The organism is Devosia honganensis, assembly GCF_042648785.1.
Lineage (GTDB): Bacteria > Pseudomonadota > Alphaproteobacteria > Rhizobiales > Devosiaceae > Devosia > Devosia honganensis.
Genome location: NZ_JBHRYD010000010.1, coordinates 1 through 345,145 on the forward strand (window position 1 = coordinate 1; position 345,145 = coordinate 345,145).

Here is a 345,145-nt window from a genome sequence, read left to right on the forward strand (position 1 = left end):
ACGAAGTAGAATCAATGTCATGCACGTAGTCCAGAAAATTTAACCGGACAGCAGTGGGTCAAGCCCGAGGGCAGCGCCGGCTGGAGAGCGGAAATGCGAAACCCTACCATCCGCTTCACCCGTTCTCCCCACCATGTCATTCCCGCGAACGCGGGAATCCCCGTTTCCCGACCCCTCATAGACCTCCTCAGGCCCCTCCCCCCTCGTACCATCCCGACGCCACCGCAAGCTGGATTGCCGGGACAAGCCCGGCAATGAAGAAGGGAAAAACGTGAGAAAACCCCTACCCCCGGGGCCGCGCCACCGAATCCCGTTCCACCAGCGGGCATTCCAGCTTGGTCAGCGGGTAGCGGCCATCGTCGAGGCCGTCGGACAATTGCTCGGCGATCCACTGCCCCATGGCCCGGTGCGGCAGCACCGAGGTGGTCAATTGCGGGTGCAGGTGCCGGGCGATTTCCTCGTCGTCATAGCCGACCACCGACATGTCGCGGGGAATGGCGTAGCCGGCCTCCTTGAGCGCCTCGTAGCAGCCGATGGCCATGCGGTCGTTCTGGCAGAAGATCGCCGTGGGCAGGTCCTGCATGGCGATGATGCGGCGCGTCGCCTCGTAGCCGGCGCTGGCCGACCAGTCGCCGTTGAACACCAGGTCGGCGTCGAAGGGAATGTCGGCGGTGGCCAGCGCCCGGCGATAGCCCTTCAGCCGGTCCTGCGCCGCCTCCATCCAGATTTCGCCGGTAATGGTGGCGATGCGCCGGTGGCCGCGGGAAATCAGGTGATGGGTGGCGCGCTGGCCGCCGGCGATCTCGCTGGGCACCACGGCGGGGCTGGTCTGCCCGCTCTCGTAGCAATTGAGCAGCAGCACCGGGATATCGAGGTTTTTGAGGCTCGCGGGTAGTTCGACCTCGCGGGTGAAGATGGTCATATAGACCAGCGCCGACACCTCCTGCTCGACGAAGGCGGCGATCAGATTGGCCTCGACCTCGGGGTCGTTGCGGCTTTGCGAGACGAAGACCAGGTCGCCCGCCCCCTGCGCCGCCTGGCTCAGCCCCTCGATGGCCTGCACCGCCTCGGGGCTGGTGGCGAGCTGGTCGACGATGAAGCCGATCCGCCGTTCCTTGCGCGCCCGGCGCGTCTCCCCCGCCGCCTTGGGCTGGGGCATGCCGTAGCCCAGCCGCCGCGCCGTCTCCACCACGCGCTGTCGCGTCTCGCTGGAAAGCCTGATGCCCGGCGCGTCGTTGAGCACGAACGACACCGTCGCCTGGGAGCATCCCGCTTCCCGCGCGATATCGGTCATCGTCACCCGACGCGATCCCGCGCCGTTGACACGGCCGCCCGTCGATTTCCTGCCTGATCGCACCATGAGGCCCCGAGCATCGGTGGCCACCAGCTAATACAGCATGAATTAATATTAGCAAGAGTATGAGCGCGGATTGGCGCTGCGGCCCGGCATGAGGGTGCCGGGCCGCAGGGACGGTCAGAGCGCCGAGGCCATCAGCGAGGCATTGCCGCCGGCGGCGGTGGTGTCGATGCACACATGGCGCTCCACCAGCAGCCGCGCCATGTCGGACGGTCCCGACAGCAGCGGCAGCAGCGCGCCCTCGCGCCGGGCCAGCGCCTGGCGGATGGCGCGCAGCGCCCGCGCCTCGCCGTACCAGGCCACCGCCTCGAAGCCGCTGCCGGCGGCGAGCCGGTCGGGATCGGCCTCGCCGGTCACCGCCCGGCAGCCGGCCGCTTCGGCCAGCGCCTTTTGCGCCGCGATATTCTCCTCGCCCGGGCCGAGGCAGAGCAGGGTTCCGCGCGGGAAGACGTGCAGCCGGTTGCTTTCCCCGGTCGGGCCGGGCAGCTCCAGCGCCGCCCTTTGCGGCGCGGCGGCGCCGGTGGCGAAGCGCGGCAGGTAATGCGGGCCGCCCGCCTTGGGGCCGGTGCCCGAAAGCCCCTCCCCGCCAAAGGGCTGGCTGCCCACCACGGCGCCGATCTGGTTGCGGTTGACATAGATATTGCCGGCATGGACCGATGCCGCGAGCTGCTTCACCCGCGAGGAGATGCGCGTGTGCATGCCGAAGGTCAGCCCATAGCCCGAGGCGTTGATAGCGGCGATCACCTGCGCGAGCGCCTCGCCCTTGAAGCTCGCGACATGCAGGACCGGGCCGAAGATTTCCTCGGGGATGTCCGCGATCCCGGCGACCCGCAGCACGGTGGGCGCGACGAAGGTGCCGGCTTCCGGCGCCACCAGCCGGTGGATCACCTTATCCTCGCGCGCCGCGACATAGGCCAGTATCTTCCCGCGCGCCGCCTCGTCGATGATCGGCCCGATATCGGTCGACAGTCGCCAGGGATTGCCCAGGCGCAGTTCGTCCATGGCGCCCTTGAGCATATGGACGGTCCGCTCGGCCGCCTCCTCCTGCACATAGAGGATGCGCAGCGCCGAGCAGCGCTGTCCGGCCGACTGGAAGGCCGAGGCGACGATGTCGCGCACCGCCTGTTCGGTCAGCGCCGTCGTATCGACGATCATGGCATTGAGCCCGCCGGTTTCGGCGATGAGGGGAGCATCGGCAGCCAGGTTTTCCGCCATGGCCTGCTCGATGCGCCGTGCCGTGGGGAGCGAACCTGTGAACGCCACGCCACTTATGGCAGCCTCGGATGTTAACGATGTGCCAACATTCGGCCCACCGGTGAGAAGCTGGGCGGCGTCGCGCGGAATGCCCGCCTCGTGCATCAGTTGCACCGCCCGATAGGCGACCAGCGGCGTCTGCGGCGCCGGCTTGGCCAGCACCGGATTGCCCGCCGCCAGCGCTGCCGCGATCTGGCCGGTGAAGATGGCGAGGGGGAAGTTCCACGGCGAGATGCAGGCGAAGGGTCCGCGTGGCGCACTGGTCAGCTTCGCCGCCTCGTCGGCATAATATCTCAGGAAATCAACGGCTTCGCGCAGTTCCGCCACGGCGTCGGGCCAGCTTTTGCCGGCCTCGCGGGCCAGCAGCGCGAAAAATTCGGCGGCATTGGCCTCATAGAGATCGGCGACGCGGCGCAGCAATTCCGCCCGTTCCGCCACCGGGCGGGCCGGCCAGTCCGAAGCCTTGGCGGCCGCAAGCGCTTGGGAAACCTGCTCTTTTCCGGCTTCGACCACGTTGCCCACCCGGTCGCCGTGATCGGCGGGGTTGAGCACGGGCCGTTCGTCCCCGGCCCCGTCATCCGCCATCGCACCCAGCGGCGCCGCCTTCCAGCGATGCGTCGCAAAGGCGGCGCGGGCCGCATCCATGGCGGCGAAGGCGATCGGATCGGTGAGGTCCAAGCCCTTGGAATTACAGCGCTTTCCAAAAATATCCGCTGGAGCGGGAATGACCGGATTGGCGAAGGCGCCGTTCAGGTCCAGCAGCTTGCCGATGGGGTCCTCGGCGACCTTTTCGGCCGGAATGCCCTCGTCGGCGATCTGGTAGACGAAGGAGCCGTTGGCGCCGTTCTCGAGCAGGCGCCGCACCAGATAGGCCAGCAGGTCCCGATGCGCGCCGACCGGAGCGTAAATCCTTGTGGTGATTGCATGTTTTTCGCGCAGCACCTCATGCAGCCGCTCACCCATGCCATGGAGGCGCTGGAACTCATAGCTTTCCCGGGAGCGGCCGGCGGCGGCGGCCAGATGCAGGACGGCGGCGGCGGTATGGGCGTTGTGGGTGGCGAACTGCGGATACAAGTGCTTGGAGGAAAAGAGCTTTCTCGCCGCCGCGATATAGCTGGCGTCGGTCGCCGCCTTGCGGGTGAACACCGGATAGCCGGGCAGCCCCAGCACCTGCGCCCGCTTGATCTCGGCGTCCCAATAGGCGCCCTTGACCAGCCGGACCATGATGCGCCGGTCGAGCTTTTCCGCGGTGGCCTCCAGCCAGTCGATCAGCGGCAGTACGCTCTTGCCATAGGCCTGCACCACCACGCCGAAACCGTTCCAGCCCGCCAGTTCCGGGGTGTCCAGCACCGCCGCGATGACGTCGAGCGACAGGTCCAGCCGGTCGGCCTCCTCGGCGTCGATATTGAAGCCCATATCGGCCTTTGCCGCCGCCACGGCCAGCTTGCTCGTGACCTCGACCAGTTCCGTCATCACCCGGTCGCGCTGGGCCGTCTCATAGCGCGGATGCAGGGCGCTGAGCTTGACGGAAATGCCCGGATTGTCGCGCACCGACCCATTGGTGCAGTGCGGCACCAGCGTCTCGATGGCGCGCATATAGGCGTCGAAATAGCGCCCGGCATCCTCCATGGTGCGGGCCGCCTCGCCCAGCATGTCGTAGGAATAGCGATAGCCCTGCGCCTCGGGCTTCCTGGCGTTGAGCACCGCTTCCTCGATGGTGCGGCCGAAGACGAACTGGCTGCCCATGAGGCGCATAGCGTGGCCGACGGCGGTGCGGATCACCGGCTCGCCCAGCCGCGCGACGGCCCGGTGCAGCGCGCTTTTCGGCCCCACTTCCGGGTCGCCCAGCACCTCGGCGGTGAGGTTCAGCGCCCAGGAGGAGAAGTTGACGAGAGGGCTGGGCGAACCGCCGAAATGGCTGGCCCAGTCGGCTCCGCCTACCTTGTCGTGGATCAGCGCGTCCACCGTCTCGCTGTCGGGCACGCGCAGCAGCGCCTCGGCCAGCGACATCAGCGCCAGCCCTTCCTCGCTGTCGAGGCCGTATTCGGCAAGGAAGCTCTCCATCAGCCCCAGCCGCCGCCCGCTGCGCACCGCCCGCACCAGTTCCGCTGCGCTGGCGGAGACGGAACTTCTTTCCGCCTCGCCGAGCCCGGTCGCGGCGATGAGTTGGGGGACCAGCGCGGCCTCGTCGGCATAGAGCCGGGCGCGAAGAAAGTGGCGGGCATCGGAACGGGAAGTCATGGCAGGAGACCCTAAAACGAAGACGGCATCAGACTATCAGGGATCGCAAACGCGTTTCTCCTGATATGTAGGGTGGCTATGGCGCGACGCCATGATATGAGGGGGTGTTTCAGGAATTCCGCCTATGCAAAGCCTCGCCGACAGCCCATTGGACCAGATCGACCGCCGGATCATCGAGGAACTGGCCCGCGACGGCCGGATCAGCGTGGCCGAGCTCAGCCGGCGCGTGAACCTGTCCAAGACGCCCTGCCAGGCCCGCATCCGCCGGCTGGAAGAGACCGGGTATATTCTGGGCTATCGGGCCGTCATCGATCCCAAGATGCTCGGCCTGCCCCATGTCGCCTTTGTCGAAGTGCGGTTGAGCGATACGCGCAAGGCGGCGCTGGACGCGTTCAACCGGGCGGTCCGGGCCCTGCCCGAGGTCGAACAGGCCCATATGATCGCTTCCAGCTTCGATTATCTGCTCAAGGTGCGGACCAGGGACATTGCCGGCTATCGCGAATTGCTGGGCGAGAAAATCTCCGCCCTGCCCCATGTCGCCCATACCTCGACCCATGTATCGATGGAGGCGGTGAAGGACGATGCCGAATGAGCATGGCGCCGCCCCAAGTGAACCGGATCGGAAATGAAGACCATTCTCGTCGTCGGCATCGGCACCGGCAGCGCCGAACAATTGACCGTCGCGGCCGTTGCCGCCCTCAACCGGGCGGACGTGCTGTTCGTGCCCGAAAAGGGAACGCCGAAGGCGGATCTGGCGGATGTGCGCCGCACCATCATCAAGCGCTTCGTCACCCGGCCCGAGGTCCGGCAGATCGGCTATGCCGTGCCGCGCCGGGACGCGGGCAATCCGGATTATGGACAGGGCGTGGACGACTGGCACGCCATGCTGGCCGAGATTTTTTCCTGGCTGATCAGCGATGTACCGGAAAACGGCGTCGGGGCGTTTCTCGTCTGGGGCGATCCCGGCCTTTACGATTCCACCTTGCGCATTCTGGCCCGGGTGCCCGAGCCGGTCCGTGTCGAGGTGGTGCCCGGCATCACCGCCGTGCAGGCCCTGACGGCGGCCCACGGCATCGCGCTCAACCGGATCGGCGAGCCGGTGCTGATCACCACCGGGCGCAAGCTGGGGCCGGTGGAAACCGACACCGTGGTCATGCTGGACGGGCAACAGGCCTTTTTGCGCGCCGATCCGGACCTGGAGATTTTCTGGGGCGCCTATCTGGGTTCGCCGGACCAGTTGCTGATCTCCGGCCGGCTGGGCGACGTGGCGGTGGAGATCGCCGCCACCCGCGACGAGGCGCGCGCCAGACATGGCTGGATCATGGATACCTATCTGCTGCGCAAGGCGCGGTAGTGTCGCCGGCCTCGGCCTGTTAATCTGCATCCGGCAATCCGGCGCGAGAGAGAATTGGTCCAGTCTTCGGCATTATCCGGCGCCATCGAGGGCGCGAGACGCGGCGCCTGCCCGACGCTGACCGAGCCGATGCGCACCGGCGACGGCCTGCTGGCGCGCATCCGTGTCCTAGGCAATCGCCTGTCGCCGGTGCAGCTGGCGGAACTGGCCCGCCTTGCCGGCAGGCACGGCAACGGGCTGGTGGAGATCACCGCGCGCGGCAATCTGCAGGTGCGGGGACTGCGCCCGCACGGCGCGGCGCCCTTTGCCGCTGCCGTCGCCGCGCTGCTGTCGATCGAAACCGGGATCGTGGTCGACACCTCCCCGCTGGCGGGCGAGGACCCGGCCGCGAAAAGCGATTCGCGCCGGGCGGCGGCGGCCATCCGGGCCGGTGCCGCCAAGCTTCCGGGCGCGCTCGGCCCCAAGGTCAGCGTGGTGGTGGATGGCGGCGGGCAGGTTTCGCTGGCGGCGCTGAAGGCGGATGTCCGCCTGCTGGCGGAGGATGGGGGGCGCTGGGCGGTGACGCTGGGCGGCGGCAGGACGCAGTCCATGGACGAAGACGGCGCCGTGGCCGCGGCGCTCGCCATGCTCGGCGCGCTGGCGGCTATGGGTCCCGAAAGCCGGGCGACGGATCTTTTTCCGGGTCCCGGCCCCGGCCCGGCGAAAACCCGCCCGAATGTGGGGCCATTCCAGCTCGATACGGGCGCCACATGGGGGATCGCCCTGCCCTTTGGCGCGATGCACTGGAAAAACCTGCTGGCGCTCGCCAGCGCGGCGCGGGCAAAGGGAATCGGCGCCTTGCGGCTCGCCCCCGGCCACGCCCTGCTGCTGGACGGCGCCGATGCGGCCTTGATCGCCCAGGCCACGACGCTCGGCTTCATCACCGCTTCGGACGACCCACGGCTGCGGACAAGCGCCTGCATCGGCAGCAGCGGCTGCGCTTCCGGACATATCCCGGCGCGGGAACTCGCCGCCGCTCTGGCGGGCAGCATCCCTGCCGGACAAAGCCTTCACGTCTCGGGCTGCGCCAAGGGCTGCGCCCATCCCCGCCGCGCCGATGTGACGCTGGTGGGACGGCCGGACGGGATTGGCCTTGTCATCGATGGCCGGGCGGGCGATACGCCATCCCAGATCCTTGACGAGGCCGGCATCGGGACCGCCCTCGCCGGCGGACAGGAAGGCCGATGACCACTTACGACTATATCAAGGACGGCGACGCCATCTATCGCCAGTCCTTCGCCATCATCCGGGCGGAGACGGATCTTTCCGGCTTTACCGAAGACGAGGCGGAGCTGGCGGTGCGCATGGTGCACGCGGCCGGCATGGTCGAGGCGGCGCAGCACATCGTCTTCGGCCCGGGTTTCGTCGATGCGGCGCGCGCCGCGTTGCGGGCCGGGGCGCCGATCCTGTGCGACGCGGAAATGGTGGCCCGCGGCGTGACGGCGGCACGGCTCCCCGCCAGCAACAAGGTGATCTGCACCCTGCGCGATGCCCGCACCCCGGCGCTGGCGGCAGAACTGGGCAACACACGCTCGGCGGCGGCGCTGCATCTATGGGCCGATCACCTGGAGGGCGCGGTCGTCGCCATCGGCAACGCCCCCACGGCCCTGTTCCACCTGCTCGAAATACTGCGCGACGGGGCGCCGCGTCCCGCCGCCATTGTCGGCATGCCGGTGGGTTTCGTCGGCGCGGCCGAATCCAAGGACGCCCTGGCGGAAAACAATCATGGCATACCGTTCGCCATCGTGCGCGGCCGGCTGGGCGGCAGCGCCATGACCTCGGCCTGCCTCAACGCGCTGGCGAGGCCGGGCCTGTGACGGGGCGGCTGATCGGGGTCGGAACCGGCCCGGGCGATCCGGACCTGCTGACGCTGAAAGCGGTGCGCGCCATTGCCGAAGCGGACGTGGTCGCCTGGTTCGCCAAAAGGGGCAATCCGAGCAATGCCCGCGCCATCGCCGCCGCGCATTTCCGTCCGGGGCAGATCGAGGAAGCGCTGGATTATCCGGTGACGACCGAAATCCACCGCCACAATGAGGACTACAAGGCGCGGATCGGAGGGTTTTACGCGGATGCCGCCCGGCTGGTGGCCGATCATCTCGATGCCGGCCGCGACGTCGCCGTGCTCAGCGAGGGCGATCCGCTGTTTTACGGCAGCTATATGCACCTGCATGTCCGGCTGGCGCCGCACTACCCCCATGAGGTGATCCCCGGCATCACCGCCATGTCGGGCTGCTGGTCCGCCGCCGGCCTGCCGCTGGTGCAGGGCGACGACGTGCTGACCATCTTGCCCGGAACGCTGGAGCAGGCGGAACTGGCGCGGCGGCTGGGCGACGCCCAGGGCGCCGTCATCATGAAGCTGGGACGCAACCTGCCAAAGGTACGGGCGGCGCTCGCGGAGGCCGGGCGGCTCGACGGGGCCGTCTATGTCGAGCGGGGCACCACGGACCGAAGCGTCATCCTGCCGCTGGCCGAAAAGACCGGTGACGAGGCGCCCTATTTCTCCCTGGTCCTGGTGCCCGGCTGGAGCGATCGGCCATGACGGGCCGGCTGACCGTCATCGGCACGGGACCGGGCAATCCCGGCCAGACCACGCCGGAAGCCCTCGAGGCCATCGCCAGGGGCGAAATGTTCTTCGGCTACGGACCTTATCTCGACCGGCTCGACCTACGGCCGGACCAGAGGCGGATCGCTTCGGACAATCGCGAGGAGATCGGCCGCGCCCGGGCGGCGCTCGACGCAGCGGCGCGGGGTGCCTCGGTCTGCGTGGTCTCGGGTGGCGATCCGGGAGTCTTCGCCATGGCGGCCGCCATCTGCGAGGCCGTCGAATGCGGACCGGAAACCTGGCGGAGGCTCGATATCGTGATCCTCCCCGGGGTGACGGCCATGCTGGCGGTCGCCGCCCGCGCCGGCGCGCCGCTGGGGCACGATTTCTGCGCCATCTCGCTTTCAGACAATCTCAAGCCCTGGGAAGTGATCGAGCGCCGCCTGCGGGCCGTGGCCGAAGCGGGTCTGGTCATCGCCCTCTACAACCCGATCTCCAGCGCCCGTCCCTGGCAATTGGCCACCGCCTTCAAGCTGCTGCGCGAGATCCTGCCTGTCACCACGCCGGTCATTTTCGGCCGGGCGGTGGGCCGGCCGGACGAGACCTTCGCCGTGGTGGAGCTGGGCGATGCGGGCGGCCAGCCGGCCGACATGGCCACCTGTGTCATCATCGGTTCGGCCGAAACCCGCCTCATCGAGCGGCCGGGCATGGACCCGCTGGTCTACAGCCCCCGGAGCGCTTCGGCATGAGCGATCCCTGGCTGACCATTATCGGCATCGGCGAAGACGGCCCGGACGGCCTCTCCCCGGCGGCCCGCGCGGCGATCGGTGAGGCCGAGCTGGTCTTTGGCGGCGCGCGCCATCTGGACCTGGCCGCCGGCCTCATTAGGGGCGAGGCACGGCCCTGGACGACGCCCTTTTCCGATTCGGTGGATGCTCTCCTCGTGGCCAGGGGCAGAAAGGTCTGCGTGCTGGCCTCCGGCGATCCGTTCCATTACGGCGTCGGTGCCACGTTGTCGCGCCACGTCGATCCGGCGCAGATGCGCGTGCTTCCGGCACCCTCTTCCTTCAGCCTAGCCGCCGCAAGGCTGGGCTGGCCGCTGCAGGAAGTAGCCTGCCTGTCGCTGCATGGCCGGCCTCTCGACCTCATCCGGCCGCATTTGCATGCCGCGGCGCGCATATTGGCGCTGACCTCGGACGAGCATGGTCCCGCCGCCCTCGCGGCGCTGCTCACCGAAGCGGGGTTCGGCCGCTCCGTCGTCACCGTCATGGAGGCGCTCGGGGGCAAGCGCGAACGGGTGCGTTCGCAGATTGCCGAGATGTTCGGCCTGCATGATATCGATCCGCTCAATATCTGCGCCGTCACCGTCGTTCCCCTGCCCGGTGCGCGGGTCCTGCCGCTGGCGTCGGGCCTTGACGACGATCTTTTCGAGCATGACGGCCAGATCAGCAAGCGCGAGATCCGCGCGCTGACCCTCTCCGCCCTGTCTCCCCGCCGCCACGAGCTGCTCTGGGATATCGGGGCCGGATCGGGCTCGATCGGCATCGAATGGATGCTGGCCGATTCCAGCCTCGACGCCGTCGCCATCGAGCGGGACGAAGACCGCGCGGCGCGGATCGAACGGAACGCGAGGGCGTTCGGCGTCCCCGATTTGCGCATCGTCCGGGGCAAGGCACCGGCGGCTTTCGCCGGCCTCGAAGCCCCCCATGCCGTCTTCATCGGCGGCGGCGGCACCGAGCCCGGCCTGATTCAGGCTGCCATGGATGCGCTGCGGCGGGGGGGGCGGCTGGTCGCCAATGCGGTGACGCTCGAGATGGAGCAGGCCCTGCTTTTCCTCCACGCCGGGCATGGCGGCTCGTTGACCCGGCTCTCCGTCGCCCGCTCGGATGCGCTTGGCGGCATGACCGGCTGGCGCCCGGCCATGCCGATCACGCAATGGCGGTGGGAAAAGCCATGAGCGTGCACTTCATCGGCGCCGGCCCCGGCGCGGCCGATCTCATCACCGTCCGCGGCCGCGACCTGCTCTCGCGCTGCCCCGTCTGCCTCTATGCCGGCTCGATCGTGCCGGAGGAAATGCTCGGCTGGTGCCCGCCCGGCGCCCGGCTCATCGATACCGCGCCCCTGTCGCTGGACGAGATCGAGGCCGAATATGTCCGCGCCCACGCGGCCGGGAAGGACGTCGCCCGCCTGCATTCGGGCGATCTTTCGGTCTGGAGCGCGGTGGCCGAGCAGATGCGCCGCCTCGACCGGCTCGGCATTCCCTATACGCTCACGCCCGGCGTCCCGGCTTTTGCGGCGGCGGCGGCGGCGCTTGGCCGCGAGCTGACCATTCCCGCCATGGCGCAAAGCCTCGTGCTCACCCGCGTCAGCGGCCGCGCCTCGCCCATGCCCGAAGGCGAAAGCCTTGCCGCCTTCGCCGCCACCGGAGCCACCCTGGCGATCCATCTGGGCATTCATGCGCTCGGCCGGATCGTTTCGGAACTGCGCCCGCTCTACGGCGCCGACTGTCCTGCCGCCATCGTGGCGCACGCAAGCTGGCCCGGTCAGGTCATCCTGCGCGGTACGCTGGCGGACATCGAGGACAAACTTGCCGCAAACCCGATCGAACGCACCGCCATCGTCTTCGTCGGCCGGGGCCTGGGCGCCGAGGATTTCCGCGAAAGCGCGCTTTACGATCCGGATTACCAGCGGCGTTTCAGAGGGCGATAGGGATCATATGATGACGCAGCCGATACAACTGGCGGGCTGGGCGGTTCTGGCGAGCTGCCTTTTCTTGATGCCGGCATTGCCGGAGCTAGCCAATATCGTGGCAATTGCCGGCATGGTCATCGGCATTCCGCTGCTCGCCATCGACCTGCGCTCCGGCAAGCGGCTGACGGCCGCCGAGTGGATCGTGGTTGCGGCGTCGCTGATCCTCCTGGCGGTGCTCCTTCCCACCATAGGTTCGGCAGACGATGCGGTGGTCCTGCTCGCCTTGGCGCCGCTGCCCCTTTCCATCCCGCTGGCGGCCCTGCTCGCCCGGCTCGAAGACAGGCTGACGCTGCGCACGATCGCGACGCTTGCGCTGCTGGGCACGGCGGTAGCGGCCGGCATAACCGGCTATGATGTCTTCGTGCGCGGGATCAGGCGAGGCGGCTATCTCACCATGAACCCCATCCACATGGCCGACATCGCCATCCTGCTGGCCCTGTTGTCCTTTGCCGGCATTCTCGAAGGCGAATGGCGCAAGCGGCTGATTTTTCTCGCCGGCCCGGTCTTCGCATTGCTTGCCGTGCTGTGGTCGGGCTCGCGGGGGCCGCTGCTGGCCTATATCGGGCTGGCCGGCTTTTCCGTGCTCTTCGCCACCGCCATCGCCCTGCCGTCCAGATATCGCCGCCCCGCCGTCCTTTCCGTTTTTTTCCTGTTCGTCGCGGTGGGAATTCACGGGCTATCGACCGGCTGGCTGGGCCAGATCAGGGGCGTCGACCAGTTCCTCAACCTTGCCGGCGGCAATATCGCCGATGTCGACGGGTCGACGCGCATCCGCCTCCAACTCTACGAGGGCGCCTGGCTGGCGTTCCTGGACTCCCCCATCTTCGGCCATGGCGCCGATTTCGTTGCCGCTGCCGATGCGCGCGTCGCCGGGAATATTTCCGGCTGGGAGCACCTCCATTCCGACCTTGCCGATTTCGCGGCGCTGGGCGGCACGCTCGGGCTCATCGCCTATCTGGCGGTGCTGGCAGCGCCCCTTGTCGCCGTCCTCCGGCGGCGCCCGCCCCATAACGCGCTTGTCTATCTCGGGATGACGGCCGGGCTGGGCGTGCTGGCCATGGGGCTGACCAATGCCATTTTCGGTATATTGACCCTCACCGTCCTGTTCAGCCTCATGCTCGCCCTGATGTTCCGCATGCGAGCAACCGCTTAAGAACCAGGCGGTTCGTCGACGCAGAAGCCCAACAAGGCCGCAGCGCAGATCGGACCGAAACCAAGCAGGATTTCCATCGAGAAACTGACGTCGAACAGGCCGAACACGGCGTAGCACGTCGCCAGCACCAGCCCGCCGAACAGGCGCGGCGCATATTGACTGTCCCGGGGGGCTTTCGCGGCCCCCACCACCGGGACCGACATATAGATGACATAGGAAGCCAGCCCCATCACGCCGGCGAGGGCGGCGAAGTTGATGTAATCGTTATGCAGATGCGACCAGAGCTGCGTGTGCTCGCGGACATAGTCGGTCATATAGGGATGGGCAGCCTCGACATGTCGCCACCAGCCATGCCCGAAAATCGGCGAATCCAGGAAGGCCCGCAGGCCCCCATAATAGAGATTGAGCCGGATCTCCGTGGAAGTGTCGATGGCCTCGCCCTGGCCGAAAAATCTCGCCAATGTCTCAAAGGCGGAAAACGCACGCAGATTGGAAGCAAAGAAAGCGGTGCCGGCAATTGCCGCAAGCAGCAGCAGCGCCGTGCCGGCAAAGACGATATTCCGCTCCCTGCCCTTGAGGGTGAAGGCTGAATAGAGGACGAACAATACCGACAAACAGGCCATCATGACCATGGCCGCCCGCGTGCCGGCCAATATCGCCGCCCCGCCCCCGAATATCGGGCCAAGCAGGAACGCCCAGCGCAATAGGTCCTTGCGAGCGAAAACGCCGATCAGCGACAGGAAACCCAGCATGACCGACATCATGGCGAAGGGATTGGTGAGGTTCACGAAACCCACCGCCCGGCGCAGGCCCTGTATATGGACTTCGTAAAAACCCACGCCCAACGCCGCAGCGGCGCCGATCAGGGCCAGCCAGGCGAATTGCTCGGAAGCGCGCACGCCGGCATTGCTCGACAACAGCGCGACGGCAGGGATGAAGAGCAGGAAGAAGACGAAATTGCCGGCATATTGCAGGTCCGAGACCTGCCGGGCGGACAAGGCGAAGGCCAACAGCAGCAACAGAAAGGCCAGCGCATAGAGCAGTGCCGCCGGACGCCACATCCTGGCCCGCATGGTCCCGTCCCAGAGCAGTACCGGCAGCATGGCCAGCAACACGACCGCATAGGCATAGGCTGACAGATTGCCGATGAGATTGGCACCGACGAGCAGGAAAGCGAGTACAAGCCAGGCGGCGCCCCGCTCAAGTCCAGCGACGGTCATTCATTCACCTCGATCTGACGATTCCTGTAAAGCGGCGCCGCTTATCGCGCCCCCACACCGAAAAGCACGGTTCTTATCGTCTTGAACAGGATAAGAAGGTCAAGATCAAAGGATAAATGCTTTATATAGTATAGGTCATAAGAGAGTTTCTCTATTTCCTCATCCACTGTTCCGGCATAGCCGGACCTGACCTGTGCCCAGCCGGTAATCCCGGGCAGAACGAGCGAGCGCAACTCATATTTGGGTTCCGCCGCCGCGCTGGAGCGGGCGACATATTCGGCAACCGGACGCGGGCCGATCAGGCTCATGTCGCCGCGCAGTATATTGTAAAGCTGAGGGATTTCGTCGAAGCGCAATTTCCGGATCAGGCGGCAGCCCGGCAGGACCCGCTTGTCGCGCAGCCCGGTGGAGCCGCCTTCCGCTCCCTTGTACATGGTGCGGAACTTGTACATCCGGAACCGCCTGCCGGCATAGCCGCGCCGGATCTGCACGAACATGACGGGAACACCGTCCAGCACGGCGATATAGGCGGCGACGATCACAGCCAGAGGCAGGGTCAGCGGCAGGCTGAGCAGCACCAGTACGATATCGAGGATGCGCTTGATCCGCGCATAGATGAGCTGGCTGGGCGAGTATGCCAGATGGGAAATCTCGAAACTCGAGACGTCTAGACGTCCGCTACGCACCTCCCGATAGCTGGTCCAGGGCAGGATCTCGATCCCGTGCAGATGGCAATTGGTCAGCATGGCCGACCATTTCGCGCTGTGATGTTCGCGCGGATCGATCAGCAGGATGTCTATGTCGGGAATCTCGCCGGCGGGATCGCGCAGGATGGGAACCTGCCCCAGTTCCTCGGCCACGCTTTCCGCATCGGCAAAGCCGGCCAACGCCACATGGGCGCCGAAACTGCGCTGGAACCGCAGATTGGCATAGGCCATGACCAGCACCGCCACCGGGAGGCACAGGGCCAGGCCCAGATAGCTGACGGGGACGCGCAGCCCCGACAACAGGCTGACCGCCACGCCGAAAAGCCCGACCACCAGCAATGTGGAGGTCATTATCGCCGCGCCGTGGCGCCGCAATCCCGCGAGCACCGCGCCGGCCAGCAGCGGCACGCAGGCCAGGGCCAGCACCGCCAGGAGGATATTGTGCCAGTCGCTGCGTCCCGGCCGGGTGATGATGAGGATGTAAAGGATCGCCTGGGCGGCTATGGCGACCACGACCGGCAGGAAAAATTCCGACAGGTCGTGGAAATATCTGTGCCCCCGCGTCCTCCCGCCCTGCGCGACGACATAGGAGAGGTCCTTTATCGGATAGCTTGCTTTTGCCCGGCGTCTTGCCGGACGTTCTGTTCTGGCCATGACCAACACGAATTGACGACCCGGAAACGCGGACTATGCGGGCCAGAAGAATTGCTTACCAATATCGATTGCACACCTGCGCCCGGAAAGCCTTGCCACCGCGAGATGCGCTTTTCAAGCCGATAAGCGGATGGCGGGCCCGAAGCCTGGGCGCCGGAGATCAGCTCTTTTCCGCATAGTGGCCCCGATACCACTCCACGAACCTTGCCACCCCCGTTTCGACATCCGTCTCCGGCACGCCGCCGATCAGCGCCTCCAGCAGGCCGGTGTCGGACTGGGTCGCCGCCACGTCCCCCGGCTGCATGTCCATCATGTTGAGCTTCGCCTTGCGGCCAATAGCCGTTTCCACGGCACGGATGAAGTCCATCAGTTCGGTGGGCCTGCCGCCGGCGATGTTGACGGTGCGGAACGGGGCGATGGGCGAGAGGCTGTCATGGGCCACCCTCTGGCCGGCTTGCGGCGGGCGCTCGAGCAGGCGCACCATCGCGTCGACCAGATCGTCGACATAGGTGAAGTCGCGCCGCATCCTGCCATGGCCATAGACGTCGATGGGCCGATCGCCGAGCATGGCGTCGGTGAACTTGAACAGGGCCATGTCCGGCCGTCCCCAGGGGCCATAGACGGTGAAGAACCGGACGCAGGTGGAGGGGATGCCGAACAGATGCGCGTAGGAATGCACCATGGCCTCGCCGGACTTCTTGGTCGCGGCGTAGAGCGAGGCCGGCGCGTCGGCCCGGTCGGTCTCGGCGAAGGGCATCTTCACGTTGCCGCCATAGACCGAGCTGGTCGAGGCGAAGACCAGATGGCGGGGTTTGTGCCGCCGCAGCGCCTCGAGCAGGTTGGCGGTGCCCACGATATTGGACTGGATATAGCTTTGCGGATGCTCGAGGCTGTAGCGCACGCCGGCCTGGGCGGCCAGATGCACGACCATCTCGGCGCCGCTTTCGGCCAGCGCCGCTTCGAGGCGCGCGGCGTCTTCCAGCATGGCCTCGACCTGGACGAAGCCCGGGTGCTCTTGAAGCAGCGCCACGCGGGCGCGTTTCAGCGACGGATCGTAATAGTCGGTGAACCCGTCATAGCCTGCCACCTCATGCCCCAGCCCCAGCAGGCGCCGCGCCAGATGGAAGCCGACGAAGCCGGCCGTTCCGGTAACGAAAATCCTCACGCCGCGCCTTCCCTCACCTACTGAAGCCGGTCATTGCGCGGCGATCTCCGCCTCGCCCGGCGCCGGCGGCGTCCTGCCGATGCTGACGAAGGTGAAGCCGTGCCGCTGCATTTCATGGGGCCGGTAGACATTGCGCAAGTCCACGAAAACCGGCGCTTTCATCGCCGCCTTGAGCCGGGCGAGGTCGAGCGAGCGGAATTCGTTCCATTCCGTCACCAGCACCAGGGCGTCGGCGCCGGCCGCCGCCTCATAGGCGTCGGCGGCAAAGGCGACGTTCTCCATCATCTCCCGCGCTGCCGCCATGCCCTGCGGGTCGTAGGCGACGATGCTGGCGCCGCGATCCTGCAGGCCGCGGACGATGTCGAGCGAGGGCGCCTCGCGCATGTCGTCGGTATTGGGCTTGAAGGTCAGGCCCAGCACGCCGATGGTCTTGCCGCGCACCTCGCCGCCGCAGGCCGCGACCACCTTGCGGGCCATGGCGCGCTTGCGCTGGTCGTTGATGGAGACGGTGGTTTCCACCAGCCGCATCGGGCTGCCGAAATCCTGCCCGATCTTCATCAGCGCCAGGGTGTCCTTGGGGAAGCAGGAGCCGCCATAGCCAGGCCCGGCGTGGAGGAACTTGCCGCCGATGCGCTTGTCCAGCCCGATGCCCCGGGCGACCTCCTGCACGTCCGCCCCCGTCGCCTCGCACAGATCGGCCACTTCGTTGATGAAGGTGATCTTCATGGCGAGAAAGGCGTTGGCCGCATATTTGATCAGTTCGGCGGTGCGGCGGTCGGTGAACTGCAACGGGGCCTGGTTGAGATAGAGCGGCCGGTAAACCTCGGTCATCACCTCGCGGGCGCGCTCGTCCTCGATGCCGACGACGATCCGGTCGGGGCGCTTGAAATCCTCGATCGCCGCGCCCTCGCGCAGGAATTCGGGATTGGACACCACGGCCACGTCGGCCCCGGGATTTGCGGTCCCGATGATGTGGGCCACCTCGTCGCCCGTGCCCACCGGCACGGTGGATTTGGTGGCGACCACGGTAAAGCCCTCGAGCGCGCCGGCGACTTCCCTTGCCACCTCCCGCACATAGCGCAGGTCGGCATGGCCGTCGCCGCGCCGGCTGGGCGTGCCAACGGCGATGAACACCACATCGGCGGGCGCCACCGCCGCCGGCAGGTCGGTGGAAAAGCTCAGCCGCCCCGCCCCGGCATTGACCTTGACCAGTTCGTCCAGCCCGGGCTCGTAGATCGGGATGACGCCGCTGCGCAGCGCCTCGATCTTTGCCGCGTCCTTGTCGACGCAGACCACCTCATGGCCGAAATCGGCGAGGCACACGCCGGTGACCAATCCTACATAGCCGGAGCCGATGACGGCGATTTTCACGGGCGGATCTCCATGGTCGGTGAGCGGATGCCGGGATCATGGCTGGATATCGGCAGAACGCCGTCCGATCAAGCGCGGCGCCGTCCGAATATGAAGGCAGGGTTATCGCCGGCCCTGCGTCATGGAACTCGCGGCGACGGCAAGAAGGATGAGTCCGCCGACCAGGACCTGGCGAATATAGCTGTCGACGCTCATTTGCGTGAGGCCGTTGTCGAGAACGCCCAGTACCAGCACGCCGATCACGGTGGCGAGGATGCGCGGTTCGCCGTGACGGCTCATGGTGCTGCCGAGGAAGACCGCCGCGATGGCGTTGAGCATGAGCCCGCTGCCCTGGACCGGATTGGCCGAGGCCACGCGGCTGGCATACATGAGCCCGCCCCCGGCCGCCGCAAGGCCGGTGAGCGCGAAGGCGAGAAGGCGCAGGCGCCGGACGGCGATGCCGCTCAGCCGCGCCGCCTCCGCATTGCCGCCTATGGCATAGAGGCGGCGGCCGAACGTGGTCTGCTCGAGCAGGACCCAGACCAGCAGCACGACCAAAAGGGCGATGATGGTGAGGTTGGGCAGGCTGACCGCCACCCCGCCCCATTCGCCCAGGGGCACGCCGCCCCGGGCGAAATTGCCGAACTCCTCGGGGATGGCGCGGCCGGAAATGGTCTTGCCGCCGCTGACCACGAAGGCCAGGCCCGCGAACATGGTCATGGTGGCGAGGGTGGCGATGAAGGGCATGATGCCCACGAGACTCACCATGGCGCCGTTGAACACGCCTCCCAGCAGCCCCACGCCCAGACCGGCCGCGACTGCCAGCCAGACCGGCTGACCCGAGGCCATCAGCAACGCCGCTGCGATGCCGGAAAGACTGGCCATGGAGCCCACGCTGAGATCGAAATCGCCCATGACCATCACGATGGTCATGCCGGCGGCGACCACCATCAGCATGGAAACCTGCTGGGTAATATTGAGCCAGTTGCGGGCGGTGGGAAAAGTGCCCGGCAGCATGGCGGAGAAAAACAGCACGATGGCGAGAAAGCCGATCAGGGTGCCGTAGCGGCGAAGGAAAACTTGCATGTTCAGGCGACCCTGGCGCCGGTCGACCGGCCATAGCAGAGATTGAGAAGCTCGTCCTCGCCGAGGCGGGCGGCATCGACGACGGCCCCGATGCGGCCCTCGCGCATGACCGCGATGCGGTCGCACATGCCGATCAGTTCGGGCAGGTCCGAAGAGACGAGGATGATGGCGGCTCCCGCGGCGGCGCGCTCGCGCAGGATGGTGTAGATATCGAATTTGGCGCCGACATCGACGCCCCTTGTCGGCTCCTCGAGCAACAGCAGCCGGGGCGTGTCCCCGAGGGCGCGGGCGAATACCACCTTCTGCTGGTTGCCGCCGCTCAATTCGATGACGTCCTGCCCGGGCCCCACCGCCTTGAGGCGCATGGTGGCGCCCAGCCCGGAGGCGAAATCCCGTTCCTTACGCGGCGTCAGCCAGATGCCCGCCGCGCTCTGGCGGCGGAGATGGGCGAGGGTGACGTTCTCGAAGATGGGGCGGCGCAGCACCAGTCCCTGCGCCCGCCGCTCGCGCGGCACATAGGCCACGCCGGACCGCCAGGCGGCGGCCGGGCTGGACGGGGCATAGGGCGCGCCGCACAGCGTCATCCCGCCGGCCGAGGGACCGAGATCGCCGAAGAGCAGCCGGATCAGTTCGTCCTGGCCCGCCCCGGCCAGCCCGGCGAGCCCCAGTATCTCGCCCTGCCGGACGGCCAGATCCACCGGGCCGACGCCGGGACCGGCCAACCCCTGCGCCACAAAACCCACGCCGGCGCGGGGCGCCGCCTGCGGCGGGGGATAGGCTTCCTCCACCTTGCGACCGATCATCATTGCCACCAGGTCGTCATGGGTGATGTCGGCCATGGCGCCGCTGTCGATGGAATAGCCGTCGCGCAGCACCGTCGCGCGATCGCACAGCGCCATGATCTCGTCGAGCCGGTGGGAGACGTAAAGCACCGAACTGCCCGCGTCGCGCAATTGGCGGAGGACGCGGAACAGGCGTTCGCTTTCGTTTCGGGACAGCGCCGCGGTCGGCTCGTCCATGACGTAGAGCCGGGCCTCGTCGCGCAAGGCGGCCGAGATGCGGACCAGCATCTGGTCGCCCAGCGAAAGCTCGCCGAGCGAACGGCGCGGGTCGATATGGTCGATCCCGAGGCGGCCGAGGGCCTCGCGGGCACCCTCGTTGAGCCGCGCCCAGTCCACCAGCAGGCCAGCCCGGCGCGGATAGGATTGCCCGAGGAAAATATTCTCCGCCACGGAGAGGGTGGGAACGACGTTGAATTCCTGATGGATGAAGCGCAGGCCCAGATCGTAGGCGGTGGCGGCGCTGTCGATGGCCACGGAACGGCCATCGATGGCCACGGCGGCCGCATCCGGCGCGACGACGCCGGCGAGGATCTTGATCAGCGTGGATTTCCCCGCGCCGTTCTCGCCCATCAGCGCGTGGATTTCGCCCGGTGCCACGACCAGGTCGACATGCCTGAGGGCGGGCACGCCCCCATAGGACTTGGTGACGGCGGTGGCGGCGAGCAGCGGAGCGGGAGAAGCCATGATCGGCCTCTCCCCTATCGCGGATGCGGGAGGCAGCGCAACTATTCGTCGGCGTTGGCGGCGGTGATCAGCCGGGTGGGCACGTAGATCGCCGACTGGCGGATGTCCTCGCCATCGAGCGCCCGCGCCACCGCATCGGCAGTCGCGGCACCGATGCCGGCGAAGTCCTGCGCCACCGACGCCTCGAAATTGCCGCCGGCGGCGATGGCCTCGCGCGCCTCGGGATTGGCGTCGATGCCGGTGATGACGATGCCCTCGCCCTCACGCCCGGCTGCCTCGATGGCCTGCAAGGCGCCCAGCGCCGGCTGATCCCAGGCGGCCCAGACGGCCTTGATGCTTCCCGGCTCGGGATTGGCGGCCAATATGGCTTCCATCTTGGCGCGGCTGTCGGCGATGCCGCCATCCGAGACGTCCGGCGTCACGCGGTCGAGCACGGAAATATCGGGGAAATTGCCGAACACCGCATCGGCGACCACGCCGCGCACCTGCACCGGCGGGAAGGCGTCGAAGACGAACATCACCACATTGCCCTCGCCGCCGATCCGGTCGGCCACATAGGTCGCGGTTTCGGCCGCCATGGCGTAGCCATTGCTGGTGATATTGGCCACCAGCAGCGGGTCGGCGCCGGCATCCATGCCGAACACGGGAATGCCGGCATCGGCGGCCGTCTGCAGGCCTGCCGTCACCTGCGAGGGATCGACATTGATGACGATGGCGTCGACATTCTGCGTCACCATGTCCTCGATGCGGCTGATGACGGCGGCGACGTCGCCGGCGGTGTCGATGACATTGACGTCCCAGCCCTTTTCGGCGGCGACGCCCTCAAAGGCCTCGACGTAGAACTGCGTCCCGGGCTGGGCCATATAGGGGGTGACGATGGCCACGCGCGACTGGGCCATGGCGCTGCCGGCGGCCAGCGACGCGGCGGCCAGGACGAGGCCGGAAACGGCCAGCTTGGTCTTGAAATTCAATTGGATGTTCTCCTCACGGTTCCGTCGCCAAACCCGATGGGGACGGCTATATAGCTTCGGCCTCGGGGCACTATATGGCCCGATGAAATATCGGCAAGACAATAGGAGGGATTGCGGGTGGATTTCACGCTGATCGGCATCGATGTGGGCACTACGGCGACGAAAGCGACGCTGATCGACGGCAAGGGCCGCGAGTTGGCCAGCTTCGCCCGGCCCCACCCGACCGATCGCTCCGGCCCCGGCAAGGCCGAGCAATCCCCGCAGGCCTGGCTGGACAGCGTGTTCGCCGCGCTCCACCATTTCGCCGCATCGGCGGATTTGTCCGGGCTTGCCGGCATCGGCTTGTGCTCGCAGGTCAATACCCATGTCTTCGTCGACGGCGCCGGCAGGCCGCTGCGCCCGGCCATCACCTGGCAGGACAGCCGCGCCGCGATCGATGCCGCCCTGCTGGACGGCCAGGTCACGCCGGAGCGGAAGACCGAGTGGTTCGGCGGCCCGGTGCCGATCGATGCCAGCCACGCCCTTTCGCGCATGGCCTTCGTCGCCCGCACCGAGCCTGACATATGGTCTCGGACCCGGCATGTGCTGCTGCCCAAGGATTTCTGCGCCCTGCAACTGACGGGCGAACTCGCCTCCGACCCGGTCGCCGCCGTGGGCCTCGTCGACAGCGCCGGCAATTACGTGGCGCCGCTGCTCGACCTGCTGCCCGGGGCAGCGGACCGCCTGCCGCCGCTTTTCGCCTTTCATCACGTGGTGGGCCGGATTAGGCCGGGCCTGCCCTGCGCCGGCACGCCGGTGGTGGTGGGCGCCATGGATGCCTGGGGCGGCATGTTCGGCTGCGGCGTGGTGGAAGACGGCGATGCCATGTGCCAGTCGGGCACCAGCGAAATTCCCGGTGTCGTCTCCACCCGCGTCCATCCCACGCCGGGCGTCGTGCTGTTCCCGCCCTATGACGGCATCCGCATGCATGCCGCCCCGACCCAGGCCGGCGGCGCCTCGTTGGAATGGGCGGCAGCGCTGCTGGGCCGCGCCCCGGCGGAATTGCCGGCGCTGGCGGCAACGGCCGGGACCGGCCCCATCCCCTTTTTCCTGCCGCATCTGGCCGGCGAGCGCGCCCCGATCTGGGATGCGGCGTCACGCGGCAGTTTTGCGCGGCTCGATGGCGGCACGGGACCGGCGCAACTGGCCCGTGCGGTGCTCGAGGGCGTCGCCTTCTCGGTGCGCTGGGCGTTTGAAGCCCTGGAGGCCTCCGCGGGACGGCCGATCGAAACCGTGCGGATCAGCGGTGGCGGCTCGCAATCGGACATCTGGTGCCAGATCCGCGCCGACATTCTGGGCATGCGGCTGGAACGGGCGGAGGTGCCGGCGGCGGCGGCGCTGGGAGCGGCGATTCTTGCCGGCGTCGGCAGCGGCGCCTTTCCTTCCCTCGCCCCGGCCATCCGCCAATTGGTGCGCCACGACCGCGAATTCCTTCCCGATGCCGGCAAGCGCGCGCAATATGACGAGGCGTTCGCGCATTACCAGGCGCTTTACGAAGCGCTGCGACCGTTCAACGCCCGCTTCCAGTCCCCCAGCCAAAGGTGACGATATTGTCGATAGAAACCCAATCGCTCTATTTCACCGGTCCGCGCGCCGTGGAGATCCGCGACGAGCGCCTCGAAGGCCCCGGCCGGGGCGAGGTGCTGCTGGAGCTGATCGTTTCGGGCATCAGCGCCGGCACGGAACTCAATGTCTTCCGGGGTCTCGCACCGCAATGGCGCCAGTCCATGAACCCTGAAACCCGGCTCTTTTCCAGCGCCGGCGGCGCGGACTGGCACTGGCCGGCGCGCTATGGCTATGCCGCCGTCGGGCGCGTCGCCGAACTGGGTGCCGGTGTGACGGGTCTGGTGCCGGGCGCACTGGTTTTCGCCTATGTGCCGCATGGCCGCCACGCCGTCGTCGCCGCCGAGGAAGTGGTGCCGCTGGCCGGGGTGGAAGATCCGGAGATCGGCATCTTCTATGCCAATCTCAACACCGCCTATAACGGGGTGCTGGACGCCAATATCCCGCTCGGCGCCGATGTGGTGGTAAGCGGGCTGGGCGTCATCGGCCAGATGGTGACACGTCTCCTGCGCCGCAACGGGGCGCGAAAGATCATCGTCGTCGACGGCATCGCCCGGCGGCGCGAAGCGGCATTGGCCGGCGGCGCCGATATGGCCCTCGATCCACACGACCAGCCGGTCGCCGAAACCGTGCGCGGCCTGACGGACGGACGCGGCGCCGATGTGGTGATCGAGGTATCCGGGGCGGCGCCGGCGCTCAACGAGGCCATCCGCACCGCCGGCTTCAATGGCCTTGTCGTGGCCATGTCCTGGTATGGCGGAACCTTCGAAAGCCTCAGCCTTTCCGGCGAGTTCCACCACAACCGGCCGCGCATCGTCTCCTCGCAGGTGGGCACGGTCAACCCGTTCCTGGGGCCGCTGTGGTCGCTCGAGCGGCGCGGCCGCATCGTCCGGGAATATCTCGCCGGGCTCGCGCCCGAACTGAAAGGCTTCATCACCCACCGCATAAAGCTTTCGGAAGCGGAGCACGGCTACAACCTGCTCGACCAGGGCTCGCCCGAGGTGATGCAGGTCCTCATCGACTATCGCCACTCCTGAGCAGATCGGATCCGACATGAAACTCTCCGCCTGTATCGAATGGCTGTTCGCCGACGCCAGCGACGACTTTGCCGACCGCATCCGCCTTGCCCACGATGCCGGGCTCGATGCGGTCGAATTCTGGCTCTGGTCCAACAAGGATATCGACGCCATCGCGGCAGCGCTCCGCGAAACCGGCATGAGGCTGAGCGGGTTCGTCGCCGAGCCGATGATCGCGCTGACCGATCCGGCGAACTGGTCCGCCTTCCTCGAGGGCCTCGCCCGCTCCGTCGACGTCGCAAGGCGTCTCGGCGCCGGCGTCCTCATCGCCCAGGCCGGCAACGAACTGCCGGGGCGCACCCGCGCGGATCAGCGCCTTGCGCTGGTCGATTGCCTCGGCGCAGCGGCGGACGTACTGGAGGGCAGCGGCGTGCGGCTCGGGGTCGAACCGCTCAACACCCTCATCGACCATCAAGGCTATTACCTCGCCTCGACGCGCGAGGGGCTCGATATCGTCGAGCAGGTGGGGCGCCCGGAGATCGGCATCGTCTACGACCTCTACCATTCCTACGTCATGGGCGAGAAAATCGAGGAGGTGCTGGCGGGGCGCGTCGGGCATGTCGTTCACGCCCATGTTGCCGACCACCCCGGCCGCAACGATCCGGGCAGCGGGGAGATCGATCTGGGCCGTCGGCTCGCCTGGCTGTTCGCCAATGGCTATACGGGCGCGGTCGGCCTCGAATACCGGCCTTTGGGCTCCACCGCCGCCGGTCTGCCCAAGGTCAGGGCCAGCCTCGGGGATGCGGGCGCCTGATCCGATGGCGTTCGCTTTTTTTGCGGACGCCTACTCCGATTTTTCCGCTGCCTCGGCCTCTGTTGCGGGACGCGCGGAGGCGCGCGGCGGAACCGGGGCGCCTTCCATGCGGTCGCGGAACAGGGTGGCGCGGGCAAGCAGCATCAGCGTCACCGGCGTCGTCAGGGTCATGAAGACGAAGATGGCGAATTCGTGAATCACCAGCCGTTGCAGGGTGACCGAGAAATAGAGCGCCGAGGCCAGCAGGATCAGCCCGCCTCCCATGCTGGTGCCCATGGTGGGCGCATGGATGCGCTGGTAGAAACTGCCCAGCCGCACGAGGCCCAGGCAGCCGGCCAAGGTCAGCAGGGCACCCAGCAGGATACAGGCGGAAACGACGATGGCCAGCCAGAGCGGCAGTTCGGCGGTCATTCGATCACCTCCCCGCGCATCAGGAACTTGGCGAGCGCCAAAGTGCCCACGAAGCCGAGCAGCGCCATGAGCAGGGCCAGCTCGAAATAGGTCTGGCTGTCATTCCTGATGCCCAGCGTCACCAGCAGCAGCAGCGCCACGACATAGAGCGCGTCGAGCGCCAGGATACGGTCCTGCGCCCGCGGACCGCGCGCCATGCGCACGAGCGCCGCCAACAGGCCCATGGCGAGCATGATCTGCGCCAAGAACAGGCTCCAGTCCAGAATTGCCTGGCTCATTGGAAAATCTCCATCAACAGCGTTTCGTAGCGGCTCTTGAGGGTTCTGGCCCAGCCCTCCAGATCGTCGTCGTCGAAAACATGGATGATCACGGTATTGTTCGCCCGGCTATGCTCCAGCCAGGCGCTGCCCGGGGTAGCGGTGACGATGCCGGCGAGGATGGCCAGCCCGAACGTATTGGTCAGCTCGAGGTCTATTTCAACGAAGCCGCTTTTGGGCGCGGGGCGGCGCTGCAGCAACACGCCGAGCACGGCCAGGTTGGACATGATGATGTCGATGCCCGCGACCACCACCAATTGCGCGAATTTGAGCGGCCGCTTGAACGGCACCGGCTCGGGGATCACCGCCGAGGCGCCCAGCGAGGCCAGGATGGCGAAGAGGCTGCCGAGCAGGATATGGCCGAGGCCGGCCGACTGGTTGAGGGTGAGCCACATCACCAGCAGCAGGAAGGCGAGGATCGGGTGCGGGAACAGACGCCTCATGGCGTGACCTCCTGCATCACCGCTCCGATATAGGCGTCGGGGGAATGCACCGCCATGGCCGCATCGCCCAATATGGCCACCACCGGCCCTGCCACGATGGAGAGGAAAACGCACAGCGCCAGCAGGGCGACGATTGGCGTCACCTCGAGGCTGCGCAGGCGGATATTGTCGCCCAGCTCGGAGCTCCAGAAGATGTTGATGCCGTTGCGGGCCATGGCGACCAGCACGAAGAAGCCGGAGACGATGACGGCGCCGGTAAACCACCAGGCCATTTGCGTCGGAGCAATTCCTCCGGAAAAGGCACCGGAAATCATGGCAAATTTGGCAAGGAAGCCCGATAGCGGCGGCAGGCCGGCCATGAGCAGGGCGACGATGGCAAAGCACCATGTCACCAGCGTGGCCGATCCAGGCACAGTGCGGCTGACTTCCTCGTCATCGTCAAGCTGTTCGTCCTCGTCGCCGTAAAGCTCCAGCGACACGGCCAGAATCTGCGCCTCGGCGGGCAGGATCTGGTCGATCACGTCCTTGAGCAGGAACATGGCGCCGGCTGCGAGCGTGGCGACGACGAAATAGTAGAGCGCTCCCGTCGTCACCTGCGGCGTGTTGAGCGACACCGCCAGCAGCAGCGTTCCGGCCGAGACAAGAATGAGATAGCTGGCCAGGCGGTCGAGGGCTTTCGATGCAAGGGCGCCGACGCTGCCATAGGCGATGGTGGCCAGGCCCAGCACCATCAGCACCCCCTGCCCGAAAGCGAGGTCGGGGCCGGGCTGGTTGGCGAAGACCAGGTTCCAGAGGCGCAGGATCGAATAAAAGCCCACCTTGGTCATCGCCGCGAAGATCGCGCCCACCGGGGGCGTGGCGGCCGAATAGGTGTGGGGCAGCCAGAAATGCAGCGGCCAGGAGCCGGCCTTGATGAGGAAGGCGACCCCGAGGATGGCGGCGCCCGCCTCGAACAGGCCCCGGTTCTCGGGGGCGATGGACGGCGCCACCCGGGCGATGTCGGCCATGTTGAGCGTTCCGGCGCTGCCATAGATCAGCGCCACCCCGATGAGGAACAGCGAGGAGGCGACCAGATTGATGGCGATGTAATGCAGGGCGGAGCGCACCCGGTTGCGGCCGCCCCCATGCAGGGCCAGGCCATAGGAGGCCGCCAGCAAAAGCTCGAAGAAGACGAAGAGGTTGAACAGGTCGCCGGTGAGGAAGGCGCCGTTGAGCCCCATGGTCATGGCGTGGAAGAGCGGGAAGAAATTGGGGCTGCTGCGATACCAGCGGGCCGAGGCGTAGACCATGGCGGCCAGCGACAGGATGGAGGTGGTGAGCACCATCACCGCCGAGAGCCGGTCGGCCACCAGCACGATGCCGAACGGCACCGGCCAATTGCCCAGCGGATAGACCGCCATCGCGGTCCGGTCGGCGCCGACCAGCGTGACCAGCAGCAGCACGGCGACGCCCACGAGAATGACGCCGAAGGCGATGTTGATCCCGGTGATGCGGTTGCTGCTGCGCTGGTCGCCCAGCAATATATTGGCGATGGCGGCCATCATCGGCACCAGAATGGGCAGGATGGCGAGGTGATTCATGTCGGCCATGTCAGGTATTCTTCCCGTCGACGTGGTCGCTGCGGGTAAGCCCGCGAGCGGCTAGCAGCACCACCAGGAACAAAGCCGTCATGGCAAAGCCGATGACGATGGCGGTCAGCACCAGTGCCTGGGGAACCGGATCGGTATAATTGGCCGGATCGACATCGGCGCCCGACACGATGGGCGCGGCGTTCATGCGCAGCCTGCCCATGGCCAGCAGGAAGAGGTTGACCGCGTAGGACAGCAACGACAGGCCGATGATGACCTGGAAGGTGCGGGGCCGCAGGATGAGGTAGACGCCCGAAGCGGCGAGAACGCCGATGGCGAGTGCGAGGGTCAGTTCCATCGGTCGGCTCCCTGGCGGGCCAGCGGTTCGGGCGAGGCGGCGGCCTTGGGGCGGCGGATCGACTGGTGCGCCAGCGCGATCAGGATCAGCATGGTCGCCCCGACCACCAGCGCGAAGACGCCGATATCGAAGAGCAGCGCCGTCGCCATGGGGACCTTGCCGATCCAGGGAATGTCGGCATAGGCGAAGGCCGAGGTGAGGAACGGTACGCCCAGCATCATGGCGCCCAGCCCGGTGAGCAGCGCCAGCAGCAGCCCCCAGCCGACCCAGGCCATGGGCAGGATGCGCAGCCTTTCCTCGACCCAGCGTGTGCCGCCGGCCATGTATTGCAGGATGAAGGCCAGCGACATGGTGATGCCGGCGATGAACCCGCCCCCGGGCAGGTCATGGCCGCGCAGCAGCATATAGACCGCGATCACCACGATATAGGGGAACATCCAGTTCATGATCAGCGAGGGGATGCGCAGGAAGTCGTCCACCACGTGATCGTTCTCGCCCCCGCCATCGAGCAGGCGCTGCTGCTCGGGCCGGTCGGCGCTGTCCACCGCCGGGCGGAAGCGACGCAAGAGGGCGAAGACCGTCAGCGCGACGACGCCGAGCACGGTGATCTCCCCCATGGTGTCGAAACCGCGGAAGTCCACCAGCATGACATTGACCACATTGGTGCCGCCGCCCTGGCTATAGGCGTTTTCGAGGAAGAAATCGGAAATGCCCTCGGGCGCCTGCCGGGTCATGATCGCATAGCTCGACAGGGCGGCGCCGAGGCCCACCAGCAGGGCAAGGCCCGCATCGCGGGTCCGGCGCAGGCGCAGTTGCCAGCTCTCGTCTTCGGCGACCGGCAGCCGCTTGGGCAGCCAGCGCAGCCCGAGCAGGATGAGCACGGTGGTGGCGATCTCCGCCAGCAACTGGGTCAGCGCCAGGTCCGGGGCCGAGAACCAGGCGAAGGTGAGGCAGGTCGCCAGCCCGGCCCCCCCCATGAGGATGAGGGCGGCGAGGCGGTGGAACTTGGCCTGGTAGGCTGCGGCGATGGCGCTGAGCCCGCCCAGAAGCCAGACGCCGGCCAGCACGGGGTCGAAACCGGTGGGCAGGGGAAGATTGCCCAGCCGCGCCCAGCCGGCGGCCACCCCGGCGGCGAGCGCGATCGAGACGACGAGGAAGACCTGGGGCTGCAGGCGCTGGGTGCCGAATATCTTGATGAAGCGCAGGGCCCAGCGATTGGTGAGATTGAGCAGCAGCCGCTCGAAGATGCGCTGGCCGCGCAACTCGCTGATGAAGGGGGCGCCGTCCACATTGCGCAGGCGCCGGTAGTAGGAGACGTAGAGTAGCACCCCGCCGGCCAGGGCGATGCCGCTCATCACCAGGGGCAGGCCCAGTCCGTGCCAGACCGAGAGGCTATAATAGGGCGTCTCCGGGCCGAGCACGGAGGTCACCGCCGCGTGAAGATAGGGGCCGATGGTGACGCCGGGAATGATGCCCACGGCCAGGCAGATCAGCACCAGCAGCTCGATCGGCCGGCGCATCAGCGCCGGCGGCTCGTGCGGCACCTTTTCCAGTTCGGTCGGCGGCGGGCCGAAGAACACGCCGTGCACGAATTTGAGCGAATAGGCCACGCTGAGCATGCCGGCAATGGTGGCGCCGATGGGCAGCGAATAGTTGATGAACATGTTGGCGTTGTAGGCGGCCGTCTCGGTGAAGAACATTTCCTTGGAAAGGAAGCCGTTGAGCAGCGGTACGCCGGCCATGGCGCCCGCCGCGATGATCGAGAAAGTCGCGGTGACGGGCATGAAGCGCCGCAACCCGCTGAGCTTGCGGATGTCGCGGGTGCCGGCCTCATGGTCGATGATGCCGACGGCCATGAACAGCGAGGCCTTGAAGGTGGCGTGATTGGCGATGTGGAAGATGGCGGCGACCGCCGCCAGCGGGCCGCCCATGCCCAGAAGCGTGGTGATCAGGCCCAGATGGCTGATGGTCGAATAGGCCAGCAGCCCCTTGAGATCGCGCTGGAACAATGCGGCATAGGCGCCGAAGATCAGCGTCAGAAGGCCGGTATAGGTGACGATCCAGAACCACAGGTCCGAACCGGACATGACCGGCCAAAACCGCGTCATGATGAAGATGCCGGCCTTCACCATGGTGGCGGAATGCAGATAGGCGGAAACCGGCGTCGGCGCCGCCATGGCGTTGGGAAGCCAGAACTGGAACGGGAACTGGGCGCTCTTGGTGAAGGCCCCCAGCAGGAACAGGATCAGGATGACCGGGTAAAGCTGCGACTCCACGATCATCGACCCGGATTTCAGCACCTCGTCCATCTCGAAGCTGCCCACTACATGGCCGATGAGGATCAGCGCGACGAACAGCGCCAGGCCGCCCCCGCCGGTGATGATCAGTGCCATGCGGGCGCCGTCGCGCGCGTCGCCGCGGTGGTGCCAATAGCCGATCAGCAGGAAGGAAACGAGGCTGGTCAGCTCCCAGAACACCGCGAGCTGGATGAGATTGCCCGAGGTGACCAGGCCCAGCATGGCGCCCATGAAGGCCATGAGCAGGGAGTAGAAGCGGGGCACCGGGTCCTTGGGCGACATGTAGTAGCGCACGTAAAGGACGATCAGCAGGCCGATGAAGCTGATGAGGAAGCAGAACAGCCAGGCCAGGCCATCCATCCGCACGGTCAGGTTCAGGCCCAACTCGGGCATCCAGCCGAGGGTGAAGGTCACGTCCCCGCCATCGGCGATGGCGGGAAAAAGCAATATGGTGCAGGCCAGGCAGATGGCCGCCACCGAGCCGCTCAGCCAGGCCGCCCCGTCCCTGGCCTCGCGCGGTAGCGTCAGCACCACGAGGCTGGCGACGAATGGCAGGATCCAGATGGTGGTCAGGGCGGCGTCGATGGGCATCGGCGTGTGGTGCTACTCGATTGACATGGTACGGGGAGCCGGCAACCCCACAGCGGGATTTTGCCCCGCAGCGCTATGACGTTACCGACATGTCTGCAATCCGTTGTTTCATTGCGGCATCGTGCCCGTCAAGCAGTGTTACCGTGCCAAAAGCGCGCGAGGTTCAAACTTTCGGATGAGTTTGCCGCCCATTCCGAACACTCTTGCGTTGGTGCCGCGGGCTTCGGCCCGCAAAAGCCCAGGCGCTTCACTGTCGCAAATCCATAACAGAACCGGGATAATGCTACTGCACAATGAGAATCGTACCATGACCACCACCATCGAGACCGGCCCCACGCGGGACGAAATCCAGGCTCATCGCGGCGCTTCCGCGGTGGCGCCCGAGAACACCATCGCCGCCTTTCGCGCCGCCGCCGAACAGGGTGCGCGCTGGGTGGAGCTCGATGTCGCCCTGCTCGCGGACGGCACACTCGTCGTCATCCACGACGACAGCGTCGACCGGACCACGTCCGGCAGCGGGTCGCTGGGCGCCCTCGGTCTGGCCGATGTCGCCGCGCTGGATGCGGGCAGCTGGTTCGACGGGAAATTTGCCGGGGAACGCCTGCCGACGTTGGCGGAGACGATCCGGGCGCTGGGCGAATTCGGCCTCAGCGCCAATGTCGAGATCAAGCAGCATCGGCACCACAAATCCCTCGACCAGCTCGTTCGCGCGGTCCAGGCCGATATCCGCACCCGCGCGCCGCAGACCCGGATCATGATTTCCAGCTTCGACCCGGAAGCACTCAAGGCGATGCGCCGGCTCGAGCCCGAACTGGAAATAGCCCTGCTCTACGAGCGCCCGCCCGAGGATTGGGAAGCGCAACTGGCGGCGATCCCGGCCACCACGCTCCATGTCCACTACAAGGCGCTGTGCATCGGTTTTCTCGAGGAGACGGCGCGGCGCGGCATCAAGGTGCGCGCCTGGACCTGCAACGACCCCGCCGACCTCGCCTCCTTCTGGCGCGCCGGGCTGACCGGGGTGATCACCGACAACCCGGCGATCTTCCTCGACCGGCTGTAGATCGCTTCAGCTCTTCACGGAAGGCCGTTGCCCTTCCGCCGCCTCACGTGCTCTGCATTTCCCGCAGCAGCGATCCCGGGCGGCGGGCCAGCACCCGCAATAGCGTGGTGGCGCCCAGCATGGCCGTCACTGCCACCACGCCCAAGAGGATCCAGGCGATGCCGGGAATGTCGAAGGCGAAGGCGACGTTGAGCAATATGGCGCTCAGCAGCCAGGCCGTGCCGATGCCCACGGGCGCCGCGACCAGGGCGGCGAAGCTGGCCACGAGGCAGAATTGCAGCAGCGCCGCTCCCAGGATCTGCCGCTGCCGCGCCCCGAGCACCTTAGTCATCACCGCGTCGGCCTCGCGCTGCTTGCGGCCGGAGGCGAGGCTGCCGATGAGAATGAGCAGGCCGTTGGACACGGCGACCCCGCCCACCGCCGCGACGGCGAGCGAGAGCTGACCCAGCGCCGCGGTGATACGCTCGAGCGTCGCGCCGATGGCGATGAACTTGACGTCGGGCAACTCGATGGCGAGGAACCGCTCGGCCTCCTCCTCCCGCCCGGGCGCCGCCGAGACCGAGGCCAGCAGGGTGGAGGGATAGGTTTCGAGCACGCCGGGCGAGAAGGCGACGAGAAAATCGATCCCGCCCTGCCAGGCATAGTCGCGAAAACTCGCCACCCGCGCCAGAATGACGTCGCCGAACAGGTCGAAGCCGATCTCGTCGCCGAGCCTCAGTCCCAGGCTCTGGCGCAGATTCTGGTGCAGCGACACCAGAGGCGGCCCGGCATAGTCGGGCGCCCACCATTCCCCTTCCACCACGCGGGACGCGGCGGGCAGCGCCGTGCGATAGGTCATCGGGATTTCGCCCGAGAGCAGGAAGGCGGCTTCCGGCCCTTCGGCCCGCAATGTAGCCGCCGGGCGCCCATCGATGGTTTCGACCCGCCCGCGCAGCATCGGCGTGGTGACCGCCGCGACGATGCCCCCGTCATGGGCGAGGGCGAATTCGTTGAGCAGTTCGGCCTCGTCGGGAAACAGATCGGACGCCACCAGGGTGGGCGCGTCGAACACCGAGGCGCCCAGGAATTCGTTGCGCAGATTGATCGACAGGATCTGCACCACCACCATGACCACGATGGCCAGCCCCACCGCCGTCGCCACCGCAGAGGTGGCCTGGGGCGAGCCGACCATGGACCGCAGGGCCTGGCGCAATGGCCACCACGGCGCTTCCATGACCGGCCGGATGATGGCCAGCACCAGCCGGCTGCCGAGCTGGAAGGCGATGGCTGCGACCAGACATGCCCCGGCAAAGGCCCCTACCAGCAGCGCATTGCCGGTCAGCAGCACGGCCAGCAGGAAGAACAGCACTATGGCCACCGCCAGCGGCAGCAGCGTGGGGGAAAGCAGCAAACGCCGCCAGTCGATGGGCGGCGCGCCCAGCCCGCGCGCGCGGAACAGGCTGGCGGGGCTGACCATCTGCGCCTGCACCAGCGGCAGATAGGAAAAGGCGAAGGCGGTCAGCAGGCCGACGCCCGCGGCGATGGCGATCGCCACCCAGTCCAGCCCGGCGCCGAGCGGTACGCCGATGGCCTCGCCCACCGCGGGCAGCGCCATGAGCCCGATGGCGCAGCCGATGGCGACGCCGATGCCGACGCCGATCACCGCCAGGGTCAGAACCTGCACGAGGAAATGCACCATGACGCGGGATCGTGAGGCGCCCAGGCTGCGCAGCACGGCGATGACCCCGGCCCGCTCGATCACATAGGCCAGCATGACGCTCCAGACGCTGACCCCGCCGATCAGCAGCGAGCCCAGGCCGACGATCACGAGGAAGCCCGTGAACAGTTCGTAATAGCGTAGCATCGGTCCCAGCCCGTCGAGGGCCGAGCGGATATCCCAGCCCGAATCGCCCAGCTCCGCCATCAGGGCGGACCGCGCCGCCTCTATGTCGTGATCGGCGAGCGACAGCTTGTAGCGGAAATTGGTGCCTAGGCCCGGCAAAGGCGAGGTGCGGTCCGAAACCCAGGCAAAACCTTCCGTGCTGACCAGCGTGGCGAGGCCGAGCCGAAAGCCGCGCACCGGTCCGTCCGGCAAGGAAACCAGTGTGCCGCGCACGGTAAATTCGGTGCCCCCGATGCTGATCTGGTCGCCGATATCGAGCCCGAGCTGATCGAGCATGACCGGATCGACCAGGGCGCCGAAGGTCCCGTCGCGCTCGGCCAGCGCGTCATATGGATCGTCCGCCGCTTCGGCATAGCTGGTCTCGATCCGGCCCAGCAGCGGATAGTTGGGGCCGGCGGCGATCAGATCGACGAAGGCCTCGCCATCGGGGGATTGGCCCCCCACATTGGTCTCGACCACATAGGCCACGGCGCCGAAGCCCTCGAGGGTCCTCAGTTCCGCCTCGGTCGCCGGACGGTCGGCGCGGATCAGCTCCAGGTCGCCGCCCATCAGGGCCGCCGCATTCTGGTCCACGGCTTTCGTGATCGCTCCGCCGACGGCACTGACGCCGGCGATCAGCGCCGTTCCCACGGCAAGGCATAAAATCAGCAGCCAGAAGCGCTTCCAGCCGCCGGCCATTTCGATGAGCCCGATCCGGGCCGCGGACGACAGGGCGCGCATCACTTCTTCTCGCGCGGCGTTTCGGCGAGTTCGCCCTGCATCATGGTGAACACGCGGTCGGCGCGGGCGGCAAGGGCAGGATCGTGGGTGATCAGCACCATGGCGGTGCCGTTGCGCCGGGCCAGATCGAACATCAGGTCGGCCACTGCCGCCCCGGTTTTCTGGTCAAGATTGCCGGTCGGCTCGTCCGCCAGCAACAGACGCGGCTTGGTCACCAGAGCCCTGGCGAGCCCCACGCGCTGCTGTTCGCCGCCCGAGAGCGCGCCGGGCCGGTGGTCGAGCCTGCCCCCCAGGCCCACTGCCTCGAGCGTGGCGGCAGCCTCTTTGCGCACGGCGGCCAGATCGAGATCGGGGCGGGCGATTTCCAGTGCCAGCCCGACATTGTCGAGCGCGCTCAGCGAGGGAATGAGGTGGAAGCTCTGGAAAACGATGCCCAGCGTATTGCGCCGGAACACCGCCATGGCATCCTCGTCGAGCCCGGTTATATCGGTACCGCCAACCACGATCCGCCCGGCGCTGGCGCGCTCCAGCCCCGCCAGCAGCATCAGCAGCGACGTCTTGCCGCTGCCCGAAGGTCCGATTATGGCGGCGACCTGTGCGGCCTCGACGCGCAGGGACACGCCGCGCAGGATCCGCATGGGCTTGCCCGCCACCTGAACGGTATAGTCCACCGCACTGGCGTCGATGATGGCGTCATCCGGAGCGGAGGCGGGCGAGCCGGGACGGCCCGGGCTTGCGGCAATGTTCATGGTTCGGGCCACGCGCAATAATTAATTTGTCAACAGTCGCATACATTGTTGGCGGAATTACCAAACCGATACAATATCGCCATGAACGGGGGACGAGGTTTTCAAGTGATTAAACGCCTGGTTGGAAAATTTGCAGTGGCCTTGGCGCTGGCGGGACTGGCGGCGCCGGGAACGGCCATGGCCGGGCCGGTGGAAGAAAGCCTGCTGGCCTCCTATATCGGCAACTGGCGGGGCGAGAGCATGCTGGTGGGCGGAGAAAAGCCCGAACCCTTCCGCTGCCGGCTCTCGGTGACGCAGGGCAATCAGGGCAAGATCAACTATGCCGGCCGCTGCACGCTGGTGAACATGAACCTGTCGGTCAGCGGCACCATCGCCTATATCGATCACGATTCGCGCTACGAGGCGGTGATGAGCTCCAATGCCGGTTTTTCCGGCGTCGCGGTAGGCCGCCAGGCCGGGAAGCAGATCGGCTTCGACCTCACCGAGCGGCAGAAGGATCGCGGCGGCAACGACATGCAGATCGGCTCGCGGCTGTTTCTGGTCGACGGCACGATCGTGGTGGAATTCCAGGTCGAGTTCAACGATTCGGGCGCGGTGCTCAACACCAGGGTCCCCTTCGCCCGCTAGATCGGACACACCCAAAAAAAGAAACCCCGCCGGGGCGGGGTCAGTGGGTCAGGAAAATGGACGGGGCGAGCGCTTGGCTTGCAGCGCTCAAGCCCCTGTAGCGCCGTCATTGCTGGCAGGCGCTACTGCGGCATCATCGCCATCCGGCGGGATCGGGCCATGGGCCTTTGGTCCCACTAGTCCGCTGGCGATGAAATATGATCATATATTTGATTTGCCTGCCCTTTCCGTCCAGCGGGAGCAGCGAACAAATGCTCGGGGACCCGGTGCGGGGATGTATAGCTTGTCAGGCACCATGGGCAGCGAACGGCGGCGCGCGGCCGGGGTTCTGCGCATGACTGACATAGCCTGGGGGCGGACATGTTTAACCTCCTGGCTTCTCGCGGATGGCGGAAGCGGACATTGTTGATTTTGGAAAGGGCCTTTCGGGCCCGCATCCAACATCGGTGCTGATCGGGGCATATTCAAGGCCGACCAAAGTCTTGCAGGGGCGACAAAATACCTCAGCGCGGGCGCCGGACCGGCCTCAGCTTTGCGGTGGCCTGTAAATGCGCCTGCCATCCGCCTCGACGATGCCGGAAGCGGGCAGCCGGGCCGAGGAGCGCACCATCAGCTCGCCCCGCAGGATGCGATGCTCGGCCACGATCCTGCCGCTCGCGATCTGTTCCATGAGCAGTTCGACCGTGGTTTCCACCATCCGCTCGAGCGGCTGGCTCATCGTGGTGATGTCGTAGGCGCTCCAGCGGGCCGGACCGACATCGTCGTAGCCGACGATGGAGAGATCGTCGGGGATCGACAGGCCGAACTCGTATCGCGCCACATCCATGACCGCGACCGCCATGTGGTCGTTGGCGACGAACAGCGCGTCCGGCCGGTCGGGCCTGGAAAGGATTTCGCGGGCGGCCGCCTCGGCTCCGGCGCGTTCGTAATTGCCGGTGCCGATGACGATATCGGCGTGGCCGGCCCGCGCCAGCGCCTCGCGATAGCCGGCCAGGCGATCGCGGTTGGTCGAGGAACTCTCGATGCCAGAAATATAGCCGAACCTTTCATGCCCGCCCGCCAGCAGAAACTCGGCGACCAGCCTTCCGCCCTCGAGATTGTGCGCCGTGACGCTGGAGACCGCGTCCCGTTCGGTGGTGCGGTTGAACAGCACCACCGGAATACCGGCCGCGGCGCATTCCTCGGAAAGCTCGGAGGAGAGCGAGGTGGAGGCCAGGATGATGCCGTCCACCCGATATTGCATCAGCTGGTCGAAGACGGGATCGCTGTCCCGGTCGAGCGAGCCGGTGAACAGCAGCAGGCGGTAGTTCTCCCTGACCAGAAGGCGGCCCAGTTCCTCGAGCACGTCCGGATAGAACAGGTTTTCCAGATAGGCCATCACCACCGCGATGATGCGCGAGCGATTGGTGATCAGGGAGCGGGCAAGGGCGTTGGGCCGATAGCCGAGTTCCCGCGCCGCGGCCATGACCTTGGCTCGCATCGTGGGCGAGATGGACGCACCGGGGGTGAAGGTGCGCGAGACGGCGGATTGCGACACCCCGGCCCGTTTCGCCACCTCCGACGATGTCACCCCGGTCTTTTTTACGCCGCCGTCCATCCGCACCCCATCATCGACGCAACCGGCGCGGACCGGAGGCCCGGCCCTTTCGACCCCATGCTATTCGGCCGCCTGGGCGCCCCGCGCCACCGCCGCGCCATAGGGCACGTTGCGGCCGCCATAGCGGCGGACGCGGATATTGGCCTGTTCGGCATGGCCGACAAAACCCTCCAGCATGGAAAGGCGCGAACCATATTCCCCGATGGCGGCGGAGGCCGCATCGGTGGTCACGGTCTGCCAGGTGCATGTCTTCATGAATTTCCCCACCCACAGGCCCCCTGTATAGCGCGCCGCTTTCATCGTGGGTAGCGTGTGGTTGGTGCCGATGACCTTGTCGCCATAGGCGACATTGGTGCGCGGCCCGAGAAACAGCGCGCCGTAATTGGTCATGTTGTCCCGGAACCACATGTCGCGGTCGGTCATGACCTGCACGTGCTCGGAGGCGATGCGGTCGGCTTCCGCCAGCATTTCCTCGTGGCTTTCGCAAAGGATGACCTCGCCATAATCGGCCCAGGACTTGCGGGCGATGTCGGCGGTGGGGAGGATGGCGAGCAGCCGTTCGATCTCGGCCATGGTATCGCGCGCCAGCTTTTCCGAATTGGTCAGCAGGATCGCGGGACTGGTGGGTCCGTGCTCGGCCTGGCCCAGCAGGTCGGTCGCGCAGATCTCGCCATCGACGGTTTCGTCGGCGATCACCAGCGTCTCGGTCGGCCCGGCGAACAGATCAATGCCGACCCGGCCGTAGAGCTGACGCTTGGCTTCGGCGACGAACGCATTGCCCGGCCCCACCAGCATGTCCACCGGCTCGATGCTCTCGGTGCCCAGCGCCATGGCGCCGATGGCCTGGATGCCGCCGAGCACATAGATCTCATCGGCGCCCGCCATGGCCTGGGCCGCCACGATGGCCGGTGCCGGCCTGCCGTTGAATGGCGGCGCGCAGGTGATGACGCGCGCACATCCCGCCACCTTGGCGGTGATCACCGACATATGGGCCGAGGCCAGCAACGGATATTTCCCGCCCGGCACGTAGCAGCCCACCGCATTGATCGGCACGTGCCTGTGGCCCAGCGTCACCCCGGGCAGCGTCTCGACCTCGAGGTCGAGCATGGTCTCCCTTTGCCTCTGGGCGAAATTGCGCACCTGGGTCTGGGCGAATTCGATATCGGCGAGATCCTGATCGGTGAGCTGGCTCATGCATTCGTCGATCTCCTCGCCGCTCAGCCGGAAGTCCTCGCGGTCCCACCGGTCGAACCGCGCCGAGAGTTCGCGCACCGCCGCGTCGCCCCGCACTTCGATATCGCCCAGCATGGCCTCGACGGCCGCCCGGACCTCGCGATCCGCCGCCGCCCGCTCCTGCATGTCCCTGCTGCGCTTCAGCCAGATTGGCATAGGAAACTCCATCATCGATTTCCCGCCTCATAATGCATACGTATGCACAAAGGCAAGGCCATGTCGTTCCGGAGACGGTTTTTCCTCGGGCCCGATCCGTCGGCGGGGAGCGCCGGCGCCCCCCCGAAAAGACCCTTTGCAATAACTTTTCTATTCCGCCTTCCCGCGGGCAATTTCGTGCTCCCGCACCCTTCCGGCAAGCAAAGGAACCCTGCCGGATCGGTGGAGTTTTCCGCATGACGGCTCTATGCTGCGGAAAATCTTCCGGAAGAGATATCTCCATGCATTTCAAGCGTCCCCTTCTTGTCGCCGCGCTGCTGGCCAGCGTCAGTCTTTCCGCCTCCGCCTGGGCGCAGGATTACGATCCCGATGCCAGCATCCGCATCGGTTCGCTCTACGAGCCGCAGAACCTGGACAACACGGCCGGCGCCGGCCAGGGCATCAACGAGGCCTTCAACGGCAATGTCTACGAGGCATTGTTCCAACTCGCCGATTCCGGCGAGGTCGAGCCGAAACTGGTGGAATCCTACGAGGCCAGCGAAGACGGCCTCACCTATACCTTCACCCTGCGCGAGGGCGTCAGTTTCCACTCCGGCGATCCGCTGACCGCGGCCGATGTGAAGCATTCCATCGAGCGGGTCACCGCGGAAACCTCGAAAAGCTCGCGCAAGAACAGCCTCGCCACCATCACCGGCATCGAGGCGCCGGACGACCGGACCGTGGTGATCACCCTGTCGCGCCGGTCGATCTCGCTGCCCTACAATCTTTCCTATGTCTGGATCGTCAACGACGCGGCCGAGGACATCACCGCCGCCGAGGACGGCACCGGCCCCTATACGCTCGAGGAATGGCGTCGCGGCTCGGCGCTGGCGCTCTCGCGCTTCGATGGCTATTGGGGCGAGGCTCCGGCCAATCGCGAGGTCGTCTATACCTATTTCACCGACGCCACGGCGCTCAACAACGCCCTGCTTACCAACGCCATCGACATCATCACCTCGGTCCAGAGCCCCGATTCGCTGGCGCAGTTCGCCGACAATCCGGCCTTCACGGTGACCGAGGGCGCTTCCACCACCAAGGAATTGCTGGCCTATAACGACCGCGTCGCCCCGTTCGACGACGCCAGGGTGCGCAAGGCCCTGGCCCGCGCCACCGACAAGGCGCGCCTGCTCAATTCCATCTGGGGCGATTACGGCACGCTGATCGGCTCCTTCGTACCGCCGACCGACCCCTGGTATGTCGATCTTACCGGTGTCGACGCCTATGACCTCGAGGGGGCCAGGGCGCTGCTTGCCGAAGCGGGCTATGCGGACGGGTTCGAGTTCACCCTCGACACGCCCGACTACGATCCGCACCCCATCGTCGCCCAGTTCCTGCAGTCCGAATATGCCAAGATCGGGGTGACGGTGAACATCAACATCATCACCGCCAATGAATGGTACACCAAAATCTACCAGGAGCGGAATTTCGAGGCGACGCTGCAGGAGCACGTGAACCACCGCGACATCGTCTTTTACGGCAATCCGGATTTCTACTGGGGCTATGACAATCCCGAAGTGGTGCAGTTGATCGCCGATGCCGAGGCGGCGGCGAGCGAAGCCGAACAGGTGGAAAAGCTGACCGAGGCCAACCGCATCATCGCCGAGGACGCGGCGAGCAACTGGCTCTATCTCTATCCGCAGATCGTGGTGTCGGCTGCCAATGTCACCGGCTATCCGGTCAACGGGCTGAACTCGCAGTTCTTCGCCTACGATATCCAGAAGTCCAACTGAACCACATCGGCAAGACTTTATCGCCACCGGCCCGCACGGGCCGGTGGCGTTGTTCGATGCCTGCCGCTATCTTCGGGCAGCATCGGAAGGAACAATCCCATTCTCGCCTATACCATCCGCCGCACCGCCATCCTCGTGGCTTCGCTGTTCATCGCCGCCGTGGTGCTGTTCGCGCTGCTGCGCCTGCTGCCCGGCGACCCGGCCAATGCGCTGCTGGGCGTCGGCGCCACCCAGCAGCAGATCGACGCCGCCCGCGCCCAGATCGGCTCCGACCAGCCGTTATACGTGCAATTTGTCAGCTTCATCGGCAATCTCGCCCGGCTCGATTTGGGCACGTCCTTCGTCAGCCGGGCGCCGGTGCTGCAACAGGTCCTGGACCGCATGTCGGTCACCCTGCCCCTCACCCTTTTCGGCTTCGTTCTCGCCATCGTCATCGCCGTGCCGCTGGGCATTGTCGCGGCGGTCAGGTCCGACCGGTGGTATGGCGCGGCGATCTCGGTGGTCTCGCAGCTTGGCGTCGCCATTCCCGTCTTCTGGGTCGGCATCCTCTTGGTGGCCCTGTTCGCCATCAATCTGCGCTGGCTTCCCTCGGGCGGTTTCCCGCTGCGCGGCTGGAGCAATTTCGGGGAAGCGGCGACGGGCATGATCCTGCCGGCGCTGACCATCGGCCTCGTCATGGGCGCCTCGCTGCTGCGCTATGTGCGGGCGGCGACGCTGGACGTGCTGGGCAGCGACTATCTGCGCACCGCCCGCGCCCTCGGGGCCGGCTTTTCCGAAGCGCTGCTGCGGCACGGCCTGCGTAACGGCGCGGTGCCGGTCATTTCCATCCTGGGTATCGAGCTGGCGACGACCTTTCTGGGCGCCGTCGTCATCGAGCGGGTCTTCAGCCTGCCGGGCCTGGGCTCGATGCTGCTCCTGGCCATCCAGCAGCGCGATTATCCCAATGTGCAGGGCATTCTGTTCGTTTCCACCCTCATGGTGCTGCTGGTGGGCTTTGCCGCCGATCTCGTCCAGCGCCTCGTCGATCCGCGCCTGCGCGGCAGGATGAGCGTGCAGGCATGAGCGAGCTTGCCGCCCCTGCCCCATCCCGTTCCGGCCGGCGCTTCTCCCCGGCGCTGTGGGCCGGCGCGGCCCTGGTGGGCCTTCACGTCCTCGTGGGCCTGCTGACGCTGTTCTGGCTGCCCTATGAGCCCACCGCCTTCACCGGCGGGCGGCTGGAGGGGGCGAGCCTTGCGCACTGGGTCGGCACCGACCGGCTGGGGCGCGACCTGTTCACCCAGTTGATGATCGGCAGCCGCATCGCCCTCCAGGTGGGAATCGGGGCCGTGGCCATCGGCGCCGCCATCGGGGTCACCCTGGGCATCCTCGCCGCCTTCGCCAGCAAATGGCTGGACGACACGCTGGCGGCCACGCTCGATATCCTCATCGCCTTTCCCACCCTGCTCATCGCCATGTTGGTGGTGGCGGCGAGCGACACCGCCAGTCTGTCCTCGGCCATCGTCGCGCTGGGCGTGGCGCTTTCGGCCATCGTGGCACGGCTGACGCGCATTCTGGCCAAGCGCGTACTGGTCATGGACTACATCACCGCGGCGCGCACCTCGGGTTCGTCCTGGCCCAAGATCGTCGTCATCCACATCCTGCCCAATATCTGGCCGACGCTGTCGGTCAATTTCGCCCTGCAATTCGGCCTTGCCGTCATCGCCGAGGCGTCGCTGTCCTATCTCGGCCTCGGCGCGCCGCCGCCCAATGCCTCCTGGGGCCGCATGCTCCAGGAGGCGCAGGGCACGGTCTATACCGCCCCGCTCGGCGCGGTCGCGCCCGGCATTGCGCTGGTTTCCCTCGTCATCGGCATAAACCTGCTCGCCGATGGCCTGCGCGAGCATACCGACCCGGCAAGGAGCGAGCGATGAGCGCGCTTCTCGACATCAGGGGGCTGACCGTCGGCACCCCTCACGAAACGCTCGTATCCGATGTTTCCCTCGCCCTCGGTCACGGTGAAAGGCTGGGCCTGATCGGGGAATCGGGCTCGGGCAAGTCGCTGACCGCGCTGGCCGCCATGGGCCTGCTGCCGGCTGGCCTTTCGGCCCGGGGGTCGGTCCTGCTCGCCGGCCGGCAGGTCGTCGGTGCGCCGGATCGCGAACTCGACGCTCTGCGCGGCACTGCCGTCGCTGCCGTCTTCCAGGAACCGCTGACCGCGCTCGACCCGCTGATGCGGGCCGGACGTCAGGTCGCCGAGCCGCTGGTGCGGCGCGCCCGCCGCGACGGGCGCGCCCTGTCGGCTTCGGAGGTGAACCGCGCGGTCATCGACCTGTTCGAGGACGTGGCCCTGCCCGATCCCCTCCGCATCGCCCGCGCCTATCCGCACGAGCTTTCGGGCGGCCAGCGCCAGCGCGTCGCCATCGCCATGGCGCTGGCCTGCCGGCCCTCGCTCCTCATCGCCGACGAGCCGACCACGGCGCTCGACGTCACCACCCAGGCCGAAATCCTCGTCCTCCTCGACCGGCTGGTGCGCGAGCGGAACATGGCCCTGCTCTTCATCAGCCACGACCTGCCGGTCGTCGCCAATACGGTGGAGCGCGTCGTGGTGCTGCGCCGTGGCGAAGTGGTGGAAGCGGGCCCGGTCGCGGATGTGTTCACCCGGCCGCGGCACGACTATACCAAAAGCCTGCTGGCCGCCGCCCGCAAGCTGGACGACGCCCTGGAGGGACGGCGATGAGCCTCATGCGGATCGACAATGTCAGTTTCGGCTATGGGCCCGGGCGCCGCGTCCTCGAGGACGTCTCGCTCGAGATCGCGCCGGGCGACACCATCGGCCTCGTCGGCGAATCCGGCTCGGGCAAGACCACGCTGTTGCGCCTGCTGCTGGGGCTCGCCCGCCCCGATAGCGGTCGGATCACCTTCGAGGGCACGCCGCTCGATCCACGCGACCGCGCCTTCATGCGGCGGTTCCGGCGGCAGGCGCAGGTGGTGTTCCAGGATCCCTATTCCTCGCTCGATCCGCGCCAGAAGATATTCTCCATCATCGCCGAACCGCTGCGCTCGCTGCGCGTCGAAGGCGATCACGCCCGCCTGGTCGGGGAGACGCTGGAGGCGGTCGGTCTCGACGCTTCCGCCGCCGGCCGCTATCCGCACCAGTTTTCCGGCGGTCAGCGTCAGCGCATCGCCATTGCGCGGGCCATCGTCGCCGGTCCCCGCCTGCTGCTGGCCGACGAGGCGGTGAGCGCGCTCGACCTGACCACCCGTATCCGCATCGTCGAACTGCTGGAGCGGCTGAGCCGGCGCATGAGCCTGCTCTTCGTCTCCCACGATGTCGGCGTCGTCGCCGCGCTCTGCCGGCGCATCGTCATTCTCGAAAAGGGCCGCATCGCCGAAGCCGGCGAGACCGCCGCCGTGCTGGCCAATCCCCGGCACCCCTATACGCAGCGCCTGCTCGCCAGCGTGCCGCGCCTGACCACCAAGGAGGCTTCATCATGACGGACTATCCGACTGCCTATGCCCAATGGCAGGCGCAGCGCCTCGCCGCCCTCAAGGCGCCCGATGGCTGGCTCAACATCATCGCGCGCGACACGCTTGCGGAAGGCACGGTGAGCGTGGGCAGCGCCCCGGACAACGATATCGTGCTGTCCGCCGGCCCGGCCCATGTGGGCCGCATCACCCAGGGCGCCGATGGCGGGGTCACCTACACGCCCGCCGATGGCGGCGCGCCCATGGCGCTCGACCTCTCGCAATACCGGCCCCCGCGCTTTACCGCCGGCAATCTGCTGCTGGAGGTCACCACCCTCAACGGCGCCCATGCGCTGCGGGTGCGCGACACCACTTCCAGCGCTCCCGGCCGGCTCCCGCCGCTCGATTATTTCCCGCTCGATCCGAGCTGGCGGATTCACGCCGAATGGGTGGCGCTGGAGGCGCCCAAGGGGCTGGTCATCGACACCTCCCGCTCCATCCGCACCGAGGTCGAGGCGACGCGCAAGGCGGTGTTCACCCGCGACGGCGTCACCTATGAACTGCTGGCCACCCACGGTACGCCGCAGAGCCTGCAATTCGTCATCCGCGACCTCACCGCGCGCGACAGCACCTATCCGGCCTGCCGCTTCCTGTTCGGCGAGGAGGTGACCGATCATTCCATCGTGCTGGATTTCAACAAGGCCATCAATCCGCCCTGCGCCTTCACCGACTTCGCCGTTTGCCCCCTGCCGCCGCCCGAAAACGTGCTGCCGATCCGGATCGAGGCAGGCGAAAAGCGGCTACGGGGAAGCTAGACCGTTCCGGCGTCTCATGGAAACGCCGGAACCGTCGCAAGTCTCTGATCGGCCGCGCTTCCGGAAACATACGCCGGACAAGCGGCCGATCGGGCTCAGTGTCCGGACATCTCCGGATCGGGCGGCTCGCCGATGGGGCCGAACAGGTCGGGCTGTTCCTCGCCCTCCACGATCAGATAGCCGGCTAGGCCCCGTTCGGCGCGGGAGAGCGCATGGTCGACCAGCACGTAGCGGCCCGGCACCTCGCATTTGAACTCCACCACCGCCGCGCCGCCGGGCGGGACCAGAATGGTCTGCACGTCGGTCTGGGGCGGGCTGGTCAGCGAACCGGTAGTATAGGCGCGGTCGAAGATCTCGCCGATCACATGGAAGGAGGAGGGGAAATTGGGGCCGCCGACGCCGAAGAAGATGCGCACGGTCTCCCCGACATTGGCCCGCAGCGGGAAATGATCGGTGAGGGCCCCCACATGGCCGTTGAAGACGAAATATTCCGGCCGCTCGTCCATCAGCTTGTCATAGCTTTCCGTCAGCAGGCCGCGGCTGCCGAAGGGCTCTTCGGTATAGAGCTCGCCCTGCATGACGTAGAACTCCCGGTCGACCGGCGGCAGGCCGTCTTCGGGCTCGACCAGGATGAGGCCGTACATTCCATTGGCGATATGCAGCGCCACCGGGGCGACGGCGCAGTGATAGACGTATAGGCCCGGATTGAGCGCCTTGAAACGGAAGGCGAATTCCTCGCCGGGAAGCGCCGTGGTGAGGACCGCCCCGCCGCCCGGCCCGGTAACCGCGTGGAAGTCCACATTATGGGCCATCCAACTGTCTTCGGCGTTCTTGAAATAGCACTCCACCGTGTCCCCGACGCGCACCCGGACGAACGGGCCGGGCACCCGCGCATTGAAGGTCCAGAAGCGGAACGTGCTGTTCTCGTCCAGATGCGCTTCCAGCTCGACGGTTTCGAGATCGATGCGCACCGTCTGCGGCTCCCGGCGTTCGATGGGCGGGGGCACGTCGGCAGGGTCGTGGGCGATGTCGGCATGCTCGGGCATGTCCGGATTGACCTGGTAGAGCCGCTCGCTGAGGCTGCCGGCCGAATGCGACATGTGCATGGAATGCTGCTCGGCCGCAGCGCTGGCGTTCTGGGCCTGGGCCGGCTGGGCGCCGAGCACCCCCGCGAAAGTCAGGCCCGCCGAGCCCGCGAGCAGGCTCCTGCGGGTCAGGCCGCGGGCAGCATCGCCGGTTTGAGCGTGATGGTCGTCTTCCTGATCGGTCATCCAACTTTGTCCCTTGCTGGTTGGTGAAAGGAAATGAAAGGACGTGCCCACGGCAGCGTCCGGCACTCCATTGCGCCACCGGAAGCATCGGCCTCCGCGATGCATCCGACAAGGCCTGCTTCCGCCTGCCCCGGCGTATATTCCTCTCCTTGTCCCTTGGTAACGGCGAAGCCAGGCAATGGTTCACCAACAGGGGCTGGGGCTAGATATTGACCTGAGCCCCTGGCAATTTTCATCAGTATGGGCGCTCAGGCCGACGCCCCGCGCCTGAAAATCTGAGGCATAACCATGGACAGGGCGCACACAAAACCGTAATGAAGAAATTCTTCATGCAAATCAGTCTGGTAGAAAAAAATGTCAGACCCCGCTGCCTCGATTGTCTCCCGCGCCTCGGACCGGCATCGCGATGCCATAGCGGACGCCTATAATCAGGCCTTCGGCTTCCAACCCGCCCGCAGCCACGCCTATATCGAGCAGGTCGGCATCGGGAACTTCCGCATTTTCTCTGTCGGCGAGCAACTGGCCGCCGTGATGGCGGTGATCGAAACCGGTCATTGGCTGGGTGGCAAGCCGGTTCCGGCAATCAATATCGCCCATGTGGCGATCAATCCGATCTGGCGCGGTGCAGGGCTGGCAGGCCGGTTCCTTGAGCAGGTTTGCGCGGAGGCGGCCGCATCCAATATCGGCCTTGCCACGCTGTTTGCCTCGACGCGCCCGGTTTACCGGCGCGCCGGGTTTGCGCTGGCTGGCCTTGAAATGATCTATGAAGCCGAAACCTCCGTTCTCCCCAGGGTGCGCGGCGGCAGGTTTGTCCGCCTGGAAGGAGAGCCCGCCATCGCGGCGATCGAGGCCCTCTATCGGCAACGCTGCATCGATGATGCAGGGCTATTGCAGCGCAGCCCGGCGCATTGGGCGAGCCTGATGGCCGGAAATACCGCAGTCTTTGTCAGCGCCGTTGCGGCCGCGCCCGGCTATCTGGTGCTGGATACGAGCGATGTCGAATGTCTGGTGGTCCGGGATTGGGCTGCCATCAATGGCGCCGCCGCAGCACATCTGCTGACGTTTCTGGGAACGTTTTCTTCCGTATATCCCCGCGTACGCTGGCATGGCTCGCCACAGGACGCATTGGTCTTTGCGCTGCCCGACAAAGGCTGGCGGCTGATGCATCAGGAGGAGTGGCTGGCGCGCATACTTGACCCCGTCGCCGTGCTGCAGGCGCGTGGCTATAGCGCTGACGGCGTCTTGGGCATCGATCTGGATGCCGCTGGAACCGATATTCCACTGGCCCTGGAAATCCGGGACGGGCAAGGCATGTGCACCACGGGTCGAACCGGCCTGCCGACCATCCGCATCGCGCTTGGCGATTTCGGCACGCTGGTCACCGGACATCGATCGGCAAGCTTTCTGGCGCGCGCTGGCGTATTGACGGGTGATCCGGCAGCCATTCGCTTGTGCGAAACCTTGTTTGCCGGCCCCTCCCCATGGGTTGGCGAGCATTTTTAGACCGGAGTAAACTGCATGCAAAGCGCTTTGATCGCCAATATCCGGTCGTCCGCACCGAATATGACACCTGCCCTCACGCGTGTCGCGGATCACGTCCTCGCTCATTCCCAAGCCGTGCTCTATCAGAGCATCACCGAATTGGCGGAAGAGGCCAATTCCTCCGAAGCCAGCGTCATGCGCTTCTGTCGGGAACTGGGTTTTTCCGGATTTCAGAACTTCAAGCTGGTGCTTGCCCAGGAATTGGCGACACAGGGACGGTCCGATGCACCGCCGACAGCAGCCGATGCCGTACAATCGCTTATTGAAACGGCAAAGATTGCGCTGGATGAAACTGAACGTCTGCTCGATCGCGCCATCCTTCAAATCGTGGCCGCCGATCTTCTGGCGGCCACCCATATTGAAATCTTCGGAGTCGCCGCATCGGCCATTACCGCGCAATATCTGGAGTATAAGCTGACCCGGCTGGGCCTGCGCGCCCGCGCCGTTGCCGATTCGCATCTGGCGACGATGATCGCCGCCACCTCCGAACCGGACGTCGTCCATATCCTGGTATCCAGCTCGGGATCGACCATCGATACGGTGCGTGTCGCCGAACTCGCCCACAGCCGAGGCGTCAAGACGATTGCCCTGACCAACCGCTCCAAGAGCCCGCTGGTGGCCAAGAGCGATCATGTCCTGTTGGCGTCATGGCCGGAAACGCCACTGACCGGCGGCGCCTTCCCCTCCAAAATCAGCCAGTTGCTGATTGTGGATGCACTGGTCGCGGCCATCACCGATGCCAAGCCCGAACATCTGGAAACCATCAAGGATACGGCGAGTAGCGTCAGTGACCGCAATTTCTGACCGGGAAGTGCTGGCCATCGATATCGGCGGCACCAAGATCGCATTGGCCCTGGTCGCCAATGGACAGGTGACCCGGCGGCTGCAAATCGCCACGCCTCGCTCCGGGCGCGGCACTGATATTGTCGAGGCGGTTGCCAGGCAGGCGGCAACGCTGCCGGCAACGGTCTCGGCGGGGGTGGCGACAACCGGCATCGTCGACCAGGGCCATCTGACGGCGCTCAATCCGGCAACCTTGCCGATCGAGGACCGGTTTCCGTTGGTGCAGGCGCTCGAAGCGAGCCTGGCGCGGCCAGTGTTCGCCATCAACGATGCGCAGGCGGCAGCCTGGGCCGAGTTTCGACGGGGGGCGGGGCAAGGTGTCGAGCGCATGGCCTTTGTCACCGTTTCGACCGGCATCGGCGCCGGTATCGTGCTCGATGGCCGGCTGCAATCAGGCCGCAAAGGGCTGGCGGGGCATGTCGGACATATGATGGGTGACCCGGACGGGCCAGTGTGCGGTTGTGGCCGCCGAGGATGTATCGAGCGGTTGGCTTCGGGCACTGCCATCGCCGTGTTGGCGAGCGAGTTGTTGGGGCGGCCTGTCGATTCACCGGAGGTGTTTGCTGCGGCGGAAGCGGGCGACATGGCCTGTAATCGTCTATTGGATGGAGCCGCAGCCGGGCTGGCCAGCGTTTTTTGCGATCTGGTGGCGAGCCTTGATCTGGAGCGGGTAGTGCTGGGCGGCGGCGTCGGGTTGGCGCCGGGATTCCTGGAACGGGTACGACGGGCCATCGGCCTGCAGCCGGAGATCTTCCATCGACCGGTGGTTCGTGCCGCAATGGGAGCCGACGCGGGACTTATCGGTATTGCGGACCTGGTTTTGACGGAACTTTTCATTGAATAATTGAGATTGACGAAAAACGCCATCTTGCTACCATGAGCCTCAGAGGTGGGGGTTCTGATGGTCATATCCGTCGAAACGATGTTCGATCAGCTACGCGGCCGGTTGGTGGTGTCCTGCCAGGCGGTGGCCGAAAGCCCGCTGGCGCCGACGCCCCACATTGTTGCGCTGGCAGAAGCTGCGGTGCTGGGCGGAGCGAGGGGCTTGCGCATCGAAGGCGTCGCCAATGTACGCGCCGTGCGGGCCGCCGTCGAAGTGCCGATCATCGGCATCGTCAAGGCGAAGCACCCGGGGTCTGAAGCGTTCATCACCACGCGGATCGAGGAAGTAGACGCTCTGGCCGATGCCGGAGCCGAAATCATCGCCTTTGACGCCACCGATCGCACCCGGCATGTGCCGGTTGCCGATCTGGTCGCGGCCATAGTGGCGCGCGGCTGCATCGCCATGGCCGATATCAGCACCCTTGCCGAAGCCCGTTCCGCGGTGGCGGCAGGCGCCCATGTCGCCGGCACCACCTTGGCGGGCTACACCGATTATTCCACCGCGCTCGTCGGTCCCGATTTTGCCCTGATGGCCGATCTGGCCGCCGCCGGCATTCCCTTCATTGCCGAGGGGCGCATCTGGGAACCGGCGGAAGCGGCCCGCAGTATTGCGCTGGGCGCACAATTCGTCGTCGTCGGCTCGGCCATCACCCGCCCCGACGATATTACACGCCGCTATGCCAGCGCCGTTGCGACGGCTCGCGTCCAATCCGGAGAAACCGCATGACTACTCAATTCCGCGTCGCCGTGATCGGCGCAGGCTTCATGGGTTCGATGCATGCCGCGATTTTTTCGCGTGAGCCACGCGCCAGGCTGGTCGCCATTGTCGACCGCAATCTCGACCTGGCCCGCTCGGTCGCTGCCCGGCTTGGTGAGAAGGTGAACGTTTACGCCAGCCATGAAGAATTGCTGGCCGCCGAGCAACTCGATCTGGTCAGTATCTGCACGCCCGACCATCTCCATTTGCGGCCCGCGCTCGATATTGCCGCCAAGGGGATCAATCTGTTTGTCGAAAAGCCGATCGCCTCGACCCTGGAAGATGGCCGCAAGATCGTGGATGCCTGCAAGCAGGCCGGGGTCAAGCTGGGCATCGGCTATCTGCTGCGCTTCGATCCGCGCTACTACAAGGCGCGCGAATTGATGCAGACCGGCAAGATCGGCGCGCCGATCCATGTCTATACGCGCCGCAACAGCGCCCGCACCGAAGGACCCAAGCGCTATGGCGGCACCCTGCCGCTGGCGCTGCACGTGACCGTACACGATGTCGACCTGGTGCTGTGGATGCTGGAAGGGCAAACCCCGGTTTCGGTCTATGCCCAGCAGACCGACATTCTTCTGGGGTCCACCGGCACGCAGGATACCATCGCCGCAGTGGTTCGCTTTTCGGACGGCACGCTGGTGAATTTCGAAAGCGCATGGGCCCTGCCCGGCGGCGCCCGCCACATGATCGACGCCCGCATGGAGCTGATCGGCACCGAAGGCTCGTTCGAGGTTCAGTGCGGCGATAGCGGGCTTTACTTCGCCGACAACCAGGCATCGCGCGAGATCGACACCCAGCACTGGCCGAGTTTTGGCGACATTATCGGCGGCAGTCTGCGCCAGCAATTGAGCAGCGTGCTAGAATGGCTCGATGGCAAGCCTTCCCAGGTGGCCACGGGCGAGGAGGCACTGCGCTCCTTGGAATTGACGCTAGCCATGATCCGTTCCGCCGAGAGTGGGACGGTGGAACAGCTCTAGCGTTGATCGCACCCGACAGGGTGCAGAGGGAACGGACGACAACAAAGGGAATGGAACCATGAAGAGACGTCATCTGATCGTGCTGACAGCGGCGCTTGCCGCCTCGACTGCCATGCCGGCCTTTGCGCAGGATGCCAGCAAGCCATATGCCGGCACGCGCCTTGCCGTGCTGATGGAAGGGCACCCGACCACCGATGGCATTCAGGCATTGCTGCCCGAATTCACCGAAGCCACCGGCATCGAAGTCGAACTCGAAGTTGTGCCTGAATCCGATATCACCGCCAAGACGCTGCTCGAATTCTCCTCGGGGTCGGGCCGCTATGACGTGGTACAGAACAACATCATCTTCGTGCCGGGCTTCGTGGAGGCTGGATATGTCGAGCCCCTCGATGAGCTCGAGGCGCAGAACCCCAGCTTCATCGACCGTGACGATTTCGTGCCGGGCTATCTCAACACCAATCTCGTCGACGGCAAGCTCTACGGTCTGCCCGTTTACGGCGAGAGCACGTTCCTCATGTATCGCAAGGACCTGTTTGAGGAATACGGCATTGCGGTGCCGACGAGCTTTGCCGATATCGAGGACGCCGCCAGGACGATCAAGGAAAAGTCGAACGGCGAGATCACCGGCATCACCATGCGCGGCGCCCAGGGCATCCATAGCGTCTATGTCTGGGCGGGCTATCTCTGGGGCTTCGGCGGTGAGTTCATCGATGCCGAAGGAGGCTCGGCGCTGGGAACACCCGAAGCGGCCGAGTCGCTAGAAGCCTTCGCGCGCGTGCTGCGCGATTACGGTCCAGTGGGCGTCGCCAATTTCGGCTGGGAAGAAAACCGCGTTCTCTTCCAGCAGGGCAAGGCAGGAATGACGCTCGATGCCACGGTGAACGGCGCCTTCAACGAAGATCCCGAGATATCTTCGGTCGTCGGCAAGGTCGGCTACGTGCCGGTGCCGGTGGAAACCGACGCGCCCAAGGGCGGCTCGTCCTCGCTGGCCGTGCATAGCCTCTATATCTCGTCGGCTTCGGTCAACAAGGAGGCTGCCTGGCTGTTCGCCTCCTGGGCCACCGCCAAGGAACAGCAGATCAAATCGCTTGAGATCGCGCCGAATTCCGGCGTCACCTCGCTCGCAGCTTTGTCTTCAGAGGCGTTCGACAGCCGTTACGGCGCCTTCAAGGATGCGATGATCGCCTCGATCAACCAGGGCAATCCGCAATATCTGCCGACCGTTCCTGCCGCCAATGAGATCATCAACAATGCCGGCATTGCGGTGTCCAAGGTCCTTGCCGGCACGGCAAGTGCTACCGACGCATTGGCCGAGGCGGACGCCGCTAACGCGGCTGCGCTCTCGCGTTGAGTGCAGGCGGCTCCGTCACGTCCATTCTCCCACGTGACGGGGCCCCTTTTTGAGGATTGGCCATGACCAAGGACGCAACCACGCTCTTCTATCGCCCTGTCATGGTGTTCATGGGTGCCGTCTCCGTCGTGGTCACAGTCTATGTGCTGTGGCTGACGGTGCAGAACATCTCGTTGCTGCGCCCCGGGGCGCAGCAATTCATCGGCCTCGACAATTATGCAAGGCTGCTGTTCGACATGCGGGGCCTGTCGGCGCTCGGCCGCACGGTGCTGTTCACCGTCCTGGCTACCGGCATCGAACTGGTGCTGGGTCTCAGCATCGCCTTGCTTTTGGATCGCGAATTTGCCGGCAAGCGCGTCGTTCGCGCCCTGATCCTGGTGCCTATCGTCATGACCCCCGTCGTGGTGGGGCTGACCTGGCGCTTCATGTTCGATCCCTCGAGCGGCATGGCCAATTATCTGCTGTCCGTCATCGGCTTCGGGCCGGTGGATTGGCTGGGCAGCACCAATGTCGCGCTGTTCTCGCTGCTGATTGCCGATATCTGGCAGTGGACGCCGTTCGTCGTGCTGCTGACCATGGCCTCGCTGGAAGCGCTGCCCGGCGACCCCCAGAGCGCGGCGCGCGTCGATGGCGCCCGCGAATGGCAGGTGCTCTGGCACATTACGCTGCCCATGCTGCAGCGGGCCCTTCTGGTCGTCGGCGTCATCCGCGCCATCGACAGCATCAAGGCCTTCGACATCTTCTATATCATGACGCGCGGCGGGCCGGCGCTCTCGACCGAGACGCTGAACCTTTACGGCTATATCGCCGCCTTCACCAATTTCGACATTTCCTATGCCTTGACCATAGCCATGGTGCTGACCATCCTGACCAATGTGGCGCTGCTGGCCGTCTATGGTCTGGCTTTCCGCCCCAAGAAGAGCGGTTAAGACCGATGCGCAAGATAGCCTTCTATGTTCTTATCGCCGCCTTGGTCGTGGTGGTGCTGTTTCCGCTCTACTGGGTGGTTGCCACCTCGATCAAATCCATCCGCGACGCCTTTGCCATCCCGCCGGTCTGGCTGTTTGAGCCGACCTGGGACAATTACGGCCGGGTGCTGAGCAATGGCGTCTTCCTGCGCGCTTTCGTCAACAGCGTGATCGTCTCATTCATCGCCAGCACCATCGCGGTGACCATCGGCGCGCTGGCCGCCTACGGGCTGGTGCAGCAGAGCGACACGGTCAAGTCCAACAACGAGAAGTTCGTGCTGAGCCTGCGCATCGCGCCGCCGCTGATCTTCGTCATTCCGACCTATTTCCTGGCGGCCCAACTCAAGCTGCTGAACAATCACTGGCTGCTGATCGCCGTTTACGCGTTCATCAACATCCCCTTTGCCATCTCCATGCTGCTGACCTTCTTCGAGGATATTCCGCGCGAATTGCGGGATGCCGCCAAGGTCGATGGTGCGCGTGAGTTCACCATTTTCTGGGAGGTGTTCCTGCCCGTGGCCAAGGGTGGCATCATCGCCACGCTGATCATGTGCGTGCTGTTCACCTGGAACGAATTCTTCATCGCGCTGGTGCTGACGGGCCGCGATACGCAGACCCTGCCGGTCAGCATCACGTCCTTCCTCACCTTCCAGGGCGTGCAATGGGGGCCGCTCACCGCCGCGGCCACTCTGGTCATGCTGCCCATGCTGATACTTGGCATGCTGGTGCAGGGTCAGATCGTGCGCGGCATGTCGCTCGGCAGCATCAAGGGATAGACGCCAATGCCCAAGCTTTCGCTTCAACTCAAGAATATCGTGAAGGCTTATGGCGCCGTCCCTGTGCTCAAAGGGGTGAGCGTCGACGCCGAGGAGGGCGAATTCGTCGTCCTGCTGGGACCATCGGGCTGCGGCAAATCCACTTTGCTGCACGCCATAGCTGGCCTGCACCCCATTGATTCCGGCGATATCGTCATTGAAGGCCGGTCGGTGACGGATATGCCCACGCGCGATCGCGACGTCGCCATGGTGTTCCAGTCCTATGCGCTCTACCCCAACATGACGGTGGCGCAGAATATCGGTTTTCCCCTGCGCATGCGCAAAATACCCGCTGCGGAGATTGCATCGCGGGTCGGCGAGGTAGCCCGTCTGCTGCAGATCGAGCCCCTGCTGGAGCGGCGGCCACGTGAGCTCTCGGGTGGCCAGCGTCAGCGCGTTGCCATTGGTCGGGCCCTGGTACGCGATCCCAAGGTCTTCCTGTTCGACGAGCCGCTCAGCAATCTCGACGCCACCTTACGCGTCGAGACCCGCTCCGAAATCAAGCGGCTGCATGCCCAGCTTGGCAAGACCATGATCTATGTTACCCACGACCAGATCGAGGCGATGACCCTGGCGACCAAGATCGTGGTGATGAACAAGGGCGACATTCAGCAGATCGGCACCCCGCACGAGGTCTATCACCACCCCGCGAACCTGTTCGTGGCCCGTTTCGTTGGCTCGCCCACCATGCATATGTTCGCCGGTACGCTGGTGAAAGGCGCGGACGGCATCAGCTTCGATGATGGCAAGGGCTGGAGAGTGCCGGTTCAGGGGGTTGACCCAATCGCGGCCGGCCAGGCGGTGCTGCTCGGCCTGCGCCCGGAACACATCGTGCTGGCCCAGCCCGGTTCCGGCGAATCCGCGACCGTCGAATCCGTCGAGCCGACCGGCCCCGAGGACAATGTGGTGCTCACCATTCGCGGGCAGGAAGCCATTGCCCGCTTTCCAACTGGCAGCGTAGAGGCCGGCAGCACCGTTGCGGTCACTCTCGATATCGCCAAGGCCTCGCTGTTCGCGGCCGACAGCGGTTTACGCCTGAACTAGCGACGTGTGCCCGTGGACATGGCCGTTGCGTGTGGCACTCGTCGAATTTGGGATCTGGGTGCCGCGCGCCCGTCCCGGCGTGTCATCGACACCAGACGCAGAGCCATGGCTGGGGCGCCAGGATTCGAACCTGGGAATGGCGGTACCAAAAACCGCTGCCTTACCACTTGGCGACGCCCCAACTGGCGCCGGTTCCTACACGGTTCGGGCAGCGGGCGCAACATGGTCGCGGGCCCGATAAAAGGTTGCGAGAGGCGCTTGAACCGGAATAGGAGCGCGGCTATAAAGCCGCCACGTCGCGGCGGGCCGGCCTTGCCGGAGCCTGGGCAATGCCCGGATGCCGCGAGCCTGGCGGAGTATAGCGCAGCCTGGTAGCGCACCTGCTTCGGGAGCAGGGGGTCGCGTGTTCGAATCACGCTACTCCGACCAATTAGAAAAGGGCTTAGCTGAAAAAGCTAAGCCCTTTTCTACGTCTGACGACTGGGCTAGCAATGCTTGTGCTTGCCAAAGCCAACGAGAAAAGCGACACCTCAGCCGAAGGCGACCGGTAGCTGGCACGCATTTGCAATAGATCAACCAATCGGCCAACTCGCCCGTCTGACAGGACGTATATTAACAGAGATAGCATTAGCCTAGAGCCGGTTGTTAGAGGGGTGTGCCGGTGCAGGTGCGTTTGCTGGTCCGTATAGGTGCAATTATCGGGGCCACGCTGCTGCTGGCGGCTTGTGCCGGAACTATGCCGCCGCGTAAGGCGCTGGCGCCCGAATTGGTGGCCAGTAGCATCATCACGGGCAGCCAGGTCATCCGTTACTGGGGCGATGACCCCGAGTTCGTCACCACTCATTCCCGCATCAAGCCGGGCGATGACGGTATCGTTGATTATCTGACCCTGTCGGGCGGCGGCATCAATGGTGCCTATGGTGCCGGTTTCCTGGTCGGCTGGACGGCCAGAGGCGACCGCCCCGAATTTGAAGTCGTCACCGGCATCAGCGTGGGCGCCATGATGGCCCCTCTCGCCTTTATCGGCTCCCGCCATGACGGGCGCCTGCAAGCCGCATTTTCGAGCCTTACCCAGCAGACCAATATGCGGGTCGATTTCCTCTCGGCCCTGTTCGGGGCGCCATCGGTGTTGAAAAACACGGTCATTCTCGACGCCATAAGGCAGTTGGTCGATGAGCGGGTACTCGATGAAGTGGCGGCCGGGCATCGGCAGGGAAGGCGGCTCTATGTCGGCACCACAAACCTGGACGCGCAACGGCCGGTGGTCTGGGATATCGGCGCCATCGCGGTCAGCAACATTCCCAACAAGCTTGACCTGGTGCATCGCATCATCCTGGCCTCGACCGCGGTTCCAGGTGTATTTCCTCCGGTATTGCTGGAAGCAGAAGCCCAAGGCCAGCGCATCGATGAACTGCATGTTGACGGCGGCGTGACCCAGCAGGTCCTTCTGATGCCCGGCGGCTACAAGGGCGGCGGCGGCACGAAGAAGCTCTATGTGCTGTTCAACGGAGTGGTCGACCCTACCCCAGCCACCGTCACCAGGCTGGCAAGTCTGGATCTTCTCGAGCGCGCTGTACCCACGCTGTTGAAATATCTCGGCCGGGCCAATCTCGAGCAATTGGCCAATACCGCCGCACGTAACAATATCGCCTTCCGCCTCTCGGCCATTCCAGCCAGCTTTCCCCAAAGCCAGGGCCTGCTGGGCGACGAAGCCTGGCTGGGGCAGCTCTTCGACTTCGGCTTTGCCAACGGCAAGGCGGGCATATGGCAGAACACGCCGCGATAAAGCGTCTTGCTGGCGCACATGCACGCTTGCCCTTGGCCAGGGCGCGCTGGATGATTTTCACCGCGGTCTCGGTCTTGCCGGCGCCGGTTGGCATCTGGAGCATGGGCCGGCGCCGTCCAGCGGCAACAGCGTGGTAGGTCTCGGCGATGCCCTGCTGCTGGTATCCCAGGCTCCCGTTCCATTTCCCACGGGATTGGCGGAATTGGCCGCCATGGCAGCCTGGCTCTCCGCGGCTCGCTTCGGCGGCCCCGGAGGCGTCGGCGCGCTGCCTGCCTTGCTGTGATGGAACCGCGGGGAGGGAGAACGGTTATCCTCGGCATCGGAGGAGAAGATATGACCGTTGCCTTGATGATACTGGGAACCCTGGCCGTGCTGGCCTATACGACCGCCCGCCCCGGCTCCTACAGCCGCTATCGCAGAAGGACGTTCGCCGCCCCGCGGCCGCGCTGAGGGGCCGATCTTCACGCTTGCGACCTCGTGAAAAAATACCCGCAAACCCTTTCGGCCGCCGCCGATCGAGCGAACCTATCTTCTGCTTGAGCTGCGGCGCGCCACCAGGCGGGGCGTGACCACGAAATGTTCCGCCTCGTCGCGGCCCTTGATCCGTTCGATCAGCAGGCGCGTCGCCTGCAAGCCGAGCAATTCTCCCGATTGGTCGATGCTGGAAAGGCCGTTCTGGGCGAAATCGCAATACATGGTATTGTCATAGCCCACGATGCCGACATCCTGGGGGATGCGCAGGCCCAGTTCGGTCGCCACGCTGATGACCTCGAGGGCGATGAAGTCGGTCCAGCAGAAAATCGCCTCCGGGCGCGAGGCCGGCTCGAGCATGCGCCTTGCGGTGATCTGCGCCTCGCGCGGCGTCTGGGCCGAATGCACCACCTGGATATGCCGGCCCAGTTCCGCCTCCATCATGGCGCGGCGATAGCCGATCTCGCGCTCGGCGATGATGGTGGAGGTGTCGCTGTTGAGGCTGAGCATGGCGATGCGCTTGTAGCCATTGGCCGCCAGGTGCCGGACCGCCAGCATGGCGCCCTGCTGGTCATTGGTGTTGACGGTGTCGAAAAGCGTTGCGGCCGGCTCGTGGTGGCCGATGGTCACCAGCGGCTTGCCGCGTGCGAAAGCGTCGAGATTGCCGCGGTTCGTGATGGCGCCGATCAGCAGGATACCGTCCATCTGGCGATCGATCATGGCATCGACGGCCGCCACTTCCCCGTCGGTCGAGGATTGGCTGATCCCGATCAGCGTCCGGTACTGCGTGCGCTCGAGCGCATTGTCTACCCCGGTCATGATGTCGGCGAAGAAGGGGTTGCGCAGATCGGGCTGCACGATGCCGATCGTATAGGTCTGGCCCCGCATGCCGCGCGCCGCCGCCAGCGGGCGGTAGCCCAGCTTGTCCATCGAGGCGCGGACCTTGCTGCGCAGGGCGTCGGAGACGCCATAGGCGTCGCGCAGGACTTTGGAGACGGCGGCCACGGAAACCTCGGCGTCTTCGGCGACCTCCCGGATCGTCACCCGGCGGGACCGCTTTTCCGCCCCGTTCTTCGCCATGGTCCGGCGCCCTCCATTCCGATGTCCACCCATCCATGTGCCACTCCATCCCTCTCCAGCGCAAGATTTTCTATTGCCAAACGCCGGAAAACGTAGAACGATGCACGTAGAACATTCTACATAAATGCGTCAGGCGAGGGGAGGCCAGGGTGAACGAAGCGGCGGCAATCGAGACCGGCAGCGCGGGGCCGGCGCGGCTCGAGTGGAGCGCGCGGATGATCCGGCCGCTTTCCGACCGGGGCGTGGGCACCCCTGCCAGCTTCGTCGCCAGGAGCTTCGTCCTGCCGGCGCCGCGCGGCACCGAGATGCTGCATATCAGTGCGCTGGGGCTCTATCGCGCCTTCATCAATGGCAGGCGCGTCGGCAACGATCTTCTCACCCCGGGCTGGACCGCCTATGACCGGCGCCTCAGCTATCAGACCTATCCGGTCGGCGACCTGCTGCGGGAGGGCGAGAACCGCATCGAGATCTGGCTGGCCGATGGCTGGCTGCGCTCGCAGATGATGTGGGGCCGGCATCCCATCTTCAACACCTGGGGCGAGCACATCGCCGCCATTGCCGAACTGCATGGCGCCCCGGGCGCCGGCGCGCCCTTGCTCGTCACCGACGCCAGTTGGGAAAGCGGTGAATTGCCGGTGCGCAAATCGGGCATTTATTTCGGCGAGATCTACGACGCCCGCATCGTGCCCGAGGCCTCTGCCGGCACCGCCGTCATGGATTTCGACCGCTCGATCCTCGTGCCGCACGAAACCACGCCGGTCCGGGAGCTGGAACCGCTGCCGGTGACCAGGAGCTGGAGCGATGGCGAGGGGCGCACGGTTTACGATTTCGGCCAGAATGCCGGCGGCAATGTCGCCATCACCGTGCGTGGCGCCGCCGGCGCCCGCATCGTCGTCGAGCATGGCGAGGTGCTCGACCAGGAGGGGCAATTCTACAACGGCAATTATCGCACCGCCGCGGCGCGCGTCGAATATGTCCTGGCCGGCAGCGGCGAGGAGCATTACCGTCCCGTCTTCACCTTCCAGGGCTATCGCTATGCGCGCGTAACCATCGAAGGCGGGGCCGAACTGCTCGACATCGTCTCGGTGCCGGTCAGTTCGGTCACCCAGGTCAAGGGGCGCTTCACCTCCGGCAATGGGCTGGTCGACCGGCTGGTGCTCAATACGCTGTGGTCGCAGCGCGCCAATTTCATCGAGGTGCCGACCGATTGCCCGCAGCGCGACGAGCGCCTGGGCTGGACCGGCGATGCGCAGGTCTTTGCCGGCACGGCCTGCTATCTGGCCGATGTGCAGGGCTTTTTCCGCAAATGGCTGCGCGATCTCGCGGTCGACCAGCGCGAGGACGGCGCCGTCCCCCATGTCTCGCCCGACCCCACCCGCCTCGCACCGCAGGATTATCCGGGCTTTTACGGCTCGACCGGCTGGGGCGACGCCATCTATGCGGTGCCCTGGCAGCTCTATCTGCATTATGGCGACCGGGATATTCTGCGCGAGCTGCTGCCCGCCATGGTGAAGTGGGTGGACTTCGTCTGGTCGATCAGCGACGGGCCGGTGGTGTCCCCGCCCCGCGCCTGGGGCGCGCGCGGCTTTTCCTTCGGCGACTGGCTGCAGCCGGGCGGCCCCAGCGCCAAGCCGCTGCCCACCATCGGGGACGACGCCGCCGCCACCATCTATCTGTTCATCGCCGCCAGCCAGGTCGCCGCGATTGCCCGCCTGCTGGGGGAGCACGAGGCGGAAACGCGGCTCGCCGCCATGGCCGAACAGGTCAGGACCGCCTTCCAGCACGAATTCGTCACCCCGTCGGGACGGCTGGCCTATGACGACCAGACCTCCTATGCGCTGGCCTTTCTGCACGATCTCATCCCACAGGACCGGCGCGAGGCCGCCAAGGCCTATTTCCTCAATGCCATCGCGCGCACGGACGGCCGCATCGGTACCGGCTTCATCGGCACGCCCGCCCTGCTGCCGGCGCTGGTCAAGATCGGGGAATGGGGCGTCGCCGCCGAGATGTTCCTTCAGGAGGAGGTCCCGGGCTGGCTCTATCAGGTGAAGATGGGCGCCACCACGATCTGGGAGCGCTGGGACGCGATCCAGCCCGATGGCAGCATCTACAATCCGCAGATGAATTCCTACAATCACTACGCCTATGGCGCGGTGTGCCAGTTCCTGTTCGAAGGGGTCGCAGGGTTCCGGCCGGATGCCGACGATCCGGGTTTCGGCACCATCGTCTTCGAGCCGGTGATCATTCCGGAACTGTCGCCGGTTTCGGCCGACCACGACAGCGCGCGCGGGCGCATCGCGGTCAATTGGTCGGTCGAGGGCGAGGCCGTGCGCTACGAATTCGAGATACCGCAGGGCGCCCGGGGGCGGCTGGTGCTCAGCCCCGCCTATCGTAATGCCGTGCTCGACGGCACGACCCTTGCCGGCACCGGCGCCGAAGCCATCGGGCCCGGGCGCCATGTGCTGAGGTTCGATTATTCGGCCCCCGTCCGGGAGGAAAAGCGGGGACCGAGCATCAATGCCCGCACGCCCTGATCGGGGACGGCGGGCGCAAGCCAAGGTCCGCATGGAGCGGGCCGAATGGGAGGAGAGACCATGATCAAGACCAGAATTGCCGCCCTGGCGGGCGCCAGCACGCTGGGCCTGCTGCTGACGGCGGGCGCCGTCCAGGCCCAGTCGGGCCATCTGACGTTCCTCGTCGACAACGGCCCGCAATCCATCGCGGTGGCCGAGGCGCTGGTGGAGGCCTATGCCCAGGTCAACCCCGATGTCAGCATCGACGTCGAGGTGCGCCCGGGCGGCGGCGAGGGCGACAACATCGTCAAGACGCGGCTGGCCACCGGAGCCATGGCCGATGTCTTTCTCTACAATTCCGGCTCGCTGTTCCAGGCCATCAACCCGCAGCAGAACCTGATGCCGCTCACCGGCGAGGACTGGCAGGAGCGGGTGCAGGACAGCTTCAAGCGCGTGGTGACCGCCGGCGAGGACGTCTATGGCGCGCCCTGGGCCCCGGCCATGGGCGGAGGCATCTTCTACAACATTCCCATCTATGAGGAACTGGGGCTCGACATCCCCAGATCCTGGGAGGCGTTCATGGCCAATAACGCCGCCATCAAGGCGGCGGGCAAGGTGGCGGTCATCCAGACCTATGCCGACACCTGGACCAGCCAGCTCTTCGTGCTCGCCGATTTCTACAACGTTCTGGCCGAAGTGCCGGACTTCGCCGAGAAATACACCGCCAACGAGGCGAAGTTCGCCACCACGCCGGCGGCGCTGCGCGGGTTCGAAAAGCTCCAGGAGGTCGCCGAGGCCGGCTATTTCAACGAGGATTTCGGCGCCGCCACCTATGCCGACGGCGTGCGCATGGTCGCCACCGGCGAGGGCGCGCATTATCCCATGCTGACCTTCGCCATCGGCGCCATCGCCGAAACCGCGCCGGAGAACCTGGACGATGTGGGCTTCTTCGCCCAGCCCGGCGACAGCGCCGACAGCAACGGGCTGACCGTGTGGATGCCCGATTCGGTCTATATCGCCGCCAACAGCGCCAATCCCGACGCGGCCCGGGCCTTCGTCGCCTTCATGGTCAGCCCCGAGGGCTGCGAGGTGCGCAACCAGGCGGTGGGCGCCACCGGCCCCTATATGGTCGATGGCTGCGTGCCGCCCACCGACATACCGCCTTCGGTGGCCGACATGCTGCCCTATTTCGAGGCGGGCGGGAACAATGCCCCGGCGCTGGAATTCCTCTCGCCGGTCAAGGGCCCCGCGCTCGAGCAGATCACCGTCGAGGTCGGCACCCTCATCCGCTCGGCCGCCGACGGTGCCGCCCTTTACGACGAGGACGTGCGCAAGCAGGCCCAGCAGCTCGGCCTGCCCGGCTGGTAAGCGGAACCGGGACGAACCGGCCCCGAAGGTGTAGCTTCGGGGTCGGTCTCACTGCGAGGTATTCCATGGCAATCGCCACTGCCCCCGTGCCGGGACGCAAAGGCCGGACGGCCTATCCGGGCTGGTTCTTCCTGCCCGCCGCCATCATCTACGGGGTGCTGTTCCTGGTTCCCACCTTCGCCTCGCTCTATTTCAGCCTCACGCGCTGGACGCTGTTCGATTCCGTCTTCATCGGCCTTGAGAACTTCGCCCAGTTCCTGCGCGAGCCGTTCCTCATCCAGGGTCTGGTCAACACCGTCATCTACGCGGCGATGACCTCGGGGCTCAAGGTGGTGCTCGGCATGCTGCTGGCGGTGATGCTGACCAGCCAGATCGTGGCGCGCGGCTATCTGCGCTCGGTCATCTTCTTTCCGGTGCTGGTCTCGACCGTGGGCGTGGGCATCACCTTCACCGTGCTGATGCACCCCACCGCCGGCATGATCAACGAGGGGCTGGCGCTGTTCGGCATCAAGGGGCCGGGCTGGCTCACCGATCCGCGCCTGGCGCTTTATTCGGTAGCGCTGGTGGATGTGTGGAAGGGCGTGGGTCTCGCCACCGTCATCTATATCGCCGGCCTCGTCGCCATTCCGCGCGACTATTACGAGGCCGCCCGCATCGACGGCGCAACGAAACTACAGAACTTCTTCTACGTCACCCTGCCGCTCAGCCGCCCTGCCACCGCCACGGTGATCATCCTCAGCTTCATCGGCGGGCTGCGCACCTTCGATCTCATCTGGGCGATGACGCGGGGCGGGCCGGGCTTCGCCTCCGACACCATCGCTTCGGTGATCTACAAGCAGTACCAGGCAGGCTTTTACGGCCTGTCGACCGCCGGCAATGTGGTGCTCTTCATCCTCATCGCCGTGCTCGTCGTGCCCTTGACCATGTTCCTCAACCGCAGGCAGGGCCACGAATGAAGCCGCGCGCCTCGCTCATCGGCGGCGTCGCCGCCATCGCCGTCACCTTCGTGGTTTTCGTCATCCCGTTCCTGTTCATCATCCTCATGGCCTTCAAGGACCGGAAACAGGCCGCCCTGCGCGACTTTTCCTGGCCCGAGGGCTTCCATCTCTGGGACAATCTGGTCGAGGTGGTGACGACGCGGAACTGGATGATGGTCACCGCCTTCTTCAATTCCTCGCTGATCACCGTGGCCAGCGTCACCCTGCTGGTCGTCTTCGCGGCCATGGTGGGCTATGTGCTGGCGCGCCGCAGGACGCGCTGGAACGGGCTCATCGAATTCCTGATCCTGGCCGGGCTGATGATCCCGCCGGCCGTCGTGCCCACCATCTGGCTGCTCCAGGGCCTCCGGCTCTTCGGCACGCTGCACGGCATGATCCTCATCGAAGTGGCCTATAACCTGCCCTTCTCGATCATCCTCTACCGCGCCTTCATCGCCACCATCCCGCGTGAATTGGACGAAGCCGCGATCATCGATGGCGCGCGGCCGCTGGACGTCTTCTTCCGGGTCATCCTGCCGCTGCTGTGGCCTGTCACCGTCACCAATATCGTGGTGCAGTCGGTGGGCATCTTCAACGATTTCACCAATCCGCTCTACTACCTGCCCGGCAACGCCAATGCCACGGTGCAATTGACCCTCTATAATTTCCAGAGCCAGTTCAGCACCGCCTACAATCTGCTGTTCACCAATATCCTGCTGATCACCGTCCCGCCGCTGATCGTCTTCCTGTTCTTCAACCGGCAGATCGTGGCAGGCATGACCGCAGGCGCCGTCAAAGGATGATCCCATGGCCGGACTGACCCTCAGATCGCTCCACAAGAGCTATGGCAATGTCGAGGTCATCAAGGGGGTCGACCTCAGCATCGACCATGGCGAGTTCGTCGTCTTTGTCGGCCCCTCGGGCTGCGGCAAGTCCACGCTATTGCGCATGATCGCGGGCCTCGAGGAGATTTCGGCGGGCGAATTGTGGATCGGCGAGGTGCTGTGCAACCATGTCGAGCCGCGCGACCGGGGCATCGCCATGGTGTTCCAGAACTACGCGCTCTATCCGCATATGAGCGTTTACGACAATGTCGGGTTCGGGCTGAAGCTCGCCCGTACGCCCCGGGATATCCGCGACAGGAAGATCCGCGAGGCCGCCCGCATCCTCCAGATGGAGCATCTGCTCGAGCGCAAGCCCAGCCAGCTTTCCGGCGGCCAGCGCCAGCGCGTCGCCATCGGCCGCGCCATCGTGCGCCAGCCCGAGGTGTTCCTGTTCGACGAGCCCCTGTCCAATCTCGATGCCGCGCTGCGCGTCGACATGCGCATGGAACTGGCCCGGCTCCACAACGATCTGGGCTCGACCATGATCTACGTCACCCACGATCAGGTTGAGGCCATGACGCTGGCCGACAAGATCGTGGTGCTCGATGGGGGCGTCGTGCAGCAGGTGGGCAGTCCCATCGAGCTCTATCAGCGTCCGGCCAATCTGTTCGTCGCCGGCTTCATCGGCTCGCCCAAGATGAACTTCATTGCCGTCGAGGTCGAAAAATCCGATGGCGATGCCGTCGTCGTCAGCGGGCAGGACGTGGTGGGCCTCGCCGTCGCCGCGCCCACTGCCGGGCTGCACGCCGGCGACCGGCTGACCCTGGGCGTGCGCCCGCACGATCTGACGGCTACCGCCGCCACCTCCATCGTGGGGCGTATTGGCCTGGTCGAGCGGCTGGGCAACGAAACCATCGTCAATCTCGAACTGCCCTCCGGCGCCTCCTGGCTGGCCGTCCTGGGTGGCGACCAGGCGCTCCGCCGCGGCGAAAGCCTGGCGCTGGGCGTCGATCCCGCCAAAGCCCTGCTGTTCGATACCCAGGGGCGCGCCCTGCTACCCGCACGGGAAGGCGGCTGATCGACAAATTTCTCCTGCCCTATCCCCCGGCACATCTTACCGGACCCCTCCCATCCGTCATTGCCGGACTCGTTCCGGCAATCCACCTTTCCACACCCCGGGCACCCCTATTCCGCCTCCGCCCCCACCGCTTTCAGCATCTTGTCCGTCAGCTTCTGGCGCTGCTTGAAATATCCCTCCCAGACATCCCCGCTCCGCGCCCGCTGCGCCGCGGCGTCGAGCGAAAAGCCATTGGCCCGCTTGAGCCCCTTCACCTCGTCCCAGCTCACCGGCACGGCCACCGGGGCGCCTTCGCGCGAGCGGACCGACCAGGGACAGATGGCGGTCGAGCCGCGTTCGTTGCGCAGATAGTCGAGAAAGAGCCGCCCCTTGCGCTGTGCCTTGGAGAGATTGGCGGTGAAGCGCTGCGGCTCCTCCGCCGCCAGGTTCTGCGCGATGGCGCGGCAGAAGGCCTTGATCCCGGGCCATGTCTTGCCGGGCTCGAGCGGCACCACCACATGGATGCCCTTGCCGCCCGACACCATGGCATAGCTGACCAGGCCCAGCGCCTCCAGCCGGTCGCGGATGTCAGTGGCGGCGCCGGTGATGGCGGAAAAATCGAGGCCGATATCGGGGTCGATGTCGAAGACCAGCCGGTCCGGCTGCTCCACTGCGGGGAAATGCGAGCCCCAGATATGCCATTCGAGCACGTTCATCTGCGTGCCGGCCACCAGCCCCGCCAGGTCCTCGATAAAGAAGTAATCCTTCTTTTCGCCGTCCTTTTCGGTGATCGGGGCCGAGCGTAGCTGGGGCGGAAAGCCGCCGGTATCGTGCTTTTGGAAAAAGCACTGCTTCGCCCGGCCCTGCGGGCAGCGCACCAGGCTGAGCGGCCGGTTGGCGATATGGGGCAGCATGGCCTCGGCAACCGCCTCGTAATAGGCCACCAGCGCCGATTTGGTGATGCCCTGCCCCGGATAGACCACCCGGTCGGGCGAGGTCAGCCGCACGCCGAGGCGTTCGGCCACCTCCTCGCCATCGTCCTCTATGGGTTGCGGCTCTTCCATGCGAACCTCCTTGGCCGGCTTATCGCCGCGCAGGCCGATGAATGAGGGATGGCGCAGAATGCCGTCCCCCGTCATCTCGGTATAGGCAATCTCGCCGACCAGTTCCGGCCTCGTCCATCTGGCGTGGCGGGCGATCTCGCGCGGCACCGCCGCGAAGGGGCTGGTCTTGCGCGCCAGCTTCTGCAATCGCCCGAATATCTCCTCCAGCAGATCCTGGCTGAACCCGGTTCCCACCCGTCCGCGATAGATCAGCCTGTCGCCTTCCCAGGCGCCGAGCAGCAGCGAGGCGAACCCCCGGCGCTTGCTCGAGGGCGACCAGCCGCCGATGACGAATTCCTGCCGGTGCAGGCATTTGATCTTGAGCCAGTCCTTGCTGCGCTCGCCGCGATAGGGGGCGCCGGCGCGCTTGGCGATGGTGCCCTCATGCCCCTCGCTGCACAGCGCATCGAGCACTTTCTGGCCGTGTCCGCGCACATGCGAGGAATATTGCACCGGGTCCTGTCGCGCCGATTTGCCCAGCAGTTTCTCCAGCCGCGCCTTGCGCTCGACGAGAGGCAACTTGCTGAGGTCCTTTCCGTCCGCTTCCAAAAGGTCGAAGGCGAAATATTCGAGCCGCCCGCCATTGCTGAGGACGTTCTTGAGCGTGGTGAAATCGGTGCGCCCCTTGGCATCGAAGGCACAGACCTCGCCATCGATCAGCGCCGAGCCGATCCGCAGCTTGCGCAGCGGCGCCACCAGCGCGCCGAACCGGTCGGTCCAGTCGAGCCCGCTGCGCGTATAAAGGCGCACGCTGTCGCCGGCGATAGCGGCAAGGCAGCGATAGCCGTCATATTTCATCTCGAACAGCCAGTCCTCGCCCGCCGGCACGCTGTCGACCAGCGTGGCGAGCTGCACCGGGCGGAAGGCGGGCACCTCGCCGCCATCCGAATGCCAGACCGCTTTGGCCGGCACCTTGCTGGCCTTTTCCGGCGCCGCGCCGCCGGCGATGCCCTTGAAATCGCGGCCCGTGGCCACCGAGCGGGTGAAGCGCGTGGTCAGCGTATCCTTGTCGCGCGCATAGGCGTCGCGGTGCTTGATCAGCAGCCAGTTCTCCCGGTCCGGCCCGGAACGCCTTTTGGTGTCGCGCCCCTTCATGTGCACCAGCACCCATTCGCCCTTCATCCGTTCACCGAACAGGCGGAATTTGAGGTCGCCCTTTTCCAATCCCTCATGCGGGTCGCCCAGCGGCTCCCAGGTGCCCCGGTCCCACAGCATCACCGTGCCGCCGCCATATTCGCCCTCGGGAATGGTCCCCTCGAAGCCGCCATAGTCGAGCGGATGATCCTCCACCCGCACCGCCAGCCGCTTGTCGGCGGGATTGTTGGACGGTCCCTTGGTCACCGCCCAGCTCTTGAGCACCCCGTCGAGCTCGATGCGGAAATCGTAGTGCAGGCGCGTCGCGTCGTGCTTCTGGACGACGAAACTGCCGCGCCCGGCTTCCGGCAGGTTCGCGTCGTCGCCCGACGGCTCCTGGGTGCGGGCGAAATTGCGCTTGGCCCGGTAGTCCCGCAGCAGGTCTTCGGCCTTGCCCGCCATGGTCAGCCCGCCTTCCGGCGCGAGGGCTTGCGGGCCTTGCCGCCGCTGCCTTCGAGGCTTTCCTTGAGCGCCGCCATCAGGTCGACCACGTTCTCGCCGCGCGGCCGCTCGGGCGCCTCCTCCTCGGTGGCGGTGATCTTGCGGCCCTTGGCCTTCATCTTGCGCTTGATGAGATCGTGCAGGGCCGCCTGGTAATGGTCCTTGAAGGCGCCGGCATCGAAGGGCGCGGTCTTCTTCTCGATCAGGGCCGTGGCCACGTCCAGCAGTTCCGCCTCGGCCTTCTTGCCGGAAATCTGCGCGAAGAACGGGTCCGCCTTGCGGATCTCGTTCTCGTAGTGCAGCGTTTCGAGCATCAGCCCGGTGCCGCTGGGCTTGATGGCGGCCAGATATTCCTTGCCGCGCAGCGCCAGTTGCCCCAGCCCCACCCGCTCGGTCTGGCGCAGGGCGTCGCGGATCACCCGGAAGGCGTCCTCGGCCAGTTCGTCCGTGGGCACGACGAAATAGGATTTGTCGTAGTAGATCGGGTCGATCTCGCAGGCGCCCACGAATTGGGTCAGCTCCAGCGTCTTGCGCGTCTCGAGCTTGACCGCGTCGATCTCGTCGTCGGTCAACAGCACATAGTCGCCCTTTTCGTATTCGAAGCCCTTGATGATCTCGTCCTTGTCCACCGGCCCCACCCCGGCCACCACCTTCTCGTAGCGGATGGGCTTGCCGGTGGGCTCGTGGATCTGGCGGAAGCTGGGCCGGGCGCCGCTGCGGGCGGCGCTGAACAACTCGACGGGAATGGCCACCAGCGACAGGCGGAGCTGGCCTTTCCAGATCGGGCGGGAAGCGGGCATGACATGGTCCCCCAATGGATCGGTGCTGCCAATCAACGCCCCATCGGCGCGCCCGTTCCGGTCACGTTTGGCGGCGCGGGGAACGTCTTGCCGTTCCGATCATTTGGGGGACGATGGCGAGGCAGGCGGAATGAAACTGGCAAAAGCGGTGCTGGACCGGATGCGGACCGAGGAAATCGGCCCCGCGCCGTCCCTGGTCTTTTCATCCGACGAGGAGCCGGGCTGGCGCCGCCGGCGCCGCGGCACCGGCTTTTCCTACGACGACGGCGCCGGCCAACGCCCCGGCAAGGCCGATCTGGCGCGCATCGGCGCGCTCGCCATTCCGCCGGCCTGGACCGATGTGTGGATCTGCAGGCAGGCGGGCGGCCATATCCAGGCCACCGGGCGCGACGAGAAGGGCCGCAAGCAATATCGCTATCATCCCGATTGGACGGCGCATCGCAGCGCCAGCAAGTTCGAGACGCTGCCCGCCTTCGCCCGGGCGCTGCCCGGCCTGCGCCAGGAGGTCGAAAGCGACCTGCGCCGGCGCAGCCTCGGCTATGAGCGGGTCGTCGCCTCCGTCGTCTGGCTGCTCGACAACAGCCTCATCCGCGTCGGCAATCCCGCCTATGCGCGCGACAACAAGAGTTTCGGGCTCACCACCCTGCGCAACCGCCATGTCGACATCGCCGGCCCGACGCTCAAATTCCACTTCAAGGGCAAATCCGGCAAGCTGTGGCGGCTGCAACTGGCCGACCGGCGCATCGCCCGGCTGATCAGGAGCCTGCAGGATCTGCCCGGCCAGCATCTTTTCCAATATGAGGGCGAGGACGGCGTCATGACGCTCACCTCGCGCGACGTCAACGACTATATCGCCGCCCATGCCGGCCCCGGTTTCACCTCCAAGCATTTCCGCACCTGGGCGGCCAGCGTGCGCGCCTTCGGCCTCTTCGCCGCGGCGCCCCTGCCCGAAAGCCGGACCGCGCAGCTCCGCACCATCAACGCCGTGCTCGATCAGGTGGCGGCGCGGCTGGGCAATACCCGCGCCGTCTGCCGGCAATGCTATGTGCATCCGGCCATTCCCCGGCATTGGCAGGCCGGCACGCTGCGGCGCTCGGGCCGGCTGAAGCAAGTCGCGGGGCTCGACGAGGACGAGGTCGAAACCGCCGCCTTCCTGCGCCGGCTGGGGAAACCATAGGACCGTCCGGGCAACGAAAAAGGGCCGGCGTTGCCACCGGCCCTTTCCAAGTCGATCCGTCGCCGCTCAGCGCCTAGCGGCGAACAGGCCCCAGGCACCGGTGACGGTGAGCGCGGCAAGGCCCATCTTGAGCGCATCCCAGACGATGAAGGGCTGCACGGCCTTGGCGAAGGCCGAGACGAGGACATTGCTCTGGTCGACCCAGGCGGCCTGGCCGGCCATGGCGACGAGCCAGGCGAAGCCGAAGACATAGAGCACGGCAGTGCCCGCCAGCATGGCGCCAAAGAGCGCCAGCGGGCGCCCGGAGGCGCCGCGGTCGGCGGCGGCGCCGATGATGGCCGCCATGGCAAGGAAACCGAGGAGGAAACCGCTGGTCGGCCCCACCAGATAGACGAGGCCGCCGCCCGTGGCGAAGACCGGCAGGCCCATGGCGCCTTCGAGCAGATAGAGGGCGACGGTGGCGAGGCCGATGCGCATGCCGAAGGCGGCGGCCAGGGCGGCGACGGCGAAGGTCTGCATGGTCACCGGAATCGGCCACACCGGCACGTTGATCTTGGCGGAAGCGGTGAGGAGCATCGTGCCCAGCACGACGATCGCGGCATTGCTCGCCAGCCTGGCGATGTTACCCTTGGGCTGGAACACGCCGAGAAGCGTGTTGGGCGTGGTCAAAGTCACGGCCATTTCATACCTTCCATGCTTGGTGAACCCTCATCCCGGAAGGGACGTCCGGTTCGGTCTCCCCGTTCATACGTTTTCGTCATCGTCCGTGCAATGGCAAGCTCCGCTCCGTCCCTCGTCTTCGACACCAGCTTCATCCCCGAAACCGGCAAGCCGGTGATCGAGGCGCGCGGCGTCGTGCGGGTCACCGCCCCCAATGCCTCGCCCTATACGTTCACCGGCACCAATTCCTTCCTGCTGGGCCACGACAAGCTGGCCCTGGTCGATCCCGGCCCCGAGGATGCGGCCCATATCGAGGCGCTCGGCGCCGCCATCGCCGGCCGGCCGGTCGCGGCGATCCTACTCACCCACACCCATCGCGACCACAGCGCCGCCGCCGCCGGCTGGGCCCGGGCGCTGGGCACGCCGCTCTGGTTCGGGGGTCGGCATCGCCTGTCGCGCCCGCTGCGCCGCTTCGAGATCAATCCGATTCGCCGCTCCTGCGACTGGGAGCTGGTGCCCGACCGCATTTTGGCGGATGGCGAACAGGTGCTCGCCGGCGATCTGAAGATCACCGTGCACACGACGCCCGGCCATTGCGCCAACCATCTCGCCTTCGGCGTCGCCGGCACCGAAACCCTGCTCACGGGCGACCACGTCATGGGCTGGAACTCCACGCTGGTCTCGACGCCGGACGGCTCCATGGCCGATTATCTCGCCTCGCTCGACAAGGTCGTCGCCCTGCCCTATCGCCACTACCTGCCCGCCCATGGCGGCCCCATCGATGACGGCCCCGCCTATGCCGCCGCTCTCCTCGCGCATCGGCACTCGCGCAACGAACAGGTCCTCGCCGCCATCGCCGGCGGCGCCCGCACCATCGGCGCGGTGCTCGACGCCATCTATCCGGCCCAGCCGCAGAAAGTCCGCATCGCCGCCCGCATGACCATCACCGCCCATGTCGAATATCTCGAAGCCCGGGGCGATCTGCGGGTCAGATGGGGCTGGCCCGAAGCCCGGCTGGCACTGGCGTAGAACCGTCCTGCCTGCACGGGGCCGGTCAGGCGCAGGCCCTCAATCCCGCCCGAACCCCACCGCGCCCTCGCGTCCGGTCTGGCCCCGGTGGCGCAGCATGTGGTCGGCGAGCACCAGCGCCATCATCGCTTCGCCCACCGGCACGGCGCGGATGCCCACACAGGGGTCGTGGCGGCCCTTGGTGACGATGTCGGCATCCTCGTTCGCGGTGGTCACGGTCTGGCGCGGCGTCAGGATGGAGGAGGTGGGCTTGACCGCGAAACGGCACACGATGGGATCGCCATTGGAGACCCCGCCCAGAATGCCGCCGGCATTGTTGGAGAGGAAATACGGTTTTTCCGCTCCGGCGCGCATCTGGTCGGCATTCTCGACCCCGGTGAGGCCCGCCGCCTCGAAGCCGGCGCCGATCTCGACCGCCTTGACCGCGTTGATGCTCATCATCGCCGAGGCGAGGTCGGCGCTCAGCTTGCCGTAGATGGGCGCGCCCCAGCCGGCCGGCACGCCTTCGGCCACGACCTCGATCACCGCCCCGGCGGAATTGCCGCTCTTGCGCAGCCCGTCGAGATAGTCGGCCCACAGCGCAGCGGCCTCGGCGTCGGCGCAGAAGAACGGGTTCTCGCCCACCTGCGCCCAGTCGAAATTGCCGTAATCAATTCTGTGCGGCCCCATCTGCACGAGGCTGGCCCTTATGGTGACGCCCCCCAGCACCTGCCGCGCCACCGCGCCCGCCGCCACCCGCGCCGCCGTTTCACGCGCCGAGGTACGCCCGCCGCCGCGATAGTCGCGGATGCCGTATTTCTGGTCATAGGTATAGTCGGCGTGGCCGGGACGGTATTTGTCGCGGATTTCCGAATAATCCTTGGAGCGCTGGTCGGTGTTCTCGATCATCAGCGAGATCGGCGTACCGGTGGTGCGCGGCCCGTCGGTGCGCTCGTCCTCGAAGACGCCCGACAGAATCCGCACCGCATCCGGCTCGCGCCTCTGGGTGGTGAACTTGCTCTGGCCCGGCCGGCGGCGGTCGAGATCGCGCTGGATCATTTCAGGGGTGAGGGCGATGCCGGGCGGACAGCCATCCACCACCACGCCCAGAGCCGGCCCGTGGCTCTCCCCCCAGGTGGTGAAACGGAAAAGATGCCCGAACGTATTGAAAGACATGGCGCAGCCTCTTGGGTTGAGGCTTTCTAGGCAGGCGCCGCCCTCAGGTCAATCGAGCCAGTTCTCCAGCTTCAGCCCGGCCACGCGCGAGAATTCCCCCATATTGGCCGTCACGAGAGGGAGATTTAAGGCCACGGCATGAGCGGCGATGAAGAGGTCGTTGGAGCCGATGGGCTTGCCATCGCGTTCCAGCGCGGCCCGAAGATCGGCGTAACCCTGATCGGCGGGCGACTCGAAAGGCAACACCTCCAGAAAACCCAGCGCCCATTCCATCTGACGCTGGAGCCTTGCCGAGCCCGTGCGCGCGATGCCAAATCTGAGTTCGCACAATACGATGACGGAGATAGCAACGCTGCCCACCTCATATACGCGCAGACGCTCACCCACGCGCCCGGCCGGATAGCGCATGAAAACCGACACGATATTGGTGTCGAGCATCAACCGGGCGCGGCTCAAAGCTCTACATCATCCAGAGGCAGCAGCCCTTCATCCACATCCGGCCAGTCGACGTCGATGGTCTCCATCTGATCCAGCACTTCGGCCCAGCTTTTGGGCGGATTCGCCTTGAGGGTCGGTTCGATGATGAGGCGATGCCCTTCACGGGTCACGGTGATTTCCGTGCCCGGCAGTTCGAAACCGTGCGGCACCTTGATGACCTGGCTGTCACCGGCGCGAAAAAGGCTGCTCTTCTTGATCTCGTTCACATGCGCCTCCTTTGGAAGCCATGCCTCAAGATAGGCCCGAACGGCCCGGGCAACAAGTCAGAGGTCCCGCGCCCCGATCAGTTCCATCTTCCCGGGCGTGAAATGCATGATCACGTCCTGGGGCGGCGCCCAGTTGATGACGTCGATGATCGGCGCCCGCTCGATCAGCACCCGCAAGGTGCGGGCGATGCCGCCATGGGCGACGATGACCGAGGGGCCGCCCAGCACGCCGGCGAATTCGGAAAGCCGCGCCTCCACGTCGCGGTAGTTCTCGCCGTTTTCCGGGCGGAAGTCCCAATAGGTCTCGTCGCGGGCGCCGGGGGCCACCGCCATGTGAACCGGAAGCTCCTCATGCAGGCTCCCCTCCAGCACGCCGAAGCTGATCTCCATCAGCCGCACGTCGTATTTGACCTCGGGCAGGTGCTGCGAAAAGCCCATGCGCACCCGCTCCATGGTCTCGCGGGTGCGCCCGAGCGGCGAGGCGTGCCACTCGAAATTGCGCGGATCGAGGCCGCGCGCCGCGAACAGGGCCGCCAGCGTCGTGCCGTTCCGGCTCGCCTGGCCCCGACCCTTGTCGTTGAGTGGAATGTCCTTGCGGCCCTGATAGCGGCGCTCGGCGTTCCAGGGCGTTTCTCCATGCCGGATGAAATAGATTTCCGGCCAGACAAGGGCAGTCATCTTGCACATTCGCGCCCGATCCGGCGCGTCCTTCGAAAAGAGTGAAACCAGGATTTATGCGCCGGTCTCGCCGGCATCGTCGAGCAGTTTCATGCCCACCACGTTGAAGCCGGCATCGACATAATGGACTTCGCCGGTGACGCCGCCCGCCAGGTCCGAGAGCAGATAGGCGGCGGCGCCGCCCACATCGGCGATATCGACATTCTTGCGCAGCGCCGAATTGGCTTCCTGCCAGTGCAGCATGTCCCGCAGGCCCGAAATGCCCGAGGCGGCGAGGGTCTTGATGGCGCCGGCCGAAATGGCGTTGACGCGGATGCCCTTCTTGCCCAGGTCCACGGCCAGATAGCGCACCGAGGCCTCGAGCGCCGCCTTGGCCACGCCCATGACGTTGTAGTTGGGCACATATTTGACCGAGCCGTAATAGGTCAGGGTCAGCAGCGCCCCGCCCGGGTTCATCAGCGCTTCGGCGCGCCGCGCCACGGCGGTGAAGGAATAGACCGAGATGTCCATGGTCAGGGCGAAATTGTCCCGGCTGGTCTCGATATAGCGGCCCTCCAGCTCGTCCTTGTTGGAAAAGCCGATGGCGTGGACGACGAAGTCGAGCGAGCCCCACCGGTCCTTGAGCTGGCGGAAGGTCTCGTCCATGGCCGCCTCGTCGGTCACGTCGCATTCGACGAGGAAGTCCGAGCCCAGTTCGGCCGCCAGCGGCTCGACGCGGCGCTTGAGGGCCTCGCCCTGATAGGAAAAGGCCAATTCGGCACCCTGGGCGTGGAGCTGCCGGGCGATGCCCCAGGCGATCGAGCGGTTATTGGCCAGGCCCATGATCAGCCCGCGCTTGCCTGCCATCAATCCGGTGGACATTCTGGGTCTTTCCTTGTCTGGAGTCGTTTGCCCGGTTGTGGCACATGGGAGCCGGGGCGGGCAAGCGCGCGCCCGGGCCGGGTTCCAGTTTCACGGGAGTTTTCCATGTCCCTCTCCGCCGCCGCGATCGTTTCCGCCCTCGAGGGCCTGCTGGGCCCGGCCGGGGTGATCGGGGCGCCGGAGCGGATGGGCGCCTTTCTCAACGAGCCGCGCCGGCGCTTCCACCGGACCGCGGCGGCGGTGGCGGTGCCGCCCGATCGGGCGGCGGTGCAGGCGGTCATGCGCTGGGCGCACGAGAACCGCGTCGCCATCGTTCCCCAGGGCGGCAATACCGGGCTGGTGGGCGCGCAGGTGCCGGCGCGGGGCGACGAGGTGATCCTCAGCCTCGCCCGGCTCGACGAGATCCGCTCCCTCGATGCCGGGGCCGGGGTCATGGTGGCCGAGGCCGGGGTGATCCTCGAAAACGCCCACAAGGCGGCCGAGGCGGCGGGCGCCATGTTCCCGCTCTGGCTGGCCTCGCAGGGTTCGGCCCGCATCGGGGGCGTCCTCTCCTCCAATGCCGGCGGGGTCAACGTGCTGGCCTATGGCAATGCGCGCGAGCTGACCATGGGCGTCGAGGCGGTGCTGGCCGATGGCCGGCTCTATAACGGCCTCACCGCCCTCAAAAAGGACAATACCGGCTACGATCTCAAGGATTTGCTGGTGGGAGCCGAGGGCACGCTGGGCGTCATCACCGCCGCCAGCCTCAAGCTGTTTCCCCTGCCCCGGGATTACGAGACGGCGCTGGTCAATCTCGATTCCCCCGACATGGCGCTGGCGCTGCTCCGGCTGCTGCGCCAGCGCGCCGGGGCCCGCCTCAACGCGTTCGAGCTCATTCCCCGTATCGGGCTCGACATCCAGCTCCGGCACGGGATGCTCGATGCCGATCCCAGCGCCGGCCTCGCGCCCTGGTACGGTCTGGTGGAAATCTCCCGCATGGAGGGCACTGCCCCCGGCACCCTGGCGGAGATTCTCGAAGCCGCCTTCGAAGCGGGCCTCCTCACCGATGCGGTCATCGCCGAATCGCTGGCCGACCGCACCCGCATGTGGGCGTTCCGCGAGCAGATGAGCGAATGCCAGAGCCGCGAGGGCGCCTCCATCAAGCATGACGTGTCGGTGCCCGTCGCCGCCATTCCGGCGCTGATAAGCGAAGGCAATGCGGCCGCCGAAAAGCTGGTGCCCGGCATCCGCCCGGTGCCCTTCGGCCATATGGGCGACGGCAATATCCACTTCAATTTCTCCATGCCCGCGGGCGCCGATCCCCAGGCGTTCATGGCCCGCCACGACGAGCAATTGCATGCGGCCATCTACGAGGTGGTGCTGCGCCATGGCGGCTCGGTCTCGGCCGAGCACGGCATCGGCCAGCTCAAGGTCGAGCTGCTGAAACAGGTCAAGGACCCGGTGGCGCTGGAGATGATGCGGGCCATCAAGGCCGCGCTCGATCCGCGCGGCATCCTCAATCCGGGCAAGATGCTGGGCTGATCTCATGTGCCCTGGTTCCCCCGATGTGGGTTCTTGCATCGGCCTCGTGCCTGCTCCATCTAAGGCCGCATGCTTGACGACATCGAATTTCTTGACGACGCCACCCGTCCCCCGGCCCCCAGGCTCGAGGGGCTGACCCCGGCGCAGCGCGCGGCGGGCGAACATCTCAAACAGATCCATGACCATTTGCGCGCCAATATGGTGACGCTGGGCAAGCTGATCGAGCGCGCCAATGCGGGCACGGTCTCGCCCGCCGAAGTGGCCGCCCAAACCGGCAATCTCGAAATGGTGTCCAATTTCCGCCGCTTCGGCAATCTGTGCGGCCAGTATTGCCAGTTCGTGCATACCCACCATTCCATCGAGGACGCGCATCTGTTTCCGGCGCTGGCGCAGCAGGGCCCGGTGTTCAAGGCCATCGCCGACCGGCTCCGGGCCGAGCATGTGGTGGTGCACGAATTGCTGCTGCGCCTCATCGACGCCCTCAACGCGCTGGCCGGCGAGCCGACGCCGGAGCGGTTCGAGGACACCAAGCTGGTCTATCACGCGCTCGAAAAAGTGCTGCTCTCGCATCTGGGCTACGAGGAAGACGCCATGGGCGACGCGCTGGGCTATTTCGGCATCATGTAGGGGTGGTGCCCCTCTGGGCCCGCGTCGCAAGGGCAGCAGTTGTTTGCAACGCCGCTTTCTCCCCCATCGTCACCACCGGGCTCGTCCCGGTGGTCCAGACGGGCTTCCGGCAAGCTGGATTGCCGGGACAAGCCCGGCAATGACGTCAAAAACTCAAATCGCGCTAGGACATACTGAGTGAAACCCTCTTGTCCTCCCCTCTGGAGACAGGAGACCTAAAACAGGTTCATCTGCCCGCCCCGGTCCTCCTCCGCCCTTTCCGCCGCCACTTCCGCGATCAGCCCCGGATCGTCCTCGCGCGCCGAATTGACCCGGCTGGACACCGGATGGAATTTCAACGCTCCCTCGGGCAGCGGCAGGGCCAGTTGCGCCGCCTCCTGGGCGCGTACCCCGCGCACGTCGAGCCAGGCATCCTGTGCCGCCTCGTCGAGCAGGATCGCCGCCATGCGGTGGTGGATCGCCGCCAATTGCGCATTGGCCGGCACGGTGACGGTGGCGAGGCTGTCGATCTCCTCGCCCTCGGGTCCCGTCCAGACCGCCCGCAGCCCGGCCAGCGCCATGGGCTGCCCGTCGGCGCGAGTGATGTAATAGGGCCGCTTCTTGCCGTCCGCCCCGGCATGCCATTCGTAATAGCCGCTGGCCGGCACGATGCAGCGGCCATGTTTCAGCGCATGGCGAAAGGCCGGCTTTTCCGCCATGCTCTCGGCGCGGGCATTGATCAGCAGCGGAAAGTCGCGCGGGTCCTTCACCCAGCCGGGCACGAGGCCCCAGCGGGCGAAATGCGCCGCCCGCCGCGCCTCCCCCTCCCAGATCGCCACCACCGGCTGGGTCGGGGCGATATTGTAGCGCGGCACCACCGCGACGGTGTCGAGGAGCTTGTAGAGCTCCGCCATCTTCCCTTGCTTCAGGGTCAGTGCATAGCGTCCGCACATGGCATGTCTCCTTCACCTCTGGAGGGGTAGACTCCCCGGCAACGAATCGCAAACCACCTCCGGAGCCATGACCGATCAACCCAACGCCGCCAGCGTCGCCATCGTTCGCGACGGCAAGGTATTGCTCATCAAGCGCGCCTTCGCACCCTATCAGAATCTGTGGACCTTTCCCGGCGGCCGCATGGACGAGGGCGAGACCCCCGAGCAATGCGCCATCCGCGAGGTGGAGGAGGAGGTGGGGCTGGCCATCCGCAATCCCCGCCTTGCGCTGGTGCAGTCGCTAGGACGCGACGGCTCCTACCGGCTCGCGGTCTTCGCCACCACCGACTTTTCCGGGATCATTCGCCCCTCCGACGAGATCGCCGATCATAAATGGGCCGATCCGGGCATGCTCCCGGCCCTGCGCACCACATCCCGGCTCGATGACGTGATCAGGGAATGCTTCCGGGTTCTGGAGCAAAGCTGGTAGAAGGCGGGCATGACAGCACCCTTGCGTCTTCTCGCCGCCCTTCTGGTTTCCGCCGGCCTCGCCGCCCCGGCGCTCGCCATCGATCCGCCCTATCAGCGGCAGATGGAGCGGCTGGCCGAGATCATGGGGAGCCTCTATTTCCTGCAGCCGCTATGCGAGCCCGCCAGCGAGGACTGGCGCCAGCAGATGGCCGAACTGATCGCGCTCGACGAGCCCGACGAGGACCGGCGGCAGCGCCTCGCCGGCTCGTTCAATGGCGGCTACACGGCCTTTGCCCGCTTCCATCGCCAGTGCACCCCGGCCTCGCGCGAGGCGTTGAAGCGCCTGTTGAAAGAGGCGCAGCTTCTGGCGCGCGAAATCCACACCCGCTTCGCCGAATAGCGGGGGGTCGGTAGAATTGCCCACCGGATGTTAACCTTCGGGTTACGTCCCCCGCGCGGCGCCCTTTGGTCCGTGTTATTCCGTCCGCATGAGCACGACCAAGTCCATCTTCTCGCCCGCCTCGGGGATCGGCCCGTTCGACCGCAGCCAGGCGGAGCGCCAGCTTGCCCTCGAATATCTGGCCGAGGCGTGGAACAGTGCCGAGGAAGACGGGCTCGAGGCCGCCTCCCTCGCCCATGCCTCGCTTTTCGCCGCGCTCGCCACCTTCGTGCGCCTGCATGGCGACGAAGCCACCGCCGACCTCGTCGCGCAACTGCCCGAGCGCATCCGCAACGGCGAATACAATCTCGAGCGGGTCCTGCAATAGGCCGGCTTTCTGACCGTCCTGCCATAAATTCGCGCCGAATTTTCGGCGTGATGTCTCCTGGCCTGTTATCCGGGAGCCCCTTTCATGCGCCGCCTGCCCGTCCTGATCGCCGCCCTGTTCCTCGCCGCGCCCGCCCTGGCCCAGGAGGACGCCTCCTATGACCCCTATGCCGATCTCGTCGTCAGCGATGACGTGTCCGCCCTGCCCGAGCCGGTTCGGGCGATGCGCGAGCAGTTGATCGAGGCGACCAGGACCGGCGATCTCGACAGTCTCCAGCCGATCATCGACGCGCAGGACACGCCGCCCAATGTCAGCTTCGGCCGCCCCGACGACGCGCTGGCCTATCTGCGCGAGCAGTCGGAGGACGAAGAGGGCCGGCAGATCCTCGCCCTGCTGCGCAACCTGCTCGAAATGCCCTACGCCGTGCTCGGCGCCGGCAGCGACAGCCCCAACTATGTCTGGCCCTATCTGGCCGTCGCCGACCTCGCCGCCCTCACGCCCGGGCAGACCGTCGACGCCTACCGCCTCGTCACCGCCGCCCAGCTCGCGGACATGCACGGTTTCGGCGGCTGGTTCTGGTGGCGCGTCTATATCGGCCCCGATGGCGACTGGCAGGCCTTCGTCGCAGGCGATTGAGGTTTGGCGCCGGTCCCTCGGCTCCCCTCCCCTTGACGGTCGGGGGTGGGGGTCCTCTTTGGTGGCTCACAAATCCACCCCCTCCCCAACCCTCCCCTCAAGGGCAGGGGATTACATGTGAGCCTGACGGTGCAATGGCCGCTGTTGCGTTCCCCTCCCCCTTGAGGGGAGGGGTTAGGGGTGGGGGTTCCGCGCCGTCAATTTCCTCGATGAATCAATCGGATTCCCGGATGATCCCGAACCCCCACCCTCATTCCCTCCCCTCAAGGGGGAGGGAGGCGGAGGGGCCGGCCTCACAGATTTTTCCATATGCGATTGCCCTGCCTCAAGGGGAAGGGGGTACTGGTCGCCGCTTCCTTCAAAACCTGAAAGCCTCTAGACGTCATCGTGAGCCCACCGCCGTAACGAGGTGGCGGTCCCCCCTACCCCGCCAGCGCCTCCAGAAACCGCATCGGCCGGCCCTGCGCCTTGGTCACCAGCTCTCCCTGCCACATCACCGTGTGGCCCCGCACGATGGTGCCGACCGGCCAGCCGGTCACGCTGACCCCGTCATAGGGCGTCCACCCGGCCCGGCTGCCGATCCAGGCATTGGTGATGGTTTCGCGCCGTTTCATGTCGACGATGGTGAGGTCGGCATCGTAGCCCACGGCGATGCGGCCCTTGTTGGCGATGCCGAACAGGCGGTTGGGTCCGTGGCTGGTCATGTCGACGAAGCGTTGCAGGCTCAGCCGTCCGGCGTTGACGTGGTCGAGCATGGTGGGCACCAGCGTCTGCACGCCGGTCATGCCCGAATGGCTCTGGGGATAGGCCACGTCCTTTTCTGCGCGGGTATGGGGGGCATGGTCCGAGCCCAGGATATCCGCCACCCCGTTGGCGACGCCCTTCCAGATGCCCTCGCGATGCGCCCGGTCGCGCACCGGCGGGTTCATCTGCGCATAGGTGCCCAGGCCCTCATAGGCGGATTCGTCCAGCGTCAAATGGTGCGGGGTCACCTCGACGCTGGCCACGTCCTTGTGGTCGGCGAGGAAATCCATCTCTTGCCTGGTCGAGATGTGCAGCACATGGATGCGCCTGCCGGTCTTGCGCGCGAGTTCCACCAGCCTTCTGGTGGAGTTGAGCGCCACTTCGGGGGAGCGCCAGACCGGATGGCTGGCGGGATCGCCCGGAACCCGCAGGCCCTTGCGCTCCTCCAGCATGTATTCGTCTTCCGAATGGAAGGCGGCGCGGCGGGAGATCGCCCGCAGGATCGCCTCGACCCCCGCATCGTCCTGCACCAGCAGCGAGCCGGTGGAGGAGCCCATGAACACCTTCACCCCGGCGCAGCCGGGCAGCTTTTCCAGCGCCGCCAGTTCCTCCACATTGTCGTGGGTGCCTCCGATATAGAAGGCGAAATCGCAATGCATGCGGCCGGTGCCGAGGCGGATCTTTTCCTCGAAGGTCTCGCGGCTGGTGGTCAAGGGATTGGTGTTGGGCATTTCGAACACGCCCGTCACCCCGCCCAGCACCGCGCCGAGCGAGCCGGTTTCGAGATCTTCCTTGTGGGTCAGGCCCGGCTCGCGGAAATGCACCTGGGTGTCGATGACGCCGGGCAGGATGTGCAGGCCCTTGCAGTCGATGGTTTGTGCGGCCGACCCCGCGACCGTGCCCAAAGCGGCGATGCGCCCGTTACTTACGGCGATGTCGCCCTCGCCCTCGCCGTCCTGGTTGACCAGCGTGGCGTTCTTGAAAATCGTGTCGTACTGCGCCATGTCTCGGGTCCCCGCCGTCTGCTCTGGTTCGCGGCCGGTTTAGCATTTGCGCCCGACGAGGCAAGCCATCATGACCATCCATCTGCGCGCCGACCGCTCCCTGTTCCGCTTTTCCGGGCCCGAGGCGCATCGCCTGCTCAACGACGTGCTGACCGGCCATGTTCCCGATGGCGAGGATGGCTTCGCCCATTGGTGGGCGCTGCTCTCGCCGCAGGGCAAGATCCTTGCCGAGGGTCTTGCCGGCTGGCGCGACGACGCTCTCTGGCTCGACGTGCATGCGAGCGTCGCCGACGATTTTTTCCGACGCATGCGCATGTACCGCCTGCGGGCGGCGGCCGAGATCGAGGATCTGCGCGACACCCATCGGGTCGGCTATGCGTCCGCGCCGGTGACGGAGGCCATCGCCCATCGGGACCGGCGCGGTCCGGTCGAGCTGGGCTGGCGCGTCATCGCCCCGGCCGGGGATGCGGCAGGGTGGGTAGAGGACGACGCCCCCTATCAGGGCGCGCGCATTGCCGCCGGCATCCTGCATCAGGGCAATGATTTCCCCGCCAATGACGCCTTCGCCCATGATCTGGGCATGGATCTCCTGGGCGGGATCGATTTCGACAAGGGCTGCTATGTCGGGCAGGAGGTCGTGAGCCGCATGAAGCATCGCGGCACCGCCCGCCGCCGGCCAGTCCTCGTCTCCGGCATCGCGGCCGAGGCCGGCAGCGCGGTTTCCGCCGGCGGGCGCGAGGCGGGAAAGATCGGCCAGGTGGAGAACGGCCAGGCCGTCGCCATTTTGCGCCTCGACCGCATAGCCGACCCCGCTGCGGTGACCATCGGGGACCGGCCGGCGGCGGTGGCGCTGCCCGCGTGGGCCGATTACCGCTTCGGTCAGGCCAGTGTCGAGGACTGAGCCTCAGGCGTTTCGGCGCTTTCCCATGCCAGTGAACGTTATCGAATCGCGACGGTCTGCTATGGCTGGTGCTAACGATGTGCTAGCGAACAAATAGAAGATGTCACGCCAAAGCGCCCGCGCCTGGCAGCGCATGCTGTCCGGCCGCCGTCTCGATATTCTCGATCCCTCGCCGGTCGATGTGGAACTGTCCGACATCGCCCATGGCCTGGCGCGGGTGGCGCGGTGGAACGGCCAAACCCTTGGCGATTATCCCTTTTCCGTCGCGCAGCATTCGGTGCTGGTGCTGGAGCTGTTCCGCGCCGCCAATCCCGAGGCCGGGCCGGCTGCCCAGTTGCAGACGCTGCTGCACGACGCGCCCGAATATGTGATGGGCGACATCATCTCCCCGTTCAAGGCGGCGATGGGTGGCAATTATAAGGACGTGGAAAACCGTTTGTTGTCAGCCATTTACCTGCGCTTTTCCCTGCCGGCCACCATGCCGGCGGCGCAGGTGCGGCAGGTCAAGAAGGCCGACCGCGAGGCCGCGTTCTTCGAGGCGACGCATCTGGCCGGCTTCGATCCGGCCGAAGCACGGCGGCTGTTCGGCGAGCCGGCCCGGCCCGCCTTCGACCTCGACGCCTTCGACAGCCTCATCCGCCCCTGGCCCACCCAGCAGGCCCATGGCCGGTTTATCGAGACCTTCGAAGCCATTAGCGCACTTGTCCCCGGCGCCTGAACCGGTGTTAGCATTAACCCTAAATTCATCTTGCCGTCGCCGGCTCGCAGCTTCATGGTTACTGATCCGTTAAGGCATCTGTGCCGAAGTGGAACAGAACTGGAGCCAGCGATGAACCTGCCGATGCGCCGCATGGTCCGAGATATGGCCTTGGGAATGGCATGCGTCGCGATCCTGGCCGCCTCCACGGGGCAGGCGCTGGCCGATGGAATGCCGGCCGCGTTCGATCCGGGAAAGCTGGTCAAGTTCGATGACCGGGAATATCGGGTCGATTATGCCGACTGGGTGTCGACCGATCCGATTTCATCCAGCCAGGTCAAGAAGATAGAGGCCGGCAAGGTGAGCTATGTCAGCATCGCCACCACCGCCACCGGCACTTATTCCACCGATGGCCTGATCTCGCGCAATGTCCGCTATCCCGGCATCGAGGTCACCGAGATGACGCCGCGCGAAGACAATTGGATCGCGTTCTGGTCCGATGGGAAATGGTATCGCTTCACCAGCCGCAGCGGCAATTCATTCATCAGCCTGCGCGGCCGCCACTAGCGCATCGGACTGAAAAACGCAGTCGCGGTTTTCAGAAAATCCGATGGACAGACAAAGAATTAACCGAACAGCCAGCCGCGCTTGAACTTGTAGAAGACGTGCAGCCCGATCTGGGTGACCTTGGTCATGCGCGGGGCCCAGGCCGGCCGCACATAGGTGGCGTGGTAGTGGGTCGCCTCGCCCACTTCCGTCAGGTAAAGCTCGCCCTTCGTGACCTTGGCGGCGATTTCCTCGGCCTGTTCCCAGGGCTTGCGCTCGGTCACCGTCTCGGGGATGCCGTCGCAGGCGAAGGAGAACTGGCAGGCATTGCGCCGATGCTGGTTCTGGAACACCACGCCGCAGATCGTGTCGGGATAGCGGTGGTCCTTGACGCGGTTGAGCACCACCTGCCCCACCGCCACCTGGCCGCGATAGCTTTCGCCGCGCGCCTCGAAATAGATGGCCGTGGCCAGGCACCACAATTCGCGGTCGGAAACCTTCATCGCCTCGCCCGTGGCCATGTCGCCTATGGCGGGGGTGTTGGCGCGGGCATAGGCCAATTGCTCGGGCACCGCCTCGGGCAGGGTGACGCCGGCCAGGCTTTCCCCGCTTTTGGGGGCGATGCCGGCAATGGCGTCGAGCGCGGCGGCAGCATTGGGGTGGAGCGAAGCCACCGACATGCGCGGGCCGGCCTCCCCATCCTTTTCCGCCGCGTCACCCGCATCGGCGAAGCGGGACTGGCCCAGATCGGTCGGGTCGGACGGCGGAGCGCGCAACGCGGCAAGGCGCATGCGCACCTCCTCGAAGCCGCGCGAAATAGCCAGCGGATCGGCCTCGGGGCGGATGCGATCGCCCTTTTGCGCCCGGTTGGGGCCGGTGAAGCTGGCCGTATCGAACAGATGGTCGACCGAGCCGGTGATGATGGGATCGACGCCGGAATAGGTGAGGCTCGCCAGGGCGACCTCGGCGACGGGACGGCCCATCTCGCCCAGGGGCTCCGAGGCCGGGCCGAATGCGCCACCGGCAAGACCGAGATAGGCCAGGGATGCAATGGCGCCCGTCGTCACCGTCCTGACGAAGGCACCTGCCCGGCTGACCGCTCTGACCGGGTGCGGACGCACCATCGGCCGGTGGGAAAAGGCCATATACGCTACTCAACGCTACGCAACACGAACTCAAGACCGGCAAATGTGACGCTCAAATGCCGACGAGCGTGATCATCTCTCATTAGGGTTAGCGGTGCGTAAACGCCCATAGGGGCAATCGAAGGGCGCAGATGTGGCCGGGATCGGGCAGAGTCGGGCTCCCGCGGCCTATCGGCCGCAGGCGGCGATGACGGGGGCGGCCCGGGCAGCAAAATCGTCGACCCGGAAGCGGGCCGACAGCGTGCGGGTGCTGGCCGGCGTGACCCGCACCGTCAAATTGGTGACGCCGGCGAGACTGTCGATAAACGCCAGCGCGTCCGCCGTGCCATCGATGAGGACGGCGGTGTTTTCCGCGTCCACCGGCAAGGTGCGCGAGCGGCGCTGGAGATCGAACTGCAGCGTCAGCCCGACATCGTTCCCGAGCGAGGACAGGGTGTTTCCGGCAAAGCCGAAGGCGATGCGCAGCCCGCTTGCCTCGCAGGAAAGGGTGATGGTGGCGGGGGCGCGGCCGCTGGGGCGCGCGGGAATGAGCTGTTCGGATTCCAGCTTCACGTTCACCGCGTCGGAGGTGGCCGCGTCGCGGAACAGGCCATCGTAACAGGCGAGGCGCTCGGCATCGTCGCCAATGGCCGCGCATTGGGCCGCGGACTGGGCCGCCGCCGGGCCGGCGAAACCGAGAAAGACCGGTAGAACCAGAATAGCCAGAACCTTGTTCACGAACGCAGCGTCCCTTCCGTGTCGATCCGGCGAAGTGCCGGATGTGATGCCGATCCCGCCTGGGCGTCGGGCGGTACCAATTTAAGCCGAAGCCTGCGCCAAGGTCAGCCGGGCGACCGGAACACGATAGGGTGAGCAGCTGACATAGTCGACGCCCAGCCCGGCGAAGAACCGCAGCGAGGCCGGATCGCCCGCATGCTCGCCGCAAATTCCGATCTTGAGGCGCGGATTGGCCTGCCTCCCCCGCCGGATGGCGATCTCGATCATTTCCCCCACCCCCTTGGCGTCGATGGTGACGAAGGGGTCGCGCTCATAAACGCCCTTGCGCTGATAGGCGGCGAGGAAGGCCGGCGCGTCGTCGCGCGAGATCCCGAACGTGGTCTGGGTCAGGTCGTTGGTGCCGAAGGAGATGAAATCGACCTGGCCGGCGATGTCGCCGGCCCGCAGGCAGGCGCGGGGCAGCTCGATCATGGTGCCGAAGGCGAAGCGGATCCGGTCGGAGCGGGTGAGGCCGGAATTATCGAGGATGGTGGTGGCCCGCTCGCGCACGAAGGACACTTCGCTGGCCGTCGAGACGAAGGGCACCATGACCTCGACCGACACCGGCTCGGCCTGGGTTTCGCTGGCGGCCCGCGCCCCGGCCAGCACCGCCTGCATCTGCATCTGCAGGATTTCGGGATAGGTGATGGCGAGACGCACCCCCCGGTGGCCCAGCATCGGGTTGATCTCGGCGATGCGCTCGAGCCGCAGGCGCAGGGCCCGGACCGCGAGGCCCAGCGAGGCGGCGGTCTCCTCGATCTCCTCGTCGGTGCGCGGCAGGAACTCGTGCAGCGGCGGGTCGAACAGGCGCACATTGACCGGCTGGCCGCGCATGGCGGAGAACAGGGCCGAGTAGTCGCCGGTCTGGAAATCGACCAGCCCGGCAATGGCCCGGGATCGGTCATCCTCGTCCTCCGACAGGATCATGCGCCGCAGCGCCACCATGCGCTCGGGCGAGAAGAACATGTGCTCGGAACGGGCGAGCCCGATGCCTTCGGCGCCGAAACTGAGCGCCGTCTGGGCCGATTCCACCGTTTCCGCATTGGTGCGCACGGCGATGGAACGGCTGGCGTCGGACCAGTTGAGCAGCCGGAGGATGGCCCCGCCGATCTGCGGCTGGGCCAGCGGCAGCGCGCCCAGATAGACCGAGCCGTCGGTGCCGTCGATGGTGAGCCGGTCGCCGGCGCGGAATTCGCGTTCGCCGATGCGGCACACCATCTCCAGGGCGTCCACCGACAGGTTCCGCACGCCGGCCACGCAAGGCTTTCCGGTGATGCGGGCGATGACGCCGGCATGGCTCGACATGCCGCCGCGCGCCGTCAATATGCCGGTCGCCGCCTTCATGCCCTCGATATCGGCGGGGCCGGTTTCGTTGACCACGAGAATGCAGTGCTTGCCGCGCGCGCGCAGCCGCACCGCGTCATCGGGATTGAAGACGATGATGCCGCTGGCCGCACCGGGCGACACGCCAAGGCCCATGGCGATGGGGGCAACCTCCTCGGGCGATTTGAGCCGGGGATGCAGGATCAGCGCCAGCCGGGCGGGGTCCACGCGGTTCACCGCGCTTTGGGGCGCCCAGACCTTGCGGTCGACCCGATCGACCGCCGCCTCCAGCTCCGCCCCGGGCGAGGCCAGGACCGAGCGGGCCGAGAGGAACCGCACATCGCCCCGGTCGATGCTGACGAGGCAGGCCATGTGGCGTCCGGCCTTGGCGTCGAGCAGCGCGACCAGCGCGTCGACGCTTTCGGGCAGGCGCGGCAGCGCCTTGCCGTCGAGCGGCGCGGGCCCCATGGCGCCGGTCGCCGCATTGCGGGTCAGGAAGAGCTGCTCCTCGCCCTCGGCCATGGCCTGCACCAGGACAATCTGTCGCGCCCGGTCGTCCTCCTGCCGCGCGCTCACCCAGGCGGTGCCTGGAAAACCGTAGCTTTCGAAGGCGTGCTTGATGGCCCGGGCCAGCGGGCGGGCAGGGTCGACCGCATCCTCGGGCATCGATGGCGCCGGAATGCCCAGCCGCGCCGGCATCAGCCCGCTATTGTGGCTGGAGGCCGAAGTGCGCACCGCCAGCACGGGCGGCTTGCCGTCCTTGTCCACCAGCTTGAACAGGCAGGCCACCCAGTGATTGCGCAGCCTTGTGTCGCGGCGCAGGCGCTCGACCTGCAATTCCTCCCAGGCGGCGCGGGTGATGGCGATGGTGGGGACGGTGGGGAAGCCCGCCTCGCAGACGCGGAAGATCCAGCGCGCCTTGCCGGCGAGCAGCTTGAGCTGGCTGGCGCTCAGGTTCGCTTTCCCCAGAGCCGGGGCGATCGCAAACATTTCCTGGGCCAAACTCAATGCGTACCGCCTATGTCAAACCATTGACGCATATTGCCCATGCCCTGCCCCGGCTGCAACAGCACTTGACTTGGCACGAGGCGGAAAGCATGTCTCCAGACATGGAAAAAAGGCCGCATCTCGATATTCTGCTCTGCGCTCCGCGCGGTTTCTGCGCCGGCGTCGACCGCGCCATCCAGATCGTGGAGCTGGCGCTGCAAAAATATGGCGCGCCGGTCTATGTGCGCCACGCCATCGTCCATAACAAATATGTGGTGGAAGGGCTCAAGGAAAAGGGCGCGATCTTCGTCGAGGAACTCGAGGAAATCCCCGAAACCGACGCTCCGGTGGTGTTCTCCGCCCATGGCGTGCCCAAGAGCGTGCCGGCGGAGGCGCGGGAGCGCAACATGTTCTTCCTCGACGCCACCTGTCCGCTGGTCAGCAAGGTGCATGTCGAGGCAAGGCGCCATTTCGAGGAAGGGCACGAGATCGTGCTGATCGGCCATGCCGGGCACCCGGAGGTGGTGGGGACGATGGGCCAGTTGCCGCCCGGCTCCGTCACGCTGATCGAGACCGTCGAGGACGCCAACAATTTCGTGCCCCGGGACCCTCAGACGCTGGCCTTCGTCACCCAGACCACGTTGAGCGTCGACGACACCCGCGAGATCGTGGCGGCATTGCGGGCGCGGTTCCCTTCCATCAACAGCCCGCACAAGGAAGACATCTGCTACGCCACCACCAACCGCCAGGAGGCGATCAAGGCCGTGGCGCCGCATGTAGATGCGATGATCGTGGTGGGCTCGCCCCATTCATCCAACTCCCAGCGGCTGGTGGAGGTGGCGCTGCGCGCGGGTTGCCGGGTCGCCACTCTGGTCGACCGGGCCAGCGAGATCGACTGGTCGGTCTATGGCAATCTCGGCTCGCTGGGGGTGAGCGCCGGCGCCTCCGCGCCCGAAAGCCTGGTCGAGGAGGTGATCGACGCCTTTGCCGAGCGCTATGAGGTCAGGGTCGAGACCCGGACCACGGCCGAAGAGAATATCGCCTTTAACATCCCCAAGGTGCTGCGCGACCTGGCGACGGCGTCGGGCCGTGACTGACACGGTCGTCATCCATACCGATGGCGCCTGTTCGGGCAATCCCGGGCCGGGCGGCTGGGGTGCGATCCTGCAATTCGGGCGCCATCGCAGGGAATTGCAGGGCGGCGAGCCGCTCACCACCAATAACAGGATGGAGCTGACCGCCGCCATCGAGGCGCTCTCGGCGCTCACCCGTCCCTGCAAGGTCGAGCTCCATACCGACAGCCAATATGTCAAGAACGGCGTCCAGAGCTGGATTCACGGTTGGAAGCGCAATGGCTGGAAGACCTCCGACAAGAAGCCTGTCAAGAATGTCGAGCTCTGGCAGGCGCTGGACGAGGCCACCAGGCGGCACGAGATTTCCTGGCACTGGGTCAAGGGCCACAATGGCCACGAACTGAACGAGCGCGCCGACGAGCTGGCCCGCGAGGGCATGGCTCCCTTCAAGCCGAAAAGGGCGGAGAGTTTCACGCCGCCCTTCTGAGCGCTGCTATGCCTTTCCGGGCAGCAGCCGCTTCAGCGCCCGCCACAGGGGCGTGATGACATGGCCGGCCAGCGGGATCATCAACAGGCCGAAGGCCAGCCCGAAAATGCCGTCGATGAAAGCCGTCACCGCCCAGAAGGCGAAGCCGCCAATGGACGGCATGGCATGGGCGGCCCATTCGGCGGCCCCCTCGATGAGATGTTCGGGCGCGTCGAGACCGAAGCTGGCGAGGCCATGCAGCACGATGCCGCCGCCGACCCAGATCATGGCGGCGGTGCCCACCACGCCCAGCGCGACCATGAAGCCGGGCATGGCCCGGACCAGCAGGCGCCCGAAGCGCCTTGTGGCGCCCAGATGCCCGCGCCGGGCCAGCAATACGCCGAAATCGTCGGTCTTCACCAATAGCGCCACGGCGCCATAGACCAAGGCGGTGATGCCGACGCCGACTAGCGCCAATATGGCGGCGCGGGTCCAGAAACTGTCGACCTCGATGGCGGCGAGGGCAATGGTCATGATCTCGGCCGAGAGGATGAAATCGGTCTTGATGGCGCCGGAAACCCGTTCGTCCTCCTCGCTCCGCGGGTCGAGCGCCGCCGGCTCCAGCCCCGCCTCATGCGCTTCGGCCGCGTGGGGGCGCAGGGCATGGAAGACCTTTTCGGCTCCTTCGTAGCAGAGATACGCCCCGCCCAGCATCAGGACGGGCGTGATGATCCAGGGCGCGACGAGGCTGAGCACCAGCGCGGCGGGCAGCAGGAACAGCAGCTTGTTGCGCACCGACCCCCAGGCGATCTTGCCGACGATGGGCAATTCGCGGTCGGCGGAAAAGCCCTCGACATAGCGCGGGGTGACGGCAGCATCGTCGACCACGGCGCCCGCCGCCTTGACTCCGGCCTTGGTGGCCTGGCCGGCGATATCGTCCAGCGAGGCAGCCGCCACCTTGGCGAGCGCCGCGACATCGTCCAGAAGGGCGAGAAGGCCGACGCTCATTCCCGCCCCCTCGCTCCTACCCGGCCACTTTGGAGAAGTCGGCCACCAAATGCATGGTGTCGCGCAGCCGTGCCAGCAGGTTGAGCCGGTTGGCGCGGACCGCCGGGTCGGCCTCGTTGACCAGTACGGCGGTGAAGAAGGCATCGACCGGGGCGCGCAAGGTGGCGAGCTCGGTCATGGCCGCCTTGTAGTCATCCCTTGCCACGAGCGCCGCCACCGCTGCGTGGACGGTGTCGACGGCATGGGCCAGGGCGCTTTCCTCGGGCAGTTTCAGCGCCGCCCCGTCGAGGGCGCCGCCATAGGCCTTGCCGTCCTTCTTTTCCTCGGCCGCGAGGATATTGGCGGCGCGGCGATAGCCGGCGAGCAGATTGGCCCCGTCATCGGTGGCGAGCAGGCTCGACAGCGCCTCGGTGCGCTGGGTGATCTGCAGGATGTCGTTGCTGTCGGCGGAGATGACCGCGTCCACCAGATCGTGGCGGGCGCCGGCCTCGCGCAGCGACACTTTCAGGCGGTCGTGGAAGAAGGCCAGCAGGTCGGGCTCCACCGCGAGCGGGAATTTCAGCCCGTTCTCGGTGATGATGCGGATCACGCCCAAAGCGGCGCGCCGCAGCGCGAAGGGGTCGCGCGAGCCGGTCGGCTTCTCGTCGATCGACCAGAAGCCGGAGAGCACGTTGAGCTTGTCGGCCAGCGCCACGGCGATGGACACCGGCTCGGTGGGCACGCGGTCGGAGGGGCCGAGCGGCTTGTAGTGCATTTCCAGCGCATCGGCGATTTCCGGCTTCTCGCCCTGGGCCAGGGCATAATAGCGTCCCATCAGCCCCTGCAACTCGGGGAATTCCCCCACCATGCCGGTGACGAGATCGGCCTTGGCCAGCATGGCGGCACGCTTGGCGGCGTCGACATCGGCGCCTATTTTGGGGGCGATTTCGGCGGCCAGATGCACGAGGCGCTCGACCATGGCGAATTGCGAGCCCAGCCTGGCGTGGAACACCATGTCCTCGAGCTTGGGCAGGCCGTGCTCGAGCGGGATGGCCAGGTCCCCCTGGTAGAAGAAGGCGGCATCGGACAGGCGGGCGCGGATGACGCGCTCATTGCCGGCCACGACCACGGCACCGCCATCGCTGGGGATGGTATTGGCGGTGATGATGAATTTCGGCGCAAGCCGGCCCGAGGCATCGCGCAGGCAGAAGCATTTCTGGTTGGCGCGGATGGTGGCGATGATGACTTCCTCGGGCAGTTTGAGGAAATCGGGATCGAAGGACCCCATCATCACATTGGGCCATTCCACGAGGCCCGCCACCTCTTCCAGCAGCGCCTCGTCATGGATGACGCTCAGCCCCTGGGCGAAGGCGAGATTGTCGGCATCGGTGCGGATGATGTCCTTGCGCCGGTCGATGTCGAGCACGACCCTGGCGCGCTCCAGGGCCATGAGATAATCGCCGAAGCGCCGCACCTTGATGGCGCCGGGCGCCAGGAACCGGTGGCCATAAGTAGTCTGGCCCGCCTCGATCCCGGCGGCGGCGAACGGCACGACCACCGGCTCGTCGTTTTCCGGGCCGAAGGTGGCGGTGATGGCCCGCAGCGGGCGCACCCAATGAAAGCTTCCCGATCCCCAGCGCATCGACTTGGCCCAGGAAAAATCGGCCAGCACTTCGGGCAGGATGTCCGAAAGCAGTTCCACCGCGTCGGCGCCCGGCTTTTCAAGCACCGCCACGTAGAAATCGCCCTTTTTGGGGTCGCTCTCGATCCTGGCCTCGTCGATCGAATTCAGCCCTGCCGAGCGCAGGAAGCCGTCTATGGCCGGCTGGGGTGCCCCGACCTTGGGGCCCTTCTTTTCCTCCCGCTTGTCGGGAGAACGGCCCGGCAGGCCCGAGACGGTCAGGGCCAGGCGGCGGGGCGTGGCGAAGGCCTTGGCGCCCTCATAGACCAGACCCGCATCCACCAGCGCATTGGTGACGGCCTTCCTCAAATCCTCGGCGGCGCGCCGCTGGAAACGGGCCGGGATTTCCTCGGAAAAGAGTTCGAGCAGCAATTCTGGCATGGGGATAACCGGGTTCCTTGGACAGGAGCGTGATTAGCGCGGGGGCATCGGGTTGTCTATCGGCAAGCCATGTCGGCTACCAGCCGCCACCGCCCCCGCCGCCCCCGCCACCGCCGGAAAAGCCGCCGCCACCTCCGCCCCCGCCGCCGGTGCCGGAAGAACTGGCCTGCACCGGCTGGGCGGCGATCATGGCGGCGGCCATGCCCGAGGAGGCGGTGCTGACAGCGCGGGAGATGCCGCCCGAGGAAAAGGCGTTCGACCCCGAATAGAAATGCGGCGAATAGCTTTTCTCGGTCGCGTCGGCCACCGCATTGCGCTGCAGCTCGGCCTCGAAATGCTCGGACCAGGGCTTTTCCACGCCCAGCGCGATGGCATAGGGCAGGATGCGCTCGAAACGGTCGATGGTCATGGGCGGCTCGTCGACGATGTTGAGCCGGTTCTTCTCGGCGGTCTCGAGATAGAGCTTGAAGCCCTCGATCTCGTCCATGATCTTGCGCCCCTGCACCGTGGGGGCGCGCATGAGGATGGTGAAGACCAGGCTGATGGCGACCAGCGAGCCGGCGGCAAGCGTCGCGGTATCGATGGTGAGGTTGGTCAGGCTGTCGAGCAACCCTCCCCCTAAATTGAAGGCGAAGATACCCACAAAGGCGATGACGAGATAACGCTGCCAGCCGCCCGAGCGCAGCGTATTGAAGATCAGCGAGCCGATGACGCCGATAAAAATGCCGCCGGCGGCGCCGATGATCAGCCATCCGGGATCGAGCACGTCATAGATCACCATCAGCAGCAGCATTATGCCGGCAAGGAAGAAGCTGATCACCGCGAACATGATGTTGTTGTTGAACCAGAGCGAGCGGTTCTCGCGGGTGATGGCGCCGACGAATTCGGTGCGCTTGGTGCCGAGGGCAGTTCCGTTGGCCTTGTCGAAACTGACCGAGCCCCTGGCGGAAAAATAGGAAAACAGCACCTCTTCGCCCGAGGACAGCTTCTCGTCCGGTTGCTTGCCGGTGGCGCTGACGGTCAGGGTCTTGTCGGTATTGTCGATAAGGACCAGCCCCTTGACCCCCAGATTGAAGATCGCCGCCGTCATCGCGGTCCAGCCCGAATTGGCAAAGCCCCAATTGTGCACATAGTGGGCCAGCGCCGGCGAAAATCCCTTGGGCGGATGGAAGAGGGGAATGATCGTGCCCCGGGGCGGATCGCGCCCCACCCGCAGCCAGGCGGTGAAATTATAGAGCAGCAACAATAGGACGGCGCCGATGGGCAGCCAGACCTCGCGCAGATCCGAGAGCGCCTGCAGCAGACCCTCGAGGCCCTCGGGATAGGTGACGATGCCCTTCTGGAACGAGACGGCGACGGTCATCCCCTCCCCCGGCGCCAGTTCGCGCCGGCTGCGGAAAATAGCGCTGCCGTCGCTTTGCCTTGTGATGGTCACCGCGCTTTCGCTCGAGCCGACCGCGCCGGTATAGGCGGCGAGCCTGTCGATCACCGCGCCCTCCGGCAGGCTGACGCGGGCGACCGCCGAAAGGATGGGGAAATCCCAGTAATTGCCGGTGGCGTTCCAGTAGAGTTCGTCGCCGCCCTCGATCGGTCTTGCCATGCGCTCCATCGCATAGGTGACGACGTAGCGATGATCGCCGCGCGCCAGCAGGTTCGCCGAATCGCCGATCCAGATGCGCCGAAAATCCCCCATCCGCTCGACCCGGAATGCTTCCGGGCTTCCGTCGCGCGTCACCGAGCGCACGTCGATATCGATGCGGATCTTGTTGCCGGCATCCCCCAGCATGGTGACCGGGATATCGCGATAGATGCCGCGACGGATGCGGTTGCCCTCGGCGCGGATATCCATGGTCTCGACCACCAGCACCGAGCCGTCGGCGCGCAGCGTCACGTCGCTCGCCATGGCCCGGATTTCCTCGCGCGCCAGCGACGGGACGGCAAGCGCGAGCAAAAGGAAAAGCGCGGCAAGCAGGCGGGCGGAGAGGCGCATGGGGATCAGAATTTGACCTGCGGCACGGCCCGCTCGGCTTCGTTTTCCAGCTCGAAATATTCGGCCGTCTCGAACCGGAACAGATTGGCGATGATATTGGAGGGGAAGGATTCCACCTGGATATTGAGATTGCGCACCGCGCCATTGTAGTAGCGGCGCGCCATCTGGATCTCGTCCTCGACGCTGCGCAGCGCGTTCTGGAACTCGAGGAAGGTGGTGTTGGCCTTGAGGTCGGGATAGGCCTCGGCGATGGCGAGGAGCCGTCCTAGCGCCGCTGAGAGTTCGCCTTCGGCCCTGGCGCGGGCTTCCGGGCCGGACGAGGCGGCGCCGGTGGCCCTGGCGCGGGCGCTGACCACCGCGTCCAGCGTCTCGCGCTCATGGGCCATGTAGCCCTTCACCGTCTCCATCAGATTGGGGATGAGATCGGTGCGGCGCTTGAGCTGCACGTCGATGCCCGACCAGCCTTCGCGCACCATCTGCCGCTTGGAGACGAGGCTGTTATAGATGAAGATCGCATAGCCGATGATGATGACGGCTAGCGCAAGAATGATCCATTCCATGAGGCGCGCTCCTGAGCGTTGCGGGCCGAAGACTGGCAGGTTGGCGGCGCCGATGCAACGGCGGGGGGCTTGACTTCCACCGGGCAATCCCTAGCTTTGATGCCATGAGTATGCGCCTGAACCATTGCTGCACGATCCTGCTCGCAGGATAGATGCCCTAGGCACGCCCGCGCCGGAGCCTGTTTAGGGCGACGGCAGATCGCACCGGCGCTTCGCTCTCCCTCATTTTCCAGATGCTATCCTTGACCGCCGCTCTTGCGCGCGATGCCAACAGGACTCCACCATGAACGACATTCACAACGATCTCTCGCCCGACATCATCGTAGGCGAAGCCGATCACGCCATGCTCAACCGGCTGGCCATGGCCGGGCTCGACAACATGCCCGACCTTTCCGACCAGCTGCTCAACGAACTGGATCGGGCCCAGGTGGTCGCCGATGCGCAGGTGCCGGACGACGTAGCCCGCATGGGCTCGCGCATCCGCTATCGCACCGCCGACAGCCAGGAACAGGAAATCACCCTGGTCTATCCGGCCGAGGCCGATATCGCCCAGGGCCGGGTTTCGGTGATGACGCCCATCGGTACGGCACTGATCGGGCTGCGCCGCGGCCAGTCCATCACCTGGCGCGACCGCGCCAACAAGCGCCATATGCTGACGGTGCTGTCGGTCACCGCGCCGGTGGCGGCGGAATAGCTCCTATTCCGCCCCGCCCCCGGCGGTTTGCAGCCAGGCCTCGCCGCAGGCCTTGGCCATTTCGCGGATGCGCAGGATATAGCTCTGCCGCTCGGTGACCGAGATCACCCCGCGCGCATCGAGCATGTTGAAATTGTGCGACGCCTTGACCACCTGCTCATAGGCGGGAATGGCCATGGTCTGGCGATTGGCCTCGGAGCCCTTGGCCAGAATGGCGCGGCATTCCTTTTCCGCGTCCTCGAAATGGCGGAACAGCATGTCGGTGTCGGCGGCCTCGAAATTGTATTTCGAGCTTTCCTGCTCGTTCTGCAGGAAGACGTCGCCATAGGTGACCTTTTCGGCGCCGTCCCGGCCGTTGAAATTGAGATCGTAGACGTTCTCGACGCCCTGCACATACATGGCCAGCCGTTCCAGCCCATAAGTGATCTCGCCCGGCACCGGCGAACACTCGAACCCCGCCACCTGCTGGAAATAGGTGAACTGGCTGATTTCCATGCCGTCGCACCAGCATTCCCAGCCGAGCCCCCAGGCGCCCAGGGTCGGGCTTTCCCAGTCGTCCTCGACGAAGCGGATGTCGTGCAGCGCCGAATCGAGGCCGATGGCAGCCAGCGAATCCAGATAGAGCTGCTGGATATTGTCCGGCGAGGGCTTCAGGATCACCTGGAACTGGTAATAATGCTGCAGGCGGTTGGGGTTCTCGCCATAGCGCCCGTCGGTGGGACGGCGGCTGGGCTGCACATAGGCGGCGTTCCACGGCCTGGGGCCCAACGCCCGCAAAGTGGTCGCGGTATGGAAGGTGCCCGCTCCCATCTGCATGTCATAGGGTTGCAGGAGGACGCAGCCCTGCTCGGCCCAGAAATTCTGCAATGTCAGGATGAGGCCCTGGAATGAATTCCTGGGGTCCATATGGGCGGGGCGAGCGGTCATGCTAACAGGTCCATCTGCTGTTGGCGCGGAACCTAGTGTTGCCCGCCGGGCCGGTCAAGGCTCCGCCGATGGAGGCGATGAAGGGGACGCCACGAAGACGATGACGGACGATATTGAGATCTTGCAGCGGCTCGGTCATGCCGACGCCGCGCTGCTGGGCGCCGGCAATGAGGCGCGGGTCTATGCGATGGGGCCGGACCATGTGGTGCGGATCATGAAAGCCGGAGCCACCTTAAGGGCGGCGGAGGCTCGCGCGGCCATGCTCGATGAAATCGCCCGCCATGCCGCGGACCTGCCCTTTCGCACGCCGGAGGTGGAGCGCGTCGTCGCGATGGAAGGGCGGGTGCTGGCCATCGAAAAGCGGCTCCCCGGCGTCCCGGTCGGGCAATTGCTCGAACACCTCCAAGGCGAGGAGCGCCGCAATCTTCTCGAAAACTATCTCGGCGCGGCCCGCCATATCGGCGGGATCGGCCTCGTCCGCGACCGGTTCGGGCCGCTGCTCGATGGCGAAGGCCTGCGCTCCTCCTCCTGGAACGGCTTCCTCAAGGCCCGGCTGGCCACCAGCGCCCGGGCCTGTCCCGACGATCTGCGCCCCGCCGTTCTGGCAGCAGCCGGGACCGCCCTGCCCGAGCCGGAACGGCCGGCGCTGGTGCATCTGGACTATTTTCCGGGGAATGTGCTGGCGGAAAACGGCTCGGTCAGCGCCGTGCTGGATTTCGGTCCCGCCACCCTGCTCGGCGACGACAGGATGGAGGCCTGGAGCGCCGTCGCCTATCTCGACCCGGAGATTTCTCCCCAGGCACGCCCGGAGGACCGCGAACAGGCCCTCGACTGGCTGCGCCGCTGCGGGCTGCTGGCCGATTACGAAAAGGCAAGACGCTGGCTCGCCGCCTATTGGTCCTTCGCCGCCGACGACGAGGCGCTCATGGGTTGGTGCCGGCGCATCCTTCAGGATCAGGCCGGCGGATCGTCCTTGCCCCTGGGGCGATAGGTGCCGTCCGCATCCTGCTTGAGCTCGATGACATCGGGGCGCTGGCGCTCCTCGAGGTCGCGCCGACGCCGCAGCAGGCGCGCCTCTTCGTCATCGGTCCTGAACTTGTCCGACCAATCCTTCCAGATGCGGCGCAGCCCGAAATAGATCAGCAAAAAGAGGCCGACGAAGATCAGTATGCGCAGCAGAACGGCGGTCATTGGCGGATCACAGTCCCAATCGGGCCCAAAGGGCGCGGTCGTCGATGGCGGCTGCGGCATCGTCTATCACGGAATGGGCGGACAGTCCCAGCCGCGGCAGCGCGAAAAGCGGACGGCGGGGCGCAATCATCCGCAACACCACGTCGGGGCCGAAGCGCTCGCGCAAGGTGGCGTGCAGATCGCCCACGCCATCGGCAAGGCCCAACTCGATCCCGCGCAGCCCGGTCCACCATTCGCCGGTAAAGAGCGTGTCGTCGTCGGCCTTGAGCCGGCCGCGCCGATATTGCTTCACATGATCGATGAAGACCTGATGGATATCCAGCTCGACGCGCTTGATGCGCTCCACATCCTCGATCTTTTCGGGCAGGAAGGGATCGAGCGTCGACTTGTTGCGCCCGGCCGTGTGCACGCGCCGCTCGATGCCGAGCTTGCCGATGGCCTCGACGAAACCGAAGCTGGCCATGATGACGCCGATCGAGCCGACGATGGAGGACGGGTCCACCAGGATTTCATCGCCTGCCACGGCGATGAAATAGCCGCCCGAGGCGGCGGCGTCCTCGACAAAGACCAGCACCGTCTTGCGGTTCTGCTCGGCAAGGTCGCGGATGCGCTTCGAGATCAGCCGGCTCTGCACCGGCGAGCCGCCGGGCGAATTGACGACGATGGCCACGGCCGGTGCCGATTTCATCGCGAAGGCCTTGGCCAGAAGCGGTTCGATCGTGGCGATGTTGAGCCGGCCTGGCCGCTGGTCGGCGGCGATCACGCCTTGCAGCCGCACCACGGGAACCACCGGCGGGCGCCGCACCAGCCGGCTCAGCCAATTGCGTTTCGGTGCCGGCCTGTCCTGCATGTCCACTCCATGACGTCGCGCAGATTTAGGAAGTGTCCGCCCCGATTACCAGTCGAGCGCGGCCTGTCCTCGAAAGATAGCCTCGAATTCCGGGGCGAAGCCATGGCCGGCATCATCGTGCAGGAACCGCGTCGCCATGAGCGTTAGCGGGGCGCGGGAGCCCTTGCGGCCCCGGATCAGGATGCGCATCGCCTCCATGCCGGGGCGCGGGGCCAGCGGCAGGAGGTGCAGCGCGCCGAAGCGCCGGTCGAAGGCGGCGAGCAGCGCGGCAAGGCCGGGGGCGGGGTAGATGAAGATCGCCATGCCCCCCGCGGCGGCGCTGGCGGCGGCGCACCGCACCCACAATTCCAGCGCCTCGGCCTCCATATGCCTTGCCTCGGCCCGGCTGGCGATCGGAGCCGGCGTGCCGCGCCGCGCCGCGAAAAACGGCGGGTTGGCAATGACCGTATCGAAGCGATTGTCCATGAGGCCGGCCGCCCGCCGCGCATCCGCCCTGGCGGTGATGTCCACCTCAAGCACCGAGGCCCGGCCGGAAAATCCGTTCTCGTCCACATTGTTCCGCGCCAGCGCCTGCATGGCCGGATCGCGTTCGGCGAGATCGGCGCGATCCGTGCGCCCCAGCGCCAGCGCGGTCAGCCCGGCAGCGCCCGCGCCCGCGCCCAGATCGAGCAGCGCCGTGCCGCCGGCGGGCGCGGCAGCGCCCAGCAGCACGCTATCCAGCCCGGCGCGAAAGCCGTTGCGCGGTTGCGACAGAGTGAGCCGGCCGCCCAGAAAGGCGTCGCGCGTCACCGTTTGGTGTTTTACAAACTCGGTCGGCTGGTCTAGGGACATCGCATCCGGATGGCTGGTTTCGTGCGACCATACATGGCTCGGCACAGCGGTCTCAACCCGATTTGCCGGCACGGCAACGAGGACTTTAAGACGGTGTCAGTTCTGACGCAGATCAAGGAAGCACAGGTGTCCAATCCGGTGGAGCGGCTGATGGCCGCGACGGCCGCCGACATGGAGCGCGTCAATGCGCTCATCCTGGACCGTGCCCGCTCGCATGTCGACATGGTTCCCGAACTGGCCCGCTATCTCATCGACAGCGGCGGCAAGCGGCTCCGGCCCATGCTGACCGTCGCCGCCGCCCTGCTGTTCGGCCGGGGGCGGGGCAATGAGATCAATTTCGCTGCCGCGGTCGAGTTCATGCACAACGCCACCCTGCTGCATGACGACGTGGTGGACGAGAGCGACATGCGCCGCGGCCAACGGGCGGCCCGCATGATCTGGGGCAACAAGGCGTCGATCCTGGTGGGCGATTTCCTGCTCGGCCAGGCCTTCATGATGATGGTGGAAACCGGCGACATCGATGCGTTGGGCGTACTGTCGGCCGCCTCAGCCGTCATGGCCGAGGGCGAGGTGTTCCAGCTCGCCAAGACCGGCGATCTCACCACCACCCAGGCCGACTATTCCGAGGTGATCCGCGCCAAGACGGCGGTATTGTTCGAGGCGGCCTGCGAGGTGGGCGCCATGTCCGGGGGGGCGGACGCCGAAGGCCGCAAGGCGCTGGCGGCCTATGGGCTCGAGCTGGGCAATGCCTTCCAGCTCGTCGACGACGCGCTCGATTATGGCGGGCAGTCCGGCACGCTGGGCAAGAATGTCGGGGACGATCTGCGCGAGGGCAAGATGACCCTTCCGGTCATCCTGGCGCTGGAGGAGGCAGGCGAAAGCGAGCGCGCCCTGATCGCCTCGGCGCTGGGCAATGCCGAGGCCACCGATCTGGAAGTGCATCAGGTGGTCGCTATCTTCAACCGCTACGACACGCTCAACCGCACCCTCGCCAAGGCCGGCGGTCATGCGCGCGCCGCCATCGCGGCCCTGGCCCCCCTGCCCGAAGGCGAGATGAAGACCATCCTGATGGACGTGGTGGAATATAGCGTTAGCCGCGCGAGCTGACGCCGTCCTCACGGCCCCAGCAGCGGCGCCGCCCCGACCCAGTAATCGGGATGCAGGCGGCGGATTTCATGCGCCGCGTCATGGGCCTGCGCGCCCGATCCGAACAGCCCGAACACCGTGGCGCCCGAGCCCGACATGCGGGCGAGCATGCAACCTGCGAACCCCGACAGCGTGCCGATCAGCGTGCCGATCCCGGGCACCAGCTCCACCGCCGCCGGCTCGAGGTCGTTGCGGGTCTCGGCCAGCCAGAGGCCGAGCTGGGCCGGCCGGGTCAGCGGCGCGGGCAGCGCCGGCAGCGGGGCGTTGTCGCGCCGGCGCAGGCGGCGGAACACTTCGGCGGTCACCACCGGAATCTGGGGATTGACCAGGACGATGTGAAGCTGCGGGAATTCGGGCAGCGGCGAGAGGATTTCCCCCACGCCGCGGGCAATGAGCGGGCGCGACAGCAGGCAGGCAGGCACGTCGGACCCCAATCCGGCCGCCAGATCCGCCAGTTCGGCGACCGGCACCGGCTCCGCCGCCATGCCCGCCATGAGCCGCAAGGTCGCCGCGGCATCGGCCGAGCCACCGCCGATCCCGGCCGCGACGGGCAGGTTCTTGGTGAGGCGGAGCGCCAGCCCGGACGGCGCCAGCTCCGGCCAGCGGGCGCGAAAAGCCGCCGCCGCCCGCAGCGCCAGATTGGACGATCCGCTGCCCAGCATCGCGGCGAAAGGGCCGGAAACGGCGAGGCTGTCGGTATCGGCGGGCACCGCCTCGAGTTCGTCGGCGAGGTCGGCGAACACCACGAGGCTTTCCAACTCGTGATAGCCGTCCGCGCGCCGGCCGGTAACGTGCAGCGCCAGGTTGATCTTGGCCGGCGCCGCCTGCGAAAGGGCTCCTGCGGACATCTGGCTGGCTATTCGGTGGCGTTTTCGGGCGTCAGGCCGTCCACCAGCTTGGGGGCGACCCGCTCGGCCACATTGCCCTCCTGATCCACCGAGCGGGCGATGTTCCACTGGAAGCGCGCCTCCAGCCGCCGTCCCGCCTTCCAATAGGCATCGCCCAGATGGTCGTTGATCTCGGGATCGTTGGGCAGCAGCATCACCGCGCGCTCTAGCGTCTCCACCGCTTCCTCCATCCGGTCGAGCTTGTAGAAGGCCCAGCCGAGGGAATCGATGATATAGCCGTCCCTGGGCTGCGCCTCGACGGCCTTCTCGATCAGGCCCAGCGCCTTTTCGAGATGCATGTCCATGTCGATCCAGCTATAGCCCAGATAGTTGAGCACCTGCGGCTGATCGGGATTGAGCTCGAGCGCCTTGAGGAAATCGGCTTCCGCCTCGGGCCATTGCTTGGCCCGTTCATAGGCGATGCCCCGGACGTAATAATAGCGCCAGTCGGACGGCGCCGTGCCCCCGCTCAGCTCGAGCGCCCGCGAATAGGCGCGGGCGGCCCCCGGATAGTCCTCGTCGTAGCGCAGGAGGTCGCCCAGCACCGCCACCGCATCCAGATCGTCGGGACTGGTCGCGACGATGTTGCGCAGGCGCCGGATCGCTTCGGCGCGCTCGCCCATGGAATCGAGGTTCTGGGCGATGCGCACCACGGCGGTCGGCTTGAGCGGCGAGGTGGCGGGTACCGCGTCATAGATCGCATTGGCGTTTTCGTGCTGGCCGGACGCGTCCAGCAATTGCCCCACGGCCAGCGAGATCACGTCGGCGGACGGATCGAGATAGACGCCGAGCCGCAGGAACACCAGCGCCAGATCGGCGCTGCCGTCGCGCGCCAGCGCCACGCCGATGCCGTGGAACATCTCGGCCGCGCCGATCTGCACATTGGCGGCGAACTTGCCCGGACGGCGCCTCGCTTCCACCACCTCGCGCATCTGGGTGACCACCGGATGGGTCGCTCCCTGCGCCTCGAAGGCGTCGAGCACGTCGGAGGCTTCCTCGAAGCGGCCGGCATTGGCCAGCATGCGCGCATAGACCTCGGCAATGCGGGCCACATAGGGTTCGGTGTCGAAAGCCCGCCCGGCAAGGCTCAGCGCCTGTTCGGTCTTGCCGGCCGTTTCGGCCATCAGGGCGCGGTGGAAGACCAGGAAATCCTCGAGGCCCGTGGACCCCAATTGGGTCATCAGCGCCTCGGCCTCGTCGATCCGGTTGTCCCCGACCAGCGCCCAGGCGCGCAGGATGCCGGCGGTGATGCCGCTGAAGGTGTCGCGAGCGATGGTGTCGAGCCGGCGCTCGGCCGCGCCGAAGCGGCGCTCCTTGAGCATTCCGGTGGCCACCACCAGCTCGGCCAGTTCGTTGCGCGAATCGAGTTCGAGCATCCGCCGCGCCGTCGAGGCCGCCTGTCCGATCTGCCCGTCCGTGGCCAGCGCGATGAAGGCCCGTTCCACGAGGATGGGATTGTCCCAGTCGGCCTGCGCCGCCTCGAAGAAATAGCGCGCCGCCTCGTCGGTCCGCAAATCCTTGAGCGCTCGCTGCCCGGCGAGATAGGACCCGGAAATGCTGGGCTGGAACAGCCCGAACATCTCCCGCGCGGACCTGTTCAGCCCGAAATCAAGGTCGTTTTGCGCCGCCAGCGGCGTTGCCGCCAGGGCGAGCAAGGCGGTGGCGAGGATGCGTCCGAGCGATCGAAACGAAAACGGGATCACGGGGCTGATATCTCCTATGCCGGTGCGCCGGCTTCTGGGCGCAGAGATTGTCCGTTTTGGGACGGCGCCGCAAGGCGGGCGGGGGAAGCGCGCTTCACATTCCGCTGTAGTTGGGCCCGCTGCCGCCCTCGGGCGGCACCCAGGTGATGTTCTGGGCCGGATCCTTGATGTCGCAGGCCTTGCAATGCACGCAATTGGCCGCGTGGATGCGGAATACCGGCGCGCCGTTCTCCTCGGCCAATTCATAGACGCCGGCGGGGCAATAGAGCGGAGCCGGTTCGCCATAGAGCGGCAGGTTCTCGTGCACCGGAATGTCCGGGTCGGCGAGTTGCAAGTGCACCGGCTGGTTCTCGTCATGCGCCAGATTGGCGAGGAATACCGAGGAGGCGCGGTCGAAGGTCAGCGTCCCGTCCGGCCGCTCGTAGCGACGTCCGGACACCTCGCTCCGCCGCGCCAGATGCTCGAAATCGGCCCTGCCATGCGAGCGCAGATTGAGGGGCGAGCGTCCGAAAATGGCGGCGGCCCACAGATCGGCGCCGATGGCGAGCGAGCCCAGAACCGTGCCGAGGCGCGACCAGAGCGGCTTGGCATTGGCCACGCCCTGCAATTCGCGGGCGATGCCGGTGCGCATGACGCTGCGGCCGAAATCGGCCACCAGATCGTGGCTGCGCCCCTTGGCGAGGGCGGCCCCGATGGCGTCGGCGGCGCCGATGCCCGAGAGGATGGCATTGTGGATGGCCTTGAGGCGCGGCGCATTCATGAAGCCGGCCGAACAGCCGATCAGCCCGCCCCCCGGGAACGCCAGCGTCGGGATGGACTGCCAGCCGCCGGCGGTGACCGCCCGCGCGCCATAGCCGATGCGGGTGGCCCCCTCGAGCAGCCGTGCCACCGAAGGATGGGTCTTGAAGCGCTGGAATTCGTCGAAGGGCGAAAGAGTGGGATCGCGATAATCCAGATAGGTCACCAGCCCGAGATAGAGCTTGCGGTCCTCGGCATGATAGGCGAAGCCGCCGCCGGCCGTCCGGTTGTCGAGCGGAAATCCCAGATAGTGGTCGACCTGGCCGGGATGGTGCCGGTCGGCGGGAAGCTCCCAGATTTCCTTGATGCCCAGACCGTATTTCTGCGGTTCGCGGCCAAGCCCGAAATCCGCGATCAGTCGCTTGGCCAGCGAGCCCCGCGCCCCCTCGGCGATCAGCGTATAGCGGGCCTCGAGCGCGATGCCCTGGGCAAAGCCCGGCTTGGGCCGGCCCTCGCGGTCCCGTCCCAGATCGCCCGTTATCACCCCGCGCACCGGCCCGCTGCCCTGGCGCAACACATCGACCGCGGCGGTCATGGGAAAGATATCGACCCCCATCGCCGCCGCCTGCTCGCCCAGCCATTGCACCAGCCGCCCCAGGCTGACGATCACCGCGCCGCGCGTCCTCATCTGCGGGGGCACCAGGGCATGGGGAATGGCGAAGTCGCCGCGCGCGGTCAGATAATGATAGCTGTCGCGGGTGACGTCGGGCCCGACCGGGGCACCCTTGAGCCGCCAGTCGGGGATCAGCGCGTCGAGCCCCACCGGGTCCATGACCGCGCCGGACAATATATGCCCGCCGACCTCCGCCGATTTTTCCACGACCGTCACCGCGATATCGGGATGGCGCTGCTTGAGGCGGATGGCGGCCGCCAGCCCCGCCGGGCCGGCTCCCACGATCAGGACGTCGGTGGACAGGGTTTCACGATTTCCGGCATCTGCCATGTGTGAACCTAACTCGGGAAGCGTGGCGCGGCTGGTCGCACCGCACGGGGTGTGACATAAGAATTGGGATGTCTCAAGATCGACCGCTCAATAACGCCGAACTGCTCTCGGTGCTCGACTGGTATCGGGCCGCCGGGGTGGATCAGGCCGTGGGCGAGGAACCGGTGGACCGCTTCGCCCGCAGCGCCCCGCCCGGAGCGGGCGCCGCAACGTCCGGCCAGCCCCCGGCCCAGCCGGTGCAGCCGCCCGGACCGGTGGGCGGCGATCCGGGGGAAGCGCGCCGGCTCGCCGGCTCGGCCTCCTCCCTGGACGAATTGCGCACCATTCTCGATCGATATGATGGCTGTGGCCTCAAATTCCGGGCCACGCAACTGGTCTTCGCCGATGGCAATCCGGCGGCGCGGATCATGCTGATCGGCGAAGCGCCGGGCGCCGAGGAGGACCGGCAGGGCAAGCCCTTCGTCGGACGCTCGGGCCAATTGCTCGACCGCATGCTCAACGCCATCGGGCTGGACCGCTCCAGCGTCTATATCGCCAATACCGTTCCCTGGCGCCCGCCCGGCAATCGCGCCCCGACGCCCGAGGAAATGGAGCTGTGTCTGCCCTTCCTCCACCGGCAGGTGGAGCTGGTGGCCCCGCAACTGGTGATGACGCTGGGCGGCTCCGCCATGCAGACCATATTCAGGACCACCAGCGGCATCATCAAGATGCGGGGCAGATGGCAGACCGTCTCCATCGGGGCGCATCAGGTCGAGGCGGTCCCTACGCTTCACCCCGCCTATCTCCTGCGCAATCCCGCCGCCAAGCAGCAGGCCTGGCGCGACCTGCTGAGCCTGCGGATGAAGATGGAAGCGATGGGGCTGAGCCCCTGAGCCGGCGCGGCCTTCCGCCTCCGCATCGCCGATATTCCCAATCTTTCGGGCTACACATGGGCCTTGGCCGCGCTATGGTCACTTTGCGCTGATTTGCACTGTCCGACCTGTAGCTGACCCCGAAAGCACCATGGCCTCCGTTATCAAGATCTATGCCCTTTTCCTCGGCTCGGCCCTGTTGATGTTCGGCGGGGGGCTGCAGGGGCTGCTGCTCTCGGTGCGCGGCGCGGAGGAGAGTTTTTCGCTGCTGGCCCTGGGGCTGATCGGCACCGGCTGGTCGGCGGGCTTCGTCACCGGCTCGCTGTTCGTGCCGTTCATCGTGCGCAAGGTGGGCCATATCCGCGCCTTCTCGGTCATGGCGGCCATCGGCACCATCACCATCCTGCTCAATCTCCTGTGGATCAACGATATCGGCTGGATCCTGCTGCGCGCGCTTTCCGGCTTCTGCTTTGCCGGCGCGGCCATGATCGTTGAGAGCTGGCTCAACGAGGTGGCCGACAACAAGAGCCGCGGCACCATCTTCTCGATCTATGTCGCCATCAACATGACCGCCTCGACCATGGGGCAGATCGCCATGTCGATCACCGGCACGGCCGGCTATATCCCCTTCGTGGTCGGGGCCATCAGCTTCATCTGCGCGCTGCTGCCCACCGCCCTCACCTCCAGCCCGCAGCCGCGCCCGCTGCAATCGGCCAGGCTCGATCTCAAGCTGCTCTACCGCACCTCCCCGGTCGCGGCCATCGCCGCCTTTTCCTGCGGCATGGCCAATGGCGCCTTCGGCACGCTGGCGCCGGTCTATGGCTATGAGCAGGGCCTGGACGCCCGCGGCATCGCTTTCCTGTTCGCCATCGCCGCCATTCTGGGCGCGGTGGCGCAGGTGCCGTTCGGGCGCCTTTCAGACCGGATAGACCGCCGGCTGGTGCTGATCGGCCTGTCGGGCTTCGCGGCGCTGGTGGGCGCGCTCACCGTCATCATCAATCCCGAGGCCGGCTGGGGCATGTATGTGCTGTTCGCCGCCTACGGCTTTGCCGCCAACCCCATCTATGCCGTGGCGGTCGCCCATGCCAACGACTTCGCGCGGGACGGCGATTTCGCCAAGATCGCCGGCGGCATGCTGCTCATCCTGGGGCTCGGGCTGGCCATCGGGCCGGCGGTGGCCTCGCTCATCATGGGCGCCTGGCATCCGGTGGGGCTGTTTATGGTCACCGCCACCTTCCACGCTACGCTGGGGCTTTTCGCCTATCTGCGCATGCGCCTGCGCAAGAGCGTCGATGCAGCGGAGCGCACACCCTTCCAGCCGGTGGCCGACAGGCAGGTGACGCCCGAGACCCTCGTGCTCGACCCGCGCGCCGACAGCGATGCCGAGGACGCTCCGGTGGCCGGCGAGCCGCCCGTGCCGGAAGAGCTGATCGAGACGGTGGAAGGAGGGAACGATGTTCAAGACAAGCCGGTTTGAGGACCGCGAATTCAGGCCGCTGTCCATCGCCATCGTCGCCGTGTCCGACACGCGGACGCTGGAGACCGATACCAGCGGGGCGCTGCTGCAATCGCTGCTGGAACAGGACGGCCATCGCTGCCATTCGCGGCAGGTGGTCGGCGACGACCTCCAGCACATCCGCGCCGCCGTCCAGACCCTCGTCGCCGATCCGGGGGTCGACGTGATCCTCACCACCGGCGGCACCGGTTTTTCCGGCCGCGACGTGACGCCCGAGGCCGTCGAGCCGCTGTTCGACAAGCGGATGGAAGGCTTTTCGGTGCTGTTCCACCAATATTCGGCGGGCACGGTCGGCACCAGTTCGCTGCAGTCGCGCGCCACCGCCGGGCTGGCCGGCACCACTTTCGTGTTCTGCCTGCCCGGCTCTCGCGGCGCCTGCCGCGATGCCTGGGAAGGCATTCTGGGCCAGCAGCTGGATTACCGCCACAGCCCCTGCAATTTCGTCGAGATCATGCCGCGCCTCGCCGAGAAATGAAAAGACGCCGGATCGCTCCGGCGTCTTCAATCTTGCGCTTCAATGGCCGGCGCCATCGTCCTCGGGCCGATGCACGAAGAAGGCGGCCGCGATCATCAGCAGCGAGATGACCGCTCCGCAGAGGAAGCCGGCGCGGATGCCGGCGGCGAGGGCGTCGAGCTCCCCCATCCCTCCGGCCACGCCCGCCGCGCTGCGCAGGCTCATCACCGCAACGAACAGGGCGATGCCTGCCGCCCCCGCCACCTGCTGCACCGAGCCGAGAATGGCGCTGGCATGGGAATAGAGCGGCATCGGCACCGAGCCCATCGAGGCGGTGAACAGCGGCGTGAAGGCCAGCGCCAGCCCGAAGCTCAGGGTGACATGGCCCGCCACCACCGCCCAGATCGGCGTATATTGGCTGACCAGGGTGAGCGCCCACATCACGGCGGACACCAGGATCACCCCCGGCACCAGCAGCGGGCGCGGCCCGACCCGGTCATAGAGCCGTCCGACGACCGGGCCCATCAGCCCCATCAGCAGCCCGCCCGGCAGCAGGATCATGCCGGTTTGCAGCGTGTCGAGCCCGAGCACGTTCTGGGTATAGATCGGCAGCAGGATCGAGCTGCCCAGCAGCGCCACCATGGCGATGGCCATGGTCACCAGCGCCATGGTGTAGTTGCGGTGGGTCAGCGTGCGCAGATCGAGCAGCGCCTTGTCCGCGCTTTGCAGCCCGAGCTGGCGCCGGATGAAAGCCGCCATCGCCACAAGGCCGATGACGATCGGCAGCCAGGCGGGGATGAGGGCGTCGTCGCTGGCCTCGCCCAGGCTCGAAAGACCATAGACCAGCCCGCCGAAGGCGAAGGCCGAGAGCAGCACCGACACCACGTCGAGCGGCGCATAGCGCGGCGAGGAGACGTTGCGGATGCGGGCGGTGCCGAAGGCCAGCGCCCCGATGGCGATGGGCAGGGTGAAGTAGAACATGAACCGCCAGTCGAAATGGGCGAGGATGAACCCGCCAATGGTCGGGCCGATGGCGGGAGCCACCGACATGACGATGGAGATATTGCCCATGGTCCGGCCCCTGCCCTCGGGCGGCACCAGCGTCATCACCGTGGTCATCAGCAGCGGCATCATGATGGCGGTGCCCGTGGCCTGCACGATCCGCCCCGCCACCAGCAGTTCGAGCCCCGGCGCCAGCGCGCAGACCAGCGTACCGGCCGAGAAGATGGACATGGCCAAAAGGAAGATCGGCCGGGTGTTGATGCGTTGCAGCAGGAACCCGGTGACCGGGATCACCACGGCCATGGTCAGCAGGAACGCCGTGGTCAGCCATTGCGCCGCGCCGGCCGAGACGCCCAGATCGTTCATCAGGTGCGGGATCGCCACGCTCATGATGGTTTCGTTGAGGAACACCACGAAGGTGGAGACCAGCAGAATGGCGATGACCAGCCTGTTGCGCGCGGCATTGTCGGGATTGTGGAGCGCGCTTTCGGGCGCCGCATCCATGGTGGCTTCCACTGTCATCTGAAATTCCTCTCGAGGGCGAAGCGGGGTCGCCTCCACGACGGCGCGACCCGTCGGGGTTCGACACGCTTTCTGCAAATATTTTGCGACAGGCGGCGTCAGCAGCCGGGTCTGTTCCTGAAAACTACCATCGCGGCCCAGGGGCGGACGGCGGAATGCTGCCGGCGGGGCCGCGGCGGAGCGCGGTTCTCTACGCTTCCCCGGCCCGCCCGTCCAGTCTTCTATTGCATGACTGCCCTGCCGATATCAGCCTCGGGAGGCGAGGCGCAGCGCCGTATTGTTCTTGTTATGTTCTAATTTGCCTGTTAACCTGATCGAACGTCGGAAACGGGGCGATTCCCTCCGGCGCGCGCCATCAGGAGACCGGAAATGGCCCTTTATCAGGCCCCCTCTTTCGAAGCCCTCGAACGCCTGAGTCGCAGCCGCGACGCCGATCTGGTCCGGCGCGAACTGGTGCAGCCCGAGCGCATTCGCGGCCGCGGCGCGCAGTCCAACCGTTCCGGCCGGTTCGAGACGCATCAGCGCGACGGGTTCGACGATGGCTGGGGCAGCGTCGAGCCGCTGCCGCTGTTCGAGACCGTCGAGCATGTCGAGCGCGCCCGGACCATCATCACCCGCAACGACAGTCCCGATATCGGCTTCGACCGTTCGATCAACGCCTATCGCGGTTGCGAGCATGGCTGTTCCTATTGCTTCGCCCGCCCCACCCACGCCTATCTGGGCCATTCGGCGGGCCTCGATTTCGAGCGCGACATCTACGTCAAGACCAATGCGGTGGAGGCGTTGCGCGCCGAACTGGCGGCCAGGACCTACCGTCCCCGCCCCATCGCCATGGGCACCAATACCGATCCCTACCAGCCGGCCGAGCGCACGCACCGGCTGACGCGCGGCATTCTGGAGGTGATGCTGGAGACCCGGCATCCGGTGCTGATCACCACCAAATCGGCGCTGGTCGTGCGCGATCTCGACCTGTTGAGCGAGCTGGCCAAGCTCGGTCTCGCCAAGGTGGCGCTCTCGGTCACCTCGATGGATCACCGGCTCAGCCGCAAGATGGAGCCGCGCGCCTCCTCGCCCGCACGGCGTCTCGAAGCCATCAGGCTGTTGAGCGAGGCGGGCGTGCCCACCGCCATTTCCGCCTCTCCCATGATCCCGGCCATCAACGACATGGAACTGGAGCGCATTCTCGACGCGGGCAAGGCGCAGGGCGCGCTCAGCGCCTCGATGATCCTTCTGCGCCTGCCGGGCGAAGTGCGCGACGTGTTCCGCGAATGGCTGCTGCGCCATTTTCCCGACCGGGTGCGGCACGTGCTCTCGCTGGTCCGCGACACGCGCGGCGGCCGCGACAACGATCCGCGCTTCGGCTCGCGCATGGTCGGCGAAGGCCCCTATGCCACGCTTCTGCGGCAGCGCTTCGAAAAGGCCCGCGCACGCTACGGTCTCGACGCCAGGCTTCCCCCGCTCCGCACCGACCTGTTCGAGCCCCCCAGCATCGAAAGCCGCCAGTTGAGCCTTTTCTAACTAATATTGCGCGACGCGCCTCGCATAGGTGGCCATGAAGTCGAGCGAGGCCATGACCCCGCGCAGCGACAGCCGGGTCCGCACCGGCCGGCCCATGCCGGCAAGCGGCACCTCGAGGACGAGGGCGTTGCGATCCTTCATCCGCTCGATCAATTCTGCGGCGCGGTCCGGATCGGCGACGAAAAACTGGTTGACGGTGTTATGCCGGATTTCGAGATCGGTGCCCATGGCGAGGCGGACCGGCGCCTCGCCGCCGAAATGCAGTACGATAGGCCGCTTCCGGTCATATTCGCCGTCATCCGGGGCGACGGTTATGGCTAGGTCCAGCGTTCCGTCGAGCCGGTTGCGGATCAGGGTGAGCTTGTATTCCGGCAGGCCGGCGCCGTTGAGGCTCTGGCTGCCGGTGCTGGCGAAACAGGAATAGGCATGATAGCCGGGGCCGTCCTCGTCGATGGTATCCGGGCAGGCCGCCAGCCAGTCCCGGTGGTATTCCCGCCATTCGCCGGAGGAGTGATGGAACGGTTCGGCCAGGGCCGGGGCAGCCAGCAGAAGCAGTGCCGCAAGGCCATGTGCTTTGCGCATCGAATGTCTCTCGCCTTTGCCCCCCGGCCAGACTCCTATATCAGCATGGCGAGGACAGGAAAACGGAGTTCGGAATCGTGACCACCGAGGCGCATGGCGGGCTCGTGCTGTTTTTCGTCGCTGCCCGGGGACCGGCGCTCGCCAGCGAACAGGACGCGCTCGATCTGATCGGGGCCACCTATGGTACGCAAACCGACGTGCTGGTGGTGCCGGCGGAACGCTTCGCGCCCCAGTTCTTCGACCTGGCCACGCGGCAGGCAGGCCTGTTCTTCCAGAAATTGCAGAATTACCGGCTGCGCCTCGTCATTCTGGGCGACGTTTCGGGCCATGTGGCGCGCAGCAAGGCGCTCCGCGATTTCGTGACCGAAACCAATCGCACCGGCCATCACCTTTTCGCTGCCGACCGCGAAGCGATGCTGGCCGGCCTCGGGGGACGCGGCTGATGGGGCGGCAGCACGCATCCCCGGCGGAGACCGCGGCGCTGTTCGCGCCGGAGGCCGGCTTTCCCGATTTCAGCCATGAGGAGATGCTGCTGGCCCGGGGCGCCCGCCGGGTGGCCGGGGTGGACGAGGCCGGGCGCGGGCCGCTGGCCGGGCCGGTGGTCGTCGCGGCGGTGCGGCTCGATCCCGCGCGCATTCCGGTCGGGCTCGACGATTCCAAGAAGCTGACGGCGGCGCGCCGGGACGAATTGTTCGAGGACATCGTCGCCAGCGCCGACATCGCCGTCGCCACCGCGCCGCCTTGCGACATTCTGGCCCTCAACATTCGCGGCGCCACGCTCGCCGCCATGGCGCGGGCCGTCCGCGCCCTGCCCCAGCCCGCCGACCGGGTGCTGGTGGACGGGCGCGACCTGCCGCCGGGCCTGCCCTGCCCGGGCCTGGCCCTCATCGGCGGGGACGGGCGCAGCGTCTCGATCGCGGCGGCCTCCATCGTCGCCAAGGTAATGCGCGACCGCATGTGCGAGGTCATGGATTGCGACGCCCCCCATTTCGGCTTTGCCGGCCACAAGGGCTATGGCACCGCGGCACATCGGGCGGCGCTCGAGCGCCATGGGCCCTGCCGCCATCATCGCGATGGCTTTGCGCCGGTGGCAGCGCTGCTGGTGCGCCGGACGACGGTGATCCTGGGCGATTAACCCCTCGCTAACCCCTTGCCAACGCTCCATTAACTTCGCGCCGCTATAACAGGCCCGTTAGTACTGCGTTAGGGTTAAGTGTATGTTGAGTACCGCGCGTACGGCCCGCAAGGCCGATGCGGAAAGGCAGGCCACACGCCTTCCGATCGATACTATCCTGGTGGGCGATTGCATCGACCACATGAATAGTCTGCCGGCCGGCTCCATCGATCTCATCTTCGCCGATCCGCCCTACAACCTGCAATTGGAGCAGGCCCTGACCCGTCCCGACCAGAGCAAGGTCGATGCGGTGGACGACGAATGGGACAAATTCGACAGTTTTGCCCATTACGACGCCTTCACCCGTGCCTGGCTCCGGGCGGCGCGCCGCCTGCTCAAGCCCGACGGCGCCCTGTGGGTCATCGGCTCCTATCACAACATCTTCCGGGTCGGCACCGCGCTGCAGGATCTCGACTTCTGGATGCTCAACGACATCGTCTGGCGCAAGGCCAATCCGATGCCGAATTTCCGCGGCACCCGTTTCACCAATGCGCACGAAACCCTCATCTGGGCCGCCAGGAGCCAGAAAAGCCGCGTCACCTTCAATTACGAGGCGATGAAGCTGGCCAATGACGACACGCAGATGCGCTCGGACTGGCTGTTTCCCCTCTGCACCGGCGCCGAGCGCCTCAAGGGCGAGGACGACGCCAAGCTGCATCCAACGCAAAAGCCCGAGGCGCTGCTGTTCCGCATCCTCAATGCCACCACGAGGCCCGGCGACATCGTGCTCGATCCCTTTTTCGGCACCGGCACCACCGGCGCGGTGGCGCGCAAGCTCGGTCGTCACTTTATCGGCATCGAGCGGGAAGAAGCCTATATCGCCGGCGCCCGCGAGCGCATCGCCACCATCCGCCCCGGCGTCTTCGAGGCGCTGCAATCGGTGACGCCCAAGCGCAAGGAGGCGCGCATTCCCTTCGGCTCGCTGGTGGAACAGGGCGTCATCGAGGTGGGCACGCAACTTTTCGACTTTTCAAGGCGTTACTCCGCCATGGTTCGTGCAGATGGCTCACTCGTCTCGGGCCCGCACCAGGGGTCGATCCACAAGGTCGGCGCGCTGGTCCAGGGTGCCGAGGCATGCAACGGGTGGACCTTCTGGCACCACGAACGGACCGGCCGGATCGAACCGATCGATGTGCTTCGGGCCGATATCCGCCAAAAACTTGATTTGCTTTCTGCCTGAACCTGACCTCCAATCATTCCATCAGGCTCTATCACTGGCCGCCGGTTTGCCCCGGCGGCCTTTTTGTCGGCGGCAGCATACGGCCGTCATCAGCCGCTGGAGCTTTTCATCGTCAGGTGGAATCGGTGCCTTTGCTCCCCTCCCCTCAAGGGGAAAGGGACGCTGGTTGCTGGCTCCGTCAAAACATGAAAGCCGCTAGCCTGCGATCCTGCCGGATGGCGCTGGGAGCGAACCGGGCGCCCTCCAGGAAATCCTCGATCATCGCTTCGATTGGCGCGGTGTGAATTTGGCGGTCGGCGAGCCAGTCATCGCAGTAATAAGTGTCGGCATAGCGCTCGCCGCTGTCGCAGATCAGCGTAACGATCGAGCCCGGCTCGTTCTTGTTTCGCATCTGGCTGGCAGCCCAGCACATGCCATAGAAATTGGTGCCGGTGGAGCCGCCGACCCGACGGCCGAGCCGGCGTGACAACACGCGCATGGCTGCCAGCGACGCGGCATCGGGAACCTTGATCATCGCGTCGACCACTTCGGGAACAAAGGATTTTTCCACTTGCGGCCGGCCGATGCCCTCGATGCGCGTCGGCGTTTCGCAGCGCGCCCTCGGATTGCCGTCCCGCCAGCCTTCATAGAAGGCGGAATATTCGACGTCGGGCACGAGCAATTGCGTGGAATAGCCCCGATAGCGGATATGGCGTCCGATGGTGGCAGAGGTCCCGCCCGTGCCGGCGCTCGCGACGATCCAATTCGGAACGGGATGTTGCTCGTCCACCATCTGGCGATAGATGGCGTCGGCGATGTTGTTGCTTCGCCAGTCGGTGGCGCGCTCCGCATGGGTGAATTGATCGAGATAGTGGCCACCGCAATCCCGGGCCAGCCTTTCGGCCTCGCCATGGATCGTGCGGCCGTCCTCGACGAGATGACAATGGCCGCCCTGGAGCTCGATGGCTTCGATCTTGCGACGGCTGGTGCTGGATGGCAGCACGGCCACGAAGCGCAGCCCCAGCAAGCGGGCATAATAGGCTTCGCTGACGGCGGTTGAGCCGGATGAAGCCTCAATCAGCGTCACCCCCGGCGTGATCTTGCCGTTGCAGATGCCATAGATGAAGAGCGAGCGGGCCAGCCGATGCTTGAGACTGCCGGTGGGGTGGGCGGACTCGTCCTTGAAATAGAGGTCGACGCCCGGCAGCCCGGCAACCGGCAGGTTGATCAGATGCGTATCCGCCGATCGGCGCCCCTCTGCCTCCAGAAGCGCCAGGGCGCGCCTCGTCCATTCACGATCTGTATCGAGGCTTTGACACGGCATGACCTTGTCCATTCCAAACCCCAGTCCACTCATGTACCGATAGGCACATGATGCTATATCAGGCCCATAAAATAGCAAGAGTTTTTGTATGGAAACGAAGGATCAGAATTTCTTGCTAATATAATGCCGCCCAGGAGCATTCCATCGCAAGACCTGCGCGTCTCGCCATCCTCGTGCCGCCTCCCCTATCGTTCAATCCAGTCCGGCTCGCGCCAGCACTTTCCGGAACAATGTCGGCAGCGCCTCGCCCTTGAGCGCGGCCGGTTCGCTCCACCAGCCGCCGTCCAGCATGGCGCCGTCCACTCTCGCCGACCACACTTCCAGTTCCAGCCGGAAATGGGTGAAGACGTGCACCACCTGGCCGCGATGGCGCCAGTCGGCATCGAGCGGGAAGGCGGGGCCGTCCGGCTCCACGCCCCAGTCCGAATTCGGCACTTCGGTCATCCCCGCCAGCAATCCCTTGTGCGGCCGGCTCTGCAGATAGACGTCGCCGGCGGCGTCGGTCATGACGAAGGCGTGGCCGCGCCGCACCGGCCGTTCGGTTTTTTCCGGCTTGACGGGATAGAGCAGCGCTTCGCCCGCCCGCGCCGCGGCACAGTCCGGCTGCAACGGGCAGACCAGGCAGCTTGCCACGCGCGGGGCGCAGATCGTGGCGCCCAGATCCATCATCGCCTGGGCAAAGTCTCCGGCCCGCTCCGGCACCGATGCCTGCAAGGCGGCGCGCAAATCCTCCTTGGCCTCGCGCACCGGCACGTCCAATGCGTAATAGCGCGCCAGCACCCGGTCGAGATTGCCGTCGAGCACGGCGATTTGTTCGTCGAAGCAGATGGCGGCGATGGCCGCGCCGGTATAGGCGCCGATCCCCGGCAGGCGCTGCAATTCCGCCGAACTCGTCGGAAACGCCCCGCCATGCTCGCGCACCACCGCCTGCGCGCAGGCATGCAGGTTCCGCGCCCTGGCGTAATAACCCAGCCCCGCCCATTCGCGCAGCACCGCATCCAGCGGCGCCGCGGCCAGGTCCGCGACCTCGGGCCAGAGATCGGTGAAGCGCAGAAAATATTTGCGCACCGCCGCCACCGTCGTTTGTTGCAGCATCACTTCGCTCAGCCACACACGATAGGGATCGGGCCGCACGCCGCGTTGCCGGTCGGCCGGCGCAACCCGCCAGGGCAGGTCGCGCGCATGGCGGTCGTACCAGCCGAGCACGGCGGCGGAATCGATTCTGTGCGGGTCCGAAAGGGGCATGGCCATCCGATAGCCCCTGGCCTATCCTTCCCACAAGGGCCGGCGCATGCATCGTGCCCCTTGCCCGAGTGGTGCCGGAAACGATAGGTCAGCCCATGGCCAGGGACGCAGCACAGGAACCGAAACGACGGAACAGGACGCTGCCGGTCGCCGATGCGCTGGCCGGAGCGCTCGATCCGGTGCTGAAAAAGCGCGGCTTCGCCGGGCGGGACATCATCGCCCATTGGCGCGCCATCGTCCCTGCGCCCTTCGCGGCCACCACCCTGCCCGACAAGCTGAGCTGGCCGCGCACCGCGCCGGGCGCGTCGCACCGGGCGGAGGGCGCGGTCCTTTATCTGCGCTGCGCGCCCGGGCAGGCGCTGTTCGTCCAGCACGAGGCGCCCGCCATCGCCGCCGCGGTCAACCGCTATTTCGGTTATGTGCTGGTCAGCGAGGTCCGCCTCTCGGCCGAACCGTTCACCCCCGGTTCAGCCGCAAGGTCCGAAAACCCCTCCCGTCCGAGCAGCGCCGCCATCGCCAGGGTGGACGCGGCGACCGACAAGGTGGAGGATGGCGATCTGCGCGAGGCGCTGCGGGCCCTGGGCCTGGCGCTGCTGGGCAGATCGAAGCGGAACCGCGGGTAGAGCGTTCACCGCCAAGTGATGTTTTTGCCCCCTTGCCGACACCTTCCCGGCGTGTAGTCTCGCCCGGCAATTGAAACCAGGAGCCTGAAACGTGAAGTTCAACCGTCGTCAGACCATCGTTCTAGCCGCTGCCGCATCGGCGTTGAGCCTGGGTGGCATGGCCGTCGTTCAGGCTGCCGAGGGCGATGTCATCGACGTCGCCAAGCTGATGGCCCCGGCCGGCGGCCTCCCCGACAAGGCCGAGGGCGATCCCGATGCTCCGGTCACCGTCATCGAATATGCGTCCCCGACCTGCCCCCATTGCGCGACCTTCCACAATACGGTCTACGACACCTTCAAGACCGATTACATCGACACCGGCAAGGTGCGGTTCATCCTGCGCCCCTTCGCGCGCAACGCGCTGGACGCGGCGATCTTCCTGCTGGCGGAAGCGGCCGGCGAGGACCATTATCACGAGGTCGTCTCCACCTTCTTCAAGACCCAGAACGTCTGGGGCATGTCCGACAAGCCGCGCGATGCCATCTTCTCGATAGCCCAGCAGCTCGGCTTTACGGAGGAAAGCTTCAACGCCGCCTTGACGAATCAGGATGTGTTCAACGGGATTGAAGCGCAGAAAAACCAGGCGCTGGACGAATTCAAGCTGACGGGAACGCCGACCTTCTATGTCAATGGCAAGACGCTTTCGGGGGGCAAGACGCTCGAGCAGCTCGCTGCCGAGATCGACCCGCTCGTGCCTGCCGATTTCGTCGCGCCCGCTCCGGCCGCGACGGACGCCATGGCTCCCGCGCAACAATAGCGGCAGTTCCCATTTTCCGGACGCGCGAGCCCTGCGCGCCGATGAGCTGAAGGGCGGGCGGATATGAAGTTCTCCCGCCTGCGGCTGCACGGCTTCAAATCCTTTTGCGACGAGACGGTTCTGGTCATGGAGCCGGGCCTGACCGGCATTGTCGGGCCCAATGGCTGCGGCAAGTCCAACCTGGTCGAGGCCATGCGCTGGGTAATGGGCGAAAGCTCCTACAAGGCCATGCGCGCCTCGGGCATGGACGACGTGATCTTTTCCGGCTCGGGCAACCGGCCGGCGCGCAACAGCGCCGAGGTGACGCTGGTTCTGGACAATTCCGACCGCACCGCCCCCGCCGCCCTCAACACCTCCGACATCCTGGAGATTACCCGCCGCATCGAGCGGGAGGCCGGGTCGGTCTATCGCGTCAACGGCAAGGAGGTGCGCGCCCGCGACGTGCAGTTGCTGTTCGCCGATGCCTCGACCGGGGCCCGCTCGCCCGCCATGGTGCGGCAGGGGCAGATCGGGGAGTTGATCGCGGCGCGGCCCACCGCCCGCCGGGCGCTGCTCGAGGAGGCGGCGGGCATTTCAGGCCTGCATTCGCGCCGCCACGAGGCCGAATTGCGGCTGCGCGCCGCCGAGGGCAATCTCGAGCGGGTCGACGACATCATCGCCCAGATCGAGATCCAGCTCGAAACCCTCAAGCGGCAGGCGCGCCTCGCGACGCGCTATCGCAGTCTTTCGGGCGATATAAGGCGCACCGAAGCCACCCTGTTCCACATTCGCTGGGTCGCCACCCGCGTCGCCGAAAAGGAGACCGAGGCGGCGCAGGCGGTGCTGGTCCGGCAATTGGCCGACGCCACCCATGCCGGGCATGTGGCGCAGAAGGCGGCCGAAGGGGCCGAGGCGGCGCTGGCGCCGCTGCGCGAGCGCGAAGCCGTCACCGGCGCCGTTCTCCAGCGCTACAGGATCCTGGCCGAGCAGTTGGAGGAGGAGGCGCGGCGCATGAGCCAGCGCCGCGCCGAGCTGGAAGATCGCCTCCGCCAGATCGCAGCCGATGGCGGGCGCGAGCGCGATCTGGTCGCCGAGAGCGAAACCGCCCTTGCCGCCTGCCGGGACGAGCAGGCCCGCCTCGCCGCCGAGCAGCAGGAAGCGCAGGCCAGTCACGATGCGGCCCGGAGCGAGGCCGAGAGCGCCCGCGCCGCCGTTGCCGAGGCCGAAACCGCCAGCCGCGCCGCCGCCGACGCGCTGGCGCAATCGCGCGCCCAGCGGGTGCAGGCCGAACGCAATGCCCGGGACGCCGCCGGGCGCCGCGCCCGCATCGCCCAGCAATTGTCGGAGGTCGAGGCCGACATGGCCGGAGTGGTCGCGGCGCTCGAGGCCGATGAAACCCTCTCCCTCCGCCGCGCTGCGCTGGACAGCGCCCGGCAGCAGGCCGGCCGGGCCGAGACCGCCGCCCTTGCCGCCGAGGAGGAAGCCGGAGCCGCGCAGGGCAAGCTCGAGGCCGCCAGGCCGCGCCTTGCCGAGCTCGAGGCGCTGGTCACGCGGCTCGAGGCGGAAGCCTCCACCCTGGGCCGCATGCTCAATACCGGCGCCGGGCTGTGGCCGGCCATCGTCGACGAATTGCAGGTTGCGCCGGGCTATGAGACCGCGCTGGGCGCGGCGCTGGGCGACGATCTCGAAGCCTCCTCCGATGAAGGCGCGCCCATGCACTGGTCCGTGGCCATCGACCTCTATGACGATCCGGCCCTGCCCCAGGGCGCCGAGCCGCTGTCGCGCCATGTCGCGGGCACGCCGCTGCTGGCGCGCCGGCTGAACCAGATCGGGCTCGTCGATGCCGTGGACGGCCCGGCCCTGATGCGAGCGCTCAAGCCCGGCCAGCGCCTGGTGACGCTGGATGGCGCCATGTGGCGCTGGGACGGCTTCGTGGCCGCCGCCGACGCGCCCAGCGCTGCCGCACAGCGTCTCGCCCAGCGCAACCGCCTTGCCGAGCTCGAGGAGGAGATCGCCCGGGCGAGAGGCGAGCGCAATGCCTGGAGGCGCGATGTCGGGGCGCTGGAGGCGGCCCTGGAGGCGGCCCGGCAGGCCGAGCGCGCCCGCCGCGAGGATTGGCGCCGCGCCCAGCACATTATCGCCACCGCCCAGGCCGAGCTCGACAAGGCCCAGCGCGCCGTCGGGGATCTGGCCACCCGCCGCTCGACGCTGGAGGAGGCGCGGACGCGGCTCGCCGCCAGCCTCGCCGAAGCCACTTCCATCGAGGCCGAAGCGCAAGATGCCCTGGTCCGGGCCGGCGACGAGAGCGCGCTGGAAGGATCGGCCGTCCAGGGCGAGCGGCGCGTCGCGGCGCTGCGCGACACCGCCGAGCAGGCGCGCCTCAGGCTCGCCACGCTGGAATCGGCGTTCCGGATGCGGGCCGCCCGCCTCGAGCAACTGGCCCGCGACAGCGCCGCCTGGCAGCGTCGCGGCGACGGCGCCCGGGCGCAACTGGCGACGCTCGACCAGCGCACCGCCGACGTCCGCGACCAGCTTGCCGGCCTTGCCGAGGCGCCGGAGGGCTTTGCCGGGCGCAAGGCCCAGCTCGAGGATCAGATCGCGCAGGCCAATGTCGAGCATCGCGCGGCGGGTGACCGGCTCGCCGCCGCTCAGACCGCCTGGCGCGAGGCCGACAAGACGCTCAAGGCCAGCGGCGACGCGCTCAATGGGGTGCGCATCGAGCTTACCCGTATCGAGGAGCGGCTGAAGGGCGTTATCGCCCAGCGCCAGCAGATCGAGCGGCAGACCGAGGAATCGCTGGGCATCCCCGCCGACCGCACCCTCGAGGCCTCCGGGATCAGGCCGGAGGAGGCCCTGCCCGCCGAACAGCCGACCGAACAGAAGCTGGAGCGGCTCAAGGCCGAGCGCGAGCGCCTGGGCGGGGTCAATCTGTCGGCCGAGAAGGAGGCGGTGGAGGTCCAGGACAAGCTGGACACCATGGTCGGGGACCGGGACGATATCATCGAGGCCATCGCCCGGCTGCGGGGCGGCATCGCGGCGCTCAACCGCGAGGGGCGCGCCCGCCTCAACGAGGCGTTCGGCCGCGTCAACGCCCATTTCCAGGAGCTGTTCACCACGCTTTTCGGCGGCGGCACGGCCGAGCTGAGCTTCGTCGAATCCGACGATCCGCTGGAAGCCGGGCTCGAGATCATCGCCCGTCCTCCGGGCAAGAAGCCGCAGACCATGACGCTGCTCTCGGGCGGCGAACAGGCGCTGACCGCCATGTCGCTGATCTTTGCGGTCTTCCTCACCAATCCCGCGCCCATCTGCGTTCTCGACGAGGTGGACGCGCCGCTCGACGACGCCAATGTCGAGCGGTTCTGCAATCTGCTCGATTCCATGCGCCAGCGGACAAATACCCGCTTCATGGTCATCACCCACAACCCCATCACCATGAGCCGCATGGACCGCCTGTTCGGCGTCACCATGGCCGAGCGCGGCGTCAGCCAGCTCGTCTCCGTCGACCTGCAAACCGCGGAAAGTTTTCGCGAGGCCAGTTGATGCGCCCCTCTCCTCTTGAGGGACAGCACTTTCCTCCACGCGCTCGATGCCCGCGGCATCCCCCCGAAAAGAACTTATCCCCGTCCCCTGGCTGCCGCCCTATCCTTTGTCCATCCCCGCCGCACACGCGGCTCCGACGCAGGGCCGGGCGGGGAGCATCGGATGGAGAAGGCGTTCTCCTGCGGGGGTAGAAAATTGGCAGCCGGGCCTGCGATAACGGCACCGCCTGAATCCAGACCCCTCAAGCAAGCCGGTGGCGTGACGGGCGGCCCTTGGCTCCCATTGTACAAAAAGGTCGAGTCAAAGGCCGCCCGTTACCCGTGAAACCGCAAAGCCAAAAGGCCGGGCGGCAAATGCGCACGTCCATTTCAGCGATGGATTCCCCCTTCCCGGCCATGACTCCGCCACGATCATCGCGTGGACAGCATGACGCACCCCGGTTCAAGAGCGAATATTGCTGGCAAAACAATCACTTATCACCGCACAACCTGCCTTGACACCGTTTGGGGCCACCACTATGTTGCGCGCGACTTAGAGGGCGCTCCCGAAATCGGGAGGCTGACCGGCCAGGGGAGCTGCGGATGACCATACCGCCGGGTGACCATGGCCGGCCGGAAAACGCCCGGGAGGCGACGCGGGATCTGGCATCGCGCATCGCCTCTGCCAAGCGGGAGCGGCAAGCGGAGGACGACAAGGCCTCCCGGGACGCTTCCCCGGAGATGAGCGGTCTGGCGCGCGGCCTGCGCATCGGCACCGAATTCATCGCCGCGGTTCTGGTGGGTGCCGGCATCGGCTATCTCATCGACCTTGGCCTGGGAACCAGCCCCTGGGGCCTGCTCATCCTCTTGCTGATGGGCTTCGCCGCTGGAATCCTGAACGTCATCCGAGTGGTGGCGGAAATGAATGCCGCGTCGCCTGCCCCGCCGGGCTCCGATCTCGGACCTGGCGCGGACGACGAAGAGCGGGACGAGAATTGATGACGCTTAGAGGGCTCCATGGCCGGTACTGACCCGATCCACCAGTTTGTCATCACCGATATTTTCGAGCTGTTCACGCTCGGAGGCGACGGCACCGAAGGCAGCGGGATCACCTTCACCTTCACCAATTCGGCGCTGTTCATGGTGCTGACCGTGGCGACGATCGTGGCCTTCCTGCTGCTGACGACGTCCGGCCGGAAGCTCGTTCCGACCCGCGCTCAGCTCACCGCCGAACTGCTCTATGAATTCGTCGCCGGAATGGTGCGAAGCTCGGCGGGCACCGCCGGCATGAAGTTCTTCCCGCTGGTGTTTTCCCTCTTCACCTTCATCTTCGTGGCTAACATGTTCGGCATGGTGCCGTATTTCTTCACCGTCACCAGCCACATCATCGTCACCTTCGCCCTGTCGATGCTGGTGTTCATCACCGTCATCGTCTACGGCTTCATCAAGAACGGTCCGAAATTCCTCAAGCTTTTCGTACCCGCCGGCGTGCCGGGCTACATCCTTCCCATCGTGACGCCGATCGAGGTCATCTCCTTCCTCTCGCGTCCGATCAGCCTGTCGGTTCGACTGTTCGGCAACATTCTCGCCGGTCACATCACCCTCAAGGTCTTTACCGGCTTCATGGTGATGATGATTGCGAGCCTGGGCGCGCTCGGCTGGGCCGCCTCCATCCTGCCGCTCAGCATGGCGATCGCCATCACCGGCCTCGAGTTTCTCGTCGGCACGGTTCAGGCCTATGTCTTTGCGGTCCTGACGTGCATGTATCTCAACGACGCGATCCACCCGTCCCACTAACCCCCAATCTCGGCGGATGCCCCGCCGGAAACCTCCAGTCGCTTGAAAGGACATTAAAATGGAAGCTGAAGCCGCGAAGTTCATCGGTGCCGGCATTGCTTGTTTCGGTATGGCCGGCGCCGCCATGGGCGTGGCCAACATCTTCGGCAACTTCCTCTCGGGCGCCCTGCGCAACCCGTCGGCCGCCCCCAGCCAGTTCGGTAACCTGATCTTCGGTTTCGCCGTGACCGAAGCTCTGGGCATCTTCTCCTTCCTGGTTGCCCTGATCCTGCTGTTCGTCGCCTGATCCGCGACATTGAAGAGCTTTCGTGGCCGGACGGTTCCGTCCGGCTGCGCTCCTTTTCCGGCCCTTCCGGCCGGATGACCGGACTTAACGGGACCTCGACCAGATGGTAACGCAAGCCTACGCTCAAGAAGCGGAAACCCCGGTGGACGACGCCGGCGAAGTGGTGCCGGCCGATGGCGTCGAACACGCCGATCCGACCATCGGCACCCATGCCACCACCGAGGCCCATCACGACGATGGGGTGTTTCCGCCGTTCGATCCTGCGACTTTCCCCAGCCAGCTCCTGTGGCTCGCCATCACTTTCGGCGCGCTCTACGTGCTGATGAGCCGGGTCGCCCTGCCGCGCATCGGTGGCATCCTCGAGAACCGCAAGGGGCTGATCGACGCCGATCTGGCCGCCGCCGACGCGGATCGCCAGAAGACCGATGCCGCCATCGCCGCCTATGAAAAGGCGCTGGCCGAGGCCAGGACCAGGGCGCAGGGCATCGCCAGCGAAACCCGCGAGGCGATCCAGGCGGAACTGGCCGAAAAGCGCGGCGCCGCCGAGGCGGATCTGGCCGCCAAGGTCACCGCCGCCGAGGCCCGCATCGCGCAGACCAAGGCCGAGGCCCTCACCCATGTCGACGAGATCGCCGCCGAAACGGCCCAGGCCGTGGTCGGCCAGCTCGTCGGCGACGTTTCCGCCGACAGCGTCCGCGCCGCCGTCGCCAAGGTCAAGGGGTAAGCATCATGGCCGAATGGTTGGACAACAGCTTCTTCGCCCTCATCTCGCTGATCGTCTTTCTGGGGATGATGGTGTTCTTCGGCGTGCCGAAGATCATCGGCAAGATGCTGGACGGCAAGATCGCCCAGATCGAGACCGATATCGCCGAAGCCAAGCGCCTGCGCGAGGAAGCCGCCGCCCTGCTCGTCGAATATGAGCACAAGCGCGTAGCCGCCGAACAGGAGGCGGAAGGCATCATCACGGCCGCCAGGGAAGAAGCGACGCGCTTCACCGCCGAGGCGCAGGCCTCCCTGGCCGATCTCGTCGCCCGCCGCACCCGTTCGGTCGAGGACAAGATCGCCCAGGCCGAAGCCCAGGCCGTCGCCGAGGTCCGGGCCCGCTCCGCCGATATCGCCATCGAGGCGGCCCGCGCGGTGCTCTCGGACGAGATGGGCAAGCAGGGCGGCAAGGTGGTCGACGCCGCCATCGCCGATGTCGGCAACCGGCTGAACTAACACCGGCCATCCGGCCAGGTCGAATCCGAGGCGGGCAGCGATGCCCGCCTTTTTTGTTTCCGCGCACGAAATCGCAACCGCGATTGACGCCGCCGGAATTCTCCATCATCCTCTCACCGACTGCGGGAGAGACTGGCGCAATGGCCAGCGCCGAAGGAGCAACCGCCCCGGAAACTCTCAGGCAACCGGACCGCAGCTCGGTACGCACTCTGGAAAGCGGGCTGCTTGCAGCCTCCCCGAAGGAGCAACCGGCGCTCAGCCGGGAAATCTCTCAGGGCAAGGACAGAGGGGGCACGCACTCCGCCGACGGCGGAGCTTCGACGTGTCGCCTCGAACCCTGAGTGTGCCCATGACCCCATCCAGTCCCGACGCTCTCCGGCAGACCCCGCTCTACGAACGCCACGTGACGGCCGGCGGCCGCATGGTCCCGTTCGCCGGCTATTCCCTGCCGGTGCAATATCCCTCCGGCATCATGGCCGAGCATAAATGGACCCGCGAGCATGCGGGCCTGTTCGATGTCAGCCATATGGGGCCGGCTTTCCTGATGCTCGCCGATCCGGCCGGTGAGCCGGAAAATGCCCACGCCGCCATCGCCGCTGTCATCGAGCCGCTGGTGTGCGGCGATATCGCCGGGCTCGCGCCCGGCCAGCTTCGCTACACGCTGATGCTCAACGATGATGGCGGCACCATCGACGATCTGATGATCGGCCGCTCGCCCATCACCCCGGGCGGTCTTTACATCGTGGTCAATGCCGCCACCAAGCGGACCGACTTCGCCCATATCGAGGCGGCGGTGGGCGAAAGGGCGCGGCTGGTGCGCGCCGACGACGATTATGCCCTTCTGGCCCTGCAGGGGCCGGAGGCGGGAGCCGTCATGGCCTCGGTCCTGCCCCGGGCCGTCGATCTGGACTTCATGCGCTATGGCGTCTTCGAATGGGGCAAGGACAGGGTGTTCGTGTCCCGGGCCGGCTATACCGGCGAGGACGGCTTCGAAATCCTTGTCAGCGCCCACGAGGCGGTGGCCCTCTGGGACGAGTTGCTGGCCGATACCCGCGTCAAGCCCGTCGGCCTCGGCGCCCGCGACACCCTTCGTCTCGAGGCCGGCCTGCCGCTCTATGGCCACGAGCTCGACGAAACCATTTCGCCCGTCGAGGCCGGGCTGGGCTTTGCCGTTTCCAGGCGGCGGCGCGAGGCGGCCGATTTTCCCGGCGCCGGCCGGATTCTCGCCGAGCGTGAGGGGAAACTCTCGCGCCGACGCGTCGGCCTGATCGTCGAGGGCGCGCCGGCCCGGGATGGCGCCGAAATCCTCGACACGGACGGCCATTCCATCGGCATCGTCACCAGCGGCGGCTTTGCGCCCACGCTGGGCAAGGCCATCGCGCTGGGCTTTGTTCCGCCCGGTTTTGCGGCGCCCGGCACTCCCGTCCAGGTTGCGGTGCGCAACCGCGCCCAGCCCGCCCGGGTCGTCGAGACGCCCTTCGTTCCCCACCGTTATTTCCGCAAGCCAGCCTGAGGCCCCGCTCATGACCACCAAATATACGTCCGACCACGAATATCTGCGCGTCGAAGGCACGACCGGCATCGTCGGCATCACCGCCTATGCCCAGGAGCAATTGGGCGACATCGTCTTTGTGGAACTGCCCGAAATCGGCAAGACCCTCAACAAGGGCGACGAGGCCGCAGTAGTCGAATCGGTCAAGGCCGCCTCGGAAATCTACGCGCCCGTTTCCGGCAAGGTCATCGCCGTCAACGAGGCGCTGGCGGGCGAGCCGGGCCTCGTCAATTCCGCACCGGAGGCCGAGGGCTGGATCTTCAAGCTCGAGATCGGAGATGCGGGCCAGATCGACGATCTGCTCGATGATGCGGCCTATGCGGACATGACGAAATAACCATGCGCTACCTCCCCCACACCGCCCATGAGCGCGTCGAGATGCTCGGCGTCATCGGCGTCGACACCATCGACGCCCTGTTCAGCGCCGTGCCCGAGGCCGCCTTCAGGACCTTCGCGCTCGACCTGCCCGATCACTGCCCGGAATTCATGGTCGAGGCGCATATGCGCGCGCTGGCCGGCCGGAACCATGCCGCGGGCGACGGTCCGTTCTTCGTCGGCGCCGGCGCCTATCGCCACCACGTTCCCGCGACGGTCGACCATCTGATCCAGCGCTCCGAATGGCTCACTGCCTATACGCCCTACCAGCCGGAAATCTCGCAGGGCACGCTGCAGATGCTGTTCGAATTCCAGACCCAGGTGGCGCGGATCACCGGCATGGACGTGGCCAATGCCAGCCTCTATGACGGCTCGACCGCGACCGCCGAGGCCGCGCTGATGGCGCGCCGGCTCACCCGGAGAAACAAGATCGTCCTCTCCGGCGGCCTGCACCCGCATTACCGCGACGTGGTGAAGACCTATCTCAAGGACGATCCGGACCTCGTCTGCCTGTCCCCCTCCCCGGAGGGGCAGGGCGACATTTTCACCCATATCGACGGCGACACCGCCGCCATCGTCATCCAGACCCCGGATTTTTACGGCCATCTGCGCGATCTGCGCGCCGCCGCCGACGCCGCCCATGCAGCGGGCGCGCTGTTGGTGGTGGTGATCGCCGAGGTGGTCTCGCTGGGGCTGCTCGAAGCGCCGGGCGCGCTGGGCGCCGACATCGTCGTCGCCGAGGGCCAGTCCATCGGCAATGCCCTCAATTTCGGCGGCCCCTATCTGGGGTTGATGGCGACCCGCAAGGAATTCATCCGGCAGATGCCGGGCCGGCTTTGTGGCGAAACCGTCGATGCCGACGGCAATCGCGGCTTCGTGCTGACGCTCTCCACCCGGGAGCAGCATATCCGCCGCGAAAAGGCGACCAGCAATATCTGTACCAATTCCGGGCTGTGCGCCCTCGCCTTTTCCATCCATATGGCGCTGCTGGGCGAAGCCGGCTTCGTGCGCCTGGCGCGGCTCAACCACGCCAATGCCATTCTTCTGGCCGACGCGCTGGCCGGCATTGCCGGCGTCACCGTGCTCAACCGGACCTTTTTCAACGAGATGACCATCCGCGTGCCGCAACGGGCCGAATCACTGGTGGAGCGCCTGGCGGGCCGCGACATCCTCGCCGGCGTTCCGGCCAGCCGCCTCCTGCCCGGCGATCCCGAGGTCGACGATCTCATCATCCTGGCGGCGACCGAACTCACCACCGCCGACGATATCGCGGCCCTCGTCGCCGCGCTGAAGGAGGAGCTGGCATGAGCATGAACATGCAGGGCCGCCCCACCGGCATCGGCACCGTGGGCACCGCCGCGTCCGGTTCGGCGCTGCTGCCGGACGAGCCGCTCCTGTTCGAGATCGGCGACACCGGGCATTCCGGCGTCGACCTGCCCGAAATCGAGCTTCCGCACGACCGCCTCGGGGGTTTTCAGCGCCGGACCGCGCTCGATCTGGCCGGTCTCACCGAGCCCGAGGCGATGCGCCACTATGTCCGCCTCTCCCGCCTCAATCATTCGATCGACAGCGGCATGTACCCGCTGGGATCGTGCACGATGAAGCACAATCCGCGCCTCAACGAGAAGATGGCGCGGCTTCCGGGCTTTGCCGACATCCACCCGCTGCAGCCGGTTTCGACCGTGCAGGGTGCGCTGGAGCTGATGAACCAGCTTGCCCGCTGGCTGATGACCCTCACCAATACGGCGGCGGTGGCGCTCTCGCCCAAGGCGGGCGCCCATGGCGAATTGCTGGGCATGATGGCCATCAAGGCGGCGCAGGCGGCGAGGGGCGAAGGCCACCGCAACACGGTGCTGGTGCCCGAAAGCGCCCATGGCACCAATCCCGCCACCGCCGCCTTTCTGGGCTATGCGGTGCGGCCCGTTCCGGCGCGGGAGGACGGCACCGTCGATGTCGAAGCGGTCAAGGCGGCGCTTTCGCCGGACGTGGCCGCCATCATGCTCACCAATCCCAATACCTGCGGATTGTTCGAGCCGCAGGTCATCGAGATCGCCCGGGCCGTGCATGAGGCGGACGCCTTCTTCTACTGCGACGGCGCCAATTTCAACGCCATCATGGGCGTCGTGCGCCCCGGTGATCTGGGCATCGACGCCATGCACATCAATCTGCACAAGACCTTTTCGACTCCGCATGGCGGCGGCGGGCCGGGGGCGGGTCCGGTGGTGCTCTCGGCGGCGCTGGCGCCCTTCGCCCCGGTGCCGTTCATCCGCGAGGGCGCCGGCGGGCTGGAACTGGTCGAGCATGAAGAAGGCGAGGCGCTGGGCCGCATCACCGCCTTTCACGGGCAGATGGGCATGTATGTGCGGGCCCTGACCTATATGCTCAGCCACGGCAGGGACGGCCTCGCCCAGGCGGCAGAGGACGCGGTCCTCAACGCCAATTACGTCAAGGCGCGGCTGGAGCATCTGTTCTCGGTGCCCTTCCCCGCCTTCCCGGCCATGCACGAGGCGCTGTTCGATGACAGCTTCCTCGAGGGCAGCGGCGTCACCACGCTCGACTTCGCCAAGGCGCTGATCGACGAGGGCTTTCATCCCATGACCATGTATTTTCCGCTGGTCGTGCGCGGCGCCATGCTGGTCGAGCCCACGGAAAGCGAGAGCAAGCAGACGCTGGACCGCTTCTGCGAGGTGATGGCGGAATTGGCCGAGGACGCGAAGGCCGGCAATACCGGCCGCTTCACCGCCGCCCCGGTGAAGGCCCCGCGCCGCCGTCTCGACGAAACCCGCGCCGCCCGCCAGCCCGTGCTCAAATGGGAGAAACCGCCCGAACTGCCCAGGGCAGCCGAGTAGCGTCCGTCATATATTGTGAAAGGAGCCGGGCGCCGTGGCGCGGCCGGCCTATCCCCTTGTGTCGAAACCGACCCAGATGGTGATGGTTTCGCCGCCGAGATAAGGGATGGTGACGTTCTCGACCACCTTTACGAATTCGGACATCTGCGCCGGCGGGGTGATGGCCACGGGGATGGTGTATTTTTCCGAGAAGATGGCCTGGCCGTCACGCTCGACCGCAAAGCGGATCGGTGCGTTGACCGAGTTCTGCTTGCCGGCGGGGCCGAGCAGCACGCGACCGGCAACGCCCATGTTCACTGTGATCTGGCCGTTGGATACCACGCAATTGCGCGAGGTCTCGTCAATGACGCCCTGATATTGCAGTGAACTGGCGTCGCCCACGCGGCCGCCGCCATAGTAATACATGGCCTCGCCGCCCAGGCGCACCTTGATGGGCGGACATTCGGTCGCGATGACGGGCAGGGCATTGGTCTGCGCCTGTGCCACCGCCTGTGGCGTCGCGGTCGCGTTCTGCAGATTGGCCGAGGACGAGCCGCCGCCGAACATGCCCCCCATGGAGCAGCCGGCAAGGGCCATGGCGAGCCCGGCCATCGTGGAAAAACGGAGCGTGGACGTCAGGGTCTGGATCATCTTCACGGTGGCTCCTGGCGATTAGGCGGCTTCGAGAGCCATCAGAACTGCGGGGGCGCCGCTGGCATTGACGCCGGGCGCATCCTCGACGAACACGGCATCGACCACGCCCTCGCGGATGATCATCGCCGCGCGGGCATAGCGCAAGCCCATGCCGGACTGCGAAAAATCCTTGTCCAGTCCCAGCGCCCGGGCCAGATCGCCATTGCCGTCGGCGAGAAATTCGATCTTGCCGAGCGCGTTGGAGGCTTCGGCCCAGGCCTTCAGCACGTGATGGTCGTTCGCCGCGGCGCAGACGATCTTGTCGACGCCGGCGGCGCGCAGCTGGTCGGCATTGGCGAGAAAGCCCGGCAGGTGGTTGAGATGGCAGGTGGGGGTGAAGGCGCCCGGCACTGAAAACAGCACCACTATGCCCTGCCCCAGCGCCGCGTCGCTCGTCGTGTCCTCGACGCCGGAAGCAGTCACCAGCTTGATCCCGACGGAGGGGATCGGATTGCCGCGTTGGATCATTGGTGGAAGTCGCCCCATGCTCGGCGTTGCCGCCCCACTCAGAAACTCGAACCCATGCGATATGCGGCTTTGCCTTCACGCACAAGTTCGGCTGTCTTATCGGCCCTGCGCCGCCGCGTATTCCCCTGCGCCGGCGCCGATGGTCCGATTGACGCTATATGCCCCCATCTGCGTCATGAAGGTAAGCTCGACGCTCATGCCATTCAGGTCACTATTGTCGGTTTTACCCAGGATGGGAAGCACGACTAAAGCGCCTTGAGGGCTTTTTTGCGGCGCGCCGAACAGCGGCCGGCCGTCCCCGGTCGCGACGATAAGCGTTTCCACATCGAGATCGCTGCCGGTCACCTCGACGGCAATCGCCTTCCCGTCCTCCCTTGCGCTCACCGCCCCGACCGGAACGGGCCCGCTCTCCCAGGGGACGGGGACTTCGGCCAGGGCCTGGCGGATGCGCAGTTCGTTGGGCCGGTCCGGCTCGGCATCGCGCAGCGGCAGCACGAAACGGGCCTGGGCGGGAATGCAGATTTCCGAGCAGATGCCCATGGTCGCGCGCATATCCACCATTCCCGTCCCGTCTTCGGCCGCCAGTTCGACGGGCAGCAGGACGTGGCCGTAATAGACATGGTCGAGATAGCCGCCCCTCTCTTCCCGCCGGGGATGGGGCCAATGCACCGCATGGCCGCCGACGCCGCGCGAGGCGGAAAGATCGAGCTGGGTGGCCAGCCCGGTCTGGCCCGGCACGCGCCAATAGGTCTTGGTGTTGGGCGGCATGTCGAATTCGAGGCCCATCAGCACCTTTCCGGCCTCCGGGGCCTTTCCGGTGCTGATCAGCCGGACGGAAACGCCGGGGGCGACCTCCTGCCACGGGGTTTCGCCCGCGTGAACGGATGGGACAGAGATGAGGGCGGCGAGAGCGAAGGCGGTAAGCGGGCGCATGATCCTGGCAGTATCGCAGCTGGGGGTGAAGAAACAGCCCTTCCCCTTTCAGGCCTTCGTGAGAAGCCTCCGTGCCGCGGGAAAAGCGACTGGCGACTTGGTGAACGGGCCTGCGCTTGGCAGACCTTGTCCCTCAGCCTACAATTGCGCCATGAATTCTCTTGAAGGTCAATTTCTCGTCGCCATGCCCGATATGGAGGACGAGCGTTTCGCCGAGAGCGTGATCCTGGTGGTCGGACACGGCAGCGAAGGCGCCATGGGGCTGGTGGTCAACCACGAGCTGGCCAATCTGCGTTTCGCCGACATTCTGGACGAGCTCGACCTGGGTGATCCCGACGCGGTCATCCGCCTGCCCGATTCCATCCGCCAGCGCGCCGTCATGCGCGGCGGTCCGGTGGAGAAAGGCCGGGGATTCGTGCTGCATACGGGCGATTATCAAAGCGGCAACACCTATAAGGTCAGCGACGATATCGGCCTCACAGCCACGCTCGACGTGCTCAAGGCCATGGCGTTCGGCCCGGCCCCCCGGTCGTCGTTGCTGGCGCTGGGATGCTGCGGCTGGAGCCCGGGACAGCTCGAGGAGGAGATCGGCGCCAATGGCTGGCTGACCGTTCCGTTCAGCCGCGAGCTGCTGTTCGACATACCGGTGGAGCAACGCTACGACCGGGCGCTGGAAAGCCTCCATATCACCCGGGCGTCGCTCAGCCCCGAAGCCGGCCACGGCTGACAGGGAAGCGCCCTATTTGCCCAATTGCGTCGCGAGCTTCCGGCCTAGTTCCACGCCCGACATGGCACTGCTGAAGGCAAAGCCCTGGGCGTAGCGACAATCGAGCTGGCGCAGCCGCTCGATCTCGTCGAGGCTCTCCACGCCTTCGGCGATCACCATCAGGTCGAGATCGTTGGCCAGCGCCACGATGGCGCGGATGATCGGCGTCTGCGTGTGGGCGATGCCGCTATCGGTGCCCAGCCGCACGAAAGGCGCCGGGATCTTGATGGTGTCGAACGGGAAGCGGTGCAGATAGCTCAACGACGAGTGGCCGGTGCCGAAATCGTCCAGCGCCAGCCCCAGTCCCATATTGCGCAACGCCTCCAGCATATAGGCGGAATGCTCGGGATTGGTCATCACCTGGCTTTCGGTGATTTCGAGCTTGAGATGCCCGGCCAGCGCCCGGTCCTGCGCCACGAGATTGCGCATATCGGCCAGCAGGGTCTCGGTCGCGAGTTGGGCGGGCGAGAGATTGACCGAAATGAAGAAGCCCTCGGGCAGGCCCAGAGTGGTCATCCAGTCGCGGGCCTGCGCCGCGGACTGCTCGAAGGCCAGCCGCCCGAGCCGTTCGATCTGGCCCGAGCGCTCGGCCAGCGGCACGAACTCCTCGGGCGTCACCACGCCGCGCGTCGGATGGTTCCAGCGCATCAGCGCCTCGGCACCCACCATCTGGCCGGACACCAGATCCATCACCGGCTGGAACTGCACGTGCAGTTCGCCCTGCTTCATGCCGCGCTCGAGGTCTTCCTCGCTGGCCTTGTTGTAGGAGGCAATCGAACGGGCCGAGGCGCGATAGGCCTCGATGCGGTCTCCGCCCAGGCGCTTGGCGTAATACATCGCCAGTTCCGCGTCGCGCAGCACGTCGGCGGCGGTCGAGGGATTGCTGTCATAGATGGTGACGCCGATGGAGGCGGTCAGCACTAGGTCGCGCTCGCCGAAATTGAACGGGGCCTTGAGCGCCTTGCGGATCTGCTCGGCCGTCTCGGCGATCTTGGCGGCCGCCTGCTCGGAGGCGAGGATCACGGCGAACTGGTCTCCGGTGATCCGCGCCACGGTATCGAGCGGACGCATGATGCGGGCGATGCGTCGGGAAATGGCCAGCAGGACCGAGTCGGCGGCGGAGTGGCCGATACGTTCCTCGAACTCCATGAACCGGTCGATATCGATGAGGAACACCGCCGGCTTGGTGCCCCCCGGGGTGCGGGCCCGCACCAGCGCGCGCTCCAGCCGGTCAAGGAACAATTGCCGGTTGGGCAGGCCCGTGAGGCTGTCATGCACGGCGTCGTGCAGCAGGCGCTCGCGGGCCGCCCGGTCCTCGGTGACGTCCTGAAGCGTGCCCACGATGCGGTTGACCTGCCCGTCGCCGCCCAGCACCGGCTTCACCCGCATGCGGAAGGTGCGGTAATTGCCGTCATGGCCGGCGACGCGCATATCGGCCGAGACCTTGCCCCGCCGCAATTCCACCAGCGTGTCGAAGGCGGTGCGGAAACGGTCGCGATCGTCCGGATGCACCCGGTCGAGCCAGCGCTTGATGGCGCCGCGCAGGGCGCCGCGTTTCTCCCCGAGCCGGGTCGTCAGTTCGTCGCTCACCGTCAGGCGGTCGCGCTCGATGTTCCAGTCGAAGACGAAGTCGCCCGAGCCGGTCAGGGCTAGGGCGCGCCGTTCGACCTCGCTCAGCGTGCCGATCGAGACCTGCCCCTCCGAGAAGGCGTGCTGCACGGCGGTGAAGCCGAGCAGCATGACGATGAGCACGAGGCCGCCGGCCACGGCTGGCTGGGCCACGTCATTGGTCACCTGGCCGGAAATGACCAGCCAGGCGTAGAACAGCAGCGCGATGAAGATGATCCAGGTGGGCACCAGCAGCACCGCCCGGTCGTAGCCGCGCAGGGCGAGCAGCAGAATGAGGAAGAAGCCCGAGAGCCCGAGCAGCGCCATCACCAGCCGCGCTATGGTCGCGGCAATGGCGGGCTGGAAGAAGGCGAAGGCGAACAGGGCGAGAAAGAGAGCGGCCAGGCCCAGCGCCAGGTGGATGAAGCGCAGATGCCAGCGGTGCAGGTTCAGATAGATGAACAAAAAGCCCGCCAGCGTCGTGGCGATGCCTGCTTCGGCGGCCGCCCGCAGGGGCTGCACGCCGCCGGCGGAGAGGCCGAAAATACGCCCCAACAGGCCGAAATCCACCAGAAGATAGGCCAGCACCGCCCAGGCGAAAGCCGCCGTGACCGGAAAGACGCCGCGCCCCTTCACCACGAACATGATGGTCAGGAACACGGCCGCCAGCGAGGCGACGCCCAGCACCACGCCCCGGAACAGCGTGAAGGAATTGATATAGTCGCGATAGGCGCTGGGCTCCCACAGATAGAGCTCGGGCAGGCTGTCGGACGCCAGTTCGGCGATCACCGTCATGGTGGCGCCGGGGTCGAGCGTCACCTCGAAGACGTCCGCCTCCGGATCGGCCAGCCGCACCGGCCTGATGCCGGCGCTGGGGGTGATGGCGGTGATTCGCTCGGCGCCCAGATCGGGCTGGAACACGCCCGAGCCGGGGAGCCGGAAGAACGGCGCCACCAGCAGGCGTTCGATCTGCTGATCGCTGTCGTTTCGCAGCGCGATCAGCGCGAAGAAGGGATTGGTGCCCGGATCGGAGGCCAGCACCTCGATGCGGCGGATGATGCCGTCGGCATCGGGGGCGGTGGACAACTGCACGCGGCCGCCCTGCCCCGGCACCACCTCGACCACCTCGGAAAGGTTGACGGCATTGACGTCGTCGGGGACGGAGATGACCTCGAAACCCCGGGCGGGCACAAGGGCGGACAGCGCGATCGCGAGACAGAACGCGAATGCAAGTACGTGACGCATCGGGGGCAGTTATATCCTGCGCTTGGCTTCATTGTGGCGGCGGTCTCAGGGCGACGCAGCCCGGACAAGCCCTTGTCGGTTCTTCCTCCGGCGGAGCGCTAACTTGGTACGGGAGATCGGCCGCCGCGACAAGCGCCGTGACCTGTGGCCGGCCGGCAACACACAGATCGCTGCGCTCAGGCGACCCGGTGGCGGCCCGTCCCCAGGCGCGCCAGTTCCCAGCGCTCCCGGGTGAGCCCCATCAGCACATGGTCCTCCCAGCGCCCGTTGATCTGGAGGTATCGCTCGGCGAAACCCTCTTCGACGAAGCCGTTTTTTTCCAGGACCCGGCGCGATGGCGTGTTGTTGGGCAGAAAGGCGGCATGGACGCGGTGCAGGTCCAGCGTCTCGAAGATGAACGGCAGGGCGAGCCCCACCGCTTCGGTCATCAGCCCCTGCCCGGCATAGGGCTGTCCCATCCAATAGCCCAGGGTGACGAATTGGGCGGCGCGGCGGCGGATATTGGAAAGAGTGATGCCGCCCACCAGAATGTCGCCCCGCTCACCCGGCAGGAAAGCGAAAAAAGTGTAGTCGGTGCCCTCCTCCGCCTCCTGGCGGGCGCGGCGCACGCGCGTGGCGTAGACGCGGCGGGCGAGGTCGAGTTCGGTCCAGCGCGGCTCGAAGGGGCGAAGGAAGTCCTGGCTGGCGCGACGGAGCTCATACCAGGCGGTGTAATCCTGCATCTGCGGCAGGCGCAGCAGTACGCGCTGCCCGCGCAAGGTGATCAGCGGCGCCGGCGAGGACCAGGGCCAGAACATGACCGGTCAGCTCTGCAGGGTCTCGCCGATGCTCTCGACATCGGCAAGGCGGCTGATGGGACCGATGCCGGCCAGGGTGGGCGAGCCGGCGGTGAAGATCTGCTCGGCGACGTCGCGGACGCGCTGGGCGGTAATGCGGTTGATGCGCTCCACCGTTTCCTGCATCGGGATCGGGCGGCCCCAGAGAATCTGCTGCCGGGCAAGCTGGCCGGCGCGCGCCGAGGGGCTTTCAAGCGACATCAGGAGGCCCGCGCGAATCTGGTTGCGCACCCGCACCACCTCCTCTTCGGTGATGGTCTGGGTGGCGCGGCGCAGCTCGTCGAGCACCACCGGCACCAGTTCGTTCACCTCGTCCTCCCCGGTGGCCGCCGCCACGCCGAAGACGCCGCTATCGGCGAAGGCCCAGTGAAAGGCATAGACGGAGTAACACAGGCCGCGTTTCTCCCGCACTTCCTGAAAAAGGCGCGAGCTCATGCCCCCGCCCAGTACCGACGCCAGGACCTGTGCCGCGTAGAAGCCGTCGGAATTATAGGCCCGCCCCTCGAAACCGAGGACGATATGGGCCTGTTCGTGGTCCGAGATCAGCCGTTCCTGGCCGCCCATATATTCCGCCCGCTGGGGCGCAGGCGCGCCGTTGGGCGCCAGATCGGCGAAGCGCTGCCGGGCCACGTCCACCAGCCCGTCGTGATCGACATGGCCGGCGGCGGCGATCACCATGTGATCGCCGACATAGTTGCGGCGCATATATTTGCGGACAGTGTCGGGCGAGAAGGTGCGCACCGAATCCACCGTGCCCAGGATGGTGCGGCCGATGGGCTGGGTGGGATAGGCCGCCTGCTGGAAAAGGTCGAAGACGTGATCGTCGGGATTGTCGCGCGCCGCGCCGATCTCCTGCACGATCACCTGTTTTTCCCGCGCCAGCTCGTCCTCCTCGAAGGTGGAATTCTGCAGGATATCGGCCAGGATATCGGCGGCCAGCGCCACGTCGTCCTTGAGGACGCGGGCGAAATAGCCGGTATGCTCGATGGAGGTCGCAGCGTTGAGATCGCCGCCGACATTCTCGATGGCCTCGGCGATCTGCAGCGCGGTGCGGGACTGGGTGCCTTTGAACGCCATATGCTCGAGCAAGTGTGAAATGCCGTGCTCGGTCTTGCGCTCGGAGCGGGCCCCGGCCTTGACCCAGACACCCAAAGAAGCGCTTTCCAGATGCGGCATGTCGTCGGTGAGGACCACCATGCCGTTTTCCAGGGTCGTCGATCTTACGCTCACACTATCCTCCTGAACCGGCAGCCGGATGGCCGCGGCTCCTGCGTGTCGTTCAGGCGCGGCTGCGAGCCGCGATGAAATCCTCGAGCTGGCGCTGGTCATTGGCCATTATCGTAACCCGTTCCGGGCGCTGGTAAAGATCGGCGAGCCAGGCCGGCAGGGCCGGCTCGACACCCGAAGCCTCGGAAACGGCATCGGGGAACTTGGCCGGGTGGGCCGTCGCCAGCGTCACCAATGGCGTTTCGCCGCGGGGCAGACCGCGCGCCACGCCGACCCCGACCGCCGAATGCGGGTCGAGCAGATAGCCGCTTTGCTCATAGGTCGTCGCGATGGCGTCCCGCGTTCCCGCCTCGTCGGTGGTGCCTGCCGCGAAGTCGCGGCGGATGGCGGCAAGCGCCGCCTCGGGCAGGTCGAAGCCGCCCGATTGCCTGAGCCCGGCCATCATGCGGCCCACCGCCTCGGCGTCGCGGCCGGAGCTTTCGAACAGCAGCCGCTCGAAATTGGACGAGACCTGGATATCCATGGAAGGGCTCATGGTCGGGGCTACGCCGGCCATCTCGTAGCGTCCGGTTTCGAGCGTCCGCCGCAGGATATCGTTGGCATTGGTGGCGATGACCAGCTTTTCGATCGGAAGCCCCATCTGCCTGGCGCAATAGCCTGCGAAAATATCGCCGAAATTGCCGGTAGGGACGACAAAGCTCACCTTGCGATGCGGCGCGCCCAGCGAGACCGCCGCGGTGAAGTAATAGACGATCTGCGCGACGATGCGGCCCCAATTGATGGAATTGACGCCCGACAGGCGCACGCGGTCGCGGAAGGGGCGATTGTTGAACATCGCCTTGACCGCGTCCTGGCAGTCGTCGAACGTCCCTTCAAGGGCGATATTGTGCACATTGGCGTCGAGCACCGTCGTCATCTGCCGGCGCTGGACGTCCGAGGTCCGACCCTTGGGGTGTAGGATGAAGATATCGGTGGCGTCGCGGCCGCGAAACGCCTCGATGGCCGCCGAGCCGGTATCGCCCGAGGTCGCCCCGACAATGGTGGCCCTCAGCCCCCGCTCGCCCAATATATGATCCATGATGCGGCCGAGGAACTGCATGGCCACGTCCTTGAACGCCAGCGTGGGCCCGTGAAACAGCTCCAGCACAAAATGGCCCGGTTCGATCTCCACCAGCGGCGCCACGGAAGGATGGCGGAAGCCGGCATAGGCCTCCTCGATGATGGCTTTCAGCCTCGCCTGCGGGATTTCATCGCCGGTGAAACGCGAAATGACGGCATAGGCCACTTCGGCATAGGGCTTTCCGGCGAAGGCGGCGATCTCGGCGGCGGAAAGCCGGGGCCATTGCGCGGGCACGTAGAGGCCGCCATCGACGGCCAGACCTGCCAGAACTGCATCGGAGAAGCCAAGCGCGGGCGCCTGGCCACGCGTAGAAACGAACTGCATCGAGGGGAAATGCCCTTTTGGAATTGGTGCAACCTAGTCAATGCGGGCGATGGCCGCAAGGTTTTGAGCTTTTGCCGGTCTTCAGGGTTCGGAGACGGGGCGGCGCGCCTGGCGCCACAACCAGGCTGCGAGCATCAGCACCGCGATGATGGCGAAGCCGTACCAGGTCAGCGCGTAACCGAAATGATTGTTGCTGAAGCTCACGACGGTTTCGCCGCCCTGGGGCAGGTCCCCTTCCGCCCCGGCCAGCAGATCGACATAGAACGGAGCGATGGGGGCGAGAGCCGGGTCGACCATGGCGGCAAGCCGCAGGGGATCGCGGACCCATTCGATACGGTCCGACATATTGGGTTCGGGCACCATGAAACCGGCCTGTTCGCCCGGACGCAGCAGCCCCACAATGGTGACCGTGCCGGGATCGTCACCGTGCAGATCCCCCAGCGCCGCCGCCTCCTGGAGATCCTGCGGCACGAAACCGCGATTGACGAAGACCGTGCCGCCATCGGCCAATTCGAACGGCGTCACCACCCAGTAACCGGGTCCGCCGAAGCGACCGCGCGGGCTGGACAGGCTGGTGAACACCGTTACCGTCTGGGTGTAGCGGTAGCTGCCGGTGAGCAGGACCGGCTGGAAATTCCAGGCGTCCATGTCGAGATCGGGCCAGGCGCCGGCCGCCGGCGCCGGAACCGGCTCGGCGGCCAGCCGCGTATCGACGGCCACGATCAGGGCCTCTTTTTCGCCCAGCCGCGCCATTTGCCAATTGCCCAACACGACGCAGGCGACCGCCAGCGCCAGCATCAGCGCGCTGAATAGAAAATCGGTCCAGCGCAGGCCGCGCCGTGTCGTCGTGCTCATTGCCGGTCCCGTCCGGTTGCAAACGAAAGGGGCGCAGCCTGGCCGCGCCCCGCATTCATTTCGGCGTCGTTGTCAGCCGTCCGCCATCAGGCCCAGCTTCCCCAGACATAGATGGAGGCGAACAGGAACAGCCAGACCACGTCGACGAAGTGCCAGTACCAGGCGGCCAGCTCGAACCCCAGATGGCGCTCGGGCGTGAAATGGCCCCGCTCGGCCCGCAGCAGGCAGACCAGCAGGAAGACGGTGCCGATCAGCACGTGGAAGCCGTGAAAACCCGTGGCCATGAAGAAGGTGGCGCCATAGATGTGGCCGGAGAAGGAGAAGCCCGCATGGCTGTATTCCAGCGCCTGCACGAAGGAGAACAGCACGCCCAGCGCGACAGTGAGCGCCAGGCCCCAGCGCAGCCCCTTGCGGTCGCCGTCGAGCAGCGCCTGGTGGGCCCAGGTCACCGTGGTGCCCGAGGTGAGCAGGATCAGCGTGTTGAACAGCGGCAGGTGGAAGGGATCGAACAGCTCGATGCCGGCCGGCGGCCAATGGCCCCCGGTCAGCTCGACGCGGCTATATTGCTCGACGTCGTCATAGCGGAAGAAGCCGTCGAAATAGGCCCAGAACCAGGCGACGAAGAACATCACCTCGGTAGTGATGAACAACATCATCCCATAGCGGTGGTGCAGTTGCACGACCGGGGTGTGGTCGACGCCGTTATTGGCTTCCTTCACCACGTCCGACCACCAGGCGTAGAAGGTGTAGAACACACCGGCGAGGCCGATGAAGAACACCCAGGGCGTCCAGTCCTGCATCCAGGCGATGGCCCCGAACAGCATGACGAAGACGGAAACCGACATGACGAACGGCCAGGGGCTGGGCTCGACCATGTGATAGTCATGGTTCTTTTCGATGGCTGACATGTTCAGCTTCCCTCACTGTCTGAAGCGTAGAAGGTATAAGAGAGCGTTATCTCTTTGATGGTGTTGAGCTCAGGATTGTCGTCGAGGTCGGGATCGACGAAGAAGACGATGGGCATCTCCACCGTTTCGCCGGGCTGGAGCGTCTGCTCGGTGAAGCAGAAGCACTCGATCTTGTTGAAATAGGCGCCGGCCCGCTCCGGAACGACGTTGAACACCGCCTGCCCGGTCATGGGTTTGTCGGAATTATTGGTGGCGATATAGTTGACCGTGTCGACCCTGCCGATCTGATCGGTGACGGGTGCGGCCGGCTTGACCGTCCAGGGCAGGACGTTCTCGACATTGACGTCGAAGCGCACCTTCATCTCCCGGGCGATGACGCCCTTGGGGTTTTCGGCGGAAATCTGCGGGGTGCCGCCGAAACCGGTCACCTTGCAGAAGATCTGGTAGAGGGGCACGGCGGCGAAGGCCATGCCGACCATGCCCACGGCGACGATAGCCAGGACGACTCCCACCCGCCGGTTGGAGCGGCCGGGGTCGGGAAGCTGGAGCGGTAGACTGGTATCGGCCATGTTAAAGCGTCCTGTCGAACAGAGCGGGACCCATCTTCACGACGGTCAGCACGTAAAAGGTCAGGGCGAAGAGCGCCAGGGCGGCAGCGAGGGCGAGGGAGCGCCGGCGGCGGCGCTTCTTGAAGGCCTCCAGTTGCTGGGGCGTCATCTCGTTGGGGGCGGTATCCAGATCCGTGCCGTCGCTCATGGTTAGATCACTCCCAGCCGCAGCGCGATATTGTCGGTGAGCAGCGCCAGGAACAGCACGAACAGATAGCTCAGCGAATAGGTGAACAGGGAGCGGGCGGCGCGGCGCATCGCGGCGCTTTCGCCCGCGCGCAGCAGCCGCACCGACAGCCAGACGAAGCTCAGTCCGGTAACGACGGCCACGGCCCCGTAGATCCAGCCCGAAAAGCCCAGCCAGACCGGCAGGACGCTTGATGCCGCCAGGACGACCGAATAGGCGAAGATCTGCCACTTGGTGGAGGTTTCCCCGGCAACATTGGGCATCATGGGAACGCCGGCGGCGCCGTAGTCGCTCTGCTTGTAGAGCGCCAGCGCCCAGAAATGCGGCGGCGTCCACAAGAAGATGATGAGAAACAGCGCAAAACTCTCCCAGGACAGCGTGCCGGTGACGGCTGCCCAGCCCACCATGGGCGGGAAGGCGCCGGCCGCGCCGCCGATGACGATGTTCTGCGGCGTCGAGCGCTTGAGCCAGATCGTATAGACCACGGCATAAAAGAAGATGGTGAAGGCGAGGAACCCGCCGGCCACCCAATTGGTGGCCAGACCCAGCAGGACCACCGAGAACGCTGAGAGCACCACGCCGAAGGCCAGGGCCTCTCCCGGGGTCATGCGGCCCGCCGGAATGGGCCGGTTCATCGTCCGGCTCATGACCGCGTCGATATCGGCGTCATACCACATATTGAGTGCGCCGGAGGCGCCGGCACCGATGGCGATGCAGGCGATGGCGATCAGCCCGATGAACGGATTGATGCTTTCGGGCGCCACCAGCATGCCCACCAGCGCCGTGAAGACGACCAGCGACATGACGCGCGGCTTCAGCAGCGCGAGGTAATCCTCCACGCTCGCCCCGCCCGCCATGGCGGAAATATTCCTGCTGTCGTCGAGATAGGCCAATGCTGCTTCCTTTGAAAGCGGACCGCGCCGATACGCGATCCGCCTGGTTATGTGTCCGTCCTAATGCGCCTGGGACGAATCGATCTTGGGCAGGGTGGTGAACTGGTGGAACGGCGGCGGAGAGGACAAGGTCCACTCCAGGGTCGTCGCCCCTTCACCCCACGGATTGTCACCGGCCGGGCGCTTCCTGCGGGCCGCTTCCCAGGTCGCGTAGAAGAAGACGATCATCGCAACGAAGGTGATGTAGTAGCCCACCGAGGAAACCCGGTTCCACAGCGCATAGGCGTCCGGATAGTCGATATAGCGGCGCGGCATGCCGGCCAGGCCCAGGAAATGCTGCGGGAAGAAGATCAGGTTCACGCCGACGAACATGATCCAGAAATGCAGCTTGCCCAGGGTCTCGGAATACATGTAGCCGAACATTTTCGGATACCAGTAATACCAGCCCGCAAACAGCGAGAACACCGCGCCCAGCGACAGCACGTAGTGGAAGTGCGCGACCACGTAATAGGTGTCGTGCAGGGCACGGTCGGCGCCGGCATTGGCCAGCACCACGCCGGTCACGCCGCCCACGGTGAACAGGAAGATGAAGCCGATGGCCCACAGCATGGGCGTGCGGAAGGTGATGGAGCCGCCCCACATGGTGGCGATCCAGGAGAACACCTTCACTCCCGTGGGCACCGCGATCACCATGGTGGCAGCCACGAAGTAGCGCTGCACGTCCAGGCTCAGCCCCGTGGTGTACATGTGGTGCGCCCACACGACGAAGCCGACGAAGCCGATGGCCACCATGGCATAGGCCATGGCCATGTAGCCGAAGACCGGCTTGCGGCTGAAGGTGGCCACGATATGGCTGATGATGCCGAAGCCCGGCAGGATCATGATGTAGACTTCGGGGTGACCGAAGAACCAGAACAGATGCTGGTAGAGAACCGGATCGCCGCCGCCTTCGGGTGAGAAGAAGGTGGTGCCGAAATTGCGGTCGGTCAGCATCATGGTGATGGCACCGGCCAGCACCGGCAGGGCCAGCAGCAGCAGGAAGGCGGTCACCAGAACGGACCAGGCGAACAGCGGCATCTTGTGCAGCGTCATGCCCGGGGCGCGCATGTTGAGGATGGTGGTGATGAGGTTGATCGCGCCCAGGATCGAGCTGACGCCCGCAATGTGCAGCGAGAAGATCACGAAGTCGGTCGCCGGTCCGGGGTGGCCGGTGGTCGCCAGTGGCGGATAGGCCGTCCAGCCGCCGCCAAAGCCGACCGCGCCGGCCGGCCCCTCGAAGAACATGCTGAGCACGGTCAGCAGCAGTGCCGGCGGCAGCAGCCAGAAAGCGATGTTGTTGATGCGCGGGAACGCCGTATCGGGCGCGCCGATCATCAGGGGCGCGAAATAGTTGGCGAAACCGCCCATGGTGGCGGGCATCACGGTGAAGAACACCATGATCAGCGCGTGGGCCGACACGAACACGTTGAACATGTGCTTGCCGGCATCGAGCGCGGCGTCGCCGTCGACGCCATAGGAGATGGCCGCCAGGCCGTGGAAGATCTGGATGCCGGGCTCCTGCAGCTCCAGCCGCATCATGCCCGACAGCAGGCCGCCGACGACGCCGGCGAAGATGGAGAACACCAGGTACATGATCCCGATGTCCTTATGGTTGGTCGAATAGACCCACCGGCGCCAGCCGGTCGGCGTATGGTGGTCGCGACTGGCATATTCATGCCCGGTCGCCTGGGCTTCGAGGTGAGCTGTATTGGCCATTTTGCGGTTCCCCTGACCCTTTTTTACTGAAGCGCCGGCAGAACGGCGGCCGCGGACGCATAATCGCGGCTCTCGGTGAAGGCCGTCATGAAGGCGTCGAATTCATCTCCGGTCACGACCCGGACGGCGATAGGCATGAAAGCATGGTCCTTGCCGCACAGTTCGGAGCACTGGCCATAATAGATGCCGGTCTCGCGTGCGTTGAACCAGGTTTCGTTGAGACGCCCCGGAACGGCGTCGATCTTGATGCCGAAGGACGGCACCGCGAAGGCATGGATGACGCCCGAGGGGCTGGCGGTGATCTGCATGCGCACGGTGGTTCCGACGGGCACGACCAGTTCGTTGTTGACGGCCAGCAGGCGCGGCTGCCCCGGCTTGGTCGCGGCGATCTCTTCCTCGTTGAGCATGTTGGAATCGAAGGCAACGCCCTGATCCACATATTCGTAGTTCCAGTACCACTGCTCTCCCGATGCCTTGACGGTGAGCGTGGCCTCCGGAACCTCGACCTCGCCGAAGGAGAAGACATTGGCGCCCAGATATTTCCGCTCGCCATCGGGAACGGTCAGCTGATCGGAGAGAACCCCGAAGGAGGGAATGGCGATGACCACCAGCACCAGCACCGGCACCACGGTCCAGACGACCTCGATGAGGGTATTGTGGGTGAAACGGGCCGGCACCGGATTGGCCCGGGCGTTGAACCGCACCATGACCACCGCCAGCAGCACCATGACGAGCAGCACGATCAGCGAGATCGTCCACATGAGGATGCCGTCGTGGAAGGCCACGATGGAATCCATGATCGGCGTCACCGATTCCTGGAGATGAATCTGGCCCGGCGCCGGATGCCCCTTGCCGACCGTTTCCTGGGCGACGGCCAATGCCGGCGTCAGCGCCAGTACGGCCGCCGAAACGGCTCCCAACTTCCTAAAGAACTGTCCGGTCACCATAAACCCCCTATCGACGTGTTCTGGGCGGCTTGCACAGAGAATGAGGGGACTCAATAGCGGCATAGCTAACGCCGCCCCGACTCAACCTCGGAGCGCAAAACTCTTGTTTGAGCTAAATCACATTGCACGGCCCGAGTCTATTGTAGGCTGCGGACCCCAAACTGCGGCAAATTGCTGCCAGGTCGGCGCCCAAATGCCTCATCCGCGCCGCAGTTTACAAGGAAAAACGGGCAAAAGCCGGCGCGAGTCGGGGCTTTGGTTGACACGCGAAATCTCGTGACGGAAACAAGTTTCACCTCACGCGCGACGCCGATTCGGCAGGAGATTTGATACAGTGATGGTTTTGGCAAGGCGGCTTTGCGCGCTGGGCGCGGTGATGGCGGGGCTCGCAGCGACACCGAGCATGGCGCAGGGCACGGTCCGCGCCGAATATGGCGACTGGCAGATGAGCTGCGACACGCCCCCCGGGGCCAGCTTCGAGCAATGCGCCATCATCCAGAACGTCCTGGCGGAGGACCAGCCCAATGTCGGCCTCTCTGTCATCGTGCTGCGCACGGCCGACCGCGAGGCGCGCCTGCTGCGCGTCCTGGCGCCGCTGGGCGTGCTGCTGCCCAACGGGCTGGGGCTGAACGTGGACGGGACCGATATGGGCCGCGTCGCCTTCGTGCGCTGCCTGCCCAATGGGTGCGTGGCCGAGGTTGAGCTGGACGACGATATCATCAAAGTGCTGTCGGAAGGCACCGACGCCATTTTCGTGGTGTTCAAGACTCCTGAGGAAGGGGTGGGCATCCCGGTCTCGCTCGACGGCTTTGCAGAGGGATTCGCGGCTCTGCCCTGAACCCAGGAGGCGTTCACATGAATGAGGACAATCGCGCCGCACAACGCCACCGTACCCTCAAGGGCGCCCGGATCGTCATCAATGACGGTTTTTCGACCTTCGACTGCACCATCCGCAACCTGTCCGGAACCGGCGCCAAATTGCAGGTCGCGAGCGCCTTGGGCATTCCCGAGCGCTTCGGGCTGAAACTCGAGGACGGGCGGCAGTTTTCCTGCGAAACCGCCTGGCGCACCGATACCGAGATCGGCGTCCGCTTTCTCTGACACAAGGGCCGCCGCGTGACGCAGGTTCTGACCAACGCCACAGAATTCACCGTTTCCGAGATCGCCCAGGCGGTGAAGCGCACGGTCGAGGACGAATTCGGCCATGTGCGGGTGCGCGGGGAGATTTCGGGCTTTCGCGGGCAGCATTCCTCCGGCCACGCCTATTTCACCCTCAAGGACGATGCCGCCAGCATCGATGCGGTGGTCTGGAAGGGCAATTATGCGCGCCTGACCTTCAAGCCCGAGGAGGGGCTGGAGGTCATCGCCACGGGCCGCCTCACCACCTTCCCGCGCTCTTCGAAATACCAGATCGTCATCGACAATATCGAGCCGGCCGGCGCGGGGGCGCTGATGGCGCTCCTTGAGGAGCGGCGCAGGAAGCTCCTGGCCGAGGGCCTGTTCGCACGCGAGCGCAAGCGCCCCCTGCCCTATCTGCCGCGCGTCATCGGGGTCGTCACCTCGCCCACAGGCGCGGTGATTCGCGACATCCTGCACCGCCTCGCCGACCGTTTCCCCAGCCATGTCCTGCTCTGGCCGGTCAGGGTGCAGGGCGAGACCTGCGCGCCCGAAGTGGTCAACGCCATAGAGGGCTTCAACGCGCTGGCGCCGGACGGGCCCATTCCGCGCCCCGATCTCCTGATCGTGGCCCGAGGCGGCGGCTCGATCGAGGATTTGTGGGGGTTCAACGAGGAAGCGGTGGTCCGTGCCGTCGCCGCCTCCCGCATTCCCGTCATTTCGGCGGTCGGGCACGAAACCGATACGACGCTGATCGACTATGCCTCCGACATGCGGGCACCCACGCCGACCGCCGCCGCCGAGGCCGCCGTGCCGGTACGGACGGAACTGATCGCCTATGTCGAAGACCAGGGCAGCCGCCAGCGCCAGGCCGCCCGGCGCAGCCTGGCGAGCCTGCGCGACCGGCTGCGCGCCGCCGGGGCCGGCCTGCCGCGTCCGGGCGACCTGGTGGCCATGCAGCGGCAAAGCCTCGACCTCGCATCGAGCCAGCTTTCCGGGGCCTTGCGGCATTTCGTGCAATCGCGGCGCCTGGTCTTTTCCAATCTCGCGGCGGCGTTCCAGCCGCGCCTCGTGCGGCAGCGGCGCGCCGAGCTGTTGGAGAAACTGGCTCATCTCGATCATCGCGGCGCGGCGGGCCTCGGCAAGACGATCGAGCGGGCGCGCCTCACCTATGTGCCCTGCGCCAGGCAGTTGGCCGGCGCCGCCGCGCAGTCGCTCGAGCGCAAGCACACGGCGCTGGCCCGGCTGGCGCCGCGCCTGTCGCCGCAGCCGCTCGAGGCCGAACTGCGCCATGCCAGGAGCCGGGCCGCGCCACTCGCCGACCGTCTGGCACAGGCTGGCGCACAGGCAATTTCGGCACGGCGGCAGCGCCTCGACCAGTTCGAAAAACTGCTCGATACCCTCAGCTATCGCAACGTGCTGGCGCGCGGCTATACACTGGTGCAGGACGATGCCGGCGGCGTCGTCAGCAGCGCCGCTAAGCTGCGGCCGGGAGACGCGCTACGCCTCACCTTCGCCGACGGCGAAACCGGCGCCATCGTCGCCGGCACGCCGCCCTCGCGCCGCAAGCCGACAAGACCGGCCCCGGACGACGAGTCGCAGGAAAGCCTCTTTTGATCCGGTAGCGCGTCGGCTATACCGGTCCCCGATACTGCGGACAGGAAAAGACGCCATTCGCGGCGGGCCGGCCGCGAAGTAAACGAACAGGGCCGTGGCATGAACATCTTCGACAAGGGGTTCGCACCCGCCGAAGCGACTTTACGGTATCTGGACGGCGACTATGCCGTGATCAAACCCGGCACCTTCGTGCGCTGCGCCATTACCGGCAAGCCGATCCCGCTGGACGAGCTGTTTTATTGGAGCGTCGACCGGCAGGAACCCTATGCCGACGCCGCTGCCGCCCATACCGCCTTCGAGCGCTTCGGCCGGGGCGACTGAACGTGAGCGAGGCGGCATGCCAGCGCCTGCTCATCATCTCCAACGGACATGGCGAGGACGCCATCGCGGCGCAACTGGCCGCCCGGCTGCCCGCTTCGGTATCCGTCGAAGCCTATCCGATGATCGGCGGCGGCAAGGCCTATGACGGCATCTGCCCCATAGTCGGGCCGCGGGCCACGCTCGCCTCGGAAGGCTGGCGCAACGTCAAGGGTTCGCTGCGTCGCGACATCGTCAATGGCGGACTGCTGACCGTCCCGCCGGCGCTCAAATTCCTCCGCGCCGTTCGCGGCCGCTACCAGCGGGTGGTGGTGGTGGGCGACATGGTGGGGGTGCTGGCCTGCCTGCTGACCGGCAACCGCCAGGTCTTTTATATCGACGTCTACAAGACCGGCGCGGCGCGGCTCTATTCGGGCCTCGAACGCCTGGCCATCGCGCGGACCTGCAGCGTGGTGTTCTGCCGCGCCGACAATCTGGCGGAGGCGCTGCGTCAGAGCGGGGTCGATGCCCGCTGCGCCGGCAATCTGATGATGGACACCATCCCGCGCGGCGAATACGACGCCGCCGCCCGCCGCGGAAGCGAGCTGGCGGTGACGCTGCTGCCGGGCAGCCGGGCGCTGACGGTGGAAAGTTTCGCCTTGCAGGTCGCGGCCCTGCGCCGTGTGCCGGCGGAGATCCGCCCGGACGTGTTCCTCGCCGTGGCCGGCGGCGTCAATGTCGAGGACCTGGCCCGCGGGGCCGGGCTCAGCCGGGCGCCGATGCTCAGCACCGAGCCGGACGATCTGGGTCAGATGGGCGACGGCGACCTCGTCGTCCACATGGCGCGGGGCCGGGCCATGGGCAATCTGCTGGACAGTTCCGACATCGTGCTCAGCCAGGCCGGAACCGCCAGCGTGCAGGCGCTGGGCCTCGGACGGCCCGTCATCACCTTCATGAATCTGCGCGACCGCCGCTCCCGCTTCGAGGACGAACAGAAGCTGTTCGGGCCGGCACGGGTGGTGGTGGATGCCGAAGCCGGCAATGTGGCGATGGCGCTGACCGACCTGCTGCGCGATCCGGCGGAGCGGGCGCGGCTGGGCGCCATCGGCCGCGAGCGCATCGGCGGGCCGGGCGCGCTCGCGGCGATCCTTGCCGCGCTGGACTTGCCCGGCGCGCCGGCCTGACGGCTATTCCGCTCCGGCCTCGGGGTCGAGCAGGCGGTGCAGGTGCACGATGAAATAACGGGTCTGGGCGCTGTCGACGGTCATCTGCGCCTTCTGCTTCCACACTGCGTAGGCGGCGGCGTAATTGGGATAGACGCCGACGATATCGACCTTGTCGAGATCGGCGAAGGTGACGCCGTCGAGGCTCGACAATTCGCCGCCAATCACCAGGTGCAGGAGTTGCTTTTCAGTCTGTTCAGCCATCGATCGGTCCCGTGTTCAAGGAAGTCGCGTTTCCGCCGCGGCCGGCGCGCCGTCCCCCTGGGGACAGCCATAGACCTTGCGCAGCGCCGCATGGACGAGGGGTTTTAGGCTGATATCGCCCAGGGCGGCAAGCGCCCCATGGCGCACCTCGGGCCGGTTGAAGCGCGGGAAGCCGGTGCACACATCGGCGAAATCGAGCCCCGCCTCGGCCAAGATGACGGCGGCGCCGGCGATGTCCCAGTCCTGCGAGCCGCGCCGCGCCACGGCGGCATCGAGCCGGCCGCTGGCCACCTGCACCAGCCGGTAGGCCAGCGAGGGATAGGCCGGGCCGCGCGTATAGGTGAGGCCCGAAGCCTGCATCTCCTGATGCACGGCGCCCGGCGCGGGAATGAGCGGGGCCGCGCCGGCGCGGCGTTTGCGCACCAGCTTCCGCCCGTTGAGCCGCGCCCCGCCGCCCCGGCTGGCATCGTACATCTCGTCGCGCGCCGGGGCATAGACGACGCCGGCCACCGGCACGCCGTTCTCGACCACGGCGAGGGAAATGGTCCAATATTCCTCGCCGCGCAGAAAGGCGCGGGTGCCGTCGATGGGATCGACGATGAACACCCGCTCGCGCTCCAGACGCCCGGGATCGTCCGCCGTTTCCTCGCTCAGCCAGCCATAGCCCGGCCGCGCCCCCAAGAGGCTGTCCGCCAGGAACCGGTCCACCATAATATCAGCCTCGCTGACCGGGGATAGATTTTCCTTGGTCCAGGACTTCACGTCCTGGCGGAAAAAGCCGAGCGCCATGATCCCCGCGGCCACGGCGGTGGCGCGGAGCAATTCCAGGTCGTCGCTATAGGATGGGGCGGAAGCCGGCATGGTGGGCGCCTTTTAGGCCCGGTGCGGGTTTTGGACAAGGGCGCGTCCGCCTGCGGCGAACAAGGCAAGGTAAAGAGGCTCACAAGCCACGCGGTTAACCGCTCGTGACTCGATGCAATACCCTGCTAACCCTCTCCAAAAACAACATAAACTTAACCGAACCGATTAAGGCGGCCGGTAAGGGGACGCGCTAGATTGGAGCCATAAACGGAGCGCAAAAACAGCTCTCGAAGTTACAGGAAGGCATCAAAAATGGTTCATGGCGTTGCGATGGAAGGCTCGTCGGTGGTTCTGGCCTTCGGACGTCCGGCCCTGGCCGAGCGCCGGTTCATGGCGGCCAACGACAACGGCCCCAAGGACCCGGTCAAGACCGTGACGGTCCGCAAGACGCTCGAACAGAGCGGCGTGGCGGTCAAGATCAAGGTCCCGGTCACCGAATTCATCGGCGTCGCCGTCGCCACCAGCATTTCCGAGGACGGGCTGCTGACCAGCTCCATCGAACTGGTCCATTCCGATTCCGAGTTGAATTACAAGGTGTTCGAGGAAGAGGGCAATCACGGCGTCGTCGCCGAATGGCAGAACTGGGGCAAGAAGCTGCGGCTGCCGCTGTTCATCAAGGCCGGCGACGGAGCCTATCTGCCCTATAGCCAGCAGGTGGACGGGGTCATGCTCGGCGCGCCCTCCCCGCGCCGGAAACTGGCCGCCGACGCCGCCCGCCGCCCGCGCTTCCTCAATCGCCGCAAGCCCGGACAGGCCGAATCAAGCTGAACCGGCCGCCTCCAAAGCGAAACGAAAAGGGTCGACCAGTGGTGCGGTCGGCCCTTTTTCTTTTTTTCGGTTTTCGGCTGGAAAAGCCCCGTTTCCGCTGTCACGACCCTGGGACGAATGTCAGCACATCGTTAGCATTTTCTACCACACCCAGGCGGCCAGCAGTGCCAGGGTGAGGATCAACCCGATGTAATGATTGCTGTCGAAGCGCTGTTTGGGGTTTTCCGGCACGTCCTTGTCGAGCGTCCAGAGCTGCCAGGCCAGGATGGCGGCCGCCGGCAGGGAGAGCACGGCGAAGAGCCAGCCGCCCCCTGCGAGCACCGCCGCCGCGTTCCACAGCAGGAAAGCGCCGGTATAGAGGACGGCGACGGCGGGCTTCACGTTAGCACCGAACAGCCGGGCCGTGGATTTCACCCCCACCAGCACGTCGTCCTCGATATCCTGGAGCGCATAGACGGTGTCGTAGCCGATGACCCACAATATGGTGCCGGCATAGAGCAGCACCGGCGCCCAGGACAGCCCGCCGGTCTGGCTCGACCAGCCCACCAGCGCCCCATAGGAGAAGGCGAGGCCCAAAAAGGCCTGCGGCCACCAGGTGACGCGCTTCATGAACGGATAGATGGCGACCAGCACCAAGGAGGCGACGCCGGCCCAGACGGTGAAGCGGTTGAACTGGAACAGGATGGCCGAGGCCAGCAGCGCCTGGGCAATGAGGAAATAGACCGCTTCGCGCGCCGAAATCTGGCCGGAGGGGATGGGACGCGAGCGGGTGCGCGCCACCTGCATGTCGATGTCGCGGTCGACGATGTCGTTGAAGGTGCAGCCCGCCCCGCGCATCAGGATCGACCCCAGGAACATCAGCACCGCCGCCCACCAGCCGAAACCGGCCTGGGGACTGGCGATCGCCGCGAGGCCGATGCCCCAGGCGCAGGGCCAGAACAGCAGCCAGAAGCCGATGGGCCGGTCCCAGCGCGCCAGCCGCCCATAGGGCTTGAGCCATTCGGGGGCGTGGCGGTCGAGCCAATTGTTCTTCTGGGCATCGGCGACGGTGCCGCTGGCTGGGGTCGGGGTCATCGGAAAACCTTCCGGCGGAAAAACGGACGAGGGCTGCTTTCCACGCATATAGCGTTTATGCTGTCCGGCGGAACCCCCTCATGCCGCCCTCCGGGGCGCCTTCCTCCGGGGAGGAGAGGGCGGATCGCCCACGGGGCGAGTGGAACAATCGAGTGTGCCGCCATGCCCCGTCACCATGCCAGCCTGCAACGCCTCTATGTCGAACCCGACCTTGCCGCCGGGGCGGCGCTGACGCTCGGCAAGGAGCAGTCGCTTTACCTGGCCGCGGTGCTGCGCAAGAAAGCCGGCGACGAGGTGGTGCTGTTCAACGGACGGGACGGGGCGTGGCGATGCCGGCTGACCGGCGACGCCAAGAAGGCGGTGACGCTGGAGGCGCTGGAGCGCATCGCTCCGCAGACCCCGCCGGCGGATTTGTGGTACGGCTTCGCCCCGCTCAAAAGCGAGCGGCTGGACTATGTGATCCAGAAGGCGGTGGAAATGGGCGTTGGCAGCATGCAGCCCGTCATCACCCGCCATACCCAGGTGCACCGGCTCAAGAGCGAAAGGCTGCGCGCCAATGCCATTGAGGCGGCCGAGCAATGCGAGGTGCTGACGGTGCCCGGATTGCTGCCCGAGACCGGACTCGACGCGCTGCTCGATTCGTGGGAGGACCGGCATGGCGGGCGCCGGCTGATCCTGGCCGACGAAGGCGCCGCCGCCGCCTCGCCGCTGGCGGCGCTGGAGAGCTTGCGGGGCGAGCGGCTGGGATTGCTGATCGGACCCGAGGGCGGCTTTGCCGAGGCGGAGCGCGAGAAGCTGCGCGCCCTGCCCTTCGTGGTTCCCATCAGCCTGGGGCCGCGAATCCTGCGCGCCGACACCGCGGCGGTGGCGGCGCTGGCGCTGATTCAGGCGACCATCGGCGATTGGCGATAAAAGGCGATTGCTTTCCGCCTTGCGCTCGTTATGTTCGCGCCCCAACCTATGGCTTTCCAGCACAAGAGGACCGCATGGCCGGCGCCGACCTTCCTTCGCCCCCTATCGAGTCGCGGGCAGATCTGATCGAGGCGATGGAGCGCGGGAGCAAGCCGGCCGAGCAATGGCGCATCGGCACCGAGCACGAAAAGCACGTCTTCCATACCGATCCGCTGCGTCCGGTGGCCTATGAGGGCGAGAACGGCATCCGGGCGCTGCTCGCGGGCATCGAGCAGGAAACCGGCTGGCATCCGTTCTACGACGGCGACAATCCGATCGGCCTGCGCAATTTCGAGGTGGCGGGCGGCATCTCGCTCGAGCCGGGCGGGCAGTTCGAGCTTTCCGGCTCGCCGATGGCCGACCTGCACGCAACGGCAGCGGAACTGGCCGAGCATATGCGGGTCAGCAAGAAGGTGGCGGCGCCGCTCGACATCCATTTCCTCGGGCTGGGCGTCACCCCGCTGTGGTCGGTGGACGAGATCAGGTCCATGCCCAAATCGCGCTACGCGATCATGACCGGCTATATGGACAAGGTCGGCACGCTGGGCAAATCCATGATGTACCGATCGGCCACGGTGCAGACCAATCTCGATTTTTCGGGAGAGGCGGACATGGTCAAGAAATTGCGGGTGAGCCTGGCGCTGCAACCGGTGGCCACGGCGCTGTTCGCCAATTCGCCCTTCGCCGATGGCCGCGACACCGGTTATCTGAGCTTTCGCAGCCATATCTGGCTCAATACCGACGCGGACCGCACCGGCCTGCTGCCCTTCGCCTTCGAGGAGGGTTTCGGCTTCGAGCGCTATGCCGATTACGCGCTCGACGTGCCGATGTATTTCATCGTCCGCGACAAGAAATACATCAATGTCGCCGGCGAGAGCTTCCGGGATTTCCTGCGGGGCGAATTGCCCCAGCTACCGGGGGAAAAGCCCACCATCAAGGACTGGGAGGACCATTTGTCCACCCTGTTCCCCGAAGTGCGGATCAAGCAGTTCCTCGAAATGCGCGGCGCCGACATGGGCGACGAGGCCCATGTGGTGGCGCTGTCGGCGTTCTGGACCGGGCTGCTCTACGACCCCATCGCGCTCGAGGCGGCCTGGGAGCTGATACGCGACTGGACCGAGGAAGACCGCGACTATCTGCGCCGCGAAGTGCCCCGGCTGGGTCTGGCCACCCCGTTCGGCCGCTCCAGCATATTCGACGCCGCCGCGCAGGCGGTGGGCATCGCCGCCGCCGGGCTGGTGCGCCGCAACCGGCTGGACGCGGAGGGGCGCGACGAAACCATCCACCTGGCGCCCCTCGAGGAAACCGTGCGCACCGGCAAATCCCCGGCCGAGCGCTGGCTGGAAAAATTCCGCGGCGAATGGCAGGGCGACGTGACGCCGATCTTCCGGGAAGCGGAGATCTGAGGGCCTGCCCTGACAAGGACATAGTGCGCCGGCTGAAGAAACTCAGCCACTCGCCGACTGACCCCTCTTTCGTCATTGCCCGGTTTATCCGGGCAATCCAGTCTGCTGCGGCATCGTATGGACCGCCGGGACAAGCCCGGCGGTGACGGGGGTGTGTTCACTTTGGACGCTCCTGGTTTGATCGTTGTTGCCACAAGCACTTGCTGCCCTCGGGCTTGTGGGGACCGGCGCCCCGCCCCCTTGAGGGTTGGGGAGGAGGGAGGATTCGTGAGCCACAAGGGTGCACCGGATCAGGAAGAGGGAGGCAAGGCTTGCCCTTCCGGCCGGGCTCGTGCATCACCCCGGCGACGACGACGGAGGTTTGCGATGCGGGTGATGGTGATCGGGTCGGGCGGGCGCGAGCATGCGCTGGCGTGGAAGATCGCGCAGTCGCCGCTGGTCGAGGCGCTATATGTGGCGCCGGGCAATGGCGGCACCGAGGGGCTCGCGACCAATCTGCCGGTCGACCTCGACGACCATGCGGCAGTGATCGCGGCGGCGCGGGAGCATGGCGTCGATTTCGTGGTGGTGGGGCCGGACGCGCAGGTGGTGGCGGGGCTGGGCGACGATGTGCGCGCCGCCGGGATCGCCTGTTTCTGCCCCTCCAGGGAGGCGGGGCAGCTCGAGGGCTCGAAGAGCTTCACCAAGGCGCTATGCGACGAATTCGACATTCCCACCGCCGCCTATGCCCGCTTCACCGACGAGGAAGCGGCGCTGGCCCATGTCCGCGCGCAGGGCGCGCCCATCGTCATCAAGGCCGATGGGCTGGCCGCCGGCAAGGGGGTGACGGTGGCGATGCGCCTCGAGGAGGCGGAGGCGGCGGTCAGCGACTGCTTTGCGGGCGCGTTCGGGCAAGCGGGCGCGGCGGTGGTGATCGAGGAGATGATGGAGGGCGAGGAGGTGAGCCTGTTCGTGCTCACCGATGGCGAGGCCATCCTGCCGCTGACCACGGCGCAGGACCACAAGCGCGCCCATGACGGCGACACCGGCCCCAATACCGGGGGCATGGGCGCCTATTCGCCCGCCCCGGTGATGACCAGGGAATTGTTCGAGACGGCGATGCGCCGCATCGTCGAGCCGACGGTGCGCGGCATGGCGCGGCGCGGCACCCCCTATCGGGGCGTGCTCTATGCCGGGCTGATGCTGACCGCGGACGGACCCAAGCTGGTGGAATACAATGCCCGCTTCGGGGACCCGGAATGCCAGGTGATGATGCTGCGCCTGGACAGCGACATCGTGCCCCTGCTGCACGCGGCGGCGACCGGGACGCTGGCGGGGCACGAGGTGCGCTGGAAGGACCAGTTCGCGCTGACCGTCATCATGGCGACCAAGGGCTATCCCGGCGCCTATGGAAAGGGCAGCGAAATCGGCGGCATCGAGGGGCTCGACGGGCCGGACCTGGTGGTCTTCCACGCCGGAACGAAGCGCGCGGGCGGGCGTTTACTGGCCAATGGCGGGCGGGTGCTCAACGTCACCGCGCTCGGGGCTTCGGTCAGAAAGGCACAACAGCGTGCTTACCACGGCGTGGACCAGATTGACTGGCCGGAGGGCTTCTGCCGGCGCGATATCGGCTGGCGCGAGATCTCCCGGGAAGAGAGCTGAACCTTTCCTCAATCTTGCCGGATTAAACTCCCTGCGAACCGTCTTCGATGCGGCCCCGCCGCCGCGCGAGCCGACGCCGCTGCAACGGCGCGGCAAGGCGCTGGCGGACAGGCTGCGCATGAAGGGTGCGGAGCGTGGGAGAATGAGTGCGCAGGAGGGGCCACGGATCGGCGTGGCGCTGGGGGGCGGCTCGGCCAGGGGGCTGACGCATATCCCCTATATCGAGGCGATGGACGAGCTGGGGCTCCGGCCATCGGTGATCGCGGGCACCTCGATCGGGGCGCTGATCGGGGCCGGCTGGGCCGCCGGCATGACCGGAAAACAATTGCGCGAGCACAGTTTCGAGGTGCTGGGAACGCTGCGCACCATCGCCGCCAAGCTCTGGGCCACGCAGATCCGCGGCATTGGCGGGCTGCTCAAGAACGGCATTTCCATGCAGCTCGACGCCTCCAGCATCGTCGATGCCTTCGTGCCGGCCGATTTCCCGCTGGAATTCCGCGACCTCAAGGTGCCGTTGCATGTGGTGGCCACCGATTTCCAGTCCTGGCACCAGGTGGTGTTCGATTCCGGGCCGCTCAAGCCGGCCATCGCCGGCTCCATCGCCATTCCCAGCCTGTTCAAGCCGGTGGTCTATAACAGCCATATCCTGGTGGATGGCGGCGTGGTCAACCCGCTGCCGCTGGACCAGGCCGATATCGACACCGATTTCCTCATCGGCATCGACGTGGTGGGCGACCCCTCCATCGCCCTCACCCGCACCGACCACAAGGCGCTCGACATCTGGTTCGGCTCGGCCCAGATCATGATGCATTCGCTCACCGCCCACATGATCGCCGCCTATCCGCCCGACATCTATATCCGCCCCCGCGTCGCCAATTTCGGCGCCATGGAATTCTGGCGGGTGCGCGAGATCATCGCCAATGCCGAAAGCGAGAAGGACCGCTTCAAGCGGCTGCTGGAGCGCAAGATCGAGGACTATATCGCCGGCAAGGCGGTGCCGGTGGGCAGCGAGGGAAAATAACAGGCGGGCAAGCGCGGAAACGCTTCCTACCGTCATTGCCGGCTCGTCCGGAGTCCAGCCCCCTCACCGCAGCCGGCGGAAGAAATCCACCAGCAGGGCTTCGGCGCGGGCGGCGGAGAGGCCGGAGATGATTTCGGGGCGGTGGTGGCAGGTGGGCTGGTCGAACAGGCGGATGCCGTTGTCGACGGCGCCGGCCTTGACGTCCTCGGCGGCGAAATAGAGCCGGCGCAGGCGGGCATGGGCGATGGCACCGGCGCACATGGCGCAGGGCTCGAGCGTCACGTAGAGATCGCAGCCGTCGAGCCGGCCGGTGCCGCGCCGGGCCAGCGCCGCGCGGATGGCCAGCATTTCGGCATGGGCGGTGGGGTCGCGCAGCGCCTGCATGCGGTTGCGCTCGGCGGCGAGCAACCGGCCGCCCTCCATCACCACGGCGCCTACCGGCGCCTCGCCCAGCGCGGCGGCTTCGGCGGCAAGGGCAAGGGCCAGGTCCATGGGCTTTTGCGGGGGGAGGGTCACTTGCGGAACGGGGCGTAGTCTTCGGGATCGATGGCGAGCTTGAGCGCTTCGAGGCCGGCGCGGGTCCAGCCGGGGGGCTGGGTGACCTCGTACCAGGCATCGATATAGTTGCGCGGCGAATAGACGTGTCCGTAACCCACCGGCGGGGTCTGCGCCAGCGCCGCGTCGAGCGCCAATTGCAGGAAGGTCACCACCGGATACCAGTTGAGCGCCGGAGAGACGTCCGGCCCGCGGGGCGGCTCGAACCAGGCCGGGCGGCGCCAGTCGGCGTCGAAGGAGAAAAAGACGATGGGATCGCTGGCATATTGCAGGAAGACGATGCGCATCGGCCCCCAGGGCAGGCCGTCCCATCCGGCGGCGCCGGACTGGTTCATGAAGCGGATGGCGGAGGAATTGCCGAAGCGCGGCAGCCAGGCCGGCGTGCCGGGCTGGCGGCTTTCGGTGACGCGGCTCCAGATCGGGCTGGAAAAGGGCGGCCCGGCCCAGAGCGCGCCGTCGAAGGGATCGGCCAGCACGTCATAGACGGTGGTGGAATTCTGCGAGGCCAGCGCGCCCAGGCTGAGGCCGTAAAGATAGAGCCGGGGCCGCCGGTCGTGCGGCAAAGCGGTCCAGTAGTCATAGACGGTGTTGAACAGGGCCCGGGCCGTGGCGGTGCCGTAATCGGGCTCGATCCACAGCGACAGCACGCTGGTGAGATAGGAATATTGCACCGCGACGCTGGCGACGTCCCCGCCATGCAGATATTCGAGCGTGTCTACCCCGGCCCGGTCCACCCAGCCGGTGCCCACCGGCATGATCAGCACCAGCGCCGAGCGTTCGAAGGCGCCGATGCGCTGCAATTCCGCCAGGGCCAGTTCCGCCCGGGCCTGCGGATCGGGCGCCGAGCGCAGCCCCACATAGGTGCGCAGCGGCTCCATGGCGGGCCTGCCGGTCATGGCCGCGATGTCGGCGGCATCGGGACCCGATTGCACATAGATGCGCGAATCGCGCCCGATCGTCGTCCAGTCGATCAGCGAGGCGGCGCTGCCGGTCTGATACCAATGGGCGGGCGGCGGCCCTTCGGTGGGCACCAGCGCGTCGAGCCGCTCGTAAAAGCCGTCGGCGGCGCGCAGGGCGGCGCGCAGGAAGACATTGTTGACCAGCACGCTGGCCATGACCGCCACCAGCAGGATGGCGACGACGAAGGCGGCGCGGCGCGGCATATGCGGCATCAGCCAGCCCCAGACGAGGCGGATGAGGGACACCAGCAGCTTGCCCACGACCAGCAGGCAGGTGGCCACCGGCAGGGAGACCACGGCGATCAGCAGCGGCTGATATTCGTCCACCGGCGGCATACCCATGACGGCGCGCACCGAATTCTGCCAGGAATTGGAATAGAAAAGGGCCAGCAGCACGAGGCCGATGCACACCAGCGCCACCAGCACGCCGAGCGCCCGGGTGACGCGGCCCGGCGGCACTTTGAGCCCCAGATAGCCCCAGAGCCAGTGGGCGAGATTGCCGAAACCGTAGCCCAAGGCAAAGCAGCAGCCGGACAGCACCCCCTGCACCGTCTCGGTGCGCGGCAGCAGGGACGGGGTGAGCGAGAGCGCGAAAAACACCGAGCCGGCCAGCAGGCCCGGCGGGGAGAGATGGTGGGCGAGGGTTTCCCACAGGGCATTGCCCCTGCGGGTCCAGCCGGCCGTGATGCGGGGGCGCGTGGCGGTCATGGCGCTAGGTGAACCCGGAGGGCGGGCGCGGTCAACCGCAAGCGGCGATCCCTCCCCCTTGAGGAAAGGGTTTGGGACAGGGGTCCGTGCTGCCGATTTTCTTGATGAAGCAAGCGGATTTCCCGACAAACCCGAACCCCCACCCTCGGTCCCTCCCCACAAGGGGGAGGGAGGTGAAGGAGGCGGGGAAACGGGCGAAGGGCTCGGAATGGGCCGGGGGCTTCGCTATATTACGCGCAAGGAGAATCGTTCTTGTCCATCCGCCAGCTACCCGAAGATCTGATCAACCGCATCGCCGCCGGGGAGGTGGTGGAGCGGCCGGCCAGCGTGGTCAAGGAACTGGTGGAAAACTCCATCGATGCCGGGGCCCGGCGGATCGCCGTCACCACCGCCAATGGCGGCATGGACCTGATCCGCATCGTCGATGACGGGCGCGGCATGGACCGGGACGACCTGCTGCTTTCGGTCGAGCGGCACGCCACCTCGAAACTGTCGGCGGACGATCTCGACGATATCCGCACGCTGGGCTTTCGCGGCGAGGCGCTGGCCTCGATCGGCTCGGTGGCCCGGCTGGCGGTGGCCTCGCGCCCCGAGGGGGCGGAAAGCGGGCTGGCCCTGGTGGTCGACAATGGCCGCCGCAGCGGGCCGCTGCCGCAGGCGATGAACCGGGGCACCGCCATCGAGGTGAGGGAGTTGTTCGCGCAGGTTCCGGCACGACGGAAATTCCTCAAGAGCGCCCGGGCCGAGGCGGCGGCGATCACCGATGTGGTCAGGCGCCTCGCCATGGCCAATCCGGAAATCCATTTCATCCTCGAGGGCACCGATAGAAGCGCGGCGAACTGGCCGGGGGTGAGCGGGGATGGCGCGCTGGCGGCGCGGCTGGGACAGGTGATGGGCGGCGATTTCGTCGACAATGCGGTGACCCTGGCGGCGGCGCGGCACGGCGTGGTGGTGGCCGGCATGGCGGGCCTGCCCACCTATACGCGGGCCAATTCGCTCAGCCAGTTCTATTTCGTCAATGGCCGCTCGGTGCGCGACAAGGTGCTGGTGGGGGCGGTGCGGGCCGCCTATGCCGATTACGTCTTTCGCGACCGGTTTCCGGTGGTGGCGCTCTATCTGGCCGTCGATCCGGCGGAGGTGGACGTCAATGTGCATCCGGCCAAGGCGGAGCTGCGCTTTCGCGACCCCGGGGCGGTGCGCGGCGCGGTGATCAGGGCCATCGGCACGGCGCTGGCCGCCGCCGGGTTCAAGGCCTCGAGCAGCGTCGCCGACGACATATTGGGCGCCTTCGCCGCCCCGGGAATGGCCGAGCCCGCGGCCCCCGCCCCGGTGGCGCCGGCGCCGTCCTCCTACCGGCCGGCGGCAAGCTGGGGGAGCGAGCGGGCGCCGCTGCATCTCGACCGCCATCCCGGGGTGCTGGCCGGCTTTGCCGCGCCCAGTGCCCGTATGGAGACGCGGGAGGAGACGGCGGCAAGCCCCGACTATCCGCTGGGCACGGCGCGCACGCAGATGTTCGACAATTACATCATCGCCCAGAACGACACCGGCCTGTTGTTGGTGGACCAGCACGCGGCCCATGAGCGGCTGGTCTATGAACGGTTCAAGGCGCAGCTCGCCGACGGGCCGGTGCCCTCGCAGGCGCAGCTCATCCCGGTGGTGGTGGACCTGCCCGAGGAGGATTGCGCGCGGCTGGAGGAAGCGGCGCCGGAGCTGGAGAGATTCGGGCTGTTCCTCGAGCGCTTCGGGCCGCGGGCCGTGGCGGTGCGCGAGACCCCGGCCCTTCTGGGCAATTCCGACATTGCCGGGCTGGTGCGCGATCTGGCCGACGGGCTGGCCGAATGGGACAGCGCCGCCGCGCTGACCGACCGCATGGAGGCGATCATCGCCCGCATGGCGTGCCACGGCTCGGTGCGCTCGGGGCGGCGGCTGCGGGTGGACGAGATGAACGCGCTGCTGCGCGACATGGAGGCGACGCCGCATTCGGGCCAGTGCATCCATGGACGCCCCACCTATGTGGAGCTGAAAAAGGCCGATATCGAGCGGCTGTTCGGCCGCAGCCGGTGAGGGTGGGAACGCCCGCGATGAAAATCCATGAGGACGATCCATGACCAGCGGCATCCATCACGTCACGCTCATCACCGCCGAAGTGCAGGCCAATGTGGATTTCTATGTCGGCTTTCTGGGGCTGCGGCTGGTCAAGCGCACCGGGGGCTATGAGGACCCGCGGCAACTGCACCTGTTCTACGGCGATCATGCCGCCTCCCCCGGCGCGCTGCTGACCTTCCTCGTCTGGCAGGGCGGCTCGTCCGGGCAGGCGGGAGCCGGACAGGCCAGCGAGGTGGCGCTGGCCATCGCGCCGGGCTCCACCGGGTTCTGGCTGGAGCGGGCCTTGCGGCAGCAGGTCAAGGTGGAGGGCACGGGGCAGGAATTCGGCGAGAGCGTCTTGCGCCTGCGCGATCCGGACGGGGTGATGATCAAGCTGGTAGGCGCCGCCCTGCCCGCGCTCGACATGCCCCGCGGCGATATCCCGCCCGAACACGCGATCAGGCGCATTCGCGGGGCCACGCTACTTTCGGACGTGCAGGAGGAGACCGTGGATTTCCTCACCCGGCATTTCGGCTTCCGCGCCGGGGCGAGCGAAGGGCCGGTGCGGCGGCTGCTGTCCGATGCGGGCGACGTGCTCGACATCCGCGATGCCGGCGGCTTCTGGCCGGCGGCGCCGGGCACCGGCACCATCGACCATGTGGCGCTGCGGGCGGCGGACGCAGCAAAGGTCGAGGCGGTGGAACGGGCGCTGCGCCAGCGCAATGCCAGCCTGACCAATCTGCACGACCGCAATTATTTCACCTCGCTCTATGTGCGCGAGCCGGGGGGCATATTGATCGAGATGGCCAGCGACGGGCCGGGCTTTACCGTCGACGAGCCGGTGGAGGCGCTGGGCACGACGCTGTTCGTGCCGCCCGATACGCCGGACCCCGAGGCGGTCAGGGTCATGCTGCCGCAATTCGGCCTGCCGGGCGAGGAGCGCGTGATCTATCGCGACCTCATCTATACCCACCGCTTCCACACGCCGGCGGCGCCGGACGGAACCACGCTGGTGCTGCTGCACGGCACCGGGGGCGACGAGGCCGATCTGATGCCGCTAGGCCATCGCGCCGCGCCCCATGCCACGCTGCTGGGGCTGCGCGGGCGCAGCACCGAAAGCGGGGTGCGGCGCTGGTTCATGAGCCTGGCGCCGACAATCCCCGACCAGGCGGATGTGCGCTTCGAGGCCGGGGCGCTGGCGGCGTTTTTCGAGGAGGCGCGGAAGGCCTACGGGCTGGACGAGGCCAAACTGGTGGGCCTGGGCTATTCCAACGGCGCCAATCTGCTGGGCGCGGCGCTGCTGCTGCATCCGGGGCTGGTGCGCCGGGCGGTGCTGATCCGTCCGGTCATGGCGCTGGACGCGGCGCCGGGGCTGGACCTGTCCGGCCATGAGGTGCTGGTGCTGGCAGGGAGCAAAGACGCCTATCGCGGCGAGAGCGAGAAACTGGCGGCGGCGCTGGGCGATGCCGGGGCGGCGGTGACGCTGCGCGTGCTGGAGGCGGGACACGGCATCGGCGATGAGGATGCGCCGGCGATCGGGGAATGGCTGGCGGGTGAGCGCCCGAAGTAAACACTCCCCTACAAGGGGGAGTGTTTACAATGGGCTGCTGGCACAATTTATCCCCCACACCGGGCTTCCCTCGGGCTTGACCCGAGGGCCTCTGTCCACGTGTAGGAAACCCGGGCTTCGGGGCGCCCAGGCCGGCCCTCGGGTCAGGCCCGAGGGCAGCAAAGTGCTTGTGTGGGCAACAAATATCAAACCAGAAGCATCCAAAGTAAACACTCCCCCTTGAGGGGAGGGAGGCGAAGGGGCCGGCCTCACAGATTTTTCCATATGCGATTGCCCTGCCACAAGGGGGAGGGAGGCGAAGGGGCCGATTCGCCTGACAATGAAAGGCCCTAGCCGAAGACGCTGGCGCCGCGATCGGCCACGCCGACGAGGCTGCGGAAGGTGGCGAAGAGTTCGCGGCCCATGCCGAAATGCTGGGGGCGGAGGTCTTCGAGGGCGGGGGTGCGGGCGAGGAATTCCTTTTCGTCGCCGAGGAAGGTCAGGGTGCCCGCATCGGCGTCGAGCCGGATCATGTCGCCGTCGCGGATCTTGCTGATCGGGCCGCCATCGACCGCCTCGGGGGTCATGTGGATGGCCGCCGGCACCTTGCCCGAGGCGCCGGACATGCGCCCGTCGGTGAGCAGCGCCACCTTGAAGCCGCGGTCCTGGAGCACGCCCAGCGCCGGGGTGAGCTTGTGCAATTCGGGCATGCCCAGCGCCCGGGGGCCGGAAAAGCGCACCACGGCGATCATGTCGCCGGTCAATTCGCCCGCCTTGAAGGCGGCCTGCAGCCCCTCCTGGCCGTGGAACACCCGCGCCGGCGCCTCGATGACGCGGTGCTCGGGCTTGACGGCAGAGACCTTGATGACCGAGCGGCCCAGATTGCCGGTGAGGAGCTTGAGGCCGCCGGTCTGCTGGAAGGGCGCCGCAACCGAGGTCAGCACCTTGGGCAGAGCGCTTTCGGCGGGGGCCGCCTCGAAGCTGAGCTTGTCCTCGAGCAGCTTGGCCTCGACCGTATAGCCCGACAGGCCGGTGCCCCAGACGGTGCGCACGTCCTCGTGCAGATAGCCGCCCTCGAGCAGTTCGCGGATGAGATAGCCCATGCCGCCGGCCGCGTGGAAATGGTTCACGTCGGCAACGCCATTGGGATAGACGCGGGCCAATAGCGGGGTGGCGTCGGACAGATCGCTCATATCGTCCCAGGTGACCTGGATGCCGGCGGCGGCGGCGATGGCGATGATGTGCAGGGTGTGGTTGGTGGAGCCGCCGGTGGCGTGCAGGCCGACGAGCCCGTTGACGATGGCCTTTTCGTCGATGACATGGCCGATGGGGGTGTAGTTGTTGCCCTGGCTGGTGAGCGAGAGGGCGCGGCGGGTCGCCTCGCGGGTGAGGGCGTCGCGCAGGGGCGTGCCGGGATTGACGAAGCTGGCGCCCGGCAGGTGCAGGCCCATGATCTCCATGAGCATCTGGTTGGAATTGGCGGTGCCGTAGAAGGTGCAGGTGCCGGGCGAGTGGTAGGACTTGCTTTCGGCCTCGAGCAGTTCGGCACGCCCGATCTTGCCTTCCATGTAGAGCTGGCGCACCCGGGCCTTTTCGTCATTGGGCAGGCCCGAGGGCATGGGGCCGGCGGGCACGAAGACGGCGGGCAGATGGCCGAAGGCCAGGGCGCCGATCATCAGGCCCGGCACGATCTTGTCGCAGATGCCCAGATAGACGGCGGCGTCGAACATGTTGTGGCTGAGCGCGATGGCGGTCGCCATGGCGATGACGTCGCGCGAGAACAGCGACAGGTCCATGCCCGGCTGGCCCTGGGTGACGCCGTCGCACATGGCCGGCACGCCGCCCGCCACCTGGGCGGTGGCGCCGATCTCGCGGGCGGCCGCCTTGATGAGGTCGGGATAGGACCAATAGGGCTGATGGGCGCTCAGCATGTCGTTATAGGAGGTGACGATGCCCAGATTGAGCGCCTTGTCCCCGGCCAGCGCCGCCTTTTCGGCGGGCGAGCAGGCGGCGAAGCCATGGGCGAGATTGCCGCAGGACAGGGCCGTGCGGTGCACGCCCTTGTCGCGGGCCGCATCGAGGCGGGAAAGATAGTCGCGGCGGGTTTCGCTGCTGCGCGCCGCAATGCGTTCGGTCACGTCCCTGATGGCCTGGCGGACGGTCATGTGCATCTCCATAGGTTCGCAAGGGCGCGCCAAAGGGGGGCCGCTGGCGCGGGTTTTCCTTGCATCGATGACTGGAACTCCACAGGCGGCCGGGGCGGTCGATTGGGGATCGCCCCGGGGGCCTCAGGGGCACCAGTAAACTGTGACCGGCGCGCCCGAGCGCAGCACGGCGCGGATCGGCATGTCCTCGACCGGTCCGTCCTCCAGCGCCTTGTCGAATACCCGCGACTTCTCCTCGCCCTCGATATGGAGGTAGAGGCCGTCGGTCTCGAGCAGGCGCGGCAGGGTGAAGGTGATGCGCGGCTCGCCGGCGCCGGGCGCCCGGATGGCCAGGGTCGGGCCGGCGGCCGTCAGCGCCTCGTCCAGCGTGTCGCCGCCGGGAAAGAAGCTGGCCGTGTGCCCGTCATTGCCCATGCCCAGGATGACGGCGGCGAAGGGCAGCGGCAAAGTGGCCATCAGCGCATCGGTGCGGGCGACGGCGTCGGCATCGGGCTCGGAACCGCCCGAATAGAGCGGGAAGAAGCGCGCCACGGCCGCCGGGCCCTGCAGCAGCTTTTCATTGACCAGCCGGGCATTGGAGCGGTCGCTGGTCTCGTCGACCCAGCGCTCGTCCACCAGCGTCACCACCACCTTGTCCCAGTCGATATCCCTGGTCTTGCCCAGCGCCTGGAAGAATTTCCCCGGGGTCGAGCCGCCGCTGACGGCGATGGCGGCGGCGCCACGTTCGGCAATGGCGGCGCGGATGCGGTCGGCAACCGATTCGGCCAGTTCGGCGGCGAGGGTGGGCTTGTCGGCAAAGCTGCGGCGATCAATGGTCATGCAAGTGTCTTTCCAATTTGGGCCGGGCCCTCGTTCCTTCGTCTCCCTCCCCTTGAGGGAAAGGATCGAGGGCGGGGTCCATCGGCGGGCCACGATACCACCCCCTGCCCCGCCCTCCCCTCAAAGGGGAGGGAGGGCGGAAGGCGGCTAAGAATTCGGCCCCTCATACCAGGTGCGGCCGTCGCGCTCGATGAGGGCAACGGCGCCGGTGGGGCCCCAGGTTCCGGCGGTATAGGTCTGGGGCGGCTCGGAGGAGCGGTTCCAGGCCTCGCGGATGGGGTCGATCCAGGCCCAGGCCGCTTCCAGCTCGTCGCGGCGCATGAACAGGGTCTGGCTGCCGCGGATGACGTCCATCAGCAGGCGCTCATAGGCTTCAGGGGTCCGCTCGGTGAAGGTCTCGGCGAAGGACAGGTTGAGCGGCACTTCGCGCAGGCGCATGCCGCCGGGGCCCGGGTCCTTGATCATCATGGTGAGCTTGACGCCCTCGTCGGGCTGGAGCCGGATGATGAGCTTGTTGGGCCTGGGGGCGCCTTCGGCGTGGTCGAAGATGGAATGGGGGATGGGCTTGAACTGGATGCAGATCTCCGAGACGCGCTCGGCCATGCGCTTGCCGGTGCGCATGTAGAAGGGCACGCCGGCCCAGCGCCAGTTCTCGACCTCCACCTTGAGGGCGACGAAGGTTTCGGTGCGGCTGCCCTTCTTGTCCTCGGGCAGCTCGTCCTGATACCCGGCGACGGAGGCGGTTTCGGATTTGACGCCGCGATACTGGCCGCGCACCGTCTTGGCCGCCACCTCGCCATTGGCGATGGGCCGCAGGGCGCGCAGCACCTTGAGCTTCTCGTCGCGCAGGGCATCGGAATCGTCGCTGGCGGGCGGCTCCATGGCCACGAGGCAGAGCAGTTGCAGCATGTGGTTCTGGATCATGTCGCGCAGCGCGCCGCTCTCGTCGTAATAGCCGCGCGTGCCGGCGCCGACGCTTTCGGCCACGGTGAGCTGGACGTGGTCGATATGGGCCGAATTCCACACCGGCTCGAACAGGGTATTGGCAAAGCGCAGGGCCAGCAGGTTCTGCACCGTCTCCTTGCCCAGATAATGATCGATCCGATAGACCTGATCTTCCTTGAAGATCTTGGCCACGCCGTTATTGATCTCGACCGAGGAGGCGAGGTCGTGGCCCAGCGGCTTTTCGATGACGACGCGGGCGTCGCGCCGATAGAGCTTCTTCTTGTGCAGATATTCGGCGATGGGCTCGAACAGGTCCGGGGCCACCGCCAGGTAGAAGGCGCGCACCACCTCGGGGTCGTCGCGCAGCGCCGCGCCCAGATCGCCAGCCTCCGCGGGCTTGCTGGCATCGACCGGCACATAGGAGCAGATATTGATGAAGCGCTCGATGGTATCGGGGTCCTGATAGTCCTTCTCGACGAACTGCTCGAGCGCCTCGCGCACCTGCTGGCGGAAATCGGCATCGCTGAGCTTCGAGCGGGACGCGCCGATGATCCGGCTCTGCTCGTCGAACTGCCCGTCCATGAAGCGGTGATAGAGCGCGGGCACCAGCTTGCGCCTGGTAAGGTCGCCGGTGGCGCCGAAGACCACGTAATCGAAGGGCTGGACGGGAATGATACGGCTGGACAACTGGGCGGACCCCTTAGTTTGAGGCGAAGTTCTGCCTGGCGAGGAGCACCGCGCCATGCAGGGGTTCGTAGCTGGGCAGAGCGACAAAGTCACCGTAGCGCTGCTGCAAAAGCGGAAAAAGCCGCTGGCCCAGCCCGCCGACCACGGCCATCACCGCAGCGCCATGGGACTTGAACCAGCGCACATAGGTATGAATATGGCCAAGCTGCATCTCCAGCAGCTTTTCGGCCACGGGGTCCCGGCGCTCCAGATGCTCGAACCAGAGCGGCATGAGCTTGCCATATTCCCCCGGGGCGCGGCCCACAAGGGCGTCGTCACACCCTTCGGTGCCGTCGCTGCTGAGCAGCTTCAAATTCATCTCGGTGGCGAAGGACCAGGTCATGGCGGCCTGGTTGTCGCCGCCCAGCGCGGCAATGACGGCGCGGGTAAGGGGCGAGGCCTCCACCAGCCCATCCTCGGCCTCCACCGCGTGGCGGACCAGTTCGCGCCCCAGAATGGCGCCCGACATCTGATCGCCGATATGAAAGCCCCAGCCGCCGGCCTGATAGCGCCGCCCCCCGACGATGGACATGGCGGCCGAGCCGGTGCCGATGATGATGACGCTGCCCTCCCCGCCATCGAGCGCCCCGGCATGGGCGATGTCGATATCGTCATAGACCTTGACCCCGGCAAAGGGCCATTGCCGTGCGGCGAAGGCATCGCGGGCGGTATCCATGCGCCCCCCGGCCATGCCGAAACAGGCATGGGTGTCGGCGGCGCGCGCATAATCGATACCCGCCGCCGCAAAGACATCCCGCGTGCCATCGAGAATGGCCCGATAGGCCGGCTCGCCGCCGTCGATCTGGAGATTGGAGCGGCCATTGCGCGCCTCGGCGAGCGTTTCCAGATTCTCGTTGGCGAGGCGAATGCGGCAATTGGTGCCGCCGCCGTCAACGCCAAGATAATATCGCGGCACGAGATGCACTCCGTTGGATGGGCGGAAGGCGAAGGGCGGCCCCGGCCGGCCGGTTTCCGCCACTCCCGCAATCGGGGGTCGTTTCGGCGCGGACCATAATGCCAAAGACGCTAAGACGAAAGTAGCATGGGAGAGAAATTGCGCGCTTCGCGGCGGGGCCGGCCCATATGACGCCCCCGCCGCGAAAAGATGCGCAGGGAACGGCTTGCGAGGCGCGGGAGTTGGGGCGAGTGTAACGGCGGGTTCGCGGCGGAGAAGCTCGCCATCGCATCGCCCGGCCGCGAGGCCCGAAAGGTTGAACATGACACGACATTGCCTGGTTCTGGGCGGGGCGCGCTCGGGCAAGACCGCCTTCGCCGAAAGGCTGGCGCTGCATGCCGGCGCGGCGCCCGCCTATCTCGCCACCGCCGAGGCGCTGGACGCGGAAATGCGCGACCGCGTCGCCACCCACCGGGCCAGCCGAGGCAGCAGCTTCACCACGATCGAGGAGCCGCTGGCCCTGCCCGGCGCCATCCGGAAAGCCGGCAAGGGCCACGACGTCATCCTCGTCGACTGCCTGACGCTGTGGATCACCAATCTGCTGGTCGCCAATGAGGACGTGTCGGTGGCGGTGGGCGAGCTCAGCGCCACCCTGCTCGAATTCCGCCGGGCCAAGGTGATCCTGGTCTCCAACGAGGTGGGGCTGGGCATCGTGCCCGACAATGCCATGGCCCGCACCTTCCGGGACCTGGCCGGCTCGGCGCATCAGCGGCTGGCCGCGGTCTGCGAGGACGTCTATTTCGTCGCCGCCGGCCTGCCGCTGACGATGAAGGGGGAAGCGCCGGCGCTCGAGTGAAGGCCTTTAGAGCCTCATGCGATTTGACTGCATCAAATCGCCGGCTCTTACTCTTTGATACCGCATCTCTTTTGCGAAAAACCGGTCCCCCACTTTTTCGTCCGATGCTCTATGCCTTCGCCGTCCGCCGCTACCGCCACCCCAGCAGCAGCATCAGCGCCAGGGCGGCGCTGAGGGCGAGCAGGATATCCAGCGTGCGGCGGTAGAGCAGCAGGGCGAGCAGGATATCGCTGGGGTTGAGCGCGGCCTTGCCGGTGCCGAAGGCGGGCAGGTCGACCACTTCCCCGTCATAGGCGCGGGGGCCGCCGAGCCGGAAGCCGAGCGCGCCGGCAAAGGCGGCTTCGGGCCAGCCGGCATTGGGCGAATCGTGCTTGCCGGCATCGGCGCGCGCCGTGGCCCAGGCCCGGCTGGGGCTGGCGCCGGGGGTGAAGAAGCAGGCGGCGGTGACAAGGATGGCGGTCAGCCGCGCCGGAAGCCAGTTCACTGCGTCGTCCAGCTTCGCCGCCGCCCAGCCATAGTCGCGATAGCGGGCATCCATATGCCCGATCATGGAATCGGCGGTGTTGACGGCCTTGTAGAGGGCGATGCCGGGCAGGCCGAACAGGACCAGGAACAGCCAGGGCGCCACCACCCCGTCGGAGGCGTTTTCGGCCAGCGTCTCGATGGCGGCGCGAGCGACGCCGGGTTCGTCCAGCCCCTCGGGGTCGCGGCCCACGATATGGCTGACCGCCTCGCGCCCGGCGGCGAGGGAAGCGCGCAGCGCCTCGGACACGGCGCGCACGGCGCGGCCCAGCTCCTTCTGGGCCAGCAGGGTGGTGGCCAGCAGCATTTCCAGCAGCCAGCCCAGAGGCAGCCAGGACAGGATGGTGCTGATGCCCACGGTGACGACGAGCACCGCCAGCAGCAACAGGACGAGGGCGACGAGGCCGGCGAGCCGGCGCTGGGCGGGGCTGCGGGAAACCTTGTTGAGGCGGAGCTCGAGAAAGCCGATCAGGCCGCCGAACCAGATGACCGGATGGCCGATAGTGTCGGTCAGGCGCGGCGGATAGCCGAAGCGGCGTTCGACGGCGAGCGCCAGCGGCGCGATCAGCGGTTCCATGGCTCAGGCCTCCATCGGGGCGGCGAGCGCCAGCAGGCGCCCGATATCGATATGGGTTTCGAGATGGGCGGCCAGTTCGTCGAGCGCCGCCTCCACCCCCGCCTCATAGGCCAGGTCGGGGCTGGCCGCCCCGCCCAGAAAGGCGCGGCGGAACGGATCGGCGGCGAACAGGCCGTGCAGATAGGTGCCCATGACGCGGCCATCGGCGCTGACGGCGCCTTCGTCCGTGGTGCCGATGCGGGCAAAGGGGCGGGCGAGGCCGGGGCCGGCGGTGACCCCCATATGCATGTGATAGCCCGAAAGCGCTTCGCCGCTGGCGAGATGGACGGCGTGTTCGAGCCGCAATTGCTTGGTGGGAGCGAGCACGGTGTCGACCGCCAGGAGCCCCAGGCCGGCGCTGGTGCCGGGCGCGCCCTCGACGCCATCGGGATCGGCGACGGTGCTTCCCAGCATCTGGTAGCCGCCGCAAATGCCCAGCACGCGCCCGCCGGCGCGGTGATGGGCGAGGATGTCGATATCCCAGCCATTGCTCCGCAGGAAGGCCAGGTCGGCGCGGGTGGACTTGGAGCCCGGCAGGAGAATGAGGTCGGCATTGCGGGGGATGGCCGCGCCCGGCTGCACCAGCGTCAGGGTGACGCCCGGTTCGGCCCGCAGCGGATCGAGATCGTCGAAATTGGCGATGCGCGACAGGCGCGGCACGGCGATGTGGAACGCCCCTTCCCCGCCGGAATAGCTCTCGAGCGCCAGCGCATCCTCGGCCGGCAGGCGGGCGGCGGCGGCCAAATGCGGCACCGGGCCGAAGGCGGGCAGGCCCAGGCGCCGTTCCAGAAACGTCCGGCCGCTGGCGAACAGCGCCGGATCGCCGAAGAATTTGTTGACGAGGCTGGCCCGGACCAGCGCCGCATCGCCGGGGTCGATCACCGCCATGGTGCCCACCAGGGAAGCGATGACGCCGCCGCGATGAATGTCGCCCACCAGCACTACCGGCACGTTGGCGGCGCGGGCGAAGCCGAAATTGGCGATGTCGCCGGCGCGCAGATTGACCTCCGAGGCGCTGCCCGCCCCCTCCACCAGCACGAAATCGTGCTCGCGCGCCAGGTCGGCGAAGGCGGCGAGCACGTCGGGCAGGAATTGGGCGCGGTCGGCCCAGTATTGGCGGGCGGTAAGGCTGGCGCGGCGCCGGCCCCGCACCACGATCTGCGAGCCGGTCTCGCCCTCGGGCTTGAGCAGCACCGGGTTCATGGCGGTGAGCGGGGCGCGGCGGGCGGCGCGGGCCTGCAGGGCCTGCGCCCGGCCGATCTCGCCGCCATCGGCGGTGACGGCGGCATTGTTGCTCATGTTCTGCGGCTTGAACGGCGCCACGGCATGGCCGCGATCGGCCAGCACGCGGCAGAGGCCGGCGACGATCAGCGACTTGCCGACATCGGAGCCGGTGCCCATGAACATCAGCGCCCTGGCCATGACGCCTCCTGCTCTGCGGAACCCTCACCCCTAACCCCTCCCCTCAAGGGGGAGGGGGATGAAGGACGCCGCCATTCCGGTGATAGAGGCAGCACTGCAACTCTCGCAGGAAAGGGAAAAGGAGAAGTGTTATGCCCCAGCGATGACGTGGGCGTAAGAGCCCATGACGCGGCCGAGCACGGCGCCCATGGGCATTTGCCTTATGCCTTCGGCGTCGAGCGCCTCGAACAAGGGCGGCAGCCCGGACTGCCGGGCCGAGGAATAGTGGAATTCGTGGCCGTTGAGGCCGGCCGGCCAGGGCAAGGGGCTGTCGTGGAGCAGGCGGCGATAGCCCAGGACGCGTTTGGGCCGGTCCATGCGGCTCACCATGGGCAGCAGGCCGGCCATGGCGTGGCTGTTGCCCTCGGCGTCGATCAGCGCTTCGCCCAGCGCCATGAAGCCCCCGCATTCGCCGTAAAGCAGCGCCCCCCGGTCGCGGGCGGCGGCGAGCCCGGCGTGGAAATTGCCGGCGGCGGCAAGGGCGGGGCCGTGCAGCTCGGGATAGCCGCCGGGCAGGAACACCGCGTCGGCGTCGGGCGCCGGCGCCGCGTCGGCCAAAGGGGAGAAGAAGGAGAGCTCGGCCCCCTGGGCGCGCCAGCCCTCGAGCAGATGCGGATAGAGAAAGGCGAAGGCGGCATCGCGGGCGATGGCGATGCGCTGGCCCAGGGGCGGCAAGGGGGACGGCGGCTTGCCGCCCGGCGGCAGGGGCGCGGAAAGCGCCGGCAGCGCGTCGAGATCGACGAAATCGCCCATGGCCTCGGCGGCGTGATCGAGAAAGGCGGCAAAGCCCGCGACCTCGCCGGGCAGGACGAGGCCGAGACGGCGTTCGGGCAGCACCAGTTCGGGCCGGCGCGGAATGGCCCCCAGGAGCGGCAGGCCGGTGGCCTTGAGCGCCGCCACCAGCATGCGTTCGTGCCGGGCGCTGGCGAGCCGGTTGAGGATGATTCCGGCGACCCGCACCCCGGGCCGCCATTGCGAAAAGCCGGCGACGAGCGGCGCCACCGACTGGCCCTGCCGTTCCGCATCCACCACCAGCAGCACCGGCAGGCCGAGCGTTTCGGCCAGATCGGCGGTGGACCCCACGCCATCGGCGGCGGCATCGAACAGGCCCATGACGCCCTCGACGAGGAGCAGTTCCGCGCCGGTGGCCTGCTGTGCGGCGAGGGCGCGAAGCTGATCGGGCCGCATGGCCCAGGGATCGAGATTGACCGCCGGCCGGCCGGCGGCGAGGCCGAGAAAGGCCGGATCGATATAATCGGGCCCGGTCTTGGCCGGCGCCACCACAAGCCCCTGCCGGCGCAAGGCCGCCAGGAGGCCGAGCGACACCAGCGTCTTGCCCGATCCCGAGCGCGGCGCGGCGATGACGATGCCTTTGGGGGAATGGATCATGAGGGGCGCCCCTCCGGCGCGCTTTCAGCCGAAGACATGGCGGCGGACCTCGTCCACATACCAGTCGAGATCGCGGCGGTAGCGGGCGACGGGACCGAGCACGACGATGGCGGGGGTGGGGATATCGGCGAGGTCGGGCGCTTTTGCGAGCGTGGTTTCGACGATGCCCTGGGTCGGGAGGGCAACATTGGAAACCACGACGAGCGGCTCGTCCGCGCCGCGCCCCGCCGCGAGCAGGCGGGACGCGATGGCGGGGAGATGCCGGACCGCCATGAACATGACCAGGACCGGCGCGGCGCGGGCCATGGCGGGCCAGTCGACGCCGCCGGGCACGGCGCCCGTCTCGTCGTGGCCGGTGAGGAACAGCACGGCGTGGTTGGTGTCGCGGTGGGTGACCGGCAGGCCGGCATAGGCCAGCCCCCCCAGCCCGGCGGAAATGCCCGGCACGATGCGGAAAGGGATGCCGGCGCGGGCCAGCGCCCCGGCCTCCTCGCCGCCGCGCCCGAACATGAACGGATCGCCGCCCTTGAGGCGCAGCACCCGCCGCCCCTGCCGCGCCAGTTCGATGAGCCGGATGGTGATATCGGCCTGAAGCGGCGAGGGCTTGCCGCCGCGCTTGCCGGCATGGATGCGCTCGACATGGGATGGGGCCAAAGCCAGGATGTCGGGCGAGACGAGGGCATCGTGGACGATGATCTCGGCCGCGCCCAGCGCGTGATAGCCCAGCAGCGTCATGAGGCCCGGGCCGCCGGGACCCGCCCCCACCAGCCAGACGGAGCCCGGCTCGAAGGGCGGAAAATCGGCGCCGGCGAGGCGGGAGAAATGGGTTTCAGACATGGCGTGCGGTGCAATCGGAGGCGGAAGGGCGCGGCCGCATGGCCGACCGGGCCGGCGCTTCGGCTTGTGCGGCGGCGGCGGCGCGGGCAGATTGGGACGAATCAACGGGCAAAGAGCGATGAGAATCCTGATCCTGGGGGGCACGGCGGAAGCGCGGCAACTGGCCGATCGGCTGGTGGCGCTGGGCCATGACGTCATCACCTCGCTGGCCGGGCGCACGCGGGAGCCGATCCTGCCGCAGGGCGAAGTGCGCACCGGGCCGTTCGGCGGCGTTCCGGGGCTGGGGGCCTATCTGCGCGCCGCGCGCATCGACAGGCTGGTGGATGCCACCCACCCCTATGCCGGCACCATCTCGCGCCATGCCGTGGCGGCGGCGCGGGAGGCCGGCGTCAGGCTGGTGCGCTATATGCGGCCACCCTGGACGCCGCTGCCCGGCCAGAGCTGGATCGTGGTCGATACGCCAAGGGAGGCGGCCGATAGCTGGCCCGCGGGCGCCGCCATCTTGCTGACCACCGGCCATGCGGGGCTGGAAATCTACCTGCAACGCGACGATTGCCGCCTCCATCTGCGCATGATCGAGCCCCCCGAGATCGCCCTGCCGCCCCATGCCGAGCTCATCCTGTCGCGCCCGCCCTTCTCGCTGGCGGAGGAAATGGCGCTGATGCGGCGTCATGGCATCACCCATCTGGTGAGCAAGAATTCGGGCGGCGCGCAGACTTCGGCCAAGCTCGAAGCGGCACGGCAATTGGGGGTCGAAATCATCATGCTGGCCCGCCCCGCCTATGGCCCGGCGCATGAGGTGGACAGCGTCGAGGCGGCGATCGAGGCGCTGGACCTGCCGGGAAGGGCGTGATCCGCGCCGCGGCGCGCGAGGGCGCAGGTGACGTTGGCAGAGCGGCGCTTGCCGGCCAGCAGCGTGCCGCAGGCCATGGCCGCCGCCTCGGCCACCGAGGGCAGGCCGGCAAGCTGCTCGACCCGGCGCGAGGGCGAAGGCACAAGGGGGGACAGAACGGCCGGCGGCAGGGCCAGCAGCGGCACGCCGAGGCGCGCGGCGGCCTCCAGCAGGGCCGGATGGCCGCTCTTGCGATCGAGCGTGGCAAGGGCCGCGACGTGGCGGCGCCCCAGCCCCTCGGCGCCAAGGCAGGCGTCGAGCAGGGCCAGCACCTCCGCAGGCGCGGCGGCGGCGCGGGCGCCGACACCCACCACGATGTCCGGGACCATCGAACCTGAACGGGCCGGGGCCAGGCCGGCGAAATCTGCACTCATCGTCGCCTCGGTTCACACGAGGCAGGTTCGCTCTAAAACCGGAGCAGCCCCGGGCTTGGTCCCGCCTTTGGTCGACCGCACCGGGCTCTGTTTCAGTTCCATCAAGGGAACGCTGCGCTGATCCGGTTCTAGGCGGGGCGGCGCGCCGGGTCAATCGAGAGCAGGGCAAAGATCGGAATGCTTCTGAAAATCGTTCGCAAATACAATGGGTTGCGCTTGCCGGTGCGAGACGTTATGCCCTGAGGCAACCCGCATGGAGGCGCGCCATGGCCGCCAATCGCACCCTCGCCATCGCCGCCAGCAGCCTGCTGGTCGGGCTGATCGTGCTGGGATTGAAATTCCTCGCCTGGTGGCTGACCGGCTCGATCGCGCTTTATTCGGACGCGCTGGAATCCATCGTCAACGTCGTGACCGCGCTCACGGCGCTGGCCGCCGTGCGGCTGGCGCAGCGGCCCGCCGACGCCACCCTGCCCTATGGCTATCACAAGGCCGAATATTTCTCCGCCGTGCTGGTGGGGGTGATGATCATCGTCGCCGCCATATTGATCCTGCGCGAGGCGGCGCTCGGCTTCCTGGCGCCGCAACTGCCCGAGGCGCCGGTGCAGGGGCTGGCGGTCAGCGCCGTCGCCACCGTCATCAACCTGGTCTGGGCCATGGTGCTGCTGCGGCAGGGGCGCAAGGCGCGCTCGCCGGCCATGGAGGCGGACGGCAAGCACCTGATGACCGACGTGATCTCGACCGTGGGCGTGCTGGCGGGGCTGGGGCTGGTGTTCCTCACCGGCTGGGCGCAACTCGATTCGATCCTCGCCGCACTGGTGGCGCTCAACATATTGTGGTCGGGCTGGGGGGTGATCCGCGACAGCGTGGGGGGCCTCATGGACGTGGCCGTGCCCAAGGACATCCAGCAATCCATCCGCGAGACCATCGCCGTCAATGCCGATGGGGCGCTGGAGGCGCACGACATCCGCACCCGGCAGGCCGGCCGCATGACCTTCATCGATTTCCACCTGGTGGTGCCGGGCAGCATGTCGGTGGACGACGCCCATGCCATTTGCGACCGGATCGAGGCCAAGCTGCGCGAGACGGTGAAAGACGTGCAGATCACCATTCATGTCGAGCCGGAGAACAAGGCCAAGCACGCCGGCATCGTGGTCGTATAGGCGGAGCAATGCACAAGTCGCGCCATTGCGAATGCTGGTGCGAATCGGATTCGGTGCTAGCGTGAGTGCGCTTGAACCAAGGGGGGATTCATGTTCAAGGCATTCCTGTCTTTCGACACCTTCATTCTGCCCGGCCTGACCAAGATCATCTACTGGATCGGGCTGGCGCTCATCGCGCTGGGCACGCTGGCGGCGCTGTTCGGCGCCATCGCCCTTTCGGGCAATCCCTATGCCCCGGCCGGCGGCGGCTTTTTCGGGGTGATCATGGCGCTGGTGGGCGGGGCGATCTCGGCCGTGGTCTGGCGCATCGTGGTCGAATTGTGGATGGTGCTGTTCTCCATCTACGACGTGCTCAAGGAAATCCGCGACCAGCGGCGCTGACCGGCTTGCGGGACGATGATTTGGCAGGCACAGTCGGCCCATGCGCATCGCCATCGTCCTTGCCACGCTGATCCTCGCCACCCCTGCCCTGGCGCAGTTCTGGACGCATTACGCCAATGCGCGGTTCGGCTACGAACTCGACATTCCGCCGGGCTATGAAGGGGCCGGCGAAAGCGTCAATGGCGACGGCCAGGCCTTCCATCTGCCCGGGGGCCTGCAGGAGCTGACCGTGTGGGGCGGCTGGCTGGTGGAGCCCGAAAACTTCGAGCAAGAGGCGGCGGCGCGCATCGCCGGGGACATGGAAGCCGGCTGGGCGCTGACCGACACGGCCACGACGCCGCACTGGGCCGGCTGGTCCGGCGTGCGCGGCGACCGCATGATGCACCAGCGCATGATCGCGCTGTGCGAGGGCGACGGCTTCGCCGCCCTGCGGGCGGACTATCCGGCGACGGATTTCGTTGCGATGCAGCCCGTGCTCGAGGGGCTGGCGCGGTCCTTCGCGGCAAGAGGGTGCTAGGGGGTTTTTACCCCGTCCACGGTGTCATTCCCGCGCATGCGGGAATCTCCGTTTCCTTGTCCTGCATCCCCAAGGGATTCCCACTTTCGTGGGAATGACACCGTGGGTGGTGAGGCTTCAAAACTCGATGCCCTTCTGCGCCTTCACGCCGGCGCGGAAATGGTGCTTGATCTCGGTCATTTCGGTGACCAGGTCGGCGATCTCGATGAGCTCGTCCTTGGCGTTGCGCCCGGTGACGATGACGTGCTTGTCCGCCGGCTTGTTCTTCAGCGCCTCGACCACCTCCGCGATGGGCAGATAATCGTAGCGCAGGCAGATATTGAGTTCGTCGAGCAGCACCATGTCATAGGACGGGTCGGCGATGAGCGCCCTCGCCTGCTCCCAGGCCTTGGCGGCGGCGGCGAGGTCCCGCTGGCGGTCGGCGACGTCCCAGGTAAACCCCTCGCCCATGGCGTTGATGGTCACCTGGCCGGGGAATTTGTCGAGCGCGTCGCGCTCGCCGGTGTTCCAGACGCCCTTGACGAACTGCACCACCCCGACGCGCATGCCATTGCCCAAAGCGCGGAACACCATGCCGAAGGCGGCGGTCGACTTGCCCTTGCCCTTGCCGGTATGGACGATGAGCAGGCCCTTTTCCTCGGTCTTGGTGGCGAGAATCCTGTCGCGCGCCACCTTCTTCTTCTTCATCTTCTCGGCGTGATAGGCATCGCGCTCCGCCTCGGTCATCAAATCGGTCTTCTTGGCCGGCTTTTCGGTGAGCTTGTCGTTCATGGCGTCGTCTCCAGGAAAGCGAATGCGGAATTGGAACGGGGCGACCAGAGGCCGCGCTGCCGGGCTTCTTCGAACTTAGCCAGCAACTCGTCATAGCCGAAGCGGTTGGCCTCGATGAGGAAGGCGCGCACCGCGTCGTCCTCGATGAAGGCCTCGAAGGCCAGGTCGAAATGGTGGCTCTTCACCGCGCCGGTGGTGGCGGCGAAGGCGAACATGAAATCCACCGTGGCGATGATCTCGAAGGCGCCGCGATAGGAATGGCGCATCATGCCGGCCAGCCATTTGGGATTGACCACGCGCGAACGCATGACGTGGCTCACCTCCTCCTCCAGCGTACGGATGCGGGGGCGCTCGGGGCGGGAATGGTCGTTGTGATAGGCGGCGGGCTTGTGGCCGGACAGGGTCTCGGCGGCCAGCGCCAGCCCCCCCTCGAACTGGTAGTAATTGTCCGAGTCGAGCAGGTCGTGCTCGCGATTGTCCTGATTGTGGATCACCGCGTCGATCCCGGCCAGCCGCGCCTTGAAGCGGTCGAGCAGCGGCGTGCCGTGGGCCCTGGCGCCATAGGCATATTGGCCCCAGGCCAGCGCCCGGTCGGCGAGGTCGGCCCGGCCGCTCCAGGCGCCGCTGTCGATCAGCGCGTTGAGGCCGGCGCCATAGGTGCCGGGCTTGGAGCCGAAAATCCGGGCACCGGCCTCGAGCGCGGCGTCGTCCTCGCTGCTGCCGGCGGCAATGAGCCCCAGCGCCTCGGCGCGCATGCGGGCGGCGATGGGATTGTCGTCCGCGGGCTCGTCGAGGGCGCCGATGGCGCGCACCGCCCGGTCGAACAGCGCGATCTGGACCGGAAAGGCGTCGCGGAAAAAGCCGGAAATGCGCAGGGTGACGTCGACGCGGGGGCGGCCCAGCCTGGCGAGGGGAATGATCTCGTAGCCGGAGACGCGCAGCGATCCCGGGTCCCAGGTGGGGCGGGCGCCGATCAGCGCCAGCGCCTGGGCGATATCGTCGCCGCCGGTGCGCATATTGGCGGTGCCCCAGACGGAAAGGGCGACGGCCTGCAAGTGATGGCCATGATCCTGCAAATGCCGCAGCACCAGGCCTTCGGCGGATTTGCGGCCCAGCTCCCAGGCGCTGGGGGTGGGCACGGCGCGGGCATCGACGGAATAGAAATTGCGCCCGGTGGGCAAGACGTCGAGCCGCCCGCGCGAGGGGGCGCCGGAGGGCCCGGGGGCGATGAATTTTCCGTCGAGCGCATCGAGGAAGGCGGCCATCTCGGCGGGACCGGAAGCGGCAAGGCGCGGCTGGATGAGGGTTCTTATCGTGGCCAGCACGGCGCTTGTGGCGGTCCAGTCGGCGGGGGCGTCGAGCGTGCCCTCGACCAGCGCGGCGGCGAGGGCTTCGAGGCGTTCGACCACATCGCCGGTGGTGCGGGGGGCGATGGAGCCGGATGCGTGGAAAAAGGGAATGGAAGGCCCATGCCATGGCTCGCCCAATTTCGCGGTGAGCGGATCGAAGCCCAGCCTGAGGTCGTCGGCGAGGGCGCGGATGAGGGAATTGTCGCCATCCGCCTCGCCGCGCGGCACGCGGGCCAGCGCCACCGCCAGGTCGCGCGCCATGGCGCCGACGGGGGACTGGCCGAAAACGTGCAGCCCGTCGCGGATCTGGGCTTCCTTCAGTTCGCAGAGGAAATTGTCGATCTTGAGCAGGGCCTCGGTCTCGTCCTCGGGCAGGCCGATATCGCGGTCGAGCCGGCTGTCGCGGGTGAAGTCGAGAATGCGGCGCCTGAGGTCGGCAAGGCGGCGCCGGTCCATGCCCGAGGCGGCGTAATATTCATCGAGCAGGGCTTCGAGATCCTTCAGCGGCCCATAGGTCTCGGCGCGGGTCAGCGGGGGCACCAGATGGTCGATGATGACCGCGCCGGTACGGCGCTTGGCCTGGGTGCCCTCGCCCGGATCGTTGACGATGAAGGGGTAAAGATGCGGCAACTGCCCCCAGAGCGCATCGGGATAGCAATCGGCGTCGAGCGCCGCCGATTTGCCGGGCAGCCATTCGAGCGTGCCGTGCTTGCCGTTATGCACCATGGCATGGGCGCCGAATTCGTGGCGCAGCCAGAGATAGGCGGCCAGATAGGCATGGGGCGGGACCAGATAGGGATCGTGATAGCTCGTGGTCTCGTCCGGCTCATGGCCGCGTCCGGGTTGCAGCAGGATGGCCACATTGCCGAAGCGATGCACCGGCAGGTGGAAGGCGCCATCGCGCACGAACGGATCGGCGGACGGGTCGCCCCAGCGCGCCGCGACGGCCTCGCCGATCTCGGCGGGTAGCGTGGCGAGCAGCTCGGCATAACGCGCCAGCGGCAGCACGGCATCCGAAGCGCCCCGCCGGGGAGCGGCGTTGGTGGGGCCGGACTGGAGCAGGGCAATGAGATCGGCGGCGGATGCGGAGTAGGTCCTGGGATCAGCATCGCCACCCCCTCCCCCGGCCCCTCCCCTCAAGGGGGAGGGAGGCGATGGGGTCGGCTGGTTGCCCAGAGCCGCATCGATAGCCTGCCAAACTCCCTCCTGATTCCCAAGGTCAGTATTACTGAAACGGATGACCTTGTAGCCGATGCTCTCCAGAAATGCGGTCCGCTTGCAGTCGTGGCTCTCGCCGCTTTCGGTGAAATGCGTGTTTCCATCCAATTCTATGACCAGCTTGGGATGGTGACTGGCAAAGTCAGCGACATAATCGCCCAGCGGCACCTGCCGGCGGAACTTCACCCCGCGCCCGGCAAATGTCTTGAGCAGCGGCCATAGCACTCGTTCCGGCACTGTCTGGTCGGCCCGCAGCCTTCGGGCGTTTGAAACGCTCTTTCCATGCATCTTTCTGGCATTGCCAAAAACCAGCGGCCGGGCCTCCCTCCCCCCTTGAGGGGGAGGGCCGGGGTGGGGGGTGGCCTGGCGATCAATCGAGGCGTCCCCACCCCGCCCCTCCGGGGGAAAGGGCTTTGGCTCAGCGAGCGTGTAGCCCGCGCGCTCCAGCTCCGTCAGCATTCGCACCGTCGATTCGGGCGCGTCGTAGCCGACGCCGTTGGCGAGGCGCCCGTCGCGCAGGGGGTAGTTGGAGAGGATGAGGGCGATGCGGCGCCGGGGGGGCGGGGTCGCGCGGAGGCGGGCCCAGTTCTCCGCCAGGGTGACGGCGCGGGCGATGCCGCCCGCATCGGGGGCATAGGCGGTGAGCGGGCATTGGGTGCGCTCGTGCCAGACCGCATCGGCCTTGTGGCCGACAAGGATGCCGGCCAGCCGCCCGTCGACCTCGGGCATCACCAGGTACATGGCCATGTCCTTGGCCGAGAGCCCCTGCGGATCGGCCGCCCATTGCGCCTCGGAGCGGCCCGACTGGATGAGCTGGATCACCGGCGCGTCGGTTCGGGCGAAGGGATTGGCCTTGCCCTCGAGATCGGCGATGCCCAGCGCGAAGGCGGTGAGGTTGAGGATGGCGGCGGGCGGGAAGGCGGCGAGCGCGTCCTGGACGAAGCGCACGCAGGGCGCCTCCTTGAGCGAGGAGACCAGCAGCGGCACCGGGGCGAGGCCGCGCCCTTCCAGCGCGGCGACGAGGGCTTCGAGCGTCGCCGTGCCGGCGCCTTCGAGGGCGGCGCGGTAGAAGAGGATGGGAATGTGAGGGCGGCCCTGCGCCGATATTTCGCCAGCACCGGGCCATGACGATGGCGCGGGGAGGCCGGCATGGAGCCGGCGCAGACCGGCCTCGTCGGTCATGCCGATGCGGGGGTGCCAAAGGCCGAAGCGGGGGAAGGGCCTGGGAGCGATGCCGGAGGTATCGAGGCCCGCCGGCCCGTCGCCGGCCAGACGGGAGAAAAGCCGCAGGATGGCGTCGGCATTGTCGGGGCCGCCGGCGACGAAAAGCGAATGGAGGCGCGACCAGTCGTCGGCATGGACGGTGGAGCGGTCGCGCAGGATAGGATCGGGATTGGCGTCGCCGGGGAGCAGCACCAGCGGAATGCCCCGGCCGGCGCAAAGGGCGGTGAGTTCGTCGACGCCATATTGGAAATAGGCGGCGCCGCCAAGCAGCCGCAACACGACGAGGCGCGCATGGGCAACGGTCTTTTCCGCCCATAGGTCCACGGAAAGATTGTTGGACAGGCGCAGAATATTGGCGAGCCGCAGCCCCTCCTCCCCGGCCCGGTCGGCGGCGCCGGCCAGCATGGCCAGCTCGCTGTCGGCCGAGGAGGCGAAAACGCAGGCGCCGGGGGCCTGGGCGAGGTCGATGGCCTCGCCTTCCTGCTGGATGGCACCGGCCTGGGCGGAGAGAAGGTGCATCAGGGGCTCGCCTCCCGAGGCGACGGCAAGCCCGACCCCCCACCCCACCCCCTCCCCGGCCCTCCCCACAAGGGGGAGGGGGCGCTGGTCGCTGCTTCCATCAAAACCTGAAAGCCTCCAAGGAGAGGGCGGGGATTCAAGTGGCTCGACATGGCCGACATCACGCCGCCGCCTGTTCCAGGCTCCGGGTGATGGCGGCGCGGTCGAGGGGCTGCTCGCCGATGACCACGAGCGAGGTCGCGCGGGTTTCGCCGTCCTTCCAGGGGCGATCGAAATAGGCGGTGACGCGCGGGCCGACGGCCTGGATGGCGAGGCGCGCGGCGGCGCCGGGCACGGCGGCAAAGCCTTTGAGGCGCAGCACGTCATGGGCCTTGATGGTCGCCTCGATGACCCCGAGCAGGTGATCCTTGCCGCGGATATCGGCGAGGGTCAGCGAAAAACTGTCGAAATCGTCGTGCTCATGAGTCTCGCCGCCATGCTCGAGCTCGTGATGGCTGGGACGGTTGGCGATGTCGGCCTCGCTCTCCATGCCCATGCCGAGCAGGGCCGCCACGTCGACATGGCCGTTGGCGGCGCGCACGATGCCGACGCCGGGGCGCAGTTCGGCGCGGATATTGGCCTCGACCTTGTCGAGCAGGGCCGGTTCGACCAGATCGGTCTTGTTGATGATGACCATGTCGGCGGCCGAAAGCTGGTCCTCGAACAGTTCGCCCAGCGGGGTTTCGTGGTCGAGCATCTCGTCCTGGCGACGCAGCGCATCCACCGCCGCCTCGTCATTGGCGAAGCGCCCCTCGGCCAGCGCCGCCGCATCGGCCACGGTGACGACGCCGTCAATGGTCACCTGGGCCTTGATCTCGGGCCAGTTGAAGGCGCGGATCAGCGGCTGCGGCAGGGCGAGGCCCGAAGTCTCGATGACGATGTGATCGAATTTTTCCGGGCGAGCGAGCAGCGCCTGCATGGTGGGGATGAATTCGTCGGCCACGGTGCAGCAGATGCAGCCATTGGAAAGCTCGACCATGTCCTCCTCGCGGCAGGTCTCGTCGCCGCAGCCGGCGAGGATGTCCCTGTCGACGCCCAGATCGCCGAATTCGTTGATGATGAGGGCGATGCGCTTGCCCTTGGGGGCGTGCGCCAGCATGTGGCGCACGAGGGTGGTCTTGCCGGCGCCGAGAAAGCCGGTGATGACGGTGGTGGGGATTTTGGTGGTCAAGCCTTGACTCCATTGACAGATGCGGCCGGACGGGCGGCCAGATAGGTGTTCACCCCGCCAAAGACGGTGCCCAGTACCAGCCAGAACACGGCCGAGGTGCCGATGGCGGCGGCGGCGAATTCCGCAGCCAGATGCGCGGGCACTGCGCTGGGCTCGTCCGGGGCGGCGGGGGCGCCGACGATATGGGGAATCGCGACCAGGGCGACGGCGACGGCCACGGCCCAGGGCGCGCGGGTTCTGGCGAGCAGCAGGATGGCGGCGCCGGTGGCCAGGGCCGTTCCTATCCACCAGAGCTGGCGCGCGAACAGGTCGGCGGCGGGCATGCCGGGCAATTCGGGCGCCAGCCCATAGGCGGGGGCGAGCACGAAGGCGGCGAAGCCGGCGGCGCCCCAGACCCAGCCGGTGCGGGTATCGATGGGCAGATTGGCGAGGGCGGAGACGCCCCCGATCAGGAGGGCGAAGCCGGCGGCGGCCAGCAGGTTGGCCAGCACCGTGTAGGCGGTGCGCTCGGCCCCGTCCTGGGGAGCCCATTCCCCGGCTTCGACCTCCGCCTCATGGTCGTGCGCGTCCGCCCCGGCGCCATGGGAATGGCCTGCCTCGCCCTCGAACGTCTCGGCATGCAGGATCAACGGGGTGACGCGGAAATGCTGGATGGCCGAAACCAGCAGGCCAGCACAAAGCGCTGCGGCCAGCGCAGCGAAAAACAGATTGCGGAACATGTGTGCGCTCTTTCCTCTGTCCCGCCTCAGTGGCAGGGAAAGCCCATGGCGTGGCGCGTGTCGTGAGCGCCGTTATGCAGGCGGTAATCGCCGGCAAAGCCGGTGCCCGCGAGCAGGACGAGGCCCAGGAACAGGGCCAGCCCGCCGGCAATGAGCCGCTGGGACGGGGAAAGGGAAGCAGAACCGGTGGAAACTGCGGTCGTATTCATATGGCACCCTCCGTGCACGGAATCGAAATGGGCTCTTCGCCCGGCCTTGTGGCGGCAGGTCTCCTGGCTCGCGGTGAATGCAGCGCCCCCGCCTTCCCGGTGCCCTGCTTGATCATCCCGTTCGAAAACGGGCCGATCGAGCCGGCATCCAGTGGCGTCATGGGGGCGCCCACCGCTTACAGTTGCGGGGGCAGCCACGGATTTGGTCCCTGATGGGTACGCCGCACCGTGTTCCCTGTTCCTCCCCTCGCCCTCAGGGTCCGGGGAACCGTCACGCTCCAGCAATACGCCCTTGGAGGCGGCGGGGTCAATCGCGCCGGCGGGCGACTCAGGCTATCGGGGGCGCGACATAGGAGACGGACCATGCAGCCCATCAAGTTCGACCGCGACGAAACCAAGGCCATCGTGGCGGAAATCCAGGACTATTTCCGCGAGGAGCTCGACCAGTCCATCGGCGCCATGCCGGCGGAAATGCTGATGCAGTTCTTCGCCGACAAGATGGGCGCGCATTTCTACAATCGCGGCCTGCATGACGCCCAGGCGCTGATCCGCAAGAAGCTCGACAATGTCAGCGACGAGATTTTCGCGCTGGAACAGCCCACGCGTTATGTACGGTGAGGGGGTGCCGGCCATCTTGCGACCAAAATGGTCCCGCGCTATATTGAGGCATGCGGATCATTGCCCGCCGTACGCTGCGGCTTTTCGTCGACAGTCTTGAAGGCCGGAAAGACCAGCCGGCGGTGAAGGCGGCACTCGCCGCCTGGTTCGACGAAGTGAGCAAGGCGCAGTGGTCAGGCAGTGCCGACGTCAAGCGGCTCTATGCCACGGCGAGCATCGTCAGCGCGGAGCGGGTCGTGTTCAACATCAAGGGCAATGACTATCGCCTCGTGGTGTCGGTGGATTTCGAGAAAGCCATCGTCTGGATAAAATGGATCGGTTCGCACCGGGACTATGACGCGATTGACGTGAAGGAGATCAGGCATGGCCAATGAGCTGAAACCGATCCGCACGGAAGCGGATTACGAGGCGGCGCTGGCCGAGGTCGAGCGGCTATGGGGCGCGGCGGGCGGCACGCCCGAAGGGGATCGCCTCGATATCCTGGCGACGCTGATCGACGCCTATGAGGCCAGCCATCACCCCATGGACCCCCCTGATCCGGTGGAGGCCATCCTGTTCCGCATGGAGCAGCAGGGGCTCAGCCGCAAGGATCTGGAGTCGATGATCGGCCCCCGCAACCGGGTGGCGGACATTCTCAACCGCCGGCGGAGCCTGTCGATCGAGATGATCAGGCAATTGCATGACGGGCTGGGCATATCGGCCGAGGTGCTGATCCGGCCGAGCCGAGCCGGCAAGGAAGTGGCCTGAGGCGCCACCCGACAATGCCGCTTCCGGACCGGCACTTCAGAGGCTAGAAGACAGGGCCGGCAGCGGGCCGGTTTTCCTTGTTCGCGGAGGAAGCCTTGGGCTTCAATGTCGCTACCCTGGCCCCTGTCGGGCTGTTGCTTGCGTCCAATCTGTTCATGACCTTCGCCTGGTACGGGCATTTGAAATTTCCCGGCGCGGCCCTGTGGGTCGTGGTGCTGGCGAGCTGGGGCATCGCCTTTTTCGAATACTGGCTGGCGGTGCCGGCCAACCGCATCGGCTATGGCCTCTATTCGGGGGCCGAGCTCAAGACCATGCAGGAGGTGATCTCGCTCTCGGTCTTCGCCCTGTTCGCCGTGTTCTATCTGGGCGAGAAATTCACCTGGAACCACGGCATCGGCTTCGCGCTGATCGCGCTGGGGGCGTTCTTCGTCTTCAAGGGGCCGCTGAAATAGGGCGGCCAATCCCGGAAGATGACTTGACGGAAGCGGCGACCAGCGCTCCCTCCCCGGGAGCAAGAAGGCACCGATTCCGCCTGAGAACGAAAGGCTCTAGCCGAGGCACTCCGCCAGTCCGGTGGCGAGGTTGCGCAGCAGGCCGGGGTAGAGGTCGGGGCCTTCGGCGAGGGTCGCGCCTTCCGGATCGAGCGTGCCGGAGCCGGCCTGCGTGCCTTCCACGATGGTGCGCACGATGGCCGGCTCGAAATTGGGCTCGGCGAAGACGCAGGTGGCGCCCAGCTCGGCGACCTTGGCGCGCAATTCGTCGATGCGGGCGGCGCCGGGCATGGCTTCGGGGGAGACGGTGACCGTGCCGGCCACCTCGAGGCCGAAACGATTCTCGAAATATTGATAGGCGTCGTGGAAGACGATGAACGGCTTGCCGGCGACCGGGGCCAGGATCTGGCGCAGCTCCTCTTCCAGCTCGTCCAGCCGCACCAGCTCCGCCTCGGCATTGGCGCCATAGGCGGCGGCATTCCCGGGATCGGCCTCGGCCAGCACGGTGGCGATTTCGGTCACCATCAGCTTGGCATTTTGCGGATCGAGCCAGAAATGCATGTCGGCGCCGCCATGATCGTGGTCGTGGTCGTGGTCGTGGTCGTGGTCATGGTCATGGTCGTGGTGATCGTGATCGTCGTCGCCGTGGGCATGGGCTTCGAAGGCCCCGCCCTCGCGGATGGGCAGCAGGTCGATGCCCGGCGCATGGGACAACTCGACCACTTCGGCATCGCCGGACAGGGTGTCGAGCGCGTCGCCGAGGAAGAGTTCCATGCCCTGGCCGGTCCAGAAGACGATGTCGGCGGCTTCGAGCGCGGCGGCGTCGGAGGGGCGCAGGGCATAGGTGTGGGGCGAGGCCGCGCCCCGGACGATGAGGACCGGCTCGCCCACCCCCTCCATGACGGCGGCGACCAGCGAGTGGATGGGCTTGATGGAGGCGACCACATCGGGCGCAGCCAAAGACGTGCCGGTGAGCAGCAGCGTTGCGAGCGCCGCGAGCGGCAGGGCGGTTTTCATCGGTCTCGTCCCTTTCGGGTTGGTGATATGTTATGTTATTACGCTTGCAGCATTGTTATGCTATAACGTATTGAAAGCCGTCAAGACGGTTTCCGGCGGGCTGGGGAAAAACCCCTGGCCGGGAATTGCCGCCGCGGCCCCGTTCCTTCGAGGACCCAAAACGAGATGCACGATACCAGGCTCAGGGAAACGCTGATCACTCTTGCCGGTGCCGGCGTGCGCCAGGGCGGGCGCATGCTGGTGGAGGACATCGACCTCACCATTGCGCGCGGGGAGATCGTCACGCTGATCGGACCCAACGGCTCGGGCAAGTCGACCACGGCCAAGCTGGCCACCGGGGTGCTGAAGCCCAGCATGGGCCGGGTGACGCGCAAGCCCGGGCTCCGGATCGGCTATGTGCCGCAAAAGCTCGCCATCGACTGGACGCTGCCGCTCACCGTGGAGCGGCTGATGACGCTGACCGGGCACTATCCGGCCGGGGAGATCGCCGCCGCGCTGGAGGCGGTGGGCGCCGCCCATCTGCGCCGCGCCGCGGTGCAGGAACTGTCCGGCGGGGAATTCCAGCGGGTACTGTTCGCCCGGGCGATGATCCGCCAGCCGGACTTGCTGGTGCTGGACGAGCCGGTGCAGGGCGTCGATTTTTCCGGCGAGGTGGCGCTCTACGAGTTGATCCGGCGCATCCGCGACACCACCCATGCCGGCATTTTGATGATTTCCCACGACCTGCATGTGGTGATGGCCGAAACCGACACGGTGATCTGCCTCAACGGCCATGTGTGCTGCCGGGGCACGCCCGGCGCGGTGAAGAACAGCCCGGAATATCTCAAGCTCTTCGGCGGCAGGGCGGCCTCGGCGCTGGCGATCTACCAGCACCATCACGACCATGTGCATCACGACGACGGGTGCGTCGTGGGCACGGAAGCGGGACACGAGCACAAGGGGCATCACCATGGGCATTGAAAGCGGAAACAGGAGCGGCGGCCATGTTCGGTGATTTCTTCTCGCGCGCGCTCATCGCCGGCATCGGCATTGCCGCCGTGACCGGGCCGCTGGGCTGTTTCGTGGTGTGGCGGCGCATGGCCTATTTCGGGGATACGATGGCGCATTCGGCGCTGCTGGGGGTGGCGCTGTCGATCCTGCTCTCGCTCAACATGACGCTGGGCGTGTTCGCCGTGGCGGCACTGGTGGCGGGGGCGCTGGTGCTGCTGCAAAAGCAGGCGACGCTCTCCACCGACGCGCTATTGGGGATTCTCAGCCATTCCACCCTCGCCGTGGGACTGGTGCTGGTGGGCTTCCTCACCAGCGTGCGCATCGATCTCATGGGGTTCCTGTTCGGGGATATCCTGGCCGTCTCAGTCGAAGACATCGCCGTCATCTATGGCGGGGGCGCGGCCATCCTGCTCATCCTCTGGCTCAACTGGCGGCCGCTGCTGGCGGCGACGGTGAGCCCGGAACTGGCCGAGGCGGAGGGGCTGCGGCCCGAAGTCAGCCGCATAATCCTCATGCTGCTGATGGCCAGCGTCATCGCCATCGCCATGAAGCTGGTGGGCGTGCTGCTGATCACCTCGCTGCTGATCATCCCCGCCGCCACCGCCCGCCGCCTCGCCGCCACGCCCGAAAGCATGGCGGGCGTGGCGGCGGTGCTCGGGGCCATATCGGTGGCGGGAGGCCTTTATGGATCGCGGACCTGGGACACCGCCTCGGGCCCCTCCATCGTCGTGATGGCGCTGACGATCTTCCTCATCTCGCTGGCGGTGCCCACCGCACGACTGTTTGGCAGGAGAGAACACCATGGTGCATGACCATTCGATGCCGGCCGACCTGACCCGCAATCAGGAACTGGTGCTGGGAGCGCTCAACACCGCCCCCGCACCCCTCAGCGCCTATGACATCCTCGACCGGCTGCGCGAGGACGGATTGCGGGCGCCGCTGCAGATCTACCGGGCGCTGGACAAGCTGATGGAGCGCGGGCTGGCGCATCGGCTGGAATCGCTCAACGCCTTCGTCGCCTGCGCCGACGGGCGCTGCCACCGCAAGGGGCTGATCGCCTTCGCCATCTGCGAGGGTTGCGGCAAGGTGGACGAATTCGCCGACGCCGCCATCGAGGAACGGCTGGGCGGCTGGGCCGAGCGGACCGGGTTTGCGGTGAAAAGCACCATCATGGAAATCCGCGGCCAATGCGCGCAATGCCGGCAGGCGGCATAAGATGAGCCGATCGGCCTCCCGGACGATCCCGAACGCCCACCCTCAGTCCCTCCCCACAAGGAGGAGGGAGGCGAAGGAGCCGATTCCGCCTGGCGCTGAACGGCTCTAGCCGAACGTTAAAAACCGTATCGCCGCGGCGCCGTATTGCCGGGTATCGTCGAGCGCGAACCCTTCCGGCACCGTCACTTCGGCGTCGGCGGCTTCCTCCCAGACGATGACGGCGCCGGGGGCGAGCCAGCCATTGGCGGCGAGTTCGGCGAGGGCTTTTTCGCCCAGGCCCCGGTGATAGGGCGGATCGAGAAAGACCAGGTCGAACTGTCCGAACGTGCCGGGCTTGCCGAGCGCCGTGGCGTCGCGGCGCAGCAGCTTGGTGATGCCGGCGACGCCGAAGGCCTCGATATGATCGCGGATGAGGCCGCGCGCCTCGGCGCCGGTCTCGACGAAGGTGACGTGGGCGGCGCCGCGCGACAGGGCTTCCAGCCCCAGCGCGCCGGTGCCGGCGAACAGGTCGAGCACCCGCCTGCCCTCCAGCACCGGGCCGAGAAGCGAGCCCAGGATGTTGAAGATGGATTCGCGGGCGCGGTCGGAGGTGGGACGGGTGCCGTCGTCCGCCGGGGAGGTTAGCTGCTTGCCGCGGAATTTGCCGGCGACGATGCGCATGGCCTAGCCCCGCGGCTTGCGCGGACCGGCAGGACGGCCGCCGGAGGGACGGCCACCACCGGGACGATTGCCCGGGGGCCGGCCGCCGCCGGGGCGGTTGCCGGGCTTGCCTGAAAACGGCCGGTCGCCGGGCCGGGGGCTGCGCGGCTTGTCCCCAAAGGGGCGGTCGCCGAAGGATCTGGGGCGATCGCTCCTGTCGGCAAAGGGCTTTCGCGGGCCGAAAGGCTTGCCGCCCGGCTTGCCGTCGCGGGCGGGGCGCTCCGCGAAACCACCCTGCTTGCGCGGACCGCGCGCCGGCCGGTCGCCGAAATCGCGCTGCGGACGATCGCCGAAACCGCCCCGGGCGGGCTTGTCGCCGAAATCGCGCTTGGGCCGGTCGCCGAAACCGCTTCGCGCCGGCCCGCCATCGCGGCGGGGCGGACGATCACCGAAACTCTTGCGGCCTTCGGGCCGGTCGGGGCGCTGGCCGGGACGGGCGGGCCGGTCCGCCTCGTCGCGGCGCGGGCGGCCCGCGGCCTTCGGCTCGAAGGTTTCGGGGGCGCGGCCCTCTTCGTCGAAATGGATGCGGCGGGGGCGCCCGGCGGGGCGTTCCCCTTCGTCGCGGCCGAAGCCGGGGCGGCGCTCGCCCGCGCCCCGCGCGGCGCCGCGCGGCGGATTGGGACGGCTGTGGTCGCGGTCGCGCGGGGAGCGCACCGGGCGGTCGTCGCGCGGCGGGGCGAGCTCGGGCATCTCGCTCTCGAAATCGACGCCGGCGGCCTCGGCCAGTTTCTTGCCGAGCTGGTCGCGCAGCATGCGCGAGCGCACCGCCTCGATGCCGCCTTCGGGCAGGTCGCCGAGCTGGAACGGCCCGTAGGAAATGCGGATGAGGCGATTGACCTCGAGGCCGAGCGAGCCCAGCACGTTGCGGACCTCGCGGTTCTTGCCCTCGCGCAGGCCCAGCACCAGCCAGACATTGGCGCCTTGCTCGCGCTCCAGCACCGCCTGGATGGGGCCATATTGCACGCCGTCGACGGTGACGCCGTCGCGCAGCCCGTCGAGCTGGGCCTGGGTGACCGAGCCGAAGGCGCGGGCGCGATAGCGGCGCAGCCAGCCGGTCGAGGGCAGCTCCAGCACCCGCTTGAGCCCGCCGTCATTGGTGAGCAGCAGCAGACCCTCGGTATTGATGTCGAGCCGGCCCACGGTGAGCACGCGCGGCAGGCCCTTTTTCTCCAGCGCCTCGAAAATGGTGGTGCGGCCCTCGGGGTCCTTCTCGGTGACCACGAGCCCCGCCGGCTTGTGATAGAGCCAGACGCGGGTGCCCTGGCGCGCGGCGAGCGGCAGGCCGTCGACCTCGATGCGATCGCGGCTGGTGACGTTGAAGGCGGGGGTGAGCACCTTCTTGCCGTTGACGGCGACGCGGCCGGCGCTGATCCAGCCTTCGGCATCGCGGCGGGAGCACAGTCCCGCGCGGGCGATGACCTTGGCGAGGCGGTCGGAGGTTTCGGGCTGTTTGGGCGTGTCGCTCATGAGCGGACTTTCTGGCATGCGGGACCCATGATGCCCGGCAGAGGCGCGGGGCGGGCGGCGCGGATAAACGGAAAGCGGCCGGATCGGTCCGGCCGCTGGAAGATCGTGACCGGGCGCGGGCCTCGCGTTCCCGCGAAGGCGCCCTGCCCTAATTGTTCAGCGTCACCTCGGAGCTGCGCAGGCCGCCGCCAGGGCCGCCGCTGATCGAGCCGCCGGTGCTGGGCGCCGTCACATTGCCGCGCTCGAGCGCCCGGCGCACATCGGCCGGGCAGCGCTGGTCGCGCAGCGACACCAGTTCGCCCGAGGCGGTGCGGCAGACGAGCTGCGCATCGCCCACGCGGGTGAAATATTCCTCGGGCGGCAGATAGAGCGGGCGCCGGGTATTGGCGGTGACGGCCATATTGGCCTGCTGCATGCGGGCGGTGAGCTGGCGCGCCTCGGCCTCGGTCAGCGGGCGTCCGCCCAGCGAGCGCATGTCGACGACGCGCGCATTGCGCAGCCGGGCGATATCGTCCTGCGAAAGATTGGTGGTGTCGATCTGCACCGTGTTGGAATTGACCGGCAACTGCGCCGCCGCCACCTGGGTGCTGGGCGCCGGCAGGTCGCCCGTGCTCTTGGGCAGGACCAGCGGGGCGCGGGCCGCCGTCAGGTCCTCCTTGGGCGGATCGCCGGGAATGAGGCCGATGCCGCGCGCGGTGGAATTCATCACCTCGCGCTCGAACGTACCGAAATCGGTCATGGCGTTGGTGCCTTCGACCGTGGTGCAAGCGGCCAGCGCCAGCGTCGCCGCCAGGCCCAGGGCGGCAAGCCCCGCCCGAGCGGCAACCGAAAGAGCAGCGGGCTGCCCGGTCAATCCAATACGCATGCAACGTCCCTTACGATGTCGGCGGCGTTTATAACGCATTCCCAGCGCTAAGACCAGATTTTGGCAGCAAGGTGATGTTCGCCCCTCATGTCGGCTTTCCGGCCGATTTCCGCCGCGGCAGCAGCAGGTCGGCGAACAGCAGCACCACGCCCAGGGTGATGGCCACGTCGGCCAGGTTGAAGATGTAGAACGACCAGCCCTGCCAGTAGAAGTGGAAAAAATCCGCCACCGCCCCGTAGAGCAGGCGATCGAGCGCGTTGGAGAGTGCACCGCCGATGCAGAGCGCCAACCCCAGCCGCACCAGCAGCCCCTCGCTGCGCCACCACCAGACCGACAGCGCCACGATGGCCACCAGCATGACCAGCCCCAGCGCCCATACCGGCAGCCCGTCGAACAGGCCGTAGGAGATGCCGGTATTCCAGACCAGCACATAATCGAAGAAGGGCGCGACCGGCACCACCTCGCCGCCGCGCCAGCCGATCAGCCCCGGCGGGTGATAGGCGGAAAACACCGCCACGCAGGCGGCCTGGCCGATGGCGTAGCATTCGGCGGCGATATGGAAGCCCTTCTGCGCCCGGTCGATGCCGAAGGCCAGCACGGCCGCCATCAGCGAGACGAGGACGCCGGGGTTGCGGAGGGATGGGGCGGGCATTCTCATGGCGTCTCCGACTTTCTATCCCCCTCCCCCTTGAGGGGAGGGGTTAGGGATGGGGGTTCGAGCCTTGCCATATAGGAAAATCGACCGCGTGGCACCGCCGGAACCCCCACCCTCTTTCCCTCCCCTCAAGGGGGAGGGAGGCGCAAGAACCGCCGAGCCCGGCTTACAACCCCGCCGCCGCACGTTCGCGCAGGGCCTGGGCGTCGCGGAGGGAGACATCCGGATAGTCCGGATCGGACCCCACCTCGGGCAGCACCTTCCACGAGCGGGCGCAGCGGCGTCCCTCGGCATGGGCGGGCAGGACGGCGATGCCGGGCACCTCCTCGAGGCGGAAGGCCTCGGCGGGGCCGTCGCCCTCGACGATCTGCACGGCGGAGGTGATGGCGATCTCGGCCAGGTCCTGGCCGTCCAGCGCCGCGATATGGCGCGGATCGGCAACGAAGACCTTCGGGGCCGCCTCCAGCGAGGAGCCGATGCGCTTTTCGCGGCGCTCGATCTCCAGCGCCCCGGTGACGACGCGGCGCACGGCCCGGATGAGCTGCCATTTGCCGGCCAGTTCGTCATCGCGCCACTCGGCCGGAACATGGGGGAAAAGCTGCAGGTGCACCGAGGAGCCCGGCTCGGGATGCCGCTCCAGCCAGCATTCCTCCATGGTGAACACCAGGATGGGCGCCAGCCAGGCGGTGAGCGCGTTGAACAGCAGGTCGAGCACGGTCAGCGCCGATTTGCGCCTCATGCTCGAGATCGGGTCGCAATAGAGCGCGTCCTTGCGGATATCGAAGTAAAAGGCGCTGAGCTCGATATTCATGAAATTGGTGAGCAGCGTGACCACCTTGCGGTAGTCGTAATCCTTGTAGGCGGCCCGCACCCCCTCGTCGAGCTGGGCCAGACGGTGCAGCATCAGCCGCTCGAGCTCGGGCATGTCGGCGGGCGCGACCACGTCCTCCTTACGGAAATGGGCGAGATTGCCCACCAGCCAGCGCAAGGTGTTGCGCAGCTTGCGATAGGCATCCACCGTGGTCTTGACGATCTCCTTGCCCAGGCGCAGATCCTCCGAATAGTCGGAGGACGCCACCCAGAGGCGCAGGATATCGGCGCCGTATTGCTTGATGATCTCCTGCGGGGCGACGACATTGCCCATGGATTTGCTCATCTTGCGCCCTTCCCCATCCATGGTGAAGCCATGGGTGAGGACGCTGTCATAGGGCGCGAAGCCATTGGTGGCGCAGCTTTCGAGCAAGGAGGAATGGAACCAGCCGCGATGCTGGTCCGAGCCCTCCAGATACATCGAGGCCGGGAATTTGAGATAGGGCCATTTCTGCTTGTTGCGCAGCACGAAGGAATGGGTCGAGCCCGAGTCGAACCAGACGTCGAGCACGTCCATGATCATCTCATAGTCCTCGGCCCGATAGGCCTCGCCCAGATAGAGACGGGCGGCGCCGGGCTTGTACCAGGCATCGGCGCCCTCCTCTTCGAAGCTCTGGGCGATGCGGTGATTGACCGCCTCGTCCTTGAGGATCTCGCCCGTCTGCTTGTGCACGAAGACGGTGATCGGCACACCCCAGGCGCGCTGGCGCGACAGCACCCAGTCGGGCCGGTCGGCGATCATGGCGCGCAGGCGGTTCTGCCCGGCGGACGGGTAGAATTTGGTGCGGTCGATGGCATTGAGCGCGCGGGCGCGCAGGGTGTCGCCTTCCGCACCCTCGATCGGCTTGTCCATATAGACGAACCATTGCGGGGTGTTGCGGTAGATGACCGGCTTCTTGGAGCGCCAGGAATGGGGATATTGGTGCTTCAGCCGGCCGCGGGCGATGATGTTGCCGTGCTCGGCCAGCGCCGCGATGACGCGATTATTGGCATCGCCCTTCTTGCCGTTGTCGTCGATGACGCGGGCGCCCTCGAAGCCGGGGGCGTCCTTGGTGTAGAAACCCGCATCGTCCACCGCATAGGGGATGGCGGGATCGATGCCGCGCTCCCGGAGCAGGCGGGTCGAATCCATCCAGATGCCGAAGTCGTCGAGGCCGTGACCCGGCGCGGTATGCACGAACCCGGTGCCGGCATCGTCGGTCACGTGCTCGCCATCGAGCAGGGGCACGGCGAATTCGTAGCCGCCGGCGAGGCCGGCGAGCGGATGGGCGCAGGCGATGGAAGCCAGTTCCCCGGCGCCGACATCGGCGCGCCGTTCATAGGCCTCCACCTTGGCCTTGGCGAAGACTTCCGCCGCCAGTTGATCGGCGAGGATATAGCGGTCGCCCACCTTGGCCCAATTGCCCTCGGGCGCGGCGGTCACCTGGTAAAGGCCGCAGGCGATGCGGCTGGAAAAGCTGATGGCGCGGTTGGCCGGGATGGTCCAGGGCGTCGTGGTCCAGATGACCACCGCCGCATCCCGATGCGCCCCCGCCGTCACCGGGAACTTCACCCAGATGGCGTCGCTCTCGTAGTCGCGATATTCGATCTCGGCCTCGGCCAGCGCGGTGCGCTCGACCACCGACCACATGACGGGCTTGGAGCCGCGATAGAGCTGGCCGCTCATCGAGACCTTCATCAGCTCGCGGGCGATCTGGGCTTCGGCGTCGAAGCTCATGGTGAGATAGGGATTGTCCCATTCGCCCACTATGCCGAGGCGCTTGAATTCCTCACGCTGCACATCGACCCATTGGGTGGCGAAGGCGCGGCATTCCTGGCGGAACTCGATGACCGGGACCTCGTCCTTGTCCTTGCCGCGGGCGCGGTACTGCTCCTCGATCTTCCATTCGATGGGCAGGCCATGGCAGTCCCAGCCCGGTACATAGGCGGAATTGTAGCCCAGCATCTGCATGGAGCGCGACACCAGGTCCTTGAGCACCTTGTTGAGCGCGTGGCCGATATGGATATTGCCGTTGGCATAGGGCGGGCCGTCATGCAGGGTGAAGAGCGGCCGGTCCTTGGCCTGCTCGCGCTGCAGGGCATAAATATCCATGTCCTGCCAGCGCTGGAGCCAGACGGGCTCGCGGTCGGGCAGGCCGGCACGCATGGGAAAATCGGTTTCCGGCAGGAAAAGCGTGGCCGAATAATCGGTTTCGGTCGCGCCAGAAGCGGTGTCGTTCATGGATCGGCAATCGGTTCGGGAAGATTTGCGCGCCTTTTAGCAAGTGCGGGCGGCGGGGGCAAAGGGTGATTTTCCCGGGCCCCGATCAGGCGAAAAAGCCCAGCCTCGCATCGAGCCCGCTCAAGGGCTTCGCCTCGGCCAGGAGCGCGCGGGCCTTGCGGGCGTCGCGGCTCATGGCGGCGGTGAGCTCGTCGAGGCCGGAAAACACCTCCTGCCCCCTTATATGGCCGATAAGGGCGATGGTGAGGGTCCGGCCGTAAATATCCTCGTCGAAACCGAACAGATGGGTTTCGAAGGGCGGCAGTTGGTTGTCGAACATGGGCTTGCCATAGGCGGCGACGCCGTCGAAGAGCCGCTCGCCCAGAAGGGCGCGCACCGCATAGACGCCCTGGGCGAGCTGGAAGCCGGTGGAGGTTGCGGTATTGGCGGTGGGAAAGCCCAGCTCCCGCCCCCGCTGGTCGCCCTTGATCACCCGGCCCTCGAAGAACCAGTGATAGCCCAGCAGCCGGTTGGCGGCGGTGACGGCTCCCTCGGAGAGGGCGGCGCGGATGCGCGAGGAGGAGATGGGCTCGTCGCCCTCGTCCATGAGATCGAGGATTTCCACGGAAAAGCCCAGCCTTTCCCCCGCCGACTTGAGAAAGGAGGGGGTGCCGCGCCGCTGGCGGCCGAAGTGGAAATCGGAGCCGACGATGACCCCGCGCACCCCCAACTGCTCCACCAGCATGGTCTCGACGAAGACTTCCGCCTCGTTCTGGGAAAAGGCCCGGTCGAAGGGCAGGACGACGATGCCGTCCAGCCCCATGGCCTGGGCCAGCCGCGCCTTGGCGTCGCCCCGGGTGAGGCGGAACATGAAGGGGGACGGGGCGAAGACGTCGCGCGGATGCGGCTCGAAGGTCAGCATCAGCGCCGGCACCCCGGCGGCGCGGGCCCGCTCCAGCAGCCTGTCGACGATGGACTGGTGGCCGCGATGCAGCCCGTCGAAATTGCCGATGGCGACGAAGGCCCCGCGCAGGCCGGCCGGCAGGGCGTCGAGACTGGAGAGGCGGGCAAAGGTCAAGTCAGTGGGCTCCGGACAGGGGAATATGCGGCGCGGACCGGACCATATCGCCCGCCGTCACCAGGCCAGGCGCGGCAGATAGCCGGCGGTGCGGGCGCGGCTGGGGGCGATGAGATCGGCGATGGCCTGCGGATCGGGCTTGCCGAAGGCGTCGAGCTCGGCTGCGTGGATGGAACCGGTGATGAACAGCAGGTCGATGCCGAACTGGGCGGCGCCGGTGGCGTCGGTGCGCACGCTGTCGCCGATGGCGAGCACGCGCGCCTTGTCGAGGCCGCGGCCGGCCGCCCGTTCCGCCAGCGCGAAGGCCTGCTCGTAAATGGGCTGGTAGGGCTTGCCCGCCATGTGCACCATGCCGCCCATGGCCGCATAGAGATCGCCCAGAGCGCCGCCGCAATAGACGATGCGGTTGCCATGCTCGACCACCCGGTCGGGATTGGCGCAGATCATGGGCAGCTTGCGCGCCAGCCAGAGTTTGGCGCGCTCGCGGTACATTTCGGGGGTGTCGTCGTCGGTGTCGAGATCGGTCACCACCACCACCTCGGCCTCTTCGGGGCCGGTGCGCCGCAAATCCAGCCCCTCGTAAAGCGCGTCGTCCTCGGTGGGCGGGCCGACATGGTGGATGGCGCGGCCGCGATATTTCTCGATCATCGAGCGGGTGGCGTCGCCCGAGGTGACGATGTCGTCATAGGCGTCGCGCGGCACCCCCAGCCGATCGAGCATGGCGACGATCGGGCCGGAAGGGCGCGGCGCATTGGTGATCAGCACCACCCTGCCCCCGGCGCGCCGGAAGGCGCTCAGGGCCCCGACCGCCTCGGGAAAGGCGGCGACGCCGTTATGGATCACGCCCCACACATCGGAGAGGACGGCATCGTAGCGGCCGGAAAGATCCGAAAGACCCGAAATGACCGGGAGGGGCGACGTCATGGACTGGTATGGTTCCTCAGCGAAAGGGGGCGTGCATGCCTATGTGGCACTTTGCCGGCGCGGATCAAGCGAAAACCGGCCCGAAGCGGCGGCGCGGGGCGGCTCCACCGCCAGATCGGCGCGCACGGGTCCGGCCGGGGCGATATGGTCGCCCTGCACCAGCACGATGGCATTGTCGAGCAGTTCGACGATCTGGCGCTCCTCGGCGATGCCGGTGGCCAGCAGCGACACCTCGAAGCGCGCCAGATAGCTGGCGATGTCGGAAATGTGGAAATCGGTGAAGGCTTCGGGGGCGGCGAGGAAACGGGCGGCGTCGACCCGCAGCGACTGCACGCCCATGGCGGCGAATTCGGCCACGTCCACCCGCAGCGAGCTCATATCGGCGATGGAAAAGCCGGCGCCCTTGCGCGCGGCCTGCTCGACAATGCCCCGTTCGCGGGAGGAAAGGGCCAGCCAGTCCGCCTCGGGTACGCGGAACACCAGCGCTCCGGCGATGGCGCGGTTGGCATCGAGCGTCACGAGGAACTGCTCGGCGGCGGCCGCCTCGCCCAGGGTGGCGCGCGAGAGCGGCACCCCCAGCATGGCCGGCTGGCCGCCCGCGCGCGACCGGCGGGCGATGGCCACCGCTTCGAGCAGGCCCATGCCCTCGATCCGGCCCACCATTTCCGTCCCGCCCCGGCGCGGCATGAAATCGGGCGCATCGGCGAAATCGCCCTCCCCGAGCAGGAGCCGGGGCACCAGATCATAGCTGGCAGGGCGGCGCTGGGGCAGGCGCACCACCGGGCGGATATGATGCATCAGGCGGTTTTCAGCCAAAGCCTGCCGCAGTGTTTCGAGCGGAATGGCCGGCTCGGGCGGCACGGCAGCAGGGACAGTGGCAGTGGCGCGTTCCGCCGTCATGGCCGGGCGCCGGGCCGGACGCTCCACCTTGTCCTCGATTTCGGCCACCGCCTCGGCCACCTGGCGGATGACGGTGCCGAGCACGGAAATATCGGCCTCCACCGTTTCCAGCCGCTTTCCGGGCTCGAGATCGGCGATGGCGTTGATGCGCTGGCCGAGCACGGCGCCGGCCTGGGCGTCGGTGGCGAGCAGGCGCGACAGGTCCTCGATGGCGCGCTCGAGCCGGTTTTCGGCGCGGATGCGCAGGCGGCGCTCCATCAGCACCACGCCGACGGCGGCGAACACGATCGCCACCAGAATCGCATTGGCCGGCGTGAAGGTGAGGCCGAAATAGGCCAGCGCCCCCAATCCGGCCGCCGCGGCGGCGATGAACGAATAGACCAATGCCTGCACGGGCGGACCTGCAACCCCCTCGGATGCGCCGGGATTCGGCTCTTTTTCATAGCACCCCGCCGGAAGCGGCAAAAGCGCCGCGCCGGCTCTGTCCCAGCCTATTTGGCCGGTTCGGGCGCGAACAATTCCCAGGCGCGGGAAAAATGCCGCCGGAACAGCACTAGCTGCGCCGCCCCGGAGACGGCGGCGGAATAGCCCGCCCGGCCCGCCGCCACGCGCGGCCGGCCCGGCGCCAGCGCCGGGAGCGCCTCGAGATGGCGGTCGGTGCTGTCCAGCACGCGGCCCAGCACGGGCTCGGGCAGGACGCCGTTGATGAGGGCGGTATCGATCTCGATCACCGCCGCGGTGCTGGCGATGGCCTGGGCGAGGGCATGGCCGGCATCCTCGACCCAGGGCGCCGCATGGGGCTCGAGCGCCGCCCAGTCCCATTGCCGGGGCAGGCCCGGCGGACGGGCGAGCCCCGCCGCCTCGAGCCGGCGCCCGAGGGCATGCAGCGAGGCCAGCAGGTGGACGTGGCCGGGACGGCCGGCGCGGTCGTGCACGACGATGGCCCCCAGATCGGCGGCATTGCCGTGCGGCCCCTCGAGCAGGGCGCCGCCGGTGACGATGCCCCCGCCCACGAAGGTGCCGATGAAGAAGGCCGCCAGCCCCGAGGGGCGCGGCCGGGGAAAGCGGACGATCTCGCACCAGGCGGCGGCGCTGCCGTCATTGATCCAGAAGGCCGGCAGGCCGGCATCGGCGCCGATGCGCCCGGCGATATCGATGCGGCCCCAGGCGGCGATCTGCGCGGGAGAGGCGCCCAGCCGCCCGAGCAGGGGCCCGAACCGGCCGGGCGTCGTCACCCCGATGCCGGCCAGGCGCCCGCGCTGGAGGGGGGTGAGCCCCGAGACCAGCGTGGCGATTTCCGCCGCGATCCGCTCGAAGATCGTCTCGGGATCGGGGAAATCGAGGGGGTGGCGCACCGATGCCAGGGGCTGACCGGCGATGTTCTGGAGCAGGACCTCGAAATGATTCCAGCCGATCTCGACGCCGAAGGAATAGGCGCCATGGGGATTGAGGCGGTAGGGCGTGGCCGGCTGGCCGCGCCGCCCCCGCAGCACGTCGCCGCGCACCACCAGGTCCCTTTCCTCCAGCTCGGACAGGATGCGCGCCGTGGTCTGCGGCCCGAGGCCGGAGCGGCGCGCGATATCGGCGTTGGAGACGCCGGGAAGTCCGGCGATCAGGGAGAGAACGGCCCGCTTATTGGCGACCCGGACGCCCGATTGCGCGATGCCGCGCACGATGGGCTCGAAGACGTCCTGTTCGATTTTGGTACGCATGGCATCGAGATAAACGTGGTTTGGGCGGAAGGTGCAAGAACGGATTATTTACCCTAATCCGAAACAATCCCGACAAGAACGAGAACGGCCCGGCTGCGGGCGAAAATCGGGGTTTGACGCGCATGACGACGACGACGGGAAGCGACAATGCGCTCAGCGGCCGGCTTCTCCTGATCGACAGCGATAGCGGATGCGCCCGGCGCACCGGCGAGTCCCTGGCCGAGGCCCTGCTGGTGGCGCCCCGGGTGAGCTTTGCCGATTCGGGTCACGACGCGGCCGACATGCTGCGCCGGATGCGCTTCGACATCGTCATCGCCGATCTGTCGAGCCTTGCCGACCTGGCGCCACGCACCGAGGACGCGGTCGGGCGGCTGGTGCGGCTGGCCGAGGGGGCCCTGGTGCTGGCCCTGGCCGACAGCGGCAAGGTCAGCGCGGCGCTCGACGCCATGCGGGCCGGCGCCCACGATTATGTGGCCAAGCCGGTGAGCGGCGCGGCGCTGGCCGGGCGCATCGGCGAATTGGCGCAGCGCCATGGCCGCCCGCGCTGCCTCGGCGCCGAAACCGGGCCGGACGCGGCATTGGCCGATTATGCCGGCTTCGTGGGCGCCTCGAGCGCCATGCAGTTTCTCTACGAGCAGATCGGGCGGGTCGCCGCCTCCTCGGCGCCGGTCTTCATCACCGGGGAAAGCGGCACGGGCAAGGATGTGTGCGCCGAGGCGCTGCACGAAAAGGGTCCCCGCGCCGACAAACGTTTCGTCGCCATCAATTGCGCCGCCATTCCGCGCGACCTCATGGAAAGCGAGTTGTTCGGAGTGGTACGCGGCGCCTTCACCGGCGCGCATGAGGACCGCCGGGGCGCGGCCGAGTTGGCCGATGGCGGCACGCTGTTCCTCGACGAGGTCGGGGAAATGGATCTGTCGCTGCAATCCAAGCTGCTGCGCTTCCTCCAGACCGGCTCGATCTCCCGGGTCGGGGAGACCGCGATTCGCAAGATCGACGTGCGGGTGATCTGCGCCACCAACCGCAATCCGATGCAGATGATCGCCGACCGGCAGTTCCGCGAGGACCTGTTCTACCGGCTGCACGTGCTGCCTATTCACCTGCCGCCGCTGCGCCAGCGCCCCAGCGACGTCATGGTGCTGGCGCGGCATTTCCTCGCCGGCTACGCCCGGGAGGAGCACAAGCGCTTCGCCGGCTTTTCCCACGACGCGGCCCAGCAGCTCACCGCCGCTGACTGGCCGGGCAATGTGCGGCAGCTACAGAACCTCATCCGCCGCATGGTGGTGATGTTCGACGGCGGGGAGATCACTTCCGCCATGCTGGCCGCCGCCGACATCGAATCGCGCGCCACCGCCCCGGCGCCGGTCGAAGCCCCCCGCATCGACAGCCGCCGCGCCGTGCTGCCCATGTGGCGGCAGGAGCAGCGCATCATCGAGGACGCCATCGCCGCTTTCGGCGGCAATATCTCCATGGCCGCCGCCGCGCTGGAGATCAGCCCCTCCACCATTTACCGCAAGCGCCAGGGCTGGGCGGAAATGGCCGCCACGGGATAATTCGCCGAGGGGTTTCTCCTCCCTCCACTACCCCAACGCTGCCCTCGGTTGGAGAACAGCCCGATGGGGACGGCATGGAGGGAAGCACACGCCTCCTACGATCAGGGGGTGCTGGCTTCGCGGGCGCGGCTGTGGTCGAGGCCGAGCCAGCGTTCGCGCAGGATGACGGCGATGCCCGAGGCGACGATGATGAGGGCGCCGGCCAGCATGGCGACGGTGGGTATGTCGGCGAAGATGACGAAGCCGATGACGATGGTCAGGATCAGCGAGACATATTCGAACGGGGCGATGACCGACATATCGGCATAGCGGTAGCACGAGGTCAGCAGCAACTGGCCGATGCCGCCGACGAAGCCGGCCCCGATCAGCAGCGCCAGTTGTCCCGGCGTCGGCATGACCCAGCCGAAAGGCAGGGTGAGCAGGCTCAGCACGCTGCCGGTGACGAAGAAATAGATCACGATGGTCTCGGTGCGCTCGGTCTGCACCAGGGTGCGCACCTGCAGCATGGCGAAGGCGGACAGCACCGCCCCGCCCAGCGCCGCCAGCGCGCCGATGGCTTCGGCGTCGCCCATGCTGGCGCCGCCGGTGAACACCGTCAGGCGCGGCCAGAGGATGATCAGCACCCCCACCATCCCCACCAGCACGGTGGTCCAGCGGAAGATATAGACCCGCTCGCGCAGCAGCAGGGCCGAAAGGATGACGATGATGAGCGGGGAGGCGTAGCCGATGGCGGTGGCCTCGGGCAGCGGCAGCCGCGTCAGCGCGAAAAAACCCAGGCTCATGGAGGCGACGCCGATCAGCCCGCGCAGCACGTGGCCCAGCGGCCGGCTGGTGTGGAAGGCACTGGCCAGCTTGCCCTTCCAGGCCAGATAGGCGAGCACCGGGAACAGGGCGAAGAAGGCGCGGAAGAACACCATCTGGCCCGAGGGGACGGTCTCGGTGGCCTTGAGCATGGTGGCCATGATCACGAAAAAGCAGACCGAGACGATCTTCAGCAGGATGCCGCGAAGGGGGTCGCTTTTCCCCAGGGCGTGGGGCGCGATGTCGGGCTCTGCTGCGGAGGAAGTCACGTCTGTCCTATTCCGGGGTCGGAACGCCGTGCGTCCGGGGACGCGGCGTTCGATTTATTCTGGTCGCGCCGTTTCCCGCGGGGGCCCGGCCTGCGGCCCGCCGCGCGACGCGCTTATTTCCCCGAGGCGGCTTCCAGCTTTTCCTTGGCGATGCGGGCCGTCGCGAAGGCCTTGTGCTCGGGTCCGACGGCGCTGCCGGTCTTGACCACCTTGCCGGTGGAATCATGAATCTCCCAATGCCAGTTGGCGTTGGGACCGACACCGCCGGTGCGGCGCAATTTGATTTCGAGGGAAGAATTTTCGGTCATGAGAATGTTATGGCCCAGACTCGGTGCGGGGGGAAGGGGGCTTGTCCGCCCGGCCGGCGATTGGGCCGGAAAGCGGCCGCGGAAACCTAGACCTCGGTGACCTCGATGCCGATGCGCTCGCCGGCGAAGGTGAGCATATCGCGGATGGGGGCGTAGGGGCCATCGGCATAGGGGTAGTACCAGGCCTCGTCGGCGCCGTCGGCGGTGAGGGTCTTGATGGTGTAGAAATGGGCGACCCCCGGCCCGGCATCCTCGCGCGTGGTCTCGGAGGCCTCCAATATGCCGGGGTGGACATCCTCGAGCGGCAGGAAGATCAGCGGTGCCCCGCCCTGCCGCTCCAGCCGCAGCGCCTTGAGGGAACTGGCGATTTCGGCGTCGTCGAAGATCACGTGCACCCGGCCGGATACGGGGGTTACGGCGTCGGGGCGGCTTGCGCTGTCGGCCATGATCGGCACCTCGCTGGAGAACAGGACGTCAGGCGCTAAACGCACGGGAAAAAACTTCGGTTCACCGCCCTTGACTCTTATTCGGGCCGATCCCTATATCCGCCAGTGCTTGTTAGCACTCGCTATACATGAGTGCTAACGACACCTGAATTTTGCATTAGAGATGATGCCAGAAGGAGCAATCATGGGCTTCCGTCCCCTGCACGACCGTGTGGTCGTCCGTCGCGTAGACAGTGAAGAAAAGACCAAGGGCGGGATCATCATCCCCGATACCGCCAAGGAAAAGCCCTCCGAGGGCGTGATCGTTTCCGTGGGCCCCGGCGCCCGCGACGAGAGCGGCAAAATCGTCGCCCTCGACGTCAAGGCCGGCGATCGCGTGCTGTTCGGCAAGTGGAGCGGCACCGAGGTCAAGCTCGATGGCGAGGACCTCATCATCATGAAGGAAAGCGACATCATGGGCGTGATCGAGGCCTGAGCGGTCTCTCGCGCCCTTTTTCGTCCCATCAACCCCCGAATTTTCAAGGAGCCATAAATGGCCGCCAAGGAAGTCAAATTCTCCGCCGAAGCCCGCGAAAAGATGCTGCGGGGCGTCAACGTCCTCGCCAATGCGGTAAAGGTGACGCTGGGCCCCAAGGGCCGCAACGTGGTCATCGAGAAGTCGTTCGGCGCTCCGCGCATCACCAAGGACGGCGTGTCGGTCGCCAAGGAGATCGAGCTGGAAGACAAGCTCGAGAACCTGGGCGCGCAGCTGCTGCGCTCGGTCGCCTCCAAGACCAATGACGTCGCCGGCGACGGCACCACCACCGCCACCGTTCTGGGTCAGGCCATCGTCGTCGAGGGCGTCAAGGCCGTCGCCGCCGGCTTCAACCCGATGGACCTGAAGCGCGGCATCGACCTGGCCGTGTCCGAGGTCGTGGAAAGCCTGCGCGCCTCCTCCAAGAACATCACCTCCTCCTCCGAAGTCGCCCAGGTCGGCACCATCTCGGCCAATGGCGAGAAGGAAATCGGCGACATGATCGCCGAGGCGATGCAGAAGGTGGGCAATGAGGGTGTCATCACCGTCGAGGAAGCCAAGACCGCCGAGACCGAGCTCGACGTGGTCGAGGGCATGCAGTTCGACCGCGGCTATCTCTCGCCCTATTTCGTGACCAATGCCGAGAAGATGACCGCCACCCTCGAGGACCCGGTCATCCTGCTGCACGAAAAGAAGCTGTCCAACCTGCAGGCCATCCTGCCGATCCTGGAGAGCGTCGTTCAGTCCCAGCGTCCGCTGCTGATCATCGCCGAGGACATCGAGGGCGAAGCCCTGGCCACGCTCGTGGTCAACCGCCTGCGCGGCGGCCTCAAGGTCGCGGCCGTCAAGGCTCCGGGCTTCGGCGATCGCCGCAAGGCCATGCTGGAAGACATCGCCATCCTGACCGGCGGCCAGGTGATTTCGGAAGAGCTCGGCATCAAGCTCGAGAACGTGACCCTCGACATGCTGGGCACCGCCAAGCGCGTCGAGATCACCAAGGAAAACACCACCATCGTCGATGGCGCCGGCTCGACCGACGACATCCAGGGCCGCGTCGGCCAGATCAAGGCGCAGATCGAGGAAACCACCTCGGACTATGACCGCGAGAAGCTCCAGGAGCGCCTGGCCAAGCTGGCCGGCGGCGTCGCCGTGATCCGCGTCGGCGGCTCCACCGAAGTGGAGGTCAAGGAGCGCAAGGACCGCGTCGACGACGCGCTCAACGCGACCCGCGCCGCCGTCGAGGAAGGCATCGTGCCGGGTGGCGGTGTCGCCCTGCTGCGTGCCGCTGCCGCCATCAAGTCCAAGGGCATCAACGCCGACCAGGATGCCGGCATCGCCATCGTGCGCCGCGCTCTGCAGGAGCCGGTGCGCACCATCGCCAACAATGCCGGCGCCGAAGGCTCGGTCGTGGTGGGCAAGATCCTCGAGAACGACTCGGCGACCTTCGGCTACAACGCCGCCACCGACGAATATGGCGATCTGGTCTCGCTGGGCGTCATCGACCCGGTCAAGGTCGTGCGCCATGCCCTGCAGGACGCCGCTTCGGTCGCCTCGCTGCTGATCACCACCGAGGCCACCATCGTCGAGGCCCCCAAGGAAGCCGCTCCGGCCATGCCGGCCGGCGGTGGCATGGGCGGCATGGGCGGCATGGACTTCTAAGAAGTCCCGTCACCTTTCGCGGAAAGCCCCGGTGGAAACACCGGGGCTTTTTCGTTGCGGCGCAAGCCTGCCGCATCGAGGCCCTTCCTGCCCCGCCTTGTGGTCAGGCAGGTCTAGAAGCTTTCATGTTTTGACGGAATCGGCGACCAGCGCTCCCTCCCCCTTGAGGGGAGGGTTGGGGAGGGGGTGGGGTTGGCGGATCACCGAAGGACCCCCACCCCCGACCCCTCCCCTCAAGGGGGAGGGGAGCAAGAAAGCGCTGATCCACTTGACAGTGAAAGGCTCTAGGCGCCTACACGCTTCCCGCCCGTCATCGGCTGCGGCGCGCCGGTCGTGGTAGGAAAACTGATCGGCAGCCCGCGCAATGCCCGCGCCGCCAGGAAGCCGAAGCATTCCGCCTCGATGGCATCGCCGCGCCAGCCGACACTGTCGGCATCCACCACCGCCACGCCGGCCCGCTGCGCCAGCATCGCCATCAGCGTGGGATTGTGCCGCCCGCCGCCGGATACGATCAGCTTCCGGGGCCGGACCGGCAACAGGTCTAGCGCCTTGCCCACGGCACTGGCGGTAAAGGCGGTCAGCGTCGCCGCACCGGTCGCATCGTCGAGCCCATCCGCCATGCTGGCCGGGAAGTCGAAGCGGTCGAGCGATTTGGGATAGGCGGCCCTGAGATAAGGATGCTCGAGCAGCTTGCGCAGCCGTTCCTCGTCCACCTTGCCGGTAGCGGCGAGCGCACCATTGCGGTCCATCTCCCCTAGGCCCCTGGCCTTGACGAAATCGTTGATCGGCGCATTGGCCGGGCCGGTATCGAAGGCAATCAGCTTTTCGGCGCCGTCCCAATAGGTCACATTGGCCACGCCGCCCAGATTGAGCACGGCGATCTCGCCATCCGTACCGAGCTTGCGCAGCAACGCCTGATGGTAGGAGGCCGCCAGCGGCGCCCCCTGCCCGCCGGCGCGGACATCGGCGGTACGGAAATCGTAGACGACTTCAGTGCCGAGCATCTTCTGCATCAACACTCCGTCGCCGAGTTGCCGCGTGTCGCCGATCCGGCCGGCCTGCGGCGCCCGGTGCAGCACCGTCTGGCCATGGAATCCCACCACGCCGATATCGCTCATGCGCATGCCCGCTTCCGCGACGAAGCCGAGCACCGCCTCCGCTTGCGCCCGCGTCAGCGCCGCTTCGGCCCGGGCGAAGATTTCCGGCTCCACCGCACCGAAATTCCATTGGCGCGCCGCCGCCAACGCTTCTTCCAGCAGCGCCCGCACCTGCATGCTGTAAGGCGCCAGCGTATAGGGCCCGAAGCTCTCGATGCTCTCCCCATCGGTGCGGACCATGGCAATGTCGATATTGCCGTCCAGCACGGTCCCGGTCATCAGCCCGATGGTCCAGATCGGCTCCATTCTCACGTCCTCAATTGCTGTTGATGCAGTCGCCGATGGCGCGGCGCAGGGCAAAGATGCCGCTGTCGAAATGCCGGGTCGGATGAACCCGGTTGGTCAGCAGCGTCCAGGCATGGCCCTTGTCGAAATCGATCCACAGCCCCGTTCCGGTGAAACCGGTGTGGCCGATCGTGCCGGGCGAGCAGAGCTCGCCGCCCGACCAGCCCTCATAGGGCTTTTCCCAGCCATGGGTACGCCGTCCGCTCAGCGCCTTGCGCATGAGTGCGGTGCCGGCATCGCCCGATGCGTCCGCGTCGAGGGTGCGTTGCGCAAAATCCAGAACCGCCGCAGCGGTGCCGAACAGCCCGGCATGCCCCGCGCCTTGCAGCGCCGCGCAGTTCTCGTCATGCACTTCGCCGCACAGCACCCGGCCCCGCCAGGGGTCGTTTTCCGTTGCCGCCGCCTGGGCGGGGTCGGCGCTCCAGGCAAAGCCCGGCATCGGCTCGAGCTGCCGGATCGCCTTGCCTTCGAGCCGCTCGATGGCGATGCCGAGCAGGATGAAATTGAGATCGGAATAGACCGCCGGGCCGGCCGGCCAGTCCCGCTGCAGCACGAAATGGCGCAATCGGCCGGGATCGTCGCCATAGGTGTAAAGCGGAAACACGCCCGGCAGGGGCGTCTGATGCCCAAGGCATTGCCGGAAGGTGATCTTCCGCTGCCAATTGTCCGCATTATATTGCATGAAATCGGGAATAGCGCTGATCAGCGGCGCATCGAGATCGATCCGGCCGACTTCCGCCAGTTGCAGAATTTTCGGCGTCGTGAACAATATCTTGGTCAGCGAGGCCAGGTCGAACCAGGTATTCTCCTGCATCGGCCGCGACACCGGCACCTGCTGCGCCTCGCCCACCGCCCGCGTCAGCCGCATCCCCGACCGAGCGACCAGGCCCAGCACCCCGCCGGGAATTTTCCTGGCCGCGACCGAGGCCTCCAGCAGCGCGAAGGCGCGCTCGAACCCTGCCTCTGAACTCATGATTTTTCCACTCTTACAAGATGGTCTTCGCCCGCCTCCCGCCATTGCGGCGCCGGCGGCTCGAACCCTTTGGGCCTGATCAGCGACGGCACCGGCGTGGTGTCGACATCATAACGCTGCCGCCGCCTCTCGATCCCCGGCACCGCCGCGATCAGGCGTTTCGTATAGCTGTGCTGCGGGCGGGACAGCACCGCCCCGGCGGCGCCGATCTCCACCACCTCGCCGGCATACATCACCGCCACGCGGTGGGCGATGCGCTCCACCACCGCCATGTCGTGCGAGATGAAAAGATAGGCGAGGCCGAATTCGCGCTGGAGATCGACGAGCAGGTCGAGCACCCGCGCCTGCACCGAGACGTCCAGCGCCGACACCGCCTCGTCCAGCACCACCACGTCGGGATTGAGCATCAGCGCCCGGGCGATACAGAGCCGCTGCCGCTGCCCACCCGAGAACTGGTGCGGATAGCGGTCCAGCGCCGCTTCAGTCAGCTCCACCCGGGTCAGCAATTGCACCATGCGCCGGCGCAGCGGCGCATCCACGCGCAGCCCCGCGGCAATCGCCGGTTCGGCCAGCAGGCTGGCGACATCCAGACGCGGATTGAGCGAGGCAAAGGGATCCTGGAATACCATCTGCACCGGGCGCCCCTGCCGCCCCGGCGCCGTCCTGATCGTCCCCCGCGTCGCCGGAACCAGCCCGAGAATGGCGCGTGCCGTGGTCGACTTGCCCGAGCCGCTTTCCCCTACGATGGCCAGGGTCTGCCCCGCCGCAAGCTCAAAGCCCACCCCCTCGACGGCATGAATGGCGCCGGCACCGCGCGAGAACCAGCCGCCGCCGATGGGAAACCGCACCACCAGGTCTTCGACCGAAACCACCGGCCCGTCCGTGCTTTTTCCATCGCTATCGGTTCGCACCGCCCGCCCGCCGGTAAAATGCGGCACGGCGCCGAGCAGGTGCTTCGTATAGTCGTGCCGGGGCGCATCGAGCACGGCGTCGAGCCGCCCCTGCTCCACCACGCTGCCATTCTGCATCACCATGATGCTGTCGGCGATGCCGGCGACCAGCCCGATATCGTGGGTGATGAAGATCATCGCCATGCCGGTCTCGGCCTTCAGCTCCGCCAGCAGCGCCATGATCTGCGCCTGCACGGTCACGTCGAGCGCCGTGGTCGGCTCGTCGGCGATCAGCAGGCGCGGATTGCCGGCTAGGGCCATGGCGATCATCACGCGCTGGCGCATGCCGCCCGACAATTGGTGCGGATAATATTTCATCCGCTGCGCCGCGTCGGGGATGCGCACCCGCTCCAGCGCCTCGCGCGCGGCGCTCCGTGCCGCCTGGCCCTCGAGGCCGCGATTGAGCCGGAAGGCCTCTTCGATCTGCGCGCCGATCTTATGGACCGGGTTGAGCGACGTCATCGGCTCCTGGAAGATCATGCCGATCTCCCGTCCGCGCATGCCGACCAGGGCCCGCTCGTCGGCCCGGGCCAGGTCCAGCACCGAGCCATCCGGCCGTGTCCAGTTCATGGTGCCGCCGATGATGCGGCCGCCACCGAAATCCACCAGCCGGTTGATCGAGAGCGCCGTGACCGACTTGCCCGAACCGCTCTCGCCCACCAGCGCCAGGGTTTCACCCGGCGCCAGGTCGAAGCCGACGCCCTCGACCACCGGGTTGCGCGCCCCGTCCGGCCCGAAGCCGACCGCCAGGTCGCGTACGGAAAGCAGTGTGCTCATGCCGTCCTCCGCTGGGTGCGGGGATCGAGAATGTCGCGCAGCGCGTCGCCGAAGAGATTGAAGCCCAGAATGCCCAGCATGATGGTCAGGCCCGGAAAGACCAGCAGCCAGGGCGCCTGCTGCATGAGATTGCGCGCCTCGCTCATCATCAGCCCCAGCGAGGGGGCCGGCGGCTGCGTGCCGAGCCCGAGAAAGCTCAGGCCCGCCTCCGTAAGCAGGGCCCAGGCCAGCGCCAGGGTGATCTGCACCGTCAGCGGCGCCACCAGATTGAGCAGCAGGTGCCGGCTGAGGATATAGCGCTGCGAACTGCCGAAGGTGCGGGCCGCGTCGACGAAGTCGCGGCGCTTGAGCGACAGGGTCGGCCCCCGCACCACGCGGGCGAAGATGGGCGTATAGACGGTGGCGATGGCAAAGACGCTGGTAAAGGTGCCGGGTCCGGCAATGGCGATGATCAGCAGCGCCAGCAGAATGGCCGGAAAGGCCAGCAGCACGTCCATCGAGCGCATGAACACGCCGTCGAGCCATCCGCCCCACCAGCCGGCCAGCAGGCCGATTACGGTTCCGAACAGGCTTGCCAGCCCCACCGAGGCGAAGGCGATGAGGAAGGATTGACCGATGCCGACCATCAGCCGGCTCGCCGTGTCGCGCCCGAAAAGATCGGTGCCCATCAGATAGGTGGCGCTCGGCCCCTTGAGCCGGTCGACGCGGAATTGCTGCAACGGGTCGTGCGGCGTGAGACCCAGCGCCCCGCACAGGGCCAGCACCACGTAGATCGCGATGATGGCCGCGCCGATGCGGCCGGTGGGATGGGCGACGATCGCCTTCAGGATCCGCATCAGCGCGCTCCCAGCCGGATGCGCGGATCGAGCGCGGCATAGGCGAGGTCGACCAGCAGATTGACGATGAGGAAGTTGAAGGCGATGAACAGCACGCAGCCCTGCACCAGCGCGTAGTCGCGCTGGCCGATGGCCTCCAGCGTCAGCCGCCCCAGTCCCGGCAGGGCGAAGATCTGCTCGACGATCACCGCCCCGCCCAGAAGATAGCCGAACTCCACCCCGCTCAGCGTCACCACCGGAATGAGCGCATTGGGAAGGGCATGGCGCCAGACCACGCTGCGCGCCGAAGCCCCCTTGGCGCGGGCGGTGCGGATATAGTCGTCGCTGAGCACGTCGAGCATGGACGAGCGCGCGATGCGCGTCACCGAGGCGGCAAAGGCGAAGCCCAGGGTGATGGCGGGGAAGATCAATTGCCCCAGATTGGCCAGCGGGTCGGACCAGAGCGGCACGAAGCTGCCCATGGCAGGGATGAAGCCGAAATAGACCGAGAGCACATAGATGATGACGAGGCCGATGACGAAGCCGGGAGTCGACTGGCCCAGCATGGCCACGATCCGCACCCCCACATCGGCCGGCCGCTCGCTGCGCGTCGCCGCCAGCACCCCGGCGGGAATGCCGGCGCCCAGGGCGATGATCATGGAGAGCAGCGCCAGCTCCAGCGTCAGCGGAAAGCGCTCGAGAATGATGGCGAGGACCGGCCTGCCATGGGTCACGGAGAGCCCCAGGTCGCCCTGCAGGACGCCCCACAGCCAGCGCCCATATTGGATCAATACCGGCTGGTCGATGCCGAAATAGGCGGCGAGCACCGCGCGTTGCGTCGGCGTCAGCAGGCCCGCTTCCGTGCCCAGCATGGCGGTGATCGCATCACCCGGAATGAGCCGGATGGAAAAGAAGACCAGCAGCGAAACGCCGAGCAGGATCAGCGGAAAGGTCAGCAGCCGCCGCGCCAGATAATTCATGACCGCAATCCATGGAGAAGCCGGATGTCTCCCGGCCGGTCATGGGCCGCGGAGACGAGAAGGGGCGGGCCATGACGGCCCGCCCGGGAAAGGCCCTATTGGCCCAGCGTGACCTTGGTGAGGCCGAACAGCGTGCCGGTGGCCGAGGGCTCGAACCCGGACAGCGTCTTGAGCTGGGCGGTATAGGTGTTGGAGGTCGAAAGCCAGATCCAGGGCGAAAGCTCGGTCACCCGCGCCTCGAACTTCTGGAAGATTTCCTTGCGCTTTTCGACGTCGTTTTCCTCGCGGCCCTGGTTGAGCAGGCTGTCGAGCTCGTCATCGACGAAATTCGACACCTTCTGCAGGTTGCCGTCCCTGGTGAAATAGCGATTGTACATCGGATAGGGATCGGCGCGGCCGCCATTCTGGGCCACCGCCATGTCGAAGTCGCCGGCCAGCCAGCGGTCGACATAGACGTTGAGCTCCATGAGCTCGATCTCGAGCGTGATGCCGATTTCCGCCAGTTGGCTCTGCAGCACCTGTGCCTCGGCCGAGGCGACCGGCGGCTCGCCGGTGGCGGCGATGACCTTGGCGGTGAAGCCGTCAACGCCCGATTCCGCCATCAGCGCCTTGGCCTTTTCCAGGTCCTGCTCATAGCAGAACAGCGTCGCCGGATCGCTGGCATAGACCGGCATGGTCAACGGGCCGGTCACCTTGCCCTCGCCCACCAGGGCCGTGTCGAGCACGTCCTGCCGGTCGACGGCGCAGGACATGGCCTGGCGCACCTTGAGATTGTCCATCGGCGGGCGCGCGGGATTGAGCTGCAGCACGTTATAGGCCAGACCCGGCACCGCATTGAGCTGCAGATTGGGCTCATTGGGAACCAGCGTGGCCACCAGCGGATCGTTGATCAGCGCGAAATCGGTCTGGCCGGCGCGCAGCGAGGCCAGGATCGCGGTTTCGTCCGGCAGCACCGAAATGGTGATGCCGTCATAGGCGATCTCGCCGCCGGCCCAATGCGGGTTGACGCTCAGTTCCTCACGGGAATTGGGCTCCCAGGAATCGAGCACGAACGGGCCCGAACCGAGCGTGACGGTGCCCACCGAGCCATCGGCGATGGCCTTGGCCGGCACCACCGCCGCGTTGATCGACGCCATGGCGACGAGCAGCGGCGCGTCGGGCTGCGACAGGTTGAACACCACCGTCGTCGCGTCCGGCGCATCGATGGAAGCGATGGACAGGAAGTTCGAGCGGGCGGCCGCGCCGGTCGCCTCGTCGAGCAGGCGCTCGAAGGAGGCCTTGACGTCTTCCGCGGTCACGCTCGCGCCATCGCTGAACCTGGCGTCGGGGTCGAGCTTGAAGGTCAGGGTCAGGCCGTCATCGGAAAAGCTCCAGCTTTCGGCGATGGCCGGCACCACGTCCAGGGCGGCGTCGTGCCGCACCAGCGGCTCATAGATGAGCTCGAGCAGGCGAATCGAGGAAAACGCCGGCTGGGTATGGGGATCGAGGCCGGTGGCGTCCTGCGACCAGGCCATGCGCAGGTTTGCGGCCTGAACCGGCAGGGCCATGGCGGCCGTGGCCAGCAGGGCCGCCGTCAGACCGGCGAAAGCGGTCCGGGTGAGCTTCTTGTGCATTCCAACTCCCTTGGGGTGCCTGTCTCTCGGCGCCGGGCCGCACCACAATGGCCGTCAGCGCGATGGGCCGCCATCCATCGGGGACAGGTAGCAGCCGTTCCCGGCAGATTAGGGGCGTTCACCCGGCCTTGTCGAGAGTGGTATCTCATTGGTCCGCAGTTGATGTCAGATTGGTGGGCGCGGCCGGTCCAGTCGCGACGTCAGGATCAGGGCGAAAATGATGATGACGATACCCAGCGCCGTGCTCCAGGCCGGGACCTCGTCGAAAGCCAGATAGCCGGCAAGGCTGGCCAGCACGATCGAAAGATAGCCGAGCGGCGCCAGCACATTGGCGGGGCTCGATTGATAGGCGCGCAGGTAGCAATATTGCCCGATCTGCGCCAGGACGCCGATGGCAAGCAGCAACGGCCAGTCGCCCCGCGCCACCTCCTGCCAGGCGAGGCCCGCCGGAATGGCCGTGAAGACGGTGAGGCCCACCGTGTAGAAAACCATGAGCACCGTGGTGCTCTCGTTCTTGAGCGCCCGCGTCTGCACCGTCGCCAGCGACCCGAACAATACCGCGGCCAGTGCCGCGACGATGCCGACGCTCCAGGCCACTTCGCCCGGCGCGACCATTATCAGCACGCCCGCAAAGCCGATCCCCGCCCCGACCCAGCGCCACGGCCCGGACCGCTCGCCCAGCAGCCAGCTCGCCAGCGCCAGCACCACCAGCGGCCGCATGAAGCCGATGGCATTGACCAGTGCCAGCGGCAGCGCCGTCAGTGCCGCGAAATTGGCGTTGAGCGCTGCCGTGTTGCAGAAGACGCGAAAGGCATGGCGCCCCCAATGCCGCGTCCGCCGCAGGGCGTCGCGATGCCGCCAGGCCAGGGGCAGCACGCTCACCAGCCCGATGAGCGAGCGGATGAACACCATTTGCACGGCCGGATAGGACGCGCCGCCCAGCTTGACCAGAACGGTCATCACCGTCACCAGCGCCATATCCGCCATGAGCCAGGCCATGCCGGCGCGCGGCGAATCGGAAGGCGGCATGTCAGGCCGGCTGCAACAGGTTCGCCATCAGGCGGAAGGCCCCCGGCACCATCCTGTCGAGCTGGTGATGCAGCACGAGGCTGGTATGGGTATGGCGCCCCTTGCCGATCTCCGCCGAAATCAGCGCGCCCTGGAGCGGCTTTTCGCCTTCGTCGTTCATGGCCAGCAGCGGTTCATAGGCAGCGTCCCATTCCGAGGCGAAATAGAGCCCGCGTTCCTTGTCCCAGCCATCGAAATCCGCCGCGCCGATCCGGTTCGGCCCGGCCAGCAGCGGGTGATCCGGGGCCAGCAAGGTCACCGGTGCGGCCGGATTGGTCACGCGCCAGCGCAGCGAGGGCGAACCGATGACCACCTTCTGCGGCGGGGTCTGCTCGGCGACCCATTTGTCGGTTGGCCGGTGATAGAGCGTCACCAGATGCCCGCCATTCCGCACCCATCGATGCAACCGCTCATTGGCCGCCTGCAGGTCCGGTCGCGTGCCATAGGCGAAAATGCCGACGATTATGGTGTCGAGCCCGGAAATATCCCCGGCCAGCGCCGTTTCATCGAGCATGACGGGATCGGCCCCCATCCGCTCGAGCCACAGCCCGACACGGTCGCTGCCGCCGCCGATATAGCCCGCCCGCGCCTCGGGCAGCGCCAGGTCCAGCGCCAGCACATCGAGCGTCAGAGGGCGCACGAACCTGGTGCGTCCGATATGGGGATAGGCGATGGGGCTGGTCGAATAGGCCTCCACGCCATCCACCTTGAGCGGCAATTGATAACGCCCCGGGGCCAGGTCGTTGCCGACAGCCAGCTCGGCGCCCTCGCCATCCATGACCACTGCGAGCCCGGGCACGCCGGCGATCTGCGTGTGCTCGATCGCCGCGGCCGGCTTGATCGCGATCCGGCGGCGCTCATCGCTCGGCAGCTTCAGGATCAGCGCATCGGGCGAGATCGCCAGGCTATGCGCCGGCGACACCTGCACCGCTTCCTCGACATCCACGAAGAAGCGCAGGACATCCCCAGCCATGCCCGCTTCCACCAGCACCGAAACGGCGCCATTGCCGCCCAGGCTCGACCAGGCCGGCGCGAAGGCATTGCCAATCGCCGCGTCGGCTTTGGCGCGCAGCGGCAGGACCGTCCGGACCTCATTGCAGGCCTGCGCCGCCACCGGCGCGAAATCGCCGCTAAGCTGCGGCGTCACCGTGATGCTCTCGGCCAGGCCGCGCTCGACCTCGACCACGAGGTCGACCTGCCCTCTCGGCACGATATCCGCCGACGACACGCTCGCCTGCACGCTGATGCCGGCCGCCAGCGCCATGGCCGCATCGATCTCGGCCAGCTTGCGCTCGATGCGATGGCCATGGCCCGCGCGCTCGCTCTCGCTCAGTTTCGCCGCCCGCAGCGCCGTCTTCGCATCGCGCAGCGCGTCCAGAACCGCGTCGCGCGCCGGAAAGGCCGCCAAGGCCCGCTCGATGGCAGCATCGGCAGCCGCGAGCTCGCCCGCCGCGCCGCAATCGGCCAGCCGCGTGGGCAGGCCCTCGAAGATGCTCGCCTCCGCCCCGCCGCCGACGAGATGCAGCGGCCATTCCCTGCTGCCCCCGACATGCCAATGCCCCATATTCTGGCTGGCGTGAAAGGCCCGCGATACCTCGCCAAGCCGGTGGAACGGAAGCCCGGTGGCAAAATCGTCGCCCCCGGCCACGATCCGCACCGTCTCGGGCGGGGGCGGCACCTCGTCGTCGTAATAGCCATTGTCGCCGCCGGACCAGGCCGGCAGGTAGAACTTGCTCACCCGCCAGGGGGCCAGCCCTTCCCGCGCATGTTCGGGGAAGGCGGCGGGGTCGGCCGCCAGCGCCAGGGCCGCCTCGGCGGCCCGGGTCATGGCCCGGTGGTGGCCATGCTGGCCCGGCACGTCGAGGAAGGTCGGGATCACGATGTCGGGGCGAAACTGCCGATAGGCGCGCACCAGCCGCTCGAGGGTCCGCTCCTCGCCCCAGCGCGCCAGGGTGTCGGGACCGGATTTGGAAAAGCCGAAATCATGCACCGGATCGTCCGGGCCATGGCCCAGCCAGGCAATGTCGGCATCGATCACCCGCGCCGCTTCTTCCATCTCGCGCGAGCGCAGGACGCCCAGCGCGCCGCCCCGTTCCGGCCCGAGCGTGTTTTGTCCACCCTCGCCGCGCGTCGAGCAGGCCACGACGATGCGTGCCCCCATCTCATGGCGCAGCGCCGCCAGCATGTCGTTGTGCTCGTCGTCCGGATGTGCACCGCTATTCATCACCGTGACGCTGGAACGCAGCCGCGTCAGCGCGCGATGGAAGGCGACGAGGTGGGGCATGGCGGCCAGGCGGCGCAGGCGTTCGCGATCAGTCAGCATAGAACCATCCAGACGATGTTGGCGCGTCAGCCGGTCGGGTCGGCGACGCTGAGATGGGGGGAAACGGTATCGAGCAGCGGCAGGGCCGCCGCTCCCAGAGCGGCGGTAAGCCGCCCGGTCTGGCCCCGCAGGACGCGCGGCAGCGAGCGCTGCCGCCGCGTCGCCACGGAAACCGGCAGCGGATCGAGCGCGGCGATGACGGCTTCGAGCACGGAATCGGGCAACCCGCCGCCAAAGATCACCGTCTCGGGATCGAAGATGTTTTCCAGCATCGCCACGGTCGGCGCCAGGTAGTCGGCGGCCATGCCGATCCACTCCGCCAGGGTCGGATCGCCGGCGTCGTGCAGGCGCTGGATGTCCTCGACATTGGCGACATAGGTGCCGGCCATGGCCAGGCGTTCACGCAGCGCGAAGACCGAAACGAACCGCTCCAGCGCCCCGGCGGGTCCGTAGATTCCCCGCCGCTTGCGCGGCACCAGACCCACATGGCCGATTTCGCCGGCATTGCCGAAGGCGCCGCGCAGCGGACGTCCATCCTGGATAACGCCCAGCCCCAGCCCCACGCCAAAATACAGATAGCAGAAGCTGCCCAATTGCCGGCCGGCACCATAGAGGCGCTCGCCGACCACGGCGGCCGTGGCGTCGTTCTCCACCACCACATATTGGCCGGTGGCCCTGGAGAACAGCGGCGCCGGCTCCACGCCCGTCCAGCCCGGCAGCGTCGCCGGCCCGACCGAGCTCATGCCTTCGACCTCGAACGGACCCGGCATCACCACGCCGACGCCGAGCAGCCTGCCGCCGCCCGAACCCAGCCCGGCCTGCAGGCGGCCGACTTCCCTGGCCACGAGATCGGGGACGATATCGGGCCCCGGCTCGGCCAGGGGCACGATGGATTGGCCGCGAACCCCGCCGGACAGGTCGAGAAGCACCGTCACCATGTGATCGGCGGCGATTTCCACACCCGCGGTCACCGGTCCGTCGGGATTGACCGCAAACTGGATCGGCGGCTGGCCGCGCCCCGAGCGCAGCCGGCCGAGCTGGATCAGCAATCCCTCTTCGAGCAGTTCCTCGACGATATTGGCGACGGCCTGCGGCGTGAGCTGCGCCCGGCGCGCAATTTCGGTGCGCCCCAGATGCTCGTTGAGCCGGATGACTTCGAGGACCACGCGGCGATTATGCGCGCGGTTGCGCTCGGGATTGGACCCGATGGCAACCCGCTGGCGCAGGTTTTTCTTGCCGCGACTATTCACTATTTCCCGTCCCCTCTCGCTGCGCTGCTAGCACGAGATCGCCATTTCAGACTAGCTGCGGATCACAATAACTCAAGTAGATTATTTTATTGACAAGCGCGTATCACATAGCCGACGCTGCGGTCGGATTGGCGGACTTGCGCCATTCTCGCACCAGAGAGGGCTGTCGACGCGATCGGCGGTCAAACGGAGGATATTGATGTTCACCAAGGCAAAAATCGCCGGGCTCGCGGCCGGTGTCAGCTTCCTGGCGCTGGGCTCCGCCCAGGCCGTTGAAATCGAATACTGGCAATATGTCTTCGACAGCCGCGTCCAGGCCATGGACAAGCTGATCGAGAATTTTGAAGCTGCCAATCCCGGCATCACCGTCAAGCACACCACCTTCCCCTATGCCGACTACCAGACGCGCGTCGTCGCTGCCAAGGTCGCCGGCCAGGGCCCGGACGTCGTGCAGCTATTCTACGGATGGCTCGACAACTTCGTCGCCGGCGGTCTCATCCAGCCGCTCGACCCGGCCGTGTTCCCGCATGCCGAGATCGAGTCCGACTTCTTCCCGATCGTTTCGGCCATGAAGCGCGGCGAAGACTATTACGGCCTGCCCACCGCCGTGCGCTCGCTGGCCCTGTTCTACAACAAGGCCATCTTCGAGGAAGCCGGCATCGAGCCTCCCGCCAACCTGGAAGAATTCCTGGCCGCTGCCGAAGCCACCACCAAGCGCGACGGTTCGGGCAACATCACCACGGCCGGCGTCACTCTGGACATGGCCGGCCAGGATCACCACTGGTGGCGCGAGGTCCTGGTCCGCCAGAACGGCGGCGAGCCCTACGACGCCGAAGGCAATGTCGCCTACGACAGCGAAGCGGGCGCTGCCGCGCTGAAGTTCTACACCGATCTCCAGACCGAGCATAATGTCGGCCTGATGGGCTTCATGGACGAAGGCCAGGCCGCGTTCCGCGCCGGCATGGCCGCCATGACCATCGACGGCACCTTCCGCCTCGGCGCCTTCGCCTCGAACCCGTTCGAATGGGGCGTGGTGGAGCTGCCGGCCGATGCCGAGGGCATGCGCTCGAACTATGCGAGCTATTTCGCCAACGCCATCGGCGCCACCGCCCAGGGCGAGGAGCTCGAAGCGGCCCAGAAGTTCCTGACCTATATCTCCTCGGCCGAAGCGATGGACATCTGGCTCGACACCGTCGGTGAACTGCCGGCCCGCCGCGACGTGGCCCTGACCGAAGAGAACCTGGCCGACCCGATCCTGGCGCCGTTCCTGAAGGGCCTGGAATACGCGCACACTACCAAGTTCCTGGATGAGGCCGGCCAGCGCCAGACCGCCATCGACATGGTGAACCGCGTCCTGCTCGAAGGTCAGTCGATCGAGGATTCGCTCAAGCAGGCCGCCGAGGCCGAGCAGGCGATCATCGACGACGCCACCGAGTAAATCTGAACTCCCTTGAAACGGGCCGGTGGCGGGATGCCTGCCGCCGGCCAATTGAATGCAGGAGCGATCATGGCGTCGGCGAACGTAAAGCGGGAAGCGGTGCCCATTCGCTTCTGGGACCGGCTGAACATCAGCACGAAACGGGTGATCTGGGCCTGGGCCTTCCTTGCCCTTCCCATCATCTTTTACGCGGGCATCCGCTTTTATCCCACTTTCCAGGCCTTCTGGCTGTCCCTGACCAATTGGGACCTGCTGCGGCCGGCCAAATTCATCGGCCTTGCGAACTATGAGAAGATGTTCGCCGATCCGCTGTTCTGGAAGGTGTTCCAGAACACCTTCGCCTATCTCATCATCGGCACGCCGCTCAGCCTGCTGATCTCCTTCGTCATCGCCTATTACCTGGACCGCGTGCGGTTCATGCACGGCTTCATCCGCGCCCTTTATTTCCTGCCCTTCCTGACCACTGCGGCGGCAATGGGCTGGGTCTGGCGCTGGTTCTACCAGCCGGTGCCGATCGGCGTGATCAACGGCTTCCTCAGCTCCATCGGCATCCCCCAGCAGCCCTTCCTGCGCTCGGTCGACCAGGCCCTGTTCTCCATTCTGGTGCCGGCCATCTGGGCGGGCCTGGGCTTCCAGATCATCATCTTCATGGCGGGCCTTCGCGCCATCCCCACCACCTTCTACGAAGCGGCGCGCATCGATGGCCTGGGCAATGGCGCCATTCTGCGCAAGATCACCCTCCCGCTGCTCAAGCCCACCACCGTCTTCCTGGTCGTGTTCTCGTCCATCGGCTTCCTGCGCATCTTCGACCAGGTCTACAACATGACCACCAACGACCCGGGCGGGCCGCTCAACTCGACCAAGCCCCTGGTGCTCATGATCTACCAGACCGCCTTCTCCTCCTATCAGATGGGCTATGCGGCCGCGCAGACCGTGGTGCTGTTCACCATCCTGCTCATCGTATCCCTGCTCCAGCTCTACGTGCTGAGGGAAAAGAAATGACCGCGATCACCGCTTCGAGCAAAGAGCTGGCGGCCAACCGCCGCGACATCCGCCCCGGCCGCATCATCATCTGGACCCTGCTGCTCATCGGCGGGCTCATCATGGTGACCCCGCTGCTCTTCATGTTCTCCACCTCGCTCAAGACGGCGGGCCAGGTCTATGACCTCAGGCTCATCCCCGCCGCGCCGACGCTGGACAACTACATCAAGGTCCTGGGCGACGGCCGCTTCCTGCAATGGTTCTTCAACTCGACCTTCATCGCCCTCACCGTGACCGCGTCCAACGTGTTCTTCGACTCCCTGGTGGGCTACACCCTCGCCAAGTTCGAGTTCCGCGGCCGTTACTTCATTTTCCTCGCCATCCTGTCCACGCTGATGATCCCCACCGAAATGCTGGTGATCCCGTGGTATCTGATGTCCAGCCAGCTCGGCTGGATCGATTCCTACTGGGGCATCATGTTCCCCGGCATGATGACGGCCTTCGGCACCTTCCTGATGAAGCAGTTCTTCGAAGGCGTGCCCAACGATTTCCTGGAAGCGGCGCGCGTCGACGGACTCAACGAGTTCACCATCTGGTGGAAGATCGCCATGCCCATGGTCGTCCCGGCCATCTCGGCCCTGGCCATCTTCACCTTCCTGGGCAATTGGACGGCCTTCTTCTGGCCGCTGATCGTCACCACCTCCAAGGAGCTCTACACGCTGCCCGTGGGCATTTCGAGCTTCTCGGCGGAATCCGCCATCCAGTGGGAGCTGATCATGACCGGCGCCGCCATCGGCACCATTCCCACGCTCCTGGTCTTCCTCGCATTGCAGCGCTTCATCGTGCGCGGCGTGATGCTGGCCGGACTGAAGGGTTGAGACATGACCGATCCACGCCTCGCCGACACCTCCGTCTTTCCCGACCCGGTCTATAAGCGGACCGTGCTTGGCCCCCTCTTCGACGGGGCCAAGGATCACCACGTCGCCGGCTTCCGCGCCATCGACCGGGCCCATCTGGTGATGCTGGCCGAAACCGGCATCCTCGATGCCGCCCAGGCCCGCGACATCGCCAGGGCCCTCGATAACATCGATGCGGAAATCGATCCTTCCGCATTGGTCTATACCGGCGAAGTGGAGGATTTCTTCTTCCTCATCGAGAAGGAACTCAAGAAGCGCGTCGGCCCCGATCTGGGCGGCCGCCTGCACACGTCGCGGTCACGCAACGACATCGACCATACCCTGTTCAAGCTCGGCCTGCGCGAGCGGCTGAACCTGCTCATCGGCAAGGCGCTGGCGCTCCACGCCGCGCTGATCGAGGCCGCAAGCCGAGAGAAGGCGACCCTGATCGTCGCCTATACCCATGGCCAGCCCGCCCAGCCCACCACGTTCGGCCATTACCTCTCGGCAATCGTGGAATTCCTCGGCCGCGACATCGAGCGCCTGTTCGAGGCCTATCGCATCGTCGACCTCTCCCCCATGGGGGCCGCCGCGATCACCACGTCCGGCTTCCCCATCGACCGCGCCCGGGTCGCCGAACTGCTGGGCTTTGCCGCGCCGCTGCAGAATTCCTATTCCTGCATTGCCGGCGTCGACTACATCACCGCCACCTATGGCGCCATCGAGCTGATGTTCCTGCATCTGGGCCGCCCCATTCAGGATTTCCAGGTCTGGACCAGCTTCGAGGTCGGCCAGATCTACGTCCCCAACGCCCTGGTACAGATTTCCTCGATCATGCCGCAGAAGCGCAATCCGGTGCCGATCGAGCACCTGCGCCACCTGGCCAGCCAGACCTATGGCCGCGCCCAGGCCATGCTCACGGTGATGCACAACACCCCCTTCACCGACATGAACGACAGCGAGGGCGAAACCCAGGCCATGGGTTACCAGGCCTTCGACAGCGCGTATCGCGTGCTCGACCTGCTCGCCGCCCTCGTCGCGCAGATCCGCATCGATCCGGCCCGGGTTGCGGCCAATATCCGCCGCTCCTGCATCACCATCACCGAGCTGGCAGACAGCCTCGTGCGCCGGGAGGGCCTCTCCTTCCGCGAAGGCCACGAGATCGCCGCCGCCGTCGCCAGGGCGGTCGTCGCCAGGAATGGCGATCTGGCCGAGGATGGCTACGCGCCCTTCGCCGAAGCCTTCGAGAAGGCCACCGGCCGCAAGACCGCGCTCGACCCGAAGACCTATGCCGAACTGGTTTCGCCCGAATATTTCGTCTCCGTGCGCACCCGCTATGGCGGTCCCGCGCCCGAGCCGCTGGGCGCCGCCATCGCCGGCTACAAGAACGACGCGGCCGATTTCGCCGCCCGACACGACAAGCTGCTGCGCCGCCAGGCCGATGCCGCGCATATGCTCAAAGAGCGTTTCGACGCATTGAAGGGAGCCGCCTGATGGCCAAGATCGAACTGCAGGGACTGGTCAAGTCCTATGGCGCCACCCGGGCCGTGCACGGCATCGACCTCACCATCGAGGACGGCGAATTCGTGGTCTTTGTCGGCCCCTCGGGCTGCGGCAAGTCGACGACCCTGCGCATGATCGCCGGGCTCGAGGACATTTCCGGCGGCACGCTGCTGATCGGGGACGAAGTGGTGAACCAGCGCGAGCCCAAGCAGCGCAACATCGCCATGGTGTTCCAGAATTACGCCATCTATCCGCACATGACGGTGGGGCAGAATATCGGCTTCGGCCTCTACACCTCCAAGCTCTCCAAGGCCGAGAAGCAGAAGCGCATCGAGGAAACCGGCAAGATTCTCGGTCTGGAAAAGCTGCTCGAGCGTCGCCCGGCGGCTTTGTCGGGCGGCCAGCGCCAGCGCGTCGCCATCGGCCGCGCCATGGTCCGCGATCCCGTGGCCTTCCTTTTCGACGAGCCTCTCTCCAATCTCGATGCGCAATTGCGCTCGCAGATGCGCATGGAGATCAAGAGCCTGCACCGGCGTCTGGGCACCACGATCGTCTATGTGACCCACGACCAGATCGAGGCCATGACCATGGCCGACAAGATCGTGGTCATGCGCGATGGCAACATCCTGCAGGTCGGCTCGCCCACCGATCTCTACGAGAACCCCGTCGACATCTTCACCGCCCGCTTCATCGGCAGCCCGTCGATGAACATGCTCGAGGGCACCATCACCGATGGCGCGCTCGCCATCGAGGGCGCCGGCATTTCCGGTCTCACCCTGCCCGGGCATGAAGGCACGGTGCGCGTCGGCATCCGCCCGCACGACCTCGTCGTGGGCCAGGCCCAGGGCGCCGGCCTTGTCGCCACCAGCATTGTCGAGGCGGTCGAGCCGCTCGGCGCCGAAACGCTGGTCCATCTCCGCCTCGGGAAGGATCTGGTCATCGCCACCGCGCCGGGCCGCGTGGTGCCTGCCATCGGCAGCACCGTCGAGATCGGCGCCGCCCCCGGCTCGCTCTACCTGTTCGACGCTGCCAGCGAGAAAGCTCTGGGCCGGGCATGACGTCCTCCACATCCAGGGCCGTGCTCAGCCTCGGCCGTATTTACTGCGACCTGGTGTTCCGGGGGCTGGACAGCATGCCGGTGCTGGGTCGCGAGCTGTTCGCCCGCGACTTCGCCATGACCCCCGGCGGCGGGGCGCTCATCACCGCCGCCCATCTGGCCGCCCTCGGCCGTCCCTCGGCCGTGCTCGCCCGTTTCGGCACCGATCCTCTTTCCGCCGCCCTGTCGGGCGAACTGGAGGATCTCGGCCTCGACCTGCGCTTCCTCGACCGCGCGGACGCGGCGGGGCCGCAATTGACGGTGGTCATGGTCAAGGACGGCGACCGCGCCTTCCTGTCGCGCCGTGCCGGCCACGCGCGTCCGTCGAGCTTCGAGACGGCGCTGGCCTGGCCCGAGGCCGCCCATCTGCACATCGCCGAATATGCGACGCTGCACGAGATGACCGACGCCATCTCCGCCGCCAAGGCCAGGGGGCTGTCGGTCTCGCTCGACCCGAGCTGGGACGACGAGCTCATTGGCGATCCCATGTTCTTCGAGCGCTCCACGGGCGCCGACATCTTCCTGCCCAATCTGGAAGAGGCGCGCGCCCTGACCGGCCAGGACGATCCTGCCGCGGCCATCGCCCGGCTGCACCGGCATTTCCCCATCGTCGCGCTCAAGAGCGGCGAGCAGGGCGGCCTGCTCGCCATGGACGGCGAGGTCATTTCGATGCCGACCCCGCGGGTGGACGTCATCGACACCACCGGCGCGGGCGATGCCTTCAATGCCGGCTTCCTGCATGCCTGGCTCGATGGCGCCGATGCGCGTGCCTGCCTCGCTGCGGCCATTGCGGCAGGCTCCCGCTCGGTGCAGGCCCCCGGCGGCACCGGCAGCCTGCGCGCCATCGCCTGATCGCACCCGCTGCGGCGGCTTTGCGACTTGCAAGGCGCCGCCCAACGGGTAAGAGCATGGTGCCGCTCGCATGCAGCGGCATGCCGGAGCCTTCCGGCACAATGGGCATCGGGGCCGCACGGCGCCCGGCGCTCCGGACAGAAGCGGCCACGCCTGGCCAGAAAAGCGAGCCATGACGAAACCAGAATTCCGTGTCCTGCCCAATGCCGCCGAGATCGCCTCGGCCGTTGCGGCCCATATCGCCCAGACGCTCAAGGCCAAGCCCGCCACGACGCTCGGCCTGGCCACCGGCAATACCTTCGTGCCGATCTATGCCGCGCTGATCGACCTCTATCGCCAGAACGGCTTTTCCTTTGCCGAGGCCGCCTCCTTCAATCTCGACGAATATGTCGGCTTGCCCAAGAATCACCCCGCCTCGTTCCGCGCCTATATGCGTCAGCGCCTGTTCGATCATGTCGACCTGCCGGCCGAGCGCGCCATGCTGCCCGAAACCGAGGGCGATCTGGCTGCCGACTGCGCCGCCTATGAGGCGGCCATCGCCGCACGCGGCGGCATCGACCTGCAATTGCTCGGCATCGGCCGTAACGGCCATATCGGCTTCAACGAGCCCGGCTCCCCCTTCGACAGCCGCACCCGCGTGGTCGAATTGGCCCAGTCCACCATCGAGGCCAACAAGGGCGATTTCCCGCCCGGCGAATTGCCGCCATCCAGTGCCGTCACCATGGGCATCGGCACCATCGTGGACGCCCGCGAAATCGTGCTCGTCGCCACCGGCGCCAACAAGGCGGCAGCGCTGACGCGCGCCTTCAACGCCCCCAAGGACGTGGATTGCCCGGCCTCGGCCCTGCAGGACCATCCCCACGTCATCATCTATTGCGACCCCGCCGCCCTGCCCGCCTGATCGAAGCGCAACCGAACCCTGCCAGGCCCCCGGATTCCTCCCCGGGGGTCTTTTTTGTTGCCGGCCCGTCATAAGCGCGGCCTATCGCCTGTCCTTCCTTGACTCCTTGATTGTTAACCGTTTACCGTAAACCGAAATGGAGGAGGCAAGAACGTTGAGGGGCGCCCCAGCGAGCATCATTCAGCGCGAGGCGCTCGGGTCGCAGGTGGCCGCGGCCCTGCGCGAGGCCATTGCAGGGGGCGAATTCGTCCGGGGCGAGCGCCTGATCGAGGCCGACCTGGCCGAGCGCTTCGGGGTCAGCCGCGGGCCGATCCGCGACGCCTTCCGCATCCTTCAGATCGAGGGCCTGGTCGAGAACCAGCAGCCGGGCGTCACCGTCATCGGCATCGATCACGACAGCATCAACGAGCTTTATTCCCTGCGCGGCGCCATCGAGGGCCTCGCCGTGCGCCTCGCCGTCGGCCGCTACGACGCCTCCCGCTTCGGCGAGATCCACCGCCAGGTCGAGGTCATGCATCGCGCTGCCGAAAGCGACGACGCCGCCGGTTTCGCCCAGGCCGACGTCGCCTTTCACAACGAGATCTGCCTGATCTCCGGCCACAAGCGCCTCGCCGATGTCTGGCAGCGCTACGAGGCCATCATGATGACGCTGTTGCGTCTGACCATTTCGCTCGAACAAGACCTCCAGGCCAGCGCGGCCAAGCATCGCGAACTGCTCGACCTCATCAAGCAGGGCGATCCGGAGGCGGCCGAAACCGAGCTCACCAATCACCTCGAAGGGTCTCGCGCCCGCATGGTGAAGGTCTGGGAACGCGCCCTGGAGAGGAGGCGGAGCAGGAGGGCACAGGACTGACGATATCGCCCGACAACGAAACCGGCTTGCCGCCGACACAAGGCAATGACCGTCGCCGGCCCCGCGGGCCGGAGCAACAAGTCAATCAATGAGAGAAAATAATGTATACCCGCAACATCTATGCAAAAGCCATCGCCCTTGCCGGGCTCCTCGGCGTCGCCCTGACGGTGCCGGCCATGGCGCAGGACGCCTTCCCCTCGAAGGACATCACCTTCGTGGTGCAGGCCGCCGCCGGCGGCGCCTCCGACCGCACCTCGCGCGCCATCGCCTCTGAGATCGAGAAGGATCTGGGCGTCAGCGTCATCGTTGAGAACCGCCCCGGCGCCTCGGGCACCGTCGCCTTCGCCCATGTCGCCGAGCAGCCCGCCGATGGCTACACGATCGGCTTCGGCCCGGTGGAGTTCGCCATTGCCGAGCATATCGGCTATGATTTCGACCGCGCCGACTACACCTATCTGGGCCAGGTGATGAACAGCCCCGTCGTGCTGGCGGTGGCCGCCAACAGCCCCTATGACAGTCTGGCCGACTTCATCGAGGCCGCCAAGACCACGGAAGTCTCGGTCTCCAATTCGGGCGCGGCCTCGGCCTTTGCCGCCACCGCCTTCGTCCTGGCGCAGATGACCGGCGCCAAGATCACCCCCGTGCCCTTCGACGGCGGCGCGCCCGCCGTGGCCGCGGCTTTGGGCAATCACGTCGACGCGGTGACCGCCGGGGCCGGCGAGACCGCCGCCGCCTTCGCCGACGGTTCGCTCAAGGTGCTGGCCATTTTCGACGAGAACGAGCATCCGCGCTTCCCCGGCGTCAAGACCGCCGCCGAGCAGGGCTTCGACCTTTCCTTCGGCGCCTGGGGCGGCGTCTATGGCCCGGCCGGCATTCCCGACGACGTCAAGGCCATTCTCGAGGAGTCGATCAGGAAGGCTGCCGCCTCCCAGACCTTCCTCGACGCGGTCACCCCCGCCGGCATCCTGCCGGAATACAAGAGCGGTGACGAGTGGAAGGCCTTTGTCGACGCGGAAGCGGCCCGCTACGCCGAAGTTCTGAAGTAAGCGCATGACCGGGCTGGAAAAGCTCGCGGCTTCGTCCGGCGGCCTCGCGCCGCCGGACGAGACGGTCGCGGAATACGATTTCTCCGCCTCCCCTTCGCGACGGCTCGAAATCGCCGTTGCCGTGACGGCGCTCGCCCTGTCGGTCGTGGCACTGGTGCTTTCGCGCAATATCTATCTGCGCATGGGCGCCGGCGGGCTCGACCCCAAATGGTGGCCCACCCTGCTGTCCGTCCTTGCGGGCGGGCTGTCCGCCATCCTGGTGGCCATGTCGCTGTTCGGTCCGGCCATGGGCCGGGGCGATCTCGAGAGCAGCCACCGCGACGGCTGGACCCGCATGCTGACGGCGCTGACCCTGACCGTTCTTTATGTCGTCGCCTGGTGGGGTCTGGGCTATGTCCTGCCCACGGCGGTCTATCTGCTCGCCCTGCTCTGGGTTTTCGGCCTGCGCAGCCCGAGAGGGCTGATCGTCTTTCCGGTGATAACCACCGCCTTCATCTACGGCCTGTTCCATTTCCTGCTGCGGGTGCCGCTATGACCGCCCTTGTGGATGGCCTGCTCGCCGTGTTCGAGCCCATGGTGATGATGTGCCTGGGCGTTGGCGTCGTCATCGGCATGCTGGTGGGCATGTTCCCCGGCATCACCGCGACCATGGCCGTGGCGCTGGCCAGCAGCTTCACCATGACGCTCGAGCCCGTTCAGGGTCTTGCCGTCCTGCTCACCATCTATGTCGCCGCCAATTTCGGCGATCGCATACCCTCCATCCTCATCAACACTCCCGGCACGCCCGCCTCCATCGCCACCACTTTCGACGGCTATCCCATGGCCAAGAACGGCCAGGCCGGGCTGGCGCTGATCGTTTCGGCGCTGGTCTCGGCAGTGGGCATTCTCGCCAGCATGGTGCTGTTCACCTTCGCCTCGGTGCCGCTGGCGCAACTGGCGCTCAAATTCGGCCCCAGCGAGATGTTCGCCGTGGTGATCCTGGCCATGACCATCATGATCTCGATCTCGTCGAAATCCATCGCCAAGGGCCTGCTCGCGGGCGTCATCGGCCTATTCATCGCCACCGTCGGCCGCGATCCGATCACCGGCGACGCGCGCTTCACCTTCGGCATCCGCGAACTGAACAGCGGGCTCGACTTCATCGCCGTCATCATCGGCCTGTTCGGCATTGCCGAATTGCTCGACCAATTGCTGACCCACCGCCCCTTCAAGGTCCGCCCGATCTCGGCGCTCGGGCGCTGGTGGCCGACCCGGGACGAATATAAGCGCATCGCCAAGCCCACCGGCATTGCCGGTCTCGTCGGGCTCGTCGTCGGCATCATCCCGGGCGCGGGGGGCGACATTGCCGGCCTGCTCGGCTGGGACCGGGCCAAGGCCGCCTCCAAGACCAGGGACAGTTTCGGCAAGGGCAATATCGAGGGCATCGCCGCCTCCGACACCGCCTCCAGCGCCACTTTGGGCGGCTCGCTCACCACCACCATGGCCCTGGGCATTCCCGGAGATTCGGTGATGGCGGTGATGATCGGCTCGATGATCGTCTGGGGCATCCAGCCGGGACCGAGCCTGTTCGTCAACCAGCCCGCCCTCGTGATCACCATCACCACGATCATGGTTCTGGCCACGCTGGTCACGCTCGCCATCAATCTGGTGCGCATGCCGATGATGGTGAAGCTGCTCGACATGCCGGTCCACTATATCTGGGCCACCGTGCTGGTCTTCTGCCTGGTGGGCACCTATGCCACCACCAACAATCTGTTCACCGTCGGCATCATGCTGGCCTTCGGCGTGATCGGCCTCGTGCTCAAGCGCTGCGGCATTCCCGCCAGCCCCATCGTGCTCGGCCTTATCCTGGGTCCCCTGGCCGAATCCAACCTGCGCCGCTCGCTGCTGATCGACGGTCCGGCCGGACTGGTCAACAAGCCGATTTCGGCCACCCTGCTGACGCTGGCGATCATCGCCATCTTCGCCGCCCTCATGACTCCCCTCCTCCAGCGCCGCCGCGCCGCCAGGGCCGCCGGCTCCATCACCTAACGACCACGAGTAGTCATTCATGTCCGCATCCAAACCCATCATCCTCACCGCGATCCCGGTCGCCTTCGGCGCCGATGGCGAAGTCTCCGTCGAGGCCAACACCGCCATCCTGCGCAAATGCGCCCAGTCCGGTGTCGATGGGGCTTTCGTGCTTGGCACGACCGGTGAATTCCCCTCGCTCAGCGAGGACGAACGCCGCGCGCTCACCCGCCTCAGCCTCGACGTGCTCGAGGACAAGCGCGTCGTGGTGCATGTCGGCGCCTCCAGCCTTTACGAAGTCGAGCGCCTCATCGCCCAGGCCCGCGCCGAGGGCGCAAGGGAAGTGGCGGCCATCACGCCCTATTTCCTGCCCTCCACCGACGAGGCGCTCAAGCATTTCTACGGCCGCATTTCCGAGATTTCCGATGGGCTGGGGGTCTTCGTCTATATCTTCACCGCCCGCACCGGCGTCACCGTCTCGCCCGAGTTGATGGCCGAGCTGGCCAGGCTCCCCAACATCATCGGCGTCAAGATCAGTGGTGAAAGCCTCGAACGCGTGGGCGAGTACCGCAAGCTCCTGCCGGAGGACTTCCTCGTGCTCACCGGCTCGGACCGCGAGATCGGCCGCCTCGGCCAGGTCGGCGCCGACGGGGTCATTTCCGGCATCGCCTCGGTCTATCCCGAGCCCTTCGTTGCCATGGCCGAAGCGGTGGCCGCCGGCGTCACCGACCGCGCCGGGCTCCAGGACGACGTCGACGCGACGGTCGATGGCCTTCTGGGCGATATCGAGCGGCTCAAGACCGGCCTGCGCCTCCAGGGCATTCCGGCGGGCAATGCCCGCATGGCGGTGGGCAAGCCGGACGCTCCGACCATGGCCCTGCTCGAAAGCCTCAATGCCCGCTTCGGCCGCCCGGCCGGCTGAAGCGGGCCCGGCAAGACTTCGCCAGTTTTCCGGCGGACGCGGCCCGCGGTTCGGCCCCGGGCCGATCCGCCCATGCTTTTCCCGCACCGGTTCAGCCCATGCCCAATCCTCCCCACATCGTCTTTGCCGGCGCCGCGACGATGGACATGATCTTCTCGGTCGATGCCCTGCCCCGAGGGCCCGGCAAGATCCTCCCCCGGGCGCTGGTCCAGGCCGCCCATGGCATGGCCACCAGCGCCGCCGTGGCAGCGACGCGCCTGGGCGGCCGGGCAAGCCTGGTCACCCGTATCGGCGCCGACATGATGGGCGATCACTTCATTGCCCAGATCGCGGCGGAGGGCGTCGATTGCCGCCACGTCCGGCGTTTTGAAGGCGTCCCCACCCCGCTCAGCGCCGTGATCGTCGACGACGATGGCGAGCGGCTCATCCTGCCCTATTACGATCCGGGCCTGGGCAGCGACCCCGCCTGGATTCCAGCAAGCCTGATCGCCGCTGCCGACGCCGTCCAGGTCGATGTCCGCTGGCCCGAAGGCGCCGCCAGGGTGCTCGAACTGGCCCGCGCCGCCGGCCGTATCGCCGTGTTGGATGCCGATACCGGCCCGGTCGAAATCATCGAAAGCCTGGCCGCCCTCGCCACCCATGCGGTCTTTTCCGAGCCGGCCGCGCTCGCGGTGTCCGGCGCCGCCGACATCGCCGCCGCCCTGCCCGTCCTTGCTGCACGCTTTGCCGGTTTCGTCGCCATTACCGGGGGCGTTGAAGGCTGCTTCTGGATGGAGAACGGCATCGCGCGCCAGGCCCTGCCGCCGCCGGTCAGGGCCGTGGACACGCTGGCCGCCGGCGACGTCTTCCACGGTGCCTTCACCCTTGCCATTGCCGAGGGCCGCGCCATTGCCGACGCCATTGCCTTCGCCAATACCGCCGCGGCGCTCAAATGCACAAGTTTCGGCGGCCGGCTCGGCACCCCGACCCGGGCCGAAGTCGATGCATGGCTGTCCCGCAATCCGCCAATCGCCGAAGGCCCATAGCCGGGCGAGGCCCGCCCCCGACCCTAGAGCCTTTCACTGTCAAGTGGATCAGCGCTTTCTTGCTCCCCTCCCCCTTGAGGGGAGGGGTCGGGGGTGGGGGTCCTTCGGTGCTCCGCCAAACCCACCCCCTCCCCAACCCTCCCCTCAAGGGGGAGGGAGCGCTGGTCGCCGATTCCGTCAAAACATGAAAGCCTCTAGCCGGAGCGCTGCGCTGCCAGGGTCGCCAGCCAGGCGTCATTGCCGCCCGCCTGCAACCGCGCCGCGGTGAGGCTGGCATCGGCATTGAGCAAGCGGACCTCGCGCCCGCCGAGCGTGTCGCGGATTTCCGCCGCGATCGCCGGGTGCAGCGCCAGCACCCCGCCGATAAAGCCGATCGGACGCGGCCCGACCCGCCTGACCAGCGCCTGCGCCAGGCGCGCGAGTTCCACGCCGGCCTGCCGCAGGATGGCTTGCGCTGCCGCGTCGCCCGCCACCGCCGCCCTGGCGACCGCCACGGCCAGCGTTCCGATCCGCCCGCGATCGCCCGCATAGACGAATTGGCGCACGTCGCTCCAGTCACGGCCGCCGACCTGTTGCAGCAGATTTTCGGCAAGAATGCTCACCGGCCCGAAATCGCCGTCCTGGTCCAGCACGCGGTAGATGCGGTCGAGCGCGGTCAGCGCGATCCAGCTTCCCGAACCGCCATCGTCGATCAGGATGCCCCGGCCGCCGACCCGCGTGAACGCGCCGTCCGCGCCGATATGAACGCCGATCGAACCGGTGCCGGCCGAGATGAGATGTCCCTCGCCCGGCGCAAAATTGGCCATATAGGCGAGAATGATGTCGTCAACGGCGATGACGCTGCCGGAGGCGACGCCGAATGCCTCGCCGACCAGCGCCGTGACCACGCCGGATACCGCCGGACCGTATCCGGTCAAGCCCAGGGTGACGCTGGCAATGGCAATGTCGCGCGGCGCGATCTCGGCCGCGATCGCCTCGAACGCGGCACGCAGCTTGTCTTTTTCCGCCGGATTGAACACATGGCCGGTGGCGCCCGCAGCCCTGCCCCGCGCGACTTCCCGCCCCTGCCCGTCGCACAGCACGTAGCGGCTGGCCGTGCCCCCGATGTCGAGGCCCAGATGCAGGCCGGGGCTCAACGCGGAACGCCCTCGGCAATGAACATGCGGGTAATCTCCCGCGGATTGGTGATCATGGTGCCCACCACTACCGCATGGGCCCCGGCCTCGAAACCCCGTCGCACCAGGGCCGGGGTGTTGAAGCGCCCCTCGGCGATCACCGGCACCGACAATCTCCTGGCCAGGCCTTCGAGCAGCGCCAGATCGGGACCCGCCGGCTTGGGCCGGGTCGCCTCGGTATAGCCCGAAAGCGTCGTCGCCACGTAGGTGGCGCCCCAATCGGCCGCGGCAAGCCCCTCGTCCAGGGTCGAGATATCGGCAAAGACCTCGGCGCCCAATTCCTCGCGGATGCGCCGCACCAGCACCGCCGGGCTTTCGCCGTCGCGCGGCCGCGGGGTGCAATCGAGCGCCACGACCTCTGCCCCGGCCGCGACGATGGCCTGGGCCGCGGCGAAATCGGGGGTGATGTAGACGGGATAGTCGTCCGAGAACACCTTGTGGATGCCGATGACCGGCAGGCCGGCCGCGCGCACCGCCGCGATATCTTCAGGGCCGTTGGCCCGGATGCCGACCGCGCCGCCGTCGCGCGCCGCCAGCGCCATGGCGCCCATGAAGCGGGGCCCGTGCAGGGGATTGTCCGCCCGCGCCTGGCACGAGACGATGAGACCGCGCTCCAGCCTCATTTGACCGCACCCGAGGTCATGCCGGCGATGAACTGCTTGGAGAGCACGATATAGATGAGGATGATCGGCGCGGCCGACAGCGTCAGCCCCGAGAACAAGACGCCCCAATCCGTGGTATATTCGCCCATGAAGGTCGTCAGCCCCTGCGGCAGCGTCTTCAGGTCGTCGTTCTGAATGAACACCAGCGGGAAGAAGAAGTCGTTCCAGATCGGCACCACGTTCTGGATGCCGGCGATCACCATGGCCGGCCGCACCAGCGGCAGCATGATCGACCACATGATCCGCGCCTCGCTCGCCCCGTCCATGCGCGCTGCGTCCTCCAGCTCATTGGGCAGGGTGCGAATGAAGCCGGTCATGATGAACACCGTCGTCGGCAGGCCCATGGCCGTATAGACGAAGATCAGCGAGAGCTGGTTGTTGAGGATCGAAAGATCCCGCATCAGCATGAATAGCGGGATGATGGCGAGCTTGAGCGGCAGCGTCAGCCCGGCGATGAAGAACATCAGGATGAAGGTCGAGCCCTTGAACTGGTAGCGTCCGATGGCATAGGCCGCCATCGTGCCCAGCGTCAGGATCAGCGCCATGGAAACGCCGGTCACCAGGAACGAGTTGAGCAGATAGCGCAGGAAATTGGTCTGCGTCCAGATCTTGAGGAAATTCCCCAGATGTGTGAAATCGGGAATGGAAAAGGGCGACTGGAAGATCTGCGGCGTGGTCTTGAAGGCGGAAAACACCATGATGACGATCGGCGCCAGCATGATGACGGTGTTGGCGATAAGGATGATCTGCAACAGCCCGTCGCGGCCCAGCGTCCCCAACAGGCCCCGGCGATCGTAATAGCTCGTGCTGGCGGTGACGCTCATATCTGGATCTCCCGGGCCCGCAATCGGGTGGTGATGACGCCGGCGATCAGCGCGATGAACAGGAAGATCAGGACCGCCAGCGCGCTGCCGAGCCCGAAATCCTGCTGGCCGGAGGATACGTTGCCGAAGGCGGTGCGATAGAAGTAAAGGCCCAGGACGTCAGTGGAGCCGAAGGGCGAGCCGTCGAGTCCGCCCATGATATAGGGCAGCTCGAACCAGTTGAAGGCGCCCACGAAGAGCAGCGTGAACACGATGGTCGCGCTCGGCGCCACCAGCGGCCAGACGATCTTGGTGATCTTCACCCACTCGCTTTCGGTTTCCATGCGCACCGCGTCGAGGATTTCTCCCGGGATGCGCTGCATTCCGGCCAGGAACACCAGGGTCGGGAACCCCACCATGTGCCAGGCCTGCGCGACGATGATGCTCCAGAGCGCTGTATTGCCCTGTCCCAGCCAGGGTTGCGCCAGCCAGCCCAGGCCCAGCCCCTTGAGCGAGAGGTTCACCACCCCGAACAGGGGGTGGTAGAACAGCTTGAACAGATAGGCGACGATGATGGTGGAGAGCACCACCGGCAGGAACACCGCGATGCGGTGGAACCGGGCGCCGGGCAATTCGCGCCAGAGCGCATAGGCCAGGATGAAGCCGAGCCCGTTCTGCAGCACCATCAGCGCGAAGAAGACGATCACGTTGTTCTTGAAGGCGTTGAGCGTCCAGCTCCGATAGGGCTCGACGAACAGCACCGTGTGGAAATTCTCCAGCCCCACGAAACCGCCCCGCCGCAATCCCTGCCAGTCGAAGAAGGCGTAGGCGAAGGCGGAAAAGATCGGATAGACGATGAACAGCGCCACGAAAGCCAGCGGCGGCACGATCAACGCGGTAATCCAGAGGCCGCGGCCTGTCATCCGAAGTTGGGGCATTTGGACCTCTGTTGCTGTTGAACGGCGTGGAGCCCGGCAGCCTCGCGCTGCTCACACATCCTGCCCCGCCGTCGTCATTGCCCGGCTTGTCCGGGCAATCCATCGTGCAGGGCCCATGGACCACCCGGACAAGCCGGGTGGTGACGATCGTGAGGGCATGGCGCGTATGGACGAGGGCGGGGCAACCCGCCCTCGCGGGCTCAGCTTACTTCTGGAACGGCTCGTACCAGGCGGCCAGGCCGGTGGTCAGTGCCTCGCCGATAGCTTCCGGCGTGGTTTCCCCGGCGAACAGCTTCTGCATCTCGCCCTGGATCAGCACCGAGCCGGACGGCTCGCCATAGCGGAAATGCGCCAGCATCAGATAGGGGATGGAGGACTGGTTGAGCTCGTTGACCTCGGCCAGAAGCGGGTTGTCGAAGCTGACGCCCGGCACCGTCGAGATATTGCTCAGCGTATTGGCGAAGGCCTGGCCGAATTCGGGGCTGGCCAGATAGTTGAGGAACTGGATCGCCGCGTCCTTGTTGGCGCCGGCGGCGTTGGCCGCATAGCCGCCGTCGAAATAGAGCCCCACGAGCTTGGGATCGTCCGCCGTTTTGCCCGGCGCGGCGAAGACGCCCATTTCGATGTCGGGATTGAGGCCCTGGAACGTCGCCATCTCATAGGAGCCGCCGATGAACATGCCGGCCATGCCCGAGGCGAACAATTGCTGCGCCGAGGGATAGTCGAGGCCGATGAAGCCGTCGGGGAAATAATCCGCCGCCACGGCGGCGATCTCGCCCAGTGCTCCGGTGAAGCGCTCATCGGTGAAGTCGGTCGAGCCTTCCATCAGCGCATCGTAGAAATCCTCGCCCATCAGCGAGGAGCCGAGGCCGAAGGTAACGGTCTCGTTCTGCCAGGCGGTCGCGGTGCCGTTGGCGAAGGGGATGATGCCGGCATCCCTGAGCGCCTGGCTCACCGCCACCAATTCGTCCCAGCTCTGCGGCTCCTCGAGCCCGTTGGCGTCGAAGATCTCCTTGTTGTAGATGACGAGCTGCGTCTGGCTGGCGAAGGGCACGGCATAGACCTTGCCGTCGGCGCGAACGCTTTCGGCCGCCAGGGCCGGGGCGGCGAAATCGGCCAGCGCCGGCACGTTTTCGGGCGAGATCGGCTCGAGATAGCCCGCCGCCGCCACATTTTCCAGCCCGCCATAGGCGCGCACCATCATCACGTCCGGGCCGGTGCCGCCGGCCAGGGCCGTCGACAGGATGGTATTGTAATTGGCCGCCTCGAACGCCTCGAACTTGACGTTGATGCCCGGATTGGCCGCCTCGAACGCCTCGATGAACTGCTCATAGGCGGCACGGTCTTCCTGGCGCCAGCTCCAGAACGTGATGTCCTGGGCCAGGGCCGGCGCCGCGACGAGCACTGCACCCAGAATGGCGCCGCTGCGGATCATAGTCTTTTTCATGGTTCTTCCTTCCCTTGAAACGTCGTGTGGCAATTTTCGGCCCTATGGGGCCAACCGCCGGCCATCCTCGGCGGAAAAGAAATGCGCCCCGGCCGGATCGACCGTGACGGTCACCTGCACGTCGGGCGCATAAAGATCGTTGGGCGCGGTGCGCGCCGCCAGCAGCGCGCCATCGGCGAGGCGCACATAGACATAGGCGTTGTCGCCCAGATATTCGGTATAGACCACCTGTCCGGCAAAGCCCTGGCCATCCGCGCCGCGCGCGAGACGGACCGCGTCCGAGCGCACGCCCAGCTTCAGCCTCGCGGCCTCGGGCAGGCCGTCCAGCGCCACCGCGCCGCCCCCGGGCATGACCAGGCTCCCGCCCTGCCGCTCGACATCGATCAGCGTCATGCGCGGCGAGCCGATGAAGGTGGCGACGAAGGTATTGGCCGGGGTCTCGTAGAGTTCGCGCGGGCTGCCCACCTGCTCGATCCGCCCGGCATTCATCACCACGATCTTGTCGGCCAGCGTCATCGCCTCGACCTGGTCATGGGTCACATAGATCATCGTGCCGCCGATATCGCGATGCAGCTTCGCGATCTCCAGCCGCACATCCGAGCGCAGGGCCGCGTCGAGATTGGACAGCGGCTCGTCGAGCAGGAACACTTCCGGCTTGCGCACCAGCGCCCGCCCGATGGCCACGCGCTGCCTTTGCCCGCCGCTGAGCTCGCGCGGCTTGCGCCTGAGCAGCGGCTCGAGCCGCAGCATGCGCGCCGCCTCGGCGATCTGCGCCTCGACCTGGTCCTTGTCGAGCCCCATCAGCCGCGCGCCAAAGGCCATGTTCTCATAAACGTCCATATGCGGGTAAAGCGCATAGGACTGGAACACCATGGCAATGCCGCGCCGCGACGGGGGCACGCTGTTCATGCGCTGGCCGTTGAGCAGGAATTCGCCTTCGGTGATCGGGTCCAGCCCGGCGATCAGCCGCAGCAGCGTGGACTTGCCGCAGCCCGAGGGCCCGACGAACACCACGAATTCCCGGTCCCCGATTTCGAGATCGATTCCGTGCAGCACATCGGTTTCCCGGAAGCGCTTCTTGATGCCGCGGAGTGAGAGCTGGGCCAAGTTACCTCCTCAGGTCGCCCGCCTCCGGCAGACGCTCCAACCTACGGAGCCCCCCTTGTGCCCCGGATGGTGGAATATTGAATTCCAAATGACGAAAGTGTCAAGAATAGAATATTACAAAATCCATTATGTGGACAACCCGGTCCTGCCGGTCCCGCCGCCCGGGCACCCGGGCCCTCAGGCCTTCAGCACGGTGACCGCGGCCTCGCTGTTGTGGATGAAGTCATAGGCGTCGGACTGATGCCGCAGCAGCAGGATGAACAGCATGTCCATCAGCATAAGCTGCGCGTCGCGCGCCGTGATGGCGGAGGAGCGCACCCGGTCCTCGTCGGCCACGGTGAACAGCCTGATATCGGCCAGTTCGGCCAGCGGGTTGGTCTGCATGCCGGTGGCCGAGATCACCGTCGCGCCCCGCCGCTTCGCCAGTTCGGCGATGCGCAATGTCTCGACGCTCCGCCCCGAATGGGACAGCGCCATCAGGGCGTCGTTCTCGTCCAGCGCCGAGGCATTGGAGATCTGGATATGGCTGTCGCTATTGAGCAGCACGACGCGCCCCAGCTTCAGCAGCTTGTAGGAAAAATCCTTGGCCACCAGCGACGAGGCGCCCACGCCCGCCAATTGCAGCTTGCGCGCGCCCACCAGCGTGTCGAGCGCGGCTTCCACCGCCGCCTCGTTATTGGCCGATGAGGTTTCGCGCATGGACAGCAGCTTGCTGCCGATCAGCTTCTGCACGATGGTGAGATAGCTGTCGCTGGCATCGATGGAGCCGTGGATGACCCCGCCCGGCGCGTGCCATTCCAGCGCCTTCGCCTTGGTCACCGCCAATTTGAGCTGCTGGTAGCCGGCATAGCCCAGCTTCTGGCTGAATTTGACGACGCTGGACTGGCTGCGTCCCGTCGCCTCGGCCAGCGCGCCCGATGACAGCTCCAGCATGCGGTCGGGATCGTCGAGGATGAACTGGGCGATCTGCCGGTCCGCCACCGTCATCGACGCCTTTTGCGCCTCGAGAAGTTTGAGAACGGACATGCTGGCTCCTGTTTCGTTGGTGGCGGATTCCGGAATTCTTTCAAGGACTTGGCCCGGATCGAGCCAAGGCCCCCCGGCCATCGCGGCACGGCGCGACTGCCAAAGCCGAGGATCGGAACGCATACCACCCCCGCCCCACTTTACACACATCTCCGATCAATCCGGAATACAATATTCCAAGTTTCGTTGACACATGGAATATTCATTCATAGCATCCCCTTCGGTTTCCCGAGTGATGGCATGATGGCAAAAAGCACACTGATCGCGGAATTGGAGCATCTGGTCTCCGAGACCCGCAATCCCAACACGATGCAGATCGACCTCATGTCGACCGAGCAGATTCTGGCGGCCATGAACGCCGAGGACGCGCTGGTTGCCGGTGCGGTCGAGGCAGTGCTGCCGCATATCGCCGAAGCCGTGAACCGCATCGTCGACGCCTTCAAGGCCGGCGGGCGCCTGGTCTATATCGGCGCCGGCACCAGCGGACGCCTCGGTGTGCTCGACGCCTCCGAATGCCCACCCACTTTCGGCGTGCCCGAGGGGATGGTGGTGGGCCTGATCGCCGGCGGCGACCGCGCCCTGCGCTATCCCATCGAAGGGGCCGAGGATGACCGCGGCGAAGGCCGCCGCGATCTCGAGCGCATCGACCTCGCCCCGCGCGACGTGGTGGTGGGCATCGCCGTCAGCGGCCGCACCCCCTATGTCATCGGCGGTCTCGACTATGCCAACGAGATCGGCGCCACCACCGTGGCCCTCTCGTGCAATCCCGTCTCGGCCATCGCCGACATCGCCGACATCGCCATTTCCCCGGTGGTCGGCCCCGAGGCCCTGACCGGCTCCACCCGCCTCAAATCCGGCACCGCGCAAAAACTGGTGCTCAACATGCTGACCACGGCCAGCATGATCCGTATCGGCAAGAGCTATGAAAACCTCATGGTCGACCTGTCGGTCAGCAATGCCAAGCTGGCGGCCCGCGCCACCCGCATCCTGGTCGAGGTGGCCGGCTGCAGCGCCGACGAGGCCGAGGCGATCCTGGTCAAGGCCGGCAACAATGTGAAGCTCGCCATCCTCATGGCCCTGACCGGCATGGAGGCACCCGCCGCCGAAGCCGCACTGGCGGATGCCGACGGCTTCCTGCGCCGGGCCGCCGCCGCGCATCAGCCTCGTGCGGTGAGTTGAAAAATGGATCTGCTGGTCAACCTCTATAGCCGCCGCCTCGAGCAATTGCGCCAGCGGGTCGAAGGCGTCGAGGCGACCATCAGGACGGCCCTGCCGCCCGAGCAGCACATCATCAAGGACTGGGTCCGCGCCAATTTCAGCGAATACTGGGTCAGCGAGGTCAGTGCCGCCATGGCCCATCAGCCGCCCGGCTGCCTCGTCGCCGTCATCGATGGCGAACTGGTCGGCTTCGCCTGCCACGATGCCACCGCGCGCGGCTTTTTCGGCCCCACCGGGGTGTCCGAAAACCAGCGCGGCAAGGGCATCGGCCTGGCCCTGTTCTACCACACCCTCGCCGCCATGAAGGCCCAGGGCCATGCCTATGCCATCATCGGCTCGGCCGGGCCCGTGGATTTCTACGTCAACGCCGTGGGCGCCATGCCCATCCCGTCCGACAACGAAGATATCTACCAGGGCCTGCTGCGCCTCAAACCCAGACCCGCTGCCGGAGATTGATCGTGCCGTCCACCACGCCGCTCGCTCTTTTCGTGGGTATGCCGGGGCTGGAGCTGTCGCCCGACGAGATCGCCTTTTTCCGCGAGACCAATCCGTTCGGCCTGTTCCTGTTCAAGCGCAATCTCGACAATCCCGAGCAGATCAGGCGCCTCTGCGCCCAGTTCCGCGAGGCGGTCGGGCGCGAGGACGCCCCGGTCTATATCGATCAGGAAGGCGGCCGGGTGCAGCGGCTCGATAACGGCAACTGGCCGCTCTATCGCCCCATCGGCCATTTCGGCGCCCTGGCCCGGAAGGACATGGAACTGGCCCGGCACGCCCTGCGCCAATCCTCGCTGGCCATGGGCTACATGCTCACCGATCTGGGGCTGGGCAGCGGCACGACCCCGGTGGTCGACCTGGCGCGTTCCGGCACGCACGACATCATTTCCTCGCGCTCCTTCGGCTCCGATCCGGAACTGGTGGCCGCGCTGGGCCGGGTGGTCGTCGACGCCCTGCTCGAGGTCGGCTCCATGCCGATCATGAAGCATATCCCGGGCTATGGCCGGGTCGATGTCGACCCGCACCATGACCTGCCGGTGGTTCGCGCCTCGGTCGAGGAGATGACGGGCACCGACTTCCTGCCCTTCATCCGCCTCCGCGACACGCCCTGGGCGATGGTCGCCCATCTCGTGTTCACCCAGGTCGATCCCGACCTGCCGGCCTCCATCTCGCCGCGCGTGTGCGAGCTCATCCGCTCGAGGCTCGGCTATGACGGCGTGCTCGTCACCGATTGCCTCACCATGGACGCCCTGTCGGGCAGTTGGGCCGAACGGGTTACCGCCGCGCTCGATGCGGGATACGATATCGCCCTGCACAGCCAGGGCGATCTGGCCGCCAGCGAAGCAGCCGCGATGGCCGCCCGCCCCCTGGGCGCGGCGAGCCTTGAAAGAATTGCCCGGGCCCAGGCACGGCTCGGCAGCAAGCGCGTGGATGTCGCGATGCTCCACGCGGAAGTAGAGCAGATCTTCAGGGAGAATGGCCTGGCCTGAAAGCCCGGTCTTACGCAAAGGAGAACAAGGGAATGCTTAGAACTTCGCTGATCCTGGCCATTTCGGCCGCGGCCCTCGCCATGGCCGCGCCCGTGGCCGCGCAATCGGTGCTGACCGTCAGCTCCGAACAGACCACCACCTATGTGCGCAATTTCAATCCATTCGGCCAGACCTCGGCCCGCGCCACCACGCTCGATTTCATCTACGAGCCGCTGGTGGTGTTCAACCGCCTCAAGAGCAACGAGGCCAATTTCCGCCTCGCCGAAAGCTACGAACTGGCCGACGACCTCAAGTCGATCACCTTCGTCTTGCGCGAAGGCCTGATGTGGTCCGACGGCGAACCGCTGACCGCAGACGACGTGGTCTTCACCTATGACTACATCGAGCAGTTCCCGGCGCTGGACTTCATTTCCGTATCGGAACAGATCGCCTCGGTCGAGAAGGTCGATGACCGCACTGTGCGCTTCAACCTCGAGGAAGCCAATTCGCTGATCGCCAACACCATCGTCGGCATGCCCATCGTGCCCGAGCATGTCTGGGCCGACATCGCCGACCCGGTCACCTTCGCCAATGAGAACCCGGTCGGCTCCGGCCCGATGACCGAGATCACCCGCTTCACCCCGCAGGTCTACGAACAGTGCCGCAACCCGCATTACTGGGACGCGGACAATCTGGCCGTCGACTGCATGCGCATGCCCCAGCTCGCCGACAATCCGCAGGTGCTCGCCGCGCTGGCCGACGGCACGCTGGACTGGGCGACCAGCTTCATCCCCGACATCGACAACACCTTCGTCGCCAAGGACCCCGAGCACCACAAATACTGGTTCACCCCCTCGAGCCTGGTGTCGTTCCAGCTCAGCCAGGTGACCCCGGACGAGAACAACCGCAAGGCCTTCACCGATGTGAACTTCCGCCGCGCGCTCTCCATGCTCATCGACCGCCAGACCATCGTGGACATCGCCGGCTACGGCTATCCGCTGGTCAACGAAGACCCCTCCATGCTGGGCGAGCTCTACAAATCCTTCTCCAATCCGGAAGTGGAGGCCCAGTTCGGTCAATACGGCAAGTTCGACCTCGAGGCCGGCATCGCCGCCCTTGACGCCGCCGGCTATGTCGACGCTGACGGCGACGGCTTCCGCGACAATCCCGATGGCACGCCGATCGCCATCGACATCATGGTGCCCAATGGCTGGACCGACTGGATCGACGCGGTGCAGATCTCCATGGAGACTATGACCGAGGCCGGCCTCAACGTGAAGATGAGCACACCGGAAGCCGCGGTCTGGACCTCGGGCCTGATCGCCGGCGACTATTCCATGACGCTCAACGCCCTGGCCTCCGCCGCCAATCCCTACTTCCCCTATATCCGCTCGTTCAATCCGGGGGATTTCGGCAAGAGCCGTTTCACCGCGCCGCATTGGGAAAATGCCGAGGTGATGGAGCTGCTGGGCCAGTACACCCAGATCAAGGATCCCGCCGAGCAGAAGGCCGTGATGGACAAGCTGCAACTGATCGTGGCCGAAGCCATGCCGGTCATCCCGATCTATAACAGCCCGTCCTTCTACGAATACAATACCAGCCGCTTCACCGGCTGGGCCGATGCCGACGACCCGAAATATTCTCCCGTCGTCTCCAACGCCAACCCGGCCCGCCTCCTGCAACTGCTGGACCTCGAGCCGGTGGAGTAAATCTCGGCTCCGCATCGGGGCTGGCCATCACCCCGCCCCTCCCCCTTGCGGGGAGGGATCAAGGGTGGGGGGGGCAGCCCCGATATCGGGCGCACCGCGATCGAAAGGAACATATGCAATGGGCTTTCTGTTGCGGCGCCTGGCGTTCTATCTCGCGGCCTTCCTGGCCGCGGCGACGATCAATTTCTTCCTGCCCCGCCTCATGCCGGGCGATCCCATCCAGATCATGTTCGCCAGCGCCGGCTCGGAGCTGTCGCTGGAAAACCTCAATGCGCTCAAGCTCACCTTCGGCTTCATCGACGCGCCCCTGCACGAGCAATATCTGTCCTATCTCAAGAGCGTCTTCACCGGCGATCTCGGGCGCTCGATCAAATATTTCCCCCTGCCGGTCACCGAACTGCTCGGCCGCGCCCTGGTCTGGACGCTGGGCCTTGTCGGCATCGCCACGCTGATCGCCTTTTCCCTCGGGACCTTTCTGGGCGTCATGGCGGCCTGGCGCCGCGGCACGCTGTTCGACTCCGTCGTGTCGCTGCTGGCGATCTTTTCCAGCTCGGTGCCGGCCGTGGTGGTTTCGCTGATCGTGCTCTTCGTCTTCGGCTACACCCTGGGCTGGTTCCCCAATGGCTATGCCGCCGATCCGATGCTCGATCCCGGCCTGACCTGGGAATATGCGCGCTCCGTGCTCTATCACGGCACCTTGCCCATGTTCACCCTGATCACCGTGCTCACCGGCGGCTTTGCCGTCACCATGCGCAACAACATGATCAACCTGCTCGGCGAGGACTATATCGTCATGGGCCGCGCCAAGGGCCTGTCCGAGGGCCGTGTCATGCTCTGGTACGCCGCCCGCAACGCGCTCCTGCCCACGGTGTCGAGCCTGGCCATCGCCATCGGCACCATTCTGTCCGGTTCGCTCATCATCGAGGTCGTGTTCAACTATCCGGGCCTGGGCAACACGCTCTACCAGGCCATCCTGGCCCGCGACTATCCGGTGATCCAGGGCCAGTTGCTGATCATGACCGCCGCCATGCTCGTTTCCAATTTCGTGGTCGATTTGAGCTATGTGCTGCTCGATCCGCGCCTCAAGAAGGCCTGAGCCATGAAACTGCTCCGCCAGCTCCTGCACAACAAGAAGGCCGTCATCGGCCTGGCCATCCTCACCATCATCGTGCTCGTGGCCGTCTTCGCGCCGCTGCTGACCGAGTATAGCCCGGTCCGCCGCGTCGGCCGCCCGCACCAGCCGCCCTCATGGGACCACTGGCTGGGCACTACCCGGCTCGGCCACGACGTCTTTTCCCGCCTCGTCCACGGCGCCCGCGTCTCGCTGGCCGTCGGGTTCGGCGCCGGCCTGCTCATCACCGTCATCGGCACCATTCTGGGGATCGTCGCCGGCTACAAGGGCGGCGTCGTCGACGAGGTCATCAACTTCTTCACCAATATGGTGCTGGTCATCCCCAACCTGCCGCTGCTGCTGGTCCTGGCCGCCTTTATCGGCCAGGCGAGCCCGCTGGTCATCGCCATCATCCTGGGCTTCACCTCCTGGGCCTGGGGCGTGCGTGTCACCCGCTCCGAGACGCTCTCCATCCGCCAGCGCGACTATGTCAAATCCGCCGAAATGCTGGGCGAGCCGGGCTGGCGCATCATGGCCTTCGAGATTTTCCCCAATCTGGTTTCCATCGTCGGCATCAACTTCATCGGCTCGGTCATCTTCGCGGTGATCGCCGAGGCGACGCTGGAATTCCTTGGCCTGGGCGATCCCAATACCGTCTCCTGGGGCATCATGCTCTACAATGCCCAGAATGCCTCCGCCCTCTCGGTCGGGGCCTGGTGGGACCTGCTGGCGCCCTGCTTCGCCCTGGCGCTGCTCGGGCTGGGGCTGGCGCTCATCAATTTCGCCATCGACGAGATCGCCAATCCGCGCCTCCGGACCGGGGGCATGCTGGCCCGCTGGGTCGGCATGGTTCGCCTCGGGGAGGGCAAACTGTGACCGATCCCGTCCTGTCCATCCGCAATCTCAACATCGACTATATCGGCGCCGAAACAGACTTCCACGCCGTCAGGAACGTCAGCTTCGAGATCGCACAAGGCGAGCTTTTCGGCCTTGCCGGGGAATCGGGCTGCGGCAAGAGCACCATCGCCTTCGCGGTCAGCCGGCTGCATCGCCCGCCGGCGCTCATTCGCAAGGGCAGCCAGATCCTGGTCGGCGGCCGTGACGTGCTCGCGCTCGACGAAGACGAATTGCGCCGCTTCCGCTGGAGCGAGGTCGCCATGGTGTTCCAGAGCGCCATGAATTCGCTCAATCCCGTGCTCACCATCGAGACCCAGTTCTACGACGTGCTGCGCACCCATCGCGGCATGTCCCGCGCCGCCGCGCGCGAGCGGGCCGCCGAATTGCTCGAACTGGTCGATATTTCCCCCGACCGGCTCTTTTCCTACCCGCATCAATGCTCGGGCGGCATGCGCCAGCGCATCGTCATCGCCATCTGCCTGGCGCTCGATCCCAGGCTGCTGATCATGGACGAGCCCACCACCGCGCTCGACGTCGTGGTGCAGCGCGAGATTCTCCAGCGCATCGACGTGCTGCGCCGGCGATTGGGCTTTTCGGTGCTGTTCATCACCCATGACCTGAGCCTCATGGTCCAGGTCAGCGATCGCATCGGCATCATGCTCGAAGGCGAACTGGTCGAAGTGGACGACGCCCGGACCATCTACCGCTCGCCCCGGCACGACTATACCCGCCGCCTCTGGGCCTCGATGCCGAAGCTGCACGGCGCCCGGATCGGCCAGGAGCAGCGGCCATGACCCAGGGCAACGCTTCGGCGCCGATCCTCGCCCTCGACAAGGTCTCGAAGATCTTCGGCAGCGCCGACAATCCCGTCTATGCCGCCCGCGACGTGTCCTTCGCCCTCCATTCCGGCCGCACCCTGGCCCTGGTGGGGGAATCGGGCTCCGGCAAGACCACCGCCGCCCGCCTCATCATGCGCGAATACGTGCCCGACCGGGGACGATTGCTGTTCCGGGGCGCCCCGCTCGGCAATGCCGACCGCACGGCCCTCAAGAGCTATCGCTCCTCGGTGCAGATGGTGTTCCAGGACCCGTTCTCGTCCCTCAACCCGGCCCATACCATCCACTATCATCTCGACCGGCCGCTGCGCCTGCATCAGCGCGCGCTGAGCGGCGCCCGGCGCAGGGCAGCAATTGACGAATTGCTGGCCCGGGTGAAGCTCGATCCCGCCCTGGTCGCCCCGAAATTTCCGCACGAGCTTTCGGGCGGCCAGCGCCAGCGCATTTCCATCGCCCGGGCCCTGGCGGTCAATCCCGAGGTCATCGTCGCCGACGAGCCCACCTCCATGCTCGACGTTTCGGTGCGCCTGGGCATTCTCAACCTGCTCAACGACATGAAGGCGCAGCTCGGCCTCGCCCTGCTCTACATCACCCACGACATCGCCACGGCCCGCTATGTCGCCGAAGACATCATGGTCATGTATGCCGGCCAGATCGTCGAATGGGGCGAGATGGAAAGCGTATTGGGCAATCCCCAGCATCCCTATACCCGCCTGCTGCTCTCGGCGGTGCCCGATCCCGACCGGCGCTTCTCCGATACCCGCTTTGACGACGAATTGAGCCGCGTCGAGCTCATCCGCCGTCAATCCGCCCTGCCGCAATCCGATATCCGGCAGGTGGCGCAGAACCACTTCATCCGGCCGATGCTGCAATAGAACCGCCCGCCGCCATCCGTCGCTCGATATCTGCCAATGGAACACATCACGCTCACCGCCAGTCCGACGCCCGAGGAACTCGCCGCCATCGGCGACAATCTCGCGCGCTTCAACGAGGCCGATGTCGGTCCGGCCGGCCGGCTGCCGCTGGCGGTGCTGCTGCGCGACGAGGCCGGCGCCATCGTCGGCGGCCTTTCGGGCTACACCGCCTGGGGCTGGCTCTATGTGCAGTGGCTGTGGCTGGCCGAGAGCCGGCGCGGCGGCGGCCGGGCCGGCAAATTGCTGGCCGAGGCCGAGGCCGAAGCCCGTCGCCGCCAATGCCACGGCGCCTATATCGACACCTTCAACCCCACCGCGCTGAAGGTCTATCAGCGTGCCGGCTATGTCACCTTCGGCGCGCTCCCCGATTTCCCCAGGGGGCGCACCCGGACGTTTCTGCAGAAGGCCTTATAGCGCGGGCGCGCCGCCCTGCCCTTACGGGAAAAGCAGCAGTTTCAGCGCCAGGGCGATGGAGACCAGCACCACCAGCGGGCGGATGACGCGGGCGCCGTAGCGGATGCCGGTGCGGGCGCCCACATAGCCGCCGACGATCTGGCCCAGCGCCATGACCAGCGCCACCGGCCACACCACCTGGCCCTGCGGGATGAAGACCGCCAGCGCCGCGAGGTTGGACACGAGGTTGAGCGCCTTGGTGCTGCCGGTGGCGCGGGTCAGCCCCAACCCGAACAGCAGCACGAAGCCGATGGTGAAGAACGAGCCGGTGCCGGGGCCGAAAATGCCGTCGTAAAAGCCGATAGCGAAGCCCATCAGGGGCACGAGCGGGCCGAAGGGCAGACGCGCCGCGCGGTCGGCGTCGGACAGCCTGGGGGCGAACAGGAAATAGAGCGCGATGGCGATGAGCGCCACGGGCACGGCGACGTCGAGCAGGGAGGTGTCGAGCCGGCTGACCGTCAGCGCACCCAGCAGGCTTCCCGCAAAGGTGAGCGCCGCCGCCGCCACGAGGCGGTGCAGATCGATGAAGCCGCGCCGCCAATAGGTGATAGCGGCCATCAGGGTCCCCACGATGCTCTGCATCTTGTTGGTGCCCAGCGCCGCCACCGGCGGCAATCCGGCCGCCAGCAGCGCCGGCACCGTGATCATGCCCCCGCCCCCGGCGATGGCGTCGATGAAGCCGGCCAGCAGGCCCACGCCCATCAGGGCGAGCAGCAGCAGGGGATCGAGCATGGGTCAGGCCTCGCCGGTCCGGCGGTCCGGCGCCGGGTCGGAGACGCGGCGCTCCTGGATCGGGATATTGATCATGGAGGACATGAAGCCGCTCATCATCAACTGGAAGCCGGTGACCAGCGCGGTCATGGCCAGGACCACGGCGCGCAGGGTGGCGGTGGAGGTGAGCGCGCCGAAATCGCGCCGCGCCCATTCCCACAACCCCCAGCCCAGCGCCGCCAGCCCCAGCGCCATCAGCCCCAGCGCCGCCAGCAGCACGCGTTCCAGCGTCAGCGCCTCGAGCAGCAGGTCGTGCGAGCCGGAACGGGGAATGAAGCCGTAGCGCGAGGCGAAGCGCCGCCCGATGATGGCGAAGGCGATGGACTGCACGCCCATGATGACGCAGAGCGCGGCCACGATGAAGGTATGGGTGCTGAACACCACCGGCCCGATGCGCACCGGCCCGGCGGCCAGCGCCGCGCCCACCGCCAGCCCGCCCCCGAGCAGGACCAGCCCCGGATAGAGGAACAGCCAGCGCGGGGAGAACAGCAACAGGAAGCGCAGATGCCGCCAGCCGTCGCGGAAGGAGCGCAGATGGGGCGCGCGCGAGCGGCCGTCGCGCTGCAGCATCGTGGGCACCTGGCGGATGTCGAGCTGGCCGAGACTGGCCTTGACCACCATTTCGGAGGCGAATTCCATGCCGGTGGTGCGCAGGTTCAGCCCCTCTATGGCGGCGCGCGAAAAGCCGCGCAGCCCGCAATGGAAGTCGCGGATGGGGGTGCGGAAGAACAGCCGGCCCAGAAAGCTCAGCACCGGATTGCCGATATAGCGGTGGTGCCAGGGCATGGCGCCCGGCGCGATGCCGCCGGCAAACCGGTCGCCCATCACCAGGTCGGCGCCGTCGCGCAGCTCCTTCACGAAGGCGTCCAGACCGGCGAAATCATAGCTGTCGTCGGCATCGCCCATGATGACGAAGCGGCCCCGCGCCGCGGCGATGCCGGCCGCGAGGGCGGCGCCATAACCGCGCTGCTCGACCTCGATGAGGCGGGCGCCATGCGCCACGGCGATGGCCTGCGAGCCGTCGGTGGAGCCATTGTCGGCCACCAGCACCTCGCCTTCAATGCCGGTGCGGGCGAGAAAGCCGCGCGCCTTGCCGACGCAGGCGGCCAGCGTCTCCGCCTCGTCGAGGCAGGGCATCACAATGGTCAGTTCAAGCGTTCCGGTCACGCCCGCCCCCCGCCGCAGGTTCCGCGAGTTGTGCCGTGATTTGGGCAGTCTGGCAATGGCGGCGGCGCCGGCCGCCTATTGCTGCAGCCGCTTCAGAAAATCCTCGAGCAGCGCCCGGCGGTCCTCGTCCCAATCGGCGGTCCTCGAGACGACGAGATTGGCTTCGCTTTCGAGCATGACGCCGTCCTCCAGCACCCGCAACCCGTTGGCGGCGAGCGTCGAGCCGGTGGAGGTGATGTCGACCACGATATCGGCGACGCCCGAGGCCGGGGCGGCCTCGGTGGCGCCCAGGCTCTCCACGATCCGGTATCCGGCGATGCCGGCGCGGGCGAAATGCCGGCGGGTGATGGTGACGTATTTGGTGGCGATACGCAGCCAGCGGCCGTGGCGGACCCGGAAATCGGCGGCCACATCGGCCAGGTCGTGCATATGGGTGACGTCGATCCAGGCATCGGGCACCGCCACCACCACGTCGGCATGGCCGAAATCGAGGCTGCGGGCGAAGTCCACCGCGTTGGGGCCGGTCTCGCTGGTCTCGTGGATGAGGTCGCGGCCGGTGACCCCGACATGGATATTGCCGCGAATGAGCTCGCGGGCGATCTCCGAGGCGGGGAAGAAGCGCACCGTCACCCCGGGCATCTGCTCCATCGTGCCCAGATAGGAGCGCGCCCCGCCCGGCCGGCCGATGGCGAGGCCCCGCGCGGCGAACCAGTCGCGCGTCAGTTCTTCCAGGCGCCCCTTGGAGGGCACGGCGAGGACGATGCCTTTCATTTCGGCCACTCCGCTTCGAGCCGGTCGACCCAGAGCGCGCAGCCCGAGGCGGCGATGGGCGCGGTGGCGCCCAGCCGTTCGAGCAGGCGGTCATATTGCCCGCCCGAGGCCAGCACCGTGTCGCCCTGTCCGCGCATCTCGAAGACGATGCCGGTATAATAATCGAGACGCGGCGAGAAGCTGGCGTCGAAGCCGACGCGGGCCTCGCCCAGCCCTTCCAGATGCCGGCGGATGGTGCGCAGGGGCGCGCCGAGGAACAGCCGGTGTCTTTCGCCCAGCGCCTCGATCTGCCGCAGGGCCGAGAGCGCGTCCCCCCTGATCGCCAGATAGTCGCGCAGCAGGCGCAGCGTCGCCGGCGGCACCTGGGCGGCGTCCAGCGCCTGCTGCTCCAAATAGCGCTCGGCGATTTCGGCGGGGCCGCGGCCGTCCGACAGGCTGAGGCCAGCCGAGACCATGCGGGCGGTGACGTCCTCGACCAGTTCGGCGCGGCCGGGCTGTTCGCTGCGCGGCCGCTCCGGCGCGCTTTCCAGCCGCGCCAGCAGCCGGTCCATGGCCTCGGGATGGCCGAAACGATGGCGGATGCGCGGCCGCCAGGCATCGGGCATGTCGAGCTGGGCCAGCAGAGCTTCGAACAGGCCCACCCCTCCCAGCCGCACCTCCGGGGCAACGCCATAGAGCGAAAGCGCGGCGCGGGCGAAGGTCAGCACCTGATCGAGCGCGATATCGCCATCGGGCTGGGCCAGCAGTTCGATGCCGGCCTGGTCGAATTCGGCCGGCCCGGTCTCGCGCTGGCGGAAGATCGGCCCCAGATAGGAAAAGGCCGCCGGCCGGCCGGCGCCATTGGCGATATAGTCGGAGACGATGGGCAGGGTGAAATCAGGCCGCAGGCAATATTCGGCGCCGGTGGCGTCGGTGGTCAGCAAGAGCCGGCGGCCGAACTCCTCGCCGGCGAGATCGAAATAGGGATCGGCCGGCAGCAGCAGCGGCGGCGTCGCCCGAAACCCGCCCTGGGCCTCGACCAGCGCCTCCAATTGCGTCCGGCGATAGGCGGGGTTGGTCATTGCAGTGCGCCTCCAATCATCACCGCGTCATTCCCGCGAAAGCGGGAATCTCTGTTCCTGCCAAAACGGAGGTCCCCGCTTTCGCGGGGACGACATCGTGGAGGGAGGGAAGAACGGTTACCGGCCATATCAGCCCTGCTCGCCCAGCAATTGCTGGATGGCACTGACCAGCTCTTGGCGCTTGACCTCGAACTGGCCCGGCCTTGCGGCCTTCCATTCGGCGTTGTCGGTGATCGCCTGGGCGGCCTGCTTGCCGGCGACGAGGTCCTTGACCTGGACGATGCCCTGCTCGCGCTCCTGGCTGCCCTCGATGATGACGGCGGGGGAATTGCGCTTGTCGGCATAGGCGAGCTGCTTGCCGAAATTCTTGGTGGAGCCGAGGAACATCTCCGCCCTGATGCCGGCCTGGCGCAATTCGGCGACCATGGCCTGGTAGGAGGCGGTCCGGTCCCTGTCCATCACCAGCACCACGACCGGGCCGGCCGGCTCCTCCGCGCCCAGATTGCCGGTGAGCTTGAGCGCATTGGCCAGCCGCGAGACGCCGATGGAAAAGCCGGTGGCCGGCACCGGCTCGCGGCGGAAGCGCGACACCAGCCCGTCATAGCGGCCCCCGCCGCCGACCGAGCCGAACACCACGTCCTGGCCCTTTTCGTTCTGCACCTTGAAGGTCAGCTCGATCTCGAAGACCGGGCCGGTATAATATTCGAGCCCGCGCACCACCGAGGGGTCGATCCTGATGCGGTCGGGGCCATAGCCGGCGGCGTCGAACAGGGCCTGCATGGCCGCGAGTTCGGCGATGCCCGCATTGTCGGCGGGCGGCTTGCCCCCGACATAGTCGAGCACCACCCCGGCCTGCGCCTCGCTGAGCCCCGCGCCCCTGGTGAAATCGCCGCTCTCGTCCTTGCGGCCGGCGCCGAGCAGCAGCCGGACGCCTTCGATGCCGAACTTGTCGAGCTTGTCGACGGCGCGCAGCACCGTCAGCTTCTGCTCCTCGCCGGCGACGCCGGCGGCCTCCAGCACCCCGTCCAGCACCTTGCGGTTGTTGACCCGCACCACATATTTTCCGGCCAGGCCCAGCGCATCCATGACATCGGCCATCATCATGCACATTTCCGCGTCCGCCTCGGGGCCGGCCGCGCCCACCGTATCGGCGTCGAACTGCATGAACTGGCGGAAGCGGCCCGGACCGGGCTTTTCGTTGCGGAACACATAGCCGGCCCGATAGGAGCGATAGGGCTTGGGCAAGGCCTCGAAATTCTCGGCGAAATAGCGGGCGAGGGGCGCGGTCAGGTCGTAGCGCAGGCTCAGCCACTGTTCGTCATCGTCCTGCAGGGAGAACACGCCCGCATTGGGCCGGTCGGTATCGGGCAGGAATTTGCCCAGCGCCTCGGTATATTCGAACAGCGGCGTTTCCACCGGATCGAAGCCGTAACGCTCGTAAACCTGCCTTATCTTGCCGATCATGGCGTCGACGGCGGCGATCTCGCCGGGCGAGCGGTCCTCGAAGCCGCGCGGCAGGCGGGGCGTGATGAGCTTGATTTTTTCAGTCATTTTCGAGCCTTGGAAAGTGGTGCCGTTCCTAGACGATTGCCCCCGAGGAGACAACAGCGGTTGATCCGGGGGCGGCCGGGGGACCCCGGCCGCCATCGCGGTTCATCGCCTGCCCCGCTCGGGCGGATGCAACCGCCAGGGATCGGCGATGCGGGGATGGGGCGAGGCGGGCGGCAGGCCCACATCCTCGCGCAGATAGGCGGGAAGATCGACATAGCGCGGCGGGCGCTGCACCCACCAGGCCCGCACGGCCGTCGCGATGACGGGCAGCAGGCCCCGGTGCCGCACGGCATCGGCAATGGAAAATTCGAGACGCAGCACCACGCTGCGCCCGTCAAGGGCGTTCGAAGACATTGCTGTTCCCGGCAGGCGGGGAGCCTGTCGGCCTCTGGAATGGGACGGGAAACGGAAGCCGGACACAATCGGGTCCGGCTTTGGCGGTTTCAGGTACTGGGCAGGATGGTCGGCGGGCCGGACGGCGGCCGGACACTCATCGGCGGAACGTCAGCGATGGTTCCGATGATGGCATTTCGGCCTTGGACGGCGGAACGTCGATACGGTCATGAACGCCTCCCTCGGCTGGCTTTGCGAACCCGCACCAGATAGCTCACGAAGGCGTGATCCGCAAGCCAATATGTGGCAGCTTGTCGCAGCATCAGCCCCGATGTTGCTCGGATGCAACGATAGCGGTTTGCGGCTTCTTTACCGACCCATGCAAGTTATTACCGACAGGGTTGCGCTTTCCTAAGGACTTTCGCGCAGATTGACGCGTGCGCCGCGCGGTGGCGCCTCCAGGGGGTTGGCTCGCATGTCTCGTTTTGCCCGGCTGTTGCGGCGGTTTGCCAGCGATGAGAGCGGCGTCTTCGCGGTGCTGTTCGGCCTGATGGCCATCGTCCTGATCGCGCTGGGCGGCGCGGTGGTGGACTATGTATCGCTCGAGCAGACGCGGCAGCGGGCGCAGATCGCCATGGACGCCGCCGTTCTCGCCCTGCAGCCCGAGATCAATTTGTCCGGGGTGAGCCGGGAATCCATCCTCGAGCGCGCCCAGGCCATGGTGCTGGAGCGGATCGGCCCCAATGTCACCGAGGCCATGGTCGATCGCATCGAGATGAATCCCGACGAGGGGCGGCTGTTCCTCGGGGGGCGCTTCACCGTGCCCACGGCCTTCGTGCGGCTGGTGGGCGTCAACGAACTGGGCGCCGCCTTCAGCTCCGAGGCGATGCGCGGGTCGGTCGACCTCGAGGTCGCGGTGGCGCTGGACGTGACCGGATCGATGAGCAGCCAGAACATCCGGGACCTCAAGGCCTCGGTCCTCGACCTCGTCGACACCATCGTGCAGGACGTGCAGGAGCCCAATTATTCCAAGGTCGCGCTGGTGCCCTATGCGCAGGCGGTCAACGCCGGCTCTTATGCCGAGGCGCTGCGCGGCCCCATCCGCGGGCCCAAGGCCATCAACAGCATCACCCTGTGGGCCGAAACCGCGATCCGCAATATCAGCGCTGTGGAGACGCCTCGCAACGGCCCCGTCACCATAACCTCCAACGGGCACAATTACCGGGACGGCGACTGGATCTTCATCTGGGGCGTGAGCGGCACCACCCAGTTGAACGGCCGCGCCTATCAGGTGACGGCCCGCAGCAATAACAGTTTCCAATTGCGCGACCAGAGGGGCAACGACTACAGCACTTATCGCCGGGACGGGAAAATGCGCAAATGCAGCGCGGCCGGTTGCCAGTTGCAGGTCACCTCCAACGGCCACGGCTACGCCGTCAACGATTGGGTGCACATCACCCAGGTGGAGGGCATGACCGGGGTGAACAACGTCACCTATCAGGTCACCAGCCGCACGGCCAATACGCTGACCCTGTCCGGCCTGCCCACCGATGGCGTGGGCAGCTACCGCAACAATACCGGCCAGTTGCACTGCACCGAGGAGGGCTGCGACTATTTCCGCTTCCCCAACCGCGCCGGCGGCTCGACCACCTTCCCGGTAACCACTTGCGTCACCGAGCGGGAGCTCACCCCCTATGACCTGCCGCCCAGCAGCGGCTATGTGGGCCGCAGCTATGCCGGCTCGGGCAATCCCTGCCTCTCCGGCTCGATGGCCATGGTGCCGCTGACGGCGAATAAATCCGCTCTGAGCACCACCATCAATGCCCTCTCGGCCGGTGGCTCGACGTCGGGCAGCCTGGGCATATTGTGGAGCTGGTACGCGCTGTCGCCCAATTTCGGCTATGTCTGGCCGGTCGAGAGCCGGCCGGCGCCCTATAATGGCGAGCACCTGCTCAAGGCGGCCATCATCATGACCGATGGCGAGTTCAACACCGTCCACTGCCGGGGCGTGGTGGCGCGCAATTCCACCAGCGGCAGCGGCGGGACCGGCGACCAGATCAATTGCGACGCCCCCAACGGCAATCCCTATCCGCAGGCCGAGGCCTATTGCGACGCCATGAAGGCGCGGGATGTCGGCATCGTGGTCTATACGGTGGGCTTCAACCTCACCGCGGGCAGCTCGGCGGCGAACATGCTCGACTATTGCGCCAGCAGCCCCGACAATGCCTATCTGGCCAGCGACGGCACCCAGCTGCGCGACGCCTTCCGTCAGATCGCCCGCAACATCTCCGCCCTGCGGTTGACGCGGTAGGCTTCTTGGGGGAGGGGAGCGAAAGGCACCGAGTCCGCGCGATGATGAAAGGCTTTATTGCGGCACCAGCTCGATATGCAGGCGTGAGCCGGTGGCATCGGCATAGCGTTTCAGCGTGGAGAGCGACGGGGATACGCCGCCGCCTTCGAGGCGAGCGATGGCCGATTGGGTAGTGCCGATCCGCCTGGCCAATTCGGCCTGCGAGAGCTTCGCCTTGGCGCGGGCCAGAACCAGAGCTTCGATCAGCGCGAACTCGGCATCGGCCTTCTCGTACTCGGCCTTGAACTCGGGGTTGTCCATCAGGCGCTTCTTGAGGTCGGCAATTTTGGTCATGGGGTAACCTGTCTCATTCGTTCGCGGGCGATATCGAGGGCATTGCGCGGTGTCTTGCGGGATTTCTTGACAAATACGTGGAGGATCACCACCCGGCGTCCGGTCACCGTTACATAGAGACCTCGCGCGATCCCTTCCGCCGCCTTGGCGCGCAGCTCCCACATCTTGCCCTCGACGTGCCTGACATGGGGCTCCCGCAACTGGTCCAGACCGACCCTCTCCACCATCTCCATCAGGCGCAGCAGCCTCGCCTGCAAAGCGGGCGGCAAGGCCTCGATTTCGGCATCGACGACGGAAAGGGTTTCAACCGTCCATTCCATGAGCAAAATATAGCGTATCCGCTATAATTGTCAATGACAGAGACAAGCCACGCGAAAACACGGGCTCTTAATAGGCATGAGAAATGTCCAGCAATTCCAACGGAAAAGATGGTACCGCCTCTCCGGATTGAACGGAGGACCTCTAGATCCACAATCTAGCGCTCTAACCAACTGAGCTAAGGCGGCACGTCTGTTGCGGGCGCGGCGTGGAGCGGCACCCGGAAGCGGGCGGAACATAGGGCGAGATTCCCGCCATGACAAGCACCGATTTCGGGCTGTGGACAGGGCGCCGCGCCGCTCCCGCCGCCGGCCGGATTCGCGCGCCGCGTGACCAATCCTTAGGGAAAGCCACTTAACCATCGGGGGCGAAGGTGTCGGAAGGCGCGGCCGGCGAGGCTGGATTCGCCCGATCCGGCACTATATTGAAGAACGCTTAAGCACGCTCGCACGTTTGTGCCGATATGGCACAGGCCGGTGAGCCGCGACGCTATCGAAAGCCGCCCATGGACGAGCGCTGGAACACATTGCCGAATGCGCGCCGCGTGCTGCGGCACGAAGACGACCCGCGCCCCGCCTGGCTGTGGTCGCAGGACGGCCAGCGCCTCATCTGGTCCAATGAGGCGGCGGGGCTGTTCCTCGCCCGCATCAAGAAGCACGGGCTGAAACGGGCGGCGCCCGCGGTGCCGATCAAGGGCCAGGTGGCCCGCATCGTCCGGCTCGGCTCGGCAGGCCGCACCAGCCTGGCGCGCATCCGCTTCCTTGCCGGCGAGAAGCCGGTTTCGGCCACCTGCGCCACCACGCCCCTGGCCTGGGAGAATGGCGAGCCGGCCCTGCTGATCGTGGGCGTCGATCCGGTGGACGAGGCGATTTTCGCGGCGGCGCGGCAGCAGGCGTCACGGCAGACGGAAGCCGAGACGGCGGCGGACGAGGCCCCGCAGGCCGGGCAGTGGCAGGTGCCGCTGGCCCCGCCCGACAATGCCTATGCGCGCGAATTGCGCGACTGGCAGGAGAGCGACGCCGAGACCGCCTATGAGCCTCCGGTAGAGCCGGTCGAGCCGGAGCCGGACGCCCCCTCGCGACGGCTCAGCGATCTGGTCGACCGGCTCGCCGCCGACGAGGCGCTCTATGCTCCGCTGACCGAGAAAGACGATTTGGCGCCCTCCGGCCCGGTGGAGATCGAAAACCCCGCCCCCCTGCTCTACCGGATCACCGGAAGCGGCTTTTCGCCCCTGGCGGCAGCGCCCGAAACGGTCGCCGCAGCGGAGCCGGCGGCGGCGGACCAGCCCGATCCGGAGACGGTGGAGCGGGTTTCGCGCTATAATTTCGACGAGCTGTCGCGCATCCTCACCGACCGGGTGGGCGAGCGCGGCCAGCCAAGGCCGCCCGCGGAGACTGCCGCCCCGGCCCCGCCGCCCGCCCCGGCCGGCTCCGGATCGGGCTCGGGCGCGCTCATCAATCTGGGCGGCGAGACGCTGGTGCTCAACCGTCTGCCCTTGGGCATATTGGTGTTCCGCGACCAGCAGATTCTCTTCGCCAATCGCGCCATCACCGAAATGGTGGGCTATGACAGCGTCGAGAATTTGCGCCTTGCCGGGCTGGCGGCGGTGTTTCCCGCCATTGGCGGGGAAGGCCAGGAGGCCGGGCCGGTCAACCATCTGGTGCAGCGCGACGGCACGCTGGTGCCGGTGACGGCGCGGCTGCAATCCATTTCCTGGCAGGGCCGCCCGGCCCTGATGCTGTCGGCCAGCACCACCGAGGTGCGCACCGGCCACGAGGAGGCGGTGCGCGCCTTCGCCCGCGGCTTCGCCGAATTGCGCGGCGACGGCTTTTTCGAGACCAATCGCGCCGGCGTGGTCGGCGAGGCCAGCCCTGCCGCCACCGCGCTGCTGCAGGAAGGCAAGCCCCTGGCGGGCCGCCCCCTTTCCTCCCTGGTGCGGGAGGATGACGGACCTCCCCTGCGCTCCTTTCTCGAGCGCCCGGCCCGCTTCGCCGAAACGGCGCGGCCCTGCCTGTCGCTGCGCTCGGCCGACGGGCGATCCGACATATCGCTGTTCGCGCTGGGCCAGGCGGGGGTGATCTCGGGCTATTTCGGCCTGGTGCGGGCGCGCGCCCCGGCGCGCCTCGCCGCGCCCGCCGACATCGATCCGGCGCTGCTGGCGCGGATCGGGCGCGGCATCCGCCGGCCCCTCAACACCATTGTGGGCTTTTCCGACCTCATCCGCTCGCAGGCCTTCGGGGCGCTGGGCAATGAGCGCTATGAGGGCTATGCCGAGGACATTTCCCGCGCCGGGCAGGAGATCGCCGCGCTGGTCGACGAGCTGGAGGATTATGCGCGGCTGCGCGACGGGCGCTACCTGCCCCAGCGCGCCAGCCTCGATCTCACCAGCCTGTTGGAAAGCTGCGTGGTGCGCATCCGCGACCAGGCCAATGCGGCCCGCGTCATCGTGCGCAACGCCATTTCCCAGACCCTGCCCCGCGTCACCGCCGACCGCGCCTCGCTCGCTCAGGCGGTGCTGAACCTTCTGGCCAGCGCCATCGACCAGACCCCCACCGGCGGCGCCGTGGTGATTTCGGCACAGCGGCACGAGGATGGCGGCATCGCCATATTGGTGCGCGACGGCTCCGCCCATGCGGTGGACATGGCCGAGCGCTTCGTGGTCTTCCGCGACGGGGTGGACCGCAGCGGGCAATTGCTGGCGCCGGTGCGCTCCAGCGTCGGGCTGGCGCTGACCCGCTCGCTGCTGGCGGTCAATGCCGTCTCGCTCTCGGTCGATCCGGCCGGGGCCGAGGGCATGCTGTTCACGCTGCGGATCCCGCCCGATCTGGTCGAGGACGAGGCGGCGGCGCGCGACGCCGAATAGCAGCTATCGCGGAATTGGCGGGTGCGCCCGCGCCCGGCTTTGCTATATCTGGAGCCGGGGGCGGCCCTCGCCCCGGTTGAGGAGACGGCGATGAGCATGAACAAGTCCCTGATGCTGGCTGCGGCCGGCCTGCTGCTGGCCACCGGGGCGGCGCTGGCGCAGCCCAGCGAAATCCGCATCGGGGTGGCGCTGGAGCCGCCGGCGCTCGACCCCACCGCCGGGGCCGCCGAAGCCATCGACGTGGTGGTTTACCAGAACGTCTTCGAAGGCCTCACCAGCATCGACCGGACCGGCGCGGTGCAGCCGGGCCTCGCCTCGGAGTGGACCATTTCCGAAGACGGGCTCACCTACAGCTTCACCCTGAGGGACGGCGTCACCTTCCATGACGGCACCGGCTTCGACGCCGAGGACGTGAAATTCACCTTCGAGCGCCTTCTGGCCGAGGACAGCGTCAACGCGCAAAAACCGCTCTACGAGCCCATCGCAGCGGTCACCGTCATCGATCCGTTGCAGGTCGAATTCACCCTGTCGCGGCCGGACGGGCTGTTCCTGTTCAATCTGGGGCGGGGCGACGCGGTGATCGTGGCGCCCGAAAGCGCCGCCAACAATGCCAGCGAACCCATCGGCACCGGCCCCTTCGCCTTCGTGCAATGGGATCGCGGCAGCCGCGTGGTGCTGGAGCAATACGGCCCCTATTGGGGCGAGAAGCCGGCGCTGACCAGGGCCACCTACCGCTTCATCTCCGACACCGCCACCATGACCAATGCGCTGCTGGCCGGCGATATCGACGGCACCAATAATTTCGCCCCCGAGGCGCTGGCGGTGTTCGAGGGCAATGCGCAGTTCAAGATTCTCGTCGGCTCGACCGAGGGCGAGACGATCCTGGCCACCAACAACCGCAAGGAACCCTTCACCGAGCTCAAGGTGCGCCAGGCCATGGCCCATGCGCTGGACCGCGCCGAGATCATCGAGGGCGCCACCTATGGCTATGGCGTGCCCATCGGCACCCATTTCGCCCCACACCATCCCTATTATCTCGACCTCACCGGCACCTATCCGCACGACGAGGAAAAGGCCCGGGCGCTGCTGGCCGAGGCCGGCCATCCGGACGGGTTCGCCGCGACGCTCAAACTGCCTCCCGTGGCCTATGCGCGGCTTTCGGGCCAGATCATCGCCAGCCAGTTCGCCCGGGTCGGCATCAGGCTCGAGCTGATCAACATGGAATGGGCGCAATGGCTCGAGGACGTCTTTGCCAACAAGGATTTCGACCTCACCATCATCGCCCATGTCGAGCCCTTCGATATTGGCATCTACGCCGACCCCGACTACTACTTCGGCTACGACAATCCGGAAGTTCAGGCCCTTAACGAGACGCTCAATGCCACGACGGACGAGGCCGAACGCAAGCGCCTGGCGCAGCAGATCGAGACCATCATCGCCCACGACGCGGTCAACGGCTACCTGTTCGAGCTGCCCCAGACCGGCGTATGGAACGCCCGGCTCGAGGGCATGTGGCAGGACGCCCCCATCGAAGGCGTGGTGCTGCGCGACATCCACTGGGTGGATTGAGGGGGAGCGTCGTGTCGCGCCACCTGACGGGGGTGTCAGGACTGCGCCCTCCCCGCCCGTCACCACCCGGCTTGTCCGGGTGGTCCATGGGCCCTGCGCGGCATGGATTGCCGGGACGCGCCCGGCAATGACGACAGGCGGGAGATTTGGGTTGCGCCCGGAGCCCCATCCGTGACCCTTTACATCCTCCGCCGCGTGCTCGGTTTCGCCGCCACCCTGCTCATCGCGGCGGCGGTGATCTTCGTGCTGCTCGACCTGCTGCCCGGCGATCCGGCGCGGTTCATCCTGGGCATCAATGCCAGCGAGGCGAGCGTTGCGGCGCTGCGGGCGCAGATGGGGCTGGATGCGCCGGCGCATGAGCGGTTCCTCCGCTGGATCGGGGACATGCTGCGGGGCGATTTCGGGCTTTCCCATACCCAGCACCTGCCGGTGGCGGCGCTGATCGCCGAGCGGCTGGCGGTGACCCTGCCGCTGACGCTGATCGCCATGGCACTCTCGGTCGCGGTAGGCCTGCCCATCGGCATCCTCGCCGCCCGCCGGCGCGGCAAGGCGACCGACACGGCGCTGATGGTGCTGGCCCAGACCGGCATCGCCATTCCCAATTTCTGGTTCGGCATGCTGCTCACCCTGGTATTCGCCGTCGGGCTGCGCTGGCTGCCCACCGGCGGCTTCACCCCCTGGCACGAAGATGGCTGGGCGGCGCTGCGCGGGCTCGTCCTGCCGGGCGTGGCGCTGGCCCTGCCGCAGGCCTCCATCCTCGCCCGGGTGATGCGCACCGCGCTGGTCGACGTCACCGGGCAGGATTTCATCCGCACCGCCCGCGCCAAGGGCATGACCATGGACGAGGCGCTGTGGCGCCATGGCGTGCGCAATGCGCTGCTGCCGGTGCTGACCATTCTGGGGCTGCAATTCGCCTTCCTGGTCGCCGGCACCATCATCGTCGAGAACGTCTTCTACCTGCCGGGGCTGGGGCGGCTGATCTTCACCGCCATATCCGAGCGCGACCTGGTGCTGGTGCGCAGCGCCACCGTGGTGCTGGTGCTGGCCGTCAGCGCCACCATGCTGGTGGTGGATCTGTGCTATGCGCTGGTCGATCCGCGCCTGCGGGGGCGGGCCTGATGATCCGGCGCTTCCTCTCCCATCCCAGCCTCGTCATCGGCCTTGCCGCCGCTGCCGCCTTCGCGCTGATCGGCCTCGTCTCGCTGGTATGGACGCCCTACCCCATCGCCGACATCGCCATTGCGCGGCGGTTCCTGGGGCCGACCGCCGGTCACTGGCTGGGCACCGACCATCTGGGACGCGACATGGCCTCGCTGGTCATGAGCGGCACGCTGACCAGTTTCTTCGTCGCCGTCATGGGCGTCGTCATCGGGGTCGGGGCCGGCGTGCCGCTGGGGCTGGCCGCCGCCAGCCGCGGCGGGGCGGTGGAATGGCTGGTGCTGCGCTTTTCCGACCTGGCCTTCGCCTTTCCCTCGGTGGTGATCGCCATCCTCATCACCACGCTGGTGGGGCCGGGCGAGCTCAACGCCATCGTCGCCATCGGCATTTTCAACATTCCGGTGTTCGCGCGGGTGGCGCGCGGCGGGGCGCTGGCCATCGCCACGCAGGATTACGTCGCCGCCGCCCGGCTGGCGGGCCTCGGGCCCGGCGCCATCGCGCTGCGGCACCTGCTGCCCAATATCATGAGCCTCATCATCGTCCAGGGCACCATCCAGCTCTCGCTCGGCATTCTCGCCGAGGCGGGGCTGTCCTATATCGGGCTGGGCACGCAGCCCCCGGCCACCAGCCTGGGGCTGATGCTGCGCGACGCGCAGAGCCTGTTTCTCATCCATCCCTGGCTCAGCCTCGTGCCGGGCCTTGCCATCGTCGCCATCGTCATCGCGCTCAACCTGGCCGGCGACGGCCTGCGCGACGCGCTCGATCCGCGCCTCAGGCGGGAGGGGCTGGGCCATGGCGCTGGTTGATATCGACGGCCTCGCCATCGCCTTTGGCGGCGTTGCGGCGGTGTCGGGCCTCACCCTTGCCATCGAGCGCGGCGAGCGCTTCGGCCTCATCGGGGAAAGCGGCTCGGGCAAGTCGCTGACGGCGCTGGCCATTGCGGGCCTGCTGCCCGACAACGCCCATTCCTCCGGCACCATATGCTTCGACGGTGCCCCCCTGCCCGCCAGCGAACAGGCCATGGCGCGATTGCGCGGGCGGCGCATCGGCATGGTGTTTCAGGAGCCGATGACGGCGCTCAATCCGCTGATGACGATCGGCGGGCAGATCGGGGAGGCGATGCGGCTGGCCGAGCCCGGCGCGTCCGCCGAATTGCCGGCGCTGCTCGGGGAAGTCGGGCTCGAGCCGGCTCATGCCGGGCGCTATCCACATCAATTGTCGGGCGGGCAGCGGCAAAGGGCGATGATCGCCATGGCGCTGGCCGGCCATCCCGAACTGATGATCGCCGACGAGCCGACCTCGGCGCTCGACGTCATCACCCAGCGCATGGTGCTCGACCTCATCGCCGAAATCTGCGCCCGCCGGCGGATGACGCTGCTGTTCATCAGCCACGATATCAGGGCGGTGGCGGCGCTGTGCACCCGCATCGGTGTCATGCAGGCCGGCCGGCTGGTGGAAACCGGCGCCACGAAAACCCTCATCGCCGCCCCGCGCCAGCCCTATACGCGCCGCCTGCTCGCCGCCAGCCGCATACGGAGCCGGCGCGCAGCGCCGTTGCAGCCCGCGCCTCCGCCCGCGCTCGACGTCGCGGATGAAGCCGGAGGCCTCGCCCCTTCGCCTCCCTCCCCCTTGAGGGGAGGGAACGAGGGTGGGGGTTCGGGACGATCCGCAGATCCGATCGCCTCGCCGGGGGCGTCGATGGCACATCCGCCCCTGCTCGAGGTGGAGAACGTCACCCGCGACTACTCCCAGGGCGGGTTCTTCTCCCGCCGGCCGAAGCTGCGCGCCGTCGATGCGGTCAGCTTCGCCATCGGCGTGGGCGAATGCGTCGCCCTGGTCGGCCCCTCGGGCTGCGGCAAGTCCACCCTGGCGCGGCTCATCGTCGGGCTCGACAGCGCCAGCGCCGGGCGGATGCGGCTCGAGGGCAGGCAATATCGCGGCCGGGACCTGGCCCCATTGCAGCGCGCCAGCCTGTCGCTGGTGTTCCAGGACCCGTTCGGCAGTTTCGATCCGCGCATGACCATCGCCGCCTCGCTGGGCGAGCCGCTGCGCCTGCTCGGTCCCATGGGCCGCGCCGGGCACGAGGCGCGCCTCGCCGCCGCCATCGCCGAAGTGGGGCTCGACCCGGCGATGCTGGGGCGCTATCCGCACGAATTTTCCGGCGGCCAGCGCCAGCGCCTCGCCATCGCCCGCGCCATGGTCACCCGCCCGCGCCTGCTGGTGCTGGACGAGCCGGTATCGGCGCTCGACGTCTCGGTGCGCGGCGAGGTGCTCGACCTGCTTGCCCGGCTGCGGCAGGAACACGGCCTCACCTTCCTCATCATCAGCCACGATCTCGACATGGTCGCGGCCATGGCCGACCGCGTCATGGTGATGGACGCCGGCCGCATCGTCGAGACCGGCACCCCCGAAACCCTCTTCGCCCACCCCCGGCACCCCCTCACCCGCGCCCTCATGCAAGCCCGCCTGCCCGATATCGGGTGATGGCGCCACCGGCGCCCAGGAGCTTCCACGACGGCTGGAGGCTTTCATGTTGTGACGGAAGCGGCGACCGGCGCTCCCTCCCCCTTGAGGGGAGGGTTGGGGAGGGGGTGGATTTGGCGGATCACCGAGGGACCCCCACCCCCGACCCCTCCCCTCAAGGGGGAGGGGAGCAAAGGCACCGATTCCGCCTGCGATATTTCCCGCCGCGCCTTGCCCCTCCGCCGCCGATTTGCGATTGAAGCGGCAACCTGACGGAGCTGCCCATGAAAATCCTCGTCGCGGTCAAGCGCGTGGTCGATCACAATGTCCGCATCCGCGTGCGCGCCGATGGCACCGGCGTCGAGACCGAGGGCGTGCGCATGTCGATGAACCCGTTCTGCAAGCACGCGGTCGAGGCGGCGGTGCGGCTGGCCGAGGCCGGCGCGGCCACGGAAATCGTCGTCGTCTCCATCGGCCCGAAAGCCGCCACCGACGTCATCCTCACCGCCCTCGCCATGGGTGGGCATCGCGGCGTGCTGGTCGAGACCGGGGAGAGCCTCGAAACCCTCGCCATCGCCAAGCTGCTGGAAAAGATCGTCGCCGAGGAACGGCCCGACCTCGTCCTGCTGGGCAAGCAGGCGGTGGACGACGACAGCAATCATGTGGGGCAGATGCTGGCGGCGCTGACCGGCCGGCCGCAGGCGACCTTCGCCTCCGCCATCGAGCGCGACGGCGATGCGCTGCTGGTCACCCGCGAGGTCGATCATGGCAGCGAGACGCTGCGCCTGCCCCTGCCCTGCGTGGTCACCGCCGATCTGCGGCTCAACACCCCGCGTAATGCCGCCCTGCCCATGGTGATGAAGGCCCGTTCCAAGCCGCTCGCAGTGCGCCCGGCGGCCGAGCTGGGCGTCGACCTCGCCCCGCGCCTCGCCATCGAGGCCATCGCCCCGCCACCGGAGCGGCCGGCGGGAAGTATGGTCGGGTCGGCGTCCGAACTCGCCGCCATCATCCTTGCCGATGTCGAAGAGATGGAGGCGCGGTGATGAGCGTTCTGGTCCTGGCCGAGATCGACAATGGCGCCCTCTCCCCCGCCACCGCCCGCATCGTCGCCGCCGCGTCCCGACTGGGCCCGGTCGACCTGCTCGTTCCCGGCCCGCAAGCGGCGGGCGCGGAGGCCGCGCGGATCGCCGGCGTCGCCAAAGTGTTCACCAGCGCCGTCGAAATGCGGGCCGAAAGCCTCGCCATGCTGCTCTCGACGCTAACGATGCGCTACCGTTACATCGTTGCCGGGGCATCCTCCCTGGGCAAGGACGTGATGCCCCGCCTTGCCGCCATGCTCGATATCCAGCCGGTCACCGATATCGTCGCCATCGAATCGCCGACCCGCTTCGTGCGGCCCGTCTATGCCGGCAATGCGCTCGAAACCGTCAGCGATCCGCAGGACCGGCACGTGCTCACCATCCGCGCCGCCGCCTTCCGCCCGGCAGCAGGCGACAATGATGCGCCGGTGGAAGTGCTTGATGCGCCGGCTGTTTCCGCCGCGAAGCTGATCGCCACCCATCGCAACGAGAGCGACATTCCCGATCTTCCGACCGCCCGCATCGTGGTGGCGGGGGGCGTTTCGGTGGGCTCGCGGGAAGGGTTCGCGCTGGTCGAAAAGCTCGCATCCGTGCTGGGCGCGGCCATCGGCGCCACCCGGGCGGCGGTCGATGCCGGCTATGCTCCCAATGACTGGCAGGTGGGCCAGACCGGCAAGATCATCGCCCCCGAGCTTTACATCGCCGTGGGCATTTCCGGGGCGCTGCAACATCTTGCCGGCATTCAGGGCGCGCGGAAGATCATCGCCATCAACAAAGACGCCGAGGCGCCGCTGGTCCGGATCGCCGACCTGGCGCTGATCGGGGATCTGTTTGAAATCGTTCCGCAATTGATCGCCGAGCTGGAAAAAGCCGGGCTCGGACGCTGAGTTTCGGGCCGGCACGGCGCCGGCAAGTGGCAATTGCAAAATTCCCGCGCGGGCCTATAAAGACCGCGCCTTCTCACCGGACTTCCCAGAAAAATGTTCGAAACCCTCACCAAGGCCCCCGGCGACAAGATCCTTGCGCTCATGGGCGAGTTCGCCGCCGATTCCCGCCCCACCAAGATCGATCTCGGCGTGGGCGTCTATAAGGACGAAAAGGGCGTCACCCCGGTCATGTCCGCGGTCCGCAAGGCCGAGGAGCGGATGCTCTCGAGCGAAAAAACCAAGACCTATCTGGGGATTGCCGGCAATAAGGGCTATGGCGAGGCCGTGCTCGAGCTGGTTCTGGGCGACAGCGTGGCGCGCGACCGCGTCCGCATCGCCCAGGCGCCCGGCGGCACCGGTTCGCTCTGGGTGCTGATGCAGCTGGTCAACCGCGCCCGCCCCGGCGCGACCGTCCACGTCTCGGCCCCGACCTGGGCCAATCACAATCCCATCGCCCTCAATTCGGGCCTCGAGGTGGCGACCTATCCCTATTTCGATCCGACCACGCGCGGCGTGAAATTCGAGCAAATGCTTGCTGCCATTGATCGATTGGGGCCGGGAGACGTGGTGCTGCTGCATGGCTGCTGCCACAACCCGACCGGGGCCAACCTTTCCGAGGCGCAGTGGGACCAGGTCGCCGCCAGCCTTGCGCGCACCGGCGCCCTGCCCTTCATCGACCTCGCCTATCTCGGCTTCGGGGACGGGATCGAGGCCGATATCTATGGCACGCGTAAGATTCTATCCTCGGTGCCCGAAACCCTGATAGCCTTTTCCGGCTCGAAGAATTTCGGCCTTTATCGCGAGCGCGTCGGCGCGGCCATTCTGGTGGCCCGCAATGCGGGCGAGGCCGAGACCGCCTATTCGCAGTTGTTGAACATCATTCGCGGCGCCTATTCGCAGCCCCCCGATCACGGGGCGGAGATCATCCGCACCATCCTCACCGATCCGGCCCTGCGCGCCGAATGGGAAGACGAACTGGCAACCATGCGTAACCGCATGATTTCATTGAGAAAAAAGCTATCGGATGCCATCAGGGAGCGTTCCAACAGCACCGATTTCGACTTCGTGGCCGACCATCGGGGCATGTTCTCCCTGCTCGGGCTCAGCACCGAGGCGGTGGACCGGCTCAAGGCCGGGGACGGGGTCTATATGACCGGCGACAGCCGCATCAACGTCGCCGGCATCCCCGAGGATCGCGTCGGTGATCTGGCCGAGGCCTTTTTGACCGCCATCGGCCGCGCATGACGCTTGCGGCGCCGCGCCGCCATGACTACATCTGGCTTAACGGTTTGGCCGACACGATTTTAGGAGGGAACGATGAAGTTCTTCGTCGACACTGCGGAAACCAAGGATATCAAGGAGCTGTACGAAACCGGCCTCCTCGATGGCGTCACCACCAATCCGTCGCTGGTCGCCAAGTCCGGCCGCGACTTCAAGGAAGTCATCGCGGAAATCTGCGCCATCGTCCCCGGCCCGGTTTCGGCCGAGGTCGCCAGCCTCGAATATGACGGCATGGTCGCCGAGGGCGAGCATCTGGCCAAGATCGCCTCCAATGTGGTGATCAAGCTGCCGCTGACCCTGGCCGGGCTCAAGGCCACCAAGCATTTCAAGGACCAGGGCGTCAAAACCAATGTGACGCTGTGCTTCTCGGCCAATCAGGCGCTGCTCGCGGCCAAGGCCGGGGCGACTTATATCTCGCCCTTTATCGGCCGGCTGGACGACATCAATCTCGACGGCATGGAGCTGATCGAGAACATCCGCCAGATCTACGACAACTATCAGTTCGAGACGCAGATCCTGGCCGCCTCGATCCGCTCGCCCAACCACGTCACCCAGGCGGCGCTGGCCGGCGCGGACGTCGCCACCATCCCCCCCGACGTGATCCGCAAGCTGGCCGCCCATCCGCTGACCGACAAGGGCATTGACGGCTTCCTCAAGGATTGGAAGGCCGCCGGCCAGTCCATTCTCTAGGCCGGCACGGCCGGCCCGTCCCGCCATCGCGATGTCGCCCCGGCGCAGGCCAGGGTCCACCCCGAGACAGGCGCGCGGGAGCAACCGAAGAGATGGATGCCGGCCTGCGCCGGCATGACATTGGGGCCGTGGCGCGGCAAGGCGTCCGGCATTGCGCAATGGCCGATACCGAACTCGCCGCCCGGATCAAGGCTGCTCTTGGCCGGGTGGAAATCCCCGGCGGGGGCGATCTCGCCTCCTATGCGGGCCTTTCCGACATCATCGTCACTCCCGGCGCCATTGCCTTCGCCATTTCGGTGGCGCCCGGCATGGAGACCGCCTTCGGCCCGGCGCGCGAGGAAGCTCGGAAAGCCGCCGAAACGCTGGGCGGCGCCCGCAAGGTCATGGTTTCGCTGACCGCCGAAAAGGCCAAGGCGCCCAAATTCTCCCATGGGTCGGCCACCCCGCCGGGCAAAACAGCGGTGTCGGGGGTCCGGCACATCCTCGCCGTGGGCTCGGGCAAGGGCGGGGTCGGCAAGTCCACCACCGCGATCAACCTCGCCTTGGCGCTGCAGGCCGAAGGGCTCAGGGTCGGCGTGCTCGACGCCGATCTTTACGGACCCTCCGTGCCCAAGCTGCTCGGCATCGAGGGCAAGCCGACCATCCGCGACGACGGCATCTTCACCCCGCACGAGGCCTATGGGCTGAAAGTCATGTCCATCGGCTCCATGCTGGTGCCCGGGCAGGCGGTGGTGTGGCGCGGCCCCATGGCCACGTCCGGCCTGCGCCAGCTTTTGCGCGAAACCGATTGGGGCGGGCTCGACGTATTGGTCATCGATTTGCCGCCGGGCACCGGCGACATCCATATCGCGCTGTTCCAGCAAACGGTGGTGGATGGGGTGGTCATCGTCTCGACGCCCCAGGACCTGGCGCTGGTCGACGCGCAAAAGGCGATCGACATGCTGCGCCGCATGTCGGTTCCCGTGCTCGGCATCGTCGAGAACATGAGCTATTTCATCGCGCCCGATACCGGCAACCGCTACGATATCTTCGGCTCGGGCGGGGTGGAAAAGGCTGCGGCGGCGCTGGGCGCCGACTTTCTCGGTGCCGTCCCGCTGGTCATGTCGATCCGCGAAGCCTCCGACGCCGGCGCCCCGCCGGTCGCCAGGGAGCCGGACGGTCCCGAAGCCGCCGCCTACCGCGCCATTGCGCGCCGGCTGGCCCCGGCCTTGGCATAGGCAAGGATCTTCCTTACATTGCGTGCGGAGGTCCGCATAATCACGAGTAAAATCAGTAGCAAGGCCCAGACGACGATTCCACAAGCGGTGCGCACGGCCCTGCGGCTGCGCGAAGGGGACGAGATCGCCTATGCCATCGAAGATGGCCGGGTGGTACTGACGCGCGTGCCCACGGAGACAGCGGAAGACCCCTTCGCCACCTTCAGCGAATGGGACAGCGATGCCGACCGGCGCGCCTATGCCGATCTTTAAGCGCGGCGCCATCGTTCGCGTTCCCTTTCCCTATACCGATCGACCCGTGCGGCAGCGACGGCCGGCAGTTGTGGTATCCTCTTCGGCCTTTCACGCGCAATCCCATCTGCTTTGGGTCCTTATGATCACCAGCGCGGAGAACCGGCCCTGGCCCGCCCACATTCTTCTCGTCGAAAATCATCGGAGCATGGGCCTGCCGGCCCCGTCGCTGATCCGTACCGCCAAAATCGCCGCCATCGAATCATCCTACGCCGAAGTCATCGGACATTTGCCCGATGCTCTCGGAACCCTTCTGGATGACCGCCTCCGCCACCATCTCGGCCCGATCGCACCTGCCGACAACTAAATCGGGCGCCTTTCGCAGCGCCGCCGGCGGTTGACGGCGGGCGGCCGGGCGGACACTGTCGCGGATCGCCACAGTTCAAAGATCCACATGCCCGTTCTCAATCGTATCGCCGAGTTCCACGCCGAAATCGCCGCCTGGCGGCGCGACTTCCACGCCCATCCCGAAATCCTGTTCGACCTGCCCCGCACATCGGCCATCGTGGCCGAAAAGCTCCGGTCCTTCGGCTGCGACGAGGTGGTGACGGGCCTCGGGCGCACCGGCGTCGTGGGCATCATCGAGGGGCGGGGTGCCGGAAGCGGGCGCACCATCGGGCTGCGCGCCGATATGGATGCGTTGCCGATGACCGAGAAGACCGGCCTGCCGCACGCCTCGACCGTTCCGGGGAAGATGCATGCCTGCGGCCATGACGGGCACACCGCCATGCTGCTGGGCGCAGCGAAATATCTGGCCGAGACCCGCAATTTCGAGGGACGCGTGGCGCTGATCTTCCAGCCGGCCGAGGAAGGCGGCGGCGGCGGCAAGGTAATGATCGAGGACGGGCTGATCGAAAGATTCGACATCGCCGAGGTCTATGGCATGCACAACTGGCCCGGCATGAAGCTGGGGCATTTCGGCATCCGTGCCGGCGGCATCATGGCGGCGACCGACCGGTTCTACATCGAGGTCACCGGCCAGGGCGGCCATGCGGCCAGGCCGCAGCAGACCATCGACCCCATCGTCGTCGCCGCGCATTTGGTGACGGCCTTGCAGACCATCGTGTCGCGCAATCTCGACCCGCTGGACAGCGCCGTGCTCAGCGTCACCATGATCGAGGCGGGGGAGGCGGACAATGTGATCTCCCAGACCGCCCGCATCACCGGCACGGTGCGCACCCTCGACGGCGCGGTCCAGGACCTCGTCGAGCGGCGGCTGGGGGAGATGGTGCCGCAATTCGCCGCCGGCTTCGGCGCCAGCGCCGCCATCCGCTATGTGCGCGGCTATCCGGTGACCGTCAACGCGCCGCGGCAGACCGCCTTCGCCGCCGATGTCGCCGCCGCGGTGGTGGGCGAGGAGCGGGTGGACCGGGACACCATGCCGTCGATGGGCGGCGAGGATTTTTCCTTCATGCTCAACGAGCGGCCCGGCGCCTATATCTTCATCGGCAATGGCGATGGGCCGGAGCTGCATACCGAAACCTATGATTTCAACGACGAGGTCATCCCCATCGGCGTCAGCTATTGGGTGGAGCTGGCCGAAAGGGCGCTGAAACCGGAATGATCCCCGAAGCGGCCCGCACGGCCTTTTGCGGCACCGGCGGATCGGGTAAGCAATAGCGACATGTCCGCCACCCGCTTCTCCCCGTCCGCCCTGTTCCCGGTTTTGCTGACGCTGGCCATATCCGCGATCTGCGGCGGCCTGGCCGAGCTTGCCGGCCTGCCGGCGGGATGGCTGATGGGCGGGGCCCTGGGGGTCACCGTGGCGGCGATGCTGGGCGCCCCGGTCGCCATGCCGGCGCGATTGCGGGACCTCTCCTTCATCCTCATCGGCATGTCGATGGGCGCCAGCGTCGCTCCCGACAGCCTGACGCTGCTCGCCTCCTGGCCGGTCAGCCTCACCGCGCTGGCGCTGGAACTGGTCGTCATCATCGCCACCACCGGCTGGATGCTGACACGGTTTTTCGGGCTCGATGCGGGCACCGCCTATCTCAGCTCCTTTCCCGGGCACCTGTCCTTCATTCTGGGGATCGCCGCGACGGGGGTGGGCAATGCGCGCCAGATCGTCATCATCCAGGTCATCCGCATATTGATGCTGACCATCGCCGTGCCGATCGGCGCGGTGTTCCTGCCGGTCGACCATTTCAGCCCGCCCGCGCCCGACGCCTTTCTGGGGCCGCTGCAATTGCTGGCGCTGGCGGGAGGGTGCGTCGCCATGGGGCTGGCCTTCGTCTGGCTCAAAGTGCCGGCGGGCATGGTGCTGGGCGCCATGGCGGCCTCGACCGCGGCCAAGCTGGGCGGGCTCTATACCGAGGCCATGCCGATCCCGCTCGTCATCTTCACCTTCATCCTCACCGGGGCGCTGATCGGGTCGCGCTTCATCGGCATCACCCGCGTCGAATTCATGTCCGCCGCGCTGGGCGGGCTGATCGCCACCGCCATGACCCTCAGCATCGTCACCGCCGTCGCCCTGGGCGTGGCGCAACTGGTGGACATGCCGTTCGGGCAGATCTGGCTGGGGCTCTCGCCGGGGGCGCTGGAAGGCATGGGGGCGCTGGGCATAGCGCTGGGCTACGACACCGCCTTCATCGCCGCCCACCACGTGATCCGGCTGCTGATGCTGAGCTTCGCCATTCCCGCCGTGGTGATGCTGGTGCGGATGCAGGAGAGGGCGGCGCAGGACCGCCGCATTTGACCCTTATGGATAGCGTTCCGCCGAGGAGACAGAGATGATCCGCATCAGCGCCGCAATCGCCCTCCTGCTCGCCCTGACCGGCACCGCCCTTGCCGGCCCCAATTGCTACGTCAACACGCCGGGCGTGCATATCTCCTTCGGCGTCTCGGTCGGCGGCAGGTTCACCTCGGAGGACCGGGACCAGTTCAATCTGATGCGCCTGCGGCAGCGGGGCGTCGATGCCACCCGCGCCGAAATGTGGGATGGCTGCATCCGCGCCTTCGTGCGCAAGCCCGGCGGCGGCGAGGAAATGCAGTTCTTCCACCCCGATACGTTCGAGCGGGTATTTTAGGGTCTTTCACTGTCCAGCGGCATCAGCGCCTTTTGCTCCCCTCCCCGGGAGGGGTCGGGGGTGGAGGGGCCTTCGGTGATCCACAAGCCACCCCCTCCCCAGCCTCCTTCAAGGGGAGCGCGCGCACCGCCGCCTACACCACCGCGCTGAGCAGCGGCTCGCCGGCGAAATGAGCGTCGAGATTGGCCACCAGCAGCGCGCCCATGGCGTCGCGGGTCTGGTGGGTGGCGCTGCCCTGGTGGGGGGAGAGGACGACATTGTCGAGCTCCAGCAGCGCCTCGGGGACGCTCGGCTCCTCGGCGAAGACGTCGAGCGCGGCGCCGCCCAACCTTCCACTCGCCAGCATTTCCACCATGGCCGCCTCGTCGATCAGCGTGCCGCGGGCGACGTTGACGAGACGCCCTTCGGGACCGAGCGCCTCGAGCACCTGGCGCGAGACGATGCCGTCCGTGTTCCTGCCGCCCGGCGCGATGATGACCAGCCAGTCGCTGTCGCGGGCCATGTTCTCGAGATTGTCGTAATAGACGTAAGGGACCGCCGGCTGCTGGCGGCGGCCATGATAGACCACCCGCATCTTCATGGCCTGGGCACGGATGGCGATCTCCTTGCCGATGCGGCCGAGCCCCAGAATGCCCACGGTCTTGCCGGTAAGCTCGGAAAACAGGCCGTAATTGCCCGCCATCCACTTGCCCTGGCGCACGAAGCGGTCGGCCTGGGGAATGCGGCGCGCAAGGGCGATCATCAGACCGATGGTGAGTTCGGCCACCGCGTCGTTGAGCACGTCGGGCGTATTGGTGACGCGGACATTGCGGGCGCGGGCGGCGGCGACGTCGATGGAGTCGTAGCCCACCCCGAAACTGGCGATGATTTCGAGATTGGGGAGCTTGTCCATGAGATCGGCCTGCACGCCGGCGCCGGCATGGGCGCGGATGCGGCTCCCGTTTTGCGCCAGCCAGCCCTGCTTGTCGTCCTGTTCATGCAGCTTGTGGACGGTATAGCGCTCGGCCAGCGCCGCCTCGCAGGAGGCCAGGAGAGGGGAGGTCTGGAGAATTTCAACGGTCATGAATCAGGGTCCTTCGGATGCGCCCGGGCGGGCTAGAAGCTCAGGATATAGAGCCACGCCGAGATCGTCAGCGCCGACAATATGGTGCCGATGAGGATGGCGTTGGCGGCGACGCTGGTGCCGCGATCGTAATAGGTGGCGAAGACGTAGATGTTGATCCCGGCGGGCATGGAGGAAAGCAGGATGCCGTAGCGGGCGATGTCGAGGGGCACGCGCATCACCCAGATCATCAGCACATAAGCGATGGCCGGGTGGACGATCAGCTTGATCAGCGCCGCCACCAGCGCCTGCTTCCAGTTGTCGGACAGCCGGAATTCATTGAGCGCCCCGCCAATGCCGAAAAGGGCGACCGGCACCACGGCCTGGGCCATCATGGAAAAGAAGGCGGCGGCGGGCTCGATCAGTTCCAGGCCGGCGAGCGAGCCGGCAATGCCCGCGACGATGCCCCAGATGAGAGGGTTCGATCCCACCCGCTGCGCCGCCACCACCAGGGTACGCCCCAGCGGCTGGCCGTCGCGGCGGGTCAGTTCCATGGTGATCATGCCCAGGGTCAGCAGGATGGCGCCGTGCAGGCCGATGATGGAAAGGGTGACCGGCAGCGCCTCCTCGCCATAGGCGCGGGTCATGATCGGCAGGCCGACCAGCACCGTATTGGTGAACATGCCGGCAAAGCCCACCGAAACGCTTTCGCCCGGCCGGTTGGCGAAGACGCGGCGGGCGATGACGATGCCGATGACGAAGCAGACGATGGCGCCGAAATAATAGGGGCCGATAATGCCGATATTGAAGGCGGAGCGGAAATCGCTGCTACTGATGGAATAGAACAGCAGGCAGGGCGTGGCGAAATTATTGACGAAGGCGATGAGCGCCTTGACGCCTTCGGCCGGAAACAGACGCAGGCGGACGGCGCCGAAGCCGAAGGCGATGAGCGCGAAGATGGGCGCGATGACGGCGAGAATGGAAAGCATTGGCCGGGATCCGGGCCCGAGGCGGGGAAACGGCCCCTGCCCTATCCCGTGGGCGGAGAGAGGTCAATGCGCATCTTGTATGGCAGATAAAAACGAAACTGTATCCTTTTCATAACGAAAGCAATTGGCATATAAACGAAATATGTCGGGGACGAATGGAATGGGGCCATGCTGGATATCTTCGTGATCGGGGGCGGGATCAACGGCACGAGCGTGGCGCGCGACGCGGCGGGACGCGGCTACTCGGTGGCGCTGGCGGAAATGAACGACCTCGCCTCGGGCACAAGTTCCGCCGCCACCAAGCTGATCCATGGCGGATTGCGCTATCTCGAACACTACGAATTCAGGCTGGTGCACGAGGCGCTGGCCGAGCGCGAAGTCCTGTGGGCCTCGGCGCCGCATATCATCTGGCCGTTGCGTTTCGTTTTGCCGCACCACAAGGGCATGCGGCCGGCCATGGTGCTGCGCGCGGGGCTGGCCATGTATGACTATATGGGCGGACGCCGCCTGCTGCCCCCCACAAGGACGCTGGATCTCACCAGCGACGAGGCCGGCCGGCCCCTCAAGCCGGGCTATCGCCTGGGGTTCGAATATTCCGATTGCTGGGTCGACGATGCGCGCTTCGTCGTGCTGAACGCGCGCGGCGCCGCCGATCGGGGCGCCAGGATCCACGTGCGCACCAGGGTGGTTGCGGCCCGGCGCGAGAATGGCGGCTGGACCGTGGACCTGGATGGCGAGGACGGACGGCGGAGCGTCCGGGCGCGCCTCCTGGTCAACGCCGCCGGCCCCTGGGTCGACGAGGTCGTCGACACGGTGATGGGCGAGCATGGCGCGCACAATGTACGGCTGGTCCAGGGCAGCCACATCGTGGTGAAAAAGCTCTACGCGCACGACCGCTGCTATTTCTTCCAGAACAGCGACGGCCGCATCTTCTTCGCCATCCCCTATGAGGGCGATTTCACCCTGATCGGCACCACCGACCGCGACTATCGCGGCGATCCGGGGGAGGTGAAGATCACCGAGGAGGAGAAGGATTATCTCCTTGCCGCGGCGAGCGAATATTTCGCCGCGCCGGTGACGCGTGACGACATCGTCTGGGCCTATTCGGGCGTGCGGCCGCTTTACGACGACGGCGCCAGCGCCGCCCAGGAGGCGACGCGCGACTATGTGCTCAAGCTCGACGGCGATGCGACGACCGGCGCCGCGCTCAACGTGTTCGGGGGCAAGCTCACTACCTCGCGGCGGCTGGCCGAAGCGGCGCTGGAAAAGATCGGGGACGTGCTGGGCCGCAAGGGTGCGGCCTGGACCAGGACGGGCACGCTGCCGGGCGGCGATTTCGGGCCGAAGAGCTTCGAGGCGGAAGTGCGGCGGTTGGGCCTCGACTATCCGGGGCTCGGCACCGGCCTGTTGCGGCGGCTGATGCGGCTTTACGGCACGAGGGCACGGGCGCTGCTGGGCGATGCCGGGAGCGAGAGCGATCTGGGCACCCATTTCGGCGCCGATCTTTATCAGGCCGAAGTGGATTATCTGGTTGCACAGGAATGGGCGCGGACGGCACAAGACGTGCTGTGGCGGCGCACGAAACTCGGCCTGCGGGTCGGCGCCGAGGATGCCGCGCGGCTCGAGGACTATCTGGCGGGCCGCTGACGGAACACAAAGATCGAGCGGGAAGGCAATTCCCCGGGGGAGCAGCACATGACCAAATTCATCCTGGCCATCGACCAGGGCACGACCTCGAGCCGGGCCATATTGTTCGACGCCGAGCGGCGCATCGCCGGGATCGGCCAGAAGGAATTCACCCAGATCTTCCCGCAGGATGGCTGGGTCGAGCACGATCCGGAGGAAATCTGGGAGAGCGTCGTCTGGTCGGTACGGACGGCACTGAAGGAGGCCGGCGCCGAGGCGGGCCAGATCGGCGCCATCGGCATCACCAATCAGCGCGAGACGGTGGTGATCTGGGACCGGGAAACCGGCAGGCCCATCCACAACGCCATCGTCTGGCAGGACCGGCGCACCGCCGCCCTCTGCGCCCGGCTGCGCGAAGACGGGCATGAGGAGCTGTTCACCCAAAGGACCGGCCTGCTGCTCGATCCCTATTTCTCCGGCACCAAGGTCAAATGGCTGCTCGACAAGGTCGAGGGCGCGCGCCAGCGGGCCGAAAGGGGCGAATTGGCCTTCGGCACGGTGGACAGCTTCCTCATCTGGCGGCTGACGGGCGGCAAGGTGCATGCGACCGACGCCACCAATGCCGGCCGTACCCTGCTCTACGACATCGGCGGCAATCACTGGGACGAGGAGCTTTGCAGGCTGCTCGACGTGCCCATGGCCCTGTTGCCGGAGGTCAAGGACTGCGCCGACGATTTCGGCGCGACCGAGGAAAAGCTGTTCGGCGCCGCCATTCCCATTCTCGGGGTGGCGGGGGACCAGCATGCGGCCACGATCGGCCAGGCCTGTTTCGCGCCGGGCATGGTCAAGTCGACCTACGGCACCGGCTGCTTCGCCCTGCTCAATACCGGCAAGGACATGGTGCGCTCTGAAAACCGGCTCCTGACCACCATCGCCTACCGCCTCGGCGGGGAAACCACCTATGCGCTGGAAGGCTCGATCTTCGTCGCCGGCGCGGCGGTGCAATGGATTCGCGACGGGCTGAAACTGGTGAAGCATGCCAGCGAGACCGGGCCGCTGGCGCAGTCGGCCGATCCCGGCCAGCACGTCTATATGGTGCCTGCCTTTGTCGGGCTGGGCGCGCCGTGGTGGGATGCGGAAGCGCGCGGCGCCATTTACGGCCTCACCCGCAATTCGGGCCCCGCCGAGATCGCCCGCGCCGCGCTGGAGGCGGTCTGCTACCAGACGCGCGACCTGCTCGAAGCCATGCGCAAGGACTGGAAAGGCCATGACGGCGACACGGTGCTGCGCGTCGATGGGGGCATGGTCGCCTCGGACTGGACCATGCAGTTCCTCGCCGACATTCTCGACGCGCCGGTCGATCGGCCCACCATTCTGGAAACCACCGCGCTGGGTGCGGCCTGGCTTGCGGGCATGAAGGCGGGCCTGTGGCCGGGCATGGAGGAGTTTTCCCGAAGCTGGGCGCGCGACCGGCGCTTCGAGCCGGCCATGGATGCGGAGCTGCGCCAGGCCAAGATCGCAGGCTGGGACCGGGCGGTGCAGCGGACCTTGAGTCCTTAGGCGATCTCAGCCGCTCTCGCTCTCGACGTCCGGGCTGGGCTCCGCCTCCAACGGGACGGGTTCGTCGATGCCGGGATTGTCGCGCAGGAAAGTGGTGACCTCATTGTCCAGCGCCACCATGAATTCGCTGATGCGGTTGCCGTTGGAGCCGAAATCATGGGGCGCGCCGATGGAGGCCGAGCGCATGTCGACGGCTGCGCCCTCGGGCGCGGGGAAGACGCGCAGCACCGCCTCTTCCCGCCAGCCCGGCAGGGTGAGGATGCGGGCGTTGAGGCGGCCGGCGCCGTCCGGCCCGCCGGGCTCGCGGCGCAGGCGAATCTCCCAGCCCCGCGACTGCACCAGGCGCTCGGCCAGCGCGAAAAGCTGGACCGGGTCGAGCGGATAGGAGCGGGTGGCGGCATTGGGAAAGCGGCGGCCCTGCTCGTCCGGCGGCAGCAGGCGCGGCGGGGGCATGGCCGCCGTATCGGGCTCGAAGATCAGCGGTAGCTGGTTGCGCGGGGCCGTGGCCATGTCGGTGACGACCGGATAGTGCCACGCCAGATAGCCATACCAGGCGAAGGGCGCGGCACAGGCCAGCGCCAGAACCAGGCCGGAAAGCGCCCTGTCCCAGCCCCGGTCCCCGGTCTGCCACAGCCGCACCAGGGCGATGAGCGCCACCAGCACGGCGAGCCCGGCCACGGCGCAGGCGGCCAGCGCCACCACGAGGAAATTGGCCGAATCCAGAAATCCTTCCCGGTGCATGAGCACCGGCAGCACGGTGAGCGGCACGGCCAGGCTTCCCAGCCGGCGCGCCCAGACCGCCCATTTCGAGGTTCGTAACACTATCCGCACGCCGGCCGATCCCCCAGTTTCCGCCCGCCAGCATAGGCGCAAGGTGTTTCCCTTGTTTGAAGAACGTGCCGGCGGCGGTCCGCCTTCGTCCCTAGGGATAGAGCCGCGCGCTGGACCAGCTTCCCCCATCCCCCTCGCGGGTGAAGCGAACGCGGTCATGGAGGCGGAATTCGCCGTCCTTCCAGAACTCGATGCTGCGCGGCACGAGGCGGAAGCCGGACCAGTGGGCGGGGCGCGGCGCATCGCCATCGCCGATGCGCGCGGTCAGCGCCGCGACCTCGTCGAGCAGTTGCCGGCGGCTGGCCAGCGGCCGCGACTGGAGCGAGGCGGCGGAAGCGATGCGGCTGCCCTTGGGGCGCGAAGCGAAATAGTCGTCGGCCTCGTCCGGGGTCACCACGTCCACCCTGCCGCGCATGCGCACCTGCCGGCGCAGCGATTTCCAGTGCATGACCATGGCCGCCTGGGGATTGGCGAGCAACTGCCGGCCCTTGTCGCTGTCAAAATTGGTGAAGAAGCAAAAGCCCCGCGCATCGCGCCGGTTGAGCAGCACCATGCGCACGTCCGGCAGGCCGGCTTCGTCGGCACTGGCCAGCGCCATGGCATGCGGATCGTTGGGTTCGCTTTCCTCGGCGAGGGCGAGCCATTCCTCGAAAACGGCGAAGGGATCGAGGTCGGTGCGATCGCCATCGTCGAAAAGGCGTTCGGTCAGGGTTTGCAGCATGATGGTCTTTCCCGCGACTGGCCCGCGGCACAACTGGACAATGCCAAGGGGCATCGCCATATAGAACGGCAATGACGGGGCAAACAATGCCCCAATGACGGCGGGTTGCGGCCCGCGAACCAAGATTGGACCAAATGCGCGATCCTTACACCGTCCTCGGGGTGTCGCGGTCCGCAAGCGAGAAGGACATCAAGTCCGCCTATCGCAAGCTGGCCAAGAAATTCCACCCCGACCAGAACCCGAACGATCCTTCCGCCCACGGCAAGTTCGCCGAGGCGACGCATGCCTATGACCTGCTCAACGACAAGGAGAAGCGGGGCCAGTACGACCGCGGCGAAATCGACGCCGAGGGCAATCCGCGCTTCGCCGGCTTCGGCAATGGCGGTTTTGGCGGCGGGGCCAGCCGCGGCGCCCGTCCCGGTGCCGGGGCCGGCGCTTTTTCGGCGGAGGACATCCTCAAGGAATTCATGAGCGGCTTCGGCGGCCAGCCGCGCGGCGGCGCCCGGGGCGGGGCCCAGTGGGACCCCTTTGCCGGGACCGGCACGGCCGGCGGCGCGGGCATGCGCAGCAAGGGCGAGGACATCGTCGTCAATGTGGCGATTTCGCTCGAGGACGCCCACAAGGCCGCCTCGGTGCCGGTGCGCATGCCCTCGGGCAAGATGCTCTCGGTCAAGCTGCCCGAGAAGGTGGAGGAAGGCCAGCAGATCCGCCTCAAGGGGCAGGGCGCGGCCAATCCCCTGGGCGAGCCCGGCGACGCGCTGGTGACCATACGCTTCGAAAAATCCAAGAGCTTCCGGCGCGACGGCCATGACGTGCGCACCGACGTTCCGGTCACGCTCTACGAGGCGGTGCTGGGCGCCAAGGTGCGCGTGCCGACGCTGGACGGGCCGGTGGAGCTCAACCTGCCGCCGGGCGTCGATACCTCCAAGGCCCTGCGTCTCAAGGGCAAAGGGCTTTATGGCGATGGCGACCTATACGTGAACGTCCGCGTCGTGCTGCCCCCGGGCGGCGACGCCGACCTCGAAGCCCTGGCCCGCTTCATGCGCGACCAAAAACCCTACAAGGTGCGGGATTAGGCCGGCCAGTGCCCTTCAATCGCGCGGCGCGGCAGCGCGTTGCAGGCGGTCGTTGATGGCCTCGCCCAGCCCGGACCGGGGGATCGGCGCGACCGCGATGGTCCGGGCGCCTTCGGCATCGAGCGCCGCGATCATGGCAAAGAGATTGCGGGCCGCCTCGCGCAGATCGCCGCTTTCCGACAGGTTCAGCGTCGGCCCCGCGAACGGGGTGGCCGCGCCGAAAGCCAGATAGGCCTCGCCGGGACGCGGCGTGGCCTCGAGCCGCATCCTCGCCTCGGGCGCATAGTGGTTGAGCAGCATGCCCGGCGCCGAAACCGCCGCGCCGGATGCGGCCCGCTCCACCGCAACGCCCGTCGCCGCCTCGATCTCCTCGCGCGACAGCGCCCCGGCGCGCAACTGGATCAGACGCTCGCCCTCGATGGCGAGGATGGTCGATTCCACCCCCTTGGCGCAGGGGCCGCCATCGAGCACCGGCACCTTGCCGCCAAAGCCGCGGCGCACCTGTGCGGCGGTGGTGGGCGAGAGTTTTCCGGACGGGTTGGCGGAGGGCGCGGCCAGCGGGCGGCCGGTCGCGCGCAGCAGCGCCAGCGCCAGTTCGTGATCGGGCACCCGCAGCGCCACCGTCATCAGCCCGGCGGTGACGATGTCGGCAAGCCCGTGGCCCGGCCGCAACGGCAGCACCAGGCTCAGCGGCCCCGGCCAGAAGGCCTGGGCGAGGCGCCGGGCCGGATCGGAGAACAGGGCGAGCCGCTCGGCCATGGCAAGGTCGGCGCAATGGACGATGAGCGGATTGAACCGCGGCCGGCCCTTGGTTTCGTAGATGGACAGAACCGCCTCGGCATTGGTGGCGTCGGCGCCCAGGCCATAGACGGTTTCCGTGGGGAAGGCGCAGAGCCGCCCCGCCCGCAGCAGGGCGGCGGCATCCTCGATGGTCCGGGGGTCGGGATCGGTCATGGCGGCTGTTTGACAACAGGCCCGGCCCGCGTCAAGACGAAGAACGATGCCAAGGAGAGCGCGGTGACGACACTTCTGGTCAGCCAGCCCAATTTCGCCGATCATCGCACCCCGGAGGGCCATCCCGAGCGCGCCGACCGGATCAGGGCGGTGGACGAGGCGCTGGCCGCGCCCCGCTTCGAGGCATTGGTGCGGCGCGAAGCCCCCCATGGCGATTTGATGCTGGCGGAACTGGTGCACGATCCGCACTATCTGGGGCTTTTGCGCGGTGCGCGGCCGGCCGAGGGCATTGGCCAGCTCGATGCGGACACCTTCATTTCCGACCGGTCGCTGGATACCGCCGCCACGGGGCTGGGCGGCGCGCTGGCGGCGCTCGATGCGGTCTTGCTGGGCGAGGCGGACAATGCCTTCTGCGCCATCCGCCCGCCCGGCCACCATGCCGAGATCGCCCGCCCCATGGGCTTCTGCCTTATCAACACCATCGCCATAACGGCGCGCGAGGCGCAGCGGAAATATGGGGCGGAGCGTATCGCCATCGTCGATTTCGACGTGCATCACGGCAATGGCACCCAGGACATATTCAAGGACGACCCCGACGTCTTCTATGCCTCGAGCCACCAGATACCGCTCTATCCCGGGACGGGCGATCCGGGCGAGACCGGGGCGGGCAACATCGTCAATGCCGGGCTCAGCCCGGGCTCGGGCGGCGAGGCCATGCGCGAGGCCTATCGCGACGCCATCCTGCCGGCGCTGGACGATTTCGCGCCCGACATCGTGCTGATCTCGGCCGGCTTCGACGCTCATATCCGCGATCCCCTGGCCCAACTGGAATGGGTGGACGAGGATTTCCGCTGGGTCACGGGAAAGTTGATGGAAGTGGCCGGGCGGCGCTGCAGCAACCGCATTGTGTCGCTGCTCGAAGGTGGCTATGACCTCGAGGGCCTTGCCGGGGGCGCCAGCCAGCACGTGGCGACGCTGCTCGAGGGATGAATGCCAATCTGAACGGAACCGGGTGACCCATGGCCGATAATGCACATGACGATGTGAAATCGCTGAGCTTCGAGGCAGCGCTGGAGCAGCTCGAGCAGATCGTGCAGAAGCTGGAGAGCGGCCGGGCGCCGCTGGCCGAATCCATCGCCATCTATGAGCGCGGCGAAGCGCTCAAGGCCCATTGCGAGGCGCTGCTGCGCACCGCCGAGGCCCGCATCGAGAAGATTACCCTCTCGCGCGAGGGCAAGCCCACCGGCACCGAGCCGCTCGACGCCAATTAGGCGAAGCCGCGTCATCGTGGCCAATCGACAGCATGGTCCGTTCGGCTCATCAAGGAGCAGGCAATCTGCTGTGTTGGGGCGGTCAGGCGCCCGTGGGATCATGCGATGACGAAGAACAAGACGCTGCGTAATTTCCGGATCGTGCTGTGGGTGCTGGTCGCCGTGGCGGCCATCGGCGCTACCGCGCTCTACACCTTCCGGCCGCCGCAACGGCCACTGGGCATCACCGGGCAGGAATTCGCGCTCGCCTCGACCAAGGGCGGCACCTTCACCCAGAACGATCTGCGCGGCGAACCCAGCCTGATCTTTTTCGGCTACACCTTCTGCCCCGACGTCTGCCCCACCACCATGGCCGAAACCACCGCCTGGCGGGCCCAGCTCGGGCTGTCGGCCGACGATCTGCGCATCATCTTCGTGACGGTGGACCCCGAGCGCGACACGCCCGAAATGGTCAAGGACTATGTGGAAGGCTTCGATCCCACGGTCATCGGCCTCGTGGGCGACGTCGAGGAAACCGAAAACGCCAAGGCCGCCTTTGGCGTCTTCTCGGAAAAATCGGGCGATGTGGACAGCGAATTCTACCTCGTCGACCATACCGCCCTCACCTTCCTGATCGACCGGAACGGCAGTTTCCAGGGCACCATCTCCTATCAGGAAGCCAGCGATACCGCGCTCGCCAAGATCAGGCGGCTGACGGAGAGGTGAGCCGCATCCGGCTCGACCTGATGCTGGAGCGGCGCGGCCTGCTGCCCAGCCGGGCGCGGGCCCGCGACGCCATCCTGCGCGGCACGGTAAAAGTCAACGGCGAGACGGTGCGCAAGCCCAACCGCATGGTCGGCGAAACCGACATGCTGGAACTGGAGGACCCGGCGGCGCCCTATGTCTCGCGCGCGGCATTGAAGCTGCTGGCGGGGCTGGAGGCGGGCGCGATCGATCCAAGGGGCAAGATCTGCCTCGATATCGGCGCCTCGACCGGCGGCTTCACCCAGGTGCTGCTGGAGCGGGGCGCCGCACATGTCTATGCGGTGGATGTGGGCCAGGAGCAGTTGCATGAAAGCCTGCGCGGCGATGCGCGGGTCACCAGCCTCGAGGGGTGCAATGCCCGCGACCTCGATACGGGCATCGTTCCCGAACCCGTCGACCTCCTCGTCTGCGATATCAGCTTCGTCTCGGTGACCAAGGTGCTCGAGGCGCCCCTGCGCCTCTGCAGGCCCCGCGCCGATGCGGTCATCCTGTTCAAGCCGCAATTCGAGGTCGGCCGCGAGCATGTGGGCAAGGGCGGCATCGTCACCGATGCGGCAGCGGCCGGGCGGGCGATGGAAATAGTGACCGGCTTCGTTAAGGCGCAGGGCTTCACGCTCCGGGCCAGCCTGCCCTCCCCCATTGCCGGCGGCGACGGCAACCGCGAAACCGTGCTGGTGTTCGCGCGAGGTTAGGCTCGGCGTTCCCTCTCAGGCGTACCAGGCCTCGAAGGGGCCGCCGGCGATCAGCGCCCAATAGAGCCTGCCCGAATTGGTGCGGGCGAAGGCGAGGCCGAATTCGGTGAACTTGGCCGAGAGCAGCGTGTTGCGGTGCCCCTGCGAGGCCAGCCAGCCCTCGATCGCCTGGGGCAGCGTCGCATAGCCCTTGGCGACGTTTTCGCCCACGGCACCGTGATAGCCGGCCTCGGTGACGCGCTGGCGCAGCGTGACGCCCAGATCGTGGCTCAATTTGTCCTGCCGGGCCATGAGGCGCGCCTGCGAGCGGGCCGCCGCCTCCAGTTGCGGATCGTAGCGCCAGGGCCCGGCGCCATTGGAGCGGCGCACGGCATTGATCGTCGTCAGGATCTGCTCGCGCGTCAAATCCTCCGGCCGGCTGGAGGTATTGGCCGGCAGCGGCGGAATCGTCGCGGCGCAGGCCGACAGCAGCGAAGCGGCGCCCATGACGAGGACGGCGCGGCGCGAATATGGGGACATGATCGGGTTCCGCCTCATGCCTGGTCGTAGGCGCTCAGCAGATGCGGCAGCACCGCCAGGTCCACGGTGATGGCATTGCCTGCCGCGAGGTCCCAACAGGCCGAAAGGCCGGAATGGGCGGCGGCGAAGCCGATGATCCGCTTGCGGTCGAGCCCCAGCCGCGCGGCGAAGGCGTCGGCCATGGCGCTGATGCGCCTCGGGTCGGCGGCCAGCTTGATGGCGCCGGCCGGATTGCGGAAGGCATTGGCCAGTTCGTAATGGGGATCGCCGATCAGCCCCTTGGGATCGATGGCCAGCCAGCCCCGGTCGGAGGACAGGATATTGTCGTGATGCAGATCCCCGTGCAGCGGCACTTCGGCCATGGGCTTGTCGAACAGCTTGAGGGCGATGCCGGTGGCGCGGGCATAAAGGTCGCGCGCCGTGTGCGGCCAGGTGCGCGCATCGGCCTCGAACAGGGCGGAAAAGCGCTGGCGCAGCGGCATCAGTCCCTCGGGCACGTCCGGACGCGGGCGGTGGAGATTGGCGACGACGCTGGCGAAGGCGCTGGTGGCCTCCTCGTCGCGGCCATTGCGGGCCGGCTCGCCCAGCGTGCCGCCGTCGAGCCATTCCATGAAGATGGTGTCACCGTGGATGTCGAAGACGGTCGCGGCGCCTTCGCCTTCATACCATTGCAGCAGCCGCGCCCCGCGGCCCTCTTCCTCGGCGACGACCGGCTTGAGGATCTTGAGCGCGGCAAAATTGCGCCCGTTCTGCTCGACCCTGAAAATCCAGCTCCGCGCGGTTTCCGCCGCCGGCGTCGCCTTGGTGAGCGACCAGCGGATCATGGCGCGGCTGAGGGCCGTTTCGACAGGTGATTGATTCATCATGCCGCCATTAGAGCAGAAGCCGGAAGCGGATTCGACCGGTGAGTTCTGGTGGCGCGCAAAGGTGATGGAAGTTGGGCGGGATGGGGCCCCGCCCGCACCGGCATCTATGCCTAGGCGATCTTATAGGCATCCTTGGCGGCCTGGTAGCTGAGGTGCCTGGCGATGTCCTCGGCGCTGGACCGGGTGAGGCGATGCTCCGCCACCCAATTGCCGAGGAAGTGACAGACCTCGCGGCGCCAGACATCGTGGCGGGCCGGGATGGACAGGAGGGCGCGGGTGTCGTCGTTGAAGCCGGCGAGATTGTAGAAGCCGGCGGTTTCCACCACCTGGTCGAAATAGCGGCGGATGCCCTGGGGGCTGTCGTGGAACCACCAGGGTGGGCCGATCATCAGGCTGGACCAGTATCCGGCCATGGGCGCCAGCTCGCGCGCATAAGTGGTCTCGTCGAGCCCGAACAGGATGAGGCGCAGATTGGGCTCGTTGCCGCAGCGCGACAACAGGGCATCGAGCCCGCCCACATAATCGGTGGTCCGCGGGATGTCGGCGCCGAGGTCGGTGCCGCGCTCGGCGAACAGCGCCGGATCGGTATTGCGGCGCGACCCGGCATGGATCTGCATCACCATGCCGTCCTCGACCGAGAGCAGCGCCATTTCCGTCAGCATCTGGGCGCGGAACAGTTCGGCGTCGCTTGCGTCGTGCCGGCCCGAGAGCACCTTGTCGAGCAGCGCCTGCTTTTCGACGCGGGGCAGGTCGGCGGTATTGGCGGTGGGGACGCCATGGTCGGTGGCGACGGCGCCGAAGCGACGGAAATATTCGCGGCGCTTGCGGTGGGCATTGATGAGGCCGTCCCAGCGGGCGACGTCCTCGCCGGTCAGCTCCGCGAATTTTTCGAGGTTCTCGATGATGGCGGGGCGGCTGGGATCGGTGACGTCGTCGGGCCGGTAGGTGGTGCGGACCCGGCCGATCAGCCCCTCCCCTTCCATGGCCTGATGATGGGTCAGGGGATCGAGCGCGAATTCGGTGGTGGCGATCACCTCCACGTCGGCGCTGTCGAGAATGGCGCGGGGGAGCAATCGGGGCGTGGCCAGCGCTGCATCGATCGCATCGTAGATGCGGTCGGCGGTGGCCGGTGAAAGCTCCTCGTCGATACCGAACGCCCAGTGCAGCGAATGGTCGATCCAGGTCTTGGAGGGCGTTCCGGCGAACAGGTGATAATGCTGCGCAAAGAGGCGCCAGGCCGCGCGCCCGTCGGTCTCGACCGGCTTGCCGTCCTTCCGCGGAATACCCAGATCGTCGTAGTCGAGGCCCCGGCTGCGCAGCATGCGCAACACGTAATGGTCCGGCGTCAGGAACAGCGCCGTGGGATTGGAGAAGCGTCCGTTCTGCGCGAACCAGGACGGATCGGTATGGCCGTGCGGGCTGACGATGGGCAGGTCCTTCACCGCCGGATAGAGCTCGCGCGCAATGGAGCGCGCCGGCTCGGAAGCAGGGAAAAGGCGGTCGGCATGAAGGTGGGCTGGCTGGGTCATGGCGCTGTTGTGCCACGTTCGGGAAGCGGTTTCAATATCTTCCATACAAGATGAAGCCTCCGTTCCCCGCCTCCCGATACCCCCTCCCTCCCCTATCTGCGGGCGGTGCTGCTGCGCATCACCGGGCGCTCCTCGAACAGCTCGGGCCGGCGCTGGCGCAGGTCGGGAAGGCGGGTCAGGATATCGCGCGTATGTCGTGCCATGGCGGCCCGGGCCTGCTCGCCCCGCCCCTCGCAGATCGCCGTGATGAATTCGCGGTGCTGGTTGATGACGCGGATGGCGGTGTCGCGCTCGGGCAGGACGACGTGGCGCATGCGGTCGAGCTGGGCGCGGGCGGGTTCGAGATGCTTGAACACCCCGGTCAGCCCGGCGATTTCGGCGACGATCTGGTGGGTCATCTCGTCCCAATGATAGAATTCGGACCAGTTCCCGGCTTCCCAGGCGATCCGGTGAGCCTCATAGGCCCCCTCCAGCCGCGCCGTGCCGATGGCGTCGATATTTTCGGCCGCGCGCTCGGCAATGGCGCTTTCCACCGCCTCGCGCAGGAACTGGGCCTCGAAGATGGCGTCCATGCGAATCGGCGAGATGACGGTTGCCAGTTGCGGATAGCTGATCAGCAGGCCTTCTTCGGCGAGCCGGATGAAGGCCTCGCGCACCGGCGTGCGGCTCAGGGAGAGCACCGAGGCCACTTCCTGCTCGGAAATGGGCTGATTCGGCTCGAGGCGCAGCGACACGATCGCCTTCCGCAACAGGTCGTAGACCTGATGGGAGGCGCGCTGCCCCCGGTCCAGAACCGTCCCCGCCAAAGCCTGTTCCAGCATGGTTTCTTCGCCCATCGATCCTCTCTCCCGGCCGGCCTTCCGGCGCTGTGAATGCGCGTCGGACATGACCGCTTGCATTGGGACTACGCACTAGTATACTAGAGTTTGAAAAGATCGTCCCGGCCAAAATGTCTCAGGAGGAGGCCGGGCGATCGAAAAGGGAAGATGGGCCATCCCCATATCTCGCAGTTACCCCCGGGGCGTGCGCAGGCGCGGCCGGGCCCTATCCGCGCGAAAACGGTTTTCGCGCTGCACGAGGACTATTCGACCAGATGAAGATCACCGATATCCAGGCGTTCCACACCTACAGTCCCATTTCCGACTGGGTGTTCGTACGGGTGGAGACCGACCAGCCGGGCCTGGTGGGGTGGGGCGAATGCTCCCTGCCGGGCAAGCCCAATGCCCTGCTGGGCGCGGTCGAGGATCTGAAGAAGCTGGTGGTGGGGGCGGACCCCACCGATACCGAATGGTGCTGGCAGCGCATGTATCGCCACGCCTTCTGGCGCGGCGGCCCCATCCAGATCGCCGCGCTCTCGGGCGTCGACATCGCCCTTTGGGACATTCGCGGCAAGCTCGCCGGCCAGCCGGTCTACAAGGTCATGGGCGGGGCGGTGCGCGACAAGATCCGGCTCTACGCCAATTGCGGCCTCTCGACCGACCCCGAGGAGCTGCGCCGCCGCGTGCGCCACGCCGTCTCGCTGGGCTATACGGCGGTCAAGTTCTACCCGCTGCCGGCGACCAATTACGTCGAGGGCCTGTCGACCCTGCGCCAGATTGTCGCCTGCTGCGAGGCGGTGCGCGACGAAATCGGGGACGAGCGCGACTTCTGCCTCGACTTCCACGGCCGCATGAGCGCGGGCCTCGCGGTCGAGGTCGAGGCGGCCATCCGGCACACCAAGCCCTTGTGGATCGAGGAGCCGGTGCTGCCCGAAACGCCCAAGGCGCTGCAGCGCCTGGCGGAAAAAACCGTGATCCCGATTGCGCTTGGCGAGCGCCTCTTCACCCGTTTCGCCTTCCGCGAAATCTTCGAGAACGAATTCGCCACCGTCATCCAGCCCGACGTCGCCAATGCCGGCGGCATCACCGAGATGATGAAGATCGCGGCCGTGGCCGAGACCTATGGCGTGGGCGTCGCCCCCCACAACCCCAACGGCCCGGTGCAGTCCATCGCCGGAATGCATCTTGCCGCCGCGCTGCAGAATTTCGTAATCCTCGAGCATCGCCACGAGCATCACGACTTCCTCGAACAATTGGCGACAAATATTCCCAAGGTGGGGGCGGACGGTTATGTCGGCCTGCCCACCGGACCCGGACTCGACATTTCGGTCAACGAGGATTTCGCCCACGCCAATGCCGAGGGCGAGTGGATCCCGGAAGCCTACCGGGAGGACGGGACGATTGCGGACTGGTAGGACGCTCCTCCGGCGGTGACCGGACGAGCTGGGCTGGAGCTGAGGACAGGCAGGCGCTAGATGGTTTCATACGTCTTTAACTTTTCGTTCCTGGAACGGACCTGGACCCAGTTCCTGATGGGGGCGGGCCAGACCATCGTGCTGGCCGGCTCGGCCATCGTGCTCGGTTTCATCCTGGGCGTCGTCTGTGCCGTCCTGCGCACCGGCGGCGGCCGCGTCGCTTCCACGATCGTGGGGGCCTATGTCGAGGTCATCCGCAACACGCCCCTGCTGGTGCAGATCTTCATCGTCTATTTCGGCCTGCCCACCATCGGCCTGCGCCTCTCGGCCGAGGCGTCGGCCATTATCGCGCTGGCGATCAATACCGGCGCCTATAGCAGCGAGATCATCCGTTCGGGCATCGAATCCATCGCCAGGGGACAGCTCGAGGCGGCCGAATGCCTCGGCCTCTCGCGCGTCCAGGTCTATTGGCACATCATCCTGCTGCCCGCCATCGAGCGCACCTATCCGGCGCTGTGCAGCCAGTTCGTGCTGCTCATGCTGGCGTCCTCGATCACCTCGCAGATTTCCGCGCAGGAGCTGACCGCCGAGGCCAATATCATCCAGGCCGAGACCTTCCGGTCCTTCGAGGTCTATCTCGTGGTCGCGGTGGTCTATCTGGGCCTGTCGATCCTGTTCCGCGCGGCGTTGCACCTGATCGGCGTCCTCGCCTTCGTCAGGCGCCGGCGCCTGGGCACCCCGCTGTGAGGTCGGTCACGTCATGAACACTTTCAGTACCGGCCATTTCTTCTATCTCATCGAGGCGGCGCGCTGGACCATCGTGCTCTCGCTCCTCGCCTTTGCCGGCGGCGGCATTCTGGGGCTCGTTCTGGCCCTGTGCCGGGTTTCGGAAAACCGGGTGGTGCGCTTCCTGGCCACCATCTATGTGCAGGTCATCCAGGGCACGCCGCTGCTGGTGGTGCTGTTCCTGTCCTATTACGGCCTCAGCATCATAGGCTACAATATCGACGCACTCTTGGCGGCCGGCTTCTCGCTGACGCTCTATACGGCGGCGTTCCTGGGCGAGATCTGGCGCGGCTGCATCCTCTCGGTGCCCAAGACGCAATGGGAGGCGGCCAATTGCATCGGGCTCAACCGGGCGCAGCAATACTACTATGTCGTGCTGCCCCAGGCCGTCCGCATCGCCATCCCGCCCACGGTCGGGTTCATGGTGCAGATCGTCAAGAACACTTCCCTTGCCTCGATCATCGGCTTCGTCGAACTGACGCGCGCCGGACAGGTGGTCAACAACTCGACCTTCCAGCCCTTCCTGACCTTCGTGTTCGTTGCCCTGATCTATTTTGCCATGTGCTACCCGCTCTCCCTCGCGAGCCGGTATTTCGAGAGGAGACTCAAAGTTGGCAATTAAGGATTCCCCGGCTCCCGCCGACCGGTCCGAGCCCATCATCGTCGTCGACAGCGTCTCCAAGAGCTTCGGCCCGGTAACCGTGCTCTCGGGCGTGTCGCTTGAGGTCACGCGCGGCTCGATGGTGGCCATCGTAGGCCGCTCCGGCTCCGGCAAGTCGACCCTGCTGCGCTGCATGAACGCGCTCGAGGAGATCGACGCGGGCACGATCCGGGTCTGCGGGCACAATGTGGACATGGCCGACCGCGCCACGGTGCGCCGCCTGCGCGACGATGTCGGCATGGTGTTCCAGAGCTACAACCTGTTTCCGCACCTGACGGTGCTGCGCAACATCACGCTGGCGCTGACCGCGGTGCAGAAGAAATCCAAGGCCGAGGCCGAAACCGTCGCCCGCCGCGTGCTGGGACTGGTGGGCCTCGCCGACAAGGAGGCCGCCTATCCCGAGCAGCTCTCGGGCGGACAGGCGCAGCGCGTGGCCATCGCCCGCTCGCTCGCGCTCAATCCCAAGGTCATGCTGTTCGACGAAGTCACCTCGGCCCTCGATCCGGAACTCACCGGCGAGGTCCTCAAGGTGATGGAGGATCTCGCGACCGGCGGCATGACCATGGTTCTGGTCACCCACGAAATGGGCTTCGCCAAGCGCGTCGCCGATACGGTGGTCTTCATGCATCAGGGCAAGGTCTGGGAAGCCGGGCCGCCCGAGAAGATCTTCGCCGACCCCCAGACTCCCGAGCTGAGGCAGTTCCTCAGCAGCGGGTTGTAATCCAGGTTGTAACAGGAGGAATACCATGAAACTCAATATCAAACTGCTTTCTACCGTGGCGCTCGCCAGCGTCATGATGGTGGGCCCGGCGCTGGCCGATGCGCTCGCCGACATCCGCGAGCGCGGCGAGATCGCCATCGCCATCGACCTGGGCGTGCCGCCCTGGGGCATGCTCGATGCCGACCTCAAGCCGGCCGGCGCCGACGTCGAGATCGCCACCAAGCTGGCCGAGGATCTGGGCGTGAATCTGCGCATCGTCGAGGTCACGGGCCCCAACCGCGTGCCGTTCCTCCTGACCAACAAGGCCGACATCGTCGTGTCGTCCTTCGCCATCACGCCCGAGCGTGCCGAAGTGGTGGATTTCGTACCCTACAGCGTCAACCGGCTGATCGTTTTCGCGCCCAAGGACATCGAGATGAACGGCCTCGAAGGGCTGGCGGGCAAGAATATCGGCGTGGTGCGCGGCAATCTCCAGGACACCGAGCTGACCAAGAAGGCGCCCGAGAGCACCATCCTGACGCGCTATGACGACGACGCCACCACCATCCAGGCCCTGCTTTCGGGCCAGGTCGAGGGCATGAGCGCCCCCTATGGCATCTATCTCAACCTGGCCGAGCGTTTCCCCGACCAGAATCTCGAGCCCAAGGCCGACGTCGTCCAGCAGCCGCTGGGCATTGGCCTGCGCCAGAACGAGCCGGAGCTCAAGGCCTGGCTGCTCGACTGGGCCGAAAAGAGCCATGCCGACGGCTCGCTCAACGAAGTGTTCGAGGCCTATATGGGCGGCCCGCTGCCCGACCTCACTTCCGAGTTCGAGCTGGTCCGCGCGTCGCTGCAGTAAGCCGGAAAAGCCGGCTCGTTCCGGCTGCTTCCACCAAAAATAGGAGAGGCGGGTCCGCTACCGGGCCCGCCTTTTTCGCCTCTGCCGTGGAGATTGCCCCCTTCGGTTTGGTCGCGGCGGCAAAGTCTGATAGTCATCCGCCCGAGCGGCCGTCCGGCCGCTTCCGTCTCACCACGGGGTGGGGCGAGCATCAGGTTAGGAAAGTTTTTGCAGGTTCAGGTACGCGACAACAACGTCGATCAGGCACTACGAGTTCTCAAGAAGCGCCTTCAGCGCGAAGGCGTGTTCCGGGAAATGAAGCTCCGGAAATATTACGAAAAACCCTCCGAGGCGCGGGCGCGCCAGAAGGCCGAGGCGGTGCGCCGGGCGCGCAAGAATGCCCGCAAGCAGGCCATTCGCGAGGGATTGATCGCTGCCCCCAAGCGCCCCGCGCCAATGGCCGCGCGCCCCAGGCCCGCCCCCGCAGCAACCTGAGGCGGGACGGTCTCCCTATTGCCGTTCATGACCATGGCTGCGCCCGATCCGCCGCCCGCCTCGCGGGGTGGCCGGATGGGCGGCGGCCGTGAGCTCGCGATGCAGGCTGCGGATTTCGGCGGGGCCGAGATCGACGCCGCCGATCCTGAGCATGGCGCCATGCAGGCTGACCGGAGCGGCATGCTCCATGGCGAACCGCACCGCCTTGGCGGCCGAGCGGAACCGGCGCGGGCCCTGGGCCTGCGCGGTGGCGATGTCGCTGCCGAGGAACAGATCGCCCGGCGCGTTGAGAATTTCGGTCTTCATTTGTAATGCACTTTCTTCCGGCCAGGCCGGATCTGGAGCATCGCCCGGAGGCCGGATAACGGCCGTCGGAACGGGCGACGCAATGAGTTGAGAAATTGGCTGAATGACGTGTGTGAACACGCCCGGTTCAGCGAACGCTTCCGCCAGCGCGAACGATTCGGCCCGAGGCCGGCGCAACAGGGCGGATGCGAAATTCCGCGACGTTCAGCGCTTGCTGACGGCGATGGTAAAGGGGCTGTCGTCGTGCTCCGCCAAGACCTTGGCCGCATCGGTAGGGCGCAGATCCGCCTCCGCCACCACCCGGTCATTGGTCTCGTTGCGGGATTTCACCCGGTAGAGCAGCGGCCCGCTTTCATGGGGCAGGCAGGAAATCACTTCGCAAGGGCCGGCAGGCCGATTGCTGTGGCGGGGCGCGGAACGGAGTTCCAGCATCTGGCCGACTTTATAGCGGTGTTGCATGGCGCGGCTCCGGTTCGATCGCGGAGGCACCATCGGCACCTCCGCCGTTCTCATTGCGCATCAGGACGATGCGCTCGCTGGCGCGACGCTGCGGCGTCCATCCGGACGCGCGGCGCTTCAGGCCAGTTGGATATTGATGGCGGATTCGCGTCCGTCGCGACCCTTCTCGAGGTCGTAGGAAACCTTCTGGCCATCGTCGAGGCCGGAAAGGCCGGCGCGTTCGATCGCGGACACATGGACGAAGGCGTCCTTGCCGCCGGCGTCGGGCGTAATGAAGCCGAAGCCTTTGGTGGAGTTATAGAATTTTACGGTGCCGGTAATCATTTGGCGCCCTTTCGGAATAGCTCGAAGCAAGGCAAACGAGCGGTTTCCCCCGCGCAGGATGCAACAGGGGTTCAACGTTTGCAGTTCGGAGGGAAAGCCAAGCAACCGGCCGGGCCGGAAGGATCAGTTTGCCGTCTGCGGGCAGAAACGTATGGGGTGGATCATCCACCTCAATTGCGTCCAAGTCAAGGCAGGGCGCCGACAGGCCCGGGAGGGCACCGCGCGAGGCGCCCTCCCCGCCTTGGAAAAGCCTAACCCACCGCCTCGGTCGCGGCGATGGCCGCCATGTTGACGATGCCGCGCGAGGTCACCGTGGGCGCCAGGATATGGGCCGGCTGCGCCGTGCCCATCAGGATGGGGCCGATATGCAGCCCGTTATTGAGCTCCTTGAGCAGGGTCATGGAGAGGTTGGCCGCCTCCAGATTCGGGAAGATCAGCAGGTTGGCCTCGCCCTTGAGCACGGAATCGGGAATATAGCGCTCGCGCAGCCCGGCATTGACCGCCAGATCGCCCTGCATTTCCCCGTCCACCACCAGATCGGGCGCCGCGAGCTTGAGCTTGTCGTAGACGGCGCGCATCTTCTGGCTGGTGTCGCCGTCGCGCGAGCCGAAGTTGGAATAGGACAGCAGGGCCGCCTTCGCCTCGATGCTGAACCGCTTGAGATGATTGCGCGCCTGCAGGGTGATCGAGACCAGTTCGTCCTCGCTCGGGTCGATATTGGCGTAGGTATCGGCCAGGAAGAACACGCCGCGATCCAGGATCAGCATGGACAGCGCCGAGAGCTGGCTGGCATCGGGCGCCACCCCGATCACCGAATGGATATCGCGGGCGTGCTTGATGAAGCGTCCCTGCAGGCCGCAGATCAGCGCATCGGCCTCGCCCCGGCGCACGGCCAGCGCGCCGATCACCGTGGTATTGGTGCGCACGATGGTGCGGGCCGTGTCGGGGGTGACGCCCTTGCGGCCGACCAGGGCGTGGAATTCCTCGACATAGTCGCGATAGCGCGGGTCGTCCTCGGGATTGATGACCTCGAAATCTTGGCCGAGGCGGATGGTCAGCCCGAAGCGCTCGAGCCGCGATTCGATGACCGAGGGCCGCCCGATCAGGATCGGCTTGCCGATACGGTCCTCGAGGATGACCTGGGCGGCGCGCAGCACGCGCTCGTCCTCGCCATCGGCGAAGGCGATGCGCTTGCCGGCCGATTGCGCCCGCTCGATCATCGGCTTCATCACCATGCCGGAGCGGAAGACGAAGCGGCGCAGCCGGTCGCGATAGGCGTCGAAATCGGCGATCGGCCGCGTGGCGACGCCGCTCTCCATCGCCGCCTTCGCGACCGCCGGGGCGATGCGCAGGATCAGCCGCTGGTCGAAGGGATTGGGGATCAGATAATCGGGCCCGAAAATAGCGGGCACGCCATGCGTCGTGGCCTCGAGCCCCGGCTCATGCGCCAGCTTGGCTATGGCATGGGCGGCGGCCGCCTTCATCTCCTCGTTGATGATGGTGGCGCCGCAATCGAGCGCCCCGCGGAAGAGGAAGGGGAAGCACAGGACGTTGTTGACCTGATTGGGATAGTCCGAGCGGCCGGTGCACACCAGCGCGTCGGGCCGCACCTGCTTGGCCAGTTCGGGCATGATTTCGGGGACGGGATTGCTGAGCGCGAGGATCAGCGGATTGGGCGCCATGCCCTTCATCATCTCGGGCTTGAGCGCCCCGGCCGCCGACAGCCCCACATAGATGTCGGCGTCCGCCATCACCTCGGCCAGTTCGGTCTTGTCGGTGTCCTGGGCGAAGGCCCCGCGCCAGCGGTCCACCGCATTGCCGCGCTTGGTGGTGACCAGCCCCTTGCTGTCGGCGATCCAGATATTCTCCCGCTGCGCGCCGACGGCGATCAGCATGTTGAGGCAGGCGATGGCCGCCGCCCCGGCTCCGGAGGTGACGATCTTGGCGGTGGCGATATCCTTTCCGGCCAGCTTCATGGCGTTGATCACCGCCGCCGCCACGATGATGGCGGTGCCGTGCTGATCGTCGTGGAAGACCGGGATGTTCATGCGCTCGCGCAGGGCTTCCTCGATCTCGAAGCATTCGGGCGCCTTGATGTCCTCCAGATTGATGCCGCCGAAGCTGGGCTCGAGCGGCGCCACGATCTCGATGAAGCGCTTGGGGTCCTGCTCGTTGACCTCGATGTCGATGGAATCGATGCCGGCGAATTTCTTGAACAGCACCGCCTTGCCTTCCATCACCGGCTTGCTGGCCAGCGCGCCGATATTGCCCAGGCCGAGGACGGCGGTGCCGTTGGAGACGACGGCCACCAGATTGCCCTTGGAGGTGTAGCGATAGGCCGCCATCGGATCGGCGGCGATTTCCTCGCAGGGCGCGGCGACGCCGGGGGAATAGGCCAGCGCCAGGTCCCGCGTATTGGCCAGCGGCTTGGTGGCGACGATCGCCAGCTTTCCGGGCCTGGGGAACTCATGGAAATGCAGCGCGTCACTCACCAGCTTTTCTTGAATTTCGCGCGACATCTACAACTCCTTCGGCCGAACCATGAACCCCCGCACCATGCCGCCGCGACGCGGCGAAATATAGCGTCGGCGTGATTTTTTCCACCAGGCGGAATCGTCTGTACGCTTTTTCCGGGCCGGCCCCGCGGCGTCATACCTCCGCCACACAATCCCGGCACAAGGCCGTCTCCCAACGGGGCTCCGGCCCCTCCTCCTGACGTTGCCTCGCCCCGCTTCGGCGGGGCTTTTTTTTCGCGCATGGACAGGGGCGGCGCCGTTCGACACTATCCAGCGGGCAGAGCGACGCTGGAGGACACATGTATAAGAGCATTCTCATCGCCACCGACGGATCGGAGCTGTCCGACAAGGGCGTGGAGCACGGCCTGGCGCTGGCCAAGGTGCTGGGCGCCGCCGTCACCCTGGTGACCGTCACGGCCAACGACCTTCTGTCGCCCTACGACATGGCGGAGGAAATGCGCCGGGGCAACAATCCGCTGGAGCTCTACCGCGAGGCGATGAACGAAAAGGCCGGCGAGATCCTCGAGGCCGCCCGCGCCAGGGCCGAGGCCGCCGGCATCGAGGCGAGGACCGTGCATGTGCCCGAGACCCCGCCCGCCGAAGGCATCATCGAAGTCGCCACCCGGCATGATTGCGATCTCATCGTCATGTCGTCCCATGGCCGGCGCGGCATCAGGCGACTGATGCTGGGCAGCCAGACCGCCGAAGTGGTGGCAACCACCCGGATTCCCGTCCTCGTGGTGCGGTGACGGCGCGGCGCGGGGCGCTTCCTATGGGAAGGCCGATCGCTCAGCCGGGCAGAGTGGGGCTCGGATCGGTGGGAGGCGTGCTGGCGAGATAGCTGATGCCCGTGCACAGCAGCAGGGCATCGTCGATGCCGTAAAGGAAGAGGTCGCTGTTATGGTGCGCGGACTTGATCCTCGCATAGAGGCTCGTCTGCATCTCGTTGAACTTGATCTGGAATTCCGCGGAAGCGACCATTTCGGCGAATTCCGCCAGGAATGCTTCGCGCTGCTCGGGCGGGAGCGCTGCGACCTCATCGAGCTCCATGACCGTCTCGATATCGGCCAGTTTCGCGTAGTCACGCAGCGCCTGGTCGCAGTCCAGTATGTTGCGCGCGTCCTCGACGCATACCGACAATATCCTGTTGTAGTATTTCTCGTAGATCCCCTCGAGGGATTGAGAGCTGTATGACATGCCATCCGCGACTGCGCCGCCGACCGTAGCGAGGCATAAAGACATCGTGGCGATGAAAAGACCGGCAAGTTTACGCATTGGCGCTCTCACTGTGCGTGAGCCCTTTTCAGGGGCAAGTGCCGGCGAGCGTAAACAAAGCCTTAAGAAAGGACAGGACTTTCCATGAACACGGTTAACGGCGGGCGGCCTAATAGGCTTCGGCGTAATAGGTGCCGTATTTGCGCTTGCCTATCGTGTGCGCGACCTGCTGCTGGTTCAGGGCGATCAAGATCGGCATGTCGGGCTTTTTCGCCTCGCTGAGCGTGCGCACCGCCTGCTTGGCTTCCCTCTGGCTGGTGCTTCCCCAGCGGCAGACATAGATGATGGCGTCGGCCAGCGATGCGATGGACTGGCCGTCCACCACCGGATTGATCGGCGGCGTGTCGATGATCACGATATCATATTGATTGCACGCGATTTCGAGGATCTGCTCGAATTTGGGTGAATCGAGAAACTGGTCGGTGGGAACGTCGCTGCGTCGCGCGCCGAAGATCAGGGTGGCTTCGGAGAACGGATCTTCCGCCACGATTTCGGAAAGCAGGTCCGCATCCTCCGCCCCCAGATATTCGAGGAGCCCCTCGGAGGGGGAGGAGCCGACCAGCAAATGCAGGCTCGGCTTGCGTAGGTCGCAGTCGATCACCATCACGCGCCGGCCCGAATATGCGTATGAGCGGGCCAGGGACAGGGCCAGGGTCGTTTTTCCCTCTCCGGGCACGGCGGAGCTGACCATGACCACCCTGCCGGGCGCGCCGCCGCCCGTCTTGGGAAGACGGTTCAATACCTTATCCAGGTCGATGCGCAGCTTTCGCACCGCTTCCGGGAACGCCGACAGGGGCGCCTCGTGGGTGAGATCGGCGGGTCCCTTCAGGCCCGCTTTTATGCGCTGGGCGGGTATCGCCGTGGAGACGGGAAGGCGCAGCACCTGCTCGGCCTGTTCCTCGCTGGTGAAGCCGCCGATGTAGTTTTCGTACACGAATGCCAGCCCCATCGCGAATGCCAGGCCGGAGAGCCCGGCCAGCGCCAGTATGAGCGACTTTCTGGGGAAGGACGGATCGAGCGGTTCCAGCGCCGGGGAGACGATGCGGCTGTCCGGAACCTGCAAGGCCGCCTGCGCCTCGACCTCCTGCAGCCGTGCGAGCAAGGTGTCGTATTGCCGAATGGCCAGTTCCGCCTTCTGCTGGAGGCTGTAGATCTTGGTCAGCAAATCGGGAGCGGTCACGTTCGTCACGATCGTGCCCCGCAAGGTTTGACGCAGGTTGCTTTCCGTCATCTCGCCATCGGCCACGGCGCCCAGCAGCCGCCGCTGGCTATCCTCCGCCAGTTCGCGCAGGCGGTCCTCGATGGTCTGCAATTGCTGCCTGAGGGGAGCGGCCTCGACCGTTTCCGCACGGCCGATCCGCTCGAGCAGCGCGCTGCGCTGGCTGCCCAGTTCGGCGGCGGCGGCGCTATCGATTGCCGCCGTCAGCGAATCCCAGTCATTTTGCGCCAGGCTCGCCGCGATATTGGCCATGGTGGTGGCGGCCGCCCCGCGACTGGCCTGGACCCGGTCGATTTCGGCGCGCAGCCCGCTGATGGCGTTTGCGGCATTCGGCGCTCCCGCCAGGCGCGACATGTTCTCGTCCAGGAATGCGTCGAAGGCGATTTCGCTGTCGGTCACGTCCTGCTGGGCGTCGATCATGCGAGCCTGCAGCAGGTCGCGGGAGGCCAGGGCACTCGACACCTTGGAGGCAAGCTGCTGCTCGATATAGGTTTCGGCGACGGCATTCGCCAGGCTGGCGGCCCGGGCGGGATCGGCGGAGGTGGCGCTGATCGATATGACATAGGTCAGCCCGCGGCGCTGCACGTCGATCGCATTGCGCAGCCTGACCATCGCCTGGCCAACCGCCTCCCTCGCGTCGGGCGGTTCGGGCGAGGCGAGATTCAGCAATGTCAGCAGCCTCGAGGTCAGCGACATGCTCACCCCGACATCCTGATCGCCGAGCACTTCCGGCCGGTTCAGGACGCGGAGCAGCACGCTGTCCGAGGCGATGATTTCCACCTCGCTATCGATGCGAAAGCTGTCTGCTGAGTTATACGAAGAACTGTCATCCGACGACAGCAGGTTTTTCTGGGTCGGATCGACCAGAACCAGCGCCGATGCCGTGTATACCGGGGTAATCAGAAATGAAACGGCCACGGCGACGGCGAGAAAAGCGGCCACGATCGCCAGGATCATCCTGGACCGGCGAAAAATCAGCCCTACAATGCTGCGCAGATCGATCTGACCACTATTCACTTCGAGCACCCCGAGATTATCGCCCAAAGCTAGGTGGAAAACCCGAATAAACGCTTACGCGTGACGGTTAATCCTTAGAGCGGCCGGCAGGCGGGCCATCGCCCCGGGTGCCGGCAAGGCCGGAGCCGAGAAGCACCGACAGAACAATGGCGTTCGCCGGGATCTCGATACTGAAATCGCTCAGCGAATGCAGCGCCACGATGGTGAGCGCCCCGATGGCGGCGGCCGATGCCTGCCATCGCTGCGAGGACAATCGCGCCTGCCCGCGCAGCAGCCGGATGGCCAGCCAGACCAGCAGCGCCGCGAGACCGAAGGCGACCGGATATCCCAATTCGACCAATATGGTCAGATAGGTGCTGTGGGCCCGCCTCCAGATCAGGTCCGGATCGACGGGCGGGCGATGGACGAGTTGGAAGGCCAGCTCGAACGTCCCTGCCCCGAAACCGGTGAAGGGACGCTTTTCCGCCAGGTGCAGGGTCTGCTCGTAAAGTGCCAGGCGCTGCACGAGGTCCGGCCCGAAGGTGATGAACCGGTCCAGGGTCACTTCCGCCAGCAACAGGCTCGCGGCCAGAAGGGCGACGCCCACGCCCAGGACGATCCAGGGCCTGGTTCGTCCATTGCTCCGCATGAACCACAACAGGCTCACCACCCCGATTGCGGCGATGGTGCAGGCGATCCCCATCCGCGACCCGGTGGCGATCAGCGCCATCAGGATCAGGAGAAACGCCGCCCCTGCCAGCACGCGTCCGGATCGTCCGCCCCCGCCTTCCAGGATCCAGGTGAAGGCCACGACCAGGCCCATTCCCAGATAGGTCGCAAAACTGTTGCGATTGACGAACGGGCCGGTCGCATATCCCAGATAGTCGGCCTTGGGGGCGCCGAATATCGTCTGGGTCGCGGATATGCTCCATAAACCCAGGATCGCATAGAGCGCGACAATCCCCAGCAGCAGCGCCTGCAGCCATATTTGCCCGGCGCTCGTCAGCGTGCCGCTCAGGACGACCAGCAGCACGCAGCAGGCGGCGTAGACCATGGCGGCCGCGAGGGTCTGGGCGGGAGCCAGGGAAATCGCCGGCCCCGCGACGGTCAGGCCCAGCGTCTCCACGGATGTCAGCGCGGGGAAGGCAGTGCCGAGCGGCAGCATCTGGACCAGCATCGCAACGATCGGCAGCACCATGAGCGCGCGGCCCCATGCAGGGATCGCGCCCGTCCGGGCGGGGAGCGACATCGCCGCAAGGCCGATAATGCCGGCCAGAACGGCGATGATGGCGCGCGGGAAGCTTTCCACGCTGCCGTAAGGCAGGGGAGATGCCGCGAGCAGGAGCACTATGCCGCCGGTCACGACGGCGCGGCCGACGCTCTCGGGCAAAAAGCGGAAACCGTTCGGCCCTGTGAGGATGGAACCGGGCATTCACTCTCCCACGATCTGGGTGACGGCATCGAGGAAGCGGGCCTGCTGCTGGGGCGAGGCCGCCGGGAGGACCCGGTTGACCGCCGGGCGGAGCGCGTCCTTCCCGACATAGTTCGCTGCGACCCAGTTCAGCCCGGACCGGCTCTCGAGCAGCAGCGCCAGATCGGCCTGCAGCAATTCCATATCGCTTTGGGACCAATGCTGGGATTGCCGGAGCAGCAGGTCCGCCCGGTTTCGGGCAAGCCAGGCCTCGCCCGGCGCCAGGGCCCGGGATCTGGCCAGATGCGTCCTTGCCTCCGCCCATCTGCCCGAGGCGGCGGCGGCCGCCGCGGCGACGAATTCCGCCTGCCCGAAGACGGGGGTGTCCTGCAGCATTTTCTCGACCAGCTTGCCGCAGAGGGCAACCGTGTCCGCCGGGGCGCCGCCGACGCTGTAGCTTCCGGCAATGGCATTCTGGCACTGCAGGAGCAATCGGGTTCGTGCGCTCAGGTCCAGTCCCAGTCCGAGACCGCCGGGGGCGTCCAGAGACGGCATGCTCCGCGCGTCGGCCACCGAAATCCCGGCGCTCGGGGCCAAGGCCAGGCTCCACCATGCCGCTGCGACGATCAAGGCCGCGCAGCCGATCGACCACGACACTCTTCTCATCACCATTGGAGCCGACGCACCGATGCTAATTGCCTAAATCAGGGCCAGGCTAGCAGAAGCGGAGAACCGTTCCAGCGCCGGGAATGGGTAACCTTACTTGCAGGATATGGGTGCGCTCCGGAGTGGGGACCGTGCAATGTGCATCCTGCGGCTCGCTCCGGCCCATCATGGCGCGAGCCGGGCGGAAAGACGAAATACTATGATCAAAATTTCGGATATATCTAATTATTTCAGCTATTTATGTATCTTCCTGCTGCTGTCGTCGCTCATATATTTCGGTCATGCCGAGGTGACGGGGGCATATACGACGTTCAACAATCCGCTGAAGCCGAGCCTTTTCTACTTATTGGTGTACTGCACCACCTTCATCGTTCTTGTATTCGGTCAGGACCTGCTGGCGCGCACGCGGCCCTATCACGCCATCATGGCGGCGCTGGCGGGGATATTGCTGCTGCATCTGTGGTGGGTGCCATTCCTGCCGGACGATGCCGAGCGGACGCGCATTCTCGTCCTGCGCGTCAATACCTGCCTGATCGCAATGGCTCTCGCCATCGTCCTGGCCTATGCCGACGACATTGCCGGCCTGATCCGCTCGATCCGGATCGTGATGTGGGGAACCGCGGCGCTCAACGTCGCCGTGATCATCATGCCGAGCCTGTTTCCCTTCAAGATGGGCGTCTATGCCGGCCGCGCCGCCGGGCTCTACTGGGACCCCAACCAATGCGCCACCTTCCTGGCGCTGTCCCTGCCGCTGGCCTGCCTGGGAACCCGCACGCCGGTCAGGCTGGCCAATTATCTGGTCTTCCTGGTGGGGATCGCCTTCACCTTCAGCCGGGAAGGCCTGGTTCTGTGGCTGGGCGCGGTGATCCTCGACTATGTCTTTCTGGCCCGGAAAGTCACGCGGGTCGAAGGCGTCATTCTCCGCTCGACGGCGATATTCCTCATTCTCATCGCGATCGGGGCAGTATTCGCCATTTTCTACTATGACATTATTTATGCCATGCGCCCCTATCTCAATGCCGACACCTTTTCGCGGCTCATGGGTGCGGACCGCGGCAGCGCCGGCGAGCGGCTGCGCCTGATCGTCTATGGTTGGGAGGCCTTCGCCTCGTCGCCGCTGGCGGGCCTGGGCTACGGCTCCACCCATTTATGGAGCCATGGCCTGTCCGTCCACAACATGTTCCTGCTCATGCTCGCCGAATTCGGGCTGCTGGGCCTCGTGGCCTATCTGGGGCTGCTCGGCGCGATCCTGGCGCAGGGCAGCCGGCTTTCCCTGGTGCTGTTCATCCTCTTGACCTGCCAATCCATGTTCACCCATTCCTATTTCGACCTTCCCTATTATCTGCTCCTGGTCCTGCTCTATATGCGCGTCGGCCACGCGGAGCGGCAGGCCGAGACGGCGCGGCCGGCCGCCATTCCATCCCCCTTGCGGGAGGCCGTGCAATGGTAGAGCCGGCCAGAGTGGCATTCCTGCTGCCGAACCTGGCCGGCGGAGGCGCCGAGCGGGTCATCACCACCTTGATCCGTCACCTCGACACATCGCGGATCAAGGCCAGCCTGATTTTGCTGAACGGGCGGGACAACACTTTCCGCGCGCTGGTCCCCGAGCATGTCGAGGTCACGGATCTGCAGAAGCCGCGCTTGCGCCAGGCCATGCCGGCGCTGCTCGGCTTGATCCGGCGCACCCAGCCCGACGTGGTGGTCTCGACCATCGACCACCTCAATGTCGGCGCCGGCCTGCTCCGTCCCTTCTGGCCCTCCCAATCCAAACTGGTCATCCGCGCCACCGATTTCCTCAGCCTCGACAGCCGGCGGTTCCGCTGGCTGATGGGCGCCAGCTTCCGCAATGCAGACGCGATCATCTACCAGTCGGAAGCGATGAAACGGGCCTTCTCGGAGCGATTGGGACTGGGCCATCTGTCGCATCGCGCCATCCCCAATCCGGTGGATATCGCAGAGGTGCGACGCAAGGCGGCCGAGCCGACCGAAATCCCGATGGACCCGCACAGGATCAATCTGGTGAGCATCGGGCGCCTGGCGCCGGCCAAGGGCTTCGATATCCTTCTCGATGCCATTGGCCGTCTCGAACGGCGCGACCTTGCCTTTCATATATTGGGCGCCGGCGCCGAGGCTGGCAGCCTCAATCGCCAGTCGGAGGCCCTGGGTCTCGTCGACCGGGTCAGGTTCTGGGGCTTCCAGTCCAATCCATATGCGGTTCTCGCCCGCGCCGACGGCCTCGTTCTCTCCTCTCGTTTCGAGGGCTTTCCAAATGTCGTGCTCGAGGCCCTGGCCTGCGGCAAGCCGGTATTGTCCACGCCCGTTCCCGGCATCGAGGATGCCCTGGCCGGGGTTCCGGGCTGCGTCGTGACCGCGGGCTTTTCCGCCGATGCCCTGGCGCAGGCGCTGGAAGTCTTCCTCGAGCGCGGCAGGACCCAGGTTCCACAGGCCAATGTCGCCGGATATGCGGCCGAACGCATTGCACGGACCTATGAGGATTTTCTGCTTTCTGTCGAAGCGGGGCGCGGCCGATGAAAGTTTGCTTTGTTCTTGATCGCCTCAATATCGGCGGCGCGGAAGCCCATGCTCTGGACCTGGCCGACATGCTCGAGGCCCAGGGGCACGAGGCCCGCATTCTGGTGCTGAAAAAGGGCGGCGCCTCGAACCATCCCGCCGTGCGCCCCGATCACCAGATCGAGAAGTTCGAAGCCGGCTCCGTGCTGTTTTCGGATGTGGTCCTGTCTCTGGGGCGGAGCCTGCGCAACAGCCGCACGGAGCTGGTCTTCGCGGTCAACCAGACCGCCCTGGTCGCCGCGATGATGGCGCGATGGCTCGGCCTGCACGAGGCCAAGATCATCTGCCTCTTCCACACCACGGTCATCAGCAGCCTTGCCGGGCAGGTCAAGCTGCCCCTGTTCAAGCATTTCGTCAGGCAGTCCGACGGAATAGTCTATGTCAGCCGGAAGCAGTTCGATTACTGGCGGCAAAGGGGGATAAAGGCGCCGCTCGAAACCGCCATCCCCAACGGCATCAACACCAAACTCTACCATCCTCCCAGCTCGGCGGAACGCCGGCAGGCCCGGGCGGAATGGGGATTTTCCGAAACGGACATCGTATTGCTGCTCTGCGCCCGGTTCGCCCCGGAAAAGAACCATGCGCAACTGGTCGAGGCGCTGGGGCGGCTGGTGCCGCAGAATGACCGCTACCGGCTGCTGCTGGTGGGCGACGGCGCGACGCGCGCGGAAATCGAGAAACAGGTGCAGGCGGCGGGATTGTCCGACAAGGTAGTGTTCACCGGGGCGAGGAAGGACGTGCCGTCCATCGTGCATGCGGCCGATGCGGGCGTGCTCGTCAGCAATGCCGTCGAGACATTCTCCCTGGCGGCGCTGGAAGTCATGGCCGCCGGCCTGCCCATGGTCCTGTCCGATATCGGCGGGGCATCGGAGATGGTCCGGCACGGCGAAACCGGGATGCTCTTTCCCGTCGACGACACCGACCGGCTGGTCGAAGCGCTGCAAGTGGTGGCCGACGCCGATTTGCGCCGGACCATGGGCCTGGCGGCCCAGTCCGTCGTGGTGCGGCAATTCTCCAGTCAGGTCATGCTCGACCGGTATCTCGAGCTATTGGCGTCCCTGGCGGAGCCGGAAGAGGGCACCGCCCTTTCAGGATACGGGACGTGACGGTATCGCCGCCAAAGCCGCCCGGCATCGCCCGCTGGCTGGACCTGATGCGGCTCGGCCCGCAAAACCTGGCGATCATCCGATCGTCGACCTATCTGTTGGTGTTTCTCGGTGTCGCCAAGATTTCCGGGGCCGCCAAGGAAATCGTCATCGCCTCGGCCTATGGCACCTCGGCGCTGGTCGATGCCTATGCGCTGCAAACGGCGCTGGCGGGGTGGCCGGTGGCGCTGTTCACCATGACGTCGGGAGTGGTCTTCATCCCGCTTCTGGTGCGGCTATCCCGGACCGATGCCGAACGCGCGCGGGCGGTGTTCCGAACCCTGCTGGGATGGGCCAGCGTTTTCGGCCTCGTCTGCGCGGCCGGTTGCGGCGCGCTCTTCTGGCTCTTTTCCGCTCGGCTCGGCTATCATTCCGCGTTCCGGCAAATGGGATTGCTGGTGGCCGCGACCATTCCGTTCGGCATATTGAGCGCGGTGCTGGCGGCCAGGCTGCTGGCGGCTCGGCGGCAGGTCGGCACGCTGCTCGAGGCGGTCACGCCGCTGGTCATCATTGCCGCCATAGCGGCGCTTTCCGGCTGGCTCGATGGCACGCTGGTGCTGGGGTTCGGGACGTTAGCGGGTTTCGTTCTCGCCACTTTCGCCCTGGCCTATGCGCAGGGCGGCGCAGCCTCCGGCCTGCTTCCCAACCTGGCCGGCTCCCGGGACCTGGCAAGCCAGATCGGCACGGCGATGCTGATCGCGCTCGCCGCCCAGATGATCTTCTCGCTCGGGGGCACGGTCTTGGATCAGATCGTGGCCGCCCAGCTATCGCCGGGGGCCAATGCGATCGTCAATTACACGAACAAGGCGCTGACCCTGGTGACCAGCATTGCCGGGATCGTGGTCGGCCGCGCGGTCCTGCCGGTGCTGTCGGAGGCGGCATTGTCCGGGAGCGCCGCGGCCACCCGCCTCGCGCGGGGTTGGTCGTTGACCGCCCTGCTGCTGGGGACGGTCCTGGGCGCCCTGCTGTTCATCAATGCGGATTTGGTCATCGGCCTGTTGTATGAACGGGGCGAATTCTCCCGTGGCGACGTGGCGGCGGTATCCCGGGCGCTCCGTGCCGGCATCGGTCAGTTGCCATTCCTGTTCGGAAGCCTTGTACTGGCGCAATGGATCGCCAGTCTGCGCCGGTTCGAACTGCTGCTTCTCGCCAATGTGGCGGCAGTGGCCTGCAAGGTCGCCATGCTGGCGATCTTCATCGGGAGTGCGGGGATTGAAGCGATCTTCTATGCGACGACGGCCATGTATATGACGAGTTTCGGCGTGCTTGCGCTATTCGCCTTTCGCCGCCAGCCGATAACGGGCCGGGATCGATGAAGGTAAATCTGGTCTGCTACAGCCTGCACGGCGGCGGCGCCGAACGGGTCACCGTCAATCTGGCGGATGCCTGGGCGGAACAGGGGCACGAGGTCGTCATCACCCTCTGCACGCCCGCGGAGGAAATCGAATATCATCCGGACCCTCGCGTGACGGTCGACAGCATCGGCAAGCCCCCTGCCCCCTGGGGCGCGCCGATCGTCTCCACGCTCTGGCGCCTTGCCGCGCTCCGCCGCCATCTGCGCCGGAACGGGGCCGACATCGTCGTGGCCATGCAGGGCAATATCGCCATAGAAACGGCGCTGGCCAGCCTGTCGACGACGCACCGGGTCATTGGCTGCGAGCACAATCACCCCGATTACGCGGTGCAAGGCAGGGTCTGGAACGCCTTGCGGCCATTGGCCTATCGGCGTCTGGACGCGCTCACCACGCTGACGCAGGGCGGAGCGGCCGCATTGCGCCGGCAGGTGCCCGGCAGGGACGTGGTGATCATGCCCAATGCGGTGCGCTGGCCCATGCAGGACAGCGGCGAGGGACCGGACCCCGAAACCCTCGTGCCCGGGGATCATCGACTGATCCTGTCGGCGGGCCGCCTGACCGCGGCCAAAGCCTATGGCGAGCTCATCCGGGCCTTCGCCACGGTCGCCGGCCGGCACCCGGATTGCACGCTGGTCCTGCTGGGCGAGGGCGAGCAGCGCGACGCCTTGACCGCCCTGGTGCGCGAGCTCCGTCTGGAAACGCGCATTTTGCTGCCGGGGCGGGCGGGAAACATGTCCCGCTGGTATCGCAGGGCCGATCTTTTCGCCATGTCCTCGGCGTGGGAGGGGCTTCCGATGGTCATGCTGGAAGCAATGTCCCATGGGGTCCCGGTCGCCTCCTACGATTTCGATTTCGGGGCGCGCGATATCGTGCGGCACGGCGTCGATGGCCTGCTCGTGCCCCGGGGCGACCTGCCGGGATTGGCGGAAGCCATGGCCGCCATGCTGGCGGAGGACGGCATGCGGGAAAAAATGGGCCAAGAGGCGACAAGCATCCGGGAGCGCTTCGGCGAGCGGGAAATTCTTCGGGCCTGGGACGAGCTTTTCGCGCGCGTACTGGTGCAGCGTCCGAACGCTGCCGGAGGAAGCCGGTCGCGATGAGGACTTTTCTGGAAGCGCTTCTCTCGCCCCGGGCGCCCCGAAAGGCACGGCCACGCGTTCATTTGGAGTCCTGGCCGTCGCTGGTCTATGCGATCGGGGACGTCCATGGCTGCCACGACCTGTTGCGGGACCTCGAAGCCCGCATAGTCGCCGACGCCCGGGACCGGGCCGGGGAAAAGCTCATCGTCATGCTCGGCGACTATGTGGATCGCGGCGACAGAAGCGCGCAGGTACTCGACCGCCTGCTGGCGGACCCGCCGAAATCGTTCAACCGGATTTGCCTGGCCGGCAATCACGAGCAGATGATGCTCGACTTCCTCGAGGCGCCGGCCCGGTCGCATGCCTGGCTCGACAATGGCGGAAGGCTGACCCTGTCGTCCTACGGGCTGGAGCCCGGGCATCTGGGCGCGGGGCGCCAGTTGCGGGTGATGCTGGACGCGCATATTCCCGAAAACCACCGGAGCTTCATCAGCGGTCTTCCCGCCTGCCTGACCTTGCCCGGCGCGGTGTTCGTCCATGCCGGCCTCAGGCCGAACCTGGCCCTGGAAGATCAGCGCGATGAAGACATGCTCTGGATCCGGCGCGAAGCGGATACGGGCGAAATGCGGGCCTTCACCATTGTCCACGGGCACACGCCGGCCCCCGAGCCGCAGATCACCTCCAACCGGATAGGGCTCGATACCGGCGCCTACGGCTCGGGCGTGCTGACCGCCGCCCGCTTCGAGCAAGGCCGCTTCGCCGGCTTTCTGCAAGCGACATCCGCCCGGCCGACACCGTCTGGCAGATCCTGATCTTCGCTGAAAAGGAAGGGGTGGTGCCCAGAGCCGGAATCGAACCAGCGACACGCGGATTTTCAATCCGCTGCTCTACCAACTGAGCTATCTGGGCCTCTATGCGGTGCGTGTTTCGCACCGGACGAGCGGCTTATAGTGGCTTCGCCGGGCCCTGTCCAGCAAGGCAAGCCAAGAATTATGCGTCCCTCACAGTTTCCGTGTCCTCGCGCCGGAAAGCGTCCGGCGGCGCACCGGACGGGCGCTATGCCTCCTCGTCGTCCGCTTCGGGCTCGTCGTCCCGCGCCGGTATCACATAGGTGCCGGTGAGCCAGCGGTTGAGGTCGACATCGGCGCAGCGTTTCGAGCAGAAGGGCGCGAATTCGTCCGATGCCGGCTTGCCGCAGATCGGGCATTTCCGTTCCCGGGGCTCCGCCATCATACCCCCGAAAGGCTCGACTGGTTGAGCCAGTTGAAGTGGACGGGATAGCCCTCCCCGGCCAGGAGCTGGGCGGTCTCGTGCAGCGGCAGGCCGACGACGGCCGAATAGGAGCCGACGAGCTTGACCACGAAGGCGCCGGCGATGCCCTGGATGGCATAGCCGCCCGCCTTGTCGCGCCATTCGGCGCTGGCGAGATAGGCCTCCATCTCGCGGCCGGAGAGGCGCTTGAAGCGGATGCGGGTCTCGACGAGCCGATGGCGGCGCGCCCCCGAGGGGGTGATCAGCGTCACCCCGGTATAGACGCGATGCGCCCGCCCCGAGAGCAGATGGAGGCAATCGCTCGCCTCTTCCATGGTCTCGGCCTTGGGCAGGATGCGGCGCCCCACCGCGACCACCGTATCGGCGGCCAGCACCAGCGCATTGGAGCCGAAGCCGGCGAGCCGCGCCTTGTGCTGGGCGGTGAGGGCCTTGAGATCGGCAAGGCGGCCGGCGAGCTTGCGCGGCAATTCGCCCTTTTCCGGGGTTTCATCGACATGCGCAGGCACCAGGTGTTCGGGTTCGATCCCGATCTGGTTGAGCAGAGCGAGCCGGCGCGGCGAGGCGGAGGCCAGGATGAGGTCCGGACGGCTAGCCATGGGGCATCAGGTCACTTGAAGCGATAGGTGATGCGACCCTTGGTGAGGTCGTAGGGGGTCATTTCGCACAGCACCTTGTCGCCGGCCAGAACCCGGATACGGTTCTTGCGCATGCGTCCGGCGGTATGGGCGATGATCTCGTGATCGTTCTCCAGCTTGACCCGGAAGGTCGCGTTGGGAAGCAATTCGGTGACCACGCCCGGAAATTCGAGCACTTCTTCCTTGGCCATACTTTCTCCTGAGAAGACCCCGCCCGCCATGCCTTGGCCGGCCGGGGCCGCAAAATCGCGCGGAACCTACTTCAAATCATTGGTTTTGTGAACCACCGGCGACCAAAGGCTCCAACCGCTCGCGCACACGGCGCTGCAGGCTGTCGCGCAATTCCCGGTAGGCGTTGAGAACCAGGTCGCGGCTCCCCTCCACCAGGGAAGGGTCGTCCACGTCCCAATGCTCGACCGCGCCGGCTTCCAGCCCCTTCCTTTCGACCGCGCCGGGCGCGTCGTCGGAGAGGGTGATGACGAGGTCGAAATGGTTGGCGACGAGTTCGTCCAGGATATGGGGGGTATGGATCGACATATCAATGCCCACCTCCTCCATCACCTCATGGACGAACTGGTCGGCCTTGCCGCCCTCCACTCCCACGGAGCGGGCGATGATGCGCCCGGGAAAGGCCTGCCGCGCCAGCGCCGCGGCCATGGGCGAGCGCACCGAGTTCATCGAGCACACGAACAGCACGCTGGGCAGCTTGCTGGTCGCCTCGTCGATGCGGCTGGCATAGGGCTGCACCGCACAGATCAGGGTGAACAGGCGCCGCGCCGTATTGAGGTCGATGACCAGCTTGTTGGTCAGGCGGGTGCGCAGCAGTTCGGCGGCTTCGTTGTGCAGGCCGCGCCGCGCCATGTCGACGGTCTCGATCTGGAAGGGCTGGGCCGAGCGGATGGCCTCGTAATAGGCGTCGCGGATGCGGAAATAATCGCGGATCAGCCGCCGGAACGGGGTGAGCGAGAGATAATGGGCGGCGATGGGCTGGAAGGTCTCGGGGTGGCGCACGTCGAGCACGATGAAATTGCCGACGATGGAGACGTGGAGCGCGAAGGGCCCTTCCGCCGCGACGCGGGCGGGGCGGAAGGTGTTCTCCTCCAGCAGGTCGTAGATGGCGATGCGCCACTCATGCACCTCGTCGGGATCGATCGAGGTGATGGTATTGGGATCGAGCGTGACGGTGACCAGCCTGTCCGTGTCGGTCGCCGCCTGCGCCGTGCCCATGGAGATGCTCACCGGTTGAGCCGGATGGAAATGGACCGCCCGTGCCCGTCGAGGTCCTCGACCCCGGCGATGGTGATGGCGGGCCCGGCCAGCTCGGCCAGCGCCGCGGGGGTGCAGCCCAGCAGCGAGGTGCGCTTCATGAAGTCGAGCACGCCCAGCCCCGAGGCGAAGCGGGCCGAACGGGCCGTGGGCAGCACGTGATTGGAGCCGCCGACATAATCGCCGATGGCCTCGGGCGTGTGATGCCCCAGAAAGATCGCGCCGGCATGGCGGATGGCGGGCAGCAGCGCCTCGGGATCGTCCAGCGCCAGCTCGACGTGCTCGGAGGCGGTGCGATTGGCCAGGTCCGCCGCCTCCGCGAGCGAGGCGACGGTGATGACGGCGCCGAATTCCTCCCAGCCCTCGCGGGCGATGGCCTGTTTGGGCAGCAGCGCCAATTGCCGCTCGACCTCAGACTCGACGGCATCGGCAAGGGCCGGGTCGGTGGTGACGAGGATCGACTGGGCGCCGGCCCCGTGCTCGGCCTGGGCGATGAGGTCGGCGGCGACCCAGGCCGGATTGGCCGAGCCATCGGCGATGACCAAAACTTCGGAGGGGCCGGCGATCATGTCGATGCCGACCTGCCCGAATACCTGGCGCTTGGCCGTCGCCACATAGGCGTTGCCGGGACCCACCACCTTGTCGACGCGCGCGATGGCGGCGGTGCCATAGGCCAGCGCCGCCACCGCCTGGGCGCCCCCGACGCGGTAGATTTCGGTGACGCCGGCGATTTCGGCGGCGGCGAGGATGGCCGGATTGATCTCGCCATCGGGCGTCGGCACCACCATGGCGATGCGGGAGACGCCCGCCACCCGGGCCGGGACGGCATTCATCAGCACCGAGGAGGGATAGGACGCCAATCCGCCCGGCACATAGATGCCCACCGCGTCCACCGGGGTCCAGCGCGTGCCCAGCGTCACTCCCAGATGGTCCTCATAGATGTGATCGGTGGGCTTCTGCCGCTCGTGATGCGCCCTGATGCGGTCATGGGCGGTCTGGAGCGCCGCGCGCACCTGGGGGGAGACGCGGGCCGCGGCGGCGGCGATGTCGGCCTCGGGGATGCGCAGGGTCGCCGCCGTCACCCCGGCGCGGTCGAAGCGGTTGGTCAATTCGACCAGGGCGGCGTCGCCGCGCGCCCGCACATCGGCGATGATGGCGGCGACGCTGTCATTGACGTCGCGGCTCGCTTCGCGCTTGCCGGCGAGCAGATCGGAAAAACGGGCTTCGAAATCGGGCGAAGCGCTATCGAGGCGTAGGGGCATGGCCGGCTTTCAGTCGAGACGATGGCTGGGCCGGGCGGAAGCGGCCCAGGCGGCGCCGAGATCGGAGAGGCGGGCTTCCAGATAGTCCACGTCGAGCCGCACCGCGCCGCCGCCGGCAAGGCGCAATTCGACGACGCCCGCCGGAGCCTCGGTGAATTCGAAGTGGATGGCGAGCAGTTCCACCACGCCTTCGGGCGCGGCAGGATCGAACCCGGCGAAGGCGGCGCGGGTCACCCCGTCGAAATGCAGCGCCGCCCGCTTGCGCTGGCCCTTGGCGCGCGGCCTGTCGCCGGCCCAGTCGAAACGGTTCATCAGCAGGGCGAAGCGCCGGTCGCCACGGGCATAACCCATGTCGGCGACGCGGATGACGGCGTCCTGCACATGGGCGGACACCACTTCGAGGTCTTCGCTGTCGAGCGCGATGAGCTTGAGATCGGTCATGCAAGGTGCCCCGTTGGATGGATCGCAGCCTGTCCGGCCTCGCGGTTCCGATCTACAGCGTTGCGGCCATGGGGGCAATGCGTGGCGGTAAAATGCCGGTGTAGCTATTGATGACTGACCGGTCAGTCATTTATAGTGGCGCCATGACCAGCACGAAGAAATTCAGCCGCCGCTCCGAGACGCGCCCCGACGAGGTTCTGGACGCGGCCATGGCGGTATTTTCCGAAAAGGGCTTCGCCGCCGCCAAGGTGGAGGACATCGCCCGCCGGGCCGGCGTCTCCAAGGGCACGGTCTATCTCTATTTCGCCTCCAAGGACGCCATTATCGAGGCCATCATCGAGCGGGCCGTGGCGCCGGTGGCCTCTGGCGCCCTGCCCCGCATCGCCGCCTATGAGGGCGATCCGCGCCAGCCCATCGCCATGCTGCTGCGCACGATCGGCACCCTGCTGAGCGACCCTGAAAAGCTCGCCATTCCCAAGCTGTTCCTGCGCGAGGGCATGAACATTCCCGCCATTGCCGACATCTATCGCCGCGACGTGCTCGACCGGGCCATTCCGGTGCTTGTCGGGCTGGTCGCGCGCGGCGTCGCGGCAGGCCATTTCCGTCCCGTCGATCCCGAGCTGACCGTGCGCTCCATCGTCGGCCCCATCATCGCCCATGTTGCCTTGAGCGAAGTGTTCGGCATCCGCCCCGCCGACGGGCTGGCGCTGGACCGGCTGATCGACAACCATCTCGAGATCTTGTTCAACGGGCTGGCGGCCCGGCCACCGGAGCCCGGGCCATGAACGAGTTCTTCGCCGGGCTGATGGCCGCCCTGCTCTCCTGGTTCGCGCCCGCTGCCGTGCCCGGCACCTATAGCGGCTATCTCGAGGCCGATTACGTCTATGTCGCTCCCCTCGTCGCCGGGCGGATCGAGACCATGGCGGTGGCCGAGGGCCAGTCCGTCGAAGCCGGCGAGGTGCTGTTCACCCTCGATGCCGCCCAGCAGCGCCACCTTCTCGACGCCGCCGAGGCCCGGGTCGCCGCCGCCCGGGCCAGCCTCGCCAATCTCGAAACCGGCGGCCGCACGCCGGAACTGGACGTCATCCGCGCCTCGCTTTCCAAGGCCGAGGCCGATCTGGGCCTGGCCGAGGCGAATCTGGCGCGCAGCGAACGGCTCGAGCGGACCGGCACCGTGCCCAGCGTCCGGGTCGAGCAGGACCGTGCCGCCCTTGCCGCCGCCCGGGCGCAGGCCGATCAACTGCGCGCGCAACTGGCGGTGGCGGAACTGCCGGCCCGCTCCGCCCAGCAGGCGGCGGCGGAGGCCGATCTGCACGCCGCCGAGGCCGACGCCGCCGGCGCGCGGCAAAGCCTTGCGGACCGGCAGGTCGTCGCGCCCCTTGCCGGCAGCGTCGACAGCCTGTTCTTCCGCGCCGGGGAGGTGGCCGGAGCCGGCGTTCCCGTCCTCTCCATCCTACCGCAGGGGCCGCTCGAGGCGCGCTTTTTCGTACCCGAACCGGAGCGGGCGGGCCTGGCCATCGGCGCCGCCGTCGACATCGCCTGCGATGGCTGCGCGCCCCTTACCGCCCATGTCACCCATATCGCCGGCGAGCCGCAGACCACGCCGCCGGTGATCTATTCGCGCGAGGAGCGCGGCCGGCTGGTCTATCTGGTCAAGGCGCGGCTCGACCAAGCCGGCACCCTGCGGCCTGGCCAGCCGGTCACGGTGCGCAAATGAGCCCCGCCCCGGCCATCGAGGTGAAGGGGCTCACCAAGCGTTTCGGCGACAAGCTGGTGGTGGACGATTTCGACATCGCGGTGCCGCGCGGCGCCATTTACGGCTTTCTGGGGCCCAATGGCTCGGGCAAGACCACGACGATCCGCATGCTGTGCGGCCTGCTCGTCCCCGATGCGGGCGAAGGCACCTGTCTGGGGCTCGACCTGCGCCGCGAGGCCGCCCGGATCAAGACCCGGATCGGCTATATGACGCAGAAATTCAGCCTCTATGAGGACCTGACCATCCGCGAGAACCTGGATTTCGTCGCCCGCATGTATGGCGTTTCCGGGCGCCGGGGGCGCGTCGATGCGGCGCTGGCCGATCTGGGCCTGGCCGACCGGGCCGGGCAATTGGCCGGCACGCTCTCGGGCGGCTGGAAACAGCGCCTGGCCCTTGCCGCCTGCCTCATCCACGATCCGCGCTTGCTGCTGCTCGACGAGCCCACCGCCGGGGTCGATCCCAAGGCGCGCCGCGATTTCTGGGACGAGATCCGCCGCCTTTCCAAGGCCGGCGTCACCGTCCTCGTCTCCACCCATTACATGGACGAGGCGGTGCAGTGCGACTTCATCACCTATATCGCCTATGGCCGCAAACTGATCGACGGCCCGGCCGCGCAAATTCCCGCCATGGTGGGCCTCGTCACCTGGCGGGCCGAAGGCCCCGACCTCGCCATGCTCGAGGAGGCGCTCGCCGGCCGGCCCGGCGTCGCCCAGATCGCCCGCTTCGGGTCGGCCCTGCACGTCTCGGGCACCGATGGAGCGGCGCTCGAGGCCACCATTGCCGCGTTCGCCGAAGCCGGCCCGCAACGCTGGAGCCGGGTGCCGGCGGGGCTCGAGGAGGCCTTCATCTATCTCATGACCGGGGCGCGGGACAATTTCGCCCGCGATGCGGCATGACCCTGGGCTTTTCCCTCAACCGGTTCCTCGCGGTCCTCATCAAGGAATTCATCCAGATGCGGCGCGACCGCGTCACCTTCGCCATGATGATCGGCCTGCCCATCGTGCAGCTTTTCCTTTTCGGCTTCGCCATCAATGCCGATCCGCGCCATTTGCCCACCCTGGTCGAGGTCAATGACGAGGGGCCGCTCACCCGCGCCCTGCTCGCGGGCATGGAAACCTCGGGCTATTTCGATTTCCAGGGCGAGGTGCGCGGGCCGGCTTCCGGCGAGGAGAAGCTGCGGCGGGGCGAGGCCAGTTTCGTCGTCGTCATCCCGTCCGGCTTCGCCCGCGACGTGGTGCGCGGGCGCCGGCCCAGCCTGCTGATCGCCGCCGACGCCGCCGATCCCTCCGCCGTGGGCGGCGCGGCCGCCGCCATGAGCGGCATCGTCGCCGGCGCCATCGCCCAGACGCTCGAGGGTCCCCTGGCCCCCGCCGCCGGCGCTCCCCCGCCCTTCGAGGTGGTGATCCACCGCCAATACAATCCCGAGGGCCGCACCTCGACCAATATCGTGCCGGGGTTGCTGGCCATCATCCTCTCCATGACCATGGTGATGATCACCGCCGTCGCCATCGTCAAGGAGCGCGAACGCGGCACCATGGAAATGCTGATAGCCACCCCGGTGCGCCCCGCCGAGGTCATGCTGGGCAAGATCCTGCCCTATGTGCTGGTGGGCTATGTGCAGACGGCGGTGTTCATGGTCTCGGCCTTCGCCGTGTTCCACGTGCCCTTCGCCGGCTCGGCCCTTGCCTTCTTCTTCGGCTTCAACCTGTTCGTCCTGGGCAATCTGGCGCTGGGCTTCCTCATCTCCACCCTGGCGCACAATCAGATGCAGGCCATGCAGCTTAGCTTTTTCACCATCTTGCCCTCGGTGCTGCTGTCGGGCTTCATGTTCCCCTTCGCCGGCATGCCCGGCTGGGCGCAGGCCATCGGCGCGGCGGTGCCCGCCACCCATTTCATCCGCCTCATCCGCAAGGTCATGCTCAAGGGCGCCGCCACGCCCGACATCGCGCCCGAATTGCTGGCGCTGGGGCTGATCATGGCGCTGATCAGCCTCCTCGCCATGCTCCGCTACCGCCAGACCCTGGACTAGGCCATCATCTTCGCGGGCGGGGCCCTACCCCGCGACGCGCTCGATCTCGGCGCCGCACTGGCCCAGCTTTTCCTCCAGCCGCTCGAAGCCGCGGTCGAGGTGATAGATGCGGTTGACCACGGTTTCGCCCTGGGCGGCGAGTCCCGCGATCACCAGCGATACCGAGGCCCGCAAATCGGTGGCCATGACCTGGGCGCCCTTCAATTGCGGCTTGCCGTGAATGGTGGCCACCTGGCCGTTGACGGCGATGTCGGCCCCGAAGCGCACCAGTTCGGCCACATGCATGTAGCGGTTCTCGAAAATGGTCTCGCGGATCTGGCTGACCCCGGTGCTCATGGTCATCAGCGCCATGAACTGCGCCTGCAGATCGGTGGGGAAGCCGGGAAAGGGATCGGTCTCGACGTCGACCGGCTGGATGCCGTTGCCATTGCGCCTGACGCGCAGGCCGCCGCTTTCCTGCATCAGCTCGACGCCGGTCCGGCGCAGGATGTCCAGCGCCGCCTCGAGATGCTCGGACCGCGCCCCGCGCAGCAGCACGTCGCCCCCGGTCATGGCCGCGGCCATGGCGAAAGTGCCGGTCTCGATGCGGTCGGGAATGACCTCCACCGTCGCGCCGTGCAGCCGGTCCACGCCCTCGATGGTCAGCGTGCGGGTGCCGATGCCGGAGATTTTCGCGCCCATGGCCACGAGGCATTCGGCCACATTGGTGACTTCGGGCTCCTGGGCCGCATTCTCGATCACCGTGACGCCGCGCGCCAGGCTCGCGGCCATCAGCATGGTGTGGGTGGCGCCCACCGAGACCTTGGGGAAGCTGATCGTCGTGCCGACCAGCCCGCCCTCGGGCGCGCGGGCGACGACATAGCCCTCGTCGATATCGATTTCCGCGCCCAGCTGCTGCAGGCCGTAAAGGAAGAGATCGACCGGGCGCGTGCCGATGGCGCAGCCGCCCGGCAGCGAGACGCGCGCCTCGCGGCAGCGCGCCAGAAGCGGCCCGATGACCCAGAAGCTGGCCCGCATCTTGGAGACCAGCTCGTAGGGCGCCGTGGTGTCGACGATGTCGGCGGCATGGAAGGTCATGCGCTGGCCAGCGCCCTCCTCGCCGCGGCGGCGGCCATGCACGGCGATGTCGACGCCGTGATTCTCGAGGATGCGCTCGAGCTGCTTGACGTCGGCCAGCCGCGGCACATTGGTCAGCACCAGCGGTTCGTCGGTCAGAAGCGAGGCGATCATCAGCGGCAGGGCGGCGTTCTTGGCGCCGGAGATGGGGATTTCGCCCCGAAGCTCGTTGCCGCCGACCAAACGAATACGATCCATGAAGAAGTCCTCAATACGGGCCCTGGGGCCTGCTACCTGGTGGGAGGTAGGCGAGGTCTTCGTTGCCGCTTGGGCCAGACCAGCCGCACTCTGGAAAGGGTGACGATGTAGAATCGCCCGAAAATGGTTTACGGTTTCTTGTCCGCGTCCGTTTCGGGGGCCGAAGCGTCGGGGTCCGGCTCGTGCCCTGCGGCGCGCGCCCTTGCCTGCTGCTTGCGGCGCTTGAGGTTTTCGCGGAGCTTTGCGGCCAATCTTTGCTCACGCAGCGCCGCTTGTTCCGATTTGCCCATTGCTTCCCGGCCCATCGAGTCGTCGGGGGCGGTCATAGGCCGTTTTTGGCCTTGCGTCGAGCCGGACGCTATGGCAAAGGAGCCCCCGTCGCCGCCGGTCCTCCCGAGCCGCCCCAATTGCTGCCGTAGCTCAGTGGTAGAGCACTCCCTTGGTAAGGGAGAGGCCGTCAGTTCAATCCTGACCGGCAGCACCAGTTTCCCTCAGGTTTCAGCCAATCCCCGATGCCGGATCATTCCGTGGCGGGGGAATCGATCACCCAGGTGACGCCGAAGCGGTCCTGCGTCATGCCGAAGCCCGGCGACCATGGCTGGGGTCCGAAGGGTATGGCCGCCTCGCCGCCCTTCGACAAGGCCTCGAAGATACGGCGGGCGTCCTCGACGGAATCGGCGGAGACGGTGACGCTATAGCCCTTGCGGCCGGCGAAATCCCCCATGTCCTGGCCCATCAGCGCCTGGTCGCCGATATCGATCCAGGCATGCAGGATGCGGTCGAGGCGGTCCTCGGGAACATTGTCCGCAATTCCGGGCATATCGCGGTGGCTGATCATGGCGCGGACCTCGCCGCCCAGAATGCGGGCATATTCGGTGAACGCTTCGCGGCAATCACCGTCGAAATCGATATTGGCAACGACTTTCATGAACTTCCTCCTTGATGGATGGGTAAGTTTAATCCGGCATCCGTGCCGGAATATGTCAGGGGCGGCAAAATCAGTAATTGGCGCCGCCGGCGATCCCGCGCAGCTCCAGAACCAGCTCCGGCAGCCCGTTGTCGACATGCAGCTGCATGAATTCGCGGGCCAGCGCCGTCGCCGCTTCGAGATCGGGCGCCTCGAACACGGCATAGCCGCCGATGACCTCCTTGGCTTCGGCAAAGGGTCCATCGAGCACGGCGATCCCGCCGTCCCGCCCGACGAGGCGCTTGCCTTGGCTGGCGGGCTCGAGGCCACCGGTCGAGACCAGCGCGCCGTCCCCGAGGCGCTTTTCCATCCACGGCCCCATCGCGTCCATCAGCCCTTGCGGAATGTCTTCCGGCCGGAGATCGGCGGGCGGGACGATGCTCATGAAATAGCGCATGGAAATTCCTCCGGATTTGTCGCTGTTTATACCGACACGACGGACGACCCCGGCAGCGTTCGACACCGCATGGCGGATTTTTCGGCCCGTGCCGGCAATGGCGCCGCCGCACCCCAAATTGCGCTTCGGACGAATTTTGCGCCCGGGCCGGGGCCGGCGCGCCATAATTTCATCGCCAGCGGGCAAATTGGGATCGAACTGCGCCCGCGGCGGTTCTCAGCCTCGACCCCGGAATGCTAATTCTTATCGGGCCAATCGAGATTGCATTCATCACCCGGATTGGAACGGTTTCATCGCCCGGCGCCCCGCCGGGCGAGCCCTTCAGCCGCGCCCGGCAGGCATCGGTCTGCCGCGCTTGCGCCCGCAGGAAAAGGTCATCGACGTGTCGTATTCCACCACCCGCCGCCAGCTTCTTCGCAATTTCGCCGCGACCGGCGCCCTGATCGCCGGCGGCCTTCTGGCCGCTCCGGCCCTCGCCCAGGACGCCGTTCCGGGCGGGACGCTGATCTATCTGGAAAAGCAGGCCCATACGAGCCTCTATCCGCCCGCCGCCGGCTTCTATCCCAATGCCGGCCTGCTCAATCAGATCACTGACAAGCTCACCTATCAGAATTCCGAGACGCTGGAGATCGAGCCCTGGATCGCCCGCTCCTGGGAGATCAATGCCGACGCCACCGAATATGTCTTCCATCTGCGCGGGGGCGTCACATTTTCGGACGGCACCCCGCTCGACGCCGCGGCGGTGGCCGCCAATTACGACATTTTCGGGCTCGGCAACGCCGACCTCAAGCTCACCGTCTCGGAAGCCATCAGCAATTACGACCACAGCGAAATCATCGATCCGCTGACGGTCAAGCTGGTCTTCAACGCTCCCGCGCCCGGCTTCCTGCAGGCCACCGCCACCCCCACTTCGGGGCTGGTTTCGCCCGCGACGCTGGCCCGTCCTGTGGATGAGCTGGGCCAGGCGCCCAACATTGTCGGCTCGGGTCCCTTCGTCGTCGCCAGCGAGGTGCTGGGCACGGAAATCCAGCTCGTCGCCCGCGAGGATTACGCCTGGGGCCCGGCCAGCCTGGAGCATCAGGGCCGCGCCTATCTCGACGGCATCTCCATCCTGACGGTGCCCGAGGACGGGGTGCGCATCGGCGCCCTGCTCTCCGGGCAGGGCGATTTCATCCGCCAGGTCCACGCCTATGACGAGGCCCAGGTCAACGCCGCCGGCTACACCGTCTATGGCGCCCAGACCCGCGGCACCACCCATTCCGTGGCCTTCCGCCCGAGCAATCCGCTGGTGGCCGAACTGAAGGTCCGCCAGGCGCTGCTGCACGCGACCAATGCGCAGGAAATCATCGATACGCTCTATTCGGACAACTACCCCAGGGCGCGCTCGCCGCTGTCCTCGGTGTCCGCCGGCTTTATCGATCTGGGCGACCAGTTGACCTTCGACACCGCCCTCGCCAACAGCCTGCTCGACGAGGCCGGCTGGGTGGCGGGCGCCGACGGCATCCGCGAAAAGGATGGCCGGCGCCTGTCGCTGGGCGTCTATGAATCGCTCAACTACGCGCGCAGCAAGGAAACGCTGCAATTGCTGGCGCAGCAGTGGAAGGCGGTCGGGGCCGAGCTCAATTTGCTGGCCGGCGAGGCGGCGACGCGGACCGCCGACGATCTCGATCCGCTCAAGACCCCGCTGGTGCCCACCAAGGTCGAACGCGCCGATCCCGACGTGCTCAAGAGCCAGTATTATCCCACCACCCGCGACCAGCTCCGGCAGGTCGGCGGCCGGGGCATCGACACCACTTTCATCGACGAGGAGCTCAACGCCATCCTCGACAGCATCGCCTCCGAGCCGGATGCGCAAAAGCGCCTCGAGCATACCGCCGAGGCCCAGCGCCACCTCATCGAACAGGCCTATGTCATCCCCTTCTTCGAGGAGCCCCAGTCCTTTGCCGGCGCTCCCTATGTCAAGGGCATTGCGTTCGAGGCGGTCGGGCGTCCGGTGTTCTACAGCACCTGGCTGGATCGCTAGGGCCATGGCGCGGCCCGGACCCATCACGGCAGCTTCACGGACGGACCATGTTTGATCCCCGATACATCGTCTCGCGCATCGTGCAGGCCATCGTCGTGCTCTGGGCCGCCTTCACCCTCTCCTTCATCCTCCTGCAATTGATGCCGGGGGATGCGGTGTTCATCAAGTTCATGGGCGCCGATTACGTGCTGACGCCCGAACAGCTCGCCCATATCCGGGCGGCCTATGGCGCCGACACGCCGCCCCTGCAGCAATATGCCGGCTCGCTGCTCAACATGCTGTCGGGGGATTTGGGCTATTCGATCGATGCGGGCGTGCCGGTCGCGGCGCTGCTGGCCGACAATATCTGGCCCACCATGCGGCTGGCCGGGCTGGCGTTCCTGGCGGCGGCCTTTCTCAGCTTCCTTTTGGCCTTCCTCTCCTATTTCGCGCCCTTCGCCTGGCTGCGCCGGGCGCTCACCGCCCTGCCCTCGCTGTTCGTGGCGGTGCCCGCCTTCTGGCTGGGCATCATGCTCATCCAGATCTTCTCCTTCCGGCTCGGGCTCATCCCGGTGATCAATCCGGGGCCCTGGAAGGGGCTGATCCTGCCGGTGGCGACACTGGCCGTGCCCATCAGCGCGCCCATCGCCCAGATCCTCATCCGCAATATCGACGAGGTCATGACCCGGCCGTTCGTTGCGGCGGCGCGGGCCAAGGGGGCATCGCTGGGCTGGGTGTTCTCGCGCCACGTTCTGGGCAATGCGCTGCTGCCGGTGCTGACCATTGCCGGCATGCTGTTCGGCGAATTGCTGGCCGGTGCAGTGGTGACCGAGACCGTGTTCGGCCTCAACGGCATCGGCCGGCTGACGGAAGCCGCGGTGGCCACGCTCGACGTCGCGGTGCTCCAGGCCGTGGTGTTGCTGTCGGCCACCTGCTTCGTGGCCATCAACCTTCTGGTCGACCTGCTCTATCCGGTGCTCGACCCCAGATTGCGCTACGCGGCAAAGGCGGTGTGACGTGACGTTCCAGGAAAACGCCCTGCCGGCGGCGAGAAAGCCGGCGCGGACCCTTTTCGGCCCTGTCGGCCCCGCGACCGCGCTGGCCGGGCTGGTGCTGGCCGTCGCCCTGCTCTGGGCGGTCATGCCGGGGCTGTTCGCCACGCACGATCCCTATCTGAGCGTGCCGGGCCAGCAGCTCAGCCCCCCGAGCGCCGCCAATTTCTTCGGCACCGACGCTATCGGGCGGGACCTTTATTCCCGCGTCGTGCACGGCTCGGTCCATTCGCTGAGCGGGGCGCTGGTGGCGACGCTGGTGGGGCTCGTCGCCGGCTCGGCGCTGGGCCTGCTGTCCGGCGCCATCGGCGGGGTGGTCGACGAGATCGCCATGCGCTTCGTCGATGTGCTGCTGTCCATCCCCGGCCTGCTGCTGGCCCTCAGCATCATCATCCTCCTGGGCTTCGGCACCTTCAACGCCTCGATCGCAGTGGGCGCTTCGGCGGTGGCGGCCTTCGCCCGGCTGATGCGCTCGGAGGTGATCCGGGTGCGGCGCAGCGACTATGTCGAGGCCGCGGTGGGCAGCGGTGGCACGCTGGTAACAGTGCTCTGGCGCCATGTGCTGCCCAATTCGCTGACCTCGGTGATCGCCTTTTCGGCGCTGCAATTCGGCTCGGCCATCCTGACGCTGTCGACCCTCAGCTTCCTGGGCTATGGGGCGCCGCCGCCGACGCCGGAATGGGGGCTGCTGGTTTCCGAGGGCCGCAACTATGTGGCCACCGCCTGGTGGCTCACCGCCGCGCCGGGCATCGTCGTCGTCATCGTGGTGCTCGCCGCCAACCAGCTCAGCAAGTCGATCCGGGGGCAGTCATGAATTTCGCCGCGCCCATTCTCGACATACCGGCGCTGGAAGTGCGCGATCTGGTCGTCTCCTACGGCAGGGGCCACCGGTCGCAGCGCGCCGTCCATGGCGTCTCCTTCCGGCTGGAGCGCGGGGAAACGCTCGCCATCGTGGGCGAATCCGGCTCGGGCAAGACCACCACGGCCCAGTCGATCATCGGCCTGCTCTCGGGCGGGCGGATCGAGGGCGGGCAGGTGCTGCTCAATGGCGGCGATATCGCCCGCTGGTCCGACCGGCAGTTGGACGGCCTGCGCGGCTCGCGCATCGGCCTCGTGCCGCAGGACCCCGGCAGTTCGCTCAACCCGATCCGCACCATCGGATCGCAACTGGGCGAGATGTTCCGCATCCATCGCCAGCCGCTGGGCAAGGCCGAGATCCGCGAAAGGGTCCTCGGCCTGCTCGAAAAGGTGGGGCTGTCCGCCCCGGAGCTGCGCTACGACCAATATCCGCATCAATTGTCGGGCGGCATGCGCCAGCGCGTGCTCATCGCCATGGCCATCGCGCTCGAGCCCGAGCTGATCATCGCCGACGAGCCGACCAGCGCGCTGGACGTCACCGTGCAGAAGCACATCCTGGATCTCATCGACGCGCTCAAGGCCCAGTCGGGGTCCTCGGTGCTGCTGGTCACCCACGATCTGGGCGTGGCCGCCGACCGGGCCGATGCCATCGTGGTCATGCAGGGCGGCCGCATCGTCGAGGCCGGGCGCACCAGAACCATCCTCGCCGCGCCCGAAAGCGCCTATACCCGGAAGCTGCTGGCCGACGCGCCCGCCTTTTTCGCGCCTCCGCCCCGTGCCCTGCGCGCCGGAAGCGACGACATCGTGGTCGTCGAGGAGCTGCGCAAGGATTTTCATACCGCGGGCCGCGCCGAGCCCCTGCGCGCCGTCGACGCCCTCTCCTTTCGCGTCGCGCGCGGCTCGACCCACGCCATCGTGGGCGAATCGGGCAGCGGCAAGACCACCGCGATCCGCATGGTCACCGGCTTCGAAAAGCCCACCTCCGGCCGCGTCGTGGTGGGCGGGCAGGAGGTGACCGCCATTGCCGGCGAGGCCCGCCGGCAGTTCCGCCGCACCGTCCAGCTCGTCTATCAGAACCCCTATAGCTCGCTCGATCCCCGCCAGAGCATCTTTGCCATCGTCGAGGAGCCGCTGCTCAATTTCGAGGCCGTATCGGCGGCGGAGCGCCGGCGGCGCGTCGAGGACATGATCGGGCGCGTCGGCCTGCCCGCCGCCGTGCTGGAGCGGCGCCCCTCGGCGCTTTCGGGCGGGCAGAGGCAGCGCGTCGCCATCGCCCGGGCGCTGATCCTGCGGCCCGAGATCCTGGTGCTGGACGAGGCCGTCTCGGCGCTCGACGTCACCGTCCAGGCCCGCATCCTCGAATTGCTGGCTCGGCTCCAGGAGGAATTCGGCCTGACCTACATCTTCGTTTCCCACGATCTCGCCGTGGTGCGCCAGATCGCCGATACCGTCTCGGTGATGCAGGGCGGGCGCGAAGTGGAGAGGGGCGGCGTCGAGGAGGTCTTCGGCAATCCGCGGCACGCCTACACCAAAGAGCTGATCGCCAGCATTCCGGGCCGCCGGCAAGCCGCCGCGTTCTAGAGCGTTTCCAGCAAAAGTGGCAACGGTTTCGTGGTTCGGAAACGCGATAAAAAACAAAGACTTGGAGCAATTTCAGCGTTTTAGAGAAACGGTGAAATTCTCCAGACATTCCCTTTCTCCGGCGTCCCGCCGCAACGGCTCACCGCACAAGATGACCTATGCCCTTCCCCAAAGCCTCGCCGAACTCGAGGCGCGTCTCGCCCAGGACCTGCTCTGGCTCAACCGGCCGGCCAGGCCCTGGGTCGAGGCGCGTCATGCCGATGGCGCGGAGGTGCTGGACGTGGCGGTCGTCGGCGCGGGCCTTAACGGGCTGATCGCGCTCGCCGCGCTCGGCATGCACGGCATCTACCGGGTGCGCGCCTTCGACCGCGCCCCGGCGGGCCGGGAAGGGCCATGGGTCACCTATGCCCGCATGGACACCTTGCGGACCGCCAAGGAGCTGCCGGGGCTGGCCCTGGGCATGCCGGCGCTCACCTTCCGCGCCTGGTACGAAGCCCGGTTCGGCCGCGCCGCCTTCGAGGCCATGGGGCTGATCCCGACGGCGCAGTGGATGGACTATCTGGTCTGGTATCGAAAGGTGCTGGGGCTGGACGTGGTCAACGAGGCGGACGTCACCGCCGTCGCCCATCGCGATGACGGCCTGTTCGAGCTGACCTATCGGCGGGGGGACGCCAACCATGTCGCATTCGCGCGCCGCCTCGTCATCGCCTCGGGGCTCGACGGGCTCGGCGCGCCGGTCGTGCCGGCGGTGGCGCAGCGGATAGACCCCCGCTATCGCGCGCATGGCGCCGAGGTGATCGACATGCGGGCGCTGCAGGGACGGCGCGTGGCGGTGGTCGGCTCCGGCTCCTCGGCCATGGACAATGCCGCCTCCGCCCTCGAGGCCGGCGCGGCGCGGGTCGATATTTTCGTGCGGCGCGAGACGCTGGCCAAGATCGACAAGCTCGCCGGCATTGGCGGCCTGGGCACGCGGCACGGCTATTTCGACCTGCCCGACGCCGACAAATGGGAGATCATGAGCGAGGCGGCCAAGGCGACCACGCCCCCGCCGCGCCATAGCGTGCTGCGCGTCTCGGCCTGGCCCAATGCGCATTTCCACCTGTCGAGCCCGGTTCTCGATCTGGTCGAGCGCGGCGGCGCCATCGAGTTGGTGACGCCCAAGGGCCGCTATTGCGCCGATTTCATCATCTTCGCCACCGGCTTCGGCATCGACTTTTCCCAGCGGCCCGAATTTTCCGCCATCACCGAGCGGGCGCTGCTGTGGGGCGAGGCCTATCGGCCGCCCCCCGACCGGGCCAATCCGGCACTCGCCCTGTCGCCCTATCTGGGCCCTGCCTTCGAGTTCACTCCAAGGCCCGGCAATCCGGACCATGCCTGGCTGTCCCACGCCTATTGCTTCTCGTTTCCGTCCCTGCTCTCGCACGGCAAGATCAATAGCGGCATCCCTTCGGTGAACGAGGGCGCCGCCACGCTGGCCAATGGCATCGCCCGGTCGCTGTTCCGCGAGGATCGCAGCGCGCTGCTGGAGAAATTCCATGCCTATGCCGGCAGCGAACTGACCGGCGACGAATGGACGGACGCCGACGCAATTTCCCCCATCCAATCCATCGGGAGTCGATCATGACCAGAAAACAGGTCTACTATTTCCATTCGCTGAGCTCGCCCTGGGCCTATCTGGGCTGGCCGCAATTCAAGGCGCTGATCGAAAAGCACGATCTGGACGTGGTGGTGCGCACCACCACCGTGGTGCAGGAGAATGGCGGCGTGCCGCTGCGCTCGCGGCCCCAGGCGAGGCAGGATTATCATGCCATCGAGCTGGACCGCTGGCGCAAGCGGCTCGGCATGCCGCTCGTGCTCAAGCCCAAGCACTACCCCACCATCCCGCATTTCTCGGCGCGCATGGTGCTGGCCGCCGACAGCCTGGGCCTGCCGGCGCTGGAGTTGAGCCACGCCCTGCTCAGCGCCGTCTGGGCGGAAGAGCTCGACGTCAAGGACCCGGCGGTCCGCATCGCCAAGGCCGATTCGCTCGGGCTCGACGGCAAGCTGCTGCAATCCATGGAGGAGAGCCCCGAAATCATCGCCGCCTGGGAAGCCAGCGAGAACGAGGCCAAGGAGCGCGGCGTCTTCGGCACCCCCACCTGGTTCTACAGGGACGTGCCCTATTGGGGGCAGGACCGGCTGAGCTTTCTCGACGAAGCCCTGTCCGCCGATTGATCCGGCCTGAAGGAGACGGTTCATGGATTTGGGCTTGAACGGCCGCAAGGCGCTCATCTGCGGGGGCAGCGAGGGGATCGGCTATGCCACGGCCGACCTGCTCGGCGCCGAGGGCGTGCATCTGGTGCTGGCGGCGCGCAATGGGGAAAAGCTCGAGGGGGCGGCCCGAACCCTGCGCAGCCGCCACGGCGTGGAGGTCGATTGGGTGGCGGCCGATCTGGGGCAGCCGGAGGGGCGCGCCGCGCTGCTGCGCCAATGTCCCGATCCGGACATTCTCGTGCACAATGGCGGCTGGCCACGCACCGGGCGCGATTTCCGCCAATGGAGCCGCCAGGACTGGATCGCGGCGGTGGACCTGATGATGCTGGCGCCGATCGAGCTCATCACCGGCGTCATCGACGGCATGGCCGAACGCAAATTCGGGCGCGTCGTCGCGGTGACCTCCCGCTTCGTCAAGGAGCCGAAGGCCGAGCTGGGCCTGTCGGTGAGCCCGCGGCTGGGCCTTTCCGGCTTCATCACCGCCGTGGCGCGCCAATACGCCCCGCACAATGTCACCCTCAACACCGCCCTGCCCGGCATCATCGCCACCGAAACGCAATTTCAGCACGGGCGCGACCTGGCCGCCGCCGCCGACAAGAGCTTCGAGGAGATCTGGGCCGAGCGCTCCGCGACCAATTCGGCCAATCGCTTCGCCACCCCCGAGGAATTCGCTGCCCTGTGTGTCTTCCTCTGCGCTTCCCAGTCCGGCTTCCTCACCGGCCAGCACATTTTGAGCGACGGGGCCGGCTATCCGGGCGTCTTCTGAGGCCATCGGCAAACGAACGGCGCCCCCGGGAGGAGAGGCGCCGCTGGGCAATGATCAGGTGCTGAAAAAGCCGGGATACGGTCAGATCCAGTAAGGGGTCACGCCGTAATAGTCATAGACGCGGCGGCCGTTCTCGGCGGTCCAGTAGCCCTCGTCCTCGCGCTCATATCTGGGCGCGCCTTCGAGCTGCTCCTTGGTGATGTCCACGCGATAGCCGCCCAGGTTCTCGTCGTAGTTCAGCTTGGACCAGGGCAGCGGATAGTGGTCGTGGCCGATGCCGAGGAAACCGCCGAAGCTGAGCACGGCATAGGAGACCTTGCCGCTGCGCTTCTCGACGAGGATGCGCTCGATCGAGCCGATATGCTCGCCATGCGGATCGTAAACCTTGGTGCCCTCCACCTTGTCGGAGGCGATGAGGTCGTGGGTTTCCTTGAGATCGGCGCTGGCGGTGCGGGCGTCGTCGTAAGTCATGTGGTCCTCCATGAACGGGGTTTATGCGGGGACCAACGCCCTCATCGCCGTGGGGTTTCGGCATTTCCCGAAATGTGATCGGGCCGGCCGGCTCGGAACCCCTCCCCCGCGCGCGCATTGATCTTGCGGGCATGGCGAGCAGGGAGATGTGGAATGGCCAAGAAAACCAAGGCGCCGGAAGTGGCGAGCGCCGACTTTCTGGTGGACGAGAACGGCTCGCGCGTCGACCTGCCCGAGGGCGCGCCCATCAAGGTCGCCGGCGAACACGATCCCACGATCGGGGCGGCCGGCCCCACCAATTGGTGGCTCTACGGCCTGGGGGCGCTGGCCATCATCGTGGCCATCCTGCTGGTCATGCAGATTTTCTCGGGCGCCCCCGGCACCGACATGCAGCCCGGCACCCCCACCTCCGCCCCCGTGGTGGAGCCGGCCGCGCCCTAGAAGTTTTCAGGTTTTGACGGAAGCGGCGACCGGCGCCCCCTTGAGGGGAGGGCTATTGCATATGGATAAATCCGTGAGGCCGGCCCCTTCGCCTCCCTCCCCCTTGAGCGCTTCGAACTGTCCCGTAGGGTCAATCGCTCCGGTGGAGCGATTGAAGGTGAGAAGGCCATGAGAGCTATGCTCGAATGGCTGGGCCAGGTGGGGGTTCGGGATTGTCCGGGAATCCGATCAATTCATCGAGAAAATCGACGGCGCGGAACCCCCACCCCTAACCCCTCCCCCCCAAGGAGGAGAGGGGGCGCCGGCTCGATTGCCCTGGACGGCTCAGCCGCGGATGGGCGAGAGCTGGATTTCCACGCGCCGGTTCTGGGCGCGGCCCGCTTCGGTGGCGTTGGAGGCGATGGGGCTGCTTTCGCCCTTGCCCTCGATATAGAAGCGGCGCTGGTCGATGCCCTGATTGGCCAGGATGGTGGCGACCGAGACGGCGCGGCGCTGGCTGAGCGAGAGATTGTAGGAATCGTCGCCCTGGCTGTCGGTATGGCCGTAGACGTCCACGATGGTCTTGTCGAACTTCTTGAGCACCAGCCCGACCGAAACCAGCGTCTGGTTGAACTGCGGCTGCACCGTGGACTGGTCGGTGGCGAAGGTGATGTTGGAGGGCATGTTGAGGACGATCTGGTCGCCCACGCGGGTCACCGAGACGCCGGTGCCCTGCAATTGGGCGCGCAGTTCGGCTTCCTGCTGGTCCATGTAATTGCCGATGGCCGCGCCGGTGAGCCCGCCTACGCCCGCGCCGATCAGCGCCCCGACGCGCGGGTCGCCCCCCACGGCGGCGCCCACGATGGCGCCCGCCACCGCGCCTCCGCCCGCACCCAGGAGGCCCCCGCCGGCGGTGTTGGAGATGCGGCTCTGGCCGGTATAGGGATCGGTGGTGGTGCAGGCGCTGAGCGCCAGGGTCGCAGCAAGCGCGACGATGACCTTCGACTTCATGAATGTCCCCCTGAAGGATTTGCGAATGGAGTGGCCTTGTGTTGTCCCCTCAATAAGGCAGGAGCGTGGTAAGGCCAAGGCGATGAACGGGGTATGAATGAAGAAAGGGCGACGCTTGGCTGGGAACGGCGAAAATGGGGTGGAGAGCAGATGGTCGGCTTGTGGGTTATGGGCAAGACAAGCAGACGTTCAGCTACCGTTTGGTTCTCTCATCGTGGCGGTCCACTATGAGCTGGCATTCGAGATAAAATCTTGGCAAAAAGTCGCCCTTGCTCAGGTTGATGACAGACACGAGAATCCCACCCAATGATTGAGCGCACAAGAGTAATATTGCCTCACATCCACATAATGAAGAAATTTCCAGATGGAAAGGGGGCTCACGTAACAGGCCTGCTTTTACCCCATCTAATAGAAAGCCTGATCTTTTCTGGTGCGACCGAAATCCTGATAACGGACTCGTGGAGATATTCAAATCAATTCAACGACGAAATATCAAAATTACCAGAGTTGGCCAAAAGATATATCAAGGTCACCGAAATAAATAGACGTGTACATGTAATTGTAGATGATCTTTTCAATCCAGTTTTTGAAGATCTAGGTCTAGAAAACGATGGTGGTGGGTACTTGCATAAACGAGAAGCCAGTTCACCGGAGGAAGAAGAAGCGCGTATGTCTGCGATGTCCGCTCACGGATCGTTACCCAGATTTTTAGAGGCACTCTTCCTCAAGTCTCATTTTCACTTCGACATTCAAGAACTTTTTCAGCAGCTTGAAAACGTTAGAAACCAAAGTAGAAATCCAGAAACAAGGATCAAAATTGCTGGCATTCAAGGGATCTTGTCAACTTATCAACCATTTGATTTAGCGGCCGCAAGTTGCATTTCTACGGCATCTAAGTCCCAAACCGAGCGGCTAATGGAGATCATACTTTCGAGCGAATTCAAAGCACTGTCGTCCGAAACTTCAGCGCTAGGTGGCCTTACGAACATCCCACACATTATCTCGCAGATAAATTTCAGAACTCGGAAGCTCTTGAATTCTAGCGCCGCGAAAGGGTTGCTTAGCTACTCACAGAAAGCGGCAACAGCCGCCTCTGGTGTTCCAATCCCCACCACCGATTTGGCAGAAAGCCTATTGAAGGATGCTTTTCTGCCGCCGACAACTGACATGACCCAAATTATATCCAAGGCGAAGGCAAATTTGTCTACATCAAACCCTGAATTGGAATACAGTGAATATTTTGGCTTTAATACACTCTGACAGAATTGCAATTTTCCTCATTAATGACGGCGCGTGATCCAGGAGACTAAATGATTTGTACAGCTTGCCTTGGGATGAATTTGTTTTAAGGGTCGATTCAAATTTATGCCAAGCACGGTATTTGCAGAAGCGAACGGTCGGCTTTAGGGATTTCCCTAGACGTGCTTAACGACCACAATGGGGTCGAAAACCGCCGATGAACCATTGCGGGGGCCTCTGCCTATGTATTGGCCCAGCCCGCATCGACCAGAAAATGCTGCCCGGTGATCATCCGGCTGTCGTCGGCGGCCAGGAACAGCGCCATGCGGGCGCAATCCTGGGGGGCCAGATGGCCCGGGAGCGCCTGTTGCGCCTCGATCTGCTCGAGGTCTTCGGGGGTGATCCAGAGCTCGAGCTGGCGCGGGGTCATCACCGCGCCGGGCACCAGCGAATTGACGCGGATGCCGGAGCGGCCGAGCTCGCGCGCCATGGAGCGGGTGAGGCCGTGCATCGCCGCCTTGGCCGTTTCGTAGAGCGGGATGGACGGGGTCATGATCATCCAGCTTATCGAGCCGAAATTGATGATCGAGCCGCCGCCCTGCCGCGCCATGCCCGGCGCCACCGCCTGGATGGCGAAGAAGGCGTGTTTCAAATTCACCGCCATGCGCTCGTCCCAATAGGCCGGGGTCACCGCCGCCCAGTCATGGCGCTGGTCGTGGGCGGCATTGTTGACCAGAACGCGGGCCGCGCCATGCGCCTGGGCAAAGCCGGCTATGGCGGACTGGAAGGCCTCGGTGTCGGTGACGTCGCAGGGGGTGAAGCGCACCGTCTGCCCGGCCTCGGCCAGTTCGGCGGCGAGCGCCCGGCCCTGTTGGTCGGCGATATCGACGAAGCCGACCCGCGCGCCCTGCGCGGCGAAATGGCGGACCAGGGATTCCCCGATCCCCGAAGCCCCGCCGGAAATGACCACGGCGCGGTCCTCGAGGCTGGGATAGGAAGCAAATTCCGTCATGGTCCGATATCCGCCTGCGGCATTGGTCCGGCCTTCATAGCGGGCCGGCGATGGTCCCGCAAGCAGGATTGAGGTACGTACGTCAAACTTCGACCCCGCCGCTGTTCCGGCGGCTCAGCCCAGCCGCTCCACCGCGGGGGTCATGACATGCGGGGTCACTTCGCTTTCCTCCATTTCCGCGAGCAGCGCGCTGATCCTGCCGACATTGTCCAGATGCCGCTGCTCGAGCGAGAAATTGAAGGTGACGTAGTCCCGCCCCGGGCAGAAGGTGCAGATATTGACCTGCGAGTGCCAGGCGCCGCAATAGAGCGGCTCGACCATGCCCTGGGTCATCGGCCCGTAGGTGCGGTGCGGCGGCACCAGGGTCAGCACGATATGCATGCCGCCATTGAAGCGCCAGAAGCGCTTGTTGGGCAGGAAGGGCAGGACCCGGTTGACCGCCCGCAGCGCCCGGAACATCGAGTTGATCACCACCTGGAAGGAGGTGATGTCCTTCTGCTCGATGCGCGCCACGGTGTCGTCCACGGCGCGGACATAGGCGAGGAAATCCTCCATGACGGTGAAGCGGGCCTCCAGCGCCCGCACCCGGAAGAAATCGTCGTCGGTGGCGTTCCGCCTGGTGTCGAGCATGGTATAGGCGGCGCCGATCACCTTCCGGCTCATGTGCTTTTCGGCGCCCGCGCCGTTGAGCGCATGGGTGACGAGCGCGAACATCAAGGAGCGCTGCCGCACCCCCAGCCTGTTGGCGAGGCGGCGCAGGCGATGGCGCTCGATGGCGAGGGTGCGGAACCCCCAGGGCCGCTCGGGTGGCGCCAGGATATTGGCGACCACCATGTAGATCAGCGCCATCGTCCCCCCGCGCAGGGCGCTGCGGAAGCGGTCGCGCCAGGGCAGTTTGTTGGATTTGTCCGACTGCACGCCGTGGCCGGCCAGTTGCGAACGGGCCAGCAGCGCCGAATCCGACCCCTCGAGCAAGGCGTGGCTGGAGCGGACCTGCAGGATCGCCGCGCGGCCCTGGGCGTCCGGCCCGCCGCGGCGCACCGCCGCCATGACCCGGAACAGGGGCAGGTCCGGGCGCTCGAAGATATCGCCGGAGGCGCTCAGCCAGGCATCGGGATAGGCGTCGAAATCCTCGACCGTCTCGAGCGAGACGATGGCGTCGAGAAGATGTTTGGGAAATGGCTGGCCCGGCTGGGCGCCGACGAAGCCGTGGGTCAGCTGGGGGGCGAGGGCGACCATTTCGGCCACCATGTTGGCCAGGTCCTCGCGCCCGTAGCTGCGGGTGGAAAAGGCGGTGAAGAACACCGTGTCCCGCCCCTGGTAGAGGAACCACTGGAAATCGCTGAACAGGGCCTGGGGATGGCTGGCCGCCGCATGGGCCAGCACCGGCGCGTCCGCGTGCTGGCCGGCAAAGCTGGAAGACGAAAAGCTCTTCACCCCATACCCCCCTCATCCCCCCACAGGACAGGCGGATTTAAGCGCAGTCCGGGGATTCCGGCAATATCTTCCGGCGCGGCGGCCCTGCGGCGCGGGCGATTGCGGATTGGCAGATGGCGGCGCACTCCTTAGAATGAGTCTGATATTGGCGGGACACTTGCTGCGCATGTAAGGGGTTAGCGGTCCGAGCGCGTCGAATTGACCTATATCAAAACGGCGGTGGCGGGATTAGTTAAGAGCTTACCTGGCGTGGACGGCTGCCCTGCCGATCCTCGACACGCGCAAAGGAACGGCCCCATGGATTATCGCGGTATCTTCGAGGATGCAGTGGACGCACTGCGGGCGGAAAAGCGCTATCGCGTCTTTGCCGACCTGGAGCGGATCGCCGGGAGCTTTCCCCGCGCGCGCTATCGCGACGATGCCGACAATGCCCGCGAGATCACCATCTGGTGCTCGAACGACTATCTGGGCATGGGCCAGCACGAAAAGGTCGTGCGCGCCATGCAGGAGGCGGCCGGCACGATGGGCGTGGGCGCCGGGGGCACCCGCAATATTTCGGGCACCAACAGGCCGCTGGTCGAGCTGGAGCGCTCGCTCGCCGACCTGCACCGCAAGGAAGCGGCGCTGGTGTTCACCTCCGGCTTCGTGTCCAACGAGGCCTCGATCTCCACCATCGCCCGGCTGCTGCCCAACTGCATGATCTTCTCGGATCAGCTCAACCACGCCTCGATGATCCAGGGCGTGCGCCAGTCCGGCATGGAAAAGAAGATCTTCCGGCACAACGACGTGGCGCATCTGCGCGAGCTGCTGAGCCAGGTGGACCGCAAGCGGCCCAAGCTGATCGTCTTCGAATCGGTCTATTCCATGGATGGGGACATCGCCCCGATCAAGGAAATCTGCGACCTGGCCGAGGAGTTCGGGGCGCTGACCTATATCGACGAGGTCCATGCCGTGGGCATGTACGGCCCGCGCGGCGGCGGCATCGCCGAGCGCGAGGGGCTGATGGACCGGATCGACGTCATCGAGGGGACGCTGGCCAAGGGGTTCGGCGTCATGGGCGGCTATATCGCGGCCAATCGCTCGATCATCGACGCGGTGCGCTCCTATGCGCCCGAGTTCATCTTCACCACCGCCCTGCCGCCGGCGCTGTGCGCGGCGGCGCGCACCTCCATCGAGCATCTCAAGGGCAATGGCCACGAGCGCGTCATGCACCAGCGCCAGGCGCGGCTGACCAAGGCGATCCTGGCCGATGCCGGCCTGCCGGTGATGGAGACCGCCACCCATATCGTGCCGCTGATCGTGGGCGATGCGCGGGCGGTCAAGGCCGCCAGCGACATGCTGCTGGACAAGCACAACATCTATATCCAGCCCATCAACTATCCCACCGTGCCCAGGGGCACCGAGCGGCTGCGCATCACCCCCACCCCGCTCCACACCGACGAGATGATCTTCGAGTTGCGCCACGCGCTGGTGAGCGTCTGGACCAGCCTCGAGCTGCCGCGCGAAAAGGCCGATGCGGCCATCACCGCCAGCAAGCTGACCTCGGGCGACCTGACCCTGCCCAATCTGGGCGGCTGACCGACCCTGGCGGCGGCTAGGGGGTGGGAAAAGCTGACATCGATCAGTAAGGCTCTGCCTAGTTCGACCTCTTCGAAATTGGCACATATCGCGGAACACCGCTGAGGCATAGGTGGCGGTATTTGCAGGCGACTAATAGCCGTCTGTTGGTTGTCAATCGCAAGGACCGTCCAACCTTGCTCCAAAAGGTGAAGAGTATCCCTCCCTGAGCCACAACCAAGATCAACGGCGTGCCCAGGATTTGGCATGAGCATCAACGCCTTCAGAAGCGTGGCGCGCGGTGGAGAGCTAGCTGTTTTGCTGTGATAATTCTTCCAATTGGCCATGCAAAACTCCCTGCTGACAGCATTTGGCAGCAACGCCGGCCAAAATCTACTCAATTGGAGGGAGCCCATGGACCTGAACGAGCTAAACGCCACCATCGTCAGAGCAAAATCGTCAACCTATGTGGGCGGGGGACAAAAATGCGACTCCAGCCGCTTGGGGTCACACGACCTTCGCTGGTCAGATGGCAAATGGTCATATCTCGACAGTTATTTCGGCGGCACCGATTTCATAGGGCAGGAAACCATTTGGTATGCAGACACCCCCGTATGGGCGATGAACTATTACGGCCACATCAAAGCCCCGCTGTTGATCGACGCGGTTGGAGCAGGTGAGATAATCAAAAGAGCGCTGTCCCAGATGTATGAGGAGGGGCGGTTTCTAGGTGGATTTCGTTGGCAAAGTCCGCAGGGCGTCTATGTCGATACCAATGCTGGAGACGCAGCGCGTTTTCATGGACGAGAAGCGATCTTGGTCCAAGGTCAGGAAGCCTATGTTCTAGATTATTTTGGTGGCTTGATAAAAGAGTAACCGCTGTGTCCGGTTTCGGGATGAGACAGCTAGCGCCTAGGCGACTGGAATGAGGTCGGTAGCCGACCGGCTCATTTGGGGTGGGGAAGAGACAGACGGCTTTTGGCTTGATCGCAAGAAAACGAGACGGACCACAGAGGCCCAACCGGCAGCCACGCCTGCCGTGATTAACCAATGGCATTGGTATAGAATGGACGGGGTAACGGCTTCCCAGTATTTTGCGTGAGAACAGGGAATTTCTACGATGCCGTTTTCCTATCTCGCGTTGCTTCCTAAGCGATATCGGCATTTTTTCTTCAACTGGATTTTTACTGCCACCATCATCCGGGCGGCAATTGGTTTCGCGGAAACCAAAGGAGTAATTGCCTTCCCGACATATGGTGGGGAGGCAATCCTTGTCGGGACGTTTGTGTTCGCCTTTATTCTGTTCGTTAAGGCCCCTAGCCAGTCCAACGACGATTAGTCCGCTTTAGGGAGCGAGTTGGGCGGTGCCTAACGTCCATAACGGGGTCGAAAGCTGCCGCTGATTCAGACAGCCTTCGCTTTGCTGACGCACCCCGTCGATGCGCCTGCCGCTCGACCATAGCTCTCATGGCCTTCTCCGCTGAAATCGCTCCGCCGGAGCTATTTCTTGACGCTACGAAGTCAGCACGATCCGCATCAGGTCGGCGGTGTTGCGGGCGCCGAGCTTTTCCATGACGCGGGCGCGGTGCACCTCGATGGTGCGGGGGGAGATGCCCAGTTGCCGGCCGGCTTCCTTGTTGGACTGGCCGTTGGTGATCAATTGCAGCACCTCGCGCTCGCGCGGGGTGAGCTGGGCGAAGCCGCGCACCTCGACGGGGCGCTGGCCGGCCTGCATGGCGCCCAGATGGACGTCGCGGCGCAGCGCGTCGCGCACCACGGTGAGCAGGTGCTCGCTGTCGATGGGCTTGCCGAGCACGTCGGTGGCGCCCAGCTTCATGGCGGTGACGGCGGCGTCCAGTTGCGGGACATTGGCCAGCATCACCACCGGCGCCCCGGTGCGCAGCGCCTTGACGCGGCGCAGCAGGCCCAGCCCGCTCTCCTCGCCCAGCATCAGATTGATGACGGCGACGTCCGGCCGGCGCCGCTCGAGCGAGGAAATGAAATCGGCCGGATCGAGCGAAAACAGCGTCTGGAAGCCTTCGAGCCGGAACAATACGCTCAACGCCTCGCAGCTTCCCGGATCGGGGTCCACGATATGGACGAGCCGATCGCGATTGAGAAAGGCGTGGTAATAGGTTTGCGTATTCATGCCGAAGCCCTCCTGACAGGTCTTTCCTAGCGACGGGCCAGCCCGGACACGCAAGACTTAGCACGGCCGGAGGCTTTACGCTGGGTCGGCGCCTCTGTCCGGGTGGTTTGCACTTGTAGTTTGCTCTAGGTGGTCACGCCGTCCGACATGGAGAATCCCTAGGATAGACTACCTAGGTTTTAGGTATATTTACCTATTCATGGGAAAATCAACGATATTATTCCTAACTTCTGGGTAAAGACAAGGCCGGCTCCGGGAACGAGCCGGCCGGTCCGATTCAGCGGGGGCTGGCGCGCAGGGCGTCGCGGATTTCGGTGAGCAGCACTTCCTCGCGGCTCGGCGCCGGGGTTTCCTCGACCGGCTCCTGGGCCGCCTCGCGCTTGAGGGAATTGATGCCTTTCACCACCAGGAACAGCACGAAGGCGATGATGGAGAACTTGACCACGGCGTTGATGAACAGGCCGATATTGACCTTGGCTTCGCCCACGGTCAGCACGATGCCGGAAAAATCGATCCCGCCGATGATGATGCCGATCAGCGGCATGAAGATATCGTCGACGATGGACGAGACGATGGCGCCGAAGGCGGCGCCGATGATCACGCCGATGGCCAGATCGATCATATTGCCCTTGATGGCAAAATCCCGGAATTCCTTCATAAATCCACTCATGGTCGCTCCTTGTGCTCCTCTTGCCCCCATGTGTCGGGCGATGCGGGTTAACCGGAATTAACGATTGCAGGCCTTTTCGGGCAAGGCAATGGGCCCAATAGCGGTCTTGCACTGGTTTGGCGGCGGGCGGATAAGGGGGTCGATATCCCTGTTTGGCGGATCAAAGCCCATCATGAGGTTGCTTTCCAACGACCCGGCCGCCGGCGTCAGGCTGGCCATGGATCATCTTCCCCAGGGCGTCGTCGTGTTCGATGCCGGGCTGCGGCTGGTCGCGTCCAACCGGCATTACAACGCGCTGCTGGCCCTGCCGGAGGACCTGATCCGGCCGGGAACGGCACTGTTCGACATTGCGCTCTTCCTGGCCGAGCGCGGCGATCTGGGGCCGGGGGACGCGGCCCGGCTGGCCATAGAACGCATCAACCTGCTCACCTCCGCCCCCCTCACCGTGACCCAGCGCATGGATGGCGAGGGCCAGACCCTGGAATTCCATTCCAGCCGCCTGCCCGATGGCGGGCTGGTGGTCAGCTTCGCCGACGTCACCGCGCGCATTCGCGTCGAGCAGGAGCTGGAGCGGATGAACCAGACGCTGGAGCGGCGGGTGGAGGAGCGCACCGCGGCGCTGCGGCAGGTCAATGCCGAGCTGGAAATCGCCCGCGCCAAGGCCGACGCGGCCAATCACGACAAGACCCGCTTTCTCGCCGCCGCCAGCCACGACCTGCTGCAGCCGCTCAACGCCGCCCGCCTCTACACCTCCACCCTGATCGAGCGGGCCAAGTCCACCGCCTTCGCCGACCTGGCCAATTCCATCGAGGCGTCGCTGACGGCGGTGGAGGACATCATGTCGGCCCTGCTCGATATCTCGCGCATCGACAGCGGCGCCCTCAAGCCGGCGCCCATGCCGGTGCAGGCGCAGGATTTGCTGCGCAAGACCGAGGTGGAGTTCGGCCCCATGGCGCGGGCGCGCTCCATTTCGCTACGCATCGTGCCGACCGGGGCCACGGTGCTGGCCGACCGCTCGCTGGTGGGGCGGATCGTGCAGAACCTGGTGTCGAACGCCATCAAATACACGCCGGTGGGCGGCAAGGTGCTGGTGGGGCTGCGCCGGCGCGGCAATCGCTGGCGGCTGGACGTCATCGATACCGGCATCGGCTTCAACCGCGACCAGCACCGGCTGGTCTTCGCCGAATTCTCCCGGCTGGAGCGTGGCGCCCGCATGGCCCAGGGGCTGGGGCTGGGCCTGTCCATCGTGCAGCGCCTGGTCGCCGCCCTGGGGCTGACGCTGGAGCTCGACAGCCGCGAGGGCCACGGTTCGCGCTTCTCGCTCTATCTCCCGGCGGTGCGCAACGGGCGCCCGGCCGGGCAGGCCGAGCCGGTGGCGGGCGAGGGAAGTTTCGGCACGCTCGATCTCAAAGTGCTGTGCGTCGACAATGAGCGCGCCATTCTCGAGGCCATGGAGGGGCTGCTGACCCATTGGGGATGCGATGTGCGCACGGCGCTCTCGCTCAAGCAGATCGACCGCGAGCATCTGCTGGAGGGCTGGTATCCCGATCTGGTGCTGATGGATTATCATCTCGACCAGACCTCGGGGCTCGATGCCATCGAATGGCTGCGGCACAATCTGGGCGGGCACCTGCCGGCGGCGCTGGTGACGGCGGACCGCAGCCCCGCCGTGCGGGCGCTGGCGGAGGACCGGGGCATCGCCGTGGTCACCAAGCCGGTCAAGCCCGCCGCGCTGCGCGCCACCATCAGCGGCCTCGCCAACCAGAGCGGGCGCACGGCCAGACGCACCGGCTGAGTTTTCGCCCCGGCTTTCGCTCACTCCCGCCGGCGGGACAAATTTTTCTCCGGCAAGCGGAAATCGCCGCAAAGCTGGACCTTCCCCAACCCGGCCGCATTGATAGGCTTCCAGCCTCACGCATCAGGAGGTTCCGATGAAACGGACAGCCGGACTTGTTGCCTATGCCGCCCTCGCCGCCCTGCTGGTCATGGACTTTTCCATCGCCGCCCAGGCGCAGGACAAGACGCTGATCAACGTCTCCTACGATCCGACCCGCGAGCTTTATCGCGACTACAACGCCGCCTTCATCGCCCATTGGCAGGAAACCACGGGCGAGAGCGTCGCCGTGCAGGTGACCCATGGCGGCTCCGGCTCGCAGGCCCGCACCGTCATCGACGGGCTCGAGGCCGATGTGGTGACGCTGGCGCTGGAAAGCGACATCAACGCCATCGCCGACGCCACCGGCCTCATCCCGGAAAACTGGCGCACCCTGCTGCCCAACAACAGCGCGCCCTATACCTCGACCATCGTTTTCCTGGTGCGCAAGGGCAATCCCAAGGGCATCGCCGATTGGGGCGACCTGGTCGGCGACGGGGTGGAGGTGATCACCCCCAATCCCAAGACCTCGGGCGGGGCGCGCTGGAACCTGCTGGCCGCCTGGGCCTGGGCCCGGGCGCAGCAGGGCGGCAGCGACGACACCGCCCGCGAATTCGTCACCGCGCTCTACCGACACGTGCCCGTGCTCGATACCGGGGCCCGCGGCTCCACCACCACTTTCGTGCAGCGCGGCATCGGCGACGTGCTTCTGGCCTGGGAGAACGAGGCCCATCTGGCGCTCGAGGAGGCGGAGAAGCTGGACCCGGACGCCTTCGAGATCGTCACCCCCTCGATCTCGATCCTGGCCGAGCCGCCGGTGGCGCTGGTGGCGGCCAATGCGGAGCGCAAGGGCAATCTGGAGGTGGCCCGGGCCTATCTCGACTATCTTTATTCCGACGAAGGCCAGGCCATCGCCGCGCGCCATTACTACCGCCCGTTCCGCCCGGAGGCGGCGGCGCCGGAGGACATGGCACGCTTCGGGGCGGTCAATCTGGTCACCATCGCGGATTTCGGCGGCTGGCGCGCGGCGCAGCCGCATTTCTTCGGCGATGGCGGCGTCTTCGACCAGATCTACGCCGGCGCCGCGCGGTAACGGCGCCCGCCTGCCCCGGCCGGGCTTGCCGGGGGCTCCGGCAAAATCTATATGCCGGGGCCAGATGCCGGCCACACCAGGGCCGGCCAGCCCATGGATGGCCGGCAATGCGCACGCGACGAGACGATACCACCCCCGCCGGTCGGGAGCTGCGCTCCGTCGTTATCATCGGGGGCGGCGCCAGCGGCGTGTTGCTGGCCGCGCATCTGCTGGCCAGCCCCGATCCGGACCTGCGGGTGACGCTGCTCGAAAAACAGGGGCGCTACGGGCAGGGCCTGGCCTATTCGGCGCAGCACCGCGACCACCGCGTCAACGTGCCGGCCCGCGGCATGAGCGCCTTCGCCGACGATCCGGAGCATTTCTGGCGCTGGCTGCACCGGCGCGATCCGCAGCTTTATGCCAGCCCCTGGGTCTTCGTGCCCCGGCGGCTTTACGGTACCTATCTCGAAGAGGTGCTGCGCGAGGCCGGGGAGCGCCTGCCCGGGCGGCTGCATGTGCGGGCCGAGGAGGCGGTGGCGCTCCGCCCCGTCGAGGGCGGCGTGGAAACCATGCTGGCCGATGGCACCAGCCTCGTCAGCCGCTGGGCCGGGCTGGCGGTGGGCCACGAGACGCAGCCGGCCCGCGGCGGGCATGTCGCGGTGCGGGTGGGCTCGGAGCGCGATACGCCGCTCGATCCCGAGGCGCCGGTGATGATCCTGGGCTCCGGGCTGAGCATGGTGGATGCCTGGGTGTCGCTGGCCGAGGCGAAGCACCGGGGGCCGGTGACGGTGGTGTCGCGCAACGGCCTGCTGCCCACCGGCCATCGCGACGTGCCGCCGCTGGCCATCGCGGCCGAGGAGGTTCCCTTCGGCGCGGGCCTGCGGCAATTGACCCGCTGGTTCCGCAGCAAGATCAGGGAGGTGGAAGCCCGGGGCGGCGACTGGCGCAGCGTCGTCGACGGGCTGCGGCCCCATAACCAGCGCCTGTGGCAGAGCTGGAGCGACGCGGAAAAGCGCCGGTTCCTGCGGCATTTGCGGCCCTGGTGGAACATTCACCGCCACCGTATGCCCCCCGACCTGCACGAAGGCATGGCGCGGGCGATCGCCGGCGGGCAGGTGCGGCTGGTGGCCGCCGAGGTCGTGGGGGTCGAGGCCGCCCCGGGCGGCGCCCGCGCCACCTTCCGGCCCCGTGGCACCGCCCGGCGCGAAACCATCGAGGTCGCCCGCGTCTATGATTGCGGCGGCGTCAGCGTCGATGTGCGCGCCAGCAGCAATCCGCTGATCCGGCACCTGGTGGCCTCGGGCGCCGCCCGCCCCGACCGCATGCGCATCGGGCTCGACGTCGACGCCGATTGCGCGCTGGTGGATGAAGACGGCAACGCCTCGGCCCGGGTACGCGTCGTCGGCCCGCTGACGCGCGGGCGCTATTTCGAGATCGAGGCGGTGCCCGATATAAGGGTGCAATGCGCCGCCATCGCGAGGTCTTTGCTCGCTTCGGACTGATCCGCCGCGCTCACGCAATTTTGCGCGGGACATTCCCTATAAATCGGAATATTTTTCTTCATCGATACGAAAACTGAACGACTCCTCGCCTTGTGAAACTCGACCTGCCGCATAGAGTTACTCCGGTTACAGGAGGCCCGGATCGATGTTCCGACCTGTCGTGCGCTTTCGCCAGCCCAGCGCCATGCCCGGCTTCGGGCTGACCTTCGGCTTCACCCTCGCCTATTTCAGCCTCATCATCCTCATTCCGCTGCTGGCGCTGGTGCTGCGCGCCAGCGGGCTGGGCTGGGCGGGATTCTGGGCCGGCGCCACCGATCCGCGGGTGCTGGCGGCGCTGCGCACCAGCTTTCTCACCGCCCTTTTCGCCGCCGGCGTCAATGTGGTCTTCGGCACGCTGATCGCCTGGGTGCTGGTGCGCTACCGCTTCGTGGGGCGGCGCGTCTTCGATGCCATGGTGGACCTGCCCTTCGCCCTGCCCACGGCGGTGGCGGGGATCGCGCTCACCGCGCTTTACGCCCCCAACGGGCTGATCGGCCAATTGGTGGCGCCGCTGGGCTGGCGCATCGCCTATACGCCGGCCGGCATCGTCATCGCCATGATCTTCATCGGCCTGCCCTTCGTGGTGCGGACCGTGCAGCCCATTCTGGAGGAAACCACCAGGGAGGTGGAGGAAGCCTCGGCCATGCTGGGCGCCAGCCGCTTCCAGACCATCGTCCGCGTGCTGCTGCCCGGGCTGCTGCCGGCCATCCTCACCGGCTTCGCCCTCGCCTTCGCCCGGGCGGTGGGCGAATACGGCTCGGTGATCTTCATCGCCGGCAACATCCCCTTCGTCTCGGAGATCGCGCCGCTGCTGATCGTCATCCGGCTGGAGGAATTCAACTATCCGGGCGCGGCGGTCATCGCCACGGTGATGCTGCTGATCTCCTTCCTCATGCTGTTCCTGATCAATCTGGTGCAGGCCTGGAGCCGCGGGAGATATGGCCATGGCGAGTGAAGCGCGCCGCCGCACCGCCCCCACCGAGGAGCCGGCGGGGGTGCGCCTGCTGCTCATCCTCGCCGGCGTCGCCTTCATGGCGCTGTTCCTGGTGCTGCCGCTGGGCGCGGTGTTCGCCGAGGCGTTCCGCCAGGGCCTGGGCGCCTATCTGGAGGCGCTGACCATCCCCGATGCGCAGGCGGCCATCCGCCTCACCCTGCTGGTCGCCGCCATCGCCGTGCCGCTCAACGTGCTTTTCGGCATCTGCGCCTCCTGGGCCATCGCCAAGTTCGAGTTCAAGGGCAAGGCCTTCCTCATCACCCTCATCGATCTGCCGTTCTCGGTCTCGCCGGTGATTTCGGGCCTGGTCTATGTGCTGCTGTTCGGCACGGGCAGCCTCCTCGGCCCGTGGCTGCGCGCCAATGGCATCGAGATCCTGTTCGCCGTGCCCGGCATCGTCCTCGCTACCATTTTCGTCACCTTTCCTTTCGTCGCGCGCGAATTGATCCCGCTGATGCAGGAACAGGGCACGGCCGACGAGGAAGCGGCGCTCTCGCTGGGCGCGAGCGGCTGGCAGACCTTCCGCTACGTCACCCTGCCCAATATCCGCTGGGGCCTGCTCTACGGCGTACTGCTGTGCAATGCCCGCGCCATGGGCGAATTCGGCGCGGTGGCCGTGGTCTCGGGCAAGATCCGCGGCCAGACCACCACCATGCCGCTGCAGGTGGAGATGTTCTACAACGAATATCAGGGCACCGCCGCCTTCGCCCTCGCCTCGCTGCTGGCACTGCTGGCGCTGGTGACCCTGGTGCTGAAATCGGCGCTGGAATGGCGCTTCGGCGACGAACTGGCCGCGACCGGAAGAGGCCATTAGACGGCGCAATGGCCGCTGTCGTGTTCCCCTCCCCCTTGAGGGGGAGTGTTTACTTTGGACGCTTCTGGTTCGATCGTTATTGCCCACACCAACGCTGTGCTGCCCTCGGGTCGAGCCCACTGCTGTCCGGTTAAATTTTCTGGACTACGTGCATGACATTGATTCTACTTCGTT

General features: G+C 66.7%; 329 protein-coding genes, 5 tRNA genes, 4 pseudogenes and 3 riboswitches. Of the genes and pseudogenes, 180 read left to right on the forward strand and 158 right to left on the reverse strand.

Annotated features, from left to right (window positions below):
• Positions 1-283: 283 nt before the first annotated feature.
• Positions 284-1,294, reverse strand: coding sequence for a LacI family DNA-binding transcriptional regulator (locus tag ACFOOL_RS11015; RefSeq protein WP_380097483.1), 1,011 nt, complete (start codon positions 1,292-1,294; stop codon positions 284-286).
• 180 nt (positions 1,295-1,474) lie between these two features.
• Positions 1,475-4,852 (reverse strand): bifunctional proline dehydrogenase/L-glutamate gamma-semialdehyde dehydrogenase PutA, encoded by a 3,378-nt coding sequence (putA, locus tag ACFOOL_RS11020; RefSeq protein ID WP_380097066.1) that lies wholly within the window; start codon positions 4,850-4,852, stop codon positions 1,475-1,477.
• A gap of 124 nt (positions 4,853-4,976) precedes the next feature.
• On the opposite strand from putA, the gene ACFOOL_RS11025 reads away from it, so the two are divergent.
• The 9 genes from ACFOOL_RS11025 to ACFOOL_RS11065 are packed head-to-tail and all read left to right on the forward strand — an operon-like array spanning position 4,977 to position 12,691.
• Positions 4,977-5,444 (forward strand): Lrp/AsnC family transcriptional regulator, encoded by a 468-nt coding sequence (locus ACFOOL_RS11025; protein WP_380097067.1) that lies wholly within the window; start codon positions 4,977-4,979, stop codon positions 5,442-5,444.
• A gap of 33 nt (positions 5,445-5,477) precedes the next feature.
• On the forward strand, positions 5,478-6,206 hold the full coding sequence (gene cobF / locus ACFOOL_RS11030; protein WP_380097069.1) for a precorrin-6A synthase (deacetylating): 729 nt from the start codon (positions 5,478-5,480) through the stop codon (positions 6,204-6,206).
• Positions 6,207-6,260: 54 nt separating this feature from the next.
• Positions 6,261-7,433: a precorrin-3B synthase gene (cobG, locus tag ACFOOL_RS11035; RefSeq protein WP_380097071.1), complete on the forward strand. Its 1,173-nt coding sequence runs from the start codon at positions 6,261-6,263 to the stop codon at positions 7,431-7,433.
• On the forward strand, positions 7,430-8,062 hold the full coding sequence (locus ACFOOL_RS11040) for a precorrin-8X methylmutase (RefSeq protein WP_380097073.1): 633 nt from the start codon (positions 7,430-7,432) through the stop codon (positions 8,060-8,062). Before cobG ends, ACFOOL_RS11040 begins: the two co-directional genes overlap by 4 nt.
• Entirely contained in the window at positions 8,059-8,784 is a 726-nt protein-coding gene (locus ACFOOL_RS11045) for a precorrin-2 C(20)-methyltransferase (protein ID WP_380097074.1), read from the forward strand. Before ACFOOL_RS11040 ends, ACFOOL_RS11045 begins: the two co-directional genes overlap by 4 nt.
• Positions 8,781-9,536, forward strand: coding sequence for a precorrin-3B C(17)-methyltransferase (locus ACFOOL_RS11050; protein WP_380097075.1), 756 nt, complete (start codon positions 8,781-8,783; stop codon positions 9,534-9,536). Before ACFOOL_RS11045 ends, ACFOOL_RS11050 begins: the two co-directional genes overlap by 4 nt.
• On the forward strand, positions 9,533-10,744 hold the full coding sequence (gene cbiE / locus ACFOOL_RS11055; protein WP_380097077.1) for a precorrin-6y C5,15-methyltransferase (decarboxylating) subunit CbiE: 1,212 nt from the start codon (positions 9,533-9,535) through the stop codon (positions 10,742-10,744). The genes ACFOOL_RS11050 and cbiE overlap by 4 nt, the downstream gene beginning before the upstream one ends.
• Complete coding sequence (gene cobM, locus ACFOOL_RS11060) at positions 10,741-11,496, forward strand: precorrin-4 C(11)-methyltransferase (protein WP_380097078.1); 756 nt, start codon at positions 10,741-10,743, stop codon at positions 11,494-11,496. Before cbiE ends, cobM begins: the two co-directional genes overlap by 4 nt.
• Positions 11,497-11,506: 10 nt before the next feature.
• On the forward strand, positions 11,507-12,691 hold the full coding sequence (locus ACFOOL_RS11065) for an O-antigen ligase family protein (RefSeq protein WP_380097080.1): 1,185 nt from the start codon (positions 11,507-11,509) through the stop codon (positions 12,689-12,691).
• Here the strand turns inward: ACFOOL_RS11065 and ACFOOL_RS11070 are convergent.
• From ACFOOL_RS11070 to ACFOOL_RS11100, 7 genes are all read right to left on the reverse strand, one after another.
• Positions 12,688-13,911 carry an O-antigen ligase family protein gene (locus ACFOOL_RS11070; protein ID WP_380097082.1) on the reverse strand — a complete coding sequence of 408 codons (1,224 nt, stop codon included), beginning with the start codon at positions 13,909-13,911 and terminating at the stop codon, positions 12,688-12,690. The genes ACFOOL_RS11065 and ACFOOL_RS11070 overlap by 4 nt on opposite strands.
• A gap of 41 nt (positions 13,912-13,952) precedes the next feature.
• The gene (locus tag ACFOOL_RS11075) at positions 13,953-15,272 is read right to left on the reverse strand and encodes a sugar transferase (RefSeq protein WP_380097084.1); all 1,320 of its coding nucleotides are present in this window, start codon (positions 15,270-15,272) and stop codon (positions 13,953-13,955) included.
• A gap of 160 nt (positions 15,273-15,432) precedes the next feature.
• Positions 15,433-16,437, reverse strand: coding sequence for an NAD-dependent epimerase/dehydratase family protein (locus ACFOOL_RS11080; RefSeq protein ID WP_380097085.1), 1,005 nt, complete (start codon positions 16,435-16,437; stop codon positions 15,433-15,435).
• A gap of 30 nt (positions 16,438-16,467) precedes the next feature.
• Complete coding sequence (locus ACFOOL_RS11085; RefSeq protein ID WP_380097086.1) at positions 16,468-17,808, reverse strand: UDP-glucose dehydrogenase family protein; 1,341 nt, start codon at positions 17,806-17,808, stop codon at positions 16,468-16,470.
• A 102-nt stretch (positions 17,809-17,910) separates the two neighbouring features.
• Positions 17,911-18,873: an ABC transporter permease gene (locus ACFOOL_RS11090; RefSeq protein WP_380097087.1), complete on the reverse strand. Its 963-nt coding sequence runs from the start codon at positions 18,871-18,873 to the stop codon at positions 17,911-17,913.
• 2 nt (positions 18,874-18,875) lie between these two features.
• Positions 18,876-20,399 carry a sugar ABC transporter ATP-binding protein gene (locus ACFOOL_RS11095; protein ID WP_380097088.1) on the reverse strand — a complete coding sequence of 508 codons (1,524 nt, stop codon included), beginning with the start codon at positions 20,397-20,399 and terminating at the stop codon, positions 18,876-18,878.
• 41 nt (positions 20,400-20,440) lie between these two features.
• Positions 20,441-21,370: a substrate-binding domain-containing protein gene (locus tag ACFOOL_RS11100; RefSeq protein ID WP_380097089.1), complete on the reverse strand. Its 930-nt coding sequence runs from the start codon at positions 21,368-21,370 to the stop codon at positions 20,441-20,443.
• A gap of 117 nt (positions 21,371-21,487) precedes the next feature.
• Here ACFOOL_RS11100 and ACFOOL_RS11105 point away from each other — a divergent pair, with 117 nt between their 5' ends.
• The 3 genes from ACFOOL_RS11105 to ACFOOL_RS11115 are packed head-to-tail and all read left to right on the forward strand — an operon-like array spanning position 21,488 to position 24,802.
• Entirely contained in the window at positions 21,488-22,954 is a 1,467-nt protein-coding gene (locus tag ACFOOL_RS11105) for a xylulokinase (protein WP_380097091.1), read from the forward strand.
• A gap of 5 nt (positions 22,955-22,959) precedes the next feature.
• Complete coding sequence (locus ACFOOL_RS11110) at positions 22,960-24,009, forward strand: zinc-dependent alcohol dehydrogenase (protein ID WP_380097092.1); 1,050 nt, start codon at positions 22,960-22,962, stop codon at positions 24,007-24,009.
• 16 nt (positions 24,010-24,025) lie between these two features.
• Positions 24,026-24,802: a TIM barrel protein gene (locus tag ACFOOL_RS11115; protein ID WP_380097093.1), complete on the forward strand. Its 777-nt coding sequence runs from the start codon at positions 24,026-24,028 to the stop codon at positions 24,800-24,802.
• 30 nt (positions 24,803-24,832) lie between these two features.
• Here ACFOOL_RS11115 and mnhG read toward each other — a convergent pair whose 3' ends face one another.
• Genes mnhG through ACFOOL_RS11145 form a run of 6 tightly spaced genes read right to left on the reverse strand, consistent with a single transcriptional unit; the run spans position 24,833 to position 30,787 of the window.
• Positions 24,833-25,213 (reverse strand): monovalent cation/H(+) antiporter subunit G, encoded by a 381-nt coding sequence (mnhG, locus tag ACFOOL_RS11120; protein WP_380097094.1) that lies wholly within the window; start codon positions 25,211-25,213, stop codon positions 24,833-24,835.
• On the reverse strand, positions 25,210-25,491 hold the full coding sequence (locus tag ACFOOL_RS11125) for a K+/H+ antiporter subunit F (RefSeq protein ID WP_380097095.1): 282 nt from the start codon (positions 25,489-25,491) through the stop codon (positions 25,210-25,212). Before ACFOOL_RS11125 ends, mnhG begins: the two co-directional genes overlap by 4 nt.
• Entirely contained in the window at positions 25,488-25,973 is a 486-nt protein-coding gene (locus tag ACFOOL_RS11130) for a Na+/H+ antiporter subunit E (RefSeq protein WP_380097097.1), read from the reverse strand. The genes ACFOOL_RS11125 and ACFOOL_RS11130 overlap by 4 nt, the downstream gene beginning before the upstream one ends.
• Positions 25,970-27,562 carry a monovalent cation/H+ antiporter subunit D gene (locus ACFOOL_RS11135; protein WP_380097099.1) on the reverse strand — a complete coding sequence of 531 codons (1,593 nt, stop codon included), beginning with the start codon at positions 27,560-27,562 and terminating at the stop codon, positions 25,970-25,972. The genes ACFOOL_RS11130 and ACFOOL_RS11135 overlap by 4 nt, the downstream gene beginning before the upstream one ends.
• A gap of 1 nt (position 27,563) precedes the next feature.
• A complete protein-coding gene (locus ACFOOL_RS11140; RefSeq protein WP_380097101.1) occupies positions 27,564-27,899 on the reverse strand; it encodes a Na+/H+ antiporter subunit C in 336 nt (111 codons plus the stop codon).
• Complete coding sequence (locus ACFOOL_RS11145) at positions 27,890-30,787, reverse strand: monovalent cation/H+ antiporter subunit A (protein ID WP_380097102.1); 2,898 nt, start codon at positions 30,785-30,787, stop codon at positions 27,890-27,892. The genes ACFOOL_RS11140 and ACFOOL_RS11145 overlap by 10 nt, the downstream gene beginning before the upstream one ends.
• A gap of 307 nt (positions 30,788-31,094) precedes the next feature.
• Between ACFOOL_RS11145 and ACFOOL_RS11150 the strand changes: the two genes are divergently transcribed.
• The gene (locus ACFOOL_RS11150) at positions 31,095-31,847 is read left to right on the forward strand and encodes a glycerophosphoryl diester phosphodiesterase (protein WP_380097103.1); all 753 of its coding nucleotides are present in this window, start codon (positions 31,095-31,097) and stop codon (positions 31,845-31,847) included.
• 43 nt (positions 31,848-31,890) lie between these two features.
• Here the strand turns inward: ACFOOL_RS11150 and ACFOOL_RS11155 are convergent, their stop codons facing one another.
• Positions 31,891-34,449: an ABC transporter permease gene (locus ACFOOL_RS11155; protein ID WP_380097104.1), complete on the reverse strand. Its 2,559-nt coding sequence runs from the start codon at positions 34,447-34,449 to the stop codon at positions 31,891-31,893.
• Positions 34,449-35,198 carry an ABC transporter ATP-binding protein gene (locus ACFOOL_RS11160; protein WP_380097105.1) on the reverse strand — a complete coding sequence of 250 codons (750 nt, stop codon included), beginning with the start codon at positions 35,196-35,198 and terminating at the stop codon, positions 34,449-34,451. Before ACFOOL_RS11160 ends, ACFOOL_RS11155 begins: the two co-directional genes overlap by 1 nt.
• Before the next feature lie 135 nt (positions 35,199-35,333).
• Here ACFOOL_RS11160 and ACFOOL_RS11165 point away from each other — a divergent pair, with 135 nt between their 5' ends.
• Complete coding sequence (locus ACFOOL_RS11165; protein WP_380097107.1) at positions 35,334-35,825, forward strand: hypothetical protein; 492 nt, start codon at positions 35,334-35,336, stop codon at positions 35,823-35,825.
• Positions 35,826-36,351: 526 nt separating this feature from the next.
• Here the strand turns inward: ACFOOL_RS11165 and ACFOOL_RS11170 are convergent.
• Positions 36,352-37,422 carry a LacI family DNA-binding transcriptional regulator gene (locus ACFOOL_RS11170; protein ID WP_380097108.1) on the reverse strand — a complete coding sequence of 357 codons (1,071 nt, stop codon included), beginning with the start codon at positions 37,420-37,422 and terminating at the stop codon, positions 36,352-36,354.
• Positions 37,423-37,482: 60 nt separating this feature from the next.
• On the reverse strand, positions 37,483-38,811 hold the full coding sequence (gene hisD, locus ACFOOL_RS11175; RefSeq protein ID WP_380097110.1) for a histidinol dehydrogenase: 1,329 nt from the start codon (positions 38,809-38,811) through the stop codon (positions 37,483-37,485).
• Between the two features lie 281 nt (positions 38,812-39,092).
• Here hisD (ACFOOL_RS11175) and ACFOOL_RS11180 point away from each other — a divergent pair, with 281 nt between their 5' ends.
• The 6 genes from ACFOOL_RS11180 (at position 39,093) to ACFOOL_RS11205 (ending at position 44,839) form a co-directional block, all read left to right on the forward strand.
• Positions 39,093-40,580 (forward strand): ABC transporter substrate-binding protein, encoded by a 1,488-nt coding sequence (locus tag ACFOOL_RS11180; protein WP_380097111.1) that lies wholly within the window; start codon positions 39,093-39,095, stop codon positions 40,578-40,580.
• Positions 40,581-40,694: 114 nt separating this feature from the next.
• Positions 40,695-41,642, forward strand: coding sequence for an ABC transporter permease (locus tag ACFOOL_RS11185; RefSeq protein WP_380097484.1), 948 nt, complete (start codon positions 40,695-40,697; stop codon positions 41,640-41,642).
• A complete protein-coding gene (locus ACFOOL_RS11190) occupies positions 41,639-42,490 on the forward strand; it encodes an ABC transporter permease (protein WP_380097112.1) in 852 nt (283 codons plus the stop codon). The genes ACFOOL_RS11185 and ACFOOL_RS11190 overlap by 4 nt, the downstream gene beginning before the upstream one ends.
• A complete protein-coding gene (locus ACFOOL_RS11195) occupies positions 42,487-43,296 on the forward strand; it encodes an ATP-binding cassette domain-containing protein (protein ID WP_380097114.1) in 810 nt (269 codons plus the stop codon). The genes ACFOOL_RS11190 and ACFOOL_RS11195 overlap by 4 nt, the downstream gene beginning before the upstream one ends.
• Positions 43,293-44,054, forward strand: coding sequence for an ABC transporter ATP-binding protein (locus ACFOOL_RS11200; protein ID WP_380097115.1), 762 nt, complete (start codon positions 43,293-43,295; stop codon positions 44,052-44,054). Before ACFOOL_RS11195 ends, ACFOOL_RS11200 begins: the two co-directional genes overlap by 4 nt.
• The gene (locus tag ACFOOL_RS11205) at positions 44,051-44,839 is read left to right on the forward strand and encodes a DUF1684 domain-containing protein (RefSeq protein WP_380097116.1); all 789 of its coding nucleotides are present in this window, start codon (positions 44,051-44,053) and stop codon (positions 44,837-44,839) included. The genes ACFOOL_RS11200 and ACFOOL_RS11205 overlap by 4 nt, the downstream gene beginning before the upstream one ends.
• Before the next feature lie 95 nt (positions 44,840-44,934).
• Here ACFOOL_RS11205 and nirK read toward each other — a convergent pair whose 3' ends face one another.
• A complete protein-coding gene (nirK, locus tag ACFOOL_RS11210) occupies positions 44,935-46,110 on the reverse strand; it encodes a copper-containing nitrite reductase (RefSeq protein ID WP_380097118.1) in 1,176 nt (391 codons plus the stop codon).
• A 354-nt stretch (positions 46,111-46,464) separates the two neighbouring features.
• On the opposite strand from nirK, the gene ACFOOL_RS11215 reads away from it, so the two are divergent.
• The 9 genes from ACFOOL_RS11215 to ACFOOL_RS11255 all read left to right on the forward strand — a co-directional run bounded on the left by ACFOOL_RS11215 (position 46,465) and on the right by ACFOOL_RS11255 (position 55,292).
• The gene (locus ACFOOL_RS11215) at positions 46,465-47,613 is read left to right on the forward strand and encodes a GNAT family N-acetyltransferase (protein WP_380097120.1); all 1,149 of its coding nucleotides are present in this window, start codon (positions 46,465-46,467) and stop codon (positions 47,611-47,613) included.
• A 15-nt stretch (positions 47,614-47,628) separates the two neighbouring features.
• Positions 47,629-48,456, forward strand: a complete 828-nt coding sequence (locus tag ACFOOL_RS11220; protein ID WP_380097121.1) for a MurR/RpiR family transcriptional regulator — start codon at positions 47,629-47,631, stop codon at positions 48,454-48,456.
• Positions 48,440-49,339, forward strand: a complete 900-nt coding sequence (locus ACFOOL_RS11225) for an N-acetylmannosamine kinase (RefSeq protein ID WP_380097122.1) — start codon at positions 48,440-48,442, stop codon at positions 49,337-49,339. The genes ACFOOL_RS11220 and ACFOOL_RS11225 overlap by 17 nt, the downstream gene beginning before the upstream one ends.
• Before the next feature lie 57 nt (positions 49,340-49,396).
• Entirely contained in the window at positions 49,397-50,104 is a 708-nt protein-coding gene (locus ACFOOL_RS11230; RefSeq protein WP_380097123.1) for an N-acetylmannosamine-6-phosphate 2-epimerase, read from the forward strand.
• Positions 50,101-51,114 carry a Gfo/Idh/MocA family protein gene (locus tag ACFOOL_RS11235; protein WP_380097124.1) on the forward strand — a complete coding sequence of 338 codons (1,014 nt, stop codon included), beginning with the start codon at positions 50,101-50,103 and terminating at the stop codon, positions 51,112-51,114. The genes ACFOOL_RS11230 and ACFOOL_RS11235 overlap by 4 nt, the downstream gene beginning before the upstream one ends.
• Positions 51,115-51,172: 58 nt before the next feature.
• On the forward strand, positions 51,173-52,465 hold the full coding sequence (locus ACFOOL_RS11240) for an ABC transporter substrate-binding protein (RefSeq protein WP_380097126.1): 1,293 nt from the start codon (positions 51,173-51,175) through the stop codon (positions 52,463-52,465).
• Positions 52,466-52,527: 62 nt separating this feature from the next.
• The gene (locus ACFOOL_RS11245; protein ID WP_380097127.1) at positions 52,528-53,394 is read left to right on the forward strand and encodes a carbohydrate ABC transporter permease; all 867 of its coding nucleotides are present in this window, start codon (positions 52,528-52,530) and stop codon (positions 53,392-53,394) included.
• A 5-nt stretch (positions 53,395-53,399) separates the two neighbouring features.
• Entirely contained in the window at positions 53,400-54,209 is an 810-nt protein-coding gene (locus ACFOOL_RS11250) for a carbohydrate ABC transporter permease (RefSeq protein WP_380097128.1), read from the forward strand.
• 6 nt (positions 54,210-54,215) lie between these two features.
• Positions 54,216-55,292, forward strand: coding sequence for an ABC transporter ATP-binding protein (locus ACFOOL_RS11255; RefSeq protein WP_380097129.1), 1,077 nt, complete (start codon positions 54,216-54,218; stop codon positions 55,290-55,292).
• A gap of 106 nt (positions 55,293-55,398) precedes the next feature.
• Here ACFOOL_RS11255 and ACFOOL_RS11260 read toward each other — a convergent pair.
• Positions 55,399-55,473 (reverse strand) — tRNA-Gln (locus ACFOOL_RS11260).
• Between the two features lie 171 nt (positions 55,474-55,644).
• On the opposite strand from ACFOOL_RS11260, the gene ACFOOL_RS11265 reads away from it, so the two are divergent.
• Both ACFOOL_RS11265 and ACFOOL_RS11270 read left to right on the forward strand, forming a co-directional pair.
• Positions 55,645-55,721, forward strand: a tRNA-Pro gene (locus ACFOOL_RS11265).
• Between the two features lie 307 nt (positions 55,722-56,028).
• A complete protein-coding gene (locus ACFOOL_RS11270) occupies positions 56,029-57,078 on the forward strand; it encodes a patatin-like phospholipase family protein (protein WP_380097131.1) in 1,050 nt (349 codons plus the stop codon).
• A 34-nt stretch (positions 57,079-57,112) separates the two neighbouring features.
• Here the strand turns inward: ACFOOL_RS11270 and ACFOOL_RS11275 are convergent.
• Positions 57,113-57,247 (reverse strand): annotated as a pseudogene (locus ACFOOL_RS11275) (DEAD/DEAH box helicase family protein); the annotation flags it as partial.
• Between the two features lie 356 nt (positions 57,248-57,603).
• Positions 57,604-58,629, reverse strand: a complete 1,026-nt coding sequence (locus ACFOOL_RS11280) for a LacI family DNA-binding transcriptional regulator (protein WP_380097134.1) — start codon at positions 58,627-58,629, stop codon at positions 57,604-57,606.
• Positions 58,630-58,844: 215 nt separating this feature from the next.
• On the opposite strand from ACFOOL_RS11280, the gene ACFOOL_RS11285 reads away from it, so the two are divergent.
• The 5 genes from ACFOOL_RS11285 (at position 58,845) to ACFOOL_RS11305 (ending at position 65,389) form a co-directional block, all read left to right on the forward strand.
• Positions 58,845-61,163 carry an alpha-L-rhamnosidase gene (locus ACFOOL_RS11285; RefSeq protein ID WP_380097485.1) on the forward strand — a complete coding sequence of 773 codons (2,319 nt, stop codon included), beginning with the start codon at positions 58,845-58,847 and terminating at the stop codon, positions 61,161-61,163.
• A gap of 60 nt (positions 61,164-61,223) precedes the next feature.
• On the forward strand, positions 61,224-62,510 hold the full coding sequence (locus tag ACFOOL_RS11290; protein WP_380097137.1) for an ABC transporter substrate-binding protein: 1,287 nt from the start codon (positions 61,224-61,226) through the stop codon (positions 62,508-62,510).
• A gap of 65 nt (positions 62,511-62,575) precedes the next feature.
• The gene (locus ACFOOL_RS11295) at positions 62,576-63,466 is read left to right on the forward strand and encodes a carbohydrate ABC transporter permease (protein WP_380097139.1); all 891 of its coding nucleotides are present in this window, start codon (positions 62,576-62,578) and stop codon (positions 63,464-63,466) included.
• On the forward strand, positions 63,463-64,290 hold the full coding sequence (locus ACFOOL_RS11300; protein WP_380097141.1) for a carbohydrate ABC transporter permease: 828 nt from the start codon (positions 63,463-63,465) through the stop codon (positions 64,288-64,290). The genes ACFOOL_RS11295 and ACFOOL_RS11300 overlap by 4 nt, the downstream gene beginning before the upstream one ends.
• A 4-nt stretch (positions 64,291-64,294) precedes the next feature.
• On the forward strand, positions 64,295-65,389 hold the full coding sequence (locus tag ACFOOL_RS11305) for an ABC transporter ATP-binding protein (protein ID WP_380097143.1): 1,095 nt from the start codon (positions 64,295-64,297) through the stop codon (positions 65,387-65,389).
• Positions 65,390-65,496: 107 nt separating this feature from the next.
• Here ACFOOL_RS11305 and ligD read toward each other — a convergent pair whose 3' ends face one another.
• Together ligD and ku are read right to left on the reverse strand one after the other, a co-directional pair.
• On the reverse strand, positions 65,497-68,007 hold the full coding sequence (gene ligD / locus ACFOOL_RS11310; protein WP_380097145.1) for a DNA ligase D: 2,511 nt from the start codon (positions 68,005-68,007) through the stop codon (positions 65,497-65,499).
• Between the two features lie 2 nt (positions 68,008-68,009).
• Positions 68,010-68,846, reverse strand: coding sequence for a non-homologous end joining protein Ku (gene ku / locus ACFOOL_RS11315; RefSeq protein ID WP_380097147.1), 837 nt, complete (start codon positions 68,844-68,846; stop codon positions 68,010-68,012).
• Between the two features lie 130 nt (positions 68,847-68,976).
• Between ku and ACFOOL_RS11320 the strand changes: the two genes are divergently transcribed.
• Entirely contained in the window at positions 68,977-70,023 is a 1,047-nt protein-coding gene (locus ACFOOL_RS11320) for a DNA topoisomerase IB (RefSeq protein WP_380097149.1), read from the forward strand.
• Positions 70,024-70,089: 66 nt separating this feature from the next.
• Here ACFOOL_RS11320 and ACFOOL_RS11325 read toward each other — a convergent pair whose 3' ends face one another.
• Positions 70,090-70,704: a biotin transporter BioY gene (locus ACFOOL_RS11325; RefSeq protein ID WP_380097150.1), complete on the reverse strand. Its 615-nt coding sequence runs from the start codon at positions 70,702-70,704 to the stop codon at positions 70,090-70,092.
• A 90-nt stretch (positions 70,705-70,794) separates the two neighbouring features.
• Here ACFOOL_RS11325 and ACFOOL_RS11330 point away from each other — a divergent pair, with 90 nt between their 5' ends.
• The gene (locus ACFOOL_RS11330; protein ID WP_380097152.1) at positions 70,795-71,712 is read left to right on the forward strand and encodes an MBL fold metallo-hydrolase; all 918 of its coding nucleotides are present in this window, start codon (positions 70,795-70,797) and stop codon (positions 71,710-71,712) included.
• Positions 71,713-71,751: 39 nt separating this feature from the next.
• On the opposite strand, the gene aroC is transcribed toward ACFOOL_RS11330, so the two are convergent.
• The 5 genes from aroC to ACFOOL_RS11355 are packed head-to-tail and all read right to left on the reverse strand — an operon-like array spanning position 71,752 to position 75,110.
• On the reverse strand, positions 71,752-72,867 hold the full coding sequence (gene aroC, locus ACFOOL_RS11335) for a chorismate synthase (RefSeq protein ID WP_380097153.1): 1,116 nt from the start codon (positions 72,865-72,867) through the stop codon (positions 71,752-71,754).
• Positions 72,868-72,915: 48 nt separating this feature from the next.
• Positions 72,916-73,305, reverse strand: coding sequence for a type II toxin-antitoxin system VapC family toxin (locus ACFOOL_RS11340; protein ID WP_380097154.1), 390 nt, complete (start codon positions 73,303-73,305; stop codon positions 72,916-72,918).
• A gap of 14 nt (positions 73,306-73,319) precedes the next feature.
• Positions 73,320-73,571: an antitoxin gene (locus tag ACFOOL_RS11345; protein ID WP_380097156.1), complete on the reverse strand. Its 252-nt coding sequence runs from the start codon at positions 73,569-73,571 to the stop codon at positions 73,320-73,322.
• A 57-nt stretch (positions 73,572-73,628) separates the two neighbouring features.
• Positions 73,629-74,249 (reverse strand): histidine phosphatase family protein, encoded by a 621-nt coding sequence (locus tag ACFOOL_RS11350; protein WP_380097157.1) that lies wholly within the window; start codon positions 74,247-74,249, stop codon positions 73,629-73,631.
• 54 nt (positions 74,250-74,303) lie between these two features.
• Positions 74,304-75,110, reverse strand: a complete 807-nt coding sequence (locus ACFOOL_RS11355) for an enoyl-ACP reductase FabI (protein WP_380097159.1) — start codon at positions 75,108-75,110, stop codon at positions 74,304-74,306.
• Positions 75,111-75,215: 105 nt separating this feature from the next.
• Here ACFOOL_RS11355 and ACFOOL_RS11360 point away from each other — a divergent pair, with 105 nt between their 5' ends.
• Together ACFOOL_RS11360 and ACFOOL_RS11365 are read left to right on the forward strand one after the other, a co-directional pair.
• Positions 75,216-76,631 (forward strand): FAD-binding oxidoreductase, encoded by a 1,416-nt coding sequence (locus ACFOOL_RS11360; RefSeq protein WP_380097160.1) that lies wholly within the window; start codon positions 75,216-75,218, stop codon positions 76,629-76,631.
• Between the two features lie 69 nt (positions 76,632-76,700).
• Positions 76,701-77,258 (forward strand): hemerythrin domain-containing protein, encoded by a 558-nt coding sequence (locus ACFOOL_RS11365; protein WP_380097161.1) that lies wholly within the window; start codon positions 76,701-76,703, stop codon positions 77,256-77,258.
• Positions 77,259-77,473: 215 nt separating this feature from the next.
• Here the strand turns inward: ACFOOL_RS11365 and ACFOOL_RS11370 are convergent, their stop codons facing one another.
• Positions 77,474-78,190 (reverse strand): SOS response-associated peptidase, encoded by a 717-nt coding sequence (locus tag ACFOOL_RS11370; RefSeq protein ID WP_380097163.1) that lies wholly within the window; start codon positions 78,188-78,190, stop codon positions 77,474-77,476.
• Between the two features lie 67 nt (positions 78,191-78,257).
• Here ACFOOL_RS11370 and ACFOOL_RS11375 point away from each other — a divergent pair, with 67 nt between their 5' ends.
• From ACFOOL_RS11375 to ACFOOL_RS11390, 4 genes are all read left to right on the forward strand, one after another.
• Positions 78,258-78,659 (forward strand): NUDIX hydrolase, encoded by a 402-nt coding sequence (locus tag ACFOOL_RS11375; protein ID WP_380097164.1) that lies wholly within the window; start codon positions 78,258-78,260, stop codon positions 78,657-78,659.
• Between the two features lie 9 nt (positions 78,660-78,668).
• Positions 78,669-79,040 (forward strand): TIGR02301 family protein, encoded by a 372-nt coding sequence (locus ACFOOL_RS11380; RefSeq protein ID WP_380097165.1) that lies wholly within the window; start codon positions 78,669-78,671, stop codon positions 79,038-79,040.
• 88 nt (positions 79,041-79,128) lie between these two features.
• Positions 79,129-79,407, forward strand: a complete 279-nt coding sequence (locus ACFOOL_RS11385; RefSeq protein ID WP_380097166.1) for a hypothetical protein — start codon at positions 79,129-79,131, stop codon at positions 79,405-79,407.
• Positions 79,408-79,491: 84 nt separating this feature from the next.
• Entirely contained in the window at positions 79,492-80,043 is a 552-nt protein-coding gene (locus tag ACFOOL_RS11390) for a hypothetical protein (RefSeq protein ID WP_380097167.1), read from the forward strand.
• A gap of 422 nt (positions 80,044-80,465) precedes the next feature.
• Here the strand turns inward: ACFOOL_RS11390 and ACFOOL_RS11395 are convergent, their stop codons facing one another.
• Complete coding sequence (locus tag ACFOOL_RS11395; RefSeq protein WP_380097168.1) at positions 80,466-81,791, reverse strand: dihydroorotase; 1,326 nt, start codon at positions 81,789-81,791, stop codon at positions 80,466-80,468.
• Positions 81,792-81,861: 70 nt separating this feature from the next.
• Between ACFOOL_RS11395 and ygfZ the strand changes: the two genes are divergently transcribed.
• The 3 genes from ygfZ (at position 81,862) to ACFOOL_RS11410 (ending at position 83,956) form a co-directional block, all read left to right on the forward strand.
• The gene (gene ygfZ / locus ACFOOL_RS11400) at positions 81,862-82,692 is read left to right on the forward strand and encodes a CAF17-like 4Fe-4S cluster assembly/insertion protein YgfZ (protein ID WP_380097169.1); all 831 of its coding nucleotides are present in this window, start codon (positions 81,862-81,864) and stop codon (positions 82,690-82,692) included.
• Between the two features lie 100 nt (positions 82,693-82,792).
• Positions 82,793-83,410 carry a hydrolase gene (locus tag ACFOOL_RS11405; protein WP_380097170.1) on the forward strand — a complete coding sequence of 206 codons (618 nt, stop codon included), beginning with the start codon at positions 82,793-82,795 and terminating at the stop codon, positions 83,408-83,410.
• Between the two features lie 54 nt (positions 83,411-83,464).
• Positions 83,465-83,956: a hypothetical protein gene (locus ACFOOL_RS11410; protein WP_380097172.1), complete on the forward strand. Its 492-nt coding sequence runs from the start codon at positions 83,465-83,467 to the stop codon at positions 83,954-83,956.
• A gap of 59 nt (positions 83,957-84,015) precedes the next feature.
• On the opposite strand, the pseudogene ACFOOL_RS11415 reads toward ACFOOL_RS11410, so the two are convergent.
• The 3 genes and pseudogenes from ACFOOL_RS11415 to ACFOOL_RS11425 all read right to left on the reverse strand — a co-directional run.
• A pseudogene (locus tag ACFOOL_RS11415) lies at positions 84,016-84,429 on the reverse strand (cell wall hydrolase); the annotation flags it as partial.
• Positions 84,430-85,248: 819 nt separating this feature from the next.
• Positions 85,249-85,797: a hypothetical protein gene (locus ACFOOL_RS11420; protein WP_380097174.1), complete on the reverse strand. Its 549-nt coding sequence runs from the start codon at positions 85,795-85,797 to the stop codon at positions 85,249-85,251.
• An 81-nt stretch (positions 85,798-85,878) separates the two neighbouring features.
• Entirely contained in the window at positions 85,879-88,149 is a 2,271-nt protein-coding gene (locus ACFOOL_RS11425) for a putative PEP-binding protein (protein WP_380097175.1), read from the reverse strand.
• A 119-nt stretch (positions 88,150-88,268) separates the two neighbouring features.
• On the opposite strand from ACFOOL_RS11425, the gene ispH reads away from it, so the two are divergent.
• Both ispH and rnhA read left to right on the forward strand, forming a co-directional pair.
• Positions 88,269-89,243, forward strand: coding sequence for a 4-hydroxy-3-methylbut-2-enyl diphosphate reductase (gene ispH, locus ACFOOL_RS11430; protein ID WP_380097486.1), 975 nt, complete (start codon positions 88,269-88,271; stop codon positions 89,241-89,243).
• Positions 89,236-89,706, forward strand: coding sequence for a ribonuclease HI (gene rnhA, locus ACFOOL_RS11435; protein ID WP_380097177.1), 471 nt, complete (start codon positions 89,236-89,238; stop codon positions 89,704-89,706). Before ispH ends, rnhA begins: the two co-directional genes overlap by 8 nt.
• Before the next feature lie 6 nt (positions 89,707-89,712).
• Here rnhA and ACFOOL_RS11440 read toward each other — a convergent pair whose 3' ends face one another.
• From ACFOOL_RS11440 to ACFOOL_RS11455, 4 genes are all read right to left on the reverse strand, one after another.
• Positions 89,713-90,693 (reverse strand): DUF808 domain-containing protein, encoded by a 981-nt coding sequence (locus tag ACFOOL_RS11440; RefSeq protein WP_380097179.1) that lies wholly within the window; start codon positions 90,691-90,693, stop codon positions 89,713-89,715.
• 16 nt (positions 90,694-90,709) lie between these two features.
• Complete coding sequence (glyS, locus tag ACFOOL_RS11445; RefSeq protein WP_380097181.1) at positions 90,710-92,734, reverse strand: glycine--tRNA ligase subunit beta; 2,025 nt, start codon at positions 92,732-92,734, stop codon at positions 90,710-90,712.
• Positions 92,735-92,810: 76 nt separating this feature from the next.
• Positions 92,811-94,724 (reverse strand): DUF2207 domain-containing protein, encoded by a 1,914-nt coding sequence (locus ACFOOL_RS11450; protein WP_380097182.1) that lies wholly within the window; start codon positions 94,722-94,724, stop codon positions 92,811-92,813.
• 5 nt (positions 94,725-94,729) lie between these two features.
• Positions 94,730-95,284, reverse strand: a complete 555-nt coding sequence (locus ACFOOL_RS11455) for a LemA family protein (protein ID WP_380097183.1) — start codon at positions 95,282-95,284, stop codon at positions 94,730-94,732.
• A 283-nt stretch (positions 95,285-95,567) separates the two neighbouring features.
• Between ACFOOL_RS11455 and rnk the strand changes: the two genes are divergently transcribed.
• The gene (gene rnk / locus ACFOOL_RS11460) at positions 95,568-95,978 is read left to right on the forward strand and encodes a nucleoside diphosphate kinase regulator (protein WP_380097184.1); all 411 of its coding nucleotides are present in this window, start codon (positions 95,568-95,570) and stop codon (positions 95,976-95,978) included.
• A gap of 3 nt (positions 95,979-95,981) precedes the next feature.
• Here rnk and ACFOOL_RS11465 read toward each other — a convergent pair whose 3' ends face one another.
• Positions 95,982-96,905: a glycine--tRNA ligase subunit alpha gene (locus ACFOOL_RS11465; protein ID WP_380097185.1), complete on the reverse strand. Its 924-nt coding sequence runs from the start codon at positions 96,903-96,905 to the stop codon at positions 95,982-95,984.
• Between the two features lie 100 nt (positions 96,906-97,005).
• On the opposite strand from ACFOOL_RS11465, the gene ACFOOL_RS11470 reads away from it, so the two are divergent.
• A complete protein-coding gene (locus tag ACFOOL_RS11470) occupies positions 97,006-97,896 on the forward strand; it encodes a phosphotransferase family protein (RefSeq protein ID WP_380097187.1) in 891 nt (296 codons plus the stop codon).
• On the opposite strand, the gene ACFOOL_RS11475 is transcribed toward ACFOOL_RS11470, so the two are convergent.
• Genes ACFOOL_RS11475 through ACFOOL_RS11485 form a run of 3 tightly spaced genes read right to left on the reverse strand, consistent with a single transcriptional unit; the run spans position 97,860 to position 99,735 of the window.
• Positions 97,860-98,096 (reverse strand): hypothetical protein, encoded by a 237-nt coding sequence (locus ACFOOL_RS11475; protein WP_380097188.1) that lies wholly within the window; start codon positions 98,094-98,096, stop codon positions 97,860-97,862. The two genes, ACFOOL_RS11470 and ACFOOL_RS11475, sit on opposite strands and share 37 nt — an antisense overlap.
• A 7-nt stretch (positions 98,097-98,103) precedes the next feature.
• Complete coding sequence (locus tag ACFOOL_RS11480; RefSeq protein ID WP_380097189.1) at positions 98,104-98,946, reverse strand: S49 family peptidase; 843 nt, start codon at positions 98,944-98,946, stop codon at positions 98,104-98,106.
• 45 nt (positions 98,947-98,991) lie between these two features.
• On the reverse strand, positions 98,992-99,735 hold the full coding sequence (locus ACFOOL_RS11485) for a methyltransferase (RefSeq protein WP_380097190.1): 744 nt from the start codon (positions 99,733-99,735) through the stop codon (positions 98,992-98,994).
• A 135-nt stretch (positions 99,736-99,870) separates the two neighbouring features.
• Here ACFOOL_RS11485 and ACFOOL_RS11490 point away from each other — a divergent pair, with 135 nt between their 5' ends.
• The gene (locus tag ACFOOL_RS11490; RefSeq protein WP_380097191.1) at positions 99,871-100,884 is read left to right on the forward strand and encodes a polyprenyl synthetase family protein; all 1,014 of its coding nucleotides are present in this window, start codon (positions 99,871-99,873) and stop codon (positions 100,882-100,884) included.
• Positions 100,885-100,892: 8 nt separating this feature from the next.
• Here ACFOOL_RS11490 and ACFOOL_RS11495 read toward each other — a convergent pair whose 3' ends face one another.
• From ACFOOL_RS11495 to ACFOOL_RS11505, 3 genes are all read right to left on the reverse strand, one after another.
• Positions 100,893-101,771, reverse strand: a complete 879-nt coding sequence (locus tag ACFOOL_RS11495) for a 4-(cytidine 5'-diphospho)-2-C-methyl-D-erythritol kinase (RefSeq protein ID WP_380097192.1) — start codon at positions 101,769-101,771, stop codon at positions 100,893-100,895.
• An 8-nt stretch (positions 101,772-101,779) separates the two neighbouring features.
• The gene (locus tag ACFOOL_RS11500; protein WP_380097193.1) at positions 101,780-103,513 is read right to left on the reverse strand and encodes a tetratricopeptide repeat protein; all 1,734 of its coding nucleotides are present in this window, start codon (positions 103,511-103,513) and stop codon (positions 101,780-101,782) included.
• Between the two features lie 94 nt (positions 103,514-103,607).
• Positions 103,608-105,254 (reverse strand): electron transfer flavoprotein-ubiquinone oxidoreductase, encoded by a 1,647-nt coding sequence (locus ACFOOL_RS11505; RefSeq protein ID WP_380097195.1) that lies wholly within the window; start codon positions 105,252-105,254, stop codon positions 103,608-103,610.
• A 68-nt stretch (positions 105,255-105,322) separates the two neighbouring features.
• On the opposite strand from ACFOOL_RS11505, the gene ACFOOL_RS11510 reads away from it, so the two are divergent.
• From ACFOOL_RS11510 to moaB, 3 genes are all read left to right on the forward strand, one after another.
• Positions 105,323-106,126 carry a uracil-DNA glycosylase gene (locus ACFOOL_RS11510; RefSeq protein WP_380097196.1) on the forward strand — a complete coding sequence of 268 codons (804 nt, stop codon included), beginning with the start codon at positions 105,323-105,325 and terminating at the stop codon, positions 106,124-106,126.
• Positions 106,127-106,256: 130 nt separating this feature from the next.
• Positions 106,257-107,582: an MFS transporter gene (locus tag ACFOOL_RS11515; protein ID WP_380097198.1), complete on the forward strand. Its 1,326-nt coding sequence runs from the start codon at positions 106,257-106,259 to the stop codon at positions 107,580-107,582.
• A complete protein-coding gene (gene moaB, locus ACFOOL_RS11520) occupies positions 107,560-108,096 on the forward strand; it encodes a molybdenum cofactor biosynthesis protein B (RefSeq protein ID WP_380097200.1) in 537 nt (178 codons plus the stop codon). The genes ACFOOL_RS11515 and moaB overlap by 23 nt, the downstream gene beginning before the upstream one ends.
• Before the next feature lie 39 nt (positions 108,097-108,135).
• Here the strand turns inward: moaB and ACFOOL_RS11525 are convergent, their stop codons facing one another.
• Positions 108,136-109,599 carry an MDR family MFS transporter gene (locus tag ACFOOL_RS11525; RefSeq protein ID WP_380097201.1) on the reverse strand — a complete coding sequence of 488 codons (1,464 nt, stop codon included), beginning with the start codon at positions 109,597-109,599 and terminating at the stop codon, positions 108,136-108,138.
• Positions 109,600-109,968: 369 nt separating this feature from the next.
• Between ACFOOL_RS11525 and ACFOOL_RS11530 the strand changes: the two genes are divergently transcribed.
• On the forward strand, positions 109,969-111,117 hold the full coding sequence (locus tag ACFOOL_RS11530; RefSeq protein WP_380097203.1) for a PA0069 family radical SAM protein: 1,149 nt from the start codon (positions 109,969-109,971) through the stop codon (positions 111,115-111,117).
• On the opposite strand, the gene ACFOOL_RS11535 is transcribed toward ACFOOL_RS11530, so the two are convergent.
• On the reverse strand, positions 111,118-111,699 hold the full coding sequence (locus tag ACFOOL_RS11535; protein WP_380097204.1) for a hypothetical protein: 582 nt from the start codon (positions 111,697-111,699) through the stop codon (positions 111,118-111,120).
• A 77-nt stretch (positions 111,700-111,776) separates the two neighbouring features.
• Here ACFOOL_RS11535 and ACFOOL_RS11540 point away from each other — a divergent pair, with 77 nt between their 5' ends.
• From ACFOOL_RS11540 to ACFOOL_RS11550, 3 genes are all read left to right on the forward strand, one after another.
• Positions 111,777-112,142 carry a DUF4180 domain-containing protein gene (locus ACFOOL_RS11540; protein WP_380097205.1) on the forward strand — a complete coding sequence of 122 codons (366 nt, stop codon included), beginning with the start codon at positions 111,777-111,779 and terminating at the stop codon, positions 112,140-112,142.
• On the forward strand, positions 112,142-112,834 hold the full coding sequence (locus tag ACFOOL_RS11545; protein ID WP_380097206.1) for a ribonuclease HII: 693 nt from the start codon (positions 112,142-112,144) through the stop codon (positions 112,832-112,834). The genes ACFOOL_RS11540 and ACFOOL_RS11545 overlap by 1 nt, the downstream gene beginning before the upstream one ends.
• Positions 112,835-112,916: 82 nt before the next feature.
• A complete protein-coding gene (locus ACFOOL_RS11550) occupies positions 112,917-114,053 on the forward strand; it encodes a site-specific DNA-methyltransferase (RefSeq protein ID WP_380097208.1) in 1,137 nt (378 codons plus the stop codon).
• A 178-nt stretch (positions 114,054-114,231) separates the two neighbouring features.
• Here ACFOOL_RS11550 and ACFOOL_RS11555 read toward each other — a convergent pair whose 3' ends face one another.
• Together ACFOOL_RS11555 and ACFOOL_RS11560 are read right to left on the reverse strand one after the other, a co-directional pair.
• Positions 114,232-115,356: a PLP-dependent cysteine synthase family protein gene (locus ACFOOL_RS11555; RefSeq protein ID WP_380097209.1), complete on the reverse strand. Its 1,125-nt coding sequence runs from the start codon at positions 115,354-115,356 to the stop codon at positions 114,232-114,234.
• 192 nt (positions 115,357-115,548) lie between these two features.
• Positions 115,549-116,601 (reverse strand): A/G-specific adenine glycosylase, encoded by a 1,053-nt coding sequence (locus ACFOOL_RS11560; RefSeq protein ID WP_449240191.1) that lies wholly within the window; start codon positions 116,599-116,601, stop codon positions 115,549-115,551.
• A 95-nt stretch (positions 116,602-116,696) separates the two neighbouring features.
• Here ACFOOL_RS11560 and ACFOOL_RS11565 point away from each other — a divergent pair, with 95 nt between their 5' ends.
• From ACFOOL_RS11565 to gcvPB, 12 genes are all read left to right on the forward strand, one after another.
• The gene (locus ACFOOL_RS11565) at positions 116,697-117,224 is read left to right on the forward strand and encodes a DUF721 domain-containing protein (protein ID WP_380097211.1); all 528 of its coding nucleotides are present in this window, start codon (positions 116,697-116,699) and stop codon (positions 117,222-117,224) included.
• Positions 117,225-117,315: 91 nt separating this feature from the next.
• Positions 117,316-118,020, forward strand: a complete 705-nt coding sequence (locus tag ACFOOL_RS11570) for a thioredoxin domain-containing protein (protein ID WP_380097212.1) — start codon at positions 117,316-117,318, stop codon at positions 118,018-118,020.
• A 63-nt stretch (positions 118,021-118,083) separates the two neighbouring features.
• Complete coding sequence (locus ACFOOL_RS11575; protein WP_380097214.1) at positions 118,084-121,539, forward strand: AAA family ATPase; 3,456 nt, start codon at positions 118,084-118,086, stop codon at positions 121,537-121,539.
• Between the two features lie 581 nt (positions 121,540-122,120).
• Entirely contained in the window at positions 122,121-122,516 is a 396-nt protein-coding gene (locus ACFOOL_RS11580; RefSeq protein WP_380097215.1) for an AtpZ/AtpI family protein, read from the forward strand.
• 18 nt (positions 122,517-122,534) lie between these two features.
• Positions 122,535-123,314, forward strand: a complete 780-nt coding sequence (locus tag ACFOOL_RS11585; protein WP_380097216.1) for a F0F1 ATP synthase subunit A — start codon at positions 122,535-122,537, stop codon at positions 123,312-123,314.
• Between the two features lie 58 nt (positions 123,315-123,372).
• The gene (locus ACFOOL_RS11590) at positions 123,373-123,600 is read left to right on the forward strand and encodes a F0F1 ATP synthase subunit C (protein ID WP_380097217.1); all 228 of its coding nucleotides are present in this window, start codon (positions 123,373-123,375) and stop codon (positions 123,598-123,600) included.
• A 103-nt stretch (positions 123,601-123,703) separates the two neighbouring features.
• Positions 123,704-124,324: a F0F1 ATP synthase subunit B gene (locus ACFOOL_RS11595; protein ID WP_380097218.1), complete on the forward strand. Its 621-nt coding sequence runs from the start codon at positions 123,704-123,706 to the stop codon at positions 124,322-124,324.
• A 5-nt stretch (positions 124,325-124,329) separates the two neighbouring features.
• Positions 124,330-124,818 (forward strand): F0F1 ATP synthase subunit B family protein, encoded by a 489-nt coding sequence (locus ACFOOL_RS11600; RefSeq protein ID WP_380097220.1) that lies wholly within the window; start codon positions 124,330-124,332, stop codon positions 124,816-124,818.
• Positions 124,819-124,931: 113 nt separating this feature from the next.
• A riboswitch (glycine riboswitch) is annotated at positions 124,932-125,021 on the forward strand.
• Positions 125,022-125,114: riboswitch (glycine riboswitch) on the forward strand.
• A 53-nt stretch (positions 125,115-125,167) separates the two neighbouring features.
• Positions 125,168-126,331, forward strand: coding sequence for a glycine cleavage system aminomethyltransferase GcvT (gene gcvT / locus ACFOOL_RS11605; protein ID WP_380097221.1), 1,164 nt, complete (start codon positions 125,168-125,170; stop codon positions 126,329-126,331).
• A gap of 10 nt (positions 126,332-126,341) precedes the next feature.
• Positions 126,342-126,707, forward strand: a complete 366-nt coding sequence (gcvH, locus tag ACFOOL_RS11610) for a glycine cleavage system protein GcvH (RefSeq protein WP_380097222.1) — start codon at positions 126,342-126,344, stop codon at positions 126,705-126,707.
• Positions 126,708-126,709: 2 nt separating this feature from the next.
• Entirely contained in the window at positions 126,710-128,053 is a 1,344-nt protein-coding gene (gcvPA, locus tag ACFOOL_RS11615) for an aminomethyl-transferring glycine dehydrogenase subunit GcvPA (protein ID WP_380097224.1), read from the forward strand.
• Positions 128,050-129,594, forward strand: a complete 1,545-nt coding sequence (gene gcvPB, locus ACFOOL_RS11620; protein WP_380097226.1) for an aminomethyl-transferring glycine dehydrogenase subunit GcvPB — start codon at positions 128,050-128,052, stop codon at positions 129,592-129,594. Before gcvPA ends, gcvPB begins: the two co-directional genes overlap by 4 nt.
• Before the next feature lie 48 nt (positions 129,595-129,642).
• On the opposite strand, the gene ACFOOL_RS11625 is transcribed toward gcvPB, so the two are convergent.
• The 3 genes from ACFOOL_RS11625 to ACFOOL_RS11635 all read right to left on the reverse strand — a co-directional run bounded on the left by ACFOOL_RS11625 (position 129,643) and on the right by ACFOOL_RS11635 (position 131,667).
• Positions 129,643-130,224 carry a hypothetical protein gene (locus tag ACFOOL_RS11625; RefSeq protein WP_380097228.1) on the reverse strand — a complete coding sequence of 194 codons (582 nt, stop codon included), beginning with the start codon at positions 130,222-130,224 and terminating at the stop codon, positions 129,643-129,645.
• A gap of 21 nt (positions 130,225-130,245) precedes the next feature.
• On the reverse strand, positions 130,246-130,734 hold the full coding sequence (locus ACFOOL_RS11630; protein WP_380097229.1) for a peroxiredoxin: 489 nt from the start codon (positions 130,732-130,734) through the stop codon (positions 130,246-130,248).
• A gap of 96 nt (positions 130,735-130,830) precedes the next feature.
• On the reverse strand, positions 130,831-131,667 hold the full coding sequence (locus tag ACFOOL_RS11635; RefSeq protein ID WP_380097230.1) for a protein-disulfide reductase DsbD domain-containing protein: 837 nt from the start codon (positions 131,665-131,667) through the stop codon (positions 130,831-130,833).
• Between the two features lie 151 nt (positions 131,668-131,818).
• On the opposite strand from ACFOOL_RS11635, the gene ACFOOL_RS11640 reads away from it, so the two are divergent.
• A complete protein-coding gene (locus tag ACFOOL_RS11640; RefSeq protein WP_380097231.1) occupies positions 131,819-132,394 on the forward strand; it encodes a YqgE/AlgH family protein in 576 nt (191 codons plus the stop codon).
• Positions 132,395-132,406: 12 nt separating this feature from the next.
• Here the strand turns inward: ACFOOL_RS11640 and ACFOOL_RS11645 are convergent, their stop codons facing one another.
• The 11 genes from ACFOOL_RS11645 to coxB form a co-directional block, all read right to left on the reverse strand.
• Positions 132,407-135,286, reverse strand: coding sequence for an EAL domain-containing protein (locus ACFOOL_RS11645; protein ID WP_380097233.1), 2,880 nt, complete (start codon positions 135,284-135,286; stop codon positions 132,407-132,409).
• 176 nt (positions 135,287-135,462) lie between these two features.
• Entirely contained in the window at positions 135,463-136,083 is a 621-nt protein-coding gene (locus ACFOOL_RS11650) for a GNAT family N-acetyltransferase (protein ID WP_380097234.1), read from the reverse strand.
• Between the two features lie 6 nt (positions 136,084-136,089).
• Entirely contained in the window at positions 136,090-137,352 is a 1,263-nt protein-coding gene (locus ACFOOL_RS11655) for a M16 family metallopeptidase (RefSeq protein ID WP_380097235.1), read from the reverse strand.
• A 49-nt stretch (positions 137,353-137,401) separates the two neighbouring features.
• The gene (gene thrC / locus ACFOOL_RS11660; protein ID WP_380097236.1) at positions 137,402-138,793 is read right to left on the reverse strand and encodes a threonine synthase; all 1,392 of its coding nucleotides are present in this window, start codon (positions 138,791-138,793) and stop codon (positions 137,402-137,404) included.
• 81 nt (positions 138,794-138,874) lie between these two features.
• Positions 138,875-139,648, reverse strand: a complete 774-nt coding sequence (locus ACFOOL_RS11665) for an SURF1 family protein (protein WP_380097237.1) — start codon at positions 139,646-139,648, stop codon at positions 138,875-138,877.
• An 86-nt stretch (positions 139,649-139,734) separates the two neighbouring features.
• Positions 139,735-140,556 (reverse strand): cytochrome c oxidase subunit 3, encoded by an 822-nt coding sequence (locus ACFOOL_RS11670; RefSeq protein WP_380097238.1) that lies wholly within the window; start codon positions 140,554-140,556, stop codon positions 139,735-139,737.
• 2 nt (positions 140,557-140,558) lie between these two features.
• Positions 140,559-141,125, reverse strand: a complete 567-nt coding sequence (locus tag ACFOOL_RS11675) for a cytochrome c oxidase assembly protein (protein WP_380097240.1) — start codon at positions 141,123-141,125, stop codon at positions 140,559-140,561.
• A gap of 1 nt (position 141,126) precedes the next feature.
• Complete coding sequence (locus tag ACFOOL_RS11680; RefSeq protein ID WP_380097241.1) at positions 141,127-141,312, reverse strand: hypothetical protein; 186 nt, start codon at positions 141,310-141,312, stop codon at positions 141,127-141,129.
• 2 nt (positions 141,313-141,314) lie between these two features.
• Positions 141,315-142,208 carry a heme o synthase gene (locus ACFOOL_RS11685; protein ID WP_380097487.1) on the reverse strand — a complete coding sequence of 298 codons (894 nt, stop codon included), beginning with the start codon at positions 142,206-142,208 and terminating at the stop codon, positions 141,315-141,317.
• Positions 142,209-142,304: 96 nt separating this feature from the next.
• Positions 142,305-143,999, reverse strand: coding sequence for a cytochrome c oxidase subunit I (gene ctaD, locus ACFOOL_RS11690; protein ID WP_380097242.1), 1,695 nt, complete (start codon positions 143,997-143,999; stop codon positions 142,305-142,307).
• Positions 144,000-144,022: 23 nt separating this feature from the next.
• Positions 144,023-144,946: a cytochrome c oxidase subunit II gene (coxB, locus tag ACFOOL_RS11695; RefSeq protein WP_380097243.1), complete on the reverse strand. Its 924-nt coding sequence runs from the start codon at positions 144,944-144,946 to the stop codon at positions 144,023-144,025.
• A gap of 337 nt (positions 144,947-145,283) precedes the next feature.
• Between coxB and ACFOOL_RS11700 the strand changes: the two genes are divergently transcribed.
• The 5 genes from ACFOOL_RS11700 (at position 145,284) to ACFOOL_RS11720 (ending at position 149,160) form a co-directional block, all read left to right on the forward strand.
• Positions 145,284-145,784 carry an invasion associated locus B family protein gene (locus ACFOOL_RS11700; protein WP_380097489.1) on the forward strand — a complete coding sequence of 167 codons (501 nt, stop codon included), beginning with the start codon at positions 145,284-145,286 and terminating at the stop codon, positions 145,782-145,784.
• 17 nt (positions 145,785-145,801) lie between these two features.
• Positions 145,802-146,047 carry a PilZ domain-containing protein gene (locus tag ACFOOL_RS11705; protein WP_380097244.1) on the forward strand — a complete coding sequence of 82 codons (246 nt, stop codon included), beginning with the start codon at positions 145,802-145,804 and terminating at the stop codon, positions 146,045-146,047.
• 15 nt (positions 146,048-146,062) lie between these two features.
• Positions 146,063-147,679 (forward strand): exodeoxyribonuclease VII large subunit, encoded by a 1,617-nt coding sequence (xseA, locus tag ACFOOL_RS11710; RefSeq protein WP_380097245.1) that lies wholly within the window; start codon positions 146,063-146,065, stop codon positions 147,677-147,679.
• A 99-nt stretch (positions 147,680-147,778) separates the two neighbouring features.
• On the forward strand, positions 147,779-148,000 hold the full coding sequence (locus ACFOOL_RS11715) for a DUF2093 domain-containing protein (RefSeq protein ID WP_380097247.1): 222 nt from the start codon (positions 147,779-147,781) through the stop codon (positions 147,998-148,000).
• Between the two features lie 2 nt (positions 148,001-148,002).
• Positions 148,003-149,160, forward strand: a complete 1,158-nt coding sequence (locus ACFOOL_RS11720) for a hypothetical protein (RefSeq protein WP_380097248.1) — start codon at positions 148,003-148,005, stop codon at positions 149,158-149,160.
• 3 nt (positions 149,161-149,163) lie between these two features.
• On the opposite strand, the gene ACFOOL_RS11725 is transcribed toward ACFOOL_RS11720, so the two are convergent.
• Positions 149,164-149,403 (reverse strand): DUF4170 domain-containing protein, encoded by a 240-nt coding sequence (locus tag ACFOOL_RS11725; protein WP_380097249.1) that lies wholly within the window; start codon positions 149,401-149,403, stop codon positions 149,164-149,166.
• Between the two features lie 15 nt (positions 149,404-149,418).
• Complete coding sequence (locus ACFOOL_RS11730; protein WP_380097251.1) at positions 149,419-150,264, reverse strand: 3'(2'),5'-bisphosphate nucleotidase CysQ; 846 nt, start codon at positions 150,262-150,264, stop codon at positions 149,419-149,421.
• A 252-nt stretch (positions 150,265-150,516) separates the two neighbouring features.
• On the opposite strand from ACFOOL_RS11730, the gene ACFOOL_RS11735 reads away from it, so the two are divergent.
• On the forward strand, positions 150,517-151,032 hold the full coding sequence (locus tag ACFOOL_RS11735) for a DUF6101 family protein (RefSeq protein ID WP_380097253.1): 516 nt from the start codon (positions 150,517-150,519) through the stop codon (positions 151,030-151,032).
• Positions 151,033-151,173: 141 nt separating this feature from the next.
• On the opposite strand, the gene ubiA is transcribed toward ACFOOL_RS11735, so the two are convergent.
• Positions 151,174-152,106 carry a 4-hydroxybenzoate octaprenyltransferase gene (ubiA, locus tag ACFOOL_RS11740; protein WP_380097254.1) on the reverse strand — a complete coding sequence of 311 codons (933 nt, stop codon included), beginning with the start codon at positions 152,104-152,106 and terminating at the stop codon, positions 151,174-151,176.
• Between the two features lie 162 nt (positions 152,107-152,268).
• On the opposite strand from ubiA, the gene ACFOOL_RS11745 reads away from it, so the two are divergent.
• From ACFOOL_RS11745 to ACFOOL_RS11760, 4 genes are all read left to right on the forward strand, one after another.
• Positions 152,269-153,018 carry a 16S rRNA (uracil(1498)-N(3))-methyltransferase gene (locus ACFOOL_RS11745; protein ID WP_380097255.1) on the forward strand — a complete coding sequence of 250 codons (750 nt, stop codon included), beginning with the start codon at positions 152,269-152,271 and terminating at the stop codon, positions 153,016-153,018.
• Positions 153,019-153,092: 74 nt separating this feature from the next.
• Entirely contained in the window at positions 153,093-154,463 is a 1,371-nt protein-coding gene (locus tag ACFOOL_RS11750) for a glutamate--cysteine ligase (protein WP_380097256.1), read from the forward strand.
• A 366-nt stretch (positions 154,464-154,829) separates the two neighbouring features.
• Positions 154,830-156,104 (forward strand): phosphoribosylamine--glycine ligase, encoded by a 1,275-nt coding sequence (purD, locus tag ACFOOL_RS11755; protein ID WP_380097257.1) that lies wholly within the window; start codon positions 154,830-154,832, stop codon positions 156,102-156,104.
• A gap of 142 nt (positions 156,105-156,246) precedes the next feature.
• The gene (locus tag ACFOOL_RS11760; protein WP_380097258.1) at positions 156,247-157,125 is read left to right on the forward strand and encodes a patatin-like phospholipase family protein; all 879 of its coding nucleotides are present in this window, start codon (positions 156,247-156,249) and stop codon (positions 157,123-157,125) included.
• 63 nt (positions 157,126-157,188) lie between these two features.
• Here the strand turns inward: ACFOOL_RS11760 and ACFOOL_RS11765 are convergent, their stop codons facing one another.
• Entirely contained in the window at positions 157,189-157,617 is a 429-nt protein-coding gene (locus tag ACFOOL_RS11765) for a nucleoside deaminase (protein ID WP_380097259.1), read from the reverse strand.
• Between the two features lie 20 nt (positions 157,618-157,637).
• Complete coding sequence (locus ACFOOL_RS11770; protein ID WP_380097260.1) at positions 157,638-159,347, reverse strand: alpha/beta hydrolase; 1,710 nt, start codon at positions 159,345-159,347, stop codon at positions 157,638-157,640.
• Positions 159,348-159,599: 252 nt separating this feature from the next.
• On the opposite strand from ACFOOL_RS11770, the gene mutL reads away from it, so the two are divergent.
• The gene (mutL, locus tag ACFOOL_RS11775; protein ID WP_380097261.1) at positions 159,600-161,411 is read left to right on the forward strand and encodes a DNA mismatch repair endonuclease MutL; all 1,812 of its coding nucleotides are present in this window, start codon (positions 159,600-159,602) and stop codon (positions 161,409-161,411) included.
• 40 nt (positions 161,412-161,451) lie between these two features.
• The gene (locus tag ACFOOL_RS11780) at positions 161,452-163,002 is read left to right on the forward strand and encodes a VOC family protein (protein ID WP_380097263.1); all 1,551 of its coding nucleotides are present in this window, start codon (positions 161,452-161,454) and stop codon (positions 163,000-163,002) included.
• A gap of 329 nt (positions 163,003-163,331) precedes the next feature.
• Here ACFOOL_RS11780 and edd read toward each other — a convergent pair whose 3' ends face one another.
• From edd to ACFOOL_RS11800, 4 genes are all read right to left on the reverse strand, one after another.
• The gene (gene edd, locus ACFOOL_RS11785; protein ID WP_380097264.1) at positions 163,332-165,146 is read right to left on the reverse strand and encodes a phosphogluconate dehydratase; all 1,815 of its coding nucleotides are present in this window, start codon (positions 165,144-165,146) and stop codon (positions 163,332-163,334) included.
• 123 nt (positions 165,147-165,269) lie between these two features.
• Positions 165,270-165,965 (reverse strand): 6-phosphogluconolactonase, encoded by a 696-nt coding sequence (pgl, locus tag ACFOOL_RS11790; protein WP_380097265.1) that lies wholly within the window; start codon positions 165,963-165,965, stop codon positions 165,270-165,272.
• A 147-nt stretch (positions 165,966-166,112) separates the two neighbouring features.
• On the reverse strand, positions 166,113-167,597 hold the full coding sequence (gene zwf / locus ACFOOL_RS11795) for a glucose-6-phosphate dehydrogenase (RefSeq protein ID WP_380097266.1): 1,485 nt from the start codon (positions 167,595-167,597) through the stop codon (positions 166,113-166,115).
• Between the two features lie 13 nt (positions 167,598-167,610).
• Positions 167,611-168,552 carry a BadF/BadG/BcrA/BcrD ATPase family protein gene (locus tag ACFOOL_RS11800; protein ID WP_380097267.1) on the reverse strand — a complete coding sequence of 314 codons (942 nt, stop codon included), beginning with the start codon at positions 168,550-168,552 and terminating at the stop codon, positions 167,611-167,613.
• A gap of 301 nt (positions 168,553-168,853) precedes the next feature.
• Here ACFOOL_RS11800 and cobU point away from each other — a divergent pair, with 301 nt between their 5' ends.
• A complete protein-coding gene (gene cobU, locus ACFOOL_RS11805) occupies positions 168,854-169,387 on the forward strand; it encodes a bifunctional adenosylcobinamide kinase/adenosylcobinamide-phosphate guanylyltransferase (protein WP_380097268.1) in 534 nt (177 codons plus the stop codon).
• Between the two features lie 130 nt (positions 169,388-169,517).
• Here cobU and cbiB read toward each other — a convergent pair whose 3' ends face one another.
• From cbiB to cobA, 4 genes are all read right to left on the reverse strand, one after another.
• Positions 169,518-170,486: an adenosylcobinamide-phosphate synthase CbiB gene (gene cbiB / locus ACFOOL_RS11810; RefSeq protein WP_380097269.1), complete on the reverse strand. Its 969-nt coding sequence runs from the start codon at positions 170,484-170,486 to the stop codon at positions 169,518-169,520.
• A gap of 3 nt (positions 170,487-170,489) precedes the next feature.
• Positions 170,490-171,947, reverse strand: coding sequence for a cobyric acid synthase (locus ACFOOL_RS11815; RefSeq protein ID WP_380097270.1), 1,458 nt, complete (start codon positions 171,945-171,947; stop codon positions 170,490-170,492).
• Positions 171,948-172,076: 129 nt separating this feature from the next.
• Entirely contained in the window at positions 172,077-173,375 is a 1,299-nt protein-coding gene (locus ACFOOL_RS11820) for a cobyrinate a,c-diamide synthase (RefSeq protein WP_380097271.1), read from the reverse strand.
• 24 nt (positions 173,376-173,399) lie between these two features.
• The gene (gene cobA / locus ACFOOL_RS11825) at positions 173,400-174,212 is read right to left on the reverse strand and encodes a uroporphyrinogen-III C-methyltransferase (protein WP_380097273.1); all 813 of its coding nucleotides are present in this window, start codon (positions 174,210-174,212) and stop codon (positions 173,400-173,402) included.
• A gap of 118 nt (positions 174,213-174,330) precedes the next feature.
• Here cobA and ACFOOL_RS11830 point away from each other — a divergent pair, with 118 nt between their 5' ends.
• Entirely contained in the window at positions 174,331-175,065 is a 735-nt protein-coding gene (locus ACFOOL_RS11830) for a cobalt-precorrin-6A reductase (RefSeq protein ID WP_380097275.1), read from the forward strand.
• On the opposite strand, the gene ACFOOL_RS11835 is transcribed toward ACFOOL_RS11830, so the two are convergent.
• Positions 174,993-175,478: a cobalamin biosynthesis protein gene (locus ACFOOL_RS11835; RefSeq protein ID WP_380097276.1), complete on the reverse strand. Its 486-nt coding sequence runs from the start codon at positions 175,476-175,478 to the stop codon at positions 174,993-174,995. The two genes, ACFOOL_RS11830 and ACFOOL_RS11835, sit on opposite strands and share 73 nt — an antisense overlap.
• 266 nt (positions 175,479-175,744) lie before the next feature.
• On the opposite strand from ACFOOL_RS11835, the gene ACFOOL_RS11840 reads away from it, so the two are divergent.
• The 3 genes from ACFOOL_RS11840 (at position 175,745) to ACFOOL_RS11850 (ending at position 177,536) form a co-directional block, all read left to right on the forward strand.
• Positions 175,745-176,638, forward strand: a complete 894-nt coding sequence (locus ACFOOL_RS11840) for a cation diffusion facilitator family transporter (RefSeq protein WP_380097277.1) — start codon at positions 175,745-175,747, stop codon at positions 176,636-176,638.
• Positions 176,639-176,728: 90 nt separating this feature from the next.
• Complete coding sequence (locus ACFOOL_RS11845) at positions 176,729-177,019, forward strand: DUF4282 domain-containing protein (RefSeq protein WP_380097278.1); 291 nt, start codon at positions 176,729-176,731, stop codon at positions 177,017-177,019.
• Positions 177,020-177,059: 40 nt separating this feature from the next.
• Positions 177,060-177,536, forward strand: a complete 477-nt coding sequence (locus ACFOOL_RS11850; protein WP_380097280.1) for a hypothetical protein — start codon at positions 177,060-177,062, stop codon at positions 177,534-177,536.
• 117 nt (positions 177,537-177,653) lie between these two features.
• On the opposite strand, the gene cobO is transcribed toward ACFOOL_RS11850, so the two are convergent.
• The 5 genes from cobO to ACFOOL_RS11875 form a co-directional block, all read right to left on the reverse strand.
• A complete protein-coding gene (gene cobO / locus ACFOOL_RS11855; RefSeq protein ID WP_380097490.1) occupies positions 177,654-178,262 on the reverse strand; it encodes a cob(I)yrinic acid a,c-diamide adenosyltransferase in 609 nt (202 codons plus the stop codon).
• A gap of 41 nt (positions 178,263-178,303) precedes the next feature.
• Positions 178,304-182,617, reverse strand: coding sequence for a cobaltochelatase subunit CobN (gene cobN, locus ACFOOL_RS11860; RefSeq protein WP_380097281.1), 4,314 nt, complete (start codon positions 182,615-182,617; stop codon positions 178,304-178,306).
• Between the two features lie 160 nt (positions 182,618-182,777).
• Positions 182,778-183,827 carry a cobalamin biosynthesis protein CobW gene (gene cobW, locus ACFOOL_RS11865; RefSeq protein WP_380097282.1) on the reverse strand — a complete coding sequence of 350 codons (1,050 nt, stop codon included), beginning with the start codon at positions 183,825-183,827 and terminating at the stop codon, positions 182,778-182,780.
• Complete coding sequence (locus ACFOOL_RS11870) at positions 183,824-184,546, reverse strand: CbtA family protein (RefSeq protein WP_380097284.1); 723 nt, start codon at positions 184,544-184,546, stop codon at positions 183,824-183,826. The genes cobW and ACFOOL_RS11870 overlap by 4 nt, the downstream gene beginning before the upstream one ends.
• A 26-nt stretch (positions 184,547-184,572) precedes the next feature.
• A complete protein-coding gene (locus ACFOOL_RS11875; protein ID WP_380097285.1) occupies positions 184,573-184,755 on the reverse strand; it encodes a CbtB domain-containing protein in 183 nt (60 codons plus the stop codon).
• 36 nt (positions 184,756-184,791) lie between these two features.
• Positions 184,792-185,043, reverse strand: a riboswitch (cobalamin riboswitch).
• Positions 185,044-185,118: 75 nt separating this feature from the next.
• Between ACFOOL_RS11875 and ACFOOL_RS11880 the strand changes: the two genes are divergently transcribed.
• From ACFOOL_RS11880 to ACFOOL_RS11895, 4 genes are all read left to right on the forward strand, one after another.
• Complete coding sequence (locus tag ACFOOL_RS11880; RefSeq protein ID WP_380097288.1) at positions 185,119-185,373, forward strand: DUF2164 domain-containing protein; 255 nt, start codon at positions 185,119-185,121, stop codon at positions 185,371-185,373.
• A 50-nt stretch (positions 185,374-185,423) separates the two neighbouring features.
• A complete protein-coding gene (locus ACFOOL_RS11885; RefSeq protein ID WP_380097290.1) occupies positions 185,424-185,747 on the forward strand; it encodes a type II toxin-antitoxin system HigB family toxin in 324 nt (107 codons plus the stop codon).
• A complete protein-coding gene (locus tag ACFOOL_RS11890; protein WP_380097291.1) occupies positions 185,737-186,120 on the forward strand; it encodes a helix-turn-helix domain-containing protein in 384 nt (127 codons plus the stop codon). Before ACFOOL_RS11885 ends, ACFOOL_RS11890 begins: the two co-directional genes overlap by 11 nt.
• A 95-nt stretch (positions 186,121-186,215) precedes the next feature.
• Positions 186,216-186,572: a DMT family protein gene (locus ACFOOL_RS11895; protein ID WP_380097292.1), complete on the forward strand. Its 357-nt coding sequence runs from the start codon at positions 186,216-186,218 to the stop codon at positions 186,570-186,572.
• A gap of 96 nt (positions 186,573-186,668) precedes the next feature.
• Here the strand turns inward: ACFOOL_RS11895 and ACFOOL_RS11900 are convergent, their stop codons facing one another.
• A complete protein-coding gene (locus ACFOOL_RS11900; RefSeq protein ID WP_380097293.1) occupies positions 186,669-187,628 on the reverse strand; it encodes a zinc ABC transporter substrate-binding protein in 960 nt (319 codons plus the stop codon).
• A 165-nt stretch (positions 187,629-187,793) separates the two neighbouring features.
• Between ACFOOL_RS11900 and ACFOOL_RS11905 the strand changes: the two genes are divergently transcribed.
• The 3 genes from ACFOOL_RS11905 to ACFOOL_RS11915 are packed head-to-tail and all read left to right on the forward strand — an operon-like array spanning position 187,794 to position 189,833.
• Positions 187,794-188,588, forward strand: a complete 795-nt coding sequence (locus ACFOOL_RS11905) for an ATP-binding cassette domain-containing protein (protein ID WP_380097295.1) — start codon at positions 187,794-187,796, stop codon at positions 188,586-188,588.
• A gap of 23 nt (positions 188,589-188,611) precedes the next feature.
• Positions 188,612-189,430, forward strand: a complete 819-nt coding sequence (locus ACFOOL_RS11910) for a metal ABC transporter permease (protein ID WP_380097296.1) — start codon at positions 188,612-188,614, stop codon at positions 189,428-189,430.
• Positions 189,420-189,833: a Fur family transcriptional regulator gene (locus tag ACFOOL_RS11915; protein ID WP_380097297.1), complete on the forward strand. Its 414-nt coding sequence runs from the start codon at positions 189,420-189,422 to the stop codon at positions 189,831-189,833. The genes ACFOOL_RS11910 and ACFOOL_RS11915 overlap by 11 nt, the downstream gene beginning before the upstream one ends.
• Before the next feature lie 105 nt (positions 189,834-189,938).
• Here the strand turns inward: ACFOOL_RS11915 and rsmD are convergent, their stop codons facing one another.
• The 9 genes from rsmD to ACFOOL_RS11960 form a co-directional block, all read right to left on the reverse strand.
• Positions 189,939-190,493 carry a 16S rRNA (guanine(966)-N(2))-methyltransferase RsmD gene (rsmD, locus tag ACFOOL_RS11920; protein WP_380097298.1) on the reverse strand — a complete coding sequence of 185 codons (555 nt, stop codon included), beginning with the start codon at positions 190,491-190,493 and terminating at the stop codon, positions 189,939-189,941.
• A 3-nt stretch (positions 190,494-190,496) separates the two neighbouring features.
• Entirely contained in the window at positions 190,497-191,999 is a 1,503-nt protein-coding gene (locus ACFOOL_RS11925; protein WP_380097299.1) for a pseudouridine synthase, read from the reverse strand.
• A 148-nt stretch (positions 192,000-192,147) separates the two neighbouring features.
• A complete protein-coding gene (locus ACFOOL_RS11930; RefSeq protein ID WP_380097301.1) occupies positions 192,148-192,864 on the reverse strand; it encodes a hypothetical protein in 717 nt (238 codons plus the stop codon).
• An 85-nt stretch (positions 192,865-192,949) separates the two neighbouring features.
• Positions 192,950-193,522, reverse strand: coding sequence for a signal peptidase II (gene lspA, locus ACFOOL_RS11935; RefSeq protein WP_380097303.1), 573 nt, complete (start codon positions 193,520-193,522; stop codon positions 192,950-192,952).
• 163 nt (positions 193,523-193,685) lie between these two features.
• Positions 193,686-196,610 carry an isoleucine--tRNA ligase gene (ileS, locus tag ACFOOL_RS11940; protein WP_380097304.1) on the reverse strand — a complete coding sequence of 975 codons (2,925 nt, stop codon included), beginning with the start codon at positions 196,608-196,610 and terminating at the stop codon, positions 193,686-193,688.
• An 85-nt stretch (positions 196,611-196,695) separates the two neighbouring features.
• Positions 196,696-197,667 (reverse strand): bifunctional riboflavin kinase/FAD synthetase, encoded by a 972-nt coding sequence (locus ACFOOL_RS11945; RefSeq protein ID WP_380097305.1) that lies wholly within the window; start codon positions 197,665-197,667, stop codon positions 196,696-196,698.
• 57 nt (positions 197,668-197,724) lie between these two features.
• Positions 197,725-198,591 (reverse strand): TIGR01459 family HAD-type hydrolase, encoded by an 867-nt coding sequence (locus ACFOOL_RS11950; RefSeq protein WP_380097307.1) that lies wholly within the window; start codon positions 198,589-198,591, stop codon positions 197,725-197,727.
• A gap of 39 nt (positions 198,592-198,630) precedes the next feature.
• Positions 198,631-199,884 carry an EAL domain-containing protein gene (locus tag ACFOOL_RS11955; protein ID WP_380097308.1) on the reverse strand — a complete coding sequence of 418 codons (1,254 nt, stop codon included), beginning with the start codon at positions 199,882-199,884 and terminating at the stop codon, positions 198,631-198,633.
• Between the two features lie 98 nt (positions 199,885-199,982).
• Complete coding sequence (locus tag ACFOOL_RS11960) at positions 199,983-201,203, reverse strand: ROK family transcriptional regulator (protein ID WP_380097310.1); 1,221 nt, start codon at positions 201,201-201,203, stop codon at positions 199,983-199,985.
• Positions 201,204-201,325: 122 nt separating this feature from the next.
• Here ACFOOL_RS11960 and ACFOOL_RS11965 point away from each other — a divergent pair, with 122 nt between their 5' ends.
• Positions 201,326-202,756, forward strand: a complete 1,431-nt coding sequence (locus tag ACFOOL_RS11965; protein WP_380097311.1) for a sigma 54-interacting transcriptional regulator — start codon at positions 201,326-201,328, stop codon at positions 202,754-202,756.
• Between the two features lie 101 nt (positions 202,757-202,857).
• Here ACFOOL_RS11965 and ACFOOL_RS11970 read toward each other — a convergent pair whose 3' ends face one another.
• The 3 genes from ACFOOL_RS11970 to ACFOOL_RS11980 form a co-directional block, all read right to left on the reverse strand.
• Positions 202,858-203,826, reverse strand: a complete 969-nt coding sequence (locus tag ACFOOL_RS11970) for a DMT family transporter (RefSeq protein WP_380097312.1) — start codon at positions 203,824-203,826, stop codon at positions 202,858-202,860.
• A gap of 113 nt (positions 203,827-203,939) precedes the next feature.
• Positions 203,940-204,134 carry a hypothetical protein gene (locus ACFOOL_RS11975; protein WP_380097315.1) on the reverse strand — a complete coding sequence of 65 codons (195 nt, stop codon included), beginning with the start codon at positions 204,132-204,134 and terminating at the stop codon, positions 203,940-203,942.
• Between the two features lie 86 nt (positions 204,135-204,220).
• Entirely contained in the window at positions 204,221-204,625 is a 405-nt protein-coding gene (locus ACFOOL_RS11980; protein ID WP_380097316.1) for a DUF427 domain-containing protein, read from the reverse strand.
• Positions 204,626-204,764: 139 nt separating this feature from the next.
• Between ACFOOL_RS11980 and ACFOOL_RS11985 the strand changes: the two genes are divergently transcribed.
• Together ACFOOL_RS11985 and groL are read left to right on the forward strand one after the other, a co-directional pair.
• Positions 204,765-205,055 carry a co-chaperone GroES gene (locus ACFOOL_RS11985; RefSeq protein WP_380097317.1) on the forward strand — a complete coding sequence of 97 codons (291 nt, stop codon included), beginning with the start codon at positions 204,765-204,767 and terminating at the stop codon, positions 205,053-205,055.
• A 57-nt stretch (positions 205,056-205,112) separates the two neighbouring features.
• On the forward strand, positions 205,113-206,753 hold the full coding sequence (groL, locus tag ACFOOL_RS11990) for a chaperonin GroEL (RefSeq protein ID WP_380097318.1): 1,641 nt from the start codon (positions 205,113-205,115) through the stop codon (positions 206,751-206,753).
• A gap of 284 nt (positions 206,754-207,037) precedes the next feature.
• On the opposite strand, the gene ACFOOL_RS11995 is transcribed toward groL, so the two are convergent.
• The 9 genes from ACFOOL_RS11995 to ACFOOL_RS12035 all read right to left on the reverse strand — a co-directional run bounded on the left by ACFOOL_RS11995 (position 207,038) and on the right by ACFOOL_RS12035 (position 218,944).
• Complete coding sequence (locus tag ACFOOL_RS11995) at positions 207,038-208,156, reverse strand: anhydro-N-acetylmuramic acid kinase (RefSeq protein WP_380097319.1); 1,119 nt, start codon at positions 208,154-208,156, stop codon at positions 207,038-207,040.
• Positions 208,157-208,166: 10 nt separating this feature from the next.
• Positions 208,167-209,168, reverse strand: a complete 1,002-nt coding sequence (locus ACFOOL_RS12000; RefSeq protein WP_380097320.1) for a serine hydrolase domain-containing protein — start codon at positions 209,166-209,168, stop codon at positions 208,167-208,169.
• Positions 209,165-210,895 (reverse strand): ABC transporter ATP-binding protein, encoded by a 1,731-nt coding sequence (locus ACFOOL_RS12005; RefSeq protein ID WP_380097321.1) that lies wholly within the window; start codon positions 210,893-210,895, stop codon positions 209,165-209,167. The genes ACFOOL_RS12000 and ACFOOL_RS12005 overlap by 4 nt, the downstream gene beginning before the upstream one ends.
• On the reverse strand, positions 210,892-211,731 hold the full coding sequence (locus ACFOOL_RS12010) for an ABC transporter permease (RefSeq protein WP_380097322.1): 840 nt from the start codon (positions 211,729-211,731) through the stop codon (positions 210,892-210,894). Before ACFOOL_RS12010 ends, ACFOOL_RS12005 begins: the two co-directional genes overlap by 4 nt.
• Positions 211,731-212,690, reverse strand: coding sequence for an ABC transporter permease (locus ACFOOL_RS12015; RefSeq protein WP_380097323.1), 960 nt, complete (start codon positions 212,688-212,690; stop codon positions 211,731-211,733). Before ACFOOL_RS12015 ends, ACFOOL_RS12010 begins: the two co-directional genes overlap by 1 nt.
• 95 nt (positions 212,691-212,785) lie before the next feature.
• The gene (locus ACFOOL_RS12020; RefSeq protein WP_380097324.1) at positions 212,786-214,303 is read right to left on the reverse strand and encodes an ABC transporter substrate-binding protein; all 1,518 of its coding nucleotides are present in this window, start codon (positions 214,301-214,303) and stop codon (positions 212,786-212,788) included.
• Between the two features lie 165 nt (positions 214,304-214,468).
• Positions 214,469-215,332: a DMT family transporter gene (locus ACFOOL_RS12025; RefSeq protein ID WP_380097325.1), complete on the reverse strand. Its 864-nt coding sequence runs from the start codon at positions 215,330-215,332 to the stop codon at positions 214,469-214,471.
• A gap of 1 nt (position 215,333) precedes the next feature.
• Positions 215,334-217,694 carry a PIG-L family deacetylase gene (locus tag ACFOOL_RS12030; protein ID WP_380097327.1) on the reverse strand — a complete coding sequence of 787 codons (2,361 nt, stop codon included), beginning with the start codon at positions 217,692-217,694 and terminating at the stop codon, positions 215,334-215,336.
• A 26-nt stretch (positions 217,695-217,720) separates the two neighbouring features.
• The gene (locus ACFOOL_RS12035) at positions 217,721-218,944 is read right to left on the reverse strand and encodes an ROK family protein (protein WP_380097330.1); all 1,224 of its coding nucleotides are present in this window, start codon (positions 218,942-218,944) and stop codon (positions 217,721-217,723) included.
• A gap of 199 nt (positions 218,945-219,143) precedes the next feature.
• Here ACFOOL_RS12035 and ACFOOL_RS12040 point away from each other — a divergent pair, with 199 nt between their 5' ends.
• The 13 genes from ACFOOL_RS12040 (at position 219,144) to ACFOOL_RS12100 (ending at position 232,467) form a co-directional block, all read left to right on the forward strand.
• The gene (locus ACFOOL_RS12040) at positions 219,144-220,382 is read left to right on the forward strand and encodes an extracellular solute-binding protein (protein WP_380097332.1); all 1,239 of its coding nucleotides are present in this window, start codon (positions 219,144-219,146) and stop codon (positions 220,380-220,382) included.
• 69 nt (positions 220,383-220,451) lie between these two features.
• On the forward strand, positions 220,452-221,384 hold the full coding sequence (locus ACFOOL_RS12045) for a carbohydrate ABC transporter permease (protein ID WP_380097333.1): 933 nt from the start codon (positions 220,452-220,454) through the stop codon (positions 221,382-221,384).
• The gene (locus tag ACFOOL_RS12050) at positions 221,381-222,241 is read left to right on the forward strand and encodes a carbohydrate ABC transporter permease (RefSeq protein WP_380097334.1); all 861 of its coding nucleotides are present in this window, start codon (positions 221,381-221,383) and stop codon (positions 222,239-222,241) included. The genes ACFOOL_RS12045 and ACFOOL_RS12050 overlap by 4 nt, the downstream gene beginning before the upstream one ends.
• A gap of 3 nt (positions 222,242-222,244) precedes the next feature.
• Positions 222,245-223,753 (forward strand): argininosuccinate lyase, encoded by a 1,509-nt coding sequence (gene argH, locus ACFOOL_RS12055; protein WP_380097335.1) that lies wholly within the window; start codon positions 222,245-222,247, stop codon positions 223,751-223,753.
• Complete coding sequence (locus tag ACFOOL_RS12060; protein ID WP_380097336.1) at positions 223,753-224,820, forward strand: ABC transporter ATP-binding protein; 1,068 nt, start codon at positions 223,753-223,755, stop codon at positions 224,818-224,820. Before argH ends, ACFOOL_RS12060 begins: the two co-directional genes overlap by 1 nt.
• Positions 224,817-225,710, forward strand: coding sequence for a carbohydrate kinase family protein (locus ACFOOL_RS12065; protein ID WP_380097338.1), 894 nt, complete (start codon positions 224,817-224,819; stop codon positions 225,708-225,710). Before ACFOOL_RS12060 ends, ACFOOL_RS12065 begins: the two co-directional genes overlap by 4 nt.
• 172 nt (positions 225,711-225,882) lie before the next feature.
• Positions 225,883-226,611, forward strand: a complete 729-nt coding sequence (gene nagB / locus ACFOOL_RS12070) for a glucosamine-6-phosphate deaminase (RefSeq protein WP_380097339.1) — start codon at positions 225,883-225,885, stop codon at positions 226,609-226,611.
• Between the two features lie 154 nt (positions 226,612-226,765).
• Positions 226,766-227,464, forward strand: a complete 699-nt coding sequence (locus tag ACFOOL_RS12075; protein ID WP_380097341.1) for a GntR family transcriptional regulator — start codon at positions 226,766-226,768, stop codon at positions 227,462-227,464.
• 101 nt (positions 227,465-227,565) lie between these two features.
• Positions 227,566-228,510 (forward strand): Bug family tripartite tricarboxylate transporter substrate binding protein, encoded by a 945-nt coding sequence (locus ACFOOL_RS12080; RefSeq protein ID WP_380097342.1) that lies wholly within the window; start codon positions 227,566-227,568, stop codon positions 228,508-228,510.
• A gap of 4 nt (positions 228,511-228,514) precedes the next feature.
• Positions 228,515-229,045 (forward strand): tripartite tricarboxylate transporter TctB family protein, encoded by a 531-nt coding sequence (locus ACFOOL_RS12085; RefSeq protein ID WP_380097343.1) that lies wholly within the window; start codon positions 228,515-228,517, stop codon positions 229,043-229,045.
• Positions 229,042-230,541, forward strand: coding sequence for a tripartite tricarboxylate transporter permease (locus tag ACFOOL_RS12090; protein WP_380097344.1), 1,500 nt, complete (start codon positions 229,042-229,044; stop codon positions 230,539-230,541). Before ACFOOL_RS12085 ends, ACFOOL_RS12090 begins: the two co-directional genes overlap by 4 nt.
• A gap of 19 nt (positions 230,542-230,560) precedes the next feature.
• Positions 230,561-231,442 (forward strand): dihydrodipicolinate synthase family protein, encoded by an 882-nt coding sequence (locus ACFOOL_RS12095; protein WP_380097346.1) that lies wholly within the window; start codon positions 230,561-230,563, stop codon positions 231,440-231,442.
• Between the two features lie 98 nt (positions 231,443-231,540).
• Positions 231,541-232,467: a PfkB family carbohydrate kinase gene (locus tag ACFOOL_RS12100; protein WP_380097347.1), complete on the forward strand. Its 927-nt coding sequence runs from the start codon at positions 231,541-231,543 to the stop codon at positions 232,465-232,467.
• Between the two features lie 194 nt (positions 232,468-232,661).
• On the opposite strand, the gene ACFOOL_RS12105 is transcribed toward ACFOOL_RS12100, so the two are convergent.
• From ACFOOL_RS12105 to ACFOOL_RS12135, 7 genes are all read right to left on the reverse strand, one after another.
• A complete protein-coding gene (locus ACFOOL_RS12105) occupies positions 232,662-233,603 on the reverse strand; it encodes an N-acetylglucosamine kinase (RefSeq protein ID WP_380097348.1) in 942 nt (313 codons plus the stop codon).
• The gene (locus tag ACFOOL_RS12110; RefSeq protein WP_380097350.1) at positions 233,600-234,265 is read right to left on the reverse strand and encodes an N-acetylmannosamine-6-phosphate 2-epimerase; all 666 of its coding nucleotides are present in this window, start codon (positions 234,263-234,265) and stop codon (positions 233,600-233,602) included. Before ACFOOL_RS12110 ends, ACFOOL_RS12105 begins: the two co-directional genes overlap by 4 nt.
• Positions 234,262-235,128, reverse strand: coding sequence for a carbohydrate ABC transporter permease (locus tag ACFOOL_RS12115; RefSeq protein ID WP_380097351.1), 867 nt, complete (start codon positions 235,126-235,128; stop codon positions 234,262-234,264). Before ACFOOL_RS12115 ends, ACFOOL_RS12110 begins: the two co-directional genes overlap by 4 nt.
• Positions 235,125-236,045 (reverse strand): carbohydrate ABC transporter permease, encoded by a 921-nt coding sequence (locus ACFOOL_RS12120; RefSeq protein ID WP_380097352.1) that lies wholly within the window; start codon positions 236,043-236,045, stop codon positions 235,125-235,127. Before ACFOOL_RS12120 ends, ACFOOL_RS12115 begins: the two co-directional genes overlap by 4 nt.
• Before the next feature lie 205 nt (positions 236,046-236,250).
• A complete protein-coding gene (locus ACFOOL_RS12125; protein ID WP_380097354.1) occupies positions 236,251-237,492 on the reverse strand; it encodes an extracellular solute-binding protein in 1,242 nt (413 codons plus the stop codon).
• Between the two features lie 42 nt (positions 237,493-237,534).
• A complete protein-coding gene (locus tag ACFOOL_RS12130; protein WP_380097355.1) occupies positions 237,535-238,599 on the reverse strand; it encodes an ABC transporter ATP-binding protein in 1,065 nt (354 codons plus the stop codon).
• Positions 238,600-238,776: 177 nt separating this feature from the next.
• Positions 238,777-239,625 (reverse strand): MurR/RpiR family transcriptional regulator, encoded by an 849-nt coding sequence (locus ACFOOL_RS12135; RefSeq protein WP_380097356.1) that lies wholly within the window; start codon positions 239,623-239,625, stop codon positions 238,777-238,779.
• A 243-nt stretch (positions 239,626-239,868) separates the two neighbouring features.
• Here ACFOOL_RS12135 and murQ point away from each other — a divergent pair, with 243 nt between their 5' ends.
• From murQ to ACFOOL_RS12180, 9 genes are all read left to right on the forward strand, one after another.
• Entirely contained in the window at positions 239,869-240,804 is a 936-nt protein-coding gene (gene murQ, locus ACFOOL_RS12140) for an N-acetylmuramic acid 6-phosphate etherase (RefSeq protein ID WP_380097357.1), read from the forward strand.
• A gap of 3 nt (positions 240,805-240,807) precedes the next feature.
• Positions 240,808-241,299, forward strand: coding sequence for a GNAT family N-acetyltransferase (locus tag ACFOOL_RS12145; protein ID WP_380097358.1), 492 nt, complete (start codon positions 240,808-240,810; stop codon positions 241,297-241,299).
• 38 nt (positions 241,300-241,337) lie between these two features.
• A complete protein-coding gene (locus tag ACFOOL_RS12150; RefSeq protein ID WP_380097491.1) occupies positions 241,338-242,327 on the forward strand; it encodes a glycoside hydrolase family 3 N-terminal domain-containing protein in 990 nt (329 codons plus the stop codon).
• Positions 242,328-242,359: 32 nt separating this feature from the next.
• The gene (locus ACFOOL_RS12155) at positions 242,360-244,015 is read left to right on the forward strand and encodes an ABC transporter substrate-binding protein (RefSeq protein WP_380097359.1); all 1,656 of its coding nucleotides are present in this window, start codon (positions 242,360-242,362) and stop codon (positions 244,013-244,015) included.
• A gap of 118 nt (positions 244,016-244,133) precedes the next feature.
• Positions 244,134-245,111 carry an ABC transporter permease gene (locus ACFOOL_RS12160; RefSeq protein ID WP_380097360.1) on the forward strand — a complete coding sequence of 326 codons (978 nt, stop codon included), beginning with the start codon at positions 244,134-244,136 and terminating at the stop codon, positions 245,109-245,111.
• A gap of 3 nt (positions 245,112-245,114) precedes the next feature.
• The gene (locus tag ACFOOL_RS12165; protein ID WP_380097361.1) at positions 245,115-246,002 is read left to right on the forward strand and encodes an ABC transporter permease; all 888 of its coding nucleotides are present in this window, start codon (positions 245,115-245,117) and stop codon (positions 246,000-246,002) included.
• Positions 245,999-246,817, forward strand: a complete 819-nt coding sequence (locus ACFOOL_RS12170) for an ABC transporter ATP-binding protein (RefSeq protein WP_380097362.1) — start codon at positions 245,999-246,001, stop codon at positions 246,815-246,817. Before ACFOOL_RS12165 ends, ACFOOL_RS12170 begins: the two co-directional genes overlap by 4 nt.
• Positions 246,814-247,734, forward strand: coding sequence for an ABC transporter ATP-binding protein (locus ACFOOL_RS12175; RefSeq protein ID WP_380097364.1), 921 nt, complete (start codon positions 246,814-246,816; stop codon positions 247,732-247,734). The genes ACFOOL_RS12170 and ACFOOL_RS12175 overlap by 4 nt, the downstream gene beginning before the upstream one ends.
• Positions 247,735-247,770: 36 nt before the next feature.
• Positions 247,771-248,187 (forward strand): GNAT family N-acetyltransferase, encoded by a 417-nt coding sequence (locus ACFOOL_RS12180; protein WP_380097365.1) that lies wholly within the window; start codon positions 247,771-247,773, stop codon positions 248,185-248,187.
• Between the two features lie 21 nt (positions 248,188-248,208).
• On the opposite strand, the gene ACFOOL_RS12185 is transcribed toward ACFOOL_RS12180, so the two are convergent.
• The 6 genes from ACFOOL_RS12185 to ACFOOL_RS12210 all read right to left on the reverse strand — a co-directional run bounded on the left by ACFOOL_RS12185 (position 248,209) and on the right by ACFOOL_RS12210 (position 253,901).
• On the reverse strand, positions 248,209-248,958 hold the full coding sequence (locus ACFOOL_RS12185; protein WP_380097367.1) for a TSUP family transporter: 750 nt from the start codon (positions 248,956-248,958) through the stop codon (positions 248,209-248,211).
• 3 nt (positions 248,959-248,961) lie between these two features.
• Positions 248,962-250,164 carry a glycosyltransferase family 2 protein gene (locus tag ACFOOL_RS12190; protein WP_380097369.1) on the reverse strand — a complete coding sequence of 401 codons (1,203 nt, stop codon included), beginning with the start codon at positions 250,162-250,164 and terminating at the stop codon, positions 248,962-248,964.
• A gap of 75 nt (positions 250,165-250,239) precedes the next feature.
• Positions 250,240-250,935, reverse strand: a complete 696-nt coding sequence (gene hisG, locus ACFOOL_RS12195; protein WP_380097370.1) for an ATP phosphoribosyltransferase — start codon at positions 250,933-250,935, stop codon at positions 250,240-250,242.
• On the reverse strand, positions 250,932-251,996 hold the full coding sequence (locus ACFOOL_RS12200; protein WP_380097371.1) for an ATP phosphoribosyltransferase regulatory subunit: 1,065 nt from the start codon (positions 251,994-251,996) through the stop codon (positions 250,932-250,934). Before ACFOOL_RS12200 ends, hisG begins: the two co-directional genes overlap by 4 nt.
• Before the next feature lie 129 nt (positions 251,997-252,125).
• Positions 252,126-253,547, reverse strand: a complete 1,422-nt coding sequence (hisS, locus tag ACFOOL_RS12205) for a histidine--tRNA ligase (RefSeq protein WP_380097372.1) — start codon at positions 253,545-253,547, stop codon at positions 252,126-252,128.
• 102 nt (positions 253,548-253,649) lie between these two features.
• Positions 253,650-253,901, reverse strand: coding sequence for a hypothetical protein (locus ACFOOL_RS12210; protein ID WP_380097373.1), 252 nt, complete (start codon positions 253,899-253,901; stop codon positions 253,650-253,652).
• A gap of 454 nt (positions 253,902-254,355) precedes the next feature.
• On the opposite strand from ACFOOL_RS12210, the gene ACFOOL_RS12215 reads away from it, so the two are divergent.
• Complete coding sequence (locus ACFOOL_RS12215) at positions 254,356-256,191, forward strand: ubiquitin-activating E1 FCCH domain-containing protein (RefSeq protein WP_380097374.1); 1,836 nt, start codon at positions 254,356-254,358, stop codon at positions 256,189-256,191.
• 54 nt (positions 256,192-256,245) lie between these two features.
• Here the strand turns inward: ACFOOL_RS12215 and ACFOOL_RS12220 are convergent, their stop codons facing one another.
• The 3 genes from ACFOOL_RS12220 to ACFOOL_RS12230 form a co-directional block, all read right to left on the reverse strand.
• A complete protein-coding gene (locus ACFOOL_RS12220; protein WP_380097375.1) occupies positions 256,246-256,524 on the reverse strand; it encodes a helix-turn-helix domain-containing protein in 279 nt (92 codons plus the stop codon).
• Positions 256,521-256,844: a type II toxin-antitoxin system RelE/ParE family toxin gene (locus ACFOOL_RS12225; protein WP_380097492.1), complete on the reverse strand. Its 324-nt coding sequence runs from the start codon at positions 256,842-256,844 to the stop codon at positions 256,521-256,523. The genes ACFOOL_RS12220 and ACFOOL_RS12225 overlap by 4 nt, the downstream gene beginning before the upstream one ends.
• A gap of 109 nt (positions 256,845-256,953) precedes the next feature.
• Positions 256,954-257,030, reverse strand: a tRNA-His gene (locus ACFOOL_RS12230).
• A 317-nt stretch (positions 257,031-257,347) separates the two neighbouring features.
• Between ACFOOL_RS12230 and ACFOOL_RS12235 the strand changes: the two genes are divergently transcribed.
• The 15 genes from ACFOOL_RS12235 (at position 257,348) to ACFOOL_RS12305 (ending at position 273,405) form a co-directional block, all read left to right on the forward strand.
• Positions 257,348-259,705: a sensor histidine kinase gene (locus ACFOOL_RS12235; RefSeq protein ID WP_380097376.1), complete on the forward strand. Its 2,358-nt coding sequence runs from the start codon at positions 257,348-257,350 to the stop codon at positions 259,703-259,705.
• A gap of 96 nt (positions 259,706-259,801) precedes the next feature.
• Entirely contained in the window at positions 259,802-261,274 is a 1,473-nt protein-coding gene (locus ACFOOL_RS12240) for an ABC transporter substrate-binding protein (protein WP_380097377.1), read from the forward strand.
• Between the two features lie 171 nt (positions 261,275-261,445).
• Entirely contained in the window at positions 261,446-262,393 is a 948-nt protein-coding gene (locus tag ACFOOL_RS12245) for an ABC transporter permease (protein WP_380097380.1), read from the forward strand.
• The gene (locus ACFOOL_RS12250) at positions 262,393-263,238 is read left to right on the forward strand and encodes an ABC transporter permease (RefSeq protein ID WP_380097381.1); all 846 of its coding nucleotides are present in this window, start codon (positions 262,393-262,395) and stop codon (positions 263,236-263,238) included. The genes ACFOOL_RS12245 and ACFOOL_RS12250 overlap by 1 nt, the downstream gene beginning before the upstream one ends.
• Positions 263,225-264,916 carry a dipeptide ABC transporter ATP-binding protein gene (locus ACFOOL_RS12255; protein WP_380097382.1) on the forward strand — a complete coding sequence of 564 codons (1,692 nt, stop codon included), beginning with the start codon at positions 263,225-263,227 and terminating at the stop codon, positions 264,914-264,916. The genes ACFOOL_RS12250 and ACFOOL_RS12255 overlap by 14 nt, the downstream gene beginning before the upstream one ends.
• Positions 264,917-265,179: 263 nt before the next feature.
• A complete protein-coding gene (locus tag ACFOOL_RS12260) occupies positions 265,180-265,938 on the forward strand; it encodes an electron transfer flavoprotein subunit beta/FixA family protein (protein WP_380097383.1) in 759 nt (252 codons plus the stop codon).
• Entirely contained in the window at positions 265,938-266,861 is a 924-nt protein-coding gene (locus ACFOOL_RS12265) for an electron transfer flavoprotein subunit alpha/FixB family protein (RefSeq protein ID WP_380097384.1), read from the forward strand. Before ACFOOL_RS12260 ends, ACFOOL_RS12265 begins: the two co-directional genes overlap by 1 nt.
• Before the next feature lie 93 nt (positions 266,862-266,954).
• Positions 266,955-268,145 (forward strand): amino acid aminotransferase, encoded by a 1,191-nt coding sequence (locus tag ACFOOL_RS12270; RefSeq protein WP_380097386.1) that lies wholly within the window; start codon positions 266,955-266,957, stop codon positions 268,143-268,145.
• Between the two features lie 72 nt (positions 268,146-268,217).
• Positions 268,218-268,871 carry a fructose-6-phosphate aldolase gene (gene fsa, locus ACFOOL_RS12275; protein WP_380097388.1) on the forward strand — a complete coding sequence of 218 codons (654 nt, stop codon included), beginning with the start codon at positions 268,218-268,220 and terminating at the stop codon, positions 268,869-268,871.
• A 158-nt stretch (positions 268,872-269,029) separates the two neighbouring features.
• Positions 269,030-270,088 (forward strand): Mrp/NBP35 family ATP-binding protein, encoded by a 1,059-nt coding sequence (locus ACFOOL_RS12280; protein WP_380097389.1) that lies wholly within the window; start codon positions 269,030-269,032, stop codon positions 270,086-270,088.
• Positions 270,089-270,106: 18 nt separating this feature from the next.
• Positions 270,107-270,340 (forward strand): type II toxin-antitoxin system PrlF family antitoxin, encoded by a 234-nt coding sequence (locus tag ACFOOL_RS12285; protein WP_380097390.1) that lies wholly within the window; start codon positions 270,107-270,109, stop codon positions 270,338-270,340.
• Positions 270,327-270,686, forward strand: coding sequence for a type II toxin-antitoxin system PemK/MazF family toxin (locus ACFOOL_RS12290; protein WP_380097493.1), 360 nt, complete (start codon positions 270,327-270,329; stop codon positions 270,684-270,686). Before ACFOOL_RS12285 ends, ACFOOL_RS12290 begins: the two co-directional genes overlap by 14 nt.
• 87 nt (positions 270,687-270,773) lie before the next feature.
• Positions 270,774-271,943: a M20 aminoacylase family protein gene (locus tag ACFOOL_RS12295; RefSeq protein ID WP_380097392.1), complete on the forward strand. Its 1,170-nt coding sequence runs from the start codon at positions 270,774-270,776 to the stop codon at positions 271,941-271,943.
• A 60-nt stretch (positions 271,944-272,003) separates the two neighbouring features.
• Complete coding sequence (locus ACFOOL_RS12300) at positions 272,004-273,074, forward strand: AbrB family transcriptional regulator (protein WP_380097393.1); 1,071 nt, start codon at positions 272,004-272,006, stop codon at positions 273,072-273,074.
• Between the two features lie 34 nt (positions 273,075-273,108).
• Positions 273,109-273,405, forward strand: coding sequence for a hypothetical protein (locus tag ACFOOL_RS12305; protein ID WP_380097394.1), 297 nt, complete (start codon positions 273,109-273,111; stop codon positions 273,403-273,405).
• 133 nt (positions 273,406-273,538) lie between these two features.
• Here ACFOOL_RS12305 and ACFOOL_RS12310 read toward each other — a convergent pair whose 3' ends face one another.
• Together ACFOOL_RS12310 and ACFOOL_RS12315 are read right to left on the reverse strand one after the other, a co-directional pair.
• Positions 273,539-274,468, reverse strand: a complete 930-nt coding sequence (locus tag ACFOOL_RS12310) for a 2-hydroxyacid dehydrogenase (RefSeq protein ID WP_380097395.1) — start codon at positions 274,466-274,468, stop codon at positions 273,539-273,541.
• A gap of 32 nt (positions 274,469-274,500) precedes the next feature.
• Positions 274,501-275,436: an AEC family transporter gene (locus ACFOOL_RS12315; protein WP_380097396.1), complete on the reverse strand. Its 936-nt coding sequence runs from the start codon at positions 275,434-275,436 to the stop codon at positions 274,501-274,503.
• 168 nt (positions 275,437-275,604) lie between these two features.
• On the opposite strand from ACFOOL_RS12315, the gene glpD reads away from it, so the two are divergent.
• Both glpD and glpK read left to right on the forward strand, forming a co-directional pair.
• On the forward strand, positions 275,605-277,083 hold the full coding sequence (gene glpD / locus ACFOOL_RS12320; protein WP_380097397.1) for a glycerol-3-phosphate dehydrogenase: 1,479 nt from the start codon (positions 275,605-275,607) through the stop codon (positions 277,081-277,083).
• A gap of 48 nt (positions 277,084-277,131) precedes the next feature.
• Positions 277,132-278,622: a glycerol kinase GlpK gene (gene glpK, locus ACFOOL_RS12325; RefSeq protein WP_380097398.1), complete on the forward strand. Its 1,491-nt coding sequence runs from the start codon at positions 277,132-277,134 to the stop codon at positions 278,620-278,622.
• Positions 278,623-278,628: 6 nt separating this feature from the next.
• Here glpK and ACFOOL_RS12330 read toward each other — a convergent pair whose 3' ends face one another.
• Together ACFOOL_RS12330 and pdxH are read right to left on the reverse strand one after the other, a co-directional pair.
• Positions 278,629-279,444, reverse strand: a complete 816-nt coding sequence (locus ACFOOL_RS12330) for a DUF1499 domain-containing protein (protein WP_380097399.1) — start codon at positions 279,442-279,444, stop codon at positions 278,629-278,631.
• Between the two features lie 100 nt (positions 279,445-279,544).
• Positions 279,545-280,174, reverse strand: a complete 630-nt coding sequence (gene pdxH / locus ACFOOL_RS12335) for a pyridoxamine 5'-phosphate oxidase (protein ID WP_380097400.1) — start codon at positions 280,172-280,174, stop codon at positions 279,545-279,547.
• A 134-nt stretch (positions 280,175-280,308) separates the two neighbouring features.
• On the opposite strand from pdxH, the gene ACFOOL_RS12340 reads away from it, so the two are divergent.
• Entirely contained in the window at positions 280,309-281,250 is a 942-nt protein-coding gene (locus ACFOOL_RS12340; protein ID WP_380097401.1) for a DnaJ C-terminal domain-containing protein, read from the forward strand.
• Positions 281,251-281,265: 15 nt separating this feature from the next.
• Here ACFOOL_RS12340 and ACFOOL_RS12345 read toward each other — a convergent pair whose 3' ends face one another.
• A complete protein-coding gene (locus tag ACFOOL_RS12345) occupies positions 281,266-282,204 on the reverse strand; it encodes an L-threonylcarbamoyladenylate synthase (RefSeq protein ID WP_380097402.1) in 939 nt (312 codons plus the stop codon).
• Positions 282,205-282,267: 63 nt separating this feature from the next.
• Here ACFOOL_RS12345 and ACFOOL_RS12350 point away from each other — a divergent pair, with 63 nt between their 5' ends.
• The 4 genes from ACFOOL_RS12350 (at position 282,268) to ACFOOL_RS12365 (ending at position 284,911) form a co-directional block, all read left to right on the forward strand.
• Positions 282,268-283,194 (forward strand): histone deacetylase family protein, encoded by a 927-nt coding sequence (locus ACFOOL_RS12350; RefSeq protein WP_380097403.1) that lies wholly within the window; start codon positions 282,268-282,270, stop codon positions 283,192-283,194.
• A 29-nt stretch (positions 283,195-283,223) separates the two neighbouring features.
• Positions 283,224-283,475, forward strand: a complete 252-nt coding sequence (locus ACFOOL_RS12355; protein ID WP_380097404.1) for an exodeoxyribonuclease VII small subunit — start codon at positions 283,224-283,226, stop codon at positions 283,473-283,475.
• A 105-nt stretch (positions 283,476-283,580) separates the two neighbouring features.
• On the forward strand, positions 283,581-284,180 hold the full coding sequence (locus tag ACFOOL_RS12360; RefSeq protein ID WP_380097405.1) for an SCO family protein: 600 nt from the start codon (positions 283,581-283,583) through the stop codon (positions 284,178-284,180).
• Positions 284,177-284,911, forward strand: coding sequence for a TlyA family RNA methyltransferase (locus ACFOOL_RS12365; RefSeq protein ID WP_380097406.1), 735 nt, complete (start codon positions 284,177-284,179; stop codon positions 284,909-284,911). Before ACFOOL_RS12360 ends, ACFOOL_RS12365 begins: the two co-directional genes overlap by 4 nt.
• Positions 284,912-284,926: 15 nt before the next feature.
• On the opposite strand, the gene ACFOOL_RS12370 is transcribed toward ACFOOL_RS12365, so the two are convergent.
• From ACFOOL_RS12370 to ACFOOL_RS12385, 4 genes are all read right to left on the reverse strand, one after another.
• Positions 284,927-285,430 (reverse strand): CAP domain-containing protein, encoded by a 504-nt coding sequence (locus ACFOOL_RS12370; protein WP_380097408.1) that lies wholly within the window; start codon positions 285,428-285,430, stop codon positions 284,927-284,929.
• Between the two features lie 14 nt (positions 285,431-285,444).
• A complete protein-coding gene (locus ACFOOL_RS12375; protein WP_380097409.1) occupies positions 285,445-286,293 on the reverse strand; it encodes an aminoglycoside phosphotransferase family protein in 849 nt (282 codons plus the stop codon).
• A gap of 113 nt (positions 286,294-286,406) precedes the next feature.
• Positions 286,407-287,825: a glucuronate isomerase gene (uxaC, locus tag ACFOOL_RS12380; RefSeq protein ID WP_380097410.1), complete on the reverse strand. Its 1,419-nt coding sequence runs from the start codon at positions 287,823-287,825 to the stop codon at positions 286,407-286,409.
• Between the two features lie 92 nt (positions 287,826-287,917).
• A complete protein-coding gene (locus ACFOOL_RS12385) occupies positions 287,918-288,661 on the reverse strand; it encodes a GntR family transcriptional regulator (RefSeq protein WP_380097411.1) in 744 nt (247 codons plus the stop codon).
• A gap of 257 nt (positions 288,662-288,918) precedes the next feature.
• Here ACFOOL_RS12385 and dgoD point away from each other — a divergent pair, with 257 nt between their 5' ends.
• From dgoD to rpsU, 6 genes are all read left to right on the forward strand, one after another.
• A complete protein-coding gene (dgoD, locus tag ACFOOL_RS12390) occupies positions 288,919-290,058 on the forward strand; it encodes a galactonate dehydratase (protein ID WP_380097413.1) in 1,140 nt (379 codons plus the stop codon).
• 60 nt (positions 290,059-290,118) lie between these two features.
• The gene (locus ACFOOL_RS12395; RefSeq protein WP_380097414.1) at positions 290,119-290,805 is read left to right on the forward strand and encodes an amino acid ABC transporter permease; all 687 of its coding nucleotides are present in this window, start codon (positions 290,119-290,121) and stop codon (positions 290,803-290,805) included.
• Positions 290,806-290,818: 13 nt separating this feature from the next.
• Positions 290,819-291,466 (forward strand): amino acid ABC transporter permease, encoded by a 648-nt coding sequence (locus ACFOOL_RS12400; RefSeq protein ID WP_380097415.1) that lies wholly within the window; start codon positions 290,819-290,821, stop codon positions 291,464-291,466.
• Entirely contained in the window at positions 291,456-292,226 is a 771-nt protein-coding gene (locus ACFOOL_RS12405; RefSeq protein WP_380097416.1) for an amino acid ABC transporter ATP-binding protein, read from the forward strand. Before ACFOOL_RS12400 ends, ACFOOL_RS12405 begins: the two co-directional genes overlap by 11 nt.
• A 25-nt stretch (positions 292,227-292,251) precedes the next feature.
• Entirely contained in the window at positions 292,252-293,064 is an 813-nt protein-coding gene (locus ACFOOL_RS12410; RefSeq protein WP_380097417.1) for a transporter substrate-binding domain-containing protein, read from the forward strand.
• Between the two features lie 207 nt (positions 293,065-293,271).
• Positions 293,272-293,538 carry a 30S ribosomal protein S21 gene (gene rpsU / locus ACFOOL_RS12415; protein WP_380097418.1) on the forward strand — a complete coding sequence of 89 codons (267 nt, stop codon included), beginning with the start codon at positions 293,272-293,274 and terminating at the stop codon, positions 293,536-293,538.
• Positions 293,539-293,553: 15 nt separating this feature from the next.
• On the opposite strand, the gene ACFOOL_RS12420 is transcribed toward rpsU, so the two are convergent.
• The 4 genes from ACFOOL_RS12420 to ACFOOL_RS12435 form a co-directional block, all read right to left on the reverse strand.
• Positions 293,554-293,844 (reverse strand): hypothetical protein, encoded by a 291-nt coding sequence (locus ACFOOL_RS12420; protein WP_380097420.1) that lies wholly within the window; start codon positions 293,842-293,844, stop codon positions 293,554-293,556.
• Positions 293,845-294,048: 204 nt separating this feature from the next.
• Positions 294,049-294,303 (reverse strand): hypothetical protein, encoded by a 255-nt coding sequence (locus ACFOOL_RS12425; protein WP_380097422.1) that lies wholly within the window; start codon positions 294,301-294,303, stop codon positions 294,049-294,051.
• A gap of 117 nt (positions 294,304-294,420) precedes the next feature.
• On the reverse strand, positions 294,421-294,627 hold the full coding sequence (locus ACFOOL_RS12430; RefSeq protein ID WP_380097423.1) for a cold-shock protein: 207 nt from the start codon (positions 294,625-294,627) through the stop codon (positions 294,421-294,423).
• A 251-nt stretch (positions 294,628-294,878) separates the two neighbouring features.
• Positions 294,879-297,146: an NADP-dependent malic enzyme gene (locus tag ACFOOL_RS12435; protein WP_380097425.1), complete on the reverse strand. Its 2,268-nt coding sequence runs from the start codon at positions 297,144-297,146 to the stop codon at positions 294,879-294,881.
• A gap of 296 nt (positions 297,147-297,442) precedes the next feature.
• Between ACFOOL_RS12435 and ACFOOL_RS12440 the strand changes: the two genes are divergently transcribed.
• Entirely contained in the window at positions 297,443-297,892 is a 450-nt protein-coding gene (locus tag ACFOOL_RS12440) for a universal stress protein (protein WP_380097426.1), read from the forward strand.
• A 40-nt stretch (positions 297,893-297,932) separates the two neighbouring features.
• On the opposite strand, the gene ACFOOL_RS12445 is transcribed toward ACFOOL_RS12440, so the two are convergent.
• The 4 genes from ACFOOL_RS12445 to ACFOOL_RS12460 form a co-directional block, all read right to left on the reverse strand.
• Positions 297,933-298,340, reverse strand: a complete 408-nt coding sequence (locus tag ACFOOL_RS12445; protein ID WP_380097427.1) for a hypothetical protein — start codon at positions 298,338-298,340, stop codon at positions 297,933-297,935.
• A 187-nt stretch (positions 298,341-298,527) separates the two neighbouring features.
• Positions 298,528-300,663, reverse strand: a complete 2,136-nt coding sequence (locus ACFOOL_RS12450; protein ID WP_380097429.1) for a GumC family protein — start codon at positions 300,661-300,663, stop codon at positions 298,528-298,530.
• Positions 300,664-300,721: 58 nt separating this feature from the next.
• The gene (locus tag ACFOOL_RS12455; RefSeq protein ID WP_380097430.1) at positions 300,722-302,065 is read right to left on the reverse strand and encodes an O-antigen ligase family protein; all 1,344 of its coding nucleotides are present in this window, start codon (positions 302,063-302,065) and stop codon (positions 300,722-300,724) included.
• Positions 302,066-302,599, reverse strand: coding sequence for a hypothetical protein (locus ACFOOL_RS12460; RefSeq protein ID WP_380097431.1), 534 nt, complete (start codon positions 302,597-302,599; stop codon positions 302,066-302,068).
• On the opposite strand from ACFOOL_RS12460, the gene ACFOOL_RS12465 reads away from it, so the two are divergent.
• From ACFOOL_RS12465 to ACFOOL_RS12495, 7 genes are all read left to right on the forward strand, one after another.
• A complete protein-coding gene (locus ACFOOL_RS12465) occupies positions 302,598-302,747 on the forward strand; it encodes a hypothetical protein (protein ID WP_380097432.1) in 150 nt (49 codons plus the stop codon). The genes ACFOOL_RS12460 and ACFOOL_RS12465 overlap by 2 nt on opposite strands.
• Positions 302,748-302,909: 162 nt before the next feature.
• Complete coding sequence (locus tag ACFOOL_RS12470; protein ID WP_380097433.1) at positions 302,910-304,160, forward strand: O-antigen ligase family protein; 1,251 nt, start codon at positions 302,910-302,912, stop codon at positions 304,158-304,160.
• 11 nt (positions 304,161-304,171) lie between these two features.
• Complete coding sequence (locus tag ACFOOL_RS12475; RefSeq protein ID WP_380097434.1) at positions 304,172-305,242, forward strand: glycosyltransferase; 1,071 nt, start codon at positions 304,172-304,174, stop codon at positions 305,240-305,242.
• Positions 305,239-306,387 carry a glycosyltransferase family 4 protein gene (locus ACFOOL_RS12480; protein ID WP_380097436.1) on the forward strand — a complete coding sequence of 383 codons (1,149 nt, stop codon included), beginning with the start codon at positions 305,239-305,241 and terminating at the stop codon, positions 306,385-306,387. The genes ACFOOL_RS12475 and ACFOOL_RS12480 overlap by 4 nt, the downstream gene beginning before the upstream one ends.
• A complete protein-coding gene (locus ACFOOL_RS12485) occupies positions 306,384-307,742 on the forward strand; it encodes a lipid II flippase MurJ (RefSeq protein ID WP_380097437.1) in 1,359 nt (452 codons plus the stop codon). The genes ACFOOL_RS12480 and ACFOOL_RS12485 overlap by 4 nt, the downstream gene beginning before the upstream one ends.
• Positions 307,739-308,881: a glycosyltransferase family 4 protein gene (locus ACFOOL_RS12490; RefSeq protein ID WP_380097439.1), complete on the forward strand. Its 1,143-nt coding sequence runs from the start codon at positions 307,739-307,741 to the stop codon at positions 308,879-308,881. The genes ACFOOL_RS12485 and ACFOOL_RS12490 overlap by 4 nt, the downstream gene beginning before the upstream one ends.
• 62 nt (positions 308,882-308,943) lie before the next feature.
• On the forward strand, positions 308,944-309,672 hold the full coding sequence (locus tag ACFOOL_RS12495; RefSeq protein WP_380097440.1) for a metallophosphoesterase family protein: 729 nt from the start codon (positions 308,944-308,946) through the stop codon (positions 309,670-309,672).
• Positions 309,673-309,693: 21 nt separating this feature from the next.
• Here ACFOOL_RS12495 and ACFOOL_RS12500 read toward each other — a convergent pair.
• The 8 genes and pseudogenes from ACFOOL_RS12500 to ACFOOL_RS12535 all read right to left on the reverse strand — a co-directional run bounded on the left by ACFOOL_RS12500 (position 309,694) and on the right by ACFOOL_RS12535 (position 313,736).
• Positions 309,694-309,769: transfer RNA gene (locus ACFOOL_RS12500), tRNA-Phe, on the reverse strand.
• Between the two features lie 147 nt (positions 309,770-309,916).
• Positions 309,917-310,090: a DNA gyrase inhibitor YacG gene (gene yacG, locus ACFOOL_RS12505; RefSeq protein ID WP_380097441.1), complete on the reverse strand. Its 174-nt coding sequence runs from the start codon at positions 310,088-310,090 to the stop codon at positions 309,917-309,919.
• Positions 310,090-310,728, reverse strand: a complete 639-nt coding sequence (locus ACFOOL_RS12510) for a Maf-like protein (RefSeq protein WP_380097442.1) — start codon at positions 310,726-310,728, stop codon at positions 310,090-310,092. The genes yacG and ACFOOL_RS12510 overlap by 1 nt, the downstream gene beginning before the upstream one ends.
• 11 nt (positions 310,729-310,739) lie before the next feature.
• Positions 310,740-310,958 carry a translation initiation factor IF-1 gene (gene infA, locus ACFOOL_RS12515; protein WP_046103343.1) on the reverse strand — a complete coding sequence of 73 codons (219 nt, stop codon included), beginning with the start codon at positions 310,956-310,958 and terminating at the stop codon, positions 310,740-310,742.
• Positions 310,959-311,034: 76 nt separating this feature from the next.
• Positions 311,035-311,514, reverse strand: coding sequence for an arsenate reductase ArsC (locus ACFOOL_RS12520; protein WP_380097494.1), 480 nt, complete (start codon positions 311,512-311,514; stop codon positions 311,035-311,037).
• 6 nt (positions 311,515-311,520) lie between these two features.
• A pseudogene (locus tag ACFOOL_RS12525) lies at positions 311,521-311,994 on the reverse strand (UPF0262 family protein); the annotation flags it as partial.
• 8 nt (positions 311,995-312,002) lie between these two features.
• Positions 312,003-313,295, reverse strand: coding sequence for a histidinol dehydrogenase (gene hisD / locus ACFOOL_RS12530; protein ID WP_380097443.1), 1,293 nt, complete (start codon positions 313,293-313,295; stop codon positions 312,003-312,005).
• A gap of 9 nt (positions 313,296-313,304) precedes the next feature.
• Positions 313,305-313,736, reverse strand: coding sequence for a DUF2948 family protein (locus ACFOOL_RS12535; protein ID WP_380097444.1), 432 nt, complete (start codon positions 313,734-313,736; stop codon positions 313,305-313,307).
• Positions 313,737-313,879: 143 nt separating this feature from the next.
• Here ACFOOL_RS12535 and ACFOOL_RS12540 point away from each other — a divergent pair, with 143 nt between their 5' ends.
• From ACFOOL_RS12540 to ACFOOL_RS12555, 4 genes are read left to right on the forward strand one after another with little or no spacing between them, the layout of a single operon-like run.
• Positions 313,880-314,521, forward strand: coding sequence for a TetR/AcrR family transcriptional regulator (locus tag ACFOOL_RS12540; RefSeq protein ID WP_380097445.1), 642 nt, complete (start codon positions 313,880-313,882; stop codon positions 314,519-314,521).
• A complete protein-coding gene (locus tag ACFOOL_RS12545) occupies positions 314,518-315,453 on the forward strand; it encodes an HlyD family secretion protein (RefSeq protein ID WP_380097448.1) in 936 nt (311 codons plus the stop codon). The genes ACFOOL_RS12540 and ACFOOL_RS12545 overlap by 4 nt, the downstream gene beginning before the upstream one ends.
• Positions 315,450-316,388, forward strand: coding sequence for an ABC transporter ATP-binding protein (locus ACFOOL_RS12550; RefSeq protein WP_380097449.1), 939 nt, complete (start codon positions 315,450-315,452; stop codon positions 316,386-316,388). The genes ACFOOL_RS12545 and ACFOOL_RS12550 overlap by 4 nt, the downstream gene beginning before the upstream one ends.
• Positions 316,385-317,521: an ABC transporter permease gene (locus ACFOOL_RS12555; RefSeq protein WP_380097450.1), complete on the forward strand. Its 1,137-nt coding sequence runs from the start codon at positions 316,385-316,387 to the stop codon at positions 317,519-317,521. The genes ACFOOL_RS12550 and ACFOOL_RS12555 overlap by 4 nt, the downstream gene beginning before the upstream one ends.
• Before the next feature lie 24 nt (positions 317,522-317,545).
• Here ACFOOL_RS12555 and murA read toward each other — a convergent pair whose 3' ends face one another.
• Together murA and ACFOOL_RS12565 are read right to left on the reverse strand one after the other, a co-directional pair.
• The gene (murA, locus tag ACFOOL_RS12560) at positions 317,546-318,835 is read right to left on the reverse strand and encodes a UDP-N-acetylglucosamine 1-carboxyvinyltransferase (RefSeq protein WP_380097452.1); all 1,290 of its coding nucleotides are present in this window, start codon (positions 318,833-318,835) and stop codon (positions 317,546-317,548) included.
• 128 nt (positions 318,836-318,963) lie between these two features.
• Positions 318,964-319,161, reverse strand: coding sequence for a hypothetical protein (locus ACFOOL_RS12565; protein ID WP_380097453.1), 198 nt, complete (start codon positions 319,159-319,161; stop codon positions 318,964-318,966).
• Positions 319,162-319,244: 83 nt separating this feature from the next.
• Between ACFOOL_RS12565 and ACFOOL_RS12570 the strand changes: the two genes are divergently transcribed.
• Positions 319,245-319,319, forward strand: a tRNA-Thr gene (locus ACFOOL_RS12570).
• A gap of 36 nt (positions 319,320-319,355) precedes the next feature.
• Here ACFOOL_RS12570 and ACFOOL_RS12575 read toward each other — a convergent pair.
• Entirely contained in the window at positions 319,356-319,763 is a 408-nt protein-coding gene (locus ACFOOL_RS12575) for a VOC family protein (protein WP_380097455.1), read from the reverse strand.
• A 70-nt stretch (positions 319,764-319,833) separates the two neighbouring features.
• Positions 319,834-320,199, reverse strand: coding sequence for a YciI family protein (locus ACFOOL_RS12580; protein ID WP_380097457.1), 366 nt, complete (start codon positions 320,197-320,199; stop codon positions 319,834-319,836).
• Between the two features lie 382 nt (positions 320,200-320,581).
• Here ACFOOL_RS12580 and ACFOOL_RS12585 point away from each other — a divergent pair, with 382 nt between their 5' ends.
• From ACFOOL_RS12585 to ACFOOL_RS12615, 7 genes are all read left to right on the forward strand, one after another.
• Positions 320,582-322,222 (forward strand): TIGR04028 family ABC transporter substrate-binding protein, encoded by a 1,641-nt coding sequence (locus tag ACFOOL_RS12585; RefSeq protein ID WP_380097458.1) that lies wholly within the window; start codon positions 320,582-320,584, stop codon positions 322,220-322,222.
• Positions 322,223-322,269: 47 nt separating this feature from the next.
• Complete coding sequence (locus tag ACFOOL_RS12590; RefSeq protein WP_380097459.1) at positions 322,270-323,217, forward strand: ABC transporter permease; 948 nt, start codon at positions 322,270-322,272, stop codon at positions 323,215-323,217.
• Positions 323,218-323,239: 22 nt separating this feature from the next.
• On the forward strand, positions 323,240-324,067 hold the full coding sequence (locus ACFOOL_RS12595) for an ABC transporter permease (RefSeq protein WP_380097496.1): 828 nt from the start codon (positions 323,240-323,242) through the stop codon (positions 324,065-324,067).
• Entirely contained in the window at positions 324,064-325,692 is a 1,629-nt protein-coding gene (locus ACFOOL_RS12600) for a dipeptide ABC transporter ATP-binding protein (protein WP_380097460.1), read from the forward strand. Before ACFOOL_RS12595 ends, ACFOOL_RS12600 begins: the two co-directional genes overlap by 4 nt.
• Positions 325,693-325,843: 151 nt before the next feature.
• Positions 325,844-327,316, forward strand: a complete 1,473-nt coding sequence (locus ACFOOL_RS12605) for an NAD(P)-binding domain-containing protein (RefSeq protein WP_380097461.1) — start codon at positions 325,844-325,846, stop codon at positions 327,314-327,316.
• A complete protein-coding gene (locus tag ACFOOL_RS12610; protein WP_380097462.1) occupies positions 327,313-327,906 on the forward strand; it encodes a 2-hydroxychromene-2-carboxylate isomerase in 594 nt (197 codons plus the stop codon). The genes ACFOOL_RS12605 and ACFOOL_RS12610 overlap by 4 nt, the downstream gene beginning before the upstream one ends.
• A gap of 22 nt (positions 327,907-327,928) precedes the next feature.
• Positions 327,929-328,711, forward strand: coding sequence for an SDR family NAD(P)-dependent oxidoreductase (locus ACFOOL_RS12615; RefSeq protein WP_380097463.1), 783 nt, complete (start codon positions 327,929-327,931; stop codon positions 328,709-328,711).
• Positions 328,712-328,792: 81 nt separating this feature from the next.
• On the opposite strand, the gene ACFOOL_RS12620 is transcribed toward ACFOOL_RS12615, so the two are convergent.
• The gene (locus ACFOOL_RS12620) at positions 328,793-329,182 is read right to left on the reverse strand and encodes a PRC-barrel domain-containing protein (protein WP_380097464.1); all 390 of its coding nucleotides are present in this window, start codon (positions 329,180-329,182) and stop codon (positions 328,793-328,795) included.
• A gap of 153 nt (positions 329,183-329,335) precedes the next feature.
• On the opposite strand from ACFOOL_RS12620, the gene ACFOOL_RS12625 reads away from it, so the two are divergent.
• Positions 329,336-329,623 carry a hypothetical protein gene (locus ACFOOL_RS12625; protein ID WP_380097465.1) on the forward strand — a complete coding sequence of 96 codons (288 nt, stop codon included), beginning with the start codon at positions 329,336-329,338 and terminating at the stop codon, positions 329,621-329,623.
• Positions 329,624-329,947: 324 nt separating this feature from the next.
• On the opposite strand, the gene ACFOOL_RS12630 is transcribed toward ACFOOL_RS12625, so the two are convergent.
• Positions 329,948-330,613, reverse strand: a complete 666-nt coding sequence (locus ACFOOL_RS12630; RefSeq protein ID WP_380097466.1) for an OmpA family protein — start codon at positions 330,611-330,613, stop codon at positions 329,948-329,950.
• Positions 330,614-330,919: 306 nt separating this feature from the next.
• On the opposite strand from ACFOOL_RS12630, the gene ACFOOL_RS12635 reads away from it, so the two are divergent.
• On the forward strand, positions 330,920-331,873 hold the full coding sequence (locus tag ACFOOL_RS12635; RefSeq protein WP_380097467.1) for a hypothetical protein: 954 nt from the start codon (positions 330,920-330,922) through the stop codon (positions 331,871-331,873).
• 220 nt (positions 331,874-332,093) lie between these two features.
• Here the strand turns inward: ACFOOL_RS12635 and ACFOOL_RS12640 are convergent, their stop codons facing one another.
• Both ACFOOL_RS12640 and ACFOOL_RS12645 read right to left on the reverse strand, forming a co-directional pair.
• Positions 332,094-332,864, reverse strand: a complete 771-nt coding sequence (locus tag ACFOOL_RS12640) for an SDR family NAD(P)-dependent oxidoreductase (protein WP_380097468.1) — start codon at positions 332,862-332,864, stop codon at positions 332,094-332,096.
• 114 nt (positions 332,865-332,978) lie between these two features.
• On the reverse strand, positions 332,979-334,301 hold the full coding sequence (locus ACFOOL_RS12645; protein WP_380097469.1) for a hypothetical protein: 1,323 nt from the start codon (positions 334,299-334,301) through the stop codon (positions 332,979-332,981).
• A 297-nt stretch (positions 334,302-334,598) separates the two neighbouring features.
• Between ACFOOL_RS12645 and hemA the strand changes: the two genes are divergently transcribed.
• Complete coding sequence (gene hemA, locus ACFOOL_RS12650; RefSeq protein WP_380097471.1) at positions 334,599-335,879, forward strand: 5-aminolevulinate synthase; 1,281 nt, start codon at positions 334,599-334,601, stop codon at positions 335,877-335,879.
• Between the two features lie 71 nt (positions 335,880-335,950).
• Here the strand turns inward: hemA and ACFOOL_RS12655 are convergent.
• Positions 335,951-336,301: pseudogene (locus ACFOOL_RS12655) on the reverse strand (hypothetical protein); the annotation flags it as partial.
• Between ACFOOL_RS12655 and ACFOOL_RS12660 the strand changes: the two are divergent.
• Together ACFOOL_RS12660 and ACFOOL_RS12665 are read left to right on the forward strand one after the other, a co-directional pair.
• Entirely contained in the window at positions 336,273-336,734 is a 462-nt protein-coding gene (locus ACFOOL_RS12660; RefSeq protein WP_380097472.1) for a DUF5680 domain-containing protein, read from the forward strand. The pseudogene ACFOOL_RS12655 and the gene ACFOOL_RS12660 overlap by 29 nt on opposite strands.
• 244 nt (positions 336,735-336,978) lie before the next feature.
• Entirely contained in the window at positions 336,979-337,197 is a 219-nt protein-coding gene (locus tag ACFOOL_RS12665) for a hypothetical protein (RefSeq protein ID WP_380097473.1), read from the forward strand.
• 174 nt (positions 337,198-337,371) lie between these two features.
• Here ACFOOL_RS12665 and ACFOOL_RS12670 read toward each other — a convergent pair whose 3' ends face one another.
• Both ACFOOL_RS12670 and mscL read right to left on the reverse strand, forming a co-directional pair.
• Positions 337,372-338,007, reverse strand: coding sequence for a response regulator transcription factor (locus ACFOOL_RS12670; protein ID WP_380097474.1), 636 nt, complete (start codon positions 338,005-338,007; stop codon positions 337,372-337,374).
• Positions 338,008-338,284: 277 nt separating this feature from the next.
• Positions 338,285-338,677, reverse strand: coding sequence for a large-conductance mechanosensitive channel protein MscL (gene mscL / locus ACFOOL_RS12675; RefSeq protein ID WP_380097475.1), 393 nt, complete (start codon positions 338,675-338,677; stop codon positions 338,285-338,287).
• Between the two features lie 172 nt (positions 338,678-338,849).
• On the opposite strand from mscL, the gene ACFOOL_RS12680 reads away from it, so the two are divergent.
• From ACFOOL_RS12680 to cysW, 5 genes are all read left to right on the forward strand, one after another.
• Complete coding sequence (locus tag ACFOOL_RS12680) at positions 338,850-340,472, forward strand: ATP-binding response regulator (RefSeq protein WP_380097477.1); 1,623 nt, start codon at positions 338,850-338,852, stop codon at positions 340,470-340,472.
• Between the two features lie 136 nt (positions 340,473-340,608).
• Complete coding sequence (locus ACFOOL_RS12685; RefSeq protein ID WP_380097479.1) at positions 340,609-341,643, forward strand: sulfate ABC transporter substrate-binding protein; 1,035 nt, start codon at positions 340,609-340,611, stop codon at positions 341,641-341,643.
• Positions 341,644-341,750: 107 nt separating this feature from the next.
• Entirely contained in the window at positions 341,751-343,124 is a 1,374-nt protein-coding gene (locus tag ACFOOL_RS12690) for an FAD/NAD(P)-binding protein (RefSeq protein WP_380097480.1), read from the forward strand.
• 145 nt (positions 343,125-343,269) lie between these two features.
• The gene (gene cysT, locus ACFOOL_RS12695; protein WP_380097481.1) at positions 343,270-344,118 is read left to right on the forward strand and encodes a sulfate ABC transporter permease subunit CysT; all 849 of its coding nucleotides are present in this window, start codon (positions 343,270-343,272) and stop codon (positions 344,116-344,118) included.
• On the forward strand, positions 344,108-344,971 hold the full coding sequence (cysW, locus tag ACFOOL_RS12700; protein WP_380097482.1) for a sulfate ABC transporter permease subunit CysW: 864 nt from the start codon (positions 344,108-344,110) through the stop codon (positions 344,969-344,971). Before cysT ends, cysW begins: the two co-directional genes overlap by 11 nt.
• Positions 344,972-345,145: the final 174 nt, after the last annotated feature.

Coding starts and splice junctions, on each gene's coding strand:
- ACFOOL_RS11015 (WP_380097483.1), bottom strand. CDS start 1,294: ATGACCGATATCGCGCGGGAAGCGGGATGCTCCCAGGCGACGGTGTCG.
- putA (WP_380097066.1), bottom strand. CDS start 4,852: ATGACTTCCCGTTCCGATGCCCGCCACTTTCTTCGCGCCCGGCTCTAT.
- ACFOOL_RS11025 (WP_380097067.1), top strand. CDS start 4,977: ATGCAAAGCCTCGCCGACAGCCCATTGGACCAGATCGACCGCCGGATC.
- cobF (WP_380097069.1), top strand. CDS start 5,478: ATGAAGACCATTCTCGTCGTCGGCATCGGCACCGGCAGCGCCGAACAA.
- ACFOOL_RS11040 (WP_380097073.1), top strand. CDS start 7,430: ATGACCACTTACGACTATATCAAGGACGGCGACGCCATCTATCGCCAG.
- ACFOOL_RS11050 (WP_380097075.1), top strand. CDS start 8,781: ATGACGGGCCGGCTGACCGTCATCGGCACGGGACCGGGCAATCCCGGC.
- cbiE (WP_380097077.1), top strand. CDS start 9,533: ATGAGCGATCCCTGGCTGACCATTATCGGCATCGGCGAAGACGGCCCG.
- cobM (WP_380097078.1), top strand. CDS start 10,741: ATGAGCGTGCACTTCATCGGCGCCGGCCCCGGCGCGGCCGATCTCATC.
- ACFOOL_RS11065 (WP_380097080.1), top strand. CDS start 11,507: ATGACGCAGCCGATACAACTGGCGGGCTGGGCGGTTCTGGCGAGCTGC.
- ACFOOL_RS11070 (WP_380097082.1), bottom strand. CDS start 13,911: ATGACCGTCGCTGGACTTGAGCGGGGCGCCGCCTGGCTTGTACTCGCT.
- ACFOOL_RS11075 (WP_380097084.1), bottom strand. CDS start 15,272: ATGGCCAGAACAGAACGTCCGGCAAGACGCCGGGCAAAAGCAAGCTAT.
- ACFOOL_RS11090 (WP_380097087.1), bottom strand. CDS start 18,873: ATGCAAGTTTTCCTTCGCCGCTACGGCACCCTGATCGGCTTTCTCGCC.
- ACFOOL_RS11095 (WP_380097088.1), bottom strand. CDS start 20,399: ATGGCTTCTCCCGCTCCGCTGCTCGCCGCCACCGCCGTCACCAAGTCC.
- ACFOOL_RS11115 (WP_380097093.1), top strand. CDS start 24,026: ATGAAACTCTCCGCCTGTATCGAATGGCTGTTCGCCGACGCCAGCGAC.
- mnhG (WP_380097094.1), bottom strand. CDS start 25,213: ATGACCGCCGAACTGCCGCTCTGGCTGGCCATCGTCGTTTCCGCCTGT.
- ACFOOL_RS11125 (WP_380097095.1), bottom strand. CDS start 25,491: ATGAGCCAGGCAATTCTGGACTGGAGCCTGTTCTTGGCGCAGATCATG.
- ACFOOL_RS11130 (WP_380097097.1), bottom strand. CDS start 25,973: ATGAGGCGTCTGTTCCCGCACCCGATCCTCGCCTTCCTGCTGCTGGTG.
- ACFOOL_RS11135 (WP_380097099.1), bottom strand. CDS start 27,562: ATGGCCGACATGAATCACCTCGCCATCCTGCCCATTCTGGTGCCGATG.
- ACFOOL_RS11140 (WP_380097101.1), bottom strand. CDS start 27,899: ATGGAACTGACCCTCGCACTCGCCATCGGCGTTCTCGCCGCTTCGGGC.
- ACFOOL_RS11145 (WP_380097102.1), bottom strand. CDS start 30,787: ATGCCCATCGACGCCGCCCTGACCACCATCTGGATCCTGCCATTCGTC.
- ACFOOL_RS11150 (WP_380097103.1), top strand. CDS start 31,095: ATGACCACCACCATCGAGACCGGCCCCACGCGGGACGAAATCCAGGCT.
- ACFOOL_RS11155 (WP_380097104.1), bottom strand. CDS start 34,449: ATGCGCGCCCTGTCGTCCGCGGCCCGGATCGGGCTCATCGAAATGGCC.
- ACFOOL_RS11160 (WP_380097105.1), bottom strand. CDS start 35,198: ATGAACATTGCCGCAAGCCCGGGCCGTCCCGGCTCGCCCGCCTCCGCT.
- ACFOOL_RS11170 (WP_380097108.1), bottom strand. CDS start 37,422: ATGGACGGCGGCGTAAAAAAGACCGGGGTGACATCGTCGGAGGTGGCG.
- hisD (WP_380097110.1), bottom strand. CDS start 38,811: ATGCCAATCTGGCTGAAGCGCAGCAGGGACATGCAGGAGCGGGCGGCG.
- ACFOOL_RS11180 (WP_380097111.1), top strand. CDS start 39,093: ATGCATTTCAAGCGTCCCCTTCTTGTCGCCGCGCTGCTGGCCAGCGTC.
- ACFOOL_RS11190 (WP_380097112.1), top strand. CDS start 41,639: ATGAGCGAGCTTGCCGCCCCTGCCCCATCCCGTTCCGGCCGGCGCTTC.
- ACFOOL_RS11195 (WP_380097114.1), top strand. CDS start 42,487: ATGAGCGCGCTTCTCGACATCAGGGGGCTGACCGTCGGCACCCCTCAC.
- ACFOOL_RS11200 (WP_380097115.1), top strand. CDS start 43,293: ATGAGCCTCATGCGGATCGACAATGTCAGTTTCGGCTATGGGCCCGGG.
- ACFOOL_RS11205 (WP_380097116.1), top strand. CDS start 44,051: ATGACGGACTATCCGACTGCCTATGCCCAATGGCAGGCGCAGCGCCTC.
- nirK (WP_380097118.1), bottom strand. CDS start 46,110: ATGACCGATCAGGAAGACGACCATCACGCTCAAACCGGCGATGCTGCC.
- ACFOOL_RS11215 (WP_380097120.1), top strand. CDS start 46,465: ATGTCAGACCCCGCTGCCTCGATTGTCTCCCGCGCCTCGGACCGGCAT.
- ACFOOL_RS11220 (WP_380097121.1), top strand. CDS start 47,629: ATGCAAAGCGCTTTGATCGCCAATATCCGGTCGTCCGCACCGAATATG.
- ACFOOL_RS11230 (WP_380097123.1), top strand. CDS start 49,397: ATGGTCATATCCGTCGAAACGATGTTCGATCAGCTACGCGGCCGGTTG.
- ACFOOL_RS11235 (WP_380097124.1), top strand. CDS start 50,101: ATGACTACTCAATTCCGCGTCGCCGTGATCGGCGCAGGCTTCATGGGT.
- ACFOOL_RS11240 (WP_380097126.1), top strand. CDS start 51,173: ATGAAGAGACGTCATCTGATCGTGCTGACAGCGGCGCTTGCCGCCTCG.
- ACFOOL_RS11245 (WP_380097127.1), top strand. CDS start 52,528: ATGACCAAGGACGCAACCACGCTCTTCTATCGCCCTGTCATGGTGTTC.
- ACFOOL_RS11250 (WP_380097128.1), top strand. CDS start 53,400: ATGCGCAAGATAGCCTTCTATGTTCTTATCGCCGCCTTGGTCGTGGTG.
- ACFOOL_RS11255 (WP_380097129.1), top strand. CDS start 54,216: ATGCCCAAGCTTTCGCTTCAACTCAAGAATATCGTGAAGGCTTATGGC.
- ACFOOL_RS11270 (WP_380097131.1), top strand. CDS start 56,029: ATGCCGCCGCGTAAGGCGCTGGCGCCCGAATTGGTGGCCAGTAGCATC.
- ACFOOL_RS11280 (WP_380097134.1), bottom strand. CDS start 58,629: ATGGCGAAGAACGGGGCGGAAAAGCGGTCCCGCCGGGTGACGATCCGG.
- ACFOOL_RS11285 (WP_380097485.1), top strand. CDS start 58,845: ATGATCCGGCCGCTTTCCGACCGGGGCGTGGGCACCCCTGCCAGCTTC.
- ACFOOL_RS11290 (WP_380097137.1), top strand. CDS start 61,224: ATGATCAAGACCAGAATTGCCGCCCTGGCGGGCGCCAGCACGCTGGGC.
- ACFOOL_RS11295 (WP_380097139.1), top strand. CDS start 62,576: ATGGCAATCGCCACTGCCCCCGTGCCGGGACGCAAAGGCCGGACGGCC.
- ACFOOL_RS11300 (WP_380097141.1), top strand. CDS start 63,463: ATGAAGCCGCGCGCCTCGCTCATCGGCGGCGTCGCCGCCATCGCCGTC.
- ACFOOL_RS11305 (WP_380097143.1), top strand. CDS start 64,295: ATGGCCGGACTGACCCTCAGATCGCTCCACAAGAGCTATGGCAATGTC.
- ligD (WP_380097145.1), bottom strand. CDS start 68,007: ATGGCGGGCAAGGCCGAAGACCTGCTGCGGGACTACCGGGCCAAGCGC.
- ku (WP_380097147.1), bottom strand. CDS start 68,846: ATGCCCGCTTCCCGCCCGATCTGGAAAGGCCAGCTCCGCCTGTCGCTG.
- ACFOOL_RS11320 (WP_380097149.1), top strand. CDS start 68,977: ATGAAACTGGCAAAAGCGGTGCTGGACCGGATGCGGACCGAGGAAATC.
- ACFOOL_RS11325 (WP_380097150.1), bottom strand. CDS start 70,704: ATGGCCGTGACTTTGACCACGCCCAACACGCTTCTCGGCGTGTTCCAG.
- ACFOOL_RS11330 (WP_380097152.1), top strand. CDS start 70,795: ATGGCAAGCTCCGCTCCGTCCCTCGTCTTCGACACCAGCTTCATCCCC.
- aroC (WP_380097153.1), bottom strand. CDS start 72,867: ATGTCTTTCAATACGTTCGGGCATCTTTTCCGTTTCACCACCTGGGGG.
- ACFOOL_RS11340 (WP_380097154.1), bottom strand. CDS start 73,305: ATGCTCGACACCAATATCGTGTCGGTTTTCATGCGCTATCCGGCCGGG.
- ACFOOL_RS11350 (WP_380097157.1), bottom strand. CDS start 74,249: ATGACTGCCCTTGTCTGGCCGGAAATCTATTTCATCCGGCATGGAGAA.
- ACFOOL_RS11355 (WP_380097159.1), bottom strand. CDS start 75,110: ATGTCCACCGGATTGATGGCAGGCAAGCGCGGGCTGATCATGGGCCTG.
- ACFOOL_RS11360 (WP_380097160.1), top strand. CDS start 75,216: ATGTCCCTCTCCGCCGCCGCGATCGTTTCCGCCCTCGAGGGCCTGCTG.
- ACFOOL_RS11365 (WP_380097161.1), top strand. CDS start 76,701: ATGCTTGACGACATCGAATTTCTTGACGACGCCACCCGTCCCCCGGCC.
- ACFOOL_RS11370 (WP_380097163.1), bottom strand. CDS start 78,190: ATGTGCGGACGCTATGCACTGACCCTGAAGCAAGGGAAGATGGCGGAG.
- ACFOOL_RS11375 (WP_380097164.1), top strand. CDS start 78,258: ATGACCGATCAACCCAACGCCGCCAGCGTCGCCATCGTTCGCGACGGC.
- ACFOOL_RS11380 (WP_380097165.1), top strand. CDS start 78,669: ATGACAGCACCCTTGCGTCTTCTCGCCGCCCTTCTGGTTTCCGCCGGC.
- ACFOOL_RS11385 (WP_380097166.1), top strand. CDS start 79,129: ATGAGCACGACCAAGTCCATCTTCTCGCCCGCCTCGGGGATCGGCCCG.
- ACFOOL_RS11390 (WP_380097167.1), top strand. CDS start 79,492: ATGCGCCGCCTGCCCGTCCTGATCGCCGCCCTGTTCCTCGCCGCGCCC.
- ACFOOL_RS11395 (WP_380097168.1), bottom strand. CDS start 81,791: ATGGCGCAGTACGACACGATTTTCAAGAACGCCACGCTGGTCAACCAG.
- ygfZ (WP_380097169.1), top strand. CDS start 81,862: ATGACCATCCATCTGCGCGCCGACCGCTCCCTGTTCCGCTTTTCCGGG.
- ACFOOL_RS11405 (WP_380097170.1), top strand. CDS start 82,793: ATGTCACGCCAAAGCGCCCGCGCCTGGCAGCGCATGCTGTCCGGCCGC.
- ACFOOL_RS11410 (WP_380097172.1), top strand. CDS start 83,465: ATGGTTACTGATCCGTTAAGGCATCTGTGCCGAAGTGGAACAGAACTG.
- ACFOOL_RS11425 (WP_380097175.1), bottom strand. CDS start 88,149: ATGTTTGCGATCGCCCCGGCTCTGGGGAAAGCGAACCTGAGCGCCAGC.
- ispH (WP_380097486.1), top strand. CDS start 88,269: ATGGAAAAAAGGCCGCATCTCGATATTCTGCTCTGCGCTCCGCGCGGT.
- ACFOOL_RS11440 (WP_380097179.1), bottom strand. CDS start 90,693: ATGAGCGTCGGCCTTCTCGCCCTTCTGGACGATGTCGCGGCGCTCGCC.
- glyS (WP_380097181.1), bottom strand. CDS start 92,734: ATGCCAGAATTGCTGCTCGAACTCTTTTCCGAGGAAATCCCGGCCCGT.
- ACFOOL_RS11450 (WP_380097182.1), bottom strand. CDS start 94,724: ATGCGCCTCTCCGCCCGCCTGCTTGCCGCGCTTTTCCTTTTGCTCGCG.
- ACFOOL_RS11455 (WP_380097183.1), bottom strand. CDS start 95,284: ATGGAATGGATCATTCTTGCGCTAGCCGTCATCATCATCGGCTATGCG.
- rnk (WP_380097184.1), top strand. CDS start 95,568: ATGAACGACATTCACAACGATCTCTCGCCCGACATCATCGTAGGCGAA.
- ACFOOL_RS11465 (WP_380097185.1), bottom strand. CDS start 96,905: ATGACCGCTCGCCCCGCCCATATGGACCCCAGGAATTCATTCCAGGGC.
- ACFOOL_RS11470 (WP_380097187.1), top strand. CDS start 97,006: ATGACGGACGATATTGAGATCTTGCAGCGGCTCGGTCATGCCGACGCC.
- ACFOOL_RS11475 (WP_380097188.1), bottom strand. CDS start 98,096: ATGACCGCCGTTCTGCTGCGCATACTGATCTTCGTCGGCCTCTTTTTG.
- ACFOOL_RS11480 (WP_380097189.1), bottom strand. CDS start 98,946: ATGCAGGACAGGCCGGCACCGAAACGCAATTGGCTGAGCCGGCTGGTG.
- ACFOOL_RS11495 (WP_380097192.1), bottom strand. CDS start 101,771: ATGTCCGCAGGAGCCCTTTCGCAGGCGGCGCCGGCCAAGATCAACCTG.
- ACFOOL_RS11505 (WP_380097195.1), bottom strand. CDS start 105,254: ATGGCAGATGCCGGAAATCGTGAAACCCTGTCCACCGACGTCCTGATC.
- ACFOOL_RS11510 (WP_380097196.1), top strand. CDS start 105,323: ATGTCTCAAGATCGACCGCTCAATAACGCCGAACTGCTCTCGGTGCTC.
- ACFOOL_RS11515 (WP_380097198.1), top strand. CDS start 106,257: ATGGCCTCCGTTATCAAGATCTATGCCCTTTTCCTCGGCTCGGCCCTG.
- moaB (WP_380097200.1), top strand. CDS start 107,560: ATGTTCAAGACAAGCCGGTTTGAGGACCGCGAATTCAGGCCGCTGTCC.
- ACFOOL_RS11525 (WP_380097201.1), bottom strand. CDS start 109,599: ATGACAGTGGAAGCCACCATGGATGCGGCGCCCGAAAGCGCGCTCCAC.
- ACFOOL_RS11530 (WP_380097203.1), top strand. CDS start 109,969: ATGGCCCTTTATCAGGCCCCCTCTTTCGAAGCCCTCGAACGCCTGAGT.
- ACFOOL_RS11535 (WP_380097204.1), bottom strand. CDS start 111,699: ATGCGCAAAGCACATGGCCTTGCGGCACTGCTTCTGCTGGCTGCCCCG.
- ACFOOL_RS11545 (WP_380097206.1), top strand. CDS start 112,142: ATGGGGCGGCAGCACGCATCCCCGGCGGAGACCGCGGCGCTGTTCGCG.
- ACFOOL_RS11550 (WP_380097208.1), top strand. CDS start 112,917: ATGTTGAGTACCGCGCGTACGGCCCGCAAGGCCGATGCGGAAAGGCAG.
- ACFOOL_RS11555 (WP_380097209.1), bottom strand. CDS start 115,356: ATGCCGTGTCAAAGCCTCGATACAGATCGTGAATGGACGAGGCGCGCC.
- ACFOOL_RS11560 (WP_449240191.1), bottom strand. CDS start 116,601: ATGCCCCTTTCGGACCCGCACAGAATCGATTCCGCCGCCGTGCTCGGC.
- ACFOOL_RS11565 (WP_380097211.1), top strand. CDS start 116,697: ATGGCCAGGGACGCAGCACAGGAACCGAAACGACGGAACAGGACGCTG.
- ACFOOL_RS11575 (WP_380097214.1), top strand. CDS start 118,084: ATGAAGTTCTCCCGCCTGCGGCTGCACGGCTTCAAATCCTTTTGCGAC.
- ACFOOL_RS11580 (WP_380097215.1), top strand. CDS start 122,121: ATGACCATACCGCCGGGTGACCATGGCCGGCCGGAAAACGCCCGGGAG.
- ACFOOL_RS11585 (WP_380097216.1), top strand. CDS start 122,535: ATGGCCGGTACTGACCCGATCCACCAGTTTGTCATCACCGATATTTTC.
- ACFOOL_RS11590 (WP_380097217.1), top strand. CDS start 123,373: ATGGAAGCTGAAGCCGCGAAGTTCATCGGTGCCGGCATTGCTTGTTTC.
- ACFOOL_RS11595 (WP_380097218.1), top strand. CDS start 123,704: ATGGTAACGCAAGCCTACGCTCAAGAAGCGGAAACCCCGGTGGACGAC.
- ACFOOL_RS11600 (WP_380097220.1), top strand. CDS start 124,330: ATGGCCGAATGGTTGGACAACAGCTTCTTCGCCCTCATCTCGCTGATC.
- gcvT (WP_380097221.1), top strand. CDS start 125,168: ATGACCCCATCCAGTCCCGACGCTCTCCGGCAGACCCCGCTCTACGAA.
- gcvH (WP_380097222.1), top strand. CDS start 126,342: ATGACCACCAAATATACGTCCGACCACGAATATCTGCGCGTCGAAGGC.
- gcvPA (WP_380097224.1), top strand. CDS start 126,710: ATGCGCTACCTCCCCCACACCGCCCATGAGCGCGTCGAGATGCTCGGC.
- gcvPB (WP_380097226.1), top strand. CDS start 128,050: ATGAGCATGAACATGCAGGGCCGCCCCACCGGCATCGGCACCGTGGGC.
- ACFOOL_RS11625 (WP_380097228.1), bottom strand. CDS start 130,224: ATGATCCAGACCCTGACGTCCACGCTCCGTTTTTCCACGATGGCCGGG.
- ACFOOL_RS11630 (WP_380097229.1), bottom strand. CDS start 130,734: ATGATCCAACGCGGCAATCCGATCCCCTCCGTCGGGATCAAGCTGGTG.
- ACFOOL_RS11635 (WP_380097230.1), bottom strand. CDS start 131,667: ATGCGCCCGCTTACCGCCTTCGCTCTCGCCGCCCTCATCTCTGTCCCA.
- ACFOOL_RS11640 (WP_380097231.1), top strand. CDS start 131,819: ATGAATTCTCTTGAAGGTCAATTTCTCGTCGCCATGCCCGATATGGAG.
- ACFOOL_RS11645 (WP_380097233.1), bottom strand. CDS start 135,286: ATGCGTCACGTACTTGCATTCGCGTTCTGTCTCGCGATCGCGCTGTCC.
- ACFOOL_RS11650 (WP_380097234.1), bottom strand. CDS start 136,083: ATGTTCTGGCCCTGGTCCTCGCCGGCGCCGCTGATCACCTTGCGCGGG.
- thrC (WP_380097236.1), bottom strand. CDS start 138,793: ATGCAGTTCGTTTCTACGCGTGGCCAGGCGCCCGCGCTTGGCTTCTCC.
- ACFOOL_RS11665 (WP_380097237.1), bottom strand. CDS start 139,648: ATGAGCACGACGACACGGCGCGGCCTGCGCTGGACCGATTTTCTATTC.
- ACFOOL_RS11670 (WP_380097238.1), bottom strand. CDS start 140,556: ATGTCAGCCATCGAAAAGAACCATGACTATCACATGGTCGAGCCCAGC.
- ACFOOL_RS11675 (WP_380097240.1), bottom strand. CDS start 141,125: ATGGCCGATACCAGTCTACCGCTCCAGCTTCCCGACCCCGGCCGCTCC.
- ACFOOL_RS11680 (WP_380097241.1), bottom strand. CDS start 141,312: ATGAGCGACGGCACGGATCTGGATACCGCCCCCAACGAGATGACGCCC.
- ACFOOL_RS11685 (WP_380097487.1), bottom strand. CDS start 142,208: ATGGCGGGCGGGGCGAGCGTGGAGGATTACCTCGCGCTGCTGAAGCCG.
- ctaD (WP_380097242.1), bottom strand. CDS start 143,999: ATGGCCAATACAGCTCACCTCGAAGCCCAGGCGACCGGGCATGAATAT.
- coxB (WP_380097243.1), bottom strand. CDS start 144,946: ATGGTGACCGGACAGTTCTTTAGGAAGTTGGGAGCCGTTTCGGCGGCC.
- ACFOOL_RS11700 (WP_380097489.1), top strand. CDS start 145,284: ATGGTTTTGGCAAGGCGGCTTTGCGCGCTGGGCGCGGTGATGGCGGGG.
- ACFOOL_RS11705 (WP_380097244.1), top strand. CDS start 145,802: ATGAATGAGGACAATCGCGCCGCACAACGCCACCGTACCCTCAAGGGC.
- ACFOOL_RS11715 (WP_380097247.1), top strand. CDS start 147,779: ATGAACATCTTCGACAAGGGGTTCGCACCCGCCGAAGCGACTTTACGG.
- ACFOOL_RS11725 (WP_380097249.1), bottom strand. CDS start 149,403: ATGGCTGAACAGACTGAAAAGCAACTCCTGCACCTGGTGATTGGCGGC.
- ACFOOL_RS11730 (WP_380097251.1), bottom strand. CDS start 150,264: ATGCCGGCTTCCGCCCCATCCTATAGCGACGACCTGGAATTGCTCCGC.
- ACFOOL_RS11735 (WP_380097253.1), top strand. CDS start 150,517: ATGGTTCATGGCGTTGCGATGGAAGGCTCGTCGGTGGTTCTGGCCTTC.
- ubiA (WP_380097254.1), bottom strand. CDS start 152,106: ATGACCCCGACCCCAGCCAGCGGCACCGTCGCCGATGCCCAGAAGAAC.
- ACFOOL_RS11745 (WP_380097255.1), top strand. CDS start 152,269: ATGCCCCGTCACCATGCCAGCCTGCAACGCCTCTATGTCGAACCCGAC.
- ACFOOL_RS11750 (WP_380097256.1), top strand. CDS start 153,093: ATGGCCGGCGCCGACCTTCCTTCGCCCCCTATCGAGTCGCGGGCAGAT.
- purD (WP_380097257.1), top strand. CDS start 154,830: ATGCGGGTGATGGTGATCGGGTCGGGCGGGCGCGAGCATGCGCTGGCG.
- ACFOOL_RS11760 (WP_380097258.1), top strand. CDS start 156,247: ATGAGTGCGCAGGAGGGGCCACGGATCGGCGTGGCGCTGGGGGGCGGC.
- ACFOOL_RS11765 (WP_380097259.1), bottom strand. CDS start 157,617: ATGGACCTGGCCCTTGCCCTTGCCGCCGAAGCCGCCGCGCTGGGCGAG.
- ACFOOL_RS11770 (WP_380097260.1), bottom strand. CDS start 159,347: ATGACCGCCACGCGCCCCCGCATCACGGCCGGCTGGACCCGCAGGGGC.
- ACFOOL_RS11780 (WP_380097263.1), top strand. CDS start 161,452: ATGACCAGCGGCATCCATCACGTCACGCTCATCACCGCCGAAGTGCAG.
- edd (WP_380097264.1), bottom strand. CDS start 165,146: ATGACCGTCCGCCAGGCCATCAGGGACGTGACCGAACGCATTGCGGCG.
- pgl (WP_380097265.1), bottom strand. CDS start 165,965: ATGACCATTGATCGCCGCAGCTTTGCCGACAAGCCCACCCTCGCCGCC.
- cobU (WP_380097268.1), top strand. CDS start 168,854: ATGACACGACATTGCCTGGTTCTGGGCGGGGCGCGCTCGGGCAAGACC.
- cbiB (WP_380097269.1), bottom strand. CDS start 170,486: ATGGAACCGCTGATCGCGCCGCTGGCGCTCGCCGTCGAACGCCGCTTC.
- ACFOOL_RS11815 (WP_380097270.1), bottom strand. CDS start 171,947: ATGGCCAGGGCGCTGATGTTCATGGGCACCGGCTCCGATGTCGGCAAG.
- ACFOOL_RS11820 (WP_380097271.1), bottom strand. CDS start 173,375: ATGATCCATTCCCCCAAAGGCATCGTCATCGCCGCGCCGCGCTCGGGA.
- cobA (WP_380097273.1), bottom strand. CDS start 174,212: ATGTCTGAAACCCATTTCTCCCGCCTCGCCGGCGCCGATTTTCCGCCC.
- ACFOOL_RS11830 (WP_380097275.1), top strand. CDS start 174,331: ATGAGAATCCTGATCCTGGGGGGCACGGCGGAAGCGCGGCAACTGGCC.
- ACFOOL_RS11835 (WP_380097276.1), bottom strand. CDS start 175,478: ATGAGTGCAGATTTCGCCGGCCTGGCCCCGGCCCGTTCAGGTTCGATG.
- ACFOOL_RS11840 (WP_380097277.1), top strand. CDS start 175,745: ATGGCCGCCAATCGCACCCTCGCCATCGCCGCCAGCAGCCTGCTGGTC.
- ACFOOL_RS11845 (WP_380097278.1), top strand. CDS start 176,729: ATGTTCAAGGCATTCCTGTCTTTCGACACCTTCATTCTGCCCGGCCTG.
- ACFOOL_RS11850 (WP_380097280.1), top strand. CDS start 177,060: ATGCGCATCGCCATCGTCCTTGCCACGCTGATCCTCGCCACCCCTGCC.
- cobO (WP_380097490.1), bottom strand. CDS start 178,262: ATGACCGAGGCGGAGCGCGATGCCTATCACGCCGAGAAGATGAAGAAG.
- cobN (WP_380097281.1), bottom strand. CDS start 182,617: ATGCACCTTCTCTCCGCCCAGGCCGGTGCCATCCAGCAGGAAGGCGAG.
- ACFOOL_RS11870 (WP_380097284.1), bottom strand. CDS start 184,546: ATGTTCCGCAATCTGTTTTTCGCTGCGCTGGCCGCAGCGCTTTGTGCT.
- ACFOOL_RS11875 (WP_380097285.1), bottom strand. CDS start 184,755: ATGAATACGACCGCAGTTTCCACCGGTTCTGCTTCCCTTTCCCCGTCC.
- ACFOOL_RS11880 (WP_380097288.1), top strand. CDS start 185,119: ATGCAGCCCATCAAGTTCGACCGCGACGAAACCAAGGCCATCGTGGCG.
- ACFOOL_RS11885 (WP_380097290.1), top strand. CDS start 185,424: ATGCGGATCATTGCCCGCCGTACGCTGCGGCTTTTCGTCGACAGTCTT.
- ACFOOL_RS11890 (WP_380097291.1), top strand. CDS start 185,737: ATGGCCAATGAGCTGAAACCGATCCGCACGGAAGCGGATTACGAGGCG.
- ACFOOL_RS11900 (WP_380097293.1), bottom strand. CDS start 187,628: ATGAAAACCGCCCTGCCGCTCGCGGCGCTCGCAACGCTGCTGCTCACC.
- ACFOOL_RS11905 (WP_380097295.1), top strand. CDS start 187,794: ATGCACGATACCAGGCTCAGGGAAACGCTGATCACTCTTGCCGGTGCC.
- ACFOOL_RS11910 (WP_380097296.1), top strand. CDS start 188,612: ATGTTCGGTGATTTCTTCTCGCGCGCGCTCATCGCCGGCATCGGCATT.
- ACFOOL_RS11915 (WP_380097297.1), top strand. CDS start 189,420: ATGGTGCATGACCATTCGATGCCGGCCGACCTGACCCGCAATCAGGAA.
- rsmD (WP_380097298.1), bottom strand. CDS start 190,493: ATGCGCATCGTCGCCGGCAAATTCCGCGGCAAGCAGCTAACCTCCCCG.
- ACFOOL_RS11925 (WP_380097299.1), bottom strand. CDS start 191,999: ATGAGCGACACGCCCAAACAGCCCGAAACCTCCGACCGCCTCGCCAAG.
- ACFOOL_RS11930 (WP_380097301.1), bottom strand. CDS start 192,864: ATGCGTATTGGATTGACCGGGCAGCCCGCTGCTCTTTCGGTTGCCGCT.
- lspA (WP_380097303.1), bottom strand. CDS start 193,522: ATGAGAATGCCCGCCCCATCCCTCCGCAACCCCGGCGTCCTCGTCTCG.
- ileS (WP_380097304.1), bottom strand. CDS start 196,610: ATGAACGACACCGCTTCTGGCGCGACCGAAACCGATTATTCGGCCACG.
- ACFOOL_RS11950 (WP_380097307.1), bottom strand. CDS start 198,591: ATGACGTCGCCCCTCCCGGTCATTTCGGGTCTTTCGGATCTTTCCGGC.
- ACFOOL_RS11960 (WP_380097310.1), bottom strand. CDS start 201,203: ATGCGTACCAAAATCGAACAGGACGTCTTCGAGCCCATCGTGCGCGGC.
- ACFOOL_RS11965 (WP_380097311.1), top strand. CDS start 201,326: ATGACGACGACGACGGGAAGCGACAATGCGCTCAGCGGCCGGCTTCTC.
- ACFOOL_RS11975 (WP_380097315.1), bottom strand. CDS start 204,134: ATGACCGAAAATTCTTCCCTCGAAATCAAATTGCGCCGCACCGGCGGT.
- ACFOOL_RS11985 (WP_380097317.1), top strand. CDS start 204,765: ATGGGCTTCCGTCCCCTGCACGACCGTGTGGTCGTCCGTCGCGTAGAC.
- groL (WP_380097318.1), top strand. CDS start 205,113: ATGGCCGCCAAGGAAGTCAAATTCTCCGCCGAAGCCCGCGAAAAGATG.
- ACFOOL_RS11995 (WP_380097319.1), bottom strand. CDS start 208,156: ATGGAGCCGATCTGGACCATCGGGCTGATGACCGGGACCGTGCTGGAC.
- ACFOOL_RS12000 (WP_380097320.1), bottom strand. CDS start 209,168: ATGAGTTCAGAGGCAGGGTTCGAGCGCGCCTTCGCGCTGCTGGAGGCC.
- ACFOOL_RS12005 (WP_380097321.1), bottom strand. CDS start 210,895: ATGAGCACACTGCTTTCCGTACGCGACCTGGCGGTCGGCTTCGGGCCG.
- ACFOOL_RS12010 (WP_380097322.1), bottom strand. CDS start 211,731: ATGCGGATCCTGAAGGCGATCGTCGCCCATCCCACCGGCCGCATCGGC.
- ACFOOL_RS12015 (WP_380097323.1), bottom strand. CDS start 212,690: ATGAATTATCTGGCGCGGCGGCTGCTGACCTTTCCGCTGATCCTGCTC.
- ACFOOL_RS12020 (WP_380097324.1), bottom strand. CDS start 214,303: ATGCACAAGAAGCTCACCCGGACCGCTTTCGCCGGTCTGACGGCGGCC.
- ACFOOL_RS12025 (WP_380097325.1), bottom strand. CDS start 215,332: ATGCCGCCTTCCGATTCGCCGCGCGCCGGCATGGCCTGGCTCATGGCG.
- ACFOOL_RS12030 (WP_380097327.1), bottom strand. CDS start 217,694: ATGCTGACTGATCGCGAACGCCTGCGCCGCCTGGCCGCCATGCCCCAC.
- ACFOOL_RS12040 (WP_380097332.1), top strand. CDS start 219,144: ATGTTCACCAAGGCAAAAATCGCCGGGCTCGCGGCCGGTGTCAGCTTC.
- ACFOOL_RS12045 (WP_380097333.1), top strand. CDS start 220,452: ATGGCGTCGGCGAACGTAAAGCGGGAAGCGGTGCCCATTCGCTTCTGG.
- ACFOOL_RS12050 (WP_380097334.1), top strand. CDS start 221,381: ATGACCGCGATCACCGCTTCGAGCAAAGAGCTGGCGGCCAACCGCCGC.
- argH (WP_380097335.1), top strand. CDS start 222,245: ATGACCGATCCACGCCTCGCCGACACCTCCGTCTTTCCCGACCCGGTC.
- ACFOOL_RS12060 (WP_380097336.1), top strand. CDS start 223,753: ATGGCCAAGATCGAACTGCAGGGACTGGTCAAGTCCTATGGCGCCACC.
- ACFOOL_RS12065 (WP_380097338.1), top strand. CDS start 224,817: ATGACGTCCTCCACATCCAGGGCCGTGCTCAGCCTCGGCCGTATTTAC.
- nagB (WP_380097339.1), top strand. CDS start 225,883: ATGACGAAACCAGAATTCCGTGTCCTGCCCAATGCCGCCGAGATCGCC.
- ACFOOL_RS12080 (WP_380097342.1), top strand. CDS start 227,566: ATGTATACCCGCAACATCTATGCAAAAGCCATCGCCCTTGCCGGGCTC.
- ACFOOL_RS12085 (WP_380097343.1), top strand. CDS start 228,515: ATGACCGGGCTGGAAAAGCTCGCGGCTTCGTCCGGCGGCCTCGCGCCG.
- ACFOOL_RS12090 (WP_380097344.1), top strand. CDS start 229,042: ATGACCGCCCTTGTGGATGGCCTGCTCGCCGTGTTCGAGCCCATGGTG.
- ACFOOL_RS12095 (WP_380097346.1), top strand. CDS start 230,561: ATGTCCGCATCCAAACCCATCATCCTCACCGCGATCCCGGTCGCCTTC.
- ACFOOL_RS12100 (WP_380097347.1), top strand. CDS start 231,541: ATGCCCAATCCTCCCCACATCGTCTTTGCCGGCGCCGCGACGATGGAC.
- ACFOOL_RS12110 (WP_380097350.1), bottom strand. CDS start 234,265: ATGAGGCTGGAGCGCGGTCTCATCGTCTCGTGCCAGGCGCGGGCGGAC.
- ACFOOL_RS12115 (WP_380097351.1), bottom strand. CDS start 235,128: ATGAGCGTCACCGCCAGCACGAGCTATTACGATCGCCGGGGCCTGTTG.
- ACFOOL_RS12120 (WP_380097352.1), bottom strand. CDS start 236,045: ATGCCCCAACTTCGGATGACAGGCCGCGGCCTCTGGATTACCGCGTTG.
- ACFOOL_RS12125 (WP_380097354.1), bottom strand. CDS start 237,492: ATGAAAAAGACTATGATCCGCAGCGGCGCCATTCTGGGTGCAGTGCTC.
- ACFOOL_RS12135 (WP_380097356.1), bottom strand. CDS start 239,625: ATGTCCGTTCTCAAACTTCTCGAGGCGCAAAAGGCGTCGATGACGGTG.
- murQ (WP_380097357.1), top strand. CDS start 239,869: ATGGCAAAAAGCACACTGATCGCGGAATTGGAGCATCTGGTCTCCGAG.
- ACFOOL_RS12145 (WP_380097358.1), top strand. CDS start 240,808: ATGGATCTGCTGGTCAACCTCTATAGCCGCCGCCTCGAGCAATTGCGC.
- ACFOOL_RS12150 (WP_380097491.1), top strand. CDS start 241,338: ATGCCGGGGCTGGAGCTGTCGCCCGACGAGATCGCCTTTTTCCGCGAG.
- ACFOOL_RS12155 (WP_380097359.1), top strand. CDS start 242,360: ATGCTTAGAACTTCGCTGATCCTGGCCATTTCGGCCGCGGCCCTCGCC.
- ACFOOL_RS12160 (WP_380097360.1), top strand. CDS start 244,134: ATGGGCTTTCTGTTGCGGCGCCTGGCGTTCTATCTCGCGGCCTTCCTG.
- ACFOOL_RS12165 (WP_380097361.1), top strand. CDS start 245,115: ATGAAACTGCTCCGCCAGCTCCTGCACAACAAGAAGGCCGTCATCGGC.
- ACFOOL_RS12175 (WP_380097364.1), top strand. CDS start 246,814: ATGACCCAGGGCAACGCTTCGGCGCCGATCCTCGCCCTCGACAAGGTC.
- ACFOOL_RS12180 (WP_380097365.1), top strand. CDS start 247,771: ATGGAACACATCACGCTCACCGCCAGTCCGACGCCCGAGGAACTCGCC.
- ACFOOL_RS12185 (WP_380097367.1), bottom strand. CDS start 248,958: ATGCTCGATCCCCTGCTGCTGCTCGCCCTGATGGGCGTGGGCCTGCTG.
- hisG (WP_380097370.1), bottom strand. CDS start 250,935: ATGAAAGGCATCGTCCTCGCCGTGCCCTCCAAGGGGCGCCTGGAAGAA.
- ACFOOL_RS12200 (WP_380097371.1), bottom strand. CDS start 251,996: ATGACCAACCCCGCCTATCGCCGGACGCAATTGGAGGCGCTGGTCGAG.
- hisS (WP_380097372.1), bottom strand. CDS start 253,547: ATGACTGAAAAAATCAAGCTCATCACGCCCCGCCTGCCGCGCGGCTTC.
- ACFOOL_RS12210 (WP_380097373.1), bottom strand. CDS start 253,901: ATGTCTTCGAACGCCCTTGACGGGCGCAGCGTGGTGCTGCGTCTCGAA.
- ACFOOL_RS12215 (WP_380097374.1), top strand. CDS start 254,356: ATGTCTCGTTTTGCCCGGCTGTTGCGGCGGTTTGCCAGCGATGAGAGC.
- ACFOOL_RS12220 (WP_380097375.1), bottom strand. CDS start 256,524: ATGACCAAAATTGCCGACCTCAAGAAGCGCCTGATGGACAACCCCGAG.
- ACFOOL_RS12225 (WP_380097492.1), bottom strand. CDS start 256,844: ATGGAATGGACGGTTGAAACCCTTTCCGTCGTCGATGCCGAAATCGAG.
- ACFOOL_RS12235 (WP_380097376.1), top strand. CDS start 257,348: ATGGACGAGCGCTGGAACACATTGCCGAATGCGCGCCGCGTGCTGCGG.
- ACFOOL_RS12240 (WP_380097377.1), top strand. CDS start 259,802: ATGAACAAGTCCCTGATGCTGGCTGCGGCCGGCCTGCTGCTGGCCACC.
- ACFOOL_RS12250 (WP_380097381.1), top strand. CDS start 262,393: ATGATCCGGCGCTTCCTCTCCCATCCCAGCCTCGTCATCGGCCTTGCC.
- ACFOOL_RS12255 (WP_380097382.1), top strand. CDS start 263,225: ATGGCGCTGGTTGATATCGACGGCCTCGCCATCGCCTTTGGCGGCGTT.
- ACFOOL_RS12260 (WP_380097383.1), top strand. CDS start 265,180: ATGAAAATCCTCGTCGCGGTCAAGCGCGTGGTCGATCACAATGTCCGC.
- ACFOOL_RS12265 (WP_380097384.1), top strand. CDS start 265,938: ATGAGCGTTCTGGTCCTGGCCGAGATCGACAATGGCGCCCTCTCCCCC.
- ACFOOL_RS12270 (WP_380097386.1), top strand. CDS start 266,955: ATGTTCGAAACCCTCACCAAGGCCCCCGGCGACAAGATCCTTGCGCTC.
- fsa (WP_380097388.1), top strand. CDS start 268,218: ATGAAGTTCTTCGTCGACACTGCGGAAACCAAGGATATCAAGGAGCTG.
- ACFOOL_RS12280 (WP_380097389.1), top strand. CDS start 269,030: ATGGCCGATACCGAACTCGCCGCCCGGATCAAGGCTGCTCTTGGCCGG.
- ACFOOL_RS12290 (WP_380097493.1), top strand. CDS start 270,327: ATGCCGATCTTTAAGCGCGGCGCCATCGTTCGCGTTCCCTTTCCCTAT.
- ACFOOL_RS12295 (WP_380097392.1), top strand. CDS start 270,774: ATGCCCGTTCTCAATCGTATCGCCGAGTTCCACGCCGAAATCGCCGCC.
- ACFOOL_RS12300 (WP_380097393.1), top strand. CDS start 272,004: ATGTCCGCCACCCGCTTCTCCCCGTCCGCCCTGTTCCCGGTTTTGCTG.
- ACFOOL_RS12305 (WP_380097394.1), top strand. CDS start 273,109: ATGATCCGCATCAGCGCCGCAATCGCCCTCCTGCTCGCCCTGACCGGC.
- ACFOOL_RS12310 (WP_380097395.1), bottom strand. CDS start 274,468: ATGACCGTTGAAATTCTCCAGACCTCCCCTCTCCTGGCCTCCTGCGAG.
- ACFOOL_RS12315 (WP_380097396.1), bottom strand. CDS start 275,436: ATGCTTTCCATTCTCGCCGTCATCGCGCCCATCTTCGCGCTCATCGCC.
- glpD (WP_380097397.1), top strand. CDS start 275,605: ATGCTGGATATCTTCGTGATCGGGGGCGGGATCAACGGCACGAGCGTG.
- glpK (WP_380097398.1), top strand. CDS start 277,132: ATGACCAAATTCATCCTGGCCATCGACCAGGGCACGACCTCGAGCCGG.
- pdxH (WP_380097400.1), bottom strand. CDS start 280,174: ATGCTGCAAACCCTGACCGAACGCCTTTTCGACGATGGCGATCGCACC.
- ACFOOL_RS12340 (WP_380097401.1), top strand. CDS start 280,309: ATGCGCGATCCTTACACCGTCCTCGGGGTGTCGCGGTCCGCAAGCGAG.
- ACFOOL_RS12345 (WP_380097402.1), bottom strand. CDS start 282,204: ATGACCGATCCCGACCCCCGGACCATCGAGGATGCCGCCGCCCTGCTG.
- ACFOOL_RS12355 (WP_380097404.1), top strand. CDS start 283,224: ATGGCCGATAATGCACATGACGATGTGAAATCGCTGAGCTTCGAGGCA.
- ACFOOL_RS12360 (WP_380097405.1), top strand. CDS start 283,581: ATGACGAAGAACAAGACGCTGCGTAATTTCCGGATCGTGCTGTGGGTG.
- ACFOOL_RS12370 (WP_380097408.1), bottom strand. CDS start 285,430: ATGTCCCCATATTCGCGCCGCGCCGTCCTCGTCATGGGCGCCGCTTCG.
- ACFOOL_RS12375 (WP_380097409.1), bottom strand. CDS start 286,293: ATGAATCAATCACCTGTCGAAACGGCCCTCAGCCGCGCCATGATCCGC.
- uxaC (WP_380097410.1), bottom strand. CDS start 287,825: ATGACCCAGCCAGCCCACCTTCATGCCGACCGCCTTTTCCCTGCTTCC.
- ACFOOL_RS12385 (WP_380097411.1), bottom strand. CDS start 288,661: ATGGGCGAAGAAACCATGCTGGAACAGGCTTTGGCGGGGACGGTTCTG.
- dgoD (WP_380097413.1), top strand. CDS start 288,919: ATGAAGATCACCGATATCCAGGCGTTCCACACCTACAGTCCCATTTCC.
- ACFOOL_RS12395 (WP_380097414.1), top strand. CDS start 290,119: ATGGTTTCATACGTCTTTAACTTTTCGTTCCTGGAACGGACCTGGACC.
- ACFOOL_RS12400 (WP_380097415.1), top strand. CDS start 290,819: ATGAACACTTTCAGTACCGGCCATTTCTTCTATCTCATCGAGGCGGCG.
- ACFOOL_RS12410 (WP_380097417.1), top strand. CDS start 292,252: ATGAAACTCAATATCAAACTGCTTTCTACCGTGGCGCTCGCCAGCGTC.
- ACFOOL_RS12420 (WP_380097420.1), bottom strand. CDS start 293,844: ATGAAGACCGAAATTCTCAACGCGCCGGGCGATCTGTTCCTCGGCAGC.
- ACFOOL_RS12425 (WP_380097422.1), bottom strand. CDS start 294,303: ATGCAACACCGCTATAAAGTCGGCCAGATGCTGGAACTCCGTTCCGCG.
- ACFOOL_RS12430 (WP_380097423.1), bottom strand. CDS start 294,627: ATGATTACCGGCACCGTAAAATTCTATAACTCCACCAAAGGCTTCGGC.
- ACFOOL_RS12435 (WP_380097425.1), bottom strand. CDS start 297,146: ATGTCGCGCGAAATTCAAGAAAAGCTGGTGAGTGACGCGCTGCATTTC.
- ACFOOL_RS12440 (WP_380097426.1), top strand. CDS start 297,443: ATGTATAAGAGCATTCTCATCGCCACCGACGGATCGGAGCTGTCCGAC.
- ACFOOL_RS12445 (WP_380097427.1), bottom strand. CDS start 298,340: ATGTCATACAGCTCTCAATCCCTCGAGGGGATCTACGAGAAATACTAC.
- ACFOOL_RS12455 (WP_380097430.1), bottom strand. CDS start 302,065: ATGCCCGGTTCCATCCTCACAGGGCCGAACGGTTTCCGCTTTTTGCCC.
- ACFOOL_RS12465 (WP_380097432.1), top strand. CDS start 302,598: ATGCTCCGCGCGTCGGCCACCGAAATCCCGGCGCTCGGGGCCAAGGCC.
- ACFOOL_RS12460 (WP_380097431.1), bottom strand. CDS start 302,599: ATGCCGTCTCTGGACGCCCCCGGCGGTCTCGGACTGGGACTGGACCTG.
- ACFOOL_RS12470 (WP_380097433.1), top strand. CDS start 302,910: ATGATCAAAATTTCGGATATATCTAATTATTTCAGCTATTTATGTATC.
- ACFOOL_RS12480 (WP_380097436.1), top strand. CDS start 305,239: ATGAAAGTTTGCTTTGTTCTTGATCGCCTCAATATCGGCGGCGCGGAA.
- ACFOOL_RS12490 (WP_380097439.1), top strand. CDS start 307,739: ATGAAGGTAAATCTGGTCTGCTACAGCCTGCACGGCGGCGGCGCCGAA.
- yacG (WP_380097441.1), bottom strand. CDS start 310,090: ATGGCGGAGCCCCGGGAACGGAAATGCCCGATCTGCGGCAAGCCGGCA.
- ACFOOL_RS12510 (WP_380097442.1), bottom strand. CDS start 310,728: ATGGCTAGCCGTCCGGACCTCATCCTGGCCTCCGCCTCGCCGCGCCGG.
- infA (WP_046103343.1), bottom strand. CDS start 310,958: ATGGCCAAGGAAGAAGTGCTCGAATTTCCGGGCGTGGTCACCGAATTG.
- hisD (WP_380097443.1), bottom strand. CDS start 313,295: ATGCCCCTACGCCTCGATAGCGCTTCGCCCGATTTCGAAGCCCGTTTT.
- ACFOOL_RS12535 (WP_380097444.1), bottom strand. CDS start 313,736: ATGACCGATCTCAAGCTCATCGCGCTCGACAGCGAAGACCTCGAAGTG.
- ACFOOL_RS12540 (WP_380097445.1), top strand. CDS start 313,880: ATGACCAGCACGAAGAAATTCAGCCGCCGCTCCGAGACGCGCCCCGAC.
- ACFOOL_RS12545 (WP_380097448.1), top strand. CDS start 314,518: ATGAACGAGTTCTTCGCCGGGCTGATGGCCGCCCTGCTCTCCTGGTTC.
- ACFOOL_RS12550 (WP_380097449.1), top strand. CDS start 315,450: ATGAGCCCCGCCCCGGCCATCGAGGTGAAGGGGCTCACCAAGCGTTTC.
- ACFOOL_RS12555 (WP_380097450.1), top strand. CDS start 316,385: ATGACCCTGGGCTTTTCCCTCAACCGGTTCCTCGCGGTCCTCATCAAG.
- murA (WP_380097452.1), bottom strand. CDS start 318,835: ATGGATCGTATTCGTTTGGTCGGCGGCAACGAGCTTCGGGGCGAAATC.
- ACFOOL_RS12565 (WP_380097453.1), bottom strand. CDS start 319,161: ATGACCGCCCCCGACGACTCGATGGGCCGGGAAGCAATGGGCAAATCG.
- ACFOOL_RS12575 (WP_380097455.1), bottom strand. CDS start 319,763: ATGAAAGTCGTTGCCAATATCGATTTCGACGGTGATTGCCGCGAAGCG.
- ACFOOL_RS12580 (WP_380097457.1), bottom strand. CDS start 320,199: ATGCGCTATTTCATGAGCATCGTCCCGCCCGCCGATCTCCGGCCGGAA.
- ACFOOL_RS12590 (WP_380097459.1), top strand. CDS start 322,270: ATGTTTGATCCCCGATACATCGTCTCGCGCATCGTGCAGGCCATCGTC.
- ACFOOL_RS12600 (WP_380097460.1), top strand. CDS start 324,064: ATGAATTTCGCCGCGCCCATTCTCGACATACCGGCGCTGGAAGTGCGC.
- ACFOOL_RS12605 (WP_380097461.1), top strand. CDS start 325,844: ATGACCTATGCCCTTCCCCAAAGCCTCGCCGAACTCGAGGCGCGTCTC.
- ACFOOL_RS12610 (WP_380097462.1), top strand. CDS start 327,313: ATGACCAGAAAACAGGTCTACTATTTCCATTCGCTGAGCTCGCCCTGG.
- ACFOOL_RS12615 (WP_380097463.1), top strand. CDS start 327,929: ATGGATTTGGGCTTGAACGGCCGCAAGGCGCTCATCTGCGGGGGCAGC.
- ACFOOL_RS12620 (WP_380097464.1), bottom strand. CDS start 329,182: ATGACTTACGACGACGCCCGCACCGCCAGCGCCGATCTCAAGGAAACC.
- ACFOOL_RS12625 (WP_380097465.1), top strand. CDS start 329,336: ATGGCCAAGAAAACCAAGGCGCCGGAAGTGGCGAGCGCCGACTTTCTG.
- ACFOOL_RS12630 (WP_380097466.1), bottom strand. CDS start 330,613: ATGAAGTCGAAGGTCATCGTCGCGCTTGCTGCGACCCTGGCGCTCAGC.
- ACFOOL_RS12635 (WP_380097467.1), top strand. CDS start 330,920: ATGATTGAGCGCACAAGAGTAATATTGCCTCACATCCACATAATGAAG.
- ACFOOL_RS12640 (WP_380097468.1), bottom strand. CDS start 332,864: ATGACGGAATTTGCTTCCTATCCCAGCCTCGAGGACCGCGCCGTGGTC.
- hemA (WP_380097471.1), top strand. CDS start 334,599: ATGGATTATCGCGGTATCTTCGAGGATGCAGTGGACGCACTGCGGGCG.
- ACFOOL_RS12660 (WP_380097472.1), top strand. CDS start 336,273: ATGGACCTGAACGAGCTAAACGCCACCATCGTCAGAGCAAAATCGTCA.
- ACFOOL_RS12665 (WP_380097473.1), top strand. CDS start 336,979: ATGCCGTTTTCCTATCTCGCGTTGCTTCCTAAGCGATATCGGCATTTT.
- ACFOOL_RS12670 (WP_380097474.1), bottom strand. CDS start 338,007: ATGAATACGCAAACCTATTACCACGCCTTTCTCAATCGCGATCGGCTC.
- mscL (WP_380097475.1), bottom strand. CDS start 338,677: ATGAGTGGATTTATGAAGGAATTCCGGGATTTTGCCATCAAGGGCAAT.
- ACFOOL_RS12680 (WP_380097477.1), top strand. CDS start 338,850: ATGAGGTTGCTTTCCAACGACCCGGCCGCCGGCGTCAGGCTGGCCATG.
- ACFOOL_RS12685 (WP_380097479.1), top strand. CDS start 340,609: ATGAAACGGACAGCCGGACTTGTTGCCTATGCCGCCCTCGCCGCCCTG.
- ACFOOL_RS12690 (WP_380097480.1), top strand. CDS start 341,751: ATGCGCACGCGACGAGACGATACCACCCCCGCCGGTCGGGAGCTGCGC.
- cysT (WP_380097481.1), top strand. CDS start 343,270: ATGTTCCGACCTGTCGTGCGCTTTCGCCAGCCCAGCGCCATGCCCGGC.
- cysW (WP_380097482.1), top strand. CDS start 344,108: ATGGCGAGTGAAGCGCGCCGCCGCACCGCCCCCACCGAGGAGCCGGCG.